We start from the raw sequence: 461,373 nt of genomic DNA, 5'->3' as shown, positions 1-461,373 counted from the left end.
AAGGGGATTTTACCAGAAATTACCATTCATTTTCATTGGCAACTCTTAGTTGCTTTGGTAATACTGCCAATGCTTTTCTTTATGGTTCTTGCGGTTGGCTATGCTAGAAGACAACTACAAACGCCGGCCCTTCGCTTATTGAAAAAATCTCCAACACCGATCAAGGTCAAAAGGAGAAAGAGGGCTCCTAAGAAAGAGAAATCCTTCCTAAAAGAGTTGTCTTCGTCGCTGATGTGGGGTAGAAAATCGATCTTGTTTTTTGTAGTCTTTGGCTCCATGTGTTTCGCGGCCATGGTTCAATTGTCCTTTGGACTAAGGGACTACACAGATGACATCATCCAAGCTATGATGATTATGATTGGCTTGATCCTTTCTTTCTCTATTCTCTTTTTGTCATTGGGGATTGTGATCTCAGAAAGTTGTGAAACCTTGGCCTTGATGAAGGCTTTTGGCTACACCGATCGTGAATGCCAAAGTCATATTCTCGCTCCCTATCGTTTCTGGGCCTATCTAGGATTCCTTCTTGGGACGGCTTATCAATACGGCATCATGGAAATTTTGATTGGTGTGATCAAAGACACGGTTCCTGAAAAGATTGAGCACAACTTTGATGGGAACGTGTGCTTTTGGGCGTTGATCGGATTTGCGGTGATTTATGAAAGCCTCTTTTATCTCTCCAACAGAAAACTCCAAAAACAAACCATCAAAGAAGTGATCTTAGCTGAATAAAATAAATAGAAAGAGGCTGGGACAAAAGTCCTAGCCTCTCAATTGTCTTTGGGTTGTCGAGCAAGACGCAGTGGTTGAGTGGGCTCTACTACGCTGATTTCATCAGCTTTTACAGCCCTACTCAACTGTGCGGAGGTGGGACGACGAAATCGAATTCTAACGAATGACCGATTTCTGTCCCACTCTCTTTTCTTGTGAAACTCATTGACAGAGAGAGGCTTTTCCGCTATTCTAAGGGAAATAATAGAAATAAAAGGGAGACAGCATGAAACGGAGCTACTGGCAGGATCTGAAGGGGGCCTTTTACTTAATCTGGCGCAACAAATGGTCCTTTATCTCTGTGGGAATCCTTCTGCAGTTTGTGGTTGGTATTGGGGCTGCGAACTTGAGCTTGGTGTCCCTCAGTACGAGTGAGTAGGAATACGGTTTAAATAGAACTCGGCCTAACTGGCCTTCAAGTTGACCAAATCGGAATATTCTTTAGTGATGATACCTAAATGTTTGATTTTTCTCCTATATTCCTCTATACTAAATAGTATGAATAATGAAAGTCGTCCCTACAGTAACGCTGTCAGGGCGCTTTCTCTTTCTATAGCTTTCTTTTGCAGGCGCAATCCTTTCAGAACGAAGGACTGTTTCTTTGTTCGGAAATGGATGACTTGCTAAAGAAAACTTTACTAACTAGTATTTTTAGGAGGTAACTATGCTTCAGTCATTGATTGCTGAAATCAAGGAATACAAGAAAACCTCTATTCTAGCCTCACTCTATATGGTGTTTGAGGTCATGTTTGAGATTTCTATTCCATTCATTATGGCGACGCTTCTGGACAAGGGGGTTCAGAAGGGGGATATGACCACTGTTCTGACCTATGGTCTCCTCATGTTGGTCTTCGCCTTTCTCTCTCTTTTCTGTGGAATACAGTCGGCTCGCTACGGGGCTTTTGCTTCAGCTGGCTTTGCTAAGAATCTACGGAAGGCAATCTTCAAGAAGATCCAAACCTTTTCCTTTGAAAACATCGATAGTTTCTCCTCAGGTGGTCTGGTAACCCGGATGATGACGGATGTGACCAATGTGCAGAACTCCTATCAGATGGTGATCCGGATCTGTGTGCGCGCACCGCTCAATCTGATCTTTGCTATTGCTGCTAGCTACTTGATCAATCCGCAGATGGCTAGTATCTTTGTAGGGATTACCCTCTTCTTGGGTCTGGTCTTGGGTGTGATTACTAAGATCGTCTATCCACTCTTTACCAAGGTCTTTGATGCCTATGATAACTTGAACAATAGCATCCAGGAAAACATCACCAACATGCGCGTGGTCAAGTCCTATGTCAAGGAAGAAGAAGAGACTGTCAAGTTTAAGAAAGCTTCTCGCTTGATCTACAACATGTTCATGAAGGCTATTCGCATCGTGATTTTGAGTAGTCCAGCCATGATGCTCTCCTTGTATGCTTCCTTTATCTTGATCTCTTGGATCGGGGCACAACTCATCGTGGGTGGAAGCTTTACCACTGGTGAGCTGACGTCTATGTTTGCCTATGTCATGACCATCCTTATGTCCCTCATGATGTTTATGATGATCTTCGTTATGCTCTCGATCTCTATGGCATCTGTAGAGCGGATCAATGAAGTCCTTGGGACAGAGTCAACCATCGTCTCTCCGGAGAACGGTCTGACAGAAGTAGCAGATGGTTCTATTACCTTTGACCATGTGGACTTCGCCTACACGGATGAAAATGGCGACAAGGCCCATGTCTTGTCCGATATCAACCTCAGCATTCGCTCGGGTGAAGTGATCGGGATCCTTGGGGGGACTGGTTCCGGTAAGTCTAGTCTGGTCCAGCTCATCCCTCGTCTCTATGATGTGGAGTCAGGTAGCGTCAAGGTCGCTGGTCAGGATGTGCGAAACTATGATTTGGATCATTTGCGCAAGCAAGTAGCCATGGTGCTTCAAACCAATGTCCTCTTCTCTGGTACCATCAAGGAAAATATGCGCTGGGGGAATAAGGATGCGACGGATGAAGAAATCATGGAAGCTTGTAAGATTGCTCAAGCGGATGAATTTATCCAGAACTTTAAGGATGGCTATGATACCATGATCGAACGTGGTGGAGCCAATGTGTCAGGTGGTCAGCGTCAACGTCTCTGTATCGCCCGCGCTCTCTTGATGAATCCAAAGATTTTGATCTTGGATGATTCGACCTCGGCTGTCGATACTAAGACCGATAGCCTGATCCGTCAAGGATTGGCTACCAGTCTTAAAGACACAACTAAGATCATCATTGGCCAACGGATCTCTTCTATCCAAGATGCAGACCGGATCGTGGTCATGAATGATGGTAAGATCGATGCGATTGGTACTCACCACGACTTGATTGAGACCAATGCCATCTACCGTGAAGTCTATGACATGCAAACCCAAGGGAAAGGAGGACAAGCAGATGCAGAATAAGAAAAAAGCAGGCTGGGGCTCTCTCGTGCGCTTACTGGCCTACATGTGGCAACAGTATAAGTTCGTCCTTCTCTTAGCAGCTGCCCTTATCGTGACAGCCTCCCTTTCTACGGTCTATATTACATCCTCCATCCGAGCCTTGGTGGACCAATACATCCAACCCATGCTGGATAGTGGAAGCAAGGACTTTGGCCCCCTCTTAACTTTCTTATCAACATTAGCAGTGATTGGAGTGGTGGGAGTTTTGGCCAACTATGGCTTCTCCCTCATTATGGCGACAGTGTCTCAGGATACGCTACGCTCTCTGCGGAACCAGCTCTTTGCCCGTATGCAGAAGCTCCCTGTCAAGTATTTTGATACCCACCAGCACGGGGACATCATGTCTATCTATACCAATGACATCGACGCTCTTCGCCAAGCGATCGAGCAGTCCATCCCGCAGCTCTTGCAGTCTGCCATCACGATCATCGGTGTAGCAGTCAGCATGATCATGATTAGCCCTCTTCTTTTCCTTCTCGTTCTTTCGATGGTCGGCGTCATGGCCTATGTCATTAAGGATATCTCAGGTAAGTCGGGTCGTTATTTCGCCGATCAGCAAAAGAACCTAGGGATTGAAAATGGCTTTATCGAAGAGATGATGGCTGGTCAAAAGGTAGTTAAGGCCTTTGTCCATGAAGAGGAAAGCATTGAAGCCTTTGAGCGGATCAATGACCAACTCTTTGAATCTTCTTATCAGGCCAACCGCTATGCAAATGTCCTGATGCCAATCTTGGGGAACCTGGGAAATGTCTCCTTCGTCTTGACCTCATTGGTCGGAGGGATCTTCGCCTTGAATGGGATCAGTGGCCTCACCATTGGTGGCCTCATGGCCTTTCTCCAGCTTAACCGTTCCTTCAACGGGCCTATCACTCAAGTATCGCAACAGTTGAACTTTGTCCTCATGGCTCTAGCTGGGGCAGATCGGATCTTTGATCTCTTGGATGAAGAAGTCGAAGTGGATGAAGGGAAAGTGACCTTGGTCAACTATGAAGAGGTTGATGGTCGTATGGTCGTCACTGATAAGAAGACCAACCTCTGGGCTTGGAAACACCCGCGGGAAAATGGCGACTATGAACTGGTCAAACTGGTCGGAAATGTCGTCTTTAACAATGTAGACTTCTCTTACAATGATAAGAACCAAATCCTCTACGATATCAACCTCTACGCGGACAAGGGGCAAAAGGTGGCCTTTGTCGGCGCGACAGGAGCAGGGAAGACCACCATTACCAACTTGATCAACCGTTTCTACGATATTCAATCAGGATCTATCACCTATGATGGTATCGATGTGAAGCTGATCGAGAAGGCTTCGCTCCGTCGTTCGCTAGGGATTGTCTTGCAGGATACCCACCTCTTCACTGGAACCATCGCAGAAAATATCGCCTATGGTCGATCAGATGCGACCCGAGAGGAAATCCTGGAAGCAGCTCGCATTGCCAATGTGGATTCCTTTGTCAAACATTTGGAACAAGGCTACGATACTGTCTTGAACGATGATGGAGCTGGTCTATCCAATGGTCAACGTCAGCTGATTGCTATTGCGCGTGCTGCCTTGGCCAATGCGCCGGTCTTGATCCTTGATGAAGCGACCTCCTCGATTGACTCACGGACAGAGAAGATGGTCCAAGAAGGGATGGATCGCCTGATGGCCGGACGCACCGTCTTTGTCATCGCCCACCGTCTCTCAACCATCGTCAACTCGGACGTGATCATGGTCATGGACAAGGGACGCATCATCGAGCGAGGCAACCACGCTTCCTTGATGGCAGAACGCGGGACTTATTACCGCCTCTACACCGGTGGTCTTGAAATTGATTAACACAAAAAAAGTCTGAGCGTTGGCTCAGGCTTTTTGCTTATGGATAATGTTGTCTTTGAAACTTTCCTTAGGTGAGATCAGACGTCAGCGAACTTCGAAGAAGTTCCATGACTTAGTTTTGAACCTGTAGTTTCAAAATTTCCGTGAGGCTGGGACAAAAGTTCTAGCCTCTAAATTGTCTTTGGATTGTTGATCAAGACGCAGTGGTTGAGTGGGCTCTACAACGCTGATTTCATCAGCTTTTATAGTCCTACTCAACTGTGCGGAGGTGGGACGACGAAATCGAATTCTAACGAATTACCGATTTCTGTCCCACTCTCTTTTTATGACTTCACTCATTTCCATGGTATAATGGGGGGACTATTCATAGAGAAGATCAAAAGGAGACAAGAGTGGATCAAAAACATCACTGTCAAGTCCTATGGGCGAAAAATAAATACCTGGTACTGAGTCGTTCAAGTAATATCTACAAGGAAATCCGGGAATACCTGAAGCAAGACCAGGTGGAGGTCAGCCACGTCGAGGACCTGATCCAGCAAGCACTGGCCTTGCCGGAAAATCGTGGCCAGGTCTCCAATGCCTTCCAGCATATCTGGGGCTATTTCAAAAAGCAGGCGACTCCTGAGGAAAAGGCCGACTTCATGCTGTTACTTGAGAAGTACCAGCATGGCCAAGCTAGCCAAGAGGATCTGATCAAGGGAATCCAAGCCCTCCTTGAGCGCTATCCTAATCGCTACTTACAAGACTCGACGCTACTAGGAGGTCAATAGATGAGACTCTGGCACCAAGACTTGATTCCCAAACTCCCTCGTCCCCAGCTCCTGGGCCAACACCGGGAATGCTGCGCCCTTCGAGGCAATGGCTGGGGCAAGAGGCACGCGACGGTCAACTATGTCTTTAACTACTCGCCCTATCGCCTCTATGCCTATCACCGCCTGATCATGGAGGAGATGACCGCTCGTGACTATAAGGTCAGCCCAGAGTGGTGGGAGCCGACCTACCGAGGCAAGACCTGCCCAGCCTATCCAGAACTGGAAGAGGAAGCTTTGAGTGCCCCCATCTATCCTGAGCACCAAGCTACTTACCTCCAAGAATGCTTAGACAATCTAGCAGAAAAAGGGATTCAACTAGATTAAGAAATAGAGGTTGGGACAAAAGTCCTAGCCTCTCAATTGTCTTTGGATAGTCGAGAAAGACGCAGTGGTTGAGTGGGCTCTACTACGCTGATTTCATCAGCTTTTACAGCCCTACTCAACTGTGCGGAGGTGGGACGACGAAATCGAATTCTAACGAATGACCGATTTCTGTCCCACTCTCTTTTTTGCGTGAAAAACCAACAAAATGCTTTGAAAGCGTTAATTTCTTTCTTAAACATGATATAATAATAGGAGATTATGTACAGGAAAAGGATAGACGGATGAAGGCAGTAGCAACTCCAGAACTTGAGATTGAAAGATCGGAGTAGCACAGCTTAAATAGGATGATGATATGAAAAGACAAAAAGAGTTTTCTGAACTAACCAGGGTACAAATACCAGCAGCTCTGCATCTCATGCGTATGGGCTATACCTATCTTCCTCGCAATGGGAAGGAAATTGCAGAAAGAGATCCAGATACCAACATCCTTGTATCTGTTTTTAAGGAGCAATTTTTAAAATTTAACAACTACTTGACAGAAGATGACTTTGAAAGAGAACTAGCCAATATCAAGTTGGAACTGGATCAAAACGACTTGGGGCGTTCTTTCTTTAAACGTCTGCAAGGTCAGGAAGATGCCATTTATATTGACTGGGAGCATCCTGAAGCCAATACCTTCCATCTGGCGCTTGAAGTTACATGTCAAAATGGTCAGGATGAATTTCGTCCGGATATCGTTATTTTTGTCAATGGTCTGCCTCTTTCTTATATCGAAGTGAAACAGCCCAATGCAATTCGTGATGGCAAGACTGGAATTCAGTCAGAGCAGGACAGAACCAGATACCGTTTTGAAAACCGTAAGTTCCGTCGTTTTAACAATATCACCCAGTTGATATCCTTATCTGATAACTTAGCGTATATCAGTGGACAAGGTCAGCAAAAACAGGGTTCTTATTACGGTTCAAACGCCTATTCAAAAACTAAATTTAATGCTTTCAAGGAAGAAAGAGTAGAAGATTTCCTTCGTTCCCTTTCCCCTCTAACCGAGGACCAAATCAACTTTGTCCTAGAAGACATGAAGCGCTTTGCCCTCAAGTCCCAGCCAGAGTTTACAACAAACCTAAATCCTGATACACCTTGTAATGCCTTTCTATCTTCCTTGTACCAGAAGGAACGCTTGCTCTTTATGCTTCGCTTTGGTCTGGTCTATGTCGAAGAACAAAGCAAGGATGGGCAGATGCAACTACAAAAGCACGTCATGCGCTATCCTCAGTATTTTGCGACACGTGCTATCGAAGAAACGATCGCAAAAGGAGTCAAGAAGGGCGTCATCTGGCATACCCAAGGTTCAGGTAAGACTGCCTTGGCCTTCTTCAATATTCGCTATCTAACCAACTATTTCTCAAAAGAGGGAATTGTTCCTCAGTTTTACTTTGTTGTTGATCGTTTGGACTTGGCAGACCAGGCCTTTAAGGAATTCACCAAACGAGGTCTCAAGGTTAAACGCATCAACACCCCTCAAGAGCTCAATCAAAAACAAGACGGCTATGATGTGGCTGTGGTCAATATACAGAAGTTTAAGGATGATTCAGATCTGACAGACCGCTCAGGCTATGATCTCAATCGTCAAAATGTCTACTTTATCGATGAAGCCCACCGTTCATACAATGAACGTGGTTCCTACCTGCCAAATCTCTATCAGGCAGATACCAAGGCCATTAAGATTGCCTTGACAGGAACGCCCCTCATCACCTATAAGAAAGATGGCAAGACCAAGGAAAGTCATGCGACCACGCGTGATATCTTTGGAGACTATATCCATAAATACTATTACAACCAGTCTATCGATGACGGCTTTACCTTACGCCTGATGCGAGAAGATATCGAGACCTCCTATAAGGACAATCTCAGAACCATCAACGAAGAAATCCAACGTGGCGACCTGTCCAAGGAAGATATCTTTGCCCATCCCCGCTATGTGGAGCCTATGCTAGACTTTATCATCGAGGACTTCAATCGTGCGCGTGATTTGGTCTTTGATGACCAGACCATCGGTGGCATGATTGTCTGTGACTCGTCCAAGCAGGCGCGTGAGCTTGAAAAGCAATTAGAAGAACGTCGTCAAGCTGGCTCGACCAAGTTGACCTCAGCTCTCATCCTCCATGACGAGGGAGACAAAGAAGAGAAGAAGGACAAGGTAGACGCCTATAAGGAAGGTAAGATTGACCTTATCATCGTTTACTCCATGCTCCTGACAGGTTTTGATGCACCTCGTCTCAAGCGCCTCTACCTAGGGCGCAAGATCAAGGCCCACAACCTTTTGCAGACTTTAACTCGTGTTAATCGTCCCTACAAGGACTATCTCTTTGGCTATGTCATCGACTTTGCGGATATTTCCAAGGAGTTTGACAAGACCAATCGTGCCTATCTGGAAGAACTCAACCAAGAGTATGATACAGCTCTGACTGGGGAAAATGGCGAGGATGTTTTTGGCTCGCTCTTTGTGTCAGCAGATGAGATTTCTCAAGAGTTGAACAAGACCGAGCATATCCTCATCGACTATCCAACGGACAATCTAGAATACTTCTCCCAAGCCATCAATGATATCAAGGATAAGAAGCAGTTAATCGATCTTCGTAAGGCCTTGGAGTCTATCAAGCAGTACTACAATATCGCCCGTCTCCTTGGCTACCAACACCTGCTCCAGCAGATTGACATCGCTCAGATTGCAACCCTGCTCAATGTCCTATCTAGAAGGATGCTGACACTGTCTCTGATCGATAAACCAGACGACTTCTCTAGTCGGACGCTCTTAAATCTTGCCATGTCTGAAACTAGCTTTAGCTTTGTCAAGATTGCAGAAGAAGAACTTCGTCTAGCAGCCAATGACTTGGAAGATTTGAAACGTCGAGTTGCAAGTGGTATTAAGAACCAACGTGATGAGAAAGATCCTGAGTGGGTCTCTCTCTACGAAGAATTTCAGCGTATCATGAAAAAACACCTGATCCATGGCCAAGAAGGCTTCACCATGGAGAATATCAAGGAAACCCAAAAAGACTACGAAGAACTCTTTAAGTCTGTGGAGGACTATCATACTCGTATGAGACGTCTAACCATGAACTTTAATGGAGATGAGATGGCAGCTCGTTCCTACAAGCACGTGACCAACTCAACCACGGTCAGCGAGTTTCCTGCTATTTACCATGTCATCAAGGGTTCTAAAGTTAGACTAGACCGTAAAATCGGTCAAAATCAAGGAGTACTCGATAACGAGGACTTTCTCAAGAAAATGATTCGAGAAGAAGCTCGGATTGAAATGAAAACCAACCAATCTGCAAGTAGTTTGACAAGAGCGGATTTTAATTATATCGTCGAGTCACTATTTGAAGGATATGAAGAGGAATACCAACACTAATGAATGAAACATACAAAGTCCAAGTCCAAGGCTTGGTAGATGATTTGAAAGCTGTCTTTACCCACGCGGGACTAGGAGGAGAAGCGGGTGAGTACAAACTCCTCACCCAGTCCTTCCTCTACAAATTTTTAAATGACAAGTTTTTGTATCAAGCCAAGATCCTAGATGAGTCCAACACCTATGAAAACTTGCTGGCTATGAGTGAGGAAGACTATGACTGGCTCTTGGAGGATATCGGTACCAGCACAGCTTGGCTCAAGCCAGACCAGTTGATTGAAACCCTCCATCGTCAGCAAAATGAGCCGACTTTTTACGAAACTTTTGAAAATACCCTCAACCAAATCGCCATTGACAATAACGATATCTTCTCTGTGCATACAGAAGGAGACACAACTGTTCGTCTCTTTACGGAGCGTCTGATTACCGATAACATCTCAGATAGTAGTAAGCGCAACGAAGTTGCCAAATCCATCATCAATCTTCTTGCACGCGTCAAGTTTGATGAAGCTATTTTTTCACAAGGTTTTGACTTTTTCTCTACCCTCTTTGAGTATATGATCAAGGACTACAACAAAGATGGTGGGGGGACCTATGCTGAGTACTATACACCTCACTCAGTAGCTAAGATTATCGCGGATATCTTGGTGGGAAATGACCAACCGTCAAACGTGCGTATCTATGACCCGTCAGCAGGTTCGGGTACCTTGCTTATGAATCTAGCTAGTCGTATTGGTGTGGAAAAAACTACAGTCTATAGCCAGGATATCTCGCAAAAGTCCTCTAATCTCCTCCGTCTTAATCTGATTTTGAATGGATTGCAACACTCCATCCATAATATCGTTGAAGGAAATACCATTCTGCGGAATCGTCATCCTGAAAAGATGGACTATATCGTGTCGAACCCTCCTTTCAAGCTGGACTTTTCAGAGTGGCGTGACCAAGTGGAGATCTTGCCAGAAGCTAGCGAGCGATTCTTTGCAGGAGTGCCAAAGGTTCCAGCCAAGTCTAAGGACAAGATGGCTATCTATGAGCTCTTTGTTCAGCATATCATCTACTCCTTGAAACCAGATGGTAAAGCAGCTGTTGTCTTGCCGACAGGCTTTATCACTGCCCAGTCAGGGATTGACAAGACCATCCGTCAACACTTGGTGGATAATCAAATGCTGGCAGGTGTTGTCTCTATGCCGTCCAATATCTTTGCGACGACAGGAACCAATGTCTCCATCCTCTTTATCGATAAGAAAAACAAGGGTGATGTCGTCCTCATTGATGCCTCAAACCTCGGAACCAAGGTCAAGGAAGGCAAGAACCAAAAAACTGTGCTGTCTCCTGAAGAAGAGCAAAAGATCGTCGAGACCTTTATCAAGAAAGAAGCCGTCGAGGACTTTTCTGTCTCTGTCTCTTATGAGGATATCAAGGAGAAAAACTACTCTCTCAGCGCAGGACAATACTTTGACATCAAGATCGACTATGTGAATATCACAGCAGAAGAGTTTGAAGCTAAGATGACCGCCTTTCAAGACAAACTCTCAGACCTCTTCCAGCAATCGCATGCACTGGAGCAGGAGATAGAAGATCAAATGAAGGGGTTGAAGTATGGTAAAGATTAGATTAGGTGATGTAATTGATTTTAAAAATGGAAAATCGATAAAAAAAAGTGATGGAATTATACCTATATACGGAGGTAACGGAATATTAGGATATACCGATAAATCTAATTTTAGTCATACTATAGTTGTCGGAAGAGTGGGTGCATATTGCGGAAGTATACATGTTGAAGAAAATTTATGTTGGGTTTCAGATAATGCAATCGCAGGTGTCCCGAAAGAAGGTCAAGATTTAACTTACTTGTATTATGTATTAAAGTCTTTAAATCTAAATAGTAAACAAATTGGTTCTAGTCAACCACTTATTACTCAAAGTATGTTAAAAGACATGATTGTTGATATTGAAATCGATATTGAAAAACAAAAGATAATTGCAAATTCTATCTCAATAATTGACCAAAAAATCCAAATCAACAACCAAATCAACCAAGAGTTGGAAGCCATGGCTAAGACCCTCTATGACTACTGGTTTGTGCAGTTTGATTTCCCAGACCAGAATGGCAAACCCTACAAATCATCAGGCGGAAAGATGGTCTATCACCCAGAACTCAAACGCGAAATCCCAGAAGGGTGGGGAGTGGATTCTTTATGGAATATAGCGAATTTCTATAATGGATTAGCTATGCAAAAATATAGACCAGATACAACAGAGGATGATTACCTTCCTGTCATTAAAATTAGAGAAATGATGAATGGCTTCTCGAAGGATACAGAAAAAGCAAGATTGGATATTCCCTCAGAAGCAGTTGTAGAGAGAGGAGACATATTATTTTCTTGGTCTGCAACATTAGAGGTTATAATCTGGGGGAAAGAAAAGGGAGCTTTAAATCAACATATTTTTAAAGTTACTTCGGACACTTATCCAGAATCCTTCATCTACTTTGAATTGAAAAGCTATTTGAAGGTATTTAAAGCAATTGCTGAGTTGAGAAAAACAACTATGGGACATATTACTCAGGACCATTTAAAGCAGGCTAAAATTGTAGTTCCGCCGATTGAAATTATTTCAAAATTAGATGCTAAACTACAACCCATAATGTTAAAACAACAGATTCTAGAAAACCAAAACCAAGAACTCACCCAACTTCGCGATTGGCTCTTACCAATGCTGATGAATGGGCAGGTCAAGGTGGAGTAGAGGAAAGAGGCATAAATTGATTCAAATAAACATTAATGACGAAAAAAACCGGTTGATTTCTTTTAGTCAACAACCAGATTTTGATGAATATGTTAAGATTTTTCTAATTAAAATTAAGAAAAATGAGATTTTTTTATATAAACAAGATGCTGATAAGAAAACTAAAGAAAATATACTTAAAGCCATTATTGAAAGTATGAATAAATCTACTTTTAGTAATCGAGAAATAAAACCATATGATCCAGTCATAACATATAAGAATGTACATGAGCAAGTAGAGGTTTCAGAATATGAGAATGTTCAATCTGTAATTTCACAATTTAATGATGAACAACAACATCTACTGAGTACAAGTTGTGAGACGGAAAAAGATTTGCATAACTATTTGATTGAAATAAAGAAGAGTGGTGTTATTAATCTAAAATTTATCGGTTCTTTTGTGAATGCATTTCAATTGAAAAAAAAGATGTTATTTGGTAATTTTACGGATAGTAAAATTAAATTAAGAGAACGAAATAATCTATTTGGTTTAAATAAAAAGATTGATTTAATGATTGTAAATGATGAAAAAATTTTAATCAATCAAGCAGAATCAAAATTTGATTCTATATTTGGTATGAATAAAAAATTTGCTGAGCAAGCAACAGAAATTCTAAATACTGATGCAAATATAAAAACTATATTTGAACAAGCTTCAATTAATTTTTTGAAAACAAAAGTGATCAATGGTAAAAGACTTGCTACGAGGTTAATTAAAATTGTTTCTGATACGAATCGTTTTACAGAAACAGTTAAACATATTGACAAAATACAAACTATAAAAGATGATCCTAATCATAAATTTTATAAAGAAATTGAAGGGGTTACGTTCAGTAATGGAAAGCTAAGTATTACTGATGAGAAAAATTGTGTACAATTGATTAATGCTATATCAGATGCTCTTGTAACAGCTTATATTTCCGAAGTTGAAACGGTTGAAGAAGGACGTATGTAATGCAGCGAGATCTTTTTTCTAAGTGGACATTGTTTATCACCTCGTATCTACCACTATATTTATGGCTTCTTTTTAGTAATATTAATTATTCCAAATTCTCATTTGAGAGATTAATAGCTTTTGATTTTGACCATAAATTGATTCGTATAGTTTTTGTTGTTCTAATTTTTATTTCAATTATTAAATTATGGAAATTATTTAAGTTTGACGGTAAGGAAAGTCTCAAAATACCGAGGGAAATGGAAATATCACCGGAAAGTGACTCATTGATGAACTACATTGTTACGTATTTTACTCCGTTACTGTCTTTTGATATGAATAATACAACTAGTATTTTCATGAATTCATTGTTATTTCTTTTGATTGGATTAATGTATGTTGGTAGTAATGCAAGTTATCTAAACCCTGTTCTAGGAGTTTTTGGGTTTAAGATATTTGGAGTTACAGGTTTTCCTCACGCTCATCATATCATAACAAATCTCTCGTTTGATGATATAGAAACAGCGAGAGCAACAGATGTAGAATTAACTAGTTATAGATTAGGTGATGGAATTTACATTTTAAAAAGAAAATAAGTAACATTTCTTATTCTAAATTAATAACTATAATCCCAGCCAAGTCAAGCTTTGGCTGGCTTTTATTGTTCATTCATGTTATAATTAAATTACCTAAAAGGTAATTTAATTATAACAGAAAGGAACTTATGAAGCTTATCTATACAAACAAAACTGTTAAAAAGCAGTGCACAGAGCTGAGACAGGCGAAAAAGGATTTTTCGGATAAGATTGCGGTAAAGTTGCATCAGTTGATTACCTTTTTGGAAGCAGCGGATTCTTTGGCCAGTGTGACAGCTTTTCCTAAATATCACTTTCACCCACTCAAGGGAAAGAGACAGGGGCAGTTCGCTTTAGATATAGATGGTCGAAAAAGTTCCTATCGTTTGATTGTCGGTTTTCTTGAAGAGGATCTAGAAAAGGTATTTCCTAGTCCTGTTGAAATCGAAATCCTAAAAATAGAGGAGGTCAGCAATCACTATGAGTAATAAAATTGTTGAATACAAAGACCTGATTGCTTTTCATCCAGGTCAGTATGTTGAAGAGTTGATTGAAGATTATAATGTAACGCAGAAAGAATTTTCGGAGCGTTTGGGAGTTTCAGCAAAGACTGTCAGCAAGCTAGTCAATGCTGAGGAGTCCATTAGTAAAGAGACAGCTCATAAGTTAGCCAAGCTAAGCGGAATTTCCATGCAAACTTGGCTTAATCTTCAAAATGCTTATGATGTAAAAGTTGCAGAGATTGTAGAACAAAAAGAGCTAGAAGAAGGTAGCGAGAAAGAAATCTGTGAGATGATTGATTTCAAATATTTTAAGGCAGAAGGCTACGTTCCAGATAAACGCTATAGCTTGAAGGAGAAGATTGTCGAGCTTCGCAAGATTCTCGGTGTGGCAAGTTTAGAAAACCTTACATCTTTTAACCATCTAGTCAGCTATCGGAATACGCGTGAATTCACGACCAAAAGTATAGTTAACTCCAATATCATGCTGGAGTTGGCGTCTAAAAAAGCGCGTGATGTAACGAGTACTAAGCTCAATCGCAGAAAGCTTGAGAGAAGCTTACCTGCTTTGAGAAAGTTGACCAGACAAGACCCAGAAGTCTTTCCTCAGTGCTTGTCTGATATCTTGTTAGACTGTGGTGTTGTTTTAGTCGGTCTACCTGCGTTGCCAAATGCTAATCTGAATGGAGCGACTAAAAAATTCAGTAATGGTAGTGCCTTGCTTTTACTCACTGATCGAAATAAAGTATCCGATATTTTCTGGTTCTCACTCTTTCATGAGATAGGACATATTCTGGAGAATGATTTTTCATCTGATGATGGAAATAGTGAATCCTACCGTCGTTCTGAGGAACGGGCAGACCAGTTTGCAAAAGATCTCTTGATTAGCCCAGAAGACTATCAAGTTTTTGTTGAAAAAGGAAACTTTGATAAGTCAGATATCCTTCGCTTTTCTGAGGAGATAGATATTCATCCTAGTATTGTTTTAGGAAGATTGCAGAAGGATCAGTATCTTGGATATGAGCAGTTCAGAGAGTTGAAGGTGAACTATTACTTTGTTTAAGTAAATGGTGACTGAATAGGATTTTGTGTCTTGATGTGACTGTAAACTGTTTAGTTAAGGATTATCATAACTCACCCTCCTTAGTTTTCTAAGGAGGGTTTTTTGTCGAGTTGTTTTTCTTGCTTCTTTTATGAAAGAGTGTATAATGATGTAATACAAAATATTACAACCAAAATAGAACCGAAAAGGAGAAACCTATGACCTACGCCTACAATAGTAAGATTTATTTGGCAGAAGTAGTGCTGAATGTGAAGGATCTGGCTCGCCAAACCGCTTTTTACACGCAGATTCTAGGTTTGGAGATCCAATCTCAGACGGAGGAGGAAGTCCTTCTTGGGGCTGGAGGCAAGCCCTTGGTGCGTCTCATCCAAACGGATCGGACTGAGGCTCTTAAGGCCAGTTATGGTCTCTATCACATGGCCATTCTCCTACCTAGTCGGGAGGACTTGGCGGATGTCTTCAAGCATATGGCTGAGCTGAACGTTCCCTTTGTCGGGGCTGCGAATCATGGCTACAGTGAAGCCCTCTATCTCGAAGATCCAGAGGGCAATGGCATCGAGCTCTATCGGGATAAGCCAGTGGCGGAGTGGGATATCCGTGAGGATGGTCGCATCATCGGGGTGACAGAAGAACTCTCTGCTCAAGAGATCTATGAAATGGGGCGCAAGGTGGAACCCTTCCAGATAGCGTCCGATACCCGCATGGGACATGTCCACCTCTCTGTTAGAGATAGCCGAGCAGCGTCCACCTTTTATCAAAAAGTGCTGGAATTAGCTGATAAGTTTACGGTTCCATCTGCCAGCTGGATTGCCTCTGGAGACTACCACCATCACCTAGCAGTCAATGAGTGGGCTGGCAAGCACTTGGCCAAACGGGAAGCCCACCTTCCTGGTCTTGCCTATTACGTCGTTCAAGTAGAAAAGAAAGAAGACCTGGTTGCCATCGCAGAGCGAGCAAAAGAGCAGGAGGCAGCTGTCAACTGGTTGACCTCAAGTGAGCTCGAGTTTACAGACCCGGATGGGATTGTCACCCGTGTCAGAAAGGGTTAGAAAACTTGATAAATCTGTCTTTTTGAGAGAAAAAATAAAAAAATAGTAATAACTAGTAATATTCAAGATGTAATTCTTGACTTTACATCTGGGTCGTGTAGAATAGTACTTGTAACAAATGATATTACAACAGAAAGAAGAAACATCTATGAAAAACATTTTATTTATCGTCGGATCTCTTCGTCAAGGATCATTCAACCAACAAATGGCTGAGAAAGCAGAAAGCCTTCTTGAAGGAAAAGCAACAGTGACGTACTTGGACTACAAGGACATCCCTATGATGAACCAAGATTTGGAAACTCCAACCTTGCCAGCAGTGCAAGCGGCGCGTGATGCAGTCCTTGCTGCGGACGCCATCTGGATCTTCTCACCAGTCTATAACTTTGCCATTCCAGGTGTGGTGAAAAACTTGATCGACTGGCTCAGCCGTGCCCTTGACCTATCAGAAACTCGTGGTCCATCTGCCCTCCAAGACAAGATCGTAACAGTTTCTTCAGTCGCTAATGCAGGACACGAGCCAATGTTTGCGGCATACCAAGCGCTCTTGCCATTCGTTCGAACTCAAGTAGTGGGAGACTTCACTGGAACAACCGTTAACCCAGAAGCCTGGGCAACAGGTGAATTGGTCTTGACAGACGAAGCAATTGCAGGATTGGAAAAACAAGCCCAAGCCTTGTTGGAAGCATAATAAAAGCTGAAACTGAGGTTCCAGCTTAGATTTCAGAATAAAAAATTTCTAGATGATTCTTCCACATAATGACTTCTGTTTTTTTCATTTAGGAAGATCTAAAAACTTTCCGCTGTGAGAAAGTGCCTGAAACGCATTTGTTTCAGGCACTCGGGAGTTTTGGAACCTTGGGTCCAAAACTAAGTCATGGAACTTCTTCGAAGTTCGCTAACCTCCGTACTCACCTAAGGAAAGTTTTTTTGAAGATTTTATCTTCAATAGCTGAGACAGAAGTCTCAGCTTTTTTAAATACTAAACAATTGTCCAAAGAGGTAGGTAACACCCATAGTAAGTAGGCCGATGACCAAGTTACGGATCATGGCTTGCTTGGTTGGGGCTTTTCCTAGCTTGGCGCTGGTGTAGCCAGTAAAGAGAAGGGAAAGGGCTACGATGATCACCGTTGCGGGAATTCGGATTTCTTTTGGAAAGAGAAGAATGGACAGCATGGGAGGAAGAGATCCGAGGACAAAGGCAAGGAAGCTAGAAACGGCCGCATGCCATGGATTGGTAAACTCTTCAAACTCTAGGCCATACTTTTCTTCCACCAAGGCCTTGAGAGGGTGTTTGAGAAAGGCCCGCTCGGTCATGATTTGAGCAGCTGTTTCGCATTCCCCATTTTGAATATAGGCTGCGTAGAGGGAGTCGCGTGCAGCTTTTGGATCGCGGTCCAAAAGGGCTTGTTCTCGACTCACAGCGGCTTCTTCTGTATCCTTTTGAGTCGATACAGACACGTATTCACCACCTGCCATAGAGAAGGCACCAGCTAGAATTGCAGAAAGGCCAGATAGGAAGATGATCCAGAGGTTACTGGTCGCACTGGCAACCCCAATGACAACTCCAGCGATTGAGATAATGCCATCATTGGCACCGAGCACCCCAGCCCGTAAGATATTTAAGCGGTCGTTAAAAGAGGCATCAACCCCATGTTTTGTTTCAGTCATACTTATCTCCTAAATCCTTATTTAGAATGATTATAATTTAAAACATCTAAGTTTACAAGTCTTTTGTCCCAAATGATAAAAGTCCGACAATTTAAGAAAAATCTAATGACCATTTAGACCTGAATTCATCCTAAGGTAAGAGAGGGAAATATAGATATTATAGTGTTTTGACATTCGAAATAATTTTAGATATAATTTACAAAAGCAAAATTATTTATAGGAGAGAACCATGAAAAAATTAGTCGCAAGTGGAATCACTTTGCTTTCAGTCTTGACCTTGGTCGCATGTTCGGGAAATCAAACTGCAAAACCAGAGGCTTCTTCAGAGAAATCTTCTAGCAAGGTGGAAAAGAAATCTTCTTCCTCTAAGAAAACTTCCTCATCTAAGAAGAAATCATCTTCATCAAAGAAATTTGAATTGACAGATGATACAAGCAGCTCTTCTAGTCAGTCTACTTCAGGCTCTGGCGCTCAAGCAACAGCTCCAGAAGTTGTTTTGGTAACAGATCAGGAAATTGAAAATGCGAAAACAATCGGGGATATCAAGGGACTTTATGCAAAACTAGCTGAAAATTATAAGAAGCATGCCAATGAATTGGGAGAAAAGTTGCCAAAATCTGAACAAGAATCTTACTTCAAGACCTTGGAACCTGGTATCAAAAAGATGGATGAAGAGTTGGCTTCTGTGAATGAAACACTGACTCAATTTGGAGATGATACAACGCTTTTCCCAGAAGAGCACCGTGCAGCCTTTATTGAGGCCTTCAAAGCAACCCGTGATACCATGACAAATGCTTTGGTAACTGCTTATAAGTTTGTTGGAGGTTTGAGTAGCTAAGGCCCCTGTCTTCTCTGTGGGGACTCAGTTTCCTCAGCTGTAGATTGGATCTGAAAAGAAATAAAGAAAGAGAGAGTGGGACAGAAATCGGTAATTCGTTAGAGTTCGATTTCGTCGTCCCACCTCCGCACAGTTGAGTAGGGCTGTAAAAGCTGATGAAATCAGCGTAGTAGAGCCCACTCAACCACTGCGTCTTGCTCGACTATCCAAAGACAATTGAGAGGCTAGGACTTTTATCCCAGCCTTTTTTTGCTTTCTATCTGAGCTAGTCTTTTAGGGGCAGTCGTGCTATAATCGTACTAGCAGATTATTGAAGGAGAAATTCATGAATCAAACAGTTGAATATCTAAAAGAACTCACAGCCCTCGCATCACCGACAGGCTTTACAGAAGAAGTGGCTACCTATCTAGTCAAGACTTTGACAGACATGGGCTACAGCCCTGTTCGGACAGCTAAGGGAGGCGTAACCGTTGTCCTCAAGGGTGAGAATGACGAGCAACACCGCTACATCACAGCCCATGTGGATACCTTGGGAGCGATTGTCCGTGCTGTGAAACCAGATGGTCGTCTCAAGCTGGATCGCATCGGTGGCTTCCCTTGGAACATGATCGAAGGGGAAAACTGTACCGTCCATGTGGCCAATACAGGAAAGACACATTCGGGTACTATTCTTGTCCACCAAACCTCTTGCCACGTCTACAAGGATGCGGGAACTGTGGAGCGGACTCAGGACAATATGGAAGTGCGCTTGGATGAAAAAGTGACCTCTGAAAAAGAAACCCGTGACTTGGGGATTGAAGTCGGAGACTTTATCAGCTTTGATGCTCGGACCATCGTCACAGATACAGGCTTTATCAAGTCTCGTCACTTGGATGACAAGGTCAGCGCTGCCATCTTGCTTAATCTCCTTCGCGTCTACAAGGAAGAAGGCGTGACCCTACCAGTGACGACTCACTTTGCCTTTTCTGTCTTTGAAGAAGTGGGACATGGGGCTAACTCTAGCATCCCAGCTCAAGCGGTTGAATACTTAGCAGTGGACATGGGGGCGATGGGAGATGACCAGCAGACAGACGAGTACACAGTTTCTATCTGTGTCAAAGATGCTTCTGGTCCATACCACTATGGTTTCCGCCAGCACTTGGTGGCCTTGGCCAAGGAGCAAAACATCCCTTACAAACTGGACATCTATCCTTTCTATGGCTCGGATGCCTCTGCAGCCATGAGCGCAGGTGCAGAAGTCAAGCATGGTCTTCTCGGAGCAGGGATCGAGTCTAGCCACTCCTATGAGCGGACCCATGTAGATTCTGTGGTGGCGACAGAGCGTATGGTCGATGCCTATCTCAAGAGTGACTTGGTGAAATAAGCTTCGTTTTCAAGGTTAAAACATAGGATTGAGTCTGCCTGGTCCAGTTGACTGGGTAGATTTTTTAGGATAAACTGTCAAAAAATTCTTGACAAGCCAAAAAAATGTAGTAAAATATGTAGTAAATCAGAAAGTAACTAGTCTAAGATTTTCAGGGAGCCTGCGGGTATTGTGAGCAGGTAGTCGGGATTAGTGAACATTGGGCTGATTGTTTAGAGTAGGAGAGGATAACACATATTCTTCTCGGTAGGCACCCCTTATCGTGCAACTCCTTGTTAGAGGAGATAGAGATAATGGTCGCTTTCTACCCTTTTGACCATTAACTGAGGTGGTACCGTGTTAAACCCGATTTAATGCCCTCACAGAGTGTTACTCTGTGAGGTTTTTTGTATTCTGTTGAAGTTGGTCAGCTTGCTAACTTCGAAGAGTATTGTATGTGCTTGGATCAGGACTTGCATCGCTTCGTCCCTAGGAAAAGAAAGGAATTCCTATGAAAAAAATTTTACCAGCTGATACCTTAACCCCCATTCTAGCCTACATGCGTGTCCAAGGTGACCATAAGGTCATCCTTGAGTCAATCCCGCGTGAAAAGGAGAATGCCCGCTTTTCTATCGTGGCCTATAATCCAGTATTTGAGGTGACCTATCAGGATGGCATCCTTTATGAGAATGGCAAGGTACTGGAGCAAGATCCTTTTGACTACCTCCACCAGGTAACAGTAAAGGGGCTGACATCTGATCTTCCTTTTGCCGGAGGGGCTATCGGCTTTGCGGGCTATGATATGATCGGAGTCTATGAGGAGATTGGAAGGATTCCTCAGGATACCATCGGGACACCAGACATGCATTTCTTCATCTACGAATCCTATTTGATCTTTGACCACAAGAAGGAAAAAGTATATGTGGTGGAGGACAATATCTACTCTGGTCGGAGCAATGATGCAGTCCGCCAATCACTGGGGAAAGTGGTGACTGATCTACAAACTCAAGCACCAAATGAGTTCACCCCTCAGGCCTTGCAGGCCCTGCACTTCAGCAACCACATCGAAAAAGAAGTCTTTATGGAGATGGTGGCCAAGGCCAAGAAACTGATCCGAGAAGGTGATATGTTCCAGTGTGTCCTCAGTCAACGCTTCTCAGCAGACTTCGAAGGAGATCCCTTGGATTATTACCGAAATTTACGCGTGACCAACCCATCAAACTATCTCTATTTCTACGACTTTGGGGACTACCAAATCATTGGGGCCAGTCCGGAAAGCTTGGTATCGGTGAAAAAAGGAGAGGTGACCACCAATCCGATAGCTGGAACCCGTCCTCGTGGGGCGACGGAGGAAGAGGACCAAGCCTTGGCTCATGAACTCCTTCACGATGTCAAGGAAACAGCTGAGCACCGCATGTTAGTGGACCTGGGGCGCAATGATATCGGGAAAATCGTCCAAAACGGGACGGTCGAAGTGACCAAGTATATGGAAGTGGAGTACTTCCGTTATGTCATGCATCTGACCAGTGTGATCAAGGGGCAACTCCTGCCTCACCTAACAGCCTTAGATGCTTTGAAAGCTACCCTACCAGCGGGAACAGTCTCTGGAGCTCCTAAGATTCGGGCCATGCGTCGGATCTATGAGTTGGAAGAGGAAAAACGTGGGGTCTATGCGGGAGCTATTGGTTACCTCTCTGCGACAGGAGATATGGACTTTGCCATTGCTATCCGGACCATGATCCTCAAAAATCAAAAGGCCTACGTCCAAGCAGGAGCAGGGATTGTCTACGACAGTGTTCCGGAGAATGAATTTTACGAAACGATTAACAAGGCAAAATCAATGACAAGAATAGGAGATGTTCAATGATTTTATTAGTGGATAATTACGATTCCTTCACCTATAATTTGGCCCAATACTTGGGAACTTTTACAGAGGTTGAGGTCTTGCGAAATGATGATGAGCGCTTGTATGAGCAGGCGGAAGTAGCAGATGCCCTCGTCTTCTCTCCAGGTCCAGGCTGGCCAGCAGATGCTGGTCAAATGGAAGCCATGATCAAGGACTTTGCAGGTAAGAAACCTATGTTGGGGATTTGCTTAGGTCACCAAGCCCTGGCGGAGACCTTTGGTGGCAAGTTGCGCCTGGCTAAGAATGTCATGCATGGCAAACAAAGCCAGATTACCTTTGAAACACCTTCACCAATTTTTGAGGATATTGACAATGAAGTACCCATCATGCGTTACCATTCGATCGTCGTTGATCAAATGCCAGAAGAATTTGAGGTCACGGCCATTACTACGGACGACCAAGAAATCATGGCCATTCAACACAAGAGTCTGCCCATCTATGGCCTTCAATACCATCCTGAGAGTATCGGTAGTCCAGATGGCCTAAAAATGATCGAAAATTTTGTGAAGCTAGTCCTAGACTAGACCGGCAGTTCCAAGCAGATAGAATACCTAATAAACGTGTAGAAAAGACAAGAGGAAACCCTTATGAAAGAACTATTCTTACAAATCTCTAATCGCCAAGACTTGACCCAAGAGCAAGTTCAAGAAGTCTTTGATCAAATCTTGCAGAACCAACTATCAGAAAGTCAAATCGCTGCCTTTTTGATGGGACTCAAAACCAAGGGAGAAACAGCGGACGAAATTACAGGGATTGTGCGCGCCTTAAAGGCCCATGTAACGGTTTTACCCGAGACCTTTTCAGATGCCATGTGTAACTGTGGGACTGGTGGCGATCAATCCTATAGCTTTAACATTTCAACGACGGTTTGCTTCGTTCTGGCTGCTGGAGGGATCCGCATGGCCAAGGCTGGCAATCGCTCGGTTTCTTCTAAGTCAGGATCTGCGGATGTCCTAGAAGCGCTTGGCATCAACGTAGCTGCTTCGCCAGAAACCCTCTCTAAAGCTTTGGACGAGGTTGGTTTGGCCTTTATCTTTGCTCAGACCATGCATCCAGCTATGCGCTTCATTGGCCCAGCTCGTCAAGCTATGGGGATTCCAACGATCATGAACCTGGTCGGCCCTCTGGCGAATCCGCTGGACCTAGAAACGCAACTCATGGGTCTCTATCGTGCCGAATTGCAAGAAATTGTCGCCCGTGCTATCCAACAGTTGGGACGCAAACGTGCAGTGGTCATCACAGGTCCTGACAATATGGACGAAGCGGCTCTCTATGGGACCAATACCTACACCCTGCTAGAAGATGGGAACATCAGCCAGCATACCTTTACCTATGAAGATATGGGGATGGAAAAGGTGGAGCTATCCGAAATTACAGGTGGTGATGCCAAGGAAAATGCTGCGATTCTCCTCAGTGTCTTGAAGAATGAAGCCAGCCCTTATCTGGAAACGACGGTTCTCAACGCTGGTCTGGGCTTCTTTACTAATGGGAAAGTCGCAACGATCAAAGAAGGTGTAGAGTTGGCGCGCCAATTGATAGCGGATGGTTCTGCCCTTGCTAAATTGCAACACTTACAAGAGGTTCAAGTATGAGTAAAGCCTTTCTACCTACAATCTTAGAACAAAAAGAAAAAGAGGTGGCTCAAATGGTCATGGAAGATCTACAACCTCTTCGTCAGACCTACCGTCTCTATGATTTTCTCAAGAGTGATCAAGAGCACTTACAGATCATCGCCGAGGTGAAGAAAGCCAGTCCTAGTATGGGGGATATCAATCTGGAAGTGGATATTGTCGCCCAAGCTAAGACCTATGAAGAAAATGGGGCAGCCATGATCTCGGTCTTGACTGACCAAGTCTTCTTTAAGGGAAATCTAGACTACCTTCGTGAGATTTCTTGCCAGGTGACGATTCCAACCTTGGCCAAAGATTTTATCATTGATGAGAAACAAATTGTCCGCTCTCGCAATGCGGGAGCTACAGTCATTCTCTTGATAGTCGCAGCCCTACCAGAAGCCCGGCTCAAAGAACTCTATGACTTTGCAACGGAGCTTGGTCTGGAGGTTCTTGTAGAAACCCATAACTTACCTGAGCTCGAAATAGCCCATCGGATTGGGGCTGACATCATCGGGGTCAACAACCGGAACCTCGTCACCTTTGAAACGGATCTGAATACCAGTCTTGAATTGTCTACGCATTTCAAAGACCGGCCCGTTTATATATCTGAGTCCGCTATTTTTAATGGAGCAGATGCAGTCCTAGTCGCTCCCTACTTCAATGGAATTTTAGTAGGGACTGCTCTCATGACAGCAGGGGATGTAGCAGAAAAGGTCAAGGAGTTACAAATTGACAAAGGTTAAAATATGTGGCCTGTCTACAGTGGAAGCAGTGGAGACAGCTGTCCTAGCAGGCGCAGACTATATCGGTTTTGTGTTCGCTGCGAGCAAACGACAAGTCAGTCTGGAGCAAGCCCAGGAATTGGCAAAACGGGTGACTGGCAAGACCAAAATTGTCGGAGTCTTTGTCTCACCGAGTCTAGAGGACTTGGAGCAAGCGATTAGTCGGGTTCCCTTAGACATGGTTCAGATTCATGGGGCTTTTGATGAAGCGCTGATGCCAATGATTTCAGTTCCCGTCATTCGAGCGATCCAGCTCAGTGATCAGGAAGCCCAAGTAAGCAGCCAGGCAGATTATCTGCTCTTTGATGCACCAGTAGCTGGGAGTGGTCAAACCTTTGATTGGGGCTTGCTGAAAGATCAGAAGATCCAGCAGGACTTCTTTATAGCAGGGGGCTTGACAGAGGACAATGTCCGCCAAGCTAGAGAGACCTTTCAGCCATATGCAGTAGATGTATCCTCGGGGGTCGAAACGGACGGTCGCAAAGATATAGAAAAGATAAAAGCATTTATAGAAGGAGCGAAAGCATGAACTATCAACTACCGGATGAAAAAGGATTTTATGGAAAATTTGGAGGACAGTTTGTTCCAGAAACCCTGATGACAGCCGTGATTGAACTCGATAAGGCTTATAGAGAAGCCAAAGCAGATCCAAGCTTTCAAGCAGAATTGGATGACTTGCTCAAGAATTATGTGGGACGGGAGACTCCACTTTACCATGCCAAAAGTCTTTCCAAGCACATCGGTGGAGCACAAATCTATCTGAAAAGGGAAGACCTCAACCACACAGGGGCTCACAAGATTAACAATGCCCTTGGTCAGGTCTTGCTGGCTAAACGGATGGGCAAGAAGAAAATCATCGCAGAGACAGGGGCTGGTCAACACGGGGTAGCGACTGCGACGGCTGCGGCTCTCTTCGAGATGGAGTGTACCATCTACATGGGGGAGGAAGATGTCAAACGCCAAGCCCTCAATGTCTTTCGGATGGAGCTCTTGGGAGCAAAAGTTCATAGTGTAACAGACGGATCGCGCGTGCTGAAAGATGCGGTCAATGCGGCCCTTCGTGCATGGGTAGCTGGGATTGATGATACCCATTACATCATGGGATCTGCCCTCGGACCAGCTCCCTTCCCAGAGATTGTTCGAGATTTTCAATCTGTTATTGGTAAGGAAGCGAAACGTCAGTTTGCAGAGGTCTCAGGTGGAAAGCTTCCTGACGCGGTCCTAGCTTGTATCGGTGGAGGTTCCAATGCCATTGGCATGTTCTATCCCTTCGTAGAAGATGAATCTGTAGCGATGTACGGAGCAGAAGCATCCGGTCTTGGTTTAGATACGGACAAACACGCAGCTACCTTTGCCAAAGGTCGTCCAGGAATCCTTCATGGAGCCTTGATGGAAGTGCTCCAGGATGCCCATGGACAGATCATGGAAGCTTTCTCCATCTCTGCTGGTTTGGATTATCCTGGTGTGGGTCCAGAGCATTGCTATTTCAATGAAATTGGCCGGGCAACCTATGATGCGATCACGGATGAAGAAGCTCTAGAAGGATTTCAGTTGCTTTCACGTTTGGAAGGGATTATCCCAGCCTTGGAGTCCAGTCATGCTATCGCTCTAGCGCAAAAAGTCGCAGCAGAAATGACTCCAGACCAAACGCTGATCATCTGCCTATCTGGTCGTGGAGACAAGGATGTCATGCAGGTCAAAGAACGGTTTGAAGCAGAAGGGAAGTAGAAATGACAAAAACACTAACAGAGCATTTACAAGCCATCAAAGACGGTAAGACTGGGATTTTCGTCCCTTACATTATGGCGGGGGATCACGAGCAAGGACTGGATGGCCTATTTGATACCATCCAGCTCTTGGAAGAAAGTGGAGCATCGGCTATTGAAGTGGGTATTCCTTGGTCTGATCCTGTAGCAGATGGGCCGGTCATCGAAATGGCTGGGCAACGCAGTTTAGCCAAGGGCGTGACCTTAACAGCTATTGTAAAAAAACTCCAAGAGCAAGAGACCAAGATTCCTCTCGTCATCATGACCTATATCAATCCGGTCTACCAATATGGGATAGAAGCCTTTATAAAAGAGTTAGCCTCTACTTCAGTCAAAGGTTTGATCATTCCGGATCTGCCAAACGAACATGCGGATATGATAGCCCCTTACTTGAAAGAGAGTGACGTTGCCCTCGTTCCCTTGGTCAGCTTGACCACTGGTATCGAACGCCAGAAGACTTTGATCCAAGAAGCAGAAGGCTTTATCTATGCGGTAGCCATTAATGGGGTAACTGGGAAAATGGGCAACTACCGGGATGACTTGGATCAGCACTTGGCGACCTTGAGAGACTTGGCCACTATTCCAGTACTGACAGGTTTTGGAGTCTCCACTAAGGAAGATATCGACCGCTTTAATCAGGTATCTGATGGTGTCATCGTCGGATCGAAAATTGTTCGGGACCTTCATGAGGGCAAAACCAGCGATGTCAAGGACTTTGTAGACTATGGTTCCCACTTTAATAAATGCTAAGGATAAGAAAAATTACAAAATTTAATAAATTTTCAGAAAATTACTTCTCTTCTGAAAATCTTTGTGGTATAATCTTAGGACAACCTTAAAAATTTATTAGGAGTAAACAATGAAAAAAAGAAATGTCATTGCTCTTGCAGGAGTAGCTCTTCTTTCAGCAGGTATTCTTGCAGCATGTTCTGGTGGTTCTAAATCATCTAGCTCTAGCTCAAAATCAAGTGAAGCAGGTCAAAAATTCTCATACGTCTATGAGACAGAACCTGAAAACTTGAACTACATCACATCTGGTAAAGCTGCAACCCACGAAATCACAGGAAACTTGATTGATGGATTGTTTGAAAACGACAAGTATGGAAATTTGATTCCTTCACTTGCTAAAGATTGGACAGTTTCAGAAGATGGCTTGACTTATACTTACAAACTTCGTGATGATGCTAAATGGTATGATTCAGAAGGGGAAGAGTATGCGGACGTGACAGCTGATGACTTCGTTGCAGGTATCAAATATGCCGCTGACCACAAGTCTGAAATGCTCTACATCATTCAAAATTCCATCAAGGGCTTGAATGATTATGTTGAAGGAAAGACCTCTGATTTCTCAAATGTTGGCATTAAAGCAGTCGATGATCATACCCTTCAAATCACTTTGAACCAGGCAGAGCCTTTCTGGAATTCTAAGTTGACTCTTGGGATCACCTTCCCTATCAATGAGAAATTCGTAGAATCTAAAGGGGATAAATTTGCCCAAGCAAGTGACACTAGCTCTCTTCTTTACAATGGTCCTTACATCTTGAAGAGCTTCACTTCTAAATCATCTATCGAGATGAGCAAGAATGAAAACTACTGGGATAAAGACAATGTTCACATCACAGATGTTAAGCTAGAATACTATGATGGTCAAGACCAAAGTAAATTGGCCAACTCATTTGAGGACAACGCTCTTAGCCTTGCTAAATTGTTCCCAACTGGACCTGGATTTACTGACCAAGCTAAGAAGTTTAAAGATGAAATCATCTACACTCCTCAAGATGCCAGCACCTTCGTTATCGGTGTCAACATCGATCGTCAGTCATACAAGTACACATCAAAAACAACAGATGAAGAAAAATCATCTACTAAGAAAGCTCTCTTGAACAAGGACTTCCGTCAATCAATCAGCTTTGCCTTTGACCGTGAAGCCTATGCTGCCCAAGCAAATGGTAAAGATGGAGCAAGCAAACTGATCCGTAACTTGTACATCCCACCTACATTCGTTCAAGCAGATGGCAAGTCCTTCGGTGAGATGGTTAAATCTGAGTTGGTGACTTATGGAGACGAGTGGAAAGATGCAAATCTTGACGATGGTCAAAATGGTCTTTACAACGCAAAACAAGCCAAAGAAGAGTTTGCGAAAGCTAAATCTGCACTTGAAGCAGATGGTGTGAAATTCCCAATCCACTTGGATATGCCAGTAGACCAAACGACTCAATCTAAGGTTCAACGTGCTCAATCCTTCAAACAATCGGTTGAAAGTACGCTTGGAAAAGAAAACGTCGTTGTCGACATCCATATGGTATCCAAAGAAGACCTCTTGAACGTAACGCTCTTTGCTGCAAAAGCAGAAGACGAAGACTGGGATATCTCAGATAACGTTGGATGGAGCCCTGACTATCAAGACCCATCAACTTACCTTGATATCTTGAAAGCATCTTCTGGTGAAAACACTCGTACCTTCCTTGGATTTGACCCAAGCGAAAACAATGAGGCAGCTAAGAAAGTTGGTTTGTACGACTTTGAGAAGATGGTAACAGAAGCAGGAGCTGAAACACAAGACCTTAACAAACGTTATGAGAAATATGCTGCAGCTCAAGCTTGGTTGACAGATAGTGCTTTGGTCATCCCAACAACATCTAAGACTGGTCGTCCATTCTTGACTCGTGTTGTACCATTTTCAGCACCATTTGGCTGGACCGGTGGTAAAGGGAAAGACAACGTTGTCTATAAAGGTATGGAACTTCAAGACAAGGCTGTAACAACCGAAGACTACAACAAAGCTCTTGAAAAATGGAAGAAAGAGCAAGCAGAGTCTAACCAAAAAGCTCAAGAAGAATTAAAAAACCATGTGAAATAAGCATGAATTAATCGAGGCAGTTCGCCTCGATTTTTTTGTTAAAAAGAATTTGATATAAAAGCGCTTACATAGTATAATAGCTGTATTGATTACAAAATAGCGAGGTCTCTTTTATGAAAAAGAAAACAATGGTGTCGATGGTGGCTTCTAGCCTCCTGCTAGCTCCCTTTATCTTAAATCAAGTGGTGGCAGCAGATGAGAATCTACCAGAGCTTTCTCCAACGAAAGAAGTCGTGACTCAGGTGGCTCCTGAGCCTGTAACTTCTGAAGGAGCAGCTTCCCAATCTCAAGCGGATCAGACTGCATCAGTCCCAAGTGTGGATCAAAAAAATGAAGTAGCGACTTCTGAACCAGTGATAGGGAATCCAAAGGATCCAGCAGAGATGGAGAAGGTCGACAAGCAAGTTGGTCAAGACAAGCCTCTTACGATTGTTGAAAAAACAAGCATCCCACAGGCACCTCAGGGAACAGGTGACAAAGCTAGCCCTGCAGCTTCGACAGGAGCAACTTCTCCAGCAACAGGACAAGCCTTAACTTCTTATACAGGTAGCTTGGCAAATAGTGAACTCAAGGACAAGGAATTAACCGTTCAAGATGCCGTTGATGAATTGCTTCAGTGGGCTGCGAAGGATCCCAAGCAGGCTGGTCAATCGACCGCAGATCGGGAACGATTTGCTAAAAGTCTGGGAATGATTAGTAGCCATGAGGACTTGAGTCGTAAGGTCAGTCAGGAAGAGCTGACCAATATGTACAGTATTGCTAAAAAGCTCTATGATGCCTATCGCTCTGAAAAGAAAGCTCCTCTCTTTTTGAATGGGCGGGCTCAACCCATCTTCCCTTATACTACAGGGGAAAAAGCAGATGAAGACTATCACTATGAGGATAGCGAAATTGTTCGCTTCCCGGTCTATGTAGAGACCGATTATGATACAGATGGGGATGGCAAGCCTGACTTAGTCAAGGCCATTGTGCAGTTACCTAAGGCTGTGGCCAGGGGAGACTTTAAGGCGGCGACCATTCTCGAAGCGCGTCCATATGTAGCAGGAACCTTGGATGAGAACTCTGTGACCCTTGAAAGCTTGGGCTTGCCGACAGATGGTTCTTATGATATGAAGAAATTGCGGGAGCAACCAGCTAAACGCCAGGCAGTCGGAAGCTCTTCGACAGTCGAAGCAGCCAAGAAAGCCAAGGCTTCGGATTGGTATTACTACAGTCCCTACGAGTATATCTATGACTACGAAAACTTGAACTGGTATGACTATTTCTTGGTCAGAGGCTATGCCTTTATCTCCAGTGCTGGTCTAGGAACCAAGGGATCAGAAGGGTTCAATACGACAGGGTCTGATCTGGAAATCAATGCCTTCAAGAATATTATCGAGTGGGTCAATGGCAAGCGCAAGGCCTACACAGATAAGAATAGCAATGTCGAAATCAAGGCAGATTGGGCTACAGGAAATGTCGCTATGACGGGCCTATCCTGGGCTGGAACCACGACCTTTGGTGTCGCAGCGACAGGAGTCGAAGGTTTGAAGACCATCGTACCAGCTGCTGGGATTGCTTCTTGGTATGACTATTTTAACAGTCAAGGAACAGCCTATGGGAACCCACCATACAGTGACCTTTCTTGGTTATCCCTCTACGTAGGGACTCGAATCCTGGATGAAGCTGATTGGGCCGGTATTTGGCAAAATTATGCCAACTACATCAACCAGCTCAATAAGGATCAAAATGCACATGAACGCAATTATAGCGATGTCTGGAAGGAACGGGATTATACCCTCAATCCTGAAAAATTAAAGACCAGTGCCCTCCTGGTTCATGGTTTAAATGATGACAATGTCAAAACCAAGCATTTTGAACTCATGTACGATGCCCTTAAGAAAGCAGGGCAGGATGTCAAACTCTATCTCCACCAAGGAGACCACGTCTATCCAGCAGCTATGTCCCGTGGTTATGGTATTCAGGCTAATGGACAAGATTTCTATGACCTGCTCAATACCTGGTTGACCCATTACCTATATGGAGTGGAGAATCAGGTCGAAAATCTACCAGCTGTCTTGGCGCAAAATAACTATGACCCAAGCAAGTGGACCACGTATGATAATTGGAAGACCACGCAGCTCCTCTTCCTCAATGCGCAGTCGAAACGCTTGGAAGAAACGATTTCGAGCGATTATGCTGGAGCTGGTGTCGAAGTTGCCAAGCGTGATGAAACCGTGAGCCAAGGTTCTTCAAAAGCCAACATGACCTTCGTATCGGAAGTGACAGAAGACACCACTATCAAAGGACATATCCCTGTACACTTCAAGGCAGCCCTTGCTAAGGGGAAAGGAAAGAACTTCCAAATCAATGCTCTTTTAGTCGACGTATCGGATGAAGAATTTGATGTGGTCGGCAACGGTGGGGTTAAGGCGGATAAAAAAGCAGATGGCTTCTGGATGGGTAGCAATTTAAGCAACCTTTCTGTGGCTGAATTCGAAACCATCAAGACCAAGTATAAGGTCATCGCAAAAGGTTGGATCAACCTGGCCAACCCTGAGTCTGGCTATGATTCAGCTAGCTCAAGAAATAGCATCGAACCAAAAATTGGAGAATTCCACGACTATACGGTCCATCTCCAACCAAACCTTTATACGGTTAAAAAAGGACACAAGCTCGCCCTAGTCTTCAATACTTATGATCCATCAGACTTAACTGTTGAGAATCCTTATGAAGTGACCTTCAAGACAGATTCGATCCGTGCGACTATTCCGATCGTAGAAGGGACTCGTTCGCAGGTAGCCTCTTATCTTCCGAACGCGGCTGATACAGCATATGCTGCCCTTCCTGAGATAAAAGGAGCAAAATTGGTAGAACCGGCAATTCATTCAATCGAAGAATACCATCTGCCAGTCCTTCCAGAGCCTGAAAGATATGGAAAACCAGAAATTCCTGCTAGTCCAAGTCTTCTTCCTCTCGTCAAATCAGTTGAGAAAGAAATTGCAAAACCAGAGGCTCTATCTGTTGCTTATGGACAAAGATTTGTCTCTGAAACGGTTAAAGAAGCAACTCCAGCACAAGAAAAAGCAGGTCAGCTTCCTCAAACAGGTAGCGCAGAGGAATGGATGGGATTCTATGGTTTAGGTACCCTCTTCTTGTCTAGTCTTCTTTTCTGGAAGAAAAAGAAAGAGGAGTCCCAAGGCTGAGGTACGTAGCAAATATTTCTAAAAACTTGAATTTTGGTGTAGAATAGAACTATCAATGAGAGATTAGTGACAATCACTGATCAAAGGAGGAACTATGGTACACGTACTAACAGATGCAACATTTGAACAAGAAACGAGCCAAGGTTTGGTCTTGGTCGACTTCTGGGCAACTTGGTGTGGTCCTTGCCGGATGCAGGCACCAATCTTAGAACAGCTGGCAGAAGAAATCCATGAAGATGACTTGAAAATCTTTAAGATGGATGTGGATGAAAATCCAAACACTGCTCGCAACTTCGGCATCATGTCCATTCCAACTCTCTTATTCAAGAAAGATGGCCAAGTGGTGAAACAAGTCGCTGGTGTTCATACCAAAGAACAACTCAAAGCGATTGTTGCAGAATTAAGCTAACAAAAAAGAACCCCTTGCTTCTTAGATGATTAAACTCGTTCATTTCCAACTGAGGAAGTGAGCGAGTTTTTTCTTTCATGAAGTTGTTAAGAGAATCAGATAAAGAATTGACAGCGCTTTCCTAAGGTGTTAGAATGAACCTGTAGTTTGCTATAAAATATAAGAAAGAGAGTGGGACAGAAATCGGTCATTCGTTAGAATTCGATTTCGTCGTCCCACCTCCGCATAGTTGAGTAGGGCTGTAATAGCTGATGAAATTAGTGTAGTAGAGCCCACTCAACCACTTCGTCTTGCTCGACAATCCAAAGACAATTGAAAGGCTAGAACTTTTGTCCCAGCCTCTTTACTCGATTTAGTTTTCTAGTTAGTCTGCCAAAATCCACACGCTGACGGAGCGGTCTGAGACTGGGAAATCAGCCCAACCGTCTTCTTCAATTTGGATGGTATCTTGGTAATTTCCTAAAGCGTCGTAGTAGGTCCGTCCTGCATAGGCTTGACCAATTTCCATCCGTTTGGCGGATGGACCAGCATTTGAAATGACGCAGGCGATAGGAGCAGTCTCTTCAGTTCCAGACCGCGTCCAACCAATACAGTTAGGATCGTCAAAGTAGTCTCTTTGTTCACCGTAGGCTAAGTCTTTGCGGATACGAAGGAGTTGATCAAGCTCCGCTTGGAAATCTTGCTGGGCAAACTCACCTGAAATCCCGTAGTAGTCTCCATAAAAGACACATGGAAGTCCGGCCTCGCGGAGGAGAATGAGGGCGTAAGCAGCAGGCTTGAACCATTCACCAACTGTGGACTCTAGAGCTTGTCCTCTTTGGGTATCGTGATTATCGACAAAGGTTACCGCACTTTCTGGATGATTGCTTGCAAGAGTACCATTGAAAATAGTCGTTAAGTCAAAGTTTTCCCCTTCTTGGCTAGCTCTAAAGAGATTTTGGTGGAGGGCAACGTCCACTAAGTCAAACTTGTAGGCAATGCTGGCCAGGTAGTCATTGTTGCTTTGTTCATCCCCATTCCAAAACTCACCAAATACATAGAAATCTTCTCCATATTTGTCCGTAATTTGTTGGATGAAGTTCTTCATGAAGAAGGAGTCGATGTGTTTAACAGCGTCTAGACGGAAGCCTTCAACCCCAGTGGTTTCAATAAACCATTCTGCCCATTGATTGAGGTTTTCGATCACTTCGGGGTGTTTAAAGTCGATATCGGCGTACATGAGGTAATCGTAGTTTCCGTTCTCACTATCAACGAGGTCGTCTTGTGCCCAACCTTTGTTGTCTCCTTGAATCTGGTAAATCCCACTCTTATTGCGGGAAGCATCGTAGTCGGTACCGGTAAAGTGGTACCAATGCCAGTGGAAGTCATTGTAGGCTCCATTTCGACCATCAAAGGTAAATTTTGTCCAACCTTTAATCGTAAAAGGCTCTGTCAAGACGATGGTCCGATCGTTAGGGTCCACTTCGACCACTTCGAATTTTTCTAAACCATCGGCAGCTGCTTTATGGTTGAGAACGACATCGGCCATGGGCTGGATTCCAGCTTCTTTTAAGGCTTGGATGGCTTGCAAGTAGTCTTCTTTGAAACCATATTTGGTCCGAACAGTCCCTTTTTGGTCGAATTCTCCAAGGTCAAAGAGGTCATAGACGCCGTAGCCGACATCATTGGCAGAAGTGGCTTTAAAAGCAGGAGGCATCCAAATTTTACGAATACCCAAATCTGCTAGGTGAGGAGCATCTGCAGCTAAGCGGGACCAGTGTTGACCATCCGAAGGTAAGTACCATTCAAAATATTGCATTAAGGTTTGATTTTCCATTTGTTTCTCATCTTTCGTGAATTAATGCCTTATTTTACCAAAAATGAAAGGATAGGGCAAAGGTTTGCACTCTCGAAAACGCTGTCTTTATTTCATAGTGTATAAATGGGTAAAAAGATAGGTCTTGTATGGATCGGAGAGAGGGATTTGGCCCCATGAATAGGAACTATTTTTTTATTTTTATTCAAGTTCGCTCAATCTGTCTTAGAAGGCTTTGCTAGTTGAAAAAGTGTCTCCATCATTTGATTTACAGGAAGGAAAGTCCAGAGAGCTTTCCCTGCTGTAAGTTAAGTTGTGATCCTGTTTGAAAGCTGGTTGACTACCAGATATGAGGAAATCTTGCTTCCTGACAGGAAAAGATGCCGTCGATGAAAGGAGGTTTCGTTTCTAGTGCATCTATTAAAGAATGAATTTGTCTACTTTTTTCGTCGTTTTGGATAAATCGGTCAAAACGACATGTTTCAAAGGAGTTTGTATATGAAAAAATCTAGCCTTGTTTCGATTGTGTTTGCAAGTTTGTTAATGAGTCCAATTGTTTTGGCGCGCCATGTCCAGGCGGAGGAAGTGGCTACGAATAGTCAAGAACCAGCCTTGACCTCTCATGTGGGACAGCCAAGTACAGCAGAAACCTCTCCTGTTTCAAATGAAGTTCCAGCAAGTGATGAGCTGTCTCCTAAGGAGGAAGCGTCTCAAAAGCCTGAATCGAATATACCAGTAGCTGCTACAAGCCCTGTAGCAACACCAGCAGTAGCTGACCAGCCAACGTCGACAGATAAGGACGTTGTTGCGGAAAAGGATCCTGTCTCTCCTCCAGCAGACAAGCTGATTAGTGCAAGTCCTCAAACAAGTCCATCTCCTGAAGGGGCTGTATCAGAAAAAAATGCCAGTCTTCTTTCTAGCGCTCCTAAGGTGACTCTTGGGGAACTTTCAGAGGTGACTGGTCAATCTGTTGAGGAGCAAGATGCTAAGAAAGAAGCAACTGTGACGGATGCTGTCAACCAGCTCTTGAAGTGGGCGTCGACAAAAGATGGCCAAGTAGGAGCAACTGATAAGGATCGTTTGGCTTTTGCTAAAAGTCTTGGTATGATCAGTGAGGATACAGAAGGAACGGCACCAGTGACTAACTTAGCTTCCATGGTTGAGGTGGCTAAAAAACTCCATGCGGCCTACCGCGCTGATCGCAAAGAACCTCTCTTTTTGAACGGACGGGCCCAACCGATTTTCCCATTTACACCGGGGGATGATATTGAGCATTATTCTTATGAAAAGAGTGACATTGTCCGCTATATTGTCTATGTTGAAACCGACTATGACACGGATGGAGATGGCAAACCTGACTTAGTGAAGACCTTGGTCCAAGTTCCTAAGGCTGCAGTCAAGGGGGATTATAAAGCACCGAGTATTTTTGAAGCCAGCCCTTACGTAACAGGAACGACAGAAGAACGCACCCTTGAGGGATTGGGTCTGAAAGAAGGTGGGAACTTTGATATGGCAAAACTCTACAGTAAGCCAGAAAAGAGAAAGGCAGTCAAAGAAGTCTCGACAGAAGAAGTGGCAAAGGCTGCAGATCCAAAAGAATGGTACTATGTCAATCCTCGTGAAAGCTCAGATGACTATACCCACTATGACTATGAAAACCTCAACTGGTACAATTACTACTTGGTTCGCGGTTATGCAGTAGTTACCAGTAGCGGCCTGGGATCCAAAGGTTCTGATGGGATTAATACGACTGGATCTGACCTAGAAATTGCGGCCTACAAGAACATCATTGAGTGGTTGAATGGCAAGCGTAAGGCCTATGCGGATAAAACCAGCAACCGTGAAATCAAGGCTGACTGGTCCAGTGGAAATGTGGCCATGACAGGCTTGTCTTGGGCTGGGACAACGACCTTCGGTGTAGCCTCTACTGGAGTCGAAGGTCTCAAGACCATTGTGCCAGCTGCAGGTATCGCTAGCTGGTATGACCATTTTAACAGCCAAGGATCTCCTCTTGATACAGGAGCTTCCAATGACCTCTCTTGGTTGTCAGTCTACACCTCAGGCCGTATTCTTGATAAGGAAGATTGGGACAAGGTCAAGGATTACTATGCAGCCTATATTACCAAGCTGAATGAGCTCCAACACAAGGATGGCCATAATTACAACGAAGAGTATGTCAAACGTGACTACACCTTGAACGCAGCAAATTTGAAAGCTGCACCATTGATTATCCAAGGGCTCAATGATGACAATGTCAAGCCAAAACATTTTGAATTAATGGTTCAAGCCTTCAAGAAGGCAGGAATTGATCCAAAAGTCTTGCTCCACCAAGGAAACCATGTCTATCCATCGACACGTTGGTCTGGGACGAATGTTGCGGGTCAAGCCTTCAATGATTTGATGAATCTATGGTACAGTCATTATTTGTTTGGAATTCGAAATGGAATTCAGTATCTGCCAGAAGTCACAGCACAGGACAACTTGGATCCGTCTAAGTGGCGCAAATTTGATAAGTGGGAATCAACCAATAGCATCACTGCGCGTGCTTATTCTAAGAGAGAAGATGTGACAGTATCCAGCGATTTCTATGGCACCGGTGAGAACTGGACAACCAGAAACCAAGATGCGGCCTTCCATTCATCTGCTGTCAGTGCCTCTTATGCTGCACCGGTCGATCAAGATATCACCATCAAAGGTCATATTCCTGTGAATTTTAGCGCTAGCTTCATAAAAGGAGATAAGAGCCATGCTCATGTCAGCGCGACCCTAATGGATGTCTCTGACGAAGAATTTGATGTTGTCAAAGAAGAAATCACCTATGATAAGGATGGCTACGGTACTCGTACCCTTGAAAAAGAGACCCTGGATGAAACCGGCTACTGGAGTGGTAGCAATTTGGACAGTCTCCCTCTGAAACGTTATAAGACGCACAAGGTTAAGAGTGTAGTCATTTCAAGAGGCTGGCTCAACTTGGCTAATCCTGGCTCTGGATTTGATTCAGCAAGTTCTAGCCACTCGATCGATCTAAAGGAAAATGAGTACCACAACTATACGATGTATTTACAACCGAACCTCTACACAGTTAAGAAAGGACATCGCCTAGTTTTGACGCTTCATGCCTTTGACCCGGACTACATTTATTATGCTGATCCATACGAAGTCAAGTTTAAGACAGATTCAATCTCAGCAAGAATTCCGATTCTTGAAGATAGCCGTTCTCTCTTACTTCGTTACCAGCCAAATGAAAAGGATACCGAGTATGCAAGCTTAGCAGATCGTATTCTCCCAATCGCTAAGAAGAATCCTACTGTAGTGGAAGAAGCCGGTAAGGGCTCTGTTTCTGATCAAGCTAGTCATCAAGAACAACAACCACCAGTCGGACGAGACCAAATGGACTTCCGTAAAGAACAGAAAGAAGAATTGGCTCAATTAGCACACGTCAGCGGAAGCACAAGCCAAGGAGAGGGAAGTGTCGCTCGCTTGCCTGAGAAGGAGGAAACACGCTTACCTGAAACTGGTGAAACAGCAAATATCTGGACAGTTTATGGCTTGCTTACCGTCCTTGCGACTAGCCTGTGGAAAGCTGTCTACCGTCGCAAAGAAGATCAATAATATCAGACTTATCGCCAAAGAGTGATAGAAAACAAAGGGATCCAGCCCATCAGAAGGAGGCCCCCATTGAGATCCATAGAAGATTTCCAAGAACAAATTGCCACAATTTTTCAAGAGGCAATGTCCATACCTAGCTTTACTAATACAGAGACAGAAAGGGAGATGGAAGACTATTTAGACCAACGAATTGGGGCTATTCCATATTTCCAGACTCACCCCCATCACTTTGGTCGCTACCCTCTTCCCAATGACCATCTCCATCGGAGTGTCAACTGGGCTTTAGTTGATAAGGGAAAGAAAAAGACAGTGATTCTTTTTCACCACCACGATACGGTAGATCTAGAAGATTACGGTCCCCTCGCACCTATAGCTTTGGATTCGGAGGCACTGGTTCAAGCCTTAAAGGACCTCGATTTTCGATCAGAAATGCAGGAGGATCTAAATTCTCGCCAATGGCAATTCGGACGAGGTTCTTGTGACATGAAGGCGGCCTTAGCGCTCCAGCTAGGAGTCCTAGAAGCCTATGCCTCAGATCCAGCTGGGGGTCAGGTTAATTTGCTTTATCTATCTGTGGGAGATGAGGAGTCTTATTCACGTGGGATGAGAGGAGCCTTGGGTCTACTCTGTCAGTTAAAAGATGAGTTTGACTTGGACTATGTGTTAGCAGTGGATTCAGAGCCCTTTGAAGCAGGGAGTGACAAGGAGAAGGTCCTGCATATCGGAACGGTTGGCAAGCTGATGCCAGTCGTTGTTGCCCAAGGAGTTTTGTCTCATATGAAAGAGCCTCTAAAGGGAATCAATGCCCTCTCTCTCCTAATAGCAGTTGCATCAAAATTGGACCTTCACCCAGACTTATCTGATCATGCTCTGGGTGAGCGGTCTCCCCTTCCTTCTTGGTCTTATCTGAGGGATTTAAAGGATCAATATGATGTGTCGACTGTCCTCCATGCTGCCGGCTATTTCAGCGTTCTGCATCTGAAAAAGACCCCTCAAGAATTGTTGCAACGCATCAAAGAGTTGAGCCAGGAAGCGGTTGATCAATTTTATGTCAAATACCTGTCCCTTCAGGACCAAGCAGGGCAAGAACATCTGATCTCTCAGCCAAGAGTCATCAGCTATCAAGAATTGCTGGATCGTTGCCAAAAGAAGGAAGGATTTTTAAGCTTTCAAGAGCAGTGTGAGCAAAGAGCCTATCAAGATTTCTTATCAGGAGTCAGCTATCAGACCATTGCCATCCAGCAGATTCAAAGTTTCTTAGAGTTTTTGAGTGAGAAAAATCCTCTGGTGGTTATTGGCTTTGCTCCACCTTATTACCCTTCTATGAATTGTCGGTCTTTACCGAATACCAGTCTAAAAATTGATAACCTAATAGATGATTATCGCTACTATTTAGCAAGCAGGGGCTTGTCACTGAAGGTGGAAGAGTACTTCATGGGCATTTGCGACACCAGTTATTGTGCCTTGGAGAGAGAGCTAGAAAGCTATCAAGTCGTATTGGATAGTTTAGCTATCCCCTCTCAAGTTTACGAGTTGGATCTTGCAAACATTGCACAGATTCAAGTGCCTGCGGTCAATTTAGGGCCTTGGGGCAAGGAACTCCACCAAAGAGGGGAGCGGGTCTTTACGGAGGACCTCCTAGATATCATTCCTAGTTATCTATTTGGCCTTCTCTACCGCTTTGATGAATTACTTTAATACTTGAGTTTTCCATTGACAAAAGAGGAAAAATGGAATAAAATATTGGCAAAACAAGTAAACCGTTTTCCTTCATCAGGGAAGTGGGATAGAAGAGGGAGAATCTATGATTGAATTTCAAGGAGTCACAAAAGATTACGATGGGCATCTGGCTTTGAACCACTTGAATTTGACCATTGAAGATGGGCAAATTGTCGGCTTGATTGGCCATAATGGTGCCGGAAAATCAACGACCATTAAGAGCTTGGTCAGTGTCATCACACCGACGACAGGCAGCATTCTAGTCGATGGGAAGGATCTCTACAGCAATCGATTAGAAATCAAAAAGAAAATTGGTTACGTAGCCGATTCGCCAGATCTCTTTCTACGTTTGACAGCCAATGAATTTTGGGAGTTGGTTGCCACTTCCTATGATATGAGCCAGCAGGAATGTGATGAGCGTTTGGAACATTTGCTCAACCTTTTTGACTTTACAAGTCATCGATATGAGGTCATTGAGTCTTTCTCTCATGGGATGCGCCAGAAGGTCTTTGTTATCGGAGCTCTCCTATCTGATCCAGACATCTGGGTTCTAGATGAGCCGATGACTGGTTTGGATCCACAAGCCTCCTACGACCTGAAACAGATGATGCGGGAACATGCTGATAAGGGGAATACCGTCATCTTCTCAACCCATGTCCTCGAAGTGGCAGAGCAACTCTGTGATAAGATTGCCATCCTGAAGAAGGGGAACCTCATCTTTTATGGGACCATTGAGGAACTGAAGGGGCAACATCCAGAACAAAGCCTAGAGTCCATCTATCTTGGACTGGCTGGTCGAAGAGAAGAGGTGAGTCCAGATGCGTCTTAAGATGGTTCGTCGCCTAGTGGATGTCAACATCATCTATGCTACTCAGCCCGCACAATTAGCGAAATTTCGTAAGAAGCAGGAAAAGAATCCGACTAGGAAGGTGAATGTTTCCGCCCAGTCCATTCGGACCTATATTTTTATTGGTCTCCTTTATCTTTTCCTTTTTGGGATTCTCTCGAGTGCCAATGATTTCGTCTCTAGCCCTGGTCCTTTTGTCAATATGATTACGCTCTTTGGGCTCTTGACGATTTCCCAGGGCTTGATGAGTTTTTACAATGTCTTTTACGAGAGCAAGGATTTGCAATTTTACCGTCCCTATGCTTTTTCGGATGCAGAAGTCATTGCAGGAAAGAGTATTTCAGTCATTTTAGTGCTCTTGATGGCCCTGCTTCCAATGGTCAGTTATTTTATCATTCTTCCTATCCAAGCAGGGGGAAATATCCTAGTGGGGCTCTTTCTTGGCCTTCTTTGTGCCATGATTCTCCTCTCTATCCTCTTCTTGGGCACCTTGTTCTTATCTCACCTGATTACCAAATCAGCTGTCTTTAAGAAGCACACGAGTTTGGTGTCTAACGTCATCATTGGCTTGAGTAGTCTTATCTCCATTGGAGCTTATCTCTATATCAATATGCTCCAGTCAGAGCACTCGGTGGCTGGTGATTTGGTCACTCAACCGAGTATTTTTCCTCCGATAGAGGTCTTTCATACCTTTATCTTGAATCCTTTGGATTCAGGTGCTCTGCTTGGGATGTTGGCTTGGATATTGGTTCTAGCAGTCCTCCTTTGGCTGGTCAAAAGTCAGGTCTTGCCTCATTTCTATGATGCTGCCCTTGAGGTCTCTTCCAGCCATGCAGTCAAGGAGCGGGTGAGCCAGATGAAGGTAGGAGATCAAAAGGCCTTCCATCGCTTTACCGTTTCCTATCATAAACGGCTTCTAAGTGATGGTACCTTGCTGACGCAGGTCATCTTTATGATGGCGATCTTTCCTTATCTTTTTACCTTTGGCTTGTTTTTAGGGGCATCGCGAGCTTCCCTTCAAATTGAAAACTACCTCACGCCCCAATATTTACTTCCTTTGTCTCTTATCGCTTTCATGATCGGAGTTTTCAACTCTGTAGAAAGCTTGACCAGTATCGGAATCTCCTTGGAGCGGGAAAATTTCGCTTATCTTCGTGCCCTTCCGATTGATTTTAAACGCTATTGTTTGAAGAAGTTTTGGATTCTCTTTTCCGTTCAGTCTGCTTTGCCGATTGTGCTATTAGTAGGGGTGTCCAGCTACTTTGGGGTCCATCCCCTCTCTCTTCTAGCTATGCTTTTGATTTGGTTTTTGACCAGTTTGAGTTTGAGTGTGATCGCTTTTCGACGAGACTACAAGCTCTTAACGACCAATTGGTCGACTGTAACGGATTTGATGAACCGTAATAGAGGAAATGCTGCCTTGAGAGGATTGTTGATATTCGTCTTTATTATCGTTATGCTCGTCCTGATAGGCTTTACTTTCTATCTATCCGCTGTAGCTTTCACCACCTTGCTTGCTAGTGTGATTTATCTTCTCATAGCGGGTATTGGAGCTCTTGCGACGTATCTCATTTATAAGAATACTTTCTACAAATTTAACCAAGAAATTGGTGAATAAAAAAGAGAGTGGGACAGAAATCGGTCATTCGTTAGAATTCGATTTCGTCGTCCCACCTCCGCACAGTTGAGTAGGGCTGTAAAAGTTGATGAAATCGGCGTAGTAGAGCCCACTCAACCACTGCGTCTTGCTCGACAATCCAAAGACAATTGAGAGGCTAGGACTTTTGTCCCAGCCTCTTTTGAATTTATGTTGATTTAGATTTCATAGCCGATTAAGAGGCCACCTTCTTCAGCATAGAAGCTACATAGACCAGAGGTCGGAAGGACTTCGATATCCGCATTGGCGAATTTTTCATGGACCAAGGCAGAGAGTTGTTCTACGAATTTTTCGTTGCGACGGTGAGCAATGGTGATATGTCCCCCTTTATAGCCAGCTTTGAGCATTTCTTCAAAAGTAGTGGAAATAGCTTTCTTTTGGCCACGGGCTTTATGGAGAAGCTCAAGGGTCCCGGTATCGCTGGCTTGACCGACCATACGGATATTTAAGAGGCCAACAACAGTCCCGATAATTTTATTGAGACGACCATTTTTGACCAAATTATCGACCTTAGCAAGGACAAAGATCAGTTTGGTTTTCTCTTGGTATTTGGTGATGACTTCGACCGCTTGATCAAAGTCAAGGTCCTGGGCGATTAATTGATGAAGTTTGCGAACGAGTAGATCCACTTCACCTCCAGCTGATAAACTATCAATCACATGGATATTGGTAGTCGGATGTTCTTCTTGATAAAGTTTTTTAGCGACTTGAGCACTATTGTGGCTACCAGACAAAGTACCAGTGATGGTAACAACGATAATATTGTCAGCTCCCTCGAAGGCTCTCATATAGTCATCAGGACTGGGACAAGCTGATTTGGAAGCAGTAGTTGTTGCATACATATCTTCCATCATTTTGTCTGTATCCAGATTATCGTCGTCTGTATAGATGGTCTCACCAATCTGAATGGTAAGGGGAACTGAAACAAAGCTTGTATCTGGTGCAGCGCTTTCATAAGTACGGTAATCACAGCCAGAATCTGCAATAATTTTCCATGTCATTTTTATTACCTCAAAATGTAAAAAATTGTACATTGACAAGTAGTTAGTCTTTTTTTACAATTATATCATGAAGTTGCTTTCTCTGAAAGCAGATACATTCGGATGATACAGATAGAAAGTAAGTGTTATGGCAGAAAGAAAGATATCAGAAAAATCCTTAGAAAATTTGAAACGCTCCAACCAAGAGAGTAATGCCATTACACGGGAATCCCTGGAGATTTCATTGCTCCAATTGCTAGATAAAAAGGACCTAAAAAAGATCACCATTTCGGAGTTAGTGGAGAGAGCAGGGGTTTCCCGAGCAGCTTTTTACCGAAATTATGAGTCAAAAGAAGAATTGCTGGAATCCATCTTCCAATCAACTGTTTCGAAAATTACCCAGTCTTTAGAGGGTTATAATTTTAAGACCGATTTGTACCAGATTTGGGTTTATCTCTTTAAAGAGGCCAAAAAGGAAGCCCGCATTATCAGCTTGGCCGTCGATTATAATTTTGAAAAACTACTCACCAAGGCTGTTTATGAATTTCTGGAAAAGAGAAGTAAAACTCAGAAATCCTCACAAGGACCAGCTAGTTATTTAAATTCCTTCCTCAGCTCAGCCATTGTCTCTGTCTTAGCTAAATGGATTAAGGATGGCATGAAGGTACCGGCGGAGAAGATGGCCTCCTTGGGTCTTCCCTTGTTTCCTCAAAAGAAAAGAAAATAAAAAATGATCTACTAGATCGAGTGATTATTTCGACTCTAGTAGGTCATTTTTGACTTTATTTAGGAAACGGTCTAGTTCTTTTTGGTTTTTGAGAGCGATGAATTTGTCTGAATAGGTTTGGCCGACAGTCTGATAGCGTGTGACCTGTCTGGCTTGGCGACCATCCCAAAGAACCCAGCGGATGAATTCCCAGTCTAATTTTTCAATGCAACCAGTTGCCATGCTGTCTCTAACTTGACCTCGGAAGTGACGGGCCCGCTTCCAGGCCCGATAAAGGCAGTTCCAACGGGAGAAATTTAGGAAAATAATCCAGTCGGACTCTTCCAATCTGCGCTCGTATTGGCACCAAGCATAGTTGCCATCAATGACCCAGTTTTCTTTGGTATCTAAAAAAGTAAGGACTTCTTGCTCCATCTTGTCAGGGTCATTGTCCTGCCAATTCGGAAGGAATTGCAGACGGTCTAGGTGAAGCAGTGAAAGTTGATAGTGATCAGCAAGGGTCTTTGCAAGAGTAGATTTTCCTGATCCAGAATAGCCGATAATCGTAATTTTCATCGTATCTCCTCATATGGAAGCAACAAAAAAAGCTCCGGAGAGCTCATTTTGTATGCAATTCTTGATTAACCAAGTTTCGCTGCAAGACGTGCTTTATCACGGCTAGCTTTGTTTTTGTGGATCAAACCTTTAGTTTCTGCTTTATCGATAGCTGAGCTAGCAGCGCGGTAAAGTTCTTCAGATGGGTTTGCTTCAAAAGCTTTGATTGCAGTACGCATAGCTGATTTTTGAGCTGAGTTTTTTTCGTTGTGTTTAACGTTCAATTCAGCGCGTTTGATAGCTGATTTAATGTTTGCCAATTTTTTCACCTCCAATGATATTCTAACTCTCTTATTATATCTGAAAACTTTTCTTTTGACAAGCCCAAACTAATTTTTCTTCGAAACGCTATCTCTTAGAGTTGGTTTTGTTATCAAACTCTTATCTCTTGAGGTAGATTTCATCAATCTCATGGTTGGCAGATTTGTGTAGGATCAGTTCAGCACGGTTGCGGGTGGGCTCGATGTAGTCTTTTAGATTTAAGAGGTTGATAGACTCCCATACCTGATGAGCAAAAGCTAGGACTTCAGCTTCTGGTTGCTTGGTAAAGCGATGGTAGTAGTTGCTTGGATCATCATTCGCACGGTCCAATAATTTTTTAAAGCGGTCAATATACCAGGACTCAATATTGGCAACCTCAGCATCTACATAGATGGAGAAGTCAAAGAAGTCTGTCATATAGAGGCGATCATTTTGAGGATTCTGAAAAACATTGATCCCTTCAACAATAATGAAGTCTGCAGCTTGGATGGTTTGCTTCTGGTCAGGGACGATATCATAAATCTCATGAGAATAGACGGGAATCTGGTAACTCTGACCATTTTTTAGCCCATTCAGGAAATCCAAGAGAAGTTCCATATCATAACTTTCAGGGAAGCCCTTGCGATTGAGAATGTCTTGTTCAATCAAAGTCGCATTGGGATATAAGAAGCCATCTGTCGTCACTAGCTCCACTGTAGAACCGGAAAAGGTCCGAGAAAGAAGGATTTGAAGAAGGCGGCTAGTCGTTGATTTGCCGACAGCCACAGACCCTGAAATTCCAATCATAAAAGGCTGTTTTTTGCTTTCCTGTTGGAGGAAGATGCCTTTAGAGAAGGCTAAGTCTTCTTTTGCTTTTTTGTAGATTTGAATTAAGTGTGTCAGGGGTAAATAAATGTCTGTTACATCTTGTAAACTAATGAGGTCATTAAAACTCTTGATGGAATTCAATTCCTCTTCAGATAGAGGAGGAGTTGATTTTCGGTGGAGATTTTGCCAAGTTTGTCGATTGATTTTTTCGAAGTGTAGAAATTCTTTATCCATTGCAAGCCTTTCCTCCATAGTGACCTTTAGTATAACAGTTTTGTTGTTTTCTGTAAACGATTTAAAAATAGGTTAAATTATGCTATAATGCTAATATGAGTAAAATGTACTATGATGAACATCCAGATGCTCAACATGATATCCACGAGTTACATGTGGTCCTTCTAGGAGAGCGGATGAAATTTTTGACGGATGCTGGCGTTTTTAGTAAGAAAATGATCGACTTTGGCAGTCAGGTCCTCTTGTCTTGTCTGTCTTTTCAGCAAGGAGAGACGGTTTTGGACGTTGGTTGCGGATATGGTCCACTTGGGCTTTCTTTGGTTAAGACCCAAGGAGTTCATGCTACTATGGTAGACGTCAATACACGTGCTCTTGATCTAGCACGGAAAAACGCGGCTTTCAATCAAGTAGAAGCAAAGATATTCCAATCCAATGTCTATGATCAGGTTGAGGAAAGTTTTGATCATATTATCAGTAATCCTCCGATTCGGGCTGGGAAAAAGGTGGTTCATGAAGTACTTTCTGGAAGCTTTGACCATTTGAATCCTGGTGGAGACTTAACCATTGTCATTCAGAAAAAACAGGGTGCTCCAAGTGCGAAGGCAAAGATGGAAGAAGTCTTTGGAAATTGTGAAATCCTCAAAAAAGACAAGGGTTATTATATTTTAAGGAGTGAGAAAACCACATGAGAGCTGTAGATATCATTCAGAAAAAACGTGATGGCATTGAATTGAGTAAAGAAGAAATTCACTGGCTGATTGAAGGCTATGTGGCTGGAACAGTCCCAGACTATCAAATGGCTGCCTTTGCCATGGCGGTTTACTTCAAAGGAATGACAACTCAAGAAATCTCAGATTTGACCATGAAGATGGTGGAAACCGGGGAGCAATTCGACCTCTCTGCTATTAAAGGCATTAAGGTGGATAAACACTCTACAGGTGGTGTAGGGGATAAAGTAACGATTGTGCTGGCCCCTCTAGTAGCTAGCTTTGGTGTCCCAGTAGCCAAGATGAGTGGTCGTGGCCTTGGACATACAGGTGGGACTATTGATAAACTAGAATCTATCAAAGGATTCCAAATTGAGCGGACCCAAGAAGAGTTCATCAAACAAGTGCAAGACATTGGTCTTTCTGTTATCGGACAGTCTGACCAATTGGTCCTAGCAGATAAGCTTCTCTATGCGCTTCGGGATGTGACGGCAACAGTTGACACGATTCCCTTGATTGCGAGTTCCGTTATGAGTAAGAAGATTGCTGCTGGAGCAGATGCAATCCTTCTGGATGTGACCGTTGGAGAAGGGGCCTTTATGAAGACCATCGAAGAAGCGCGTGAACTGGCCCGCACCATGGTGGATCTTGGAAATGCTGTCGGTCGCAAGACTATTGCTGTCTTGACGGATATGAGCCAGCCTTTGGGAACCAGCATTGGGAACCGTTTGGAAATTCTTGAAGCCTTAGATATTCTTCAAGGCAAAGGTAGAGAAGACGTGACCCACTTCATTTGCGAATTGGCTCAAATTATGTTGGAGCTTGGTGGGGTGACGGCTAGCTTGGAAGAAATCAAACAACATCTGACAGCTGGCAAAGCTCTGAAGAAGTTTGAGGAAATGGTCCTTGCTCAAGGTGGAGATTTGGAAGATCTATACCGTCCAGCTCAGGTAAAAGAACAAGTACCTGTCTATGCAGAAGCGGATGGCTATATTGCAGCATTGCCTGCTATGGAACACGGACTCTTCGCAATGCGTCTGGGGGCTGGAAGAGCGGTTAAATCAGATGTTTTAGACTATGAGTCAGGGATTGTTTTTGCTAAGAAAGTCGGGGATCCTGTTCAAAAAGGGGATCTTGTTGCAACTATTTATACAAACTTAGAAATTTGTCAAAAAAACATTGCAGAATTCCAAAAAAATGTTAAAATACTAGACAAGGTTGTAAGCGTTTCAGAAATTATTGAAATCGTATCGTAATTCGTTTAGGGGAGATTCATTAATGAAATTAAACAAATACATAGACCACACACTATTAAAACCGGATGCACAGCAAGAACAAATCGAGGCTTTGATCGAAGAAGCGAAAGAATATGATTTTGCGAGTGTTTGTGTGCAACCAACATGGGTCAACTTCGCAGTTGAAGGACTTCGGGATTCAGATGTAAAAGTGTGTACAGTGATTGGTTTTCCTCTTGGCGCGAACACACCAGCTGTTAAAGCATTTGAAACTCAAAATGCCATTCAAAATGGAGCCGATGAGATCGATATGGTCATCAATATCGGTGCCTTGAAATCCAAAAACCTTACGTTAGTAGAAGAGGATATTCAGTCTGTTGTGGATGCAAGTGGGGATCACTTGGTAAAAGTGATCATCGAAACCTGCTTATTGACCGAAACTGAAAAAGTAGTAGCTTGCCAGATCGCTAAATTGGCGGGAGCTGACTTTGTCAAAACTTCGACTGGATTTTCTACTGGTGGGGCAACTGTTGAGGATGTGGCTCTCATGCGCCAGGTTGTGGGACCTGATATGGGAGTAAAAGCATCTGGTGGGACTCGTAGCTATGAGGATGCTCAAGCTATGATCCAAGCGGGTGCTAACCGAATTGGTACTTCCTCTGGAGTAGCCATTATGAAGGGAGAAGTAGCCCATGGCGACTACTGAGTTGATTGACCTAGCTGTAAAAACAAGTGAGAATGCTTATGTACCTTATTCTCATTTTCCAATCGGGGCTGTCCTTGTGACAGATGATGGAAAGCTTTATACAGGCGTCAATGTTGAAAATGCTAGCTTCGGCTTGACCAATTGTGGCGAGCGGACAGCCATCTTTAAGGCTGTTTCAGAAGGGGAGCGTTCATTTAAGGAATTAATTATTTATGGTCAGACGGAAAAACCAGTTTCACCCTGTGGTGCTTGTCGCCAGGTGATGGCTGAATTTTTCGAGCCAGACCTACCGGTTACTCTGGTAGCCAAAGATAAATCGACGGTCGTGATGACGGTCAAGGAATTGCTTCCATATTCCTTTACAGATCTTACCTAGTAACATCTGTAAAGGCGGTCTATTGACCCTTTCATTAATCCGCAACTTAGTTGCATATCTTATTTAGGAGGTTCAGAAATGAACAAGAAACAATGGTTAGGCCTAGGTCTAGTAACTGTCGCTGCAATCGGACTTGCTGCATGTGGAAATCGTGCGTCTCGCAAAGATTCTTCAGATGCAAAAACTGATTTAAAAGCTGCTATCGTTACTGACACAGGTGGTGTTGATGATAAATCATTTAACCAATCTGCATGGGAAGGTCTACAAGCTTGGGGGAAAGAAAACGGTCTTTCTAAAGATAACGGATTCACTTATTTCCAATCTACAAGTGAAGCAGATTTTGCAAATAACTTTAGCCAAGCTGCTACAAACGGCTACAAATTAGTTTACGGTGTTGGTTACAAACTTGCTCCAGCTGTTACAGCTGCTGCAGATGAAAATGCTGATATCAACTACGTTATCATTGACTCTGTTGTAGGAGATAAAAAGAACGTAGCATCTGCTGTTTTTGCGGATAATGAAGCTGCTTACCTTGCAGGGGTTGCTGCTGCCAAAACAACTAAGACTAACAAAGTTGGTTTCATCGGTGGAGCACGTGGTGAAGTTATCACTCGTTTCGAAAAAGGATTTGAAGCAGGCGTGAAGTCTGTAAACAAAGACATTTCAGTAGACGTACAATATGCTGAAGACTTCAACAACCCTGAAAAAGGAAGAACTATTGCAGCGACACAATACGCTGCAGGAGCTGACGTTATTTACCAAGCTGCTGGTGGTACAGGAGCTGGTGTCTTCAAGGAAGCAAAAGACTTGAACGAGAAGAAAAATGAAGACGAAAAAGTTTGGGTTCTTGGTGTAGACCGTGACCAAGTTGACGAAGGTAAATACACTTCAAAAGATGGTAAAGAATCTAACTTCGTATTGGCTTCAACTTTAAAACAAGTTGGTAAAACTGTTCAAGAAATCGCAACTCAAACTGCTGATGGCAAATTCCCAGGTGGAAAAGTGATCACATTTGGTTTGAAAGATGGTGGTGTTGATTTGACAACTTCTAATCTTTCTGAAGATGCTAAAAAAGCAGTAGAAGATGCTAAAAAACAAATTATCGATGGTAGTGTAAAAGCACCTGAGAAATAAAACCTTCCGGAAGCGATCCATCCTTCTTGGGTCGCTTTTTTATGAGGTGTTGGGACATTTTGTCTCAATAGAACTTACTAACTCGTTTAGCAGGTCCTACTGAAATAAAATATAGTTTTCTAGAAAGGAATATTCGAATGGCACACGAAAACGTCATTGAGATGCGTGAAATTACCAAAATCTTTGGTGAATTTGTCGCAAACGACAAAATCAACCTCGAATTGCGTAAAGGTGAAATTCATGCACTTCTTGGTGAAAATGGAGCTGGGAAATCAACCCTGATGAATATGTTGGCTGGTCTTTTGGAACCAACGAGCGGAGAAATTGTGGTCAATGGGAAGTCTGAAAAATTAGATTCTCCTTCAAAGGCTGCTTCTCTAGGGATCGGGATGGTTCACCAGCACTTCATGTTGGTAGAAGCTTTCACTGTTGCAGAAAATATCATTCTTGGTAGCGAAGTAACGAATAAAGGTGTATTAGATTTGAAAAAGGCTAATGCAGATATCCTTGAGTTGTCAGAACGCTACGGCTTGGCTGTGGATCCTACAGCAAAAGTTGAAGATATTTCTGTTGGTGCTCAACAACGTGTAGAAATCTTGAAGACACTCTATCGCGGAGCTGATATTCTGATTTTCGACGAGCCCACAGCGGTGCTAACTCCTGCTGAAATTTTGGAGTTGATGGATATCATGAAAGCCCTTGTTAAAGAAGGGAAATCTATCATCCTCATCACCCACAAACTGGACGAAATTCGTGCGGTTGCGGACCGTGTCACAGTTATTCGTCGTGGGAAATCCATTCAAACCGTTAGCATCGAAGGTGCTACCAATAAAGATTTGGCAGAGATGATGGTTGGGCGCTCGGTTTCTTTCGTAACAGAAAAGGAAGAAGCGCAACCGAAAGAAGTGGTTCTTCAAATTTCTGACTTAGTCGTGAATGAAAACCGTGGAGTTCCTGCAGTCAAAGAACTATCTCTTGATGTTCGTGCAGGCGAAATTGTAGGGATTGCAGGGATTGATGGTAATGGTCAGAGTGAATTGATTCAGGCTATTACTGGACTGCGCAAAGTCAAATCAGGCAGTATTAAAATTAAAGGACAAGAAGTTGTTGGCTTTTCCCCACGTAAGATTACTGAAATGAATGTCAGCCACGTTCCTGAGGATCGTCATCGTGATGGTCTTGTTCTCGAAATGATGCTTTCTGAAAATATCGCACTTCAAACTTACTACAAAGAACCACTTAGCAAAAACGGTGTGTTGAATTACAATCAAATTAATTCATATGCCCGCAAGTTGATGGAAGAATTTGATGTTCGTGCAGCCAACGAGATTGTTCCAGCAAGTGCTCTATCAGGAGGAAATCAACAAAAGGCCATTATTGCTCGTGAAGTTGATCGGAATCCAGATTTGTTAATCGTTAGCCAACCGACACGTGGATTGGACGTTGGTGCGATTGAGTACATCCATAAACGTTTGATTGCTGAACGTGATAAAGGAAAAGCCGTCCTCGTTGTCAGCTTCGAATTAGATGAAATTCTAAACCTATCAGATCGGATTGCTGTTATTCATGATGGAAAAATCCAAGGTATTGTGAAGCCATCTGAGACCAACAAACAAGAGCTTGGTATTCTAATGGCTGGTGGAGAAATCAAGGAGGCTTCAAATGAATAAAAACACAAGACAAATTGCTATTCCTTTTATTTCTGTAATCCTAGGAATCATCCTCGGAGCCATCATCATGTGGATCTTTGGTTATGATGCCCTTTGGGGTTATGAAGAACTCTTCAAGACAGCTTTTGGTTCTATTAAAAATGTGGGTGAAATTTTCCGTGCCATGGGACCACTGGTTTTGATCGCTCTCGGATTTGCAGTAGCTAGCCGGGCTGGTTTTTTCAATGTTGGCTTACCAGGACAGGCCTTGGCTGGGTGGATTGCGGCAGTATGGTTCGCTTTATCTTTCCCAGATATCCCTCGTATCTTAATGATTCCTTTAACAGTCCTTGTGGCTGCAATTGCAGGTGGTTTCGTTGGTTTGATTCCTGGTATCTTGCGAGCATTTTTGGGAACGAGTGAAGTCATCGTTACCATTATGATGAACTACATCGTCCTGTTTGCTGGAAATGAAATCATCCGGAACTTCCCTAAAAAGTTCATGGTCGATTCTGAATCCAGTATCACAGTAGGGGCAAATGCAAGTTATCGACTAGGTTTTCTGACTGAATTAACCAAGTCACGGATGAATATCGGTATCTTTATCGCTTTGATTGCTGTTGCAGTGGTTTGGTTCATTATTAAGAAAACAACACTTGGTTTTGAAATCCGTTCCGTTGGTCTCAACCCAAATGCTTCAGATTATGCAGGGATGTCAGCTAAACGAATCATCATTCTTTCTATGGTGATTTCAGGAGCCCTCTGTGGGATCGGTGGAGCAGTGGAAGGGATTGGTACCTTCCAGAACATTTATGTTCAACCTGGTTCCTTGGCTATTGGATTTAATGGTATGGCGGTGGCTCTCCTTGCTAGCAATTCTCCTATCGGGATTGTCTTTGCAGCCTTCTTGCTTGGTACCCTGCAAACAGGTGCGCCAGGTATGACCACAGCGACTATTCCGCCAGAACTTGTCAATATTGTGACAGCTTCGATTATCTTCTTTGTAAGTGCTCATTACATTATCGAAAAATACATCAAGCCTAAAAAACAAATGAAAGGAGTAGAGTAAGGATGAATACTGTTGCTATACTAACGATTCTTGTATCGAATATGCTGGTCTATGCTGCTCCCCTCATTTTCACTAGTATCGGAGGAGCCTACTCCGAACATGCTGGTGTCGTTAATGTCGGTTTGGAAGGTATCATGGTTATGGGAGCTTTCACAGGAGTCGTGTTTAACTTGACTTTTGCTGACTCTCTTGGTGGCATGACAATCTGGCTATCTCTCCTTGCAGGTGGTTTGGTTGGTCTTATTTTCTCTGCTATCCATGCTGTAGCTACTATCAACTTCCGTGCTGACCACGTGGTGAGTGGTACGGTATTGAACTTGTTGGCTCCTGCCTTAGCTGTCTTCTTGGTAAAAGCAATCTACGGAAAAGGTCAAACCAACAATATCGATTTGTCATTTGGTAAATTTGATTTTCCTTTCTTGTCTGATATCCCTGTTATTGGAGATATCTTCTTCAAGAATACAAGCTTAATGGGATATGTCGCGATTGGATTTTCATTTGTAGCCTGGTTTATCATGTTTAAAACGAAGTTTGGTCTTCGCCTTCGCTCAGTTGGTGAACATCCACAAGCTGCGGATACCCTTGGGATTAATGTTTACCTCATGCGTTACTATGGTGTGCTCATCTCTGGATTTTTAGGAGGAGTTGGGGGTGCCTTGTATGCACAATCTGCATCTGTCAATTTCTCAGCAACTACAATTGTGGGACCTGGATTTATCGCCCTAGCGGCTATGATCTTTGGTAAATGGAACCCAATCGGTGCCATGTTATCCAGTCTATTCTTTGGTCTTTCACAAGCCTTGGCGGTTGTGTCTACGCAGATTCCTTTCCTTGCCCATATTCCAGGAGTCTACCTCCGTATTGCGCCGTATGTATTGACCATCATCGTCCTAGCAGCCTTCTTTGGTAAGTCGGTTGCACCAAAAGCAGATGGTGTGAACTACATCAAGTCTAAGTAAAAGCCTCCTTTATGGAGAAAGAAAGCACGAGTCGCTCGGACTCGTGCTTTTTGTATGCTTATGGATTGGTTTGCATTTCTGCAAGTAGGTTTTCTGCTGTCGTAGTTGGCAAGATCCGCAGACGTTTTAGTGAGTAGAGGCCATCATCTAAACTAGCTAGTCCATTGTTGGTTGTCAAGCCCATTTTGTAGCCATTGGTTTTTGCTAGATCCATGGTGACCTCAGAGTAGCGACCAGCGGGGTAGACAATGGTGGTAGTGGTTTGATCGAGTTTCTTATCTAATACTTGTTTTGAATTGGCAAGTTCAGCCTTTTGAGTGGCAGTATCTGATTGGGCCAAATCTGGGTGGGATACCGTATGGCTCTCAAAAGTAAGGCCTTGTGCTTTCATTTCTTTGATTTGATCGAAGGTTAAAACACTCGGTTTTTCCTTTTCAGAAAATGAAGTAATGATATTATTGGTTGCGGTCATTTGGTATTTTTTTAGGAGTGGATAGACGATGGTATAAAAGTCTGCAACTCCATCATCAAACGTCAACCAAACGACTTTGCCACCTTCAGGCAGTTCATTTTTTGTAAGGGCGCGATAAGCTTCTTCGGGCGTCAGGGTGTAGTAACCGGCCTCTTTTAAGGCTTTGAGATGACTCTCGAAGGTTTCTGGTGCTACAATGAGGTTGGCATTGGCCTCTTCCGAAGGGGCCATCGTGTGAACAGCGTGGTACATGAGAATCGGGATTTTTACAGGTTGCTCTTGTTTTACCCATTTGGTAGTAGACCCTTGCTGGCTCATCGTCTGACTTGTATTTGTTTCTTGCTTGTCAGCAATAGTCCCCTGTTTCAATAGGAGGAACCCTAAAAAGAATATGCAAGACAGAAGAAAAGCATTTAAAATCAGTAGTAATCGTATTTTCTTTGGGACACGTCTTTTTCGGTGATTCATAGAGACCCCTTTCTTTATCAATATCATTATATCATAGGGTCATGAAATCTCTTAAAGACAAAGTTACAAATGGCTTAAAATTTCAGGAGATCTAGGCTATTTTTGAAGGCATGGAATGCTAGTTGGTTTGATGAGAAGATTTTAATCTGGGTGAGAAGTGTTCTTCTAGAGGAAGAGAACCATAGAACTAGTCAGAAGGCCCTAGTTTTTGATATAATGGAATATATTAGATTTTTAAGGAGACCAATATGTCTGTTAAAATTGCCTTACTAGGATTTGGTACAGTTGCTAGTGGCGTACCATTTTTATTAAAAGAAAATCATGAAAAGATCAGTCAGGCCGCTCAGGATGAAATTGAGATCGCTAAGGTCTTGGTTCGCGACGATGCGGAAAAGCAAAGCTTGCAAGCGGCAGGTCATGACTACAACTTTGTGACCAATGTCGATGAGATTATTGAAGATAAAGAGATTGCCATCGTGGTTGAATTGATGGGGCGTATCGAGCCAGCGAAGACCTTTATCACCCGTGCATTGGAAGCAGGTAAGCATGTGGTCTCTGCCAACAAAGACCTTCTTGCGGTTCATGGAAGTGAGTTGCTGGAGATTGCAAAAGAACACCAAGTAGCCCTTTATTATGAAGCTGCCGTAGCGGGTGGAATTCCAATCCTTCGGACCTTGGTGAATTCCTTGGCTTCTGACAAGGTGACCAAAGTTCTCGGTGTGGTCAATGGTACTTCTAACTTTATGATGACCAAAATGGTCGAAGAAGGCTGGACTTATGAAGATGCTTTAGCAGAAGCACAACGACTTGGTTACGCTGAAAGTGACCCGACCAATGACGTTGAAGGAATTGATGCAGCTTATAAGATGGTGATTTTGAGCCAATTTGCCTTTGGGATGAACATCCAATTTGACCAAGTAGGGCACAAAGGGATCAGCCAAATCACTCCTCAAGATGTCTCAGTAGCCCAAAGCCTTGGTTATGTGATCAAGTTGGTCGGCTCGATTGTTGAAACAAAGTCAGGGATTGCAGCAGAAGTGACACCAACCTTCCTTCCTAAAGAACATCCACTTGCTAGCGTGAACGACGTCATGAATGCGGTCTATGTGGAATCGATCGGGATTGGTGAGTCTATGTACTATGGACCAGGGGCAGGTCAAAAACCAACTGCGACTAGTGTTGTAGCTGACATCGTTCGCATTGTTCGTCGTTTGAATGAAGGAACAATCGGTAAAGCCTTCAACGAATACAGCCGCCCGCTTCAATTGGCTAAGCCTGAAGATGTGAAGAACAATTATTACTTCTCAATCAAGGCACCAGATGCGACTGGTCAAATCTTACGTATTGCGGAAATCTTTAATGCAGAAGGAGCTTCCTTCAAGCAAATCCTTCAAGAAGACTCAGATGGTCAATTTGCAAGTGTGGTTATCATTACCCACCAAGTCAACCAGACGCAATTCAAGAACTTGGTTGAAAAACTGGATTCAGAGCCGAATTTCAAACTTATGAATACCTTTAAAGTATTGGGAGAATGAGATGAGAATTACAGTACCAGCGACTAGTGCCAATGTAGGGCCAGGATTTGATTCTGTTGGGATCGCTGTTTCTAAGTATTTGACCATTGATGTGCTAGAAGCGCAAGAAAACTGGTGGATTGAACATGATTTAGGAGAGGAGATTCCAAGCGATGAAGAGAATCTCTTGCTTCAAACTGCTCTCCAAGTCGCATCCGATTTGCCTCCTCATCGTCTCAAGATGACTAGTGAAGTGCCTTTGGCGCGTGGTCTTGGTTCCTCTAGCTCTGTTATTGTAGCGGGGATTGAGTTGGCTAATCAACTGGGCAACTTATGTCTTAGCGATGAAGATAAACTAGAGATCGCGACAAAAATCGAAGGTCATCCGGATAATGTAGCGCCAGCTATTTTTGGAAATCTGGTCGTAGCAAGCTATGTGGATCAGGAGACCCATCATTTGGTTCTTCCATTTCCTGAGTGTGCACTAGTGGCCTTTGTTCCGAATTACGAGCTCAAGACCAGCGATAGCCGAAATGTCCTTCCGAGTGAGTGGACTTATAAGGAAGCTGTGGCAGCTAGTTCCATTGCAAACGTGGCCATTGCTGCCCTTGCTAAGGGAGACTTAAGAGTTGCAGGAAAAGCTATCGAAGCGGATCGCTTCCATGAGCGCTACCGTCAACAACTAGTTGCAGAGTTCCCTCAGGTGAAAGAACTTGCGCATCAACATGAAGCTTATGCGACTTACCTTTCTGGTGCAGGTCCAACCATTATGACCTTGCTCCCAGTTGAACATGCAGAAGCCTTTGCCAAAGGCTTGGAGTCTAAGGCCTTAAATGGTCAGGTTTTCTCATTAAAGATTGACACAACTGGTGTGAAGGTAGAAGCTTAGTGAATCTTGATTCAAAGAAAAAAATGATTAGATAGGCTAAATTAGTCTATCTAATTTTATTTATCTATGATAAAATAGTTTTATAAATCATTTGTCTATCAAATTATTTTAGGATAATAAACATTTATTCAAAAGATAGATAGAAATGTAAAGGAGATTGTAATTCTAATGAAAGACTTTGAACGTCATCAACTTGCTACGGAACTTGGATTCCAGTTTGATCCTCAGACCTCATCTATTTATGGTGAGAACTCTGGGTATTTCTTCTTAATGAGAGAAACAGACACAAAAAATGTCTTCAGCATTGCTCTTTCTGTTTCTCGTGATGATGCGGAAGAAGCAGCGGCTCAACTGCAGCAAATGGTGAAAGAATCTTCTGTTCTGAAGAGCGTTAGCCTCAACCAATATGTCACAACTTTCACTGTAAAAGCTGGGATGACCAAGGCAAAAACGATTGAGAACATTCACCAAGCCCTAACAGAAATCCTGCAATTTTTACAAACCAATGGTTTCTACACTGTATGTGGCTACTCTGGTGAAAAAGGTCCGGTTGGTCTCTACCAGATTGGAGATTCCCTCTTCTTGATGAATGAAGAAAACTATCAAATTGTGAGTTCCCAACTAAAAATTGAAACAGATTCATATAATAGTCAGAAAGAAAATGTCCTTCTTGGAACAGTCGGTGCCTTTATTGGTGCCATTATCGGAGGAGCTGTGACTCTTTTTATTGCCCGTCTCGGCTACGTAGCTTTTTATGCTGGTTTCATCCTTGGGATCTGTGTTGTCAAAGGCTATGAGATCTTAGGGAAGAAATTTAGCAAACTTGGTGCAGTTATTTCTAGTATCCTCTTGTTGGTGACTGTTGTTCTCGTTCACCAATTTGACTATGCCTTAGAAGCAGTTAAACAGCTTGGACTCGACTTTAGTGATGGATTTGATTTGATCAATTCCCTTGTTCTAAATGGTGAAGCACCTGATAAATACTTCTTTAACTTCTTTATGTTGGCAGTCTTTACCATTATTGGGGGTGGGGTTGCCATTGGCTCAGCCTTGTCCACTCAAGAAACACGTGGCATTGCGCGTAAGATTGGCTAATTTAATAAACCCTTGTTTAAAAAAAATTAAAACAGAATCGGTCTTTTGGCTGTTTCTGTTTTTTTTACTTCTGGGTCGAAAAGTGGGCTGGTTTTTGTTATAATGGATAAGATAATGTATAGAAGAGAGTTGTGAGATGGAAATCGTAAAGCAAATCAAAGAGGAGTTGGCTGGCATTGAGATTTTGTTCAATGAGCCACTCAAACAATATACCTATACCAAGGTTGGAGGGGCTGCAGACTATTTGGCCTTTCCTCGCAATCAATATGAATTAAAACGAATTGTCACCTTTGCCAATGCTCATGAAATTCCATGGATGGTCTTGGGGAATTCTTCGAATATTATCGTCCGTGACGGTGGGATTGAAGGCTTTGTGATCATGTTTGATCATTTCCATGATGTCCGGGTCAATGGGTACGTGATTGAAGCAGAGGCAGGTGCTAAGCTGATCGATGTGACTCACGTAGCCCGCTACCATAGCTTGACAGGCTTTGAATTTGCTTGTGGGATTCCTGGTAGCATTGGGGGTGCTGTTTACATGAATGCTGGTGCCTATGGTGGCGAGATTGCCCATATTCTCCAATCTTGTAAGGTCTTGACGCCAGAGGGTGAAATAAAAACCCTATCCGCAAGTGATTTGGCCTTTGGTTATCGCCACTCCAAGATCCAAGAGACAGGAGATGTGGTGATTTCGGCTAAGTTTGCCTTAGCACCTGGCAACTATGATCAGATCAATCAAGAAATGGCGCGCTTGACTCATTTGCGAGAGCTGAAACAACCTCTCGAATACCCGTCTTGTGGCTCTGTTTTCAAACGTCCAGTCGGTCACTTTGCAGGACAGTTGATCAGTGAGGCAGGATTAAAGGGATACCGGATTGGTGGTGTAGAAGTTTCTGAAAAGCATGCTGGCTTTATGATCAATGTCGATCATGGGACTGCCAAAGATTATGAAGACTTGATTGCTCATGTCATCGCGACAGTTGAAAAATCGGCTGGGGTGACCTTAGAGCGGGAAGTCCGTATTATTGGGAGAGATTAACGGTTCGAGATGGAATAGGGGCTACTCTTGGGTAGACCCTTCCTACTTTAGAAGGGGGGTGAGTGCCTATCGATACTGAAAATAGGTGGGGCAGTCTTATAAGTCCCCGAGAGGTGTTGGTGGCCTGACGGGTATTCTCGTCAGCCTATGAGACTAGTGGTTGGTCTCAGATGGAAACGCATGAAAAAGAAGGAATTTATGTGAATTGAAAAAACCAATTATTGAGTTTAGAAATGTCTCAAAAGTATTTGAAGACAGCGATACAGTGGTTCTCAAAGATATCAACTTTGAGTTGGAAGAAGGGAAATTCTATACCCTCCTCGGTGCTTCAGGATCTGGTAAATCGACGATTTTGAACATTATTGCCGGTTTGTTAGACGCTTCGACAGGGGATGTCCTCTTGGATGGTGTTCGGATCAATGATTTACCGACTAACAAACGGGATGTCCATACCGTCTTCCAGTCCTATGCCCTTTTCCCACACATGAATGTGTTTGAGAATGTTGCCTTCCCTCTTCGTTTGAAGAAGCTAGACAAGGCGGAAATTCAAAGACGAGTGACTGAAGTCCTTAAGATGGTGCAATTAGGAGGATTTGAGAAACGCTCCATCCAGAAACTTTCTGGTGGTCAACGCCAGCGGGTGGCTATTGCACGGGCGATTATCAATGAACCGCGAGTAGTCCTCTTGGATGAGCCCTTGTCTGCCCTTGACTTGAAGTTGCGGACAGATATGCAGTATGAGCTTCGTGAATTGCAACAACGCTTGGGTATTACCTTTGTTTTTGTTACCCATGACCAGGAAGAAGCGCTAGCTATGAGTGACTGGATCTTCGTCATGAACGAAGGAGAAATTGTCCAATCAGGAACACCAGTCGATATCTACGATGAGCCGATCAACCATTTCGTTGCGACCTTTATCGGTGAGTCCAACATCCTTCCAGGGATCATGATCGAAGACTACCTAGTAGAATTCAACGGTAAACGCTTTGAGTCAGTCGATGGAGGGATGAGACCAAACGAACCGGTCGAAGTCGTTATTCGCCCTGAAGATTTGCAAATCACACTGCCCGAAGAAGGCAAGCTCCAGGTGAAAGTGGATACCCAACTTTTCCGTGGGGTACACTATGAGATCATCGCCTATGATGAATTGGGCAATGAGTGGATGATTCACTCAACGCGTAAGGCAATCGTAGGTGAAGAAATCGGTCTGGACTTTGAACCAGAAGATATCCACGTCATGCGTCTCAATGAAACGGAAGAAGAGTTCGATGCACGGATCGAAGAGTACGTAGAAGTGGAAGAGCAAGAAGCCGGATTGATCAATGCCATCGAGGAGGAAAGAGATGAAGAAAACAACCTCTAACCTCTTTGTGGTTCCCTATTTTCTCTGGATCCTCCTCTTTGTCTTGGCTCCTGTAGCCTTGATTATTTGGCAATCCTTTGTTAATGTCCAGGGACAGGGTTCCTTAGAGAATTACCAAACCTTTTTTACAGCGCAGAATTGGACCTACCTCAAGATGAGCTTCAACTCCATTCTCTATGCTGGGATCGTTACCTTTGTGACGCTCTTGATTTCTTACCCGACAGCTTATTTTTTGACCCAGCTCAAGCATCGTCAGCTCTGGCTCATGCTCATCGTCCTTCCGACCTGGGTTAACCTCTTGCTCAAGGCTTATGCCTTTATCGGGATCTTTGGTCAAGGGGGATCTATTAACCAATTCTTGAGCTTCATCGGAATCGGTCCTCAACAGATCCTCTTTACGGACTTTTCTTTCATCTTTGTCGCTAGTTACATTGAGTTGCCCTTTATGATCCTTCCTATCTTCAATGTTTTGGATGATTTGGATCCAAATCTCATCAATGCTAGCTATGACCTAGGAGCTAATAAGTGGGATACCTTCCGTCGAGTTGTCTTCCCGTTGTCTATGAACGGGGTTCGCTCTGGAGTCCAATCGGTCTTTATTCCAAGTTTGAGTCTCTTCATGTTGACGCGTTTGATCGGAGGAAACCGGGTGATTACTCTGGGGACTGCCATCGAGCAGCATTTCCTCACGACACAAAACTGGGGAATGGGATCAACCATTGGAGTGGTCTTGATCCTTGCTATGCTCTTAGTCATGTGGGTAACGAGAGAAAGGAGTGAACGATGAAAAAGATTTCACGTATCTATTTAGGATTGGTTTTCCTACTCCTTTATCTGCCAATCTTTTACTTGATTGCCTATGCCTTTAATGCTGGTGGGGATATGAATGCTTTTACAGGCTTTACCTTGGAGCATTTCCAAAGTCTCTTTGAGGATACGCGTCTTATGTTGATCCTCTCACAGACCTTCCTCTTGGCCTTCCTGTCAGCCTTGATTGCGACCATTATTGGGACCTTTGGGGCGATCTATATTTACCAATCTAAGAAGAAGTTTGAAGGACCGTTTTTGTCCATCAATAACATCCTTATGGTGGCACCTGACGTTATGATCGGGGCTAGCTTCCTGATCCTCTTTACGACGATCAAGTTCCAGCTTGGCTTTGCCTCTGTCTTGATGAGTCACGTGGCCTTCTCTATTCCAATCGTAGTCTTGATGGTCTTGCCACGCTTGAAGGAAATGAACCGTGATATGATCAATGCGGCCTATGACCTAGGAGCTACTCAGGTGCAGATGTTGAAAGAAATCATGCTTCCTTATTTGACACCTGCGATTATTGCCGGTTACTTCATGGCCTTTACCTACTCCTTGGATGACTTTGCGGTGACCTTCTTTGTCACAGGAAATGGCTTTACGACCTTGTCTGTTGAGATCTACTCACGGGCTCGCCAAGGGATTTCGTTGAATATCAATGCCCTTTCTGCCCTGGTCTTCCTCTTCAGTATCTTACTGGTGGTCGGCTATTACTTCATCACTAGAGAGAAGGAGGAGACAGTATGAAAAAACTCTATTCATTCTTGTTAGGGATTGTGGTGGTAATCCTCGTTTTAGCGGGGCTAAGTGCCCGTCTTGAAGCCAAGACCAATCCAAAAGACAGTGATAAGCTGGTCATCTACAATTGGGGAGATTATATCGATCCAGAATTGCTCAAGGAATTTACCAAGGAAACAGGCGTTCAAGTCCAATATAATACCTTTGATTCCAATGAAGCCATGTACACCAAGATCAAGCAAGGGGGAACAGCATACGATATTGCCATCCCAAGTGAATATATGATCGCTAAGATGATGGACGAAAACTTGCTTGAAAAGTTGGATAAGTCCAAATTGAAAGGCTTAGACAATATCGATCCACGCTTCTTGGATTTGGACTTTGACCCGGACAATCAGTACTCAGTCCCTTATTTCTGGGGTACCCTTGGTATCATCTACAACAGTAAGATGGTTGATAAGGCACCTGAGCACTGGGAGGATCTATGGAGACCAGAGTACAAGAATGACATCATGATGTACGATGGGGCCCGTGAGGTCATGGGAATTGGACTCAATAGCTTAGGTTATAGCCTCAATTCCAAGGACCCTCAGCAACTCCAAGAAGCTGTGGATAAGCTTTATACCTTGATGCCTAATATCAAGGCCCTTGTAGCCGATGAAATGAAAGGCTACATGATCCAAAACAATGCGGCTATTGGGGTGACTTTCTCCGGTGAAGCCAGTCAAATGTTGGAAGCCAATGAGGACCTCCGCTACGTCGTCCCATCAGAAGCCAGCAATCTTTGGTTTGATAATATTGTCATTCCAAAGACGGTGAAGAATAAAGAAGCAGCCTATGCCTTTATCAACTTTATGCTTCGCCCAGAAAATGCTTATAAGAATGCTCTCTATGTCGGTTATTCCACACCGAATAAAGAAGCTAAGAAGATGCTACCAAAAGAGGTCCAAGAGGACCAGGCCTTCTATCCAAGTGATGACACGCTAAAGAACTTAGAAGTCTACGAACAACTTGGCAAGAAGTGGTTAGGCGTTTATAACGACCTCTACCTACAAGTGAAGATGTATCGGAAGTAGGAGAGCATTTCTATAAAAGCTAAAGCAAGTTTCTAACGGTTAAAAACCGGATTGAAACTTGCTTTTTTGTGTGAAAAGAAGAATTGAAAACTATAATATATTTCTCATAGGCCCTTTCAATTATCTCAACTTTCAGAAAGATTATATTTTTATGATACCTTTTTATTTGATTTGACTATAAAATGTATAGAGACTACAATGGTATTGTAAACGCTGTCATTCCGTTTGAAGGCTTTCCTTCTTTCAAATCTCTTAAATTTAAAGGAGTTTCATTATGAGGAAAAAGAATCTTTCTTTTATCTTGTCTGCTTTATTACTCTCACCTATAGTGATAGCCACTCAAGTTCGGGCTGATGAAGTTTCCGAAAAGGCTACAGGAGCAGATACTGAACTAGTCGGTTCGCCAGAACTTGTCTCTATAGAAAAGCCTCAGATTAATCCCCAACCTGAAGCTGCAGGTCTAGAGTCAGGTGGGAGGGCAGAAACTGAGAGTGGATACTTACTTGAGGAGGAAGCTAGCAAGTTAACTGAAACAAATGATTCTTTAGGAGACCTACCGAAACCTTTATTGGTATCAGAAACGCCTGATAAACTCTCGACTCTGATTGAAAATCCACATGTCGCAAATCAGAATCTGAGTATAGGGGATACAGCAATCGAGTTACTCAAATGGGCAGAGGCCAAACCGGATCAAACTGGTTCAACAGCAGAAGATCGTCTTGAGTTCGCAAAAAGCTTGGGGATGATTCCAAATGGGGTAGGCAAGGATGAGCCCGTCCAGAATCTAAATCATATGATTTCGATCGCTAAGAAATTAAAAGAGGCCTATCGTGCAGAGAAAAAAGAACCGCTCATCCTTAATGGTAAGACCCAGCCTATTTTTCCTTTTACTCCGGGTGATGTAGAAACTGGCTACTCGAATGAAAAGAGTGATATCGTCCGCTTTGTTGTCTATGTCGAATCAGACTATGATACAGATGGAGACGGAAAAAGGGACCTGATCAAAACTTTTGTTCAACTACCGAAAGCTGTTGCCAATGGGGATTTTAAGGCTTCGACGATCTATGAGGCAAGTCCTTACGTAGCGGGAACGACTAATAAGGAAACCCTTGGCGAAATTGGTCTAAAAGAAGAGGGTGAGTTTGACAACAAGAAACTCTATCGCTATGTAGATCCTCGTCGTCAAACCGGTTCTACCACGACTTTAGAACATGCTAAAAAGGCAGATTCTAAAGACTGGTACTATAAAAATCCAAACGAGAGTGATGCGACCTTCACTCGTTACGATTATGAAAATATTAACTGGTACAACTATTTCTTAGTACGTGGCTATGCCGTCGTTACCACATCTGGATTGGGAAGCTATCAGTCTGAGGGAATCAATACAACAGGAAGTGACCTAGAAGTAGCTGGTTATAAGAGTGTCATTGAGTGGCTAAATGGAAAACGAGTTGCTTATACAGATAAGACATCGAATATCGCTATAAAAGCAGATTGGTCGAATGGAAAAGTCGGTATGACAGGCCTGTCATGGGCAGGAACCACTACTTTTGGAGTCGCTGCGACAGGAGTAGAGGGCTTAAAGACTATCGTCCCTGCGGCTGGTATTGCAAGTTGGTATGATTATTACAACAGTCAAGGAACGACTTTTAATGTCGGTCCTTATAGAGATCTGTCTCATTTGTCTGTCTATGTATCCAACAGGATTCTAGATCCGGCTGATTGGAACAAGATTAAAGAGGACTATGCCCGCTATATCACTCAATTGAATCGCGACCAACATAAGCATGGTTATAATTATAGTGACATTTGGAAAAATCGCGATTATACTCTTCATCCAGAAAAATTCAAGGCCAGCGCTCTAGTTATGCATGGGCTAAATGATGATAATGTCAGAACTAAACACTTTGAGCTGATGTATCAAACCTTGAAAAAAGCTGGGCAGCCTGTGAAGCTCTACCTATATCAAGGGGATCATATTTATCCTGTCAATAAACGCTTCGGAATTAAAGAGGGCCAACAAAGTGTCAGTGACCTTCTCAACCTATGGTTTAGTCACTACCTATATGATGCCGAAAATCAGGTAGAATCTTTGCCAGAAGTAACCGTATCTAATAACTACGATCCATCTAAATGGGAACACTATTCTAGCTGGGAGTCTAGTAATAAATTGACCCTGAAGACTCTTTCTAGACGAGAGGAAGAAACCATTGATAATGATTATTATGGTGCAGGTATGGATTGGACCAATCGTGATTCACATACCACTAAGCAATCGTCAACTGCCAATGCTTTGTTTACAGCAGAAGCGACAGAGGATGTGACTATTAAAGGGCATATTCCTGTCCATTTCCAAGCCGCCTTAGCCAAGCTGCCCAATCAAGAGCTCAAAGACTACCAAGTTAATGTACAACTGGTCGATCTCTCAGATGAGGAATTTGATGTCGCATCCAATAAGATTACCTACGATGAGGCTGGCTACAAGTACCAAGAAATGCCTCTCAACACGCTTTCTGAAACAGGCTACTGGATGGGAAGTAATTTAAAGAACATTCCCGACAAGCAATTTGGAACCATTAAAACCAAGTATAAGGTCATCTCTTCTGGTTGGATCAATCTAGCAAATCCAGATGCAGGCTATGCCTCCTCTAGCTCTAGCAAGAGCATAGATCCCAAGCTAGGAGAGTTTCGAAACTATACAGTTTACCTACAGCCAAATCTTTACACGGTCAAGAAGGGGCATAAGCTGGGCCTAGTCTTTACCACCTTCGATAGTAACTATGTCTGGACGGATGATCCGTATTCCTATCGCTTGAAAACACGGTCCATCGTGGCAGAAATACCAACCGTTCAAAAGAGTAGTCTTCACTATGCTTGGTATGTTCCAAATGAAAAGGATGAAACTTATCAGGTCCTTCCACTCGTTGAAAATCCCCTACCAGAGTATCCACTGGACACCCTCGTGCCATCCGTGGATCAGAAGGAGCAGATACCAAACAAGGATTATACACCATACAAGCCAGGTTCATTAGCAGTTGAGTCTAGTAAGAAGGATACGCTGATACCACTAGCTGTCAACTACCAGCAAGAAAGATCAGAGACGGTGGATGAAGAGCTCCCTCAAGTGAGCAGTACTCGTAAGGAAGACCTTTATTTGCCGCAAACTGGAATGACCACCAGCTTTGAAGTCACTTCAAGCGTGTTAGGAATCGTTCTTTTAGTCGGAATGGGAATCGTCCAAGTAAAAGAAAGAGAAAATTAATCACATAGATCAAATCACCAGCTTTCCTATTTTTTAGGGGAGCTGATTTTTTAGTAATTTGCGTATTTCTAAGCACCGTCCTGAACTAGAAATAAAGCCTTAAATATAGTATAATGAAGTGATATGCTTAGAAGGGAATGTAGAAGGATTGAGAACTTCAGAATTGCTAATTATTATTCCTGCTTATAATGAAAGTGGTAATATCGAAAAGACAATTAAGATGATTGAGGAACATACACCAGAATTTGACTATGTCATTATCAACGATTGTTCCACAGATAATACTCTGGAAATTTGTAAAAGGAATCAATTTAATGTCATTGATTTACCCATCAATTTAGGAATTGGGGGCGCTGTACAAACAGGTTATCAATATGCAGTTAGACACGGCTACCAATACGCTGTCCAAGTAGACGGAGACGGCCAACACAATCCTGAATTTATTAAAAAAATGTTAGAAGTTCTTCAAGAACAAGAAGTCAACATGGTGATTGGTTCACGTTTTATTGAAAACCAAGGTTTTCAATCATCTTTCTTAAGAAGAATCGGAATTACATTTTTTGAAAAATTGATTAAGATTTTGACTGGTCAGAAGGTAACAGATCCTACATCAGGATTGCGTGTAGCAGATCGAAAAGTCATTGAAGAATTTGCTAAGCAGTATCCAAGTGATTATCCTGAACCAGAGACCATAGTGTCGCTTTTAACTTCAGGCTACTCTGTTGCGGAAGTCCCTGTATTAATGAACGAACGTGAACACGGGGAATCATCTATTACCTTAAGTAAGTCGGTTTACTATATGATTAAAGTGACAATGGCTATGTTAGTGGCTAGAATAGGTGGAGGGTATAAGAAATAAGATGCTAAATATTTGGTTAACCCTTATTGTAATTATTTTTATGGTTTATATTCTGAGACTAGTGGCAAAGAAAGTTGTTGAAATGAGAAATGTCATCTCTTGGCTTATTCTTTGTATCGTCTCGTTGCCAGTTATTTGGTTTCCAAATTTAATTGGAACAATATCTGAATTTCTTGGTATTCAGACACTAAGTAATTTTGTTTTTTTATTAAGTACATTTTTATTAATATTTTTAATATTTTCATTGACTCGTACTGTATCAAAGCAATCAGTTCAGATTAAGAAATTGTCACAAACAATTGCCTTATTAAGAAGTGAGAATGAAAATGAACAGTAAAGTAAATAGGAGTGTTTATTTTTGGAATTTTGCAGGGAATATAGCAGCAGCTGCAGTTTCAATACTGTATTTGATTATTGTCTCTAGACATACTTCCGCGAGTGATGCTGATAATTTTAGTTTGGCTTATGCAATAGGTAACCTGTGGATTGTAATTGGTATGTTTCAAGTAAGAAATTATCAAGCGACTGATTTGAAAGAAACATACTCGTATTTGGAATATTGTCTAACTCGGGTTATAACAGTTTGTTTAATGTTGGTTACCTTATTTCCATATTTATTTTTTAGTGGAAATAATGTTGGAAAAGGAAATTTATTTATAATAGTTATACTAACGGTGCTTTATCGTTCATGTGATGCTTTTTCTGATTTATTCCAAGGCTTATTTCAACAACATGAACGTTTAGATATTGCTGGGAAATTAATGGTGCTACGTTATGGGGTGAGCACAATAATTCTCTTAATTAGTCTGTTATTCACAAATTCTTTAATTTTTTCTTTAGTCTGCTTATGTTTTTTTAACGTATTATTTGTTTTTTTAGGTGATTATTGCCAGTCCAAAAAAATAAAAACCATTCCTTTTAATCAAATTTCTTACACTACATTTAAACGATCATTTAGTATCATGAAAACGTGCCTCCCTTTGTTTGTAAATGGCTTTTTGTTAGTGTATGTATTGAATTATCCAAAACAAGTAATTGATAAATTGCTAGTTGAGGGCGTGTTACGTGAAGGAGCACAAAGAGATTTCAGTATTCTATTTATGCCTGTTTTCTTTATGAGTTTATTTGTATTAGCATTAAGGCCATTGATAACTGACTTGGCAAAACAATGGTCGGAAAAAAGATTTCATACGTTTAATGCCATGGTAAGTAAAATCTTATTATTACTTATGATTCTAGGATTGGTAGTATCAATTCTAGCCTATTTAATTGGGGTACCTATTTTAAATATTATAAGTGGTATTGATTTATCTAATTACAGCTTATTACTTACTATTTTAGTACTTTCCGGCTTTTTATATTCTATTGCTTCTGTCATAGGTGATTTTTTAATTATATTGAGGAAACAAGTCTATCTACTCTATGTATATATCGCAATGGCGTTATTAACAAATTTCCTTACTCCTCTAGCGATGAGGGAGTTTGGCTTGCTTGGTGCGGGGCTTAGTTTTATTTTGGTTATGTTATTTTACACATTTGCGAGTTGGATTGTCTTTGTAACTATGAGAAGAAAGGAAATTCAAAAATATGAATCAGTGGAATGATCATACATTTGTAATCTGTGCTTACGGGGATAGCCCTTTTTTAGAGGATTGTATAAAGTCTTTATTAAATCAAATCGTAAAAAGTAATATCATTTTGTATACCTCTACTCCAAGTGAATTTATCGAAAGTATTTGCCAAAAATATGCTATTTCTCTTAATACAAGTGTTGGAGGTGGAATCGGGAAAGATTGGAATAATGCGTTATCTTTTGTCTCTACTCGATATGCTACAATAGCTCATCAGGATGATTATTATGAGCCAACTTATTTAATGGAAATTCAAAAGAGGATAACAAAACATAATGACGCTATAATTCTTTATTCCGATTATTTTGAAGAAAAAAATGGTGAAGTTATTAAACCGACTTCAAATTTAAAAATCAAATCTTTAATGTTAAAAACAATCTCATTATTCCCAAAAACTAAGTGGTGGAGAAACCGTATTCTTGCTTTTGGAAATCCAATTTGTTGCCCAGCTGTAACTTATAACTTAGGATTGATTAAGGGGTTTAGATTTGATGAGGAATGGAGAGTTAGCCTAGATTGGCTTGCATGGTACCATTTAGCAAAATTTGATGGTAGATTTGTTTATGTACCCAAAAAGTTAATGTGTCATCGTATTCATGAAGATTCTGAAACGAGTAATACTATTAGCGACAATACTCGAACAAAGGAAGATTATATGATGTTTAAACTCTTTTGGCCAAAAGGATTAGCGAAATGTTTAAATCGATTTTATAAAAAGAGTCAGGATACGAATGGTTAAAGATAGCGTACTTGAGGTTAGATAATAAGATATAGGATATATTATTTTACTTATCTGCAAAGTCTATGAGTGATATTTGAAAATATAAAGGATAAGATTGTGAAAGAAGCGCCTAAGATTAGTGTCATTATTCCTGTATATAATGCAGAATTATATCTAAAAAGATGTATTGATTCAGTTTTGAATCAAAGTTTTAAATCGTTTGAAATTATTGCAATTGATGATGGTTCAAAAGATGGTTCGTTCAAAATATTGAATGAATACCAACAATTTTCTCCAAATATTAGAATTTTGAGTCGAGAAAATAAAGGTGCAGCATATACTAGAAATGAGGGTATTAAGCTTGCAGAAGGTAAATTCATCATGTTTATTGACAGTGATGATTACATAAACTCAGACTACTTGCAAATATTTTATGATGAAATCTCAAGAGGGATGGATGATGCAGTAATTGGTGGACTTCAGAGAGTAAACCAAGATGGAAAACAACTATTTTCTATCCAATTGGGTAATGATAAATGGTCAAAATATAGATCTATTTCACCATGTGCTCGTATATATAGAAAAAAATTTATAATAGATCACGATCTTTCTTTTCCGGATATTCCATTAGCTGAGGACTTGTTATTCAGTTTAACCGTATATACAAAATCTAAAGATATTAGAACCATACCATATTGTGGATATAATTGGTTTTACAATGAGAATAGTGCATCTAATACATTAAATAAGGGTTTTAATCCAAATTTAGATATAAAGAATGTTCTTGATAAAATAGCAGGTATTATCCCAAATGATTTTTCTGAAACTAATTTAATTAAATTTTTTATTAAAAAATTTACTCTTTATTGGTTATTGGATGGTGGGAGACATTCTACAAGTGCGGAGTTTTTACGGCAATATAAAGAGGTTAATGATTGGATCGCAAATAATGGCATGAAGTCTACACTTTCTGTGTTTGATCGAGAAATTAGAGATGAGAGGTTGATGGTTAAGCTTGCTATATTTACAATGAACTTAATTGAAAAATTCGGTTTATTAAAACTGTTTGCAAAACTGTATTGTAAAGGGTAGTTGGAATATTTTTAGTTTATTGATAAGATATCAGCAGATGTTAATAGGAGTAATATATGACCATATCAGTTGTAGTCCCATGTTTTAACGAAGAAGAATCGATTCCATTATTTTTTGAAGAGATGGAACGGGTTCGGACATCTATGGGAGAAGAATTTGAATATATTTTTATAAATGATGGGTCTTCTGATAAAACTTTAGATGTTTTACGGGAACTCAATCTCTTGAATCCTTGTGCCCATTTTCTTTCATTTTCACGAAACTTTGGGAAGGAAGCGGCTCTCTATGCTGGCCTCCAACATGCTACAGGAGATTACGTCACGGTCATGGATGTGGACCTACAAGATCCTCCAGAGCTATTGATTGAAATGAAGCAGAAGTTAGATCAGCAGCAAAATTTGGACTGTGTCGGAACGCGTCGAGTGACCCGTGAAGGGGAACCGCCAATTCGATCCTTCTTTGCACGGATGTTTTATAAATTGATCAATCATATCAGTCAAGTGGAAATGGTAGACGGTGCGCGTGATTTTCGTTTGATGCGTCGTCCGATGGTCGATGCCATAATGGAGTTGTCTGAGTACAATCGTTTTTCAAAAGGGATTTTTGCTTGGGTAGGATTCGAGACAGAATACCTCGAATATAAAAATGTAGAACGCGTAGCAGGAGAGACGTCTTGGAATTTTTGGTCCCTTTTTAAGTACTCGATTGAAGGGATTGTCAATTTCTCGGATGCCCCATTAAACATTGCCTTTATTGGTGGACTGTTATCTTGGATTTTGGCTTTTATCATGATGATTTTGATTGTAATCCGCACCTTAGTCTTTGGGGATCCTACTTCAGGTTGGCCATCCCTTATGACAGTGATTCTATTCCTTGGAGGATTCCAATTATTGACCATTGGGATTTTAGGAAAATATATCGGAAAAATCTTCATGGAAACCAAGAAACGTCCAATCTATGTCATCAAAGAGAAAAGTGAGTAAAAAGCAGAAAACTTCTGCTTTTTTTGCTATAATGATAGGGAAAAAGCATTTGAAAGGAATTTAACATGATTTTAATTACAGGAGCAAATGGGCAACTTGGAACAGAACTTCGCCATTTGTTGGATGAACGAAATGAAGAATATGTAGCTGTTGATGTGGCTGAAATGGATATCACTAATGCAGAGAAAGTAGATGAGGTATTCGCAGAAGTGAAACCAACCCTAGTCTACCACTGTGCTGCTTACACAGCTGTTGATGCGGCTGAAGATGAAGGAAAAGAGTTGGACTATGCTATCAACGTGACGGGTACGGAAAATGTAGCAAAGGCATCTGAAAAGCACGGTGCAACTTTGGTCTATATCTCAACGGACTACGTTTTTGATGGGAAAAAACCAGTGGGACAAGAATGGGAAGTAGATGATCAACCAGATCCTCAAACTGAGTACGGTCGTACCAAACGTATGGGGGAAGAATTGGTTGAGAAGCATGTGTCTAACTTCTATATCATCCGTACGGCTTGGGTATTTGGGAACTACGGTAAGAACTTTGTCTTCACCATGCAAAACTTAGCTAAGACGCACAAGACTTTGACCGTCGTCAATGACCAACATGGTCGCCCAACCTGGACCCGTACTCTTGCAGAGTTTATGACCTATTTGGCTGAAAACCGTAAGGAGTATGGTTATTACCACTTGTCTAACGATGCGAAAGAAGATACAACTTGGTATGACTTTGCAGTTGAAATCCTCAAAGACACTGATGTAGAAGTGAAACCAGTGGATTCTAGCCAATTCCCAGCTAAGGCGAAACGTCCACTTAACTCTACGATGAGCTTGGCTAAGGCTAAGGCTACAGGGTTCGTCATTCCAACTTGGCAAGATGCCTTGAAAGAGTTTTACAAACAAGAAGTGAAATAAGTGAAAATTGAAGCGACCCTTGTGGTCGCTTTTCTGTTTGGATTAGGCAAAAAGCCTAGAAAATGGTATAATTGAATAGACTGTAAATTGTTAGAAAGGGAATTTTATGCAACACGTTTTTATTATCGGAAGTCGTGGGCTTCCGGCTCAATATGGCGGTTTTGAGACTTTTGTGGACCAATTGGTTTCGCATCGAGTGTCTCCAGATATCCAGTACCATGTTGCCTGCCTTTCTAATGATCAAGCCTATTACCATTTTGACTACAAGGGTGTCGATTGTTTTACAATTCAAGCCCCTAAACTTGGGCCTGCGCGTGTCATTGCCTATGATATGATGGCCATCAACTATGCCTTGAAGCTTATTAAGAAACAAGGAATTAAACAGCCGATTTTTTACGTCTTGGGAAATACAATCGGAGCCTTTGTGGCGCCTTTTGCGCGTAAGATCCATAAGATAGGCGGACGATTTTATATCAATCCAGATGGACTGGAGTGGAAGCGGGCCAAGTGGGCCAAGCCGATCCAAGCCTATCTCAAGTATTCTGAAAAGATCATGACGCGCCACGCTGACTTGGTGATATCTGACAACCCGGGTATTGAGTCTTATATCAAGGAAGCCTATCCTTGGTCCAAGACGACCTATATTGCCTACGGAACGGACTTGTCTCCAACCAGCCTGACCAGTCAGGATAATAAGGTCCGAGAATTCTATCAGAAATGGCAGACACAGGAGAAGAACTATTATTTGATCTTGGGCCGCTTTGTTCCAGAAAATAATTATGAGCCTGCCATTCGTGAATTTATGGCCTCTTCCACCAAACGGGATTTGGTGATTATTTGTAACCACGAAGGCAATCCTTATTTTGAGGAACTCCGAGCTCGAACTGGATTTGATCAGGATCCACGCGTCAAGTTTGTAGGAACGGTCTATGATCAAGAACTGTTGAAGTATATCCGTAAAGAAGCCTTTGCTTATATCCATGGTCATGAAGTGGGCGGAACTAATCCTGGTCTCCTAGAGGCTCTTGCCCAGACGGATCTCAATTTGGTTTTAGGAGTCTCCTTTAACCAAACAGTCGCAAAGGACGCAGCTCAATATTGGACTAAAGAAACTGGGAATTTGGCGCATTTGATCGACCTGGTCGATCCTTTAGAAGACGTATCTGAATGGGGTCAACGAGCCAAGGTCAATATGAAGCAAAACTTTACCTGGGAAAAAATTGTAGGTGAGTACGAGGAATTATTCTTATCATGAAAGTAAATATCTTGTTGTCCACCTATAATGGTGAACAGTATCTAAAAGAGCAGGTCAAAAGTATCCAAGACCAGACTTATCAGAATTGGCAACTCTTGATCCGAGATGATGGGTCAACAGATGGTACGGTGAAGATCATTCAAGAGTTGGTGGCCCAGGATGAGCGCATTCGCTTTATCAACCAAGGAGCTATCGAAAATCTTGGTGTTATCAAGAGCTTCCATACGCTTCTGAAATATGAAAAAGCGGATCTTTATTGCTTCAGTGACCAAGATGATGTTTGGCTACCAGAAAAGATTGCCCTGCAAGTAGCAGAAGCAGCCAAGCATCCTCAAGAAGAGCCTTTGCTGGTTTACACAGATTTAAAAGTGGTCGATGAAAACTTGAATGTGCAACATGAGAGTATGATTCGCACCCAGTCTGATCATGCCAATACAGAACTGATTCAAGAGTTGACGGAAAATACGGTAACTGGCGGAGTGGCCATGATTAACCACGCGCTGGCTGACTTATGGACAGGTCAAGAAAAACATGCCCTCCTTATGCATGATTGGTACTTGGCTTTGTTGGCAACTGCCTTTGGAAAGCTCATCTATATCGATCAACCAACGGAGTTGTACCGTCAGCACAGTAGCAATGTTTTAGGAGCTCGTACCCTTAGAAAACGGGTCAAGAATTGGGTTCGCCCTCATATTTTGTTTGCTAAATATTGGAATCTCATCGAGTCCAGTCAAGAACAAGCAAAAAATTTATTGGATCTGCCTGTCAGTTCCCAAACTAAAGAAATCATTGAAAACTTTGTCACCATTATGGATGTTCCACTAAAAGAACGTTTGAGACGGATTCGTCAGTACGGTTACCGGAAGAACCGGGCTTTTCATACGGTTGTGTTTACCAGCTTGATTCTGACAAAGTTTGCATATCGAGGTAAAAAATAATGTTTGACGTTTTTAGTCAGAAAAATCGAATTTTATTAAGAGAATTAATCAAAACAGACTTTAAATTACGCTACCAAGGGTCAGCGATTGGCTATCTTTGGTCCATTTTAAAGCCCCTGATGACCTTTACGATCATGTACGTCGTCTTCATCCGCTTTTTACGCTTGGGTGGGGATGTGCCCCATTTCCCAGTTGCCCTCTTGTTGGCCAATGTAATCTGGGGCTTCTTCTCAGAAGCCACATCCATGGGGATGGTGTCGATCGTTAGTCGAGGCGACCTGTTGCGCAAGTTGAATTTCTCCAAACACATCATTGTTTTGTCTGCGATTTCAGGAGCAGCCATCAACTTTGTCATTAACCTGGTTGTGGTCTTGATTTTTTCATTCTTCAATGGGGTGACATTCTCTTGGACAGCTTTGATGGTGATTCCGCTATTCTTTGAGTTGTTCTTGATGGCGACAGGATGTGCATTGATTTTAGCGACATTTTTCGTTCGTTTCCGTGACCTAGGTCAAGTTTGGGAAGTGCTCTTGCAAGCTGGATTGTATGCGACGCCAATTATCTACCCAATTACCTTTATCGCAGACCGCAATCCGTGGGCTGCCAAATTGGTCATGATGAATCCTTTGGCTCAAATCATCCAAGACATGCGTTATTTCTTGATTGATAAGGCCAACACCCCTGTTTGGCTTTTGGTAGAGAATAAGTTCTTGGTGTTGATCCCTTATGTCTTGCCAATTCTTATTTTTATCGCTGGCTTTGCTTACTTTAACAAACATGCTAAGAAATTTGCGGAGATTCTCTAATGACTGATAAACAAATTGCAGTAAAAGTAGACCATGTCAGCAAGTACTTTAAGTTGCCAACGGAGGCAACCAATAGTCTTCGAACTGCCCTGGTCAATCGCTTTAAAGGCATTAAAGGCTATAAAGAACAGCACGTTCTCAAGGATATTTCTTTTGAAGTAGAAAAAGGAGACTTTTTCGGGATCCTCGGAAGAAATGGTTCTGGGAAATCAACCCTCTTAAAAATTATTTCTGAAATCTATGTACCAGAAAAAGGTACTGTCACTATCGATGGGAAACTGGTGTCTTTCATTGAGCTTGGAGTGGGCTTTAACCCAGAGCTGACAGGTCGTGAAAATGTCTATATGAATGGGGCTATGCTGGGCTTCTCAACAGCTGAAATTGATGCCATGTATGATGATATCGTAGACTTTGCCGAGTTGCATGAATTCATGAACCAAAAGCTCAAAAACTACTCATCAGGCATGCAGGTTCGTCTGGCTTTTTCGGTTGCCATTAAGGCCCAAGGCGATATCTTGATTTTGGACGAGGTCCTTGCAGTAGGAGATGAAGCCTTCCAGCGCAAGTGTAACGATTATTTCCAAGAACGGAAAAAATCAGGGAAAACTACTATCCTGGTTACTCATGATATGGGGGCCGTCAAGAAATATTGTAACAAGGCCGTTTTGATTGAAAATGGTTTGGTGAAAGCAATTGGTAGTCCTGAGAATGTTGCAAACCAATATAGTTTTGATAATACAGCTCCTTTGCAACAGGGAGGAGAAGCTAATGGAGCAGGTAATTCAAACCAGGAAGAAAATGCCTTGGTTGAAAATTTTCAGCTTCAGTTGTTAAGTTCGAACAAATTACGCCCTCAGGATCCTATTCAATTCCAGATTGATTTTGATGTTCGTGAAGATATCCAGACATATATCGCTCTGTCTTTGACGGATATCGATCGGAACATATGGATCTATAACGATAATTCTATGAATCAGCTGATCAGTGGGGCTGGACATAAAACGGTTCATTATACTTGTTCACTGCCAACAGTAAATGACTTGAAAATGAAATTAGAAGTGACAGTAAGGGATGCTGAAGGGCAGATGTTGGCTTTTTCAGATGCTACCCAAACTCCACTGATCTTTATCAATCGAGATGATATCGCTTTAGATGATAAATCAGCAATGGATGCGGCAAGTGGCTTAATCCAACGCAATGGAACATGGTCAATGACTGACTAGACTGAGGGAAATATGGAAACGACGCCTTTTGTTTCGATTATTTGTACGGTTTTTAATAAAGAGCCCTGGTTAAAGAAGACGATTGATAGCTTCTTAGCCCAACAAACTGAGTTTGATTATGAGATTATCTTGGTGGATGATGCTTCAAGCGATGGATCTCGTTCTATCATTCAGGATTATCAAGCCAACTACCCTGATCTGATTCGTGCCTTTTATCAGGATGAGAATCAGGGAATTTCTAAAACCTGGGTCTCTATCTGTAAAGAAGCACGTGGAAAGTATATTGCCCGCTGTGACGGAGATGATTTTTGGTTAGACCCTTTAAAACTTCAGAAACAGGTTGACTTATTAGAAAGTGAGCCTGATTGCAAATGGTCCAATACGGATTTTGATATTTATGATGAAAACGGAACTCTCGTTTCTAAGGCTGGCTTTGCTAATCATACAATTCCATTAGCAGATACCTATGAAAAGATGCTTGCAACAAGAGGTTTTACCATGGCCTCTACATGGCTAGTTGAAAGAGATCTGATGTTAGAAGTCAATCAAGAGTTAGATTTAACGACATCAGATGATACTTTCAACCTCCAATTGGAACTCTTTCAACGGACTTCTTTAGCCTATCTGGATGAAGCGACAGTTGCTTATACCATTAATCAAGGATCGGATTCTCGTCCTACTGATTTTAAAAAATTAGAACGACGATTTCATAAGTTGTTGAAAACACAACTTGAGTATCTTGATAAATATCCAAATGCCGATTATAAAGAGATGACGAAGATCCTTTTAGATCGTAATAATACTTATGAGATTCGTCTTTCCAAACCAATGGATTCTCTTTCACACATCGGAATGGAATCTGTTACAATTTATTTTGGTGACGAAGAAAATACTTATTCGGAAGATCGTACCATGACCAAACTTCTTCAAAAAGAAGATAGTCTGGCAATCGAAATTCCGAAGGGAACTTCTGTTATCCGAGTTGATCTGTCTGAAAGTCCAAGTTATTACTCTGATGTTGAATTGAGAGATTCTAACGGAAAGGTTTGCTCGCCAGTTTATAGTAATGGTATCGTTACAGATAATTTGTTTCTTTTTAGTGAACCAGATCCTCAATTGATTTATGAAGTTGAAGAAGAAGTTGTGTATCAACTGAGCTATAAAATGATTTCTATAGATAATCCCTCTGCACCGGATTATATTGGAAAAGTTTTTGCTGCTGAAATGTTAGATTGTCAAAATAGTTTGAAAAATCTTGAGGCAGAGTTGCAAGCTACGAAAGAAGCATATAATACAGTCATCCATTCTCGTCGTTGGACCATTCCAACAAAGATCTTGAAATTCTTTAGAATAAGGAAATAATATGCAACGTTTACTTTTATATGTTCACTACAATAAGTTTAATTTTATTAGTGGACATGTACTTTACCAATTAGAAAACATTCGTCCCTTGTATTCACGGGTGGTCTTTATCTCTAATAGTCAGCTACCAGAAGATGTGAAGTCTAATTTAGTAGCACAGCATCTGGTAGACGATATTCTAGAGCGCCAAAATACTGGTTTTGACTTTGCGGCTTGGCGGGACGGAATGAAGACAGTAGGTTTTGATCAACTGGCTCATTTTGATTCTGTTACCCTCATGAATGATACTTGCTTTGGCCCTCTTTGGGATTTAGAGTCAATCTATCAAAAATTTGAGAATGATGATGAGGTTGATTTCTGGGGAATGACCAATTACCGGAAAGACAAGGATTTTAACGAACATATTCAGAGTTATTATCTTTGCTTTAAAAAACAGGTTATTGAATCAAGTTCTTTCCATGAATTTTGGCAGGGCGTTCAAGACTTTACCAATGTTCAAGATGTGATTGATAACTATGAAACCAAGGTCACAACGAATTTATTAGATGCTGGTTTTCGCTATAAGACGGTCTTTGATACCATTCATGAAGACACCACAGGGATGCTTTATCCAGACTTTTCTTACTACAATCCTACAGCGATTCTCAATCATAAGGTTCCTTTCATCAAAGTCAAAACCATTGCAAACAATGAAGGAATCATGCCTTACATTTTTGACGAATTGGAACGTATATCGGAATATCCATTAGATTTGATTCTTAACCATATGTCTATGATTGATCGTCCGGACTATCCGTATTTGTTATCGCGTAAGTACTTGATAAACCAAGAATTGGCAGATGATTTTGATAAAAAAGTTGCGGTGCATCTCCATGTCTTTTATGTGGATCTTTTAGAAGAGTTTCTAGATGCTTTCCAAGCTTTTCATTTTGCTTATGACTTATGGATTACGACAGATGTAGAAGAGAAGAAGCAGGATATTGGACAAATTCTTTCTAATCGGGCACAAGATGCGACGGTTGTGGTGACTGGAAATATTGGGCGAGATGTGTTACCAATGCTGCTCTTAAAAGAGCAACTCTCTCAATATGATTATGTTGGCCATTTCCATACTAAGAAATCTAAAGAAGCAGATTTCTGGGCAGGTGAATCTTGGCGAAAAGAATTGATCGAGATGTTGGTCAAACCGGCTGATAAAATCCTAGCCAATATGGAAGTCAATCCAAAAGTCGGAATCACTATCGCAGATATTCCAACTTTCTTCCGTTACAATCGAATAGTGGTTGCTTGGAATGAGGCTCTTATTTCACCAGAGATGAACAAGCTCTGGGAACGAATGGGAGCGACCAAGACGATTGACTTCAAAAATCTCAATACCTTTGTCATGAGTTATGGGACCTTTGTTTGGTTTAAATACGATGCTTTGAAACCACTCTTTGATTTGAATTTGACAGTAGCAGATGTTCCGGCTGAACCACTACCTCAAAATTCGATATTGCATGCGATCGAACGTTTGTTGATCTACATTGCTTGGGATCAAAAATATGACTTTAGGATCTCTCAAAACCCACATGTTCTGACACCATTTATTGATAATAAGCAATTGAACAATCGCGAAGATCTTCAACCCCATACCTTCGTGGACTTTAATCAAATAGGAGGGATTAAAGGGGCATTGAAGTATATCGTGATAGGTCCAGCAAGAGCCGTGAAATATATAGTGAAAAGAATGATAAAAAGAAAGTAGAGTAAGTTATATGGGAGTTATTGATAAGACTAAAATTAGAAATATTTTAATTTCTATATTTTTAGTATTATTTTCGAGAGTGTTTTTGGCCAGTTTATTTCAATTCACCATCAATTTAAAAATTATATTATTAATTATTAATGTTGTAATTTATTTTATTCTTTTTGATCCAAAAGACAAAAAGAAATTGCCAATTAATGCTTTTTTTATGATAATTATTTTCGGTAGTGTAATTTCAGTAGTGAAGCCAGTTCAATACGGACTAGATGAAGAATCTCATTTACCAAATGTAATTAGTATTTCTGATAGTCCTATTTTTAAATATTCTAATGAAAAATTGGAAGATTATAATTCAGTTTTCAAATATGATGCACTAAGAAATCCTAGTAAAAAAGATAAAAATTATTGGTTCAATGCTGAACATAAAGAAAGTAAGATTAAAGGAGTAAAAGTTGGATTTGATAATCCAGCCTTCATTCCTAGTGCGATTGGATGGAATATAGGTAGATTAATCTCTAAAAAAGTATATGTTTCTTATTATTTGGGAAGAATATTCGAGGTAATAGCATTTGCTATTCTAGTATTTATTGCATTAAAAATCAGCAAAGTTTATAGAGAAGCGATATATTTATTTGCTACATTCCCTGCAGTATTATACATCATAGCAGGTTATCATTATGATTATTTATATTTTGGGGCTAGTTTAATTGCTTTAGCATTATTAACAAATGTTCTCTCTGAGAAAAATAAAGTTGATAAAAAATATGCAGTTGCTTTTCAATGTACGACATTGCTTTTTGCATTTTCAAAGTTCCCTTTTATTTTAACAGGAAGTTTGTTGTCTGTTTTACCAAATAGATATTACAAAGATAAAAACATGAGGTCATTTTCTTCCTTGCTTTTTCTTTTAAATCTATTTATATCATTTGTTTATGTTGGTATTATTAAACTATTCCCATCTGGAAATTCAATTTCAGGGGAAGGTCCAGGCCTATTTTATTTCTTAACGCATCCATTGCCATTGTTACGAACCTTATTCTTAGCACCGCATGGAATTATTAATGACTTTATTTCAGATCCATTAAAGTATGTTTCTGAAAAATCAGCATTTTTAATAGCAGCTTCAATTTTTACTTTCTTTTTCATTCTATTTATTATTATTCTTAGAAATAAGATTGAACTGCCTAAATTCTTTAAATATTACAGTTTGCTTTTACTTTTAGGTATAGCGATACTAATTATTGTTGCGATTTCTGGAGATCCTCGTGTATATCACACAGGTGATATTGTTGTTGGTGGGGTTCAAGGTCGTTACTATTATTATATTTTAATGTTTCTGCCACTCTATTTTGGCACATGGTTCCACAAAAAGGTGGGTATAGCGGATATTGCTCAAAGTGAGGATTCAAATTTTGATATATCGTTACAATATGCGCTCATCTTCTTAAACATTTTGACGATAAGTATTGGTATTTATACACAAATTCAGGGTTGATTTTATAATTTCAACATCTTAGTTATGGGGAGAAAAATGAAGAGAAAAAAGAAGTTTAATTTAAAAGAGTTTCTTCTAAGAAACTATCAAAAATTAACGAGAACACAATTGTATTCTCTTGCTCTTCTTGTGTTATTCCTTGTCATTAATACGTATTTAGTTCAGCATGTTATTGCTGATAATATAGGAGCAACAGGGTCCGTTATAACATTGATTAATCACTGTGGGATCTATTTTGGGCTTGCAACAGTCGTTTTAGTTGCCTTAATTTCTCAATATGATTTAAAGCGAATTTTTGCTTTAAAGATTCTTGTATCGTATAGTGTCTATTTAATTCTTTCCTATTCAGTTGAAGTTGCTCTTCATATTAATGTACCGAAGTATAAGGTATTTGATTTTGCCAAGAATGGTTTTTGGCAGACTAATTCAATAGTTTTTGTATCGGTATTAGTTGTTAGTTCGCTTTTATTTTCAACTATTAGACAGTGGTTTGATAATAAGGCTGTTAACAGAAAGATGAGACCAATTGGAAAACTATTTGAATACTTATTGCATTCTAGTATTTTAACTACTTTTGTTTTAACGGATTCAAAAATTCCTTCAACTCTCTATCGTACGACCTGGTATTTGTTTGATGGTATTGGAAAAACTGGAGGAGGCAAATATTCTCTATCGCAATTTTGGTTTGTTGAGTTTAAAATGCTTGCCTTCTCTATTCTTTTAACTCTTATCGGATTATTTTTTGTCAAAGGTCAAATAGATTTAGTTAAAAATAGATCGAGTTTCTCACTGGCTGTCATGACTAGTATTAGTTTAGCCATCCTATCGAATACGGGTGTGCAACTTGGACTTGGAGTAGGAGATTTATTAGTTGGTTATTCGATTTTTCCAGGTGGAGTCGTATTTCCTATCCTTTGTCTCGTGTTTCTATACATCTCTCTATATGTGTTAATTAATAGATATTGGTTTACGACGATTTTAATAATCTTTAGTAGTATTTTTTTCGTTGTAGCCAATGCTGTTAAATTTAGTATGAGGGGAGAGCCAATTTTACCGAGTGATTTAGTCTGGTTATCTCAACCTTCCGTTTTATTTAGCTTTGTTGATGTCTCCTTTATGTTCATCGTCATAGCCGTTGCAGTAGGTCTATCAGTTACCTATATTCTCGGCAGACGGTATATTTATACAGGTAAAATTATTAGATCAACCATAATTCGATATCTTACCCTTTTTGCTCTGGTATTATTTGGTTATAAAGTATATTCGATTTTTGACCAAAAAGAGAATGGTGTGATTTCAGAGAAAGTACCAGTTATCACCTTACTGAATAATTTTCAGGATACGAAATGGCTGGGGAATTCGATAAATGCAAGGTATCGATCACTAGCTTATGTATGGTTTAATCAATTGACAACAGAAGTCATGATAAAACCTGAGGGATACAGCAAAGAAAAAATGCAAGAGATTGAAAAGAAATACTCTATGCAAGCTTCTGAAATTAATCAAACAAGAAATGAATATGTCGATCAACAGACCATCATTTATGTCCTGAGTGAGAGTTTTTCGGATCCAAGCAGAATCGAAGGAGTGACAATTTCTAGAAATCCTATTCCAAATATTCAAAACATAAAATCAAGAGTGACAAGTGGTTTAATGAAATCAGACGGCTACGGCGGTGGTACGGCTAATATGGAATTTCAAACCTTAACAGGCTTACCATTTTATAATATCAGCCCTACCGTTTCTGTTCTATACTCAGATGTTGCTCCAAAAATGCAACATTTAATTTCGATTAGTGATTCTTTTAGTTCTAAAAATAAAGAAATCATACATTTCGAATCTAAAATAAACTATTCAAGAAATGTTATATACAATAGACTAGATTTTGATAAGTTTGTAAGCATTGATGATAAAAAAGATTACAATGTAGGGTATCAGGAAATTCATGTCAGTGACCAATCAACCTATAATTCAGTATTAAAAGATTTAGATCCAAAGCGGAGTCAATTCTTTTCAGTCATTACGATGCAAAATCATGCGCCTTTTATTGCAGGTGAACCATCAGATGTAACTGCTTCTGGAAAAGATTTCTCAGAAGATGTGAATACTCGTTTGACAAATTATTCAAGGTTACTAACATTCACTGACAGTGCCACCCAAGATTTCCTAGAAAAGCTATCCAAAATCGATAAAAAGATAACAGTTGTCTTTTATGGGGATCATTTGCCTGGTTTATATCCGGAGTCTGCTTTTAAAAACTATCCAGAAGGTCAGTACCAAACGGACTACTTTATTTGGAGTAATTTCGATGCTCCGAAGTTGGACTATCCTTTGGTCAACTCGAGTGATTTCTCTGCTATGGTTTTTGAACAAACTAATTCCAAGGTATCTCCATACTATGCTTTGCTCACGGAGGTTTTGAAAAAAGCAAGTGTGGACAAAAAAGCTCTGGAAGGAGAAGCGAAAGAGATTGCTGAAGATTTGAAGATGGTGGAGTATGATCTGATAAGTGGTAAAGGATACCTATCCCAAGGTTTCTTCAAGGTTCCATCAGCGAAAAATTAATGGAAAGAGATCATCTTTCATCAATCTGTCATTCAGTTATTTGATTACTGTAATTATTAAAAATAGAACAGGCTTTCCTGTTCTATTTTTGTTGATTTTATGCTAAACTAGTAGGAGGGGGTTCCGCATATGATTAAGATTTTTGGGAAAATCCGATACCATTGGCAGCCTGATTTATCCATGCTGATTATCTATTGGTCCTTATCGGTTATACCTGTCTTTATTGGACTAGCTCTGATGTATGAGAGTTCTAATATTCCGACAGTGGTACTCTTTTCATTCTTTCTCTTTATGGCCTTGCTGGCTGTAGGAGTGCATCGCTATTTTACGATTTATGATGATGGGATTTTACGTATTATCACGGCGAATCCGTTAACTCCTATAAAAGTTCCGATTTCATCGATTGAAAAAGTGGAAGTCACAAAGAATTCCATCAAGTTAATTTTCAACGATGGATCAAGAAGTCGGACTTTCTGTATGCGTAAGTGGCCCAAAAAATACTTTATTAATGCTTTGGCCTTGAACGATCATTTCAAGGGTGAGATTGAGTTGACTGATAACTTCATCCATGTGGACTATTATCAACTCTACTACGCTAATAATGAAAAAAGCTCTTAATCTTTGATAAGAGCTCGGGTCGGACAATTTTTAACAGCTTCTTGGATGGTTGCATCGGTAGGAAATTCTTTTTCCAACAGTTCATCTTCCGAGGCGAACTTAACGATGCCATTATCGTGATAGTCAAAAATGTCCGAGTAAGTTTGGCAAAGGCCACATGCGATACAACGTTCAGGTATTAAGGTTATTTTCATATCTATATTGTAATGATTTTAACAGGAAAACACAAGGAGGAAGTTATGCCGAAAGAGCCATGGGAAGAAGAAGTTTATGATGATGGAGAAGAAACATTGAAACGAACAAACAAATTAAATGGAATTAAAGCTGATCGCTTGTTGACCATCTTGGCGATTATTTTCTTTATTATTATTGTAGCGATGGTCTGCTTCTTAATTTACCTTTCTACAGGTGGAAGCGATAAGAAGAAACAAATGAGTGGTTTCTATAATGGTGAAACAACAGTTGTTGTAGCGAGTAGTGCTCCAGCTGCAGAAAAAACAGAGAAAGCAAGTGCTGAAGAATCTGAAGATGGGACGATTACAGTTCTAGCTGGTGAAGGAGAAGCATCGATTGCGGCGCGTGCCGGAATTTCGATTTCCGAATTGGAGCAACTGAATCCATCTCACATGTCAACTGGTTCTTGGTATGCGAATCCAGGTGATGTGGTCAAAATTCGATAAAGGATAGACTATGAAACAAATTCAAATCGCAATTGATGGTCCAGCATCCAGTGGGAAATCAACTGTTGCTAAGATTATTGCTAAAAATTTAGGCTACACTTATCTGGATACAGGTGCCATGTATCGAGCAGCTACTTATTTGGCTCTTCGTCATGATCTGACGGAAGCAGATGTTGACCAGTTGGTTGATTTATTGAATCAATATCCTGTTAGTTTTGGTCGTTCTGAAGATGGTCAGCAATTAGTCTTCGTAGCTGATGTCGATGTGACCCATCCAATTCGTGACAATGAAGTGACCAATAATGTCTCTTGGGTATCTGCCCTGGCTCCTGTCCGAGAGCGCTTGGTGGCCCAGCAACAACAGATTGCAGCTCTAGGTGGGATCGTCATGGACGGTCGTGATATTGGAACAGTTGTCTTACCAAATGCAGAATTGAAGATTTTCCTAGTGGCCTCTGTAGAAGAACGTGCAGAACGTCGTTATAAGGAAAATTTGAGTAAGGGAATTGAAACAGATTTAGAAGTATTGAAAAAAGAAATTGCTGAGCGGGACTATAAAGATAGTCACCGAGAGGTTTCACCATTGAAACCAGCAGCAGATGCCATTCATTTTGATACGACTGGTGTCGGGATTGATCAAGTGGTTGCATTTATTGAAGAAAAAGCAAAAAAAATCCTTGACAATCCATCATAAACTTGATATCATATAAAAGTTGAGAAAAGCAGAAGTGAGAACTTCTCGCCTTGCGACTAACGTTGTCTGGCCCCTACGGATCAAGTTTCAGAAATGAAATATAATCATGTAGTGCGGGTTTGCGTTAGCAAGTCCGCTCTTGTTTTTCTCTAAAATAAAAAAAGAGGTGAAAACCATAGCAAAGCAAGACTTATTCATCAATGATGAAATTCGTGTACGTGAAGTTCGCTTAATCGGTCTTGAGGGCGAACAATTGGGTATCAAACCACTTGGTGAAGCGCAAGCACTTGCGGACGACGCTAATGTGGACTTGGTTCTCATTCAACCTCAAGCTAAACCTCCTGTTGCGAAAATTATGGACTACGGTAAGTTCAAATTTGAGTACCAGAAGAAACAAAAAGAACAACGCAAAAAACAAAGCGTTGTGACCGTGAAAGAAGTTCGTTTGAGCCCAGTTATTGACAAGGGTGATTTCGATACGAAACTTCGCAATGCTCGTAAGTTCCTTGAAAAAGGGAACAAAGTGAAGGTTTCCATTCGCTTTAAGGGTCGTATGATCACCCATAAAGAGATTGGGGCAAAAGTTTTAGCCGATTTCGCTGAAGCAACTCAAGATATTGCTATCATCGAACAACGTGCTAAAATGGATGGTCGTCAAATGTTCATGCAGTTGGCACCAGCAACTGACAAGAAATAATCTGTCAGAAAGTTAAAAAAAGGAGAAAATATCATGCCAAAACAAAAAACACACCGCGCATCAGCTAAACGTTTCAAACGTACAGGTTCTGGTGGACTTAAACGTTTCCGTGCTTACACTTCTCACCGTTTCCACGGAAAAACTAAGAAACAACGTCGTCATCTTCGTAAAGCATCTATGGTGCATTCAGGAGATTTCAAACGTATTAAAGCAATGCTTACTCGCTTGAAATAATCGCGTATTTGTAAGTAAAGAATTCTAGGAAATATTGGAGGAAATATAAATGGCACGTGTTAAAGGTGGCGTTGTATCACGCAAACGTCGTAAACGTATTCTTAAATTAGCTAAAGGTTACTATGGAGCTAAACACATCTTGTTCCGTACTGCAAAAGAACAAGTAATGAACTCTTACTACTATGCATACCGTGACCGTCGTCAAAAGAAACGTGACTTCCGCAAATTGTGGATCACACGTATCAATGCGGCGGCTCGTATGAACGGACTTTCATACTCACAATTGATGCATGGTTTGAAATTGGCTGAGATCGAAGTTAACCGTAAAATGCTTGCTGATTTGGCTGTTAACGATGCAGCAGCTTTCACAGCTCTTGCAGATGCAGCTAAAGCAAAACTTGGTAAATAATTAATAAAGAGATCCGCATGGATCTCTTTTTCTTTGAGTGAAGGAATCAGCTGTGACAGTGTCATCTTTTTTTCTTGCTGATTTCGTGCTATAATGAAAAAAATTTAGAATGTTCATGAAGGAGGACAAGACTGTGGGATATAAACGGTTAGCCTGGGATGAGTATTTTGCAGCGCAGGCTTTGTTAATATCAAATCGCGCAACCTGTAAGCGGGCCAAGGTGGGGGCGGTATTGGTCAAGGATCATAAGGTAGTTGCGACGGGCTACAATGGCTCTGTCTCTGGTACGGAACATTGCCTGGACCATGACTGTCTCATGGTGGAAGGGCACTGTGTTCGGACCCTCCATGCAGAAGTCAATGCTATTTTACAGGGAGCCGAACGAGGGATCCCCAAAGGTTTCACTGCCTATGTGACCCATTTCCCTTGCCTCAATTGTACCAAGCAGTTGCTTCAAGTTGGCTGCAAGCGGGTTGTTTATATCCATCAATACCGCATCGATGAATATGCAGAGTATCTCTACCGTGAAAAAGAAGTAGAACTGGTCCACCTCCCATTGGAAGAGGTCAAAGAAGCTATTGCAGAGGCAGATTTTATTTAAAAAAGAAACTTTGTTTTTGAGATCACGCTTCACTGATTCGTCTAGAGAAAAGAGATTGTGATGACATGTCAAATTTGCTACCAAATTATCTTGCTTGTTTAGGGTTTTGGTGCTCTTTATCAAGTAGTCATACTCTTATCCGGACAGCCTGAAAATGGAGAGAATCTCCCTGTCATCGTGCTGTCATTGCTTTTGCTTCTTTTATGGCTGACATTTCAAGTCATCTTAACAGTAAGTATCATGAAAAGAATGATGAAATCATGTATAATGGTGTTAAAAGAAAATATAAAAAAGAAGGGTAGGGAAAGCTATGACAGACCAAGAGAAACATTTTGAAGAAAATAAAGAACATAGCAGTATAAGTGAAGATGGTTTTACTTCTGCATCTATTCAGAATCATCCAACAAAAATCGGATTTACATCCATTCTTCTTTCAGCGGCCTTTTACTTATCCATTATCTATCTTGTATTGTTTATCTATTACTTTAATATCGCGGTACTTTTCATGTTGATTTTTCTATCACCAAACTTCTTAGGTGTTGCTATTGGTGCCATTTTACTTCGACTAGGGATGAAGAGAAGAAACAAAAACTTGCTCTATACAAGTTTCGTACTTTATCTGCTGTCTATCATCTTGGGTATTGATCTAGACTTGGAATTTTTTCGAATTGCACAGTTACTGCTAGTTATTCTGGTTTTAATTGGAAACCTCTTAGTTGAAGACGAAAATAGCTATTAATGAAAAGATAGGGATGGACAACTCTACTCAATAAAAAGTATTCGGGCCGATCCAAGCTATAATTAAATCAATTCTTCCTGTCGATTTTTGAGTGCTATTCTTTGAAAGAATAAGGAAGTACTTTAGGAGAAAGTTATGACAGATCAACAAAATTCTGAATCAAACCAAGAGCACCAAAGTGTGCCTGAGGGGGCTGTTCTGCCCCCCATGGTGGGGGAAGAGCAGAATCCCCAAAATAATAAAGATAAAGAGGCATCTGTTTTAGGAGATAGTCTCCTTACTAACAATGAGATGAAGCCAGAAAAAAGAGTCGGAAGTACTCTAGTACTATCTATTGCACTTGTTTTGGCAACTATATACCTAGGATGGTCTCTACTCGGCGCAATCGTACTTATAGAATGGACAATTATGCAACAGCTCCATTTTCTCTGTATTATCATTGCGACCCTCCTGCTTTGGATCGGAAAAACGATGGGGAATAGAACAACTCTCTATACATCCGCAGTTTTTTATTTTGTTTCGATGATTCCAACGTATGACCCAGCTGGGGGATTATTTTTCCTTATGCCTCTTATAATAGCTGTAGTGGTTTTTTTCGGAACTGTAATGTTTGAAAATGGAGAGTAATTATAGAAGATAGGGCGAAAAATCCTATCTTTTTTATATAGCGAGAAAACATAGAGAAAGCGATTACAAATTGTGGTATAATGAGAGGTAATAAATCAATTTATACTTTACTTTGAAAGTGGAGTGAAATAAATGGTATCAGGGCTCATTTATTTTATAACCTTTCTTTATATTTCGACTGTTTGGATAGCAGGTAGGGAAAAGGGATCGTGTACGATTATGTTCTTCAATTATTAAAGAAAACACCTGGTATCCAATCGTTCCGTTGGCTTCTTTGAGCGTCACTATCCTGCATATGCTAGATCGGATTCCTCTTGTCTTACGGTTAATGAAAAAAAGATGGAATTGTGTATAATTGATTTAAGAGAAAACATAAATAAAGTAATAAGAAAAGGTAGGAGAATGCTATGGAAAATCAGCAGAATAATTTTGAAGAAACGAAAGATACGATTAGGATAAGTGGAGATGGTTTTTATTCGGCACCTATCCAGAATTATCCAACAAAAATCAAATTTACTTCCATTCTTCTTTCAGTCGCCTTTTACTTATCCATTATCTATCTTGTATTGTTTATCTCTTACTTTGCACTTTCGGGTAATGCTTGGGGACTTTTCATTTTGATTTTTCTAGGACCAAACTTATTAAGTATCGCTATTGGGGCCATCTTTCTTAGAATAGGGATGGAGAAAGGAAATAAGGCGCTACTCTATACGAGTTTCCTACTTTATATGCTCTCGATTATTTTGGCATATGATCCAGACTGGGGAGTTTACCGAATTGCACCGATAGTTTTAGGTATTCTTGTTTTAATTGGAACAATCCTAGCGAAAGAAGTTAAAGAAGTATTGAGATATTAAGAAGGGAGAAACTCTTTTAAATCAGTATTTGCTTGATCAATGATCTTATCGAGTCAAGAAATTCTATCAACTTGTATATTTTTAAAATGTCATTTGATGTATGGAAGGATTCAGTGAATATCACATAGAAATTCGTTAATTCCAGCTTTTTAAGAAAGGCAAAATATTTTAGAAAAATGTCAGGAGAAAATTATGACAGATCAACAGCTAAATTGTGAAACAAACCAAGACAAAGACGGAATGCCTGAAGAATCTATTCAGCCACGAATGGGGGCTCAAGGCCCAGAAAACCCTGCTCAGCCACCAATGGGGGCTCAAGGCCCAGAAAATCCTACTCAGCCACCAATGACGTATCAAGATCTAGAAAATCCTGTTCAACCACAAATGTCGGCTCAAGGTCCAGAAAATCCTGCTCAGCCACCAATGGCGGAACAAGCCCCAGAAAATTCTACTCAGCCACCAATGACGTATCAAGATCTAGAAAATCCTGTTCAACCACAAATGTCGGATCAAGGTCCAGAAAATCCTGCTCAGCCACCAATGGCGGATCAAGGTCCAGAAAATTCTGTTCCTAATAGGGGCCTTCTAACTCTTGTATTTTTCGTAAATATGGGCTTACTGATGCTTTTTATAGGTAGTGCTGTGATAGCAGGACCATGGGGAATTGTTTTCCTAATCTTTTTGGGATCTTATCTTACTTGTTATATTGCTGCGACAGTCTTGCTTGGCATTGGAACGAAAACGGCTAATAAGACGATGCTATTTGTTTCAGTAACTCTCTATTTTGCCTCCATGCTTTTTGCTGGTGATCCAGCTTGGTTAGGTATTCAAATTCCATCTATCATTTCCACTATCCTTGTATTAATAGGGACCTTGCTAATGTAGGAATTAGAGTTGGAAAGAGGTTAAGTTAAAAGATATAGTTTCAAACTATATCTTTTTCTTTTTATAAAAAAAGGAATACTGGTGCAAAATCGTGATATAATAGTTAAGTTATATGGTCCCGATAAGGTGGTAGAAAGCATCTACCAGTTCTTTGTAACTCTATAACGATTATTTTTTAAGGGGGGACATTTTTATGTCAGAACGTAAATTATTCACGTCTGAATCGGTATCTGAGGGGCATCCAGATAAGATTGCAGACCAAATTTCAGATGCTATTTTGGATGCTATTTTAGAGCAAGATCCAGAAGCACACGTGGCTGCAGAAACAGCTGTTTATACTGGTTCCGTGCATGTCTTTGGTGAGATTTCAACTACAGCTTATGTCGATATTAACCGTGTGGTTCGTGATACCATTGCAGAGATTGGTTATACAAACACTGAGTATGGATTCTCGGCTGAAACAGTGGGAGTCCACCCATCTTTGGTGGAACAATCTCCTGATATCGCTCAAGGGGTTAATGAAGCTTTGGAAGTCCGTGGAAACGCAGACCAAGATCCACTTGACTTGATTGGTGCAGGTGACCAAGGTATCATGTTTGGTTTTGCGGTGGATGAAACAGAAGAACTCATGCCATTACCAATTTCACTCAGTCACAAGTTGGTTCGTCGGTTGGCAGAGCTTCGGAAGTCTGGTGATATCAGCTACCTTCGTCCAGATGCCAAGTCACAAGTCACTGTTGAGTATGATGAAAATGACCAGCCAGTGCGCGTGGATACGGTGGTTATTTCAACTCAACACGATCCAGATGTCAGCAATGAACAAATCCACCAAGATGTGATCAACAAGGTCATCAAGGAAGTGATTCCAGCTTCTTATCTGGATGATGAAACAAAATTCTTCATCAATCCAACTGGTCGTTTCGTTATCGGAGGACCTCAAGGAGACTCAGGTTTGACGGGTCGGAAGATCATCGTGGATACCTATGGTGGATACTCACGTCACGGTGGTGGTGCCTTCTCAGGTAAGGATGCGACTAAGGTGGACCGTTCCGCTTCTTATGCAGCTCGCTATATCGCTAAAAACATCGTGGCAGCAGGGCTTGCTAAGAAGGCAGAAGTGCAATTGGCTTATGCGATTGGGGTGGCTCACCCTGTATCTGTTCGTATCGATACTTTCGGTACAGGAACAGTTGCTGAAAGCAAATTAGAAGCAGCAGCGCGTCAAATCTTTGACCTTCGTCCTGCAGGGATTATTCAAATGTTGGATCTCAAACGTCCGATTTACCGTCAAACAGCAGCATATGGCCATATGGGACGGACGGATATTGATCTTCCATGGGAACGCTTGGATAAGGTAGAAGCCTTGAAAGAAGCAGTTAAGTAAGTAGATAGAAAGAGAGAGTGGGACAGAAATCGGTCATTTGTTAGAATTCGATTTCGTCGTCCCACCTCCGCGTAGTTGAGTAGGGCTTTAAAAGCTGATGAAATCAGCGTAGTAGAGCCCACTCAACCACTGCGTCTTGCTCTACAATGCAAAGAAAATTGAAAAGCTGGGACTTTTGTCCCAGCCTCTTTTTTGTAAAATAAATCTACAAATGTAAACAAAAGTATTGACAAGAAAAATAGGAAGCGTATAATAAAACTACAAACGTAAACCAATTATCCATGATAGGAGATAGAAAGGAAAATGAATGGCTAAGATTTCAAGTGCTGAATGGGAAGTCATGCGGGTCCTTTGGACCAAGGGAGAAACGACTTCTACAGAAATAACTAAGATTCTTTCCACCAAGCAAGACTGGTCCGCATCAACGGTAAAAACCCTCTTGGGGCGCTTAGCTGATAAAGGCTATCTGACGAGTCGAAGAGAAGGTCGGACCTATTTGTATCAGACCATCCTCAATGAAGAAGAGGCTAATTTTACAGCTGTTAATGAAGTTTTAAGTAAGATCTGCTTGACCAAGCATGGTCACATATTGGAGCGATTAATCCAGCAAACCCCTATGACCGAGGAGCAAATGAAGGGGTTGCAAGACCTCCTGGCTTCGAAAGTGAGCGTGGAGCGGGTTCAATGTGATTGCCAACCTGGCCAGTGTCACTGTGCCAGTCATGTGGAGGAAGATAAATGAAAGAAGAAACTTTTGTCGTCAATGGGATGACGTGTGCATCCTGTGTGATCAATGTGGAGAAAGCTGTTAACCATCTTGAGGGTGTTGAAAAAGCGACAGTCAACCTAACCACTGAAAAAATGACGGTTGAATATCAGGGGGAACCTTTGAGTCCAGAGGCTATTTCAAAAGCAGTAGCGGACGCCGGTTATGAGGCAGTAGTATACAATCCAGATACAGCTAAGAGCCAAGAAGAGCGAGAAGGTGACAAGCTACAAGTGATCCGAAAACGCCTCTTTTGGTCTTCCGTCTTCACCCTGCCTCTCTTTTATCTAGCAATGGGGCCCATGATTGGCCTACCGGCACCTGCATTTGTTTCACCTGATCAAGCACCTGTGGCTTATACTCTTGTACTTTTGGCCTTGACCATCCCTGTGATGGTTTTCGGTCGAGCCTTTTATCGAAATGGCTTCCGAACCCTTCTAAAAGGCCATCCCAATATGGATGCTTTGGTAGCTTTAGCGACTAGTGCAGCCTTTCTTTATAGTCTTTATGGGACTTATCACATTTTGCTTGGCCACCACCATCACGTGCACCAGCTTTATTTTGAATCTGTAGCCGTGATTTTAACCTTGATTACTTTGGGTAAGTATTTTGAAACATTATCAAAAGGGCGTACTTCTCAAGCTATCAAAAAGCTCATGCATCTGGCGGCTAAAGAGGCAACGGTCCTACGTGATGGAAAGGAAGTGAAACTACCTGTAGAAGACTTGGTCATTGGAGATCAGATCCTGGTCAAACCAGGTGAAAAAATAGCCGTTGATGGTCAAGTGGTTTCCGGACAATCAGCCATTGATGAAAGCATGCTGACGGGTGAATCTATCCCCATCCAAAAAACTGAAGGCAGTCCAGTTTACGCAGGTTCCATTAATGGACAAGGTAGTTTGGTTTATCGGGCTGAGAAAGTTGGTCGGGATACCTTACTAGCACAAATCATTCAGCTGGTGGAAGATGCCCAACAAACCAAAGCACCGATTGCCAAGATTGCGGATCAAGTGGCAGGAGTCTTTGTCCCTGTAGTCATGGGGATTGCCCTCTTATCAGGCCTCTTTTGGTACTTTATCATGGGTGAAACTTTCACCTTTGCTATGACGGTTACGATCAGTGTCTTGGTCATTGCCTGTCCATGTGCCCTAGGCTTGGCGACTCCGACAGCCATTATGGTGGGCACAGGCTTAGGGGCAGAGCATGGAATCCTCTACAAGAGGGGGGATGTCCTTGAGTTAGCTCACCAAGCGCAAGTCTTGGTCTTTGATAAAACGGGGACCATCACTCAAGGTAAACCTCAGTTGTCTTCTTCCTATACCTATGGTCAAACGAACCATGCCTTACAAGTCCTAGCTTCTCTGGAAGCCAAGTCCGAACATCCGCTGGGACAGGCTATTCTGGATGCTGCAAAAGAAGTACCTGTAGACTTATTAGAGATGGAGAACTTCTCCAGTCTAACAGGAAGGGGCCTCACTGCTAGATATGCAGGGAAGGTTTATCTAGCTGGGAATCAAACTCTAATGGAAGAGAAAGGAATCGATGTTCGTCTTGCCAAGGCTGACTTGGAAGTCTTGACCCAGGATGGACAAACCCCGATTTTCTTAGCTGAAGATGGGCAATTAATGGCTCTATTTGGGGTAGCAGACCGCATCAAGGAAGATAGTCTAGAAATGGTTGCTAGTCTTGAAAAAATGGGCAAGAAGGTGATCATGCTAACTGGGGATAATGAACGAACTGCTCAAGCGATTGCTAAGAAGGCTGGAATCCGGCAGGTCATCAGTCAAGTCCTTCCTCAAGAAAAATCACGAGTGATCCAAGAATTGCAAGCAGAAGGCAAGTCTGTGATCATGGTGGGGGATGGGATCAACGATGCACCAGCCCTTGCAACTGCAGATATCGGGATTGCCATGGGGTCTGGAACTGATATTGCCATGGAAAGTGCAGATATCGTAGTTATGAAACCCCAATTGATGGATGTAGTCCGGGCCTTGGAAATTAGTCGCTACACGATTCAAACGATTAAGGAAAACTTGTTCTGGGCCTTTATCTACAATGTTTTAGCTATTCCGGTGGCGATGGGCCTTCTCTATCTATTTGGTGGTCCCCTCTTAAATCCTATGCTAGCGGGTCTAGCCATGAGTTTTAGCTCAGTATCCGTCGTCGTCAATGCTCTAAGATTAAAGAGAAAAAAATTATAAAATCTAGGAGAAAAAATGCTCTCCTTATGCGAAAGAAAGGACAAAAATATGTCAAAAACATATGAAATTACTGGAATGAAATGCCAAGGTTGTGCCAATGCTGTCACTGAAAAATTATCCGCAGTAAAAGGTGTAGAAGAAGTAAGAGTTGATTTAGAGAAGAATCAAGTAACCATTGAAGGGAAACCTTGGAAATGGTCCTTGATCCGAGCTCTAAAAGACAGTAAATATGAACTAGGAAATGAAGTAAAATAAGCTCAAAAAAGGTGGTCTGAAAAGAACTGCCTTTTTTGATAAAATACACATACAGCGAATGAGTATATAGCATAGATAAACTAGGTAAGGAACTGAAAATATAAAAAAATAGTAAAACATATAGTTGAAGTTTTCTAGGAATTGGATGGACCGATCAAAAGATAAGAATGAGTGGAAAATGAAGCGTTTTTATGATATAATAGATGCGGTAATTTTTTACTGAATGATTGAAAGAGCTTATACAAATTAACATGAAAAAAATTATAATTAATGGTGGTCGCCCTTTAAAAGGAGAGGTGACCATTAGTGGTGCAAAAAATAGCGTAGTGGCCCTTATTCCAGCTACTATTTTAGCAGACGAAATTGTGACACTTGATGGTGTTCCAGATATTTCAGATGTTGCTAGCTTGATTGACATTATGACTCTGATGGGAGCAAAAGTGGAGCGAGATGGGGAGACTCTTGTCATCGATCCACGTGGTGTCAAAGATATGCCAATGCCATTTGGAAAGATCAATAGTCTTCGTGCTTCTTACTATTTCTATGGAAGTCTTTTGGGACGTTATGGCCAAGCAACGGTAGGTCTACCAGGGGGATGTGACTTAGGTCCGCGTCCAATTGATCTGCATTTGAAAGCCTTTGAAGCGATGGGAGCTAAAATGACCTTGGATGGTTCTAGTATGAACCTTTCCACTAATGGGAAGCGTCTTCGTGGGGCAGCTATCTATATGGATACAGTTAGTGTTGGTGCAACGATCAATACCATTCTAGCTGCTGTCAAAGCGGAAGGTCGTACCGTCATTGAGAATGCCGCTCGCGAACCTGAGATCATTGATGTCGTAACCCTTCTTAATAATATGGGGGCTCACATCCGGGGAGCTGGTACAGATATCATTACGATTGAAGGAGTAGACTATCTCCGCGGGACGCGCCACCAAGTAATCCCAGATCGCATCGAAGCAGGGACTTATATCGCTCTTGCTGCAGCTGTGGGAGAAGGAATTCAAATTACGAATGTTCTCTATGAACACCTGGAAAGCTTTATTGCCAAGCTAGAAGAAATGGGAGTTCGCATGACCATTTCTGAGGATAGTGTTTTTGTTGAAAAGCAAGAAAATCTGAAAGCTGTTCACATTAAAACCTCTCCTTACCCTGGATTTGCAACTGATTTGCAGCAACCCTTGACCCCCTTGCTCTTGACAGCTAATGGAAAGGGAAGCATTGTAGATACTATTTATCAAAAGCGGGTCAACCATGTGGCTGAACTGATGCGGATGGGGGCTAGGATTGAAACAGTTGGTGATCGCATTGTCTACCAAGGACCAAATCAATTAACGGGTGCTCCAGTTAAAGCGACAGACCTTCGTGCAGGAGCTGCCTTGGTGATTGCAGGCTTGATGGCACAGGGGAGAACAGAGATTACCAATATTGAGTTTATCCTTCGTGGCTATTCGCACATCATTGAAAAATTGCAACAATTGGGCGCTGACATCAAGTTAATTGATGAAGCATAACGAACGATTTTTATGAACATTTGGACGCAACTAGCAGCATATTCATGTTTCGAAACAGAGCGCCTCTTCTTGAGGCCCTTTCTATATAGTGATGCAGCTGACTTTTACAAGATATCCTCCAATCCAGATAATTTGCCTTTTATTTTCCCGGCACAAACTTCCCTAGAGGAATGCCAGTATGTCTTGGCTAATTATTTTTTAAAGAATCCTCTGGGAATATGGGCGATTTGTGATAAGGAAACCGGTCATGCGATTGGATCGATTAAATTTGAGAAATTGGATGAAATTAAGAAAGAAGCAGAACTTGGTTATTTCTTACACAAGGATTATTGGGGCAAAGGCCTCATGACAGAGGTTGTAAAAGAAATTACCTTCTTGTCCTTCCAGGAATTTCATCTCAAACAAGTCCGAATTATTACCCATGTTGAAAATTTAGCCAGCCAACAGGTAGCTTTACATGCCGGTTATACGTTAAAACGACAATTCAAGGGAAGCGACCGCTATACCCGAAAGATGCGGGATTATTACGAGTTCTGCATAGATAGAGGAGATCTCAATGAGTAAACACCAAGCGATCTTAGATTATTTGGAGAAACTACCAATTGGCAAGCGTGTCAGTGTGAGAAGTATCTCGAACTATTTACAGGTGAGTGATGGGACCGCCTATCGGGCCATTAAAGAAGCCGAAAATCGTGGAATTGTTGAAACGAGACCTCGTAGTGGGACTGTTCGTGTTAAGTCCAAAAAGGCTGTCCTGGAACATCTGACTTTTCGAGAGATTGTAGAAATAACCGGTTCGGAAGTCTTGGCAGGTAAAGAAGGACTGGAACGAGAGTTCAATAAGTTTTATATCGGTGCCATGACAGAAGAGCATATTTTAGATTATGTCTCTGAAGGTGGGCTCCTCATTGTTGGAGACCGGACCAATATCCAACGTCTGGCCCTCAAGCACGACAATGCTGTTCTTGTAACTGGTGGTTTCGATGTCGATCCTTCTATTTTAGAACTAGGTAATAGTGGTCAAACTCCTATCTTACGTACCAAGCATGATACTTATACTGTGGCGACCATGATCAATCGCGCTCTCGCCAACATGCAAATCAAAACAGACATATTAACGGTTGAACAAGTCTATTCACCCATGCATGAATATGGTTTTTTACGGGAAACAGATACCGTACGTGACTATCTAGATTTGGTAAGAAAGAGCCGTTTTAGTCGCTTTCCTGTCGTTAATCAACACCAAATGGTTGTTGGAGTGGTAACTATGCGGGATGCCGGCGATAAGGCACCCCAGACAACTCTAGACAAGGTCATGTCACGTACCGTCTTTACGACAAACCTTTCTTCTAGTATCGCCAATGTCAGTCAACGCATGATTGCAGAAGACTTTGAGATGATCCCTGTTATTCGGAACAATCAGACCTTGTTAGGTGTCATTACCCGTCGTGCAGTCATGGACCGGATGAGTAAGGAACAATTGTCTGGATTACCAACCTTTAGTGAACAAATCAGTCAAAAAGTGGTTCTGCAAGCCAATCATTTTGAACTGACGGTTGAACCAAGTATGTTAGAAAAAAGTGGCGTTCTCTCGAATGGCGTTCTCACTGAAGTTTTAACAACGGTCACTCGCCAGCTCATGATGAATTCTGGAAAAAATTTAATTATCGAACAGCTGTTGGTCTATTATCTTCAAGCTGTTCAAGTGGACGATACCTTGCGAATTGAAGCGCGTATTGTTCGCCAAACAAGACGATCGGCTATTATAGATTTTGATTTGTATTTGAATCTGCAGCTGGTCACGAAAGCCACCGTTACTTTGAAAATTAATTAGAATGGAAGTAGGAATAGATGATTACATTGAAATCACAGCGTGAGATCGAAGCCATGGACCGTGCAGGAGATTTTCTTGCCAGTATCCATATTGGCCTTCGGGATTTGATCAAACCGGGTCTTGATCTTTGGGAAGTAGAAGAGTATGTTCGACGTCGCTGTAAAGAAGCCAATGTCTTGCCCCTACAGATCGGTGTGGAAGGAAGTCTGATGGACTATCCCTATGCAACTTGTTGTGGGATCAATGATGAAGTGGCTCATGCCTTTCCTCGCCACTATCTGTTAAAAGAAGGTGACCTCTTAAAGGTGGATATGGTCTTGTCAGAGCCATTAGATAAGTCTGTTGTTGATGTTTCAAAACTAGACTTTGATAATGTAGCTCAGGTGAAAAAATATACAGAAAACTTCTCTGGTGGTTTGGCAGATTCTTGTTGGGCTTATGCAGTCGGGAATGTATCTCAAGAAGTAAAGGATCTCATGGATGTCACTAAGGAGTGTCTCTACAAGGGGATTGAGCAAGCAGTTGTCGGAAATCGCCTAGGAGACATTGGTGCAGCTATTCAGGAATATGCTGAAAGCAAAGGATATGGAGTGGTCCGTGACTTGGTCGGTCATGGAGTCGGTCCAACTATGCATGAAGAACCTATGGTTCCCCACTACGGACGTGCAGGACGTGGGTTGCGCTTACGTGAGGGGATGGTCTTGACCATTGAACCAATGATTAATACCGGAACTTGGGAAATCGATACCGATATGAAGACAGGTTGGGCCCACAAAACCCTTGACGGTGGTCTTTCTTGTCAGTACGAACATCAGTTTGTGATTACGAAAGATGGTCCGGTTATTTTGACCAGTCAAGGCGAAGAAGGAACCTATTAAAAAAAGTAGAGAGGAAAGAATGGAGCTGAATAGATAAAACGGTTTCGCTCTTTTCTCTTTTTATGAGTTTGTTAGGGAGGGGAAGATATGAAAAAGTTTCTAAAATGGCTAGGCGAACGACCGTTTATTAAGGGATTCCTACGCTTTTATATGGCCTCTGAATCGGATATCACTAGTATAGCAGTAGCCTATTATTTATTGATTTCGATTCTCCCTTTATTGTTGATTGCAGCCAATATCCTCCCTTACTTTCAGATTCGTCCGACTCAGATTTTGCTGACCTTGCGTGAAGTCTTACCTGCTTCCATGTACCGCATTGTTTTGCAAGTTATTTCATCGGTGCTTACCAAGCCGTCTACTGGTTTGCTGAGTTTTTCTATCATTTCTGCTTTATGGGTCTCTTCACAGTGTATCGCTTACCTGCAAAGAGCCTTCAATAAAAGTTATGGAGTGGAGAAGGAGAGGGGGATTATCTGGGCGAGAATTTTCAGTATCTTGATTAGTTTTGCTCTACAAGGTCTGTTTGGTCTATCTCTCGTTTTGACTATGTTTGGCCGTATGATTATTCGTACCGTCTACCAGATTTTCAAGTTTGATGAAAGTATCTACCTTCGCCTTCTAAATATTTCCGGCCCTTCGGTTTACTTCCTTCTCTTTTTGACCTTGCTCTTGCTCTATTACACCCTGCCCAATATCAAAATTCCTAAGTTTCGCTATGTCTTTCCAGGAGCCATCTTTGTGACAGCAGTCCTTTATTTGACCTTGAATATCTTCTGGAAATATGTCGATCACTATATCACGAGTTTCTTAGATGCTCGTTTCTTCGGATCTGTCCTTTTAGCAGTCATTATGTTCTGGTTTATCTTGGTAGCCAAGGTGTTGATTATTGGTTGTATCTTAAATGCTAGTATTCAGTATGCGATTGAAGCACGATTCGAGACAAAAGACGGGGATGTGGTAGCCAAGTATAAGATAGGTCAAGTAGCTTTTCACCAAAAGGAAGCTTCACTCAAGCGTCGTTTTCATCTTCAAAATTTGAGAAAAAATCAAGAATAATCTTAAAGAAATAAAATAGGAAAAAGCCGGTTTTCATCCGGCTTTTTTGTTATTTCTGAATAGTTTGTTGCAAATGCAACAAAAATGTGATAAACTCCATTTAAAGGAAAGGAGGAGCAAATGAAGGTTTTAAGAGAGATTGGCATCATAGCCCGAGCCTTAGATTCGATTGCTAATATTGAGTTCCGAGATTTGGAGCTAGCAAGAGGCCAATACCTGTATTTGGTGCGGATTGGAGAGCACCCAGGGATTATTCAAGAGGAGTTATCCGATTTATTAAAAGTGGACCGTTCAACAGTAGCTCGCTCTGTCAAAAAATTAGCGGATAAAGGATTTATCCGAGAATTAAACGATCATTCAAATCAAAAGATAAAAAAATGGGTCCTAACGGAAAAGGGACAAGCGCTTTATCCTTTCATACTTGCTGAGCATACTTATTCTGAGAAGGCTGCCTTAAAAGGTTTTTCACAGACAGAAATTCTTCAATTAGAAAAATGGCTGGCAAAAATGAGTGAAAACGTCGCAGCGGATTGGGAGCTAGTGAAAAAAGGCCAAAAAAGAAATTATAGTGAGGAAAAGAAATGAAAGTTACAATAGATCAAGAGTTTTGGGATTTGTTTCCCCAAGCACAAGTAGTGGTGATGACTGTAGAAGGAATCGACAATCATGTCGACGAGGGCAAGGATCCCTATTTTAAGGATCTACTCGACAAGGGAGTCGCACGATCAAAAGCCTTCATCGATGATGAACAATTCACTGCTAGCCCAGTTGTTCAGGAATGGCGTCAGGCTTTTAGCAAATTCAAAACCAAAAAAGGAGCCCGCTCTTCCATTGAAGCCTTATTGAAACGTGTTTCGCAAGGACGGGAGTTTTATCCCATTAATCCTTTAGTTGATTTGTATAATAGTGTCTCTCTTGCCTATGCTATCCCATGTGGTGGTGAGGACATGGAAAAGTTAGCTGGAGGCTTATCTTTAGGAAAAGCAAAGGAGGGAGAGCCATTCTTCCCATTAGGAGCTGAGGAAGATGCTCCAGCTTTGCCGGAAGAGATCATCTATTATGACCAAGAAGGGGCTGTTTGCCGTTGTTTAAATTGGCGGGAAGCTAAAAGGACGATGTTGACAGAAGAAACTCGTCAAGCTATTCTTGTTATGGAAGCAGTGACTGAAGAGCAAGGAGAACGTGCTAAAGAAGCAATGGACGAATTAAAAGGCTTAGTCAAGGACTATTTTGGTGTAGAAGGAAAGATTTCTTATTTAAGCGCCCAAACATCTAGTTTAGAAGTTTAAAAAAATGAGAGTGGGACAGAAATCGGTCATTCGTTAGAATTCGATTTTGTCGTCCGACCTCCGCACAGTTGAGTAGAGCTATAAAAACTGATGAAATCAGCGTAGTAGAGCCCACTCAATCACTGCGTCTTGCTCGACAATCCAAAGACAATTGAGAGGCCAGGACTTTTGTCCCAGCCTCATTTTGGTTTTCCACGGAAGTTACTTTTTATTTCGGAAGACAAAAAGTTTGCTGAAGACATAGTTCAAAATGACAATCATAACTTGGGCAGCAAACGTTTCGATGGTATTGATAGCCGTACGATTCATATTGACAAACTGACCAATGATTTGCGGATACTGGGTCACAAAGATGGTAGTCATCAGGAGATCCAGAACGAGAGTGCCCATTCGAGCGAAAGAGAAGACAATTAAGCGTTTGAACCAGCCTTTTCTTTCTTGTTTAAAGACAATAGTATCGTTGGTAGCAAAGGCAAAGAGAATCCCTGCAATATTTCCAATCAAGGTAGCTAGTTGTTCCTGGTCCGTCAGTTGGAAAACAATCAGCCGGGTAGCAACAGAGACAATAGTAGTAGCAACACCAAAGATCAGGTAGGCTAAAATTTCATTATTAAAGATGCGATGGACTAGTTTTTTCATACAATTAGTCTATCATAATTCCCTTATTTGTGCTATACTTATAAAGTTGGTTTGTCGAATGCAACTCTATCAAGAGGGGTTCATTGGCAAAGATCAACCCTTGGTGCTTAGCTTCTTTCACCAAGCATATTAGACGCGGAAAAACCGCTAAAGGAGAAAACGATGAAAAACTATACTGTTCGTGACTTGGCACAGATTGCTCTAGTTGCAGCTCTCTATGTGGCCTTGACCATTACTCCCCCATTGAATGCCATCGGAAGCAATGAGATCCAATTCCGTGTTTCTGAAATGCTCAATTTCATGGCTTTCTACAATCGGAAATACATTTGGTCGGTGACAATTGGCTGTATGATTTCTAACTTCCTGAGTTATGGGATTGTCGACGTGGTCGTTGGTGGCGGATCTACTTTGGTCTTCGTCACACTTGGAGTATATCTCTTTAAACGTTACGAAAAGACAGATCTCTTTAATGGATGGATTCGCAAGGATCATTTCTTATTCTCAATTTTCTTTGCCCTCTCTATGTTTACGATTGCCTTAGAATTGCATATCTTGAACAAAACACCATTCTTCTTGAATTGGTTGACAACTGGTTTGGGTGAATTTGCTTCCCTGATTGTCGGAGCTATTTTGATTAAAAAGATTGCCCAACGTATTGATTTGACTCAATAGTCTACTAGAGAGTGGAACAGAAATCGGTCATTCGTTAGAATTCGATTTCGTCGTCCCACCTCCGCACAGTTGAGTAGGGCTGTAAAAGCTGATGAAATCAGCGTAGTAGAGCCCAGTCAACCACTGCGTCTTGCTCGAGAATCCAAAGATAATTGAGAGGCTAGGACTTTTGTCCTAGCTCTTTTTTGTTGCCATTGCCGAATCCGATTCATTCAAATAATAGATATTTTTCGCTAATGGAGTAGTCAGAAAGGCCCCAGTAAAGCGTTTTTATGGTAAAATAGGGATATGGAAACCAGAATAAAAGAGCTAGTGACACTCCTGAATCACTATGCAGAAGAATATTATACAAAAGATGCTCCGTCCGTATCGGATTATGAGTACGACCAACTTTATCGGGAATTAGTCGCCTTAGAGGAAGCCCATCCGGAGTTGGTCCAGCCCAATAGCCCAACCCATCGGGTCGGAGGAACTATTCTTAAAGGGTTTGAAAAATACCAGCATGCTTACCCGCTATACAGCTTGCAGGACGCCTTTTCTTATGAAGAATTAGTGGCCTTTGATCAACGGGTTCGCAAAGAATTTCCTGCTGTCACCTATGTATGTGAATTAAAAATTGACGGCCTGTCTATTTCACTATCTTATGTCGATGGAGTTCTTGAAACGGGTGCTACACGTGGGGATGGGAGCATTGGAGAAAATATCACAGAGAACCTCAAGCGAGTTCGCGATATTCCTCTAGTCTTGCCAGAACCTCTTACATTAACAGTTCGCGGAGAATGTTATATGCCCCGTGCATCTTTTGATGCTGTCAACTTGTCTCGCCAAGAAAATGGGGAAGCAGAGTTTGCGAATCCTCGAAATGCGGCAGCCGGTACTCTTAGACAGTTGGATACAAAGATTGTTGCGGAGCGAAAACTCGCGACCTTCCTCTATCAAGAAGCTAGTCCAACTGACCAAACGAGTCAAGAGAAGGTGTTAGCCAAGTTAGATCGACTCGGTTTTGTCGTCAATCCGCATCACAAGACAGCGACTAGTATCGAGCAAGTCTGGGACTATATTCAAGAAGTGGCAGCCATGCGTGACCAGCTTCCTTATGATATCGATGGGGTCGTGATAAAAGTGAATGACCTGGCTGTCCAAGAAGAACTTGGCTTTACTGTCAAAGCTCCCAAATGGGCAGTGGCTTACAAGTTCCCAGCTGAGGAGAAGGAAGCAAAACTCTTGTCAGTTGATTGGACTGTTGGTCGGACAGGAGTGGTGACACCAACTGCTAATTTGACTCCCGTTCAACTAGCAGGGACGACTGTCAGTCGGGCTACTCTCCATAATGTAGATTACATTGCTGAGAAAGATATTCGCAAAGACGATACCGTCATTGTCTATAAAGCAGGGGATATTATTCCAGCTGTTCTACGGGTTGTTATGGATAAGCGCGTATCAGAAGAAAAATTAGAGATTCCCAGTCACTGTCCAAGTTGTCAGAGTGAGCTCCTTCATTTTGAGGATGAAGTGGCCTTGCGTTGTATCAACCCCCGTTGTCCTGCTCAAATAAAGGAAGGGCTCGCTCACTTTGCCAGCCGGGATGCCATGAATATAACAGGGTTGGGGCCAGCTGTGGTGGAAAAACTGTTTGCCAAAGAACTGGTACAGGATGTGGCAGGTATTTACCGGCTGACGGTTGAGGATCTTTTACAATTAGAAGGTTTTAAAGAAAAATCTGCCCAGAAGTTAGTAGATGCTATTCAAGCATCTAAGGGGAATTCTGCTGAAAAACTATTGTTTGGACTGGGAATTCGTCATGTAGGAAGTAAGGCCAGCCAGCTCTTGCTCCAAGAGTTTCATTCCATTCCAGCTTTAGCAGAAGCAGAGGTTGAAACGATTGCAGCGATAGACAGTTTAGGAATGGTCGTTGCAGAAAGTCTCCAGCGTTATTTTGCTCAGGAAGGCTCTCGGCTTCTTTTAGAAGAGCTTAAGGATGCTGGGGTAAACTTAGAGTACCTAGGACAAAAGGTTGCAGCAGACGCACCATTGTCCGGTAAAACAGTCGTCTTAACAGGTAAACTGGAACGTCTGACACGTTCTGAAGCTAAGGCTAAATTAGAAGCCTTAGGGGCTAAAGTCACAGGCTCCGTGTCCAAGAAAACTGACCTGTTGGTTGCAGGTAGCGATGCGGGAAGTAAATTAAGCAAAGCGCAGGAATTATCGATTGAAATACAGGATGAAGCCTGGCTTGAGAGTTTATAGAGGCATGTATGGAAAATAAGATTAAAAAAGCACGAGTGATATATAATCCGACCTCTGGTCAGGAAATCATTAAAAAGAACATCGCAGAAGTCTTAGATGTGTTAGAGGATGTCGGCTATGAAACAAGTGCCTATCAGACCACTCCAGAGCCCTTATCAGCCCAATTAGAAGCAGAACGGGCTGCTAAGGCAGGATTTGATTTGATCATTGCCGCTGGGGGAGATGGAACCATTAATGAGGTAGTTAACGGGGTTGCTAGTCTCGAACACCGTCCAAAAATGGCTTTTATCCCTACGGGAACAACCAATGATTACGCGCGTGCTCTGAAGATTCCAATGGGAGATCCTGTAGCTGCTGCAAGGATTATTGAAAAGAACCAAACCATCCAAATGGACATTGGACGGGCATACGGAAGTAAATATTTTATCAATATTGCTGCTGCAGGGACCTTGTCTGAATTGACCTTTAGTGTACCGAGTGAGGTGAAGTCGCGTTATGGCTACTTTGCTTATGTGGCTGAAGGGGTGAAGAAGTTCCCCAAAAATAAAACCCGCAAGGTGCGGATTGAACACGATAATGGGGTCTATGTTGGACCAGTTTCTCTTGTTTTCGTGGCTTTGACCAATTCAATCGGTGGCTTTGAAAGTGTAGCACCAGATGCTAAATTGGATGATGGTAATTTCACTTTGATTTTAGTGAAAACCGCTAAATTATTTGATATGTTGTCTTTGATTATGCAAGCCGTCAATGGTGGAAAACATGTCAAGGATTCAAATATTGAATACCTCAAAACATCTAAATTGAAGATTGAAGTTTTGGATAAGAAAGAAGAGTTTAAGATCAATCTAGATGGTGAATACGGGGGAGATACACCGGTGGAACTGGAAGTCTTCCACAATCACTTAGAATTTTTTGCCAACATCGATGAAATTAATGACGATGCCTTGGTCCATTCGGAATATAAATCAGAAGAATAATGGAGATTCATTGCTGAGAGTGGGCAATGTTCATTTCTTCTTAGTTAGGAAATAGGAAATACAATAAGATGCATCAGTATCAAGTTAAAATCCACTACCATCATCCTGTAGGCGATTATTTTGCACGTGATATGTGGAAGTGGCATGAAGGGGTTTTGGGGGAGGAAGTATCCTTCTCCAAGCTCGATTATTTTGGAGTTGAGGGGCTCTTAGTATATAACTGTGAGACGCCTCAACGGTTTGGTCATGTCATCATCAAGGAAGGAAACTGGATCAGTCAGTCAGACGAATACCATATCGAGCTTTTGCCTGAAGGGCATTTGCGAGAAGTCTGGTTAATTCAAGGGGATGATACCGTTTATTATTCCTTACAGGCTGCAATGACTAGTCATGAATACAGCCGTCGGAAGCCACATGCTTTTGATATGGCGACTCATTACCAGGAATTTGATGCCAAATGGGGATATCAAGGATGGTTGGGCTATCGCCAGCAGGATGATGATTACCGCTTTAAACTCTGGGCACCTACTGCCAATAAAGTAGACCTCCTCATCTATGATTCTGTTGCTAATGACAGCAAGGTTTGGAAGATTGTTCCAATGGTTCGTGGCCAGCGTGAATCTAGCGACCATGTTCGAAATAATTGTGGTGTCTGGTATGCCGATGTCATGGGGAACCTCAGTGGACTAGCTTATCAGTACAAGGTTTATTTTGATTACCATACGGAGATTGCGCGTGATCCTTATACGATCGCTACCAGTGAAAATGGGAAAAAATCAGCCATTCTTTCCCATTATGATCGCATCTTCCCTGCCTTTCAAACAGAAGCGTATGAGAAGGCTGACTGGCGGCTGGATAATCCCTGTCAGGCGGTTGTCTATGAAATGCATATCCGGGATTTGACCATTTCTCCAACTTCCGGTGTGGACGAAGCTTATCGAGGAACCTACCGAGGGGCTCACCAGACTGGGACTAAGAACGCCCAGGGTGATGCTACTGCTTTTGATTACATCAAGGAATTAGGGGTTAATGTGGTGCAATTGCAGCCAGTTACCGACCGCTATAAGACCTACGATGAAGAAGGCAATGTCCTCTACAACTGGGGCTACGATGTGCAGAATTATTCAGCACCTGAGACTTGGTATTCGACCAAACCTCACGATCCTAAAACCACCATGCGCGAATTAAAAGAAATGATTCACGCCTACCATGAAGCAGGAATCTCAGTGGTTATGGATGTCGTTTATAACCATATCTATTCGACAGAAGATGGCGCCTTCCAAACAACTGTTCCTGATTATTATTACCGGATGAATCCAGATGGATCCTTCCAAAATGGTACAGGAGTTGGGAATGAGACAGCCAGTGAGCATGAGATGTATCGCAAGTTCATGATTGATTCCTTGACACATTGGGTAACGGAATATAAGATTGACGGTTTCCGCTTTGACTTGATGGGGATTCACGATGTGGATACGATGAATGAAATCCGGGAAGCCATGGATGCGATTGATCCACGGATCCTCCTCTATGGAGAAGGTTGGGATATGGGGACAGGCTTAGCTCCAGAAGATAAGGCCAAGAAGGACAATGCTTATCAAATGGCTGAGGTTGGTTTCTTTAATGATACCTCTCGAGATGCCATTAAGGGGGCTGAGGTCTTTGGCTCTATCAAACGTGGCTATGTTAGTCGGAAGTCTACAGAAGACATCATTGCGCGGTCTGTTCTAGGTAGTGCAGAGATGGGATCCTTCCTAACTCCAAGTCAGGTTCTCAACTATGTAGAAGCCCATGATAACTACAACCTCTATGATTTACTTTCTTATGTCCATCCAGATGACTCTCAGGAAAAAATTAAGAAGCAGGTAGAAGTGGCGACAGCCATGAATCTCCTCTTCCAAGGGATGGCCTTTATGCAAGTTGGTCAAGAGTTCCTAAGAACCAAGTTGGTTGCAACGGGTGAAGATGGAGAAGTGACCCAGGCAGATCGAGAACGCGCTATGAATTCCTATAATGCGCCAGATGCCGTCAACCAAGTCGATTGGAATCTGGTGTCTGTCAACAAGGATACGATTGACTATATTCGTCAAATCATTCATTTGAAGAAGACCTTACCTGCCTTGTCTCTTGAGTCTTATGAGGAAATTTACCAACATGTCTTTGTGCATACAGCGGATATGGGTAGTGGTGTCATCGTCTTTGAATTAAATTGGGATAAACACTATTCTGTCATCTTTAACACCAGTGGACTTCCATTCTATCTCCAGAACGCAGATCATCTTGAGCTTCTTGTTGGAAATAGTCGAAATAAACGACCATTCTATGTTGAGAATCTAACAGCTTCCGTCTTTGAATGGAAGAAATAAATAAAAAAAAGAGTGGGAAATCCCAATCTTTTTTTAGAATGTAGAAACACAATTATTTCTAAATAATAGCTAGATGATTTTAAAAAAGATAACTTCTATTTGTGTGCCATTTAAACAGATCTAAAACTTTTCTCACAGCGGAAAGTTTTAGATTTGCTTTAATGACCCAAATTAATAGAAGTTGTTTTTGAAAACAATCCAGATACCTTAAGTAAAAATAGTTTGTCTACATTTTAAAATGAGGCTAGGACAAAAGTCCTAGCCTCTCAATTGTCTTTGGATTGTCAAGTAAGACGCAGTGGTTGAGTGGGTTCTACTACGCTGATTTCATCAGCTTTTATAGCAGAACTAAACTGTGCGGAGGTGGGACGACGAAATCGAATTCTAACGAATTACCGATTTCTGTCCCACTCTTATTTTTTTTCTGATGAAGATGAACTGGAACTACTTGAGCTAGAATCGTCACTCGATGATGAAGAAGAACTGAACTGTTCAGGATGGAGTTCCTTATAGCTAGGAGCCTTGAAGAGATCAACCGTTGACTGCTTGCCTTTTTGGCTATAGAGACTGGTTGATGCATCCCCTTTTTCTTTTTCGATTTTCTTCAATGCTTTCATCGAGTTATTGTAAGAGTAATCATCTGGGTTGACTTTTCCAAGATCATTACCGGTATAGAACCGTAAGAGATCACCAGTTTGAATACTATCACTAATCTTGAGTTGAAGATTCGCTGCCTCACGGATCTTATCGAGTTGCTCTTTCGTTGTTTCGTCTGGATTGGTGATTTCTTCACCAGTCTTGGTGTAATAGGTCCGGCCACTGTAACTTGTATACTCAGGGGTCACAAAGTAGTTAGATGAACGGAAAGCAACGATTTGACTATGATCTGGAGATAATAAGTCTTGTCCAACTTGAAGGAAGTTCTTAGAATCAATTCCTAACAAGTGTTCCAATGTCGGAAGCATATCAATCTCTCCACCGTAGGTTTCAATCACTTTCCCCTTGTCCATACCTGGAATCACCACCATATAAGGCACGCGTTGCAACATGGCATTGTCATAGCTAGACCATGTCTCCGAGTTCTTGTCGAGCAGAGGAGCTAGGGCTGGATTCCGAGAGTTTGAAATACCGTAGTGGTCACCATACAAAACAATAATAGAGTTCTCATATAAGCCTGAAGCTTTGAGATAATCGAAGAAGGCCTTGACGGAAGCATCCAAGTAGTTGGCTGTAGCAAAATACCCATTAATTGTTTCATCTTGCGTTTCTGCCAGAGGGAAGCCGACTTCGTCACCAATCAGACTTGTCGTATAAGGATAGTGGTTGGAAACTGTAATGAATTTGGTGTAAAACGGTTGTTGCATGTGTTCCAAGTACTTGATGGAATCCTTAAACATGATCTTATCGTTGAGTCCATATTGGAAGGAATTGGTATCATCTTGCTTGGTAAAGTAAGAGGCATCAAAGAAGTAATGGTAGCCCCATTGTTTGTAAGCTGTATTACGGTTCCAGAAGCTTCCGGCATTTCCGTGGAAAACAGCACTGGATTGGTAGCCATTCTTAGAAAGAATAAAAGGAGCTGCTTGCTGGGTATTGGTGCCACCGTAGTTCACCATAAAGGAACCTTGGTTCAAACCAAACAAGCCTGTTTCAATCATGGTCTCTGCATCTGATGTTTTACCAGCTTTTACCTGGTTGAAAACATTAGCAAATGCAAAGGTTTCATTTGAATGGTAAAGTGAGTTGATAAAAGGGGTTACTTCGTATTCTTTGCCATCGACCTTCAATTTATAATCGATCAAGAATTGTTGGAAACTTTCCAAGTGGATATAGATGACATTTCGTCCCTTAGCTAGACCAAAGGTTTCAGGATTTGGTTGAGCATAGTGGCTAGCAACATACTCTTCAACTGGCTTCAAGTCTACTTCAGAGGCTTTTGAGCGTTCTTTATTTGCCATGTAAGTCTGGTTGGCACTGTAACCTAAGAAGGCTGGTAAGCCAAGCGCACGGACTACATAATAATTTGAGAATCCACGCGTTAACAACTCCGGACGGTCAATCTCTGCCAAGAAAAGGTTGGCAGAGAAGAGCATAGCAGAGAGAGAAGTAACTGCAAAACTTGCCCGTTTATTAAATGGACGGGGATCTAGTTTGACCAATTTTTTAAAAAAGAGGAAAGCTAGAATTGGAAAGTCTAGAATATAGATGATGTCCCAAGGTCGGAACAATTCTAAGGCTGCTGCCCCAAGACCAGCGGATACCTTACTAGAGGCTAGCATGGTATTGACAGTTACGAAATCTGTAAACTCACGATAATAAATCGAATTGGATATCAACCAGATAAATAAAATGACATAGATGCTAAAAGATAGCAAATAGAAGAGTTTGGTTCTCTTAATATAAAAAGCGAGACCGATGAATAAGAGACTTAACGGTATCGGGTTAATGATTGCAAGAAAAACCTGATAGAAGCCTTGAATATCTAGATTAAAGTCTACTGTATAGGCCCACATGGTTTTAAACCAATAAAGCAACAGTAGGGTAAAGACAAATCCTAGTCTGGTACTCATAGCATCGAGTATCGTTTTGGTAATTTTTTTCACAAAAATATACTTCCTTGCCTTATTTCCTAAAAATTTTCTTACAACAGTATACCATAATTTAGATCGTTTTGAAAATAAAGCAAGCAGATAATGAGGGATAGAAAGTCTAAGTTTGAGATTTGTAATCTATTACTAAACAAAAAGAGCAAGAATGTTTAAAACGATGGAGATCACTTTGTTATTAATCGTATTTTTAAGGAAGAGACTTTGTGAAATTTTGAAAATTTTGATACAATAGAGAGTATGAAAAAGCTGACAATTAACCGACAAATTGAGAAGAAAATCCATAAAGGTTATAAGATTTTAGAGAAGGTTGACTTTGGGCAGCTCCCCTTTGACAATGAGGTTGTCGAACTGGTTACAGCTTCGGGCCACTTTGTTGGGACAGGTTACCTTTCCGAGCAAAACAAGGGGCTTGGTTGGGTCATCTCTCCGAAGAAAATCACCTTGGATCAAGCTTACTTTTGTCACTTATTTGCTGAAGCTAAGTCTAAACGTCTCTCCTATTATCAGTCGGAATTGGATACTGCTTTTAGAATTTTTAATCAAGAAGGCGATGGATTTGGAGGCTTAACCATTGATCTCTATGAAGATTATGCCGTCTTTTCCATATACAATGCCTTTGTCTATCAAATCAGAGACTTGATCGTTGCAGCTTTTCAAGAAGTTTTTCCTGAAGTCTTGGGAGGATATGAAAAAATCCGTTTTAAGGATCCCGGTTATGAGTCAGCTCATCTATTTGGTCAAGAAGCTCCAGAGACCTTCTGTATTTTGGAAAATGGAGTTCGTTACCAAGTTTTTCTGAATGATGGCTTGATGACAGGAATCTTCTTGGACCAACATGAAGTGCGCGCTAGTTTAGTAGATGGTTTAGCAACAGGCAAAACCTTGCTCAATATGTTTTCCTATACGGCGGCTTTTTCAGTGGCAGCTGCTATGGGAGGAGCACTGGAGACGACCTCTGTGGATCTCGCCAAGCGTAGTCGGGAACTATCTGAAGCTCATTTTTTGGCAAATGGTCTAGAATTAGACCAGCACCGCTTTATTGTCATGGACGTTTTTGATTATTATAAGTATGCCAAGCGTCATGGTTTGACCTATGATGTGATTGTTTTAGATCCGCCGAGTTTTGCTCGCAATAAGAAGCGTACCTTCTCAGTTGCGAAGGATTATCACAAACTAATTGAGCAGTCCCTAGAGATTTTAAATCCAAAAGGTATTTTGATTGCTAGTACCAACGCTGCGAATGTCAGTCGAGACAAATTTAAAAAAGAAATTGAAAAGGGCTTTAAAGGCCATAAACATCGCTATATCAGTGAGGTAGGACTTCCAGCTGATTTTCGATACAATGAAAAGGAAGAAAGTAGTAATTACTTGAAAGTTTTTACAATTAAGGTGGATCAATGAAATTAGTTGTTTCTGTAATGCCAAGAAATTTTGAAGAAGCACAGGCCATTGATGCCAGTCGGTATCAGGAAGCAGATGTCATTGAATGGCGTGCGGATTATTTGGATAAAAATGATATCTTACAAGTTGCGCCTGCCATCTTTGAAAAATTTGCCGGTCGTGAGATTGTATTTACCCTGCGGACACGGGAGCAGGGAGGAGAAATTGAACTTTCTGGTGAAGAGTACGTGGCCATTATCCATGATATCAATAACATCTATCATCCGGATTATGTCGATTTTGAGTACTTTGGTCACCAGGCCGAGTTTAATCAGATGATGGATTATTCCAATCTTTGCTTAAGCTACCACAATTTCCAGGAAACCCCTGAAAACATGATGGAAATTATGTCGGAATTAACCAGCTTTACACCGAAATTGGTAAAGGTCTCTGTGATGGCTCATACTGAGCGGGATGTTCTCGACTTGATGAACTATACACGTGGCTTTAAAACTCTAAATCCAGAACAAGAGTTCGTTACAATTTCTATGGGGAAAATTGGCCGAATTTCTCGCATTGCTGCCGATTTAACTGGTTCTGTTTGGTCCTATGCTAGTGTTGGAGAGGAAAGTGCACCAGGTCAAATCAGTTTGGCAAGCATGCACAAGATTCGGGAGATCTTAGATGAGGATTGATGGCTATACGCGAATGGCGGCCGTCATTGCTAAGCCCATTCGTCATAGTATCTCGCCCTTTATTCACAATCATGCTTACCAACTAACCGCCACCAATGCGGTCTACCTTGCTTGGGAAGTGGCAGAAGAACAAGTTGAACAAAGTCTTCAACAGTTACGAGTACTGGATATGTTGGGCGCCAATATTTCCATGCCCTATAAGAAAAAAGTCCTACCCTACTTAGATCAGGTGGATGAAAGTGCCCAACTCATCGGTTCGGTCAATACAATTGTTCAGAAGGATGGTTGCTTAACAGGATACAATACCGATGGACTTGGTTTTTTAAAGAGTCTACCCAAGACTTTTTCTATAAAGGATAAGAAACTTGTCCTTTTGGGAGCAGGCGGGGCAGCAACTGCCATTATCCTAGAAGCTATTCGACAAGGAGTGGCAGAGATACATTTATTTGTTCGCCCAGAAAGTTTAGCCAAGTATCAGGCTACCTTCTCTCCACTATCTGAAGCTCTCTCTTTTTCAATTGTCCTCCATGACTTATCCCGTCGGGACCAGGTCAATGCAATGATGGTGGGGACGGATTTATTGATCAATGCTACTGGACTTGGAATGGACGGAGTTTCCCTTCCTGTTCCTAAGGACTTTACCTTTCCTAAAGGATGTCTAGTAGCCGACTTGGCTTATTTTCCTGCCAAGACACCGTTTCTTCAATTAGCGGAAGAACAAGAGCTGCAAACGGTAAATGGGCTTGGAATGCTGTTTCATCAAGCTGCCCTAGCCTTCGAACTAATGACGTATAAAACCTTCCCAGAGCAGGAAGTCTGGCAAGCCTTGAAATTGGAATACCCTGAATATGTATTAGAAAAATGATGGAAGAAAACAGAAAAACTTAATCAAGTATGCTCTGTTTTCTATTTTTATACAATGGTGAAATTGTAATGTTTTTCACATGGATTTGAAAGGAGATCCTTATGAAGGTGAATGTTGATCTACCAAAGAATGGTTATGAGATTGTCATTGAGAATGGAGCAATCCAAAAGGTAGGAACTTGGCTCAGTCATTTATGGGAACCTCAAAAAGTAGCAGTCATAACAGACAACCATGTGGGATCCCTTTATGCAAGTCAGGTAGTGAAATGCCTTGAAAGTGAAGGATTTACAGTTGTTCATTATGAGTTTCTAGAAGGAGAAGCTAGTAAAAATCTAACGACTGTTCAGAAAGTTTATGAATTTTTAGCGAAGAATGGCATGACACGATCGGATGGGATCCTTGCTCTGGGTGGTGGCGTTGTCGGAGATCTAGCTGGTTTCGTGGCTTCCACTTATATGCGTGGGATTCATTTCGTCCAAGTACCAACTAGTTTGACTGCTCAAGTCGACTCTTCTATTGGAGGCAAGACTGGAGTAAATACGCTCTATGCTAAAAACTTGGTAGGAACCTTTGCCCAACCTGCTGGAGTCTTGATTGACCCTGAGGTACTGCGGACCCTGGGCCAACGTGAGTTGATCGAGGGCATGGGGGAGGTCATCAAGTATGGACTCATTGAGGATCCAGAATTATGGGAAGAATTGGAAGGAATGGATGGCTCCGTCGAGTCTATTTATGAGCATGCAGAATCCCTGATTGCTCATTCCTGTCAAGTCAAGCGCAAGATGGTTGTTGAGGATGAGCTAGACCAGGGCATCCGTCTTTATCTGAATTTTGGTCATACCCTTGGACACGCCATTGAAGCAACTGCAGGTTATGGCCAGGTCATGCACGGAGAAGCCGTAGCGATAGGGATGGTACAAGTCACTAAGGTGGCAGAAGCCAAGGGACTCGTCCAAGCCGGTTTAACACGGGCCATTCGCCAAATGTGTCAAAAATTTGGCTTACCAGTAGAATTCCATAAATGGGATAAAGAAGAGCTATATCAAGCCTTGACCTTGGACAAGAAGGCGAGGGGCAATCAATTAAAACTCGTTTTGGTCCCAGAAATTGGCACTTGTCAGATTCATCCAGTCCCATTGGAAGAAATGAAAGACTTCTTAAACTAGAAACCGACAAAGGAGATACCATGCGTTATTTAACAGCAGGAGAATCACACGGACCACGACTAACAGCCATTATTGAAGGAGTGCCTGCAGGACTCCCTTTGACGGCTGATTTTATCAATGCTGAGTTGAAACGTCGCCAAGGGGGCTACGGTCGTGGAGCACGGATGAAGATTGAAAGCGATCAGGTCGAGATCACCTCCGGAGTTCGCCATGGCTTGACCATGGGAGGCCCCATCACCTTGAATGTCACCAACCTAGACCATCAAAAATGGCTGGAGATCATGTCTGTCAGTGATGTGGAAGAAAAGAAAAAGGGGCTTCGGAAAATTACTAAGCCTCGTCCAGGCCACGCTGATTTGGTCGGTGGGATCAAGTACCGTTTCGATGACTTACGCAATTCATTGGAGAGGTCATCGGCTCGGGAAACGACTATGCGGGTAGCAGTTGGTGCAGTAGCCAAACGGTTATTAGAAGAGATTGGGATCCAAGTAGCCAGCCACATCGTTAATTTCGGTGGCATCGAAGTAGAGGTTCCAGAAAATCTTACGGTTTCGCAAATCAAAGAAGCGGTCGCTCAATCCGAGGTTTCTATTGTCAATCGAGAGCGAGAGAAAGAAATCAAGGCCTATATCGATAGCGTGAAGAAAGAAGGAGATACCATCGGAGGGATCGTTGAAACCATTGTAGGTGGTGTGCCTGTTGGTCTAGGATCTTTTGTCCAATGGGACAAGAAATTGGATGCCAAAATTGCTCAAGGGGTTGTCTCCATCAACGCCTTTAAAGGAGTAGAATTCGGAATGGGCTTTGAAGCTGGTCGTCGCAAAGGCAGTCAGGTCATGGACGAAATCCTCTGGTCCCAACAAAATGGTTATACCCGTCGAACCAATCATTTAGGCGGATTTGAAGGAGGCATGACCAATGGGGAGCCCATTATTGTCCGTGGGGTTATGAAGCCAATCCCGACCCTTTATAAGCCCCTCATGAGTGTCGATATTGAAACGCATGAGCCATATAAGGCAACGGTGGAGCGGAGTGATCCAACAGCACTTCCAGCGGCGGGAGTAGTCATGGAGGCTGTGGTGGCAACGGTCTTAGCTACAGAAGTCTTGGATAAATTCTCTTCTGATAATCTGGAGGAATTGAAGGAAGCTGTCGAGCTTCATCGGGCCTATACCAAAGCTTTCTAACTGGAGAAATAAATGGAAGAAAAGGTTGTATATATCGTCGGTCTCGGACTGATTGGAGCTTCGTTAGCCATGGGGATTCGGAAGGGCCATCCAGAAGTTACTCTATTAGGTTATAATCGCAGTCAAGCCTCGCGGGATATTGCTTTGAAGAATGGGATTGTTGATAAGGTGACGGCCAATCTTGAAGAGTTTGCTTCTAAAGTAGATGTTATCATCGTCTCCTTACCTGTGAAACAAACGATTGAAACCTTTCAGCAATTGTCAAAAATGCCACTGAAAGAAGGGGTTATTGTAACGGATGTGGGGTCGACCAAGGGGGCGATTGTAGAAGCGGGTCAAGAAGCTTTTAACCATCTCCCAGTCCGTTTTGTCGGTGGGCATCCCATGGCGGGGAGTCACAAGACGGGAGCTGCCTCGGCTGACTCTACCCTCTTTGAAAATGCTTATTACATTTTTACTCCAACTCTTGCGACTGATCCCAGTGCTATTTTGGAAATGAAGGATTTGCTCTCAGGGCTTGGAGCCCGTTTCATCGAGGTGGATCCAATTGAACACGATCGAGTCACTTCTCAAATCAGCCACTTTCCTCATGTATTAGCTGCAACCCTGATGGGACAAGCAGCTGCTTATACAGAGGAGCATAGCCTTACGGGTCGCTTTGCTGCAGGTGGATTCCGTGATATGACGCGGATTGCAGAGAGTGAGCCCAGCATGTGGACTTCTATCTTGCTGTCCAATCCAAGTGCTGTTCTTGATCGGATAGCGGACTTTCAAAATCGCCTTGACCAAGTTGCCGATATGATAAGACAAGGGCAAGAAGATGACATTTGGTCCTTCTTTGATCAGAGTCGAGAGCAACGCCAGCACATGCAGATCCACAAACGAGGCGGGGTGGAAAGTACCTTTGACATTTTTGTGGATGTCCCAGACGAAGAAGATGTCATCCTTCGGATCTTGGAGTTGCTTCGTGGGACTTCCTTGGTCAATATTCATATTAATGAGGAAAACCGGGAAGATGTCTATGGAATCCTCCAAATTTCCTTTAAGACAGTTGCAGATCAAGCAAGGGCTGAAGCCCTGATTACAGAGCAAACGGATTATAGCGTAGTGATCAAATAGGTCTCAAGTAGGATTTTTTTAAAAACATCAGTTTCTAATGCAATATGTAAAATATTCTTTGTATAATAGAATGAAATCAAACCTTTAAGGAGAAATCACATGTCAAATATTTATGATATAGCCAATGAATTGTCACGTGGAATTCGTGACTTACCAGAATACAAAGCTGTCCTTGCTAGTAAGGAAGCCATTGATGCAGATGCGGATGCAAAAGCTTTATTCGGAGACTACCTTGCTTTCCAACAAGAAATCCATGGGGTTATCCAGTCTGGACAAATGCCAACCGAAGACCAACAAAAGAAGATGCAAGATTTTGCTGAAAAATTACAAGGAAATCCAATTGTGAATGAATTTTTCACCAAACAACAGCAACTATCTGTTTATCTAGGAGATATTGAACGGATTATTTTTGATCCAGTTCAAGATTTATTTAAATAAGGGAGAGGCTGGGACAAAAGTCCTAGCCTCTCAATTGTCTTTGGATTGTCGAGCAAGACGCAGCTGTTGAGTGGACTCTACTACGCTGATTTCATCAGCTTTAACAGCCCTACTCAACTGTGCGGAGGTGGGACGACGAAATCGAATTCTAACGAATGACCGATTTCTGTCCTACTCTCTTTTTCTCCCTCCTCTTGGAGGTCCTTCCAAGTGAACGTTGAAAATGGCTTTTTTTTATGGTAGAATTTTTAGAAAAGCTTGAAGGGGTAAGCCATGAAATTACAAACGAATTGTAAGGGTTTAAATGGAATTATTCGTGTTCCAGGGGATAAATCAATCAGTCATCGGTCGATTATCTTTGGTAGCCTTGCGCATGGAACCACTAAGGTCTATGATATCTTACGTGGTGAAGATGTCTTATCCACTATTCAAGTATTTAGGGACCTAGGCGTCTCTATCCAAGATGATGGTCAAGTGATCACCATTGAGGGGAAAGGCTTCGAAGCCTTTCAACAACCTAAAAATGATCTGGATATGGGAAATTCAGGCACCTCTACTCGATTGATAGCGGGTGTCTTAGCAGGAAGTCCCTTCCCAGTTACCATGGTTGGAGATGATAGCTTGTCCAAACGACCAATGGACCGAGTAGCGATCCCCCTTCGAGAGATGGGAGTCACTATTCAGGGCCAAACAGATCGAGACATGTTGCCCCTTCATCTGCATGGATCAAAAGAGTTACAACCAATCCATTATTCATTACCGGTAGCTTCTGCGCAGGTCAAGTCAGCTCTTCTTTTTGCAGCTATGCAAGCAGAAGGGGAGTCAGTCATTCTAGAGAAGGAACTGACACGGAATCATACCGAAGATATGATCCAGCAGTTCGGTGGCCGGATCAGCGTGAAGGGCAAAGAGATTCGCCTACGTGGGCCTCAAAGCTTCCAAGCCTGTGAGGTTACGGTACCAGGTGATATTTCCAGTGCGGCCTTTTGGTTGGTAGCTGGTTTGATTGTCCCTAATAGTCAGATTCGTCTAGAGAATGTCGGCATCAATGAAACTCGTACAGGCATTCTAGAGGTTATTGAAAAAATGGGTGGCAAGCTTCAAATCTTGGATCTTGATCCAGTTGCTAAGGCGGCGACCCTTGTCGTAGAGACTTCAGACCTCCATGGAACAGAAATTTCAGGTGATTTGATTCCTCGCTTGATTGACGAGCTTCCAATCATTGCTCTTTTAGCAACTCAGGCTTCCGGACGAACCATTATCAAAGATGCTGAAGAATTGAAAGTTAAAGAAACGGATCGCATTCAAGTTGTGGCAGATAGTCTAAACGCTATGGGAGCGTCCATCACTCCAACAGAGGATGGTATGATCATTGAAGGGAAAACGCCCTTGCATGCTGCTAGTCTGCAAACCTTTGGCGACCACCGGATCGGCATGATGGGGGCGATTGCAGCCCTGCTTGTAAGAGAGGGTGAAGTGAAACTCGAGCGTGCAGAAGCTATTAATACCAGTTATCCTTCCTTCTTTGAGGATTTAGAAAAGGTGTCCCATGCCTAAAGTACTACTCGGCTTTATGGGAGCAGGGAAAACGACCATTGGTCGTTTATTAGATCCAACTTTTGTAGATATGGATGCGCTCTTGGTTCAACGCTTAGAAATGCCGATTTCGGACTATTTTGCTCGCTTTGGAGAAGAGAGTTTTCGCCAGCAAGAGTCGCTTTTGTTGCAAGAATTGCTAAATGGACAGAGTTCCGTCATTTCAACTGGTGGGGGGATTGTCTTGAGGTCTGAAAATCGTGAGCTCCTCAAGAAGAATCCTTGTAATATTTATTTGCGGATTGATTTTGATCGCATCTATCAACGACTGGCAACTGATCCTGTAAATAAGCGGCCTCTCTTTCTTGATAAGACTCAAGAGGAGTTTCATGCCTTGTATGAACAACGCCTGCCCCTATATGAAGAAGTAGCCACACATGTGCTTGATGTTGCTGATAAGACACCTGAAGAAATTGTGGAGATGATTCGATGCTTGTAGCTTATCTCGGTCCTAAGGGATCCTTTACCCATCATGTAGCTCTAGAAAGTTTTCAAGACGCTGCATTGTGTCCTTATGGTTCTATTACTGAGGTATTGAAAGCCTATGAATCCCATCAAGTAGACTATGCAGTCATCCCTGTTGAGAACTCCATTGAAGGCAGTGTCCATGAGACCATTGACTATCTCTTTCACCAGGCCAGTTTCCAGGCTATCGCAGAAGTGGTTTATCCCATTAAGCAACAACTCTTGGCCGTTAAGCAGGATCAAGTCATTGAAGTCATCTATTCGCATCCACAGGCATTAGCCCAGGGAAAAGCCTATGTCCAAGAGCATTTTCCTCAAGCCAGACTGGAGATGACAACTTCGACTTCCTATGCAGCTCGCTATGTCTCACAACATCCCGAACTACCTATTGCAGCCATTGCGCCTTTGGAGGCCAAGGATGAATATGGTCTGGAAGTTGTAGCCAGTAATATTCAAGAGATGGATCAGAATTATACCCGCTTTTGGATTCTTGGTCAGCGGCCTTTTGAAGGCAGTCGCTCCTTAAAGAGTGTTGCCTGCAAGGACAGTCTGGCCATTACCTTACCAAGTAATATTGCAGGTTCCTTATGCCAGGCCCTATCTACATTTGCTTCAAGAGAATTAAATTTAACAAAAATTGAGAGCCGTCCTTTAAAGACGGCCCTAGGGGAATATTTTTTTATCATCGATGTGGTGGATGCTGACGAATTACTGTTTGCTTCTACCTATCAAGAACTGGAGTCCCTAGGAGTTTCCATCAAAACCTTAGGCCACTATTCGGTCTATGTGCTAAAAGACAATGAAACGGAGAACGTATGAGTAGAGAATCAGAAAACCTATCCTATCATGAACAAAAGAGATTGGATTACCTTTATTCCAACTACCATTACCTGAACGAGAAAGAGCAGTCGGAATACAAGTACCTAAAAAATAAATCAGAGGGACGTTTCCAAGATGACCCCGTTTCAGCAATTGCTGAAGAGTCTGAGGCTTCTTCAAGTAGAGGAGAAAATGAGTCTGATGAATTACCTGTCTATCCATCACGTAGTCGAAAGGATAAAGCCAAATCCAATAAAAAGAATCGAGAGGAAGTAACAGGTCTTCCCAAACGTAAGAAGGGAAGAAAAATCCGCTTCAAACGTATTTTAAAGTGGATTGCTGTTTTCTTATTATTGGTTCTTGGTGGGATGGTCTTTATGTTTCTTAAGGGCTTGAATAGCAAACCTGGTGGAACCAATGCTCAACCAGCTGTTAAAGAGTATTTTAACGGCCAGAAGACCAGTGACGGGGTCAATATTCTTATCTTGGGTACAGATGGTCGAATAGGGGAAAGCTCGTCTGAGACTCGAACGGACTCCATCATGGTGGTCAATGTCAATAATAAAGATGGCAAGATCAAGATGGTTAGCTTTATGCGGGACACACTTGTCCATATTGACGGTGTGAGCCAGCAGACGGATCCAGATTACTCAGACTACTATGACCAGAAGCTGAATACAGCCTTTACCATTGGAGAGCAGAATAACAACCAAGGAGCGGAATTGGTCCGTCAGATGCTCAAGGATAACTTTGACATTGATATCCAATACTATGCCATGGTCGATTTCCAAACCTTTGCGACAGCCATCGATACCCTCTTCCCTAACGGGGTGGAGATGAATGCTCAATTCTCCACCATTGATGGTGAAACTGTGTCTGAAGTTGAAGTCCCTGATGACTTGAATATGAAGGATGGCGTTGTTCCGAATCAGACCATTAAGGTCGGAAAACAACGGATGGATGGCCGGACCCTCCTCAACTATGCTCGTTTCCGTAAAGATGATGAGGGAGACTTTGGACGGACGAGACGCCAACAAGAAGTCATGTCTGCCATTGTTCACCAAATCAAGGATCCAACTAAACTCTTCACTGGTTCTGAAGCACTAGGAAAGGTCTTTGCTATGACCTCGACCAATGTACCGTTCTCCTTCTTGTTAACTAACGGGATTGGCTTAGTCGGAAGTGCCAGCAAGGGGATAGAACGCATCACAATCCCAGAAAATGGGGATTGGGTCGATGCCTACGATATGTATGGTGGTCAAGGATTGCTGGTCGATTTCGATGCTTATAAAAAGAAATTGTCCCAAATGGGCTTAAGATGATATAATTAAGGGATAGGAGTGTTCCAAACTCCGTCCCTTTTAATTTGTAGAAAGATAAAAACATGCTAAATAAGAATGAAATTGTAACCGTAGAAATTGTTGATTTGACGCACGAAGGAGCAGGAGTGGCTAAGGTCGATGGCCTGGTCTTTTTTGTGGAGAATGCCTTGCCAGGAGAAGTCATCCGCATGCGCGTGCTCAAGGTCACTAAAAAGATCGGCTACGGTAAAGTAGAGGAGTACCTAGAAAAGTCCCCTCATCGTAATGAGGAGCTAGACCTGGCTTACTTGCGTACAGGTATTGCTGACTTAGGCCACCTAGCCTATCCTGAGCAATTAAAATTTAAGGCCAAGCAGGTCAAGGATAGTCTTTACAAGATGGCGGGAATCTCAGATATAGAAGTACCCCTGCCCCTGGGAATGGACCATCCTGTTCAATACCGCAATAAGGCCCAAGTCCCTGTTCGTCGCGTCAATGGTCAGGTTGAGACAGGCTTCTTTCGGAAGAACTCTCATGATTTGATGCCGATCGAAGATTTCTATATCCAGGATCCAGTCATTGACCAAGTGGTCTTGGCGCTTCGGGATTTGATTCGTCGTTTTGATCTCAAGCCTTATGATGAGAAGGAACAGTCTGGTCTGATTCGAAACCTTGTGGTCCGCCGAGGCCACCATTCTGGAGAAATCATGGTCATTTTGGTCACCACTCGTCCCAAGATTTTCCGTGTGGACCAATTGATCGAGCAGCTGATCAAGCAATTCCCAGCCATCAAATCTGTCATGCAAAATATCAACGATCAGAATACAAATTCCATTTTTGGGAAAGAATGGCGTACGCTATATGGTCAAGACTTTATTACGGACCAAATGTTGGGAAATGATTTCCAAATCTCTGGACCAGCCTTTTACCAGGTCAATACCGAAATGGCAGAGAAACTTTATCAAACAGCCATTGACTTTGCGGACTTAAGAGAAGATGATGTGGTGATTGACGCCTACTCAGGAATTGGGACTATTGGCTTGTCAGTTGCCAAGCACGTCAAAGAAGTCTATGGGGTAGAGGTCATCCCAGAAGCTGTGGAGAATAGCCAGAAGAATGCTAGTATAAATGGCATCACCAATGCCCACTATGTCTGTGACACAGCAGAAAATGCCATGAAGAATTGGCTCAAGGAAGGCATCCAACCAACCGCCATTCTGGTCGATCCACCACGCAAGGGCTTGACCGAAAGCTTCATCAAAGCAAGTGCTCAAACAGGAGCTGACCGTATCGCCTATATATCTTGTAATGTGGCAACTATGGCGCGTGATATCAAACTCTATCAAGAACTGGGCTATGAATTGAAGAAAGTCCAGCCAGTGGATCTTTTTCCGCAAACGCATCACGTGGAGTGTGTAGTGTTGCTACAACGAACAAGAGGGTGAAAATCCTTGATTTTAAACTATTTTACAAGCATTTTGTATTTGTAGATAAAGGCAATTTTGACGTTAAAAAAGTCCTAAAAAGGCACATAGATGTAAATGTATTTGTAGATGTCGTTTGCGTATCGGAAAAATGAATACAACAATAAATATTTATCTTAAGAGAGAACAATTGTATATTGTTCTCCTTTTTTTATTTTCAGGAGGGAAAATGACAAAAGAATTACAATCATCACGCTATATTGTCATTTCATTTTTAGTACGTGAAATGGGAATTGACATTGTTGAAGCCATCTCTCTTATGGCTGAATTAGAAAAAAGTGGATTGGTTCGATTGGAATCAAGTGGAGATTTAATACTCAAAGAACTTGGAGGAGCGCTATGAAACGAATAACCGCAAATCAATACCAAACTTCAGAACGGTATTACAAATTACCTAAAATTCTTTTTGAGGATGAGAAATATATGGATATGAAACTAGAAGTAAAGGTAGCTTATTCTATTTTAAAGGATCGTTTAGAATTATCTCTCAGTCGTGGTTGGATAGATGAAGAAGGAGCGGTTTATTTAGTATTTTCTAATTCTAAACTGATGAGGCTATTAGGTTGTTCGAAGTCAAAATTACTGTCCATCAAAAAAACTCTTAAAGAATATGACTTAATTGATGAAGTCCAACAGTCTTCAAGTGAGAAAGGGAGACTAGCTAATAAGATTTATTTAGGGGAGTTGTCTTCTACCCCAGTAGCTAGTTCGAACAGGCCTAGTGTTAAAAAAAGACTAGGGCAGGTTGAAAATGAAACGCCCCCCGTCTCATATTCAGCCCCTAGTGAGACTGAAGTTAGTGAGACTAAATATAGTGAGACTGATTCTTTATTTATTGAGGATGAGGAGGATAGGAATACTCAACCTATATTGAAAAGAAAAGTAGAAAAGGTCACAAAATATGATCGAGATTATATTTGGGGATTGGTACAAGATCAATTTAGACGAGAAGGTTTTTCTGAAACAGCTAGTGAAATTGTTATGACTGATTTTGAGAGAATCTATCAGTATGCTCTTGACAATATTCGCTTTGTCCGACGAGCAGAAGTACTTGCTGAATTTGTGTTTAATGGCTTGTATTCTGTTTGGAACAACCGTGTTAGAAAAGGAGGTGGTTAAATGTCGCCAATCGAGTGGATATTAGTTATGCTTATTGTCATTTCAAGTGGAGTGACAGTTCTGACAATGGTAGTCGATAAGAAAGGGGTGATCAAGAAATGAGATTTATTGATTTATTTTCAGGTATCGGTGGTTTTCGACTAGGAATGGAAAGTGTCGGACACGAATGTATTGGATTTTGTGAGATTGATAAATTTGCTAGAGAATCTTATAAGTCCATTTTTCAAACGAAAGGAGAAATAGAATTTCATGACATACGAGATGTTTCAGATGACGAATTTAAAAAACTTAGAGGGAAAGTCGATGTCATCTGTGGGGGATTCCCTTGTCAAGCATTTTCAATCGCAGGAAGACGATTGGGATTTGAAGATACTAGAGGAACTTTGTTCTTTGAAATTGCTCGGGCGGCCAAACAAATCCAACCACGTTTTCTTTTTCTTGAAAATGTTAAAGGCCTACTCAATCACGATAAGGGACGGACGTTCACCACAATCCTTACCACACTTGATGAGTTGGGGTTTGATGTTGAGTGGCAGGTGCTTAACAGTAAGGATTTTGGCGTTCCCCAAAACAGAGAGAGGGTGTTTATTATCGGACATTCTAGAAAGAAAGGTACCAGACTCTTATTTCCTTTCAGACGAGAAGGTCAAGCAACTAACTCTGAGATTTTAAAAACATTAGGGAATTTGAATCCATCAAAAAGTGGAATGAGCGGTAAAGTCTATTATTCAGAAGGTCTTGCGCCAACCTTAGTTCGTGGAAAAGGAGAAGGATTTAAGGTTGCGATTCCTTGCATTACACCAGACAGATTAGAAAAAAGACAAAATGGTAGACGTTTTAAGGATAATCAAGAGCCAATGTTTACTTTAAATACTCAAGATCGCCATGGTATTGTCGTTGTTGGAGATTTACCAACTAGCTTTAAGGAGACAGGTCGCGTCTATGGAAGTGAGGGTTTATCTCCAACATTGACTACAATGCAAGGTGGAGATAAAATCCCCAAAATACTAATTCCAGAACCAATCCAATTTCTAAAAGTACGGGAAGCAACGAAAAAAGGATATGCTCAAGCAGAAGTAGGAGATTCCATCAATTTGGAAAGACCAAATTCTCAGTATCGTCGTGGTAGAGTTGGCAAAGGTATAGCGAATACGTTAACAACTAGTGGACAAATGGGAGTAGTAGTTGCTAGCTATGAAGGAGAAGATAAACAAGTTTATCATGTAGCCGGTGTATTAATAGATGGACAATTTTACCGTTTGAGGATACGAAGAATCACCCCTAAAGAGTGTTTTCGCTTGCAGGGGTTTCCTGATTGGGCTTTTGAAGCTGCTAGAAAAGTCTCTAGTAATAGTCAGCTCTATAAACAAGCTGGTAATAGTGTAACAGTTTCTGTGATTGCCGCAATCGCAAAGAAATTAAAAGAAATAGAGGAAAAAGATGAAAGCATTAAATAAAGAATCAATACTAGATTGTGATGAATTAGAAACAGAATTACATGATGCAGAAATCAAACAGCTGGATGAACAATTATTTTTGATGCCCAATTATCCATGTGAGTTTGAAGTGACATTCTTAGATGATTACCATAAAAAACATAACTACCCACTATTTTACGAATCCTATCTTCAAAACGTTATGGAATTCCTTGAAAGTCAAGACATAAAGAATGGAGTTGATGCCTTTGTAGATGATCATCAAAATCTCGTTTTTATTTTATATGGACAAGGTTATCGAGCAGAGGGGAAAGAGGGAATACTTACAACCCAAGTAACTGTAAAAGCTTATGATGAAGACAAGAAATCAATTAACTTCTCACATTCATTAGATTCCTTAGTCGTCTCAGAATATCAAATGGAATCGAATCTTTTGGAGGTCTCCCATGATTGATCTCTATCTAAGTAAAAATAGCCAAAGAAATCAACTTCTTTTAGACTTCTTCCAAAACTATGGCATCGAGGTATCTTGTCATTCAGTTTCTGAAATGACAAAGGACAAATTAATTGAGATGATGAGCTATTCTTCAGATTGTTTTGAGTTTTTATCTCCCAATTTATTACGATTTAAGAATCGAGATAACCTAAAATTAACAGATTTCATCGAGATGATATTAAAAAATCCTGAACTAACCATCAGACTTCCTCTTGCGGTTTCAAATAAGCGGGTTTATCCAAATCTGAATTTGGAAGAGGCTAGAGCTTTATTGCCAAGAGATACGAAACAATTGATTTACATGGCACAAACACATTATTTATCTAACTAAAGGAGAAGAAATATGGCTGAACGATTTTGGGAGAACTTGTCCATTATTTTGGCTGAAAGAAATATCAGCTGGATTGAGTTAACCAGAAAAATGTTTGCGGGAGAGTTTCACTATCCAAGTGAATTGAATCGTTTATATCAAAAGATTCGCCACTATAAGATGGAACAACGAATGCCTCAAAGTCCATGGGTAGAAAGGATTGTGCAGGTATTAGATTTAGATTATGAAGATTTATTTCGGAGGTAACTATGAAAAGAATAATTCCAGTTTATATATTCCAACAAGTAAATGTCCTATTGGTATCTCTATACTTACTGAAATTTCTTTGTATCGGTGAGTTAACTATACTACAGGTTCTCTATGGTTCGTCACTCATTTCTTTTTTATGGATGTATGGTCAACGAAAACAAGTGGCCAAGGTCAATATGAAAATTAGGATAAAGTGGATTGGTATAGGATTAGCTAGCCTACTGATTATAAGTCTATGTTTTAGCCTAATCCGTGCTCAAGGAAGCACGAATCAAGCAAACTTAATTGGCCTTCAATATCAAGTTCCTTGGTTTTCATTTTTATTGTTTTTAATCAATGCGAGTATGGTTGAAGAATTTCTGTATCGAGAAATTTTATGGGACTTGGTCAGAAAATTAGATATCAGAATTGCCTTGACAAGTGTTTTGTTCGCTTTAGCTCATCATCCAGGAACCATTCTAGCTTGGTGTTTGTATGTTTCATTGGGAATGTTTTTAGGGATGGTGCGCTATAAATCGGACTTATGGGGCAGTATGGGGCTACATTTGGTGTGGAACCTATTAGTTTATAGTTTGCTGCTTTTTTAGACCAAATTAGCTTGTTTTAGGGAAATGAAATGCTAACGTTATGTAACTATGTTAGTCTTTTATTTCAAAATCTTTGTTTAGTATGAATTTAGCTCTACAGAAAAATAAAAAATGTGATAAAAATTTCAACTACTCTTATCTATAATAAAGCTACCTGTTCTTTGAAAATTGAATCCACTCCGTCTTGATTAGCGTGCCTGTGTAAGTAGGGACTGAGAGTATTTCCCTGTGAAGGGCAACTGGCACAAGACGTGTGTGAGAATTTTCTAACAGACACGGAGTTTATCGTTACCAGACTCAAACGATGCGACAAACTAGATAAAGGAGTTAATCATGAAGGTAGTAAACTTATATGATTTGAAACAAATGGGAAATAAAGGTGGTTGTACCATCCAATTGATTCATCACTTTCCCTTTGGTATGGGCTTAGGACATCTCAAAAAAGACTACATTGAATTTAAACGTGTTGGTATCTTTGATGGGAAGGCAGTAGAAGTCACTCTTCGAGAACCTTATTCGAGAGATCTACTGCAGGTTGTCAAGTCAATTAAGCAACATCAGAAATTGATAGCTTATCGCTATAAAGAAGGAAAACTGCTATTTGTTAAGAAGGAGGCGTCAGATGTCCTCTGAACAACAGGAACGAATAGCAGTTCAATATGCAGAGCGTAGCCTTTTATTTACTGTAAGAAGTCTCTTAAAGATTCTAGAATGGTCTAGACGTCAGGCTTTAGCACAGGATTCCGCCTATAAGATAGGGGTACAGAAATTAGAAGAATTGCTACAATCTCCCTATTCGATTGATACAATTAATCTGAAAAAAGATTTTTTAGACAAACCAATTGATATAGAGAAGTTTAAAGCTTTTTTAGAAAAAGAAGAGATTCCTTTAGCCATCGCTTGGCAAGGGGATTCTCTGCATTTCTACACGAAAGACCGTTCGATTCTAGACAATCATTTAGATCATCTGTTAGAAAAAATGGTTAATGATCCGGAGAAATTAGCTGATTTTACCATGGATAAGTCATTAGACGATGCAATTGATGAGGCTAAATCTCAAATTACCTTTAGACAAGAAGGGGCCGTCAAACAGAAAGAGATGGTGAGATGATGTACAGTGGAAAGAAATTCCTACTATTCTCACTGTTAGGTATCTTACTAGGCTATCTTTTTCATCGTTTGACGCTTTTGTATGATTCCTATACTGGAAATACCTTAGATAAATGGACTCATCTTCTGATGGAAGGTCAAGATGAAGTTCTTCAGTCGCCATGGAATGTTTCCTTTACTGGAAAATCAAGTGCTTTTTTTCTACTAGGCTTTGTGATGATGTTACTAGTTTATCTCTATCTAGAGACTGGTAAAAAACAATACCGAGAAGGGGTAGAATACGGGAGCGCCCGTTTTGGAACTCTAAAAGAAAAGAAGCTCTTTTACGGTAAGGAATTTTCTCATGATACGATTTTAGCACAAGATGTTCGTTTGACATTATTAGATAAAAAACCACCTCAATATGATAGAAATAAGAATATTGCGGTGATCGGAGGTTCAGGAAGTGGGAAGACATTTCGCTTTGTGAAACCCAATCTGATTCAAATGAATAGTTCTAATATTGTAGTGGATCCTAAAGATCACTTGGCCGAAAAAACAGGCAAACTCTTTTTAGAACATGGCTACCAAGTAAAGGTGCTAGATTTAGTCAATATGAAGAACTCAGATGGCTTCAATCCATTTCGCTATATAGAGACAGAAAATGATTTGAATCGCATGCTGACGGTTTATTTTAATAACACCAAAGGCTCTGGCTCCCGTAGTGATCCATTTTGGGATGAAGCTTCTATGACTTTGGTACGAGCTTTAGCCTCTTACTTGGTCGATTTCTATAATCCACCCAAAACAAGAGAACAGCTCATTGAAGAGAGTCGTTTGAGTAAAACAGAATACCAAAACTTGTTGAAACGTCAAAAAAAAGAAGTGGAGGAGCGAAAAAAACGAGGGCGTTATCCAAGTTTTGCTGAAATCTCAAAACTCATTAAACACCTATCCAAGGGTGAAAACCAAGAAAAAAGTGTCTTAGAAATTCTATTTGAAAATTATGCTAAAAAGTATGGGACTGAAAATTTCACCATGCGAAATTGGGCAGATTTCCAAAATTATAAGGATAAGACTCTGGATTCTGTTATAGCTGTAACCACTGCTAAATTTGCCCTCTTCAATATTCAAAGTGTCATGGATTTGACCAAAAGAGATACCCTTGATATGAAGACATGGGGCCAGGAAAAATCAATGGTTTACTTAGTTATCCCAGATAACGATAGTACCTTTCGCTTTCTTTCAGCTCTCTTTTTTTCAACCGTATTTCAAACCCTAACAAGACAAGCAGATATTGATTTTAAGGGTCAATTGCCTCTTCATGTGAGAGTTTACTTAGATGAGTTCGCAAATATCGGAGAAATTCCAGATTTTGCTGAACAAACCTCAACAGTCCGCTCTCGTAATATGAGTCTCGTTCCCATTCTTCAAAATATTGCCCAACTTCAAGGGCTCTATAAAGAAAAAGAAGCTTGGAAAACCATTTTGGGGAACTGTGATAGCTTAGTCTACTTAGGTGGTAATGATGAAGATACCTTTAAATTTATGAGTGGCTTACTCGGTAAACAAACCATTGATGTTCGAAATACTAGTCGTTCCTTTGGCCAGACAGGTTCAGGATCCCTTTCTCATCAAAAGATTGCTCGTGATTTAATGACACCTGATGAAGTCGGAAATATGAAACGGCATGAATGCTTGGTTCGAATTGCCAATATGCCTGTCTTTAAAAGCAAAAAATACAATTCCACTAAGCATCCAAACTGGAAGTACCTAGCCAATCAAGAAACCGATGAACGGTGGTGGAACTATCAGATCAATCCTTTGAATCAAAGACAAGAAAATCATCTTGAAGGCCTTAGAATTCGTGATTTAACTTTTGAATCTAGTTTAAAATAAAAATAGAAAAGAGGAAATAGATGATTACGCATTTTAAAGGTTTTGTTTATGGAGTAGACGCAAGTGCTATGTTTGCACAAGCTATGTCTTTGTTACAGAAGGGATTGATTGCAGTTGGTGCCTTTCTCGTTGTTGTAGGGATTGTCAACCTTGCAACCAATATTAAAGATGGTGGACCAGGTGTTCGGAATGCCATTCTTGAAATTGTCGGTGGTGTTATGGTAGGGGCTGCTGGAGCCTTTGTAACCCAGATTTCAATTTAGGAGGATAAACAATGACATGAATCTTAGTTTAGTCTCACCCTTTGTTTACCTTGCATCTGAAAAAATATCAGCTGAAAATTTATTTGAAGGATTTAATGTGGATTTACAATCTACGGTAGATCTGATTAAATCCCTATCTAGCTACAATCCAACAGTTTGGACTTACATGTCTAGTATTACTAAAAGTGTCATGCAGCCTCTTGGAGTTGCGATTTTATCAGTTGTTCTCATCTTAGAATTTTCGAAGATGGCAAAGAAAATTGCTAACTCTGGTGGAGCAATGACCTTTGAAGCATTAGCGCCGATGTTGATTAGTTATATTATGGTCGCAGTTGTGATTACCAATACAACTGTGATTGTAGAAGCTATCATCGGGATTGCGAGTCACGCCATTGAACAAGTGGCTTCGATTGTGGCTCACGGTGGGGCAAAGTATGATACCATCTCTGGATTAAAAGGGTCAGGATTTATTGGCCGGATGATTGTGGGCTTTTTCGCCCTCCTCATTTGGCTTGTTCGGATAGTAAGTGCTGCCATGGTCAATCTTTTGGTATCTATTCGATTTATTCAACTCTACCTTATGATTCCATTTGCACCTCTTACGATTCCAACATTTTTAAGTGATGAATGGAAGTCTATTGGTATTGGCTATTTAAAAAATATTATGGTCTATGCGGTACAAGGGGTTCTCATTTTTCTGATTGTTTCTCTTGTTCCTTTGTTTGAATCTGCTGGGAAAATAGCTGTTTCAAATGGTGCAGGAGTCTTGCAATCACTTGCGATTATGTTTGGTAGTTTGGTACAAGCTATCTTACTGATTATTGCCCTCGTTGGTTCTCAACGTACGGCTCGTTCAATCTTAGGTATGTAATTAGATAAAGGCTAGGAAGTAATTGCTTCTTAGCCTTTTTAGAAAGGAAAGTCATGAATACACGTGTCTTTAAAGACATTTCAAAATACCAACACAGGGCTTGGTTAGGCTTCACTACAAGGCAAATCATCTTTGTTTTACCAGCCTTTATTGTCACAATTATTGTTTTGGGCTTGAATCTCTTTTTCTGGCAATTTGGAGATTGGTTTGTTTACGGTTTTGTGTTTGCTTTTACCATCCCCCTAATGCTTTTTGGAGTCTATAAACCCAATGATTTATATTTTGAACATTATTTGAAATACCGTCTTCATTTTGAATTAACGGTTCCCCTACGCACAATTACAGGAAAGAAAGGACCTGAACATGAAAAGAAAATCAAATACATTAAAGAAACAAAAAACTTCAATGACTAATAAAAAGGAAGAAGTTAAAGGGAAAAAAGAGGAAGTGTTACCTTCTACGGCTAATACTCTTTCCTATCAAGCCCTGTATCAAAATGGTCTGATGCAGGTAAAAGAAGATTATTTCTCACAAAGCTACTTACTTGGTGATGTCAATTATCAAACTGTTGGTTTAGAAGATAAGGGCGCAATCATTGAGAAGTATTCTGATTTGATTAACGCTTTAGACGATCAAACCAACTTCCAATTGACCATCTTTAATAAAAGATTGAATTTAGAAAAGTTTAGACAGAGTGTTCTGTATGAGGAAAAAGAAGATGGGTATAATAGCTATCGTAAAGAATTGAATCGAATGATGAATCAGAATTTAGACAGTGGTGAAAATAATTTTTCAGCTGTGAAACTGATTAGCTTTGCTAGAAAGGATTCTAATCCTAAACAAGCCTATCGTTCCTTGTCCCAAATTGGAGAATATTTCAAGAGTGGTTTCTCAGAAATTGATGCACGTTTTGAATCCTTGGCTGGTGAAGAACGTGTCAACTTGTTGGCGGATATGCTTAGAGGAGAACACCATCTTCCTTTTTCTTACCGTGATTTAACGAGATCGGGTCAGACAACTCGTCACTTCATAGCACCTAATCTCTTGGATTTTAAAAACAAGAATTACCTACAAATCAATGACCGCTTATTGCAGATTGTCTATGTGAGAGACTACGGCATGGAATTAGGGGATCAGTTTATTCGAGATCTCATGCAAGGAGATTTGGAATTGATTGTAAGCCTTCATGCTCAAAGTTCGACTAAGGCAGATGCTATGAAGAAACTACGAACAAAGAAGACCTTGATGGAATCTCAAAAGATTGGGGAACAACAAAAACTAGCTCGTACAGGTATCTATTTGGAAAAAGTAGGTCATGTATTAGAAAGCAATATCGATGAAGCTGAGGAACTATTAAAAACCATGACCGAGACAGGAGATAAACTATTTCAAACGGTCTTCTTGATTGGTGTTTTTGGTCAGGATGAAGAAGAACTCAAACAAGCCCTAGACACGATTCAACAAGTGGCCGGCTCAAATGACCTAATGATTGATAAACTTCCATATATGCAAGAAGCAGCCTTTAATAGTTTGCTGCCATTTGGTTGTGATTTTTTAGAGGGAGTATCACGGAGTTTATTAACGTCCAATATAGCAGTGAACTCACCTTGGACTTCAGTAGACCTACAAGACCGTAGTGGGAAATATTACGGTATCAATCAAATATCAAGTAATATTATTACCATTGATCGCAGCCTATTAAATACACCGTCTGGTCTGATTTTAGGAACATCTGGAGCAGGGAAAGGGATGGCAACCAAGCATGAAATTATCACGACCAAAATCAAGGAATCTGGTGAAAATACTGAAATTATCATCGTGGATCCAGAAGCAGAGTACAGTGTCATTGGACGGACTTTTGGGGGAGAAATGATTGATATTGCGCCTGATTCCCAAACCTATCTCAATGTCCTTGACTTGTCTGAGGAAAATATGGATGAAGATCCTGTAAAGGTAAAATCAGAATTTCTTTTATCCTTTATCGGCAAGTTATTGGATAGAAAAATGGATGGAAGAGAAAAATCGATTATCGACCGAGTTACGAGGCTCACCTATCAGTCATTTAAAGAGCCTTCTTTGGAAGAATGGGTCTTTGTATTGAGTCAACAACCAGAAGAAGAAGCGCAGAATTTGGCACTTGATATGGAACTGTATGTCGAAGGTTCTCTTGATATTTTTTCTCATAAGACCAATATTCAGACAGGATCTAATTTCTTGATTTATAACGTTAAGAAGTTAGGAGATGAGCTGAAACAAATCGCCCTTATGGTTGTTTTTGATCAGATATGGAATCGTGTCGTTCGGAACCAAAAATTAGGGAAGAAGACCTGGATTTATTTTGATGAAATGCAGCTTCTCTTATTAGATAAATATGCCAGTGATTTCTTCTTTAAATTGTGGAGTCGTGTCAGAAAATATGGAGCCAGTCCGACTGGAATAACTCAAAACGTCGAAACCTTATTGTTAGATCCAAATGGTAGACGGATTATTGCAAATAGTGAATTTATGATTCTCCTCAAGCAAGCAAAAAATGATAGAGAAGAACTGGTTCAACTCTTAGGCTTGTCAAAAGAACTTGAAAAATACCTTGTCAATCCAGAAAAAGGGGCAGGACTGATAAAAGCTGGTTCAGTTGTTGTTCCCTTTAAAAATAAGATTCCTCAAGGTACTCAATTGTTTGATATCATGAGTACAGATCCTGATAAAATGGCTTCTAATTAAGGGGAAGTAGAATGAAGGATAAAAGAGAAATCATACGTGCCCGAAAGGCATTTAGAAGAAGTCTAAAAGATGAGAAGAAATTCTTGAAACAAGGAAAGAAGGAGGTGAGGAAACAGAAAAAAGATTCCGCTGGACTGGATGAAAAAGCATGGAAAAAAGAGATAAAAGAAAAGCTAGAGGAGATGAGAGAAGCTTCAAAGGAGAGAGTAAGACAAGCAAATGAAGACTACAATCATATTCTTCAAAATAGTCCTCCATCTCTTTTGAATCGGAAAGAATTAAGAGACAGACGGTTGCCTCATGCTAGGAAACGATTGAAAATAGCCGAGAAGCAATTTAGAGAAGCCAAGGTAGAGGCAAAAGAAGAAAGAAAAGAGAGTCGTAAAGAAAGAAAAACCAATCAAAAATTTCTTTACGGTCAGGAATCGAAACATAAATCTAATTTTTTCTTTCAAGGGAAGAGTTTAGAAGAATTAAAAGCTAAGAAAGAAGTCAAGGCCACCAAAGAGAATCTAAAATCTACTAAACAAGCCTATAAGTCCAAAAAAGTCAGTAGGAAAGCCAAAACTTTTCTTTATGTCCTTGGACGTGAAGGTGGAGAGTTAGCTTCAGAAAATGAAGATTTAGAAGGTTATCGCACTCTACAAGAGACCATTAGAAAAGGGAAACGCTACAGTCGGATTTCTTATAACCTTGGAAAAGCTAGTGTCAAAACAGGACAAGCAACAGGTCGTTTTACCAAGAAAAGACTGACCAACACAAAAGAGCGATACCATCATTTTAAGGATGGAAAAGGATGGAAACTAGCGAAAGATAATCCAAGTTCCTTTAAAAATCGGTTTCGAAAATTAAAGAAACAAGGTCTTACAAGTGTCCGAAATATCTATCAAAAACTAAAAGCAGCCTTTTCCTTCTTTACATTTGCGGCTGGAAATCCTGTAACCTGGATAGTTGGAGGAATAGTCTTTCTTCTTTTACTTATAATGAGCTTCTTTTTAGGATTTTCATCTGCTAGTTTGATTCAACAAGATGAATTTGAATTAACAAAAGCTTATACCCACCTAACTTGGGAAGATGCAGAACATACTCGAACAAATGACAAAGGAATTACTTATTACACAAAAGTTGATGATGTGATGGGGTATATGAACTTTAAATTCCATGACTATGAGTTACACAAACCAGTTCACTTATTTAGTTCAGAAACTTACAAGGATTATCTGTCTACTTTGTGGCATGATTTAAACGATGGGGATGATTTGAAATCCATGCAAGACCTCTATGAAACTCCTAAGTATAAACTATCGAAAGACGATCAAGAGGAAATAAAGGAACTAAAAGAAGAGGGTGTCTATACTTCCATGCAGGAATTGGACAATCCATTTGAGGGGAAAAGCAACGAAGATAGTCTAACCATGACTTATCGTTATGGATACTATGATTTAGACGGAAAACCTACTCTTCAGGAGTATATTCTACTAGAAGCGAAGGCTCACCAAACAATTGTCGCACCAATGGATGGAGTTGTATCTCTAGACGGAAATGATGTTATTCTCACTAACGGAAAAGGAGAGAATGAGAGTCGATTGACCTTGTATTCTATTCATAATGGCCGTGCGATTGAGGGGACAAGAGTCCTAACGGGTGATATTATTGGTGAAACACCAGACGATACAGGTTTGAAAGTTTCCTATCAAAAGTATAAAAACAAGAAAGAAAAATTGGTGTATGTCAATCCTCAATTTTATTTTCCAAAAGTCATTCAACTTCAGACAACTATCTTACCTGCCATTGGTCAGTTTGGTGGGGATGAGTTTGAACGAGCGAAACATATTTATGAGTTTTTGAAATCTCAAGGAGCAAGTCCCCAAGCCATTGCGGCAATTTTAGGAAATTGGTCTGTAGAGTCTTCTATCAATCCTAAACGAGCTGAGGGAGATTATTTATCTCCTCCTGTTGGCGCTACCGATTCCTCATGGGATGATGAAACCTGGTTAGCGATAGGAGGGCCAGCCATTTATAGTGGTGCTTATCCTAATATCCTTCATAGAGGTTTGGGGTTAGGTCAATGGACGGATACCGCAGATGGTTCAACACGTCATACAGCTTTATTGAATTATGCACATATCAAAAATAAGAAGTGGTATGATTTAGACCTACAACTTGATTTTATGCTTCACGGGGATAGTCCTTACTATCAAAGTTGGTTAAAGGATTTCTTTGGAAATACGGGCAGTGCAGCCAATCTAGCCCAACTCTTCCTTACCTATTGGGAGGGAAATTCTGGTGACAAACTACTGGAAAGACAAACCAGAGCAACGGAATGGTATTACCAAATTGAAAAAGGCTTTAGCCAAACAAATGGAGGACATGCAAAGAGTGATCTGCAATCCCTTGAAGGTGTCCGTGGAGACTTGTATGAGAATTCTGTTCCTGGTGGTGGAGATGGTATGGCCTATGCCTATGGACAATGTACATGGGGTGTTGCGGCTCGTATGAATCAATTAGGTTTAAAATTAAAAGGAAGTAATGGAGAGAAGATTTCAATCATTAATACCATGGGAAATGGTCAGGACTGGGTTGCGACAGCGTCAAGTCTTGGTGGAGAAACGGGTTCCACACCAAGAGCAGGTGCTATTGTTTCTTTTGTGGGAGGTACACATGGCACACCAGCCATCTACGGTCATGTGGCTTTTGTAGAGAAGGTCTATGATGATGGTTCTTTCCTTGTGTCTGAAACTAACTATGGTGGCAACCCTAACTATACCTTTAGAAAAATCTCTCAAGCAGATAGTGCCATCAGTTTTGCATATACTACGAAATAGAAGAGTTTACACTTGAAATTTTAACCATTTTCAGGTAGAATAAATAGTGTAGATGAGTAGTCGGCTCATGGTCAATCTGATAGTAATCTTGGACATAAGGGCCAAGCGGTGGCGGACACCAGAACGAAATCCGATAGCAATCTTGGACGTAAGGGCCAAGCGGTGGCAGACACCAGAATAAACCGACTGACTAGGTGGCTTACAGATTCTGTAAACCACCTTTTTTGTGAGGAAAATATGGCAAATTCTAGAGATTATTGTAATCCAAATTACACCGAAAAAATAAAACTTCAGCATTTTTTTAATCGGTTACAAATTGCGGCTTCTTTTTTTAAAGAGCACTTCGTTGGCAAAATCATGTATTATGAAACGGAAATAGAAAGTGTTGAACTTCATTTTTCACCTACTAATTTCATGCACCTATGTGGTGTTGATTACCGAAAAGGTGCAGGCAGTTTCTTTGACGATTGTTTAAATAGACATATCATAATTGATGAGTTGAAAATAAAAAAAGATGGAACCACGATGCAAAAGTTACAAGTTTTAGGATCCATTGAGGAATTATTGGGAAAACATGTTCATCTAACTGGTTCAGGACGTTATTTGTATTTGGAGTTTGACTATGCTCTACGTACAAGAAAACAGATACTAGCATTAACATTGAAAGAGACATCAAAGAAAATTGTTCCTCAATCTTTATTAGATTTGAAGAGAAAGACAGTATTTCCAAAAGGTCAAAAAGTAATTTCAATTTACTCAAAACATTTACAAACGTCGGAACTTTTTTATTATTTAAAAGATTAGTTTACATATTTTTTGTAGCATAATATATATTTTTATCATTTTAAGGAGAACGCAGTTTTGGCTCGTTCTCTTTTTTGTTGTGATACTTCTTTCAAGGAATATTTGGTAGGATTGGAGTGAAAAAAGATTAACTAGGAAAGAAGGAAGTATATGGAAGCCATTTATCAACGTGATTCGGATCAAGATGGACTAACTGATGCTCAAGAATTGGCGCTAGGAACTAATCCTCTTAGCGCAGATTCTGATGGTGATGGACGTTCAGATTTAGTGGAAATAGAAGAAGGAACCAATTCCTTAGAAAAGGATTTACAAGACATAGACCAAACAAGTATCACTGAACCGTCCTCAGTATTTATGGAAATGAAACAAAAGATTTCAGATATGATGGAGAGTCACTACAAGGAATTTATACAGGCTCTGATTAGTATTGAAACAGGGATTGAAAACCAACAAGACCTAGAAGACTTATATACTTACTACATGAGAACGGATGCCGTTTCTCTTTTATCTAGTGATTTAGAAATCAGTCCTCAAGAGGTTGAAATGGAGATAGAGTTGTAGGGGAATCATGTGATTCTCCTATTTTCGTATAGATGAAAGGAGCGAGTATGGAAGTAATACAATTATTGGCTATGTTTCGTGGAACAATTCCAAAAGATAGAGAGAAAATGGACTTATTTCTTCGTTATCAAGCGCAACATTTTGATGAGAAATGGCAGGATTTGGTAGAGAGTTTTTTGACTAAAGAGGGCAAAATAGAAGAGATACCTCATGTCTATTCGTTTCATCAAGATATTATTTCTTTCCTAGAGGCCAGTTCTGAAAATAATGACCAAGATTTAGAAAGTTACACAAGAAATTTTGGACAAGCAGGTCTAAGTAAATTATCTCAATTAAGTAATTTTGAGAAAAACTTGGTGCTAGAAGTCGCAACCTATAATCTTTTCACTCGATTTTACATCCAATCTGAAAAAGAGAAGCTAACACCATTAAGTGAGCTTGTATTTCATCAGAATCAGGATGTCAATTTAGTCAATGTCTATCGGGTTGCGAATAATCTATCTGATCGCATTAGTAGAGATATAGAGGAGTTTCTTCTAATGGTTGATTCCAAAGAACTAAAAAAAGAAGTTCTTGAGATTCATTTTGAAGAAAAAGAAGGAGATGTTCTAGCCTATTTGGGCTCAGAATTGATGGCTACTTTAGATATCGTTACGGATCTTGTCCATCATGAAGAAAACTACACACAACTCCCACTGACACAAAAGCTGAAGATTATTACTTATTTTGATGAAGTAAAGGCTATAAGAGAAAAGTCTAAGCAAGTAGAGGAAGCAGTCTTACCTTTAGATAATATTGATCAGGTAGAAGAAAATGTGGAAGTTCATTCCCTAACTAAAGTAGATAAAATTGTAGAAGAAGCTTTGAGGGAATATCCGATTGGTTCACAAGTAAATTATAAAGGACAAGTATTTCAGTTGGTTTCAATTGAAAATGCACAGTTAAATGGCTTAGTTCGCCTAGAGCTATTCAATGATTCCAACAAGTTATTTGAAGAAAATCCTATCTTATACTTGAACAGTTTAGAAGAGATTGAACAAGTATTGTCTCATGTAGAACTTGAAAAAGAAGATTCAGAGATTGAGATGGATTCATCAAGTGAAAGTCAGGAAATAGATTTGTTTTCCTATCTGGAAGAAGATAATGAAAAGGATAAGGAAACAAAAACGCTTATTGTAGGCATAGAAGAGACGGATGTCCCTGTTCTAGATTTTGTTTTTCCAGATGATTTAGAGAACTTTTATCCTAAGACAAACCGAGAAAAAATTGAAACGAATATCGCCGCAATTGAACTTGTTAAAAGATTAGAAAAAGAGGGACGACAAGCGAATCCAGAAGAACAAGAGCTACTAGCCAAGTATGTCGGCTGGGGTGGTCTTGCCAATGAATTTTTCGATGAACTCAATCCAAAGTATGAATCAGAACGTTTAACTCTCAGGAGCTTAGTAAGTAAATCAGAATACTCCACCATGAAACAAAGTTCTCTCACAGCCTATTATACAGACCCAATGATTATTCTCCAGATTTGGCAAAAGTTACTGGATGATGGTTTTGAGGGAGGAAGGATTTTAGATCCTTCTATGGGGACTGGGAACTTCTTTGCGGCGATGCCTAGAAGTATACGAGAGAAATCAGAACTCTATGGGGTTGAATTAGACAGTGTGACAGGCGCAATCGCAAAACAACTCCATCCCAATACCCATATTGAAGTGCGAGGATTTGAAGAAGTTCCCTATCAAAATAATAGTTTTGATTTAGTCTTAACGAATGTTCCATTTGGAAATTTTCGGATTGCTGATAAAAACTATGATAAACCTTATATGATTCACGACTACTTTGTCAAACACTCACTTGATTTAGTAAGAGACGGAGGACAAGTTTCGATTATCTCTTCTATCGGGACAATGGATAAGCGGACAGATAATGTCTTACAAGAGATTAAAACCAACACTCATTTTTTAGGGGGTGTTCGTTTGCCGGATACGGCTTTTAAAAAGATTGCAGGTACTCGAGTGACCACAGATCTCCTCTTCTTTCAAAAGGATCAAGAAAAGAATCTTTATGATGAGGAACTTGTCTTTAGTGGTTCTATTTCCTTTGAGGAGGATAAGCGTGTCTGGATCAATCCTTATTTTGATGGGAAATACAATACGCAAGTTTTGGGTGAATATGAGGTACGTAATTTTAATGGAGGAACTCTCAATGTTAAGGGGGAATCAGAAACATTAGCTACTGACATTACGGAAGCATTAGAGAATGTGGAAGCACCTAAACAAATTGACAATTCTTTGAAAGCACCTGTTTTTATCCAAGAAGAAATAGATAATTCTATCCCAAGTCGTATACGTGAGAACTTAGCGCTCTATTCTTTTGGATATGAGGGAAATCAAATTTATTACCGAGATACGCATGGCATTCGGAAAAGTTCAAAAGTAGACGAAATTAGTTATTATGTAGACGAGAAGGGAGATTTTAAATCCTGGGACAGTTCTTTGTCTGAACATAAAATAGATCGATTCGTGCAACTTCATTTGACAGATGAGGAAGCACTAGATGTTTACAAGTCAGAAGAAGCGAGTAAAAGAGGGAAATATAAGGGACTGTTCAAAAAAACTGTCTTTTATGAAAGTCCCTTATCGGATAAGGACATTAGTCGTATTAAGGGCATGGTTGATTTGAGAGAGACCTATCAATCCTTAATTGAAATTCAACGTCATCAAGATTATAGTCGGGCTGATTTTCAGGAATTGCTTAGTAAACTCAATCGTGAATATGACCGTTTTGTAAGTCAATTTGGATACTTGAATGCTTCCGTTAATCGGAACTTATTTGATAGTGACGATAAGTATTCTTTACTAGCAAGTTTAGAAGATGAATACATCGATTCTAAAGATCAGAAAGTAAAATATAAAAAATCTTTAGCTTTTGAGAAAGCATTGGTTAGGCCAGAGAGAGTGATTGCAAGAGTTTCAACGGCTCTAGATGCCTTAAACTCTAGTTTATCGGATGGTAGAGGAGTTGATTTAGACTATATGGTATCAATTTATCCCGAACATAGCCAAGCTTCTATTTTAGATGAGTTAGGTGACCAGGTTTTAATGGATCCAGAAAGTTATTTAAGAGGGGAAAGAAAATATCTTTCTAAGAACCAGTTTTTGTCAGGAGATATTCTCAATAAGATAGAAGTAGTTCAACTATTAGTAGAGGAAAACAACCAAGAATTTGACTGGTCTCATGCTTTAGATTTGTTAGAATCTGTTCGCCCTCAACGGATTCATCTGGCAGATATTGAGTTCAAAATAGGGTCACGTTGGATTCCTCAATCCGTTTATGGTAAATTTGCCTTTGAATGTTTTACCAATCGTGAATTTGAATTGTCTTCGTCAGATGTTGAACAAGTCATTGAAGTGAATCCTGTCGATGGGCAGGTTCATTTAAGGACATCATTTGCTTATCGCTATCCAAGTGCCAAAGATAGTAGTCTTGGAGTCAGTGGGTCACGTTATGATACAGGAAGAAAGATTTTTGAGAATTTACTAAATTCAAACCAACCGACGATTACTATGACTGTTACGGAAGGAGAAAAGAAAAAGACCATCACAGATTTGGAAAAAACCTCTGTTCTAAGAGCAAAAGAGCAGCATTTACAAGAGCTCTTTCAAGAATTTGTATCACGGTATCCAGAAGTCCAACAAGTCATTGAGGAAAGCTATAATCGTCTTTATAATCGAACGGTTAGTCGAGAGTATGACGGTAGCCATCTAGTCATTGATGGCTTGGCACAAAACATCAGTCTTCGTCCTCACCAAGAGAATGCCATTCAGAGAATCGTAGAAGAAAAAAGAGCCTTATTAGCTCATGAGGTAGGTTCAGGAAAGACCTTGACCATGCTTGGTGCTGGATTTAAATTAAAGGAGTTGGGGATGGTTCATAAGCCCTTGTATGTAGTGCCCTCTAGTTTGTCTGCTCAATTTGGCCAAGAAATCATGAAATTTTTCCCTACTAAAAAAGTCTTTGTGACCACTAAGAAAGATTTTGTGAAGGCGAGAAGAAAACAATTTGTTTCTCGTATTATTACAGGAGATTACGATGCCATTGTCATTGGGGATTCTCAATTTGAAAAAATACCTGTCAGTAAGGAAAGACAGATGAATTATATCGAGGATAAACTCAATGAACTACGAGAGATTAAAACACATTCTGAAAATAAGTACACCGTTAAAGAAGCAGAGCAATCAATAAGTGGTCTTGAGAGACAATTGGAAGAACTCCAACGCTTTAATCGTGATAGTTTTATTGATTTTGAGAACTTAGGAATTGATTTTCTCTTTGTGGATGAAGCACATCACTTTAAAAATATACGTCCAATTACTGGACTTGGAAATGTAGCAGGGATTACCAATACAACCTCTAAGAAGAATGTGGATATGGAAATGAAGGTTCGACAGATTCAGGAAGAACATGATTTTAAAAATATTGTCTTTGCGACAGGAACACCTGTTTCAAATTCAATTAGTGAGCTGTATACTATGATGAACTACATTCAACCGGATATCTTAAAACGCTATCAAGTTGATTATTTTGACTCTTGGGTAGGTGCTTTTGGAGAAATTCAAAACTCTATGGAATTAGCTCCTACAGGGGATAAGTACCAGCCTAAGAAACGATTTAAAAAGTTTGTCAATCTACCTGAGTTGATGAAAATCTATAAAGAAACAGCCGACATTCAAACACAAGATATGCTGGATTTACCTGTTCCAGAAGCTCGTATTATACCTATTGAGAGTGAGTTAACTGAAAACCAGAAACTCTATTTAGAAGAATTAGTTATGAGATCAGATGCGGTTAAATGTGGAACAGTTGATCCAAGCCAGGATAACATGTTAAAAATTACGGGTGAGGCACGAAAATTAGCTATTGATATGCGTTTATTGGACTCTAGTTATAGTCTAGCAGACAATCATAAACTGCTTCAGGTAGTGGATAATGTTGAGAGAATTTATCGAGAAGGAATGGAAAATAAGGCTACTCAGATGATTTTTTCAGATATTGGCACACCTAAGAAAAAGGACAATGGCTTTGATGTTTATTCTGAGATTAAGGCATTATTAGTTGATAGAGGAATCCCTAGTAAAGAAATTGCCTTTGTACATGATGCCAATAGTGATGAAAAGAAGAACAGTTTGTCTCGAAAGGTCAATGCAGGAGAGGTGCGGATTCTCCTTGCCTCAACTGAAAAAGGAGGAACAGGTTTAAATGTTCAGAGCAAGATGAAAGCAGTTCACCATCTGGATGTCCCTTGGAGACCAAGTGACATTCAGCAACGCAATGGACGGATTATCCGACAAGGAAATGAAAACAAGGAAGTGGATATTTACCACTATATTACCAAAGGTTCATTTGATAATTATCTATGGGCAACTCAGGAGAACAAACTCCGTTATATTAAGCAGATTATGACTTCTAAGGAGCCGATTCGTGCTGCGGAAGACATTGATGAGCAGACCATGACAGCTTCTGATTTTAAGGCGCTAGCAACAGGTAATCCTTATCTCAAATATAAGATGGAACTAGAGAATGATCTAACCCTATTAGAAAATCAGAGACGAGCCTTTCAACGCAGCAAGGATCACTATCGTCATACAATCTCCTACTGCGAAGAAAATATGCCCATTCTTGAGAAACGATTAAGCAAGTATGAAGGCGATATTCAACAGTCGGAAATGTCGAAAGACCAGGCATTTTCTATGACAGTAGGCAAGCAAGTTTTTGAGCAACGAGCTGAAGCAGGGGAATCCCTACACCGTCTTATCCGTCATAATCAAGCTGACAGCAAAGAATTCCGTACCCTAGCAAGTTATCGAGGATTTGACATTAAAATGCTTAGTCTTCCAACAAATCAACCTCTTCCTGAAACTTTCTCTGTTAAGATTGTAGGAGAAAATCAGTATTCTGTCAGTTTAGATTTGTATTCTCCTTTGGGGACAATTCAAAGACTCCAACATACGATAGACCACATTAAAGATGACCAAGTGAAAACTCAGAACTTATTGGATGAATTAAAGGATAAATGGACTACTGCTAAGGTAGAAATTGAGAAAAATTTTCCAAAGGAAGAGGACTATCAAACAAAAAAGGCCGAATACGATGTACTCGCGCCATTGATTGAAACAGATACGGATTTAGATATTATTGATCAGGCCTTAAGACAATTCCACGAAAAAGGAAACGAAAAGGAAGAACAACTTTCTTTTGAATTAGATTAAAAAATAAATATAAATAGCGGACAAGAAAAGAAAAGCGCGGTAGAATAAAGATAGAAAGAAACGAGGTAATAATTATGATGGAAGATACCTATTATCAATTAGAAGAGGCCTTGGTACAGGGATTTCAAACACCTGAAGAATACCAAACCTACAAGGAGTTAAAGGAACATTATGAGGAAGTGACGGGGGATTACAGTTTTTCTAAACGAGAACTCACTAGTCAATTGGAAATCGCTCTTCAGAATCATCGAGGTGTGGACTTTGAAGAACATGAGAAAGAGGAATATTTGGACTTAGTTCAAAAATTAGAAGAGTTTGATTCCTCTCTTGCCACCCATTATCGTCAATTGATTGACTAGAAAGGAGAAAGTCATGAATGATTTACTCCTTATCCCAGTAATTTTTTTAGCAGTAGGAGGAATTCTCATTCTTTTATGGAGACTCTTTCTTATTGCCAGTGGACTTTTCCTTATTGGTTTTATCAGTTTTCTTATTTTCGTGGAGGTCTATGGAATTTATCTGTTCTTTACTGAACCGACTTTATACTTTGATGATATCAGACAACATGGTTTAACTAGTTTTACGGCTGTGTACCTTTTCATCAATCTGATGTTGGTTCTTGGATTCAGTTGGCGTTTCATAAACTCCAAAACTAAGGAAAGTATGTAAACTTGTTAGATGGTTAAAAAACTTTATCTGAATCTAAATTCGGATAAGGTTTTTTATTAGCCTTGATTCTTTCATATACTTCATAGCTAAATTGGAGCAGTAATTTATGAAAATCATTATCCTCACTGTTATTACTTGTATTTATGGCTTGTTTATGTCGTTCAATATGAGAAAGAGCTCTTCTCAAATTTTCTTCTTTTAAATTTTTCATAGTTACATTATAAGCTGAAGACAGATAGTTTTGATATTTTTCTCTGAACTGTACGATTTTGCTTCTTAAATGTAGGAATCACCTTTTATTATGGTGTGATAAAACTTACAAGTCCTTTTTGTTATTCTTGACCTAGTTTTTATAGAAAGAAGGTCTAAGATGTTAAATAAAGTCAAAACTAAAGCCTTAATTAGTGTTGGAGCAGTGGCTGCAACTAGCTTTATTCTCATGATGGGATATACTGCTGGTCAACACTCGACTGCTAAACAAAGTCGTAAAGAGATTGAATTGGCTGCAGCTAAACTTGTAGAGAATAAACAAGCAGAAGATAAAGCCAGCATTTTGTCATCGGATACTGTAAAAGAATTTTTGACGCAGTACTATACGAAAGAAAAGCTCGGAGAAAATAATACACGTATTCAACCTTATATGACTGAATCGGCTTATTCTCAAGAATTGTCAAGTCAAAATGATGCCATGAACCAAGTGTATAAGGATTATATTTTAGATTATCATTTTGAAAAAGCTGATATCTTTGTCAATCAGACTACGAATCAAGCCATTGCCATGGTCTCATATAAAGTAACCTATGTATCGGATTTAAAGAATGCCAACCAATCAAAGACCAATCAGACAGAAACCAGAACGGTTAAATTGTCCTATTCTAAACTACCTGGTAAGTTATTGGTCAATCAAGTACAGGTTTGGAAATCTGGATTAGATGATTTAGATAAGGCCACTCCCAAAACTTTAGAAGAATCATCATCAATACCATCACTGCCAAATACTACGACAAAATGATGATATTGCATGGAAATAGAAGAATGTAAGCAAATTTCAATTCTTGATGTTGCAAGTCGTTTAGGTATCTCCTTTAAACAAGTTTCGACCAGTGTCTATGAGCATTCTGAACACGATTCATTTCGGATTTTTTCAACTACCAATACTTTTAAATGGTTTTCAAGAGATATTCAAGGTGATGTCATTGATTTTGTTCGACTTGTTCAGGGAATTTCCTTTAAAGAAGCTCTAGCCTTTCTTTCTGAAGAACCTTTTCAAAAAGAAGCTGTTCAAGAAAAAAGAGAGAGACTATTTTATTATCCTTTAAAGAGAGTAGAAGATTCTAACTGCAGTCTGGCTAGATATTATTTAACAGAATGTAGAGGAATCTCAGAAGAAATCATACAAAAGATGATTCAACAAGGTTTGATAGCCCAAGCTAGTTGGAAAACAAATGAAACAGTTGAACCTGTTATCGTTTTTAAAAGCTATGATCATCGTCACAAGCTGCAGGCAGCAAGCTTACAAGGAATTTATAAGAATCACTCTCTTCCTAGAGAAAGGTTAAAAACGATTCTAAAAGGAAGCCATGGACATGTTGGAATATCCTTTGACATTGGTAAACCAAATAGACTGGTCTTTTGTGAATCGTTCATCGACTTGATGAGCTATTACGAACTTCATCAACAAACTCTAACTGATGTTCGTTTGGTATCTATGGAAGGATTAAAAAGGTCTGTTGTTGCTTATCAAACTTTACGACTAATAGCTGAAGAAAATCAGAAGTTGGAATTTTTAGATACAGTAACACCTTCAAAGTTATTGCATTTGATCAATACAATTCGTGATACCACCACCTATTTCGATAATCATCCTGATTTATTGACACTTGCGGTAGATTGTGATGATGCAGGAAAAGATTTTTCTGATAAGTTATCTCAATCAGGATTTCCTGTTTTACTGGATTTACCTAATAATGAATCTGGGAAAGAAAAAATAGACTGGAACGATATTCTTAGAGAAAAGAAATCAGATTTTCAATTTAAGCTTGAAACTGTAAAAGAGACATTTGGAAATCCACCAGTAAGACAATTATCTCAATGTTTAGAACTGTGATAACAAAATCAAGATGTTTTAGCTAATATTAGAATGAAGGAGGATCGTATATGACCATAATCGAGCGCTTAGAAGAAAAGGTCACTAGGCAAGAAAGCAAGGTAGCAAGAGAGACAGAAAAACTAGCTGCTTACAGAGAGCAACTGGAGACAGCGATGTTTGCGACGTTCAAAAGGCGTCAAATCATTAGTCACATGAGTTTTGAAGAAGCTCTTGACCATGCCTTTGGTAAAGAAAGACAATTCGATGATTCTGAATTTAGAAAGGATGAAATGAGTGAATGACAAAAGATTGGAATTTTAATCAACCATTAGAAAGTAAATCAGAAAATCAAGGGGATTCAGATAAAATTGCGGCCTTATTTGGAAATCATCAAGGAGGTAATGAAGTAAATTATGAAGCAGCTTTTCAAAAGCGAAAACAAGCGCCTGTGACGGAATCAAATTCTAGTTCTAAACCCCAAGTTACAGAGGTTAGAACAGGAAAAGAGACGGATATCACTACAAGTTATCAGCAACATCTTAAAAGACTTATTGCGGATAACAACAGTGATATTCAAAGCAGTCAAAAGAAAATTGAAGAGCTACATACGTTGATTGATACAAAGAATAAAGACAATAAGAAATTGCAGTCCATTTATGATGCGATTTCCGAATTACACTAAGCAGTCCTGATAGGCTGCTTTTTTTGAGAGGTTATAGATGTTTACAACATTTTTTAAGAAAAATCACGACAATAGTGATGTATTTAAAAAGCTGATTCATAGACTATCTGATATGTCTGTCCAAGATCTTGAAAAAATAGATCGACTGCTAGATATCATTTTCACTCCAGATCAAGAATCAGAACAACTAAAAACAGAAGCAACTTACAGAGAAGAAACATTGGACGACACATTAAAGGAAGCTAAGAATCAACTTCATATGGAACAATTGGAAAAGAATTTAGAGAGATTTAGGAAAGACGGAAGGAAGTGAATAGTTTTATACAATTTTCTTTTACTTGAATAAAGTCTTGTGTTATACTTTTAGTATAGACTAGAGAAGGAAGTAAATATTTTGGAGTTGACTACCAAGCAGGAAAAGCAACTAGGTCAGACGCAGTGGTTTCATGCTACATTATTGAGACATTTAGAATCCTTAAAAAGTGGTATAGATGTTAAATTTAATTTAGGAAGTGAGCTAGATTTTGGTCCTGGTTTCTATATCACGCCTGACTTTGAACAAGCTAGAAAATTTATTAACAAGCAAGTTGAAGTATTAAATCGAAGCAGCTCTAATAATAATATTTTTGACTCAGAAGAAGAAGTAGGAATTATAGTAGAATTTCGTATTTCAAATTTTATAGAAATTTTTAAGAACCCTGACTATCATTGTCACTATTTTGCAAAACATAAAAAGTCAGAGTCAGATTTAGATTTTGCTGAATTTGTCGTTCAAAATCGGGAAAATCCAGATGAATTACAACACCATTTTGATTTTATCTATGGTGTTCAGACTGATGACAATCCAACCCAAGCTTTAGCTCGTTTTCGTCAGAATGAAATTACAAAAGAAGAAATGCTTGCTGAGTTTAGAAAACCATATTCTTTTAAACAATTATCCATCCACAACCAATCTTTTTGTGATATAATGAAAATAGAGAAGGTTTATCAATCAAAAACAGGAGAGGAGTTACAAAAATGGCAGTAGTATCATTGGAAAATAATATTAAACTATATAGTTCAGAATTATTTCAAGCACTATTAAAAGCCTCTAATTATAAATTGGATAAGCGTATTGCTCAGACTGTTGCAGAAGGCTATGCTCGTAATCTAGATTATTCTGATCCTGAACTGATGCATGTTGGTGTAACTTCGGTTGCTAACAATCTGCTTACAAAAATTAAACAAGAGTATTTTAATGTATAGTATTTTAAAAAGCCACCGAAAAAGGAATTACTCTTTAAGGTGGCTTTTTTAGGAGTAAAGTTTAGGCTAGAAAAACAAGAAGTAACGCACCAAAAATGGTGCATTTCTTTTTTCTAAATGTTATGGCTCTTTGTCAACTGCAGTGGGTTGAAGAAAAGCTAAGATCTAGAAAGGACACATTTCGTCCTTTCTTTTTTGATGTTCAGAGCGATAAAAATCCGTTTTTTGAAGTTTTCAAAGTTTCGAAAACCAAAGGCATTTCGTTTGATGAGTTTAATGAGATTATTAGTCGCTTCCAATTTGGCGTTAGAATAGGGTAGTTAAAGGGCGTTGACGTTCCAAAGGAAACAGCACAACTCTTGAAAAGTATGGGATATGAAGTACAATTAGCTTTGATTGCGACAAAGCCTAAGCTGTCCTATCTGAGCACCCTTATCCGTTATGAAGAACTGTACGCTATCAATCCAGATCAAGCACGCGCAACTCCAAAAGAACATCATGATTTCATTGTAAATTATCTAGTTGATAATACAAGACAATTGGAAAAACTAGCTATCTTTGAAAGAATTCAAATTTACCAACGAGATAGAAGTTATGTATACGATTCAGAAGAAGATAAAACTTCAGTAGCAACCGTTCTTCATGATTTACTATTTGGCGAATGGAATCAAGTTGAGAAAGAGATGCTTAAATCAGGAGAAGAAAGATTGAAAGATTTAACTAATCGAAATGGTTGTTAGATCTTGAGTTTTAAAATATAGTCTACTTATAACTTTTGTTAGTTGTTTAAGGTGGGCGAAACTTTTTTAGAACCAAAAAACGCATAGTCTCAGGTGTTGAAAAACTTGAAATTATGCGTTTTCTTGTGGGAAGATTTACTCCATTTTCTTCAGGAATTGAGATTTTGCCCATCTCTTTTTATTATATTTAAGGATACTTGAAAGTTATATTTTAGAAAAACAATTATGGAGTTCTTAATACGGAATATAGTATAAATGCTGATTCAAAGTGGAGTTTTGCATGCTTTTTGCTTTTGTTGAGTATAAAATCTATTAACTAAAGTCGAACTACAAACATTAATTTAAGATGAAGTAAACTGTAACCTTCGGAAATGTCTCTTACTCGATTTCAGAATGAATCACTGACATAGGATTGAAAGAACTAAGTATTTCTTTTTGTTTTGAATGAGATACGTGAGTATAGATTTGTGTGATTGATATAGAACTGTGTCCAAGAATTTGTTGAATATATCGAATATCTACATCATTATCTAGAAGCATTGTTGCAAAGCTATGTCTAAACATATGTGGTGTAATAGTTTTAGATAAGCTATTTTGTTCAACGATTCTCTTTAAAATTAAACGTACACTTTGCTCTGACAATGGTTTAGGCGAATGTTTTCCTGGGAATAGGAAATCATTAGATTCCTTTCCGTTTTTATTTATATATGTTTCTAATAAATTGAAGGTTGTTTGATCTCCTAAAAATAGGATACGCTCTTTCTTACCTTTTCCTATAATATGGAGTGTCTTATTGGAAAGATTAATATCTTTGAGATGAATGTGACAAAGTTCAGAAATTCTGATACCTGTTGAAAGTAATAGGGAAATAATTAGTAGATTTCTTTCAGCTTTTTGTTTTTGATAGTCAGTTTTAGATATAACTACTCTCTGCTCTAAATATGAAAAAATATTTTTCAGAATATCATACGGAATCGTTTTAGGCAATATTTGTTCAGTTCTAAATTGAAAGCGTAATTGATTGAAGGGATTCTCTTCAATTATGTGCTGGTATTTTAGATAGTTATAAAACACCTTTATACAAGCAATTTTTCTTCTTAATGTATTCGTTTTTATGTTAGATTGTGTCAACTCTTCGATATAGGATTCGACATTATCATAGTTTGAATTATAAAATTGCATAAGATCATTCTTATAAGCTCGAATCGTGTGTGAACTCAAACGCTTATGAGTTTTGCAATAATCTAAGTAAGTAGAAATAAGCTTATAATCCATAAAAATCTCCTTTATCAATAATCATGCTATTATAAACCTATTTGAGTGCTTTGTATAGTGATAATAAATTGTTATCGGTAGGAGAAGTCAGTGTATAAAATTAATAAATTTGAAGGTGAAATCTATCAGAAGTTAAATAAAATTCTTGATTCATATAACCAAGAACAGAATAGCGTAATAAATCTTGCTGCATGTATTAGCTATCCATTCACCGAAGTATTAGAGATTCAAAGTTTCCCTCTCGCTACTCTGCCAACAGAGGGAGCTGTTGAAAAACGCTTTTTTCCTCATTGTACTTCATTGGATAATATTGAAATATATTCAGAAGAATTGTGTCTTCAACTTTTTGATTTAAATCCTGGTGATTATAGAGTTAATGTGCAACCACATTCAGGAACTCAGGCTAACCAAATAGTCTATAATTGTGTTTTAGAAAGTGACGATTATATTTTATCGTTATCTCCAAAAGACGGAGGACATATTTCACACACTTATACAGGCAAAGGTACTGTAAAATATTATCACTTAGATCATGATTTAAATATTGATTATATCGAATTAAAGGAATTATTAGATAAATATAAACCTAAATTGATTATTATTGGTGCTTCATCGTATGGAAATGAATTTAATTATCAACAAATTTATGAAATTATAAAAGAGGTTAGCACCAATACCCTTATTTTAGCGGATATTTGCCATAGTGTTTTATATATTATGGCAAAGCTACATAAGTCAATTTTTCCATATGTGGATTTCGTTACTTTTACAATGGATAAATGCTTACGTGGGCCTCAAGGAGGAGTACTAATGTATCGTTCTATATTTGAAGAAAAAATAACTAATTCAATTTTTCCTAGAACACAGGGAGGTCCTACACAAAATGCATTATTTGCGAAATGTATCTGTTTAATCAAATTATTATCAATAGATATTCAAGATTATGCACAACAGGTTATAAAAAATACTTTATTGTTTATAAAACAATTAAGTAAAGAAGGGGTTGATGTTGTTTATAAAAACTCAAAGACTCATATAATTTTAGTTAATCTACTGAATCTAAACTTGAGTGGTAAGGATGCAGAGAATCTACTTTTTCAACATAAAATATTAGTTAACCGAAATCAAATTCCAAATGATACACACGGACCAATGACGACTTCAGGAATAAGATTAGGAACAATCGGAATTACAAATTTATCCTATACTGATGATGATATTAAAAAATTAGCTAAACTAGTAGCTAATTTATTAAAATATAAACAATATGATTATTCCATATATTTAGATCTCATTCGCAAGTACTATGAACAAATTAATATCTCCAATTAGGAGAAAGACCTATACAGAAATTATATTTTTTGTAAGGAATCAACAGATAGTATTTAGTGAGTCCGTCTTGATAATCATCAATATAAGTTTTTTCACAAACAAAAGGAATATCATCAAATTGTTGTAAATTGTATACTATTTGAAATTTATACCAAGGATCGTCTATGAGTGGAATTTCTTCCTCAAAATTTCTTAGTGAATTTTGAAATTCTGTAAAAGAGATTCTTTCAGAAATCAATTCAATAATTAATTTGTTTAACTTGAGCATCCTAATATCTAAGGTCAAAGCTTTAGGACATTCTTGAAGTGATTTATTTATATACTTCAGAGATTGTTGATAATTTTTATTCATCAAAAAAATAATTGATTTATTACAATATGGTTCAAAAATTTCATTTGAATCATATTTTTTTAGTATTTTTGTGGCCTTATTTAGATTCTCTAAAGCTATATCATATTCTCCGTCCCAGATATTAACAACACCTAAATTATTACATACTGTTGCAACAGGTATTTGATATTCATTACGTTGAAAATAGTCCAATGCTAGTTTGAGATTTTCGGTAGCTTCTTTAGTTGGGAAATAATGAGCAGAATTTCGTAAAATAATATAATAGAAGTCGTCTTTTTCTACAGAATTCATGCTTTCATTAAGGAGTTTAATTGCCTCTCGATCTTTACCTAAATGACCATAAGCATTTAGCTTGTAGAGTAATGTTCCAGAGCAATTTTCTAACTTTTCCAGTGATTTTAGCGCCTCCTCAAATTCATATTTTTGAATTTGAAATCTAGGATAGTATAGCTGTAAATCTTTTGAATAATTATCTTTTTGAAGACTGTTTAAAATAGCTAAACCTCCATTAAAATCAGAAATCCACTGGTACGAGTTCAATATATAATGTAAGTATTTTTCGGGTAATAATTCTATTAAATGAAGTATCTTCTTACTCAAAGATACAATGTAAAAATATGAATTTTTCCTGTATTCGATTTCAAGTAACTGTTTGATATATTCTACATTTTGCCGCAACTCTTCAATATTACATATATTTATTAAGCAGTGAATTAAATAAGCTAACTCGCCACCAACTCCTATAGATAGGATAGTTTGCTCTAAATATATTTTTAGATTGTTGGTTACTAATTGAAGATCAGAAGCATTTGTGTGATTTAAAATACCATTTACAATTGATTCGTGTGAAATTTTGATTTTATCATTTGTATCTCCATTAATATAGACAAAACCTGCATCAATAAGGGATTTTAGAGAATCAGCTACTTCAGTATTTTCGTCTAATATAGATTTAATGTAGTTAAAAACTATATCTTTTCTCATACCAGCAGGAAAAATCGATGATATGATAAGTATATTTTTTTGAATATCTGGAAGTTTGTCATATATATCAGAAATATTAAATAATTCTGAATTTGGATTATCAATAAGTCTGTTAATAATTAATTCAATATCTTTATAATTACCTTGTGTTATCTGCCATATTTGATTCAATTTGACATTATCAAGTAAAGCAATTTTATTTCTTATTAGTAATTTACACTCATCCTCAGTAAGATACGATAAATTTAATACAGTAGGAGTATAATTGTCCAATGTATCTAGTTTATCAATCGATTTTATCTTATCATTTGTTCGGTTTATAATTGTTAAAGAGATTCCGCTTTGAAGTGTATTAAAGTCATCTTCAAATTTTATTTTTATATCTTCAGATAAAAATTGATAATTATCAATAATAATATTAAGACGGATTTTTTTTGAAACATGACTGAAATATCTTAAATATAAATCATTTTCAAATATTCCCTCCTTTATTTCAGTAATAACTTCTTCCCAAGGATAATCAATTACTTTTTTGTAAGTTGTATCGAATGCAATAAACGATCTGATTAACCTAAAACTATGTTTCAGAGTTAGATTTGTTAGTTTTTGTTTTCTTAAATAATTTGAAAACGAATATTTTTGAGGTATTGATAAGCATAGATTTCTTCTGAATTGTGTTGGGACATACGCTCCTTTTAGTAGATTTTCAAAAAATTTATTACTTTCAAACCCATCATTTATAACATCAATGTAGAGAATAAAGGCTTCTTTATCATGGCTGTAAACTTGTTGACAAACCTCTTTGATTAGCTCGGTTTTACCACTACCACTTAAACCATTAATAATATATAAACTATTTTTATCATTACTAGAAAATTTAAAATGCTGTTTTAATTCTTCTATTTCAGTATCGCGACCGTAATACATAAAACATCTCCTACCGATAACAATTTATTATCAGTAGTATATCATAAATTCATCTTTAGTAGCTTGATTTGTATAATGATTTTTTTAGTTAAAATTAAATGATATTGGCCAACTATAAAGTAAAACACTGTTTTGTAATTATATCGAATACCTTTGAGTCAATTAAAAACTTACAACAACTAGAGAGTTGTGTAATTTGAAGGAAATAAGTACAAGTTTATTAGAAAAGTAACATTTTATAGGATTATCACGAAAAATTCTAATTTTAGTATTATACTTTCTATTAATTTAGAACCTATTTTTTAATTTTTAAATGTTATAATAGCGTTATCAAGTAAAAGGGGCATACTATAATTGGTAACAATATAAAATTCTACGAAAGACACATGACCTGACAAAAACAGATTTGCTCGAATTGTATAAATTTTACGCAATAGCCCTTAGCTGTTATAAAAACGGAACAAGTACCATTTCAACAGAATTTATAGACACTATTTGCCAGGAATTCATAGAATATGTGTCTATGCTTTAAAAATAGATCAAGGTTAAGTATCTGTCACTCTTCAATGATGCCTTTTTGGGCAATATAGTAAGGTTGAGGAAGATATGTTGAAGGTGGAAAATAGCACTTAAAATTAAAACAATTGAATTTAGGAAACGAGGACAAGTAATGAAGTTAACAAAAATGGTTATTAATAATTTTAGATCTTTTGGGGAGTGTCAAGCAATTAACTTTAATAATCAAACTGTACTGATAGGGAATAATAGTTCAGGAAAGACAAGTGTATTACAGGCATTGAGTAAATTATTTTCAGATAAACAAAGTGATAGAATCATTCGAAAAAGTGATTTTCATTTACCAAAAGGGTTAAGACCTGGTGAAAACACAAGAAATCTTTTTATAGAAACTATTTTTGAGTTTGATGAACTTGATGGAACGGTCTATGGACCAGCCATTCCAACATTTTTCGAGCACTTTTCAGTTTCTCAAGATGGTGCAAAACCTTTTTTACGAATCAGATTAGAATCCTCCTGGGAAGATGATGGAACAGTTGAAGGAAGTATTGATACTCAAATTTATTATATTTCATCTGATGAAGATACTATTAGAGATGAAGACAAACATCGTGCTCCTAGAAAGGATTTGGATAAAATTAGGGTACTTTATGTACCTGCTTCAAGAACGCCTGAGAAGGAGTTGGGTAATGCTTCAGGTAGTATGTTAAGTAGGTTGGTAAATAGTATAAATTGGACCGAAGATGAGATAAATGAAATTACAGATAAAATTGATGAGTTGAATAACACCTTTTTATCTGAAAATGGAGCATTGACTCAGATCAACAATGAGATTCAGAAATCATGGGAATTATATCATGAAGATAACCGTTTTTCTCAAGCAGAGTTGATTATTAATTCTTCTGAGATGGCGGCAGCACTTAGACAGATTACCTTAAAATTTTCACCAACAACCACTGAAGAAGCATTTACAGTTTCAGATCTAGGAGATGGACTGAGATCTATTTTTTATTTTTCACTTGTTGATTCGATACTTGATATTGAGTTAGAAATTACCAAAGACCGTGAAGAAAATCCTGATAATCCAAGATTTAAGTTGATTCCACCAGTACTAACTATCCTAGCAATAGAAGAACCAGAAAATCATATTGCTCCACATCACATTGGAAAACTGATAAAAAGGTTTAAGCAATTAGGCAATAATGACAACTCTCAAGTAATTTTAACGTCACATTCTCCAGCTATTGTAAAAAGAATTGACCCAGAAGATTTGAAGTATTTAAGAATAGAAAATAATGACAGAGTTCTTCAAACCATTGTTTCTGATATACAGCTACCTCCAGCTATAGATGAATCTTATAAATATATTAAAGGAGCAATTCAAGCTTATCCTGAACTATATTTTGCGAAGTTAATAGTTCTAGGTGAAGGCGACAGTGAGGAACTGCTATTACCAAAGTTTTTTGATTTACTTGGGAAAGAGGTAGATAGTTCTCAGATTTCAATTGTCCCTTTAGGGGGCAGACATGTCAACTATTTTTGGAAATTATTAAATGCTCTCAGAATTCCTCATATTACCTTGTTGGATTTTGATAATGAGAGATACGGTGGCGGTTGGGGAAGAATAAAATATATTTCTGAATATTTGTATGAGTTGAACACAGAGTTCCGAGAATGGTTCCGTACTCAGGGACTTGATTTCAGTGAGATTGGAGAACGAGAGTTTGAATCAATAGATGCACCACGCCTGAATAATTGGTTTAATAAACTCGAAGAATTTAATGTCTACTTTTCATCTCCTTTAGATATTGATTTCTTGATGCTACAACATTATAAAGACAATTATCTGAATACTTTATCCTCAATAGAAGGACCAGTTGTTTCATATAATGATTCGGATGGAAGTAGTAAAAAAGTGAAATTGAGTGATTTAGACTGTCTTGATAGATTGCAGTTAGAAGGTTTCAACAAACGTAAAGAGGAAGCAATAAGAGCTACTTTAAAAGATAAGAGTGGGTCAGGTGATAGTTTTACTGAAGAGGAAAAGAAACTCATGATTTGGTATCAATATTTCTTTTTAGGTAGAGGAAAACCAACAACTCACATGCAATTTTTATCATCTATTAGTGATAATGAATTAAAAAGATTTCTACCTCCTGTGTTTGAAAAAATGGTTAAACGTGCTGAAGAATTACTTGGAGTTATTGAACATGATGAAGAATGAAGAGTGGCATCCTAAAGTAGATATTAATTTAGAGAAGGCTGCTTTAGGAGCTGCCAAGGATGTGACCAACTGTCTAGTCATTGCTGGACCAGGTGCTGGAAAAACTGAATTATTAGCTCAAAAGTTAGACTATCTTTTCTCTACAAATAAATGTATTTCTCCGAAAAAAATTTTAGCATTAAGTTTTAAGACAGATGCTGCATCAAATTTGAAAGAAAGAGTGAAAAAACGTTATGGGGCTGAATATGCTTCTCGATTTACCTCTCTAACTTATTCAGCATTTGAAAAGAGGATTTTAGACCAATTTAGAAATGTTCTTCCTGGAGAGATAAGACCGTCGAAAGATTATTTGATTGAAGAAATGGAAGTCATAAAAGAGGTTCTTTATAGAAATGGATTAAATACTACTGGAATGAGGATGAATAGCATTAAGGAAATTGCAGAAAGTATTGCTTTGAGTGATAATGATCCAATTATAAAAAATGATCTGTTAAAAGGTACTCAGAGTAATAAGCCAGTCCTTTTTTACAGACAAATAACAAAGTTGGCTACTCAAATAATAGCTAATAACGAATACGTCTGTAAAGCACTTCGAATGACATATGAATTTGTATTTTTAGATGAATTTCAGGATACTACGTATGACCAGTATAATTTATTAAAAATATGTTTTTTAGATTCGACTTGTAAATTGACTGCAGTAGGTGATAATAATCAAGCCATTATGAGATGGGCAGGTGCAAAGCCTGATATTTTTCCAGACTATATTCGAGACTTTAATTCAAATAAATATCAATTATTGATGAATCACCGCTCTGTACCTAAACTTGTAGAATTTCAAAAAGAGGTTCATCAGATATTAAATAGTAATCATAGATCTATTCAGACAAATAATTATCCAGAATTTCAAGAGGGTGAAATAACATTATTTGAATTTGAAAATGAAAGTTTAGAAGCTGAGTTAATTGCAAATGATATAGAATCAAAAATTCAAGGAGGTATACGACCATCAGAAATTTGTATCCTAGCAAAACAGAAGGTTGATGATTATAGTTCAAAATTGATAACTACATTAAACAGTAAAGGGATTAAAGCAAGAATTGAAAATGAATATCAGGAGCTTTTAAAAGACCCTACTTGTAACCTATTATTAGATTTAATATCATGTAGTCAAGGAAAACGAGATCCTTTAATTTGGGAAAATATTAGTAATTTTTATGGAAATATCAATGGAATAGATGAATTTACTGATGATTTAATTTTAGCAAAATCCTATAAGGAGATTGACAATATAGTTAGGGATATTACTTACCTAATTTCAAATTTTATTCCCAATGAAGAAAGTATGCTAAAATTAATTGATTGTATTATTGAAAAAATAGATGAAAAAAGAATTATTTCCAATTTTTCAACATACAATGGAAAAAGTGACCTAGATATCATTGTCAAGAACTTTTCAAAGTTATTATACATAGAATATTCTCAAACACAAGGTGAATGGCTAGATACAGTCTCTAGTTTCAAGGGTGAAAACTCAATTCCAATTATGACTATCCATAAGAGTAAAGGATTAGAATATGAGGTAGTCTATTTTCTAGGCTTGGAGGATTCTGCATTCTGGAGTTTTAATGATCAACCGGAAGAAGATAAAAGTGCGTTCTTTGTCGCACTTTCAAGAGCAAAAAGTCACTTAATATTCACATACTGTAAATTGAGAAATAATAGTCCGCAAAATAATAGAAATATTAATGAGATATATTCATTGTTGACTCAATCCAATTTAGTTGATGTTATTAATTAATAATGATTAAGGCATAGAAATTAGTTTTTTAGATAAACTAATTTCTATGCCTTGTTTTATCTTTTTTACTAGTTAAAAAGATTGATTATAGTGGGTTATCAAGATATGTTTTTTGAAAACTATTCAATAATCTAACTAAGTTTAATTCAGTTAGATTTACTTGATTTTCTTGTATGCTATAATCAGGATTTTTATGTCTAGCTTTTTTATAGTAAAAATCGAAATCTTTTTCTGTAACTTCAAGTTGATTCACTATGTCTTTTGATGAGAATTTACTATTTATCAAGTTGTGAGTCTTTTTCAATTCTAATTTTGTGTCATAAATTACTATACTATTTTTAAATCTAGTTAAAGGATATTTTTCGAGACCAGGTATTGAAGAAAATACTTTTAGCAATTGGTACTTTAAAGTATTTTTGTATAAACAGTGATAATAAATAGTCTCCTGATAATCTATTTTGAAACTTTCTACTTCAGGGGAAGGGACTAGACAATTACCTTGATCTAAATACATAGCCATACATTCGTCAATTGTAAGATGACGATATCGAAGTTGTACTAATTGCCAATCAATATTAGTCTGGTATTGATTTAAACTATAGGGCATAGTTTTGAAACGATTTGCATCATCGTCGGCAAGTTTAATATAAAAATCGGGATTAGGATTATAAATAAAAAATCTTCCGTCTTCATTTTCAATGAAGAACCAATTTTTATAGTCTTTTAAAACATGAAAATACTGCTCTTTGATATTTAAGTCGGTATGATTAAACTTTTGAAACAACTTATTTATTAACTCAAAAGGAGCAGAGGAGTCTTTAGGAGTATTTATAGAGCCATTTCTAGCATATATTAATCCTTTTGGTAATGCAGTATCTTTCTTAGGCTTATAATCTTTTGTTAAAAATACAGGAACTTTATCTGTATCATGAATAATTAAGATGTCAATTTCTTTGTTGTCTATAGTTTCAGTTTGTATGCTAATTTTAATTTGATTATTTGTTGATATAAAGAGTTTATGTAGTAAATCTGTTAGATCTTCTTCATTTCTTCTATTATCATCATTGTTTACACCGATTATATCTAAAGTGATATTATCAATTCCAAAGATGATATAACAATCTTCGTGATGTGATGTATTGACAAAATTTAAGATATCACGCACCAATTCAGTTTTTGAATGATGCCATTTTTGTTTAAAATCATGAAACACATCTTCGGGAGTATTCAATAGTAAATGTATTTGATCTAGACTCAGCATTTTTATTTCTCCAAAAATTAGTTTACAGAAATTTTATCATAGAATCAGAGAAAGTCAATCACAACTATATTAGCTGTTATACCTTTTTCAAATCTTCCCTGTTATCCTAATATCATTCCTAAGAAAATCAAGTCTTGATTTTTGACTGGGGGTTTGGGGGCATAGCCACCATAGTTTCTTATCGTTGGCTGACAAAACTTAGAAGGTTTTGATCGGCTGGCGATATGATTTTTGGGATATTGTGGACACAATATCTGAGCTCGCAAAAGCCGAAAAAGAAACTTTTGAGGCTTTTAGGAAGTGTACTGACAGTGTGAGGCTGCCTTACATTGTCAGGCAAGTAATTTTTTGAAAGGATAAAACCATGAGACAAGATATTAAGTTAATCAGAAAACAATTCAGGATAACAAGACAGGAGGATAATAAGATAAAAGAAATGATGAGAGAACAGCAATTGGAGAGTTTCTCCGAATTCCTTCGCCAAAATTTATTGAAAAAAGAGTCTCATGAAGACGTTTTGATTCGCTGGTTTACTCTCTGGCAATCTCAAAAGATTGAACAAATTAGCCGAGATATTTTACAGGTGACTACCTTGGCTGAACAAAGCAACCAAGTCACGGCAGAGCACCTACGGATTATCTTGACCTGCGTACAGGAGCTAATAGCAGAGGTTAACCAGGCTATCCCACTTAGTCAAGACTTTCGGGACAAGTACATGGGAGGTTAGGGATGGAAAATCGTTACCGAACTAATCTGAAAAAAGTTTTTCTGACAGACCAGGAACTTGCGACCTTGTACGACCGTATCGGACAGAGTCGCTGTAAAAATTTCTCTGCTTATGCTAGAAAAGTTTTGCTTAACCCTAACATGACCTTCCTAACCATTGACACCAGCAACTATGAAGATCTGGTCTTTGAACTGAAACGTATCGGAAACAACCTTAATCAAATTGCACGGACGGTCAATCAGACTCACATCTTAAAACCATGTGACCGTGAGTTGTTGGTACAGGGCATTGGTCAATTGATTAAAGAAGTTGAAAGTGACTTTAATATTAAATGCCAGCAACTGAAGGAGTTTTATGGTAGTCACTAAGCACTTTGCGGTTCACAGCACCAAGTACCGCAAGAGCCTCATCAAGTATATTCTCAATCCTGAAAAGACGGAGCAGTTGAAGTTAGTTTCTGATTTTGGCATGAGGAACTATTTGGTTTTTCCTAGTTATGGGGAGATGGTGGATATGTATGAGGCCAACTTAATTAACAATGACAGGCTCTACGATTCCAGAAACGACCGCCAACAGATCAAACAAACTAAAATTCATGCCCATCACTTGATTCAGTCTTTCTCGCCTGATGATAAGCTGACACCAGAGGAAATCAACCGCATTGGCTACGAGACCATCAAGGAACTGACAGGTGGAAACTTTCGTTTTATCGTGACAACCCACACAGATAGAAACCATGTGCATAATCATATCCTGATAAACTCTGTCGACCTCAATTCTGACAAGAAGCTCAAATGGGATTACGCTCAAGAGAGAAACCTTCGCATGATTTCTGACCGCTTGGCCAAGGAAGCAGGGGCAACGATTATCCAGCCTAACCGTTATTCGCACGAGAAGTTTGAGGCTTACCGCAAGACCAATCATAAGTTTGAACTCAAGCAACGGCTTTATTTTCTCATGAAACACAGCAAAAACTTTGAGGACTTTTTGGCCAAGGCTCCTGCTCTAAATGTGGAGATGGATTTTTCCCACAAGCACGCCAGATTCCTCATGACTGACCGAGAGATGAAACAGGTCATTCGCGGTAAGCAGCTGGATAAGAGACAGCCCTACACCGAGGACTATTTCCGAGAGCAGTTTGCGACACGAGCCATTGAGCAGCGATTGGATTTTCTTTTGCCTAGAGCCCGTGACCTCTCTCATCTTTTGGAAATAGCAGAGCAGTTAAACCTGACAATCTCCCTGAAGAAAAAGCATGTGACCTTTACCTTGACTGAGAACGGTCGAACCATTTCTATAGAGAATAAAAAGGTCAGTACGAAGAATTTGTACGATGTCCAGTTCTTTGAGGATTATTTTGACCAAAGAGAAAGCCTAACAGAGTCTGACTTGATTAACTTTGTCTATGATTTGAAGACCTATCAAGAAGATCAGGACAAGGATAAACTCTCAAGTGAGGAACTCCTAACAGCTTACAAGGAGTTCAAAGAGAAACATGACCAGGTTCAGGAGTTTGAAGTTGTCCTAGCCGAGCATCAGATTGATAAGGTGGTCAAGGAAGGTCTTTTCATCAAGATGAATTACGGCGTCAAAAAAGACGGCTTGGTCTTTATCCCAAACCGAAACTTGGATATTCATGAGAACGAACAAGACAAGTCCTACCATGTCTTTATACGAGAGACCGCCCAGTTTTTCATTTATAACAAAGAAAGTTCAGACCTCAATCGTTACATGAGAGGGCGTGAACTAATCCGTCAACTTACTCACGACAGCACGCATATCCCTAAACGTAGGCGGCCAACCATTGCCAACCTCAAAGAGAAAATCGAAGAGGTGAATCTTCTTATCGAATTAGACCTTAACAATCAATCTTACCAGGAAATCAAAGATGAGTTAATCAAGGAAATCGCCCAGCTGGATTTGACCATTACAGATTTGCAGGATAAGGTTGCTCATCTAAACAAGATAGCAGAGGTCTTAATCAATCTCAACAACTCAGACCCAGAAAATAGAAGACTGGCAAAATATGACTATGCCAAGATGAACCTGACTTCAACTATCAAACTGGAGCAGGTGGAGAAAGAAATCGAAGAAAATCAAAGATTTATGACTAAATGGATAGATGATTACGAATATAAGGTTAGGAGATTAGAGAATTTTATCAATATACTTGATAATACAAGAAATCAAAATGTTACCAAATTAGAACGGGAAACAAAATCAGTATAGTTATTGGAGATACCATGGAAAAATTATAAGGCTAATAGTATTAATATCACTATCAGCCTTACAGGTTATTTAACGTTTCAGAAAAACTATAATGTCAAGATTAACTATACAGTATCTAATTCCTTCAAATAATTTTCTATCTTCATCAACATTAAAGGATTGTTATAAATCTTACATAACTCTCTTGCTTCTATATAATAATTTTTGACTTGTTCTTTGTCTAGAAATTTGGCTCCAGCATTTCCTACAAGAATAAGTAGGGGAGCCAGTTGGTAGCTTGTCTGTCTTTGTTTACAGAGTTCAATCGTCTCAAGAGCTTCTTGGATGGCTTCGTTATATTTTTCCTTTGACACTAGGTAGTGAGCGTAGTTGTAACGAACTCTGATGTAGCCAAATAAAAACTCTTGATGCTCAAAATTTTTTGTCTGATATAACTCCATTAAATGAGAGTAGTTTGCCTCATATTCTTGTTCACGACCCACTAAGGAATAGAAATTAGATAGAGTATTCAATGCCTTTAAATAAATCAGAGTATTTGAGGAGACTTTTAATAATATATTTTCCAATGAAGAAATAGCCTCACACTTACTGTCATATTGATAGAAGTCAATAATAGCTTTAATCCATTCAAGGTAAGTTCGGTCTTCTAGTGTTAGAAAAGTACTTCGTTCAATCTCTATTCTATAAATATATTCCAAATCTTCATAATTTCTGTCATCTAATAGTCGAGCAGATAATTGCTTGAAATTAGAGAGGTTAGATTTAATTTCAATTTGTTCATTAAAAAAATAATCTAATGGTACTTCAAGTCGTTGGGAGAGTTTGAACAAAAGGTCTGCGGAGGGAATGAAATGCCCTCTCTCAATTTTACTAATCTGGCTTTGTTCACAAATTCCTTCTGCAAGAGTTTGTTGGGAGAGTCTCAACTCTTTTCTTTTCAATCTGAATTTCTCTGCGAGTGTATTCATTAAAGATAATAAACCTTCCTATTTGCTTAATTTCATTATAAAATTTTTAGTTCAAAATAGCAAGTTAAAGGAATAAATAATTCTTTATTGTAATAAAAAAAAAAAAAGTTCAAAATGTAATAAAAACAATTGACTAAGTAATATATATATGTTAGAATAAAAACAAGGAAACAGAAAGGGGTTTCATTGCATGAGAAAAAAACGTGGAATTAAAAAATTAGTTACATTTGCATTACTAGGTGTTTTTATGTTTAGTAATACAATTCCTTACCAACAGTTTATTCAGAAGAATAAACAATTTGAGATTCGACTGCAATCACAAAAGAATTCCAATGGTCTTGATGTTGGGAAGGCTGATTAGTTGATTAAATGATGAAAATACTATTAACTATATAGTATTTCTCTTTCATCTAATTTTTAATTAGAAAGAAGGGATTCCAATGTACTAGGGTGTGATTTGTTGATACTTCTAAATGCAGTCATTGTTATTGTTAGATTTTAAGTGAAAGAAATGAGGGCTTTACGATGAAGAAAAGCATAAAAAAAATAATTACAACATCTTTACTTGCACTGACTTTAGCTGGGGCAGGTGGTTCGATTGTTTCAGCTGCAACAGTTTGGTATAAAGGTACTGCAGTTTATTGGAATTATGGTCGTGTTGCTGGTCTTTGGAGCTATTCAAATGTTCAGTCTGGTGTTTACGAACACGCATCATCTGCTAACGGGGGATTCTCAGGCTGGAAATCCCCTGGAGTAGAAGCACATGCTTCTAAATACATCGGAACTGGTACAGCTGAATGTTACTGGAATTGTAGGTAAGTACCTATGACATACAAAAACATGTTATTAGGTAAAATGAAATACTTAATCCTGTTTTTGATTGCCATCCAGAGTGTCTTACTTGCTCTGGTGGCAATTTTTTTAGCAGGTTTACAGTATCAACAGTCATGGCAGAGTTATAATCATCATTCCGGGACCGTAACAGTTTATCTTCAGAAGTTAACAGAAGAGCAATCACAAGATGTATTTAATTATTTTTTAGAACAGAGTGACTTGTCCATATGGACAAAACGTTCTGAAAGTAGTGATACAGGAGAAGGTCTAAATAGGATTTATATAGACATCCTTGGTAGCTCTGCTGGTTTTTCAGATTTTGAAAGTACGGGTAAAATAGTTGTCTCACAACAACAATTTGCAAATTTATTATCTCATAGTGACAATAGTATGACTATTGGACTTGACAAAGGCTCAAATAATATGCTTTACGAGCTTCCAGATTTATTATTTAGCACACCTGTAGTCATTGAACGATTAGATTTTACTTTCCAAAACACTAATACGATTAATGGGATATACCATATCAATGGTCTCCACGATGCTGTCTCAAGAGATAACTTTTTGTTGCATCTTTCAAAGGTGTCAGGTATTTCTGTTGAGGATTTGACAAAAGAAAGTTTTGGAAGTAGTACTGATCAGGGAATTTGGGGAATAATACTTGCTATCAGCATCTTAGTAAATGCCTTCATTTTACTGATCCTATTCTTAATCTGTGTTCTTCAATCCTTTAAACATTTCGGAACATTGATTCTTTTAGGATGGGATAGAAAAGAATTATGGTCTGCTTTTTTCAAAAATTCTCTACTATTTTCAATCTATATTATTCCTATTATCTCTTTATGTAGTTGGTTGTTGTCAGGCTGGTCTAGTTTTGGTTTATCATCGTTTATTCTAGTTTTTGCTGGAGTCAGCCTCTCAGTCTTGTTGCTACTATTGATATTCATTATTCCAACAATTATTGTTTATTCGGTTTCTCCATTAGCCGCAATTCATAAACGATTACCAATGAAGCCTTTAATGGTAACCTGCTTGTTATTCTATACCTTGGTAGCTGGTTTGTTAATCGCAGTCAGTTACTCTTTAGATGCTCCAATGAATCAGTTTATTGATAATATGAAAGTATCTAGGGAGTGGAAGAATGTTGAAGATATGTACGTTATCTCCAGCTTTGTTGAGGGAGATGATGTAGGTACATATGCAGGAACTACAAATTCCCTTGAGCGTAGTATGTATAACTTTTACCAGCGTATATCTGAGCTTCCAGGTGTCTATATTGCCCAAGGACAATTTCTTAATCAGGAGTCCCTTGATGCAGTCTATGGGACATACCAGCATGTCCCTAAAAAACCATTTTGGTATTTGAAATTCTCCTATAATTACCTGCAAGACCTAGGTATTTCCCTAAGTGATGAAGAGTTGCTAGAGATGAGGAATGGTACTCGACTTTATCTTCTACCTAACACGCTCAATACAGAAGAACTTGAGGTGATGAAGGCGTATTTACAGGAAAGTGTCACTGTAAAACCGGGAGATTTAAAAACTAATTTCACAGAAAATCCGAAATTTATGTTCAAGGTTTATCAACCGTCTCGACCAATATTTACTTGGTCAGATTCCATTTCTTATGGTACAACTAGTGAGAATCCAGTTATTTTTGTCTCAACACCAGAGAATTTATACTTCATGGAGTCGGCAAACTTAGTTGTTAGTGGCTATAATGGTCTTTTGAAGATTCGTGATAGGAAAACGATGGAACAGGTAGTGTCCGTTTTAGAAACAGAATTTCCAGATTTAACGGATAATCGGTTGAGTTTTACAACTGTCAAGAACTTTATCAATGGTATTCAAAAAGATCTGAGTTATACATTTTATCTTTTCGGCACGATCATAGCGATTATCATAATTACGATGATGGCTATTTTCTGGAGTTTTGTCTTAATGTACCGCTTGTTATTTAAAGAAAAATTGTATGTTCAATACTTTATGGGATTCTCACCATGGAAAAGATATATTGGTGTGCTTTCTCTCATTATTAGTTTTTCTGTGATGGAACTAATCGTTTCTATCTTAGTGGGTTCTAAGTTGGGAATAGTCATGACACTAGCTACATTTTCTTTTCAGATAATGCTTCTTTACTTCAGCTTGTTCCGTAAAGAAGGAGAGAGTATCATACAATTATTTAAGGAGTAATCTCATGTCTAGAATTTCAGTACAAAATGTATCAAAACAATTTGGTTCAAGAGAAATTTTCAAAGACTTAAGCTTTGATATTGAGGAAAATGAATTTGTAGCTTTAGTAGGACCTTCTGGTTCTGGAAAATCGACTATCCTCAATATGATTGGACTATTGGATACTGTTGACAGTGGTAAAATCCTGATCAACGGAAAAGTTTTGCCTAAGGTAAATTCGCGATCAGCAGTTCATTACCGAAGGAATGTCATCAACTATCTTTTTCAATCCAATGCACTCATTTCTACATCTAGTGTAAAAGATAACCTGATGCTTGCCATGACTTTTTCGAATTTCTCTAGACAGGAGAAGGAGCAGAGAATCAAGGAATCGCTAGAATTTGTTGGTCTACAAAATCGGTTAAATAGTAAAATCAATGAATTATCGGGAGGTGAACAGCAGAGAATTGCGATTGTGAGAGCTATTTTAAAGCCCGGAGATATTGTCCTAGCAGATGAACCAACCGGATCGTTAGATCCTGAAATGTCTCAAAAAGCATTCGATTTGATTCGAACTTTGAGAGATCAGTTTGGTAAAACAATTTTGGTTGTTACGCATAACATGGAGCAAGCACGGCAATGTGATAGGATCATTTCACTGGAGTCGGTTCTTGCAAATTAACTCAACCATTATTAGCAGTTGATACGGTTACTTTTTATGGAATATCGAAGGCGGAGAGTTCAAACATGAAAAAATTTACATATGATATTATAAAACAGCCAAGTTTGTCTAATCCTTTGGAGTTAAAAACACATGTACTGGTTGAAAATCATATTTATTCCATGTTATTTTGAGGAAGATATTGTGAAAGTCAAAGATGATGATGAAGTCGAGTGGGATATGTTAGAATTTCAAAAATTTAGAGCATTTTTGGCTTAGTAATCTGTGTTGAAGGCTCAAAACCTATGGTAAAAAAGTAGCTTTGAAAACGTATTGCCTCCAAAGATTTAGTTAAATAATGATTTAACACAAAATGAAATTATTGAAGTTCTGGAAAGATGTTGTTTCAGTATAGAAATAAGTCTTGAAAAACTGGATTTGAAGAATTATTTTGATTATATTGTTTCGGATTATTTCTCAGCGTTCAGATTGGTAACTTGCAGATATTTATCATATAAAGGTATATCAGGTCCACTAGTAGGAAATAGTCAAGATTCTTATCGATTAATAAATAATAACTGTTATATTTTAATAATTGTTGTCACCTAAAGCATATTTTTCAGAGCATCTTAAACGATTTTATTGTATTCTAACAATAGAAATACTATTTTAGTTTTACTAAAATCTAGAATATTTGAAAACTAATTGGCTTACTTATATATGAAATCATCCCTAATCTGCAACAAGGAGAGGAATCAATGAAAAATTTAGGACAAATCTTAAAAAAAATTCGAGAAGCTAAGGGCCTCTCTCTTTACAATGTTGCTAATGATGAGATTTCTACCTCTCAGTTATCTCGATTTGAAAATGGATATACAGATATTACTCTTAGTAAATTACTTTCAGTTTTAAAGACACTGGACGTATCTTTAGAGGAGTTTATGTATTTAGGGCGTGGTTTTCATAAGATGAGTAATTTCGAGGTAATTGATAAGATAAATAATTATTTTTATAAGAACAACAGCCCAGCCTTGAGAAAACTCCTCATTAATTGTACAGAAAAGGAAGAGGAGAAACTAAGTAAGAAATTAACAATAATTTTGATTAAGTTAAAGCTCCAAGAAATTGAGAAAGATAATATTGTGACTTCTGAAGAAATTGATTTTATATCAGACTATTTATTTAGCATAGATATCTGGGGTGAATATGAATTAGAGCTATTTTCCTCCACAATGGAAATTTTTTGCCAATCAAGTATTATGATATTAACGAAGGAAATGGTGAGGAGAACTGATTTTTATAAACATTTACCGACCCATAGAAGATTAGTTACTAGCATGTTATTTAATGCTTTTAGCCTCAGCGTAGAAAGAAATAATATGGTTGATGCATCTTATTATAGAGAACAATTAGTCCAGTTATTTTTTGATGAAACAGAATTATATGAAAGATTAGTTTTTCACCTCATAGATAGTTGTTACAATTTTAAGATGACAAATGAATTGAGTAATATTTTAGAGATGAGAAAGTGTATTGGCTTTATGAAAACCTTGGAAAGCATGAATTTAGTAGAACGATGGGAAAAATATATTGAGAGAGTACTTAATAGTAACTAATTGCACATTAGGGATAAAAACTATTAGACCAACTGCTAGTGATATAATAACATTAGGCAGTTGGTCTAATAGTTTTTATAATCAAGGAGGATTAATCATGATTAAGAACAATAAGATTGACAACCCGTCTGTAAAAATTGAAAAAGCAACTGTTGTAAATAACAAAGGATGTAGTGTTTGCGCGATTGGTGCTGTTTGTTTAGCTGACGGTCCAATTCCTGACTTTGAAATTGCAGGAGTATCTGCTGTATTTACTGCATTTGGATAATTGCTAATTATAAATTAAATATCTAATATATAATGACCTACTGCTTATTTTTTTATTGAAAGAGGATAAAAATGTATTTAGTGTTAGATAATCAAGTTACAATATATCAAACTAAAGGGGACTATAATGTAATCGTTGAGAAAATAGATGCGAACAAACGGAAACAATTTGACTATTTTACAGTTAATAAAACAGGAAAATTACTTCTAGAAGCTATCAACGGCAAGCAAAATATGGAGGAATTTATAGAAAACTTTATTGATACTTACAACTTAGTAGAAGATGATCGAAATTGGATTGAGACATTTTTGAATGAAATGATGAAAAAAGGAGCCATTGCACTCAAAGAGAGCCCAGAGATTACAAATTTGCCATTATATATTTATGGAAATTCAAGACTTATTTCTCCTTTACATGTAACGGTTGAGATCACTGAAAAATGTAATTTATATTGTGCTCATTGCTATTTAAATGCATCCTGTAATAAAACAACTGCAATTGATTACGAGGGTTTCAAGTCTCTTGTGAAAAAACTAAAAGCGAGTAACGTTTTGAGTATTGAAATCACTGGTGGAGAAGTATTTATGAATAAGGATGCAGAAAAAATACTAGAATTGGCATTTAATGAGTTTAGTAGAGTAGCCTTATTAACAAACGGTACAATACTCAAGAAAAGTAGCTTGTCGTTATTAGAGAAAAACAAAGATAAATTAGTTATGAGTATTTCTTTAGACAGTGTTAGAGAGGAATTACATGATAAGTTTAGAGGTATGCGAGGCTCATTTAGGAGTACTTGTAAAAATATTAGGCGTCTGACAGAAGCGGGAATACATGTACGAGTAGCTTCTTCTATTTTTGATGAAAATATGTGGGAGGTCGATAAACTTGCTGAGCTTGCAATTGAGTTAGGAGCGGAACTTTTTGTTTATAATTTTGTAGAAAATTTTGGCAGAGGTACGGACTTCAATAAAAATAGTAGTACGAAATTTTCCAAAGAGTACTCACGTTATTTGAGTGAGACGGTATTTAAGTATAGAGCATTAATTCCAATTATCGAATCGGAGGATTATCTAAAATCTTCTTCTAATTGTGGTGCTGGAACAAATACTATTTTAATTGGTGCAGATGGTAATTTAAGACCTTGTCCTATCTTTCCTAAGAATAAAATTTTCAAAAATATAAACGATGGCAGTATGGAGGAGATTTTTTCTGATGATGTTTATCAAAAAATTAGCAATATCTATCCCCCTAGTGATGAAAACGGTTGTTCTAAATCTTGTCCAAATTACAGTAATTGTTTTGGATGCTACATGAAAGGACTGGAAAGTAATGTAGATAAAGCACCAGAACAATATTGTTCTTGGATAACTTATAATAAATTAGAGAAGTTTATGGAACAATATAAGGGAGGGAAGGTTATTGAGTAATTATCTTTTTTCTTATAAATATTATAGACCTATTCCTAATTTATTTATTAAACAAAAACTAAGAGAAATTCATAAGTTACTTAAGGATGATTTAATAAAATTTGGAATCGAAAACGGAATAATAATTTCAATTTTTGCTCTCGGTTGTAATGGGAGAATGACAGAAATTATTTATATAAAATCAATGTATCATATTCCTAAAGATAAAATTTATGATATGTTAGATTTTTTATATAATAAAGAAATTGAACTTTACAAGGTGGTAAAAGATGATAACATTAATTGTACAATATCTTGCTACGGAGTAACTGCAAATGCTTCTATTCCTACAAAAGAGTCCTTAGGATACTTTTTAAAAAATTTTTTAAAATGGGAAAATTATAGTGTCAAAAAATATTCTAGAGTTAAATTAGAAACTACAGAAAATATTATAATTAAAGAAGGAGAATTAACGTATGTCGGTTTCCTATGTGATAATATAGAGATAAAAGAATTAGGAGATATGCTGTCAGCTAAGTTATTAGAAGAAATTTTTAAATCACAAAATAGCGTTTTAACAGAGATTAGAAATCAAGGACTTTGTTACACAACTGTATCAAAGTTTCATGAAGATTTGAACGTTGTTTATATCGGACTAATAACAAGTTATTCAGAAGATAAAATTTCTAGATTAGATACCATGTATACCAATGTTCAGTTAACTGAGGGCGAGTTCGAACTTGCTAAATGTCGATTGAAGAAAGAAATAATATTTTCAACAACTTTATATCAAATAGACCATTACTTATTACCTTTTCAGCTATTGAAAATTGATGCAAATGTATCAACTTTGTTAGAAATAATCGATAAAATAAAATTCGAAGATATTGTGAAAATTTTTAATAGCAGGAGAATAGTGTGTTTAAAAGCATAATAAGGAGAAAGTAATGAAGAAAGATTGTACGTTTTTTATTAAACCAGTTTCAGATTTAGGAGAAGTTACTATTGAAAGAATAATTTTTAATTTTAATGGTTCAATTAGGGAAGGGTATTTACACCTTTTAGAACATCTATGGGTTAGAGCTAATAAGTCGTGGTTTGATGATTATGAAAGTAAAATGAATATTTTTAACGCTCTAACGAATAAGAATCGAATTACATTTATTTTGATATATACAGCATCGACAGTTAATACCAATAAGTTAATATTTGATTTAAATTTTAATGAACAGGACTTCTTGATCGAAAAAAAGACTATTTACGAAGAAAGAAAATTATATTCGGATAGTACACCAGACGTTGACATTGTTTTAGGAAGTCTTAGAACTATTGAAGCCTTTGATTTAATAGTTTTAAAAAACATGATGCAACAGATGAATTATAAAAAAATTCGATTTCATTTTTCCTCAAAAAACAACGGCAAATATATGAAAAATCCCACTATTAATATAAAAAAGAATTCGATAATTTGGAAGGATTCTAATACTATTCAACTCAAAGATTTTTATGATTATAAAGTATTGTTAACCATTTTAAAAGTGTTTAAATTAACGAATGAAAATTTTTGTTTTAATGTCAACGAGGCAAAAGAAAATTATGAGATCACATTTGATGATTACGAAGTCTTTGATTTTATGCTAAAAAATAAAGATAATGTCTTAAAGCGATACCAGCTACTACTTACTAATACTCAATTATTTATAGAACAGACAATTTATTTATTTGATCTTTTTGGTTTTAATCTTGATATATTAGACTTTTGGAGAGAATTTAATTGGGAGGTTTTAGAAAAATGAAAAAAAAGCAACAATTCTATTTCTAATCAACCTAGTTCTATTAGCGTTAAGAAATATAGTTAATAGTTACTTCAATTTAGAATTTAAAATAACAATCAGAGATTTTATAGTGTTAGGAGGAATATTAATTCTATGTGAACAGAAATATATAAAGGTACTACTATCTATCTTATCTACAAGATCTGCTTTAACTAACTATAAACAAATTGAGTATCTAATTTATCTGATAAATGCTAATATTCTGATGTACACATTGATAATGTATTTTAACACTTTTTCTTTTTCGTCATCATTCATCAATTTATATTATAAAAATTACTTCTTAAATTTTTTAATACTTATATTTTCTTTTTCTTATATAATTATAAAATATAAGTTGCTGGTTATTAAATATAAATATGTTTTAATTATATTGACTTTCCTTCTTATGGGTGTTAGTGTATTAGACTTGATAACATTTGTTTTTTTGGCAATTATTTCATTTATCTCTAGTAAATTAACAAAGTTCAATACTAATTATTTCTCAGCAATAATATTTCCGATGGTATTAGTTTATTATATTGTATTTGACAAAAATATATTTTCTATAGTTTGCACATGTTTATTACTTTTTAGCTACCTTGTACCAATAATCTTAGAAAGGAAATTAAACAATGAACAAAAAACTTAGAATCGCAATTGCTATTTGCTTTTTTGTAGGTGCATTTATGTTTGTTTTCATGAAAGAATATCTATATGCAGTTGCTTTTATGATGGTGGGTGGAGTATATCTGTATAAAGGAGTGAGATAATTTGACAACTCTATTAGAACTAAAAAAGTTGGATTTTGCATATGTTAAAGATAGTAAAATATTAGATAACATTGATTTAATTTTGAATCAAAATAAAGTCTATGGTTTGATTGGAAAGAACGGGGCTGGGAAAACAACGTTAATTAAAACTTTAAGTAGTGTATTTAACAATAATGTTTTTACTATGAAATATTTTAAGTTTTTCGATAAAGAAGTCCAGCTGAGTTCAGAATTTTATCGACAAAATAAGTATACAGTATTTACAGAAAGTGAAAGTTTTTTAAACTGGACTTTTTTGCAATATTTGGAAATGGTCTGTCAACTTTATAATTGTTCGATAGAAAGAAGAAGATTGGAGTTTTTAGTTAACGGATTTAAATTTGAAGAGTATTGCCAAAAAGAGATCAGAGACCTTTCTACTGGTAATAAAAAGAAAGTTTTCTTGATAGTAGGATTATATCTTAGAAGACCTTTATTGATTTTAGATGAACCGTTTGACGGTTTAGATTTCGAATCCACGGAATTTTTATATAAGATGTTACTGGAGTATAAGCAATATGGTACCGTTCTGTTGAGTACTCATTTTGCAGAGAGTGTCGTACGAGTTTGTGATTATCTTTATATTCTAGAAAATGCTCACATAAACTTATTCCAAGGAAATGTGTCTGAATGGTTAGAGTCCATCAGGAAATAAGGAGGAAATCTGTAATGTTATGGATATTCATATGTAGAGATTTGTTTTCACGGAAAAGATTTTATTTTTTGGGATTTTCTTTAATACTAGTCTTACTCATACGACATTTAATACCTTCTCATAACAATGCGAACTATCTTTTATTTTCTGCAACACTAATTACCTTAGTAAGTACTTGGCAACTACTTTTATCTTATTTCAAATCAGAAAGAATCCAGGCATATTATCAACTTCCTATTTCTAACACAAAGTTTTATATCCAATTTATATTTGTGGCGTTTGCATCTAATCTAATCGAAAGATTGTCATTGTTAATCATTCTTTTTAGTGAAGCAAAATTAATAAATTTGATATTACCTATATTATCTTCCCTCTTTGTTATTATGAGTAGCTTTAGATTAGTTAGGTGTTTTGGAGCTTTAAATAATAAAGTGACTAATCTTTTATCATTACTTTATATTTTTATTTCACTATCATTGTTTCTCTTACTGAAATCAATTTATTTGCTTTTGTTCATGATTGCTATTGAGTGGATTTTTATTTTAAGAGATGATAATTTTTTGTATTTAGATGATTTTTCAAATACAAATCATTTTTTAAAGTTTAAAAATTATTTTGTTTCAAATTTGGTAAAAGAGAGATATTTTTATTTTAATACTGTCGCCTCAGTATTATTTATTTTAATATTATATTTTCAAAAACTACCTGAAAACTTAAAAATCCCATTACTATTCACTGTAGCATCTACTAATACACCTCTTACTAGTTTAATTTCTAGCGAGCCACAATTAAGAATACATTTGCGATCACTACCTAAATCTTATATTTTTTACAATATGTATCTAAGGTGTTTATTATACTATTATCTTTTTATAAATTTTCTAATTGCAATTGTCTATATTACTAGTTCACACAGTATAATATTTTTAGTATGGGTAGGGATATTTACTTTATTTGAGAGTGCGTTATATCTATTTTTAGAAAAGTATTGGTATATTAAGAAATGGAACATAAAGAAGGAACTATGGAAGCATCCTCGCAAATATATTGTTCCTATGATGACTTATCTATTTTTCTTTATTCTACTAATGTTAAAGAAATTCTAAAGCCCATTTGTAGAATAAAGTGTAACATAGTATTTAATCCTTTCAAGCTGTTTGAGTCAACTCAAGCAGCTTTTTCGAGTACTTATATCCATAAATTCTTCTAGGCTTTCGTTAAATATTTTTGTACTATCCGCTATAAAATCTTATTTCAATTATTTGAGTGAATTTGCTTTTGAAACGAAGTCACGTAAAGGAGTGATGAAGTTCTCATCGAATGTCTGACCATAGGATGAATAGGCACGGGCAAATTAAATTTTTAATACCTCTTATTTAATTGAGTAAAGAAAACTCGATTTAATTATCAGTAGTAATGATTTGATTACATACCGTTTCTTGCGTTATGACACATCTTGATTGACATATTCTACCTTCTTATCTAAGAGTTTCCTTGAGATAGCATAGCAAGTTTGTCACTCTACTGAGATCAGAATAGAAGGTTTACTGACCATATTTTAAGCAATAACAGAATCTAGTTCACAATATCAGAAACGTATCCAATTATTAATTTCTTGTACTCCATCATAAATTTTTATCACCTTGTTATTTTTAGGAGATATAGTCTTGGTAGATTTATTAAAAAGTTGTACAACACTAGGTAATTAAATAAACTTTTCTTGATGCATATAGTCATAAAGCATCTTGATTTAAGAAACAACTGAATCAAAATGTTGGAATTTATAAGTGTGAATAAAAGTTTTCATACTATTTCCCCTCGGTTTTTCTTCCTTCACCTATGTGAACTCTATCAGAAAGTCAGGCTAAATCTTATTTAGTTACAAGTAATAGCTAGCTTCTATAGAATGATAATGAAAATTCTAGATTGGATTTGCATAATACTGTTATCAGTAGATCTTCTATCATTGATTTGTTTCACTGGTATTACAGAATCTCGATTAGTTTTACAAGTAAAAATAGAACGTTTTCTATCCTAACGACGAGCAGTATAAGCAGTTTTTTCCTTTGTTTAAATAAAACTAAAATTTAGTATTGTTCAGCTTCAGAGAAGTGCTTGTATGATTGATTTGTGAACATTTTCCTATAATTTTGTAATATTTTTGAGACTATAATATATTAGATAAACATGTCTTTTGTGTTTCATTTTATTTTACAATAAGACTAATTTTTGAAAGCCAGTAATTTTAAATAGTTGATAAAATCTTTGCTCTCAGACGGTTAATAGATATGCTTATGAGAAGTGTTTAATAAATTAATTTTAGTTCAAAATGTCCAGTTTAGACACTTTGAAAGATTTCTTAGTTTTATATATTATACTTTTCTCAGGAGAAAGCTAGATGTACAGACGTTTGAGAGATTTGAGGGAAGATCACGATTTAACCCAAAAACAAATAGCTAAAATACTTTCGTTTACAAACTCAGCTTATGCTAAAATTGAACGGGGTGAGCATGCCTTGACGGCAGATGTATTGGTAACTCTCTCAAACTTTTACGATGTCAGTACAGACTATCTATTGGGATTGACAGATTTTCCTGATAAAATTCGCTTTAGAAAATAATCTCCTCAATTTCATAGAGTGTGAAAATGAGGAGATTTTTTATTTGTTCTTTGACAATTGAATAGTCCAAAATGGTACTTTCCTCATTTGTGGAGCAGATTTGAATGGCTCGCCATGACAAGAGCGATTTTAAAACCATCAATAAAATAGAGCGATACTTTATATGCCATGATACAAATGATATACAATGATACTTCTGACCGTTCAGGCTGCCACCGTAAAAGAGCAGCAAGTGAAATTCTTATGATGACTTCATCAGTCATGCCATGGAGGAGATTGATAAAAGATAAAAGATAAAAGGGAAGTGATTTTTTGAAATCAAATTTAGAAAATTATATAGTCGAGCTAGAGATGCTAAATCTATTATTCCTAAAAAAACTTATTAGTGAAAAAGAATATGAAAAAATAAAGCTGAAACTGCGTAAAATATACACAAATTAGCTGACCTTTTTTATTGGTTGCGGTAAAATAAATGCAGATAAATAGGAGGTTAAGCCATGTCAAATAACGTTGAAATTATAAAAGCAAATCCTTTAGTAACTAGAAGAAATGATAATAGTGGTTCTTTATCGAGGAGAGTAGCAGCATATTGTCGTGTTAGTTCCGATAGTGATGATCAAAAAAATAGCTATGATTCTCAAGTTCGTCATTATAGAGAGTATATATCACAGCACCAAGATTGGAATTTGGTTGACATTTATGCTGATGAAGGGATTTCAGGAACTCAAGTTGGAAAAAGACAAGATTTTCAAAGATTAATTTCAGATTGCCTTGATGGAAAAATAGACTATATCATTACCAAAGCCATTGCTCGCTTTGCTAGAAATACATTAGATACTCTCAAATATGTTCGTTTGCTCAAAGATAAACAAATTGGTGTATTTTTCGAAGAAGAAAATATTGATACTTTAACTATGGATGGTGAGTTGCTATTGACGATATTGAGTTCGGTGGCTCAACAGGAAGTTGAAAATACATCTGCCCATGTTAAAAAAGGTTTAAAAATGAAGATGCAACGTGGAGAACTTATTGGTTTTCAAGGTTGTCTTGGTTATGACTATAATCAAGATACAAAGTCGATATCAATAAATGAAAAAGAAGCCAAGATAGTACGTTATATTTTTGAACGATACATTGATGGTATTGGGGGTAGGGCAATAGCTAGAGAACTTGATGAACTAGGTTATAAAACTCCTAGAGGTCTTGATCACTGGCAAGATACAACAGTTTTAGGAATTATTAAAAACGAGAAGTATAAAGGTGATATTCTAATGGGAAAAACTTTCACTGTTGACCCCATTAGTAAGAGACGTTTAATAAATTTCGGTGAAGAAGATAAATACTACATTAAAAATAATCATGATGCAATAATTAGTCCAGAAATTTTTACACAGGCACAAGAAATTAGATTACGGAGATCAGGAAACAAAAAAACCATAGCAAATACAAAAGGTAAACGAGAAAGATATTCAAGAATGTACCCTTTTAGCAGTAGATTAGAATGTGGTTTTTGTGGTACTGTTCTGTCTAGAAGAAGTTGGCACTCTAGTTCAGAGTACAAAAAGATTATTTGGCACTGTACAACATCTATAAAGAGAGGTAAAAAGTATTGCACTCATAGTAAAGGAATAGAGGAAAAAGCCATAGAAAATGCTTTTTTACAGAGCTACCAACAGTTGTTTTATGAAAATCATAACCTAACTGAAGACTTTCTTGAAATTATAAAAGAAGAGCTTACTGATGATACCTTAAAAGTGGAATTGAATAAGATAGTTAGTAAATTAAATTCGTTGTACAAAAAAGAAGAAAAATTAGTTTCAATGAATCTTGATGGAAAAATAAGTGATTCTGTATATGAAGATAAATTTAATCAAATACAAATTGAGAAAGAAAAACTTTTAGAAGAAAAAGTAAACTTAGAAGTAACTTTAAAATCAGAAGTTGATATAAAAAGTAGATTAGAGAATTTTAAAGAAATTTTAACTTCACAAAAGACTTTGACGGAGTTTGACAAGGACATTTTTGAAAGTATCGTTGAAAAAATAATAGTAGGCGGAATAAATTCTGATGGAGAAATTGATCCAGCAATGTTGACTATAATTTTTAAAACGGGAGATTCTTCGACTAAAGATGCAAAATCTTACAAATCTAAAAGAAAGAATGCTAAAATAGAAAACGATAAATTGTGTTTTAATGCCGTAACCGATGACGAAAAAAAGTGTACAAATAAAGGAAACAGCGCATGTTGAGGCGGTATCACTGCTTGTACGAGATACGAAGTAGCATAGTAGAAACGGAAGGCCCACCATATTGAACTAATATAAGTATTAAAAATCCAGTAGACCAATGCAAATTTTGGAGGTGTAGATTATGTCTTCAAGTAAAGAATATTTAGATTTCATTTTAGAACAATTATCCGAGTTGGAAGAAATATCATATAGAGCAATGATGGGTGAATATATAATTTATTATCGTGGGAAAATCATTGGTGGAATTTATGATGATAGATTTTTAGTGAAGCCTGTCAAATCCGCAATAGCATACATGCCAAATGCAAAGTATGAGTTACCATATGATGGAGCAAAGGAAATGCTATTGGTAGATGATGTTGACAACAAAGAATATTTAACCGGCTTATTTAATTCAATGTATGATGAGTTACCTGCACCAAAACCAAAGAAAAAGAAATAATAAAATCTCAGTTTATCTAGGTAATACCATTTAACGATAACCTTATGCTATCGTCAAAAAGTTTATAGAACAGACAAGATTACCTGGCATAATTAGTGTTCGCTCGTTTCATGCTGAGGCCGTACCACTGCTTGTCCGAGCTGAGGCATCAGCGAAGTAGAAGAAGATGTTCTGCCCATGGGATAGGACTCGTAGAAAGAGGAGAGAAACCGACGAAATGATACGGTAAGTCCGAACCGCTGAGTGCGTGGCTCTGCTCTTCCTATCTGAGACAGTCGAAAAGTAGAAAGGGATGGTATTGGTATCAATTAATGAGTAACAAAGTAACAGCATGATTCGAAACATTTGCTTGTAATTTGCGGAGGAACATCAATATGGATGGAATAACAAATGATTCTATAAAAACGGCTAAACTAATGAAACAATTATGGCCCCAATTGACCGATAAAGAAGCTATTGATGAAGTAAAAAAATATACGAATGGCAAAAATACTGCAATCTTTACTGAAGTTGAAGGTGACACAATTGTAGGTCTAGCACTATGTTCACTCAGATTTGATTATGTTGAAGGTTGTAAATATAGTCCTGTTGGATTCTTAGAAGGGATTATTGTCGACGAGGAATATCGTTTAAAGGATATTGCTAAAAATCTCTGTACAAAATGTGAGGAATGGGCGAAAAATAAAGGATGTAAGGAATTTGCAAGTGACTGTACTTTAACGAATACCGATTCTATAAGATTTCATCTCAATATTGGATTTCAGGAGGCAAATAGAATTATTCATTTTAAGAAAAAATTATAATTTCAGAACGTGGCCAACATTTATGTATCTTTAGAAAGTGTGATAACTTGAAAGAACAAATTTTTTTGATGGGTGGGAATCCGCCGATAAAGAACCATACGATTGTTAATAAAACTGTGTCATCAAGGAAGATCGAAAGAATTATCATTTTTACAGTTTTTCGTGAAAATTGGGAACCGTACATGAAAAAGTACACGGAAGTTTTTCAAAGTCATTTTCCTAATCTAAACGTTGATTACCTGCTCCTGGACACTGAGCAGATTGATTTTGATAGCTATCTAGATGCTGATCTAATTATTATCGGTGGTGGAAATACGGAAAAATATATAGCTACTTATGTCAATCAGGAGTTCAAAAAATATATCGATCATATGCTTAAAAAAGAGGCGAAAATTATAGGATTTTCTGCAGGAGCCCTATTATTAGGAGAAAAAGTCTATGTCTCACCAAATGATAATTCAGATCATCAGATAAAGATAAAAGATGGATTAGGACTCTTTAATCAGTTTTTAATTAGTGTCCATTACGATTCATGGAATGATAAAGCTAATAGGGATAAAGCTGAAGAACTCGTTAATGTTCCCATAATTCCACTAAATGATCATTCCTGTCTTGTATTAGATAAACTTGGAAATATTATTGAGAAAATTGACTAGTTTTCATTATCTAAATCTTGATTTAGGTAACTAAAGTGTAAACGAACATTTAGATGAAAGGTTTAGAGTAAACATGAGTCTCTTATTTGAAGAATTTAAAACCATTTGTTTCCATTTAAATCGAGTCGGAATTATACCGACACTGATGGGTTCTTTGGGATTGGAGTTTAGAACGAAAGAAAATTGGGGGCCGTCTGACATTGACATTCATGTGCCTGGTGACCCTAGAGGTTGGGAAGCACCTGATCATCTCAGAATTTATGACTGGGACAAGATAATGAAAGTGATGAAAGACTTAGGCTACGTCTTAATAGATATTCATGAGCATGAATTCCAAAAGGATCGAGTGAGTGTTGAATTTGGAAGTATCGATTCCTTACCTGATTTTGCAGGAGTTTCGGAATCGGATATAGATCTTATTCACATTGAAGGAATCACTTTTCGTCTTCCAAGTCTGGAGCAGTATCTAAGTATTTACAAAGCTTCTTCTCAAGACTCCTATCGAAATGAACAAAATAACAATAAGGATTTTAAAAAGATCGAGTGGCTGGAAAAACATTTGTAAATTATCATATGAAAAGTAGTAAGTTGTAAGACTGACTGCTATGTTATTTTTATTGGTTATTTAATTTATACGATATTGGCTAGTAATAGAATTAGTAAGTAAAGCAGGTAGAAAAAATGGCTTCAAGTAAAGAATATTTAAATTTCATTTTAGAACAACTATCCGATTTGGAAGAAATAACATATAGATCAATGATGGGCGAATATATTGTTTATTATCGCGGAAAAATTGTGGGTGGAATTTATGATGATAGATTTTTAGTGAAGCCTGTTAAATCTGCAATAGCATATATGCCGAATGTAGAATACGAATTTCCGTATGAAGGTGCAAAGGAAATGCTATTAGTAGATGATGTTGACAACAAAGAATATTTAACCGGCTTATTTAATTCAATGTATGATGAGTTACCTGCGCCAAAACCAAAGAAAAAATAAGAACTTTCATCTTAAGCAATGTTACAAACAGTTGGAATTTAAGGAGAGAAAGATGATTTTAAAAACAGAAAGATTGATTCTTCGTCCCTGGGAAGAAAAAGACGCCAGTGATTTATTTCAATATGCCAGTAATCCAGAGGTTGGACCGGCCTGTACATACTAGTGTTGAAAATAGCAGAGAGATTATTAAAAGTGTTTTTTCCGCACCCGAGACATACGCTATCGTTTTAAAAGAAACGATGCAGCCAGTGGGGAGCATAGGTTTGATGATTGGCTCTGCAAGTGATAAAGGGATTCCTGATACTGAGGCGGAGATTGGTTACTGGATAGGAGTTCCGTATTGGGGTCAGGGGCTTATACCAGAAGCAGTTCGTGAGATAATGAGACATGGATTTGATGACTTGAATCTGGAGAAATTGTGGTGCGGTTATTTTGACGGCAATACAAAGTCACAGAGAGTTCAGGAAAAATGTGGGTTCCGTTATCATCATACAAGAGAGAAGGTTCCATGTGCATTGGAAGATGTTCTTCGCACAGAACACATAACCTGTCTCTCAAAAGTAGAGTGGATTTCAATTAAGTAAATCACTGTTTGTCAGAGTAAGGAGTGTACGACGAAACGGTAGGTAAAAGCGTAAAACCCTTGTAACAAAAGGAAAAATGAAAAGCCTTGAAGTAGCTTCTTTATTCGAATAGAGGGGAAGTATCAGAGTAATAGTTGAAGTTGGGTTTCTAGATACTATAGCCTGCCATGCTATCAATCTATTTCAAAATTTCTTGGAGGATGGAGTTATCATAAATCAAGTTCTCAACCACATCAGTATTTCAGAAGCTGGACAAATTGTAATAACTTTCCTTGAAGGAAGAGAAGTTGACTTGTAGGAGACTGCAATCGAAAGGTTGCGGTTTTTGTGTGGTTTCGTGGTATAATAGGCTAAAACGATAAACGGTATGATTGGTTACTAGCTGTAGGAGTTATATTATGGGTAAGTGGACTTGTCAATGCGGATATCCAATGAATAACCATGCTGCTCCAGACCCGAATGCTTTTTCAGTATTCTCGGATGAGTTATGGGAAGAGATAACGGATACCGCAGATGAAAATAATAAGATTGATTATTATGATATTTCTGATGCTTCATACTATGCCTGGCAATGTCCAAATTGTCATAGTTTGATGGTATTCGGTGAGGATGAGAATCCAAATCGTTATACTTTCTATAAGTGGATAGATTTAGATAGTAAAGAGAAGGAGCTAACTGATCAAGAAACTGATTCAAATTCATCAGATGTAGTTTATAGAGTTGCAATAGTCACTTTCTCAGAGTTTGGTGAGGAGTACGCCTATATTTGTGAGGATGAATCAATCAGGGAAGACAATTTTGTGGTTGTACCTGTTGGAATCAACAACGTCGAAAAGGTTGCTCATGTTGTGAAGGTATATCATGCTTCGCAAAAAGATATCTCATATCCAATTAACAAGATAAAGCGTGTGATTAAGCGCTATTCTGATTTTGATAAAGAGAGAGCAGAGAAAATTGCAGCTGAATTATCACGGTCAGGTCGATGTTTGCAAATAGATGATTTTTCTAATTCAGTAGTAGCAGATGACTATTTCGATATTTTGCACAATAAACTTGGATACTGGTGGTTGGAACTGAATGGCGTTCCCATTCCAATGAAGGTTATCCAATTGAATACCAATTATGAAAAGTATCACGTTGACTGCGCAATACATATCAAACCTTACAATATACACTATAGTACTTTCCAATCGTTAAAGTTATGTACCGACTTTGAGATAGACGCTGCGAGATGGGTCGATGTCATTTCTGATGAATATGTTTGGGGAAATTCCTGGGAACTGGATGGTATCCAGTTTGGGATAACCTGTCAGGAATCATCAGAGGAGGATGAAGTGACACTTGGCAAATACAGTCGTGTTCCATATTATAACGACTGGCATCCAGATTGGAGCGATAGCTACGGTTTTAATGTAGCTTGGAAACCACATGAATCTGATGAAGACTTGTCGGTAGGTTTTTACATTTCTTAAAGTGATAAATTCGTTCAATCATATAATAACAAAGCCAGAGTAGTCACTTTTCGTTCTATCATATAGATGCTTTGTAGCACCACATGTTGAGACAGTATCACTGCTTGTTCAAAATGATTTAACAAGTAAGTATCCAGCGAAAATCCTACAGTAAGGAGTTTAAACATGAAATTCCATGAATTTGGTGATAGGAATTCGCCTTCTATCTTACTGATACATGGCGGTGGCAGTTCTTGGTGGAATTATCTTCGTCAAGCACGTATTTTATCAGAAGATTACCGTGTTATTCTACCCACTTTGAATGGCCACGGTGAAGAGTATCAACTCGATTATGTTTCTACGGAAGATTCTGCTTTGGAGATCCTAAACTATATCAAAGCAAACTGTGGTGGGAAGCTGTTTGCGATCGGTGGCGTTTCACTTGGCGGTCAAATTGCCATGGAGCTTTTATCCTTAGACAGCGAGATAGCTGAGAAGGCCATCATAGATGGAAGTCTCTGTATTCCTCAACCAAGGTTAGCTAAAATCAGCATTTTTCTAGTAGCTCTATTTGGTAAATTGATGTTCAGTAAATTCTCTTGCAAACTTCAATTAAGCATGATGGACAAACTCTATCCTAAACTGGCTTATCCAGAGGAAATAAAAGCATATTATTTAGAGGGTCTGCCAAGGACACCTATCAAAACATTGGTGACCATTTACAAAACCTATATGGGGCGTTACAAGCTGAAGGAGACGATTTCTGCTAGCAAGGCCCAGGTTCTGTATATCTATGGTGAAAAAGAATTAAACTGTGTGAAAGCATCGGCGAAATTATTTCAGCAGCTACATCCCAACACTATCCTGTATGAAGCAAAGGGGTATAACCATGGCTATCTATCAGCTTACCTGCCTCAAGAGTGGATTGATTTGGTGGTACCATTTTTGGAGAATAACGATTGATTATACTTTATTAATTTAGAAAGCAGAGTTTCATGGAAGTCAAAAAATATAGTCCGCTCAATTCATTAAAAAAGATAGCAGATAACCTCTGGATTGTAGATGGGGAAGAAGTACTGATGAATTTCAAACTCTTCAAAGTGCCTTTTTCAACTAGAATGACAGTTATCCGTCTGCAGAATGGTGGTCTTTGGGTGCATTCGCCGATTAAGCCTAGTGATAATTTACTTTTTGAAATCAAGCAATTAGGTGAGGTAAAACACCTTATTGCACCCAATGTCTTACATTATAGTTATATAAATGAGTGGCACGAACTATTTCCGGAAGCAGAAGTATGGCTAGCTAGTGGTGTTCAAAAGCGTGCCAGAAAATCGGGAATGAATTTATATTATGGTCATGAACTAGAGAAAGCCAATTGGAACGAGGAAATTTGTTTTACAACATTTGAGGGAAGTTTTTACGTGAAAGAGGTTGTTTTTTTCCATACTGAAAGTTCAACTCTAATTTTAACGGATCTTATTGAAAACATAGAAACAGAAAATTTATCGATTTTTGAAAAGCTACTGTTAAAAATAGGTGATAATCACTATCCAAATGGTAAAACACCAAGAGATTTAAGAATGACCTTTTTATTTGGTAAAAAACAAGCATTGAAGAGTTATCATAAAATAAAGAAATGGGAACCTAAGAATATTATTATTTCTCATGGACCGTGTATCATTGGACAAACAAAAGAGATGTTAAACCAAGCGTTCTTTTGGCTAGAGAAATAGGAATTTACTATAAAGAAATTAATAAAATATATCTAATATAATTGACTAAAATTACTTGGAGTTGTTAAATTAAGATGTGGAATCTACTTAAATTGTTGATTCTAAGAGGTATCAGTTGACACGAGAGAAAGAATATAGATTAACTAACGGTATCTCTTAATTAGATTTAGTGAAAGAAGAATCCATTTTTCACTTGAATCCCTTCTCTTTCGTATGGTAGAATGTATATACAAATTGTATGTACAAAGGAGAGGTAGAAATGGCAAACACGAAAGCAGTGAATTTTCGAGCAGATGAGATGTTTTACCAGAAAACAAAAGAGGTACTTGCTGATGAAAAAATTTCTGTGTCAGATGTCCTAAATGCAGCACTTCGAAAAATTGCTAACGGGACTGTGGATCCAAGAGAATTTGTTTCAAGTGATTTGCAGAACACGCAGTATCAAGTGGCCTTTGAGGATTTGAAGAAGGAGATTTTAGTTGGGCACCATGAAATTGCTCAAGGGAAAGTCACTTCTGTAGCCGATGTGAGAAAGGAATTTGGTCTTGACTAAGTTGAAACGCTATCAGGTCTTTCTTGCAGATCAGGCTAAGCAGGACTTGCGTGGCATTCACGACTATATTCTTGTGAATTTTTATAGCCAGCAAGCTGCAGATGGCAAAGTTGATTTGCTATTAAGTGCTCTTGAGACCCTAGAACTGTTTCCAGAAGCCTGTCCTCTGGTATCAAGCCGGGGCTATGGTGAGATGACGAATGATGTGAAACCCTATCGTTATATGCCAATAGAGAACTATCTCGCATTTTATTATATTGAGAAGCATACAGTGTATGTTGCTCGTATACTCAGTGCAAAGCAGGATTGGGTCAAGATTTTTTATAAGTAGGATGAGGACCCCATGTTAAAATCGAATAAGCTGATTATTTTTTTAGTTTCCCTACCTTTTCTGATGGTCATTATTTTCTATTCTCTTAGTGAGCATCCTGGATATAGTGATGATGGGAATTTTGTCAGAAATCATGAGGCTGCTATTAAGAGTGAAATCATCGCACACTTAGCTCAGGAAAGGCAAGACATAAAATCTGTGACGCTCTTACCAAATACTGCTAGAGGAGAGTATGATAATGGTGGTGATGTGAGCGGACATTACCATATCTATTTTACAGCCTACGTCAACAATAACCGCGAGCGAACGATAAGCGTAGAACTATTCTTCCCAGATGCCAGCATTCCCCCATTTACCTTGTTTCCTCCCAACCCTTATAAAGACAAAGGCAAAAAGATGTCCAATTGGTTGATTGGGAATATTGAAGTATCGGAAGAAAGCTCTAAATAGAAATAAGAACAATTCATGATGAATAGAATAGTAGACGATCAGATCACTCTTATTCCTTATTATAGGAATGATGAGATCTCCCTTCTTTGGTATCAAGATAGTGAGGTTTGCAAACAGGTGGATAATACTGATCAGATTTACGATGTAACAAAACTTCATAAAATGTATGATTACCTATCTTCACATGGTTCTTGCTATTATATCCAATATGAGGGAGTGTTAGTTGGAGATGTGACACTTCAAGATAATTCAGAGCTTTCTATAGTGATCAGCAAAGAGTATCAGAATTTACAGATCGGAAGACGGTGTATTTCTGAAATGATACAGATGGCCAAAGAGAAAGAAATGGTTAAGGTAACTGCTCAAATTTATCCTTTTAATACTCAAAGTCAAAGAATGTTTTTGGCTTTGGGATTTCAGAAAGTAGACGAAGAGTGGTATGAATATAAGTTGATTTAGGATTGTTGTAGATCATTTTATATATTTAAATACTGGTCCGTATTTTGTATATCAAAGAACATCAAATTGAAAATTAACTCATTAAAAACATATAATTGAAAGATGAAGCTGGTATAAATGTAGACTTGCTGTAAAAACTTGGTATAGGGGATCCATCGTTATATTTGGTAAAACTAAAAATCGAAATCTAAACAGATCTTCTATGTTTGTAACCGCTTTTTTCTGCTATAATAATACTAGATAGTAATACGGGAGTTTATTATGGTTACAAAACGATTTTTGAAAAATGTCATCGTTGGGATAGTCGCGGTTTTCATGACCTTAACTTTTGTTCAAGGGGCCCAAGCTGAGCAAACTGGACTCGATTACCAGAGTCTTCATCTACTGACTTTTAATAGCAATAAGCAGCTAGTACTGGGGGAATTTGATCATTTAGGTCGTGCGACCTCCGCTCATATTCAGCTGCAGGATAAGGATGAACCTAAGCAGAAAAGAGAGCCACGTCTCAGCTATAATCCGGTTGGCTGGCACAATTATAAGATTGCTTATGGAAACAAGGGAAAGAAGGCCTGGTTGTTCCATAGAGGGCATTTGATCGGCTATCAGTTTAGCGGTCTGACCAATGAAGGGAAAAATCTGGTTCCTCTAACTGCATGGACCAATACGGGGAATTATAAAGGGACAGCGGATAGCAATGTGGAGGGCATGCTCTACTACGAGAAACGACTCGATAGCTGGCTGGCCACTCATCCAAATTACTGGTTAGACTACAAGGTGACTCCGGTCTATACGGGGGATGAATTGATTCCTCGGCAGGTGACCTTGCAATATGTAGGAATTGATCGAGATGGCAACCTTCTACCAATCAATTTAAGTAGTCCCAAAGAGTCAGTAGATGCTTATGGTATTACCACCGTTACCTTGGACAACTACTCTAAGAATGCGACCATTGACTATCTGAAGGGGACTGCCAAGCCATCTTTAGTGCCGACAGAACCTAGTAGTCAACCTCAACCTGCTAGTCCTTCTGTAGAGACGCAACCAATTCAAGCCCCTCAACCGAGTCAGCCAGCAATGCCTGCACAGCCAGTTCAACCTGTAGAGCCTGCAGCACCAGTCCAACCTGTCGAGCCTGCAGAGCCAACTCCTCAACTAGCTCCAGTTGTTTATGTGGCCAGAAATGGGAGTGCGGATGTTTATTGGTATTCTAAAGATAGCATGCCACGAAATACCAACTTTGCGAAAGTAGTTGAAATGTCAGAAGAGCAAGCGCTAAGTCTTGGAAAGCGGCATACAAGTAAGGAATGACTATAAGTTATTTTGATAATGAGAAAGCCCAATTGTTGGGCTTTTTGTGTGCAATACAATTATAAAAAGTGAGTAATCTAAAATTATCTCTCAGAATCTTGCAAACGTTTTTATAAAGTAGTATACTAGAAATAGTTTATGGAATCGTTTGCATAAAACGGTAAATGATGAAAAGAGAGTATAGTAGGAGACGAGACAGATGGAATTAACAGCGATTTATCACCGGCCTGAATCGGAGTACGCCTATCTTTATAAGGACGGCCAGCTTCACATTCGCATCCGGACCAAGAAAGAAGATATCAAACGAATTGTCTTGCACTATGGAGATCCCTTTATTTTTATAGAGGATCTTTATGAGGCAACTAAGGAAATGGACAAGGTGACGACCGACGACCTCTTTGATTATTGGCAAGTGTCGGTATCTGTCCGCCATGCACGGATCCAGTACCTCTTTGAATTAGAGGACACAGCGGGAGAGAAGATCTTGTACGGGGACCGAGGTGTAGCAGCCTACAACAAGGAGAATTTAAACTTTGTCATGAACGGCTTTAAGCTTCCTTTTATCCATGAGATTGATGGGTGTGCTGTTCCGGAATGGGTGGCGCAGACGGTTTGGTATCAGATTTTTCCTGAGCGCTTTGCCAATGGGAATCCAGCCATTTCACCAGAAGGTGTTCGTCCTTGGGATGCCTCTATTGCTCCTCAAGTATTGGATTTCTTTGGTGGTGATTTGCAAGGGATCATCGATCATCTGGACTACTTGCAGGAGTTAGGGATCACAGGGCTCTACCTTTGTCCTATTTTTGAGTCTCCAAGTAACCACAAGTACGATACCATTGATTATTTTGAAATTGATCGGCATTTTGGAGATAAGGAGACCTTCCGCCAGCTAGTGAAAGAGGCCCATGCGCGTGGGATGAAGATCATGCTGGATGCCGTCTTCAACCATATTGGCTATGATTCACCCCAATGGCAAGATGTGGTCAAATACGGGGAAGATTCGATTTATAAGGACTGGTTCCATATTAAAGAATTCCCGGTAGAGACAGATAATCTGTGGAATAGTCGCGACTTGTCTTACCATGCTTTTGCCTTTGCGGGCTTTATGCCTAAGCTCAATACGGCTAATCCTGAGGTGAAGGCCTATCTCTTGAAGGTGGCGACTTACTGGATTGAAGAGTTTGATATTGATGCTTGGCGACTGGATGTGGCTAATGAGATCGACCATCAATTCTGGCGGGATTTCCGTAAGGCGGTCTTAGCCAAGAAGCCGGATCTCTATATCCTCGGAGAAATCTGGCATTCGTCCCAACCATGGCTCAAGGGCGATGAGTTCCATGCCGTTATGAACTATCCCCTCTCTGAAAGTATCAAGGATTATTTCCTGCGGGGGCATAAGGAGACCAAACGCTTCATTTGGGAGATCAATAGCCAGTCCATGTACTACAGACAGCAGATTTCTGAGGTCATGTTTAACCTCTTGGACTCCCATGATACAGAGCGCATTTTGACGACGGCTAAAGGCGATCTTCAGTCCGTCAAGTCTGCTCTGGCCTTCCTCTATCTGCAACGCGGAACGCCTTGTATCTATTATGGAACGGAGCTAGCCCTCATCGGTGGTCCAGACCCAGATTGCCGCCGTGTCATGCCTTGGGAGCGCGTGTCAGCGGACAATGACATGCTGAACTTTATGAAGGACTTGATCCAGCTCCGAAAAGAAGTAGCGGGCATGATTCAGTATGGCAAGGTTAGCTTGGAAGAGATTGAACCAGATGTGGTAGCAGTGAAATGGCAATATGAAGGTGATATTATCAAAGCCTACTTTAACCACTCAAAGAAAGACATTGTCCTAGAAAGCGGACAGGCAGATCTGATCAGTCATGGAAGCATTTCCGATGATCGATTGATCATTCAGCCAAATGGCTTTGTTATTTATAGAGAAGATAAGTAAGAAAGAGAGTGGGACAGAAATCGGTAATTCGTAAGAATTCGATTTCGTTGTCCCACCTCCGCACAGTTGAGTAGGGCTGTAAAAGCTGATGAAATCAGCGTAGTAGAGCCCACTCAACCACTGCGTCTTGCTCGACAATCCAAAGACAATTGAGAGGCTAGGACTTTTGTCCCAGCCTCTTTATATAAATGGTTTCTTTATTCGTACCCTTATATTATAATAGGAGATGAGAAAGGGGGAGACAGTGATGAAGATATTAGCAATCAATCCTATTTCGTTTAAAAAAAGAAAGACAGAATTTCTGTTTGATTATCTTTTCATTCTAGCTTATTTAGTTTTTCTATTTTTATGTTCGATGCTTATTTACATGATCTTTTTTAATGGCGTCCCAGAGTTTACAGAAATTCAGTCGCAGTGGCTTGTATTTTTCACCTCTGTTTTGCCAATCATGCTCCTTTTCACATTCTTGGATTATACAAAAAATGGGAGTTTTGGGAAGGTAAAAGCGGGACTTGAACTGGTCTACCAGAAAAAAACAGTGCAAGCTAGCTTCATCAGAAATATCATCAAATTTTTACCTTGGCAACTTGGTCATATGGGCACGATTCATGGCTTCTATAGAAATTTTGATGGATTATCCATTATCCTCTCGATTTCGGCGACTCTACTCGCAGTTTTGCTACTGGCAATGACGCTGTTTAGGAAAGATAAGAGACATCTAGGTGACCTGCTAGCCCATACTCAAGTACAACTAAAAGAAGAATAGGATACAGAATGTTTATCCTGTTCTTAAAGAAAAAGACAAACATAGTTAGGAACTATCTGTATGAATGAGACCGTTGAGTTTACAAATCTTTGTATGGTAAGAGATGGCAATAGAGTTCTTGTTATTGATCGAAAAAAAGAGGACTGGCCAGGTATAACATTTCCCAGAGGTCATGTCACATGTGTTGAGTCTTTTATGGATCTAATTAATTAGCTTAAAAATAAGTAAAGGTATTCATTATGAAAAATTTTTTAATATTTATTTTGACGATTTTTGTATTGATGGTAGGAGTGATAGCTCTTATGTTAAGTAGTTATTATAGAGCTTATGAGAATGCTCATAATTATTCGAGTTATTCATGGAAAAAAGTAACTTATCCTGTAGAAAAATACTCTAATCCAATTGATGAATATAATGATAATTTCGAATTATTATTTAATTTGCTTGTTAAAAAACTTTTTTCTCCAACTTTAGTAGAAAAAGAATTTGATAGGGCATATGAAACAGCTAAAAATCTGTCAGCGGATTCTCCTATTTCGATGCAGGCTATCAAAAATAAAATAAAGATTTATAATTATTCTGAAGGCGCTAACCAGTACGCTGTATATAAGCTTAATATAGACTGGAAAGAGCAGGCTGTTTTAGCAGCAAAATCACTTCAAAAGTATCGTTATTCAAAAGAAAAGTTAGCAGAGCAACTGATAAATGTTGAACTATTTACTCAAGAAGAGGCTGATTATGCTGTAGAACAAGTAAATTTCGATTGGAAGGAGAATGCTGTGAAAGAAGCGGAATCTTATGTAAGAGGTGGCAAGATTACGAAAGAAAAGATGTTAGAAATACTTGTTGAAAATAGAAAATTTACTCAAGAGGAAGCCGAGTACGCAATAGAGCATGCTAAAATTGATTGGTCGAATTAAACAATACTTCTAGTGTTGATCTGAAGAACCTAAAAGAGTCTAATGAATCTAAAATAACTAGGATAGAAAATTAATAAAAAGTGGCATGATGATGATTAAAACACGATTACTATCTATAATCGCTAGTTGAACAGTGACTATTACTTAAAGCAAAAAGGAGATGCTCCACAATAAATTGGAGATTAATAAACTTCATGAAAGTTAACGACTAAAAAATAGAGTAAGGGATGATTTTACCTTGCTCTATTTTTCAGTTACTTTAATTGTACTATTCATTACATAGGTGTATAATGTGTCCTTGGGTAATGAAATTAGTAGAATAAGGAGATTCATATGGAATTAAAAGATTTTACAGAAAAAGAACAAGAACAAATCAAGCAAGGTTTGAGTACAGCTGAGATTTCGGATAAAGAAGCAGCGAAAAAGTTGCTTGCTCTTGTACCTCAAGAATGGATCAAGCGCATTCCTTTCTTTGTCAGAGGACATGCGACAACAAAGACGATCGAACGTGTGGCTATGCGCTATCCTGAACTCTATGCTGTAGCCAAGCGCCAAGGAGACCTTCCTGAAAAAGAACGGGAAGAATTGCGAGTCATTATGACGGAAGTCTTTGAAGAAAAGATGAACAAACACAAGATTAAATAGGATTCATTATTCATTGAAGAGCTGGATAGTCTGCCAGCTCTTTTTTTGCTACTTATAAAGTTTCCTCAATTCGTAAAAAATAGTTGGAGCAAAGCTAGTTTTAAACTATAATATAGGAGAAGGAGATTCGATAGGAAAAAGAAATGTATCATATTACAAAACATCTTAATATATAGAAAAGGAATTACTTTATGAAACCATCTAAAAAAATCATGCTCCTTACCAGCTGTGCCTTGGCGATCTTTGCTTTAGCGGCTTGTGGTAGCAACCAAAAGCAATCCAAGGAAAAACAGGCAAGTTCCACAGTGCAGCAGTCCCATTCAGACAAGGAGCACTACAAGGGAACCTACAGTAACCTCAATAGCAAGGAAAGCGTCGAAGAAGTGCGGACGCTCTTGTCTGCTTATTTGGATCAGGAAAGTGTTGACAAGTTTCTTGGTCTAGTAACGGATTATGATAGCATCGTTGGATCTGTTGGCTTGACGGGTGACTTCAGCAAGTTCAAGAAAACAGACTACAATGTCGAGAAGATTAGTGACTTGTGGACCAAGCAGAAGGGCGATTTCGTCGGGACCAACTGCCGGATCAATAGTTATACCTTGCTGAAGAATCGCATCGAGATTCCTAAGATGAAAGCGGATAGTGAACTATTGTTCGTGGACAATGATGCGATTGAAAAAGGGAAAGTCTTCGATGAGGCAGACAAGGAAGCCTTTAACATTCTGTATTCACGGGTTCCGACAGAGGATACAACGGATGTCAAGGTCCATGCTAAAAAGATGGAAGAGTATTTTGCCAATTTCAAATTCAATGAAAATGCCCGCATGCTTTCCGTAATCGTTCATGATAACCTAGATGGCAATTCCCTATTTGTCGGGCACGTCGGTGTCTTGGTTCCTGCCAAGGACGGCTACCTCTTTGTCGAAAAGCTGACCTTTGAAGAGCCCTATCAAGCGATCAAGTTTGCGACCAAGGAAGATGTCTACAAATACTTGGAGACCAAATACCAGGATTACACAGGTGAAGGTCTAGCCAAGCCCTTTATCATGGACAATGAAAAATGGGTTGAAATGAAATAGAGGATGCAGGGTAGCGTGTTAGAAATTAGAAAGATGATGGAGAGTGCTCCGATTCTATTTGTGCTAGTTTTCTTGCTCTTTTTCAGTCTTCTCCTTTTCCTGAGAAGAAGACTAATCGTGAAACGTAGTGGCGGTCCCTTCTTTGCCCCTTTTCATATTAGCTATGGTATCTTCTACATTCATGAGCCTTGGTGTTTCAGTCGGCGAATGATCCCACTGAAAGAGATTAAGCAGCTAAGCTACTTGTTGCTTCGTGGTCGCGCTGGTGGTGGAAGTCGCTACGCTTTCTATATCGAACTCAGAAATGGAAAGACCATACCTTTCTTTTTTGGTAGAAGCAAGCGGAATGAAGTGCTGGTTGAAAAACTCAAGCTAAATGCTGGTAAGTATGGCTTTAAAGTACATTTTCAGCGCTAGAATAGAAATGACACCAAGATTTAATTCTCTGTAAAAACGAAAGTGAGCAATTCTATGAACGACTCTATGAAAGAATATATCCACTTGAAAAAGCAGTTCCAAGCGCAAGATAAGGATTCATCCAGCGTCCTAGCTCTCTATGAATTTGCGGATCGGCTGAACTTACTGGAAACTCCAGAAGCTAAGCAGGTCTTGGTGGATGTCTACCAAGAGTTGGGCTTATATGCCAGTGCTTATACGCTCTTTTTGGGGCTTGTCGACAAGTCAGATCGTAAGCAAGTTAAGAAACTTTTTACCTTAGAAAAGATGAGTCATAGTCATGGAGATCGTTTTGCTCTCTCTCGTCCCTTGACCGAAAAAGAAAAAGAGGCTCATAAGGAGAAAGTCAGTGAATTGCCAACCTTCCGCTATCATCCGGATCCACTAGCGACGGGTTCCTTTAAGGAAGGCGAGCCTAAGACCTGCCCTTCGTGTGGGGAAGATCACACCATCTATTATGCTCTGAGACCTTATTGTGTAGAAGAGATAAGACATCTTTGTCCAACTTGTATTTCTACTGGTCGTGCTGCCCAAAAGTTTGAAGCAGAGTTTATCCAAGATGCTGATTGGCAAGGGGTAATGGATAAGGAAAAAGACCAGCTCCTCTTCTGTCAAACTCCAGGCTATAGTAGCTGGCAGGGCGAATATTGGCTCTCCTGTTGCCAAGACTACTGTGCCTATATGGGGACAGTTGGCACTCGTGAACTGGAAGAGATGGGCATTGCAGAGCAAGTTTTGGAAGAATATGAGGCGCGTGATGAATTTCAGGATGTGGCTGAATACTTAGTCAAGGATGGTGACATGTGTGGCTACCTCTTTCGATGTCTCCATTGTGAACAATACCATCTTTGGGTCGATGCGGATTAGGGTGCAATCTATCTAATTGATTATCCCGTTACGGAGGAAAAATGAAAAAAATATTTTTAGAACAAGGCGTTGCCTTCTGGTATTCGGTAACTGCCCTCCTTGCTACTTTTCTAGTAGGGCAAAGTTGAACTATGGTTTTTCTCAGATGGAAGGAGTTTGGGAGGCTCTTTGCTTTTCATCCTGATGAATTCGATTCCTATGATAACGGCTATTTGCTTTTCCATCGTCTTAGGTGAAACCAGATCCCTTGGAGAATTTTTCAAACAAACTTTTTTACAGAAAGAGAGCACCAAGACTTGGTTTCTAACTTTGCTAATTCCAGTCATCTATTATGGGATCTCATTCTTGCTCATGAATGTTAGCATTACAGGGAACTCCCTCTTGGCCTTCTTCCTGTATTTCCCATGGACTTTTTTATATGGAGGTCTAGAAGAAGTTGGATGGCGTTGGTTTTTACAAGAGCATCTTTCCTTTAGTAAGCACTTTGTATCTAAAATGATGGTACTTTCCCTTGTTTGGTTCCTCTGGCATATCCCTATCTATCAAGTTCCTTGGATTACAGCAGGTTCGTCCAACTATCTCATCTTTTACCTGATGATTTTAGGAAATACCTTCCTATTTGGAGCTCTCAAGGAGTACTCAAAAGGAGCTGTTCCTTGTATCCTCGCTCATATGCTGATCGATAGTCTAGCTGTTCTCATGTTGGTTCAGAGTTCACTCACTCAGATTATTCTTCTGGTTATTTTTGAAATTCTATTAGCCTCTTGGCTAGTGGCCATACGAAAATCATAAAAAAGCCTTCAATCTCTCATCCAATTTCGATGGGAGTTTTCTTTTTTATTAGGTGAAAAAACTGTTTAGTTAATGACATATTCTATCATATAGGAGTCTGTAAAATGATATAATAAATTTAACGAAGAGTCATAGATTGGATAAAGTTTAACCACAGTGTCATTCTGATCCGTAATATGAGAGGGGGAAGACCATGCAAAAAACTTTTCAGTTATTGCGAAGAGGAGATATCGAAGGAGTCCGTCAGATATTGGATAAAAAGCCTGAAGAAGTCAATGCTGTTTCAGGTGATAAACCTAAGAGAGATCAAGGCCAATCCCTTCTGCAAGTCGCTATCAAATCGGGACATTTAGATATTGCGGACTTACTCATTGATAGAGGGGCAGATCTTAACTTTATTGAAGAGCCGACAGAGCTGAATCCATTTTGTCAACCGGTCATCCAAACAGCCGGTGGAAGAGCTGTATTTGACTGTAGGCGGATGATCAAACGTTGGAATGGTCAATATGAGTTGTATTCGTCTAAGGAAAAGGCTGACCAAACCTTTAAGGTTTTTAAAAAAATGTTGGAACTTGGAGCAGATATCTCTCAGAAGGATAGTCATGGGGGAACTTTATTACAAACTATTTTAATAGAAACGAAGGAAGTTCTGCCATTTTTTTCTTGGAGAACAAAAGAAACAAGCGATAATGTTCTCATAACGGATGAATTACGTCATGATTTAAATCGTATTTATGATCTTTTGATTCGTTACGGTGTGACTTCGGACGAAATCTCTGCCTATTATAAGATTCCTCTCAAAGAACTTTACCAGGACAGCCCGACTATGGAATTCTTAAATCGCTTAGATCAGAGCAGATCTTGATAAGCATTTGAACTACTAGTTAAAAGAGCCTTAGGGCTCTTTTTGTTTATTCTAATGAGGATAGAAACAGATTGTTTTTTGTTTTGGCTAAATTATGGTACTCTAAGGATAGAATAATGGAAGGGTTTTCTGAAAATGCATTTAGCTGATTTAATGGAAAAAAGTGAGGGTGGGCAGTTTTTAATCTTGTCTCATCTGCTACAACATTCTCCAAGCAGTCTGTCAGAAGTGATGGCGGAGACAGATTTTTCCAAAGCAACCTTGAACAAATATCTTTCACTAATCAATGACAAGGCCCAAGAGAATCAGCTGGCCCTTTCCATTGAGCTAGAAGATGAACATCTTCGCCTTCTTGTGGGGGCAGATACAAAGGGACGTGACATTCGACGGGCTTTTTTGGACAATTCGATCAAGTACCAACTATTGATCTATTTACTTTATCATGGCCAGTTTCAAGCCCAGCAACTAGCTCAGGAACTCTTGATTAGTGAAGCGACATTAGGACGTCATATTTCGGGCTTAAACAAATTATTAACTGAGTTTCAATTTTCCATCCACAATGGGCGACTCAAGGGCCCTGAACATAAGATTCGTTATTTTTATTTTGGTTTGTTACGAAAGGTCTGGGCTAGTGCAGACTGGAAACAAGAACTTGACAAGAAGGAAAGACAAAGCGAAATTGAAACCTTAGAAGAACTCTGTGGTGCCCAGTTGTCTCAAGGCCAACGCTTGGATTATGTTCTCTGGTCCCATATTACTCAGCAAAGACTCAAGATCAATGCCTGTCAGTTTCGAGAAATTGAACAGAAGATGAAGGGCTATACGGACAATATTTTTTACCAACGGTTGTTTGGTCGGGTAAACCAGCTCTTTTCTGGGAAACACATTGCTCTTAGCCATGATGATGGAGAGATGCTAGTCCTCTTTGCTTTCCTTGTCACCCATCGGATCCTTCCGCTTCATACGATGGAGTACATCTTAGGCTTTGGGGGGGAGATTGGTCATCTAACAACGCAACTCATTCAAGAAATGAAAACCCGGAAGTTGTTAGGGGATTATATCGAAGGCCCTGTGACCTATGAGCTCAGCCAAATTTATGGTCAGGTCTATCTTTTTACAGGCTACCTTCTTCAAGATAAATATAAGTACCAACTTGAAAACCACAATCCCTATGTCTTTAGTAGTCATGATTATAGAGAAGTAGCAGATACTATCTTTCGTAAACTTCCCATCTTTTGCCAAGGGACAGCTCTGGATAAAAAAATCAAATGGGAGTGGCTCCAATTAATGGAGTATATCGCAGAAAATAGTGGGAGACAAATTAAGATCGGCTTAGACTTAACAGTGGGCTATTTAGGCTATACACGGATGACAGAAGTCCTCAAGCGCTACTTAGAGTACAATCGTTTTATTACCATTGAAGCCTTTGATCCAGCTTCAGATTACGATTTGATCGTGACCAACAATCCGATTAGCCTTACCCAGCGGATTCCTGTCTATTATTTAAAATATGATTTAGATATGATCGATCTAGCCAATATTCGCCAGATGATCTACCAAGAAGAAGGTTAATAAAGCTATTCAATGCTTAATGAGACTTTTACGATATTATTGAGCTGAATTAGTAGTAATTAAAAATTTGAGGTTAGGCAGAACAAATTCTAAACGAATTGTTCTGCCTGGCTTTTTTATTAGATTTTTCTAAAAATTTCATTTTTTCTAAGTCTTAGAAATCCTTATGAAATAAGGGTTCTGAACCCATCTACTCAAATTTTTTAAAATTCTTAAAAAAATTGATGATCATGAAAGCGGTTTATATTGTATAATAGAAAATGTAAGGAGTACGTCTCCTAAAGAATATTTCTTTTTCCCAGGAGGACAGTTCATGTCACAAGAAAAATACATTATGGCCATTGACCAAGGAACAACAAGTTCAAGAGCCATCATTTTCAATAAAAAAGGAGAAAAAGTAAGCTCTAGCCAAAAAGAGTTCACGCAAATTTTCCCTCAAGCTGGTTGGGTTGAACACAATCCAAATGAAATCTGGAACTCTGTTCAGTCTGTTATCGCTGGTGCCTTTATCGAGAGTGGCATCAAACCAGGACAAATCGAAGCTATCGGAATTACCAACCAACGGGAAACAACCGTTGTTTGGGATAAGAATACTGGACTTCCAATCTACAATGCCATTGTCTGGCAGTCTCGCCAAACTGCTCCTTTAGCTGAACAGCTTAAGAGCCAAGGGTATGTCGAAAAATTCCACCAAAAAACAGGTTTGGTCATTGATGCCTACTTCTCAGCAACTAAGATTCGCTGGATCTTGGACCATGTAGAAGGAGCACAAGAACGGGCTGAAAAAGGAGAATTGCTTTTCGGAACCATCGATACTTGGTTGGTTTGGAAGTTGACAGACGGAGCTTCTCACGTAACAGACTATTCAAATGCTGCTCGTACCATGCTCTACAATATTAAAGACCTAAAATGGGATGATGAGATTTTGGAAGTCCTCAATATTCCTAAGGCTATGCTTCCAGAAGTGCGTTCAAACTCTGAAATCTATGGAAAAACAGCTCCTTTCCATTTCTACGGTGGAGAAGTTCCTATCTCTGGTATGGCGGGTGACCAACAAGCGGCCCTCTTTGGACAGTTGGCCTTCGAACCAGGTATGGTCAAGAATACTTACGGTACTGGATCTTTCATCATCATGAATACAGGTGAAGAGATGCAGCTATCTGAAAATAACTTGCTAACTACCATTGGATATGGAATTAACGGGAAAGTATACTATGCCATAGAAGGATCCATCTTTATCGCGGGTAGTGCCATTCAATGGCTTCGTGATGGTCTTCGTATGGTGGAAAACTCACCTGAATCTGAAAAATATGCGCGTGATTCTCACAACAATGATGAAGTTTATGTGGTACCGGCCTTCACAGGTCTAGGAGCACCATACTGGAATCAAAATGCTCGTGGTTCTGTCTTTGGCTTGACTCGTGGAACAACCAAAGAAGACTTTATTAAGGCGACTCTTCAATCCATTGCTTACCAAGTACGGGATATCATCGATACTATGCAGGTTGATGCTAAGACGGCTATTCAAGTCCTTAAAGTGGACGGTGGAGCAGCTATGAATAACTTCTTGATGCAGTTCCAAGCGGATATTCTTGGTATTGATATCGCTCGTGCTAAAAACTTGGAAACAACAGCTTTGGGGGCAGCCTTCCTTGCTGGCCTGTCAGTCGGCTACTGGAAAGACCTAGATGAATTGAAAGAACTCAATGCAACTGGTGAACTCTTCGAGCCTTCTATGAACGAATCTCGTAAAGAACAACTCTACAAGGGATGGAAGAAAGCTGTTAAAGCTACCCAACTCTTTGCAGAAATTGAAGACTAGTCAAGACTTCAGTAGGATAGAAAGTGAAGAATTATGGAATTTTCAAAGAAAACTCGTGAATTATCGATTAAGAAAATGCAAGAACGCACCCTGGATCTTTTGATTATCGGGGGAGGGATCACAGGTGCTGGGGTAGCCTTGCAGGCAGCAGCAAGTGGTCTTGAAACAGGTTTGATTGAAATGCAGGACTTTGCGGAAGGGACATCAAGCCGTTCAACAAAATTGGTCCACGGTGGACTTCGTTACCTCAAACAATTTGACGTAGAAGTGGTATCAGATACGGTATCAGAACGTGCAGTAGTGCAACAAATTGCTCCTCATATTCCAAAACCAGACCCAATGCTCTTACCAGTCTATGATGAAGATGGGGCAACTTTTAGCCTCTTCCGTCTTAAGGTAGCCATGGACCTCTATGACCTCTTGGCAGGTGTCAGCAATACTCCAGCTGCCAACAAGGTCTTGACCAAAGAAGAAGTGTTGGCTCGTGAGCCTGAGTTGAAACAAGAAGGTCTAGTCGGAGGTGGGGTCTACCTAGACTTCCGTAACAACGATGCTCGTTTGGTGATTGAAAATATCAAACGTGCCAACCAAGATGGGGCCCTCATTGCTAACCACGTAAAAGCTGAAGGATTCCTCTTTGATGAATCTGGCAAGATCACAGGTGTAGTGGCGCGTGATCTCTTGACTGATCAAGTCTTTGAAATCAAGGCTCGTTTGGTGATTAATACAACTGGTCCTTGGAGCGATAAAGTGCGTAACCTCTCAAACGATGGAGAGCAGCATTCACAAATGCGTCCAACCAAGGGTGTTCACTTGGTCGTAGATTCAAGCAAGATCAAAGTTTCTCAACCAGTCTACTTTGATACTGGTCTTGGAGATGGTCGGATGGTCTTCGTCTTGCCACGTGAAAACAAAACTTACTTCGGAACGACTGACACGGACTACACTGGCGACTTAGAGCATCCAACAGTAACTCAAGAAGATGTCGACTACTTGTTAGGAATCGTGAATAACCGCTTCCCAGAAGCTCACATCACCATCGATGATATCGAAAGTAGCTGGGCTGGTCTTCGTCCGTTGATCTCAGGAAACAGTGCTTCTGACTACAATGGTGGAAACAACGGCACTATCAGTGATGAGAGCTTTAATGCTTTGATTGCAACAGTTGAAGGCTATCTTTCTAAAGAAAAATCGCGTGAAGATGTTGAATCAGCAATCAGCTACTTGGAAGGTAGCACTTCTGAAAAACATTTGGATCCATCTGCTGTTTCTCGTGGATCAAGCCTTGATCGCGATGACAATGGTCTTTTGACCCTTGCTGGTGGGAAGATTACAGACTACCGCAAGATGGCTGAAGGAGCGATGGAGCGTGTCTTGACCATTCTCAAGGAAGAGTTCGACCGTCAGTTCAAATTGATTAACTCTAAGACCTATCCAGTATCAGGTGGAGAAATTAACCCAACGAACGTGGATTCTGAAATCGAAGCCTTTGCTCAACTTGGCGTATCTCGTGGCTTGGATAGCAAGGAAGCTCACTACCTAGCTAACCTATACGGTTCCAATGCACCTAAGGTCTTCGCCCTTGCTCATAGCGTGGAACAAGCACCTGGATTGAGCCTAGCAGATACCTTGTCACTTCACTATGCAATGCGCAATGAATTGGCACTCAGCCCAGTTGATTTCCTTCTTCGTCGTACCAACCACATGCTCTTTATGCGGGATAGCTTAGATGCGATGATCGAACCTGTTTTGGATGAAATGGGCCGCTTCTATGAATGGTCAGAAGAAGAAAAAGTTGGCTACCGCAAAGACTTGCAAGTCGCTTTGGAAAACAATGACTTGGAAGCATTAAAAAACTAAGAAAAACAAAAAAGGGGTTGGAAAGAAGACTGTCTAACCTTCCCCTCTTTATAATGGAGAATTAAATCATATGAAAGAATTATTTGGTGAATTTTTAGGAACTTTAATCCTCATTCTTCTGGGAAATGGGGTTGTAGCAGGAGTGGTTCTTCCAAAAACGAAAAGCCACAACTCAGGTTGGATCGTCATTACTCTTGGTTGGGGGATTGCGGTTGCTGTCGCAGCCTTCATCTCTGGTAAGTTAAGTCCGGCCCATTTGAACCCTGCAGTAACAATTGGGATTGCTCTTAATGGTGGCCTAGCTTGGGCATCTGTCATTCCTTATATCCTTGCACAATTTGCCGGAGCCATGGTCGGTCAAGTCCTTGTCTGGTTGCAGTTCAAACCGCATTACTTAGCAGAAGAAAATCCTGGAAATATCCTTGGAACATTCAGTACTGGTCCAGCAATTAAGGACACTACTTCAAACCTCATCAGTGAAATCCTTGGAACCTTTGTCTTGCTACTAACTATCTTTGCGCTTGGTCTTTATGACCTTCAAGCAGGGCTTGGTACTTTTGCTGTTGGTACCTTGATTGCAGGGATTGGTTTGTCTCTCGGTGGAACTACAGGCTCCGCTCTCAACCCAGCTCGTGACCTAGGACCTCGTATCATGCACAGCCTCCTTCCTATTCCTAACAAAGGAGATGGTGACTGGGGTTACGCTTGGATCCCAGTAGTTGGTCCAATCATCGGTGCAGTACTTGCAGTAGCAGTCTTTAAAATGTTTTAAAAAATGAAAGAGGCTGGGACAAAAGTCCTAGCCTCTCAATTGTCTTTGGATTATCGAGCAAGACGCAGTGGTTGAGTGGGCTCTACCACGCTGATTTCATCAGCTTTTACAGCCCTACTCAACTGTGAGGAGGTGGGACGACGAAATCGAATTCTAACGAATTACCGATTTCTGTCCCACTCTCTTTTAAAATACTGTATCAGATAAAGAGAGCTTTGTACGTTCTAACTTAAAACAAGCTATAAGAAATGTAAAACGCAATAAAGAAAATAATGATCGCAATAATGTATTGAACTGGTTTAGGTAGGTTATTCAATTTATCCATGAATTCTTTCATTGTTAGATCTCCTTATTATTTGATTGTCTTATAATTAGTGTAGCATGAAATAAGGCCCAAAACAATAGGCAATAGGAGTGTTTTTGTCAAGATATAAAACCCTTTTCAAAATTATTATAATCAGTTAATCTATTACTAAATAAAGATAAGATAGATTGTAAAATACTTTAGAAAATAACAGGCTAGAGTTTGACACTTTTTTCACAAAGGAGTATACTGTTAGCATAGTTTTGGAAGGAACTTATGATAGATTCACCCAAAACTGACTGTCAACCTTTGCTGTTCTTCTATGAACGTTTGCTGGTATCGGGGATACCAAGGAGGAATCATATGTCTAAAGTAGCTATTGTCACAGGTGCAGGTCAAGGGATCGGTTTTGCGATTGCAAAACGATTGGTACAAGATGGCTTCAAGGTCGGAGTCTTAGACTACAATGCTGAGACAGCAGAAAAAGCAGTAGCTGAGTTATCAGCAGAGAATGCTTTTGCGGTCGTTGCTGATGTCTCCAAACAAGCTGAAGTGGCTGCAGCTTTCCAAAAAGTTGTGGATCATTTCGGAGATTTAAATGTTGTCGTTAACAACGCTGGTGTTGCTCCAACTACACCACTTGATACGATTACAGAAGAACAATTTGAACGCACTTTTGCCATCAACGTTGGTGGTGTCATCTGGGGTGCTCAAGCTGCACAAGCTCAATTCAAGGCGCTTGGCCATGGCGGAAAAATCATCAATGCAACTTCACAAGCAGGTGTTGTAGGTAACCCTAACTTGACTGTCTATGGTGGTACTAAGTTTGCAGTTCGTGGTATCACTCAAACTTTGGCACGTGACTTGGCTGATTCAGGTATTACTGTCAATGCGTATGCACCTGGTATCGTTAAGACTCCAATGATGTATGATATCGCTCATGAAGTTGGTAAGAACGCTGGTAAAGATGACGAATGGGGTATGCAAACTTTCGCTAAAGATATTACCCTTAAACGTTTGTCCGAACCCGAAGATGTCGCTGCAGCGGTTAGCTTCCTTGCTGGTCCTGATTCAAACTACATTACAGGACAAACCATCATCGTGGATGGTGGGATGCAATTCCATTAACATTCAAATAGGGGTTGGGATTTTTTCCACCTCTTTTCTTATGTGCACCTTATTCCTCTCGTTCGCTTTTTTTGAAAAATTAGGGTAGAATAGAAGTCGTATTTTAAAAAGAATAGATCAATAGTGATAGAGGTGAATTCTCTTCTATCCATCAAAACGAAAAGAGGTGACCATATGTGGAAATGGATCAAACGACTCATCGGACTGACCTTCCTCCTAGTTATTGTCTTAGCAGTTTTCTTGATACCAGCAAAGGTTTCGACTCAAGAGCAATTTAAAAATGTAACAGTGAATACTTCGCTGGTAGATCTGGCTCAAGAAGGCTTCTCTACAGCAGACGTGACTGCTTCTGGCCTGCAAACAGAGCTTCAACTGAATTCTCCTCAATTGCGCCAAGTTATTAAATCCATGGCAGGGGAAATGACAGATGAAACTCTCCTCAATACAGCAGTTGCTATGAATGGAGAGTATATCAATGTTCAGGTTCCGATTGAACTGGGACCGGTGGAAACCATGGTGAGCATGGACTTTTCAGCTAGTGTGACGGATCAACAATTGACCTTGAACCTAGAACGGGCCCGTCTTGGACATCTGCCGATTCCACGTAGCTTGGTTGCTTCAAAGATTGCTGAAAAAGTTAACCAAGAGGGCACAGGAGCTACTATGATAGGGAATCAAATCAAATTGACCATGCCGACAAGTGGCTACCGAATCCATTCTGCGAAGGTCGAAAAAGGGAACATGGTATTACAGATTATTGTTCCAATTTCCTATTAAGCATCAACCATTGGTTTCTGATGAGGCTGATGGTTTTTCTAATTGACAAAGAAATGAAAAAAGAGTAAGGTAGAACAAGAAAACGATTTCAAATACAGGGAGATTTAGGATGCCGTTATATGAATTTTGTGCAGAGAACATAACACTGTTAGAGAAGGCTTTTCAAGCAGGAGCGCGTCGTGTAGAATTATGTGATAACTTAGCGGTTGGAGGTACGACTCCAAGCTATGGTGTGATCAAAGAGGCTGTGAAGCTTGCTAAAGATTATCAGGCAAAGGTCATCGTTATGATTCGTCCACGAGGTGGAGATTTTGTATACTCTGAGCAAGAGCTAGACATAATGTTAGAAGACTGGAAAATTGCCCGTGACCTGGGTGTTGATGGTTTAGCTGTTGGGGCTTTGACTGCTGACAATCAGCTGGATAAAGATGCCATGCTTCGTTTCATCGAAGCCAGTCAAGGATTTGAATTGACCATGCATATGGCATTTGACCAGATTCCTTTAGAAGATCAAGCTGCGAGTATCGAGTGGATGAAGAAAGTAGGCGTGACGAGACTATTAACAAGAGCCGGCAGTCCAGAAACAGACTTAGAACAACGGTTGCAACGCTACGAAGAGTATGCCCAGCTTGCAGATCGCCAGTTAGAAATCTTGGCAGGTGGAGGAGTCTCTTTGGAGAATCGTCAGCTTTTCCTTGATGTTCCAGGGGTGGATCAGGTCCATGGAACTCGTGTTGTCTTTTAAAGATATATGAGTTGAGGAAGAAATCTCAGCTCTTTTTTCTTGATTTTTGGTATACTGGAGGAAAGGAGTAGTACGTGTTTTTACCAGATTATTTTGAGAAATACAGTATAGACAATGAAAAAGCTCTAGCTTATGGGTTTTCAAAGCAGGGAGAGAAGTTTCACTATGATCAACAGATCCTGGATGGAGACTTCAAACTTTATGTGACTGTCCAAAGTAAGCAAGTGCATTTTTGGCTAGTGGATCAGGAGACAGGCGACGACTATGTGCAGCTTCATATGGACCAGATGGTTGGTCAATATGTTGGCCAAGTCAGAGAAGCTTGCCAGCAGGCCTTAGAGGATATCAGAAGCTCCTGTTTTGCTGTCAAAGATTTTTTGTATCCTCAGACCAAGCGCTTGGTGGATTGGATCAGCCGGCAATATGACCGTCCTATCGAATACCTCTGGGACCGTTCTCCGGACTCGGGCGTCTTCCGTCATCAAAAGGATCTCAAATGGTTTGGCGTCTTGATGAAGATAGACTGGTCCAAGCTAGATGCGAGGCAGGAAGGGAAGATTGAGGTCTTAAATCTTAAACAGGATCATGTCAGCCAACTCTTAGAAGAACCCCATTTCTATCCGGCTTATCATATGAACAAGAAGTACTGGATCAGCATTCCCTTGGATGGTCGAGTGGAGGATGATCTTCTCTTTGAGCTTGTGGCTAAGAGCTGGGCCCTGACTAAGAAGTAAGGGTTTAACCCAATTGATTTGTGAAAGTGAATAAAACATAAAAAAAGAATGTTGAGGGTCAACATTCTTTTTTTTATTAGAGAATTTCCTGTCCTTATTGCTCTTTGGTCAATGAGAAGTGGAAATCTCTGTAATTGCTATAGTCAAATTCTGTATTGATATCTGTTGTGAAGGCTATCGGAGTATAATGACCTTCCTCAAGGATAAATCCTGGTTTGAAGCGGAAATTTGCTACTCCTAAACCAGTAATACCAGGAAGAAGAGCATCTGCGCCATTAAGACCTTCTGACTCCCAGTAATAGACATTACCAGATGCTTGAATAGCTCTTGCAGTATAGGTGGCTGTGCGGGTTGGTTCACTATCATTTTTAAAGCTAACGACAGTTGTAATATCTCCATTAGCTTCAATAGTCATTTTGATGCTATCCGCCTGAGGGCTAGAAAAAAAAGAATGTTGAGGGTCAACTATTCTTTTTTTTATTAGAGAATTTCCTGTCCTTATTGCTCTTTGGTCAATGAGAAGTGGAAATCTCTGTAATTGCTATAGTCAAATTCTGTATTGATATCTGTTGTGAAGGCTATCGGAGTATAATGACCTTCCTCAAGGATAAATCCTGGTTTGAAGCGGAAATTTGCTACTCCTAAACCAGTAATACCAGGAAGAAGAGCATCTGCGCCATTAAGACCTTCTGACTCCCAGTAATAGACATTACCAGATGCTTGAATAGCTCTTGCAGTATAGGTGGCTGTGCGGGTTGGTTCACTATCATTTTTAAAGCTAACGACAGTTGTAATATCTCCATTAGCTTCAATAGTCATTTTGATGCTATCCGCCTGAGGGCTAGATCCTACCCAAGTGCCGACAAGTGCTGCAGGAACAACTGCTTGATCAGTTGAAGATGTATCTTCTGCCTTGTTCGGTTCAGTTGAAGCTGACGGGTTACTTGCCTGACTTGAAGGAGTAGTATTTTCTTTTGCTTGAGAAGAAGAAACTGTAGCTTTTTTATTTAAGCTAGCTTTTGGTTTTTTCTCAACTTTTGAGCTAGAAGCTTTTTCGGATGAGGAAGTTGTTTTATCTTTTGAGCCACACCCTCCCAAAGCAAGTCCAAGTGATGCAGCCACAAGAGAGGCTGCAGTCCAACGAATCAAAGATCGTTTCATAATATCACCTCTTTATCTTTCTGACTTAGATTATACTCCTATTGTTACAGATGTCAAGTGATTTTTGTAATAAATGTAATATTTTCGTAACATAGTTTTGTATATAAAATTACTCAAGAAATAGAAGGGTGGGATTGAATCATAGATAAGCGATAATTTGGGGTAAAACCTCTTCCAGTTTGTCCTGATTGATACGGGCAAAGGCATAGGGACAGCTTTGAATATAGGCAGATTCGAAGAAGTGGAGAGGGAGACCGCTATGTTTCAGTCGAGCGACCGAAGGGACCTGTCTTAAATCTAGTAAGACTCCTCCAATGACCGGCCATACAGGGACGGATAGGGAATGTTGCTGGAGTAGGGAAGAAGCTTGCTCTTTTTGGATGAATTGCTGTTGGTGCAGAAGCTCTTTGTTTTTTGCAAACATGCCATTATCAATATAGAGGCTCAAGGCCTTCTGCATGACCAAGTTACTTTCGTAGTCGAGTGTACCCTTGAGTTTTAAGACAGGGGCAAGAAGAGCTTGGGGCAGGACCATAGAAGTGATGCGGAGGGCAGAAAAGAGGCTGGTAGAAAAGGACTTGATGTAGATGACCCGGTCAGATGCATCCAGATAATGAAAGCTAGGAGAAAAATGTGGATCATAATCTCCCAAGTAATCGTCCTCGACAATATAGACATCATAGAGTTCTGCTAAGGCCAAAATCTGTTCCTTCTCTTGTTTGCTATAACTATGTCCCAGAGGATAATGGTAGCGGGGAATGGTATAGAAAAATTTGATCCTGCCACTTTTGAAAATGGCTTCCAGTTGGTCAAAGTCAATTCCTTGAGGCAAGCGATTGATGCTTTGATAAGGTAAGTCTTGCTCCTGAATTAATTTATTGATGCGGTAATAGGTTGGTTGCTCTACTAGGATTTCTTCTTTTTGGTTTGGGAAGGCGACCTGGCTTAGGAGGTAGAGGGCTTGCTGGGTTCCTGAGGTGATAACGATTTGTTGCTCCTGGGTATAAATCGCATCTTCTCGCAGGAGAGAAGCAATAGATTGACGGAGATCGACAAGACCTTCTTGTTTTTCATAGTAGTTGAAGAGGTAATTATCACGACCGACAAGGGTTTCGTTGATACAAGTCCGAAAGTCTTCAAAGGCCTGGAAGCGATCTTCCTTGAGGCGAAGAGGCAGGTCGGTATGCTTTCCAGTCTCTTCCTCCAGGACATAATAGCCGCTTTGGGGCTTAGCATAGATATAGTTCTTGTAGCTGAGCTCGAGCAGGGCCCGTTGGACGGTATCCTTACTGCAGGCATACTGACTGGCTAGTTGGCGAACGGAAGGCAGGCGGTCTCCAGTTTTTAGGATCCCCTGGTCAATCTGGTTTTTCAATGTAGTAAAAATCTTTTGGTATTTGGTTGTCATAACTGTCCCCGTACAATTTTTCTTTATTGTAGTCAATTGGGTGTAAAAAAGCAACTAAAAGAGAGCGGGACAGAAATCGGTAATTCGTTAGAATTCGATTTCGTTGTCCCACCTCCGCACAGTTCAGTAGGGCTGTATAAGCCGATGAAATCAGCGTAGTAGAGCCCACTCAACCACTGCGTCTTGCTCGACAATCCAAAGAAAATTGAGAGGCTAGGACTTTTGTCCCAGCCTCGTGTCTTACATGACGTACACAATCGCGATATATTGCAGTGCAGAAGCAGCTAGAATGAAGAGATGCCAAATCATATGGAAATAAGGTTTCTTTTTGGCGTAAAATCCAGCTCCAACTGTGTAGCATAGGCCACCCATCAGCATTAAGCCCCAGAAAGTTGGGCTTGTTTGGCTGATGATCTGAGGGATGATGAAAATCACCAACCAACCCATAATCAAATAGAGGGCCAGGCTGAATTTTTCATTCACCTTCTTAGCAAAAATCTTGTAGAGTATCCCAAAGATAGTCGTCCCCCATTGAATCAGGATAATGGCATAGCCGAACCAGTTGTTCATGAGAGAAAGAACGACGGGTGTATAGCTACCTGCAATGGCAATATAAATCATGGAGTGATCGATAATGCGAAGGACATACTTTTGAGGTGAGTCATAGGCCATGGCATGGTAAATTGTCGATGAGAGAAACATGAGAAAGAGACTGATGACAAAAATCGAGGTCCCGACAGCTGCTAAAGTCCCATGTGTTTCATAACTATAGATAGCAGAAGTTGGAATGAGAAAGAGCATCAAAACAGCCCCGACTGCATGGGTGACACTATTTGCGATTTCTTCTCCAAAGGATAATCGTTTACTTAATTTACTAGCATAATTCACTTTTATTTTTCCTCCTCAGAATGAACATGGATATAGGATAGGGTTTCTTGGTAGAGCAAAACGGTACGACAGGCAGATCCGATAATGGGTGCTAAAGGTTCTTTCTCTTCATGGAGAAAGTCCACAAAACTATTGTAGAGGTCTGCGGAGTTGGCTTGACTCTGCAAGAGGTTCAAGGTAGCCGCGATCTCTTGAATCGAAAAAACCGTCTTTAAGGTTGTAATAGCAATGAGACGGGCAACCTGCTGTCGCTTGTATTTCTTCTTATCTGGTTTTGGCAGGTAGCCGTGTTTAACGTAATTATTGACCATGGAAGCCGTTAAGCCCTTGTCTGTTTCTGAGATAAAAGGCGCACACACCTTATTGACATAGAGGAGGACTTGGTCCAAATAAAGATCAATATCAGGAATTTCTTCCCACTTGGGATAACTGTAGTTGAATAAAATAGTTATTACCTCTTTGTTATCTAGTTTTAATAACTAGATGATAACATGATGGTAATTTTATGTCAAGCGAAAATGAAATATGGTACAATAAATCTATGAAACTATTAATTCCAACTGCAAAAGAAATGAATCTGGATACCCCAGAAAAAACGGGTTATCCTGTATCAAATGAGACACAAGCGGTCATCGATGCCTTAGCTTCATTATCTCTAGAAGAGTTAGCCTCACTTTATAAGATTACTGAAGAGCGGGCAAGTGAAGAAGAGCAACGAATCCGAGCGCTCAAGTCGGGTACAGCTAAGACCTATCCAGCTTTGAATCTCTTCGACGGTCTCATGTACCGGAATATCCGCCGTACGGACTGGACGGAAGCAGAAGCGGCTTATGTGCAAGACCATCTCTTGATCACCTCAGCTCTTTATGGGGTGATTCCGGCCCTTACTCCGATTGCTCCCCATCGTTTGGACTTTCTCATGAAGCTTAAGGTCCAGGGGAAATCCTTAAAGACTTTTTGGAAGGCTAGCTATGATCAAGCTCTTCAGGAGGAAGATCTAATTATTTCTTTGCTTTCCAGTGAGTTTGAAACCGTCTTTTCTAAGGAGATTCAAGATCGGATGGTGACTTTTAAATTCCTTGAAGAGAAGAATGGGCTGTTGAAGGTTCACTCAACCATTTCAAAGAAAGCGCGTGGGGCTTTTGTGACAGCTTTATTAGAGAAGCAGATTACAAAGGTAGAAGAGATGAAGCAGCTAACCTTTAGTGGCTTTGCATACCAGTCTGACTTATCAACTGAAAAACAATTAGTCTTTGTGAAATATGAGTAAAATAGAAGGTACTAGTCAACAGAGACTAGTACTTTTTTTCAAGAATCAAAAAACGTGTTCATAGCTGGCAACTGTAGTTAGTTGGCTATGAACACGACTAATTGAATGGTTAGAATTTAGTGGGAGCCCTTTAATTTTTTCAGAAGAGTTTGAAGTTGTTTTTGCTCTTCTTCGCTAAAGACACCCATGACTTTTTGAACATTACGTATATGATCAGGAAGAACTTCGATAATTTTTTTACGGCCCTTTTCTGTCAAAGAAACGATACAAGCACGACGGTCATCTGGATCGATTTCGCGCTTGATCCATCCATCACGCACCATGTTTCGAATCACGACGGTCATATTTCCAGAGGTCGCTAAAATACTGTCAATCAGGTTCTGGATACGGAGATCCCCCTTACTGTACAAGGTTTCCAAAACGGAAAACTGAGTAGGGGTCAACTGATGATCCTTAAAGACATGAGACTCTGCTGCACGAAAAGTCCGTTCCGCCTTGTGAAAGACAATCATGGTTTTTAATTCTGTTTGGGCTTCTTCAAATAGTTTTTCTAAATTCTTCATACTATCATTTTAGCAATAAATAGTATTAGACGCTATTAAGCCTTAATATCAAATAGATTACAGGCGGGTGACAAGATAATGGATTTATCAACAGAAGAAAAAATGACTGTTAACTTTAGTGTCAAATTATTTTTTTGTCGAATAGTAAGGAGTAGTAAAGTTTCTTTGAATCCTTAGTAAAATCTTGCTCCAAGTCTAATCTATGGTGTATAATATAGGTATTGTAGACAGTTTCTGGTTGAATCTAAGTCTAAGTCGGATAGATCCGATACGGGTCCCAGGTAGAAAGTAGGTAAGGTATGAAAATTTCAGATCGTGTTTTAAAAATGGAGGAAAGTGTCACTCTAGCAAGTGACGCCAAAGCGAAAAAACTAAAGGCAGAAGGGAAAGATGTCCTCTCCCTAACCTTGGGCCAGCCTGACTTTCACACTCCTGAGAACATTCAAGATGCTGCAGTCGAAGCCATTCGAGATGGGCGTGCTTCCTTTTATACGGTTGCTTCTGGTTTACCTGCATTAAAGGCTGCTGTCAATACCTATTTCGAACGCTACTATGGTTACTCAGTATCACCAAACCAAGTTACCTTCGCGACAGGTGCTAAGTTCTCTCTCTATACTTTCTTTATGGCTGTGGTCGATCCTGGCGATGAAGTGCTCATTCCGACCCCTTATTGGGTTAGTTACGGGGACCAAGTTCTTATGGCAGAAGGTGTTCCTGTTTATGTGAAAGGAACTCAAGCCAATAACTTTAAAGTTACAGTGGAGCAATTAGAAGAGGCTCGAACAGAAAAGACTAAGGTCTTGGTTTTGAACTCACCATCTAATCCGACTGGAATGATTTATAGCAAAGAAGAACTCTTAGCGATTGGAAATTGGGCTGTAGAGCATGATATTCTTATCCTTGCAGATGATATCTATGGTCGCCTGGTTTATAACGGGAATGAGTTCGTTCCAATCTCAAGCTTATCCGAAGCTATCCGCAAACAAACGATTGTGATTAATGGAGTTTCTAAAGCCTATGCCATGACTGGTTGGCGGGTTGGCTATGCGGTTGGTGATCCAGAAATCATCGCAGCCATGAGTAAATTGACTGGTCAGACAACTTCGAACCTGACAGCTGTTTCACAGTACGCAACAATCGAAGCTCTAACTGGTCCGCAAGACTCTGTAGAAGTCATGCGTCAAGCCTTTGAGGAGCGCTTGAATACTATATATCCTCTCCTGTGTGAAGTTCCTGGCTTTGATGTGATCAAGCCCCAGGGAGCCTTCTATCTCTTCCCTAATGTCACAAAAGCCATGGAGATGAAGGGCTATTCAGATGTGACAGAGTTTGCAACTGCCATTCTGGAAGAAGTGGGAGTAGCGCTTATTACAGGAGCTGGATTTGGAGCTCCAGAGAATGTCCGTCTTAGCTATGCTACTGACCTAGAGACCCTAAAAGAAGCTGTACGTCGCTTGCATCAATTTATGGAAAATTAAAAGAAAAGAGGCTGGGACAAAAGTCCTAGCCTCTCAATTGTCTTTGGATTGTCGAGCAAGACGCAGTGGTTGAGTGGGCTCTATTACGCTGATTTCACAGCTTTTACAGCCCTACTCAACTGTGCGGAGGTGGGACGACGAAATCGAATTCTAACGAATTACCGATTTCTGTCCCACTCTCTTCTTTATTGACTTATAAGTAATCAACAGAAAGAATTGTGCTTCCTTTTTTCACAGCTACACGGGTCTTAGCCCCATTGTTCCCTTTTGGAAGGCGGAATTTTTTCACTTCTGGACTAGCTGGTTTGCTTTGAACTTTTTTACCAACTGGAACCCGCGTTTTGACTCCATTATTTCCTTTTGGAAGACGCAGTTTTTGAACAGGTTTTTCTGGAACAGAAGGTGTTGATGGTTTCTCAACAACTGGTGTGGTAACTTCTTTATAGAAATAGGTCACAGTCACCAAGTTAGAAACATGAAGTTTGTGGGAGGTCAATTCTTCTTTGTTAGCAGATTGGTATACATATGTTTTTCCATTAGCTTGGATCTGAGCGGGTGCTGTTGGAAGACCAGCTTCATAAGCCAGATCAAGGCTGCGCTCGACGCTGTTTTCTTGGGAAGGCGCAATTTCTTGTCCCTTTTCGTCTACAAAACGAGCACGTTTTACAACTTCCGGATTCAAATCAATATCGTCATAGAGATGAATGACTTCAATGACTGGTGCTGTAGCAGTCCCTTTTTCAGGAGCGCTATTGTAATGGAAACCATCTTTGATGCCAAGATCAGAATATCTCACTCGGTACCATGTTTTTCCGTTTTCGTCTGTAACTGTTGCTGGACCATTCCCAGAGACGTCATATTCAGTAAAAGCATGGGCTTCAACTGTTTTGTAGACGACATCTGTTGAAGTAGCGACTGGATAATAGTCTGGTTTCAGAGTCCGACGACGATGGATGACACGAATTTCAGAGATTCGTGGATCAACTGGAGTCTCAGCAGGAGCTGGGGTTGATTCCTCAGCCGTCAGGCTAGCTGTTTCTTCGCTCGGAAGTGGGGATATTGTTTCATTGGTAATTGCAGTAGCTGAACTCTCTGAAATGACTGAAACAGGAGCAACCGTATCTTGTCGTTCAGAGATAGGAGCAGTGACAGGGGCTGTCTGCTCATCAGCAAAAGTGGTTGTTGCGAGACTGAGGGCTAAAACAGCTGCACACAATCCCGTGGTGAGTTGAATTTTCTTTTTCATATTTTCCTCCTTATACATACTGATAGTATAACTTGCAAGCTTTTTACTTGTCAAAAATGACTGCTATTGAGACTTAAAATGACAGGATTTTCCTTTGAAAAATCAAAATATAGGATAAAATATTTAAATCGGTTCAAGAATTTGAAAAAGTTGATTTATTTTTTTATTAAAAGTCAGTTTTCGTAAAAAAAGCCGGATTTTTAGATTGTGAGAGATAGCTATCGGCTCTTATTTGTGGTAAAATGAAAGGTGATCATGTCTTCGGACAAGTTTAACGAGAAAAGGAAGATGTATTATGACAAAACGGATTACCATCATCGAAGTAAAAGACTATGTCGGTCAAGAAGTGACTATCGGTGCTTGGGTTGCTAACAAATCAGGAAAAGGGAAAATTGCTTTCTTGCAATTGCGTGACGGGACTGCCTTCTTCCAAGGTGTAGCTTTCAAACCAAACTTTATCGAAAAATTCGGTGAAGAAGTAGGTCTTGAAAAATTTGATACCATCAAACGCTTGAGCCAAGAAACGTCTGTCTTTGTGACTGGGATTGTCAAAGAAGATGAGCGGTCAAAATTTGGTTATGAGTTGGATATTACAGACATTGAAGTCATCGGTGAATCTCAAGATTATCCAATCACTCCAAAAGAACACGGTACAGACTTCTTGATGGATAACCGCCATTTGTGGTTGCGTTCACGCAAACAAGTAGCAGTGATGCAAATTCGTAACGCAATCATTTATGCAACTTATGAGTTCTTTGACAAGAATGGCTTCATGAAATTTGATAGCCCAATCCTTTCAGGAAATGCTGCAGAAGATTCTACAGAACTTTTTGAAACAGACTACTTTGGAACACCAGCTTACTTGAGCCAATCAGGACAGCTTTATCTTGAAGCTGGGGCTATGGCTCTTGGTCGTGTCTTTGACTTTGGTCCAGTATTCCGTGCGGAGAAATCAAAAACTCGTCGTCACTTGACTGAATTCTGGATGATGGATGCGGAGTACTCATACTTGACACACGACGAGTCACTTGACTTGCAAGAAGCTTATGTTAAAGCGTTGCTTCAAGGTGTTCTAGATCGTGCTCTTCAAGCCTTGGAAACCTTGGAACGTGATACAGAGCTCTTGAAACGCTACATTGCAGAGCCATTCAAACGCATTACTTACGATGAAGCCATTGATCTCTTGCAAGAACATGAAAATGATGAAGACGCTGACTATGAACATCTAGAGCATGGAGATGATTTCGGTTCACCACACGAAACTTGGATTTCAAATCACTTTGGTGTACCAACCTTTGTGATTAACTACCCAGCAGACATCAAGGCCTTCTACATGAAACCAGTTCCTGGGAACCCAGATCGCGTGCTTTGTGCAGATTTGCTTGCACCAGAAGGTTACGGAGAAATCATCGGTGGTTCCATGCGTGAGGAAGACTACGATGCCCTTGTCGCTAAGATGGAATCACTTGGTATGGATCTTACAGAGTATGAATTCTACCTTGACCTTCGTAAATACGGTACAGTCCCACACGGTGGATTTGGTATCGGTATCGAGCGTATGGTAACCTTCGCAGCTGGAACTAAACACATCCGTGAAGCCATTCCATTCCCACGTATGTTGCACCGTATCAAACCTTAATAGCCATAAAAACGCCGTCTGGCGTTTTTATACTCTTCGAAAATAAAATTCAAACTACGTCAGCTTCACCTTGCCGTACTCAAGTACAGCCTGCGGCTAGCTTCCTAGTTTGCTCTTTGATTTTCATTGAGTATTACTTTAAATGAAAGAGGTGGAGAAAATGTAGGCAACTCTCAGTAAGTCTTTTAGAAACAGTCATACTACATATGGAAAGAGAGAAAACAATGTTTAAAAGAACTTACAAAGGCAATATTCCACTCCTAGCAGGTCTGGAATTCACATCTTATTTTGGGATTACCAGTTTTTGGATTTTATTTTTTATCCAAAATGGTCTATCCTTGCTTCAAATCGGTTTACTAGAAAGTATCTTTCATGGGACCAGTCTCTTGTGTGAAATCCCCTCTGGTATGTTGGCCGATCGATTTAGTTACAAAACCAATCTCTATTTGGCTCGCTTGGCTAGTATTGTGTCCTCTATCTTGATTTTGTTTGGTCAGGGGAGTTTTTGGATTTATGCGATTGCCATGATGGTTAATGCTTTGTCCTACAATTTTGATTCGGGGACTAGTACGGCTTTCTTATATGATTCGGCGGTTGAAGCGGGTCAAAAGGACCGATATCTTCAGATTTCTAGCTTTTTGTCTGGTGTGGCAGAAGTCACCCGAACCTTAGGTACAGTTGTGGCAGGCTTCTTTATTCACGGAGCATTGGCTTGGACCTATCTGATTGCTATTGTCCTTTCATTGCTATCCATTCTCTTGATTTTTCTAATGAAAGAGCCAGAGAGCAAGAGTGGTGAAAGAAATCACTTGACCATAAAGCGTATATTGGTGGTAGTCAAACAAGAGTGGCAGGAAAAACCAGTCTTGTTTTACTGGATGTTCACCTATCAGCTGGTAGGAACCATCATGTGTATGTTTTATTTTTACTACCAACAGAAAATCAGTGACCTAGTCAGTTGGCAAGTTTCGCTCATCATGTTGATTGGTAGTGGCTTCAATCTTCTAGCGGTTTATCTAGCTAGTCAAATTGGGAAGAAATGGAATAGCAATCAAGTCTTTCCAATTCTGGTTGCACTGACAGGTTTGTCCTTGCTTTTGGTAGGCTTGAAGACTCCATTCGCCTATCTAAGTGTCTATCTCTTGACCAATGCCCTTTATGCAGTGTATCAACCCATTTACTACAATGATTTACAAGCTTATTTGCCTTCTAGTGTACGAGCAACCATGCTTAGTATCAATTCGATGATGTTTAGTCTATCCATGATTGTTATCTTCCCACTGACTGGTTGGTTTATCGATACTTGTGGATTTGTAGCTGTTTTTCTTGGGCTAGGACTTATAACACTTATCACTTTCCCTCTCTTACTGATGGGACTAGGAAAAATGGGCAATATTTTAAATAAGGGGACAAAGATGGAATAATATTCCTAACCTTCATTTGTCTAAACAAGATTAAATGGGACAAGAACTAAACGAATTTTCTATGTGTTTAGAAGAATAAGATTGAAGACAAAGTCATCTTAGAAACTTTCCTTAGGCGAGAACGGACGTCAGCGAACTTCTATGAAGTTCCATGACTAATTATTGAGCCTGAGGTCTCAATAATTCCGAGTGCTAGAAACAATATTGTTTCTAGCACTTTTCTCACGGCGGAAAGTTTCAGTAGATGACTGAATAACCCTAACCAATAAAGTTATTTATCTTTATTGAAGTTTATAGATTTTTATAAATGAGCACTTGTCTACGTTTACACTCTCTCTGCTTTGCAGGGAGATTTTTTTTATCTTTAAAAATTATGGTAAAATAAGTTAATCCTATAGAAAGACAAACGAGTAGTATGAAAGACTTATTGAAATACTTCAGGAATTATAAAAAAGAAACCATACTGGGACCGTTTTTCAAGTTGTTGGAAGCAATCTTTGAATTACTGGTTCCACTTTTAATTGCTCATCTTGTCGATCAGCTGATTCCTCGTCAAGACCAAGCTGGAATGCTTGGGGTGGTTGGTCTTTTATTTATTTTTGCTGGTTTTGGCGTTCTCGTAGCGATAACAGCCCAATATTATTCATCGAAGGCAGCCGTTGGTTATACTAAGGAATTGACCAATGATTTGTATGAGAAAATTCTCAGCTTGTCTAAGGAGCAGAGGGATCGCCTAACCACCTCAAGCCTCGTGACGCGACTAACCAGTGATACCTATCAAATTCAAACAGGGATTAATCTATTTTTACGTCTATTTCTCCGAGCGCCGATTGTCGTTTTTGGCTCTATTTTTATGGCTTTTACCATTAGTCCACAACTGACCTTGTGGTTTATTGGAATGGTTGCCCTATTGACCCTGATCATTGTCGTTATGTCGCGTGTGGTTAATCCTCTTTATGGACGCATCAGGAAGATAACGGATCGAATGGTTACAATCACGCGTCAGCAGTTACAAGGAATGAGGGTTATCCGCGCTTTTGGACAGGCAGCTCATGAAGAAGCAGAGTTTAATGAGGTCAACCAAGACTATACCAACTGGCAATTAATAGTATCCAAGTGGTCTAGTTTGATTAGTCCTCTAACCTTCTTAGTCGTGAATGGAACCTTGATTTGTATTCTTTGGCAGGGACAAGCCTCCATTCAAATGGGGACACTCAGTCAAGGAATGTTGGTAGCCTTGGTCAATTATCTGCTTCAAATTTTAACGGAATTACTAAAGTTAGCCATGTTGGTGACCTCACTCAACCAAAGCTATATCGCTGCTGGGCGGATTGTCCAAGTCTTTGATGAGAAAAGTGAAGATCTGGATCAAGAGTTGGATGAGGTAGCTGCTTCAAATCCTCAACTGGCTCTCGAGATCCAAGATTTAATCTTTACCTATCCTTTAGCGGCAAAACCGTCCTTAGAAGGTATTCATTTATCATTAAAAAAGGGACAAACCTTGGGGATCACTGGGGGGACAGGGTCTGGGAAATCTACCCTGGTTCAATTGCTAGGACATCTTTATGACCCGAGTCAAGGAAGTCTAACCATTTTTAAAGATGGACAGAGCCCAAAGACTCTTGGTCAGTGGCGTGACTGGGTGGCAGTGGTTCCTCAAAATGCAGAGCTTTTTAAAGGTAGCATTCGTTCGAACCTAACACTGGGATTAACTAAAGAACCAAGTGAGGAGCAGTTGTGGTGGGCCTTGGAAGTTGCGCAAGCAGCTGATTTTGTCCGTGAGAAAGAAGGAGGACTAGAGGCTCCCGTAGAAGCTTTTGGAAGGAATTTTTCCGGTGGTCAACGGCAACGTCTGACCATTGCTCGTGCTGTCCTTCGTCAAGCTCCATTTTTAGTGTTAGATGATTCCACTTCAGCTTTGGACTATTTGACAGAAGCACGACTTTTACAGGCTCTAAAAGAGGAGTTGTCGAAGACAAGTCTCATCCTCATCTCGCAGCGGACCAATAGTCTCCGTAGTGCTGAGAAAATTCTCGTCTTAGACAAAGGTAAACAGGTCGGCTTAGGCAGTCATGAAGACCTGGTGTCAACGAATCCTTTATACCAAGAGATTCATTTCTCCCAACAGAAGAGAGAGGAGGGGACAGAATGAAACAGAAGACTTATTTACGGCGCTTACTTGCGGATATAGCCAGACAGCCCATTTGGCTTATCTTGGCCAGTCTAGGAACCATTTTACAAGTCTTGTTAACTGTCTATATCCCCATTCTGATTGGTCGAGCAGTGGACATAGTGGTGCTCCCTGATGCTAGTCATCTCTTGTTGCCGCTTATCCTTCAAATGGGTCTAGTGATCCTCTTTGCAAGTCTCATTCAATGGTTTAATCCCTTGGTTTACAATCAGATGATCTATCGCTACAGTAAAGACTTAAGGGAGAAGGTTATCCAGAAAGTCCATGTCCTTCCTTTATCTTACCTGGATCGTCAAGGTACTGGGGATTTGGTCAGTCGCTTGACCACTGATGTTGAACAACTCAATAATGGTTTATTGATGGTCTTTAATCAGTTCTTTGTTGGTCTTTTAACCATCCTAGTGACCATCGCTAGTATGGCCCGATTGGATTGGATGATGATGGGAATGGTTTTGATCCTGACTCCTTTATCACTCTTTATCGCTCGTTTTATTGCCAAGCGTTCCTACCATCTCTTTCGGATGCAGACCCAGGCGCGTGGTGCTCAGACACAGATGATTGAAGAATCTCTCAGTCAAGAAAGCTTGCTTCAAGCCTTCAATGCCCAAAACCAGTTTAAAGACAAGTTTATTGAAATCAATGGCGACTATGCTGGTTATTCTCAAGAGGCGATTTTTTATTCCTCTACCGTTAATCCTGCGACACGCTTTGTTAATGCCCTGATCTATGCCCTTGTGACGGGATTTGGTGCCTTCCGTATCCTATCGGGTACTGGCTTCACTGTTGGCCAGTTGGTGACCTTCCTCAACTATGTCAATCAGTACACCAAACCCTTTAATGACATCTCCTCTGTCCTTGCTGAATTGCAAAGCGCCTTAGCTTGTGCGGAACGTCTCTATAGCGTCTTGGACCAAGAGGAAGTGAAAGAAAGTGGAAAGAAAGACTTGCAAGAAGAGGCTGTCGAAGGAGCTGTCCAATTTGATCATGTCAGCTTTGGGTATCGATCTGACCAGCCCCTCATAAAGGATCTCTCCATTTCCATCCCGCCGGCTAGTAAGGTAGCCATTGTTGGGCCAACAGGTGCTGGGAAATCAACCATGATTAATCTTCTCATGCGATTTTATGATGTAGATCAGGGTCGCTTGCTCCTAGACCAAGAAGCCGTGGATACCTATAGCCTAGCAAGCTACCGCAAGCAGTTTGGAATGGTCCTACAAGAGACTTGGCTCAAAGTGGGAACGGTTCATGAGAATATCGCATTTGGTCGACAAGATGCTAGTCGGGAAGACGTGATTCAAGCAGCTAAGGCTGCCAATGCTGATTTCTTTATTCAACAGCTTCCAGATGGCTATGATACCTATCTAGCTGATGCGGGAGATTCCTTATCTCAAGGACAAAGACAGCTTCTGACCATTGCTCGGGTCTTTCTTTCAGTGCCTAAGATTTTGATATTAGATGAGGCAACGTCTTCCATTGATACGCGGACGGAGTTGCTCATCCAGGATGCTTTTAATAAGCTGATGGTGGGTCGGACCAGCTTTGTGATCGCTCATCGCCTGTCTACAATTGAGAATGCAGACCTGATTCTTGTCATGGTAGATGGAAATATCGTTGAACATGGGGATCATTCTGAGTTGATGGCACAAAAAGGTGTTTATTACAAAATGCAAACTGCCCAACTTTCGAATCAGTAAGACAGAAAAGAGAGTGGGACAGAAATCGGTCATTCGTTAGAATTCGATTTCGTCGTCCCACCTCCGCACAGCTTCAACAGTCTGGGAGACTGTTGAAGGTTGCAGATAAAGGAAACTTTGTTTCCCTCATTAGGTCATATTTGGAGCTTAAAAAGCGAACAAAGAGCCCAGTCAACCACTGCGTCTTGCTCGACAATCCAAAGACAATTGAGAGGCTAGGACTTTTGTCCCAGCCTCTTTTGTTTATTCATGATGATCTTTTAAAAGATAGAGAAGAGAGAAGGCTAGGAGAGCCATAGCAATACCTAACACGGTAAAGATGAAAGCGTTGCTGTCGGAGATGAGACCAATGGTATTGAGGGCGAAAGGTGTAATAGCCGCTCCGAAGCTACATCCTAAGACGGCTACTGAGGTCACCTGGTTTAATCGTCTAGCAGGAATCTTGGCTGACAAGATTTGGAAAACCATGGTGAGAGCAGTGCTATACGTATAGCCAGAGAAGAGGGCGGATAGAGCAAGAAGAGGGATACTTGGTGAAAGGGCTACAGCCATCATGGAGAATCCATAAGCAATCCCAGCATAAGTGATCAATTTGCTCTTAAACAAATGAACGAGCCCAGAGAAGGTGAGACCAGCTAGAATTCCAATCAATTGCATAGCACTTAGAATAAAGCTGGCTGATTTGTGCTGATCCTTGAAAGTGTAAGCGACAATGCTTGGGATACGAAGAGTTATTCCAACATTACATAAGACAATCACGGCAGCCACAATAGCCAAGATAATGGTTAATTTCCATTCTTCTTTTTGGAGTGGTTCTTTATGTTTGGCTTGTGTATGCTGGCTTTCTTCTTGTTGGTGGTAAGGGACAAAGGCCATGAAGAGAAACAGAACGATTAATCCAGCTCCGTAGGCTAAAAAGCTAGAAGTCCAGCCGAATTGAAGGAGGAAGCCGACCAATAAAGTGACCAGGGCTGTCCCTACGACTTCAGCAGAACCACGAAATCCGAGAGTTTGGATCCGTTCACGTCCCTGGTAGCGTTCGCTGATAATAGATATAGCTTTAGCGTTGATCAAACCGACCCCCATCCCAAAAATGAAACGAGAAATGAAAAGAACAGGATAGGCTTGGTTAAAGAAAGGGACCATACCAAATAGTGAGAGTATGAAGAGTCCTGTAATAATCATCTTCCTCTCATCCAAGTAGCGTTCGATAATGGTATTTAGGAAGAGGGTGACCATAATCCCTGCGGATGGAAGAGATACCAAGAGTTCGATTTGACTTTTGGGGAGATCCTTATAGTATTCGAACATATAAGGAAGAGCGCTAGAAATCGAAAAAGATGTTGTTAATACAAGAGATAAAGAAAGGATACTAACCTTTTCTAATAATTTTTTCATAATCATCCTTCAGTCACATATTTGGTCAAAAGACACTCTACTATGGTATAGTTTTTTGCTTCATTTAGCAAGTTATTTAAATGAAATTTCTTAATATTTTTTATATTTTGAAGAAGAAAAAACTGGAGCTTTAACTCCAGTTTTAAATTGCAGAAAATGTATTCCTAGAAACTTTCCTAAGGTGAGTACGGACGTCAGCGAACTTCAAAGAAGTTCCATGACTTAGTTTTGAGCCTAAGGTCTCAAAACTCCCGAGTTCTTGAAATGATCTCATTTCAAGAACTTTAATCACAGCGGAAAGTTTCGGATATCCGACATCATTATTAGTTTCTTCAGGAATACTGAAAGAAGCAATAATGAATTCAGACTATAGCCACATGGGACTTTGTATTTTTTTAAACGTTTAACACTTTATCCAGGAATTCTTTCAATCGTGGGTGTTGTGGGTTATCAAAGATTTGGTCTGGTTTACCGTCTTCGAGGAATTCCCCATCAGCTGTGAAGATCACGCGATTGGCCACTTGGCGAGCAAATCCCATCTCGTGGGTGACGATAATCATGGTCATGCCTTGCTTAGCCAAATCCTTCATAACGTTGAGTACATCTCCGACCATCTCGGGGTCAAGGGCAGAAGTTGGTTCGTCAAAGAGCATGACATCTGGCTTCATTGCCAAACCACGCGCAATGGCTACCCGCTGTTTCTGTCCACCGGAGAGGCTGTCAGGGGAAACATCGGCTTTGTCCGCAAGTCCAACCTTTTCTAAGAGTTCCATTGCTAGTTCTCTAGCTTCTTCACGACTCATCCGTTTGTGCTCCAAGGGAGCAAACATGATATTTTCGATGACGCTCATATGGGGGAAGAGGTTGAAGTGCTGGAAGACCATCCCGACATTTTCACGAACGATATCAATATTAGTTTTAGGATCAGTAAGGTCATAGCCGTTCACGGTAATTTGTCCCTTGGTTACTTCCTCAAGAAGATTGAGACTGCGTAGGAAGGTTGACTTACCAGAACCAGATGGACCGATAATACAAACAACATCTCCTTCGTAGAATTTTGTTGAGATGCCTTTTAGGACCTCATTTTCACCGTAATATTTATGGAGGTCATGGACATCAATTTTTAATTTAGCCATTAGTTAGCCCTCTTTTCTAATTGTTTTGCAAAGCGTGTCAATAAAGTAATGATGACGAGGTAAAAGACAGCAAGGATTGCGTACATCTTGAAACTTTGATAGTTTCGAGCAATGATAATCTTACCAGTCTGGAAGAGCTCGACCAAACCGATAGCTGACACGATCGTCGTATCTTTCAGTGCAATGACAAATTGGTTGACGAAGTTTGGAAGCATCAGTTTAGTTGCTTGAGGCAAGATAATCTTGCGCATGGTCTTGCTATAAGAAATCCCGAGGCTTCGACTAGCTTCCATCTGTCCAGCTGGTACGGCTTGAATCCCACCACGAACAATCTCGGCAATATAAGCAGCAGCATTGAGTGAGAGAGCAATCGTACCTGCAAGGAAGTCATTGATTGGGGATTGGTGGCCCGTCATGGACTCGATTAAATTAGGAATTCCCCAGAAGATGAAGGCGGCAAGAATCATCAGTGGGATACCACGGATGACATCGACGAAAATCTCAGCAGTCCAACGAAGCCATTTATAAGGACTGACACTGAACATCCCGAAGATGATCCCGATCACCATAGCAATCGCAAATGAAAGAAGGGCTAGTGCAATAGTGACACCTAATCCACTTAACAATTGTTTGTAGTTGTTTTGGAGCAAGCCCCAGATAGTTGTCTCATCTACTGAGGTAGATTCTGTGGTTGATTCGCTATCGCTTGAAAGGTACTTATCCAAGATCTTTTGGTATTCGCCACTTTCTTTTAAGTTGGCCAAGCCGTTGTTAAACATCTCAATTAATTCATGGTTGGAACCTTTTTGAACGGCAAAGGCAATTTGCCCACTTGGAGTTCCTTCGATAGGCGTTTTAAATTTACGTCCTTGTTTAATGGCGTATTTGATAACAGGTTCGTCATCCATGATGGCAGCTACAGAACCTGAGTTCAAGCTGTCGTACATAGAAGCACCATCTGAAAAGGTTTTGATTTTGTAGCCATACTTGCTCTTGTTTTCCTCGAGGAAAGTTTGAGAAGCAGTACCATTTTTGACACCAACTGTTTTTCCTTTTAGATCTTCGTAGGAAGAAATTTTACTACTTTCTTGAACTGCTAGGATTGAATTCGTTGTGTAGTATGGATCTGAGAAGTCAAAAGTCGCCTTACGCGCATCAGTAACAGTCATCCCGGCAATCATTCCATCGGCATTACCATTCTGGACATCACTGACAGCAGCATCAAAACCTGGATTGCTAATTTCTAGTGTAAATCCTTGGTCTTTGGCAATGGCCTTAATCAATTCCATATCAATCCCAGTGTATTTACTTTGATCATTTTGGAAGACGAAGGGAGCAAAAGAGGAATCACTAGAAATTTTATACGTTTTCTTCTTAGGAGTCGCCTTTTGTCCTGCTTCAGTGCTCGTTTCTGGAACAACAGTAGTGCTAGCGGTAGTTGTTGCTGTAGATGATGATTGGCTGCTACCAGTCCATTTTTCAATAATTTGATCTAGCGTACCATCTTTCTTCATTTGGGCAAGAGCAGTATTGAACTGTTTGATGAGTTTTTCGTGAGAACCACCTTTTTTGACCCCAAAGGCAAAGCTTCCGACAGCTTCTCCTTCCATATTAATAGAAAGGTCTTGTCCTTGCTTAATAGCATATTCGATAACAGGTTGGTCATCCATAATAGCATCCACTGCACCGGTTGATAAACTGTTATTCATCAAATCACTGGTATCGAAGGTCTTGATAGTATATCCGTACTTGTCCTTGTTCTTTTGAAGGAAACGTTGGGCAGCAGTTCCATTTTTGACTCCAACCGTTTTTCCTTTGAGCTGGTCATAGGAAGTGATCTTGTTAGCTTTCTTAGTTGCGATCACGACTTTTGTATCATAGTAGGTATCGGACATAGTAAAGACTTGTTCACGTTCTTTGGTCTTGGTCATCCCTGCCATAATGGCATCGGCTTGCCCGGATTGGACCATGTTGACGGCCGCGTCAAAGCCTGGGAAAGACTTTTCTAAGGTCCAACCGTTGATTTCAGCGACCTTATCCAAGATTTCAACGTCAATTCCTTTATAAACTTGGTCTGAGTCCTTGAATTCGAAGGGCGCATATGCCGTATCGAAAACGACTTTAACCGTTTCTGCCTGTGCTTGACTCGCAAAGGCGAATAGTGGAAATAAGAAAAGCAAATAGGCTAATAGTTTTTTCTTCATTTCGTTCTCCTTTATATCTAATCCATTGTCTGATGAAGAGTAATGGAAGGGATACCCTCAGAGGGTTTAAAAAAATAAAGAATTCATACTGAAAACGAGTATGAATTTCATCATTTATTTTTTACAAGAACCATTATATCATAAATCAACCTTGAAAACAAGAAATTTCACCAATTCATGTTAGATTACCTAACATGAATGGATGTTGCAGGTTTGGGTTTTCTTTGTTACAATGGACCTATTAGATAAATGGAGGTTACTAATGAAGAAAGGAAAGATTATTCAGGATATAAAAACTAACACGTCGTTGCCAGTGCTCATTTCTACACTGTTCTATGTCTTTTTAACCTTCCTCTTTGTTGAAGGGGGACTATGGCTCGGTAGTGAATTAGTGGGACCATTTTCTTTGGTCATAGAGTTTTTAACAGAGCTTTTTTCACCAGGAAATGGAGGCGCAAGTGTTCAAGAGTTTTTCTACCATTATTTTCTTTATTATGAGCTCTTCAGTTTTGTATTCATTCTCATCCTCTTTATTATTTGGGTGAAGTTCATTGAGAAGAATCCCTTATCGACTTTAGGTTTTGTTAAAAAGAGCTGGCTTAAATATCTTGCCTGGGGGATTTTGCTTTCCCTTCTGCAAATGGGAGTGATTGCTCTTGTCTACCAGGTAGGTGGAATCGGGTCTTTTGAGCTAAATGAATTAAGTTTAGAACCCATCCTCTTTATTCTAGGGTTATTCCCATTTTGGCTCCTGCAAGGTGGGACTGAAGAAGTAGCGACGCGAGGCTGGCTCCTAACTCGGATTGCTGCAAGAGCTAATCTTCCTTTAGCCATCGCGATTTCTAGTAGTCTCTTTGGTATTCTTCATCTGGGAAATTCAGGAGTGACTTTCTTATCCGTCCTGAATATTGTCCTTGATGGGGTGCTAGCTGGTCTGCTTCTTATCTACACCGATAGCATTTGGCTAGTGGTGGCTCAGCACGGGACTTGGAACTATGTACAAGGAAATCTCCTTGGCTTTCAAGTCAGTGGGACGGGAGCAGATGCTTCTATCTTTAGCTTTACCATGGGATCAGGCCCCGACTGGCTGACCGGAGGAGCATTTGGTGCAGAAGGGTCAATCATCACAACTCTGGTTCTTCTATTATCCGTCGTGATTGTTTACCGCTTAGGGGAAAGAAATGAAAGAGTTGTTGATGAAGAAGTGTGAAATGGCTGATAGGAAATGATGATGAAAACGAAGACAGGCAAAAGTGCCTGTCTTTTTTATCAATTATAAATGAAGGAAAGCCGAACACATATTGATGAGTTCGGCTTATTCTATATAATGGGAATAATTAACTTGACTTGTGCACCATGATTAATATTTTCTAAATGCATCGTTCCATTATGAAGTTTCATGACGCGTTTCACGAAAGATAAACCAAGTCCATAGTGACTTTCTTGAGAAGGTGTTCTTGCTTGGTCATCTTTATAGAAAAGATTTCCAGCATGTTCTAATATATTTTTTGAAAAACTAGATTGGTTATTCCATATAGTTAGAACTAATTGACTATTTTCTTGTGAAATTGTTAGGTGAATTTGTGCATCATTTTCTTTTTGATGTTGTACAGCATTAGTAATAATATTTGTAATTGCTCGGAAGAATAGATTGGAATGAATTGCAATTTGTGTTGATGGGGTTACTGTATTTGAAAAAACAAAACGTGTATTTCTGGGGAGTAAAGGAGTGATATGTTCCTTCAATTGATGAGTTACTTGTTTAATTGATATATTTTTAAGTTGAATATCATGGTCGTAAAAGGTTTTTGAGTATTGGATGAAGTGGTTAAAATAATCGTTTAATTGAATACTTGCTTGCTCAAGATCTTTTAAACATTCCATTGCTTGAGGTGTTTGCTCGGTGGATTGTAAGAATTCAGCATTTCCTCTGATGACAGTTAGAGGGCTACGAAGATCATGTGCGGCGGTAGATACTTGAAACATGAGTTCTTTTTTTTGATCTTTTTCATTTTGAATTCTATCTTTTATATCAGATTGCATTTTTTCGATCAGATCATTTGTTTCAATAAATTCTTTAATTTGTAAAGGCGGATGATCATTTTTGTTGAAATATAGACTGCTATGATAAACCATGTTCATTTCTTTTTGAATCTTGGTTAATAATTGTCTAATATTGATTACAATGATAACAATTAAAATGATGCAAAGATAAATCCAAGAACTGACGCTAAAAAATAAAGCAAAGCGATTGGCATTTTTCTCATTAATTCCAGATACAGAAGATAGAAGAGCTGGAACTATGTAAAAAAGTATAAGGCATAGAAGAAATTGCCAAATGATTGTAAGGTAGGTACGCTTAATGAGCTGCTTGATTGTCAATTCTTTTGCCATTTGTATCCTCCTCCCCATACTGTTTTGATTGGATCGATTTGATGAATTTTAAATTTTTGTCTAATTTGATAGATGTATTCGGTGATTGACCGTAGTTGAGCATCAGAGCTTACAGGATAAAGGTAATTGTAAAGTTCTTCTATGCTAAATACTCTGTTTTCATTTTTGGCTAAAAGATAAAGTAAATCAAACTCTCGCTTAGTTAGCGATATTCTCTTTGATTGATAATAAACTTCTTGACAATCTCGATAAAAAGTAATATCTGCATTCATTTCTTCTTTAGAGGAATCGTGAGATCTTTCTTCTCTACGAAGATGCATTTGAATTCTTGCAATCAATTCTTTAATGCTGAATGGTTTTGTGATGTAATCATCGGCTCCGGCTTGTATTCCTTTTAGTAAATCTTCTTCAAAATCTTTAGCGGTGAGAAATAGGATTGGAGTAGTAATTTGAGAACGAATGGAACGACAAATTTCTAAACCAGAAATAGGCATCATGACGTCAAGTAAAATTAGATCGAATCCAGTAAAGTCACAGATATTAATCTCCTCTATATTCTTACGAGTTTCGACATCAAAGTTGTTCACTTTTAATGTATTTGCTATTAATCGTAAGATTTTTTCATCATCGTCAATGGCTAAAATTTTATACTTCATAGTTCCTCCAATTATATGAGCATATTATAGCAAATATAGAATGCAATTTGTTGAAAATGAAAAAAATAATTATTCTGAGAATTTCCTGATTTTCTCCTGTTATACTGGCTCCAAGTGAAGGTGAAATTTCACTAAAAGTCAGAAAGGAAATATAATGAATGATAACAATTCAAAATCTACATAAGGAATATAATAACAAAATTGTCCTTCAAAACGTGTCTTTCAAAGCTAAGAAAGGTGAGATTACTGGATTGATTGGACCGAATGGATCTGGAAAATCAACTTTAATTAGAATTTTACTTGGTTTAGAAAATAGTCAAATGGGGATGGCGTTGATCGATGGCAAAAAATACTCTCAATTGGGAGATAATCCTTTTGGTATTGTTGGATCATTCCTCGACAGTTGCCAACCTTACCCAACAAGAACAGGATTCCAGCATCTTCGGTGGATTGGATTAGCATGTGGCGTTGATAGAAATAGGTGCAAGGAATGCTTAGAGTTGGTGGGGTTAAGTGAAGCTAAACATAAAAAAGTAAAAGACTATTCATTAGGAATGAAGCAACGTCTTGGTTTAGCAACAGCCTTATTAGCAAATCCTGATATCTTAATTTTAGATGAACCAATCAATGGACTAGATCCAGAGGGTATACGCTGGGTACGCAATTTTTTACAATCTTTTGTCAATGAAGGTAAAACTGTCTTAATGACAAGTCATTATATGAGTGAGTTAGAATTAACTGTAGATCATTTGGTTGGTATTTCTAATGGAAAAATTGTTCTTGATGCTCCTACAAAAGATATTTTGAAACAGTTTGGATCTTTTGAGGAAGCATATTTTAAAGCGCTCGAAGGGAAAGAGGGTGAATAATATGTTAAAGCGTTCCTTTTTTAGTGATCTCTATAAATATAGTAGTTTACCTACTTTTAAATTCACTTCTCTTCTTATTTTGGGAGTCAGCATATTTTTTACAATTCAAAATATCCAGGTGATAAATGCCTTAGTAGAAGGAAATGGCCAAGCAGTTAACCTTGATCCGTCTATGTTATCGTCGAATCCAGTCTATACAGTCAGGGATGCCCTCTTATCCTCACCGTACCAAGCAAGTGTTATTTTTTTACCAATCTTGGTTTCCCTTGTCTATTCAACCCATTACCAATTTGGTGATGATAATTTTACTCAGTTATTGATTCCTAACTGGAAAGTTGGTCTTACTGGTTTTATTGCTAGTTCGATTGTCCTATCGTTACTTTCCACTTTAATCTTATCTATAGTAAATGCTGTTCTTTTACTCATTTTTCTAGATTCAACTTTAAAGAACTATTTAGAATTTACAATGTTTTTAGATGTCACGATAAGAGTTATGATATTTGCGATTGTTCTCACTTTATTAGCTATATTTTTAATAAGACTAACAAAAAAATCAATGTCTTCATTAATTGCAATCGTTTTATTATTAGTCATCACTTTGTCAGGTATTTTAAGAGGAATTTCCTCGAAATTAGAGAATCTATTGCCTTTGATTGGAGCAAAATCATTTGCTTTTGGCAGAATTGAAGGGACTCAAACGAGTCAATTGTATGGATTTACTCTTTTAGTGGTTGAAGGGATCTTGTTCTTGGTATTAATAATTGTTGTAGAAAAGATTCGAATGGGGAGGAAGAATGGCAAGTCTATTTAGAAGTCTTATCGTCAAAAAATATAGTTTAAAACCCGTAAAGTACCAGATAGCCATACAGTCTCTTTTAATAGGTTTTGTGTGTCTATTGAGTGTGTTACCAGTTGCAATTAATGGTGCAATTGTAGAATTATCTTTAAAGCAAGCTCTTGTTTTTGCATCAATGCTTTCTGTTGGTATTGGATGTGTTAATGCATTTGTTGAGTTACAATCACACGAAACAAAACTAGTTTATTTGGTAAGCGGAAAAAGGATCTTAAGTTCAATTAGGATCCTGTTCATAGAGTTATTTGATGTATTACTACAATCAACCTTATATTACATTGTACTGCTTATATGGTTTCATTTTTTTAGGAGCGAAAATGGTGTCAGTTTAGAAATTTTCTGTTTCTTTTTGATTGGCTCCATCCAATACTTTTTGATTTCTTACTTTTTAAGTTATTTTTTCAAAAGTCCAATGGGAAGTTTAGCTATTTTGTTGCTATTTCCTATTTTGGTACAACCATTCATAGAAAGAGTAATGGAACCATTGACTAGTTACCTATTTTATAATATTGTTGCGGACACAATACTAGGGAGAGCTTCCTATTTGCAACTCTGTACTTACGTTATTGGACTGGTATGTTCACTTGGAGTAACTCTCTACCTCTTGGTAAGGAATCAAGAAGTTAAGTAGAAAAGTGATACCGAAAAAATGTTACTGATGTGTAAGCCTTAATCATTTGTAAGTCATTGATAATGCAGTTTATTACATATTGCATTGTTTTATAATAAAAGACAAGACTTTCGAAGAATTTTCGAGAGTCTTATTTAGTTTTCATACTAATACATGTCCAATTTATCATATTTTAAATTAAGCATGTACTGAATTAATGGATTATGTTGTTACGTCTTGTATCTCTCTGTCATTTCCCATCTCAGAGAATTCTGGTGATTTATGGTAAAATAAAGTCTATATATGTGAGGACAAAGAGATGATTAACCGAATTACAGACAACAAATTTAAACTGGTCTCCAAATATCAACCGTCTGGGGATCAACCGCAAGCCATCGAGCAGTTGGTGGATAATATCGAGGGGGGCGAGAAAGCCCAAATCCTGATGGGGGCAACTGGTACGGGAAAGACCTATACCATGAGTCAGGTCATTGCCCAGGTTAATAAGCCGACCCTGGTTATCGCCCACAATAAAACCTTGGCGGGCCAGCTCTATGGGGAGTTCAAGGAATTTTTCCCTGAAAATGCGGTCGAGTATTTCGTCTCTTACTACGATTACTACCAGCCAGAAGCCTATGTGCCATCGAGCGATACCTACATCGAAAAAGATAGCTCGGTCAACGATGAGATTGACAAGCTTCGTCACTCAGCAACCTCCGCTCTTTTAGAACGTAATGACGTCATTGTCGTCGCATCTGTTTCCTGTATCTATGGTCTGGGTTCGCCTAAGGAATACGCGGATAGCGTGGTCAGTCTGCGTCCAGGTCTGGAGATTTCTCGTGATAAATTGCTCAACGACTTGGTGGATATCCAGTTTGAGCGTAACGACATCGACTTTCAACGGGGGAAATTCCGTGTCCGTGGGGATGTAGTAGAGATTTTCCCTGCCTCTCGGGATGAGCATGCCTTTCGGGTTGAGTTTTTCGGGGATGAGATTGACCGCATCCGTGAGGTTGAAGCTCTGACTGGTCAAGTCCTTGGTGAAGTGGACCACTTGGCGATTTTCCCAGCCACTCACTTTGTGACCAATGACGATCATATGGAAGTGGCCATTGCCAAGATTCAGGCTGAATTAGAAGAGCAGTTAAAGGTTTTTGAAAAAGAAGGCAAGCTCTTGGAAGCTCAACGGCTGAAGCAACGCACCGAGTACGACATTGAAATGTTGCGAGAGATGGGCTACACCAATGGGGTGGAAAACTATTCTCGTCACATGGATGGACGGAGCGAAGGAGAACCACCGTACACCCTTCTGGACTTCTTCCCAGAAGATTTTCTCATTATGATTGATGAAAGTCACATGACCATGGGACAAATCAAGGGCATGTACAATGGAGACCGCTCGCGCAAGGAGATGTTGGTCAACTATGGCTTCCGTTTGCCATCGGCCTTGGACAACCGTCCTCTCCGTCGGGAAGAGTTTGAAAGCCATGTCCACCAGATCGTTTATGTATCTGCGACGCCAGGCGACTATGAGATGTCACAAACGGACACTGTGATTGAGCAGATCATTCGTCCGACCGGCCTTCTGGATCCAGAGGTGGAAGTGCGTCCTACCATGGGGCAAATGGATGATCTCTTAGGTGAGATCAATGCGCGTGTGGAACGTGGAGAGCGGACCTTTGTCACGACCTTGACCAAGAAGATGGCAGAAGATTTGACGGACTACTTCAAGGAAATGGGCGTCAAGGTCAAATACATGCACTCGGACATTAAGACCTTGGAGCGGACAGAAATCATCCGTGATTTGCGTCTGGGAGTCTTTGATGTCTTGGTCGGAATCAACCTCCTTCGTGAAGGGATTGACGTACCGGAAGTCAGCTTAGTTGCTATTCTCGATGCTGACAAGGAAGGTTTCCTCCGTAATGAGCGTGGGCTGATCCAGACCATTGGTCGTGCTGCCCGTAATAGTGAAGGACACGTTATTATGTATGCGGACACCATGACCCAATCCATGCAAAAAGCTATCGATGAAACGGCTCGTCGTCGGCAGATTCAGATGTCCTATAATGAAGAGCATGGCATCGTCCCACAAACCATTAAGAAAGAAATCCGTGACCTGATTGCTGTAACTAAGGCAGTTGCTAAGGAAGAGGACAAGGAAGTTGACATCAATAGCCTCAATAAACAAGAACGCAAAGAATTGGTCAAGAAACTAGAGAAACAAATGCAAGAAGCCGTCGAAGTGCTTGACTTCGAGTTGGCAGCTCAAATCCGTGATATGATGTTGGAAGTCAAGGCCTTGGATTGAGGGATAAATATGATCTATTTAAGAAAACTAATAGAAGAAGATTTGGTGTCTTTGTGGGAAATTGCTTATTCACAATCTAATCCAATTTGGAAGCAGTATGACGCTCACTATTATGACGATTATCAGTATTTTCCTAATTTTCAAGAATTTAAACTAAAAAAATCAGAATCCACTCTAAACAACTCAAATCGACTTGGTATTTTTGTTGATGATAAACTAGTTGGGACTGTTTCCCGCTACTGGGTATGTAAAGAAACAAGATGGATGGAATTGGGAATTTGTATTTATGATAACAAGTTTTGGAACTCTGGAATTGGAAAAACTGCTATGCTACAGTGGATAGATCGGACATTTCAGGATTACTTGGAGTTGGAGCATCTTGGTTTAACAACTTGGTCAGGAAATTTTGGTATGATGAAATTGGCTGAAAAATTAAGAATGAAAAAAGAAGCTTATATTCCAAAAGTTCGTTATTATCAAGGTGTTTATTATGATAGTATTAAATACGGTATTTTGAGAGAAGAATGGGAGGAAACAAATGGTCATCACTATCAAAGTAATGGAAACTCCTGAAGAGATAGAAGGCAAGTCCCTCGTTCATTGGCAAACGTGGAGAGAGGCTTATGACGACCTTTTGCCTGCAGAATTTCAGGAGACAATGACATTAGATAGATGTCGTTTCTTTAGTCAAAACTATCCAGAAAATACCTTGATTGCGATGGATGGAAAGAAGGTAGTTGGTTTTATCAGTTATGGAAACTTTCGTGATGAGGCTGTTCAAGCTGGTGAAATTATTGCCTTATATGTTTTAAAAGACTATTACGGAAAAGGTATTGCTCAGAAATTAATGACGGAAGTTCTGAGTGCTCTTGATCATTTCTCTGAAATTTATTTATGGGTATTAAAAGAGAATAAGCGAGCCATTGCTTTCTATCAAAAAATGGGTTTTACTTTTGATGGCCAAGAAAAAATACTTGAACTTGGAAAACCTGTTAAGGAATTGCGGATGATGTGTTCTTCAAATAAAAATTCCTAAAGGACGTATCTATCAATCTTTGAGCCATTATCAATTAATCAAGTATAAAGAGTGAAAGAGATAGAACGAAAAAAAGAGTTGGAGGAGAATACGAATGAAAATATTAGTCATCCATGGGCACCCTGATAAGGAAAGTTACTGCCAAGCGATTTTTCAGACAATTGTAAGCAATTTGGATACAAGCCGTCATGAGATTATAACTATTAATCTTAATGAAGAGGATTTTGATCCTGTTTTACGTTATGGTTACCGAAAACGGATGGAGGAAGATCCTTTTATCCTTCGTTCCCAAGAATTGATCCAGTGGGCGGATCACCTGATCTTTGTTTATCCCATCTGGTGGAGTAGTATGCCCAGTCTCCTGAAAGGTTGGATTGATCGGGTCTTTACACCGGGGATTGCCTACTCGGCCAATGATCAGGGCAGCTTTGTCTGGAATTACCTCAGAGGCAAACAATTTAAGAAGTTGCTCAAAGGGAAAACAGCCAGTATTTATGCGACTTCCATGGCCCCTACTTGGTGGTACAAGATTTTTTCAGGCCCTCTCAACATTCCTGATAGTTACGGCATTTCTGTCTTGAAAAATGCTGTCTTGAACCATTGTGGGATTAAAACCAAGCGTGTCTGTATTTTAGGGGAAGTTGGACGGGATGTGAATACAGCTAGCGTCCGTGAACAGCATCTCCAAAAGGTAGCAGTAGAAGTGAAGAAACTCTGTTGAAAAGTCAGTTTCTTCTTATAAGTTAGTGTCTTTAGTTGTGTTTTGAATAGGATTTGGTTAAACTATCAATATAATATAAAAAATAGGGATGATCCAATATGTTGCTATTTATCTATATAATCTATGTCATTTCTTCAATTTCAAAAATGAAAAGAGAAGGTCAAAGGGTTTCTATTTTTACTTATTTGATTGTTTACGGCCTATTGATTCTCTCTTTGTTTATGTTCTATTTCAGATTTTTGGCATTTTTATTTAGCCCTTTACCATTTTTCGGCTTTCTAGCGGATCTGGCTATTGGCGGTATGATGCTATCGCTTAAAATGGTTATTGCTCTTGCTTTGCTTTTGTTATCTCTTAGCCTATACTTAGATAGCAAAAAAAGTGATCCGGATGCGCCTCTCGTTGATCATTGGATACGATTGGGTGTTCATATTCTATTGATCATTATTTAAGGCAAGAACTCCACTTTCAAGCCTGAATGTGGATTTTTTGTCCCTTGAGATTTGCAACCCACCAGAAATGGAAGTAAAAAATCTCAAATGAAGGTATCCATTCAATGCACATTGACCTAGTTATGGATTCGCTTTATAATAGGATTAGTTATAGCATTTCTCTATAAGGAGTCTTCTCTATGCTTAAGCAGTTAAATGGTTTTAAAAAGTTTTATTTATTCTCTTTAGTTTTTTTCGTCATTGAATTACTATTAGTAGTTTTTGGTCTATCCTTTATTCCGATTCTCTGCAGTTTATGGTTTGACTCTCTGGTCTTCGTATTATTTTGCCATTTTTGGACCAACTTTTATAAAAAGAGAGGAACGGAATCGAGTCATGTTTTCTCATTGATTTTTAGTTTTATTTTGCTTTTGTTTTTTGGGTTCATGTTAAACATGTCAATATCTATGTCACCTAATACAATAATCCCACCAATTTATCACAACGCAAGAATGGAAGGGAACTACGTGATTATTGATCACGGCTCTTACGAACATGGCATTGGCTTATGGAGTGTCTATAGAACTATGTATCATAAGCTAGTTAATCCTTTCATCATGGAGTTGTAATGCCTTTCGCTATGAATCTGGTACTAGAGTATTTGGGAAAAGTAGAAATGAAGACGGTATTTTATTCTCATTTCTTATTTTCAACTATCTTATTTGCATGTACAAGTTCCGGTTAATACAGTTAATGGCAACCAATAGAGAGTATTTTTTAAACTTTCGCTGTTGTTTTCCCTTAAGGGACAGTAGCATGCCGAAAAATCAAAGCAAAGGTATAAAGGAGTTTCAATCCCTTTATTATGAAAAAAGATAAGATAGAGACAGATTAAAAATATAATGAGAAGAAAGGTTTCTATGTCACGCGCAACATCTACCATTCTAACAAATCTATGTCTGATTGAAGACTGTACATCGAATAAGGTGGTCCTCCAATACCGGTCACCTGAAAAAAATCACTGGTCCGGCTATGCTTTTCCAGGAGGCCACATTGAAGAAGGTGAGAGTCTGGTTGAGTCTGTCATCCGAGAGATTAAAGAAGAAACCGGCCTAACGATCTCCAATCCCCAGCTAGCAGCTGTGAAAAACTGGCAGTTGGAGGATGGAACTCGCTATATTGTCTTTTGCTACAAAGCAACAGAATTCACCGGCCAGCTAAGATCGTCTGAAGAAGGAGAAGTTTCTTGGGTTGAGAAGGACCAATTAGAAAAGTTGGACTTATCCTACGACATGCTTCCTCTGCTGGAAGTGATGGAAGACCCAGACCTATCCGAGTACTACTATCGCAAACGGACAGACGATGGTTGGGATAAATTTCGCTATTAAGGAGTTGGGTTCCACCAGCTCTTTTCTTTGTACCTTTGTCAATGATGTGGGACCATAAATGTTATTTTGAAGATAACTATTTGGTGAACTTTACTAGGAGCTAGCTCCTAGTAAAGATTTTCTGTTATCGATAGGAGATTTCCATCCTAAAGTTTGCATAGGGAGTTGTTTGGAGCGATAAAGATATGTTTTCATCTGCTTGATGAGATCGTCATAAGAGAAGAAAGTAAGGTGTTGGTAGAAACGTCGATTGTCATTTCTATGACTGCGTTCAACCTTGCCATTATGCCTTGGTGTTCGAGGACGAATCAGCTTGTGTTCAATGCCAAGTTCTTGACAAAGTAGATCAAGTGGGTGAACTTGTTTAGTCTCTTTGAAATGAGTGAACTCGAAGCAATTATCTGTTTGAATGATTTTTGGTTTATAGCCAAAGTGTTTGATAGCCATTTTGAGAAATTGAATCGTTGAGTGGGACGATTGCTCTTTGAAAGGGAAGATAAAACGTTCTCGGCTGGCCTCATCAATGACAGTATACTGGTAGAACTTGTCAGGTAGTTTACCTGTGTAGCAGTGAGTCGGTACGTATTTGACATCCATCTGCCACTTGATACCGAGTTTAGTCGGAGTGTCATATGGTTTCGGTACATAAGGCTTCTGCTTTGTTTTAGAGGATTTGAAGAAGTCCAGTTTTCTCAAGATTCTAAAGAGTGAGCAAGGATGCCTATTGTATCCCTTATTGTTTTTTGAGCTTGTAGAAGATTTCGATGAGAGTTGCCGTTGGATTTCTTTTGATGCAGTTTTTAATCCAGGTTATCTCTTGCTTGGTATGAGCTTTTGGATGCGGTGTTAGAGGGCGATGAGAGCGGTCTTTCAGAGATTCTTTGTGCCGTCGAATCGGTTGTTCCAGCGCATGAGAGAGGCTTTTGAGACCTTGTAGCGTTGTCAGATGAAGGCGACAGAGGCACCATTTCGGTAGGTTTTAACAGCGTGGTACCGTGTCTCTAGAGTATGTGGTAGATAGCGAAGATTTTGTGATATACTAGTCATGAGAAGATTCCTTTTTGGTGAGTGGTGGTACTCTTATCATATCAGGGAATCTTCTTTTTGACTTCTAGAAGTCTCACATCTATTGTAACGCTACAATTCCAATTTTAATATATTGGGTTCATGTCTTGCACTTAATGAAAATTTATCGTATAATCAAATTATCCGTAATTTTTTTACGGTAAAAAGGAGGTGCTGAAATGTTACAAAAATTTACAGTAAAAGGCTTTAAAAATTTTGAAACAAAAATTGAATTTGACTTAAAATCTGGAAATTATTCGTTTAATAACAGCGTAGTAAAAAATAATATACTTAGAACTGCAGTAATATATGGAGATAACGCCTCAGGAAAATCTAATCTAGGTTTAGCTATTATGGACATTATAACCCATCTTACTGATAATGAAAAAAATAGTGATGATTATAAAAAGCATTTTTTAAATTTAGAAACTATGCCTAAGTTTGCTGAATTTGAATATACATTTAATTTTAGTAATCACATTGTTAAATATAATTACTCTAAGCGTAGCTATGATGAAATTGTTTGTGAAGAACTATTTATAGATGATGAATTAATTATTCAGTATAATAAAGAGAGACAGTTTAGGACTATAAATTTAAAAAATGGCAGGGAAATTAACTTTGATAAATTAAGAAACGACCAATCTCTAGTAAAACTTGCTTATGTTTATTCAACAGGAGCAGATAACATTGAGGGAACTAAGGATGACATTTTTAACAGATTTATTAAGTTTGTTGAATCGATGTTATCTTTCGACTCAATATATGGTAATCATTATCAGGGATATACGACAGGTAATGGCGGTATAGCTTCGACAATTATTGAAAAAAATAAAGTAAAAGATTATCAAGAATTTCTGTCTGATTTGGATATTAAATATGACTTATTTGAAAAAGAAATTGATGATACAAAATATATTTTTGTAAAATTTCCTTCTGGGAAAGAGGCTAATTTCTTTAGCATTATGTCAAAGGGAACAGTTGCCTTATCATTATTTTATATGTGGTATATGCAAATGGAAGATGGTATTCATTTTATGTTTATTGATGAATTTGATTCTTATTTTCATCATGATGTGTCCAGAAAATTGATACAAAAACTCAAAGAATCTACCAGTCAAATTATTTTAACAACACATAATACTGCAAATATGTCTAACTCTATTTTAAGACCGGATTGTTATTTTACTATTTCTAATAACAAAATTGCTAACATTGCGGATCGTTCTGGTCGTGAAATTCGTCAAGCACAAAATATTGAAAAAATGTATCGCGCAGGAAGTTTTGATAATGAGTAATATATTATTTATTGTTGAGGGAGCTAAAGATGAACCGAAATATATAGAACAATTTATTCAATATCACAAAGAGGTTATGGAAAAAAATGGAAATCATGTTTCTCCAATTATTGTTCAGAGCTATGGTACATTAATTTATGATTTATATAGAAAAATTTCTAGTTATAAAATGGACGATGAATTTGAAACAATTCCTGTCCTACTAGAACTATTAAAATCTAAGTCTATAGCATATGATGCTGAGTTAGATGATTATGAAAAGTTCTCGGACATTTTTCTTTTTTTTGACCTAGATGCACATTACTATTGTAAGCGTAAAGATCGAAATGAAATTCTTTGTGAGAGTATGAATGATTTATTGTCTTTCTTTAACGAATCAACGGAAAAAGGGAAATTGCTAATCAGTTATCCTATGTTTGAAGCTTTAAAATGTTTTAATGATGATTTTATAAATGAGAGTAATGTAACACTCCATTCGTTTAATATTTATGAGGTTGAGAAAAAAGGTAGCAGTACAACATTCAAGCAAAAATATAAGTGTATATCTTCAGATTGTTATAATAATCCAGATTACTCTAATGAGAAAATTGAAAAATTGGTTCAGTATTTTATATATGGTTCAATGCATTTGGTTGAAAATGAAGCTAATATTACCAATTCTGAGAGTATATTTATAAATCAATTTGAAAAATTTATCAAACCAAATGAACAAGTAGTTATTTTATCTTCTTTCCCACATTTTATAGTTGATATTTTTGGAATAGAAAAATACGTTGACGATATGAAGCGAAAAGTTTACCTAAAAGACATTTCGGAGCATCCTTAGAGCCTTTTAGTTTGTTGTAATTGGCAATCAATCTTTCAGAATATTATTAATAATACATTAATTCGTTGGACCGTGCTAAGTAATTATTTTTGTATCCTTACTTAAGGAAATTGTAAATTAAGGAATATACATAATGATTACTTAAACAGCCACCATATTGACCAATATCTGTATTATTGAAGAGCCTGCGAATAGAGTTGTCCTTCAATACCGCTCACCTGAAAAGACTCACTGGGCTGGCTATGCCTTTCCTGGAGGACATATTGAAGAAGGTGAAAGCCTTGCAGAATCAGTCATTCGTGAAGTTTACGAAGAGACAGGTCTTACGATTGCAGCTCCCAAACTCGTCGCAGTCAAAGACTGGGAGCCAGATGAGGGAGGTCGCTATATCGTCTTTTGCTACAAAGCGACAGAATATACTGGCCAGCTAAGATCGTCTGAAGAAGGAGAAGTTTCTTGGGTTGAGAAGGACCAATTAGAAAAGTTGGACTTATCCTACGACATGTTTCCTCTGCTGGAGGTCATGGAAGACCCAGACTTGTCCGAGTACTATTATCGCAAACGGACAGACGATGGCTGGGAAAAATGTCGCTATTAAGGAGTTGGCTTCCACCAGCTCTTTTCTTATTCTTGTAAGAAGTGGAAAAAAGTAGTATGATGAAAGGGTTTAGGAATACCTTATATAGGGGGAAGAAGGCTTAACATGAAAGATTTTCACTTCGATGCAATTGCTGCATTTGAAAATTATGAGATCGAAACCATGAGAGATGGTCATGTCGTTGTGACTACTAAGGTGGTCGAATCGTCTCTCAATTATTATGGAAATGCGCACGGCGGCTATCTCTTTACCCTGTGTGATCAGATCAGTGGTTTGGTCGTGATTTCTCAGGGGGTAGATGGGGTAACCTTGCAGTCTTCTATCAATTACTTGAAAGCCGGACGTCTAGGAGATGTCTTGACCATCCACGGGGAATGTGTCCACAGTGGGCGGACGACTCGAGTAGTGGATGTCGATATCACCAATCAGGAGGGTGCCAATGTCTGTAAGGCCACCTTTACTATGTTTGTAACGGGAGAAAGAGATGAATCAGCAAAAGTACGCATTTAAAAACTATATTTTCGATTTTTATGGAACCTTGGTTGACATCGAAACAGATGAGGGCAATCCAAGTTTATGGGATACCATGGCCCAAATCTACCAATCCTATGGGGCTCATTATACAGGAGAAAGCCTGCAAGTCCGTTATAAGGAGTTGGTGCGGCAAGCTGAGGAAAGTATCGCGAAAGAAAAACATGTGACCTATCCTGAGGTTGATTTGACAGTGATCTTTGTTCAACTCTATCTAGAGAGTCATCCAACTGGAGCAAGTGTCCATCATCTCAGAGAGTGGGGACGCTTGATAGCACGGACCTTTCGTGTCCTCTCACGAAAACGCTTGGAGCTTTACCCACACACGAAAGAAGTCTTAGAAGATATGAAGGTTGCAGGTTGTCGGCTCTACCTCTTATCTAATGCACAAGCGGACTTTACCAACCCAGAGATTGATTTGCTCGGCTTGAGAGAGATTTTCCATGATATTTATCTGTCGTCAGATGCTGGGATTCGCAAACCTCAGTTCGAATTTCTCGTGAAAGTGATCAAAGAACACCAGTTGAATTCTGATAAAACGGTCATGGTAGGGAATGACTTCACTACAGATGTAGCTGTAGCGAAAAGTATTGGTATGCAAAGTATCTTGATCAATACCTTCCCGTACTCTGAAGAAGAACTACGAGATAGGAGTCAAGCAGGAGTACGCGTGATTCGAGGCATTCAAGAATTGCAAGAAGATTAAAGGTTATCATCGATTCTAGGATGCCGAGTTGCCTCCTCTTTTATATAAACTGTTAGAGTTGAGCAGAATTTGTCAAAACGTCCCTTTCATGGTATACTATGGGAGTTAATTTTGCTAAGGAGATTGAAATGAATAACTTACCAAACTGTCCAAAATGTCATTCAGAATATGTCTATGAAGATGGAGCCCTCTTGGTCTGTCCAGAATGTGCTTATGAATGGAACCCAGCTGAAGTCGTTGAAGAAGATGGTGTCGTTGCGATTGATGCCAATGGAAACAAATTGGCTGATGGGGATACCGTCACCTTAATCAAAGACTTGAAAGTCAAGGGTGCACCAAAAGATTTGAAACAAGGAACGCGCGTGAAAAACATTCGCATTGTTGAAGGCGACCACAACATCGATTGTAAGATTGATGGCTTTGGCGCAATGAAACTCAAATCAGAATTTGTGAAGAAGATCTAAAAATAAGAAGAAGGGCCTGGCCCTTTTCTTTCAGGAGAATACTATGAAATTCAAACTATTGTTTAGCTATCGTTTTCTATTGTTTATCTTGAGTGTCATTGGTGTTTATCTGCAACTCACCAAGCATGGTGGCTTTGGGATGATGCTCTATTACACTATTTTATCCAACATGTTGGTCATGGTCTTCATGGGTGACATGGTTTGGCGCATGCTTCGTGGTCGTTCGACCCAAACCCAGGGCTATCTTCGCTTGAAGGGTGGGGTCACCATGTCTATCATGATCACCTGTGTCATCTATCACTTTATGCTAGCACCCATCGCGACACCTGAGAAGTTTTACCGCTTGGAAAACTTCCTCTGTCACTACATTGTTCCCTTGATGTTCTTTTTTGATACTCTGGTGATTGATAAACCAAAACAGTATCGGAAGTTAGATCCGTTGGCTTGGACTGTGCTTCCCGTTCTTTATATGCTTTTTGCTCTTCTCAACGGTTTGCTTCTTAAATGGCCAGTACCTGGCGCGAAAGACAGTCCTTTCCCTTATTTCTTTATCAATGTCAATCGTTTCGGCTGGCTCTATGTCGTTAAGATGGCGACGATCATTTTTGTCGCTTATTTAGTCGCTGGTTGTGGTTTGTTTGCCTTGAAGAAAATTGGTAAAAAGGAACGGACCATCATTGAATAGAAGGATTGTGACCATAAATCCGAACATTACTAGAAAAAAATAATTTTTTTCTTGCATCCCTCTATAAACTGTGATATAGTATGGATAATTAAATAGTCCTTTAATCCTGTCCCGTGAGGCAGGCAAGGAGTCTGATCAAAATAAGGGGTAGACTGGATGCGTTCTAGATACTATCTCTTAGCATTTTTCTGAAGCCTCCTTGCAAAGGGAGGCTTTTTTCTATCAATTAGGAGGAAAAGATGAAGATCAAAGAAGTCGTTGATGATTTAACGATGAAGCGGGCGATTACTCGCATCACCTATGAAATCATCGAACGGAATAAGGATCTGAGCCAAATTGTTTTGGTAGGGATCAAAACTCGTGGCGTATTCATTGCCAATCGCATCAAAGAACGGTTAGCACAGCTAGAACAAATAGAAGTTCCAGTCTGTGAATTGGATACCAAGCCTTTCCGTGATGATATCAAAGTAACAGAAGATTCAACCGTTTTACCAGTAGATATTACTGGCAAAGATGTCATCTTGATTGATGATGTCCTTTATACAGGTCGGACTATTCGAGCAGCCATCGATAATCTTGTCAGTCGCGGACGCCCATCGCGTGTCAGCCTGGCTGTCCTAGTGGATCGTGGTCATAGAGAATTGCCGATCCGACCAGATTATGTTGGAAAGAACATTCCAACAAGTCGATCAGAGGAAATCATTGTCGAAATGACGGAGCTAGATGGTCAAGATCGCATCTTGATCGAGGTGAGTGAATAAGGTAGTTTTCAAATCGTCGCTATATACAGGAGCGACTGAGGGAGCTTCCTGTATCGTTTTCACATATGCATATCTTTGGAATGGAGTTACAACATGTCTACAAATCAAATCGCACTTAAAAACCTTGTCTCAATGGAAGCTTTATCAAACGAAGAAGTTATGGCCTTGATTAAGCGTGGGATTGAGTTTAAAAATGGAGCAAAAGCTCATTATGACGAGCAACATATCGTGGCTAACCTCTTCTTTGAGTCGTCAACACGTACGCACAAAGCATTTGAAGTGGCTGAGTTGAAATTAGGTTGTGATCTCCTTGACTTTGATGTGAAAACGAGCTCTGTAAACAAGGGTGAAACTCTCTACGATACAATTTTGACCATGTCAGCTCTCGGAGTTGATATCTGCGTCATCCGTCACCCAGAAGTAGACTACTACAAGGAATTGATTGAAAGCCCAACCATCACAGCCTCTATTGTCAACGGGGGCGATGGATCTGGTCAACACCCAAGCCAAAGTTTACTAGACTTGATGACCATCTACCAAGAGTTTGGTCACTTTGACGGTTTGAAGGTTTGTATCGCTGGTGACTTGGATCACTCACGGGTTGCAAAATCCAATATGCAAATCTTAAAACGCTTGGGGGCAACCCTTTACTTCGCTGGTCCAGACGAATGGAGAAGTGAAGAATTTGAAGAGTATGGAACCTTTGTCACCATCGATGAAGTGATTGAAGAGGTTGATGTGATGATGTTCCTCCGTGTTCAACACGAGCGTCATGACTATGAGTCTCTCTTCTCAAAAGAAAACTACCATCGTTTGCATGGGTTGACACAAGAACGCTATGATCGTATGAAAGACACAGCCATCTTGATGCACCCAGCTCCAGTAAACCGTGATGTGGAAATTGCCGACCACTTGGTAGAAGCACCTAAATCACGCATTGTGGAGCAAATGACCAACGGTGTCTTCGTCCGCATGGCTATCATCGAAGCAGTATTAGCTGGACGTAAATAATAGATTAGAAAAAGAAAGGAGAAGTGAGAGGGTCTACAATCTGGTGGTCTTTTCTCACTTTTCTTTTTGGAGTTTGTAAGGAGAATTTATGGTAAAACGTCTCTTGGTATTAGAAGATGGGACGGTTTTTGAAGGAACTGGTTTTGGAGCGGATACCTATGTTAGTGGCGAATTGGTCTTGAATTCTGCCATGACGGGTTATCAGGAGTTGATCACCGACCAGTCCTATAAGGGGCAAATTTTAGCCTTTACATTTCCAGTTATCGGTACAACAGGGATTAACCGAGATGATTATGAATCGATTTTTCCAGGTTGTCTAGCAGTGGTAGTGCACCAATTAGCAAGCCATCCAAGTAATTGGCGCAAACAGCTGTCCTTAGATGCTTACCTGAAAAAACACAACATTCCAGGGATTCAAGGAGTGGATACTCGAAAGCTGGCTAAAATTGTTACAGAACATGGAAGCATGAAGGCTACAGTGGTTAATGAAGGGGATGCGATTGAGCATATCCTAGATCAACTTCGGGCAACCGTCTTGCCTTTTGACCAAGTCCGTCAAGTATCGACTAAAACCCCTTATGCTGCACCAGGATTTGGGAAGAGTATTGTCTTGATCGACCTGGGCTTACGCCACTCCGTTTTGCGTCAATTAATTGCGAGAGGATGTAATGTAACGGTCGTTCCCTATTCCGTTAAATTAAAAGAATTGAAGGATTTGCAGCCAGATGCGATCATTCTATCCAGTGGTCCAGGGAATCCCCATCATATTGATAGTATTTGCCAGATGATTGCTAAAATTGATCCTCATATTCCGATCATGGGGATCGGCTTGGGGGCAGAATTACTAGCCCTTGCCCACGGAGGAAGCCTCACCAAACTAAAAAGTCCTCATCGAGGACTCAACATTCCTGTAAAAGAGGTCGCTACCGGGAAAGTCGAAATCACTAGCCAAAATCATCAGTACAACATCGAACGCGATACGCTTCCACGTGATTTTCTGATAACGCATGAAGAGCTTCATGATCACTCTATTGAGGCCTTTCGTCATCGCTACCTTCCTTTAATTGGTGTCCTCTACCATATTGAGTCCAGTCCAGGACCAAGGGAAAGTCTCTATTTCTATGATGAATTTATGGATCTGATTGAAAGTAAATCGGACGAAAGAAGGGAGGAGCTATGGTCATGAATCAAGTAACGCTTTTGTGTGCAGAATCTTTTAATGATGTCAGTTTGCTTGGAGCACTCACTTCTTGTCCCTTATTAAAAGAACGTGGCTTCCAAACTGAAATCCTCTATTGTGGAGATGAGAATGCTATCACCAAAGAAGCAAGGGAAGCTGTTAGAGTCATTCGTTTAAAGTTAGACAGTCTGAAAGGTGCTCTTCTAGCGTCGAAAACAAAGAATCTACTGTTATCTTTTGCGGATAAGCAACTTCTTGGGCTTTTATTCAGATTGGAGGAAATCGGATTTCTTAAAGAGCATAAAATTCGTATTTTAGGAACTTCGCTTAGGCAGTACCGAACTTTTTATCATCAGGCAGACCAAAAGTCATTTTTACAGGATCTGGGGTATCAAGTTCCTTCCTCTTCCTTGGTTTCAACAGTCAGAGAGGCCATTGAGTTTTCGGAACAAATCCAATTTCCAATTGTTGTTTGGCCACTTGCCAGCAAGCATGGGCAAGGTCGTCGGATCGCTAATAACTTGGATGATCTATGTGATGCTGTCGAAAATGGGCTAGAAGTATCGCCACAAGGCCAGTGTTTGTTGGAGTTCTCTACAGTTGGCTTCAAGGAGTTGGAATACATCGTCGTCCGAGATCGCCAGGATAATTATTATCTTGCGGGTAACATTGAAAGTGTCGACCCAGTGGGGATCCACTCCAGTGATTCCTATCAAGTCATCCCTAGTCTGACCTTGACGGATACAGAGCACCAGGCATTGAGAGAGGCAGCTTTGTCTATTGTACGCCATTTGAGATTGATTGGAGCGACCTCTATCAAGTTTGCGCTAGATCCAAAGAGTTACCAATTTTATATTCTTGAGGTCAATCCTTTTGCATCCGATTCTTTCTCGACCATGTCGATGGCTTTGGGGTATTCGATTTACCACCAGGCTCTATGCTTAAAATTAGGCGACCATCTGTTAGATCTTCCTCACCCTACCATGAAGGGTCTGACTGCCCTATTTGAACCCACTCTAGATCGTATTCTCTTTAAACTCCCTGTCTTTCCAATTGAGAAAGTTTCAAGAGTCCTCAATACTCAGATTCATTCAATCGGTGCTCTTTATGGATTTGGAACTAGTCTAGAAGAAGCCTATCAGCAAGCTGTTGAAAATTTTGGTTCGGATCAGTGGCCTAAGAATATTCTGAAGGATGTTTCGGACGATGAATTGATTCAACGGATTGCCAAACGGATGCCCTATCGTTTTTCATCAATCTTAGAGGCTTTCCATAGAGGCTTCGAAATGGAAGAAGTAAGTGACCTGAGTCGAATGGATCCTTTCTATCTCCAGTTTTTGTATAATATCTACTTGTACGAGAGACAAGAACAGCCCCAAATAAATCATTCTTTAAAGTTTCACCCTTTGGATTTGACAGCCGGATTTGGTCATGTTGGAGAAGGAGTGACCTTCTTTAGTTCTATTTTTGGAGACGACGAGGCATCAGATTGGAGTGACTGGACATTGTTGGTTGATCGAGGATCTCTAGACGAACCTAGAAGGATTCTACAAATCATTGAACGTTTGAGAATAGAGAAGGAAGCTGGAAGAAAAGTAGCCCTTCTTAGTAATCTACCTTTCGTTGGCCAAGTGGCTCATGCCTGCTTGCGAATCCCTCTTTCAGTTTATGAAAGTTACCAGAGTCAAATCGATGGACAGTTTGCTAGGGTAGAATACATGAATGAATAGAATGAAAAATGAGGCTGGGACAAAAGTCCTAGCCTCTAAATTGTCTTTGGATTGTCGAGTAAGACGCAGTGGTTGAGTGGGCTCTACTACGCTGATTTCATCAGCTTTTAAAGCCCTACTCAACTGTGCGGAGGTGGGACGACGAAATCGAATTCTAACGAAGTACCGATTTCTGTCCCACTCTCATTTTTTTGAACAATATACTGAATTAAGAATGGCTAACAATACCGATAATGGTATCAACTGCACGCTCCATAGTTTGAAGACTGACGTATTCAAAGCGACCATGCATATTTTCGCCACCAGCGAAGAGATTTGGTGTCGGAATACCCATGAAGGAAATTTTAGACCCATCTGTACCACCACGGATTGGTTCAATAATAGGCGTGATGTCCAGATCTTCCATAACTTCCTTAGCCAAGTTGACAGGTGTCATATCTTTCTCGATTACCTGTTTCATGTTATAGTACTGGTCTTTAAGAGTCAAAAGGACTCTTTCTGCACCAAGTTCTTGGTTCATCTTGTTTGCAATCTCTTCCATCTTTGCCTTACGAGCTTCGAAATTCTCTGTCTCGAAGTCACGGATGATGTAGCTAGCATGCGCTTCCTCGACAGTACCATCCACATTCATCAAGTGGTAGAAACCTTGGTAGCCATCTGTTTTTTCAGGACGGTCTTCTTCAGGAAGTTGATTATGGAAGTCAATGGCTAACTGAAGTGCATTGACCATTTGGTTCTTAGCAGTCCCTGGGTGAACATTACGGCCTTTGAAGGTGATTTCAGCGCCTGCAGCGGAGAAGGTTTCGTATTGCAATTCACCAAGAGGCCCACCGTCAACTGTATAGGCAAAGTCCACATTGAAATCTTCTGCATCAAATTTGTCCGCTCCAATCCCGATTTCTTCATCTGGTCCAAAACCAACTCGGATTTCACAGTGTTTGATTTCAGGATGTACAGTCAAGTATTCAATGGCTGTCATGATTTCAGCGATCCCTGATTTGTCATCAGCGCCAAGTAGGGTCGTACCGTCTGTAGTGATCAAAGTCTGTCCCTTGTAGTTGTTGAGGTTAGCAAAGTCAGCAGGATCTAGTGAATAACCAGAATCACCAAGAGCAATAGTGCCACCATCATAGTTTTCGATAACTTGGGGACTGATGTTTTCCGCATTGAAATCAGCTGTATCCATATGTGAGATAAAGCCAATCTTTCGTGTGAGACTTGGATCATTTGCTGGAAGAGTTCCAATAGCAAAACCGTTTGGAAGATAATAAACATTTTGCAGTCCAACTCTTTCCATTTCAGGAAGTAACACATTCTTTGCAAACTCTACTTGTGATGGTGTGCTAGGAGTTGTTGTTGAAGTCTCATCAGATCGAGTATTGACTTTGACATAGGTTAAAAATCGTTCTAGTAATGTTGGGTATTTCATCTGTTTTTCCTTTTCTAGTTCTGTGCTTGTAAAACATAGCGCTTGATAGCAGTGGCGACACCGTCTTCTTCGTTAGAAGTTGTGGTAACGTCAGCCAAGGCTTTGATAGTATCAGGAGCATTGCCCATTGCAACTCCAAGACCTGCGTACTCAATCATTTCAATATCGTTGTTTTCATCTCCGATAGCCATGATCTGTTCTCTAGGAATGCCTAGGTGTTCAGCAAGAGCTTTTAAACCAGTCGCTTTGTTTACGCCTTTGGGAAGAATTTCAAAGAGAATAGGTTGAGAGCGAATGGTGTGGAAGCGCTGGGACAATGCTTCTTTATAGGTCTCTTGAAAGGCATCGATCTGTTCTTTCTGATCAATAAACATCCCTTGGAAAATTGGTTGTGCCTCAAGAACTTCTCGCAATCCCAATGATACAGGCACAGCAGAAACGATATTAGCGTCCATTTTGGCTATTTCTGAAGGATCCCGATTCAAAATGATATAGCGATTTAAATCGAATAAACTTAATTGAGGATGAATTTCCTGAGTCAATTGATCGAGATAAACCAAATCTTCTTCAGATAAGGCATCATAGGTAATGACGGACCAATCTGAAGATTTGACAGTGGTACAACCGTTATTAATCACCGAATAGGAATGGTTGCTTTTGAAACCAATTTCTTCAAAGATTGGACGGACACCAGATAGGGGGCGTCCCGTACAAATGACGACGTGTAAGCCAGCAGCTTCAGCGTTCAAAAGAGCCTGCCGATTAGCAGGGCTAATGGTTTTATCTGGTGATAAAAGAGTTCCATCTAAATCGATAGCGATCAATCGAATCATAACTCATCCTCCTTAGCAGGAAGAAAGCTAGCAATGACTTTTCCAATTACTCTAGGTTCCTCTTCTAAGGGGATGACCTTGTCACTATACTTTTTATTTAGCGAAACAAGACGGATTCCTTGGGCTTCACGGAAGACACGCTTGATTAAGGTTTGCCCATCGTACTCAATGGCATAGATGGCACCAGCAGTATCGTAGAAAGTTTGCTTGATTAGGGCAACAGATCCTTTTGGATATTTTGGCTCTAGCGAGTCAGTATGAATCCAAAGTGCTAAATCATAAGCTAGTTTTTGATCAAACCAAACTAAATCTCCCTTAGAAGCACTTTGACTCGCAGCATAACTGTCAAAGACTGTATAGGGTGTATATTTCTTCTCGATACGTTTGCGCTCCGCTTGTAAAACCAATAAGCGATTGGCTTCCTCTAAGAGAGAGTCTTGAAAATCCTCATCTAGTTGCTTATAGATAAACTCAATCTTAGAATCCTCCAAGGTATCTGGTTGACCATAACGTGGGTCTAAATCAGAAATAGGAATTTCAAAGAAGCTAGCAATCTTTTCTAAGTTCTCACTAACTGGGAGAGAAGTTCCTTTAACATAGCCCGTCAAGGTACTAGCTGGAATACCAGTTGTACGAGATAAATCGACCTGTTTCTTATTTTGAACCTTTAATAGTTCTCTTATTTTTTCGGAAATAATGCGCAAAGCCTCTTTATCCTGTGGGCTTGCTTTTCCACGTCCTCTTGCCAAGAGCTTCACCTCCTTTTACATTACAATTCATTATAGCGAATTAAATCGAAAAAGTAAACAAAAACCTTATCTAAATAAAGATTTTATCAAACTTCGATATAAATCAAAATTCAGGTGATTTGATTCATTAAAACTAGCCAAGAAACAGGCTTTTTGTTATAATATACTGAATAGTTTTATAAGGATGAAAAAATGAATTTAGAAGAATTAAAGAAACGACAAGAGAAAATTCGGAACTTCTCGATTATCGCCCACATTGACCACGGAAAGTCAACCTTGGCGGACCGAATCTTAGAGAAAACCGAGACCGTTTCTAGTCGAGAAATGCAAGCTCAGCTCCTAGATAGCATGGATCTAGAACGGGAACGTGGGATTACCATCAAGCTCAATGCCATCGAGTTGAACTATACGGCTAAAGATGGGGAGACATATATCTTCCACTTGATTGACACACCAGGACACGTGGACTTTACCTATGAGGTTTCTCGTTCGCTCGCAGCCTGTGAAGGGGCGATTTTAGTAGTCGATGCTGCTCAAGGGATTGAGGCGCAGACCCTAGCCAATGTTTATCTGGCACTGGACAATGATTTGGAGATCCTGCCAGTCATTAACAAAATTGACTTACCAGCTGCAGATCCAGAACGTGTGCGGACAGAAGTGGAGGATGTGATCGGCTTGGATGCCAGTGAGGCAGTCCTAGCTTCTGCCAAGGCCGGCATCGGAATCGAAGAGATTTTGGAACAAATCGTCGAGAAAGTTCCAGCACCAACTGGAGACGTTGCCGCTCCATTGCAAGCCTTGATCTTTGACTCGGTATACGACCCATACAGGGGAGTCATTCTTCAAGTCCGTGTGGTCAATGGCCTAGTGAAGCCAGGCGACACCATCCAGTTGATGAGTAATGGTAAGACCTTTGATGTGACTGAGGTTGGGATTTTTACTCCTAAAGCAGTGGGTCGTGACTTCCTTGCGACTGGAGATGTTGGTTATATTGCAGCCTCTATTAAGACGGTTGCGGATACTCGTGTCGGGGATACTGTGACCTTGGCTACTAATCCAGCAGCTGAGCCTCTTCATGGATATAAGCAAATGAACCCAATGGTCTTTGCTGGTCTTTACCCGATCGAATCCAACAAATACAATGATCTTCGGGAAGCACTGGAAAAGTTGCAACTCAATGACGCCAGTCTTCAATTTGAACCTGAGACTTCTCAAGCCCTTGGTTTTGGTTTCCGTTGTGGTTTCTTGGGTCTCCTTCACATGGATGTTATCCAAGAACGTTTGGAGCGCGAGTTCAACATTGACTTGATCATGACGGCACCGTCAGTTATCTACAAGGTCAATTTGACAGATGGAGAAGTGCTGGATGTGTCCAACCCATCTGAGTTTCCAGATCCAACCAAGATCGCTTCGATTGAAGAACCATATGTTAAAGCACAAATCATGGTACCACAAGAGTTTGTCGGAGCTGTGATGGAATTGGCCCAACGCAAACGGGGGGACTTTGTGACCATGGACTACATCGATGAAAATCGAGTTAATGTCATCTATCAAATCCCATTGGCTGAAATTGTCTTTGATTTCTTTGATAAATTGAAGTCTTCCACTCGTGGCTATGCTAGCTTTGACTATGAGTTGTCTGAGTACCGTCCATCCAAACTGGTTAAGATGGATATTCTCCTCAATGGAGATACCGTCGATGCCCTCAGCTTTATCGTTCACAAGGACTTTGCCTATGAACGAGGTAAGTTGATTGTTGAGAAGCTCAAGAAGATTATCCCTCGTCAACAGTTTGAAGTGCCTATCCAAGCAGCTATCGGTCATAAGATCGTGGCCCGTACAGATATCAAGGCCCTTCGTAAGAACGTCTTGGCCAAGTGTTATGGTGGGGACGTCTCACGGAAACGCAAGCTTCTTGAAAAACAAAAAGCCGGTAAGAAACGAATGAAAGCTATCGGTTCAGTAGAAGTACCACAGGAAGCCTTCTTGTCAGTTCTGTCAATGGATGAGGAATAAGCTTCTCTCTGGAATAATAGAACAAATGGAACGTCCCGATAGGGACGTTTTTCTATCGGGCTAGACAAATAGTGCTTTCAAATCTAAGTAGAATGTGATAAACTAGAGGTATCAAAATCCATCACAATCCATCACAAAGGAGAGGGAAGATGAAAAATAAGTTCTTACTTGCGACCGTTTCGGTCTTTTCAGCTCTTGCTCTTGTAGCTTGTAGCACTCCTAAAAAAGAGTCTAGAAAACCATTATCATCTGAGTCTAGTTCCACTGAGGTGGTAAAAAAGAGTAAAAAATCATCTAGCAAAAAAACATCTAGTAAGGTAGAATCAAAATCATCGGATGATACCAAGAGTTCTGTCGAAACCAAACGGGTTGGTTCTGCCGATTATGGCTATATCGATATTCCAAGTAAGTGGATTAAATTTACAGATATAGATGGTGGAGACAGTATTCAATTTACGGATGGTAGTGCCTATAATATCGTAACCATGAACGGGTATACCAAAGAGAAAGCGAATGTCGGTGAAGGAGAAGTCTTCAACGCAGAGTTGATTGCGAACCGTATTGCTTACTATTGGAAGGACAATAAAGAAGTAGACAAAATGTGGGGAGCTAAAACCACTGTCTCAGGTAATGAAGCTTTGCAGTTGAATATTATCCTTAAATCTGGCCAGTACCTCATTACTTGGGTCTTCCAAAAGGATGATAAGGTATACTTGATGTCTTTTGAAGGGGATAAAGAGACTTTGGCACAATTCATTCCTTACATTGAGGAAACTTGGAGTTTGGATGGAACAGGAGCTGTTACAGATTAGTCAATTTGAGGCTGAGACAAAAGACCTAGCCTCTCAATTGTCTTTGGATTGTTGAGCAAGACGCAGTGATTGAGTGGGCTCTACTACGCTGATTTCATCAGCTTTTACAGCCCTACTCAACTGTGCGGAGGTGGGACGACGAAATCGAATTCTAACGAATTACCGATTTCTGTCCCACTCTCTTTTTTACTCTCTCTGTGGTATAATGCTCTTATCAAATTAGCGATTAGAAAGTAGTTTATGACTCAAGAAATTGACCTTGAAAAATACCATCAATTAGCCCTTCAAAAGCAAAAGGAGCACCGCAAGGTATTGGCGGATCTGAAAATGAAACCACCTAAGAATCTAGATAAAATAGCGCAAGAGATTCACAATGAAGTATTTCAAGAAATTGATTGTACCGCTTGTGCCAATTGCTGTAAGACCCTAGGGCCAGATTTTAAAGAAGCGGATATCACCCGCATCGCTAAGTATTTCAAAATGAAACTTCCTGCTTTTGAGGCTGAATTTCTTCAAGTTGATGAAGATGGAGATAAGGTTTTTAAGTCCATGCCTTGCCCCTTCCTGGGTGGCGATAATCTCTGCTCGATCTACGATGTTCGGCCTAAGGCGTGCCGAGAGTTTCCTCATACGGACCGTAAGAAGATCTACCAGATCAATCATCTGACCATCAAGAATACCTTGACATGCCCAGCAGCTTATTTATTTGTAGAAAAATTGAAGGACCGTTTGTAAGCATGTATACATTTTTATTATTCGACCTAGACCACACCTTGTTGGATTTTGATACAGCGGAGGAAGTGGCTTTAACGCAATTTCTTAAGGACCAGGGAGTTCAAGATATTCAAGCCTTTAAGGATTACTACAAACCTATGAACCAAGGGCTTTGGAAAGATTTGGAACAAAAGAAAATTAGCAAGAAAGACTTGATTAACAGCCGGTTCGCGATTGCCTTTGCTCATTTTGGAAGACAGGTAGATGGTGAAGAGATGGCTTTGCGCTACCAGGATTATATTAGCCAACAGGGACAGAGCTTCCCTGGAGCGGAAGACTTGCTGGCAGAGTTGGTAGAAAGGGGTTATCAGCTCTATGGGGCTACCAACGGTGTTACTGCTATTCAGCAAGGACGCTTGAAGCAGTCAGCCATTACCCCTTATTTCAAGGAGATCTTCATTTCTGAACAATTAGGAACTCAAAAACCGGAAGTAGCCTTTTATGAAAAGATCGGTAACTTGATACCTGGTTTTACCAAGGAGCAAGCTCTTATGATAGGGGATTCTTTGACGGCGGATATCGCTGGGGGCAATGCTGCGGGGATTGATACCGTCTGGTATAATCCGGATCACAAAGAAAATACCAGTCCAGCAGTACCGACCTATGTCGTTGCTGACTATCAAGCGTTACTGGATATTCTTAAGTAAAAACTTATTTCAAACTAGCTGTTAAGCTAGTTTTTTGGTATCATGGTGGAATGAATAAATTTAAATTAATAAGGGTTACCATCAAAAGATGGCTTCGCTATCTGCTTCTTGCATTCGCCACAGTGGTCGCTCTCTTAATTTGTTTTCTATTTTATTTTACTAATCAAGAAGAAAAAGAAATCCAAGAGCAAATTTCTGGCTTTTATCAGGAAGCGGGATTTAAAGGAGACCTAAGTTTTAAAGCAGCTCAACTCCATGGGATGTCGACTAAATATGCCTATAGCTATCAAGAAAGGGTTGAGGGAAAAACGGTTCAGTTTGACTTTCCCTATGCGACTCATCTATCCAAAGAAGAAGGTGGGAAAAACTATGACACGGCAGAAGAACTAGCTTACCATTCCAAAAGCTGGCTTGTTGCACCATTTTTCGAAAGAGCCTTCGCTGAATCTCAAGGTTTTCAAAAACTGACTCAGGAAATAAAAGAAGAGTTTCGTAAACAGGGCTTAGAGGTAAGCGAGGTTCGTCTTCAGTTCCCAATCGATAATCCCGATTTCGAAAATCAATTGGCAACAGACTTACTAGCTGCTGAAAAAGCTGGAGAAACAGAACTTCGAGGGATTCTGACCTTGGATTATGCTAACTACCGCCAAATTAAGGGCTTTTCCTTTACCATCACAGTGACATCTCTCCCTAAAGAATTTGAAGGGAAGCGCTTGAATGTAAGCGGACTTCCTTCTGGAAACTATGTGATTGAATCTAATTCCCCAAAGGCTGAATCTTATAGCTTTGAGATCGAATAAAAAAATTTTTAATAGTGTCAAGTTTTTTTCTTGACAGGTCTTTAAAATGTGTTATAATAGATCATGTGCTAAATAGCTAGTCTATTTCACCGAAAATCAAAATATAGAAAAGAGACTTATTAAAATGGCAGTTAAAATTCGTTTGACTCGTATGGGTTCTAAGAAAAAACCTTACTACCGTATCAACGTAGCAGATTCACGTTCACCACGTGATGGACGTTTCATCGAAACAGTTGGAACTTACAATCCACTTGTTGAAGAAAACCAAGTTACTTTGAAAGAAGACCGCGTTCTTGCATGGTTGGCTGATGGAGCTCAACCTTCAGATACAGTTCGTAACATCCTTTCAAAAGAAGGTGTCTTGAAGAAATTCCACGATTCTAAATTCTCAAAATAATCATAAAGTAGGTTGATGTATGGATACGATTGAAAATCTAATTATTGCAATTGTGAAACCTTTGATTTCACAACCGGATGCCTTAACCATCAAGATCGAAGATACTCCCGAATTCTTGGAGTACCACCTTGACCTTGATCCTAGCGATGTTGGTCGAGTGATCGGTCGGAAAGGTCGCACCATTTCTGCGATAAGAACGATTGTCTACTCTGTCCCAACTGAAGATAAAAAAGTAAGAATCGTTATTGACGAAAAATAAAAAGGCGGGACATTGTCCCGTTTTTTTGTTTCAAAGGAAGGTTTTGTAGCAGTTTCTGGGTGGAAAGTCCATTTGAGAAAATCGATTGAACGTGATAAAATAAGGTGAATAAACTACACTGGAGAAATCATGAATTATTTTAACGTTGGGAAAATCGTCAATACGCAGGGTTTGCAGGGTGAGATGCGGGTCTTGTCTGTGACAGACTTTGCGGAAGAGCGCTTTAAAAAAGGAGCAGAGTTGGCTCTCTTTGATGAGAAGGATCAGTTTGTCCAAACGGTGACCATTGCCAGTCACCGCAAGCACAAGAACTTCGATATCATCAAGTTTAAAGATATGTACCATATCAATACCATTGAAAAATTCAAGGGTTTTAGCCTCAAGGTTGCCGAAGAAGCCTTGACTGATTTGGATGAGGGCGAGTTTTACTACCACGAGATCATTGGCCTTGATGTTTATGAAAATGACCAACTCATCGGTCAGATTAAGGAGATCCTTCAACCGGGTGCCAATGATGTTTGGGTGGTGAAGCGCAAAGGAAAACGCGACCTTCTCTTGCCTTATATCCCACCAGTAGTCCTCAATATTGATATCCCAGGAAATCGGGTGGATGTGGATATCTTGGAAGGGTTAGACGATGAAGATTGATATTTTAACCCTCTTTCCAGAGATGTTTTCACCCCTGGAGCACTCCATCGTCGGAAAGGCGCGTGAAAAGGGACTCCTTGAGATTAACTACCATAATTTCCGCGAAAATGCAGAGAAGGCGCGGCATGTGGATGATGAACCCTATGGTGGCGGGCAAGGCATGCTCTTGCGAGCTCAGCCGATTTTCGATGCCTTTGATGCTATTGAGAAAAAGAATCCGCGCGTGATCTTACTAGATCCAGCTGGGCGGACTTTTGATCAAGGTTATGCAGAAGAGTTAGCTCAAGAAGAAGAATTGATCTTTATCTGTGGCCACTATGAAGGCTACGATGAGCGGATCAAGTCCCTGGTGACAGATGAGATTTCTCTTGGAGACTATGTCTTAACCGGTGGTGAGCTAGCTGCTATGACCATGATTGATGCGACAGTACGCTTGATTCCAGAAGTGATCGGAAAAGAGTCCAGCCACCAGGATGATAGTTTCTCGTCCGGCCTTCTAGAATACCCTCAATACACACGGCCCTATGAATATCGAGGGATGACAGTTCCAGATGTCCTCATGAGTGGGCATCATGAAAATATCCGTCAATGGCGTCTCTATCAGAGTTTGAAAAAGACACTAGAGCGTCGTCCAGACCTGCTTGAAAACTATGACTTGACTCCAGAAGAAGAGAAGATGTTGGAGCAAATTAAACAAGAAGAATAACAGCCTTGGCTGTTTTTCTTTTGCCCTAAAATTAATAGAAAAAATCTTCCTCATCCTACTAGTTATTGGTAACAAAATGTGGTATCCTTATGGAGAGATAACAGATATGAAAAAGTGTTGGTGGTGTTTGCAATGGGCAAAAAAATAGGAAAATCAGTCTTTACAACGGGTGTCGCAGCGACAACCCTCTTTTCAGGTTTGTCCGGCCATAAGGCACAGGCTGAAGAGATTGTCCAGAACGATCCTGCCGATCAGCAATCGACGGATGTGACTGAAATGGATTCAAGTTTTATGGATAAAAATATCTTACATGACCAATTGCAAAAAGCTGAAAAAAGAGTCGAAGACCAACGGTTACGGCTGAACCAGGCTCAATCTGAATACAATGTCGCCAAATCAGGTCTGGAAGCTGCTGAAGCAAACCTAGAGACAACTGAAACGATGATTGAAGAATCCAATCAAACATCCCTTGGCAAAACTGAAAATGAAATTGCGGTTGCTGAGGCAGTTGTTACTCTAGAACAAGAAAAGGTACGCCAAGCAAGTGAGGCTGATAGTCAAGTTCGTTCTGCCATAAAGAGTCAAGAGAATAAAATTGCTGCCCAGCAGTTACTTGTTGATATCGCAGGAAATGAATTAAGAAAAGCCAAACAACCCATCCAGAATGATGAGGCAGTATTAGCACAGGCACAGCTAAAAGAGGAGCAGGCGCAAAACGAATTAAAAATAGCTCAAACCTTAGTGCTAAATCTGACAGAAACTCAATCCAAAGCGCCCTATGTCTTAAAGCAAGTTTCCAGCGAAATTGCGGGAGTACAGAAAAAAGTTGAAAAATTAACTTATCAAATCTCCCAAAAATTAGTAGAGTTAGAAAAAGTCCGTGAAGCGGCCATGGCTAGTCCAATCAATCTTCAAGAGACAAGCTATGAGACTTTGTTAGAGGAGTGGGCCAAGGCTGGTGACCAAGGTGCTGTTGAAGTTATGTCGCTTTATCATCGTGGGCGTGTAGAGGACCAGCTGACAGGTGGAAAGGCCACTAGATTAGATAACGTCCTAAAAGCGTTAGAAATTGTAGATACCATTAATCAGTACCGTCGCCAGGCAGGTTTAGGTGAGCTCTTGGTCGCTCCTTATCAATTACCGGTTAGTCAACTTCAAACGCACTATCATCAAAACCATGGACAAGCCCTGTCCAACTGGCAAGAGAATGAATTGATTGCTTGGGGCTATCGGCCTAGGGAGGCTGTTGCCTTCTGGTATAGTGAAAAGGAACTGTATCATCAAATTGCTCATCAATACGGTTTATCAATAGATGAAAGTCAACTAGATCCTAGCCAAATCTCTAAGAAAGTGGGAGCGGAGTTATTTGCTAAGATTGGACACTATGTCCAAATGATGGGGAATCAATATAAGGCCATTTCAGTTGCCTATGATCCAGATTTAGAGGTATCTCAAGTAGCTTTCTTTGAAGAGTCATCCCCCCTTTATACCAGTGAAGAACTGACAAAGTGGGTGAGAAACGTTGCCAATGCAAGGACGACAAAAGCGGATGTAAAGACTGTCAAAAATGCTTTGGAGAGTCTAAAAGTTGAAAGAACAAATCAAGAATCCCGCATCAATATCCTTTCTGGTCATTTATTCGATGTCAAGACTTCTCTTGCAAGTCATGAGCAACTATTAGCGCGTGCTCAAAGTAACCTAGCTTTAGCGATGAAGAAATGGCAGGCTGCGTCGACAGAGGCCAAGGAAGCAGCAAGCTCACTGGCGGTTTCACGAGCTCGGATACAAGGAGCGATTATCCCAAAAGAAGAGGCCTTAAAAAATGCCACTCTAGCATTAGAAGAAGATAAAAAGCAATTAGAAGTTTTACAAAATGCGGCGAGAGAGACTGCATCTAAGCTTGAAGGAGCACAGGCACAACTTCAACTTGCAAAAAATCAATTAGCACAAGTCAAAGGGCATCTGAAACTGTTCACCGATGCATCTGAATTGCTAGTAGATGCGCAAGCCTTGGTTGCCTCTGCTAAAACTGAAGTCGAGGAGAAAAAAGTACAATTTGAGGCAGAGTTTGAAACCTTTATGGCTTATCAAAAAGAGGCTAGAGATTTCAGGAGTCGGATAGAGAAGATTCAGTCAATTGAGGATGGAGAAAAAACTGCAGTAGGAGAAGAGGAGGAAGCAATTGATCCGGCTCAACTTTCTCTAGCTGATTCTAGTCAAACAGAGTATCCGTTACAAGTCGAAGATGACTTACCAGAAGTTGCAGGAAGAGCAGAACACAAGAGTAAAAAAGGCTTATCCAAATGGTTCCGAGGACTTGGGTTTAAAAAAGACCAATAGCTGTAAAAATGTCATCTAGCAACTGCTTAAAAGAGAGAGCGAATTCGTTCTCTCTTTTTGTATATTCTAGATGATTGTAGAAACAGCAAAAAATTACATAGGCGTGAAGCCTAATCTGCTCTTCTAAAACAATAGTATAATACTATCCTATTGTTTTATCCTTTATAACCATACCATTTGAAAGGCTAAAAATGAAGTAAATAATAGCTGTATAAAGAATGAGTATAGTTCTATGAGTAAAATAAGAAGGTTCTCAAATTATTTGCTATTCAAAACTTTCTGTGTTATAATTCTCACAAAGGAAGAAAAAGTGTCGATACTAAATATGCTGTTGTTATCAGTTTTTTAGGCAAAAATATGTGGGAATCTGACTGAAGTGTTCATTTTAAAAATAGGCCTTAGAAATAAATGAATATCTCATTCAGGAGCTCTCAAACCCTATATAAACTGGAAAAACAGCCAAATTAAACTTATGCATAGGTATTTTCATCCTTTTTATTTATAATACTATCCTAATGGAGATTATTGATATGGATAAAAAATATAGATATGTAACTCGGGCTATCTTGGCCTCTGCTGTAGCAGTTCCAGTTTTTGCTGCGTCAAACGTTCAAGCTGAAAGCTATAGCTGGAATACAAGTCGTTATGCCTATAGCTACTATACCCCAAGCTACAGTAACTATGGATATAATAATTACAACTATAACTATGGGTATAATAATTATGATTATTACTATGGTTACAACAATTATAACTATGGAAATTACGGCTATAACTATGGAAATTACGGCTATAACTATGGTTATAACAATTGGAATAACTACTATGGCTACAACAATCTCACACGTGATGAAAACTACATCTACTGGAATGGTAATCACTACTATCGCATGAATGATGGCACTTACCGGATCTACCGTAATGGCCAGTGGCAACCGTTGACCAATCGTAATAACTCTAGAAATAATCTAGCCAACGACCCGCATTACCTTTATGAGAATGGTTACCATTATTATTTATTAGAGAATGGGGATTACTATTACTATGAGAATGGTAAATGGGTATTTGTAAAAAATTCTAGTGAAACAGAAAACCCTGTAACGCCGGATACTCCAACACCTACTCCAAATCCTACTCCAACACCAGAGGAACCAAACCCAACTGATAAACCGGACCAACCGGTGGAACCTTCAGAACCGGCTACACCAGAAGATACTGGTAACTTGGTCTTCCCTGAGAATCCTCCATTTGTAGGTGCAGATGGTGAGTTTGATCCATTCACCCCAACTCCAGAGAATCCAGCGGATCCGAAGCCAGAAGTGCCGGTTCAACCTGAAGTACCTGGTAATGATGGTTTAGTAACAACAGATCAGCCAAGTGAAAACCAAATTCCACCATATGTTGAAGCACCAGCAGAAGGATTAGAACACCTTCCTTGGGCACCAAACGGACGTGTTCCTAAGTTGGTCTACCCACCTGGTAAGCCTGGATCAGCTGCATTGCGTAATGATAAGAACTATTACTTTGATGGGACAACTCATTACTACTATGTACCATCTGATACTGAAGCTACAGGATATTCTGCGTACTGGAAGTGGATTGATGGAAAATGGAAACTTCAAGGTATGACTGATCCAACTGACCCTGCCATCGATCCAAAATTCCACGAAGATGCAAAAGATGACGAGTATGCTTATAGCGATCGCGACTCAAGCGTGAAACTATACTCTACCAATGTGGTGGAAACAGTCAAAGCCGGCCAACCTTTACCGTTTAAAAACGTCGAAGAGTTTAAGGACTATGTCATTAAGAAAATGAATCCTAAGTTCATTGACAATGCTGGCTGGGATGCAAAAGTAGAATGGGAAATTGAAGACCCTGAACTCTTTGAACAATCAAAAGATAACCCATGGGCAAAAGACTATGTCTTAATTGCTAATCTAAAGAGTGGTGTTGACGAAAAAGAATACAAAGACGTTGAATTCGGCTATGTGAAATTCGTATTCCGTGTAGAAGCAACAGACGACACTAACTATATTTCTTTAGATAAGGCTAAAGAAGCATTTACCAAAATTAATGAACTAAGAAAAGCTCAAGGCTTGAAAGAGTTGACTTGGTCTGATGATATCTACAACAATCTTGCTCTTCCAAAAGCAAATCAAATCTCAAGACAGTACGATAGTACTGGATTTGTAGCTCGCCGTGAAGAAGATTCAGCAACTGTGGCAACAAAATGGTTCAACAGTGGCTTGCGTGAATTGTTACTAGATCCAAACGCAACTGAAGGAGCTGTAGCAGCAGTTGTAAATGGAGATGGATACTATTATTGGGCTTACAATTATAAATAATAGTCATGATGGATCATAACTTCCAATGGAAGAAGGATTATTCTGATGACAAAAAGAGGCTGGGACAAAAGTCCTAGCCTCTTAATTGTCTTTGGATTATCGAGCAAGACGCAGTGGTTGAGTGGGCTCTATGACGCTGATTTCATCAGCTTTTACAGCCCTACTCAACTGTGCGGAGGTGGGACGACGAAATCGAATTCTAACGAATTACCGATTTCTGTCCCACTCTCTTTTTCACGTGAAGAAAGTTGAAATTGGAGATTTTTAAAAGGATTTACAGGACTATGATAATGGTTAAATAGGTAGTTTAAAAGAGATAATGAAAGAAATTGATAGAAAAAATGATAGAAAATGAAAGAAAATGATATTTAATGCTTGACTTTGAAAGATAATAGAGTATAATAGTCCTTGTAATCGTTTCCGAAAGGAGCTTGTATGTTAAAATCTGAACGAAAACACATCATTTTAGAAAAGGTTATCAAAGAGCGAATCGTCTCTATTGAGGATTTGGTTCAAGAGTTAAACTCTTCGGAATCAACCATTCGACGCGATTTAGATGAATTAGAAGCAGAGAATAAACTGAGACGAATTCACGGTGGAGCTGAAAGTCTTCATTCCTTGCAGGAAGAAGAAAGCAATAAAGATAAAGCAATCAAAAACGTGCAAGAAAAATCTGCCATTGCAAAAAAAGCAGCAGAATTGATCAAAGATTTTGAAGTTGTCTTTATCGATGCAGGAACCACCAATGAATTATTGGTTCATGAATTGGCCAATCCAACCGTTACAGTTGTGACCAATTCCATTCACCATGCAGCTAGTTTAGTAGAGAGACATTCCAACGGTCATCATCGGCGGGATGGTCAAGACTTCGACTGACGCTAGCATCGGAGGAATGGCTTTGAATCAAATCGGCCAGTTGAGCTTTGATCGAGCTTTTATTGGAATGAATGGCGTAGACCTAGAGTCGTATAGCACACCGGATCTTGAAGAGGGGGCCGTTAAACGTGCCATTCTAGAGAATGCAAAGAATACTTATATTCTTCTAGACTCGTCGAAACTTGGACGGACATCTTTTGTCAAGGTAGCTCCGGTTAAGAGAGCAACCATTATTACTAATACTTCGGATACGGAAATCCTTTCTAAATTAAAAGAGAAAACGGAGGTTATAGAGGTTTGATTTATACAGTAACACTGAATCCTGCCATTGACTATATTGTCCGTCTCGATCATGTAGAGACAGGGGCGGTCAATCGGATGGCTTCGGAAGATAAATTCGCCGGTGGTAAGGGAATCAATGTCAGTCGTGTCTTGAACCGACTCGATATCGAGAACACAGCAACTGGGTTTATAGGTGGTTTCACAGGACGCTTTATCGAAGACGTGCTAACAAGCGAAGCTATTTCAACTAACTTTGTGACCGTGGACCAAGACACCCGGATTAATGTCAAGATCAAAGCCGATGAGGAGACAGAGATCAATGGCAATGGTCCAGAAGTGACAGAAGGTCAGTTGCAAGAACTACTCAGTATCCTATCCAACTTGACAGCAGATGATGTGGTAGTATTTGCAGGCTCTGCCCCATCTTCACTTGGAAATGCTGTTTACAAACAATTGATTGCAGCAACCCGTGCGACAGGCGCACAAGTGGTTTGCGACTTTGAAGGGCAGACCTTGATTGACTCCTTGGAGTTCAATCCCCAATTGGTCAAACCAAACAACCATGAATTGGGAGCCATTTTTGGAGTGACCTTGACGGAATTGCCAGAAATTGAACGCTACGCCAAAGAAATCTTGGCCAAAGGAGCACAAAACGTCATTATTTCCATGGCGGGCGATGGAGCACTTCTAGTCAGTCCAAGTGGTACTTATTTCGCAAAACCAATCAAGGGTCAAGTGAAGAATTCGGTCGGGGCTGGCGATTCTATGGTAGCAGGCTTCACTGGGAAGCTCGCAACGACAGGAGATGTCATCGAAGCCTTCAAATGGGGCGTGGCTTGTGGAACAGCGACCACCTTCTCAGATGATTTGGCGACAGCGGACTATATCAAAGAAATTTATGAAAAAGTAGAGGTAGAAAAACTATGAAAATTCAAGACGTTTTAAATAAAAACGTGATGTTGTTTGATCTTCAAGCAACAGATAAAGAAGGCGTGATCAATGAGATGGTCCAATCGCTCGTCGACAATGGTGTGGTGAAAGATTTTGAAGCTTTCAAAGCTGGCATCATGAACCGTGAAGCGCAAACTTCCACTGGTTTGGGTGAGGGGATTGCTATGCCTCACAGCAAAAACGAAGCTGTAAAAGAAGCAACGGTCTTGTTTGCAAAATCAAATAAGGGTGTTGACTATGCATCGCTTGATGGTCAACCAACTGACTTGTTCTTCATGATCGCGGCTCCAGAAGGGGCAAACGACACTCACTTGGCAGCTCTTGCTGAATTGTCTAAGTACTTGATGAAGCCAGGATTTGCAGACAAACTTCGCCAAGTAAGCACTCCTGATCAAGTGATCGCAGTTTTCGACGCAGAAGAGCAAGAAGCTGCAGCTGAAGAAGCTAAAAAAGCAGAAGCTGGCAAAGAAGCAGCCTCATCTGACAAACCATTGATTGTTGCTGTTACAGCATGTACAACAGGTATCGCCCACACTTACATGGCAGAAGAAGCCCTCATCAAAAAAGGTGAAGAAATGGGTGTTACAGTCCGTGTTGAAACCAACGGGGCATCCGGTGTCGGCAACCGCTTGACAGCAGAAGAAATCGCCAAAGCTGAAGGAGTGATCATTGCAGCAGATAAAGCAGTTGAAACGGCTCGTTTCAATGGCAAAAAATTGATCTCTAAACCAGTCGCAGCCGGTATCCGCCAGACAGAAGAATTGATCCAAACCATCTTAGACGGCAAAGCAGATGTCTTCCACGCTGAAAATGCAGCAGAAGCTAGCGCTAGCCAAGAAAAATTGAGCTTGGGTGGAGCCTTCTACAAACACTTGATGAGTGGGGTTTCTCAAATGCTTCCATTCGTAATCGGTGGTGGTATTTTGATCGCCCTTGCCTTCTTGATTGACCAAATTCTTGGAGTTCCTCAAGATCAATTGTCTCAACTTGGTTCATACCATGAATTAGCAGCTCAATTTAAAACAATCGGTGGTGCAGCCTTTGGCTTTATGCTTCCTGTACTTGCAGGTTACATCGGATTCTCCATCGCTGAAAAACCTGGTTTTGTAGCAGGGTTTATTGCAGGATCTATTGCTAGCTCAGGGTCAGCCTTTGGTAACATCGCTTTCGGTGCTGCTAAAGGTGAATTACCAGCAGCCGTATCATCTGGCTTCCTTGGCGCTTTGGTTGGTGGTTTCCTTGCAGGTGGAGTCGTTCTCTTCCTTCGTAAAGCACTTGCAGGTCTTCCACGCTCACTCGATGGGATCCGCTCTATCCTTCTCTTGCCATTACTTGGTGTTGGTTTGACAGGATTCTTGATGTTTCTTATCAACATTCCAATGTCAGCGATCAATACCTCTTTGAACAACTTCTTGACTAGCTTATCAGGTAGCTCGGCAGTTCTTCTTGGTCTCCTTGTTGGTGGTATGATGGCTGTCGATATGGGTGGACCAGTCAACAAAGCGGCTTATGTATTCGGTACAAGTACGTTGACAGCTTCAGCACTTACTAGTGGTGGTTCAACCGTTATGGCAGCCGTTATGGCAGCTGGTATGGTTCCTCCATTGGCAGTCTTTGTAGCAACTGTCTTATTCAAAGACAAATTTACAGAAGAAGAGCGCAACTCAGGTTTGACAAACATTATCATGGGTCTTTCCTTCATCACAGAAGGTGCCATTCCATTCGGTGCAGCTGACCCAGCTCGTGCCATCCCAAGCTTCATCGCAGGTTCAGCATTGACAGGTGCCCTTGTTGGTCTCGCAGGATTGAAACTGATGGCTCCTCACGGAGGAATCTTCGTTATTGCCCTTACTTCAAATCCGCTTCTTTACATCTTGTTCGTATTGATCGGTGCAGTCGTAAGTGGTATCTTGTTCGGATTGCTTCGCAAACCTAAAAATTAATCATATCTAACAGAGGCTGGGACAAAAGTCCTAGCCTTTCAATTGTCTTTTGATTGTCGAGCAAGACGCAGTGGTTGAGTGGGCTCTACTACGCTGATTTCATCAGCTTTTACAGCCCTACTCAACTGTGCGGAGGTGGGACGACGAAATCGAATTCTAACGAATTACCGATTTCTGTCCCACTCTCTTTTCTTCTTTCTGTGATAGAAAACAGTGTGAAAAGACATAGTTCTGCAATAGAATCTTGATTTAATTTGTGGTATAATTTTCATAACGCTTATTTTTAGGAGAACAAGTATGGATATCCAACGTGAAAAAGAATTTGTCAGCCAGTATCATTATGATGCTCGTAACTTTGAATGGGAAAAAGAAAATGGTACTCCCGAGACAAAAGTAGACGTCAACTTTCAATTGATTCAACGCGATACAGAGTTAAAGACAACCTCTTTAATTGTCATTTTGACCTATATGATTGTCTTTGATGGCTTTGTCATCAGCGGGACCATTACCCAAATCAACCACATTCACAATCGTTTAGTCAGCGAGCCAAGCGAATTCAGCAAAGAAGAAGTAGAAGAATTAGCTCGTCCTTGCTTGAATATGCTGAACCGTCTGACCTATGAAGTTACTGAAATCGCCCTTGATTTACCAGGAATCAATTTGGAGTTTTAATGCATGAAATTAGCAGTCATCACAGATTCTTCTGCCTATCTATCAGATGAATCAAGAAGACACGATAATTTATTTGTCCTAGATATTCCAGTTGTCATTGATGGAGTATCTTACGTAGAAGGTAAAAACCTGACAGCAGAAGAGTTCTATCAAAAGATGGAATCTTCGTCTGAACTTCCAAAAACTAGTCAACCTAGTATCGCGGAATTAGAAGAACTCTTGGCGCAACTAGAATCAAAAGGCTATACCCATGTTTTAGGAATTTTCCTATCTTCAGGTATTTCTGGTTTCTATCAGAATATCCAGTATTTGAAGGATGAGTTCCCGAACATGACCATCGCTTTCCCAGATTCTAAGATCACCAGTGCTCCGCTTGGCTGGATGGCTGAAGAAGCAATCAAATGGGCAGGTGAAGGTCGGTCATTTGATGAAATTCTAGCTAATATCCAGATGCAAATCGATGGGACTTCTGCCTACATCATGGTAGATGATCTCAACCATTTGGTCAAAGGGGGCCGTCTTTCTAATGGAGCTGCGATCCTTGGGAATCTTCTCAGCATTAAGCCGATCCTCTATTTTAACGAGGAAGGTGTGATTGAAGTGTATGAGAAAGTTCGTACCGAGAAAAAAGCAATCAAACGTTTAGCTGAGATTGTCAAAGAAGGAACAGCGGATAAAGACTATCAAATCATTATCATTCACGGGAATGCACTGGATAAAGCGGAAACACTTCGTGATATTCTTCATCAAGATGGTTTTGCTGGTGAGATTCCATTTGCGACCTTTGGCAGTGTCATTGGCACGCATTTAGGAAATCATAGCGTTGCTATTAGTTTTGTACCGAAAATATAAGGAGAAAACATGCCAATTAAAGTAGTGATTGCAGGTTTTAAAGGTAGAATGGGCCAAGCGGCTTATCACATGGTGTTAGAAGATCCTGAGCTTGAACTAGTTGGCTTGATTGATCCCCATGCGTCTGAGAATGAGTTGGCGGGTGTTCCAGTCTTCCATGACAAGGAAGGCGTTTTGATGCTGGATGCAGATGTGTGGATTGACTTCACCATCCCTAAAGTTGCCTATGAGCATACCCGCTTTGCTTTGGAGCATGGACTGGCGCCTGTGGTCGGAACGACAGGATTTACAACAGAAGAAATCACTGACTTGATTGATTTATCTCGTGAGAAGAATATTGGAGGGCTCATCGCGCCAAACTTTGCCATTGGGGCGGTCTTGCTCATGCAATTTGCAGCGCAGGCAGCTAAGTACTTTCCAAATGTAGAAATCATTGAGTTGCATCATGATAAAAAGAAGGACGCTCCGAGCGGGACTGCTGTGAAGACGGCTGAGCTTATCAGTCAGGTCCGTCAACCGCAAGGGCAAGGTGCGCCGGACGAAGAAGAAAGTCTGCCAGGAGCTCGTGGTGCCAACTACCAAGGGATGCATATCCATTCGGTTCGCTTGCCTGGTCTGGTAGCCCACCAAGAAGTGATTTTCGGTAGTCAAGGAGAAGGATTGACCTTACGCCACGATTCCTATGATCGGGTGTCCTTCATGACAGGGGTTAATCTAGGAGTAAAAGAAGTAGTCAAGCGTCATGAGCTTGTCTATGGTTTAGAACATCTATTATGAGATTAAAAAAACTGCCTTCTGAATTTCAGGAGGCTTTGCCAATATTAGAAAAGATTCGAAAAGCTGGGTATGAAGCTTATTTCGTCGGGGGCTCTGTGCGAGATGCTATTTTAGGTCGTCCCATTCACGATGTAGACATCGCTTCCTCCTCTTACCCAGAAGAGACCAAGGCTATTTTCGAGCGGACCATTGATGTCGGGATTGAACACGGGACAGTCTTAGTTTTAGAGAACCATCAGGAATATGAAATTACCACCTTTCGGACAGAGGATGTCTATGTGGATTATCGGAGACCCAGCTCGGTAAGTTTTGTGCGCTCGCTAGAGGAAGATCTTAAGCGCCGAGATTTTACTGTCAACGCCTTTGCTTTGAGTGAAGAAGGGGAAATAATTGATCTGTTCAATGGTATGGAAGATTTGGACAATCGAATTTTAAGAGCTGTTGGAGTGGCAACAGAACGCTTTAATGAGGATGCTCTTCGTATTATGCGTGGATTTCGTTTTCAAGCCAGTCTTGGCTTTGATCTAGAAGAAGAGACCTTTAAAGCTATGACAGATTGCGCCCCCTTGCTAGAAAAGATCTCTGTCGAGCGTGTCTTTATTGAGTTAGATAAGCTCCTCTTAGCTCCTTATTGGCGAAAGGGCTTAGAAGGGCTGATTGCTAGTCATAGCTATCAGTATCTTCCTCTCTTACAGAATAGTCGTTCGTCACTAGAGAAACTTTTCCAACTGAAGATGGACTATAACTTTACGAGTTCGGAGCAAGCATGGGCTGCCTTACTCTTGACCTTAGATGAGAATAAGGTTTCTGCTTTTTTCAAGAAATGGAAAACATCTCGTGACTTCGCTAAGAAGGTGGAGCAGTTGGTTGAAATTTACCGCTTACGAGAAAAGGCTCGTTTAAATCGTCGGGACGTCTACCGCTATGATAAGTCTCTGCTCTTATCAGCGGAAGAACTACGTCAGGCTCATGGATTGCCCGTAGATTTCCAAGTCATTGAGGAATTGTATGATGCTCTAGCTATTCATGATAAGCATGAAATTGTAGTCAATGGTGGGATGTTGATCAAGGAATACGGCTTAAAACCAGGTCCAGCTCTAGGACAAGTGATTTCTGCCATTGAATGGGCCATTGTAGATGGAGAATTAGAGAATGACATTCAAGCGATTGGAGATTTTTTGAGCGACTATCTTGAAGCTAAGAAGGGGGAAGCATGAGCGATTTTATCGTTGAAAAACTAACCAAGTCCGTTGGGGACAAAACGGTCTTTAAGGATATTTCTTTCATCATTCATGAGCTGGATCGGATTGGACTAATCGGGGTTAACGGAACAGGGAAAACAACTCTCTTAGATGTTTTATCAGGTCGTTCAGGCTATGACGGAGATCGTTCTCCTTTTTCTGCAAAGAATGATTATAAGATTGGCTATCTCACTCAAGAACCTCAGTTTGATGATAACAAAAGTGTCCTCGATACAGTGCTGTCAGAAGATGTGAAAGAACTCCAATTGATTCGTCAGTATGAACTGTTGACGAGCCAGTACGATGAGAGTCAGCAAGCTAAACTGGAAAAAGTGATGGCAGAGATGGATTCTCTCAATGCATGGGAAATTGAAAGCCAGGTCAAAACAGTTTTAACTAAACTGGGGATTCAGGATCTATCTGCTAAGGTTGGTAGTTTGTCTGGAGGGTTGCGTCGCCGTGTCCAGCTAGCACAGGTTCTCCTAGGAGACCATGATTTGCTCCTGTTAGATGAACCGACCAACCATTTGGATATTGATACCATCGAATGGTTGACCAATTTTCTAAAGAACTCTAAGAAAACCGTTCTTTTCATCACCCATGACCGTTATTTCTTGGACAATATTTCAACTCGAATTTTTGAACTGGATCGTGCTGGTCTAGTCGAATATCAAGGGAACTACCAAGATTATGTCCGCTTGAAAGCTGAGCAGGACGAGCGAGATGCGGCTCTTCTTCATAAGAAGCAGCAACTGTATAAGCAGGAATTGACTTGGATGCGTCGGCAACCGCAGGCGCGTGCTACTAAGCAACAGGCGCGGATCAATCGTTTCCACGACCTCAAGAAGGACCTATCTCACCAGACTACAGAAACAGATCTGGAAATGTCCTTTGAAACCAGTCGGATCGGTAAGAAAGTCATCGAATTTAAAGATGTCGATTTCGCCTATGACCAGGGCCCTATTCTGCAGCAGTTTAACCTTTTGGTTCAAAACAAGGATCGGATTGGAATTGTGGGAGATAATGGTGTTGGGAAATCGACCCTGCTCAATCTCATTGCTGGGAAACTCCAACCGACTGCTGGGAAGGTTGTTATTGGAGAAACAGTGAGAATTGCTTACTTCTCGCAGCAGATCGAAGGTTTGGATGAAAGCAAGCGGATGATCAACTTCCTGCAAGAAGTAGCGGAAGAGGTTAAGACTAGCGCAGGCTCTACGTCGATTGCTGAGTTGCTGGAGCAATTTCTCTTTCCACGTTCCACTCACGGTACTTTGATAGAGAAACTTTCTGGTGGTGAAAAAAAACGCCTCTATCTCTTGAAACTTCTCATCGAAAAACCAAATGTCTTGCTCTTGGACGAGCCGACCAATGATTTGGATATCGCCACTTTGACGGTGTTAGAGAACTTCCTACAAGGCTTTGGTGGACCAGTCATCACGGTTAGTCATGATCGCTATTTTCTAGACAAGGTCGCTTCTAAGATTCTAGCTTTTGAAAATGGTGGTATCCGCGAATTCTTTGGAAATTATACGGATTACCTAGATGAGAAAAAGTTTGAGCTAGAAATGGCTACAGAAAATAGCAAGCCAGAAAAAGAAAAGGTAGTCAAGATCCGGGAAGAAAAGAAACGGATGAGCTACCAAGAAAAGCAGGAGTGGGCAACCATTGAGAGTGAGATCGAAGCGATTGAAAACAAGATTGCAACTATCGAAGCTGAGATGAATGAGAATGGTTCTGACTTCGGGAAGTTGGCCAGTCTTCAACGTCAGATGGATGAAGAAAATGAGCAACTCTTAGCCAAGTATGAACGTTATGAGTACTTGAGTGAGTTGGCAGAAAACTAAAGGAGGCAGAATGCAGCATATTAGTAAATACAGTCTATTATTGTCATCATTTTTATTTTGTGGCATTGGATTTATTCTCTTTGTAAATCCAATCGAAAAGATTGCCACCTTTAGCTGGTTGATTTCACTGGGCTTTTTCTTGATTTCAGTTTCGCGTTTGTCACGTTACTACCGTCTACGGACCCAAGCGACCTTGTCAGATCCCTATTTGTTCCAAAGTGCGGTTTCACTGGTCTTTGCAGTCTATCTTTTGCTCTATGGCTACAAGACCTTGCCAATTGTCTTTCCGATGACACTTGGTATTTGGCTCTTGTATAAGTCTGCTTTGAGTTTGAAAAAGGCCCATTACCTTTCCAAACGATCTGAAGAATTATCCAAGAAATTTACATTTTGGGGGCTTATTCAACTGTTTACAGGATTGTTTCTCATTGTTAGTCCTCTATCTATTAGTATCTTCTTGTTACATATTTTGGGATTGTTCTTCTTCATAATTGGCGTTCAATCCTTGAGACTCTTTTTAAAACTTCATAACGAAGAGTAAAGAAATCTGTCTGTGTTTTTGCAGACAGGTTCTTTTTTGCAAATGAAATTGAGAGAATTCTTGAAAAATGATTGAAACCCTTTTCACATTTTGGTATACTAGTGTCAAGAGAATAGGAACAAAGGAGTGTAAAATGTCCAAGAAAATTATTGGTATTGACTTAGGTGGAACATCTGTCAAATTTGCCATTTTGACGCAAGAAGGTGAAATTCAAGAAAAGTGGTCTATTAAGACCAACATCCTCGACGAAGGAAGCCACATCGTTCCTGATATCATCGCTTCCATTCAACATCGCTTGGAACTATTAAACCTTTTAGCAGAAGATTTCATAGGAATCGGAATGGGATCACCTGGTGCAGTTGATCGCTTCGAAGGAACGGTTATCGGGGCCTACAACCTTAACTGGAAGACTCTTCAGCCAATCAAGAAAGATATTGAGTCTGCCTTGGGAATTCCTTTCTTCATCGACAATGACGCTAACGTTGCTGCCCTTGGTGAACGTTGGAAAGGTGCTGGCGAAAATCAACCAGACGTCGTCTTCATGACACTTGGTACAGGTGTTGGTGGCGGTATCGTGGCGGAAGGAAAACTCTTGCACGGTGCTGGTGGTGTAGCTGGTGAACTTGGCCATATCACAGTAGACTTCGATCGTCCATTTGATTGTACCTGTGGTAAGAAAGGTTGCTTGGAAACAGTAGCTTCAGCAACTGGTATTGTCAATTTGACTCGTCGCTATGCAGATGAATATGCAGGAGATGCAGAGTTGAAACGCTTGATTGACGATGGTGAAGATGTCACAGCTAAGACTGTCTTTGATTTGGCTAAAGATGGGGATGATTTGGCCTTGATTGTCTACCGTCATTTCTCTCAATACTTGGGTATTGCTTGTGCCAACATCGCAAGTGTCTTGAACCCAGCAAACATCGTCATCGGTGGTGGTGTATCAGCAGCAGGTCAATTCCTCTTGGATGGGGTTCAAAAAGTCTTTGATGAAAATACTTTCCCACAAGTTCGTACTTCAACCCAACTGGTGCTTGCTAATCTTGGAAATGATGCAGGAGTTATTGGAGCTGCGTCACTTGTCCTACAATAGAATCATACAAAAAGAGTTCTAAATTGAATCATTTAGAACTCTTTTTATTTATCCTATGTTATAATGAAAGTATTAAAGTATTTAAGGAGAATGAATGACAAAAGCAGATATCCTTTTTAAAGAAAATATTCGAAGAATTATGGAAGAAGGCGTCTGGTCTGAGCAGGCTCGGCCTAGGTACAAGGATGGTACAACTGCCAATTCCAAGTACATTACTGGGGCTTTTATGGAATTTGATCTAGCCAAAGGCGAGTTTCCTATTACGACGCTTCGTCCTATCGCCATTAAGTCGGCTATCAAGGAGATGCTCTGGATCTACCAGGACCAGTCCAATAGTCTAGAACTCCTAAATGACAAATACCAAGTTCATTACTGGAACGACTGGGAAGTAGGAGATACGGGAACGATTGGAGAGCGTTATGGTGCTGTCGTTAAAAAGCACGACATCATCAACAAGATTCTCAAACAGCTGGAAGCCAATCCCTGGAATCGTCGTAATATCATTTCTCTATGGGACTACCAAGCCTTTGAAGAGAGCGAAGGACTCTTACCTTGTGCTTTTCAAACCATGTTTGATGTACGTCGTGTCGATGGGGAAATCTATCTGGATGCGACCTTGACCCAACGTTCGAATGACATGTTGGTAGCGCACCATATCAATGCCATGCAATACGTGGCTCTTCAAATGATGATTGCCAAGCACTTTGGCTGGAAGGTTGGCAAGTTCTTTTACTTTATTAACAACCTCCACATCTATGATAACCAATTCGAACAGGCAGAAGAATTACTTCGGCGCGAGCCATCTGATTGCCAGCCTCGTTTGGTATTGAATGTACCAGATGGCACCAATTTCTTTGAGATTAAAGCCGAGGACTTTGTTTTGGAAGATTATAATCCAGTCAAACCTCAATTGAAGTTTGATTTGGCTATTTAGGCTTTAAACAAAAAGTCACTATATAGAACTATATAGATAGGAAGAAAGTTTAAGTTTTTTCATAAAAATGAACCATACTTCCTATTATTTAAATTTAATGATTAGTAATATCATCAAAAATTTTAAAAATGATTAGTTTTTTGAGTCATTTCACTTTGATATTTTTAACTAGTCTGATAGAATATATAAGGTTTAAAATATAGGCCAATAAATTAGCTTATTAATTGTAAAAAATTATGGAGGAAAATATGGGCAAAGATTTATTTAATGATCGCATTAGCAGATTTTCGATTCGTAAATTGAATGTCGGAGTTTGCTCTGTCCTTTTAGGAACACTCGTTATGGTTGGTACAGCGTCTAGCGTATCAGCCGAAGAAAACGCAGAGAACCCAACAACTGTTGCAAAGGCAACAGAAGAAGGGGCTCAACCTGCTACAACAACAGAAGCTCCTGCTTCTACAACAACTGAAGCGAACACTGCTACAACAAGTGAAGCTTCAACTTCAGCTAAGACTTACAATGCTGAAGCACCAGTAACTGCAGCAGGTGCAACACCAACAACAACTACTGAACCAACAACTGCAACTACTACTGAAGATAAAGCGGCTGTAGCAACTCCTGCAACAACAGAAGCTTCAACAAACCCAAACAACAAGGCAACTGATGCAACTTCAACAGATAAGAAAGAAAATGTGGCTGCAGGTGTCGAAGCACCAACTACAGAAAAACCTGCTGTGACTGCAGAAACATCTGGTGGTAAGCGAAGTGGCCGTACTCGTCGTGCTCTTGGTGACGCCAACGATCCTAACTTGATCGCGGATGACGTTGAAGATGCAACTTCAACTCCAAAAGTTGAAAAACCAGGCTTTACAACAGATCTTGATGCCAAATCTATGACCAGCCAGATTACTTGGTTGGACTTTGGAGATGTAGCTAACTGGACAGGAACTACTACAGTATTAGTTCCTAAAAGTGAAGTTAAACCAACTGAGAACTTAGAAGAAAAATTGGCTCTTCAAGTTGGGTCTACCTATACCAAGGAAATCATGCCTGGTTATGTAGTTACTGTAAAAGTCAAATCCTTGAAACCTTTCCAAGCGACTGAAATCTATAAGAAACGGATGGAAAATCAAGGGGCTACAGAAGCAGAAAAAGCAACCTATGATCCAAATGCAAAAAATGGTTATGTAAGTGGAGTCACTTCAAATGCTGCTAAGCAAGCTTTTAACGATGGTGAAGAAGCCAAAGTCATCGCTGATCCCCAAAATAATTGGACTGAAATCAGATTTGAGAATATTGATACGAAAACCAAGAAGACTACCATAAGTTCAGCTTTGAATGGTGGAAATATTGGAGTTCAGTTTGAAATCTCTGCAACCTTCCGAGGTAAGACAGTTAAGCCAGCTATTGTTATGGCTGATGGGGAGTCTGCTAACCCAGGTGAATTAGTTATGTTCACTACCAACGGACAAGGTTGGCAGCATATTGGAGAATGGAAAAAGTATACCAGACCAAGTACTTCTGAAACATATTCACCACAAGATACTGAAAATCTTTTTGGACCTAATCCTAAATTTAATAATACCAACTTAAACCAACTTCGTAGATCTACTGAAGTTGGACCAGAAAAGAAACCAGTAGTTTGGAAGTATTTTGGAAATCCTGACCAAGTTACAGGTGGTCTAGGAACCGGTATCTTTGGACCTAACATTTCTGCAGGTAATTATACTGTTCCCCTCGTGATGACACGTGGTGCCTCTGAAATTGGACTTTATATCGCTTCGGGTGGTAAACAGTCAGCAATGCTAGGATTCTTCCCGCTTGATGAAGGGGATGCTCCTGAGTCATATGGTAAGGCAGTCCATACCATTGCAACTGTTGACGGTGTTACTGGAGCTAAAGTAAATCAACCATATCTTGGTAATGTGAGCCCAGATATGGATGAAAACACGACTCTTGACTGGTTCGGTGATGATAAGGCAACTACGGCCGATGAAGGAATTGACCAATTGCTTCCGGATGAACTCAAAGGGACAACCAATGAGATGATCAAGATGGATCGTACACGCCCAGGTAACTACAAAATGTCAGTTCAAGCCCATTTGGATGGAGCTTCAGAAGCACATATCTATGGTTGGGTAGACTTTAACCAAAATGGTAAATTCGACGAGGATGAACGCTCAAATCTCGCTACAATCACACAAGATGGCACTGTTGAGTTGACCTTCGCAAACAGTAAGACTTTTATTGATCCAAGTATCAACGAATTAGGTGCTCGTGTCCGTATTGCTAAGAAAGCTACTGAGATTGAAAGCCCAACGGGTATGGCCTTCTCAGGGGAAGTAGAAGACTTCAAGACTCAAATCACCCATCCACCAAAAGGGGAATTCAAGGAAACTTCTGGCCCTCAAGGTGCCAAACAAACAGCGACTGTAGCCTTTACAGCACGTGGAGAGCACAAGTATCAACGTAACTCTCAGGCAGTCATCGACGAAACTGTAGAACCATACATCGTTGATAAAGATGGTAACCGTGCGACTCTTGATGCAGATGGGTACTATGTTGTACCAGGTCAAGGGAAATACAAGATTACTGCCAATGGTAAAGACGTAGACGTTGAGTTTATCCCAGAAGATAACTTCCTAGGAACTGCAGATGGTATCTCTATCCGTCGTGTAGATAACAATGGTTACGATACGGGTTGGTCAACAAAATTCCCAGACCAAGAACCAAACATTAATGGTCAGTTAAATACCATGGATGGTCAATACGTTCCAACAGTCACTCCGATTGAAATCGAAGGGGTTGACAAGACATCGACTGATGTTCAAGGTGCAACTCAAAAAGAAACACCAACCTTTAACACAACTGAAACTAACGCAAATGGAGACAAGATTTCGGTCACTCCAAGTGCAGAATACCCTGCTAAGTTAGTAGATCCAGCAACAGGACTTTCTACTGATGCGCCATCTGTAACAGTAGATGGAGAAGGAACATATACGATCAATCCTACAACGGGCGAAGTAACCTTTACTCCAGATCCTAGCTTCACTGGTACTGCAAAAGGTGTGGAAGTTACATTGTCAGCGCCAGTTGGTCGCAATAAAGACGGTAAGGTTCAAGCGGAGTACGTTAAGACAGCTACAGCTAAGTACACACCAACTGTCACACCAATCACAGTGACTCCAACAAACAAAGTTTCTGAGGATATTCAAAACGTTCCTCAAACTCAAACTCCTACATTTGAGTTGAGCAACGACAAGACTGCTGAAATCACAAGCAAGAAATTGGTAGATCCAGCAACTGGTCAGCCTACTGATGAAACAACTGTGACAGTAGAAGGTGAAGGAACATACTTAATTGATCCTACTACAGGAGCAGTAACTTTCACTCCTGAGAAAGACTTTGTCGGAACTGCTAAAGGGGTTAAAGTCCAAGCAACTGCGACTGTTACCAATGCAAATGGTAAAACTGCAACTATTACTTCTGATGCAAGCTACACACCTACTGTAAAAGCAGCTGTACCAACAGCAGATCCAGCTACATCTAAAGATATCCAAGGTGCCACTCAAACAGGTACTCCAACCTTTGCGGGTACAACTGTTTCTGTAAATGGTGAAGACAAAAAAATTACTATTAAAGATAACAGCTACACACTTTTGGATAAAGACGGTAACGAAGTTTCAACTACAACGGCTTACGCTGAAGATGGAACAACACCAATCGGTACATTCACGATCGACCCAGCAACTGGTACTGTAACCTTCACACCAACTGATAAATCTTACACAGGTAAAGTAACGCCTGTTAAGGTTCAAGCTGAAAGCTCAAACGGAATCAAGGTTGATACAACTTACACTCCAGAGATTGTTCCAGTAACACCAACTGCAACACCAGCTGAAACAAAAGATGTTCAAGGTTCTACTCAAACAGGTAAACCTGAATTCAAGGGTGGAACTGTAACGGTTGATGGCGTTGAAAAGACTGTTGAAATCAACGAAGATGTTCCAGCAACATTCGATGACGGTTCAACAACTAAGACAGTAGAAGGTGTTGGTACATACACAGTAGCAGCAGACGGTACTGTTACATTTGTACCAGAAAAATCATTTGTAGGAACTGCACCAGCTGTGACAGTTGTCCGCGAAGATAAGAACGGAACAAAAGCTTCAGCGACCTACACACCAACAGTATTGCCAGTAACACCTGAAGCAACACCTGCTGAAACCAAAGACATCCAAGGTGCTACTCAAACAGGTAAACCTGAATTCAAGGGTGGAACTGTAACGGTTGATGGTGTTGAGAAAACTGTTGAAATCAACGAAGATGTTCCAGCAACATTCGACGACGGATCAACAACTAAGACCGTTGAAGGTGTTGGTACATACACAGTAGCAGCAGACGGTACTGTTACATTTGTACCAGAAAAATCATTCGTAGGAACTGCACCAGCCGTGACAGTTGTCCGCGAAGATAAGAACGGAACAAAAGCTTCAGCGACCTACACACCAACAGTATTACCTGTAACACCTGAAGCAACACCAGCTGAAACAACTGACATCCAAGGTGCTACTCAAAAAGGTAAACCTGAATTCAAGGGTGGAACTGTAACGGTTAATGGTGTTGAGAAGACTGTTGAAATCAACGAAGATGTTCCAGCAACATTCGACGACGGTTCAACAACTAAGACAGTAGAAGGTGTTGGTACATACACAGTAGCAGCAGACGGTACTGTTACATTTGTACCAGAAAAATCATTCGTAGGAACTGCACCAGCAGTAACCGTTGTCCGCGAAGATAAGAACGGAACGAAAGCATCTGCAACCTACACACCAACTGTAACTCCAGTAACACCAACAGCAGAAGATGCAACTTCAACTGATAAACAAGGTCAAGAACAATCTGGTAAACCAACCTTCACACCAGGTAACGAAAACGTCCCAATGGATGATGATACACCTGCAACCTTTGAAGATGGTTCAACTACGAAAACAATTCCAGGAGAAGGAACTTACACAGTAGCTCCAGACGGAACAGTAACCTTCGTACCAGAAAAATCATTCACAGGAACAGGAACAGGCGTGACTGTTAAACGTGTAGATAAGAACGGTACACCAGTAACAGCTAAGTACACACCAACTGTAACTCCAGTAACACCAACAGCAACTCCGGCTGAATCAGAAGCACCTCAAGGTGTGGTTCAAACTGGAACTGTGACCTTCACCGAAGGTGACTCAGTTGCACCAATCGACAAAGATACCATTACTCTTCTTGATGAAAATGGTCAACCAGCAGAATCTGTAGTTGCTAAATCACCAGAAGGTAAAGAAATCGGTACTTTCACAGTTGATAAAGAAACAGGCCTTGTAACCTTCACACCAACTGATAAGTCATACTCAGGGGATGTAGTTTCAGTTAAGGTTCAAGCCAAGGATGCAAACGGCACTCCAGCTGAAACAACATACACACCTAAGATTACTCCAGTTGTACCAACTGCTGAACCTGCAACATCTACAGACATCCAAGGTAAAACACAAACAGGTACACCAAGCTTTACACCTGGTAACCCTGCAATTCCAATGGATGATGAAGTTCCAGCAACCTTTGAAGATGGATCAACTACGAAGACAATTCCAGGAGAAGGAACTTACACAGTAGCTCCAGACGGAACTGTAACCTTCGTACCAGAAAAATCATTCACTGGAACAGGTACAGGGGTAACAGTGAAACGTGTTGATAAGAACGGTACTCCAGTTACTGCAACTTACACACCAACTGTAACACCAGTAACCCCAACTGCTGAGCCAGCAACTTCAACTGACAAGCAAGGTCAAACCCAAACAGGTAAACCAACCTTCACAGCTGGTCATGAAAATGTTCCTTTGAACGACGAAGTTCCAGCAACCTTTGAAGATGGTTCAACTAAGAAAGAAATTCTTGGTGTTGGTATTTACACAGTAGCAGCTGATGGTACTGTAACCTTCACACCAGATCCACGCTTTGTAGGTGAAGCACCAGCAGTAACAGTTGTTCGTGAAGATATGAACGGAACAAAAGCTTCTGCAACCTACACACCAACTGTAACACCAGTTACTCCAACAGCAGAACCAGCTACATCAAAAGCTCCTCAAGGAATTGTTCAAACAGGCAAACCAACCTTCACTGAAGGGGATCCAATTGCTCCTATGAGCCCTTCAACCTTGAGACTTTACGATGATTCTGGTAACCCAGCTGACCAATTGGATGCCTTCGCACCTAATGGCGATATCATCGGTAAATTCACAGTTGATAAAGAGAAAGGCGAAGTGATCTTCACCCCAACTAACAAAGCTTACTCAGGTGAAGTTCTTCCTGTAGGTGTTTCAATGGAAGATGCAAATGGTACCTTTGCACGTACAACGTACACACCATTCATCACTCCGGTAGTTCCAACAGCAGAACCAGCTACATCAACTGATATTCAAGGTGCTACTCAAACAGGCAAACCAAGCTTCACTGAAGGAAATCCTGCAGTACCAATGGACGATGATGTACCTGCAACATTTGTTGATGGCTCAACTACTAAGGTTGTTCCAGGAGAAGGAACTTACACAGTTGCTCCAGATGGAACTGTAACCTTCGTACCAGAGAAATCATTTGTTGGAACTGCATCAGGAATCGTGGTTCAACGCCAAGATAAGAATGGTACAGTTGTGAAAGCTAAGTACACACCAACTGTGACTCCAGTTGCACCAACAGGAGAACCAGTTACTTCAATTGGTAAGAAGGGTGCTACTCAAACAGGTAAACCAAGCTTCACCGAAGGTGACAGCCGTGTACCAATGAACGACGAAGTTCCAGCAACCTTTGAAGATGGCTCAACTACGAAGACGATTCCAGGTGTTGGTACTTACACAGTAGCAGCAGACGGAACTGTAACTTTCACTCCAGAACCTGAATTTACTGGTACTGCACCAGCAGTGACAGTAGTTCGTGAAGATGTGAACGGAACAAAAGCTTCTGCAACTTATACACCGACTGTTCTTCCAATCACTAAGTTTGTTGATAAAGAAGGTAAGGAAATCCCAGGATATCCTACAGTTGATGGAGAAGAGCCAAAAGCTGAAATTCCAGGTTACCGTTTCGTTGAAACCAAGAAATTACCTAATGGTGATACAGAGCACGTCTACGAGAAAGTTACAACTTCACACGTAGATGAAAATGGAAAACCAATTCCTGGTTATCCAACAGAAGATGGTGAGCAACCGAAGAAAGATATTCCAGGTTACGAGTTTGTTAAGACAATTGTAGATGAGAACGGTAATACTCAACACATTTACAAGAAGACGGTGACACCAACACCAACACCGACTCCTACACCAACTCCAACACCAACACCAACTCCGGTTCCTACACCAACACCGACTCCAGATCCAGTTCCAACTCCAGATCCAGTTCCAACTCCAGATCCAAAACCAGTTCCAGAAACTAAGGAAACTAAATTTATCAATCCATCTGATGAAACAGCAGTTCTTCCTGAAACTGGTACTGAGGAAACTTCTAAAACTGGTCTTGCTATTCTTAGCGCCTTGACAGGTCTCTCATTATTCGGACTTGCTAAACGCAAAAAAGAAGACTAAGATCTAGGATTTGTCTCATTAAAACCGCGAGAAATCGCGGTTTTTTTGAGGGAAAAAATGGGAAGTTTTGCTCAAGGAAGCAATAGTTAGAAACAGTCTTTTCTTGAAAAATTTGATAAAATAGAAGTATCAGTATAAAGGATGTAAAAATGAGTAAGAAAGTAATTGGCATTTGGGCTCAGACGAAGAGTGGAGTGATCGGCAAAGATCAGGTCATGCCTTGGCATTTACCTGCTGAATTGCAGCACTTTAAACAAACGACTACAGGCCATGCGATCCTCATGGGAAGAGTTACCTACGAAGGTTTAAACAAACGCGTCCTCCCAAATCGGACCAATATCATTCTCTCTAGAGATGACAAGTATGATGTAGAGAATGAAAAGGTTTTGCTAAAAACCTCAGTTGAAGACGTTTTAAACTGGTATAAGGGACAGGATTTGTCACTCTTTATTATCGGTGGTGAGAAGGTCATCCGTCTTTTCGAGCCTCATCTAGAGGAGCTCTATCAGACTGTCATCGATGCCGAATTGGAAGGAGATACCTACTTCCCAGAAGATTTCCGGTGGGACCAGTTTCAATTATTAGACGAGCGGACATTCGAAAAAGATGAAAAAAACCCTTACGACTTTACTATTAGACATTTTGAAAGAAAGGAAGACTAGTTGATGGAACGTAGTATCTTTGGCTTTTTTACAGCAGTTTTATGCGTGATTTGCCTGGTATGTGCTTCCCAGACTCTTCGGAAAAAGCGCTATGGCTTAGCCACCCTCTTCTTATTAAATGCCTTTACTAATCTTGTGAATTCTATTCACGCCTTTTATATGACTTTATTTAAATAAATTACAAACAGACTATAGAATCGGGAGAAGAAAATGCCTACAAATCAATCAAACGATATGATGGTTTATTGTTCGTTTTGTGGTAAGAACCAAGACGAAGTACAGAAGATTATTGCTGGGAACAATGCCTTTATCTGTAATGAATGTGTTGAGTTAGCTCAAGAAATCATTCGAGAAGAATTAGCTGAGGAAGTCTTGGCAGACCTTTCAGAGGTTCCAAAACCAATCGAACTTCTCAATATCCTTAACCACTATGTCATCGGTCAAGATCGTGCTAAACGAGCACTAGCAGTAGCTGTCTACAATCACTACAAACGGATTAACTTCCACGAAAATCGTGAAGATGACAACGATGTGGATCTACAAAAATCAAACATTTTGATGGTCGGTCCTACAGGTTCAGGAAAAACTTTCTTAGCTCAAACGCTTGCTAAGAGTTTAAATGTGCCATTTGCCATCGCCGATGCAACAGCCTTGACAGAAGCGAGTTACGTCGGAGAAGACGTTGAGAACATCCTTCTTAAGCTCTTGCAAGCAGCTGATTTCAATATCGAACGTGCTGAGCGAGGCATCATCTATGTTGATGAAATCGATAAGATTGCCAAGAAGAGTGAGAACGTCTCGATTACTCGTGATGTATCTGGTGAAGGGGTACAGCAAGCCCTCTTGAAGATCATCGAGGGTACTGTAGCGAGTGTTCCACCTCAAGGCGGACGCAAGCATCCTCAACAAGAGATGATCCAAGTTGACACCAAAAACATTCTTTTCATCGTTGGTGGAGCCTTTGATGGAATTGAAGAAATTGTGAAACAACGTCTAGGTGAAAAGATTATTGGGTTTGGTCAAAACAACAAAGCCATTGATGAATCCAGCTCTTACATGCAAGAAATCATTGCAGAAGATATCCAAAAATTCGGTATTATTCCTGAGTTAATCGGTCGTCTTCCAGTTCTTGCTGCATTAGAGCAATTGACAGTGGATGACTTGGTTCGTATTTTGAAAGAACCAAGAAATGCCTTGGTGAAACAATATCAGGCTCTCTTATCCTTCGATGATGTTGAATTAGAATTTGATGACGAAGCGCTAGAAGAAATTGCAAGTAAAGCCATTGAACGCAAGACTGGTGCTCGCGGACTACGCTCCATCATCGAAGAAACTATGTTGGATGTGATGTTTGAAGTTCCAAGTCAAGAAGACGTCAAAATGGTTCGGATCACCAAAGAAGCAGTTAACGGAACTGAAAAACCAATTTTAGAAACTGCCTAGAAAGAAATTCTATGAAAGTAAATACTCATAATGCGGATATCCTCTTGAGTGCTGCTAATAAAAGCCATTATCCTCAAGATGATATCCCAGAAGTTGCACTTGCCGGTCGATCAAATGTCGGCAAGTCTTCTTTTATAAATACCATGCTAAATCGCAAGAACTTGGCCCGTACATCTGGAAAACCAGGAAAAACACAGTTGTTAAACTTTTTCAATATCGATGACAAACTTCGTTTTGTCGATGTACCCGGCTATGGGTATGCCCGTGTCTCCAAAAAAGAACGCGAGAAATGGGGCAAGATGATTGAAGAATATCTGACAACGAGAGAAAATTTAAGAGCGGTTGTCAGCTTGGTAGATCTTCGTCATGAACCCTCAGCAGATGATGTCCAGATGTACGAGTTTTTAAAATATTACGAGATCCCTGTTATCTTGGTTGCGACGAAAGCCGACAAAATTCCAAGAGGAAAATGGAACAAGCATGAATCCATGATCAAGAAGAAATTGGATTTTGATAAAACAGATACCTTTATCATCTTTTCATCGGTCAATAAAACTGGAGTAGAAGAAGCTTGGGATGTAATTTTTAACTTTAGTTTCTCGGAATAAATCGTATTATTACTGATCTGTTATTTATTTGTTTGATTTATCTCGATATTGTAATTAAAACGTAATATTGAACTCAACAATTTAATGCTTTTCTGTGCTATAATCATCTTAAAGAGTTTTCATTAAAACATTAGGAGATTATCACATTGAAAAAAATACTAAATAAATCGAAATTGATTGGATCCTTAGTAGCTCTGGTAGCTGCAGGAACAGTAGCAGCAGCCATGAGTGAGCACGTAGGAAACGTTGGAGCAAATGATGAAGCATATTCTCAATATGCAGATCCGACAGAAGCCTTCATCTCACAAATCGGTGAATCTGCTCGCCAACTTGGTCAAGAAAATGATCTGTATGCATCTGTTATGATTGCTCAAGCCATTTTAGAAAGTGGTTCAGGTCAATCTGGTTTGTCATCGTATCCACACTATAACCTTTTTGGTATTAAAGGGAGCTATGCTGGTCAATCTGCAGTGATGCAAACTTGGGAAGATGACGGTGCTGGAAATGCCTATACCATCAATGATGCTTTCCGTTCATACCCTAGCTACTATGAATCATTGCAAGACTACGTTGCGGTTTTGAAACAAGGTCATTTTGCAGGAGCTTGGAAGAGCAATACAACAAGCTATCAGGATGCAACAGCTGCTTTAACTGGTGTCTATGCTACTGACACTAGTTACTATGCAAAATTGAACCACATTATTGAAGCTTACAATCTTACTCAATATGATTCACCAAGTGTTTATGGTGGATATGAAGGGACAGTTTACAACCCTTATCGCCAACAATATACGACCCAAGAAATCTTGAACTTGGATATCGCTTGGGCGAATCGTTTCTTATAATATATGAATTAAATTGAATTATAAACAGACTATCATAGTCTGTTTTTTTATTTCATCGTTTTAAATCGTTTTATTTATATTTGTTGTGGAACCCAGTATTTTTATTTAAATTTTTCTGAAAGCCTTTTCAGGAATTCCATTCTATGATATAATGAAGAAGTTCACAAATCCAATATATAAGGAGATTCAGATGGGAGAATCAAATTTTGTTCTTAAGGTAGAAGCAGCATGTCAGAAGAAGGAAGAATTGTATACAGCTTCTAAAGCTCGTTATGCGGTTCGATCTATGTTTGCGGGTGCGTTTTTGACAATGAGTACTGCAGTAGGGATTGTGGGGGCAGACCTTCTCAACACCTTCTTGCCAGGTTCTGGTCGTTTCTTATTCCCGTTTATTTTTGCCTGGGGATTGGTTTATTTACTATTCTTAAATAGTGAGTTAACGACTTCCAATATGATGTACCTTACAGCTGGTGTTTATTTAAAGAAGATTAATTGGAAAAAAGCTTTAGAAATTTTACTCTATTGTACATTCTTTAACCTAGTCGGTGCTTTGTTCCTCGCTTTCCTCTTTGGACAGACTAGTGCATTTGCAAACCTAAATCCAAAAGGCTTCCTTGGCTCGGTTGTAGAGATGAAGCTCCAACGTTCGAATCAATTGGTCTTCTTCGAAGGAGTTATTGCCAACATCTTCGTTAACATAGCAATCTTGTCCTACCTTTTCTTTAAAGATGAAACAGCGAAAGTTTTGTTGGCTTTGTCAGCTATTTATATGTTTGTATTTCTTACAAATGAACACATTGCGGCAAACTTTGCTTCTTTCTCACTGGCTACCTTTAATTCTATTTCTAAAGATTTGCCTCATTTAGAGTTCTTCAATGTCCTTCGTCATTACGCTGTCACTTTTGTAGGTAACTGGGTAGGAGGAGGAGTACTCATGGGCTTGGCCTATGCATGGCTCAATCGTACAAAGACTATTTATAAAGATTAAATATTTTTTAAAAAAAGTTTGCAAAAATACTTGCATTCTTTTTTTTTATGTGATAAACTAAGTAATGGTTTGAAAAAACTGCCTAAGACAGTAGGGGAGCTCGACTCGTAAATATCCTACCGAGGACAAAACGTATCATGTAAAAAGAAGCGTATTGTACTTTCGTGTCTAGGTTTGGGCGCGTTTTTCTTTTGGAAAAATTCCCCAAGCAAAATAATTACGGAGGTGAACACACTAATGAGTGAAGCAATTATTGCTAAAAAAGCGGAACTAGTTGACGTAGTAGCTGAGAAAATGAAAGCTGCTGCATCAATCGTCGTTGTAGACGCTCGTGGTTTGACAGTTGACCAAGATACAGTTCTTCGTCGTGAGCTTCGTGGAAGCGAAGTTGAGTACAAAGTTATTAAAAACTCAATCTTACGTCGTGCAGCTGAAAAAGCTGGTCTTGAAGAATTGGCATCAGTATTTGTTGGACCATCTGCTGTAGCATTTTCTAATGAAGATGTTATCGCACCAGCGAAAATCTTGAACGACTTTTCTAAAACTGCTGACGCACTTGAAATCAAGGGTGGTGCAATCGAAGGCGCTGTCGCATCAAAAGAAGAGATCCTTGCTCTTGCAACTCTTCCAAACCGCGAAGGACTTCTTTCTATGCTCCTTTCTGTACTTCAAGCGCCAGTGCGCAACGTTGCTCTTGCAGTCAAAGCGGTTGCAGACAACAAAGAAGACGCGGCTTAATCTTAAGCTACGCAGCGTAGCCTAGCTACAAAAAAATATAAATAAAAAATTTAAAACTTATTTGGAGGAAATAACAATGGCATTGAACATTGAAAACATTATTGCTGAAATTAAAGAAGCTTCAATCCTTGAATTGAACGACCTTGTAAAAGCTATCGAAGAAGAATTTGGTGTAACTGCAGCTGCTCCTGTAGCTGTTGCTGCAGCTGGTGCTGCTGACGCTGGTGCTGCTAAAGATTCATTCGACGTTGAATTGACATCTGCAGGCGACAAGAAAGTCGGCGTTATCAAAGTTGTGCGTGAAATCACTGGTCTTGGTCTTAAAGAAGCTAAAGAACTTGTTGATGGAGCACCTGCACTTGTTAAAGAAGGTGTTGCTACAGCTGAAGCTGAAGAAATCAAAGCTAAATTGGAAGAAGCTGGAGCTTCAGTTACTCTTAAATAATAGAGTTTCCAATCAAAATGAAAACCGAGGTTTAGACCTCGGTTTTTTTGTGTACAATTTCGAATTTAGTTCTTTGTATTTGATCCTATATCTGAAGAAACCTTAGAAATGGATGAAAAAGAAGGTGGGACAAATAGTGGATCTAGTCTTTTCGTTAATCGAATAAAGTTAAAAGTTGAACTTGAAATTAAGGATAAGACAGGAACGCAGTTCTGCCTCAGTTAGTTTGTTTGGGAATGAGCAGGAGTAGCCTATAGTTTCAAAAGAGGATAGTATTGCTATCTTCTTTATTTTTTCACGAAAGAAGTATGGTACTGTAAAAAAAGTCTTTAAATCATTCAGCGTACTTTCGCTCTTAAACGCTGTAGAACAGTGCATTCCCAACGGTTACTCCCAATTCTTATCGAGTTCTTACTAATTTATTATATTGTTAGACTTCTATTTTTTTGATAGAATAGTCCTTATCAACAAAAAAGGAGATTTCTGATGAAATACTTTAAACGTCTTGTCTTTGCTGCTTTGTTGGCAGTTGGTGCGATTTTCCTTGTAGCTTGTGGTTCTACAACTAGCGATAATGGGAAATATGTCTATAAAGCTGAGAAGGATCAAATTAAAAGCATCCTTAAAAAGCAAGGGGCTAGTGAGGAACAACTTGAGCAGGTGATTGATCAATTTGATTTGACAATGACAATTGAAATTAAAGATACAAAAGCTAAGATGATTATCGAAATGAAAGCTCTTGGTGAAAGCAAAAAGAAAACAATTGACCTGAAAGCTGATCAAAATGCTAAAACTCTTGAATCAGCAGAAGGTGGTAAAGATAAAGTCAAGTATAAGATTGATGGTGATGTTTTAACTTTGGATGTATCAAAAGCAGAATCTAGTGATTATGAAGTTTTTGCTTTCTTCAAAGATGCAAAATTCAAACGTCAGAAATAATCGTATCTAGAGGGGATGGCTGAGGCTATCCTCTTTTTTCTTCATGGTTTTCATTAGCTCTTTTCCTTGCTAGCCACCTAGGGTTCTGATATAATGAGGTTACTGTGAAGAAGGCGTGTGAGCTTTCTAGAATCATTTAAAAAGTACTTGACGGTGCTTTTTTATTGTATAGGGAGGAGAAAGGTATGGGATATATTTGGTCTTATTTGAGAAAATATCCAAAATGGTTGTGCTTGAATTTTACAGCAGCCATCTTTTTTGTGATTGTTAATCTCGGTTTGCCAACTGTTTTGGCCCGTATGATTGATGAGGGAATCAATCCGAGAGATATAGAGCGTGTTTATTTCTGGGCCTGGGTTATGTTTGGTGTGATCATCGTCGGAATTCTTGGTCGAATCGTTCTGGCCTATGCGGTTGGGAAGATTACTACAACCATGGTTATGGATATGCGGAATGATCTTTATGAGAAGCTTCAGGAATATTCTCACCATGAGTATGAAAAGATTGGCGTTTCTTCTTTAGTGACACGGATGACGTCTGATGCTTTTGTCCTGATGCAGTTTTCTGACCAGATGTTAAAACTTGGGGTCATTACTCCCATCATGATGGTGTCGAGTATTCTGTTGATTTTACAAACGAGTCCATCTCTTGCCTGGATTGTGGCGATTTCGATGCCTTTTTTGGCCGTGGTGGTCTGGTATGTAGCTGTTAAGACCAAGCCTTTGTCAGAGAAGCAGCAGGAAACCCTAGATAAGCTCAATCAATATGCACGAGAGAATCTTACAGGCCTTCGTGTCATTCGTGCTTTTGCACGTGAGGAATTCCAAGAGGAAAAGTTTGGCCAAGCTAATGCAGTCTATGCGGACAACTCTAATAAACTCTTTAAACTGACTGGTTTGACGGAGCCACTCTTTGTCCAAATCATCATCGCTATGATTGTAGCTATTGTGTGGTTTGCCTTGGATCCTCTAGGGGATGGGAGTTTAGAAATCGGTAATCTTGTCGCCTTTATCGAATACAGTTTCCATGCCTTGCTTTCATTCCTTTTCCTAGCCAATCTCTTTACCATGTACCCACGGACAGCTGTCTCCAGTCATCGTTTGAAAGAAATAATGGACATGCCCATTTCCATTGATCCAAATGAAAATGGGGTAACTGAGACAGAAACCAAGGGTTATCTGGAATTTGATAATGTCACTTTTGCCTATCCTGGTGAAACAGAGAATCCAGTCCTTCACAATATTTCCTTTAAGGCTAAACCGGGTGAAACCATCGCCTTTATCGGATCGACCGGTTCTGGGAAATCCTCTCTCGTTCAGCTCATTCCTCGATTCTATGATGTCACCTTAGGGAAAATCTTGGTTGATGGCGTGGATGTTCGTGATTTTAACGTTAAAGCCTTGCGCCATAAGATTGGATTTATCCCGCAGAAGGCCCTGCTCTTTACAGGGACCATCGCTGAAAACCTTCGTTATGGCAAGGAAGATGCGAGTATAGAAGAACTAGATAAGGCAGCAGATGTAGCCCAAGCCAAGGAATTTATCGAGAGTAAGGAAGAACAGTTTGACACTCATTTAGCAGAAGGTGGTAGCAACCTTTCTGGAGGTCAGAAGCAACGTTTATCGATTGCACGTGCAGTTGTGAAGGAGCCGGATATCTATATCTTTGATGATTCCTTCTCGGCTCTGGACTATAAGACAGATGCAACGTTGAGAAAACGTCTCAAGGAAGTGACAGGAGATGCGACCGTCTTAATCGTTGCCCAGCGGGTTGGGACCATTATGGATGCGGATCAAATCATTGTCTTGGATCATGGAGAAATCGTTGGTCGTGGAACGCATGAAGAGCTTCTGGAAACCAATGAAATCTACAGTGAAATTGCCCGCTCACAGTTGAATAATCAATCATTGACAGAAGAATAGGAGGGAGGAGAAAATGAAAGAAAAACGTTCCAGTTTTGTACGCCTTTGGGGCTACTTAAAAGCTTATCGCTTTGCCGTTATTTTCGCTACTCTTCTAAAAATTCTGAGTGTGGTCATGAGTGTCATCGAACCCTATATTCTAGGACTCGCCATTACTGAATTAACTGCTAACCTGACAGATATGGCTAGAGGAGTAGCAGGAGCTCAGATTAATGCTGGCTATGTCGGCTGGGTCATGGTTGTCTATCTCTTCCGTGGAGTCTTGTATGAACTCGGTTCATATTATTCGAATTACTTCATGACCAATGCTGTTCAAAGCATGATTGAGGATATGCGTAATGACTTATCCGAAAAAATTAATCGTATCCCCGTTTCTTACTTTGATCAGCACCAATTTGGAGATCTTCTCGGTCGCTTTACTAGTGATGTCGAAACGGTTTCCAATGCCTTGCAACAGTCTTTCCTTCAAATTGTAAATGCGATCTTCACCTTAAGCTTGGTTATTGCTATGGTACTTTATCTTAACCTCACTTTGGGGTTAATCGTAATTGCTTCTATTCCGATTACCTTCTTCGGTGCACAGTTTATTATGAAGAAATCCCAGCCCTATTTTAAAGAGCAGGCTGATGTTCTTGGAGCTCTAAATGGTTTTGTTCAGGAAAACTTGAGTGGATTTAACGTCTTAAAACTCTATGTACGTGAAGAATCATCGCAAGAAGAATTCCGTGACATTACTCGTCGTCTCCAACAAGTTGGATTTAAAGCGAATTTTATTTCTGGACTGATGATGCCAGTTCTTAATGCCATCTCTGATTTGACCTATCTTTTGGTCGCAGTTATCGGAGCTATTCAAGTTCTTGCTGGTCGTCTTACAGTTGGGAATATGCAGGCTTTTGTTCAGTATGTCTGGCAGATCAATCAACCTATTCAAAATTTGAGCCAGTTAGCTGGCACCTTGCAAAGTGCCAAATCTTCACTAGACCGGGTCTTCCAAGTCCTTGATGAACCAGATGAAGTGCTCGGTAAAAATGAATCTCTGGACAAAGAGCTGACAGGGCAGGTTAGCTTTAACCATGTAGACTTCCAATATGTGGAAGATAAACCGCTGATCCGTGATTTTAACCTAGAGGTTAATCCTGGTGAGATGGTGGCTATTGTCGGACCGACAGGAGCAGGGAAAACGACCCTCATCAACCTCCTCATGCGTTTCTACGATGTGACTAAGGGGGCTATTACAGTGGATGGTCATGATATCCGTGAACTATCTCGCCAAGACTATCGTAAGCAGTTTGGGATGGTTCTTCAGGATGCTTGGCTCTATGAAGGGACCATTAAAGAGAATCTGCGCTTTGGAAACTTGGATGCGACAGATGAAGAGATTGTCGCTGCTGCCAAGGCCGCCAATGTGGACCACTTTATCCGGACCCTTCCGGGTGGCTACAACATGGAGATGAACCAGGAGTCTAGTAATATTTCTTTGGGGCAAAAACAATTGTTGACCATTGCGCGTGCCCTTCTAGCTGATCCAAAGATATTGATTTTAGATGAGGCAACTTCTTCAGTGGATACGCGTCTGGAACTCTTGATTCAAAAGGCTATGAAGAACTTGATGAAAGGGCGGACTAGTTTTGTCATCGCTCACCGCTTGTCTACTATCCAAGAAGCGGATAAGATTTTAGTCCTTAAAGATGGGCAAATCATCGAACAAGGAAATCATGAGTCCCTCTTGGCTGCCCAAGGATTTTATTACGACTTGTACATGAGTCAATTCTCCAAAAAAGAAGAAGCTGAATAAAAGCGTCAAAAAAGAGCAGTAGCTATTTTTTTGTTAAGCTACATACTTGCTTTTGAAAGAAGACGGATTTCTTGAAGGTGTTTATTTTATTTGCTATAATCGTAGCAGAAATGGAGGCTTTATGCGCTTAACAAGCCAATTAATCACTGAAACATTCCCAGATCTGGACAAGGTCGAGCGGTTGAATACCGAGGCTTTCCCTGAAGAGGAACGGATTCCTATATCTGAGTTTTTACGCTATACAGACAATGATGATGCTCATTTTTTTGCCTTTTACAATGAGGAAGAATTTGTTGGATTTGCCTTTGCTATTTCAAATGCCAAGGCCTTTTATGTCAGCTTCTTTGCCATTATGCCTCACTTGCGAAGTCACGGCTATGGGCAAGAAATCATTGAAAAATTAGTGGAATTTTATCAACGGACCATGTTGTTAGAAGTTGAGCGATTGGATGAAGAATGTGATAATCTAGAGCAACGTCAAGCTCGGATGGATTTCTATATCCGAAATGGCTTTAAAACAGCCAATGCTTTTCTTGAATACGAAGACCTTAGTTTCGAGATTCTCTACCGAGGAGAGGGCTTCGATGAGGAGGCCTATCGTGATATCTTCCGTAAACTTCAGGAAGAGAATTATTTTGATTTCCGCATTCAATACCGACGCTTTAGTGAAGATTAAAAACAAAAAGTGCTCCTCTGTTAGATAGCAGAGAAGCACTTTTTTTATTAATGAATGAAGAAGTATATAAGAATCTACAGTAGAGTCTTCTTTGCCTTAAGTTATTTTTAAATGTAATTATTCCAGTAAAAAGAATTGCCGTGGTGGAAGAAAGCTGATATACTAGATAAGATTGAAAAATGTAAAGGAGAACATATGTTACGAAAAGGTTCCTTAACAGGTTTGCTGTTATTTGGTATTTTCTTCGGTGCAGGGAATTTGATCTTTCCACCTGCGCTAGGTGCCCAATCGGGTATCCATTTTTGGCCAGCTATTGCTGGATTTGTCTTATCAGGAGTAGGAATTGCGATTATTACCTTGATCATTGGGACGCTCAATCCTAAAGGCTATATTCATGAGATTTCACGTAAAATCGCCCCTTGGTTTGCTATCGTTTATCTAGTAGCCTTGTACCTCTCTATTGGCCCTTTCTTTGCCATTCCGAGAACGGCTACCGTTTCCTACGAAGTTGGGATTGCCCCCTTGTTAGGAAATTCAAGTGGAAAACTTAGTCTCTTCGTTTTCACCTTGGTTTATTTTTGTTTAGCCTATTTGATTGCCCTCTATCCATCTAAGATCCTAGATAGCATTGGTCGGATTTTGACACCGATCTTTGCGATTTTGATCGTTGTACTGGTTGTTCTAGGTGCTCTCAAGTACAGCGGACACGCGCCACAAGTTGCAACAGAAGCCTACCAAGCATCTGCCTTTGGCCAAGGTTTCCTTGAAGGGTACAATACCTTGGATGCCCTTGCTTCAGTGGCCTTCAGTGTGATTGCGGTAACCACCCTCAATCAACTTGGTTTCACCAGCAAGAAAGAATACATTAAAACCATCTGGATCGTTGGGATTGTTGTAGCCATTGGATTTAGTATTTTATACATTGGCTTGGGTTACCTTGGAAATCATTTCCCAATTCCAGCAAAAGTAATGGCATCTGATGCCAATAAAGGGGTCTATGTCCTTTCAGAAGCGACCAAGGCTATCTTTGGGCCAGCTGCTCAAATCTTCCTTGCGGGTATGGTGACGGTGACTTGCTTCACTACAACAGCCGGTTTGATCGTGTCAACCGGGGAATTCTTCCATAACACCTTCCCTAAAATCTCTTACAAGGTCTATGCGACAGTCTTCACTTTGATTGGTTTTGCGATTGCCAATCTTGGCTTGAGCGCCATTATTGCCTATTCATTGCCTGTCTTGATGATCCTCTATCCAATCACCATTACTATAGTGTTGATTGTGATTGTAAACAAATTTACTCAACTATCAAAACCAGGAATGCAACTGACTATTTTCTTAGTTAGCTTGGTGGCGATTGCAGATGTTCTTGCAAGCACCTTCAAACTTACAGGTCTGGCAAACGTCATTAAAACTTTACCATTTGCTGCCCAATCCCTCCCATGGTTACTCCCAGTAGTAGTTGGTATTGTCCTCTCTCTTTTCTTGCCAAATAAACAAAGTGCAGAAGAAGAATAAGTCGTCAATTGAACTCCAGAGTGAAATACTTTGGAGTTTTTGTTTGGCTTTGAAACTAGTTTCTAAATGATCGTTTAGAAATCAAAGCGTAGCAGAAATTTTTAATTTAGGAGCTGGAATGTTATACTAGTTGTAGCATATCAATATACGGAGTGTTTTATGAATCAAATCGTTTTCTCCTTCACTGTCTTTCTGGCAGGGATTCTCTCTTTTTTCTCTCCTTGTGTCTTTCCTTTGCTTCCGGTATACATCGGGGTCTTGCTAGGAAGTGATCAGGAAAAATCCATCCAGATTTTCGGGAAGAAGATTCGCTGGCATGGTCTTGTAAAGACCTTGTGTTTTATCGCAGGGATTTCTGTTATTTTCCTTATTATTGGTTTCGGGGCAGGTCTACTTGGGCAAATTATGTACACCAACTGGTTCCGATACTTGATGGGAGCGCTGATCATTATCCTTGGTCTTCATCAGATGGAAGTCTTTCACTTTAACTTCTTAGAAAAGCAAAAAACAATGGATTTCGGGGCGAACAAGCACAAGAATGAATTACTTTCAGCTTTTCTGCTTGGGCTTGGTTTTAGCTTTGGCTGGACGCCATGTATCGGTCCGGTTCTAGGCTCTGTACTTGCCTTAGCAGCATCCAATGGTCAAGATGCCCTCATGGGTGCTCTCTATCTCTTTATCTATACACTAGGGATGGCTATTCCGTTTTTACTTTTGGCCTTAGCGTCTGGGATTGTTCTCCCATACTTTAATCGTCTAAAACCCCATCTCTTGTTACTGAAGAAGATTGGTGGCTTGATCATCATCATTATGGGGATTTTGTTACTCTTGGGACAATTGAATAGCTTGTCTGCTATCTTTTCATAAATCAAATGGAGGTTTACTCATTATGAAAGTTATTAAATACGCCTGTTTTTCGCTTCTTTCTTTATCCATTCTGACTGCTTGCTCTATGAATCAGTCCGAAAGCGGCATGAACAATCAATCCATGGATAATCAATCCATGACCAATACAACAGCTAGTAAACATCCCTTGGTAGGAAAAGAAGCCAGTGACTTCGAGCTAAAGGACATGAAGGGGAATACAGTCAAACTTTCAGACTATAGAGGCAAAAAGGTTTACTTGAAATTCTGGGCAACTTGGTGTGGTCCTTGCCGACAAAGTATGCCTGAACTGAATAAACTGGTCGAAGAAAAGGACCGGGACTTTGAGATTCTTACCGTTATGGCACCAGGGATGCAAGGGGAAAAAACAGAAGAAGAGTTTGTTGAATGGTTTGCCCAACAAGACTATCAATCAGTTCCTGTTTTGTACAATCCGGACGGATCTGCCTTTATAAATTACCAAGTCCGTTCAATCCCTACGGAAGTCTTTATTGATAGCCAAGGAAAGATTGGACATGTTCAATTAGGGGCGATTTCAAATGAAGATGCCAAGAAGATTATCAAAGAGTTGAAATAAAAAATGAAGCATAAAGCTTCATTTTTTTTATTAGTTGCTTGCACCAGATGTAGCATCAGCAACTGCGTCACCGTGTCCTCCAGCATCTGAAGCACCTGAAGTTGCGTCTGCATCCCCATGGCCGCCAGCAGGAGCGAATGGTCCGCTACCGCCTACTAAGCGTTGACCAGTTGTTTGAAGGTACCAATCCAACCATGGCTGGAAGTTAAAGACGATTTCGTTGATACCAGCATATGAACCATCTGGATAGTACATAGCTTGATAGTTGTGAGTATTGATCACGCCTTCAGGAGAGCCTGGAACAATGGTACGAACATATTCTTGGTTTCCGTTGCGAAGAGTACCAATGACCCATTCAACGTTTTTCATACGTGCTGGTGGAAGAGAACCGTGAACGGTTGACATCCGGCTACCTGATTGAGGTGGCACGCGTTTCGCAAACATCGTATCTGGATCTTGGTGGGCATTGTTGTAGTAGAGGAACTGGTTGTTATCATCAGCGTATGTCAATTCGAAAGGCATAGCTTTCAAGAACATATCGATTTGATTAACAGTCAGGATACCGTGGTCCAATTTTACGTATGTATCACCAGATACAGCCCCTGTAATTTCTGCAACTTTTTCTACCCAATCTGGATCATCTGGGTCGACCTCGGTAACAGTAGTAGCGATTGGTTTTCCGCAATCCAAATCTTCTGGTTCAATTGGTTTTGGTTTTTTCAATTTAGAAACGACTCCTACGTATTTCACAAAGTTATCTAAACAAGTTTCAAGGAATTTTACAGTTCCTTCGTTGATGATGTTGCCATCTGCGTCAAAAGCTTCTTTCGCTTTTCCGAGAAGGAATTCGTTCCCTGGAAGGGTATAGGCATTGACACCTGGAGCATCCAGAATCTTACGAAGGTGGACTTGGGCACGAGAAGTCCCTTGGTCATAGTAAGAAGCACCCACAATCATAACCGGTTTGCTTTCGAAAGGATGCACTTCATAGGAGAGCCATTCTAAAACAGATTTTAGTCCTGCTGAAATAGTATGGTTGTGTTCAGGTGTTGCGATAATTACACCGTCAGCACGGGTAATTTTATTGTTGAGGAGACGCAATTGGAAGCTTTCGTCCCATTTTTCATCTTGGTTGAACATTGGAACTTCATCGATTTCAAGAACTTCTAATTCAAATTTGATCTTAAAATGACGACGGATGAATTCCAAAAGTTTGCGGTTATATGATTGGTCGTAGTTTGATCCTACAAGTCCTACAAATTTCATGCTAGTATGTCTCCTATCTTACAAGTTTTCCCAGTCGAAGTCTTCGGCATCTTTGCGAAGCAATTCTTGAGCGTTGCGCAGTTTATCAGTAACTTTAACAAAGATACGGAAATCATCAAAGATGGCGTCCAATTTCTTGATGACATCAAGATCTACCAAGTCACCATTTTGATCAAATGCTTGAAGAGAGTGAGAAAGCAAGAATTCGTCTGGAAGGACAGTTGCTTTGATTTCTGGTGAGTTCAAGATTTGACGAAGCTGCAATTGAGCGCGAGATGAACCAAGCGTACCATAAGAAGCACCTGTAATCATCACTGGTTTGCTTAAGAGTGGGTAGATCCCATAAGATAGCCAAGCAAGGGCGCTCATCAAGACAGCAGGGATGGAATGATCGTATTCTGGTGTACCAATGATAACACCATCAGCTTCCTCGATTTTCGCAGCAATCTCTAAGATAGCTTCAGGGACTTGTTTATTGGCTGGCTTGTTGAAGACAGGGATATCTTTAATCTCAACCAATTCAATCTCTGCCTTATCAGCAAAATGCTTTTGCATGTATTGAAGTAGTTGGCGGTTTGTTGAACGTTTGGAGTTTGTTCCAACGATCGCAATAAGTTTTGTCATGGAAATTCCTTTCTGAAATTAAAATTACAAATAATCATGTAGCCCACTGGTATAGGCGAGGCGACCTGACTGATAGACTAGAATAGCATCCATGCCAGGTAAGGTTTCAACAATATTTAAAATGTTGGTCGGTTCTTCACCGAACAAGCGGGTGGTCCAAATCTCCCCATCGACTGATCGATCAGAAATAATCGTGAGACTTGCCAGTTCTGTTTCGACAGGATAGCCAGTTTGAGGATCAAAAATATGATGGAAGGACCGGCCGTCAACCTCAAGGTGACGAACATAGGTACCTGATGTCACAACGGACTTATCTGTAACAGATAGAACTAGTAAATGTTCCCCTCTTGGAAGCTGCGGATCTTGGATCCCAATTCGCCAGGGGCGATGACTGACAGGGTTTTGACCAAGGGTAAGGATATTGCCCCCCAAATCAATTAAAGCTTGCTCGATCCCCTGACTCCTGAGATAACTAGCTAGTAAATCCGCACTAAATCCCTTAGCTAAAGCGCCTAGATCAATTTTCATCCCTTTTCTTTTGAGAAAAACAGTTTGTTGATTCGGATCTAAGCAAATCTGATGAGGGTCAATGATTGTTAGGGCTTGTTCAATTTCCCCTTGATCAGGCTTCCTAGCATCTGAAAAACCAATTCTCCAGGTTTGGACAAGTGGACCAATCGCAATGTTTAAATGACTTCCTTGCGCCTGACTATGGCTGGTTCCTAGAGCAATCAGTGAAAAAAGATCTGGATGAACCTTTACGGGTTCAATGCCAGCCTTTTGATTGACCTCCATCAATTCAGAAGAAGAGTCATTGGCACTAAAGCGATGCTCATAGGATCGCAAGAGACTAAAGCAATCGGCCAGTATTTGGTAAGCTTGTTGATGAGAAATCGAAACGGTTATGGTGGAGCCCATTAGGCGTTCGGATCGACTAGTTAGTTCCACAAATAGTAAACCACCTTTCCAATATTCACCTACTTCAAGTTTATCAAAAAGAAAGCCATTTCACAATCCCCCCAAGCAAAATTATTGACATTTTTCAGGACTTATGCAAATTGATTTGAAAATAATATCACAAATTGTAAGCAAAAAATTTGGAAACGATATCATTTTCATGTTATAATTGTATGGTAAATAAAATTAAAGGTAGGATTTTTTCTATGAGTAAAATCGTAGTTGTGGGTGCTAACCACGCTGGAACTGCATGTATCAACACTATGTTGGACAACTTTGGAAACGAAAACGAGATCGTTGTATTTGACCAAAACTCAAATATTTCATTCCTTGGATGTGGAATGGCTCTTTGGATCGGTGAGCAAATCGACGGTCCTGAAGGCTTGTTCTACTCTGATAAAGAAACGCTTGAAGCTAAAGGTGCGAAAATTTACATGAACTCACCTGTACTTTCAATCGACTACGATAACAAAGTTGTTACTGCAGAAGTTGAAGGAAAAGAACACAAAGAATCATACGATAAGTTGATCTTTGCTACTGGTTCTACACCAATTTTGCCTCCAATTGAAGGTGTTGAAATTGTTAAAGGTAACCGTGAGTTCAAAGCAACTCTTGAAAACGTACAATTTGTTAAGTTATACCAAAATGCTGAAGAAGTTATCAACAAACTTGCTGATAAGAGCAAACACCTTGAACGTATCGCTGTAGTTGGTGGTGGTTACATTGGTGTTGAGCTTGCTGAAGCATTCGAACGTCTTGGAAAAGAAGTGGTCCTTGTTGATATCGTTGACACAGTATTGAACGGATACTATGACAAAGACTTCACACAAATGATGGCTAAAAACTTGGAAGACCACAACATCCGTTTGGCTCTTGGTCAAACTGTTAAAGCTATCGAAGGTGAAGGTAAAGTTGAACGCTTGATCACTGACAAAGAAACATTTGATGTGGATATGGTTGTTCTTGCAGTTGGATTCCGTCCAAACACAGCTCTTGCTGACGGTAAGATTGAACTCTTCCGTAACGGTGCCTTCCTTGTTGACAAGAAACAAGAAACATCAATTCCAGGTGTTTATGCAGTAGGTGACTGTGCGACTGTTTATGACAACGCTCGTAAAGACACTAGCTACATCGCGCTTGCTTCAAACGCTGTTCGTACCGGTATCGTAGGTGCGTACAACGCTTGTGGACATGAACTTGAAGGAATCGGTGTTCAAGGATCAAATGGTATTTCTATCTATGGTCTTCACATGGTTTCAACTGGTTTGACACTTGAAAAAGCAAAAGCTGCAGGCTACAATGCAACTGAAACTGGATTTAACGACCTTCAAAAACCAGAATTTATGAAACATGATAACCATGAAGTTGCTATCAAGATCGTTTACGATCAAGATAGCCGTGAAATCCTTGGTGCTCAAATGGTATCACGTGATGCTGCAATCTCAATGGGTATCCACATGTTCTCATTGGCAATCCAAGAGCATGTTACAATTGAAAAATTGGCATTGACAGACCTATTCTTCTTGCCACACTTCAACAAACCATACAACTACATTACTATGGCAGCACTTACTGCTAAATAATGCATTCTATAGAAACGCTCATTTGGGCGTTTTTTTGCTGTTGTCTTACTCAAGAGCTATGAAAAATAGTATAATAAAAGCAAGAAAACTGGGAGTTAAAGAGAATTTATGAAACAAAGTCAGCAAATCCAAAGAGAATTTCAATCGACCTCAAGATCTATTTTATCTCAGGTTAGCAGAGGTGTCTTAGTAGGGCTCGTAGTCGGCGCGATTGTCTCGAGTTTTCGATTTTTTATTGAGCATCTATTCCATGTTGTCCAGGGATTATATAAGGATCTAGGAAGAAGTCCGATCAATTGGGTCATCATCCTTTTGATGTATCTTTTTATTATTTTGCTAGCTAGCCAGCTCATCAAAAATAACAAAAACGTTAAAGGATCTGGTATTCCTCAAGTAGAAGCAGAATTAAAAGGACTGCTTCAGATAGACTGGTGGGCTACGCTTTGGCAGAAGTACATTTTAGGGATTTTAGCAATTGCAAGTGGTTTGATGTTGGGTCGTGAAGGCCCCAGTATCCAACTTGGCGCCATGGGAGGAAAGGGGCTAGCTAAGAAACTTGCGCTTAGTCCAGTAGAAGAAAGAGCCTTGATTGCCAGCGGTGCCGCAGCAGGTTTGGCAGCAGCCTTCAATGCACCGATCGCTGGTCTACTCTTTGTAGTAGAAGAAGTCTACCATCATTTTTCTCGTGTCTTCTGGGTATCGACCTTGGCTGCGAGTTTGGTCGCAAACTTTGTCTCCCTCAATATTTTCGGTCAAACACCTGTTTTAAACATGCCAGACCACATCCCACATATCGATTTATCCAGTTATTGGATTTTCTTAGTGATGGGAATTTTTCTGGGCCTAACTGGTTATTTCTATGAAGTTGCTGTTTTAAATATTGGTCGGCTTTATCAAAAGCTTGGTAGCTGGTTCAAAGTATCTGCCCCCTATTTTTCACTCTTTGCTTTTCTTTTGATCCTACCGATTGGTTATTATTTCCCTCACTTATTAGGTGGTGGCAATCAGTTGGTTTTGAACTTAGCCCATGTGCCTCTTAGTATCCAAACGCTGATCTTCTATTTTGGGATACGGTTTATCTGGAGTATGATTAGTTACGGTAGTGGTCTTCCTGGTGGCATCTTTCTTCCGATTCTAGCTCTAGGCTCTGTTTTAGGAGCCTTGGTTGCGGCTGTTTTATTGAAGTTTGGTCTCATACATTCTAATCAACTCCCCTTGTTTGTCATTTTGGGTATGAGTGGTTATTTTAGTGCCATTTCTAAAGCGCCCTTGACAGCCATGATTTTAGTAACGGAAATGGTAGGAGATATTCGAACCTTGATGCCAATCGGCTTGGTGACTTTGACAGCTTACATCACCATGGATCTGCTAAAAGGGGCCCCTGTCTATGAAGCCATGCTGGAGCAATTGATGCCTGAGGTGACGAATGGTTCAGATGTCTTGACCCTGATCGAAATTCCAGTATCAGAGAAACTAGCAGGCCGTCAGGTTCGAGATTTAGACCTACCAAGAGACCTCCTGATCACAACTCATCAGCATAATGGGAAAAACAGTACGGTGCATGGTAGTACCCGCCTCTATCTAGGAGATAGCATCTACCTCGTAGTAAAAGAGACAGATATCGGTCGAGTGAAAGAATTACTTCTTTAATTCATTTTATTAAAGTTTTCTGACAATTGTTGAAAAATGAGAAAATCTTTGCTATAATAGACCACGTAAAAAACGAATCCAGGAGAAATTCTCATGAAAAAACTTGCAGTAACACTCTTATCAGTCGCTTTATTAGCAGGCTGTGCCAATACATCTTCAAAAAACACAACTACAAATAGTTCCTCTTCGACAGTGAAATTGTCAAAAGAGGACCAAAAAGCCTTGGACCAGGCGACAAGTGAATACAAGGAGTTTGTGCAAGGACAAATCGATCAGTTGTTAAAAGATACAGAGGAATTTCAAAGAGTCCTAAAAAGTGGTGATTTAGAAGAAGCTAAGAAGGTCTATCCTTTGATTCGGATGTCTTATGAACGCTCTGAACCAATCGCTGAAAGCTTTGGGGAGTCTGATGTCAAGATTGACTTCCGTTTGGTTGACTATGTCGATGAAAACAAATCAGAAGAAGGATGGTCAGGCTTCCACCGTATCGAACGCATCCTCTGGGAACAAAATACAACCGAAGGCACTGAAAAATATGCAGAGCAATTGGTAAATGATATCAAAGAGTTGAAAGCTAAGATTGCGACAGTAGAAGTGACGCCAGATTTGATGTTGACAGGTGCGGTTGACCTCTTAAATGAAGTGGCGACACAAAAGATCACTGGGGAAGAAGAAATTTTCTCTCATACAGATCTCTATGACTTCCGTGCCAATATCGAAGGGGCTGAGAAGATCTTTGCTCTCTTCAAACCTCTCATTGAGAAGAAGGATGCCAAACTAGTGAAAACCCTTGAAACAGAATTCAAGGCGGTGAATGACTTGTTAGACAAACATATGACTGATGATTCCAATTATAAATCATATACAGATCTAACAGAAGAAGATACCAAAGAACTAGCAGAAGCAGTTACGAAATTGGGAGAACCACTCTCTCAAATGGGAATCATTTTAAACGGTAAATAACAATGACAAAAGACGAAAAATTTTTTGAAAAGAAGATGGATCGTCGCGAATTTCTGAAAAAAGCAGGTATTGGGGGAGCAGGCTTAGCACTTGGTCTATCCGGTGCTTCTGCTTTTTTCGCTAATAAGGAGCAAGGTTCCAAAAAAATCGCTGACGGTCAAGAAGAAATTAGTTTTTACGGCAAGCATCAGGCTGGAATTACCACCCCCATGCAGAAGAATATTTATTTTGTGGTGCTCGATCTCCGGACGACAGATAAAAACGAATTGATTCAGTTGTTTAAAGACTGGACAGATTATAGCCAGAAATTAGTCAATGGGGAACTGGTCAAAAAAGATGGATCCAACGCTCTCTTGCCTCCAAGTGATACAGGAGAAACAGTCGGACTAAATCCTTACCGCCTCACCCTAACCTTTGGTGTTTCGGCTAGCTTTTTGACCAAACTAGGCCTTGAGAAGAAACGTCCTAAACTCTTTCGGGATCTGCCAGCTTTTCCTAAGGAACAGTTGAGAGAGCAGTATACGGGTGGTGATATTGTCATCCAAGCATGTGCAGATGATGAGCAGGTAGCCTTTCATGCTGTCCGCAATCTGATCCGTAAAGGACGGAACAAGGTGACCATGAAGTGGAGCCAATCAGGATTTGCTGCTATTGGGGATCGCATGGAAACTCCAAGGAACCTCTTCGGCTTCAAGGATGGAACTGCCAATGTCACGACAGAGAAAGATTTTAATAAGGTAGTTTGGGCTGATAGTCAAGACTGGATGAATAACGGCTCTTATATGGCTGTCCGTCGGATTATTATGCACTTAGAGACTTGGGACCGGACCAACCTGAAGGAGCAAGAAAATACCTTTGGACGCTATAAAGAAAGTGGCGCACCATTTGGAAAGCAAAACGAGTTTGACGAAGTGGACCTCTCCCTCTTACCAGTTGACTCACATGTCCGTTTGGCCAAAGAAGTGGATCTGCCAATTTTGCGACGCTCTTATTCTTACTCTGATGGGATTGATCCGAAAACGGGGCAGTTTGATGCAGGATTGCTTTTTATTGCCTTTCAAAAGGATCCAGACCGCTTTGTGAAAATCCAAACCAATCTTGGGGCAGATGATAAGATGAATGAATATGTGACTCATATTGGCAGTGGCCTCTTTGCCTGTTTCGGAGGTGTGAAGGAAGGAGGATACATTGGTCAAGACTTATTTGAATAAATTGTTAGTCGTCCTAGTAGCCTGTCTCTTTTTCATCGTCACCCCTGTCCAAGCTGAGTCTTATAGTGATCTCTTTATCAAAATCACAGATGCAACGACAGCAGTTCGGGATAAGGACCAAGAAAAGGCTCACACTCTTGTCGCAGAGATAAATGAAGAATTTCTTAAGAAAGCCAATCATGATTCCAAGGCAGGAAAAGAAGTCCAGAAAAGTCTGGACTTGGAAGGTGAGATCACAGAAAAGCAATTGGTGACTGTCTCCACTTCCTTGCTAGCCTTTGAAAAAGAACAAAATCCAGTCGATCTGGATGCTGAAAAAGAGAAGCTAGAAACTCGCTTGAAGCCTTACTTTGAGAAGCTACAAGAGGCGATCACAGCAAAGGATCTCCAAGCGACACGAAAGGCTTATGCCGATTTAAACAATACCTGGACTCGGAATGAAGCGGTTGTCAGAGATCATAGTACAGCTTACTATGGAAAAGTAGAAACAGCTATCTCCTTCTTGAGAAGTGCGATCGAAACGGAGCCTACAAACTTTGACTCCATCCAATCTTCGTACAACGACTTAAAGAATGTACTGGATCAATTTATCAGTGGGCAAAAGATTGAGGAAACAAGCTCCAATCTGACTCTTTCAGACGGGATCAAGCTCCTAAAGAAAGCTCTGAGCCTCTTTCAAGCCAATGACACTAGCCAAGCTAGTCAAGTCATGAAGGAGTTCATTACCATCTGGCCAACGATCGAAGGCGATGTCAGCACGACCAATCCAGCTCTCTATACCCGAGTAGAAAGTCAAAGTCCAGTTATTATGGTCAAGGGGAAGGAAAGCAAGTACCAAAAACAACTGGAAGCTCTGATTAGTGATCTGTCTGCTATTGATACCACCGCCTCTTATTCGGCGGTTGACGCTATGTTGATCCTCTTACGCGAGGGTGTCGAAGCGCTCTTGATTGTCATGGCTTTGGTGACAGTTCTCAAATCTGCTAAATTGATCAAAGGCTTGAAATGGGTTTATGCAGGTGCTCTTCTAGGTATCCTGGCCAGTGCAGCCATTGCAGTAGCTCTTCAATTCTTATTCCCAGCTGTGACCTCGGCTTCAAACCGCGAGGTGATCGAGGGAGCGGTAGGAATTATCGCAGTAGGCATGATGATTGTCATTGGGATTTGGCTACATCGCAAGTCCTCCGTTAAAAAATGGAACCAATTCATGGAAAGTCAGATGAAGGCTGTGACAGCAACTGGAAGTTTCATTTCTATGTTTGCCCTCAGTTTCTTAGCTGTCTTCCGTGAGGGGGCTGAGACTATCCTTTTCTATGTAGGGATTCTCCCTCGTATTCGCTCCTTTGATTTCTTTCTAGGGATCGGCTTAGCTCTTGCAGTTTTAGCCATTCTTGCTATTCTTATGACTAAGGCAAGTCATTTGGTCAAGTCTCATAAAATTTTCTTCCTCTTGACTTGGATGATCTATGCTCTGGCCTTTAAGATGCTAGGGGTGAGCCTACACGCGCTCCAATTAACCAATATGCTTCCCAACCATTTCTTGAGTAATTTCCCAACCATTGATTGGGCAGGGATCTACCCGAGCTGGGAAGTGGTAGCTTGTCAGATGCTGTTTATCTTTATAATTCTGATTGTGACGGTGAAGCAGCATGAAAAATGAAGATAGAAGGCTCACGATTGTAGAGCATTTAAGCGAGTTTAGACGGCGCTTCATCGCTTGCATCCTTTGTTTTTTCCTTGTCTTTTGTGGAGCCTTCTTGTTTTCTGATCAGCTTTATGCCTACTTGACGGCTGGCTTTCGGGAAAAACTCTTGGTCCTCGGACCTAATGATATTTTAAGCATCTACCTGCAATTGGCAGGTTTAATGGCTTTTACCATCACCCTGCCCTTCACCCTCTTTCAAGTCTGGCAATTTGTAAAGCCAGCCTTGAGAAAAGGAGAAGCAGGAGCTATTCTGCTCTATGTGCCAGCTAGTTTGATTTGTTTCTTACTAGGCTTATTCTTCGGCTATTATCTGGTTAGTCCAGCTATCTTAGAGGTACTCTTGAAGTTGGGACAAGGTCAGTTTACCATTCAGTTAACGGCACAGAACTACTTGACCTTCGTCTTTCATACGACCGTTCCTCTGGGTGTCTTGTTTGAATTGCCGGTCCTTGTAGCCTTTTTGACCTCGATTCATATCTTAACGCCAGATTGGTTAAGGCGCTATCGCCGAATAGCCTACTTTCTATTGCTGTTACTAGCAGTCATCCTGACCCCTGCTGATTTTATCAGTGATCTAGCAATGACTGTGCCTCTTATCTTGCTCTATGAAGTGAGCTTGGGCATCAGTCGCATCATCTATAACCGCATACAAAAAAGGAGATAAATATGGGAATTTTACGTGATATCGGTGCACCAGGCCTAATTATCATTATCCTGGGAGCACTCTTAATCTTTGGACCAAAGCGTTTGCCAGAGTTAGGACACTCACTTGGAAAAATGTTCTCTGAATTCAAGTCGGCCGTCAACAATGGTGCCGCTGAAAAAGAAGAGGACAAAGACAAGACCGATAAAGAAGAAAAATAGCTTTCCTTTCATGATATTTTCTGACAGAACTATCATGACTTCTTTCATTTTCAATAATAGCAAAAGCAGGAGGATAGACTTAAAACGATATCTGAGTAAGAATCCTGCTTTCTGTTATTTTTGAACAGTCTGAAAATTTTTGTAAATTACAAATTGAAAACAAATCAATTTTTGATAACGTTTTCCTTGAAACTAAAATAGGCCCGGAGTATAATAGAGGGTGGAAAAAGTACATTAAAAAGGAGTGTGTCATGATGATCATTAGTGTGATTTTTGCTGTAGCTTACTTCTTGCTGGTTGCCCTTGTTGCGGCTCTTGTTTTCCGAGCGATAGGAAAAATATTTGAGCTCTTCGATGGTTACCTGATGTACCATTAAGAGATAAACAAGCCCACTCACTATGAGTGGTTTTTTACTATTAGACGGGAGATGACTATGAAAACTGAATATGAAAAGATGATTGCTGGTGAGTTCTACAGTCCCATGGATCCAGAATTGAGGAGGTTGGCGCAAGAAGCTCGGACCAAGCAATTTGCCTTTAACCAAGAAGCAGATGGCGTGAAACGAAGCCAAATCATAAAAAGTTGGTTCGGGTCCACTGGGGAAAATCTTTCCCTACACCCTTTTTTGGCTTGTGATTATGGGGTGAATATCCACTTGGGAGAGAACTTTTATGCCAACTGGAACCTAACCATGCTAGATGTCTGCCCGATTAGGATTGGGAAGAACGCCATGATCGGTCCCAATTGTCAATTTCTCACTCCTCTTCATCCCCTGGATCCACACGAACGAAATGCAGGAAAAGAATATGGTGCTCCAATAACGATTGGAGATAACTTCTGGGCAGGTGGAGGAGCCATCATTCTTCCAGGTGTTACCCTAGGCGATAATGTCGTCGTCGGAGCAGGAGCTGTGGTGACAAAATCCTTTGGGGATAATGTAGTCTTAGCAGGTAATCCGGCCAGAATCATCAAGGAAATAGAGGTGAAAGGATGAGGTTTTACTTTATCGGAGGACTTGGAAGTAACGAGAATCATATGACCGAATTTGCTCACTGTTTTCCATTTCCCATCACGTATCTAGACCCCTATAAGATAAACCTGGAATCTTCAAAAGATTTAGTAGATTGGTTTGAAGCCTATGCGGATACTAATGAAAAAACTTGTATCATTGCCCATTCGTTTGGTGGAGATTTGGCTCGGTACCTAGCATCCAATATGCCACAAATGACACACCTGGTCCTTCTTGACGGTGGCTATCTTGACATGGATCAGATCTTACCACTGGAGCAGGAAATTGAGGAGACACTTACCTATCTGAAGTAACAGGTCTTTTCATATCTAGAAGAAGCGGTTGCGAGTGAACTTGGAGATACTGACAATGCTTCGCCAGCGACTATAAAAGCCATCCAAGCCAGTTATCGTTGGAATTCTGATCTCCATCATTATGAACTGGATCTAGATTCACAAGCTGTTCTTTCCTTGCTGAGACTCAGACGGAACCTCCGATCTTTTCAAGTTCCTCTCACAGATACCAAGGCCTTATTCATTGGTCCTAAATACAAGGAAGAACCCACTTGGAGAGCTGAAGCACTTGAGGCATTAGATCCCTCTATCAAGAAGATACTCTTAAAGGATCTCGGTCACGATTTTTATACAGCCGTCCCCAATCTTGTCAGTAAAGAAATCATCAATTGGATTGGCGTTTGTTCATAAATAACTCATATATAGAAACTCTTCTAAACAATCATCTAGTAATTTCCGAACATTATTTAGATAATCAGCATTCTAATTGAATCGAATCCGTATCTTTGTTATAATCTTGAATGGAAACGTCGGAAGGCGTAGTGATGAACCATCACGATTTAAAATTTAGAAACGAGATTTCAATCCGTATGTTAAACGAATTTCCAATCTTTGATTACGAAGATATTCAATTAATCCCTAACAAGTGCATTATCAAAAGTCGTGCAGAAGCTGACACCACCGTTCAGTTTGGTAAGCACACTTTCAAGTTGCCAGTCGTACCTGCTAACATGCAGACCATCCTAGATGAGGACGTAGCTGAGCAACTGGCTAAGGGGGGGTATTTTTACATTATGCACCGCTTTGACGAAGATGGACGCATTCCCTTTATCAAACGTATGCACGATCAGGGATTAATCGCTTCTATCTCAGTTGGAGTAAAAGAATATGAGTACGATTTTGTGACTCAACTCAAGGACGATGCACCAGAATACATCACCATCGACATCGCTCACGGTCACTCAGATAGTGTCATCCAAATGATCCAGCATATCAAAAAGGAATTACCAGATACCTTTGTCATCGCAGGAAATGTCGGAACTCCAGAAGCTGTTCGTGAGTTGGAAAACGCTGGAGCAGATGCGACTAAGGTCGGGATTGGTCCTGGTAAGGTCTGCATCACTAAAGTGAAGACTGGCTTTGGTACTGGCGGTTGGCAGTTAGCAGCCCTTCGTTGGTGTTCAAAAGCAGCTCGCAAGCCGATTATTGCAGATGGTGGCATTCGGACCCATGGAGATATTGCGAAATCCATTCGTTTTGGTGCTAGCATGGTCATGATCGGTTCTCTCTTTGCAGGTCACATTGAAAGCCCAGGTAAAACCGTTGAAGTCGACGGGGAATCCTTTAAAGAGTATTATGGATCTGCTTCCGAGTACCAAAAAGGGGCCTATAAAAATGTTGAAGGTAAGAAAATCCTTCTTCCAGCCAAAGGTCATCTGCAAGATACCTTGACAGAGATGGAGCAAGACTTGCAAAGTTCTATTTCCTATGCTGGAGGCCGAAAGGTTGCTGATCTGAAGCATGTCGATTATGTCATCGTAAAGAATTCAATCTGGAATGGTGACTCTCATTAAAACTACAATTACTTATTTATCTTGCGGATTGGCGCAAGGTCTCTACAAGGTGCCGGAACACCTAACAATAAGTAAGTCTATGATTGATACAGGGACTCCTGTATTCACTAGAGGCTTACTTGGTAAGTCTCTATTTTTGTTCCAAAGTGTTTAGGAGAAAACATGAAATTATTAGAAGAACGTATTTTAAAAGACGGAAATGTCTTGGGAGAGAATATCCTTAAGGTTGATTCCTTCTTGACCCACCAAGTGGATTACCAGCTGATGAAAGAGATTGGGAAGGCATTTGCGAATCGCTTTAAAGATGCTGGACTGACTAAAGTTGTCACCATTGAAGCTTCCGGAATCGCTCCTGCCCTCTATGTCGCAGAAGCTTTAGAACTTCCTATGATCTTCGCTAAAAAAGCAAAGAATATTACGATGAATGAAGGGATTTTGACAGCAGAAGTCTATTCCTTTACCAAGCAAGTGACCAGTACCGTTTCCATTGCTGGCAAGTTTTTATCACCAGATGATCGCATCTTGATCATCGATGACTTTCTAGCAAATGGCCAAGCAGCTAAAGGCTTGATCCAGATTATCGAACAAGCTGGGGCACGTGTAGAAGCAGTTGGCATCGTCATTGAAAAATCCTTCCAAGAAGGCCGTGGACTGCTAGAAAAACTCGGCTACCCAGTTGTATCCCTAGCTCGTTTGGACCGTTTTGAAAATGGTCAAGTTGTATTCAAGGAGGCAGACATCTAATGCAAAAGCAAGAAAACCATTCACAGGCAGCCATTCTAGGCTTGCAGCACCTATTGGCCATGTATTCGGGTTCTATTTTAGTACCGATTATGATTGCGGGCGCTTTGGGCTATAATGCCCACCAACTAACCTATCTGATTTCTACAGATATCTTTATGTGTGGGGTAGCCACCTTCCTGCAATTGCAGTTAAACAAATATTTCGGGATTGGTCTTCCGGTCGTTCTCGGGGTGGCCTTCCAGTCCGTGGCGCCTCTTAGCATGATTGGGGCTAGCCATGGTAGTGGCGCTATGTTTGGTGCCTTGATTGTTTCAGGGATTTACGTCGTTCTGGTCTCAGGTTTCTTCTCTAAAATTGCCAACCTCTTCCCATCTATTGTTACAGGATCTGTCATTACCACAATCGGTTTGACCTTGATTCCAGTTGCGATTGGGAACATGGGAAACAATGCAGCAGAACCAACGGTTCAAAGTTTGTTTTTGGCCGTGATTACCATTCTCATCATTCTCGTGGTTAATATCTATACGACAGGCTTTATCAAATCCATCTCTATTTTGATTGGGTTGATCGTTGGGACAGCTATTGCAGCTTCTATGGGCTTGGTGGACTTCACGCCCGTGGATCAGGCCCCTATTCTTCATGTTCCAACACCGTTCTTCTTTGGAGCTCCTAAGTTTGAAATCACCTCAATCGTTATGATGTGTATCATCGCAACTGTTTCAATGGTGGAATCGACTGGTGTTTATCTTGCACTTTCGGATATTACAAAAGATCCAATTGATAGCACGCGCCTCCGTAATGGCTACCGCGCTGAAGGGTTGGCCGTACTTCTCGGTGGTATCTTCAATACCTTCCCTTACACTGGATTCTCACAAAACGTAGGCTTGGTGAAATTGTCTGGTATCAAGACTCGTCTTCCAATCTACTATGCAGCTGGTTTCCTCGTTCTCCTTGGTCTCCTTCCTAAGTTTGGAGCTTTGGCACAAATCATTCCAAGTCCAGTACTTGGTGGAGCCATGCTGGTTATGTTTGGTTTTGTATCTATTCAGGGGATGCAGATTCTGGCTCGTGTCGATTTTGAACACAATGAGCACAATTTCCTCATCGCGGCTGTATCGATAGCAGCAGGAGTCGGTTTGAACAATAGTACTCTCTTTAACGGCCTTCCAAGTGCATTTAAAATGTTCTTTGCAAATGGAATTGTCGTTGCCAGCGTCTTGGCAATCATTCTGAACGCCATCTTGAACCGTAACAAAAAATAGTATAAATAGAGGCTGGGACAAAAGTCCTAGCCTCTCAATTGTCTTTGGATTATCGAGCAAGACGCAGTGGTTGAGTGGGCTCTACTACGCTGATTTCATCAGCTTTTACAGCCCTACTCAACTGTGCGGAGGTGGGACGACGAAATCGAATTCTAACGAATTACCGATTTCTGTCCCACTCTCTTTTAATTTTTTTGACATTTAAGGTGACATATAGTAGATTGGTAAGAGAAAATTTCAACTTGACAGGAAGAGAGTATCATCCATGTATCTAACCCATCATTTTAAAGAACGCTTGCGTTTGTTTATCAGTCTATTTATCCCTCTCCTGGTCTATCAACTAGCCAACTATTCTGCTAGTTTTGTCGATACAGCCATGACAGGACAATACAATACCTTGGACTTAGCTGGCGTGTCAACCGCCACCAGTCTTTGGAATCCCTTCTTTACCTTTTTAACCGGGATTGTATCTGCTTTAACGCCCATTATTGGTCATCACTTAGGGCAGGGGAATAAAAAAAGAATCGCTTCTGATTTTTATCAATTTATCTATCTCTCTTTCATGATGGCTGTCCTCTTGATCGCTTTTGTCTTGCTGATTGCACCGATTGTCTTAAGTAAAATTGGTTTAGAAAGTGTCGTAGAGGGGATTGCAACCCATTACTTAGCCTTTCTCTCTCTAGGAATTTTGCCTCTCTTACTCTTTAGTGTGGTCCGTTCCTTGCTGGATACTTTAGGTCTCACTCGCTTGTCTATGTACCTTATGTTGCTCTTATTACCTTTAAATGCTAGTTTTAACTACATGTTGATTTATGGAGCTTTTGGTCTTCCTGAGCTAGGAGGAGCAGGAGCGGGACTAGGGACATCTTTGGCTTACTGGGTCCTCCTCATCATTGCTTTTTTGATCCTTTTTAAACACCCTAAAGTAGCTATCTACCAACTTTGGAAGATTCAACCTATCAATTTCAAAGAGATGAAAGAGACGATTCGCCTGGGCTTACCGATTGGGGGGATTGTGTTTGCAGAAGTCATCATCTTCTCTTTAGTGGGCTTGCTCATGGCTAAATTCCCATCTATGACCATTGCCAGTCACCAGTCGGCCATGAATTTTTCAACTCTCATGTACGCTTTTCCAGCTAGCATCTCCAATACAATGGCTATTATTGTGTCCTACGAGATTGGGGCTGGGCGTCCCGATGTTGTACGTCAATATTGCCGGATTGGACGATGGACAGCCTTTGGGTTTGCCTTCTTTACCCTTAGCTTCCTCTATCTTTATCGCTATCAAGTAGCAGGGCTCTATGGCACTGAGCCGGAATTTATCCACCAGACAGCTATTTTCATGACCTATAGCCTACTTTTCCAAATAGCGGATACGGTCGCAGCACCGATTCAAGGGATTCTACGCGGTTACAAGGATACTACCGTTCCCTTCTTGCTCGGAGTTTTTAGCTACTGGTGTGTCTCTATTCCATTGGGGATCTTTTTAGACCATGTCACCAACCTAGGTCCGTATGCTTACTGGATTGGCTTAATTTCTAGCATTGTCGTTAGTGGTATTTGTTACCAGCTGCGTCTATGGCAGATTCAAAAGAAATACCAAGTTTCTTAAACAAAAGAGGCTGGGACAAAAGTCCTAGCCTCTTAATTGTCTTTGGATTGTCGAGCAAGACGCAGTGGTTGAGTGGGCTCTACTACGCTGATTTCATCAGCTTTTACAGCCCTACTCAACTGTGCGGAGGTGGGACGACGAAATCGAATTCTAACGAATTACCGATTTCTGTCCCACTCTCTTTCATTTATTTAGTTCTCATCTCACCTTGAGGGAAGTAAGTTCCTTCAGGCATATCATTGATGATGACGTGAACGGCGGATTGGGGAGCACCTGTATTCCGAACAACAGCTTCGGTTACTTCCTTGGCCAAAGCTTTCTTTTGTTCCAATGTGCGTCCTTCAAATAAATCAATTCGTACAAATGGCATGGGGCCACCTCCTCTATCTATCTTAGGTCTATTTTATCATATTTTTGAATGAAAAGTAGCAGACTAGTAAGATTCGAATCACCTAATGGAAAGGTTAAAATAGATTATAAAAATTTTTTACCAATATTTAGTACTATCTACTTACATAACTCCAGTTATTATGGTATAATTAATTTGTGAGAAGTGGTCTCTCACCATGCGTTTGTCATTTTGTCAGGGAAATGATAGACGCTTTTTTTATTCTCAAATTGCAAAATACAAATAATATTCTGCTAGAGCGAACAAGAGAAATGAGACTTTATAGGGTTCAGAATCTCCTTATTAGAAGAGCAATCACCCAATGGAGAAGCTCTCTATAAGTTGCCCTAATTTACGGCCCGTGTTATAATATAATGAAACACATTTTAGAGAGAATAGAAGGAAAATGGCACAATTATATTATAAATATGGGACGATGAATTCTGGTAAGACCATCGAAATTTTGAAGGTAGCCCATAATTATGAAGAGCAAGGAAAAAGCGTCGTTATCATGACCTCAGCAATCGATACGCGCGATGGATTTGGAGTTGTTTCTAGCCGGATTGGTATGAAACGGGAAGCCATTGCGATCGAAGACGATACAGACGTCTTCGGTTATATCCAAAGCCTGAAAGAGAAACCCTACTGTGTCTTGGTCGATGAAGCACAGTTTTTAAAACGACACCATGTCTATGATTTAGCTAGAGTTGTAGATGAACTAGATGTGCCGGTTATGGCTTTTGGCCTCAAAAATGATTTCCGAAATGAACTCTTTGAAGGTTCCAAACACCTCCTCTTGTTGGCAGACAAGATCGAGGAGATTAAGACCATCTGCCAATATTGTTCCCGCAAGGCGACCATGGTCTTGCGTACTCAAGCGGGTAAACCCGTCTACGATGGAGAGCAGATTCAAATCGGTGGACACGAGACCTATATCTCCGTTTGCCGCAAACATTATTTTGCACCACTGATAGCATCTAATAAGGATCAAGACTATGGCCGTTGAGCTAAGAGATATTACAAAGAAAAATTATTTTGATGTTTTAAATCTAGAAGTTCAGCCAAACCAAAGGAATTTTATTGCATCCAATTCCGTTAGTTTAGCTGAAGCCTATGTATATGATAAAAATGGTGATTTTATAGCTCCCTTAGCAGTTTATGATAAGGAAGTATTAGTTGGTTTTGTTATGATTGCCTATGACCGGAAAATTGGGATCAGCAAGGGAAACTACTTGTTATTTCGTTTTATGATAGATCAACGCTTTCAAGGTTTAGGCTATTTTAAACCGACTATGGATGCGGTCATTGACTTTGTTTCTTCAGAGCCAGCTGGAAAAGCAACAAGTCTTTGGTTATCTTATGAACCAGAAAATAAACATGCGAGATCTTGCTATCTCCATTATGGATTTAAAGAAACTGCCCAAGTCATAAAAGACGAAATTGTAGCAATCTATGATCTAACAACCAAGAATTAAGGAGCAAACATGAATATCTATGATCAACTACAAGCTGTAGAAGACCGTTACGAAGAGTTAGGAGAGTTATTGAGTGACCCAGATGTGGTCTCTGATACCAAACGCTTTATGGAGCTTTCAAAAGAAGAAGCTTCTACTCGTGATACGGTGACAGCTTACCGAGAGTACAAACAAGTCCTTCAAAATATCGTCGATGCTGAAGAAATGATTAAGGAATCAGGTGGCGATGCAGATTTGGAAGAAATGGCCAAGCAGGAACTCAAAGATGCTAAGGCTGAAAAAGAAGAGTACGAAGAAAAACTAAAGATTTTGCTTCTTCCAAAAGATCCAAACGATGACAAGAACATTATCTTGGAAATTCGTGGGGCAGCAGGAGGGGACGAAGCCCAGTTGTTTGCTGGTGACCTCTTGCAGATGTACCAAAAATACGCGGAAAGCCAAGGCTGGCGCTTTGAAGTCATGGAAGCATCCTATAATGGCGTTGGTGGGATCAAAGAAGTAGTGGCCATGGTTTCTGGTCAATCTGTCTACTCAAAACTCAAGTATGAATCGGGTGCCCACCGGGTACAACGGGTTCCTGTGACAGAAAGCCAAGGTCGTGTCCATACATCGACAGCAACCGTTCTGGTCATGCCAGAAATCGAAGAAGTTGAATACGACATTGATCCAAAAGATCTTCGGATCGATATCTACCACGCATCTGGTGCGGGCGGACAGAACGTCAACAAGGTTGCAACAGCTGTCCGTATTGTCCACTTGCCAACCAATATCAAGGTAGAAATGCAGGAAGAACGGACCCAACAGAAGAACCGTGAAAAAGCCATGAAGATCATCCGTGCCCGTGTGGCTGACCACTTTGCTCAGATTGCTCAAGATGAGCAGGATGCTGAGCGGAAGTCTACTATTGGTACTGGTGACCGTTCCGAGCGGATCCGGACTTACAACTTCCCTCAAAACCGTGTGACGGATCACCGGATTGGCTTGACCCTTCAAAAACTGGATACCATCTTATCTGGTAAATTAGATGAAGTGGTCGATGCTTTGGTCTTGTATGATCAAACTCAAAAACTAGAAGAGTTGAACAAATAATGTTGTTGGGACAATTAGTAGCCCAGTATGAAGAAGCATTAATAGCCGTTGGAGAGGAAGCAGAAAGCCTCTCCTTCGCATATCGTGCTTTAAAAAACTGGACCTTTACGGACTTTGTCCTTGCTTTGCAAAAAGAAGTGGAAGCAGAGGATAAAACCTTGCTGGATTCCATCTTTGAGCAGTTGAAACATCACGTCCCTGCCCAGTATATTATTGGGAGCGCAGAATTCTGTGGTCATGTTTTTACAGTTGATGAGCGCGTGCTGATTCCTAGACCTGAAACAGAGGAACTCGTTACCCTCATTCTTGAGGAAAATAATCAGGAATCCTTACGAGTTCTGGATATCGGAACTGGAAGTGGTGCCATTGCCATTAGCTTAGCCCTTGCTAGACCTAATTGGCAGGTTCAAGCCAGTGATGTGTCAGTAGATGCCTTGGAGCTTGCTCAAGAAAATGCCCAGCAGTTAGAAGCGGTTGTGTCCTTTAAAACATCAAATGTACTGGATGAACTAGAAGGTCCTTACGATCTGATTGTTTCCAACCCTCCCTATATCTCTCGGGAAGATGTAGAAGAAGTTGGAGCCAACGTTTTAGCCTCTGAACCCCACTTAGCTCTCTTTGCGGATCGTGATGGCTATGCCATCTATGAAAAGATTGCCCAACAAGCACCAAGTGTATTAACACCAGATGGAAAGATTTATCTAGAGATCGGCTATAAGCAAGGTAACAAGGTAAAAGAGCTCTTTCAAACGGCATTTCCTGACAAACAAGTTCGAGTGCTGAAAGACCAATTTGGACAAGATAGAATGGTAGTAGTAGACAATGGATCCATTTGAGAAAGAATTAGAAGCCGGACATGCAGTTGTCTTACCGACTGAGACTGTCTATGGCCTCTTTGCAAAGGCACTGGATGAAGCAGCGGTTGATCGAGTATACACTCTAAAGCAGCGCCCTCGTGAGAAGGCTATGAACCTCAATATTTCCAGTGAAGAAGACATTCGATTTTATTCGAAAAATCAACCACCTTATCTATCAAAACTAATCGCAACCTTTTTACCAGGACCCTTAACCATTATTCTCGAAGCCAATGAGGAGGTACCAGCTTGGATTAATTCTGGGATGGCTACGGTTGGTTTTCGGATGCCAGCTCATCCAAAAACATTGGAATTAATTCGTAAAACAGGTCCCTTGATCGGACCTTCTGCCAACCTCTCTGGGAAAGCTAGTGGAACCCAGTGTAAGCAGATTCTTAAGGAACTTGGTCATGGAGTGATAGGACTTGAAGACGATAGCTTTCTAACTGGTCAAGATTCGACTATTTTAGACTTATCTGGCGACAAGGTGAAGATTCTACGTCAAGGAGCGATTACACGAGAAGATATCCTTACCAAGATACCTGCAATCCCTTTTGAGGAGGCATGATATGCTACGTGCTTTGAAACCAACAGATACTGCATCTATTTACGAGATTAACAAAGAGGCTTTAGGTTATGCTTTTTGTCCAGAGGAAACGGCTAGACAACTAGCCAAGTTGTCTCAAGACCCCCATCACTTCCTACTAGGCTATGAGGATTCAACCAATCATGATTTACTTGGTTATGTCCACGCTGAAGTCTACGAATCCCTCTATTCCAATGCTGGATTTAATATCTTGGCCTTAGCAGTCTTACCTCAAAGTCAAGGGAAGGGAATCGGAAAAGCTTTGCTTGAAGGACTAGAACAGGAAACCGAAAAACGTGGCTACAAGTTTATACGTTTAAACTCTGCAGAACATCGTATTGGCGCTCATGCCTTCTACGAACAGGTCGGTTATACCTGTGACAAGCTACAAAAACGTTTTATAAAATTTATTTAAGGAGAAGACCTATGATTTTTGACAAAGAAGATTACAAAGCATATGATGCAGCTCTATGGGATGCCATTGCGAAAGAAGAAGAGCGCCAGCAAAATAACATTGAGTTGATTGCTTCTGAAAACGTCGTCTCCAAGGCGGTTATGGCTGCCCAAGGGTCTATCCTGACCAATAAATACGCAGAAGGATATCCGGGACGTCGTTACTACGGTGGGACTGATGTCGTAGACATCGTCGAAAGCCTCGCCATCGAACGCGCTAAGGAAATCTTTGGGGCTAAGTTCGCCAATGTTCAACCCCACTCAGGTAGTCAGGCTAACTGTGCTGCCTATATGGCCTTGATTGAGCCAGGAGATACGGTTATGGGGATGGATCTAGCTGCCGGTGGACATTTGACTCACGGTGCTTCTGTGAGCTTCTCAGGTCAAACCTACAACTTTGTATCTTACAGTGTAGATCCTGAAACTGAACTCTTGGATTTTGATGCTATCTTGAAACAAGCTCAAGAAGTGAAGCCAAAGTTGATTGTAGCAGGTGCTTCAGCCTACTCTCACATCATTGATTTCTCAAAATTGCGTGAGATTGCGGATGCAGTAGGAGCCAAACTCATGGTCGATATGGCCCATATTGCTGGTTTGGTAGCCGCTGGCCTTCACCCAAGCCCAGTTCCTTATGCACATATCACGACCACGACCACTCACAAGACCCTTCGTGGACCTCGTGGTGGCTTGATCCTGACCAATGATGAAGACTTGGCTAAAAAGATTAATTCTGCCATCTTCCCTGGTATTCAAGGAGGACCTTTAGAGCATGTCGTTGCAGCCAAAGCTGTTGCTTTCAAAGAAGCCCTCGATCCTGCCTTTAAAGAGTATGCAGCTAACGTGATTAAAAACAGCCAGGCTATGGCTGATGTCTTCTTGCAAGATCCAGATTTCCGTGTCATTTCAGGCGGAACAGAGAACCACCTTTTCCTTGTCGATGTGACGAAAGTCGTTGAAAATGGAAAAGTGGCTCAAAACATACTAGATGAGGTCAACATTACCCTCAACAAGAACTCCATCCCATATGAAACCCTGTCACCATTTAAGACCAGTGGGATTCGGATTGGGACAGCAGCTATCACAGCCCGTGGTTTTGGAGAAGAAGAAAGCCGTACGGTAGCTGAATTGATCATCAAAGCATTGAAAAATGCGGATAACCCAGCTGCATTAGAAGAAGTACGTGCTCAAGTCAAAGCCTTGACAGATGCCTTCCCACTTTACGAGGACTAAACCATTTTATGGACATTTATGTAAAAAAAGCCATCATTCATCAATTTAGCCCAGATGATACCGATCTCTACCTGGCGGACAAATTCCTCAATATCACACCTAAAATTGAGGAATACTTGCGAAAAAAGATTGAGCGGGTCTATTCCGATGAGGCCAAGACCGGTATTTTCGAAGAGGATAACCCTTTTCTTGAGCTAATTTCGGATGATTTACTAGACACTTCAGTTGCAGTAGCGAATCGCTGGAAAGAAGAATTTATCGTCTCTGAGAATCAAAAGACCAACGATTTGGTGTTCATCCAATTCTCAAAAGAAGGAGTGGACCACTTTGCCTTTCTTCGAATTGCTTTACGGGAAACCTTGACCCATCTAGGTGGTGAAGTGGATAATCCGATTAAGTTGACGCAAAACAATCTACCTGGCTTTGGGACTGGTGCAGATGAAGCTTTGGTCATTAATCTTCAAAGCCGCAAGTACCATTTGATTGAAAAACGAATCAAGTACAATGGAGCGTTTTTGAACTATTTCTCTGAGAATCTTCTTCAGGAGCAACCCAAAATTTCACCTAAAAAATCAATCAAAGAAATCGAAAAAACGGCCCAGCGGATTGCGGAGAATTTCCAACAAGATGATTTTCAGTTCCAATCCAAGGTCAAATCAGCTATTTTCAATCAATTGGAAGAAGAGAATGAACTGTCACCTGAAAAATTAGCCAATGATTTGTTTGATAACAACCTAACGGCTCGACTCAGTTTTGTCGATCAGGTGAAAGAGACTATTCCAGACCCTGTTCGCTTCGATGAGATTGATGCCAGTCGCCAATTGAAAAAATTTGAGAACCAAAAGCTCTCCCTTTCAAACGGAATTGAGCTTTTGGTCCCTAACCATGTTTACGAAGATGCTGAATCAGTAGAGTTCATCCAGAATGAGAATGGGACCTACTCGATCCTCATCAAAAATATAGAGGACATTCAGAATAAATAATGATGAAACGAATAATAAAAATTTTCTTTTGCCTCTTGCTCGTCTTTTTCATATACAAGGGCTATCAGATACACCGGGATGTCAAGCAGGTCATGACTTATCGTACCTTAGTGCGTGAAGTACTGGCCGAGGAAGATACCGGTACGAATGAAGACCTGATTCTTGCTATGATTTATACAGAGACCAAGGGCAAGGAAGATGATGTCATGCAGGCCAGTGAAAGTGCAACCGGCCAGACAAATTCTATCACCAATAACAAAGAAAGTATCCGGCAAGGGATTCAAACCCTTTCTGAGAATCTGCGAAAAGCAAAGGAGAAGGGAGTTGATCCCTGGACTGCAGTTCAGGCTTATAATTTCGGACAGGATTACATTGAATATGTAGCAAAGAATGGCGGAAAAAATAGTCTTGAATTAGCTCGTAAATACTCTAAAGAAGTGGTTGCACCGAGTCTTGGAAATGTCACTGGTAAGACCTATCTTTATCTCCATCCTATTTCATTTTTACATGGCTCAGAGCTCTACGTTAATGGGGGAAATTATTATTATTCACGTCTCGTTGAAATGAATCAGTTCATCATGAAACTCTTTTCCTGGTTCTAATACAAACAATCACTCTAAACAAGGGAAGAATCCCTTGTTTTTTTATGGAGCAAACTGTCATCTGTTTTTAAAGAAGCTGTAAGGCAGTCTTAAGATAAAAAGGATAAACTAAAAAGGAGGCAAAGGGATAAAACCTGCTTCCTTTTTATTGTCCGAAAACGTATTAGTATTCTAAAAGGGGTTATTGAGAAAGTATGAAACCAGTCAGGAAATTTATTGGAATCTTTATCGCAAGCTGGTTTGCACTCCTTGCAAGCTCTTCAACAGTTTTTGCCAATTCAACCATCCAAAAAGTCATTGATCAAAAATACAGCCAACCTGACTATGTCATTGGCTCATCATTGGATGAATTTCAAGTTGAGCAAACCATTAGTCTCTTGATGTATAACGAGGAAATAGATAAGGAATGGAAAACCATGGATCCTTCTGCTTATACAAGCTTTACGATTGATGAGAATGGAGATCATTATTCCTCCGTTAAACTACAGAAACAAGCCAAGAAAGCGCCCGTTAGCGTGCACATTGTCACTCCTCAAAATATAACAGAAGTAACCGCAGATATGAACCGAAATGCTCTAACCACTCTTGGTATAGAACGTGCAGATGTCACGATTGCGTCTCCAACAGAAGCTTCAGGTTTAAGCGCACTTGCAGCAGTCGCATACTCCCTTGAGCAAAATGGTAGCACGATTTCTGATGAAAATAAAACACTCGCTCAAGAAGAATTATCCCTGCTTGCAACGATCTATAAAGAGAGTGCCCGTAAAAAAGCCTTCCATGAAGATAAACTCAATGTAGCTGTCATCGATCTTAAAATCGCAGCGCTAACAGAAAGCAATCAAGACAAAAAGCTCGAGAAAAAAGATTTTCAAAAGCTGGTTACAAAGATTCTAAAAAACTACCAACTAGAGGACGCTATAACGAATAAACAAGCCAAACAATTAGTTGAATTTGCTAGCAAGCTTTCGAATAGTCAGCTAAGCTCTGATAAAAAACTAGTCAAGTCCCTCAAAGCTCTAAAACAGGATATTATTGAGAAGGCAGGAGATAGCTTTAACACGATTGAAACTAAACTTGATACGGAGACACTATTGAAAGATACCAACAATATTCCTCTATATCCTATGATTGGACTGGGAGTTCTGGTACTCCTAGGAATCGGGTTAATTGTTTATCATGTTCATCGTCATCAAATCAAGAAGAAATAAAGATTACAAAAAAGAGGCTGGGACAAAAGTCCTAGCCTCTCAATTGTCTTTGGATTATCGAGCAAGACGCAGTGGTTGAGTGGGCTCTACTAAGCTGATTTCATCAGCTTTTACAGCCCTACTCAACTGTGCGGAGGTGGGACGACGAAATCGAATTCTAACGAATTACCGATTTCTATCCCACTCTCTTAATCTGTTACTTCGATTGAGAGATAAGGAATACCTAAGATTTTTCCGAAAATACCTAGAAGTGTTTTCATAGCTGATGCTTTAATAACAGCAGTTTGACCAGCTTTTACGATCACTTCCTTAGAACGTGTGAAGGCTCCTCTTTGATCTACGTAGACCTTAACCATATCAAGCCCTTCAGGAAGCGGTAGTGTAACGGTTTCGTCTTTGCTTAAGTTGGCAACACATTCTCCATTGATATAAACATTTACCTTCATTAATACACCTACAAGGCCAGTTTGACGCGAAACTGTAATTTCAGACATTTGATTCTCCTAACTTTATGAATTCCTTACTCAAAAGGAATAGTTTTAAACTATCATAACATAAGCGCTAGATTCATACAAGAGGTTTTTTCATTTGGGGCATTTTGATTATAAATGTTGTCTTACTTATATAAAAAAAACGCTGAAATCAATGATTTCAAGCGTTATGTTGTCAAGTCATTCTATTCCCACTCAACAGTTGCAGGTGGTTTACTTGTAATATCATAGACGATGCGGTTAACGTGGTCAACTTCGTTTACGATACGAACGGAGATTTTTTGGAGAACTTCCCAAGGAATCTTAGCGAAGTCAGCTGTCATACCATCGATAGAAGTGATAGCACGGATAGCAATGGTGTAGTCGTAAGTACGACCGTCGCCCATAACACCTACTGAACGAACGCCAGTGTTAACAGTGAAGTATTGCCAGATGTCGCGGTCAAGACCAGCTTTAGCGATTTCTTCACGAAGGATAGCATCTGATTCACGGACTGTTTCAAGTTTTTCTTCAGTAATTTCACCCATGACACGGATCGCAAGTCCTGGGCCTGGGAATGGTTGGCGCCATACGATGTGGTCTGGCATGCCAAGTTCTGTTCCGAGGGCACGAACTTCATCCTTATAAAGAGTGTTGAGCGGCTCGATGAGTTCAAACTGCATATCTTCTGGAAGACCACCCACGTTGTGGTGAGACTTGATAGTTTGAGCAGTATCCGTACCTGACTCGATGACGTCTGTATAGAGTGTTCCTTGTGCTAAGAATTTCACATCTTTCAGCTTGCTTGCTTCATCATCAAAGACATAGACAAACTCGTTACCGATAATCTTCCGTTTTTGTTCAGGATCAGATACACCTGCCAACTTGTCCAAGAAACGTTTGGCAGCGTCTGCTTTGACAATGTTCAAACCAAACTTACCACCAAGCATATCCATGACTTGGTCAGCTTCCCCTTTACGAAGAAGACCATGGTCTACAAAGATACAGATCAATTGATCACCGATAGCTTTTTGGAGAAGAACCCCTACAACTGAAGAGTCAACACCACCAGAAAGACCAAGGAGGACACGTTTGTCTCCAACTTTTTCGCGGATTTGTTTGATTTGCATCTCGATGAAGTTATCCATCGACCAGTCACCTTTAGCACCACAGATATTCAAGGCAAAGTTACGCAAGATATCATATCCATGAACAGAGTGACGAACCTCAGGGTGGAATTGGATACCGTAGATTTTCTTGTCTGGGTTTTCAATCGAAGCATACGGACAGTCAGCAGAAGTACCAGTACGGACAAAGTCAGCAGGAATTTCTGTAACAGCATCTCCGTGGCTCATTAAGACCAACTGTTTATCAGGTGTTCCCTCAAAGAGGGCAGAAGATTCAGCTAAGTTTAGCTCAGATTGACCATATTCACGGTTACCAGCATCACCTGCAGGTACAACCTTCCCACCAAGTTTGTGAGTCAAGAGCTGCATGCCATAGCAGATTCCTAAAATTGGAATTCCAAGTTCAAAAATTTCAGGATCAATGTCAAAAGATCCCTCTTCATACACTGAGTTTGGTCCGCCTGAAAGAACGATCCCAACTGGATTGATTTCACGCACTTCAGCTGCCGTAATTTTGTGGCTCTTCAATTCTGAAAAGACACCAATCTCACGAATACGACGTGAAATAAGCTGATTGTACTGGCTACCGTAGTCAAGCACGATAATTTTTTCAACATCATGCAAATCAGTTGATAGGTTTGTCATCTTTTCCCCTTCTTCTAGAAAATTCTTTTCCTCTATTCTAACACAAAAGGCCCTTCATTACCAATCAAGACTGACTAGGATTGAAGATTTGATAAATTTGCGCTACAATAGGTTATAACACACAGAAAGAGTAGCAATATGATTCCAGCTTACATACAAATCCACGATCAAATTAAAGCCGAAATTGACCAGAAAATCTGGAAAATTGGACAACGCTTACCAAGCGAACGAGACCTGGCAGAAAAGTTCCAGGTGAGTCGGATGACCCTCCGTCAAGCCATCACTCTCTTGGTAGAAGAAGGAGTACTGGAGCGTCGTGTAGGCAGTGGGACCTTTGTCGCTAGCACGCGCGTCCAGGAAAAGATGCGGGGGACAACCAGTTTTACTGAAATCATGAAGGCCCAAGGAAAGATTCCTTCGACACAGGTTATATCATACAAACGCACCATTCCAAGCCTTCAAGAAGTAGATAAGCTTGGTATCGACAAGACTGAAACAATCGTACGTATGGAACGGGTTCGTTATGCGGATGGTGTACCAGTCGTTTATGAAGTTACCTCCATCCCAGAGAAATTTATCAAGAACTTCAAGAAAGAAGAAGTAACCAGTCATTTCTTCCAAACCTTGGAAAAGCACGGCTATCGAATTGGCAAATCTCAACAAACCATCTATGCACGATTAGCCAAAGAGAAGATTGCTGAATATTTAGAAATCCCCGAAGGACAGGCCATCCTTGGATTGACTCAAATCTCATATTTTGATAATGGTGTCGCTTTTGAGTATGTAAAGAGCCAATATGTTGGAGAACGCTTTGAGTTTTACTTAGAAAATAATTAGATTTACATAATTTATATTACGTAATTCACAGGAGTCTTTCGCTAGTAAACATCAATCTTGTTTTAAATCATTTGAAATCGGACCTCCTTGTTTCTTATGAGACAAAATAGGTAAGTCCCGCTAGTCTTTGGCGGGCTTTTTTGATATAATGAAAGGTATGGAAATTGAGAAAACCAACCGAATGAATGCGCTCTTTGAGTTTTACGCAGCGCTCTTAACGGACAAGCAAATGAACTACATCGAGCTTTATTACGCAGATGACTACAGCTTAGCTGAGATTGCGGAAGAGTTTGGAGTGAGCCGTCAGGCGGTTTATGACAATATTAAGCGGACAGAGAAGATTCTAGAGGATTATGAGATGAAGTTGCATATGTACTCTGACTACATTGTACGCAGCCAGATTTTTGATCAGATTTTAGAACGCTATCCGGAAGATACTTTTCTACAAGAGCAGGTTGAAATTTTATCAAGTATTGACAATCGGGAGTAATCATGGAAAATCTTGTCATCTATAAAGGAATACCCTGTAAATTATTAGCTGCAGAGGAACCATTTCCTAGTCGGCTACAGATTATCTCGCCCAATGATATCTCCAAGGCTATGCAAATAGGTTTTAGCTGTTGGGGATATCCAAATGAAATCATGAAAGAAGTTACACCCGAAGAACTAGAATGTTTCCAACATTTCGGACGATTTCCACTGAATTGAAAAAATAGGAGAAAATAATGGCATTTGAAAGCTTAACCGAACGTTTACAAAACGTCTTTAAAAATCTTCGTAAGAAAGGGAAAATCTCTGAAGCAGATGTCCAAGAGGCAACCAAAGAGATTCGTCTAGCCCTCTTAGAGGCCGACGTTGCCCTTCCTGTTGTAAAAGACTTCATCAAACGCGTCCGTGAGCGGGCCGTAGGTCATGAGGTCATCGAAACCCTCAACCCTGCCCAACAAATCGTAAAGATTGTCGATGAAGAATTGACAGCGATTTTAGGTTCAGAAACAGCAGACATTATCAAATCTCCAAAGATTCCAACCATTATCATGATGGTCGGTCTTCAAGGGGCTGGTAAAACAACCTTTGCTGGGAAATTGGCCAACAAATTGGTCAAGGAAGAAAATGCACGTCCTTTGATGATTGCGGCCGATATCTATCGTCCAGCAGCCATCGACCAGTTGAAGACCCTTGGTCAGCAGATTAATGTCCCTGTCTTTTCACTTGGTACAGAAGTCCCTGCAGTGGAGATCGTTCGTCAAGGTTTGGAGCAAGCGAGAGCCAACCACAATGACTATGTCTTGATCGATACGGCGGGTCGTCTGCAAATCGATGAAAAACTCATGGGCGAGTTGCGTGATGTCAAAGCCCTTGCTGAGCCAAATGAAATCCTCTTGGTTGTCGATGCCATGATCGGTCAAGAAGCGGCCAATGTGGCGCGTGAGTTCAACGAACAACTCGAAGTGACCGGGGTGATCTTGACCAAGATTGATGGGGATACCCGTGGTGGTGCGGCCCTTTCTGTCCGTCAGATTACTGGGAAGCCAATCAAGTTCACTGGTACTGGTGAAAAAATCACTGATATCGAAACCTTCCACCCAGACCGCATGTCTGGTCGGATCCTCGGTATGGGGGATATGCTGACGCTGATCGAGAAGGCTTCTCAAGAATACGATGAGAAACGTTCCCTTGAACTCGCTGAGAAGATGCGGGAAAATACCTTCGATTTTAATGACTTCATCGATCAATTAGATCAAGTTCAAAACATGGGACCAATGGAAGACCTGCTCAAGATGCTTCCAGGGATGGCCAACAATCCAGCCATGAAGAACCTCAAGGTCGATGAACGAGAAATTGCTCGCAAACGTGCGATCGTATCATCCATGACCCCAGCTGAACGTGAAAATCCAGATTTGTTAAATCCAAGCCGTCGTCGTCGGATTGCTGCTGGTTCAGGAAATAGCTTTGTCGAAGTCAATAAATTCATCAAGGACTTTAATCAAGCCAAACAGATGATGCAAGGCGTCCTCTCTGGCGATATGAACAAGATGATGAAACAAATGGGGCTCAATCCAAATAATATGCCGAAGAATATGCCTGGTGGAATGCCTGATATGTCTGCCCTCGAAGGCATGATGGGTCAAGGTGGCATGCCTGACTTGTCAGCTCTTGGTGGAGGCGCTGGAATGCCTGATATGAGCCAAATGTTTGGTGGTGGTCTCAAAGGAAAAGCCGGTGAATTCATGATGAAACGGGCGATGAACAAGATGGCCAAACAAATGCGCAAAAATAAGAAAAAACGGAAATAATCGTTTCTAAGAGGGCCTGGAACACACTGTTCTGGGTTCTTTTAGAAACTACTACTAGAGGAAAGATGTTAAAAAAACTATTTCAACAAGTCATTCGTTTCTTTGTAAGACTGTTTTCTTCGCACAGAAAGCCCTTTGAATTTCCTAAAGGGTCAAAGAAACCACCAATCAGGCCAATCATCTTTGTACCTGGGAGTTCAGCCAGTATCCAGCGATTCAACGGAACCATCCGCATGCTCCATCGCTTTTCTAGAAAAAAACAGAGTCTCTTAAAAATAAAAGTCAATAATGATGATTCTATAGAAATGGAGGGAAGACTGAATACGAAAGAGCCGAATCCGATGATTGTGATTGGCTTCGAGAACAATCGAGATGGCTACAGCAATATCAAGCAGCAAATCGAATCCCTTAAGATCGCCATCACCTACCTCCTTGATCACTATTATTTTACAGAGTTCAAGGCAGTCGGGCACTCCAATGGTGGACTAGTTTTGACTGGCTTATTGGAAAGTGGTTTTTTAGAAAAGAAAAAACTTACCGTGAGCAAGCTCGCTATTATTGGCAGTCCTTACCAATTCAATCAGGAAATGTATGATGATTTTCAAAAATGGAAGCATCGCTTAGAAAAAGAAGTAGAGGTCCTTAACTTTGTCGGTAGCTTTGCTGGAAAATCAGACGGGATCGTCCCCCTTTCTAGTGCCCAAGCAGCACAATCTATTTTTGAGAAACAAGCCTATACAGAAGTGAATTTAAACGGTCGTAAAGCTCATCATTCAGCTTTACCCACTAATCCAGATCTAGTGAAACAATTAAGTCTATTTTTGAATCTATAAGTAAATTACATAATTTCGGTTATGTAATTTTTATTTGTCTCTTGCAATCCTTAAGTAAATATGGTACATTTTTGGTAGCGATTACACATACTTAAGGAGGATTATATGAAAGATCCCAAATTATTAGAAACAATGAAAGATTATAAGGGACGAGATGAGGTTCCCGCAGATTTTGATGCTTTTTGGGATCAAGCCCTAGCAAACCTTACTAGTCTGCCTGAATACAAGCTCGAAGAACAAGATTTCAGCATTCCAAATGTGATTTGTTATGAATTAACCTTTAAAGGAACACGAGATGGGCTTGTTTATGCGCGGGTTGTTCTCCCAAAAACGGATCAAAAGGTTCCAGTTATTTTCCATTTTCATGGCTATATGGGCCGTTGTTGGGATTGGTCTGACATGCTGCCTTATACAGTAGCCGGCTATGGTGTTGTGACTATGGATGTAAGAGGTCAGTCAGGCTTTTCAACCGACGGAGATCGTTCACCACTTGGAAATACGGTAAAAGGACAGATTATCCGTGGCGCCGTGGAAGGTCCAGATGAGCTCTTTTATAAGGATGTCTACTTAGATCTTTACCAGTTAATTGAAATTGTAGCCAGCCTTCCTCAAGTAGATGACAGCAAACTTGCCAGCTATGGAGCCTCACAAGGTGGTGCCTTGGCCCTGGTTGCTGCTGGATTGAATCCTCGTATACAACGAACGGTAGCTATTTATCCATTCTTATCAGATTTCAGACGAGTATTGGAGATTGGGAACACCAGCGAGGCATATGACGAGCTTTTCCGTTATTTCAAGTTCCATGATCCATTCCACGAAACCGAAGATCGTTTGATTCAGACATTGGCCTATATTGATGTAAAAAACTTTGCCCATCGCATCAAAGGACAGGTTCACATGATTACAGGGCTGGATGATGATGTCTGTTATCCTGAAACGCAGTTTGCCATTTATAATCGATTAAAATGTCCAAAAGAGCATTTAATCATGCCAGATTATGCCCACGAAGCTATGAATGTTCAAGTCAATGATCGAGTCTATAATTGGCTCTGTGGTAGCAAGATTCCATTTCAGTATGTAGAAAAATAATAAGTTACAGAAGAAAACAATCAGTAGATCCGGGAGATTTACTGATTGTTTTGTGTTTGAAAGGGATCTAGTATAGAAAGAGATACAAAACAGTCCTATATAACCCCTATAACATCTTTCCGAAAAACTATAATTTTCTTGAAAAATATATCTGGCTATGCTATACTACTAGTATAGAAAGATTTGGAGAAAAACATGAAACGCGAGATCTTATTAGAACGGATTGATAAACTCAAACAAGTCATGCCCTGGTATGTATTGGAATATTACCAATCGAAACTGGCTGTTCCATACAGTTTTACAACCTTGTACGAATACTTAAAGGAATACGATCGATTTTTCACCTGGGTCTTAGAATCTGGTATATCGGATGCTGATACCATGGCCGAGATCCCTTTAGACGTCCTGGAGCACATGACCAAGAAAGACATGGAATCCTTTATTCTTTACTTACGTGAACGTCCTCTGCTCAATGCCAATACGACAAAAAACGGGGTTTCCCAAACAACGATTAACCGTACCCTTTCTGCACTTTCCAGTCTCTATAAATACTTGACTGAGGAAGTTGAAAATGAGCAAGGAGAACCTTATTTCTACCGCAACGTCATGAAGAAGGTTGCTACCAAGAAAAAGAAAGAAACTTTGGCGGCACGGGCTGAAAATATCAAGCAAAAGCTCTTTTTAGGTGATGAGACAGAAGGTTTCCTGAACTATATCGACCAGGAATACCCTCAAACACTTTCAAATCGCGCCTTATCCTCCTTTAATAAGAATAAAGAGCGAGATTTAGCCATTATCGCACTTCTTCTTGCCTCTGGTGTCCGTCTCTCTGAAGCAGTTAACCTAGATCTTCGAGATCTCAACCTTAAGATGATGGTGATTGACGTTACTCGAAAAGGTGGAAAACGAGACTCTGTCAATGTTGCTGCCTTTGCTAAACCCTATTTAGAGCAATATCTTGCTATTCGAGACAAACGTTATAAGACAGAAAAGACTGATACAGCCCTCTTCTTAACCTTGTATCGAGGTGTTCCAAACCGGATTGATGCTTCTAGTGTTGAAAAGATGGTGGCCAAGTATTCAGAAGACTTCAAAATCCGCGTGACCCCCCACAAACTAAGACATACTCTTGCTACCCGTCTCTATGATGCCACCAAATCCCAAGTTTTGGTCAGCCATCAGCTAGGACATGCCAGCACACAAGTAACAGACTTGTATACCCATATCGTTAATGACGAACAGAAAAATGCCTTGGATAGTTTATGAGATACATAATATAAATTATGTAATATCTTTAGTGTTAGAAAAAGAGCGTAGATCTTTGATAGAATCTTACGCTCTTTTGTTCTTTCTATAAAAATTCGATCCAATAATTACGATGGGGCTCAATAATAACTGGTTTACCCCAGAATGATTTTAGATAGGCCAAGTTTGCAGGAGTGACAGGTCTTTTTTCACTATTGAACTTCTCTGCACTCTCTTTCGTTAAAAAGCATTTAACTGCTTCATATGGTGTACCATAGCTCGCTATTCGATCAATTCCTAAATAAGCAATTTCATCACCAGCTTTTGGAATATCTGTAAATAGTTTACCAATAAAATAAACCGTCTTATCTTTCATTAATTCATAAGCCTTACTATTTTCCAGTCTGTTATTCGCTGCAGCGTACATAATACAAAAACTATCCACGATATCTTTCAAAGGCATTAATTCTTCTTTGCTGACTATAATTTCGTCGGGAGCAAGTCCACCAATGATTAAGTTTTGATAATGAGGTTGCTGAATGATATTATCTAAAGCCATTCCTAATGGTAGTTGGACAGCTTGATAGCCTAATGGTTCTAGCTCTTGCTTTTTCTGGTCAAGGTGTTCCTGTGTAATACTGATATTCAAATTATATGGTCTAGAAGGTTGTTCCTTCCTAAAAAAAGCCACTACGATACGATCTAACTGTTCAAATAGACCAAGATTTTCTACTGGAACTTTCATCATTGAATTTGATCCCCTTTTTGTTTCAGATTTCCTCTATATTCTACACTCATTATTTTTGAATATCAAGTTTAAGATAAAAGATATCCATTAAACATGGATATCTTTTACTTTATTCCACCACAGCCTCAGCAATTTCTTCTGCAGTGATTCCTGCGAAGTAGCGACCTAGGTTAATAGTTTGAAGGGCTTTGAGAACGTCTTCGCGTTCGTATTTGACACCACGAAGGACATCTTCTACTGCTGCTACGTCTTCGATACCGAAGAAGTCTCCATAGATCTTGATGTCTTGGATTTTTGATTCAATAACGTTAGCGTAGATTTCAACCTTACCGCTAGGGAATTTAGTGCCACGACGGACATTGTATTCAGGGGACTTCCCATAGTTCCAATCCCAGGTACCAAACTTGGTTTCCTTGATACGGTTAATCTCCGCCAATTCTTCATCTGAGAAGACATACTCCATCATTTCAGGATATTCTTTCTTCATGTAGTCCAGAAGCAGATCACGAAACTCTTCAACTGTGATTTTTTCTGGCAATTCGTCGATAATATTGGTGACACGAGCACGAACTGATTTAACACCCTTAGACTCAAACTTGTCTTTAGACACCTTGAGAGCATTAGCAAGGACAGACAAATCAACGTCAAAAAGAAGGCAACCATGGTGCATGATCCGGCCATTGATATAGGCTTGGGCATTCCCACAGAATTTCTTACCGTCGATCTCCAGGTCGTTACGACCCGTGAATTCAGCCTTAACCCCAAGTTGAGCTAAAGTATTGATAACTGGAGTTGAGAAACTCTTGAAGTCAAATGCTTTAGTTTCATCTTCTTTAGAAATGATGGTATAGTTAAGGTTGTTCAAATCATGGTAAACAGCTCCACCACCACTGATACGACGTACTACTTCAATTCCATTTTCGCGAACATAATCACGGTTAATTTCTTCGATGGTATTTTGGTGACGACCTACAATAATAGATGGCTTGTTAATCCAAAGAATAAAGATTTGATCTTCATCAAGGAGATGTTTAAAAGCATACTCTTCTAAAGCAATATTAAAAGCAGTATCATTTGAATAATTAATAATGTATTTCATAAGATTCCTTTATATACGATAGAGACTGGTCCAGCACTTGCTGTCCAGTCATTCTATCATTTTAATGATTATTTCTTCTTAGGTGAGTGAACTGCCAATCCAAGTACATCCGCAAAAGCTTCGTACATCACTTCTGAGAAGGTTGGGTGACCATGGATAGTCTTGAGCATTTCTTCTACAGTGATTTCCATCTCAATGATGGTTGAAGCTTCGTTGATCAATTCAGCTGCTGCTGGACCAATGATGTGAACCCCAAGAACTTCACCATATTTCTTGTCTGCAATGACCTTAACAAAACCTTGAGCTGCATCTGATGCAATGGCACGACCGTTAGCTGCAAAGTTGAATTTCCCGATTTGGACATCGTATTTTTCACGAGCTTGTTCTTCTGTCAAACCAACAGCCGCAACTTCTGGAAGTGTGTAGATAGCTGCAGGAGTCAAGTTCAATTTGGCAACAGCGTGGTTCCCTTTAAGAGCATTTTCAGCTGCTACTTCACCCATACGGAAGGCAGCGTGGGCCAACATCTTGGTACCATTGATATCACCTGGAGCATAGATACCTGGAACAGATGTTTCCATGTATTCATTGACCTTGATCCGACCACGATCCAATTCAAACTCAACTTCTCCGATTCCTTCAAGATCTGGAACACGACCGATTGAAAGAAGAGCTTTATTCGCGATGATATCGTCTTTACCTTCAACCTTGATGCGGAGTTTGCCATCTTCTTCAATGATTTCTTGCAGTTTCGTATCAGTCAAGATGGTCATTCCCTTGCGTTCAAGGATCAAGCGAAGGTTCTTAGATACTTCCGCATCCATAGCTGGAACAATGCGGTCCATCATTTCGATGACCGTTACTTTTGAACCAAAGGTCATAAAGGCTTGACCAAGTTCGATACCGACAACCCCGCCACCGATGATCACGAGAATTTCTGGAACTTCGTTCATATCTAAGATGTCATCACTGGTCATTACAAGAGAAGACTCCATACCAGGAACGTTAATCTTGCTGACTTTTGAACCACCAGCAAGGATGATCTTCTTAGTTTCAAGCAATTCTGATCCATTGACCAAGACATTCTTATCTTTCGTAATCGTACCGATACCTTTGTGAACTGTTACGCCATAGCTACGAAGAAGTCCTGCAACACCACCAACCAAGGTATTGACGACCTTGTTCTTGGTTTCAAGAACCTTGTCCATATCCACTGTGAAGTTAGGGTTTTCAATTACGATACCACGATTTGCAGCATGGCCGATATTTTCGATAATTTCAGCGTTGTGAAGGTAAGTCTTAGTTGGGATACATCCGCGGTTCAAGCAAGTTCCACCAAGTTCAGATTTCTCAACAAGGGCAACCTTACCACCCAATTGAGCTGCCTTGATAGCTGATACGTAACCAGCAGGACCACCACCGATTACTACGATATCATAAGCATCATCGCTCTTATTGTCATCGTTTGAAGCACTTGCTGCGGCTGGCGCTGGACTCGCTTCTGGTGCTGCTCCAGCTGTTGGGATGTTTTCTCCTTCTTCACCAAGGTATCCGATTACTTCTGTTACAGGAACAGTCTCGCCGTCACCTTTCAAGATAGCAATCAAGTAGCCATCTTCTTCAGCTTCCAATTCCATGCTGACTTTATCTGTCATGATTTCAAGGAGAACTTCTCCTTCTTTTACAAATTCGCCGACTTTTTTATTCCACTGAACGATTTGTCCTTCGGTCATATCTACGCCGGCTTTTGGCATAATTACTTCTAAGGCCATTTTATTTCCCTCTTTTTCTTGTTTCTATTATCTTTCGTTGATTAGACCAACATTGAAATCGGGTCTTCAATCAAGGCTTTCAAGTCTTTCATGAATTTGGCACCAGCCATACCATCGACAACGCGGTGGTCAATGGTCAATCCCAAGCTCATGATTGGACGAATGACGATTTCACCATTCACAACAACTGGTTTTTCAACAGTTGCGCTAACCCCAAGGATGGCTGAGTTTGGTTGGTTGATAATCGGTCCAAATGATTGAACACCAAACATTCCCAAGTTACTGATGGTAAAGGTTGAATTTTGCAATTCACTTGGAGCTAACTTACCGTCCAAAGTACGTCCGATAACATCCTTAAAGGCTACCACCAATTCTGACAAAGTCATCTTTTCTGCGTTATAGACAACCGGTGTCATCAAGCCATTGTCCATCCCAACCGCCATAGCCAAGTTGACATAGTTGTGAGTGATGATGGTTTTGCCATCCTCCGTCAATGACGCATTGATGTATGGGTGTTTCATCAAGGTCTTAACAACTGCAAGAGAAAGCAAATCTGTTACAGTGACTTTCTTACCAGTTGCTTCCATGATTGGATCCAATACCTTCTTACGAAGCGCCAACATTTGAGACATATCGACGTCATAGTTCAATGTAAAGGTTGGTGCTGTCAAGTAAGATTCCACCATCCGTTGCGCAATCACCTTACGCATTGGTGTCATCGGAATGCGCTCGATCTCACCATAAGGTGTAACATTATCAGGAACTTCTTCCACCTTCTCAATTTGAGCAGGCGACTTAATGGTATCCTTCTCAATATTCTCAGGAAGGAAAGCAAGAACATCCTTCTTCATGATCTTACCACGATGACCAGTTCCTTGAATTTCTTGCCAAGCAATATTGTGTTCTAAAGCAATTCGTTTTGCAAGTGGTGAAATGCGAACCACATTTGTGTCTTTATATGTTTCCACGTCTTCTTTGTGGACACGACCGTTTGCGCCTGAACCAGAAACATCATAGAGGTTGATCCCTAGATCATCCGCTAATTTTCTAGCCGCAGGAGTCGCTCTTAGCTTATCGTCAGCCATGACCTCTCCTATTCTATTATAAGATATTAAGGACGCAGAGAACTTTGCATCATTAGATACAAAGTTTCTTCGTCTGAATTATTGCTAGTTACATAATTTATTTTATGTATTATTCTTTGTTGTAGGTTTTACGGATGGCATCTTTGATGCTTTCAACTGTTGGAATCATTGCATTTTCAAGGTTTTGCGCGTAAGGCATTGGTACATCTTCCCCCGCACAACGACGGATAGGTGCATCCAAATAATCAAATGCTTCTGATTCAGAAATAATAGCTGAGATTTCACCGATATAACCACTTGTTTTGTGGGCATCATTGACAAGGACTACTTTTCCTGTTTTCTTGACAGAGTTAATGATGATTTCTTTATCAAGCGGAACCAAAGTTCGTGGGTCTACTACTTCTACTGAAATGCCTTCTTCAGCCAATTCTTCAGCTGCTTGCATCACGCGACGAAGCATTTTTCCGTAGGTTACAACAGTGACATCCGTTCCTTCACGTTTGATTTCGCCGACACCAAGTGGAATGGTATAATCAGGATCTACAGGCACTTCACCCTTTTGGTTGAATTCTGATTTATATTCAAGAATGATCACTGGGTTGTTGTCACGGATAGAAGACTTGAGAAGTCCTTTCATATCAGCTGGAGTTCCTGGAGCAACAACCTTCAAACCAGGAATATGGGTAAACCATGATTCCAAAGATTGGGAGTGTTGAGCTGCAGATCCAACTCCATTACCAGCGGCACAGCGGACTGTCATCGGTACTTGCCCTTTTCCACCAAACATGTAGCGAGTCTTAGCAGCTTGGTTGACGATAGCATCCATGGCAATCACCGAGAAATCCATGAAGGTCATATCAACGATTGGACGAAGTCCGGTCATGGCTGCACCAGCAGCTGCACCTGAGATAGCAGCCTCAGAAATTGGACAGTCACGAACACGTTCTGGACCGAATTCCTCTAGCATTCCTACGGAAGTTCCGAAGTCTCCACCGAAAACTCCGACATCTTCCCCCATCAACAATACATTTTCGTCGCGACGCATTTCCTCAGACATAGCAAGGATAATGGTATCGCGGAAAGACATTAATTTTGTTTCCATAATTCTCTACTCCCCCTTAGTCTGCGTAAATATCTTCGAAAGCTGATTCAAGTGGAGGGAATGGGCTTTCTTCCGCAAATTTCACTGAAGCTTCAACTGCTTCTTTCACTTCTTCTTGAATCTGATCCAATTCTTCTGCGCTCGCAATTTCATTTTCAAGGAGATACTTGCGAAGGTTTTCAATCGGATCTTTCTTCTTCCACTCTTCGACTTCTTCACGAGTCCGGTATTTACCAGGGTCAGATGAAGAGTGTCCAAGCCAACGATAGGTGACACTTTCGATCAAGACAGGACCTTTACCAGAACGGACATGTTCAACAGCTTTTTGGAATCCTTCATAGACATCAATAACGTTGTTTCCATCAGGAATAAACATTCCAGGAATGCCGTAAGCAGCACTACGCTCATGGATGTGCTCCACATTGGTCATTTTCTTGATGTCAGCAGAGATCCCATAACCATTATTAATACAGTAGAAGATCACGGGAAGATTCCAGATTGAAGCCATATTGACCGCTTCGTGGAAGACACCTTCGTTGGTTGCGCCATCACCAAAGAAGCAGACAACAATTTTTCCAGTTTTATGCATTTGTTGAGTAAGGGCAGCCCCTACTGCAATTCCCATACCGCCACCGACGATACCGTTGGCACCGAGGTTACCGGCATCAAGGTCGGCAATATGCATAGAGCCACCCTTCCCTTTACAAGTACCAGTATACTTGCCAAGGATTTCAGCCATCATTCCATTCAGGTCGATCCCTTTAGCGATCGCTTGTCCGTGACCACGGTGGTTTGAAGTGAGCAGGTCGTCCTCGTTCAAAGCTAGCATTGCTCCAACGTTAGCTGCTTCTTCACCAACAGAAAAGTGCGTCATTCCCGGCACTTTTCCTTTTTTTACTAACTGTGCAATTTTTAAGTCCATGCGACGGATTTCTTCCATTTTACGGAACATTTCCAATAAGAGACTTTTATCTAATGTTGCCATTATTTCGCCTTTCTTAGCATTTATTCATTCTCTTTCATTTTATCCAAAATTGAAAGCACTGTCAAAAAAAATGCTCAATTATCTTCACAAATCAAACTCTATAGAACATTGGTGTAATAGAGTTTTTCAACTGTTATATAAAAGATTCACAAAGTCATATATTGAGAAAATATTGATACTTCGGAATAAAAAAACCGATAGGAAAAGACCTATCGGCTCGCTTTTATTCAGCTCGTTGACCAAAGTCACGAATCATTTGTTCCAATTCCTCACGACTTGGAGTTGTTAACATGTAGAGATAGTCCCCTTGAAGCTCCGCAAAAGCTGCAGGCATGATCTTCTTCACTCGGAATTGGTGCTGGTATTTAGCCAAGACTTCTTCCTCTGAAAGGACATAGGCTGCATTAGCACGGCGTGAAGTTGCCAAGCAATAAAGAGGTTCAAATTCAGAAGCTGGGAAAGGTTCTCCTGCTACAATAGCTGCATACCCACGGTACAAGTCGATAGAGTGAGCGTAATTGTAAACATCAATCGTAAAGCCTCCTGCAGGTCGGTTATTGTACTCGATTGCAATATAGTCATCCCCATCACGGAAGAACTCAATGTGGAAGAACCGCTCCTTCATGCCAAATGCTTTAACAATCGCTTCCCCGTACTGACGCAATTTTGGATCCATCTCTTTGAGGACATAATAAGAGTTGTCCATCTTGTAGAGCATCAAGTCAAGTGGCGTATAGGCGTAGTCAAAAGTAGTAGAAAAGACAATGTTTCCATCTCGATCGACCAACCCATCAAAGGTACAGATTTCACTGGAAAGAACAAATTTCTCAAAAAAGTATTCGGTATGTCCATCCCATTCTGCTTTAAAACGTTCCACATCTTCTGGAGTTTCAATTTTAAAGGTCGCTGCTGCTCCCACTCCGTTATCAGGCTTGGCAATCAATGGCAACCCAATCTTCTTCACAGCCTTGTCAATGTCTTTTTCGGCTTTGACTACTGCACCAGGAACGACAGGAACTCCTGCTTTCTTGAAGAGTTTCTTCATTTCTGATTTAAACTTAGTTTTCTTTAAATCTTTTGGTTTGGCCCCAAAGACATTGAATTGCTCACGAAGCGCTGCATCCAATTCCAACCAGTATTCATTGTGAGACTCGATGCGATCGATTGGGCCATGCTTATAAAATAGAAAGGCTACTGCACGTTTCACTTCGTCCAAGTTTTCCATGTTATCGACACGGAAATACTCTGTCAAACTATTACGCAATGGCTCGTCTAACTGCTCGTAAGGCTCTTGGCCAATCCCTAATACAGTGATTCCTTTGTTGGCCAACTCAATGGTGAATTGCTGGAAATTTTGTGGATAATAAGGTGAAATAACAAGATAATTCATAGACGTCTCCTCCCTTTTGACTTATAGATACATTTGTCCTAAGAAGTATGGCATTTGTTTCCGCCACCAGTCCCAATCATGAGCTACATCGTGCCCCCACTCTGCAAACCAAGCAGGGATATTTTTGTGATCAAAGGCTTCCTTCAATTTATAGAAGGATGGAAGGCCATCTTGCTCCCATGCCCCAAGACCGGTACAGATGACAATTTCCGCCTGACGGTAACGATCGATAAACCAACCATCATTTTGATGCCAAATATAATCAGACGGAGAGTTTTGGTAAATCGCTTCATCTCCTCCAAACTCACCAACAAAGAAACGAGCATCGTAAACACCACTCAATGCCACAACCTTGTTGAAGACATCAGGATGTTGCAAGAAGAAATTGAGCGCGTGGTAAGCTCCCATTGAGCAGCCGGTTGTCATCATTGGGTCAAACCAACCTGTTTTGTGCTTGATGAAAGGAATGGCCTCTTCAATAACATAGCGTTCATAGGCACGGTGCATCTCTGCCCGATCGTGAGGGTTTTTCCAATCACAAAGCCAGCTCTCACTATCGACACTTGAAAGGGTGAAAAATTGAACCCGTCCTTCTTCAATAAACTGAGCACAAGCATCAATCATACCGAAGTCATAGTACTCATTATGGCTTCCACCAGATGAAGCGAAGACCACAATAGGAATCCCCGCATGACCATAGCGGTTTAGATACATTTCGCGGTTAAGTTGGCCACTCCAGTGGCTTAAATGTTCAATATTCATAAGTTCCCTCTTTCTCTTTATATATTTACTTTAAGATTATTAATCCCATTTTTCTGCTAAAAACCGAAGGCATTCTGGTAGATGTTCAGCCCAGGCTTCTTCATGGTGGATTGCCCCAGATTGAATCCGAATGGCGATATTTTCTAAAGCAACTCCTTGTTGAATAACATCATGGTAATAACGAAGAGATGAGTCTATATAGGCTTGCTTGATATTCCCAGCCATTAACGTTTTATCAGTATCATCTGCCTCTTCAGTCCCTACATAGATGTATATACGTTGATCTGGATACAAGTTCTTACGCTCGATGTAGCGATCAAAGGCTTCTTGATGCAACCAGTTGGCAGAGGAGAAGACTCCCAGACAACCGATTTGATCTTGGTATTCTAGGCCCAAAAATTGTGTGATGTTACCGCCTAACGAAGATCCAATCATAGCTGTATGTTCTCGATCAGCAAGAGTGCGATATTCTTGATCGATAAAAGGTTTGACCACATCCATGACAAACTCCCCATACTCGACGCCCTTGCCACCAAATTGCATACCAGGAATATTGGATTCCTTGTACTTCCAGGCAGAGTATTCGTTCATCCGTTGCAAGCCATCATTATCAATGGCAACAACAATCATGCGACTAATGTCTGGATTCCGCTTGATGGCTGGAATGACCTTCCAAGAATGACCTACATAGGCTTCCTTACTATAGAAGACATTCTGTCCATCATGGAAATAAACGACAGGGTAGCGTCGATCAGTATCTGTTTCATAATTTTTAGGTAATAAGACTCGCACACGACGGAGTTTTCCGGTATAAGGCACTTTCAACTCGTGTGTCTTCATCTCTAAATAAAAATAGGATTTATTCATTGTCAGAAAACTCTCTATATTCTAAATTTTTATTTATTATACCATTTTTATAAGAAAAAGTCTGGATTTCTCCAAACTTTTTCATTGATTGACTTTATTTTCCAATAAATGTTGCCAGATCTTGTAAAGAACGTTCGGCAATTTTCTCGTAACGTTCCTTTTTATCCCGAATGCGCGGACCATCTAGCTCTTTGATAATTCCAAAGTTGACATTCATGGGTTGGAAATGCTTGCTATCGGCATGGGTAATATAGTGAGCTAAACTTCCGATGGCTGTTGTTTCTGGGAAAATGGCTGCTTCCTCGCCTTTGAAGAGACGTGCCGCATTGATCCCAGCAACTAAACCTGAAGCTGCAGATTCAACATAGCCCTCTACTCCTGTCATTTGACCTGCAAAGAAGAGGTTTGGTTGTTTCTTAGAACGGTAAGTCTGCTCAAGGAGATTTGGAGAGTCCATGTAAGAATTGCGGTGCATGACTCCATATCTCACAAACTCAGCGTTTTCCAAACCAGGAATCATTTGGAAGACCCGTTTTTGCTCGCCCCATTTGAGATGCGTTTGGAAACCGACGATATTGTAAAGGCTAGCAGCCGCATTGTCTTGGCGTAACTGAACGACTGCGTATGGTGTCTTGAACTCCCCATCCCGAGGCCCTTTGTAGTCATCCGGATACTCGAGTCCAACTGGCTTCATCGGACCATAGAGCATGGTTTTAATACCTCGTTTAGCCATGACTTCAATTGGCATACAACCTTCGAAATACTTTTCTTTTTCAAAAGAGTTAAGCGGGGCTTCTTCCGCATTGATCAAAGCCTCATGAAAATCCATAAACTCTTGTTTGGTCATTGGGCAGTTGAGATAAGCTGCTTCTCCTTTGTCATAACGTGACTTGAGATAAACCTTACTCATATCAACTGTATTGACATCGATGATAGGAGCTGCTGCATCGTAAAAGTAGAAGCCATCTCCTCCGTTAAGCTCATGAATCTTTTCAGCCAAAGCATCACTAGTTAGAGGACCCGTTGCGACCACTGTGATAGCATCCGTCGGTAATTCCGTGATTTCATCGCGAATCACTTCAATCAGAGGGTGTTGGGACACCTTCTCTGTTACCCGCTTAGCAAAGCCTTCGCGATCCACAGCGAGTGCTCCACCAGCCGGCACTCGAGTTGCTTCAGCTGCCTCCAGAATGACAGAACCAAGACGACGCATTTCTTCCTTGAGGAGACCAACAGCATTGGTTAACGAATCCCCACGAAGAGAGTTCGAACAAACTAGCTCAGCAAAGTTGTCTGTTTTGTGTTGTGGAGTGGATTTGACCCCACGCATTTCATAGAGCTTTACAGGAATTCCCTGTTGGGCAATCTGGTAAGCTGCTTCCGAGCCAGCAAGGCCCGCACCGATAACATTGATATAAGATTGAGACATGACACTAATACCTCTTTGGGTGGAACCTAAGTTCATATCAAAACAACTATCTGGACTGTTTGACACCCACAAATCTTTCTAAATTGATACTTGGTCCATTATACCAAAAAGGGCATAAAAAAGACAGGGAGGCTAATCCTTCCTGTCTGGTCTATCGACTGTTAGTTGTTTTCTTATAAACACAACCAGGCTGCTAAGAGGGCAGATAGAATACTGAATAAAGACCCAATCAAGTAATATTCCGCGAAGGCTGGGTTCTCTGAAATTTTATTGTAGCGAGCGATGGATTTGGCTGTAAAGACTAGGCCGATAGAAGCAAATTGACCATACACGAGACAGGCGCCGATAATCAACCGCTCTAAAAAACCAATCATAGAACCAGCCCCAGTGATGGTATCCATTTTATCCTCCATCGTCGGCTGGTAATTGGCAAAGAGAATTTTAAAGACTATATTGGTCGGTTTTCCCACCAGGAGGACATAAAAGATCAGCTTTAAGATATCAGCAGACAGGTAGGTCGTGTTATTTTTTACTCCCAAGAAGACCAAAATAATGATGATACCGACATGCAAGAATTGATCCACCGTAAAAGCCCATGAGTTTGTTAATTTCCATTGTTTTTGCACCCAAGGCTTGCTGTAATCAATCCCTGCATGAGTTAGCAAAATGATCAAGCAAATCCACCATAGGTCCAGGTGACAGAGGGAAACGACGATTAGGGGAAGAGCTACATAGAGAATATGAAGGCCTAGAACCTTCTTATCCCGATTCTTGCGATCCGCCATCTTTTGACTTTGAAAATAATAATCCGATAACAAATGACAAATCAACAAGAGAATCAAGTATGGACTCATTACAATACTAGACAATCCGTTCATAAGCCTCTCCTTTCACTAGAGCTTGTATACTAGCAAGGGCAGCTGCTCTCCCCCGTAAATACACACGAATACTACTACTCTTTAAGCGTTTAGACAGTGCGCTTGGATTGATATCTAGTGATTGAGCTAAGTCTTGCTGACTAAAATTCTCACTGTATACAAATCTCTTAAGAAGATCTAGCAGGATTTCTTCCTGACTGCCACGCCAACCCGAACGAATGGCTTCTCCTGAAGCAATGAGGGCGTTCACCAATAAGTCCTTGCTGTCGTTCCCGCTTGAAAAATAAATCTGGGTATTGCCGTAGTCATTTTTCTGATGAACCAGATTGATGGCCGCGCGTGCGTTCCAATAGGCTGGACCATCTGCCCCAATACTTTGCAAGGGATCAATAGCTGTTGCAATCTCTCCAAGTCCGATACCAAAACGTAGTTGAGTCGGGCTTAGTTCTGAACGCAGGGTATCGATGATTTGAAAAACTGGAGCATCCACTTTTAAAAGCGCCTGAAACTCATCGCCCAGGGTCAAGGTAAAACAGGATGCCAAGTAATCTCCAAAGAGTTCATTCATCTTTCGAAGCGTTTTTTCTAACTGTTTTTGCAGGTTGAAACGTTCTTGAACCATTTTAGAATCAATGACATCTGCAATCAAAGCAAGATACATAAGCCCACCTCCTTATGTCTATTATAACGAAAAAAAATAAAAATGTCTATTATAACAGACATTTTATAAAATTGCCGTTATAATAGACATCGAATCATTCTAAAAACTTATTTCACTTTTTCTTCTTCGTAGTCACCATTGCTACATACAACTTGCTTGCCACCACCACGTACTTTCTTTTCAACCAAATACTGACCACATTTTGGACAGTCACGGCCAATTGGCTTGTCCCAAGAAGTGAATTCACATTCTGGGTAGCGATTGCATCCATAGAAGATACGGTTCCGTTTGGTTTTACGCTCGATGATTTGGCCCTGATGACAGTTAGGACATTCCACCCCAATTTCTTTGACAATCGCTTGAGTATGGCGACAATCTGGGAAGTTGCTACAAGCATAGAACTTACCATAACGTCCTAATTTGATGACCATGGGACTTCCACAAACCTCACAGTCAAAACCAGCCGCCTCATCCTTGATTTGGATTTTCTCCATCTCTTCTTCAGCCTTGGCTACTTCTTTTTTAAATGGTTGGTAGAAGGAATCGATAACCTTTTGCCACTGCTCTTTCCCAAGTTCGACATCATCTAGTTTCCCTTCCATCTCAGCAGTAAAGGTTACATTGACGATATCTGGGAAGAATTCAACGATCAGTTTATTGACGATTTCCCCTAACTCGGTTGGCTCGAAGCGTTTGGCTACAAGCTTCACGTAATAGCGTTTTTGAATGGTCTCAATCGTTGGTGCATAGGTTGAAGGACGTCCCACTCCATTTTCTTCCAACGTCTTAATCAAGGTCGCTTCAGAATAACGGGCTGGGGGTTGGGTAAAGTGCTGTTCAGGTTTGCTATTGACCTGAGTGACAGTATCCCCTTCTTCCATATCCGGTAGCATCTTGTTCTTATCCGAATCATTGTAAATCGCCAAATAACCGTCAAATTTCACCTGACTACCATTGGCTGTATATTGAACCCCATTTTGCCCCAAACGGACATTCATGGTATCAAAGACAGCTGCTGTCATCTGGCTAGCCACAAAACGGTTCCAGATCAAGGTGTAGAGCTTGAGTTGGTCCTTGTCTAGGTACTTGGCAATTTTCTCAGGCGTATTGTAAACACTAGAAGGACGAATAGCTTCATGGGCATCTTGGGCACCAGAAGCATTTTTGACCCGGCTTCCATGCTTGGAATACTTCTCTCCAAATCGATCAACGATAAAGCTAGCTGCTTCATTTTGAGCGACTGGACTAATCCGAGTCGAGTCCGTACGCATATAAGTGATCAAACCTTGAACACCTGATCCAATATTGATTCCTTCATACAACTGCTGAGCCACCATCATGGTCTTACGAGTACGGAAGTTAATCTTATTGGCTGCATCCATCTGCATAGAAGAAGTTGTGTAAGGAAGGGGCGCATTGCGTTTGCGTTCCTTTTTCTCAACTTTTTCAACGATATACTCTTTCCCGTCGAGATGCGAAAGAACAGCTTTCACATCCTCCTGGTTTTGAAGTTTCATCTTCTTGCCATTCATTCCATAGAAATTGGCTTGGAACTGCTTGGTTCCCTTTTTAAAGGTTCCATCAATTGTCCAGTATTCTTCTGGTTGGAAGGCATTGATTTCTTCTTCCCGGTCAATGATCAATTTAAGAGCAACTGACTGCACCCGACCAGCAGAAAGTCCTTTTTTCACCTTTTTCCATAGAATTGGTGAAATCGAGTACCCTACAATCCGGTCCAAGACACGGCGTGCTTGTTGAGCATCTACCAGATCCATATCAATCTTACGGGGTTCTTGAAAGGCATTTTTTACCGCATCCTTAGTAATTTCATTGAAAACGACACGGTTCTTATCTTCCTTATCCAACTGAAGAATATGGGCCAAGTGCCAAGAAATAGCTTCTCCTTCACGGTCCGGGTCACTTGCGAGAAAGACTTGTTTGGCCTTTTTAGCCTCTTTTTTCAATTCATTGATCAAAGGACCTTTTCCGCGAATATTAATGTATTCAGGTTCATAATTGTTATCAAAATCAATGGACATGGTAGATTTTTTCAAGTCACGAATATGCCCCACACTGGCCATGACCTTATAATTTCTACCAAGATATTTTTCAATTGTCTTCGCTTTCGCAGGAGACTCCACAATGACTAAATTCTTTTTAGCTGTTGTGGTTTTCTTTTTTGTTTTAGTAGCCACTTTTTTACCTCTATTTTGTAATAAACCTCATAGAGTGTAAACTATTTTTTTCGGGATGTCAACCGTGAAGTTCTCCTATAGGAAAACTCATTTTAAAATTCAAACTCATCTAGGACATCTTTTCCACTGGTCACAAGCTTTGCTCCTTCTTGAATGAGGTGATGACAACCATCAGAACGACCATCCAATATAGAACCTGGAATAGCGAAAACATCACGACCTTCTTCCATAGCACGCTCACAAGTGATCAGACTCCCAGACCTCATCCGCGCTTCTGCCACAATCACCGCTCTAGAAAGACCAGCAATAATCCGATTACGCTCTGGAAAATGGTGTTTTTGAGGGCTTTGGCCAGGACCGTATTCTGTTAAAACCAAATGGCTCCCACTCATGTACTTCTGCAACTGTTTATTAGATCTAGGATAGAAGACATCTAACCCAGTACCAATCACACCAATTGTTTTTCCTCCATTTCGAATAGCTGCATAATGAGCCGCAGCATCTATCCCCTTGGCTAATCCACTCACCACAATCAATTCGTTGTTTAACTCATTAATAATTTTTTCGACAGATTGAATCCCTGTGCGACTGCAGGATCGACTCCCCACAACTGCTATTTTTGGATGTTTAAGAAGGTCAATATTACCTGAGTAAAACAACAAAACAGGTGGGTTATGCATCCAAAGAAGTTCTTCAGGATATTCTGAATCCATAATGGATATCGAATCAAACTCTTTGAACTCCTCCATCAAGACCTTGTCATCAATCCGAATATATCGTTCCATAAAAAGTGTTTGATTGCGACATCCTGCAATTTTTGCTATTAATTCTAAAGAAGGCCATTCCCCATTCATTTCCCAGTAATTGACAATGTTAAAAACCTGTAGATTAGACAGGCCAGAAACCTTTAATTTATAAAGTTCATATTTGTTCATTCGTAAACCTCATTTTCTACTATCTATTTATAATATTCGTAAAAGAAAACAAAAAAAGCTCTAAAAATAGAACTTTTTAATGATTTTCTACAATATTAAAATGACAAACGGCCCCCAAAAGGTTACTTGAGTTGTGGTAACGAGCTGCTTGAATCTCTAGTAAAGAAAATCGTTGCTCACTACTTTCCTCAAACAACAATTTATACTGATGGTTGATTTCTTCTAAAAGAAGGTCTTGGCTACTAATTCCTCCACCAATCGTCACTTTTTCAAGCCGAACAAGTGACTGAAGGTTATAGATCAGGATTGCAATTTCCCGACAATAAGAAATAAATAAGTCTTGTAACTCCCCATGATAACCAGCGTGAAGGGCTTCAAAAACCTGGATGCCATCCTCTTCCGGCAGTTGCAAGAGCTGACTGGCTTGGGCTACAAAGTTGACAGCTGAGCCTAAATTTTGAACCAAACTGGAAATCCCATGCTTCAAAATCTCTCTCTGAAATTGTTTTTGTTCTGGAGTTGTTGGTGGCTCCTCTGGGTTCGGCCAACGAAGATAATCCTTGAGATGCAAGGTAGAAATTAAAGAACCATTGGAAGTCAAGGCTAATCCTACGCCAGTTCCCAATACAAAGGTTGCACCACAGTAACAATCTTGGAGGTTTCCAATTCGAGCTTCTGCCAAACCCGCAGCATCTCCGTCGTTGAGGACGGTCACAGGAACTTGAAACATCTTATTTAAACGAGAAGCTAAAGGAATATTCCTCAAATAAGGAATTAGGCCACCTTTAAAGACAAAACCAAGTCGACTATTGATTTCACCTGGACATGAGATGGCAATCCCTGTAATTTGATTCTGGAACGAGCAAATCACGCGCTCGAGGGCTTCCCAGAAGTCCTCAATACTATCTGGTGTCGGGACTTTAGAGGAATCGCTCACTTGATAGGCTTCATCGACTAAGCCATATTTAATAAAGGTTCCTCCGATATCAAAGGCTAAGAGCATTTTCTTCTCCTCCTAGTCAACAGCAGTCATGGACTTAATGGGTTCGAAGCTTCGACGATGGATTGGACTAACCCCTTGTTTTTCCAATCCTTCAAGATGCTTGGTGGTCCCATAGCCCGCATTCTGTGCAAAATCATAACCTGGATACTCTTGGTCATATGTCGCCATCATCTGATCTCGTGTCACCTTCGCCACAATAGAAGCCGCTGCGATAGACAGAGAATTAGCATCTCCTTTGATGATGGATGTCTGAGAAATAGGGAGATCCAATTTCATAGCATCAATCAAGAGGTGTTGAGGTCGAGGGTCCAATTCTTGAATAGCCTCTAGCATGGCTAATTTGGTTGCTTCATAAATATTAACCTGATCAATGACCCGATTATCTTTTATCCCAATCCCGACAGAGAGAGCCTGATCTAAAACCGCTTGATAAATTGCATAGTGCTTCGATTTTGGAATTTTCTTACTATCGTTTAAACCTGGTATCTTACAATTTTCCGGCAAAATAACAGCTGCAGCGACGACAGGCCCAGCTAAAGGGCCTCGTCCTACTTCATCCACTCCTGCAATGAGCTGAATCCCTTGGGCATATAATTCTTTTTCATAGGTGAGCATTTTTTCTAAACGCAGGTCTTCGTCTACTTGTTTTTGGAGTTCACGTTTTCGTTTGTTGATGGCCGACTGAACGCCCGCTCGAGCATCATAGATTAACTCTTCAAACAAGGGATGATCCAGCCTATCAATCGTTGCCAAACGCTCTTTGACTTCTTTAATCGTTGGCATCCACTTCACCTACGCGATCAAGGGTATAGCGACCCAAACGACCATCTCGTACATCCTTAACAAACAAGCTATAAAAACGATCGTAATCATCTCGAAAGCCTAAGCGTTGGGTCATCTCCATGATGATTTCCGGTGCTTCCTGCTCCAAATTCATTTGCTTATAGCGTTCTTGCAACTCTTTTGGATAGTGAGATTTAAAATACTCCAGACCAAAAATAGTCACCTCATCCATAGGCAATAACTGGTCCTTAATGGCACCCGTTAAAGCTAATTTTAGAGCTACATCTTCATCTTCAAATTTTGGCCAAAGAATCCCTGGGGTATCCAAGATTTCGAGGTCCTTATTGGTTTTCAACCACTGTTGTCCCTTGGTTACACCTGGTTTATTTCCAACTACGGCAATCTTTTTCCCTGCTAAACGATTCATCAGCGTTGATTTCCCAGCGTTGGGAATCCCAATAATCATTGTTCGAAGCGTTTCAATCTGAATCCCTCGTTCCTTTTGGCGAGCAATTTTATCTGCCATCAAAGACTTAGCCGCATCTGTTACTTTTTTGACTGTCGACTGCTCTTTGGAGTTGATAGCCAATGTTTTGATTCCTTGAGATTCGAAATACTCCTGCCATTCTTTTGTTGCGACAGGATCTGCCAAGTCTACCTTATTCAGAATCATCAACTTAGGCTTGTCACCAACAATTTTTGTTAACATGGGATTTTGACTGGATAATGGCAAACGAGCGTCCACCAGAACCGTTACAAAATCCACGAATTTTAAATTTTCCTGTACTTGTCTTCTAGCTTTGGACATATGTCCAGGAAACCATTGAATAATCGCCATGAAATGAAATCCTTTCAAAATTCAATCATATCTATTATACCATGAAATACGGTATTTCTTTTATAAAACAGCTTCCCATTTTTACAAACAAAAACGAAGCTACATCTGTAACTTCGTTTCTTATTTTAGCGAATTTGCTCAAAATGCAAGTGAACAGCGATGTGATCTCCATAACCACTCCGTTCCAAATCACGTTGCAAGCGATAAGAAATATAGTGTTCAGCAATGGTAATATAACCAGCGCCAAGTAAGCGGTGTTCAACCATTGACTGGATCATGCTGATCGTCGCACGTTCCACTTTAGCTTCTTCCAGATCCATCACAACTTTCTTGGTCACTTGCGCCAAGTTTTGGCGAAGATCATCCGTTAAGACATAGACTGTTTGAGCCGCTTTTAAAACAGCTTGGTAGATTTTATCTGGATCAAATTCTACTACTTCACCACTACGTTTAATGACTTCCATCTTTTTCTCCTTGGTCTTCAATATACTTCTATTATCTTAATAAATAGGAGATTTGTCAAGAATCTAAAATATCAATAATCCGGACGAAGAACTCCCGTGATGATTTCTTTCGATGCGTGGTAATCCCCATCCACTACAACTTTGATGATGCGCTTCGCTTCCTCAGCAGGGGCTGGAACTAATGGTAAACGAGTAGGCCCTGCTTCAAAGCCCATATAGTTCAAGACTGCTTTAACTGGTGCTGGACTTGGATAAGAAAAGAGAGCATTAACTTTAGGGATAAATTGGCGCTGAATAGCCGCTGCCTTTTTAATATCATTGTGCTCAATCGCTTGGAACATTTCGTGCATTTCATCCCCATTGGTATGGGAAGCTACTGAAATGACACCGTCTGCCCCTAAGTTCATGGCGTGGAAAGCATCTCCATCCTCTCCCGTATAAATGAGGAACTCTTCTGGCTTATGCTCAATTAAATAAGCCATATTGGCAAGAGTCGTACATTCTTTGACCCCGATGATGTTTGGATGTTCAGCCAAACGGAGCATGGTTTCTGGTGTCATTTCGACAACCACGCGCCCTGGGATGTTATAGATAATGATTGGCAAGTTAGAAGCGTCTGCAATAGCCTTAAAATGCTGGCACATCCCCTCTTGAGAAGGTTTGTTGTAGTAAGGAACAATGGCCAAACCAGCAGCAAAACCTCCAAACTGATCTACTTCCTTTACAAACTCAATAGAATCTCGGGTTTCATTGGTCCCGACACCAGCAATCAAAGGAACCCGTCCGTTCACCACCTTTTGAACCGCTGCAAAGAGTTCTAATTCTTCATCGTGTGTCAGTGTCGGACTTTCGGCCGTGGTACCAGCTAAAAGAATTCCGTCCGTATGGTGAGCTAAGAGGTGCTCAATCAAAGGAGGAATAGCTTCAAAGTTGATCGAGCCATCTTCGTGAAAAGGGGTGATAAAGGCGGTAATCATTTTACAATCTTTTAAATCTTGATAAGACATAGATCCTCCTTCTTGATTCAATCATAGGGAAGAGGGACAGCACCAAAAGTTGGTCACTGTCCCCATTACGATTTATTCAGTTATAGAATCATTTCAATTCAAACTTCAAGTCAGCTGTTGGGCGCACCAATCCACGCTCATGAAGAGTTTCTGCGATTTGAACAGAGTTCCAGGCTGCTCCTTTAAGAAGGTTATCAGAAACTACCCACATATGGATCCCTTTTTCAGCATCCAAGTCCTTACGGATACGACCAACAAAGGTATCACGAGAACCAACAGCATTAATAGCTTGTGGGTATACTTGATGAGCAACATCATCTTCCAGTACTGCGCCTGGGAAGGCCGCAATGGCCGCTTTTACTTCTTCAATTGGAGCTACTTCTTTGGTCTCAATGTAAACTGACTCTGAGTGAGCTGACAAGACCGGAATACGTACACACGTTGCCGAAACTGCAATGCTATCATCTTCCATGATTTTCTTGGTTTCGTTTGTCATCTTCATTTCTTCATATGTGTAGTCATTATCAGTGAAGACGTCAATTTGAGGAAGAGCATTAAATGCGATTGGATAATGTTTCTTATCGCCACCTGATGGTAAGATTTCCGCATGCAAATCACGCGGATCCACTCCATCATTCAAAACTTCTCGAAGTTCACGTTGTGTTTCAAGAATAGCACCCATACCTGCACCAGAGACAGCTTGGTAAGTCGATACGATGATACGGTCCAAGCCCCATTTCTGACGAACAGGCTCAAGAGCTACCATCATTTGGATCGTTGAACAGTTAGGGCAGGCAATGATTCCGTTATGGGCATCAAGGGCATGAGCATTCACCTCTGGAACAACCAACGGCACATCTGGGTTTTGACGGAAGTAAGACGTATTGTCGACCACGACAGCTCCTGCTTTCACAGCATAAGGTGCGTATTTTGCAGAAGTTGAACCACCAGCAGAGAAGAGAGCGATATCTACGCCTTCAAAAGCGTTCTCCGTTGTTTCTTCAATCGTAATGTCTAAATCCTTAAATTTCAATACCTTACCAGCTGAACGAGCAGACGCCAAGTAGCGAATTTTATCGATTGGAAGTGTCGATTCTTCCAACATCTTGATCATTTGAGCACCAACGGCACCTGTCGCACCGACAACAGCAACTGTATATCCCATAATAAAACCTCTTTCGGAATTTTCTAAAAATTTGTGAATTTCATCTATTATACTATTTTTCCCAGTAAATGAAAAGCGTATTTTCCATTTCTAAAAACAAAAATCCCGATCTAAGACCGGGATCGTTTCTAGATAGATGAAAGCTTCTATTTAAAATTAATGGATCTCATAATCCAAATCACTCAAGTCCTTCTTCCCTCGCGTGTCTTCCAATAAAAATGGAACTTGTGACAAGCCTTTGATCCCTGCAACAACAGATGTTGGAAAGGTTACAATTGCTTGGTTGATTTGACTAATGTTGCTATTGACAATGCGTTTAGAGGCTGCCAAATCTTCATTTTCATCTGCAATTTCTTTTTGCAAGGCCAAGAATTGGTTAGAAGACAAGAGCTCTGGATAATTCTCACCCACTGCTCGGATTTGTGCCAAAACATCATTTTGATTGGCAATAACTTGGTTGGATTCTTGAATAGAAGCACCTTGGCGAAGGGCTACCAATTCGCTAAAGACTTTCTCCTCATGTTGGGCATAAGCCTTAGCAGCCTTCAACATTTCCGAAATGGTTTCGTAGCGTTTCACCAGAGTGATATCGACCGTTCTTTTAGATTCTTCAATCATGACCTGATAACGGTTCAAACGGTTGCTTTCTCCGATAAACCACAAGAAAATGACAAGAGCAAATACAACAAGGGCAATCATTAAACCTGACATAGTTATTCTCCTTTAAATATATTGGTTAATTCATCAATGAGATCAATCTCCCTACAGAGTTTTTGATACTCTGCAGCAATCGAAAGACTTTCGATTGCGTCTTTTCTATTTGGGGTTGGGAAAAGGTAGCGATCAGTATATAAGGAAATGTAGAGTGTGTCTTGTACTAAATACACACACATAGCATTCTGAGAAATTTGCTGATCAAACCATTCTAGGATCTTAGGTTTTAAGAATTTTCGTGCAGCCAGTTCATTAGTACAATAGATATTGTAGTTTTCATTGTTTTGGATATCTTCTGTTTCAATTTGGACTTCAGTAGGTCCAGCACCCGGATAGTCTCCTTTTAGTTCTCTTTTTAAAAACAAAGATTTCTTGGTTGGAACAACTCTCAAGTGCCCTGGAAATGAGATTGGAGCTTTTAAAGAAAAAATCTGACCAGAAAAATCTTCAACTTCTTCGTTGACCGTATGAGTTTCCCCGTTAGAGTCTCTCTTGGTTCGCGTTTCAATGTGGTAAGCATAGAGATTGGCTACTACGAGATTCTTTTCATCATGAAAGGACAGTTGATGAAAGAGATTAAACTTAGTCGATCTCGGACTAAAGACCTGCAAGACATTCATAGGGTAGTTAGCTGTCAAAGTTAGCTCAGCTTGAGGAAAAACTTCTTTCAAAATAGGACAAAGAAAATCTGTAATATAAATCTCGTCATTGGATCGAACCTGACCTTTGAATAAAGACTTTCTTTTTTGGTAGGCTGGTAAATAATAGAACACCCCTGCAAGAAGAATGATAACAAAGGCTCGCAATCCAAAAAGTGGGAAAGATAGTATAGCTAAAATAATACCAAGCATAGTAGCGTTTCTCCAATGAAGGTTATTCTTCATTTGTTCCTTCATGATGAACAACTTAGCCTGATATTGTTCTAATCTCTCCAGTTCACTGATACGTTGGAAAGTTTCTTGTGACCACTTGTTGTTTGGACTGTTTTGATCATACACTATAACCATCTCCTTTCAAACACAAATGAATACATCTATTTCCATCATTATACCACCAGCAACCACAAGAGGCAAACAAATATATGTATTTGATAGCAGTGAATTTCTACAAAAAAATCCCCTACCAAATGGTAAGGGATTCGAGGCATCTTTCGATGAGAACAGCCGGTTCACACAACTGTTCAAGGTCCGCTCCTGCGTTACAATTGAATGTAGACCTCCTCAGCGCAAAAGGCTCCTAAGAGCCAATCGACTCATCGCATGTGACTATTATAGCATAATAGGTCACAGAGTCAAGAGGTGATTTCTACAAATACTTTCTTGCCTCTCTAATGCTAAGAGGAGCCATTTGACTAGCATGTTGATCAATAAAAACACGAACCCAATCAGGATTTACCTTTGAGTAATTGCGCAAGCTCCAACCGATAGCCTTGTTAATGAAAAACTCAGTCTGTCTAAAGTTATTACAAATAACTTCAGCTAAGAGGTCTGTATCTGTCAATTCTTTACGCATAAGCTGGTGGTCAATGGCAATACGCCTCAACCAAAAATCTTCAGCCAGACTCCATTGGCGCATAATATTCTTGGTTTCTGGATAGTGAAAAGTAATCTCCCCGATAATACGGTCTAATTGATCTATACTGTCCCACCATGATTTAGTTTGAGCCAATTCCTTTAGCTTTGGAAAATCTTCAGGTCTAAGCTCCTTCTTCTTTTTGTCCAGATAATCCATAGCAACATATTGAAACTCACGGTAGGGTTGCTGCCAACACTCTTCCACAAAGTTCCAATCAATTGGATTCTTCATGAACGACTTAAAAAGGTCTCTTTCAATCTTTCTGAGAATTGTTTTTTGAACGCCAAGAAACCTGAATTTATTTTTCATATAAGCTTTCATTTGTGGTACTTTAGCTGGGTCAGCTTGGTCTTCTAACAGTTTCAAAAGGATTTTTGTATCCATATTGAGTACTCCTATATTACATCAAAGGTCCAATCAAAGAAAAGAGATAACCACTCAAACGATGAACTAGAGGCATTTTAGACAAGCTCTCCAAAGTGACTTCCTCTGAAAGAGCTTGGGTTTTCTCAAAATCCTCAGCAATTTTGAGCACTTCCAGATTTTTATAGAGATAAATCCCATTTTCAAAATTTTGATAGAGGCTTCGGTAGTCTGTGTTAATAGTACCTACAACAGCTTGTTTGGCATCAGAAACATAAACTTTAGCATGGACAAAACCTGGTGTATAGCGGAAAATACGGACGCCAGCATCCAACAAGACTTTAAAGTATGTCGTAGCAATATCAAAAGCATACTGTTTATCAGGAATCCCCGGCATAATGATACGAACGTCCACTCCTCGTCTGGCCGCAAAGGTCATGGCTCTTACGAGTTCGTCATCCAAAATCAGATAAGGGGTCATAATATAAACATAATTTGTGGATGTATTTAGAAGATGTAGGTAAACATTCTCTGCGACTTTGTGATAAGTCAATGGCGAATTAGCGTATGGAAGAACAAAGCCTTGACTATCTCTTTTTTGAGGCTTTTCTTGTAGATATCGCTCCATATCAGCTGGATCATCAACTCCAGTCACTGACCACATGGTCAAAAAGAGAGCCTTGAGAGTTTGTACTGCTGAGCCGTCTAATCGAATCGCAGTATCCTTCCAATGACCAAAACGCTCTCGTTTATTGACATACTCATCAGCAATATTAACGCCTCCGGTATAACCAACTTGACCATCAATCACTGTTATTTTTCGATGGTCTCGGTAGTTGTAATAGGTCGATAAAATTGGCTTGAGTGGTGAGAAGGTTTGAGCTTTAATCCCAACCTTGTGTAGCCTCTCGATATAATCGTAGGGCAAGTTGGTCATCTCATTCATCCCATCAATCATAACACGAACGTCCAGTCCGGCCTTAGCCTTCTCCTCCAAAATGGTTAATATCTCTCCCCACATGATGCCTTCATCAATGATGAAATACTCCATGAAGATATAATGCTCGGCCTTTTTCAAATCCTCTAACAAGACCGGAAGCATGTCATCTCCAAGTGGGAAATAGGTAACATTAGTGTTTCTGTAGATGGAAAACTGAGCCGGACTGTGCTCCAGAAAATAAGCCAAACGCTGTAATTGGCGATCACTATGAGATAAATAATCTGCAACTCCTGTATCAGTGCTCAAATAGTCGGAAGCTTGCTGAGTAGCTTCCACAAGACGCTTTTTCAATCGTCTGACACCAAAATCAGCGAGAGAAAAATAGAGCAGAGCTGTCCCAAAAATTGGAAAGAGGGCAATGATAATCAGCCAAGATAATTTGGAACGGGAGTCCATGGATCGATTGAGCAAATAAAAGAAGGTAAAGACACTCAACAAGTGTTCCCCATAGGATAATAGATGGGAAATGTTCTTGGAGGCTGACATAAGAAAAGATTAGGAAGGTAAGTTCAAGAAATAAAAAAAGTAAAACGGGTACCTTGCGATTAAGCAGGATTTTTGCCCATTTAGAAGGTTTCTGAGGCAGTAGTCGGGCATTTGTTTCTTGGGACATATAGGCTCCTTTAGAATGAAAAAGATTGGCTTTACATTCCGACCTCTTTCGGTGATTTATTTAGTCTTAGTGACATTCTAACATAGGTAAATGACATGAGTAAATGATATGAGCAATCAACCAGTATTACTGATAATCTAATAGCTTATTTCTCTATTTTTCTGACAGGACCATCTATGATCTTTTGCATCCAGACGATATCATGCCATTGATTAAACTTGTAACCAACTTTTGGAAAATGAGCAACTTTCACATAGCCTCGTTTTTCATGCAGGGCAATACTAGCTGGATTTGGCAAGGCGATGCAAGCTAAAAAGCGTAAATAGCCACGCGCTTCCAGCTCCCTCTCTAAGGCCTCATACAAACGAGAACCCAGTCCTTACCCAAGATAATGTTCGTTCACATAGACTGATACTTCTACAAGCCCAGTCATAGGCTGATCGGTCATAATAGCTTGAAGCATAGGCATAAACAAGTACTTGACCATTTTCTTCAGCTACTAAGTAGGGAGAACGTTGAAGGGTCTTTTCGATACGCCCTTCAAATTCCTCCGTCGTCGGAACATCATATTCAAAAGTGATGGCTGTTTTCTTAACATAAGGGGCATAAATTCTGACAAGTTCAGGAGCATCCGCTAAGGTGTCTGGTCGTATCTTCAACATAGTCTTCTCGCTTTCTATCTCTCTATTATACCTTAAAAATATAAAAATGAGGCTGGGACAAAAGTCCTAGCCTCTCAATTGCCTTTGGATTGTCGAGCAAGACGCAGTGGTTGAGTGGGCTCTACTACGCTGATTTCATCAGCTTTTACAGCCCTACTCAACTGTGCGGAGGTGGGACGACGAAATCGAATTCTAACGAATGACCGATTTCTGTCCCACTCTCATATACTTTTATTAGAATAAGCCCAAGGCTGTCCCATCTTCTGCCACATCCATGTTCAAAGCAGCAGGACGTTTTGGTAGTCCAGGCATGGTCATCACTTCACCAGTTAGAGCAACGACGAAGCCTGCACCAGTCTTAGGCACCAATTCGCGAATAGTAATGTCAAATCCAGAAGGTGCCCCAAGGAGACTTGGATCATCTGAAAAACTATATTGTGTCTTGGCCATACAAACGGGCAACTTGTCCCAGCCATTTTTTACAATCTGAGCAATCTGAGTTTTGGCTTTTTTCTCAAAGACAACATTGTCTGCCCGGTAAATTTCCTTAGCAATCTTGGTAATTTTTTCTTCAATAGAAAGATCATTATCATAAAGACGAGTGTAGCTAGCTGGACTTGTTTCAAGGGTCGCCACCACGGTTTCTGCTAGGGCTACTCCTCCATCAGCTCCATCGGCCCAAACGCTAGCCAATTCAACAGGAACTTGAATAGAAGCACAAAGTTCTTTAAGAGTTGCAATTTCAGCTTCTGTATCCGTTACAAATTTATTAATGGCAACCACTACAGGAACACCGAATTTGCGCATATTTTCAACATGGCGTTCCAAGTTAGAAAAACCTGAACGAACAGCCTCAACGTTTTCCTCAGAAAGAGCATCTTTGGCAACTCCACCATTCATCTTCAAAGCTCGAATCGTTGCAACAATCACAACAGCAGATGGACTGGCTGGGAGATTTGGTGTTTTGATATCCAAGAATTTTTCAGCTCCCAAATCAGCCCCAAAGCCTGCCTCTGTCACTACGTAATCGGCTAAACGAAGAGCGGTTGAGGTAGCCAAAACAGAGTTACATCCATGGGCAATATTTGCAAAAGGTCCACCATGAACGAAGGCTGGAGTTCCATAGATGGTTTGAACCAAGTTTGGCTTGATGGCATCTTTCAGGATTAAAGCAAGAGCCCCTTCTACTTCTAAATCGCGGACATAAACTGGACTACGATCATAGCGGTAGCCGATGACAATATTAGCCAAACGGCGTTTCAAGTCTTCAATATCTGTCGCCAAACAAAGAATGGCCATAATCTCAGAAGCAACGGTGATATCAAACCCATCTTCACGAGGAATCCCATTAAGAGGGCCTCCGAGACCGATAGAAACATGCCGCAAAGCACGGTCATTCAAGTCCACTACCCGCTTCCAGATAATCCGGCGTTGGTCGATGCCTAGCTCATTTCCTTGATGCAAATGATTATCAATCAAAGCTGAAAGAGCATTGTTTGCTGTCGTAATGGCATGCATGTCACCCGTGAAATGAAGATTAATATCCTCCATAGGGAGAACTTGGGCATAGCCTCCACCAGCTGCTCCCCCTTTAATACCCATAACAGGACCTAAAGATGGTTCGCGGATGGCAATCATGGTTTGTTTACCAATCTTATTTAAGGCATCTGCCAATCCAATAGTGATAGTAGATTTTCCTTCTCCAGCTGGAGTTGGGTTAATAGCTGTCACCAAGATGAGTTTTCCTGGTTCTTCCTTCTGAACGGCTTGAATCTTATCAAAGGTTAATTTTGCCTTGTACTTTCCATAGAGTTCTAAGTCATCGAAATGAATCCCCAATTTTTCTACCACATCTGTGATTGGTTTCAATTCAATACTTTGTGCAATCTCGATATCTGTCTTCATCTTAATCTCCTCACTATTTAATAATCCTATTATACAGAAATTTCACAAGGATATATATTTTAAATGTCAAACCTTCCCCGTTCGTTCGGTATTTGCCTTTAAAATGAACCTTTTCGGCCTTTATTCTAATTTCTTATAGCCCTCTATACGAAATAACTATGAGTCCCCAATTCCTCTCCCATTACTTCCGTTTCGCCTAAAAAACAGACTCAAGACCAATGTTCTTGGCTTTACTAAAATATAAAATTCTTGTAAAATAAGCCTATGAATATTTTGATTACTTCTGGTGGAACGAGTGAAAAAATTGATCAGGTTCGTTCGATTACCAACCATTCCACTGGTCAACTTGGAAAAATCATTTCCGAAAAATTTTTAGAGGCAGGATTTTCTGTGACTCTGGTGACCACCCCAACCGCGGTTCAGCCGAAAGCTCATCCTTTTTTAACAAAAGTGTTCATCAACAATGTCGCTGAACTTCAAACAGTCCTTGAGAAAGAAACTCCAACTCATCAGGTCCTTATTCATTCCATGGCTGTCTCCGACTACAGTCCAGTCTATATGACAGGTTTTCATGCTGTAAAAGAAGCTACTAATTTAGAGCAATTTCTCCATCAAACCAATCAGGAATCGAAGATTTCATCGGAGGAAGATTATCAAGTTCTCTTTTTGAAGAAAAATCCTAAGTTGATTTCCTTGGTGAAAGCCTGGAATCCAGACATTCGTTTAATTGGATTTAAACTTCTGGTTGATGTATCCCAGGATCAACTACTATCAGTTGCTCGTGCTAGCCTCGAAAAGAATCAGGCAGAAATGATTGTAGCCAATAACTTGAGCGAAATTCAAGACGGGAAGCATCGAGCATACTTAGTTACTAAAGATGCTACTCGAATAGCCGAAACGAAATTGGATATTGCTCAAAAAATCTTCCATCACATTACAAATAAAGGATAAAACCTATGGCCAATATTCTACTAGCTGTTACAGGAAGTATTTCTGCATATAAAGCAGCGGATATCACCAGTCAATTGACCAAGCTCGGTCATCAGGTGAAGGTAATCATGACTCCTGCAGCTACAGCTTTTATCACTCCCCTAACCCTTCAGGTCCTTTCAAAAAATCCAGTCGGTCTAGATGTCATGATTGAAGAGGATCCGCAGCGGATTGAGCACATCGACATTGGAAAAGAGACAGACCTCTTTCTAGTAGCGCCGGCTAGTGCCAATACGATTGCTAAACTTGCCATGGGGCTAGCAGATAATATGGTGACGAGCACAGCTCTAGCCTTGCCTCAAGGAACTAAAAAAATCCTAGCTCCCGCTATGAATACGAAAATGCTGGAACACCCAGCTACTCAACGAAATCTAAAACTCTTACAAGACTTCGGCTATCAGATTATTCAACCTCGCTATGCTACTCTGGCTTGTGGCGATCAAGGGTCTGGAGCCTTAGCTTCCATCGAAACCATTCTAACTACTATACAGGAGTCGCTTTCATGAAAAAATCCTCATCCATTTCACGCGTTGCTATATTTTTCGCGGTAATGATTACCATCCATTTTACCACTTCCTTCATCTTACATTTTGTACCATCAGGTATTCAGCCAACCTTGGTTCATATTCCTGTTGTGATCGCGTCTATCATTTACGGACCACGAATCGGGGCTACTTTAGGATTGCTTATGGGACTCTTTAGTTTAACGATGAATACCCTTGTTTTAACACCTGCAAGCCACCTCTTTAGTCCCTTTGTACCAAACGGAAACTTCTATTCCCTCCTCATTGCAATAGTTCCACGTATCTTGATCGGAATAACACCTTACTATATCTATAAATTAATGCGCAATCGTACTGGGTTAATAACAGCCGGCATTGTCGGATCTATGACCAATACCGTTTTTGTTTTAAGCGGGATTTACCTCTTTTTTGGTAGTCAATTCAAAGGTGGAATCAACGATTTTCTCGCCTTGATTGTGTCTACTAACTCACTCATCGAAGTTATTGCAACGGTTCTGATCACTAGTGCCGTTGTCCCAGCCCTCGAAAAATTAAAATAAAAAGTTGAGAGTGGGACAGAAATCGGTCATTGGTTAGAATTTGATTTCGTTGTCCCACCTCCGCACAGTTGAGTAGGGCTGTAAAAGCTGATGAAATCAGCGTAGTAGAGCCCACTCAAGCACTGCGTCTTGCTCGACAATCCAAAGATAATTGAGAGGCTAGGACTTTTGTCCCAGCCTTTTTTCTATCCAAAATTCCCTCTTTATTTTTGAAAAGATTTACAATTATCGCTAGAATTTTCTGAAAAAATTTGCTATAATGTGAGCGATTAATTATATATTAAAAAGGAGACGCTTGCATGACTTATCAAGAAAACTTCCAAAAATGGGCTGATTTTGCTGACCTACCAGATTACCTTCGTCGCGATTTGGAAAACATGGATGAAAAAACCAAAGAAGATGCCTTCTACACGAACCTTGAATTCGGTACTGCTGGTATGCGTGGATTGATTGGTGCCGGTACCAACCGTATTAACATCTATGTAGTCCGTCAAGCAACTGAAGGTTTGGCTCGTTTGATCGAATCAAAGGGTGGAAATGAAAAAGAACGTGGGGTAGCCATCGCTTACGATAGCCGTCACTTCTCTCCAGAGTTTGCCTTTGAATCAGCAGCAGTTCTTGCAAAACACGGTATTAAATCTTATGTTTTTGAAAGTCTCCGTCCAACTCCAGAACTTTCATTCGCGGTTCGTCACCTCAACTGTTTTGCTGGTATCATGATTACTGCTAGCCACAACCCAGCTCCATTCAATGGATACAAGGTTTACGGTGAAGATGGTGGCCAAATGCCTCCACATGATGCAGATGCTTTGACAACCTATATTCGTGCGATCGAAAATCCATTTGCTGTGGAAGTCGCTGATGTTGAAGCAGAAAAAGCTTCTGGTTTGATCGAAGTTATTGGTGAAGCGATTGATGCAGAATATCTTAAAGAAGTAAAAGATGTTAATATCAACCCTACTTTGATTGAAGAATTTGGTAAAGACATGAAGATTGTCTACACTCCACTTCACGGTACTGGTGAAATGTTAGCTCGTCGTGCTCTTGCTCAAGCAGGATTTGATTCTGTTCAAGTTGTTGAAGCTCAAGCAACTCCAGATCCAGACTTCTCTACTGTTAAATCTCCAAACCCAGAAAGCCAAGCAGCCTTTGCTCTAGCTGAAGAACTTGGTCGCCAAGTAGGAGCTGATGTTCTTGTTGCAACGGACCCTGATGCTGACCGTGTCGGTGTTGAAGTCCTTCAAAAAGACGGAAGCTACCTTAACCTTTCAGGTAACCAAATCGGTGCCATCATGGCTAAGTACATCTTGGAAGCCCACAAAAACGCTGGGACCCTTCCTGAAAATGCAGCACTCTGCAAATCAATCGTATCAACTGACTTGGTAACTAAGATTGCTGAAAGCTACGGCGCAACCATGTTTAACGTCTTGACTGGTTTCAAATTTATCGCTGAAAAGATTCAAGAATTCGAAGAAAAACACAATCACACATACATGATGGGATTTGAAGAAAGCTTCGGTTACTTGATCAAACCATTCGTACGTGATAAAGATGCCATCCAAGCTGTCCTTGTTGTTGCTGAGCTTGCAGCCTACTACCGCTCTCGTGGTTTGACTCTTGCAGACGGTATCGAAGAAATCTACAAAGAGTATGGCTACTATGCTGAGAAGACTATTTCTGTGACCCTTTCAGGTGTCGATGGTGCTGAGCAAATCAAAGCGATCATGGCTAAATTCCGTGAAAACGGTCCAAAAGAGTTTAACGAAACAGCCGTTTCAATCACTGAAGACTTCAAAGCACAAACATCTACTGCCGCTGATGGTACTGTAACAGCCTTGACGACTCCTCCAAGTGATGTATTGAAATACACACTTGCTGACGGTTCATGGATTGCTGTTCGTCCTTCAGGTACTGAACCAAAAATTAAGTTCTACATTGCAGTTGTTGGTGAAAGCAACGAAGAGTCACAAGCTAAGATTGCTAACATCGAAGCTGAAATCAATGCATTTGTAAAATAAGCAAGAGAAAAGATGAGATAAATCTATCTCATCTTTTTTCATATCAAAATTAAGCATTTTTTCTTTCTTTATGGCATACTAGATTTATAAGAAAGCGAGGTAATCTCATGGAACAATTTTTAGTAGATATTAAAGATCTCGAAGTAACCACTGTAGCGCGTGCGCAAGAAGCCATCGACAAAAAAGAAACAGCAACCTTCTTTATTGGACGCAAGACTTGCCCATATTGCCGTAAGTTCGCTGCTAAATTAGCAACTGTAGTAGCTGAAACGAAAGCTCATATCTACTTCATCAATAGTGAAGAACCAAGCCAATTAGAGGCTTTACAAGCCTTCCGTTCAACCTATGGCATTCCAACTGTACCAGGATTTTTACACGTCGAAGCAGGTGAAGTCACCGTTCGTTGTGACTCTTCTATGTCAGAAGAAGAAATTAAAGCATTCGCTCATCTATAAGAAAAAATTGAGGCTGGGACAAAAGTCCTAGCCTCTTAATTATCTTTGGATTGTCGAGCAAGACGCAGTAGTTGAGTGGGCTATACTACGCTGATTCCATCAGCTTTTACAGCCCTACTCAACTGTGCGGAGGCGGGACGACTAAATCGAATTCTAACGAATTACCGATTTCTGTCCCACTCTCATTCTTCGTTTTCCGAAAAAGTCGTCCAAATCTTTTGCTGGGGTTTGGCAAAAGGATAGGCCGAAAATTCTTCTGGTCTTAACCAAAGAGCCGATTCACTTGTTGTCTGCTCTCCTTCTTTTACCAAGCCGTAACGAAGTTGAACCTGCCACTTGCGATGTGAAAAAACATGCTGGACGATGGGATAAGATCTCTCTTGCCAATCAATAACCAAGTCATAATCCTGTTCAAAAGAAAGTATTTCAGGATTGTCCTCCACTTCTTTTTTTCCATCCAGTAGAGACAATTGGCCCAGATTCTCAGTTAGGCTATCCACTTCAATCAAGGGAAAATGCCAGAAGCCTGACAAGAGTCCTTCTCGTTCATTTTTCTCCAGCAAGTAGCGCCCATGACTATCCTTTATAATAAAGGCTGTTAAATAAACTGGCACTGGTTTCTTTTTAGGAGCCTTGATGGGATAACGATCCATGGTTCCATTCTGATAAGCTGCACTAAATTCCTTAACAGGACTCTCCTCCGGCCTTGGATTGACTGGTGATTCGATATCAGAGCCTAAATCCATTAAGGCTTGATTAAAGTCGCCAGGACGGTCCGGATCGATTAAGATTTCCATCATGGCTTGAAAAATTTTACGATTGGTCGGGATTCCGATATCATAGTCCACCTCAAACAAGCGGGCTAGGACCCGCATGACATTGCCATCCACTGCTGGTTCTGGCAAGCCAAAAGCAATACTAGCTATAGCACCGGCTGTATAAGGTCCAATTCCCTTAAGTTTTGAGATAGCCTCATAGGTTGATGGAAATAAACCTCCGTAGTCTTCCATCATCTGCTGAGCAGCTTTCTGCATATTGCGAACCCGTGAGTAATAACCCAAACCTTCCCAAGCTTTCAAGAGTTTCTCTTCTGGCGCCTTAGCCAAATCCTCAATCGTCGGAAACCAGTCAAGAAAACGCTCATAATAAGGAATAACCGTATCGACGCGTGTCTGCTGGAGCATAATCTCTGAGATCCAAATTTTATAAGGATCCTGCGTCCTTCTCCAGGGAAGATCCCGTTTATTGGCATCATACCATGCTAATATTTTTCTTCGGAAAGAAGCAATTTTTTTCTCCTCCCACATGGTAATCCCGTAATCTTTTAAATCCATCATATTCCTAGTATACCACAGAATGGACTTTTACTTTTACAATTCTGACTTTATCAATAAAAAGAGGCTGGGACAAAAGTCCCAGCCTCTCAATTTTCTTTGGATTGTCGAGCAAGACGCAGTGGTTGAGTGGCCTCTACTACGCTGACTTCATCAGCTTTTACAGCCCTACTCAACTGTGCGAAGGTGGGACGACGAAATTGAATTCTAACCAATTACCGATTTCTGTCCCACTCTCCTTTAAATTATTCTTATTGTTCAACAGCTTGAGCCGCTGTGATCAAGGTCAACTTGTAAACGTCATCTGCATTACATCCGCGGGAAAGGTCGTTCACTGGCTTGTTCAATCCTTGCAAGACTGGACCTACCGCTGCAAAACCTCCAAGACGTTCTGCCATCTTGTAACCAATGTTACCTGCTTCGATACCAGGGAAGATAAAGACATTGGCTTGACCTGCTACCTTACTTCCTGGTGCTTTCAATGCAGCTGTTTCAGGTACAAAGGCTGCGTCAAATTGCAATTCCCCATCAATTTCAAGATCTGGACGAAGCTCATGAGCGATTTTGGTCGCTTCAACTACTTTATCAACACTTTCACCAAAACCTGACCCTTTTGTTGAATAGCTCAACATGGCGATTTTTGGATCAATCCCAAACATCTTCGCTGTGATAGCAGAATTGATGGCAATTTCAGCCAAGCCTTCAGCATCTGGATTGATATTAATAGCGCAGTCCCCAAACAAGTAACGTTCAGATCCACGGACCATGAGGAAGGCACCTGAAGTACGACTAACATTTGGACGAGTTTTGATAATTTGAAGTGCTGGACGAACGGTTGCAGCTGTTGAGTGAATTGCACCTGACACCATTCCATCAACAATTCCAAGATGTACCAACATGACACCAAAGTAGTTGACATCATCTTGCAAAATTTGGCGTGCTTCTTCTTCTGTCATTTTACCCTTGCGACGTTCAACTAAGGAAGTTACCATCTCTTCAAAACCTGAGTAAGAATGCGGATCGATGACTTCGTATCCATCCAAAACTCCTTCAATTTCAAGGTAAATTCCAATCTTATCCGGATTCCCAAGCAAGACAGGGGTTACGTCTGTTTCTTTCACAATTCGTTTTGCTGCTTGAAGAATACGTGGTTCTTCACCTTCTGGTAATACAATACGTGCATTCTTACCAACCAGGTTGGCTTTGAGGTTTTCAAAAACTTCCATGAGTTTCTCCTTTGAAAAAAATTAAATATTTGTTAACTGTTTTAAGACCTGGCTAAAATCATCTGGCAAAGAACTTTCAATTCGGAGTTCTTCTTCCAAAAAAGGATGATAGAAAGCCAAGGAATGGCAATGTAAGGCTTGTCGAAGGATCCCATCTTCTAAGGAACCACCATAAAGATCATCTCCCAAAAGCGGAAAACCAATATGAGAAAAATGAACGCGAATCTGATGGGTCCGGCCTGTATGCAATTGGATATCCACCAGATGAATATCACCGAAAGACTGGACAACTTGGTAGCTGGTATGAGCATACTTGCCACCTTTTGCTACTTTTCGGGTAATGATCGAGTCTTCATCACGCGCAATGGGGGCAATGATGTCACCCTTGCTTGCCAACTCACCCGTCCCCTTTACCAATGCAAAGTAACGTTTTTGAATGGTCTTAGCCTGAAGTTGTTTATCCAATCGGGCATGGGCATAGCCATGTTTAGCAAAGAGCATAATCCCACTGGTATCTTTGTCTAAACGGGTGACAATATGAACCAGCTGGTTTTCATACTGGTTTCGAACGTAGTAACCCTTGACAAAGTTTGCAATGGTATTGGAATGAAGAGAGCTAGGAATGGATGCCACTCCTGCCGGTTTGTTGAGGACTAAGAAATGATCGTCTTCATACAAGATTTCTAAATCACGATCAATGGCCTCCAAGGCTTCATAGCCTTCCTCAGAGGGAATATCAATCGTTACCTTATCTCCTATATCGAGAAGATAAATGGCATTTTGTTCAATGCCATTTACTAAAATCTGGCCTCCAGAAAACTTGATCTTGGCCAATAACCCCTTTGAAACCTGGTGCTTCTTCAGGAATGTTTTGACCTTGACGTGTTCGTCTGCAATAAACTCGAACCTCATTCGTCAATATCTCCAATAAAAGCATCCTTGACCCGATTCCAGAAACTGGTATGACTTGGGCTCGCTACGAAATTGATCTTGTGGTTATCAATCTGGTATTCGATATGGACGATATTTCGATACGAATAAGTTGAATTATCAACAGAGAGAATGTGAAAACCAGGCCGGCTTGGCGTAATTTCAATCTTATCTTTTTTAGGAACAATGATCGATGAACCCAAAGTTCGATACACACGGTTATTGAGGCTAGCAATTTCTGCAATTTGAAGTGCTTCGATGGTCGGGTGAAGAACAGCCCCTCCCAAAGATTTGTTATAAGCCGTACTGCCTGTAGGGGTCGAAACGGTAATGCCGTCCCCTCTGAACCGCTCAAAATGAACGCCATTGATGGTTAGGTCAGCCACCATGGTTCGGTCACTGCGTTTGATAGTCGCTTCATTAAGGGCTCGCATAATCTTAGTATCGCCATTTTCAAAGGTCACTTTGACATTCAGGATTGGGTAAGATACCTTGGCACCTGTATCATACTTAAGATTTTCTACTAATTTGTCAATCTCATCATCTAGATAGTCCGTATAGAACCCAAGATGCCCTGTATGCACCCCAACGAAACGAACCCGATCTAATTGACTCTCGTACTTATGAAAAGCCGAGAGCAACATGCCATCTCCACCAATGGAGACCACGATATCCGGATGTTTTTCAGTCAAGATAAAATTATTCTTTTTTAATTTATAACGAAGTTGTTGAAAGACCTCTTCGCTCTGGCGTTTTCGATTTCGAATAATCGAAACCTTCTTACCTGTAGTCCTCATCTGTATCATCACTATTTCCGACACCATCGTTTAATTTACGATGCATAGGATCAAAAAGGGCTTGCGCCTCCTGAATGGCATCACGAATGGCGCCCATTTCCTCGTCGAGTTGATAAGCCAAATTCGCAGTGACTTCAAGACGCTTTTTAATCTCGTCCGGAAAATCTCCTTTATATTTGTAATTTAATGAGTGTTCAATGGTGGCCCAAAAATTCATAGACAGAGTACGAATCTGTATCTCTGCCAAAATGGTTTCATAGCCATTAATGGTATCTACTGGATACTCTACTACAACGTGATAGCTTCGATAGCCACTCGACTTTTTGTGACGAATATAATCTCTTTCCTGCACCACTCGCATATCTTGACGCTTACGAAGAACTTCTAGGACTTCTTCTACGTCATCAACAAATTGAACCATAACCCGCAGACCAGCAATATCTTGCATATCTTGAGCCAGGTTCTCTTCAGAAATACTTCTGCGTTCCATTTTTTCGAGAATACTCTCAATCGGCTTCACACGACCGGTCACAAACTCGATTGGGGAATGCTTTTGTTGTTTGCGATACTGCTTTCTTATCCCACGAAGCTTAATCTTCAACTCACCAACTGCTTGGATATAGGGATCTAAAAAATTTTCCCAATCAATCGCCATTGAATCACCTTGTCATCTCAAAGTTTTTTGTATAAAATAAACACATCTATTATTATATCATAAAGAGCTTGCAAACGAAAGAAAAGGACGTGGCTATGAATCATTTAGAAATTGAATTTAAAACCTTACTAACCAAGGAAGAATACGACTCTCTTAAGGATTTTTTCAAGGAACAACCTCCTATTCGACAAACCAATCACTATATCGATACGCCCGACCAAGCCATCCGGAATCATCAGATGGCCTTGCGAATTCGTACCTTAGCTGATCGGGCTGAGCTAACCCTTAAAGTACCGCAAGAAGCGGGACATTTTGAATACAATCAAGCCCTTACTTTTGATCAGGTAGAATCCTTTTTATCCAATAAAAAAATCCCTAAAGGTGAGATTGCAAGCTTTCTCACTGCTTTAGAAATTCCACTAGTTGCCTTAGATGTCTGGGGAAGTCTAGAAACAGAGAGACGTGAGAAAAGAATCCCTAAAGGTTTATTAGCCTTTGACCGTAGTCGTTATAATTCTATTGAGGACTATGAGTTGGAAATGGAGGTAGATGCTGCCTCAGATGAAACTCATTTTCACGAATTTCTCAAGGAAAAACAAATTGAATACAAGCCAGCAAAAAGCAAAGTGGCAAGATTAGCTCAAAGTTTGCTAAAAAGCTGAAATTACTGAATTTTTTTGCTAAAATAAGACTAGACAAAAATATCTAAATGAGGATCAAACACATGTCAGAAAAAAACAATATGAAGCTCTTTGCACTCAACTCCAATCAAGAAATTGCACAAAAAATTTCGGAAGTTGCTGGCATCCCACTCGGAAAGCTTTCTTCACGTCAATTCTCAGATGGTGAAATCCAAATTAATATCGAAGAAAGTGTCCGTGGATACGATATTTATATCATCCAATCTACCAGCTTCCCTGTTAACAATCACTTGATGGAATTGTTAATCATGGTAGATGCTTGTCAACGAGCTAGCGCTCATACCGTTAACGTCGTTCTTCCATACTTTGGTTATGCACGTCAAGACCGTACCGCTGCTCCTCGCGAACCTATTACAGCGAAATTGGTTGCCAATATGTTGGTCAAGGCAGGGGTAGATCGTGTTGTAACACTCGATCTTCATGCAGTTCAAGTACAAGGCTTCTTCGATATCCCAGTAGACAACTTGTTCACGATTCCTCTATTTGCTGATCATTATATCAAACAAGGTTTAACCGGTTCAGATGTGGTGGTTGTCAGTCCTAAAAACTCCGGAGTGAAACGAGCACGTAATCTTGCTGAATATCTAGATGCCCCAATTGCCATCATTGACTACGCCCAAGATGATGCCAGCCGTGACCAAGGCTACATCATCGGGGATGTTAAAGGCAAAAAAGCAATCCTTATCGATGATATTTTGAATACAGGAAAAACCTTCTCTGAGGCTGCAAAAATTGTTCAACGGGATGGCGCTACTGAGATTTATGCTGTTTCTAGTCACGGACTTTTCGTTAAGGGAGCTGCAGAATTGCTAGACCAAGCACCGATTAAAGAAATTTTGGTTACAGACTCTGTAGCAACCAAAGAGCAAAAACCAAAAAATGTAAAATACATTACTGCAAGCGAATTGATTGGAGATGCCCTTGTTCGTATCCAAGAGCGTAAACCTGTTAGTCCACTCTTTGCATACCACAAGAAATAAGGTGATGGCGTGATTTATTTTGACAATGCAGCAACAACTCCTCTAAGCCCTGGAGTAATCAAGGTGATGACAGAAACGATGGAATCCAGTTTCGGAAATCCATCCAGTCTCCACTCCCACGGTCGCCAAGCAAAAAAGATTCTTAGAGATGCTAGGGAATGCGTTGCATCTTGTTTAAAAACCTCTAGTCAACAAATTACCTTCACTTCTGGGGGAACCGAAAGCAATAACACTGTTATAAAGGGCTACTGTCTCAAACACAGACAGAAAGGCAAGCATATTATCACCACGGCTATCGAACACCATGCCGTTCTGGAACCGATTGAGTATTTGGTCCAAGAATATGGATTTGAAGTAACCATTATTCACCCAGTCAATCAAATGATTCGGCCAGAAGATATTCAAGCCGCCCTTCGTCCTGATACTATTTTGGTGTCCACCATGTATGCCAATAACGAAACCGGTGATCTCTTGCCCATCAAGGCTATTTCAGACCTTTTAAAAGACCATCCTGCTGCTTTTCATGTGGATGCTGTTCAAGCCGTTGGCAAGCTTTCTGTAGCCCCTGAAGAGCTAGGAATTGATTTTCTAACCGCCTCTGCCCATAAATTTCATGGGCCTAAGGGAGTTGGTTTTCTCTATGCTAGAAAGCCTGACTTCTTCAATCTCTTACACGGGGGTGACCAAGAAGACAAGCGTCGAGCTAGTACAGAGAACTTGATTTCAATTGCTGGAATGGCTCAAGCCCTCAAAGAAGCAACTGATCAGTTAGACGCAAATTACCAGTATATTCAGAGCCTATCTGAACGTATCCTAACTGGCCTAGAGGATCTGGATTTTTATCTGAATTGCACAGACTCCAAACTTCCTCATATCTTAAATATTGGCTTCCCAGGTATCAGCAATGATATCCTACTGCTTCGTTTAGACATGGCAGGAATTTCAGTCTCAACCGGCTCTGCTTGTACAGCAGGAACTGTTCAACCAAGCCACGTTCTTGCAGCTTATTATGGCGAAGATTCTCATCGATTGAAGGAATCTATTCGCATTAGTTTATCCGAATTCAATACGACCGCTGAGGTCGATACTTTTATAACAACCATTCACAAAATTTTAGGAGAATTACATGGCATTTGAAACATCTGTCTCATTACCAAACTGCGATTACACATACGCAATCCATCCAAATATTAAAAAATATACCCTACGCGACAATACCTTTGCACAAACAAAGGTTGGGAACTACGAATTAAATCGTTTATTAGAAGCTGTTCCAAACAGCGGGGATGGCTTTAAGCTAAAAATTATCATCAATAAGGATTTAACAGGATTTAAAATTAACATTACTGATAAGTCAGGCCTTCGCTTGGTGAATATTTTTAAAAATCCAGAAAATAAAATCATCCAACAAAAATTCTACTTCCTTATGGATAGTCTAGTTGAACGGGAAATCTTTGAAAGGATTGAAAAGTAATGACCAATGGTCTCATAGTCCTCACTTATTTGGATGCATACAAAAAGGAACGTCAGATCAGCTACGATAATTTGGATCACTGTTTATTAGCTTTTTCAGGCTGTGTGACCCTTCCAGATTCCTATCAGGTTGTTTCCGTATCCTACAAGGGACAAACATTACCTTTTACTGGAAAGATAGGCGACTTCTATCGCTATCTGATTCAGTTTGATCAGAGTTTAAGAAATTCCAACTAAGAAAGAAAAGCACCTTTTTGGTGTTTTTTTAGTAGAAGATAGTTGCTTTATTCACAAACTTTTTATACAATAGATTTGAAAGGTTGTGATATTGTGAAACAAGATAAGACTAATCCAATTCCTCGTGCTACTGCCAAACGACTCTCCTTGTATTACCGCATTTTTAAACGCTTTAATGCAGAGAAAATCGAACGTGCAAATTCAAAACAGATTGCTGAAGCCATCGGGATTGATTCCGCAACTGTTCGTCGTGACTTCTCCTACTTCGGGGAGCTAGGACGACGTGGTTTTGGTTATGATGTCAAAAAGTTAATGAACTTCTTTGCTGATCTCTTGAATGATAACTCCATCACCAATGTTGCTATCGTCGGGATTGGAAATATGGGGAGTGCCCTTCTTCACTATCGCTTCCATGAGCGAAACAAAATGAAAATTGTCATGGCATTTGATACGGATGATCATGAGTTAGTCGGTACCAAAAGTAAAGATGGTATTCCGATTTACGGCATCTCAACGCTGAAAGAAAAACTAGAGGGACAAGAGATTCAAACAGCCATTTTAACCGTTCCAAGTGTAAAATCTCAAGAAGTTGCAGATGTACTGGTTGAAGCTGGTATCAAGGGAATCCTTAGCTTTTCCCCAGTACACTTAACAGTTCCAAAAGATGTGGTTGTCCAATATGTCGATCTAACCAGTGAACTACAAACCCTTCTCTACTTTATGCGCAAAAATACATGACAAAATGAGGCTAGGACAAAAGTCCTAGCCTCTCAATTGTCTTTGGATTGTCGAACAAGACGCAGTGCTTGAGTGGGCTCTACTACGCTGAGTTCATCAGCTTTTATAGCCCTACTCAACTGTGCGGTGGTTGGACGACGAAATCGAATTCTAACGAATGACCGATTTCTATCCCACTCTCTTTCTGTCTATACCAATAAGTCTGTCTCCTCTCGGTAGCTATAATAATCATCAGTTGAGACAATCAGATGGTCAAGAAAAACAATTCCAAGACAATTACAGGCTTCAATCATTTGTTGGGTGACACCATCATCATTCTTACTCGGATGAATGATTCCAGATGGATGGTTGTGAACAAGGATTAAAGACGTCGCCATATGCTTGATGGCATAATGCAAGATCTCTCGAGGTTCTGCAATGCTACGATTGACTGTTCCGATAAAAATCACTTGCTGATGGATAATTTGGTTCTGGGTATTCAGATACAAGGCCAGTAAATGCTCTTGTTTCTCATGGCCGATCTTTTGCTGCATCATCTTTGCAAGCTTCTGACTACTCATAATTTGTTCTGTTTCAATCACTTGGGAAGTCTGGATCCGTTTCCCAAGTTCAATAGCAGCTAACAGCTCAATTGCCTTTACTTTCCCAATCCCTGGAACTTCCTGTAGCTCCTGAAAGCTCATACTAGCCAATTCCTTTAAGCTCTTTAGTGAGCCTAAGAGCTCCTGTGCGATCTCGTAGACTGTTTTATTTTTGTTCCCCGTCCGTAATAAGATGGACAGCAATTCTTGATTACTGAGCTTATCAGGGCCTTCTGTAAGCAAGCGTTCTCTAGGTAAAAGACTAGCTTCTTGAAATACAATATGATACATAAAAAACCTCCTCAATTAATAATTCGCAATTGAGGAGGAAAATGGATGAGTCTGTATAAAATTTATATAGGACAAACTACTTCTCTTAGGTTTTCAAGGATTCGAGTTTCTTCATTTGAGAAGTTAATTCTATAGCCTTCTTGCACTTGTTCCAAGGTCCTTAGGAATTGACGAATTTCGTATCGAATTAAGTGTTCTTGATCATCAGGAAGGTTTTCAATGGTTTTAAAGACCTGTTCAACTTCGTAGATTCCCTTGGTAATGAGTCCCGTTTTTGGAAAATCATTGACCAGTAAGCCGTAGAAATTTCTTAGCAGAGTATAGATATCTTCTGTAGGCATTCGGTTCCTCCAAGCTTCTTTCTATCACTCTTCTATTATAAAATAGAAAGCATGCAAAAATATGTCAGTCAGGTAACATTTTATGACTATCCTCTTACAAATTGGCAGAAAATTAACAGAAAAAAAGAGGTCAAGGACCTCTTTTTTTGTTGATTATAATTGCATTTGATTATAAGATTTTGTGAAAGCTTCTAGGATATCTTTTGGTGCTTTTGAGTAATCTACTGAAGTTTCCAAAGTACCTTTTACAATCGTACGATAAGTTGCTGCGGCATCCTCACAGGTCACCAAAGTAATTTCATTTACCCCTTCTCGATCTGCAATGACATCGACCCGATCTGGCGTTACTGTCTCAACAGAATTGATGACATAGGTATAGACCTTTTCCTTATCAGTGATATAGATTTTCATTCCAGCTTTGGCATGTTCTAATGGGGAAAAGAGCATTTCATTTGCCCCAGTCAAACCAAAGACATGGTGACTGGCCAAGGAGTAATTCCTTTGCCCCATAACCTGGTTCTCTTTCATGGTACCTGCCCCATAATAAAGCCCCACATTATCTAAGCCTTTAAAAATCGGAAGGTTCATCTTCAATTCTGGAATTGCAATTCCTCCAATAACAGGTAACTTTTGTGCCTGCCATTGGGCATTGATGACAGATTCTGTAGACAGCGATTTGACTTCTTTAAAGTCAAAGCTAGTCTTAGCCTCTTTATTCTTATCGATGGTCTTTTTCGATACCTTGTTGACCTGGTACTGATTGGTATGCCAAACCATGATCATGTTCCGAATCGGAGCATTAAAAATCAGAGCGATAGACAAAAGGATCAGCAAGGTAGCAAAGATATTAATCAAGCGATTGCGTAAGCTTGTTTTCTTCTTTTTTCTTCTTGAAGCCATTGTTCACCCTACCCTTCACTTTCCGTTTCAGTTTCTGACTCATCTTTTTCGTCAGCTTGAACCGTTGTAAAGGTTACGATTTGGGCATCTTGATCCAGACGCATGACTTTCACACCCATAGTCGAACGTCCAGTTTGAGAAATATTCGCTACGCTTGTACGAATCATGACGCCTGTATTGGTGATAATCATCAAATCCTCATCTCCTTTGACAGTCATGAGACCGGCAAGAGGACCATTTTTCTCAGCCACATTCGCAGTTTTAATCCCTTTACCACCACGTCCTTTAGTTGGATACTCATCAGCACGCGTGCGTTTACCATATCCCTTTTCAGTGATAATCAAAACTTCATCTTGATCTGTAATCACGCTTGCACCGACCACTTGATCCCCTGGACGAAGGTTGACACCTCGGACACCAGTTGCTGAACGTCCCATATTCCGAACAACAGACTCTTTGAAACGAACAGAATACCCAAATTTAGTCCCAATGATAACGTCAGCATTCCCATCAGTAAGAAAGACGTTAATTAGCTCATCCTCATCTTTGAGGTTAAGAGCTTTCAAGCCATTTTGACGGATGTTGGCAAACTCGGCCACACTGGTTCGTTTAACTAGTCCAGAACGCGTTGTAAAGAAGAGATAGGCGTCTTCACTACGATCCTGAGCGACGTTAATAATTGTCTGGATGGATTCACCATCATCTAACTTCAGCAAGTTAACAATCGGAAGTCCTTTGGCTGTACGGCCGTATTCAGGGATTTCATAGCCTTTGAGACGATATACCCGTCCCTTATTGGTAAAGAAGAGCAAACGATCATGGGTGCTAGTAGAAACCAATTCACGGACAAAGTCATCATCCTTGACCCCTGTACCTTGAACACCACGCCCCCCACGTTTCTGAGCGGTAAATTCAGCTTGATCCAAGCGTTTAATATAGCCTTTGTTGGACAAGGTAATCAAAACGTCTGTTTCTTCAATTAAGTCCTCATCTTCAAGAGAAAGAACTTCTCCGACCATCAACTCAGTACGACGAGCATCGCCGAATTTACGTTTAACTTCATCCAATTCTTCCTTGATGATTGTAGCTACACGCTCAGGCTTAGCTAAAATGTCTGCAAGATCAGCAATCAAAGCAATGAGGTCATCGTATTCGCTTTGGATCTTGTCGCGTTCCAAACCAGTCAAACGACGAAGACGCATATCCAAGATAGCTTGGCTTTGACGCTCAGAAAGCTTAAACTTACTCATCAATTCAGCTTGAGCTTCTGCATCTGTCTGGCTATTCCGGATGATTTTAATCACTTCATCGATGTGATCAAGAGCGATTAAGAGTCCTTCCAAGATATGGGCACGAGCTTCCGCCTTCTCTTTATCAAAGATGGTCCGACGAGTCACTACTTCTTTTTGGTGCTCAATATATGATCCTAAAATCTCACGAAGGGAGAGAATTTTAGGGACACCATTTTGGATGGCCAACATGTTGAAACCAAAGTTGGTTTGCATTTGGGTCATCTTGAAGAGATTGTTTAAGATGACATTAGCTGAAGCATCGCGACGGACTTCAATGACGAAACGAACCCCTTCACGGTTTGATTCATCCCGAACAGCAGTAATGCCATCAATCCGTTTCTCTTGGACCAAACGTACAATATGTTCATGCACTTTGGTCTTGTTGACCATATAAGGAAATTCTGTCACAACAATGCGTTCACGACCAGTCTTGGTCTCTTCAATCTCCGTGCGAGAACGCAAGACAATCGAGCCCTTTCCTGTTTCATAGGCCTTATGAATACCTGATTTGCCCATGACCAAGGCTCCAGTTGGAAAGTCAGGTCCAGGAAGCACTTCCATCAACTCACGCGTTGTCACATCAGGATTGTCCATCATTAACTTGACAGCATCAATAGACTCACCGAGGTTGTGCGGTGGGATATTTGTCGCCATCCCTACCGCAATCCCTGTCGCCCCATTGACTAACAAGTTAGGGAAGCGAGCTGGAAGGACGTTTGGTTCCCGTTCGCTGGCATCATAGTTATCTGTGAAATCAACTGTATTCTTGTTGATATCTCGAAGCATTTCAAGAGCAATCTTGCTCATACGAGCTTCCGTATACCGTTGGGCAGCGGCGCCATCTCCATCCATAGAACCAAAGTTACCATGCCCATCTACAAGCATGTAGCGATAACTCCACCATTGCGCCATACGAACCATAGCTTCATAGATTGATGAGTCTCCGTGTGGGTGATATTTACCCATAACATCCCCTGTAATACGGGCAGATTTCTTATGAGGTTTATCTGGCGTAACCCCAAGTTCATTCATTCCGTATAAGATCCGACGATGAACTGGCTTCAAACCATCTCGTACGTCAGGAAGAGCCCGAGACACGATAACACTCATAGCGTAATCGATAAAACTGGTCTTCATTTCCGATGTTAAATTAACATCAACTAAGTTATTATCCTGCATTAAAACAATGCCTCTCTTTAATTAATTCACCATACTATTATAACACATTTAGTACTTTTTTTCTCCTTCGGAACACAAATGTAAAAACGTTTACATCGTCCAAATTAAACGTAAAACCGTGACAAAGAATAGTAAAAGTGGTAGAATAAATGCGAATGGGGAAACCCAAAAAAATAGAAGGAGACGTTTAGAATAATGACTTTAACTAAACAACATAAAAAAGTTATCCTTGTCGGTGACGGCGCTGTAGGTTCATCTTACGCTTTTGCACTTGTTACTCAAGGTATCGCACAAGAATTAGGTATCATCGAAATCCCTCAATTGTTTGAAAAAGCGGTTGGTGATGCTGAAGACCTTAGCCACGCTCTTGCCTTCACTTCTCCTAAGAAAATTTATGCTGCTAAGTACGAAGACTGTGCGGATGCTGACCTCGTTGTTATTACTGCAGGTGCTCCTCAAAAACCAGGTGAAACTCGTCTTGACCTCGTCGGAAAAAACCTTGCTATCAATAAATCAATCGTTGAGCAAGTTGTTGCTTCAGGATTTAACGGTATCTTCCTTGTAGCTGCAAACCCAGTTGACGTCTTGACATACTCTACTTGGAAATTCTCAGGTTTCCCTAAAGAACGCGTTATCGGGTCTGGTACTTCTCTTGACTCAGCTCGTTTCCGTCAAGCTCTTGCTGAAACCATTGGTGTTGATGCACGTTCAGTCCACGCCTACATCATGGGTGAACACGGTGACTCAGAATTCGCTGTTTGGTCACATGCTAACGTTGCCGGTGTAAAATTGGAACAATGGTTGCAAGCAAACCGTGACTTGAATGAAGCTGACCTTGTAGATCTCTTCATCTCTGTACGTGATGCTGCTTACTCAATCATCAACAAGAAAGGGGCTACTTACTACGGTATCGCCGTTGCCCTTGCTCGTATCACTCGTGCCATCCTTGATGACGAGAATGCCGTACTTCCACTTTCAGTCTTCCAAGAAGGCCAATACGGAGTCGAAAACGTCTTTATCGGTCAACCAGCTATCGTTGGTGCCCACGGTATCGTTCGTCCAGTAAATATTCCATTGAACGACGCTGAAACACAAAAAATGCAAGCATCTGCAAAAGAATTGCAAGCTATTATTGATGAAGCATGGAAGAATCCAGAATTCCAAGCAGCTTCTAAAAACTAAGCAAATAATCAAACACCATGTCTAGGACATGGTGTTTTTTTATCTTATAAACATTAAAAAGGAGACCCGAAGGCCTGCTCCTACTTTTTAAATTCCTTCTTGCCTAGAAACAAAAAAGAGAGCCTCTCAGCTCTCCTATCGCCATCCACCCTGAGAGAATCGAACTCCCATCTCAAGAACCGGAATCTTACGTGATATCCATTACACTAAGGGTGGCAACTATGATAGTATATCAAAAAATCGATCATTTTACAAGTGAAAAAAGCTTGCCTAAGCAAGCTTTTTAGTATGATTACAATTCAATGTCACCAAACAAGTCAGCCATTGAGAATCCAGTTTGAGTTTCTGGAAGTTCAAAGTCACGTTTTTCTTGTTTTGGACGACGTGGACGTTGTTGACGTTTTTCTTGTTTTTCGCCTTCTTCTTGAGCTGGACGTTCTTCAAGAGCTTTGATAGAAAGTGATACACGTTCATCAGCAGCATTTACTTCAAGAACTTTAACAGTTACTTCTTGTCCAACTTTAAGCACATCTTTTGGATTTTCAACACGTTTGTGTGAAATTTGTGAAATGTGAACAAGTCCATCGATACCTGGCAATACTTCAACAAATGCACCGAAGTCAGTCAAACGTTTAACAGTACCTTCGATGACATCACCAGCAGCCAATTTTTGTTCTACGCCATCCCATGGTCCAGGTGTTGTAGCTTTCAATGAAAGTGATACGCGACCTTCTTCTTCGTTCAAGTCAAGAACTTTCACTTCGATTTCTTCACCAACAGTTACGACTGATTTAGGTGAAACGTTGCGTTCGTGTGACAATTCAGTCAAGTGAACCAATCCATCAACACCACCAAGGTCGATGAAAGCACCGAAGCTAGTGATACGAGCAACTTTACCAGTTACAACATCACCAACGTTCAATTTACCGAATACTTCAGCGCGAGCTGCAGCTGATGCAGCTTCAACAACTTCACGACGAGAAAGGATGAAGCGGTTTTCTTTTGCGTCAACTTCTTTGATTTTAGCATCAAATTCTTGACCTACGAAACGTTCAGTGTTACGTACAAAACGAGTATCAAGCATTGAAGCTGGAATAAATCCACGAAGTCCTTCAAATTCTACTGAAAGTCCGCCCTTAACAGCGCGAGTACCTTTAACAGTAACAACTTCTTCTTCACGTCCGACCAATTTGTCCCATGCTTTGCGAGCTTCCAAACGTTTTTTAGATACAAGGTAAGTTACTGTATCAGTATCTTTACCAACTACTTGACGAAGAACAAGCAATTCAAGTGTTTCACCTGGTTTAACCAAGTCATTGATGTCAGCATCACGATCGTTTGTCAATTCGCGAAGAGTCAAGACACCTTCGACACCAGTTCCAGAGATTGCAACGTTAGCTTGTGTAGCGTCAACTGTCAAAACTTCAGCAGTAACAACATCACCTGGCTCAACTTGGCTAACACTGTTTAGCAAATCTTCAAATTCATTCATCTAAAAAATCCTCCAACAATCAAGTTTTCTAAACTTGACATACTTATAATTATTTTTCCTAAGCAAGCACTCGCAACGAAATCAAAATGATCTACAACGACTTCTTCATATAAAGAAATAAAATACCTGAGTAGATATTTTACCACCTTATCTGATATTACCTAGAACTGGGGTAGCTGGATTCGAACCAACGCATGAGGGAGTCAAAGTCCCTTGCCTTACCGCTTGGCTATACCCCAAAAGTGAAATGGAGAGAGAGGGATTCGAACCCCCGAACCCGAAGGAGCGGATTTACAGTCCGCCGCGTTTAGCCTCTTCGCTATCTCTCCAAGCAAATCAACAGACACAATTATACCATTGATTAAATGAAAATGCAACCCCTTATTTGTTCAAATTATAATTTTCGATGGCACTTTCCACTGCTTTTTCAAGGGATTTAAAAAGACTATCTACGGATCCGTTTTTCACAAGAGCAAACTGAGCACCCATATCAGCAATCTCAGCAATAGCCTTTTTTCCAATCGTTAATTGGTAGCCATCAAAGGTTTCCTTACCTACAAGCACTTTACTATCTGCAATTTGAATTTCGATTTTTTTATCTTTCTTACTCATTCTTCCACCTCATTTCAACCCCTTTATTTTACAAAATTTTTCACATGCTTGCAAGCCGAAAATGTTTAATGATTAAATTATTTCATTTCGCAGCTATTTGCTTCTGGCAAAAAAAGAGAGAGTGGGACAGAAATAGGTAATTCGTTAGAATTCGATTTCGTCGTCCAACCTCCGCACAGTTGAGAAGGGCTGTAAAAGCTGATGGAATCAGCGTAGTAGAGCCCACTCAACCACTGAGTCTTGCTCGACAATCAAAAGACAATTGAGAGGCTAGGACTTTTGTCCCAGCCTCTCTCATACTTGGTTTATTCAGTTACCTTGAAAATCCATCCTTCTGGTGCTTCAATATCACCAAACTGGATGCCTGTTAATTCATCATAAAGCTTCCGGGTAATTGGTCCTACTTCTGTTTCTGAATAGAAGACATGGAAGTCATCTCCGTGTTGAACTCCACCAATTGGAGAAATGACCGCTGCTGTTCCACAAGCACCTGCTTCAACAAAGCGGTCGAGATGATCAATTGGCACATCCCCTTCGATTGGTGTCAAACCAAGACGATGCTCAGCTAGGTAGAGCAAGGAATATTTGGTAATTGATGGCAAGATCGAAGGACTCAGTGGAGTGACAAACTCATTATCAGCTGTAATTCCAAAGAAGTTTGCTGACCCTACTTCTTCAATCTTGGTGTGGGTCGCTGGATCCAAGTAAATCACATCAGAGAAGTTCCGAGACTTAGCTAATTTACCAGGTAGGAGGCTAGCGGCATAGTTTCCACCAACTTTCGCTGCACCTGTCCCATGAGGTGCTGCCCGGTCGTACTCATCTTGAATCAGGAAGTTGGTTGGGACCAAGCCACCTTTGAAGTAGTTTCCTACTGGCATAGCAAAGATGGTAAAGATGTATTCCTCTGCTGGTTTCACACCGATAATATCTCCAACCCCAATCAACAAGGGGCGAAGATAGAGAGTTCCACCAGTCCCATACGGTGGGACATATTCTTCGTTGGCACGCACTACTGCTTTACAAGCTTCCACAAACATATCCGTTGGAACTTGAGGCATCAAAAGACGATCAGCCGTCCGTTGTAAGCGTTTAGCGTTTTCATCCGGACGGAATAATTGAATACTGCCATCCTTTGTCCGATAAGCCTTCAATCCTTCAAAGGCTTGCTGTCCATAGTGCAAACTTGGAGAAGATTCTGAAATATGAAGAGTGGAATCTTCAGATAACTCTCCCTTCTCCCAGGCTCCATTTCGGTAATAAGAAATGTATCGATAGGGTAATTTCATATAAGAAAATCCAAGATTTTCCCAATCAAGTGATACTGTCATATTTATTTTCCTTCTTCCATTCAAGACTTGCTAAATAGCAAGAGCCACCTTTGAAGATGACTTATTCATGTACTCTATTTTACACCATTCCATGAGAATTTCAAGTGGAGTTTGCAATTTTCTGAAAATTTATCAATCAAGAAAGCCAGCTACAAAAGAGCTGACTTTTATCTTATTTAATTCTAGCAGTAAAGACTTCTTGATCAGAAATTTGATCATTGACAAAAGAACCATTGCTAGTTCGTTCTGACAAGCTGAGTTGAGTAACATCCACTTCTGTCACCTGACCTGTTGTCGAGGTAATCTGAAGAATTTGATCTTGCTCTCCCACTTCTTCTTGGCTAGTAAAGAGATCAAAATCGCCCTGGTCAGTGAAGACTGGACCTGCCTTAAAGACGCGGTGTGGTTTAGACTTCAGTTCACGCAGGACCTGTAGGCCACGTTTGGCACGGCTGGTCACAGGAATATCATCTTGTGACATTCGTTTGAGGCTGCCTCGCTGGGTCAGGATATACATGCTTGGTGTCGTTGACTTAAAGACGGCCATAACTTGATCCCCGTCTTTGAGGTTAATGGCTTTAACACCTGCTGCTTTGGCCCCTACCACTGGAACCTCTTCAATATTGAATCGGAGGCCATAACCATTCTTAGTAATGATCATGATGTCCTCGAGGACCACTGGTGCAACCGCTACGATACGGTCCTCTTGGTCCTTCAGTTTAGCGTACTTAGTTGATTTAGAACGATAGGTCCGCCATGGGCTCAATTCCTTGCGTTCAAAACGCTTGATTTGGCCTTGTTGGGTAGCTGCGAAGTAGGTCACGCCCTCAAACTGATCCACAATCTCTGCAAAAATAATTTCTTCTTCCTGCTCGAAATTGGTCAAGGTCTGACTGAGGTGTTCTCCGATATCCTTCCACTTGGTATCTGCCAATTCATGAACAGGTCGATAAATGGCATTTCCTAAATTGGTAAAGAGCAAGAGATGCTGGGTAGTCTTAGCAGGCTCTACAAAAATCAATTCATCGTCGTCTCGCTTACCGACTTCTTCCACTGTAGATGCATTGAAAGAACGAGGAGAGGTTCGTTTGATATAACCAGCACGGGTCACGCTGACGAATGTCTCCTCTTCGACAATCAGACTAGCAGTATCAATCTCGATCGTCTTAGCGGTGTCTTGCAACTCACTGCGACGCGGATTGCCAAAGAGTTTCTTAACTTCACGCAATTCCTTCTTCATGAGATTGAACATGGTCCGTTCATCCCCAATGATGGCTGCCAAGGTCGCAATTTGCTCCTTGAGGTTAGCATGCTCTTCTTCCAAGGTTACGATATCCGTATTGGTCAAGCGGTACAATTGCAAGGTAACAATGGCTTCTGCTTGTTCTTCGGTAAAATCGTAGCTGATCTTGAGGTTTTCCTTGGCATCTGCCTTGTTATCAGAAGCACGGATCAAAGCGATGACTTCATCAAGGATAGAAATGACGCGGATCAAGCCCTCTACGATGTGGAGGCGTCGTTCCGCCTTTTCCTTGTCAAAGCGAGAGCGAGCGACAATGATATCCCGACGGTGAGCAATGTAGCTAGACAAAATCGGCACAATTCCCACTTGACGTGGGGTATAGTTGTCAATGGCCACCATATTGAAGTTGTAGTTAACCTGCAAATCTGTGTACTTAAACAAGTAGTTCAAGATCAAGTCTGCATTGGCATCTTTCTTCAACTCAATGGCAATGCGAAGACCATCCCGGTCAGACTCATCCCGAACCTCGGCAATACCGGCCACCTTATTGTTGACACGGACATCGTCAATTTTCTTAACCAAGACAGCCTTGTTGATCTCATAAGGAATCTCGGTAACGATAATTTGTTGCTTGCCGCCTTTGAGTTGCTCAATCTCTGTCTTAGAGCGAACAACCACCCGTCCCTTACCTGTTTCATAGGCTTTCTTGATCTCATCCCGCCCTTGGATAATGGCACCAGTCGGAAAGTCAGGCCCAGGTAAAAACTCCATGAGCTTATCTACCTTAGCAGATGGATGGTCGATCATGTAGACCACAGCATCGATGACTTCAGCAAGGTTATGAGGCGGAATATCTGTCGCGTAACCAGCTGAAATCCCTGTAGCCCCATTGACCAAAAGGTTTGGAAAGGCTGCAGGCAAAACAGTTGGCTCTTTTTCTGTATCATCAAAGTTCCAGGCAAACGGAACTGTGTTCTTTTCGATATCTTGAAGGAGATAACCAGCAATTTCAGATAGACGGGCTTCAGTATAACGCATGGCAGCCGGTGGATCACCGTCCATTGAACCATTGTTACCGTGCATTTCGACAAGGATTTCACGGTTTTTCCAATCTTGAGACATGCGGACCATGGCATCATAGATGGAACTATCCCCGTGAGGGTGGAAATTCCCCATGATATTTCCGACAGACTTGGCAGATTTCCGGTAGCCCTTATCATGGGTATTCCCGTCCTTATTCATAGAATAAAGAATCCGCCGTTGAACAGGTTTCAAGCCATCCCGAATATCAGGAAGAGCCCGTTCTTGAATAATGTATTTGGAGTAACGACCAAAGCGCTCTCCCATGATGTCCTCCAGGGACATGATTTGAATATTACTCATATAAGATACAAAGGGACGTTTCGGCTTGCCGAAAATTTCTGTAGAAAAATAGGAAATCGATGCAGGGTTCCATGAACCCAAAGCGATTTATCTTTTTTCCTAGGAAATTAGTCCCGTGTTCAGTTACTACAAATAACTAAACGATCCTTTCTGTAGTTTTAAATACGTTGTTAAATGATTGAATCAAGAGCTTCACACACCTTTAGGGCGTGTTCAACTCCTTTCAAAGAATGTAGAGTATGTGTAATGATAAAAGAATGTAGGTCGTGTTCAGTTACTACAAATAACTAAACGGTCCTTTCTGTAGTTTAAGGTGTTTAAAATAGATGATTGAATCAATGATTCGACAGTTTCTCCTCGGCATAAGCCATCATCTTCTTAGCCTCTATGTGATTGTAGGCAAACCCCATCTTTTTTGCCAATTTTTGCGCTTCACAATTGAATAGCTTCATGGTAGAAAACAAAGACTGAGTGACCTTCTCTAAACTAGATAAATCAAGCAGATTAGAGAACTCCTTCTCTTGCTCCGCTGGTAGATATTGAAAGAGATACTTGTAGTTCTTTCCGATGTCTACGGTACCCCGAGCACTTGCTACCTGCCAAGCCAAGACCTTCAAAAGTTCTTGCTGGCAAATGCTATAGAGGTGGTCAGCCGCATAGACCATTTGATTTCTTCGAATGCCCTTGACGACATAAGTCGATACCCACCAAAATTCATTGCAGGATGCTGCAAATTCCTCTTCGGAGGGCGGAGCAGTCCAGTATCGCTTCGGATTAGGTAGATAAGCTTCAAACAAGCCTTTGTCGTCTTTTAAGACTTTGAAACCTGCCTCGCTGTCCACCCACTCTTGGATGTGTTCCTTGGGACAGAGTGTCAAATCGATGCGGTTGCCATCTTCAAAGAGCATAAGATAAAGGTATCGATGACCAAGTAAATTGTGCTGTTCAATCAGACGGTTACCAAACCGGTTTAGCCAAGATAAATCTGAAATCAGCTCTTCCAGATTCTCAACTATATAGACCACGTCATAATCTTGAAACTCATCTTTTTGGGTCTGTGGATTGATCCGCGATCCGGATAAAGCCACTGCTTCCGCTTTCAAGTTATCAGCTATCTGCAAAATCAGAGTCATAATTTCTGTATCAGTTCTCATTTTAATACCTTTTTATAGTTGAACCTACATTTTAAATTAAAAATCTATTTAGATTATTTTTATGATTGTATTTTTTAGAAACTTAGACAGCTGAATAAAGTGAATTATAATCTCCACTCTTATCACTTGTCATTTGATTGACGCCATTCTTTATAGGACTCTATGTCTTTTTTTACCATAGACAAACAAAACGAAACAACTGCCATGTCATCTACATATCCAACACCTGGAATAAAGTCAGGAATAAGATCAATTGGAGACGCAAAATAAATAAGCGCACTAGTAACAGCTAAAATGGTTCCATAGGGGACAGAAGTATATTTTCCTTCTGCAAAATTTTTTACTAAAGATATCATGACTGGAATAATAGACAACTCCTTTCCAATCATTGGAATTTCTTCAATCTTTGTCTCTAACCCGCGCAAAAATTTATCTAATTTATCTTTATCATTTAATAAGGCTTTAGACCTTCCGTACCCACTCTCAAGAGCTTGCTTTACCTGCTCTTTATTCATACTATTTGCCATAGGATATTTCTCCACTAATTTATTAACAAATCAATTAAATAAAAATAGAATCTTTAAAACGCTGTCGTTTCTTCCAAGGTAAACTTAACGTTATCTTCGATCCATTGGCGGCGAGGTGCAGCCTTATCACCCATTAGGACCGAGACGCGGCGTTCTGCACGCGCTAAGTCATCAATGGTGACACGAATCAAGGTGCGGGTTTCTGGGTTCATGGTGGTTTCCCAAAGTTGGTCCGCATTCATCTCCCCCAACCCTTTGTAACGTTGGAGAGTTGCCCCACGGCCAAAGGTCCGACGCAGGTCTTCCAATTCACTATCTGTCCAAGCATAAGCCACTTCTTCTTTCTTGCCTTTGCCTTTAGACATCTTATAAAGAGGAGGCATGGCAATATAAACACGTCCTGCTTCAACCAAGGGACGCATATAGCGATAGAAGAAAGTGAGGAGCAAGGTCTGGATGTGTGCCCCATCCGTATCCGCATCGGTCATAATGATAATCTTGTCATAGTTGGCATCTTCGATTGTAAAGTCAGCCCCAACTCCAGCACCGATGGTATAGATCATGGTGTTGATTTCCTCGTTTTTGAGGATATCGCTCATATTGGCCTTCTCAGTATTGAGAACCTTCCCTCGAAGTGGAAGGATGGCTTGGAACTTACGGTCTCGACCTTGCTTGGCCGATCCACCGGCTGAGTCTCCTTCGACTAGATAGAGTTCATTCTTAGCAGCATTCTTGGACTGGGCCGGGGTCAATTTACCAGATAAGAGTCCCTTATCCTTCTTATTCTTCTTCCCATTACGACTCTCATCACGCGCCTTCCGAGCGGCTTCACGCGCATCCCGAGCCTTGATGGCCTTGCGAATCAGATTGGAAGCTAATTCCCCATTTTCCATGAGGAAGAAGGTCAACTTGTCAGCTACAATCCCATCAACAACTGGACGAGCCAAAGGACTTCCTAGTTTGTCCTTGGTTTGCCCTTCAAACTGCAAATGGGCTTCTGGAACCAAGATCGAAAGAACAGCGGAAAGGCCTTCACGATAGTCTGATCCCTCTAGGTTCTTGTCTTTTTCTTTGAGGAGACCTGTCTTTCTTGCATAGTCGTTCATGGCCTTGGTAATGGCTGTCTTAAGACCGGTCTCGTGGGTTCCCCCATCCTTAGTGCGGACATTATTAACAAAGGACAAGATGTTGTCAGAATAGCCATCATTGTATTGGAGAGCGACTTCTACTTGGAAGCCTTCTGATTCTCCATTAAAGTAAAGAACCGGCGTCAAGGTTTCCTTATCTTCATTTAAGTACTCAACGAAATCCTGAACCCCATTCTCGTAATGGAAGGCCACATAGTTGTCTTCTTCCTTACGTAGGTCTGTCAGCGTCAGCGTTACGTCTTTAAGCAAGAAGGCTGATTCTTTGATCCGTTCTGCAATGGTATTAAACTTGAAATCCGTCGTTGAGAAAATAGTTGGATCCGGCATGAAAGTAACCTTAGTCCCAGTCTTCGACTTAGGGGCCGTTCCTATCTTCTCAAGAGTGGTAACAGGCTTACCGCCATCTTCAAAGCGTTGTTTGTAGACCGCTCCATCACGAGTGATCTCAACCTCAAGCCAGCTAGAGAGGGCATTCACGACGGAAGACCCCACCCCGTGGAGACCACCAGAGGTCTTATAGCCACCTTGACCAAACTTCCCTCCAGCGTGGAGAACCGTAAAGATAACCTCAACGGTTGGTTTGCCCATCGCATGCATCCCTGTCGGCATCCCCCGACCTTGGTCAGCTACAGATAGAGACCCGTCCTTATTAATGGTAACGTCAATTTGAGAACCAAAACCTGATAGAGCTTCATCGACGGCATTGTCGACAATTTCCCAGACCAAATGGTGGAGACCATTTCCATCTGTCGATCCGATATACATCCCTGGACGTTTACGAACCGCATCCAACCCTTCTAGTACCTGAATGGCATCGTCATTGTAATTATTAATGTTGATTTCCTTTTTAGACACAAGGAACCTCCTGTTTGTTCATCTTTTCTATATTACAGCTTTTTAGGAAATTTTGCAAAATTTTTCTTTCTTCCCTCCCTTTCAGTAGCCCATTTAAGTGCGATTAGCTTTAACCGACTATCCGATGTGACAATTATGGACGAAATTTTCTTTTTCATTCAAAGCAATTTTGATATAATGAAATTATGATGAAAACAATTCTTTTACTCGTATTAGCCTACTTATTAGGCTCTATCCCTTCTGGTTTGTGGATTGGGAAAGCCTTCTTTAACATCAATCTACGGGAACACGGTTCTGGAAATACAGGGACCACCAATACCTTCCGCATTTTAGGGACGAAGGCAGGTCTGGTCGTCTTTGCTGTTGATTTCCTCAAGGGAACCTTGGCTGTTTTATTGCCGACCATTTTTGGGGTTTCAGGAATTTCTCCTATGATCTTTGGTCTTTTAGCGGTCCTTGGGCACACCTTCCCGATTTTTGCAGGCTTTAAAGGAGGCAAGGCAGTAGCAACCAGTGCAGGGGTCCTCATCGGCTTCTCCCCTCTCTTTCTATTTATCTTAGCTATTTATTTCTTTACTAGCCTCTATTTGACAAGTATGATTTCCTTTTCAAGTGTGACGGTCGCTATTCTGGCCAGTATCGGAGTCCTCATCCTCCCACTGACTGGTTGGATTCTCCCAAGCTACGATCTGATTTTCACCATCGTCGTCCTCGCACTGGCGACCTTGATAATCATCCGCCACAAGGACAACATCAAACGAATCCTTAACAAGAATGAAAACATCGTCACTTGGGGCAAAAACATCACCCATCAAAAACAAAAAGGGGAGTAGGACAGAACGAATTTTGAATAAAAATCGTTCGTTGGCCCACCCCCGCAAGGCTGATTAGGTCATCTTTGGAGCTTAAAAGGCGAACAAAGATGCCAATCAGCTACTGCGTCTTGCAGTTATAACTATCATATATAAGAGACTGGACACTTTATGCCCAGCCTCTTTTTTATGTTCAATAATAGAAGGTTTTTAGAAGAAAGCAAAGAGGAGTCTCCCCTCCACTTCTTCTATAACTTCACTTTCAATAGTCTCTCTATTTCTTGATAAAGAATCTTTGTTGGCTGGTAGCCTTTGCTTTTCTGAGCAAGAGCCTTTAAGTGTGACCAATCTTCTCGAGAAACCAATTCATTAAATAAGCGCAAGACTTCAGATTCCGTCTTTTTACGAGAAACTAATCCTACTTGGAATAACTCAGCCCGAACCGCATTGTCAAACTGGTCATAGTCCTGGGGCAAAATCAGACTTGGAATGCCCTGCTCAATACAACCCATCAGGATCCCTGCACCTGCATGATGAATAGCAAAATCCATCTGTTCCAAAACATCTGAATAAGGGAGGTAATCAAAGATCAGAAGATTCTCCGACAAGATCCTTGGTGTATGCTCCAAACCAGCAGAGTCGCCTAAGGTTACGTAGAAGACATAGTCAGGATATTCTTGGCTCAAAAGCTTTGCCAACTCCACCATCCGCTCTTTTTCCCATTTTAAATGAGTCCCGCAAGTGACGAAGATACGCTTTTTAGAGGTCGTAAGATACTGCTTCTGTTCTTGGGGAAGTCGGTCAAAAGATAGACAGCGATAACCAACCCATTTGAGCTGGGGTGGAAAATCGTCTCGAAACTCCAACTCTTTCATGCCCAGAGCTAAAATTGAATAGGGAGAATAGATCGCTTCTAACCCGTCTTCACGGTACAATTTGAAGTCCGCTAGGGTAACAAGATTCTTCTTAACCAGCGCAAGTCCAACTTTCTTTGCCAGACGAATGAACTGCCTGCCCATTGCATCTCTCCACTTGTAGAAGATTCCCTGGTGTGGTTTCCAGCCACCTAGATAAGCAGGGGTGGTCGTGCGACTCTCAATCGCCACTGGGCTTGGAATGGTCGTAATCCAGGGGATTTCTAAACGATCTGCTAACATACCAGCAGGAGCTGCTACAAAATCTGCAATAACCAAGTCTGGTTTTCCCTCAGAGTTCCAAATTCGATTTATTTCGTCGAAAACTTCTGGAACCAGCCTGCTATTGGCCATTAATTGTTGGTACATGATAAATAGATTTGCTTGCTTTGATGTATTCGCTATATCTTCCATCACTGTCGGACGATCAGGAAACAAGGCAAGGCAGTCAAAACCAATCCGCTCAACCAATGCCTTTTTCTGAAAACCTGTAATAACACGGATCTGAAAACGCGGATCCTCCAGCAAGGGCTTCACCAGAGTCAAGGTTGGGAATAAATGGCCACTAAAGGGAACGCTAATCACATCGATTTTTATCACTTTGTCTAATCCAGTCATAGATGATTCCTTTCACATCTTCTCTGTATTCATAGCTATAATGATCCGTATCCACTTGAATATCCGCTGAGTGGCGATCCAGAATACGTGAATAAGGATCTTTCTTTCCTTTGATGACTAGCAGTTCTATATCCTTTTGACTTAAGAGAAGCTGGGATACAGGTCCAAGCGCTATCACGCGCAATCTTGGAAGGGTGACCTGATTGCCTAAACTTCTGAGCCACTGGGTCAGCATATTGACCCCTGAACTCTTACAAACAAGAACTACTTCCTGCGCTTCCAACAAGGGAGACAAGTGCTCCTGTAACAACTTTAGGAAACGCGGGTTCAATATCGTATGCCAATAGTAGATGATATTGGACGCAGCAGCCGACAAGAGGGATACCTGAGGAAACTCTATGTGTTCAAAATCTTGATTGAAGGGGAAATTACTGGCTACTACTGAATAGCCAGATGGACAAATAGCATGGAGGAGATCTAGTTGTCCAGCTGTCAGCCCAGCACAAGTGATATCACTGCTCCCACTAAGAAAGAGGACCAAGCGATCAGAGTCTAGCATGGTCTGATCAAGAGACAAAGCAGACAAACGGTCTAGATAGGACTTCATCTTACTCATAACGAATCCTTCCATCTGTCACACGAATCTTCCGCCCCCGCCAATTAATCACAGGAGGAGTCACTAGAACATAGACAAAGAGCCAAGGAAGCAGGAAATCACTCAGCACTTCGTAGGCGACTTCATCCAAGTGTAGGCGATTGGATAGAATGCTTTGTCGATAGAGGAGCATCCATACTGCCTTGAATAGTAGTAAACTCAAGCCTAGAAGAAGATAAGGCCAACCTAAAAACAGACTTAGGATGAAGCCTGTAAAAGGCATAAAACTAGGTAAACCAATGAGACAAAAGACCTTCCAGTCCATGTGTTCTTTGAGATAGATAGAGCTAAAGAGAAGCCATCGCTTCATCTGGAGCAGGTATTGCTTGGCATCCTTGATAGTGGTTCGAACATTGCAGGTGACCCGTGTTTGGACAATGGATACTCCTTTACTCCTTAAAAAATCGGCCACAGCTAAATCATCACATAGATAATCCTTAATCGCTGTGAAGAGCCCCTGCTCCTTTGCAAGTTCTACCGGTAGGATATAAAACATCCCGTTGATGGAGTGATTCGCCTCAACTTCTGCCATAGTAAAATAGGTAATAAAGGAATTGCCATTGACGAATGCTGCAACCAGCTTGGACCAGAAATTACTTCTTTCTTGGTTATAGGGAATACCTGTCAGAATGACCTCTTGACCCAGATAGGCAGTCAACTCACCCATTTTAGAAAAATCAATCACACTATCATCGTCCAAAACAATCAGGTAAGGCCGGGTCAGCTCCTCTACAACCTGCTCAATCTTGTAACTCTTGGGATTAATCCCTTGAGGGACGTCTTCAATGAGAAAGATTCGAATGCGTTGGGCAAAGGAAGCATCTTGGCAAATCTGATCTGCTACTCGCTGGGCTTCTGTATCAGACTGGTCAATCAACCAGTAGAATTCTACTGCTTCTGTTTGCTGGAGATTGGCCAGCAAATCATTCGCTAAACGAGGATCCCCAGAGAGGATGGGTTGGACCACTGTAAAAAGCTCTTCTGGGAAGTCTGCAATATGAGACTGGCCTTTTTTATAATAAATGAAGGACAGTAACCAACGGATGAGAAATAAGAGAAGATAAGCAACGCCTAAAAATATAAATAAAAATTTCATCTAGTAAGTCCCTTTCGTAAATACCGTGCAAGGAGACGAATGATCCATCTTTGGGGAAGCAGACGACCTAGCAAAACGAGCAAGCGATAGCGAAGGCCGATAACAGCATAGGAAGTATCTCTTTCTATGAATCGAATCAACTGCTGAGCGACTTTCTCAGGCTTCATCTGCAAGCGACCGCCACCCAATGCTTCTACTAGTTTGGGAGGAAGAATAGCTGTTTGGACTGGTCCAAGAATATAGAGACCTAGCTGAATCGGTGAATCTGATTGCTTCAGTTCCTCCTGGAGAGCAAGAGTGTAGGTCTGCAAGGCAGCCTTACTGGCACTGTAGGCTGCTAAATAGGGATGAGGAAAAAGAGCAGCCAGAGATGACAGCTGGACCAAGTGGATCTTCTGATTCTTCTTCACCACCTGCTTGATTAGTTGGACTGGAGCATGGTAGTTGACTTGCCAGAGGTCTTGCTCACTAGCTGATTCAAGGTCACATCCTATGGAAAAATAGGCTAGTCCCGCACAATTGACAAGAAGATCTGCATCTAGGTTCTCTACAAAAGCTTCTAGGGCTACTTGATCTAGCATATCTAACGTTAGGATTGACAGTTGCGCCTTGCTCCCAGTTAGTTCCTTTTGAACTTGGGAGAGTTTGTCGGCATCGCGACCCACTAAGACCAGATGCTCCAGACTTCTTGCCAGTTCTTTCGCTAGCTGCCGGCCAATCCCTCCTGTAGCTCCTAAAATGATTGCTTTTTTTATAGTATCTTCTATCTTCATAGCTCTAGTGTACCAAATTTCGATTAGATAGAAAACTCCTACTTCTATTCTTCCACCTTAAGGTACAATCCATACCTTTAAACAATGAGAATGTCACTTTAAATCATTGAAGTAAGGATTGAAATAGTTTATAATAGCTTGAATACAAAATAATTGAGGGGTTTTTATGAAATTCTATTCCTACGACTATGTACTGAGTCAGATTAGCCAGCAAAATTGGGTCATGGTGATCATGTCCATTCTCTTAGTGTTGGTAACGGCTTTTTTCGCATTTAAGGCATATAAGGATAAACGTGGAAGTAAGTTCCGTGAATTGTCTATTATTTCTGTCTTAATCTTAGTAGCCGTTGTTTTGATTGGCATTTCAAATTTTCAAAACAATCAGTCTAATGACAATCAATTCCGCTCTTCCCTACACTTCATCGAGATTGTATCAAAAGAGTTAGGTGTTGATAAAAAAGACATTTATGTCAATACTTCAGCTACTACTGATGGAGCTATTATCAAGGTAGACAAGCAATTCTATCGTGCGATTAGCGGAACAGACCCAGATAGCTATTTACTTGAAAAAATGGACTTATATAAAACAGATGTAGAACTGGTGGAGGTTGAAAAATGATAAGCTTTTTTGCTACAATTGCAATTAAATTGGCCTTGGGGCTTCTTTCTCTTGTTTTTGTTATTAACGTAACAGGAAAAGGAAATTTAGCGCCAAGTTCTGCAGTAGACCAAATACAGAACTTTGTTCTCGGGGGTATTATCGGCGGGGTCATCTACAATAGCTCGATTACCATCCTTCAATATGTCGTCATCCTCATCATCTGGACGATTTTGATTCTGTCACTCAAATGTCTTAATACCAATGTTTACTTCATCAAACATCTGATTGATGGAAAACCAACTATTATCATAAAAAACGGAAAATTAGATCCAGAAGCTTGTCGCTCAAAAGGCCTTTCTGCTTCTGACGTCGCTCTTAAGTTGCGCTCTCAAGGGGTCTTCCAATTGAAAGAAGTCAAAAGAGCCGTCATCGAACAAAATGGCCAACTCATAATCGTTCGAATGGGAGATGAAAATCCCAAATACCCAATCATTACAGATGGTGTAGTCCAAGTAGAAATCTTAGAGTACATCGGTAAAACTGAAGAATGGCTTATGGCCGAACTGAATAAAAAAGGATTTGAAAATGTCGATGACATCTTTATCGCTGAGTACGACAAGGGTGAGATTAATGTCGTGACTTATTAAAGTTGGAAATCAGCTATTCGATAAAATAGACAAGTAAAAGGTCGTTACGAACTGTAACGACCTTTTTTCTATCTTTTAATAGTACTCCCCTTGGCGGTAGTTCCAAGAGTTGAAATGATCAGATAAGTGCATCATGATCTTGTCGATATCCAATCCCTTACGGATCACGACTGGGCAAGTATTGACAGAACGGCTACCTGCTCCTTGTTCTGGGATGAGTTTTCCTTCTGCATCAACCATAGAAACCATCACTCCTTGTTCATAGCGAGTTTCAATAGTCTTGTCTGGTTGGATAGAGGCTACATAATCATCGGCTTCGATGACCAAATCCACGGCACCTTCGATTCGCTCTCCGATTCCCTCGACTTTCCCACGATTTCCTTTACCAGATGGGTTAGCTGAAGAGGCATAAACCATTTTGCCTTCTTTTTCCCACATTTCTTTGGCGATTTGCTCACCAGCTTTACCGAATTTGATGACAAAACAGCTGGTTCCACGAACATCTGTCATGAGTTCTTCACGTCCATCGCCGAAGGCTTGTAATTTGGCATAGGCATCTTCACGCCAAGGAAGGATACAACCAAGCAAGATATCTTCATCCCAATGTTTTTGGTAGAAGGCTTCGATTTCAGGATTCAATTGCGCAAGGGCCCGGAGTTCATCCATGCTTCCACAAAGAACGACACCTGGTTTGTTGCGGTTGCGTTCTTTAGCTTCGAACTTCCGTTCCAAGCCGGCCTTGTCACTGGTCATAATAATGTAACCGACTTTTGTAGGGCAGACGATACAACCTCCCTCTCCTTTCAAAATGTCAAATCCTTCTTGTGAAAGTGTTCCGTCCCATTGAATGTGTTTTGTCATAAATTTCGTCCTCTTCTATTCTTTTTTTCTATTCTATCAGATTTCCTGAAAATCTACAATATATTTTCTGAATATTCTTAATTAACTATACAATTTTATTGCCAATAAGCTGGCCGTTGCTTTTCATAAGCGGCAATCAAGTCCTCATATTGAAGTGTAATACCAATGTCATCTAGACCATTGAGCAGTTTGTGCTTCCAATCACCATCGATCTCAAATCGAAACTCTCCAACTGGCGAGATAATCTTTTGTTCTTCCAAATCCACCGTCACTGGGTCTGTCGGCTTCAAGCTGGCTAGTTTTTGTCGAACCTCTAAGGGCTGAACAATCGGAAGCATCCCATTATTGAGTTCATTATTGTAATGAATATCTCCGAAGGATCCGGCGATGACGACTTTAAAGCCATAATCAGCCAAGGCCCAGGCTGCATGTTCCCGAGAGGAACCTGCCCCAAAATTGTCACCAGTGATCAAAATGGTTGCCTTGCGGTATTCCGGCTTATTAAAGATAAATGTTGGATCCTCGGTATACTGATCGTCCAAATAGCGCCAAGCATACATGAGGTATTTGCCAAAGCCTTTTTTATCAATCAGCTTTAAGAATTGCTTGGGGAGGATTTGGTCGGTATCGATATTATCGTTCATTAAGGGAACGGTTGTCCCCGTATAAATGGTAAATTTCTCCATGATTCCTCCTTTATTGAACTTCAGGCATTTGGCGCACATCGACAAAGTGACCGGCTATTGCTGCTGCAGCTGCCATAGCTGGGCTACAGAGATGGGTCTTAGCCCCAAACCCTTGGCGGTCTTCAAAATTTCGATTGCTGGTAGAGGCACAATGGACGCCATCTGGAACCTTATCTGGATTCATTCCTAGACACATAGAGCAACCTGGATCACGCCATTCAAAGCCTGCATCCATAAAGATCTTGTCCAAGCCTAACTTTTCAGCAGCCTGCTTAACCGGACGAGAACCAGGTACGACAATGGCTGTTAAGTTGGGCGCAATCTTTTTGCCTTTCACAAACTTGGCTGCCAACTCCAAATCGCTGAGACGCGCGTTGGTACAAGATCCGATAAAGATATAGCCTAATTCAATGTCTGCTGGTTTTTGGCCAGGTTCTAGATCCATATAATGATAGGCCCGCTCATCATTCATGTCACGAATCTCTGGAAAGGAAGTTTCAAAGTCCACTCCCATGGAAGGATTGGTCCCCCAAGTCACCATCGGAGCTAAGTCAGATACATCCATACGGATGACCTTGTCATATACGGCATCGTCATCACTGACCAAGGTCTTCCAGTCCGCTACTGCAGCTTCAAAATCTTGTGGCACACATTCACGACCTTCTAGGTAATCAAAGGTCTTTTGGTCTGGATTCATGATTCCCATCTTAGATCCAAATTCAATGGACATATTGCAGATGGTCATCCGCTCTTCCATGGTCAAGCGATCAATCGCTTCGCCCCGATACTCTACGACATAGCCAACGCCGCAGGCAACACCGTAACGCGCTATCAAAGCTAGGATGTAATCCTTTGAATAGATCCCTTTTTGCGGGGTTCCGGTGAATTCGACCAACATCTTCTTGGGTTTGACCTGCCAGATGGTCTGGGTGGCAAAGACATGCTCTACCTCACTGGTTCCAATTCCAAAGGCAATTGCACCGAAAGCGCCATGGGTTGCGGTATGGCTGTCTCCACAGACAATGAACTTTCCAGGCTGAGTTCGTCCAGTTTCAGGGCCCACCATATGAACGATTCCTTGTTTTTCTGAACCGTGAGCCGCATGATCAATTCCAAAATCTTTAACGTTTTCAGCTAATTTATCAATCTGAGCCTTGGAAATCACATCCCGGATATCATAAATGTTAACCGTTGGGACATTGTGGTCAAAGGTTCCAAAGGTTAAATCTGGCCGTCGAACCTTGCGTCCTGCATCCCGTAATCCCTGAAAGGCTTGGGGACTGGTGACCTCGTGGATATAGTGTTGGTCCACATACATGAGTTGGGGCTGGCCTTGCTCACCGGTCACTACATGCCGTTCCCAGATTTTATCAAAAATTGATTTTCCTGCCATCCTTACCTCCATAAAGCGTAGAGTGTGTATAGGGTGAGAAGCGTTCCTAAGAGCCAGGTAACTTTAAAATACCATTTCTGTGTTTTGTGATGAAAGAGGAGCCCTCCAGTCCAAGCCCCTAGCCCCCCAACTGCAAAAGCATAAAAGAGCAAGGTCTTTTCTGGTATCCGCCAGTCATTTCGTTTAGCCTTTTCCTTATCAACTCCGTAGAGGATCCCTACGAAGAGATTCCATAGAAGGATCAAGCCCGTAATCATTCCTTTTACACTCATAATCGTTTTATAATTTCTTCTGTCATTTCTTTTGTCGAAGCTCTGCCTCCTAGGTCTCTAGTAAAGATCCCTGCAGCAAGAGTCGCCTCTACGGCTTCTTCAATTCGTCTAGCGTCTTCTTCTCGATCAAAACTTTCTCGCATCATCATGGCAACAGAGAGGATCATCGAGACTGGATTCGCCACGCCCTGACCCGCAATATCTGGAGCTGATCCATGAATAGGCTCATACATACTTGGCCCTGACTCCGAATGACTAGCCGATGGCATGACGCCAAGAGTTCCAGATAAGACACTGGACTCATCAGAAAGAATATCTCCGAAAAGGTTTTCCGTCACGATGACATCAAAGCGTGACGGATTAGTAATCATGAGCATGGCTGCTGAGTCTACCAACTGGTGCTCCAAGGTCACATCCGGGAAGTCTTGAGCCACTCGATCTGCAACTCTTCTCCATAGTTTAGAGGTTGCGAGGACATTTTGCTTATCAATGCTAGTGACTTTCTTACGGCGTCCACGCGCAATCTCAAAAGCCTTACGTACGATACGCTCCACTTCTTCAAGAGAGTAGTCATTGATATCCCGTGCTTGATCTTCTTCTAAGATATGATCTCCAAAGTAAATCCCGCCTGTAAGCTCACGAACCACTACGAAATCCACACCTTGAATGCGATCCTCCTTCAAAGGTGACAAGTGCTTGAGGGCATCATAAATTTTAACCGGACGTATGTTAGCATAGAGGTTGAGCTCCTTACGAAGGGCCAACAAACCTTGTTCCGGACGAATCGGTGCTTGGTCATACTGGGGACTTCCGATAGCTGCTAAGAGAATAGCATCAGCTTCCTTGCTAGCTTCTAGAGTAGAAGCTGGTAGAGGATGACCAGCCGCATCAATCCCAGCTCCACCAAATGGATGCGCTTGGACTGAATAGTCAAAATTTGTTTTTTTTGCCACTGCTTTCAGTACGGACAGGCCAGCCTCCATAATCTCTGGTCCTATTCCGTCTCCTGCAAGGGCGACAATTTTCTTCGTCATAGTGTTCTCCTTTAGGCATCGGGCAGATCACGATAGGATACAATGTGGCCAATCTCTCCAGCATTCTCTTTTTGCACCAAGGTATTAGCATTGATATAGGCAATTGCTGAGGCCTTCAATACGTCAAAGTCTAAACCAGAAGCGTTAAAGATGGTATCTGTCGCTTCATTCTCAACAGTAACCAGCACACGCGCTTGGGCATCAATCCCATCTGTCACCGCATCAATGCTGTAAGAGGTCAGACGAACTTCTTGGTGGAAGAATTGATCAATAGCGTTAAAGATTGCTTCCACTGAACCTTGACCTTTGGCAAGATATTCAAGAACTTCACCATCTTCATTTTTCAGGCTGACTGTTGCAGTGATGCTTTCATCTTCGTTCGTTGTGAGGCGAAGATCATCAAAATGGAAGCCTTCTGGATTTTCCACTGCTGTACCGGCAACAAGGGCGCGGATATCAGCGTCTGTGATCTCGTGTTTCTTATCTGCCAGAGATTTGAATTTCGCAAACAATGGCTGGATGTCTTCTTCTGTGAATTCCAATCCCAACTCATGCAGTTTTTCGACAAAGGCGTGCCGCCCTGACAATTTCCCAAGAGGAAGGCTATTGCTCTTGACACCCACCAACTCAGGCGTGATGATTTCATAGGTAAGAGGATTTTTAAGAACGCCGTCTTGGTGAATCCCAGACTCGTGTGAGAAGGCATTGCCACCAACAACTGCCTTGTTTTTAGGAATTGGAATACCAGAGTAACGAGAGACCAACTCAGAAGTGTTGATGGTTTCATTGAGCACAATCGGACTGTCAACCTGGTAATAGTCTTCCCGGATATTGAGGGCAACCGCCACTTCTTCAAGCGCAGCATTTCCAGCCCGTTCACCGATTCCATTGATGGTTCCTTCGACACGACCAGCTCCATTCTTGACAGCGGCGAGGCTATTAGCAACTGCCATCCCTAGATCATCATGGCAATGAGGAGAATAGATGATCTCGCGGTCTGTTTTGACATGGTCAATCAAGTATTTGAAAATCGCGCCATATTCTGCTGGTGTCGTGAAGCCGACCGTATCAGGAATATTGATATAGCTAGCCCCTGCATCGACTGCAGTTTGAACGACTTGCAAGAGGAAATCCAATTCCGTCCGAGTCGCATCTTCCGGTGAGAACTCCACAATCTCAAACTTAGAACGTGCGTAAGAGACGTGCTCTTTGATAGCCTCAAGAATTTCTTCCTTGGTCTTGTTGAGTTTAAACTCCCGGTGAATCGGACTGGTTGCGATAAAGACGTGAACTTGCGGATACTTAGCATCTTTCAAGGCTTCATAACAAGCATCAATATCGGATTTGACCGAGCGAGCCAAACCCGTCACAGCAGTCTTGGTCAAGGTCTTTGCAATTTCCTGCACAGCTGTGAAAGAATCGGGACTGGCTGCTGGAAAACCTGCTTCGATAGCAGAAATGCCCCACTTCTCCAATTGCTTGGCAATGGCAATCTTTTCTTTGATGGAGAAATTGACTCCAGGAGTCTGTTCGCCATCCCGAAGACTGGTATCTAAAAATTCAACTTTACGCATAGGGTCTCCTCTTTTCTAAACATAGTGAATAAAATAAAAACATCTCGCCAGTTACCTAAGCGAGATGTTTTGTTACTCCCGCTTGGTAAGCCAAACAGGACTAATGCTTTTGCACTAGCCCGAATACCTCAACAACAAAGCAAATTGAATAAACTTAGCTGTTTTCATGTTTGACTTTTCTCCTTTGTCTGATGTCTTGTTTAGTATTTTAGCACAGGGAAAATTGAATGTCAAGAATTTTCTATAATATTCTGAATTTTTTGAATAGAAGCAAAATAAAGGCGAAAGCCTCTTTTTGCTTTCGCCTCTTATTCTTATTTTTTTCTGTAGAGATCAAAGATGATTTGATCATTGTATAGATCAATGGTATTTGCTTTGACATAAAAATTCATCTCATTTTTGATCTTGGCAAGCTCGATCTTTATCGTCGCCTCTTTGCTATCAATGCTTACAAAGTCAGGTAAATCCTTGTTTGTAGATAGCATCTGCATCACGGTCTTCTTAGGAAGTTTCAAGGTCCCAACTGAAAAATCCTTGAGAGTCAAGAGGATGCTCCCATCCTCTAGCTTACTCGGCTGGAAATAGATATAGAGGGGGTACTCCTTTCCTAAAAAGTTCAGTTTCCCCTCCAGTAACATCTGTTGATTGTCTGCATAAAGTTGATAATCACTCAAATGATAACTTTTCAGCATGACCTTGATGGTTTCATTAAGTTGAGCTCTTGTCGTTGTCATACTGCCAATCTTAACATCTCCTTTTTGGTTAGGAGTCTGTAGTTGACGGACATCCTCTCGAACCGTTGAGAAGCGAGTCCATACGACTAGACTGGTTGCTAATAAGAAACTGACCAAGCTAAGAAAGAGCCATTTCCAGATATTTATCGGGGTTTTCTCTCGTCTCTCCTTAAAATGAGGCCCTGTGGTTGGTGGCTTGACCTTCTTTTCACTCAAACCATTTTTTCTTAGTTGCATGTATTTTCTCCAGTACGGCTTCTTTCATAATTTCATATCCTGTATTATTGGGATGAAAACTATCCTCGTCATACAAGGCATCGTTGGTCACAGTTTCTTTTCCTAATTCGTTCTCTGTCACCCCACTCTTACCATCAATGCCCTTATAGAGAAGGTCGTTGATCGGAACAAAATAGACGCCCTGATAAGCAGAGAGGGTCTCCTCCGTTCTTTGGTTCCATTGATCCACAAGCGTCTGCAATTCCGTTAAATCGGGGAAGTTGAGATACAAGGGATTATAGATCCCCACTACGTAAATAGGCAAATCAGGATTGTCTTTGCGGGCCAATTCGATGATCTGTTTAAGATTTTTCACGTAAGTCTTAGACGGCTTATCAAAGCGATCCAGATCTAAGTTGCTGGTATCCTCAAGAATGGCCTTTCGCAGATCATTGCCCCCGACAGTGATGGTCAGTAACTGAGCCTGCTTCAAATCCTTTCGAATCTCCTTTTTCTCCTGCATACGTGTCAAAATTTGACTGCTGGTATTGCCAGCTACACCATAGTTAATCGCTTTGAATTCAAGACCTGTTTCATTGGTCAAACTCTGAGCAAGAAGAGGAACAAAGCCTCCTTGATTGGTGCTATCTCCTACGCCTTTCGTCAAAGAATCCCCAATCGCTACATAGGTGACTGTCTTTTTTGGGGCGCTTGCTGATGGTTTGGTCATCACTGGTTCTGCCGAAGGAAGGAGCCAATTGACCAGAAAAAAGCAGACCAGAAAAGTGACCAAACAATACAAGATCATTTCTAGTATTTTTCTACTATTCATATACTCCTCATTCGTCCAGCCTTTAATTTAGATTTCTTGATTGTCTTTTAGTTCCGTTCAGGCTTGGTAGACAATGTTCCCCTGGCAGATGGTATAAGCTACCTGTCCCTTGAGGGATTCTCCAACAAATGGGGAATTGGCTGCCTTAGAGGCAAAATGATCAGATACCAAACGGTCAGCCTCTGGGTCAAAGATCACAATATCTGCTGGTCCACCAACTTCTAAATAGCCTGCTTCAAAGTGATAGAGTTTTGCAGGATTATAAGTCATTTTTTCTAAGAGCTCCATTAAACTAAGCTCTCCAGCGTGAACCAAATAGGTCAAACCAAGCGATAGAGAGGTTTCTAATCCTGTCATGCCGGAAGGAGCTTTGGTGATATCGGCCACGTTCTTTTCATCCGCATGATGAGGCGCGTGGTCCGTTGCAATCACAGAAATAACTCCTGACTTCAAGCCTTCGATCACTGCACGGCGATCCTCTTCCCGACGAAGGGGAGGATTCATCTTGGCATTGCTTCCCTTAGACAGCAAAAGATCTTCTGTCTTAGAGAAATGCTGAGGAGCTACTTCTGCTGTGACTGGAGCGCCGATTGCTTGAGCAAACTCAACTACCTTCACACTCTCAGCTTTAGAAAGGTGCTGGATGTGGAGGTGACCACCTGTCGCATGAGCAATCATGGCATCACGCGCTGCCATAGAGTATTCAGCTACACCTGTCGCTCCACAAACCTTGAAGTGTTCTCGGGCAATGTGCTCATTGAGTCCCAGAATGCCATTCAATTCTGGATCTTCTTCATGCAGACTAATAAAGATACCTAGACGCTTGGCTTCTTCCAAAGCTTGACGCACTACTTTGGTACTTTGCAAAGGTATCCCATCATCAGAGAAACCGACAGCCCCAGCTTGTAACAAGCCTTCAAAGTCGGTCAAATGTTGGCCATCAAAGTTCTTGGTAACCGTCGCAACTGTCTTGACATGAATGGCTTCCTTGGCAGCAGAATCCAAGACTTCATTTAAGGTCTCGACATCCGAAATAGTTTGAGTGGTATTGGCCATCATGACAACTGTCGTAAAACCACCCGCTGCGGCTGCCAGAGCTCCGGTGTGAATATCTTCCTTGTGGGTCTGACCAGGTTCACGGAAGTGAACATGAATGTCCACTAAACCTGGCGCTACCACCTTGCCACTTGCATCAATGACTTGGGCTTGCTCGTAAGAAAGAGATGGGCCTATTTCAACAATTTTACCCTGATCTACCAAGAGATCACACACTTGATCCAAACCAGTTTTTGGATCCATGACACGACCATTTTTAATGACTAACATCTTCTACTCCTTTATTCATAGAAATCGACATGGGTCTCTAGTAAGCGATCCCCATCATAGCGAAACATTGCTGAAAAGAAGGGTCTATCTTCCAAGAGCCACTCGACAAAGGTGTGGTCCCCTTCCCAAGTAGGTTTTGAGAGGACTTGATCATAAGGCACCCACTCCAATGTCCCTTCGTTACACTCGATGAGCTCTCCTTCAAAATCGGTCACCTTAAAGACATAGGTGTACCAGTCCAGATCTGGAGTAAATTCAGGGAAGGTGATAATCCCTTTTAAAACTGGTTTAGCTTTCAGGCCCGTCTCTTCAAGGATTTCCCTAGCAGCACACTCTTGAGGAGTTTCTCCGCGTTCTAATTTTCCACCAACTCCAATCCATTTGCCTTCATGGACATCATTGGGCTTTTTATTGCGATGCAACATGAGAAATTCTTTCCCATTGTCGATATAACAAATCGTTGCTAATTGTGGCATTTCTTTCTCCTATCTTAACCAATCAATCGGCTCGCGTCCTGCATCTTCCAAAAATTGATTGGTTTTTGAAAAGGGCTGGGAACCAAAGAATCCTCGGTAGGCCGATAAGGGACTTGGATGAGCTGATTCAAGGACCAAATGTCGATCGTGGGTAATCAGAGGCTTTTTCTTACGAGCGTAAGATCCCCAGAGGATAAAGACTACTGGCTCCTCCAACTCATTGACCACCTTGATCACAGCATCTGTAAACGGCTCCCAAATTTTTCCAGCATGGCCATTGGCCTGCCCAGCAGGCACCGTCAAGCAGGCATTGAGCAAGAGCACCCCTTGTTCAGCCCAAGTAGTCAGATCATGCGACCGCTTCTCACCAATGTCTGAGCGCAATTCTTTAAGAATATTTTGCAAAGAAGGCGGTGCTGGTACATAATCTGGGACAGAAAAACTTAAGCCTTGTGCTTGATCCGGTCCATGGTAGGGATCTTGGCCTAAGATCAAGACCTTGACCTGATCCATCTCCGTTGTCTGCAAGGCCTTAAAGACCTTATCACGCGGTGGATAGACCACTCCTTGGCTATAGACCTCATTCATAAAGTCATTGATCTGATGAAAATACCCTTCCGGAAGATGGGATTTGATGGCTTCGTGCCAGGGGGAATGTTGCATGGAAACTCTCCGCTATCCAATAAATTCTTACCTTTCATTATACCACATTTGACAGAGATCCACTGGATAAAAAAGAGGCTGGACAAGTTTATCCAACCTCTGTTTCTGCCTATTCATAAAGCGAGAGCTTTTAGGTGTTTTCTTTCTTGGGATATCCTGCTAGACCAATCGAAGCCACTAGCAAAATTTGCGGTAAGAATTGGATGAGGTAGCGAGTCTTCCCACCTTCAAAGATGGTTAAGAAGAGCAAACCACCAAAAACCGCTAAGGAAAGGAAGTTAAAGTCATCCGTATCTCGACGCTTGAGATAAGCCCCAAGCAAGCCAGCCGACAGGACGATCCAGATTAACTGCTTGATAAATTCATAATACTTGTACTGTGGCCGATCCGTGCTGAGGAAATAGGTTCGCACCCATTTAGCAAATCCATTATTTTTTGTGCGTTTTGCATAGAGTGGATTGATATAAGGCGTCTTCTCATACTCTACATCTCGATACAGCCAACCCAGGGTGCCTTCTGCTACCGTCAAGGATTGCTTGTAATAGATGTGCCCAATCAAACCGAAAGGTCCATATTCCTTGAGACGGCGCTTGATTTCTTTAATGACATTTTCCTTCTTAAACAGACCATTGTTGTAGTCTGAGCGCTTGTCCTCATCGATATAAGCCAGCAAGCCCTCTTTCATATCTTCTTGGTTATGCCCCATATCCGTCAAGCCCAGATTGATAAACAAGAGTGGTCCTTTGGCCAGCCCTTCTTCTTTCAGAATCGGCACGACCCTTTGATGATTGACCGCTGTATTCAACCCTGCAAAGACAAATCCCGTCGTCATCACGGTCACCGTAGCAATCTTGCCAAAGACCTTCCAGTTTCCTCTAAAGAAGAGTACAGCCCAAAAGGCAATCATGACAATAATAGTCGTTGGACGGATCAACATAGTTACGCCAGATAAAATCCCTAAACCAAACATCTTCTTCCAGGAGATCCCTGCTTGGTTTTCCTTCAAGAGATCCAAGGACCACCATAATTGCAGAGCAATTAAAGGAAGTGGCGGAATGTCCGTATACATGGAATAGAAATAAGGCGAGTAACAGATCAAGCTCACATAAAAGAGATAGACTAGATCAGCCGTTTTTTGATTGAAATGCTTCTGTGACAGTTTGTACAAGAGGACGGCACCCAAATTGACATAGAGCATATTGAGAACCTGCATAACCCACAGACCACTAGAGCCAAACAACACATAGAAAAACTTTTCATAGAGAAAGAGCGGAATGTTATTCGGATTGCGGCTGAGATAGTTGGTGATGGAAGATTGCTTCAGAAGCTCAAAAGCCCCCTTAAAAACCACCGCAGCATCCCGACGGATCAAAAGTTCCGCACAAACCATGACAATCAGCTGAAAGACGATTGCACCAAGCAAGAAGCCTTTTTTGTGCTGGGTCAACCAAGCAAGGGCTCTTTTGACCCCATCGCGTTTCAACCAGCCTAGCAGAAATAGCAATCCAGCACCTAAAATGGCTAGCCATGAAATCTCTCTCAGATAGGTCACACTGATCAAGAACCAGTGGACCATCACTAGCAACATGATACCATGAAGCATCCCAAATAGAATACGTTTACTTTTCGATAACATAAATCCATTATATCAAAAAAACAGCATTTCTGCTGTTTGTGACTGGTACGAAATCATTTAGGCCGAGGAATGATCTTCACTATTTGCAATCTTCCTTGAAATCAAGCTTGACTTCTCGCAACTCTGTGAATGCAAGTCCTCTGTAAAATAGGATCACAATTAGAAATAAATTCAATGCCAAAAACAAGCCAAAATGTTGTTCCTGTCATTTGCATTTTTATACCCTTCCACATAGACTAGCGACTTCCAAATTCCCTAAAAAGAGTTCTTACTCTTCTCTTTTCAACCAATTTTCACGCTGTGCTTCTTCTGCTAAATCTTTTGCTTTATCGATATCCAATGAATTTGAATTCGACGGGGTGTTGGATTCGATATCTTCTTCCAATTCTTGTAAGATTTGAACATCTTTAGGGGTCAAATTCGAAACTGTAGGGTCTGCTTTAGGCAGAGGACGATAGAACATAAAGAAACCTACAATGACAATCAGAAGAGCGGCAACCGATATGAGAAACCCTTTCTGGAAATCTTCAACAGGTATTTTAGTACCTTTCGTGGACAAGTCCTTCCACTCTGGGTGTTGCTCCTCAGCCTCTTTTTTAGCATTAAAAGCAGGTGTGATCAAAACTCGATTCATCAAGGTGATTGCTCCCAGGGACATCAGCAAAAACGGAATATGGCGTGATTGACTGATGATCACTAAACTTCCACCTGTAATAGCAATCAAGCTGATGAGGATATTAACGGTAAACCAAACTCTCGCCTGCTTTTTCATTTCCAAATACTCTTCTTTTGTCATGTGCTTCTCCCTTAAGATCGCTTATATCGTAAAACAATTACCATAATCATACAGGATTATTCTATGTATTTCAAGTTAGCTAACAACTAGTGAAAAGAGGATAAAAAAGAAGCGCAAGAAACGCTTCTGTACGATTAGTTATTTTGCCAAGTTTCTTGGTTTTCCTTGAAACGGCGCAACATTTCCAAACCTTCAGAGGTAATATAACCTTGTTCTTCTGCCAAATGAATCAGTTCTGTGTAGTTAGACAAGGTTTCGAGTTGAACGCCAGCTTCTGCAAATTTCTTATCGGCTTTTTCCAATTGGTAGGTGAAGATAGCCACCACACCAAGGACATCTGCTCCTTCACGTTTCGCAGCTGCGACAGCATCCAAAACTGAACCGCCTGTAGAAATCAAATCTTCCACCACTACCATCTTTTGACCTTGTGGTACACGGCCTTCGATTTGGTTCCCAGCACCATGATCTTTTGGTTTGCTACGGATGTAGGCAAAAGGCAGATTCATCTTATCAGCGATAATGGCACCGTGAGGAATCCCCGCAGTTGCTGTTCCAGCAATCACTTCTACTTCAGGGAAAGCTTCCTTAATTTTGTCCACAAATCCATTCTCAATCAAGGTACGAGTTTCAGGATAAGCGAGGGTCACACGGTTATCTGTATAAATAGGGGACTTGATCCCTGAAGCCCAAGTAAAAGGCTCTTCTGGTTTCAAATAAACGGCTTCAATTTTTAGAAGATGGCTGGCAATATCTTTAGCTAATGACATGATAACTCCTTATTTACGATTTTAATCGAATACGAATTAAATAGGAAATAATTTTAAACAATAACAGTATAGGTTGGTGAATGCGTTAGGGAAGGTCCTATCGGACTTCCCGTAGAGCTACAAAAGTTTCACTTTTAGTAGACCATATTATTCCGACGATTAGAAGAAAGAAACGATTTTTTTCTCTTAGTTAATCTAGTGAATGCGTTAGGAAAAGTCCCATCGGACTTTCCAGAGTTCCGACACTTGTTTGAAAGAAACGATAATTTTCTTTCAAACAAGTTAGTGAATAGTTTAGGGAAGGCCCCATCGGGCTCCGATTATTCCGACGATTAGAAGAAAGAAACGATATTTTTCTTTCTTCTAATCTAGTGAACTCGTTAGGGAAGATCCTATCGGACTTCCCGTAGAGCTACAAAAGTTTCACTTTTAGTAGCTCTTACGAGTTCCACTGTCTCTTAATCTCATGATAAGCATCCCATGGGTTTTCTGCTTGGATGATCGGACGTCCAACGACAATGTAGTCTGAACCGATGGCGTGGGCTTCTTGTGGGGTCATGACCCGTTTTTGGTCACCAATTTCTGCTCCCGCAGGACGGATACCTGGGGTTACACAGACAAACTCTTCTGATGTAGCCTTCTTGATCAAATCAACTTCATGGGCTGAACAAACAACTCCGTCCAAACCAGCTTCTTGTGCTTTTCGGGCATAATTAACTACTGATTCTTGGACAGTGGTTTGGATGTTTTGGCAATCACGCATGTCTTCTTCACTGGTAGAAGTCAACTGAGTCACCGCCACCAACTTGGCTCCTGGCCCAAGTGCTTTTTTAGCTTCGCGCATCATCTCTACACCGCCAGCCGCATGAACTGTCACCATATCCACACCAAAGGTGCCAAGGACAGACATTGCTGACTTAACCGTATTTGGGATGTCGTGCAATTTTAGATCCAAGAAAATACTGTGGCCACGACCTTTCAGATAGTGGACAATTTCTGGTCCAACTGCATAGAAAAATTCCATTCCTATTTTTACAAAAAGTTTTTCATCTTCTGGGAAATGTTCTAAAAAGTTTTTTACATCTTCAAAAGCTGGAAAGTCAAGGGCGATGATGGGACGTTCTTCACGCATGGGTTTCTCCTTTTAATGGGTGACATTTTTTCCACAAAAAAACCTTGCCCGAGGCAAGGTTACACGAAAATTAGGTAGTATCTACCCTGATTCACCGTCTAGACCTTAGGAGCCTCTCTGGACCACTTTAAAGGTTTTTCTACATTGTAGTACGATATTAAAGAAAAGTCAAGAAATAATCATAAAACGTTCGGATTCCATCTGTCTTTTTCATCTTTCGACTAGGAAAGATTCATAAACATGTTAAAAGATTGACGAATAAACGTTTTTCCTGTAAAATTTTTGCTATGCTGAGTAAGGGTTGTTTCAGTTGTAGCTTACTCAGTAGCCTGTTGGGGTTGTAGCCAGCAGGCATTTTTTATTTTCATGATAATCCTTATAATAGATTTTCTCGGACATGTTTTCGTAAGTTCTCAAGAGTGTCAATGCCATATCGATCCATGACCTGCGGCAGGGCTTCGATGATCGTTGGACAAGCATAAGGATCGGTGAAATTGGCAGTGCCGACACCGATCGCAGAAGCGCCAGCAATCATCATTTCAATCGCTGCTTCTGCTGAATCTACACCCCCCATTCCAATGATTGGAAGTTTCGTGGATTGGGCTACTTGGCGGATGAGTTTCAAGGCTACTGGGAAGATAGCTGGTCCTGACATACCTCCCGTACCATTGGCAATAATAGGCTTACCAGTCTTGAGGTCGAAGCGCATCCCGACCAAGGTATTGATCATGGTTAAGCCACTTGCTCCCGCATCTTCCGCAGCCTTGGCTACTTGAGTGATGTCTGCTACACTAGGGGTCAATTTAACGTAGACAAGGACTGAGGATGCTTCTACTGCAGCTTTTACCGCATCATAGGCCAACTCAGGAACCTGACCAATCAAAAGCCCGTTATTCCCATGGTCCACATTGGGACAAGAGATATTAAGCTCGATGGCCTTTACATTTGGTGCTTGAGAAATCTTCCGCGATACCGTCGCATACTCTTCGTTGGAAAATCCTGCTACGTTGGCAATAATCGGTAGATCTGGATAATGCTGGGCTAACCAAGGGAGTTTCTCTGCGAGAACGACATCGACACCTGGATTTTGGAGACCAATGGCATTGAGCATTCCTGCAGGAGTCTCTGCGACACGTGGTGTGGGATTGCCAAAACGAGCCTCAGCTGTCGTTGCCTTGATCATAATGGATCCTAATAAGTCCAAGTCATAGTATTTGGCATATTCTTGGCCAAAACCAAAACAGCCGGAGGCAGGAATAATGGGATTTTTCAAGTCTAATCCTGGTAAGGATACAGCTAATCGATTACTAGTCATACTTTCCTCCCTACATCACAATCGTACCAGTTTCAAAGACTGGACCATCTTCACACACGCGTTTATTGGCTGCTTGGCTTGCATTTTCCAGATGAACGACACAGGCATAGCAAGCTCCCATCCCACAGGCCATACGGGATTCCATTGAAATATAGGCCCGAGGGTGATCATAGAACTTGCTGTTGACGTATTTGAGCATACCAGGGGCTCCACATGAATAAACCGCATCAATATCTTCATTGAGTGTTTCCACTACAGTTGACACATTACCTTGGATCCCATAGGAACCATCGTCAGTTGTAATGGTCACTTGCCCATACTGCTTCAACTCTTCTTCAAGGATAACCGCTTCTTTAGTAGAAAATCCAAGGACAGAATGGACTTCTACTCCTTGCTCATGTAGCTGTTTAGCCACTTGGACCAAGGGAGGTACTCCAATCCCGCCACCGATAATCAAAGTACGCGCCCCTTGGCCAAGCCCCTTTAAGTCAAAGCCATTCCCTTGAGGACCCATGACACTTAGAAAACTACCAATAGGCAGCTGAGAAAAGATGGCCGTTCCGCCTCCTTCTACGCGATAGATGAGGCGACAGGTATGGCTGGCTTGATCAATCTCTGAGATAGAAATGGGACGACGAAGGAGCTTAGAGTCATCCGGTACACGGATATGGAGAAACTGCCCAGCTAGCATCTGCTCGACCATTTGCCCCTTCAAGACCATTGAAAAAATCCGTGGCGCAATTTCTTCTTGAGCGATTAACTCCATGTCTTCCATCATGATTTTTCCAAACCGTTTTTTACAGCTGTCACTGACCATTGGTTTCCTCTTCTTTCTTCCAGCAAAAAAGACCTCGCAAAAGCAAGGTCCTACAAATGATCAGCTAGACTCAGTCCGCTGATCTTTTTTTCTGTCTTTCCTTGCAGGCCTCTCTGGACCCCTTAAAGGTTAAATTTGTATCATTATATCGTGCTACTAGATGCTTGTCAAGTAGAAATCGGTGATTTAAGAAGCTTTCTTGGGATCAAAATCCTCTGGGATCGGTTTGATGTATTGCATGGCGATTCGGTTCTCAGGCTTGCGATCGACCAGGTAAAGAACCAACAAGAAGACCCATTCCAGAGGCTTCATCAGATAGTAAATGACATCCATAGCCCATTTCTTCTTGATATGTTTAGCAAAAGGATAGCCATAGCGGTCATAATTGCGACGTAAGAAGCGATGGAAACGTGGCGTCTTTTCTTCCAGTACTTGCTCAAAGGCATTGGCAATGCAGAGCTGTCGATTGACGACCACTGGATGACCATGCCGGACTCCCATCCGCTGGGGCTTGACCACCTTTTCATGGCCACCTGCTGCGACCGTACAGAGATAATGCTCATCTATGATCAGATTCTGAGGAGGAATCTTTTCCGAGAAAGTCCAATCTGCCGTATTGGTCCAGGCCTTGACCAAGCTATCAGGTCGCTGACCAAAAAGCATCAGAACCATGACCAATACAGCTAACAAGGGAAGGGCAAAGACGACCGCCAGCCAAGGCCAGTGTTTGGATTGGTGGAGGATGGTGTGAAAGCGCTGGAGAATGGGATTGTCATAGACCCTATTTGGATCAGACTCTCCCTCCCACTCCTTCATCCTGGTCCTTAAGAGACTAATGGAATAAACTAACCAGAAAACCGTGTGACAACCGATGACTTGCAACTGGATGTCAAACACCCCTAACAATACCAATCCCATCAATATCCCACTGATACAAAAGATATTTAAAAGTGGAGATAAGGAATTAGCATCTCGGTAAGAATAGATGACCAGCGCTAGTAAGGAAATCAGTGCCAAAGTAAGGATCGTCGGGAGAGCCTCCGTCCAAATCATGGTATGCTTCTGCTCATTGATAAGCTGTTTCGTCCAATCATAAGGTGTCAGATCCTTTACTAGATAGATGACGAAGGATTCGAGGATACAGCCAAAGACTCCTATCCAAAGGATGACAAAGTACTTGCGATTGTTGACCCTTCGTTTAATTTTTTCCTCTTCTTTCTCGTCATAGACACCGACCAGCTCCTTTTCCAAGGTCTGGGCCTGTATCGTAGACCATCTAGAAATAACATACAGAATCACAAAGATATTAGGAACAAAATAACTGACCCCTAGGGCATGAACAAGAATTGTAACACTGTAAACTGCAACTCCAAAAATAGCATTCCAGAAACCCAAAGATTGGATATTTCCTGGCAAACTCCCGACAATTAGAAAAGCAGACAAACTAATAAATATCAGGAAGTTGGTCATAAAGTTCATCTTTAATACACTGGCTAAAAATTTAGTCTCCAGTTCCTGGTTCCATTTTTTGTACCAGTTAGCAATTTTTTTCATAAGGCCTCCAAAGCTTATCTTTTCCATCATTCTACCAAGGTGTTAACATTCCTTCAATTCTAAACCTGATTTATAGGGAAAAATCCTTCTAGAGACTGATACCAGCTAGGATTTTCTGCGAAAAGTATGTTAAAATATAAGCATGAGAATCCAACAATTACATTACATTATCAAAATCGTCGAAACAGGCTCTATGAATGAGGCATCCAAACAACTCTTCATTACCCAGCCAAGTTTGTCTAATGCTGTGCGGGACTTGGAAAAAGAAATGGGGATTGACATCTTCATCCGTAATCCCAAAGGTATCACTCTGACCAAGGATGGGATGGAGTTCCTTTCTTATGCCCGTCAAGTCGTGGAGCAGACCCAACTCTTAGAAGAACGCTATAAAAATCCAGTAGCCAATCGGGAGCTCTTTAGCGTATCATCCCAGCACTATGCTTTCGTGGTCGAAGCCTTCGTCTCTCTCCTCAAGAAAAGTGACATGGAGAAATACGAGCTCTTCCTACGGGAGACTAGAACCTGGGAAATCATCGATGACGTCAAGAACTTCCGAAGTGAGATTGGTGTCCTCTTCCTTAATGGCTACAACCGGGATGTCCTCTCAAAAATGCTGGATGATAGCCACCTCAAGGCAACCCACCTCTTCACTGCTCAACCTCACATCTTCGTCAGCAAAACCAACCCATTGGCTAACAAAGATGTGGTCAAGCTAGAAGATCTAGAAGACTTCCCTTATCTCAGCTATGACCAAGGGACCCACAACTCCTTCTACTTCTCAGAAGAGATCCTCTCCCAAGAGTATCACAAAAAGTCTATCGTGGTCAGCGACCGTGCCACCCTCTTCAATCTCTTGATTGGTCTGGACGGCTACACCATTGCGACCGGTATCCTCAATAGCAACCTCAACGGAGACAATATCGTCTCCATCCCACTAGATATCGATGACCCAATCGAGCTAGTCTACATCCAACATGAGAAAGCTAGCCTCTCCAAGATGGGTGAGAAATTTATCGAATACTTACTTGAGGAAGTCCGATTTGATAAATAAGGACTAACCATCTACACAAGCCCAATAAAAACACCTGAAACAAGTAGCGTTCTACTTCCTTCAGGTGTTCTTTTATTGTCTTAATTTAGAAAACACTTGGCCAATCTTCCCTTCAATAACCAGGTCCGCCTGCTTGTCTTGCGGGATATTGGTTTTGTTGATGACAACCAGATTCTTCCCTTGGAAGTACTGGATCAAACTAGCTGCTGGATAGACCACAAGGGAGGTCCCTCCGATGATGAGAAGGTCAGCCTCTTGGATAGCTCGAGCTGCTTGGCTAAAGACGTCCATATCGAGGGGTTCCTCGTAAAGGGTCACATCCGGCTTGACCACCTTGCCACAGTCGAGGCAATGAGGAATAGTCCCTGCCAAAGCTAGAAAGGCCTCCAGATCATAAAAGCGCTGACAGCCCGTACAGTAATTGCGATCGGCACTACCATGGAGTTTCAAGACTTTTTTAGATCCTGCCATCTCATGGAGACTATCAATATTTTGCGTCACCACCGCCTTAAGCTTACCGGTCTCTTCAAGACGCGCAAGATAACAATGGGCTGCATTGGGCTTGGCATCGGGATAGATCAGGTATTTCTTGTAAAAGTCGAAAAAATCCTCCGGATAGCGCTCAAACATGGTATGAGAGACCAATTGTTCGGCCGTAAAATGACGACCTAAGGTGACACTATAGACGCCATCTGAGCTACGAAAGTCTGGAATATTGGACTCTGTAGAAACACCTGCCCCACCAAAAAACACAATATTCTGACTACGGTCAATCACGTCCTGCAACTCTTTTAGTTTATCCATGTCTTCCTCCTTACAAGAGTGCCTCGATCACGGCATTGGCCTGGTCGAAATAAAAAGGTTCTCGTTGATAAACAATCCCCGTCTCCTGGGCCAAGCTCACTAAGAGCTCCATAAAATGTTGAGAAGAGAAACCTGTCGTCCGGTGCAATTCTTCCTCATCAAAGGGTTTGATCAAGTGGGCCAGGGGATTGCGGACGGATTTTTCTAACTCCCGCAGTTGCTTGGCTGCATCCTTGGTGGAATCCGGCAAGTCTAATAGCAAGATCAACTCCGTCAAACTGGACGAATTGACTGCACTCTCGCTATGGAAATTCTGCAAGGCTGGATCGTCAGATGATCGGATCTTGTCAAACTTCCAATGGTCATAGCTGGACTCCTTGGAGTTGTGAATGTAGTCTGCAATATCAGGGATCTGCATTTCAATCAAGCGCATAAAGATCCGGTAAATGGCAGGACTCACCGCACGAATGAAGTCAATCATCTGATCGTTGCGGAGCTTGGCTTCTAAGTCATAAAGGTAATTGGCCAACTGTTCCTCTTCTGGGTCCTCATGCCAAAAAAGCTGAAAACCAGTCGCTTCTAGCAACTCGGTTCTCAACTTTAGGTTCATGATTGGTTGAATATTGAGCTCTCGACGCTCGGCCATTAAGTCCAATAAGGTCAAGACCAGCTCCGGAACTTCCTTCTGCTTCTTAGCAGAGCGGAGGGCCCGACCATACTGGTAGGTCTGAAGGTCGTAAAGCCACTCATCATGAAGATATTCTGTCATTAGTCTGCAATCAAGGTTTCAAGACCAACTTTCATCATATCTGTGAAAGTGTTTTGACGTTCTTCAGCTGTCGTATCTTCTTCTGGATTGACCAAGCTATCAGAAATGGTCATGATGGCAAGGGCATCAACATGGTGTTGAGCGGCAAGATAGTAGAGAGCTGCTGCTTCCATTTCTACAGCTTTCACACCCCACTTACCAAGCTCTAAGTTCTTTTCAAAGTAGTTTGAATAGAAGACATCAGAAGACAAGACATTGCCGACGTGCGTAGTCATGCCAAGGTCATTGGCAATGTGGTAGGCTTTATCTAACAAATCAAAGCTAGCGATTTGTGGGAAATCATACATAGGCCAGTCATTGCGGATAATGTTTGAGTTGGTAGCTGCTGCTTGGGCCAAGACCAATTCACGGACATGGACATCGCCATTTAAAGAACCAGCGGTACCCACACGGATCAATTTCTTCACACCGTAGTCTACGATCAACTCACGCGCATAGATAGAGATGGATGGCATCCCCATTCCAGTCCCCATGACAGATACACGATGACCCTTGTAGGTACCCGTGTAACCAAACATGTTCCGAACTTCGTTGAAGCAAACAGCGTCTTCTAAAAAGTTCTCAGCGATAAATTTCGCACGAAGAGGATCTCCAGGAAGGAGAATTTTATCAGCAATTTCACCCTGCTTAGCAGCAATATGGATAGACATGTTTAAGATATAAAGGGCGACAGAGAACAAAGGAAAAATAGGAAACTGACGACGCATCGTAGATGCTAGGCAGTTTATCTTTTTTGCACAGTTCTCCGCCCGTATTCAGTTCAGTGAATACGGTTAACCCTTCCTTTCTGTGTGTATTTTTTGTTTAGAAAAGCTTTCCACTTGTACTCAAATTTGAACACAGGTTTCATGCTTTCTGTTTTCATAATAGAGGGCAGGCACCAAAAAGAGGGTTATTCTTAACCCGAATGAGCCTGTTTCCTTTATGCCTACTTAAATTATACCATAAGAAGATAGGATTCATCTAGCTTGTAGGTTAAATTACCTGCATAAAAGACTACTGTATCTTATCTACTTGGAGACTCCTTTCATTTTCTCCCCATCAGACGATCCAACCTCTGGGTCAAGCCATAAGTAAGAACGGCTGTTAGTAAAAGGTAAGGCATAGCTTCTAGCCCTTGACCCGTAAAGCCGATTACTAGCCCTGTAGCAGAAAAGGGAGCATTTAGGGTCACGGTCAAAAAGCAAACAGCGCCAATCAGTAGTAGGGTAGATAGACCCTCAAATCCAAAAGCTAGAGTTATAAGTGACGCTCCTGCCATTCCCAGTGCAAAGGAAGGTGTCAGAGTCCCTCCGTAAGCTCCCGCCCAAAGAGTAAGCAAAACGACGAGTGCTTTTAGGACAAATAAGACTAATGCCGTCTTCCATGGAATGCCATTGATAACCTCCTGAGCTACCATTCGTCCATTGCCAAGAAGGTGTGGGAGTTTCTGAGCTAGGACAGCAAAAAAAGAAATGCCAGTGGAAGAGTCAGGAAAATACGCTGGTCTTTGATCCGATGAGCAGTGGTTTGCTTGGTCAAGCGCGCAAATCCATAAGCTAGGGGTGTTAAGACCAAGACTAATATCGGCATTACCCACAATACCTGTAGTGACCAAGTCGGAACCGGCATCTTGTAGAGTGCATGATCTGAAATCACCCAACCTGCTACAAAAGCAGCTAAATAGGTCGTGACCCCAGCTAGGACAAAGCGTTTAAGTGAAAATGCAATGCCTAAGGTTTCAAATATAAAAAACACACTCGTTAATGGGACTTGGTAAACCGCAGCCAATCCTGCTCCCGCCCCACAAGCGATTAGGAAAATACGATCTGTCAGAGATAGGTCAAAACCTTCCGCAAGAGGCCCTGCCAACAAGGCGCCAATCTCCCGGGGCGCTCCTTCTTTTCCAATAGGGGCCCCAGCTCCTACGGCAACGATTTGCCAGCTAGAATGGAGCAACTGTTTCCAGAAATGAAGGGTGGGACGAGCATCCTCCTCCTTCATCTGACCCTTGATGGAGAGGAGCTTCCCCTTTCGTTGCAAGAAATACCAGACTAAGGCCGAGGCAAGACCTACAATTAGTAAACTGATACCTATCCGATAAGGAGGAACTCCATCCGTCAAAAAGTTAGACTGATGCTCTGATTGACCAAAGGCCAATCCCTCCACTAATTCTAAAAGGAAATGAAGAAAAATACCCGCTAAACCCGAAACAAGCCCTAGCAGACAAGTTGCTAGGACCATTTTCATTTTATAGGGAATTGCTTGAATAGATATCACAATTCTTTCCATGTTTTTTACAATTCAGCAAGAATCGCTTTCAGCAAGCCTTTGAAGTCTCCTTTAACGCGCTCAGTGACTTCTACCACTTCTTCATGGTTGAGCTCTTCTTGGAAACCAGCCGCAAAGTTGGTAATACATGAAATCCCAAGAACCTTCAAGCCAGAGTGAGCCGCAATGATGACTTCAGGAACGGTTGACATACCTACAGCATCAGCGCCAAGTGTCTTGTACGCACGGATTTCAGCTGGAGTTTCGTAGGTAGGACCTGTCACACCAATATAAACTCCATCATCCAATTTGATGCCAAGTTTGTCAGCTACTTTGTGGGCGATTTCGCGGTAGGCTGGAGTGTAAGCTTTCGACATATCAGGGAAACGAGGACCAAAGTCATCCAAGTTTTCACCGATTAATGGGTTTTGACCTGTCATGTTGATGTGGTCAGTGATAGCCATCAAGGTACCAGGACCGAAGCCGATACCACCTGCAGCGTTGGTTACAAGAACCCCTTCACATCCTAACACTTTCATGACACGAACTGGGAAAGTCACCACTTCCAATGGGTTTCCTTCGTAGAAGTGGAAACGACCTTGAAGCGCCAATACCTTACGTCCAGCAAGATCACCATAAACCAATTTACCAGCGTGTCCGACCACTGTTGATTGACCCCAGTTTGGAATGTCAGAGTAGTCTACTACGACAGCATTTTCGATTTCTTCAGCAAGTTCACCAAGACCTGAACCAAGGATTAGACCAAACTCAGGCGCTTCTACTCCCTTGCCTTTCAAAAAAGCAGCTGTTTCATTGATTTTATCTAAAAATGTCATTGTGTTTCTCCTTTTATTTCTTAAGTAATCTACCAATTTTGTCAAAGGTGTTAGCGTTGCGAATAGTGATCTCACGATAGAAAGGCATCTTCATCAGATGTTTGTGGTAGGCGGTTTTAGCGTAGCTTGCTTCTGAGAATTTCCCCCAGAAAACAGCTAGCTTGCCAAAGTGGAGCACTTCATCCCCTAGCTTCAAAGCAAGCAACTTCTCTTCTAGGGATTCCCTATCCAAGCCCTCGGTGTAAAAGAGCACATCCTTGCGAGCCATCTCTTCTGTCCACCATTGCGGTAAGTTTGCACATTCTGCTTCATAGTCTTTTCGACTCAGCAGAGAAAAGCGTTCAATAAAGGGATAATGTGTTTCAAAGAAGGTCGACAGGCACTCTAATAACTGAGATCGAGAAAGACCTGTCGTAAAGAAGATATTGCCACTGTTGATGTAGGTTTCCACTTGTTCCAATCCCAGCTCCGTCAATTCTTGACGAAGTTGAGCCATGACCACCTTGTTTTTGCCGCCAACATTGATTCCTCTTACGAGGAGAGCAAAGCGCATCATCTTAAACCAATTTATCTAAGAAGCTTTCTCCGATCATGGCTTTCTCAACACCAAAGTTGTCCGCCACAGTAGCTGAGATATCCGCAAAGTGACCAACTGGAATCAAGCCGCTACCTTTGAAAGATGGGCTGTAAGCCAAGAATGGGATGTATTCACGAGTATGATCAGTACCAGCGTATGTTGGGTCGTTACCATGGTCAGCCGTAATCATCAAGAGATCGTCTTCTTTCATTGCAGCGATGATTTCTGGCAAGCGCTCATCGAACTCATGCAAGCAATCACGGTAACCATGTGGATCACGACGGTGACCGTAAAGAGCATCAAAGTCCACCAAGTTAGTGAATGAGAAACCATGTTTAAAGTCTTCTGATTTCATAGCTTTGATCAAGTTGTCAATACCGTGGCTGTTTGATTTGTTGTGGCCCATATCGTGGTTGATACCAGCACCGTTGAAGATATCGTTGATCTTACCAACTGCATAGGTATCGATACCAGCTTCGTTCAATTTGTCCAAAACAGTTGGAGCAAATGGTGAAACAGCCAAGTCACGACGGTTAGCCGTACGAGTGAAGTTTCCAGGCTCACCAACGTAAGGACGAGCAATGATCCGACCGAGAAGAGCTGGACGTTCCAAAGTGATGGAACGAGCATATTCGCAGATACGGTAAAGTTCATCCAAAGGAATGATGTCTTCGTGCGCTGCGATTTGAAGAACAGGGTCAGCTGATGTATAGATGATCAACTCGCCAGTTTCCATTTGGCGTGGTCCGAAGTCATCGATAACAGCTGTACCAGAATAAGGTTTGTTGGCTTCGCGGATGACCTTGCGACCTGAGAATTCTTCGATTTTTGTCAAGATTTCTTCTGGGAATCCATTCCAGAAAGTATCAAAGGGTTCTGTAATATTAAGACCCATGATTTCCCAGTGACCTGTCATGGTATCTTTTCCAAGAGAGACTTCTTCTAACTTCGTAGCGTAACCAGTTGGATTGCTCTCAGCTGGAACAGTCTTCAAGGCTTGTTCACGCGGAATATTTCCAAGACCAAGTTTTGCCATGTTTGGCACATTCAAACCAACTGCTTTTGAGATGTGTCCAAGTGTGTCAGATGCGCCGTCAGGCACACCAGCATTGACAAAGTTATTAGCATCTGGAGCTGCTCCGATCCCTACAGAATCTAGTACCACCAAGTGAATACGATTAAATTTTGACATAAACTGCCTCTTTCCTTTATTAAACTAGCTATATTATACCACTTCCCTATAAGAAGAGAGCCGTTTTAAACCCGGCCCCTCTCTAGAGAAACCCATTTTTCGATGATGACAGGGCCTTCTGGTGTCCCTACGATCACTTTTGAAATCATGTTCAAGAACAAACCGTGCTCTACAACCCCTACGGTGTGATCCAGTTCATTGGCCAGAGCTTCCGCATCCTGAATCACCTTGAGATCCAAGTCAATGATATAGTTGCCTTGGTCGGTGACAAAGCGTTGACCATCCTTTTCACGATAAGCTGGAGAATAGCCCTTCTTCTCAAAATGACGGAAAAGATTCTCTGCTCCGTATTGAACGACTTCTACTGGCAGTTTAAAGGCACCAAGCGTTTCCACTTGTTTTGACTCATCGACAATCCAGATGCAGTCTTTTGAGTTGGTTGCAACAATTTTCTCCATCAAGAGGGCACCGCCTCCACCTTTGATCCCATTCAAAGCTAGGTCTACTTCATCCGCACCATCTACAGTTAAGTCAACCACTTCTACATCGTCAATCGCTTTTAGCGGAATTCCCAAGCCTTCTGCCTGCTCATAGGTCACGCTTGAAGTCGTAACAGCTGTAATCTTCAATCCTTCTTCCTTGATGCGACGCCCCAATTCAGCCACAAAATAATAAGCAGTTGACCCTGTACCAAGACCGACAATCATGCCGTCTTTAACAAACTCAGCCGCCTTAATGCCAACCTGTTCTTTTAGGTTTACCATCTTAGACCTCCATTTCTATTCATGTTTAGTATAGCATATTGGCGGACAGATTTCACTACTTAACTGAAAACCTTTTCAACTCCTCCTTCTAAAAGCAATGTCTTGCCCCTCTTGCCAGTTTACGATAGAATAGAAGAGAATACACAGGAAAAGAGAAGATAGATGATTACTAGAGAATTTGATACCATCGCTGCTATCTCGACGCCACTCGGTGAGGGAGCAATCGGGATTGTCCGCCTAAGCGGGACAGACAGCTTTAAAATTGCACAAAAGATCTTTAAAGGAAAAGATTTAAGCAACGTGGCCAGCCACACCCTCAACTACGGCCACATCGTAGATCCAGATAAGGATGAGATTCTGGATGAAGTCATGGTCGGTGCTATGCGCTCTCCTAAGACCTTCACTCGAGAAGATATCATCGAGATCAATACCCACGGTGGGATTGCGGTGACCAACGAAATCCTGCAATTGGTGATTCGCGAAGGCGCTCGATTAGCTGAGCCTGGTGAATTTACCAAGCGGGCCTTCTTGAATGGTCGTGTCGATTTGACCCAGGCTGAGGCGGTCATGGATATTATCCGCGCCAAGACCGACAAGGCTATGAATATCGCAGTCAAACAGTTGGATGGATCCCTATCTGATCTCATCAACAACACGCGCCAAGAGATCCTCAATACTCTGGCTCAGGTCGAAGTCAACATCGACTATCCTGAGTACGACGATGTCGAGGAAGCAACCACTGAGATCATCCGCGAAAAGACCACTGAGTTTGAAGCCCTCTTGACCAACCTCCTCAAGACAGCTCGCCGTGGTAAGATTCTTCGCGAGGGGATTTCTACTGCTATCATCGGGCGACCAAATGTCGGCAAGTCTAGCCTTCTGAACAACCTCCTGCGCGAGGAAAAAGCCATCGTGACCGATATCGAAGGGACGACCCGTGACGTCATCGAGGAATACGTCAATATCAATGGTGTTCCCCTCAAGCTGGTCGATACAGCCGGTATCCGGGAGACAGAGGATATCGTCGAACGCATTGGTGTGGAACGCTCTCGGAAAGCCCTCAAAGAAGCTGATCTGGTCCTCCTGGTTCTCAATGCTAGCGAGCCTCTGACTGATCAAGACCGGCAGCTCCTTGAGATCTCACAAGACAGCAACCGCATCATTCTCCTCAACAAGGTCGATCTCCCAGAGAAGATTGAAATCGACCAACTGCCAGAAGATTACATCAAGATTTCGGTTCTGAAAAATCAAAATATCGATCAAATCGAAGACCGTATTAATGCCCTCTTCTTTGAAAATGCTGGCTTAGTAGAGCAAGATGCTACTTACCTCTCCAATGCCCGCCACATCTCTCTCATTGAGAAAGCCGTTGAAAGCCTCCAAGCAGTTAACGAAGGCCTGGCTATGGGCATGCCAGTGGACCTGCTTCAAGTCGATCTGACCCGCACTTGGGAAATTCTCGGAGAAATCACAGGAGATGCTGCACCAGACGAGCTCATCACCCAACTCTTCAGTCAATTCTGTCTTGGAAAATAACCTAAAAAAAAATCGTATGTTGCAACATACGATTTTTCTATTATTAATTTCCTTGGTCCAGACTTTGGACAGTGAGGTAGGCTTGATAAATCAAGAAGAGTCCTACTGCTGTCAAGAATGGAATGGCGAGAGGGAGTTCTGTCTCGATTTGGCCAAATGGTGAATTGCCGACAAAGTGAAGGCCAAAGCCAGAAATAAAATAGAACCAACCCGTCAGCATCAACTCCTTGCGACCTTTTGTCGCTTGAAGGATCAAGTAGAGACCCACCATGAAGAGGGCTGTGTAGACCCAGTGTGATACGACCCCATTCATAATCCGACCTAGGATACCAGATACTGCGTATGAGAAGCCTTCTGGCATGTCTTGACGGATATAGGCAAAGTCCTCCACAATCTGGAAACCAAGACCAGATGCAATCGCTAAAAGGAAGATGGATTTGATCCTACGTACATTGAACAAGTAGAGGACAAAGAAGATCGGAATCAACTTGAAGGGTTCCTCAAAGAGTGGTCCTGCGATGGCACTCTCATACTGGTTCCAAAAATCGCTATTTGGCGCTACCGCTTGAATCATCTCATGGAAATAGGTATTGGCAAAACTAGATAACCAACCTGCGATAAAGCCCCCACCTAGGAGAGAAAAAAGAACCGGAATCCAGGACAACTTCCACTTCTTCGCGAAATGAAAGAGAGCCCAAACAGCAGGAATCGCGTATACTAGAAGCAAGAGGACAGAGATACCAATGATCCCATACTGGGATCCAGTCATCCAACCAGCTGTGATAGACTGCGTCTCATAGGCCAGACCAATCGAGAGCAAGAATAAAAATAGAAACAAAATCGATTTGCGTTTCATAAAAAACCTTTCTTTAAAACAATTAAAAAGGCTGGAAATCCAGTCTTTTTGTCTATATGGATATTGTAACAATAAAAGCTTAAAAAAACAATAAATGGCTACGGGGAATAGAGAATGCTGAGTACTCAAATTATTGAAGGTATTTGGGTCCATTCAAAACAACAGAGTTCTATAACTAGGAAACATTAATCCTATCACTCCACACATCCCACGTAGATAAATACCCTTATGTTTTTTAATATTCATCAAAACTATATCTTATACAATTTATTTAATCTTTCTAACTCTAATACATTCATATATACTTCTACTCCAGTAACTACCCCCTTACTATAAATAATTCCACAAGTAAACACAATCCTATCCTTACTCAAAATATTTGACAATACTACAAATGATTCCAAAACATAATCCTCTATAGTAATAAAACAATTATTTTCATCTTTAAAAAACTTTATAAATCCAATATCCTTACACCTATCACGAAAATAAAACCTAAGTGATCTTAAAAAATAATCAAAAAACACATCACTCTCCATAGAAAACCCCTTCATTTTTTTAAATATTCTGTTATATCATACAAATAATAGTTTTGGGACCATTCGAAACAACACAGCTCTAAAACTAACTCAACCTCCTCAACTTCCATTCCCTCGCATTCAGTTGTACACTTACTTAAATCTTGAGAGTACAGAAACTCGACAGTACTCGTTATATTGTCTATGCGAGTTGTACAGTTACTTAAATCTTGAGAGTACAAAAACTCCGGCCTTAATTTCTTGTCCGGCTGTAAAGTTGTACAGTTACTTAAATCTTGAGAGTACAAAAACAACTCTGGAGATACGTGTAGCTTGCGTCCTGTTGTACAGTTACTTAAATCTTGAGAGTACAAAAACAGTGATGCTTCAAAGTCTCCGAAGCCTTTAGGTTGTACAGTTACTTAAATCTTGAGAGTACAAAAACGCTTTCCCATCCGCTTTCAGCTACGTTAAAGTTGTACAGTTACTTAAATCTTGAGAGTACAAAAACAGCTTGCCTTCAACCTCCGCTATACGTTAGTTGTACAGTTACTTAAATCTTGAGAGTACAAAAACCAAGTCGTTTAAGCGTCCTGAGACGCTTTCGTTGTACAGTTACTTAAATCTTGAGAGTACAAAAACACATTCCAGTCTTTAATATCGCAGTAGCTTGTTGTACAGTTACTTAAATCTTGAGAGTACAAAAACAAAGGTTCGAAACGTGGTGAGAAACAACGTGTTGTACAGTTACTTAAATCTTGAGAGTACAAAAACAGTAAGAGAAGTTCAATTTGATAATTTATGAGTTGTACAGTTACTTAAATCTTGAGAGTACAAAAACAGATATCGGCTGGACAGTACGTCAGTGTTGGTTGTACAGTTACTTAAATCTTGAGAGTACAAAAACAGCGGGCCTATCCCAGACATGGACGATATGTTGTACAGTTACTTAAATCTTGAGAGTACAAAAACTTATCAACAAAGACACCATCGTCCAGGTTCGTTGTACAGTTACTTAAATCTTGAGAGTACAAAAACTCCAGACCATGGATACTATCATAAAGACCCGTTGTACAGTTACTTAAATCTTGAGAGTACAAAAACAATCGCATCAATTCATTCTTTGCCCTTTCGGTTGTACAGTTACTTAAATCTTGAGAGTACAAAAACAGATTTATAATTCTGCCAAAAATACCCTCTGTTGTACAGTTACTTAAATCTTGAGAGTACAAAAACAGCTTGTAGGCCTTAGCAAGTTCAAGCATAGTTGTACAGTTACTTAAATCTTGAGAGTACAAAAACCTTGTGTGATTTTCATTCATCTTTCCTCATGTTGTACAGTTACTTAAATCTTGAGAGTACAAAAACTATATCAACACACGGTCACCGATAAATTCAGTTGTACAGTTACTTAAATCTTGAGAGTACAAAAACAATTCCAATAATCGGAAGCTGTCCGCTACGGTTGTACAGTTACTTAAATCTTGAGAGTACAAAAACTGAGTGATGATCTAAAAGAATTGATTTTTAGTTGTACAGTTACTTAAATCTTGAGAGTACAAAAACAAAGGCTGGTCGTCTCCTACAGTCGCAAGGGTTGTACAGTTACTTAAATCTTGAGAGTACAAAAACACAGGTTCTAAACTGGGAAATATGACAAAGTTGTACAGTTACTTAAATCTTGAGAGTACAAAAACCTCAAATTCGTCAATTTTGATTTTTGTCCTCTCAAAAACCATTATAAAGTCTTAGACATAACTCGTCAATACTATTCTTCTAAATACTTCAATAACATTGGGTTGACTGGTTCAATATGGAATTTTATTTTCATTTCATACTGGTACAAATTGTTTAATATTCTCAATGCTACTTGATCCTCAATTGATAAGCTCATATGAAGAATATCAGAACTAAATAAATAAGGCCCAATCTTCCTTAAAGATGATAAAAACTCTTGTTTACTAGGTATTTGATTTATTGGATATTGATCAGTAAAACGTTCATACATAAATTCTAATGAATAAAAATGATCAATGTAATCAGAGACAATATTAATCTCCTCTAATACTTCTTTCGTGACATGAAGATAACCTTCATTTGAAGGAAATGAAATAGTGTATAACATGTTACAATAATTAGTTAATCTCTCTAATTGTTCACAACACTCAACAAATTCCTTATAAGATAAATAATCATCCATATTTCGGAGAACAAGTAATACCTTTTCAGATTGATCCGTAATCACTACTTGCAACATCGAAAGGAATAATAAAAACTTTGTCTTATTGTCAACAAATTCAAAGGATATATTTTTATCGTTCTGTCCAAAATAGGGCAGAAAATTTTTTTGGATCAATTGGTCTGCATTAAAATATTTCGCTTCTGTATGATAGTTAATACCATCTAGTTGTAGATTCAGATTCTGATTCAACAGCAAAGAAATCCTATCGAGATGATCATTGATATTTTCAATTTGCTCCATCGTCTCCACTGTATTAATCTTTTTCTTCAGATAATCATAAGCTATCGTTCCTTTTTTATACTCCATCTGCTCGATTAGATCATTAATATTCGATAGTTGGATAACCCTAAATTCTGAACGGGAAACCACCGTATCGTCTATTAAGATTTTAGGTTCATTTTGTTCGAATAGGACTAAGTCTTCTTCACTATATTTTTTTCCTCCAAAATACCATAACAGGATTTGCCAAATATAGTACTTTAATTGTTGATCTTGGCCAACAACTTGGGTAAATTGTCCAAAACTCAATGTAATATTATCCTTGTATGGATGACTAATATTCATTTTCATATAACTACCAACTTATTATCACTGACTACTTCTTCTTGTTTTGTTTTTCCACCAATGATCAAAACCATTTCAGAAAACTGTTTCTCTGTAACCGCTAGTAAACGGACATTCCCACTAGGTAAATTACTTTGGCTTAATTTTTTATAGAATTTACTAGCAAAACTGCGATTGGGACACGTTCTATAATAAACAGAAAACTGCAACATTTCAAAACCATTAGCAATTAGATCTTTCCGAAAATTACGATAGATTCTTTTTTCTTGATTCGTATCCATAGGAAGATCAAAAAAACACAATAACCTCAATGCTTCATACCTCATTTCTTCAGCTCCATTCTACACTAGAAACAATCGGACAGTAGAATTTACTCGTATCCTTATCCGAAATACATTTTAAAAAACCCTTAACATATTTATCCATTGCTACCGTAACAGAACAAGTTTCTTTTCCATAACGAATTTTAGCATTCAGTGTATCTGTTAAGGCTAAACGAAACTCGTATTTCAAATATTCTTCATCCCGTAGATTTTGATAAACCCAAACATCAATAATCTGCCTAAAAGGTTCCATTAAATCATCTACTAAATTAAATTGATTGTATTCGTTTTTATGAAAAATTCCGATTAAGGGATTTAGCCCATACCCAGCAATAATACGCGCCATCTGCGCTCTCATAATCGCATAGCCATAATTTAGACCAGCATTGATAACATCAGTTTCCTGTTGGGTAAGACGAACGAATTTCTTTCCAAATAATTCATTGAAATAAACTTTAGCAGCATGACCCTCACGATTAGTTTTGTCCCCAAATTCAATATGGTCTTTATAATCTGCTAATAACTGGATACAATCGATATTTTTCTCAAACATTGAAAGAACATCTTGCTGATTATTTATTTTGAAGTAGGTCACTATTTGCCATATTTTATCTTTTTGCTCCTGCGTCCACAACAATTGTTCCTGTAACTTTTTATAGGCTCTAAAATGGCCATTTTGTGAATGGTAAATCCCTGTCGGTAAATGCTCATTATCACAGACAATTAAGGCAATATTATACTTACTTAAGGCACTTAACAATCTTAGGGTTACAACAGTTTCACCTCCTTCTGCTACAATGATAGAAATATCGCTCAAGGGTATAATATAATCTTCGCCCATCTTCTTAATCAAAAGATTATCCAACTTTAATTGCATTTTTTCACTCTGACAAACATGTACAATTCTCCAAGTCATTATTTTTATCCTCTTTACAAAACGAAAACACCCCGCCATAAATGACAGGGTGTTGAATTCGGCATGAAGCCTTATCTTTGTAGCTTCTGCAAGATTTAAGTAACTGTGTAAGGCGTCCCTTACAGTTAATATTATAATACATTGTAAAAGCGTTTGCAACTCTTTTTTAAAAAATAATTTTTAAAATTTGAGTTTTGGTTCTTCACCCTCTTTTTTGATGAAATGTTTATTGCCTAAGACATCTGTTTTAACTTTGAAGATGGAAATATCTTTTTTATTTAGCCCTTTAATACAGCGTCCACCCTTGGCAACCGTTCCAAGAACTTTAATCAGTCTTTCATCGCCCTCAAATTTTGACATATCATAAGGCTTTAACTCAACATAATGTTTCGAAGTATCATTTCTGGAACCGTATCGGAATATTTGTGCTTCTTTAGTCAACGCATCTTTTATTAATATCAAATCATTTTTATAAAGTGTAAATTTAAATTCAGACTCCTCACTAACACCCTCATTCATCTTTATAGAATTATACTTTTCTAAAGAAATACTATATTTCCCACTACCTTTTTCAAAATTTAAATCAGAGTATTTCAATCCCATTAATTCATATTTTTCAGTTTGATGGTTGAAAAAGACATCTGTTCTCCAAGGTTTAAGTGATTGAAGTACAACTTGATTCATACTTTCATTAGGTGTTATATCAATGTGATTACCTAACTTATTATCGTAATATTTCAGGCTTTTAATTTCTGGACCATTACCTTTTCTGCTATATTTTCTGATTGGTCCATTTTCTTGTCTATATTTCTCAAAAGGGTTACAAGGAACTTCTTTATTCTTTTCGTTCAATTCTTTAGAAGGATAGGTTCTTAAAATCTCTTCGATTACCTTTTCAAATGTTTGCGGATCTTTGTGATACATTAAGAATCTACTTTTATCTTTATTATAAATTTTAATGAATGTATCATATCCCGCTTGACTATAAATATCTTTAATCTTACCTAGAACATAAGTTTCTTCCGATTTATCCTTATCTAATTTCGCTTTTCTTGTTGCGTAAATTGTTGCATCAGAAATCTTTCGGTTATATTTTGAATCTACTTGATAAGAAAATAGAATGCTATCTTCAAATTTCTTGGACTTCAATGTATCAACAAAATGATCATATGGTGCTTTGAATACTAACTCTTTGTATTCATCGTCACTCATTGAAATAATTTCACCGGTTTCTGAATCCACGAATTGCTCTTCTTTATAAGAGATCAGAGGATTATTATGTTTTTTCCATAGTCTTAATTGACTAGATGCAGCAATGATCAAAGCATCTACAGCATGATGGTGATAGGTTTCACGAGATTTTTCAATCCCCCATTTTCTTCTAAGCTGAGAAGTAAACTGTCCACGAACCACTGAAATAGTTGTATCGAATTGATGCTCCTTATAAAAATCTTGTAGAGCATTTAAAACAACTCGAGAAGAATAACGAGTATCTACTAAATTTCGTTCGATAAACTTCTGTTTCACCTCAATTTTACTAATATCTTCTTCCGTTAAAAGATAATCTTTCTTCTTATTGCTCAGTAATTTTGAATCTTTTACATATGATTTGAACTCTCTGTATGACCATGCGTAATCCATGCTATCTAAAGCCTGAAACGGTGTCCGTTGTCCCTTTTCTTGGTTTGCTGTAGCTAGTACCAAGACTTTATTAGATAAACTATCATCAAAAGAAAGAGATAAAGGTAAAATATGATCAATTTCATACTTGTACCGATTTTGAATCAAATCTGAAATTGGAATATTCTTTCCAGTGTAAAGACACTTTTCACCCTGTTGATGCCACAAACGAATCTTAGTTGCTAATTCTTTATGTCCATGAAAAACGTTATCCGGTAATTCTTTTTTCCCATTGTATTGGAAAGCCGCTTTTTCCATAGCAGCATTTTTCTCGTCTAGATTTGCTTTTTGACGCTTGATATACTCTTTCTTTGCATCTTCCTCATTATTTTCACGTGCCATTTCAATAACGATATTATCAAAGATCCCATATCTTTTTGTTGCTTCATTGATAATCTTTATAGCTTGTCTGACAGATTTTGCCACGACAGGATTATAGATTTCTTCTGTTAATTCTTTTTCATCGATGTACTTGGTTCGTTTTGATGTCTCTTTAGATTTTTGTTTGCCTAATCGAGTAAGAATTGTCATTTGTTCTTCTGAAGTCTCATACAATTCTGGAATCAACTCCATCATGAGTTTTAGAGAAAAATTATGCCATCCCTTACTAAATAAACTGCTATTATTTTTTCTAAACTGAACCAATTCAAGTACTTGATCTTGACTAAATATATCTTTTAGCTTAGCGTTAATCGCTTCTTCTATACCTTCTCGCTCAGTATTTAAGGTTAGAATATGAGCAAGCTCATCTATGACCTTTCTCGGTAACTCTTCCACCCTGATTGTTTCTAAAGATTGCATTTTCCGATAGACTTCAAAGGTGTGCATCTCAGGTTTTTCATTAGGATCAATGCGGTATCCATGTATCTGATCAACTGACACACCAATCAATTTAGCAATGTACTTCAATAGAGTTGAAGCTCCTAATGTTTTAGCTGTCTTCGCATACTCGACAATTGTCTTCTTTTGTTCCACACTCAGTTTCTTAGTTTCTGTTGGAACAGTTAAATTATTCAAATCATTTAGTAAGTTGAACTCTTGGGCAGTATAGGAAGCTTTTGAAGCTCTATACTCATCAGGATAAAATGTACATTTACCAATTAAAATACCAAAAATATTATCTAGGGTTATGTACTCACCTTGAGAATCTTTTTTAGTAGTATACCTTCCATAATCAGTCCGTGATTTTTCATTTCCAGGCCCATGGTAGTATTTTCTTTTACCAGTAAGGATTGTTAAATAATCTTCTATAAACCCTTCTGTAATCTTATTATTGAATTCCTGCTGTTTTCTAAGAATTCTTTCGGCTTCTTTTCTATAAGCAGATGTTGAAAAAACATTAATTAATCTGCGTTTTTCACCATTTTCCACAACAGTGAAATCTCCTCTAACCTGACCATATTTTTCGAAACGATCTAGTTGGATTTGACCAGGAGTTTGTTGAGCAAGCAATTTTCTATTCTCTTCAACTGCCTTACCGTAATCAGATGATACTGCACCACCATCCTCAGAAGCATCATCTAAGTAGCTAATACCACGTCTCTTAACAATATTCTTTAAGGCTATAAACAACTCTTCGTTAGTTAATCGTTTATCCAATCCTTGCACACGAATTTGATAAGGATTTAAGTTAATTGAAACCTTAGAAAAATCAGTTAATAAACCATATTCTTCAAATAGATCATGAAGGCGAACACTACGATGTTTTTTCCGGCGATTTAAGCGTCTAGCCTGCCTACTAGTCCTTCTCTCAACATTATTGTCAGCTGTTGCAGCTGGGAAAATCCGAGAATTCGCATGGATTATCTTTCCACTATCTTTCTCTAAAATACCTACTCCAACTGAAGCAATACCAATATCCAATCCTAAAACTAAACCATTCATAATAAAACTCCTAACCAGTCATTATATTAATACAATTTTACCCCTTCTTTCCTCAAAAATCAATTCATTATATGGAGATATTCAATTTTTTTAACTTTTAATTTACACACAAAAAGGAACTCGCATGAACGAGTTCCATTAGAAAGTAGATAAACTTTCTTTTTAAAATTTTTCTGTAGAGACTTTCCGCTGTGAGAAAAGTGCCTGAAACACAATAGTTTCAGGCACTCGGAAATCTTGAGACCTTAGGCTCAAGATTTAGTCATGGAACTTCGTAGAAGTTCGCTGACGTCCGTACTCACCTAAGGAAAGTCACGAAAGAGGAATTCCTACTCAATCAGAAAATCCACATGATCAAAAGTTCATGTCCCCTGCCGGAATCGAACCAGCAACTACTCCTTAGGAGGGAGTTGTTATATCCATTGAACTAAGGGGACCTATAAAAAAAGAAGCGAGATCACTCCCGCCTCCTTGTTCGTCTTAACGACGGATTTCTTTAATACGAGCTGCTTTACCTTGCAATGCACGAAGGTAGTACAATTTCGCACGACGTACTTTACCGTAACGTACAACTTCAATCTTTTCTACACGTGGAGTGTGTACTGGGAATGTACGTTCAACACCGACACCGTTAGAGATTTTACGAACAGTGTACATTTCAGTGTGTCCTTGACCTTTACGAGCGATAACAACGCCTTCAAAGATCTGGATACGTTCACGAGTTCCTTCGACAACTTTCGCGTGTACACGAACAGTGTCACCAGGACGGAATGCAGGGATATCAGTACGAAGTTGACCTTCAGTCAAGCTTTGAATTAATGGATTCATTTTATTCTCCTATCTTCGTCAATCTTGAGGGCTACTCCCTCAGCGGATAAACTGTATTTTTGTGCTTCCATTACGCACAAAGTTTATAATACCAAAAGAATGTCCTTTTGTAAAGGATTATTGCAACTTTTTCGCAACTTTTTGTCCACCATAGATAGACAGGGCTGGAAAGAGGCGAGTTGCGACCAGACAGACCAAGAGAAAGGCTGGCCAATGTTGGAAACCAAAGACCTCACACCCGATCAAGATTGGTCCAATCGTGGTCGAGGTTGCTCCGGCAAAGACTGCCGCATAGCCCAAGGCAGCTACCAGATAAACCGGAAGTCCAAAGAAAGGAGCTAGCCAAACACCCAGACTGGCCCCGATAGAAAAGAGTGGAGTCACTTCTCCTCCCTTATAGCCTGCCGCAATGGTCGACACCGTGAAGAGGAGCTTGAGGATCCAGTCTGCCCCAGTGATCAAGCCCTTCCCATCAGCTCCTTCAAAACTTTGGGAAATCAGATTGGTCCCCAGTCCCGTGTAGCGACCTGCTCCAATCAGATACAAGAGAATACTCAGACCAAGACCGACCACTCCAATCCGCACATAGGGATTGGAAAAGGCCCTGGTAAAACTTTGTTTAAACGTGCCAAGGAGATAGGCAAAGAGCTTGCCAGTCAGACCAAAGATGACCCCCAAGAGAAGCAACTGCAAGAAGACTTGTGGGGATAGGGAGAGCTTGGCAGAAATAATCTGGGTAAACTTCTCTAGCCCCAAGGTATGAGAGGTCCAACTAGCAACAAAGGCTGCAATGGCCGCAGGATAAAGAGCCCGCCACTCCAGTCTCCCAACCACTAGGACCTCCATAGCAAAGAAGATGGCAGCTAGAGGCGTCTGAAAGAGTCCCCCGAAGCCGGCAGCCATCCCAGTGACCAAATAAATCCGTGAAGCGTGAGGGCCAAGCCAGTCTCTTCGAAGAGCATGGGCCACTGTTCCCCCAAGCTGGACCGCTACTCCTTCTCGACCAGCAGATCCACCAAAGAGATGGGTCAACCAGGTAGAAAGGATGGTCAAGGGAATCAAGCGCTTGGGAATGGCTTTCTCCCTTCCCTCTCCTACTTCAAAGAGGAGCTCCATCCCTTTTTGACTCTTACCTCCATAGGTGCGATTGAGATAGGTGATCAAGATACCGGCTAGAGGCAGAAAGGGTAAGAGATAGAGAAGGTAATCCGTACGAACTTCTCCAATCCCAATCAAGACACGCCCGAAGAGAGTATCAATTACCCCGACGATCCCCCCGATTATAATGGCGTCTAGGGTATATACTAAGGTTCTTTTACTTATCGTCATCTCAAGCACCCTCGTCCCCATCTAATTGATCGGCCTGGTAGCCTCTGGAGCGCTTCATTAAGTCCCGATAAGTCGCAAGGATGGTCTCTTCATAGCGCTTGTCCTGCACCAAGCCAGCGACATTGGCTAAGACCTCATCTTCTCTGGCCCGATCCAAGATAGGATTTTGATGCGTTTCTTTGTACCGAATGATATCTTCTACACAGTGCATCCGGCGTTCCAATAAATGGACCAATTCTTTATCAATACTATCAATCTCTTGGCGAATCTTCTCTAATTCCATACTGGTCTCCTCACTTTTTGCTACCCATTTTATCAAAAATCGAGCTATCTTACTAGCCCTATCCAGCTATTGAACATTTTCAACCACAACAACATGCAAACACCTTTCTTAATTATGGATTAGCCTACTTTTGCTACGACTTCTTCTGCAAAAGCTTCTAATTTTTCAATATCTTCATCTTCAGCTGACAAGTCTACCTTGACGCACTCAGAACCTTTAACCGCACCAGTTGCTGCAAAGACACGATCAAAGTCATCGACTGCTTTACAGAACTCATCGTAGAAGGTATCACCTGAACCAACAACACCGTAAATCTTACCATTCAAGTCAAGACCAGCTAAGTCTTCATAAAAGTCTACGATTTCGTCAGGAAGCTCACCATCACCGTAGGTATAGGTCGCTACGACTGCAATGTCAGCTTCAAGAAAGTCCTCTGCGTCTACTGTTGTACATTCGTCGACTTCTACTTCGACACCAAGATCACGAAACTTATCGGCTACGATATCAGCAATCTCTTCTGTATTTCCTGTCATACTTGCAAAAACAATCTTTGCTAATGTCATAATTCCCTCCAAATAATAATCTTATGACATTATACCACTTTCGCTCGAATTTTGCATAGGGAAGTACTGGGGACCTGGCATTGTTCGGAAATTCTCCACCAGAGAGCCAGACAACCTTTTTCTTTTCCAAATGCCCTGCTTATGCTAAAATTGAATGAGAACTAAATGAGGTACTATATGCAGATTACACAGGACATTTTAGAGAAAATCAACCAATACGATACCATTATCCTTCACCGTCATATGAATCCCGATCCGGATGCGATCGGAAGCCAGGTCGGCTTGAAAGAAATCATCCAGACCAACTTCCCAGACAAAAGAGTCCTAGCTACTGGCTTTAATGAGCCGACTCTTGCTTGGATGGCTAGCATGGATACTGTCACAGATGAGGACTATGCAGGTGCCCTGGTCATTGTCTGCGATACTGCAAACACCCCTCGCATCGATGACAAACGCTACACGAGTGGCGATTTTCTAGTCAAGATTGACCACCATCCAAACGATGATGCTTACGGAGATCTCCTCTGGGTAGACACTGACTCGAGCTCTACGAGCGAGCTCATCACCCTCTTGGCTCTTGAACAAAAGCTTGAAATCACTCCAGAAGCGGCCCGTCTCCTCTATGCCGGTATTGTCGGAGATACTGGACGCTTCCTCTACCCTTCGACGACAAGCCGGACTTTCGAGATGGTTGCCCACCTTCGTAGCTTTAACTTTGACTTTGCAGGTCTTTCTCGCCAGATGGATAGCATGAGCTCTAAGATTGCCAAGCTTCAAGGTTATGTCTATGACCATCTCGAAATCGATGAAAATGGAGCAAGTCGCGTGACCCTTACCCAAGAGCTTCTCAAACACTACCAAATCACAGATGCCGAGACTGCTGCGATCGTCTCAGCACCTGGTCGAATCGAAGACGTCAGTGTTTGGGCTATTTTTGTCGAGCAAGCCGATGGCCACTACCGCGTCCGTATGAGAAGTAAAGCCCTGGTGATCAATGAGATTGCCAAACGCCACGATGGTGGAGGCCACCCACTCGCCAGTGGTGCCAATTCATATTCCTTAGAAGAAAACGAGCAAATCTATCGGGAACTACAGGAAGTTGCCAAGACAAAATAGATGTTCATGAAGAATCAAGCAAGCAGGTCAGTCATTTCTAGTGGAGTTGATTGGCCTTTTTTCATTTTAAACAAAAACGAATAAATTTTAATAAGATTTAGAAAAATGTGAACGATTTCTTAGATTTCCATTCCAGTTTGAGCTTATTTATGCTATAATAATCACAAAAAAGGAGACGTTTTATGCATAAACATCGTATTTTTATCATTGTCGCAGCAGCTCTTACTGCCATTTCTACCTTTTTGCCGTGGAGTACACTTAATGGTGGATCCTTCGGAAGTTATTCTTTCAGTGGAATTCGAGGTGAATTTGGATGGGTCATCGTTGTCCTAGCTATTGGTGCCATCGTTCTAGCTTGCCTTCCAAACATTGCTCCACCAATGAACAAGAATTTTTCCATTGGTGTCATTGCTATCGGTATTCTTGAAAGCTTAATTACGATCATCACTATGTTTAGAGTTTTGGGTGCTTCATCTGAATTCGGTGATGGCTTTTCTATTGGTTTTGGTTTGATTATTGCAGTCATTGCAAGTATTGCTCTTGTTGTCACAGGACTTCTTGCGATGTCTGGTGGTAAAATCACTAAAGGGACATTCCAAGAACTTGCATCAACAAGTAGAGGATTCGCACAGTCTGTTGCATCATCTGTCCAATCACCACAACAACCAGGTCAACCTGGTCAACAACAATGGCAACAACCACAACAAGGGTTTGGTCAGCCTGCCCCAGGACAAGGATTCCAACAAGCGCCTCAACAAGGATTTGGTCAACCTGCTCCAGGACAAGGCTTCCAACAAGCACCTCAACAAGGGTTTGGTCAACCTGGTCAACAACAATGGCAACAACCGCAACAAGGGTTTGGTCAGCCTGCCCCAGGACAAGGGTTCCAACAAGCACCTCAACAAGGGTTTGGTCAACCTGCCCCAGGACAAGGGTTCCAACAAGCACCTCAACAAGGATTCCAACAAGCGCCTCAACAAGGGTTCCAACAACCTCAGCAAGGATTCCAACAAGCGCCTCAACAAGGATTCCAACAACCTCAGCAAGGGTTCCAACAAGCACCTCAACAGCCTCAACAAGGGTTCCAACAAGCGCCTCAACAACCTTGGCAACCTCAAGAGCAACAGCAACCTCAACAACCAGAACAGCCAACTACTGAACCTGGTCAAGAATAAAAAGATTTCTATTGATCTTACATGTCCAACATTTCTTTACTGGGACTGTTAGGCAGAGTGGGAAAAGCTTGTCTGATAGGATGAGCTTCTCCCACTTTTTTCTTAATAAAAATGCGAAAAATTTGGTAAAAATCCTTGCCAAACTCTTTTGTTTTTGATAAACTAACTTAGTAACAATCTATGGCTCGGAAAGAGACCATGGCAGAAAGGAATTATTGCAAAATGAAAAAAGATATCCATCCAGAATATCGCCCTGTTGTCTTCATGGACACTACTACTGGTTATAAGTTCCTTAGTGGTTCAACTAAGTACTCTAACGAGACTGTTGAATTCGAAGGTGAAACTTACCCATTGATCCGTGTTGAAATTTCATCAGACTCACACCCATTCTACACTGGACGTCAAAAGTTCACTCAAGCAGATGGACGTGTGGATCGTTTCAACAAAAAATACGGTCTCAAATAAGAAACCCATCAAAACCACTTCCACTTGGCAGTGGTTTTTTCTTGTCCTGCCCAGCACAAAAAATACCGCTCCTTCAGGATTCCTGAAAGAGCGGTTTTCTTGTTATTCGTAGTCGCCACCGGTAAAGTTGAAGTATTCTTCTAAGCTTTTACCTGAGGCTGCGACATCTTTTGCATCTTCTCCGATATAGCGAAGGTGCCAGCTTTCAGGCATGTAGCCTGTGCTCGCTTCTTTCCCTTCTTGATAGCGGACGATAAAGCCATACTTGGCAGCGTTCTTAAGCAACCATTTGCTTGCGCCTGATTCTTGAACGAGATTGCCACTGGTATCGATGAGGTCAAATGCTAGACCTGTCTGGTGCTCACTATAGCCAGGACGAGCTGAGTAGCGATCTGCCGCTGCTGCCCCATCTTGATTGACATAGCTTTGGTAGAGATCAACCTGGGTCTCATAACTGCGGAAACCACTGTACTGATCACTGATAGCATAGCCTTCTGCCTGCATAGCCGCAATCAACTCATGCAAGGCCGCAACAGCTGTCGGATCCTCACCTGGATTGTAGTCTGCAGCTAAGGGGTAGTGCTTGTTGGCGATGACGATATCTCCAGATTTTCCTTGGACACTATAATAAGAACCATTGAAGGAAACACCTTGGTCCACGGTGACTTCGCCTGCCTTCTTCCTTGACTTATCGCTATCGTTAGACGATGTTGCTTCAGAAGCACTGGTTTCTTTTCCGGCTGATGACTGTGCGACTTGCTTACTGGAAGCAGGCTCTTTTTGCGTTGAGCTCTTTGATTCCTTCTGTTGGCCACAAGCGCCTAGGCTCAAAAGAACAAGGCCAGCAAGCGTCCATTTTGTCATGCTTAATTTCATCATAATCCTCCTAATTACCAGCTGTGACCGCAATAGCCGTAATCACATAAGTATCCCCTACTGGTTTTAGAGTGTAGGTCTTGTCTTTGCTACTCTGGCTATCTTTTCGGCTGGTCACATAATGTACAGTATATTCTTCGTGGGTTTTCACGATCACCATTCCGTTCTCTTCGGTAATGCTAAGGACGTTAAAAACACCTGGTGTATAGTAGTCGATTTCAGCCTTCTTGACTCCACCACCTGTTGTCCACTCCACCATTTCCTTGTAGGCGTCACTTGAAGTGTCATAGTACTTGGAGTAGGTGTTGGATCTACTTGAGACAGATGAGAAGACTTCTGTGCGATAGTCTTGGAGGAAGGAGGTTACAGAGGTTTTCTTCTCTTCAGCCTTCTTGGCTTCTTCTTCCTTGGCTTTACGAGCTGTTTCTGCATCTTTCAATCGTTTGGCCACATCCTTAGAAAGTTTCAAAGTGATGACTTCATCGTCATCAGGAGTTTCACCGATCGTGACTTTAGCTTTTTCAGTTGTATAGCTCTCACCATTGACACTAAAGACTGCATGAACTTCGATTTCTTGATGGGCTACGACATCGACTTCAAATAAGGTACTTGTGCCGACTTCCTTACCATTCACTGCTACCTTGATATCAGTTGGATTGCTTACTTCCTCTGGGAATTCAATTTCGAGAAGACGTTTTTCAGAATTGAAGGTCAAGTTCAGCTTATTCTTAGAAGCCTGAGCTGGGTCTAGTTTGACCTCACTAGAGATTTTTCCAACTTCTGTCTTACCATCTAGTTGCATGTCTCGTGGCGCAAAGTGAACCTCTCCAAGTTTGGTCGTTTGGTTCTTTTTGAGCACTGTCGACTCTTTTTCGCTGGTCTTAAGCTTGGCATCATCCAGATTCGTAACCGCTGTGACTTCAAGTGGATAGGTCGCGATGCGGTATTCTTGGAAGATACCGAATTTCTTATCCGCCTTCTCAATTCCGATCAGTAGATTCTGATTTTTGTCCTTGATGCTACCTGTTTTTGAAGACTGAGCGATATGATCTAATTCGTAGATGACATCGATCTTCTGAGAGGTCATATAGTCTAGCAAGCCTTGAGCTTCTTCCTTGGTCCACTTATCCTTGTCAGTAGAAAGAATGCTCGCCACTTCTCAGTAATCCTTTTGTTCAATGGCTGTGACCAATTTATCCACTGTCACCTGTGGGCCTGTAGTTGATGAGAAGTAATAGCCTAGACCAGACAAGGCCAAGACCAACAAAGCCAAAATACTGAAGAAGAAGACTTTCTTTTTCTTGCCTTTTTTCTCTTTTTTGACTTTCTTTTCTTTCTTTTCCTTGCCTTTCTTGACAGCTTCTTCTTGCTCTGGAGCCTCTGCTGGCGCTAGAGCTTCAACTGGCTGGGACAAGTTTTCTGGGGTCTCTGATGGATTCTCCACTGGTGCGAAGACCTGCGTTGTCTGATTGGTCTCTTCCAAGTTAATCGTCGGAGCAGGTGCTTCTACGATTTCAAAATTCTGGCTTCGAGCAGATTCAATCTCTTCTGGAAGCGGTGAACGTCCATAGAGGGCGATAAAATGCTCTTCCCAAGCAAGTTGAAGAGGATTTACAACCGCTTCTACTGACTCCTGCACTCCTAGTCCTGGCGCTTCTGAAGCCACTTGATCAATAGCTACTCCAGCAATCGATTTGATTGCCTTAAAATCAAAGCCGGAATCTCTTCCGGCAATGAATTCTTCAGGAGTAGGTTTGCGACCGATTACTTTTTCAAATAATTCTACCCATTTTTTGTTCATCGGTATGTTCTCCTAAAACCTAAAATATTTTTTATCCCGATATGAATATGAACAAGAATTTTATGATCAGGTTCCTATCTAATTAGAAGAAGGAAGCGATATAGATAGATACTTGTTCTAAAATACGTCTGTCAATGATGCCAACAATTGTGAAGATGACTAGAATGACTGCTGAAGAAGCAAGGAGCAACAAGAATTTGTCAGCCTTGAATTTTGTTCTGTTCAAACCTTGGTAAACAGTATAGAGCAAGCCTAAGAAATAGAGAAAGAAGATTAACGATCGAAGGAAGATAAATCCTTCAAAGTACTTGACTAGAGAAAAAATCAAGACAATGAGGGATGCTGGCAAGGCATAGATAGACAAGCGAGTAAACTCATCGAATGAACGTTTGTAGGTGTATTCTTTATCTTGCAAGACAAGGTTACGAACCAAGAAACCAGTTAATTGCGTAACATAAATTGTAAAGAAAGTTACAATGACAATCAATAGGTAAGCTGTAAATCCAACTTCAGCGTAAGGGAAGGCACTCGCCACGAAGAAAAGTGAGAGGCTAAGGATAAATGCAGTCAAGACATAATGAAGGATACCATTCAATACTCTTGGTTGAGTTTCTACTGTTGGACGAACCAAAGCAGAAACGAACCATGACCAGAATCCTTTCATTGCTTGTCCAAAGGCATTTGGTTGGGCAGGTTGTGCATAATAAGCTTGACCTGGTTGAGGTTGTCCTGGATAAGGTGCTTGCTGGAAGCCTTGACCTGGAGCTTGACCCGGAGCCGGTTGACCAAATCCTGGTTGCGGCTGTTGTTGAGGTGCTTGCTGGAAGCTATTTGGTTGAGCACCAAATGCTGGTCCTTCTGGCGCAGCAGTGTATTGTGGCGCTTCTTGTACTGGTGCTTCTGGAGCAGTAGCGAACTGTGGTGCTTCTTGTACTGGTGCTTCTGGAGTAGCAGCAAATTGTGGCGCTTCTTGGACTGGCGCTTCTGGCGCAGCAGCAAATTGAGGTGCTTCTTGTACTGGTACCTCTGGCGCAGCAGCAAATTGTGGCGTTTCTTGTGCTGGCGCTTCTGGAGCAGCTGTGAATTGTGGCGCTTCTTGTACTGGTGCTTCTGGAGCAGCCGCGAATTGTGAAGCTGCTTCTGGAGCTGGTGCTTCTGGAGCAGTAGCAAATTGTGAAGCCACTTCTTCTGGTGCTACTGGAGCAGCGACGAAGCCAGCGCTTGCTTGGTCTGGAGCTACTGGAGCACCTACAAATTGTGAAGCTTCTTGAGCTGCCTGTTCTTCTTGGAACTCACCTGCAGCCAATGCTTGTGCGATCTCTGCTTCAGTTGCTGAACGACCGTTCACAGCTTCAAAGTAATCAAGCCAATCCTGTTTGATCATAAAATAATCTCCTTATAAAATAAAATACAGATATATTATATAAAAATTTTAGCTATAATTCAATATTCTACAGGAATCAACTGTCTAGAGCATCCCAACTATTCAAATGCATCCATGCCACCTTGGACGTTGGTCACATCATAGCCCTCTTCTTCCAAAAATTGGCAGGCACGGGCTGAGCGCCGGCCAGACTTGCAGATGACATAATAGGCTTGCTCCTTGTCTAGTTCTGAATACCGTTCTGCCAACACGGATAAGGGAAGCAAGGTCACTCCGTCCAGATGAAGGGCATCGTATTCCTCCTGCTCACGGACATCGACGACTTGGATCTCTCCAACTTGGTACTTTGCTAAAAAGTCATTAAATGGAATTTCTTTCATGATTTCTCCTTTTTGATGCCACTATGGCAAGGTTAGTATTTCGTATTTAAAATCAATGGACTCTAAAAAGCGGAATAGGTCCTGGGTTTTGATAAAAATGGTCTTTTCATTGGTGTTAGGATGGAAGGTCATGATTTCCTCTGACACAATATCCTGATCAAAATAGACGAGAATATCTTTTTCTTCATTGTTTAACAAGCCAAATGGAGATACTGTCCCAGCTGGTAATTGCATTTTTTCTGCCAGAGATTCAGCTGAAGCCATGCGGATCCGATTGGCTCCTACTTGCTCTTTGAAGTCATCCATATCCAAGAGCTTCTGATCATCCATGATGAGCAGATAGTACTGGGTTTTCTTTTTGTTGGTCAAAAACATGGACTTTGTCCGGACCCCTTCGAGACCTTCAATATAGGAATCGGCCTGCTCGGTAGTCAATGCTGGTGGATGCTCCACCACATCAAATTCAATCCCGAGCTCGTCCAATTTGGCTTTGACTTTTTGATATGGATCCATGGAAATACCTCCTTTTACAATTATCACTAACTATTATTTTGTATGTTCGGCTATAATCTGCTGGACTCGAGACCGGAGAGCCGGCACCACTTCTGCCTCAAACCAAGGATTCTTGGCCATCCAGATCTGATTGCGAGGCGAAGGGTGGACCAGAGGGAAATAGTCGGGCAGGTAGTCCTTGTACCGTCTCACCCGCTCTGTCACCTTGCCACTGACCTTCTCATGAAGATAGTAGGCTTGGGCGTACTGGCCAATCAAGAGGGTCAACTCAATATCTGGACACTCTTTGAGGAGTTGAGGATGCCACTTTTCCGCAAAGCCCTTGCGAGGTGGCAGATCTCCTGACTTGCCATGACCTGGGAAATAAAAGTCCATAGGAATGACCGCAAATATACCCGAATGGTAGAAGGTCTCTTCATCGACTCCTAACCATTCCCTTAAGCGGTCCCCACTCTTGTCCTTCCAGTAGAGGCCTGCTTCCTGTGTCTTAAGGCCAGGTGCCTGTCCGATAATATTGATTCGAGCTGTCTTTGGTGCCGCAAACAAGGGCTCGATCCCCTTATCCGTATAGTCTTTGTTTTGTGGATCAGCCATGATGGCTTTTTTGATCTGCTCTAGTTGCTTCATTTCTCCTCCTCTAAGCAAAAACTCAGCCAGCAAGTGCCAACTGAGTAGCGTCTTATTTGATGAGTTCGTAGATAGCTTCTGCGTAAATTGCAGCTGCACGGTAGAGATCTTCTACATCCGTAAATTCATTGGCTTGGTGCATAGTGTTCACATAGTCTGGGAACATGGCACCGAAGGCAACCCCACGTTTTAATAGACGACCAAAGGTTCCACCACCGATTACTTGCTCATGACCTTTCAGTCCGGTTTGTTTTTCATAGACACGCAACAGCGTTGAGACCAATTCATCTTCCATTGGAACATAGTGAGTGGTGTGGCCGTGAGCTGACAAGCTAACGGATGCCACTCCTTCAACTTTTTCAAGTCCAGCTTTGATGGTTTCTGGATCTGTTCCTTTAGGGTAACGAATGTTCAAGGCGATGGTGTTATCTGAGCTATTTTCATCAAAGTTGAAGACACCCGCATTCATGCTGAGAGCCCCCATCTTTTCATCCGTGTGGGCAATGCCAAGCTTCTCACCAGCAAAGTCTTCATGAAGAAGAGAAGCTGACACCTGCAAGTAAGCTTTGGCATCTCCACCGAAGTCAAACTGGTTCAAGAAGAGAGCCAAGTAGGTCGCTCCATTGATTCCAGCTTCTGGAGTAGAGCCGTGGGCAGATTTCCCGATAATAGTGAACTTAAATTTACCGTCATCCTCTGTTGCTACTTCATAACGAAGTTGGTGTTCATTGGCAAAGGCCTCCAAGAGACTAGCTAGATCTGGCAATTGTCCTGAAACAAGAGCTGTCGCTGACTCAGGTACCATGTTTTCACGAAGGCCACCGGTGAAGCTATGAAGATGCGCTTGACCTGTGTTTTGACCACCAAAATGGAGGTACTCGGTAATGTTTCCTTTTTCTCCGTTGATGATTGGGAATTCAGCATCCGGAGAGAAACCAAAGTCTGGATCAGGAAGACCGACATGTTTGAAATAGTAGTCCATATCACCCCAGCCAGATTCTTCATCTGTACCGACTACGAAGCGCACGCGCTTAGATACAGGCAATCCCAGATCCTTGATGATCTTCAAGCCGTAGTAACAAGCTACTGTAGGCCCCTTATCATCTGATGAACCACGGGCATAAAGCTTACCATCGATAATCTCTGGTTTGTATGGATCTGTGTTCCAGCCACTACCTGCAGGCACCACATCCATGTGGGCAAAGATCCCGAGCTCTTCTTCCCCTTGTCCAAAGGTGAAGTGTCCAGCATAGTTGTCCACATTGGTTGTTTCATAGCCATCACGCTCAGCAATTTCCAAGAATTTCTCAAGAGCTTTGACTGGTCCAGGTCCATAAGGGTGAGTCGCATCTGCCTGGCTATCATCCCGTTCTGAGTTGATTTCTAAAAGGCTGAAAAGGTCAGCCATCATTTCTTCGCGACGTTTTTCTACTTCTGCTTTAAAGTCAATTGTTGTCATGCATTCCTCCGTTAGTTCGATTTAAATTGAATCTCCTAGAATCCCATCAGCGACTGTCCACCAAAGGATTCTAGAAAACCGGACTTGTATCGTAGGAGACGAGAGCATCCGGTTCTTCCTGTTTCTATTAGCGTTTTTCAATGATTTCGTCTACTGGCAAGCGGTAGCTAGGTTCTACCTTCTCAGCAGCATAGCCGACAGTAATCAAGAGTTCAGGACGGAAACGCTCTTCGATTTCCAAGACTTCATTGACCTTTGATTTGTCAAAGCCCAGGATGATGTTAGAGCCGATCCCTTGGTCAGTCAAGGCCAATACCAAGTTCATCGCGACCAATCCAGCATTTAATGCCAAGTAATCGCTGATCTGTTGTTCATTGTAGCGAGCATATTCTGCGGGAAGATTTTGCATGAAGTATTGCAACTGCTCATCTGTGAAGTTTTTGACCCCACCGACACGCGCAATCTTCCGAGCCCGACGTTGCAAATCGGTATCCGTAAAGAGAGCGATGGTCACAGGTGCTTCCATGACTTGGTCATAATTCCCCCCATAGGCTAGTTTAGCCAATTCCGCATTTTTCTGACGAACGACCACGAATTTCCATGGTTGGCTATTGTGCGCACTTGGAGCCAATGTCGCAATTTCAATAGCTGTCCGCACATCCTTGGGATCGACCGGCTGGTCTGTGAAATGCTTGATCGTATGACGTTTTTTGTTGAGTTCTAGGAATTTCATAGTCAACTTCCTTTTCTAATTCTATTACCTCTATTTTAACACAAAATGAAAGAGCTTGCAGAGTTTTTTCATTGATCTTTTAGGAGAGAAAGTCATAGAAGTTCTTGACATCTTGGTCATAACCATACTTCTTATTAAGACTTGCGAGGAGTTCTTTGTTATGGCCCCGATAATTATCCTCTCGTCTCAATTCTTCGTACATCTCAATAAAGGGAAGTCCCTTATCTTTGGCATCTTGGAGCTCTGCTTCATAGTCGTAAGCTACCTTGCGAAATTGCAGGTTGGTCACCCCATCTTCTTCAACATCGATCAGCGCATACTGGGCTCTATGATTTTGGAGCTGTTCCCAGTCAAAATAAGGCATGCCAATGGAACCAGGATTGATGATATGCTGGCCCTGACTACCATAGCGAAGCAATTGCTTGTGGACATGACCGTAGATGGCCACATCGGTCTGGTCATCGAGCAATTGGTCAAAGTTTTCCGTCGCATTAGCTGGACGCAAGTCCCCACCATAATTCTTTTCTGGTAAGTTGTGGGTCAGTGAAAAGCGAATGCCGTTTATCTCCTTCTTCTCCATTAGAGGAAGCGAGCGAAGCCAATCGATCCGCTTAGGATCCAGTCCTTCCATGAGGTACTGAATGAGACGAAGCATCTGGATCTCCTGCAGATCCTCAAGCCCGTACTCGCCATCCAAAGCCTCTAGGACACAATCGTCCCAATTTCCTCGAACAGCCGCTGTAATAGGAATCGCGTCCAGCAAATCAAAAAGATCCTCTCTTCCTGGACCTGGTAACAAAATATCCCCTAAAAGCCAGTATTCCGTCGCGCCTTGAGCACGCGCATCCGCAATCACTGCCTCCAGGGCTGTCGTATCTCTGTGGATATCAGATAAAATAGCGATACGATGGTTCATAACTACTCCTTTATGGATCAAAAATCTGTGTGCATTAAGTATAACAAAATTAGGAGTAAAACGTAAAAACCATCCATGAAAATGGATGGTGCAATTACTTAAATCCTTGGGAGGGCTCCGCCACTTCCATCAACGGACTTGCATCTTCTTGCTGTCCTTGATGAAGCTTGGCTTGCACCGCCTCTGCCACTGCCCGTGGGATGCCGACTGTGACGATCTCATCTACAGTTGCTTCTTTGATCTTGGTCAGTGACTTGAATTGCTTCATCAGCAACTGCTTGCGTTTTGGACCCAAGCCTTCGATACCGTCTAACTGGGAGGAGAAGGAATTCTTGGACCGTAGCTGGCGGTGGAAGGTGATGGCAAAACGGTGAACTTCATCCTGGATCCGCTGGAGAAGGAAGAATTCCTGAGAAGTCCGAGAGAGTTCGATGACTTGGAGAGGATCGCCAAAGAGCAATTCATGGGTCTGGTGCTTGTCATTCTTTTGCAGACCCGCGATGGGAATGTCCAGTCCCAACTCTTCTTGGATGACTTGCTTTGCAATATTGACCTGGCCCTGACCCCCATCGATAACGATTAGGTCTGGTGGCGTCAGGCCATCCCGAATGACCCGGCTGTAGCGTCTACGAATGACCTCCCGCATGCTGGCATAGTCGTCTGGCCCGACGACAGTCTTGATCTTGTACTTGCGATAGTCCTTTTTGCTTGGCTTCCCATTGACAAAGACCACCATGGCAGAAACCGGACTGGTCCCCATGATATTGGAATTATCAAAAGACTCAATCCGCACAGGAGTTGGTATTTGCAGGAGTTTTCCAAGATTTTCAATAGCACCTTGTGTCTTTTCCATGGATTTTTCAAGGAGATTAAACTTCTGCTCTAGACTGACACGCGCATTCTTGATGGCCAGATTGACCAACTGCTTCTTCTCCCCTCGCTGGGGCTTGAGGACCTTAGTATCCACAAGAGCCTTGACCGCTTCCTCATCGATATCTTGAGGGATCAGGATTTCATTGGGGATTAGGTGAGATTTCTCCTGGTAAAACTGCCCGACATAGGTCAGGAAATCCTCGTCTGGATCATTGTAGTAAGGGAAGAGATTGACATCCCGCTCGATCAGCTTGCCCTGACGAACAAAGAAGACCTGTACACACATCCAGCCCTTGTCCACGTAGTAACCAAAGACATCCCGGTTCTGCAAATCCTTGGCCATGACCCGCTGTTTGGTCCGCAAAGTCCCGATAGCCTGGATCAGATCCCGGTATTCGGCAGCCCGCTCGAATTCCATGTTTTGTGCAGCGGTATTCATCTTGAGCTTGAGCTCATCGATAATCTTGTCATCCTGCCCTTTAAGGAAATCAGAAACTTCCTGTGCCATGCCCTTGAAATAGGCCTCGTCCTTGTGACATACCGTGTGGGCCATACACTGCCCTAGATGGTAATAAAAGCAGACCTTAGAATGAGGATTGGTACACTTGCGAAAAGGGAAAATCCGGTCTAAGAGTCGCTTGATCTCATTGGCCGCCCCCACATCCGGATAGGGACCGAAATAGAGACCGCCATCCTTTTTGACCTGTCGCGTGATGATGAGACGCGGGTAGCGCTCATTGGTAATCTTGATGAAGGGATAGGACTTATCGTCCTTGAGCATGATATTGTACTTGGGTTTGTTCTCCTTGATGAGGTTGATCTCGAGAAGCAAGGCCTCAATATTGGACTCAGTGACGATAAATTCAAAATCCACAATCTCAGATACCAGCGCCTCCGTCTTGGTATCGTGACTCCCTCGGAAATAGGACCGCACCCGATTGCGAAGATTCTTGGCCTTCCCCACATAGATGATGGTACCGTTCTTATCTTTGTGAATGTAACAGCCCGGACTCGTCGGCAAGAGCTCGAGCTTGGATTTAATCAAGTTATTCATACTCTCTATTATAGCAAAAAAGGGAGTGGGAAAGAACTCCGACAAGTTTAAAAGAGTTCGTCTTCCCACCCCCGCACAGTTGATTAGGCATCTTTGGAGCTTAAAAAGCGAACAAAGCTACCAATCAACCACTGCGTCATATATTTATTCCTATTAATTAAACAGCGAAGGGTGAACAGATTTTGCCCAACCTCTCTATAATCTATTAAATTGATTGATGATTTAACAAAAATAACATCTGAAAAATGACCGATCCAAATTGCAATTGTATTCTTCATTTTCCTTATAAAAGCTTATTATATTACGTCCACTTTAATGTGGATAACTAGCTCTACCTCTTACTATATAAACTAAAAGCTATATTGAAACAATAAGCAATGATTATTGAGTAAAATATAAGCTTTAAAAAAAGGGGGCATGTTAATTTATTGCTAAAATAAGCTATTGATGTCAGGATTAGAAGAGAGAAACAAAATAATGATAGTTTAATTTTAAGGCCACGCATTTATGCTTCTCCTTTCTAACCTAAACGAACTATTTTCGCTTTCATTGTAGCATAAAACATAATGGAATGTTCAAAATATCATTAAATTATCTTCAAATGTTTTCATTGCAACAATCCTATTCTCTTTAATTCGTTCAAGGCCTCTTTCTTAGATGGTGATTTGCCACGCGCAAGGAAGTCTTTGATATCCTGAACGTGATCATAAAAATTAAAATTGATTTCTTTTAAATTCTCAATAAAAATCTCTAACAAAGAACCGTCGATATTTTCCAAAGGAGACGATAGTGCTGCCTTATTTTCAAATGAATAAGCTTCTTTTGCAGTTGAGCCTATCGCGTAACTGATATTATCCCAGGATGGGATATTCGCTTCATTTTCATCCAATTGCATATAAATGAAAATACCACCATCATCAGTTCCATCATCCAACAGAGCATAGAGCTCTTCTCCACCTCTATCTTTATTCTCCAAAAAGCTCCAACAAGCATCGAAAGCAGAGCGAATCCGAGGTTTATAGGGTGTTGCCAGTTGATTAACGATCGCTTCTAAAAAGTAAGCATCAAATAACGATCAAACATACTTTCTCCTTGTCTTACACTCTCTCTATTATAATGGAGACAGACTATTGTTTTAAGTAAAATAGTTAGATATTTATAAAAAAATGACTTTTTTAGTCAATTAAGAGGATAAAAAACTTTCTGCCGTGAGAAAAGTGCCTGAAACAATTCGAATTTCAGGCACTCAGGAGTTTTGAGAGTAAAACAGTTTTGGGAACTGTTTTAGCCTGAGCCCAGAAATTAAAGAGCGAAGGGGCTCAAAACTAAGTCATGGAACTTCCTTGAAGTTCGCTGACGTCCGTACTCACCTAAGGAAAGTTTTTCAGAAGAATTTATCTTCAATCAAAGAGGGATCGAAAACGATCCCTCTTTGATATTAATAGCCTTTTAAATAAGGAAGCAAAGACATAAGAGTTGTCCCAAGGACCAAGACCCAGAACCAGAAGGAATACAAGCTTCTTTGGAAGACACCAGGTGCTGGTCGGTTTTCTTGAATATAGTGAAAAATAGCTTTTCTTTTTAAAATCAAGACGATGGTAAAGGCGATGGTTCCACCTAAAAAGACCAGAATTTGAACCCACTCAGCTACATTCATATTGACATGCGTACCGAGGTAATGAAGCCCTTGAGAGAGGACCAGGTTGTTAAAGATATGGTAGAAAATAGCCCACCAGATCGAATACTCGAAGGTCAAGTAGCCAAAGCCTAAGCCGATAATTGTCGCAAAGAACAACTGATCAAAATTGGCATGGAACATTCCAAAAGCCAAGGCTGTCATGACGATCGCAAAGACTTTTCCATACTTTTCCAAGGCTCTCAGTCCAGCAACCCGGAAAACCAATTCCTCTGTGATAGGACCGATCAGAGTCGCATAGAGCAAGAGGCTCCAAGACTGGCTGAGTTGCTCGGACATATCCTCTTGTGGCTTGAAAAAGCCTAGAGTTTCCATCATGTGGTCTAAGAGTTGAGACAAGGCGCTAGAAGCCAATTGGGCGAACCCCAAGAAGGCAATGAATACTAAGAAAGTCTGCCAGGTCATCTTGCGTCCCTTTTGTCTCACATCTCCTTTAAAGAGGGAGCCTTGCCGATAAAGGGCAAATAGGAAGACACCTATACTGACAGATATCAGGTAGCTAATCCCATTCCCATTGATGAGATTTTCTACATACTCCTGCTTCTCTGCCATCTCCAATCCATACCGTCCAAACATAAAGAGGGTAATGGCAAAGGTCAAAATGATGCTAACAAAGACCATGACCAAGAGATAGAGACAAACCATCCCCGAAAAGCTTCCCAAATCCTTTTTGGGATCTAAAAATCGATTAAACTGTTTCATCCATTCACTCCGCTAATCTACTGTTTTTGTTTTCCGGCTCCATCCGTAGCACCATCCAAAAGCCCCCTCATAGAGAACAAAGAAAATCAGAAAGGCATGTAGGAAATAGTCCTCCGGAAGAGCTAATATGATGGGATCCTTGTAGGGATCAAAGAGCCAAGTAGCATCTCCGACAAAGAGGACTTGGTGAAAGAGGGTAAAGAATTGATCAAAGCCAATAAATAGGGTCACTCCTCCTATGACGATAGGCAAGAGAACCATCCCACCAAATAAAGGGCGATAGAGACCTGCGTAGCCTTTACGCATGACCGTTCGAATAAATCGTATAGCCACTGGCAACAAGACCAGGAACAAGATCTGAGTCAGGTGAAAGAGGTACTTGACTGCTTGAAAATGATGGAGGCCATCTGGAGAGGATGGAAAATCTGGCATCTCCAGCTTCCAATTAAAAGGACTGGTCAAATACTGCATGAGGACTTGAAAGTTCTTCTGAATGACTGCAGGAGTCAAACCGGTCCGATTTTGAATTCGTAACCAGCTAATCTCCATGGGATAAATCAACCAGGCTACGAGAATGGTCCCTAAAATCACTGTTGCTAAGAGCCAGAGGACAAAGCCCGTTACCTTTAACCGATCACGCATCGAAATCCCACTCCGCTAAGCTAGATAGGACATGCGTTGGTGGCAAGGGCAGATCCGGCACTTCTTCTGGCTTGGTAAAGCCAGTTGTCACCAGCAAAGTAGGAATGCCATTGTCAATTCCTGCTCGGATGTCGGTCAGGTAATTGTCTCCCACCATGACCACTTCTTCGCGCTCTAGTCCCAGGTGAGCGATGGCCTTGTCCATAATGATGGCATTGGGCTTACCGATAAAGGTCGGCTTCACGCGCGTTGCCGCTTCGATAAGAGCATTTAGAGCACCCGCCCCTGGCATCATTCCCCGCTCTGTCGGGATATTGAGGTCAGGATTGGTCCCGATAAAATGCGCTCCCTTTTGAATGGCCAAGGTAGCGATAGAGAATTTCTCATAGTCCACTTCCCAGTCGAGACCCACCACGACATAGGCTGGATTGACGGTATCTTCGACGAAGCCTGCCTCAGCAATGGCTTGTTTCAAGCCAACATCTCCAATGACATAGGCGGTTTTTCCAAGATTCATATCCACCATATAATCAATGGTTGCTAGTGTCGCTGTATAGATGGTATCCAGCGGCGTTTCGATGTTGAATTGGCCTGCCAGCATCTCTTGGACCATTTCTGGCGTCCGCGTGGTATTGTTGGTCACAAAGAGGTAGGGGATCTGACGCTCTTGCAATTCGTGGACAAAGGCTTCCCCAGCTGGAATCCGCTCTTTCCCTTTATAAATAGTTCCATCTAAGTCAATTAAATAACCCTTATAAGTCACGAGATTCTTGGTCTCCTTTTTCACTTAATTCCTCTGCTTCTTTCTCCTGAAATTGAAACTGGCCACCTGCTCCATAGAGAAGCAAGCAAGCCCCGTATAAGACAAATTGTAGGACCAGACCGAAGAAATTGATACTTGCTTTTCCAGCCTGAGTAAAGAGGAAGGAGGAAATCATCAAGATGACGATGGTCACCATTAAGCCACCAATCTTAGCCTGATCAATGGTAATGGTATAGACGCCGGTTTCTTTTTTCTCATTGCTTTCTTTCTCGGCCTGGATAGGCTTCATGGTCTCAATGAAGTCTGTCATTAAGGTCGCTGCGAGGCTGATAGTCGTACTGAAGAGGACACCTTGGGAGAGCTTGTCAAAGAAGTTACTCCAGAAGCTTCCTGATTGACTGGTGATACTCAAGGAGAAGACGACAACAGGCAGGATAAAAGCCAAAGTCAAATGAATCCAGACACGATACCAGCGTACATCTTCCTTAAGAAACCGAAGAAAGGCTTCAAAACTCAATCGATAGCGTATAAATTGAATCGCTTCCTCAATAAAGATATAAAAGGCTGCGACTAAGGTCAAGAAACCATCTCCCAATACATAGAGGGGATTTTTCTTACGACGAGCATAGGCAACAACCCGTCGTTGAACCTCCATTAAGTCTTCTTTTTTTTGTTTTAATCTTCGTTTTTCCATAATGTTTCCTTATCTATTTCTTCCCAAGTGATGAGGGCTTGGGCGTGGATTTGCCCTTCTGATGAGATGACATGGTTGCTGACCATTCCTTCTCGCTCGACACTAGAGGTGATCATGCCTCCAGGTAATACTTCTTTGACATACTTAAGATGGACCCGTTTGGGGATATGCTGGGTTAGGAATTCCGCTCCCATCACTTCAAAGACCCAGTCTAGGTACTTGCTGTTGTTGACATGGCCGTTCATGTCCAAATCATAGAAACGCACATGGTAGTCCTGCTCCATGGCTCCATTCAGTTCTGGATAGCGTGGACCACGGCGGATCTTCTTCTCAAATGGGGAGTCATATGGGGCAGTGACTTCCTCTGGTACGGATTGGACCTTACGACTGTCCCGATCCATCAAGACAAAAGTCGCCACCATTTCTACGATGGCTTCCCCATTCTGGTCTCTAACGACAAAGGAACGGTAGCAAAAGAGACGGTTGTGGGCCAGGGCCTGGGTCTCAATGGTAATCTGCTCATCAAAGACTGGTAGGCGGTGAACCGTGATGTCATAGTCGGTGATGATCCACACCAGATTGCGCTGTTCGAGCAGGTCCCTGTCACTGACACCCAGCTCCATCGACTGCATGCCTGAGACCTGCAAGGACAGGAGGATGAGCTGTGGCATCTTGATAAAGCCATTCACATCGCTCATATCAAAGGGAACTTTCATGTCATACTGATAAATTTTAGCCATCGTTTACTCCAATATAAATTTCTCTGCTACGGTATCTCCAAGGAACAAGCCTCTCTTGGTCATCCGAACCTGCTTGTCATCTGGAACCAAGAGTCCCTGCTCCGTCAGACTGGCCACCACTTGTCCATAGCGTTGGTCAAAGGAGACACCAAATTTTTCTTCAAAACGTGCCTTGGACACACCTGTCTTTTTCCGTAGACCGAGGAACAACTCCTCTTCCATTTTCTCTTCCAGTGTCAGGTGCTCCTCTGTTATCCGAGCCTTACCTGCCTCAACAGCCACCAGATAATGCCGGATAGGCCCATGATTCTTGTAGCGAATCCCGTCCACATAGCCTGAAGCTCCTGCTCCTAGACCATAGTATTCTGCATTATCCCAGTAGACCAGATTGTGCCGACTTTCAAAGCCAGGCTTAGAGAAATTAGAAATCTCATAATGTTCAAAGCCTGCTTTTTCCAGCTCTTCAATGATGTACTCGAACATCTCTGCTTCCAGCTCTTCTTTGGGCAGAGGAAGCTTGCCTCGTCTCATCCGATTCATAAAGACCGTGTGGTTTTCTAAAATCAAACTATAGAGACTCATATGGGGGATGTCCAAGTCGATCGCCTTGGCGACATTTTCCTTGACCTGGTCCATGGTCTGACCCGGCAGAGCATAGATCAAGTCGATAGAAATGTTATCAAAGCCAGCCTGCTTGAGGTGGCGGATATTGTCATAGATATCCTGCTCCTGGTGACTCCGTCCGATCTTTTTCAGCATCTTGTTATCAAAGGTTTGGACACCCAGAGAGACCCGATTGACCTGAGAGTCCTTGAGGACCGCAATCTTATCCGGATCCAAATCTCCTGGATTGGCCTCGATGGTAAACTCTTCTACCTCCGATAGGTCCATGAACTTGGGCAATTCTGTCAAGAGATAGGCCAGTTGCTGGGCAGATAGAGCTGTCGGTGTCCCTCCACCAATGTAGAGAGTACGCAGTTTGCCAATCTCATAGGATCGAGTCTCCTGGATTAAGTGTTCCAGATAGGCATCGACCGGTTGATTCTTGATAAAAACCTTAGAAAAGTCACAATAATAACAAATCTGGGTACAAAATGGAATATGCACATAGGCAGAAGACGGTTTAGCTTGCATAACCTTTATTATACCACATTTCCGACCAAAGCCCGAGCAGAAAAAAGAGGGGGAAACAAGGATTTCCTTGACAAGAAGGAATGAAAGGATTAGAATAAAGCTAATCACATTCGGAGGTAAGGAGATATGAACAACTAAGTTTCGTTAAATAAGATACTTTATTTAGTGGACTGCTTGTTCTATCTCTTTTTGTGTACCCTCTCGCCTAATTTCCAACCTTGTGTTGGCTAAATAAGGTCTTTTTCTGCTTGGGTTCCACATGAATACAGCTCTACTAAATAGGTAGAGCTGTTTTTTGTCCCAGTAGAAAGGAATCTTATGCTAAAACTATCCCACCTCACTATCCGACATACAAAAGATTTACGAGATCTGGTTCGAGATCTTTCTCTGACCATTCATGAAGGAGAAAAAGTTGCTATTATTGGCGAAGAAGGGAATGGAAAATCTTCCTTACTTCAGGTCCTCATGTCCCCAAAATCTCTACCAGATTATCTGACCATAGAAGGAGAAATCACCACTTCCTTTCACTCCTATGCCTATATTCCCCAGACTTTACCGGAAGCTTTGAAGGGAAAAACCTTGGAAGAATATTTTTTTGGAGAGGACGAGCTAGACTATGCCACCCTCTACAGACTGGCAGATCAATTGCATTTTAATAGCGACCGCTTTGCAAGCGATCAAGCTATCGGAAGTCTATCTGGAGGAGAAGCCCTCAAGGTCCAACTGCTTCACGAACTTTGTTGTCCTCATGAATTACTATTTTTAGATGAACCTTCAAATGATCTGGATTTGGAGACCTTGGATTGGCTCCAGCAGATGATCCAAACGAGTCCCCAAACAATAATATTTATTTCCCATCATGAGGATTTTTTGACTCAGACGGCGGATACGATCATCCACCTCAGACAGATCAAACACCGCAAGGAAGCTGAAACCATCGTAGAGCATCTAGGCTATCAAGACTACAGTAGCCAGAGGGAACAACAATTTAATCAACAGTCTCAGCAAGCGGCCAACGATCAACGAGCCTACCGAAAAACTATGGAGAAGCACCGTCGTGTCCGTCAGCAAGTCGAAACCTCCTTACGAAACACCAAAGATAGCACTGCTGGACGTCTCCTGGCAAAGAAAATGAAGTCCCTCCTCTCACAAGAAAAGCGCTACGAGCGAGAATTCCAATCCATGACTTCCCAACCCTATGATGAGGAAATCATCAATCTGCATTTCCCACCCCTCACTCCCTTGTCTCCTCAAAAACGTGTCCTTCTCTTAGATCAGGAAGAGCTCGCAATTGGTGATCGTGTCCTGGTCAAGAACCTCTCCCTTACTCTTCTAGGACAGGATAAAATAGGGATTATCGGTTCCAACGGTGTTGGGAAATCCACTTTCCTAAAAATGATCTGGAAAAGTCTACAGAAGAATGAGAGTATCCGCACTGCCTATATGCCTCAAGATTACACTGAACGTCTCCCTCTGACTCAGACACCCGTTCAATTTCTACAGCATTCAGGCGATCGTGAAGAAATCAACACCATTCAATTGCATTTAGCCTCCCTCAACTTTACCTATTCTGAAATGCACCATCCAATCTCTGAACTTTCTGGTGGCCAGCAAGGAAAACTCTTCCTCCTTCAATTAGTACTCACAAGTCCCCAGTTTCTGCTCTTGGACGAGCCTACTCGTAATTTTTCACCCACTTCCCAACCAGAAATTCGTCGCCTATTCGCAGACTACCCAGGCGGACTGGTTACAGTGTCCCACGATCGGACCTTCCTCAAAGAAGTCTGCAAAAAGATCTATCGTCTGACTGAAAATGGTTTGGTAGAAATAGAGGCTCTCTAACGTAAAAAAGATTGGCTAAAACCAATCTTTTTTCTAATTCTTCCCTGCCTCTTGTCCCATTTCTTGGGTCCGTTTGTAGGCTGCTTCCACACCTGCAATAATGTCGCCTCGTAAGCCGACTTGTTCTAAGCAGTTGACTCCTGCGATGGTAGAGCCACCTGGACTACAAACCGCATCCCTTAATCGGGCTGGGTGATGGCCTTGACCTTGCTCCGAGACAAGCTTCCATCTTGATTGGTTAGGGAAGAGGTCCCCACTTTAAACACAATTCGCTTATTCTTCATCCATTCATTCTCCAGAGTATTCGATTGTAACATTATACCATGAAAGCCTTAAAAAATACTAAGAGCGGACCAGGGGGAACCCCCATTTGCCCACAAAAAAACGAGTTGAACCACAAGAGGTAAACTCGTTTTTATGATTGAATGCTTATCCTTGACGGAGCTGCTCCAAGGTTTTTTGGAAAATCTCCGGAACCTCAACTGAAAACTCCATGACCTCTCCCGTCCGAGGATGGGTAAAGCCCAGTGTCTTAGCATGGAGGAATTGCCCATGGCCTTTCAAAGTCCTGCGAGGTCCATAGACTTCATCACCAGCGACCGGATGGCCAATATAGGCCATATGAACCCGGATCTGGTGGGTTCGCCCAGTCTCCAATTGCAGCTCGACCAAGCTATAATCCCCGAAACGTTCCAAGACATGGAAACGGGTCAGGGCTGGTTTCCCTTTGGCTGTCACAGCCTGCTTCTTGCGGTCCTTGTCACTCCGCCCAATCGGCGCCTCAATGACACCCCGATCGTTGGGTAGATTGCCATGAACAATGGCCCAATACTTACGCAGGGACTTCTTAGCCTTGAGCTCATCTGCTAAGGCTACATGGGCCGCATCGTTCTTGGCCACCATGAGGAGGCCAGAGGTGTCTTTGTCAATCCGATGGACGATCCCTGGACGAAGCTCCCCATTGATCCCTGACAAGTCTTTGATGTGATACATGAGGGCATTGACCAGAGTTCCACTGGTGTGACCAGCACTCGGATGGACCACCATGCCCTGGGATTTATTGACCACTGCGACATCCGCATCCTGATAGACAATCTCTAAGGGGATATCTTCTGCTTCATAGGTCACTTCTTCCACTTGAGGGACTTCATAGCTGATGACATCCCCTTCTTTTACGGTATACTTGGCCTTTTTGACTTGACCGTTGACGAGGATTTTTCCTTCCTTGATCTGCTCATTGGCCAAGCCACGTGAGAGTTCAGTCAACTCTGAGACAGCCTTATCCAGTCGCGCTCCAGCGACTTCTACTCTAACTTCCATGGCTCTCCTCTCTCAATAGATAAATCAGTAGCAGTCCTACACCGATGGTTAAATAGATGTCTGCTACATTGAAGATGGCAAAATTCATAAAGTCCAAGTGGAACATATCGACGACAAAGCCCTGACGGAGTCGGTCAATAAAGTTGCCAATTCCTCCTGAGATAATCAAGGTCAACCCCAACAAGAGCCAGAGGGAACCTTTGATGTGACGATAAAGGTAGACAAAGGCTGCCCCCATCGCTATGATGGTAATGATGGTAAAGAACCACTGTTGGTTTTCTAGCATGGAAAAGGCAGCACCTGAGTTCTTGAGATAGGTCAGGCTGACAACTTTGGGAATGAATGAACGCATGCCCCCCAGTGGGATTTCCTTGACCACATACCACTTAACAGCTTGGTCCAAGACAATCAAGAGGAGGATACTGATAAAAATACTTACTTTTCTCTTCATGTCCTACCTCTTCTCATCAAAGTAGACTTCCATAACTTGGACAAACTTCTCAGCCACTGGTGAGAGATCCACCTCTTCCCGTTTGACATAGACCATTTTATTATCCAAATCATCGATCAAGGGAATAACAGTAATGCCATTCACCGATTGGCTATCCAAAAAGCCAGAACCAGTCGCATAGGCGTTGGTCCGCTCTAGGATCCCATTCAGGGTCGCTCGGTCTGTCACATTGAAGAGCTGCGAGCTACCACTGGTATCGACGAAGTTCTCCGAATAGTAGAGATACTCATCCTTTTCCTGGGTAAAGCGAACGGTCGGCAAGTGAGCCAAATCCTCCATGACCAGAAATTCTTTCTGAGCCAATGGATGGTCCTTGCGCAAATAGATATGAGTCTGGAAAGGAATGAGGTCAATCACTTCTAAGCCCAATTTATCCACCCGTTGCATGATTCCTTTGGTATTTTGCTTGTTGAGGTAGATAATCCCTAATTCACTGTGCCCTTGAGCCACTTCATCCAAGATTTGAACCGTGGTCGACTCAAATATCCGGAAGTTTTTATTCTCAGGGTAAAGAACAGAGAATTGGGTAATCAAAGGAGGAAGGAAATCATAGTGCTGACTCGAGATCGAGAATTCCTTCTTTTCTTCCTCAGGATTGGCATACTGGTTTTGAAAAACATCAAAGCCCTTAACCAATTCTTGGGCTTTTTCATAAAATTCCATTCCACGACGGGTCAAGAAAGTCCCTGAACTAGTCCGACGGAAAATCTTAAAGCCCAGTTCCTTTTCCAAGTCTCTCACCGAGATTGACAGACTCGGCTGACTCACGTACATTTTTTCAGCTGCTTCACGAAAAGTACCACTATTGGCAATCGCGACAACATAGCGTAACTGTTGAATATTCATGTCTTCTTCCTTCTAACAATATCACTCCATTATACCATAATCTAGA

429 protein-coding genes, 4 tRNA genes, 11 pseudogenes, 1 CRISPR repeat array, 2 riboswitches and 2 other annotated features (1 of these 449 cut by a window edge) are annotated in these 461,373 nt (G+C 40.7%); of the genes and pseudogenes, 297 read left to right on the top strand and 147 right to left on the bottom strand.

The window, feature by feature from the left end; translation table 11 throughout:
* From N596_RS03935 to N596_RS03865, 15 genes are all read left to right on the top strand, one after another.
* Positions 1-729, top strand: partial view of an FtsX-like permease family protein gene (locus N596_RS03935; protein ID WP_023027044.1) — the 3' portion only. The gene continues 417 nt to the left of window position 1, outside the view; the window shows 729 of its 1,146 coding nt (coding positions 418-1,146); its start codon lies beyond the left edge, outside the window; the stop codon is at positions 727-729.
* A gap of 265 nt (positions 730-994) precedes the next feature.
* Entirely contained in the window at positions 995-1,147 is a 153-nt protein-coding gene (locus N596_RS03930; protein ID WP_023027043.1) for a hypothetical protein, read from the top strand.
* 285 nt (positions 1,148-1,432) lie between these two features.
* Positions 1,433-3,181 carry an ABC transporter ATP-binding protein gene (locus N596_RS03925; protein WP_023027042.1) on the top strand — a complete coding sequence of 583 codons (1,749 nt, stop codon included), beginning with the start codon at positions 1,433-1,435 and terminating at the stop codon, positions 3,179-3,181.
* A complete protein-coding gene (locus N596_RS03920) occupies positions 3,171-5,039 on the top strand; it encodes an ABC transporter ATP-binding protein (RefSeq protein ID WP_042361155.1) in 1,869 nt (622 codons plus the stop codon). The genes N596_RS03925 and N596_RS03920 overlap by 11 nt, the downstream gene beginning before the upstream one ends.
* A gap of 392 nt (positions 5,040-5,431) precedes the next feature.
* A complete protein-coding gene (locus N596_RS03915; RefSeq protein WP_023027040.1) occupies positions 5,432-5,809 on the top strand; it encodes a YbgA family protein in 378 nt (125 codons plus the stop codon).
* Complete coding sequence (locus tag N596_RS03910; RefSeq protein WP_023027039.1) at positions 5,810-6,175, top strand: TIGR02328 family protein; 366 nt, start codon at positions 5,810-5,812, stop codon at positions 6,173-6,175. It begins immediately after the preceding gene.
* A 352-nt stretch (positions 6,176-6,527) separates the two neighbouring features.
* Positions 6,528-9,590 carry a type I restriction endonuclease gene (locus tag N596_RS03905; RefSeq protein ID WP_023027038.1) on the top strand — a complete coding sequence of 1,021 codons (3,063 nt, stop codon included), beginning with the start codon at positions 6,528-6,530 and terminating at the stop codon, positions 9,588-9,590.
* Positions 9,590-11,200 carry an HsdM family class I SAM-dependent methyltransferase gene (locus N596_RS03900; protein WP_023027037.1) on the top strand — a complete coding sequence of 537 codons (1,611 nt, stop codon included), beginning with the start codon at positions 9,590-9,592 and terminating at the stop codon, positions 11,198-11,200. Before N596_RS03905 ends, N596_RS03900 begins: the two co-directional genes overlap by 1 nt.
* Positions 11,187-12,335 (top strand): restriction endonuclease subunit S, encoded by a 1,149-nt coding sequence (locus tag N596_RS03895; RefSeq protein WP_023027036.1) that lies wholly within the window; start codon positions 11,187-11,189, stop codon positions 12,333-12,335. The genes N596_RS03900 and N596_RS03895 overlap by 14 nt, the downstream gene beginning before the upstream one ends.
* Before the next feature lie 16 nt (positions 12,336-12,351).
* Positions 12,352-13,329, top strand: coding sequence for a hypothetical protein (locus N596_RS03890; RefSeq protein WP_023027035.1), 978 nt, complete (start codon positions 12,352-12,354; stop codon positions 13,327-13,329).
* The gene (locus N596_RS03885) at positions 13,329-13,904 is read left to right on the top strand and encodes a KwaA family protein (RefSeq protein ID WP_023027034.1); all 576 of its coding nucleotides are present in this window, start codon (positions 13,329-13,331) and stop codon (positions 13,902-13,904) included. The genes N596_RS03890 and N596_RS03885 overlap by 1 nt, the downstream gene beginning before the upstream one ends.
* A 128-nt stretch (positions 13,905-14,032) precedes the next feature.
* Positions 14,033-14,371 carry a type II toxin-antitoxin system RelE/ParE family toxin gene (locus N596_RS03880; RefSeq protein WP_023027033.1) on the top strand — a complete coding sequence of 113 codons (339 nt, stop codon included), beginning with the start codon at positions 14,033-14,035 and terminating at the stop codon, positions 14,369-14,371.
* Positions 14,364-15,446 (top strand): HigA family addiction module antitoxin, encoded by a 1,083-nt coding sequence (locus N596_RS03875; protein ID WP_023027032.1) that lies wholly within the window; start codon positions 14,364-14,366, stop codon positions 15,444-15,446. The genes N596_RS03880 and N596_RS03875 overlap by 8 nt, the downstream gene beginning before the upstream one ends.
* Positions 15,447-15,643: 197 nt before the next feature.
* Positions 15,644-16,495: a VOC family protein gene (locus N596_RS03870; RefSeq protein WP_023027031.1), complete on the top strand. Its 852-nt coding sequence runs from the start codon at positions 15,644-15,646 to the stop codon at positions 16,493-16,495.
* A gap of 148 nt (positions 16,496-16,643) precedes the next feature.
* Complete coding sequence (locus tag N596_RS03865; RefSeq protein WP_023023759.1) at positions 16,644-17,183, top strand: NADPH-dependent FMN reductase; 540 nt, start codon at positions 16,644-16,646, stop codon at positions 17,181-17,183.
* Positions 17,184-17,467: 284 nt separating this feature from the next.
* On the opposite strand, the gene N596_RS03860 is transcribed toward N596_RS03865, so the two are convergent.
* On the bottom strand, positions 17,468-18,163 hold the full coding sequence (locus N596_RS03860) for a VIT1/CCC1 transporter family protein (protein ID WP_023027030.1): 696 nt from the start codon (positions 18,161-18,163) through the stop codon (positions 17,468-17,470).
* Between the two features lie 229 nt (positions 18,164-18,392).
* Between N596_RS03860 and N596_RS03855 the strand changes: the two genes are divergently transcribed.
* The 12 genes from N596_RS03855 (at position 18,393) to trxA (ending at position 32,864) form a co-directional block, all read left to right on the top strand.
* On the top strand, positions 18,393-19,001 hold the full coding sequence (locus tag N596_RS03855) for a hypothetical protein (RefSeq protein WP_023027029.1): 609 nt from the start codon (positions 18,393-18,395) through the stop codon (positions 18,999-19,001).
* Between the two features lie 325 nt (positions 19,002-19,326).
* A complete protein-coding gene (locus N596_RS03850; RefSeq protein WP_023027028.1) occupies positions 19,327-20,364 on the top strand; it encodes a M42 family metallopeptidase in 1,038 nt (345 codons plus the stop codon).
* A 490-nt stretch (positions 20,365-20,854) separates the two neighbouring features.
* Positions 20,855-22,210, top strand: a complete 1,356-nt coding sequence (gene trpE, locus N596_RS03845; RefSeq protein ID WP_023027027.1) for an anthranilate synthase component I — start codon at positions 20,855-20,857, stop codon at positions 22,208-22,210.
* Positions 22,207-22,773 (top strand): aminodeoxychorismate/anthranilate synthase component II, encoded by a 567-nt coding sequence (locus N596_RS03840; protein WP_023027026.1) that lies wholly within the window; start codon positions 22,207-22,209, stop codon positions 22,771-22,773. The genes trpE and N596_RS03840 overlap by 4 nt, the downstream gene beginning before the upstream one ends.
* Positions 22,774-22,836: 63 nt before the next feature.
* Positions 22,837-23,841: an anthranilate phosphoribosyltransferase gene (trpD, locus tag N596_RS03835; RefSeq protein ID WP_023027025.1), complete on the top strand. Its 1,005-nt coding sequence runs from the start codon at positions 22,837-22,839 to the stop codon at positions 23,839-23,841.
* A complete protein-coding gene (gene trpC, locus N596_RS03830; RefSeq protein WP_023027024.1) occupies positions 23,838-24,605 on the top strand; it encodes an indole-3-glycerol phosphate synthase TrpC in 768 nt (255 codons plus the stop codon). The genes trpD and trpC overlap by 4 nt, the downstream gene beginning before the upstream one ends.
* Entirely contained in the window at positions 24,592-25,173 is a 582-nt protein-coding gene (locus tag N596_RS03825) for a phosphoribosylanthranilate isomerase (RefSeq protein ID WP_023027023.1), read from the top strand. The genes trpC and N596_RS03825 overlap by 14 nt, the downstream gene beginning before the upstream one ends.
* Positions 25,170-26,372 (top strand): tryptophan synthase subunit beta, encoded by a 1,203-nt coding sequence (trpB, locus tag N596_RS03820; RefSeq protein WP_023027022.1) that lies wholly within the window; start codon positions 25,170-25,172, stop codon positions 26,370-26,372. Before N596_RS03825 ends, trpB begins: the two co-directional genes overlap by 4 nt.
* Positions 26,373-26,374: 2 nt before the next feature.
* Positions 26,375-27,160, top strand: coding sequence for a tryptophan synthase subunit alpha (trpA, locus tag N596_RS03815; RefSeq protein WP_023027021.1), 786 nt, complete (start codon positions 26,375-26,377; stop codon positions 27,158-27,160).
* Between the two features lie 109 nt (positions 27,161-27,269).
* Complete coding sequence (locus tag N596_RS03810) at positions 27,270-29,270, top strand: peptide ABC transporter substrate-binding protein (RefSeq protein WP_023027020.1); 2,001 nt, start codon at positions 27,270-27,272, stop codon at positions 29,268-29,270.
* Between the two features lie 113 nt (positions 29,271-29,383).
* Entirely contained in the window at positions 29,384-32,455 is a 3,072-nt protein-coding gene (locus N596_RS03805) for a CocE/NonD family hydrolase (RefSeq protein WP_023027019.1), read from the top strand.
* A gap of 94 nt (positions 32,456-32,549) precedes the next feature.
* Positions 32,550-32,864, top strand: coding sequence for a thioredoxin (trxA, locus tag N596_RS03800; RefSeq protein ID WP_006595996.1), 315 nt, complete (start codon positions 32,550-32,552; stop codon positions 32,862-32,864).
* 364 nt (positions 32,865-33,228) lie between these two features.
* Here the strand turns inward: trxA and N596_RS03795 are convergent, their stop codons facing one another.
* Positions 33,229-34,680: an alpha-amylase gene (locus N596_RS03795; RefSeq protein WP_023027018.1), complete on the bottom strand. Its 1,452-nt coding sequence runs from the start codon at positions 34,678-34,680 to the stop codon at positions 33,229-33,231.
* A gap of 477 nt (positions 34,681-35,157) precedes the next feature.
* On the opposite strand from N596_RS03795, the gene N596_RS03790 reads away from it, so the two are divergent.
* The 4 genes from N596_RS03790 (at position 35,158) to N596_RS03775 (ending at position 42,452) form a co-directional block, all read left to right on the top strand.
* Positions 35,158-38,271, top strand: a complete 3,114-nt coding sequence (locus N596_RS03790; protein ID WP_023027017.1) for a CocE/NonD family hydrolase — start codon at positions 35,158-35,160, stop codon at positions 38,269-38,271.
* A gap of 120 nt (positions 38,272-38,391) precedes the next feature.
* Complete coding sequence (locus tag N596_RS03785; RefSeq protein WP_042361423.1) at positions 38,392-39,966, top strand: M20/M25/M40 family metallo-hydrolase; 1,575 nt, start codon at positions 38,392-38,394, stop codon at positions 39,964-39,966.
* Positions 39,967-40,072: 106 nt separating this feature from the next.
* Positions 40,073-40,816 carry an ABC transporter ATP-binding protein gene (locus N596_RS03780; RefSeq protein WP_023027015.1) on the top strand — a complete coding sequence of 248 codons (744 nt, stop codon included), beginning with the start codon at positions 40,073-40,075 and terminating at the stop codon, positions 40,814-40,816.
* Entirely contained in the window at positions 40,806-42,452 is a 1,647-nt protein-coding gene (locus tag N596_RS03775; RefSeq protein WP_023027014.1) for a hypothetical protein, read from the top strand. Before N596_RS03780 ends, N596_RS03775 begins: the two co-directional genes overlap by 11 nt.
* A 197-nt stretch (positions 42,453-42,649) precedes the next feature.
* Here the strand turns inward: N596_RS03775 and N596_RS03770 are convergent, their stop codons facing one another.
* Positions 42,650-43,492, bottom strand: coding sequence for a DegV family protein (locus N596_RS03770; protein ID WP_042361153.1), 843 nt, complete (start codon positions 43,490-43,492; stop codon positions 42,650-42,652).
* Positions 43,493-43,619: 127 nt separating this feature from the next.
* Between N596_RS03770 and N596_RS03765 the strand changes: the two genes are divergently transcribed.
* A complete protein-coding gene (locus tag N596_RS03765; RefSeq protein WP_023027012.1) occupies positions 43,620-44,198 on the top strand; it encodes a TetR/AcrR family transcriptional regulator in 579 nt (192 codons plus the stop codon).
* 24 nt (positions 44,199-44,222) lie between these two features.
* Here N596_RS03765 and N596_RS03760 read toward each other — a convergent pair whose 3' ends face one another.
* From N596_RS03760 to coaA, 3 genes are all read right to left on the bottom strand, one after another.
* Positions 44,223-44,753, bottom strand: a complete 531-nt coding sequence (locus N596_RS03760) for a DNA topology modulation protein (RefSeq protein WP_023027011.1) — start codon at positions 44,751-44,753, stop codon at positions 44,223-44,225.
* A gap of 65 nt (positions 44,754-44,818) precedes the next feature.
* A complete protein-coding gene (gene rpsT, locus N596_RS03755; protein WP_023027010.1) occupies positions 44,819-45,067 on the bottom strand; it encodes a 30S ribosomal protein S20 in 249 nt (82 codons plus the stop codon).
* A gap of 106 nt (positions 45,068-45,173) precedes the next feature.
* Complete coding sequence (gene coaA / locus N596_RS03750) at positions 45,174-46,094, bottom strand: type I pantothenate kinase (protein ID WP_042361151.1); 921 nt, start codon at positions 46,092-46,094, stop codon at positions 45,174-45,176.
* A gap of 95 nt (positions 46,095-46,189) precedes the next feature.
* Here coaA and N596_RS03745 point away from each other — a divergent pair, with 95 nt between their 5' ends.
* The 8 genes from N596_RS03745 to N596_RS03710 all read left to right on the top strand — a co-directional run bounded on the left by N596_RS03745 (position 46,190) and on the right by N596_RS03710 (position 53,929).
* Positions 46,190-46,783: a class I SAM-dependent methyltransferase gene (locus tag N596_RS03745; protein ID WP_023027008.1), complete on the top strand. Its 594-nt coding sequence runs from the start codon at positions 46,190-46,192 to the stop codon at positions 46,781-46,783.
* Entirely contained in the window at positions 46,780-48,057 is a 1,278-nt protein-coding gene (locus N596_RS03740) for a pyrimidine-nucleoside phosphorylase (protein WP_023027007.1), read from the top strand. Before N596_RS03745 ends, N596_RS03740 begins: the two co-directional genes overlap by 4 nt.
* A gap of 22 nt (positions 48,058-48,079) precedes the next feature.
* Complete coding sequence (deoC, locus tag N596_RS03735; protein WP_023027006.1) at positions 48,080-48,742, top strand: deoxyribose-phosphate aldolase; 663 nt, start codon at positions 48,080-48,082, stop codon at positions 48,740-48,742.
* Positions 48,729-49,118: a cytidine deaminase gene (locus N596_RS03730; protein ID WP_023027005.1), complete on the top strand. Its 390-nt coding sequence runs from the start codon at positions 48,729-48,731 to the stop codon at positions 49,116-49,118. The genes deoC and N596_RS03730 overlap by 14 nt, the downstream gene beginning before the upstream one ends.
* Positions 49,119-49,196: 78 nt before the next feature.
* Positions 49,197-50,252, top strand: a complete 1,056-nt coding sequence (locus N596_RS03725; protein ID WP_006596011.1) for a BMP family lipoprotein — start codon at positions 49,197-49,199, stop codon at positions 50,250-50,252.
* Between the two features lie 137 nt (positions 50,253-50,389).
* Positions 50,390-51,922 (top strand): ABC transporter ATP-binding protein, encoded by a 1,533-nt coding sequence (locus tag N596_RS03720; RefSeq protein ID WP_023023704.1) that lies wholly within the window; start codon positions 50,390-50,392, stop codon positions 51,920-51,922.
* The gene (locus N596_RS03715; protein WP_023023702.1) at positions 51,915-52,970 is read left to right on the top strand and encodes an ABC transporter permease; all 1,056 of its coding nucleotides are present in this window, start codon (positions 51,915-51,917) and stop codon (positions 52,968-52,970) included. The genes N596_RS03720 and N596_RS03715 overlap by 8 nt, the downstream gene beginning before the upstream one ends.
* A 2-nt stretch (positions 52,971-52,972) precedes the next feature.
* Positions 52,973-53,929, top strand: coding sequence for an ABC transporter permease (locus N596_RS03710; protein WP_023023700.1), 957 nt, complete (start codon positions 52,973-52,975; stop codon positions 53,927-53,929).
* Between the two features lie 58 nt (positions 53,930-53,987).
* On the opposite strand, the gene N596_RS03705 is transcribed toward N596_RS03710, so the two are convergent.
* On the bottom strand, positions 53,988-54,896 hold the full coding sequence (locus N596_RS03705) for a polysaccharide deacetylase family protein (RefSeq protein ID WP_023027004.1): 909 nt from the start codon (positions 54,894-54,896) through the stop codon (positions 53,988-53,990).
* A gap of 221 nt (positions 54,897-55,117) precedes the next feature.
* Here N596_RS03705 and N596_RS03700 point away from each other — a divergent pair, with 221 nt between their 5' ends.
* The 25 genes from N596_RS03700 (at position 55,118) to N596_RS03580 (ending at position 84,867) form a co-directional block, all read left to right on the top strand.
* Positions 55,118-56,404 (top strand): homoserine dehydrogenase, encoded by a 1,287-nt coding sequence (locus N596_RS03700; protein WP_023027003.1) that lies wholly within the window; start codon positions 55,118-55,120, stop codon positions 56,402-56,404.
* Between the two features lies 1 nt (position 56,405).
* On the top strand, positions 56,406-57,272 hold the full coding sequence (thrB, locus tag N596_RS03695) for a homoserine kinase (RefSeq protein ID WP_023027002.1): 867 nt from the start codon (positions 56,406-56,408) through the stop codon (positions 57,270-57,272).
* A gap of 168 nt (positions 57,273-57,440) precedes the next feature.
* On the top strand, positions 57,441-58,367 hold the full coding sequence (locus tag N596_RS03690) for a tellurium resistance protein TerC (protein ID WP_023027001.1): 927 nt from the start codon (positions 57,441-57,443) through the stop codon (positions 58,365-58,367).
* 136 nt (positions 58,368-58,503) lie between these two features.
* Positions 58,504-59,406 carry a UDP-N-acetylmuramate dehydrogenase gene (gene murB / locus N596_RS03685; RefSeq protein WP_023027000.1) on the top strand — a complete coding sequence of 301 codons (903 nt, stop codon included), beginning with the start codon at positions 58,504-58,506 and terminating at the stop codon, positions 59,404-59,406.
* A gap of 205 nt (positions 59,407-59,611) precedes the next feature.
* Positions 59,612-60,769: an ABC transporter ATP-binding protein gene (locus N596_RS03680; RefSeq protein ID WP_023023687.1), complete on the top strand. Its 1,158-nt coding sequence runs from the start codon at positions 59,612-59,614 to the stop codon at positions 60,767-60,769.
* Positions 60,750-61,556: an ABC transporter permease gene (locus N596_RS03675; RefSeq protein ID WP_023023685.1), complete on the top strand. Its 807-nt coding sequence runs from the start codon at positions 60,750-60,752 to the stop codon at positions 61,554-61,556. Before N596_RS03680 ends, N596_RS03675 begins: the two co-directional genes overlap by 20 nt.
* Positions 61,553-62,326, top strand: a complete 774-nt coding sequence (locus N596_RS03670; protein ID WP_023026999.1) for an ABC transporter permease — start codon at positions 61,553-61,555, stop codon at positions 62,324-62,326. Before N596_RS03675 ends, N596_RS03670 begins: the two co-directional genes overlap by 4 nt.
* On the top strand, positions 62,323-63,393 hold the full coding sequence (locus N596_RS03665) for an ABC transporter substrate-binding protein (RefSeq protein WP_023026998.1): 1,071 nt from the start codon (positions 62,323-62,325) through the stop codon (positions 63,391-63,393). Before N596_RS03670 ends, N596_RS03665 begins: the two co-directional genes overlap by 4 nt.
* 274 nt (positions 63,394-63,667) lie before the next feature.
* On the top strand, positions 63,668-66,655 hold the full coding sequence (locus tag N596_RS03660) for a CocE/NonD family hydrolase (protein ID WP_023026997.1): 2,988 nt from the start codon (positions 63,668-63,670) through the stop codon (positions 66,653-66,655).
* Positions 66,656-66,803: 148 nt separating this feature from the next.
* On the top strand, positions 66,804-67,514 hold the full coding sequence (locus tag N596_RS03655; RefSeq protein WP_042361147.1) for a glycosyltransferase family 2 protein: 711 nt from the start codon (positions 66,804-66,806) through the stop codon (positions 67,512-67,514).
* 1 nt (position 67,515) lies between these two features.
* Positions 67,516-67,851, top strand: coding sequence for a DUF2304 domain-containing protein (locus N596_RS03650; protein WP_042361144.1), 336 nt, complete (start codon positions 67,516-67,518; stop codon positions 67,849-67,851).
* Positions 67,835-69,118, top strand: a complete 1,284-nt coding sequence (locus N596_RS03645) for a lipopolysaccharide biosynthesis protein (RefSeq protein ID WP_023026994.1) — start codon at positions 67,835-67,837, stop codon at positions 69,116-69,118. The genes N596_RS03650 and N596_RS03645 overlap by 17 nt, the downstream gene beginning before the upstream one ends.
* A complete protein-coding gene (locus tag N596_RS03640) occupies positions 69,102-69,884 on the top strand; it encodes a glycosyltransferase family 2 protein (RefSeq protein WP_023026993.1) in 783 nt (260 codons plus the stop codon). The genes N596_RS03645 and N596_RS03640 overlap by 17 nt, the downstream gene beginning before the upstream one ends.
* A gap of 99 nt (positions 69,885-69,983) precedes the next feature.
* Entirely contained in the window at positions 69,984-70,958 is a 975-nt protein-coding gene (locus tag N596_RS03635; RefSeq protein ID WP_258025872.1) for a glycosyltransferase family 2 protein, read from the top strand.
* 56 nt (positions 70,959-71,014) lie between these two features.
* Positions 71,015-71,941: a glycosyltransferase family 2 protein gene (locus N596_RS03630; RefSeq protein ID WP_023026991.1), complete on the top strand. Its 927-nt coding sequence runs from the start codon at positions 71,015-71,017 to the stop codon at positions 71,939-71,941.
* Between the two features lie 65 nt (positions 71,942-72,006).
* The gene (gene rfbD, locus N596_RS03625; protein ID WP_023026990.1) at positions 72,007-72,858 is read left to right on the top strand and encodes a dTDP-4-dehydrorhamnose reductase; all 852 of its coding nucleotides are present in this window, start codon (positions 72,007-72,009) and stop codon (positions 72,856-72,858) included.
* Positions 72,859-72,964: 106 nt separating this feature from the next.
* Positions 72,965-74,113: a beta 1-4 rhamnosyltransferase Cps2T gene (cps2T, locus tag N596_RS03620; RefSeq protein WP_023026989.1), complete on the top strand. Its 1,149-nt coding sequence runs from the start codon at positions 72,965-72,967 to the stop codon at positions 74,111-74,113.
* Positions 74,110-75,051 (top strand): glycosyltransferase family 2 protein, encoded by a 942-nt coding sequence (locus N596_RS03615; RefSeq protein ID WP_023026988.1) that lies wholly within the window; start codon positions 74,110-74,112, stop codon positions 75,049-75,051. Before cps2T ends, N596_RS03615 begins: the two co-directional genes overlap by 4 nt.
* Complete coding sequence (locus tag N596_RS03610; RefSeq protein ID WP_023026987.1) at positions 75,051-75,857, top strand: ABC transporter permease; 807 nt, start codon at positions 75,051-75,053, stop codon at positions 75,855-75,857. The genes N596_RS03615 and N596_RS03610 overlap by 1 nt, the downstream gene beginning before the upstream one ends.
* Positions 75,857-77,080 (top strand): ABC transporter ATP-binding protein, encoded by a 1,224-nt coding sequence (locus N596_RS03605; RefSeq protein WP_023026986.1) that lies wholly within the window; start codon positions 75,857-75,859, stop codon positions 77,078-77,080. The genes N596_RS03610 and N596_RS03605 overlap by 1 nt, the downstream gene beginning before the upstream one ends.
* Positions 77,081-77,092: 12 nt before the next feature.
* Positions 77,093-78,442, top strand: coding sequence for a glycosyltransferase (locus N596_RS03600; protein WP_023026985.1), 1,350 nt, complete (start codon positions 77,093-77,095; stop codon positions 78,440-78,442).
* Between the two features lies 1 nt (position 78,443).
* Entirely contained in the window at positions 78,444-80,189 is a 1,746-nt protein-coding gene (locus N596_RS03595) for a rhamnan synthesis F family protein (RefSeq protein ID WP_023026984.1), read from the top strand.
* A gap of 10 nt (positions 80,190-80,199) precedes the next feature.
* A complete protein-coding gene (locus N596_RS03590) occupies positions 80,200-81,684 on the top strand; it encodes a DUF2142 domain-containing protein (protein ID WP_023026983.1) in 1,485 nt (494 codons plus the stop codon).
* 36 nt (positions 81,685-81,720) lie between these two features.
* A complete protein-coding gene (locus N596_RS03585; protein ID WP_042361139.1) occupies positions 81,721-84,249 on the top strand; it encodes an alkaline phosphatase family protein in 2,529 nt (842 codons plus the stop codon).
* Positions 84,250-84,378: 129 nt separating this feature from the next.
* Positions 84,379-84,867: an EbsA family protein gene (locus N596_RS03580; protein ID WP_023023648.1), complete on the top strand. Its 489-nt coding sequence runs from the start codon at positions 84,379-84,381 to the stop codon at positions 84,865-84,867.
* Here the strand turns inward: N596_RS03580 and N596_RS09635 are convergent.
* Entirely contained in the window at positions 84,864-85,061 is a 198-nt protein-coding gene (locus tag N596_RS09635; protein WP_023023647.1) for a ferredoxin, read from the bottom strand. The two genes, N596_RS03580 and N596_RS09635, sit on opposite strands and share 4 nt — an antisense overlap.
* Positions 85,062-85,106: 45 nt before the next feature.
* Here N596_RS09635 and N596_RS03575 point away from each other — a divergent pair, with 45 nt between their 5' ends.
* The 21 genes from N596_RS03575 (at position 85,107) to N596_RS03475 (ending at position 102,467) form a co-directional block, all read left to right on the top strand.
* Positions 85,107-85,547 carry an SAG1386/EF1546 family surface-associated protein gene (locus N596_RS03575; RefSeq protein ID WP_023023646.1) on the top strand — a complete coding sequence of 147 codons (441 nt, stop codon included), beginning with the start codon at positions 85,107-85,109 and terminating at the stop codon, positions 85,545-85,547.
* 10 nt (positions 85,548-85,557) lie between these two features.
* On the top strand, positions 85,558-86,241 hold the full coding sequence (gene cmk, locus N596_RS03570) for a (d)CMP kinase (RefSeq protein ID WP_023023645.1): 684 nt from the start codon (positions 85,558-85,560) through the stop codon (positions 86,239-86,241).
* Positions 86,242-86,261: 20 nt separating this feature from the next.
* Positions 86,262-86,392, top strand: a sequence feature (ribosomal protein L20 leader region).
* A gap of 15 nt (positions 86,393-86,407) precedes the next feature.
* On the top strand, positions 86,408-86,938 hold the full coding sequence (gene infC / locus N596_RS03565; RefSeq protein ID WP_006597373.1) for a translation initiation factor IF-3: 531 nt from the start codon (positions 86,408-86,410) through the stop codon (positions 86,936-86,938).
* 33 nt (positions 86,939-86,971) lie between these two features.
* On the top strand, positions 86,972-87,172 hold the full coding sequence (rpmI, locus tag N596_RS03560; protein ID WP_001125942.1) for a 50S ribosomal protein L35: 201 nt from the start codon (positions 86,972-86,974) through the stop codon (positions 87,170-87,172).
* A 49-nt stretch (positions 87,173-87,221) separates the two neighbouring features.
* Positions 87,222-87,581 (top strand): 50S ribosomal protein L20, encoded by a 360-nt coding sequence (gene rplT, locus N596_RS03555; RefSeq protein ID WP_000124834.1) that lies wholly within the window; start codon positions 87,222-87,224, stop codon positions 87,579-87,581.
* A 133-nt stretch (positions 87,582-87,714) separates the two neighbouring features.
* Entirely contained in the window at positions 87,715-88,182 is a 468-nt protein-coding gene (locus tag N596_RS03550) for a deoxycytidylate deaminase (RefSeq protein ID WP_023026980.1), read from the top strand.
* Between the two features lie 310 nt (positions 88,183-88,492).
* Positions 88,493-88,921 carry a hypothetical protein gene (locus N596_RS03545; RefSeq protein ID WP_023026979.1) on the top strand — a complete coding sequence of 143 codons (429 nt, stop codon included), beginning with the start codon at positions 88,493-88,495 and terminating at the stop codon, positions 88,919-88,921.
* Between the two features lie 135 nt (positions 88,922-89,056).
* Entirely contained in the window at positions 89,057-89,548 is a 492-nt protein-coding gene (locus N596_RS03540) for a hypothetical protein (RefSeq protein WP_023026978.1), read from the top strand.
* 407 nt (positions 89,549-89,955) lie between these two features.
* A complete protein-coding gene (locus tag N596_RS03535; protein WP_023026977.1) occupies positions 89,956-90,405 on the top strand; it encodes a hypothetical protein in 450 nt (149 codons plus the stop codon).
* Between the two features lie 192 nt (positions 90,406-90,597).
* The gene (locus tag N596_RS03530) at positions 90,598-91,290 is read left to right on the top strand and encodes a cation:proton antiporter (protein ID WP_023026976.1); all 693 of its coding nucleotides are present in this window, start codon (positions 90,598-90,600) and stop codon (positions 91,288-91,290) included.
* Between the two features lie 193 nt (positions 91,291-91,483).
* The gene (gene metK / locus N596_RS03525) at positions 91,484-92,674 is read left to right on the top strand and encodes a methionine adenosyltransferase (protein WP_023026975.1); all 1,191 of its coding nucleotides are present in this window, start codon (positions 91,484-91,486) and stop codon (positions 92,672-92,674) included.
* A gap of 307 nt (positions 92,675-92,981) precedes the next feature.
* A complete protein-coding gene (locus N596_RS03520; protein ID WP_023026974.1) occupies positions 92,982-93,416 on the top strand; it encodes a CopY/TcrY family copper transport repressor in 435 nt (144 codons plus the stop codon).
* Positions 93,413-95,641 carry a heavy metal translocating P-type ATPase gene (locus tag N596_RS03515; RefSeq protein WP_023026973.1) on the top strand — a complete coding sequence of 743 codons (2,229 nt, stop codon included), beginning with the start codon at positions 93,413-93,415 and terminating at the stop codon, positions 95,639-95,641. Before N596_RS03520 ends, N596_RS03515 begins: the two co-directional genes overlap by 4 nt.
* A 48-nt stretch (positions 95,642-95,689) precedes the next feature.
* Positions 95,690-95,896, top strand: a complete 207-nt coding sequence (gene copZ / locus N596_RS03510; RefSeq protein WP_042361420.1) for a copper chaperone CopZ — start codon at positions 95,690-95,692, stop codon at positions 95,894-95,896.
* A gap of 251 nt (positions 95,897-96,147) precedes the next feature.
* Positions 96,148-97,410: a UDP-N-acetylglucosamine 1-carboxyvinyltransferase gene (gene murA, locus N596_RS03505; RefSeq protein WP_023026971.1), complete on the top strand. Its 1,263-nt coding sequence runs from the start codon at positions 96,148-96,150 to the stop codon at positions 97,408-97,410.
* A 12-nt stretch (positions 97,411-97,422) separates the two neighbouring features.
* On the top strand, positions 97,423-97,974 hold the full coding sequence (locus N596_RS03500) for a GNAT family N-acetyltransferase (protein WP_023023622.1): 552 nt from the start codon (positions 97,423-97,425) through the stop codon (positions 97,972-97,974).
* Positions 97,967-99,244, top strand: coding sequence for a CBS-HotDog domain-containing transcription factor SpxR (spxR, locus tag N596_RS03495; RefSeq protein WP_023023620.1), 1,278 nt, complete (start codon positions 97,967-97,969; stop codon positions 99,242-99,244). The genes N596_RS03500 and spxR overlap by 8 nt, the downstream gene beginning before the upstream one ends.
* Positions 99,245-99,261: 17 nt before the next feature.
* The gene (locus tag N596_RS03490) at positions 99,262-100,122 is read left to right on the top strand and encodes a methionyl aminopeptidase (protein WP_023026970.1); all 861 of its coding nucleotides are present in this window, start codon (positions 99,262-99,264) and stop codon (positions 100,120-100,122) included.
* An 87-nt stretch (positions 100,123-100,209) separates the two neighbouring features.
* A complete protein-coding gene (locus N596_RS03485) occupies positions 100,210-101,178 on the top strand; it encodes a YihY/virulence factor BrkB family protein (protein ID WP_023026969.1) in 969 nt (322 codons plus the stop codon).
* Between the two features lie 120 nt (positions 101,179-101,298).
* Positions 101,299-101,763: a MarR family winged helix-turn-helix transcriptional regulator gene (locus N596_RS03480; RefSeq protein ID WP_023026968.1), complete on the top strand. Its 465-nt coding sequence runs from the start codon at positions 101,299-101,301 to the stop codon at positions 101,761-101,763.
* A complete protein-coding gene (locus N596_RS03475) occupies positions 101,760-102,467 on the top strand; it encodes a B3/B4 domain-containing protein (protein WP_023026967.1) in 708 nt (235 codons plus the stop codon). The genes N596_RS03480 and N596_RS03475 overlap by 4 nt, the downstream gene beginning before the upstream one ends.
* A gap of 201 nt (positions 102,468-102,668) precedes the next feature.
* On the opposite strand, the gene N596_RS03470 is transcribed toward N596_RS03475, so the two are convergent.
* Positions 102,669-103,106 (bottom strand): GtrA family protein, encoded by a 438-nt coding sequence (locus N596_RS03470; protein WP_023023611.1) that lies wholly within the window; start codon positions 103,104-103,106, stop codon positions 102,669-102,671.
* Positions 103,107-103,134: 28 nt separating this feature from the next.
* Positions 103,135-103,271, top strand: a riboswitch (PreQ1 riboswitch).
* Between N596_RS03470 and N596_RS03465 the strand changes: the two genes are divergently transcribed.
* The 4 genes from N596_RS03465 (at position 103,269) to pulA (ending at position 109,368) form a co-directional block, all read left to right on the top strand.
* On the top strand, positions 103,269-103,778 hold the full coding sequence (locus N596_RS03465) for a QueT transporter family protein (protein ID WP_006596069.1): 510 nt from the start codon (positions 103,269-103,271) through the stop codon (positions 103,776-103,778). Its footprint overlaps the riboswitch before it by 3 nt.
* A gap of 288 nt (positions 103,779-104,066) precedes the next feature.
* Positions 104,067-106,025, top strand: a complete 1,959-nt coding sequence (ligA, locus tag N596_RS03460) for an NAD-dependent DNA ligase LigA (protein WP_023026966.1) — start codon at positions 104,067-104,069, stop codon at positions 106,023-106,025.
* An 8-nt stretch (positions 106,026-106,033) separates the two neighbouring features.
* A complete protein-coding gene (locus N596_RS03455) occupies positions 106,034-107,002 on the top strand; it encodes a diacylglycerol kinase family lipid kinase (protein ID WP_023023607.1) in 969 nt (322 codons plus the stop codon).
* A 68-nt stretch (positions 107,003-107,070) separates the two neighbouring features.
* On the top strand, positions 107,071-109,368 hold the full coding sequence (gene pulA, locus N596_RS03450) for a type I pullulanase (RefSeq protein WP_023026965.1): 2,298 nt from the start codon (positions 107,071-107,073) through the stop codon (positions 109,366-109,368).
* A gap of 413 nt (positions 109,369-109,781) precedes the next feature.
* Here the strand turns inward: pulA and N596_RS03445 are convergent, their stop codons facing one another.
* Positions 109,782-111,971 (bottom strand): LTA synthase family protein, encoded by a 2,190-nt coding sequence (locus N596_RS03445; RefSeq protein WP_023026964.1) that lies wholly within the window; start codon positions 111,969-111,971, stop codon positions 109,782-109,784.
* 243 nt (positions 111,972-112,214) lie between these two features.
* Between N596_RS03445 and N596_RS03440 the strand changes: the two genes are divergently transcribed.
* The 27 genes from N596_RS03440 (at position 112,215) to N596_RS03315 (ending at position 138,378) form a co-directional block, all read left to right on the top strand.
* Positions 112,215-113,378: a class I SAM-dependent rRNA methyltransferase gene (locus N596_RS03440; RefSeq protein ID WP_023023601.1), complete on the top strand. Its 1,164-nt coding sequence runs from the start codon at positions 112,215-112,217 to the stop codon at positions 113,376-113,378.
* Positions 113,375-114,052, top strand: coding sequence for a type I 3-dehydroquinate dehydratase (gene aroD, locus N596_RS03435; RefSeq protein ID WP_023023600.1), 678 nt, complete (start codon positions 113,375-113,377; stop codon positions 114,050-114,052). The genes N596_RS03440 and aroD overlap by 4 nt, the downstream gene beginning before the upstream one ends.
* Positions 114,042-114,917, top strand: coding sequence for a shikimate dehydrogenase (gene aroE / locus N596_RS03430; protein ID WP_023026963.1), 876 nt, complete (start codon positions 114,042-114,044; stop codon positions 114,915-114,917). Before aroD ends, aroE begins: the two co-directional genes overlap by 11 nt.
* Before the next feature lie 101 nt (positions 114,918-115,018).
* On the top strand, positions 115,019-116,083 hold the full coding sequence (gene aroB / locus N596_RS03425) for a 3-dehydroquinate synthase (RefSeq protein ID WP_023023596.1): 1,065 nt from the start codon (positions 115,019-115,021) through the stop codon (positions 116,081-116,083).
* Between the two features lie 20 nt (positions 116,084-116,103).
* A complete protein-coding gene (aroC, locus tag N596_RS03420; RefSeq protein ID WP_023026962.1) occupies positions 116,104-117,270 on the top strand; it encodes a chorismate synthase in 1,167 nt (388 codons plus the stop codon).
* A 12-nt stretch (positions 117,271-117,282) separates the two neighbouring features.
* Positions 117,283-118,389 carry a prephenate dehydrogenase gene (locus N596_RS03415; RefSeq protein WP_023023592.1) on the top strand — a complete coding sequence of 369 codons (1,107 nt, stop codon included), beginning with the start codon at positions 117,283-117,285 and terminating at the stop codon, positions 118,387-118,389.
* Positions 118,390-118,488: 99 nt separating this feature from the next.
* Entirely contained in the window at positions 118,489-118,827 is a 339-nt protein-coding gene (locus N596_RS03410) for a YlbF/YmcA family competence regulator (protein WP_023023590.1), read from the top strand.
* A 273-nt stretch (positions 118,828-119,100) separates the two neighbouring features.
* Positions 119,101-120,384 carry a 3-phosphoshikimate 1-carboxyvinyltransferase gene (aroA, locus tag N596_RS03405; protein ID WP_023026961.1) on the top strand — a complete coding sequence of 428 codons (1,284 nt, stop codon included), beginning with the start codon at positions 119,101-119,103 and terminating at the stop codon, positions 120,382-120,384.
* Positions 120,377-120,862: a shikimate kinase gene (locus tag N596_RS03400; RefSeq protein WP_023026960.1), complete on the top strand. Its 486-nt coding sequence runs from the start codon at positions 120,377-120,379 to the stop codon at positions 120,860-120,862. The genes aroA and N596_RS03400 overlap by 8 nt, the downstream gene beginning before the upstream one ends.
* Complete coding sequence (gene pheA, locus N596_RS03395; RefSeq protein WP_023026959.1) at positions 120,853-121,707, top strand: prephenate dehydratase; 855 nt, start codon at positions 120,853-120,855, stop codon at positions 121,705-121,707. Before N596_RS03400 ends, pheA begins: the two co-directional genes overlap by 10 nt.
* Positions 121,704-123,029, top strand: a complete 1,326-nt coding sequence (locus tag N596_RS03390) for an LCP family protein (RefSeq protein WP_023026958.1) — start codon at positions 121,704-121,706, stop codon at positions 123,027-123,029. The genes pheA and N596_RS03390 overlap by 4 nt, the downstream gene beginning before the upstream one ends.
* Before the next feature lie 62 nt (positions 123,030-123,091).
* Positions 123,092-124,453, top strand: coding sequence for a 23S rRNA (uracil(1939)-C(5))-methyltransferase RlmD (gene rlmD, locus N596_RS03385; protein ID WP_023026957.1), 1,362 nt, complete (start codon positions 123,092-123,094; stop codon positions 124,451-124,453).
* Positions 124,454-124,661: 208 nt separating this feature from the next.
* Entirely contained in the window at positions 124,662-124,835 is a 174-nt protein-coding gene (locus tag N596_RS09980) for a hypothetical protein (RefSeq protein WP_000159607.1), read from the top strand.
* Positions 124,832-125,611 carry a replication initiator protein A gene (locus N596_RS03380; RefSeq protein ID WP_023026955.1) on the top strand — a complete coding sequence of 260 codons (780 nt, stop codon included), beginning with the start codon at positions 124,832-124,834 and terminating at the stop codon, positions 125,609-125,611. The genes N596_RS09980 and N596_RS03380 overlap by 4 nt, the downstream gene beginning before the upstream one ends.
* Before the next feature lie 98 nt (positions 125,612-125,709).
* A complete protein-coding gene (gene dcm, locus N596_RS03375) occupies positions 125,710-127,068 on the top strand; it encodes a DNA (cytosine-5-)-methyltransferase (RefSeq protein ID WP_023026953.1) in 1,359 nt (452 codons plus the stop codon).
* Complete coding sequence (locus tag N596_RS03370) at positions 127,052-127,501, top strand: hypothetical protein (protein WP_023026952.1); 450 nt, start codon at positions 127,052-127,054, stop codon at positions 127,499-127,501. The genes dcm and N596_RS03370 overlap by 17 nt, the downstream gene beginning before the upstream one ends.
* Positions 127,494-127,874 (top strand): thioredoxin domain-containing protein, encoded by a 381-nt coding sequence (locus N596_RS03365; RefSeq protein WP_000566543.1) that lies wholly within the window; start codon positions 127,494-127,496, stop codon positions 127,872-127,874. Before N596_RS03370 ends, N596_RS03365 begins: the two co-directional genes overlap by 8 nt.
* Before the next feature lie 12 nt (positions 127,875-127,886).
* On the top strand, positions 127,887-128,120 hold the full coding sequence (locus N596_RS03360; RefSeq protein ID WP_000840776.1) for a hypothetical protein: 234 nt from the start codon (positions 127,887-127,889) through the stop codon (positions 128,118-128,120).
* Positions 128,121-128,122: 2 nt separating this feature from the next.
* The gene (locus N596_RS03355) at positions 128,123-128,710 is read left to right on the top strand and encodes a CPBP family intramembrane glutamic endopeptidase (RefSeq protein WP_023026951.1); all 588 of its coding nucleotides are present in this window, start codon (positions 128,123-128,125) and stop codon (positions 128,708-128,710) included.
* A gap of 333 nt (positions 128,711-129,043) precedes the next feature.
* On the top strand, positions 129,044-129,343 hold the full coding sequence (locus N596_RS03350; RefSeq protein WP_003042486.1) for a hypothetical protein: 300 nt from the start codon (positions 129,044-129,046) through the stop codon (positions 129,341-129,343).
* Positions 129,333-129,821, top strand: a complete 489-nt coding sequence (locus N596_RS03345; RefSeq protein ID WP_023026950.1) for a hypothetical protein — start codon at positions 129,333-129,335, stop codon at positions 129,819-129,821. Before N596_RS03350 ends, N596_RS03345 begins: the two co-directional genes overlap by 11 nt.
* Positions 129,821-131,698 carry a VirD4-like conjugal transfer protein, CD1115 family gene (locus N596_RS03340; RefSeq protein WP_042361419.1) on the top strand — a complete coding sequence of 626 codons (1,878 nt, stop codon included), beginning with the start codon at positions 129,821-129,823 and terminating at the stop codon, positions 131,696-131,698. Before N596_RS03345 ends, N596_RS03340 begins: the two co-directional genes overlap by 1 nt.
* A gap of 20 nt (positions 131,699-131,718) precedes the next feature.
* Positions 131,719-131,961, top strand: a complete 243-nt coding sequence (locus N596_RS03335) for a hypothetical protein (protein WP_000627865.1) — start codon at positions 131,719-131,721, stop codon at positions 131,959-131,961.
* Between the two features lie 16 nt (positions 131,962-131,977).
* Entirely contained in the window at positions 131,978-132,832 is an 855-nt protein-coding gene (locus N596_RS03330; protein WP_001054257.1) for a VirB6/TrbL-like conjugal transfer protein, CD1112 family, read from the top strand.
* A 53-nt stretch (positions 132,833-132,885) separates the two neighbouring features.
* Entirely contained in the window at positions 132,886-133,245 is a 360-nt protein-coding gene (locus N596_RS03325; protein ID WP_001097589.1) for a PrgI family protein, read from the top strand.
* Positions 133,196-135,553: a VirB4-like conjugal transfer ATPase, CD1110 family gene (locus N596_RS03320; protein WP_196805874.1), complete on the top strand. Its 2,358-nt coding sequence runs from the start codon at positions 133,196-133,198 to the stop codon at positions 135,551-135,553. Before N596_RS03325 ends, N596_RS03320 begins: the two co-directional genes overlap by 50 nt.
* An 11-nt stretch (positions 135,554-135,564) precedes the next feature.
* Positions 135,565-138,378, top strand: coding sequence for a phage tail tip lysozyme (locus N596_RS03315; protein WP_023026947.1), 2,814 nt, complete (start codon positions 135,565-135,567; stop codon positions 138,376-138,378).
* A gap of 30 nt (positions 138,379-138,408) precedes the next feature.
* Here the strand turns inward: N596_RS03315 and N596_RS10235 are convergent, their stop codons facing one another.
* A complete protein-coding gene (locus N596_RS10235; protein WP_196805873.1) occupies positions 138,409-138,597 on the bottom strand; it encodes a hypothetical protein in 189 nt (62 codons plus the stop codon).
* Between the two features lie 18 nt (positions 138,598-138,615).
* Here N596_RS10235 and N596_RS03310 point away from each other — a divergent pair, with 18 nt between their 5' ends.
* From N596_RS03310 to N596_RS03290, 5 genes are all read left to right on the top strand, one after another.
* Positions 138,616-139,182, top strand: coding sequence for a PBECR4 domain-containing protein (locus N596_RS03310; RefSeq protein WP_042361418.1), 567 nt, complete (start codon positions 138,616-138,618; stop codon positions 139,180-139,182).
* A gap of 150 nt (positions 139,183-139,332) precedes the next feature.
* On the top strand, positions 139,333-139,743 hold the full coding sequence (locus N596_RS03305; protein ID WP_023026945.1) for a thrombospondin type 3 repeat-containing protein: 411 nt from the start codon (positions 139,333-139,335) through the stop codon (positions 139,741-139,743).
* A gap of 47 nt (positions 139,744-139,790) precedes the next feature.
* Positions 139,791-146,009, top strand: coding sequence for a helicase-like domain-containing protein (locus N596_RS03300; RefSeq protein ID WP_196805872.1), 6,219 nt, complete (start codon positions 139,791-139,793; stop codon positions 146,007-146,009).
* A gap of 74 nt (positions 146,010-146,083) precedes the next feature.
* Positions 146,084-146,368: a DUF5962 family protein gene (locus N596_RS03295; RefSeq protein WP_023026943.1), complete on the top strand. Its 285-nt coding sequence runs from the start codon at positions 146,084-146,086 to the stop codon at positions 146,366-146,368.
* A gap of 13 nt (positions 146,369-146,381) precedes the next feature.
* Complete coding sequence (locus N596_RS03290) at positions 146,382-146,678, top strand: DUF5966 family protein (protein ID WP_000998893.1); 297 nt, start codon at positions 146,382-146,384, stop codon at positions 146,676-146,678.
* A 13-nt stretch (positions 146,679-146,691) separates the two neighbouring features.
* On the opposite strand, the gene N596_RS09625 is transcribed toward N596_RS03290, so the two are convergent.
* A complete protein-coding gene (locus N596_RS09625; protein ID WP_001842085.1) occupies positions 146,692-146,889 on the bottom strand; it encodes a hypothetical protein in 198 nt (65 codons plus the stop codon).
* Positions 146,890-147,048: 159 nt separating this feature from the next.
* On the opposite strand from N596_RS09625, the gene N596_RS03285 reads away from it, so the two are divergent.
* The 7 genes from N596_RS03285 (at position 147,049) to N596_RS03255 (ending at position 150,694) form a co-directional block, all read left to right on the top strand.
* A complete protein-coding gene (locus N596_RS03285) occupies positions 147,049-147,690 on the top strand; it encodes a hypothetical protein (RefSeq protein ID WP_023026942.1) in 642 nt (213 codons plus the stop codon).
* Positions 147,691-147,699: 9 nt separating this feature from the next.
* Entirely contained in the window at positions 147,700-148,785 is a 1,086-nt protein-coding gene (locus N596_RS03280; protein WP_023026941.1) for a DUF3991 domain-containing protein, read from the top strand.
* Positions 148,786-148,835: 50 nt separating this feature from the next.
* Positions 148,836-149,069 carry a DUF5965 family protein gene (locus N596_RS03275; protein WP_023026940.1) on the top strand — a complete coding sequence of 78 codons (234 nt, stop codon included), beginning with the start codon at positions 148,836-148,838 and terminating at the stop codon, positions 149,067-149,069.
* The gene (locus tag N596_RS03270; RefSeq protein ID WP_023026939.1) at positions 149,066-149,449 is read left to right on the top strand and encodes a DUF5945 family protein; all 384 of its coding nucleotides are present in this window, start codon (positions 149,066-149,068) and stop codon (positions 149,447-149,449) included. Before N596_RS03275 ends, N596_RS03270 begins: the two co-directional genes overlap by 4 nt.
* A 37-nt stretch (positions 149,450-149,486) precedes the next feature.
* The gene (locus tag N596_RS03265; protein ID WP_023026938.1) at positions 149,487-149,762 is read left to right on the top strand and encodes a hypothetical protein; all 276 of its coding nucleotides are present in this window, start codon (positions 149,487-149,489) and stop codon (positions 149,760-149,762) included.
* A gap of 81 nt (positions 149,763-149,843) precedes the next feature.
* Complete coding sequence (locus N596_RS03260) at positions 149,844-150,476, top strand: DUF3990 domain-containing protein (RefSeq protein ID WP_000424175.1); 633 nt, start codon at positions 149,844-149,846, stop codon at positions 150,474-150,476.
* Positions 150,467-150,694 (top strand): hypothetical protein, encoded by a 228-nt coding sequence (locus tag N596_RS03255; RefSeq protein ID WP_000301903.1) that lies wholly within the window; start codon positions 150,467-150,469, stop codon positions 150,692-150,694. The genes N596_RS03260 and N596_RS03255 overlap by 10 nt, the downstream gene beginning before the upstream one ends.
* A 158-nt stretch (positions 150,695-150,852) precedes the next feature.
* Here N596_RS03255 and N596_RS09620 read toward each other — a convergent pair.
* Positions 150,853-151,014, bottom strand: a pseudogene (locus N596_RS09620) (transposase); the annotation flags it as partial.
* Between N596_RS09620 and N596_RS03245 the strand changes: the two are divergent.
* Positions 151,015-151,434 (top strand): annotated as a pseudogene (locus N596_RS03245) (zeta toxin family protein); the annotation flags it as partial.
* Between the two features lie 378 nt (positions 151,435-151,812).
* Here N596_RS03245 and N596_RS03240 read toward each other — a convergent pair.
* Positions 151,813-152,709: a tyrosine-type recombinase/integrase gene (locus tag N596_RS03240; RefSeq protein ID WP_023026935.1), complete on the bottom strand. Its 897-nt coding sequence runs from the start codon at positions 152,707-152,709 to the stop codon at positions 151,813-151,815.
* A gap of 90 nt (positions 152,710-152,799) precedes the next feature.
* Between N596_RS03240 and N596_RS03235 the strand changes: the two genes are divergently transcribed.
* Entirely contained in the window at positions 152,800-154,041 is a 1,242-nt protein-coding gene (locus tag N596_RS03235; protein WP_023026934.1) for an aminotransferase class I/II-fold pyridoxal phosphate-dependent enzyme, read from the top strand.
* Here N596_RS03235 and N596_RS03230 read toward each other — a convergent pair.
* Positions 154,025-156,304: a tetratricopeptide repeat protein gene (locus N596_RS03230; protein ID WP_023026933.1), complete on the bottom strand. Its 2,280-nt coding sequence runs from the start codon at positions 156,302-156,304 to the stop codon at positions 154,025-154,027. The two genes, N596_RS03235 and N596_RS03230, sit on opposite strands and share 17 nt — an antisense overlap.
* Positions 156,305-156,974: 670 nt before the next feature.
* Between N596_RS03230 and N596_RS03225 the strand changes: the two genes are divergently transcribed.
* Positions 156,975-159,044: an ATP-dependent nuclease gene (locus N596_RS03225; RefSeq protein WP_023026932.1), complete on the top strand. Its 2,070-nt coding sequence runs from the start codon at positions 156,975-156,977 to the stop codon at positions 159,042-159,044.
* The gene (locus N596_RS03220; RefSeq protein WP_023026931.1) at positions 159,031-160,845 is read left to right on the top strand and encodes a UvrD-helicase domain-containing protein; all 1,815 of its coding nucleotides are present in this window, start codon (positions 159,031-159,033) and stop codon (positions 160,843-160,845) included. The genes N596_RS03225 and N596_RS03220 overlap by 14 nt, the downstream gene beginning before the upstream one ends.
* Positions 160,846-160,930: 85 nt before the next feature.
* Here the strand turns inward: N596_RS03220 and N596_RS03215 are convergent, their stop codons facing one another.
* Positions 160,931-162,106, bottom strand: coding sequence for an ATP-binding protein (locus N596_RS03215; RefSeq protein WP_023026930.1), 1,176 nt, complete (start codon positions 162,104-162,106; stop codon positions 160,931-160,933).
* Positions 162,107-162,470: 364 nt separating this feature from the next.
* Between N596_RS03215 and N596_RS03210 the strand changes: the two genes are divergently transcribed.
* Genes N596_RS03210 through N596_RS03200 form a run of 3 tightly spaced genes read left to right on the top strand, consistent with a single transcriptional unit; the run spans position 162,471 to position 165,062 of the window.
* Positions 162,471-162,833: an SAG1252 family conjugative relaxosome accessory protein gene (locus tag N596_RS03210; protein ID WP_042361122.1), complete on the top strand. Its 363-nt coding sequence runs from the start codon at positions 162,471-162,473 to the stop codon at positions 162,831-162,833.
* A gap of 2 nt (positions 162,834-162,835) precedes the next feature.
* A complete protein-coding gene (gene mobC / locus N596_RS03205) occupies positions 162,836-163,201 on the top strand; it encodes a plasmid mobilization relaxosome protein MobC (protein WP_023026929.1) in 366 nt (121 codons plus the stop codon).
* The gene (locus N596_RS03200) at positions 163,188-165,062 is read left to right on the top strand and encodes an SAG1250 family conjugative relaxase (protein WP_023026928.1); all 1,875 of its coding nucleotides are present in this window, start codon (positions 163,188-163,190) and stop codon (positions 165,060-165,062) included. Before mobC ends, N596_RS03200 begins: the two co-directional genes overlap by 14 nt.
* Before the next feature lie 104 nt (positions 165,063-165,166).
* On the opposite strand, the gene N596_RS03195 is transcribed toward N596_RS03200, so the two are convergent.
* Complete coding sequence (locus tag N596_RS03195; protein WP_023026927.1) at positions 165,167-166,030, bottom strand: helix-turn-helix domain-containing protein; 864 nt, start codon at positions 166,028-166,030, stop codon at positions 165,167-165,169.
* 190 nt (positions 166,031-166,220) lie between these two features.
* Here N596_RS03195 and N596_RS10320 point away from each other — a divergent pair, with 190 nt between their 5' ends.
* The 45 genes and pseudogenes from N596_RS10320 to N596_RS02975 all read left to right on the top strand — a co-directional run bounded on the left by N596_RS10320 (position 166,221) and on the right by N596_RS02975 (position 208,961).
* Positions 166,221-166,391 (top strand): PhrA family quorum-sensing system peptide, encoded by a 171-nt coding sequence (locus N596_RS10320; RefSeq protein WP_023026926.1) that lies wholly within the window; start codon positions 166,221-166,223, stop codon positions 166,389-166,391.
* A gap of 164 nt (positions 166,392-166,555) precedes the next feature.
* Positions 166,556-166,849 carry a hypothetical protein gene (locus N596_RS03190; protein WP_023026925.1) on the top strand — a complete coding sequence of 98 codons (294 nt, stop codon included), beginning with the start codon at positions 166,556-166,558 and terminating at the stop codon, positions 166,847-166,849.
* Positions 166,850-166,855: 6 nt separating this feature from the next.
* Positions 166,856-169,057, top strand: coding sequence for a bacteriocin-associated integral membrane family protein (locus N596_RS03185; protein WP_023026924.1), 2,202 nt, complete (start codon positions 166,856-166,858; stop codon positions 169,055-169,057).
* 4 nt (positions 169,058-169,061) lie between these two features.
* On the top strand, positions 169,062-169,718 hold the full coding sequence (locus N596_RS03180) for an ABC transporter ATP-binding protein (protein WP_023026923.1): 657 nt from the start codon (positions 169,062-169,064) through the stop codon (positions 169,716-169,718).
* 737 nt (positions 169,719-170,455) lie between these two features.
* Complete coding sequence (locus N596_RS03170) at positions 170,456-171,313, top strand: helix-turn-helix domain-containing protein (protein ID WP_023026922.1); 858 nt, start codon at positions 170,456-170,458, stop codon at positions 171,311-171,313.
* 97 nt (positions 171,314-171,410) lie between these two features.
* Positions 171,411-171,581 carry a subtilosin A family bacteriocin gene (locus N596_RS03165; protein ID WP_023026921.1) on the top strand — a complete coding sequence of 57 codons (171 nt, stop codon included), beginning with the start codon at positions 171,411-171,413 and terminating at the stop codon, positions 171,579-171,581.
* 71 nt (positions 171,582-171,652) lie between these two features.
* A complete protein-coding gene (locus N596_RS03160; RefSeq protein WP_023026920.1) occupies positions 171,653-173,008 on the top strand; it encodes a radical SAM protein in 1,356 nt (451 codons plus the stop codon).
* On the top strand, positions 173,001-173,921 hold the full coding sequence (locus N596_RS03155) for a hypothetical protein (RefSeq protein ID WP_023026919.1): 921 nt from the start codon (positions 173,001-173,003) through the stop codon (positions 173,919-173,921). Before N596_RS03160 ends, N596_RS03155 begins: the two co-directional genes overlap by 8 nt.
* 13 nt (positions 173,922-173,934) lie before the next feature.
* Complete coding sequence (locus tag N596_RS03150) at positions 173,935-174,783, top strand: peptidase M16 family protein (RefSeq protein ID WP_023026918.1); 849 nt, start codon at positions 173,935-173,937, stop codon at positions 174,781-174,783.
* A 653-nt stretch (positions 174,784-175,436) separates the two neighbouring features.
* Positions 175,437-175,574 carry a hypothetical protein gene (locus N596_RS10230; protein WP_023026917.1) on the top strand — a complete coding sequence of 46 codons (138 nt, stop codon included), beginning with the start codon at positions 175,437-175,439 and terminating at the stop codon, positions 175,572-175,574.
* A 1-nt stretch (position 175,575) separates the two neighbouring features.
* The gene (locus N596_RS03145) at positions 175,576-176,268 is read left to right on the top strand and encodes an ATP-binding cassette domain-containing protein (RefSeq protein ID WP_023026916.1); all 693 of its coding nucleotides are present in this window, start codon (positions 175,576-175,578) and stop codon (positions 176,266-176,268) included.
* 2,398 nt (positions 176,269-178,666) lie between these two features.
* The gene (locus N596_RS03135) at positions 178,667-178,888 is read left to right on the top strand and encodes a helix-turn-helix domain-containing protein (RefSeq protein ID WP_000286248.1); all 222 of its coding nucleotides are present in this window, start codon (positions 178,667-178,669) and stop codon (positions 178,886-178,888) included.
* A gap of 497 nt (positions 178,889-179,385) precedes the next feature.
* The gene (locus N596_RS03130; protein ID WP_023026914.1) at positions 179,386-181,137 is read left to right on the top strand and encodes a recombinase family protein; all 1,752 of its coding nucleotides are present in this window, start codon (positions 179,386-179,388) and stop codon (positions 181,135-181,137) included.
* Between the two features lie 121 nt (positions 181,138-181,258).
* Complete coding sequence (locus N596_RS03125; protein ID WP_023026913.1) at positions 181,259-181,579, top strand: TfoX/Sxy family protein; 321 nt, start codon at positions 181,259-181,261, stop codon at positions 181,577-181,579.
* A gap of 374 nt (positions 181,580-181,953) precedes the next feature.
* Positions 181,954-182,382 carry an aminoglycoside 6'-N-acetyltransferase gene (aac(6'), locus tag N596_RS03120; RefSeq protein ID WP_023023578.1) on the top strand — a complete coding sequence of 143 codons (429 nt, stop codon included), beginning with the start codon at positions 181,954-181,956 and terminating at the stop codon, positions 182,380-182,382.
* Between the two features lie 47 nt (positions 182,383-182,429).
* Entirely contained in the window at positions 182,430-183,038 is a 609-nt protein-coding gene (locus tag N596_RS03115; protein ID WP_023026912.1) for a Type 1 glutamine amidotransferase-like domain-containing protein, read from the top strand.
* A 73-nt stretch (positions 183,039-183,111) separates the two neighbouring features.
* The gene (locus N596_RS03110) at positions 183,112-183,603 is read left to right on the top strand and encodes a phosphoribosylanthranilate isomerase (protein WP_023026911.1); all 492 of its coding nucleotides are present in this window, start codon (positions 183,112-183,114) and stop codon (positions 183,601-183,603) included.
* Positions 183,604-183,719: 116 nt separating this feature from the next.
* Positions 183,720-184,037 carry a TfoX/Sxy family protein gene (locus N596_RS03105; protein WP_023026910.1) on the top strand — a complete coding sequence of 106 codons (318 nt, stop codon included), beginning with the start codon at positions 183,720-183,722 and terminating at the stop codon, positions 184,035-184,037.
* Between the two features lie 52 nt (positions 184,038-184,089).
* Positions 184,090-184,621: pseudogene (locus N596_RS03100) on the top strand (GNAT family N-acetyltransferase).
* 398 nt (positions 184,622-185,019) lie between these two features.
* Positions 185,020-186,093 carry a DUF8617 domain-containing protein gene (locus N596_RS03095; protein WP_023026909.1) on the top strand — a complete coding sequence of 358 codons (1,074 nt, stop codon included), beginning with the start codon at positions 185,020-185,022 and terminating at the stop codon, positions 186,091-186,093.
* A gap of 165 nt (positions 186,094-186,258) precedes the next feature.
* Positions 186,259-187,035 (top strand): alpha/beta fold hydrolase, encoded by a 777-nt coding sequence (locus tag N596_RS03090; RefSeq protein WP_023026907.1) that lies wholly within the window; start codon positions 186,259-186,261, stop codon positions 187,033-187,035.
* Positions 187,036-187,067: 32 nt separating this feature from the next.
* Complete coding sequence (locus tag N596_RS03085) at positions 187,068-187,805, top strand: DUF4336 domain-containing protein (protein WP_003003604.1); 738 nt, start codon at positions 187,068-187,070, stop codon at positions 187,803-187,805.
* 259 nt (positions 187,806-188,064) lie between these two features.
* Positions 188,065-188,358, top strand: a complete 294-nt coding sequence (locus N596_RS03080; protein WP_042361118.1) for a hypothetical protein — start codon at positions 188,065-188,067, stop codon at positions 188,356-188,358.
* Positions 188,351-188,689, top strand: coding sequence for a type II toxin-antitoxin system RelE/ParE family toxin (locus N596_RS03075; protein WP_023026905.1), 339 nt, complete (start codon positions 188,351-188,353; stop codon positions 188,687-188,689). Before N596_RS03080 ends, N596_RS03075 begins: the two co-directional genes overlap by 8 nt.
* 12 nt (positions 188,690-188,701) lie before the next feature.
* Positions 188,702-189,139 carry a hypothetical protein gene (locus N596_RS03070; RefSeq protein ID WP_023026904.1) on the top strand — a complete coding sequence of 146 codons (438 nt, stop codon included), beginning with the start codon at positions 188,702-188,704 and terminating at the stop codon, positions 189,137-189,139.
* Positions 189,140-189,154: 15 nt separating this feature from the next.
* The gene (locus tag N596_RS03065; RefSeq protein ID WP_023026903.1) at positions 189,155-189,598 is read left to right on the top strand and encodes a GNAT family N-acetyltransferase; all 444 of its coding nucleotides are present in this window, start codon (positions 189,155-189,157) and stop codon (positions 189,596-189,598) included.
* Positions 189,599-189,859: 261 nt separating this feature from the next.
* Complete coding sequence (locus N596_RS03060) at positions 189,860-190,906, top strand: DNA/RNA non-specific endonuclease (RefSeq protein ID WP_023026902.1); 1,047 nt, start codon at positions 189,860-189,862, stop codon at positions 190,904-190,906.
* A 199-nt stretch (positions 190,907-191,105) separates the two neighbouring features.
* Positions 191,106-192,857 carry a glycoside hydrolase family 13 protein gene (locus tag N596_RS03055; RefSeq protein ID WP_023026901.1) on the top strand — a complete coding sequence of 584 codons (1,752 nt, stop codon included), beginning with the start codon at positions 191,106-191,108 and terminating at the stop codon, positions 192,855-192,857.
* Between the two features lie 226 nt (positions 192,858-193,083).
* Positions 193,084-193,623, top strand: a complete 540-nt coding sequence (locus N596_RS03050; RefSeq protein WP_023026900.1) for an RDD family protein — start codon at positions 193,084-193,086, stop codon at positions 193,621-193,623.
* Positions 193,624-193,683: 60 nt separating this feature from the next.
* Positions 193,684-193,830: pseudogene (locus N596_RS10405) on the top strand (DNA mismatch repair protein MutT); the annotation flags it as partial.
* 32 nt (positions 193,831-193,862) lie between these two features.
* Positions 193,863-194,543, top strand: coding sequence for an Ltp family lipoprotein (locus N596_RS03045; RefSeq protein WP_023026899.1), 681 nt, complete (start codon positions 193,863-193,865; stop codon positions 194,541-194,543).
* Between the two features lie 333 nt (positions 194,544-194,876).
* The gene (locus N596_RS03040; RefSeq protein WP_023026898.1) at positions 194,877-195,188 is read left to right on the top strand and encodes a hypothetical protein; all 312 of its coding nucleotides are present in this window, start codon (positions 194,877-194,879) and stop codon (positions 195,186-195,188) included.
* A gap of 191 nt (positions 195,189-195,379) precedes the next feature.
* On the top strand, positions 195,380-196,267 hold the full coding sequence (locus N596_RS03035; RefSeq protein WP_023026897.1) for a DUF4300 family protein: 888 nt from the start codon (positions 195,380-195,382) through the stop codon (positions 196,265-196,267).
* 3 nt (positions 196,268-196,270) lie between these two features.
* Positions 196,271-196,684, top strand: coding sequence for a hypothetical protein (locus N596_RS03030; RefSeq protein ID WP_023026896.1), 414 nt, complete (start codon positions 196,271-196,273; stop codon positions 196,682-196,684).
* 54 nt (positions 196,685-196,738) lie between these two features.
* Positions 196,739-197,590, top strand: a complete 852-nt coding sequence (locus N596_RS03025; RefSeq protein WP_023026895.1) for a CbrC family protein — start codon at positions 196,739-196,741, stop codon at positions 197,588-197,590.
* Positions 197,591-197,631: 41 nt separating this feature from the next.
* Positions 197,632-198,382: pseudogene (locus tag N596_RS03020) on the top strand (CPBP family intramembrane glutamic endopeptidase).
* A gap of 193 nt (positions 198,383-198,575) precedes the next feature.
* Positions 198,576-199,247, top strand: coding sequence for an ankyrin repeat domain-containing protein (locus tag N596_RS03015; protein WP_023026894.1), 672 nt, complete (start codon positions 198,576-198,578; stop codon positions 199,245-199,247).
* Between the two features lie 135 nt (positions 199,248-199,382).
* Positions 199,383-200,819: a helix-turn-helix domain-containing protein gene (locus N596_RS03010; RefSeq protein ID WP_023026893.1), complete on the top strand. Its 1,437-nt coding sequence runs from the start codon at positions 199,383-199,385 to the stop codon at positions 200,817-200,819.
* A gap of 313 nt (positions 200,820-201,132) precedes the next feature.
* Positions 201,133-202,641 (top strand): glycerol kinase GlpK, encoded by a 1,509-nt coding sequence (gene glpK, locus N596_RS03005; protein WP_023026892.1) that lies wholly within the window; start codon positions 201,133-201,135, stop codon positions 202,639-202,641.
* Between the two features lie 33 nt (positions 202,642-202,674).
* Positions 202,675-204,501, top strand: a complete 1,827-nt coding sequence (glpO, locus tag N596_RS03000) for a type 1 glycerol-3-phosphate oxidase (protein WP_023023549.1) — start codon at positions 202,675-202,677, stop codon at positions 204,499-204,501.
* Positions 204,502-204,571: 70 nt separating this feature from the next.
* A complete protein-coding gene (locus N596_RS02995) occupies positions 204,572-205,273 on the top strand; it encodes an MIP/aquaporin family protein (RefSeq protein ID WP_023023547.1) in 702 nt (233 codons plus the stop codon).
* 667 nt (positions 205,274-205,940) lie between these two features.
* On the top strand, positions 205,941-206,705 hold the full coding sequence (locus N596_RS02990; RefSeq protein WP_023023545.1) for a (S)-acetoin forming diacetyl reductase: 765 nt from the start codon (positions 205,941-205,943) through the stop codon (positions 206,703-206,705).
* Between the two features lie 174 nt (positions 206,706-206,879).
* Positions 206,880-207,482: a hypothetical protein gene (locus tag N596_RS02985; RefSeq protein ID WP_023023435.1), complete on the top strand. Its 603-nt coding sequence runs from the start codon at positions 206,880-206,882 to the stop codon at positions 207,480-207,482.
* A 109-nt stretch (positions 207,483-207,591) separates the two neighbouring features.
* The gene (locus N596_RS02980; RefSeq protein WP_023023434.1) at positions 207,592-208,227 is read left to right on the top strand and encodes a copper homeostasis protein CutC; all 636 of its coding nucleotides are present in this window, start codon (positions 207,592-207,594) and stop codon (positions 208,225-208,227) included.
* A gap of 74 nt (positions 208,228-208,301) precedes the next feature.
* Entirely contained in the window at positions 208,302-208,961 is a 660-nt protein-coding gene (locus N596_RS02975) for an MmcQ/YjbR family DNA-binding protein (RefSeq protein ID WP_023023432.1), read from the top strand.
* Positions 208,962-209,055: 94 nt separating this feature from the next.
* Here the strand turns inward: N596_RS02975 and N596_RS02970 are convergent, their stop codons facing one another.
* The 5 genes from N596_RS02970 to N596_RS02950 form a co-directional block, all read right to left on the bottom strand.
* Positions 209,056-209,376: a hypothetical protein gene (locus tag N596_RS02970; protein ID WP_023026890.1), complete on the bottom strand. Its 321-nt coding sequence runs from the start codon at positions 209,374-209,376 to the stop codon at positions 209,056-209,058.
* Between the two features lie 83 nt (positions 209,377-209,459).
* The gene (locus N596_RS02965) at positions 209,460-210,122 is read right to left on the bottom strand and encodes a hypothetical protein (protein WP_023023430.1); all 663 of its coding nucleotides are present in this window, start codon (positions 210,120-210,122) and stop codon (positions 209,460-209,462) included.
* A 139-nt stretch (positions 210,123-210,261) separates the two neighbouring features.
* Positions 210,262-211,530: an aminotransferase-like domain-containing protein gene (locus N596_RS02960; protein WP_023023428.1), complete on the bottom strand. Its 1,269-nt coding sequence runs from the start codon at positions 211,528-211,530 to the stop codon at positions 210,262-210,264.
* Positions 211,531-211,770: 240 nt separating this feature from the next.
* Positions 211,771-212,418, bottom strand: a complete 648-nt coding sequence (trhA, locus tag N596_RS02955) for a PAQR family membrane homeostasis protein TrhA (protein ID WP_023026889.1) — start codon at positions 212,416-212,418, stop codon at positions 211,771-211,773.
* A gap of 2 nt (positions 212,419-212,420) precedes the next feature.
* The gene (locus tag N596_RS02950) at positions 212,421-212,864 is read right to left on the bottom strand and encodes a DUF1836 domain-containing protein (RefSeq protein WP_042361110.1); all 444 of its coding nucleotides are present in this window, start codon (positions 212,862-212,864) and stop codon (positions 212,421-212,423) included.
* Between the two features lie 95 nt (positions 212,865-212,959).
* Here N596_RS02950 and yaaA point away from each other — a divergent pair, with 95 nt between their 5' ends.
* Positions 212,960-213,688, top strand: a complete 729-nt coding sequence (gene yaaA, locus N596_RS02945; protein WP_023026887.1) for a peroxide stress protein YaaA — start codon at positions 212,960-212,962, stop codon at positions 213,686-213,688.
* A 116-nt stretch (positions 213,689-213,804) separates the two neighbouring features.
* Here the strand turns inward: yaaA and N596_RS02940 are convergent, their stop codons facing one another.
* Positions 213,805-214,251 (bottom strand): MarR family winged helix-turn-helix transcriptional regulator, encoded by a 447-nt coding sequence (locus N596_RS02940; RefSeq protein WP_023026886.1) that lies wholly within the window; start codon positions 214,249-214,251, stop codon positions 213,805-213,807.
* A 299-nt stretch (positions 214,252-214,550) separates the two neighbouring features.
* Between N596_RS02940 and N596_RS02935 the strand changes: the two genes are divergently transcribed.
* A complete protein-coding gene (locus N596_RS02935; protein ID WP_023023419.1) occupies positions 214,551-215,729 on the top strand; it encodes a pyridoxal phosphate-dependent aminotransferase in 1,179 nt (392 codons plus the stop codon).
* Positions 215,730-215,922: 193 nt separating this feature from the next.
* Here the strand turns inward: N596_RS02935 and N596_RS02930 are convergent, their stop codons facing one another.
* Positions 215,923-216,975: a surface protein PrgC gene (locus tag N596_RS02930; RefSeq protein ID WP_023023417.1), complete on the bottom strand. Its 1,053-nt coding sequence runs from the start codon at positions 216,973-216,975 to the stop codon at positions 215,923-215,925.
* A gap of 295 nt (positions 216,976-217,270) precedes the next feature.
* Between N596_RS02930 and asnS the strand changes: the two genes are divergently transcribed.
* The 4 genes from asnS (at position 217,271) to N596_RS02910 (ending at position 223,923) form a co-directional block, all read left to right on the top strand.
* Positions 217,271-218,614 carry an asparagine--tRNA ligase gene (gene asnS, locus N596_RS02925; protein ID WP_023023415.1) on the top strand — a complete coding sequence of 448 codons (1,344 nt, stop codon included), beginning with the start codon at positions 217,271-217,273 and terminating at the stop codon, positions 218,612-218,614.
* A gap of 224 nt (positions 218,615-218,838) precedes the next feature.
* Entirely contained in the window at positions 218,839-220,038 is a 1,200-nt protein-coding gene (locus N596_RS02920; protein WP_023023413.1) for an MFS transporter, read from the top strand.
* A 415-nt stretch (positions 220,039-220,453) separates the two neighbouring features.
* On the top strand, positions 220,454-222,190 hold the full coding sequence (locus tag N596_RS02915; RefSeq protein WP_023023411.1) for an ABC transporter ATP-binding protein: 1,737 nt from the start codon (positions 220,454-220,456) through the stop codon (positions 222,188-222,190).
* On the top strand, positions 222,187-223,923 hold the full coding sequence (locus N596_RS02910) for an ABC transporter ATP-binding protein (RefSeq protein WP_023023409.1): 1,737 nt from the start codon (positions 222,187-222,189) through the stop codon (positions 223,921-223,923). The genes N596_RS02915 and N596_RS02910 overlap by 4 nt, the downstream gene beginning before the upstream one ends.
* 243 nt (positions 223,924-224,166) lie before the next feature.
* On the opposite strand, the gene N596_RS02905 is transcribed toward N596_RS02910, so the two are convergent.
* The 3 genes from N596_RS02905 to N596_RS02895 all read right to left on the bottom strand — a co-directional run bounded on the left by N596_RS02905 (position 224,167) and on the right by N596_RS02895 (position 228,661).
* The gene (locus N596_RS02905; protein ID WP_023026885.1) at positions 224,167-225,321 is read right to left on the bottom strand and encodes an MFS transporter; all 1,155 of its coding nucleotides are present in this window, start codon (positions 225,319-225,321) and stop codon (positions 224,167-224,169) included.
* 395 nt (positions 225,322-225,716) lie between these two features.
* Positions 225,717-226,457 carry an amino acid ABC transporter ATP-binding protein gene (locus N596_RS02900; protein ID WP_023026884.1) on the bottom strand — a complete coding sequence of 247 codons (741 nt, stop codon included), beginning with the start codon at positions 226,455-226,457 and terminating at the stop codon, positions 225,717-225,719.
* On the bottom strand, positions 226,457-228,661 hold the full coding sequence (locus N596_RS02895; protein WP_023023404.1) for an ABC transporter substrate-binding protein/permease: 2,205 nt from the start codon (positions 228,659-228,661) through the stop codon (positions 226,457-226,459). The genes N596_RS02900 and N596_RS02895 overlap by 1 nt, the downstream gene beginning before the upstream one ends.
* A 262-nt stretch (positions 228,662-228,923) precedes the next feature.
* Between N596_RS02895 and N596_RS02890 the strand changes: the two genes are divergently transcribed.
* Positions 228,924-229,871 (top strand): CPBP family intramembrane glutamic endopeptidase, encoded by a 948-nt coding sequence (locus N596_RS02890; protein ID WP_023023402.1) that lies wholly within the window; start codon positions 228,924-228,926, stop codon positions 229,869-229,871.
* A 110-nt stretch (positions 229,872-229,981) separates the two neighbouring features.
* Here N596_RS02890 and N596_RS02885 read toward each other — a convergent pair whose 3' ends face one another.
* The gene (locus N596_RS02885; protein WP_023026883.1) at positions 229,982-231,055 is read right to left on the bottom strand and encodes a sensor histidine kinase; all 1,074 of its coding nucleotides are present in this window, start codon (positions 231,053-231,055) and stop codon (positions 229,982-229,984) included.
* A complete protein-coding gene (locus tag N596_RS02880) occupies positions 231,040-231,711 on the bottom strand; it encodes a response regulator transcription factor (RefSeq protein WP_023026882.1) in 672 nt (223 codons plus the stop codon). Before N596_RS02880 ends, N596_RS02885 begins: the two co-directional genes overlap by 16 nt.
* 158 nt (positions 231,712-231,869) lie before the next feature.
* Here N596_RS02880 and N596_RS02875 point away from each other — a divergent pair, with 158 nt between their 5' ends.
* From N596_RS02875 to N596_RS02830, 9 genes are all read left to right on the top strand, one after another.
* Positions 231,870-232,580, top strand: a complete 711-nt coding sequence (locus tag N596_RS02875) for an ABC transporter ATP-binding protein (protein ID WP_023026881.1) — start codon at positions 231,870-231,872, stop codon at positions 232,578-232,580.
* Between the two features lies 1 nt (position 232,581).
* Positions 232,582-233,391 carry a hypothetical protein gene (locus N596_RS02870; RefSeq protein WP_023026880.1) on the top strand — a complete coding sequence of 270 codons (810 nt, stop codon included), beginning with the start codon at positions 232,582-232,584 and terminating at the stop codon, positions 233,389-233,391.
* Entirely contained in the window at positions 233,375-234,064 is a 690-nt protein-coding gene (locus tag N596_RS02865) for a hypothetical protein (protein ID WP_023026879.1), read from the top strand. The genes N596_RS02870 and N596_RS02865 overlap by 17 nt, the downstream gene beginning before the upstream one ends.
* A 298-nt stretch (positions 234,065-234,362) precedes the next feature.
* A complete protein-coding gene (uvrB, locus tag N596_RS02860; protein ID WP_023026878.1) occupies positions 234,363-236,351 on the top strand; it encodes an excinuclease ABC subunit UvrB in 1,989 nt (662 codons plus the stop codon).
* 9 nt (positions 236,352-236,360) lie between these two features.
* Positions 236,361-236,924, top strand: coding sequence for a GNAT family N-acetyltransferase (locus N596_RS02855; RefSeq protein WP_023026877.1), 564 nt, complete (start codon positions 236,361-236,363; stop codon positions 236,922-236,924).
* Positions 236,890-237,387 (top strand): GNAT family N-acetyltransferase, encoded by a 498-nt coding sequence (locus N596_RS02850; protein ID WP_023026876.1) that lies wholly within the window; start codon positions 236,890-236,892, stop codon positions 237,385-237,387. The genes N596_RS02855 and N596_RS02850 overlap by 35 nt, the downstream gene beginning before the upstream one ends.
* Before the next feature lie 94 nt (positions 237,388-237,481).
* Positions 237,482-238,108, top strand: coding sequence for an NAD(P)H-dependent oxidoreductase (locus tag N596_RS02845; protein ID WP_023026875.1), 627 nt, complete (start codon positions 237,482-237,484; stop codon positions 238,106-238,108).
* Between the two features lie 98 nt (positions 238,109-238,206).
* Positions 238,207-238,560, top strand: coding sequence for a hypothetical protein (locus N596_RS02840; RefSeq protein WP_023026874.1), 354 nt, complete (start codon positions 238,207-238,209; stop codon positions 238,558-238,560).
* Positions 238,561-239,459: 899 nt separating this feature from the next.
* On the top strand, positions 239,460-239,927 hold the full coding sequence (locus N596_RS02830) for an 8-oxo-dGTP diphosphatase (protein WP_023023380.1): 468 nt from the start codon (positions 239,460-239,462) through the stop codon (positions 239,925-239,927).
* Between the two features lie 93 nt (positions 239,928-240,020).
* Here N596_RS02830 and N596_RS09955 read toward each other — a convergent pair.
* A pseudogene (locus tag N596_RS09955) lies at positions 240,021-240,974 on the bottom strand (DDE-type integrase/transposase/recombinase).
* Positions 240,975-241,171: 197 nt separating this feature from the next.
* Between N596_RS09955 and N596_RS02820 the strand changes: the two are divergent.
* The 11 genes from N596_RS02820 (at position 241,172) to N596_RS02770 (ending at position 250,782) form a co-directional block, all read left to right on the top strand.
* The gene (locus tag N596_RS02820) at positions 241,172-242,290 is read left to right on the top strand and encodes an AAA family ATPase (RefSeq protein ID WP_023023377.1); all 1,119 of its coding nucleotides are present in this window, start codon (positions 241,172-241,174) and stop codon (positions 242,288-242,290) included.
* Entirely contained in the window at positions 242,283-243,116 is an 834-nt protein-coding gene (locus N596_RS02815; RefSeq protein ID WP_023023375.1) for a hypothetical protein, read from the top strand. Before N596_RS02820 ends, N596_RS02815 begins: the two co-directional genes overlap by 8 nt.
* A gap of 157 nt (positions 243,117-243,273) precedes the next feature.
* Complete coding sequence (locus N596_RS02810; protein WP_023023373.1) at positions 243,274-243,714, top strand: 8-oxo-dGTP diphosphatase; 441 nt, start codon at positions 243,274-243,276, stop codon at positions 243,712-243,714.
* A gap of 105 nt (positions 243,715-243,819) precedes the next feature.
* The gene (locus N596_RS02805; protein WP_006596274.1) at positions 243,820-244,224 is read left to right on the top strand and encodes a PaaI family thioesterase; all 405 of its coding nucleotides are present in this window, start codon (positions 243,820-243,822) and stop codon (positions 244,222-244,224) included.
* Entirely contained in the window at positions 244,199-244,951 is a 753-nt protein-coding gene (locus tag N596_RS02800; RefSeq protein WP_023026872.1) for an HAD family hydrolase, read from the top strand. The genes N596_RS02805 and N596_RS02800 overlap by 26 nt, the downstream gene beginning before the upstream one ends.
* A gap of 128 nt (positions 244,952-245,079) precedes the next feature.
* Positions 245,080-245,415, top strand: a complete 336-nt coding sequence (locus N596_RS02795) for a zinc ribbon domain-containing protein YjdM (protein WP_006597346.1) — start codon at positions 245,080-245,082, stop codon at positions 245,413-245,415.
* Between the two features lie 43 nt (positions 245,416-245,458).
* Positions 245,459-246,100, top strand: coding sequence for a Pr6Pr family membrane protein (locus N596_RS02790; RefSeq protein WP_023026871.1), 642 nt, complete (start codon positions 245,459-245,461; stop codon positions 246,098-246,100).
* A 239-nt stretch (positions 246,101-246,339) separates the two neighbouring features.
* Positions 246,340-246,861, top strand: a complete 522-nt coding sequence (gene pyrR / locus N596_RS02785) for a bifunctional pyr operon transcriptional regulator/uracil phosphoribosyltransferase PyrR (protein WP_006596278.1) — start codon at positions 246,340-246,342, stop codon at positions 246,859-246,861.
* 93 nt (positions 246,862-246,954) lie between these two features.
* Positions 246,955-247,872, top strand: a complete 918-nt coding sequence (locus N596_RS02780; protein ID WP_023023366.1) for an aspartate carbamoyltransferase catalytic subunit — start codon at positions 246,955-246,957, stop codon at positions 247,870-247,872.
* A gap of 88 nt (positions 247,873-247,960) precedes the next feature.
* Positions 247,961-249,058 carry a carbamoyl phosphate synthase small subunit gene (locus tag N596_RS02775; RefSeq protein ID WP_023026870.1) on the top strand — a complete coding sequence of 366 codons (1,098 nt, stop codon included), beginning with the start codon at positions 247,961-247,963 and terminating at the stop codon, positions 249,056-249,058.
* Complete coding sequence (locus tag N596_RS02770) at positions 249,055-250,782, top strand: ATP-binding protein (protein WP_023026869.1); 1,728 nt, start codon at positions 249,055-249,057, stop codon at positions 250,780-250,782. The genes N596_RS02775 and N596_RS02770 overlap by 4 nt, the downstream gene beginning before the upstream one ends.
* A 208-nt stretch (positions 250,783-250,990) precedes the next feature.
* Here N596_RS02770 and pepT read toward each other — a convergent pair whose 3' ends face one another.
* Genes pepT through N596_RS02755 form a run of 3 tightly spaced genes read right to left on the bottom strand, consistent with a single transcriptional unit; the run spans position 250,991 to position 253,793 of the window.
* Entirely contained in the window at positions 250,991-252,211 is a 1,221-nt protein-coding gene (gene pepT, locus N596_RS02765) for a peptidase T (protein ID WP_023026868.1), read from the bottom strand.
* Positions 252,212-252,225: 14 nt separating this feature from the next.
* Positions 252,226-253,044 carry a Cof-type HAD-IIB family hydrolase gene (locus tag N596_RS02760; protein WP_023026867.1) on the bottom strand — a complete coding sequence of 273 codons (819 nt, stop codon included), beginning with the start codon at positions 253,042-253,044 and terminating at the stop codon, positions 252,226-252,228.
* Entirely contained in the window at positions 253,041-253,793 is a 753-nt protein-coding gene (locus tag N596_RS02755; RefSeq protein ID WP_023023357.1) for a LexA family transcriptional regulator, read from the bottom strand. Before N596_RS02755 ends, N596_RS02760 begins: the two co-directional genes overlap by 4 nt.
* A 192-nt stretch (positions 253,794-253,985) precedes the next feature.
* Here N596_RS02755 and lepA point away from each other — a divergent pair, with 192 nt between their 5' ends.
* The 37 genes and pseudogenes from lepA to N596_RS02560 all read left to right on the top strand — a co-directional run bounded on the left by lepA (position 253,986) and on the right by N596_RS02560 (position 299,203).
* A complete protein-coding gene (lepA, locus tag N596_RS02750) occupies positions 253,986-255,809 on the top strand; it encodes a translation elongation factor 4 (RefSeq protein ID WP_023023355.1) in 1,824 nt (607 codons plus the stop codon).
* 149 nt (positions 255,810-255,958) lie between these two features.
* Positions 255,959-256,621 (top strand): hypothetical protein, encoded by a 663-nt coding sequence (locus N596_RS02745; RefSeq protein WP_023026865.1) that lies wholly within the window; start codon positions 255,959-255,961, stop codon positions 256,619-256,621.
* 240 nt (positions 256,622-256,861) lie between these two features.
* Positions 256,862-257,356, top strand: coding sequence for a YkgJ family cysteine cluster protein (locus N596_RS02740; RefSeq protein ID WP_023026864.1), 495 nt, complete (start codon positions 256,862-256,864; stop codon positions 257,354-257,356).
* A gap of 2 nt (positions 257,357-257,358) precedes the next feature.
* Positions 257,359-258,042: a pyrimidine 5'-nucleotidase PynA gene (pynA, locus tag N596_RS02735; protein ID WP_023026863.1), complete on the top strand. Its 684-nt coding sequence runs from the start codon at positions 257,359-257,361 to the stop codon at positions 258,040-258,042.
* Between the two features lie 50 nt (positions 258,043-258,092).
* Positions 258,093-258,842 (top strand): hypothetical protein, encoded by a 750-nt coding sequence (locus N596_RS02730; protein WP_023026862.1) that lies wholly within the window; start codon positions 258,093-258,095, stop codon positions 258,840-258,842.
* A gap of 124 nt (positions 258,843-258,966) precedes the next feature.
* The gene (gene rpsP / locus N596_RS02725) at positions 258,967-259,239 is read left to right on the top strand and encodes a 30S ribosomal protein S16 (protein ID WP_006596292.1); all 273 of its coding nucleotides are present in this window, start codon (positions 258,967-258,969) and stop codon (positions 259,237-259,239) included.
* Positions 259,240-259,258: 19 nt separating this feature from the next.
* Positions 259,259-259,498, top strand: a complete 240-nt coding sequence (gene kphA / locus N596_RS02720) for an RNA-binding protein KphA (protein WP_003001620.1) — start codon at positions 259,259-259,261, stop codon at positions 259,496-259,498.
* 129 nt (positions 259,499-259,627) lie between these two features.
* Complete coding sequence (gene rimM / locus N596_RS02715; RefSeq protein WP_023026861.1) at positions 259,628-260,146, top strand: ribosome maturation factor RimM; 519 nt, start codon at positions 259,628-259,630, stop codon at positions 260,144-260,146.
* Positions 260,136-260,852 (top strand): tRNA (guanosine(37)-N1)-methyltransferase TrmD, encoded by a 717-nt coding sequence (gene trmD / locus N596_RS02710; protein WP_023026860.1) that lies wholly within the window; start codon positions 260,136-260,138, stop codon positions 260,850-260,852. The genes rimM and trmD overlap by 11 nt, the downstream gene beginning before the upstream one ends.
* A 132-nt stretch (positions 260,853-260,984) precedes the next feature.
* Entirely contained in the window at positions 260,985-263,192 is a 2,208-nt protein-coding gene (locus N596_RS02705) for a coiled-coil domain-containing protein (protein ID WP_042361409.1), read from the top strand.
* Between the two features lie 530 nt (positions 263,193-263,722).
* The gene (locus N596_RS02700; protein WP_023026859.1) at positions 263,723-265,540 is read left to right on the top strand and encodes a CAP domain-containing protein; all 1,818 of its coding nucleotides are present in this window, start codon (positions 263,723-263,725) and stop codon (positions 265,538-265,540) included.
* Between the two features lie 435 nt (positions 265,541-265,975).
* Positions 265,976-266,717 (top strand): annotated as a pseudogene (locus N596_RS02690) (DeoR/GlpR family DNA-binding transcription regulator).
* Entirely contained in the window at positions 266,714-267,625 is a 912-nt protein-coding gene (gene pfkB, locus N596_RS02685) for a 1-phosphofructokinase (protein ID WP_023026858.1), read from the top strand. Before N596_RS02690 ends, pfkB begins: the two are co-directional and overlap by 4 nt.
* Entirely contained in the window at positions 267,622-269,592 is a 1,971-nt protein-coding gene (locus N596_RS02680; protein ID WP_023026857.1) for a PTS fructose transporter subunit IIABC, read from the top strand. Before pfkB ends, N596_RS02680 begins: the two co-directional genes overlap by 4 nt.
* A gap of 297 nt (positions 269,593-269,889) precedes the next feature.
* Positions 269,890-270,264, top strand: a complete 375-nt coding sequence (locus tag N596_RS02675; protein WP_006596301.1) for a DUF1149 family protein — start codon at positions 269,890-269,892, stop codon at positions 270,262-270,264.
* Between the two features lie 3 nt (positions 270,265-270,267).
* On the top strand, positions 270,268-271,116 hold the full coding sequence (fakB, locus tag N596_RS02670; protein ID WP_023026856.1) for a DegV family protein: 849 nt from the start codon (positions 270,268-270,270) through the stop codon (positions 271,114-271,116).
* A gap of 9 nt (positions 271,117-271,125) precedes the next feature.
* Positions 271,126-271,893 (top strand): 4-hydroxy-tetrahydrodipicolinate reductase, encoded by a 768-nt coding sequence (gene dapB, locus N596_RS02665; RefSeq protein ID WP_023026855.1) that lies wholly within the window; start codon positions 271,126-271,128, stop codon positions 271,891-271,893.
* On the top strand, positions 271,890-273,110 hold the full coding sequence (locus N596_RS02660) for a CCA tRNA nucleotidyltransferase (protein ID WP_023026854.1): 1,221 nt from the start codon (positions 271,890-271,892) through the stop codon (positions 273,108-273,110). The genes dapB and N596_RS02660 overlap by 4 nt, the downstream gene beginning before the upstream one ends.
* Positions 273,107-274,978 carry an ABC-F family ATP-binding cassette domain-containing protein gene (locus tag N596_RS02655; protein WP_023026853.1) on the top strand — a complete coding sequence of 624 codons (1,872 nt, stop codon included), beginning with the start codon at positions 273,107-273,109 and terminating at the stop codon, positions 274,976-274,978. The genes N596_RS02660 and N596_RS02655 overlap by 4 nt, the downstream gene beginning before the upstream one ends.
* Positions 274,979-274,988: 10 nt before the next feature.
* A complete protein-coding gene (locus N596_RS02650; RefSeq protein WP_023026852.1) occupies positions 274,989-275,519 on the top strand; it encodes a DUF308 domain-containing protein in 531 nt (176 codons plus the stop codon).
* 133 nt (positions 275,520-275,652) lie between these two features.
* A complete protein-coding gene (locus N596_RS02645; protein WP_023026851.1) occupies positions 275,653-276,612 on the top strand; it encodes an ROK family glucokinase in 960 nt (319 codons plus the stop codon).
* A gap of 94 nt (positions 276,613-276,706) precedes the next feature.
* The gene (locus N596_RS02640) at positions 276,707-277,546 is read left to right on the top strand and encodes a thymidylate synthase (protein ID WP_023026850.1); all 840 of its coding nucleotides are present in this window, start codon (positions 276,707-276,709) and stop codon (positions 277,544-277,546) included.
* Between the two features lie 248 nt (positions 277,547-277,794).
* Positions 277,795-285,165 carry a CshA/CshB family fibrillar adhesin-related protein gene (locus tag N596_RS02635; protein ID WP_023026849.1) on the top strand — a complete coding sequence of 2,457 codons (7,371 nt, stop codon included), beginning with the start codon at positions 277,795-277,797 and terminating at the stop codon, positions 285,163-285,165.
* Positions 285,166-285,314: 149 nt separating this feature from the next.
* Entirely contained in the window at positions 285,315-285,827 is a 513-nt protein-coding gene (locus N596_RS02630; protein WP_023023315.1) for a dihydrofolate reductase, read from the top strand.
* 210 nt (positions 285,828-286,037) lie between these two features.
* Entirely contained in the window at positions 286,038-287,270 is a 1,233-nt protein-coding gene (gene clpX, locus N596_RS02620) for an ATP-dependent Clp protease ATP-binding subunit ClpX (protein WP_023026848.1), read from the top strand.
* A gap of 11 nt (positions 287,271-287,281) precedes the next feature.
* Positions 287,282-287,878 carry a ribosome biogenesis GTP-binding protein YihA/YsxC gene (gene yihA / locus N596_RS02615; RefSeq protein ID WP_023023313.1) on the top strand — a complete coding sequence of 199 codons (597 nt, stop codon included), beginning with the start codon at positions 287,282-287,284 and terminating at the stop codon, positions 287,876-287,878.
* Positions 287,879-288,024: 146 nt separating this feature from the next.
* A complete protein-coding gene (locus tag N596_RS02610; protein ID WP_023026847.1) occupies positions 288,025-288,723 on the top strand; it encodes a glucosaminidase domain-containing protein in 699 nt (232 codons plus the stop codon).
* Positions 288,724-288,913: 190 nt separating this feature from the next.
* Positions 288,914-289,711, top strand: a complete 798-nt coding sequence (locus N596_RS02605) for a formate/nitrite transporter family protein (protein ID WP_023023311.1) — start codon at positions 288,914-288,916, stop codon at positions 289,709-289,711.
* Positions 289,712-289,774: 63 nt separating this feature from the next.
* Positions 289,775-289,910 (top strand) — a sequence feature (ribosomal protein L10 leader region).
* A 38-nt stretch (positions 289,911-289,948) separates the two neighbouring features.
* On the top strand, positions 289,949-290,449 hold the full coding sequence (gene rplJ / locus N596_RS02600) for a 50S ribosomal protein L10 (RefSeq protein WP_006596316.1): 501 nt from the start codon (positions 289,949-289,951) through the stop codon (positions 290,447-290,449).
* 76 nt (positions 290,450-290,525) lie between these two features.
* The gene (gene rplL / locus N596_RS02595; protein ID WP_001196965.1) at positions 290,526-290,894 is read left to right on the top strand and encodes a 50S ribosomal protein L7/L12; all 369 of its coding nucleotides are present in this window, start codon (positions 290,526-290,528) and stop codon (positions 290,892-290,894) included.
* Positions 290,895-291,380: 486 nt separating this feature from the next.
* Positions 291,381-291,833, top strand: coding sequence for a hypothetical protein (locus tag N596_RS02590; RefSeq protein ID WP_023023308.1), 453 nt, complete (start codon positions 291,381-291,383; stop codon positions 291,831-291,833).
* Between the two features lie 185 nt (positions 291,834-292,018).
* The gene (locus N596_RS02585; protein WP_023023306.1) at positions 292,019-293,755 is read left to right on the top strand and encodes an ABC transporter ATP-binding protein; all 1,737 of its coding nucleotides are present in this window, start codon (positions 292,019-292,021) and stop codon (positions 293,753-293,755) included.
* 13 nt (positions 293,756-293,768) lie between these two features.
* Positions 293,769-295,550, top strand: coding sequence for an ABC transporter ATP-binding protein (locus tag N596_RS02580; RefSeq protein WP_023023304.1), 1,782 nt, complete (start codon positions 293,769-293,771; stop codon positions 295,548-295,550).
* A gap of 121 nt (positions 295,551-295,671) precedes the next feature.
* On the top strand, positions 295,672-296,226 hold the full coding sequence (locus N596_RS02575; RefSeq protein ID WP_023023302.1) for a GNAT family N-acetyltransferase: 555 nt from the start codon (positions 295,672-295,674) through the stop codon (positions 296,224-296,226).
* A gap of 195 nt (positions 296,227-296,421) precedes the next feature.
* Complete coding sequence (gene brnQ / locus N596_RS02570) at positions 296,422-297,741, top strand: branched-chain amino acid transport system II carrier protein (RefSeq protein WP_023023300.1); 1,320 nt, start codon at positions 296,422-296,424, stop codon at positions 297,739-297,741.
* A 159-nt stretch (positions 297,742-297,900) separates the two neighbouring features.
* The gene (gene ccdA2 / locus N596_RS02565) at positions 297,901-298,608 is read left to right on the top strand and encodes a thiol-disulfide oxidoreductase-associated membrane protein CcdA2 (RefSeq protein ID WP_023023299.1); all 708 of its coding nucleotides are present in this window, start codon (positions 297,901-297,903) and stop codon (positions 298,606-298,608) included.
* A 22-nt stretch (positions 298,609-298,630) separates the two neighbouring features.
* Positions 298,631-299,203 carry a TlpA family protein disulfide reductase gene (locus N596_RS02560; protein ID WP_023026842.1) on the top strand — a complete coding sequence of 191 codons (573 nt, stop codon included), beginning with the start codon at positions 298,631-298,633 and terminating at the stop codon, positions 299,201-299,203.
* A 30-nt stretch (positions 299,204-299,233) separates the two neighbouring features.
* On the opposite strand, the gene N596_RS02555 is transcribed toward N596_RS02560, so the two are convergent.
* Genes N596_RS02555 through N596_RS02545 form a run of 3 tightly spaced genes read right to left on the bottom strand, consistent with a single transcriptional unit; the run spans position 299,234 to position 302,011 of the window.
* The gene (locus N596_RS02555; protein WP_023026841.1) at positions 299,234-300,469 is read right to left on the bottom strand and encodes an NAD(P)H-dependent oxidoreductase; all 1,236 of its coding nucleotides are present in this window, start codon (positions 300,467-300,469) and stop codon (positions 299,234-299,236) included.
* Positions 300,470-300,487: 18 nt separating this feature from the next.
* Positions 300,488-301,093 carry an NADPH-dependent FMN reductase gene (locus N596_RS02550; protein ID WP_023026840.1) on the bottom strand — a complete coding sequence of 202 codons (606 nt, stop codon included), beginning with the start codon at positions 301,091-301,093 and terminating at the stop codon, positions 300,488-300,490.
* Between the two features lie 24 nt (positions 301,094-301,117).
* Positions 301,118-302,011: an FAD:protein FMN transferase gene (locus N596_RS02545; RefSeq protein WP_042361094.1), complete on the bottom strand. Its 894-nt coding sequence runs from the start codon at positions 302,009-302,011 to the stop codon at positions 301,118-301,120.
* A gap of 245 nt (positions 302,012-302,256) precedes the next feature.
* On the opposite strand from N596_RS02545, the gene nox reads away from it, so the two are divergent.
* From nox to N596_RS02480, 14 genes are all read left to right on the top strand, one after another.
* On the top strand, positions 302,257-303,633 hold the full coding sequence (nox, locus tag N596_RS02540) for a H2O-forming NADH oxidase (RefSeq protein WP_023026838.1): 1,377 nt from the start codon (positions 302,257-302,259) through the stop codon (positions 303,631-303,633).
* Positions 303,634-303,741: 108 nt separating this feature from the next.
* Positions 303,742-305,283, top strand: a complete 1,542-nt coding sequence (locus tag N596_RS02535) for a ClC family H(+)/Cl(-) exchange transporter (RefSeq protein WP_023026837.1) — start codon at positions 303,742-303,744, stop codon at positions 305,281-305,283.
* 93 nt (positions 305,284-305,376) lie between these two features.
* Positions 305,377-306,246, top strand: coding sequence for an iron uptake system protein EfeO (gene efeO, locus N596_RS02530; protein ID WP_023026835.1), 870 nt, complete (start codon positions 305,377-305,379; stop codon positions 306,244-306,246).
* Between the two features lie 2 nt (positions 306,247-306,248).
* A complete protein-coding gene (gene efeB / locus N596_RS02525) occupies positions 306,249-307,457 on the top strand; it encodes an iron uptake transporter deferrochelatase/peroxidase subunit (RefSeq protein ID WP_023026834.1) in 1,209 nt (402 codons plus the stop codon).
* Positions 307,435-309,117: an FTR1 family protein gene (locus tag N596_RS02520; RefSeq protein WP_023026833.1), complete on the top strand. Its 1,683-nt coding sequence runs from the start codon at positions 307,435-307,437 to the stop codon at positions 309,115-309,117. Before efeB ends, N596_RS02520 begins: the two co-directional genes overlap by 23 nt.
* The gene (tatC, locus tag N596_RS02515; RefSeq protein ID WP_023026832.1) at positions 309,107-309,826 is read left to right on the top strand and encodes a twin-arginine translocase subunit TatC; all 720 of its coding nucleotides are present in this window, start codon (positions 309,107-309,109) and stop codon (positions 309,824-309,826) included. Before N596_RS02520 ends, tatC begins: the two co-directional genes overlap by 11 nt.
* 2 nt (positions 309,827-309,828) lie before the next feature.
* Positions 309,829-310,026 (top strand): twin-arginine translocase TatA/TatE family subunit, encoded by a 198-nt coding sequence (locus tag N596_RS02510; protein WP_023026831.1) that lies wholly within the window; start codon positions 309,829-309,831, stop codon positions 310,024-310,026.
* A gap of 251 nt (positions 310,027-310,277) precedes the next feature.
* On the top strand, positions 310,278-310,403 hold the full coding sequence (locus N596_RS10315; protein ID WP_023023285.1) for a hypothetical protein: 126 nt from the start codon (positions 310,278-310,280) through the stop codon (positions 310,401-310,403).
* 57 nt (positions 310,404-310,460) lie between these two features.
* On the top strand, positions 310,461-311,021 hold the full coding sequence (locus tag N596_RS02505; RefSeq protein ID WP_023026830.1) for a sugar O-acetyltransferase: 561 nt from the start codon (positions 310,461-310,463) through the stop codon (positions 311,019-311,021).
* Entirely contained in the window at positions 311,018-311,350 is a 333-nt protein-coding gene (locus N596_RS10310) for an alpha/beta fold hydrolase (protein WP_258025871.1), read from the top strand. Before N596_RS02505 ends, N596_RS10310 begins: the two co-directional genes overlap by 4 nt.
* A gap of 569 nt (positions 311,351-311,919) precedes the next feature.
* The gene (gene guaC, locus N596_RS02495) at positions 311,920-312,903 is read left to right on the top strand and encodes a GMP reductase (protein WP_023026829.1); all 984 of its coding nucleotides are present in this window, start codon (positions 311,920-311,922) and stop codon (positions 312,901-312,903) included.
* Positions 312,896-312,991, top strand: a riboswitch (purine riboswitch). (Overlaps the previous gene by 8 nt.)
* Positions 312,992-313,065: 74 nt before the next feature.
* Positions 313,066-313,647 (top strand): xanthine phosphoribosyltransferase, encoded by a 582-nt coding sequence (locus tag N596_RS02490; RefSeq protein WP_023026828.1) that lies wholly within the window; start codon positions 313,066-313,068, stop codon positions 313,645-313,647.
* On the top strand, positions 313,647-314,909 hold the full coding sequence (locus tag N596_RS02485) for a nucleobase:cation symporter-2 family protein (RefSeq protein WP_023026827.1): 1,263 nt from the start codon (positions 313,647-313,649) through the stop codon (positions 314,907-314,909). The genes N596_RS02490 and N596_RS02485 overlap by 1 nt, the downstream gene beginning before the upstream one ends.
* 265 nt (positions 314,910-315,174) lie before the next feature.
* Positions 315,175-316,521 (top strand): MATE family efflux transporter, encoded by a 1,347-nt coding sequence (locus N596_RS02480; protein WP_023026826.1) that lies wholly within the window; start codon positions 315,175-315,177, stop codon positions 316,519-316,521.
* Positions 316,522-316,708: 187 nt separating this feature from the next.
* Here N596_RS02480 and N596_RS02475 read toward each other — a convergent pair whose 3' ends face one another.
* A complete protein-coding gene (locus tag N596_RS02475; RefSeq protein WP_001117401.1) occupies positions 316,709-316,891 on the bottom strand; it encodes a 4-oxalocrotonate tautomerase in 183 nt (60 codons plus the stop codon).
* Positions 316,892-317,315: 424 nt separating this feature from the next.
* On the opposite strand from N596_RS02475, the gene N596_RS02470 reads away from it, so the two are divergent.
* The 10 genes from N596_RS02470 (at position 317,316) to N596_RS02425 (ending at position 325,389) form a co-directional block, all read left to right on the top strand.
* Complete coding sequence (locus tag N596_RS02470; RefSeq protein WP_023026825.1) at positions 317,316-317,915, top strand: thymidine kinase; 600 nt, start codon at positions 317,316-317,318, stop codon at positions 317,913-317,915.
* Entirely contained in the window at positions 317,905-318,384 is a 480-nt protein-coding gene (locus N596_RS02465) for a GNAT family N-acetyltransferase (protein WP_023026824.1), read from the top strand. Before N596_RS02470 ends, N596_RS02465 begins: the two co-directional genes overlap by 11 nt.
* Positions 318,385-318,393: 9 nt before the next feature.
* The gene (prfA, locus tag N596_RS02460; RefSeq protein WP_023026823.1) at positions 318,394-319,473 is read left to right on the top strand and encodes a peptide chain release factor 1; all 1,080 of its coding nucleotides are present in this window, start codon (positions 318,394-318,396) and stop codon (positions 319,471-319,473) included.
* Entirely contained in the window at positions 319,473-320,309 is an 837-nt protein-coding gene (prmC, locus tag N596_RS02455) for a peptide chain release factor N(5)-glutamine methyltransferase (RefSeq protein WP_023023268.1), read from the top strand. The genes prfA and prmC overlap by 1 nt, the downstream gene beginning before the upstream one ends.
* A complete protein-coding gene (locus N596_RS02450) occupies positions 320,296-320,895 on the top strand; it encodes an L-threonylcarbamoyladenylate synthase (RefSeq protein WP_023026822.1) in 600 nt (199 codons plus the stop codon). Before prmC ends, N596_RS02450 begins: the two co-directional genes overlap by 14 nt.
* Position 320,896: 1 nt before the next feature.
* On the top strand, positions 320,897-321,328 hold the full coding sequence (locus N596_RS02445; protein ID WP_023023266.1) for a GNAT family N-acetyltransferase: 432 nt from the start codon (positions 320,897-320,899) through the stop codon (positions 321,326-321,328).
* An 11-nt stretch (positions 321,329-321,339) separates the two neighbouring features.
* Positions 321,340-322,596, top strand: a complete 1,257-nt coding sequence (gene glyA, locus N596_RS02440; RefSeq protein ID WP_023023265.1) for a serine hydroxymethyltransferase — start codon at positions 321,340-321,342, stop codon at positions 322,594-322,596.
* An 8-nt stretch (positions 322,597-322,604) separates the two neighbouring features.
* Positions 322,605-323,579 (top strand): nucleoid-associated protein, encoded by a 975-nt coding sequence (locus tag N596_RS02435; protein ID WP_023026821.1) that lies wholly within the window; start codon positions 322,605-322,607, stop codon positions 323,577-323,579.
* The gene (locus tag N596_RS02430) at positions 323,579-324,181 is read left to right on the top strand and encodes a lysozyme family protein (protein ID WP_023026820.1); all 603 of its coding nucleotides are present in this window, start codon (positions 323,579-323,581) and stop codon (positions 324,179-324,181) included. Before N596_RS02435 ends, N596_RS02430 begins: the two co-directional genes overlap by 1 nt.
* 194 nt (positions 324,182-324,375) lie before the next feature.
* Positions 324,376-325,389 carry a DUF1002 domain-containing protein gene (locus N596_RS02425; protein WP_023026819.1) on the top strand — a complete coding sequence of 338 codons (1,014 nt, stop codon included), beginning with the start codon at positions 324,376-324,378 and terminating at the stop codon, positions 325,387-325,389.
* A gap of 188 nt (positions 325,390-325,577) precedes the next feature.
* On the opposite strand, the gene N596_RS02420 is transcribed toward N596_RS02425, so the two are convergent.
* Together N596_RS02420 and guaA are read right to left on the bottom strand one after the other, a co-directional pair.
* Positions 325,578-325,883 carry a hypothetical protein gene (locus tag N596_RS02420; RefSeq protein ID WP_023026818.1) on the bottom strand — a complete coding sequence of 102 codons (306 nt, stop codon included), beginning with the start codon at positions 325,881-325,883 and terminating at the stop codon, positions 325,578-325,580.
* Positions 325,884-326,065: 182 nt separating this feature from the next.
* Positions 326,066-327,631, bottom strand: a complete 1,566-nt coding sequence (gene guaA / locus N596_RS02415) for a glutamine-hydrolyzing GMP synthase (RefSeq protein WP_023023244.1) — start codon at positions 327,629-327,631, stop codon at positions 326,066-326,068.
* Positions 327,632-327,769: 138 nt separating this feature from the next.
* Here guaA and N596_RS02410 point away from each other — a divergent pair, with 138 nt between their 5' ends.
* From N596_RS02410 to xerS, 7 genes are all read left to right on the top strand, one after another.
* Positions 327,770-328,468 carry a GntR family transcriptional regulator gene (locus tag N596_RS02410; protein ID WP_023026817.1) on the top strand — a complete coding sequence of 233 codons (699 nt, stop codon included), beginning with the start codon at positions 327,770-327,772 and terminating at the stop codon, positions 328,466-328,468.
* Between the two features lie 157 nt (positions 328,469-328,625).
* Positions 328,626-328,958 carry a putative DNA-binding protein gene (locus tag N596_RS02405; RefSeq protein ID WP_003001435.1) on the top strand — a complete coding sequence of 111 codons (333 nt, stop codon included), beginning with the start codon at positions 328,626-328,628 and terminating at the stop codon, positions 328,956-328,958.
* Between the two features lie 2 nt (positions 328,959-328,960).
* Positions 328,961-329,176 (top strand): hypothetical protein, encoded by a 216-nt coding sequence (locus tag N596_RS10305; RefSeq protein ID WP_023026816.1) that lies wholly within the window; start codon positions 328,961-328,963, stop codon positions 329,174-329,176.
* Positions 329,177-329,193: 17 nt separating this feature from the next.
* On the top strand, positions 329,194-330,765 hold the full coding sequence (gene ffh, locus N596_RS02395; RefSeq protein WP_009731038.1) for a signal recognition particle protein: 1,572 nt from the start codon (positions 329,194-329,196) through the stop codon (positions 330,763-330,765).
* 65 nt (positions 330,766-330,830) lie between these two features.
* Positions 330,831-331,598, top strand: a complete 768-nt coding sequence (locus N596_RS02390) for an alpha/beta hydrolase (RefSeq protein ID WP_023026815.1) — start codon at positions 330,831-330,833, stop codon at positions 331,596-331,598.
* 105 nt (positions 331,599-331,703) lie between these two features.
* Positions 331,704-332,687, top strand: coding sequence for an acetylxylan esterase (locus tag N596_RS02385; RefSeq protein WP_023026814.1), 984 nt, complete (start codon positions 331,704-331,706; stop codon positions 332,685-332,687).
* A 195-nt stretch (positions 332,688-332,882) separates the two neighbouring features.
* Entirely contained in the window at positions 332,883-333,953 is a 1,071-nt protein-coding gene (gene xerS / locus N596_RS02380) for a tyrosine recombinase XerS (protein ID WP_023023233.1), read from the top strand.
* A gap of 85 nt (positions 333,954-334,038) precedes the next feature.
* Here xerS and N596_RS02375 read toward each other — a convergent pair whose 3' ends face one another.
* The 26 genes and pseudogenes from N596_RS02375 to N596_RS02250 all read right to left on the bottom strand — a co-directional run bounded on the left by N596_RS02375 (position 334,039) and on the right by N596_RS02250 (position 361,932).
* Positions 334,039-334,680, bottom strand: a complete 642-nt coding sequence (locus tag N596_RS02375; RefSeq protein ID WP_023023231.1) for a hypothetical protein — start codon at positions 334,678-334,680, stop codon at positions 334,039-334,041.
* A 109-nt stretch (positions 334,681-334,789) separates the two neighbouring features.
* Complete coding sequence (gene lplA, locus N596_RS02370; protein ID WP_023026813.1) at positions 334,790-335,779, bottom strand: lipoate--protein ligase; 990 nt, start codon at positions 335,777-335,779, stop codon at positions 334,790-334,792.
* A gap of 68 nt (positions 335,780-335,847) precedes the next feature.
* A complete protein-coding gene (gene lpdA / locus N596_RS02365; protein ID WP_023026812.1) occupies positions 335,848-337,551 on the bottom strand; it encodes a dihydrolipoyl dehydrogenase in 1,704 nt (567 codons plus the stop codon).
* A 41-nt stretch (positions 337,552-337,592) separates the two neighbouring features.
* Positions 337,593-338,636 carry a dihydrolipoamide acetyltransferase gene (locus tag N596_RS02360; RefSeq protein ID WP_023026811.1) on the bottom strand — a complete coding sequence of 348 codons (1,044 nt, stop codon included), beginning with the start codon at positions 338,634-338,636 and terminating at the stop codon, positions 337,593-337,595.
* 109 nt (positions 338,637-338,745) lie between these two features.
* Positions 338,746-339,738, bottom strand: coding sequence for an alpha-ketoacid dehydrogenase subunit beta (locus N596_RS02355; protein ID WP_023026810.1), 993 nt, complete (start codon positions 339,736-339,738; stop codon positions 338,746-338,748).
* Between the two features lie 16 nt (positions 339,739-339,754).
* Positions 339,755-340,723: a thiamine pyrophosphate-dependent dehydrogenase E1 component subunit alpha gene (locus N596_RS02350; RefSeq protein ID WP_023026809.1), complete on the bottom strand. Its 969-nt coding sequence runs from the start codon at positions 340,721-340,723 to the stop codon at positions 339,755-339,757.
* Between the two features lie 223 nt (positions 340,724-340,946).
* On the bottom strand, positions 340,947-342,113 hold the full coding sequence (locus N596_RS02345; protein ID WP_023026808.1) for an ATP-grasp domain-containing protein: 1,167 nt from the start codon (positions 342,111-342,113) through the stop codon (positions 340,947-340,949).
* 21 nt (positions 342,114-342,134) lie between these two features.
* Complete coding sequence (locus N596_RS02340; RefSeq protein ID WP_023026807.1) at positions 342,135-342,875, bottom strand: esterase family protein; 741 nt, start codon at positions 342,873-342,875, stop codon at positions 342,135-342,137.
* 39 nt (positions 342,876-342,914) lie between these two features.
* Positions 342,915-343,742 (bottom strand): alpha/beta hydrolase, encoded by an 828-nt coding sequence (locus N596_RS02335; RefSeq protein ID WP_023023215.1) that lies wholly within the window; start codon positions 343,740-343,742, stop codon positions 342,915-342,917.
* Between the two features lie 94 nt (positions 343,743-343,836).
* The gene (gene trmFO / locus N596_RS02330) at positions 343,837-345,171 is read right to left on the bottom strand and encodes a methylenetetrahydrofolate--tRNA-(uracil(54)-C(5))-methyltransferase (FADH(2)-oxidizing) TrmFO (protein WP_023023213.1); all 1,335 of its coding nucleotides are present in this window, start codon (positions 345,169-345,171) and stop codon (positions 343,837-343,839) included.
* 173 nt (positions 345,172-345,344) lie between these two features.
* Complete coding sequence (locus N596_RS02325; protein ID WP_023026806.1) at positions 345,345-346,049, bottom strand: DUF3307 domain-containing protein; 705 nt, start codon at positions 346,047-346,049, stop codon at positions 345,345-345,347.
* Complete coding sequence (locus tag N596_RS02320) at positions 346,033-346,710, bottom strand: SatD family protein (RefSeq protein WP_023026805.1); 678 nt, start codon at positions 346,708-346,710, stop codon at positions 346,033-346,035. The genes N596_RS02325 and N596_RS02320 overlap by 17 nt, the downstream gene beginning before the upstream one ends.
* Before the next feature lie 107 nt (positions 346,711-346,817).
* Positions 346,818-348,905 carry a type I DNA topoisomerase gene (topA, locus tag N596_RS02315; RefSeq protein WP_023026804.1) on the bottom strand — a complete coding sequence of 696 codons (2,088 nt, stop codon included), beginning with the start codon at positions 348,903-348,905 and terminating at the stop codon, positions 346,818-346,820.
* A gap of 92 nt (positions 348,906-348,997) precedes the next feature.
* Positions 348,998-349,840: a DNA-processing protein DprA gene (gene dprA, locus N596_RS02310; RefSeq protein WP_023026803.1), complete on the bottom strand. Its 843-nt coding sequence runs from the start codon at positions 349,838-349,840 to the stop codon at positions 348,998-349,000.
* Positions 349,841-349,916: 76 nt separating this feature from the next.
* A complete protein-coding gene (locus N596_RS02305; RefSeq protein ID WP_023026802.1) occupies positions 349,917-350,843 on the bottom strand; it encodes an ROK family protein in 927 nt (308 codons plus the stop codon).
* A 12-nt stretch (positions 350,844-350,855) separates the two neighbouring features.
* Positions 350,856-351,626, bottom strand: coding sequence for a ribonuclease HII (rnhB, locus tag N596_RS02300; RefSeq protein ID WP_023026801.1), 771 nt, complete (start codon positions 351,624-351,626; stop codon positions 350,856-350,858).
* Positions 351,613-352,464: a ribosome biogenesis GTPase YlqF gene (gene ylqF / locus N596_RS02295; protein WP_006597240.1), complete on the bottom strand. Its 852-nt coding sequence runs from the start codon at positions 352,462-352,464 to the stop codon at positions 351,613-351,615. Before ylqF ends, rnhB begins: the two co-directional genes overlap by 14 nt.
* 125 nt (positions 352,465-352,589) lie before the next feature.
* On the bottom strand, positions 352,590-352,928 hold the full coding sequence (locus N596_RS02290) for an ATP cone domain-containing protein (RefSeq protein ID WP_006597242.1): 339 nt from the start codon (positions 352,926-352,928) through the stop codon (positions 352,590-352,592).
* Positions 352,929-352,999: 71 nt separating this feature from the next.
* Positions 353,000-353,935, bottom strand: coding sequence for a 4-hydroxy-tetrahydrodipicolinate synthase (gene dapA, locus N596_RS02285; RefSeq protein ID WP_023026799.1), 936 nt, complete (start codon positions 353,933-353,935; stop codon positions 353,000-353,002).
* A gap of 88 nt (positions 353,936-354,023) precedes the next feature.
* Complete coding sequence (locus tag N596_RS02280; RefSeq protein ID WP_023026798.1) at positions 354,024-355,100, bottom strand: aspartate-semialdehyde dehydrogenase; 1,077 nt, start codon at positions 355,098-355,100, stop codon at positions 354,024-354,026.
* A gap of 156 nt (positions 355,101-355,256) precedes the next feature.
* Entirely contained in the window at positions 355,257-355,811 is a 555-nt protein-coding gene (locus N596_RS02275) for a LemA family protein (RefSeq protein ID WP_023026797.1), read from the bottom strand.
* Positions 355,812-355,813: 2 nt separating this feature from the next.
* Positions 355,814-356,821: a DUF3137 domain-containing protein gene (locus tag N596_RS02270; RefSeq protein WP_023026796.1), complete on the bottom strand. Its 1,008-nt coding sequence runs from the start codon at positions 356,819-356,821 to the stop codon at positions 355,814-355,816.
* A 298-nt stretch (positions 356,822-357,119) separates the two neighbouring features.
* On the bottom strand, positions 357,120-357,773 hold the full coding sequence (locus tag N596_RS02265) for a DNA alkylation repair protein (RefSeq protein ID WP_023026795.1): 654 nt from the start codon (positions 357,771-357,773) through the stop codon (positions 357,120-357,122).
* A gap of 16 nt (positions 357,774-357,789) precedes the next feature.
* Positions 357,790-359,365, bottom strand: a pseudogene (cls, locus tag N596_RS02260) (cardiolipin synthase).
* A gap of 145 nt (positions 359,366-359,510) precedes the next feature.
* A pseudogene (locus N596_RS02255) lies at positions 359,511-360,024 on the bottom strand (GNAT family N-acetyltransferase).
* A 237-nt stretch (positions 360,025-360,261) separates the two neighbouring features.
* On the bottom strand, positions 360,262-361,932 hold the full coding sequence (locus N596_RS02250) for a formate--tetrahydrofolate ligase (RefSeq protein WP_023026794.1): 1,671 nt from the start codon (positions 361,930-361,932) through the stop codon (positions 360,262-360,264).
* A 264-nt stretch (positions 361,933-362,196) separates the two neighbouring features.
* Between N596_RS02250 and N596_RS02245 the strand changes: the two genes are divergently transcribed.
* The 5 genes from N596_RS02245 (at position 362,197) to N596_RS02225 (ending at position 366,458) form a co-directional block, all read left to right on the top strand.
* Positions 362,197-362,883 carry a phosphopantothenate--cysteine ligase gene (locus tag N596_RS02245; RefSeq protein ID WP_023026793.1) on the top strand — a complete coding sequence of 229 codons (687 nt, stop codon included), beginning with the start codon at positions 362,197-362,199 and terminating at the stop codon, positions 362,881-362,883.
* A gap of 5 nt (positions 362,884-362,888) precedes the next feature.
* Positions 362,889-363,428: a phosphopantothenoylcysteine decarboxylase gene (coaC, locus tag N596_RS02240; RefSeq protein WP_023026792.1), complete on the top strand. Its 540-nt coding sequence runs from the start codon at positions 362,889-362,891 to the stop codon at positions 363,426-363,428.
* Positions 363,425-363,985: an ECF transporter S component gene (locus N596_RS02235; RefSeq protein WP_023026791.1), complete on the top strand. Its 561-nt coding sequence runs from the start codon at positions 363,425-363,427 to the stop codon at positions 363,983-363,985. The genes coaC and N596_RS02235 overlap by 4 nt, the downstream gene beginning before the upstream one ends.
* 299 nt (positions 363,986-364,284) lie before the next feature.
* Positions 364,285-366,003, top strand: a complete 1,719-nt coding sequence (locus tag N596_RS02230; RefSeq protein WP_023026790.1) for a phospho-sugar mutase — start codon at positions 364,285-364,287, stop codon at positions 366,001-366,003.
* A gap of 107 nt (positions 366,004-366,110) precedes the next feature.
* Entirely contained in the window at positions 366,111-366,458 is a 348-nt protein-coding gene (locus N596_RS02225; RefSeq protein ID WP_023026789.1) for a DUF6568 family protein, read from the top strand.
* Between the two features lie 182 nt (positions 366,459-366,640).
* Here the strand turns inward: N596_RS02225 and mutY are convergent, their stop codons facing one another.
* The 5 genes from mutY to yjbM form a co-directional block, all read right to left on the bottom strand.
* Positions 366,641-367,795, bottom strand: a complete 1,155-nt coding sequence (gene mutY, locus N596_RS02220; RefSeq protein WP_023026788.1) for an A/G-specific adenine glycosylase — start codon at positions 367,793-367,795, stop codon at positions 366,641-366,643.
* Between the two features lie 248 nt (positions 367,796-368,043).
* A complete protein-coding gene (gene pta, locus N596_RS02215) occupies positions 368,044-369,018 on the bottom strand; it encodes a phosphate acetyltransferase (protein WP_023026787.1) in 975 nt (324 codons plus the stop codon).
* A 21-nt stretch (positions 369,019-369,039) separates the two neighbouring features.
* Complete coding sequence (locus tag N596_RS02210) at positions 369,040-369,930, bottom strand: RluA family pseudouridine synthase (protein WP_023026786.1); 891 nt, start codon at positions 369,928-369,930, stop codon at positions 369,040-369,042.
* Complete coding sequence (locus tag N596_RS02205; protein ID WP_308446689.1) at positions 369,927-370,745, bottom strand: NAD kinase; 819 nt, start codon at positions 370,743-370,745, stop codon at positions 369,927-369,929. Before N596_RS02205 ends, N596_RS02210 begins: the two co-directional genes overlap by 4 nt.
* Entirely contained in the window at positions 370,729-371,400 is a 672-nt protein-coding gene (gene yjbM, locus N596_RS02200; protein WP_023026784.1) for a GTP diphosphokinase, read from the bottom strand. Before yjbM ends, N596_RS02205 begins: the two co-directional genes overlap by 17 nt.
* 95 nt (positions 371,401-371,495) lie before the next feature.
* Here yjbM and N596_RS02195 point away from each other — a divergent pair, with 95 nt between their 5' ends.
* The 6 genes from N596_RS02195 to N596_RS02170 all read left to right on the top strand — a co-directional run bounded on the left by N596_RS02195 (position 371,496) and on the right by N596_RS02170 (position 375,529).
* On the top strand, positions 371,496-372,062 hold the full coding sequence (locus N596_RS02195; protein WP_042361407.1) for a CYTH domain-containing protein: 567 nt from the start codon (positions 371,496-371,498) through the stop codon (positions 372,060-372,062).
* Between the two features lie 62 nt (positions 372,063-372,124).
* Positions 372,125-373,081: a ribose-phosphate diphosphokinase gene (locus tag N596_RS02190; RefSeq protein WP_042361082.1), complete on the top strand. Its 957-nt coding sequence runs from the start codon at positions 372,125-372,127 to the stop codon at positions 373,079-373,081.
* 9 nt (positions 373,082-373,090) lie between these two features.
* Complete coding sequence (locus N596_RS02185) at positions 373,091-374,218, top strand: cysteine desulfurase family protein (protein ID WP_023026781.1); 1,128 nt, start codon at positions 373,091-373,093, stop codon at positions 374,216-374,218.
* On the top strand, positions 374,208-374,555 hold the full coding sequence (locus N596_RS02180) for a DUF1831 domain-containing protein (protein WP_023023159.1): 348 nt from the start codon (positions 374,208-374,210) through the stop codon (positions 374,553-374,555). Before N596_RS02185 ends, N596_RS02180 begins: the two co-directional genes overlap by 11 nt.
* Entirely contained in the window at positions 374,555-374,791 is a 237-nt protein-coding gene (locus tag N596_RS02175; RefSeq protein ID WP_023023158.1) for a DUF4649 family protein, read from the top strand. The genes N596_RS02180 and N596_RS02175 overlap by 1 nt, the downstream gene beginning before the upstream one ends.
* Before the next feature lie 93 nt (positions 374,792-374,884).
* Positions 374,885-375,529, top strand: coding sequence for a redox-sensing transcriptional repressor Rex (locus tag N596_RS02170; protein ID WP_042361403.1), 645 nt, complete (start codon positions 374,885-374,887; stop codon positions 375,527-375,529).
* Positions 375,530-375,717: 188 nt separating this feature from the next.
* On the opposite strand, the gene radC is transcribed toward N596_RS02170, so the two are convergent.
* The 4 genes from radC to gyrA form a co-directional block, all read right to left on the bottom strand.
* Positions 375,718-376,401: a RadC family protein gene (radC, locus tag N596_RS02165; RefSeq protein ID WP_023023154.1), complete on the bottom strand. Its 684-nt coding sequence runs from the start codon at positions 376,399-376,401 to the stop codon at positions 375,718-375,720.
* 62 nt (positions 376,402-376,463) lie between these two features.
* Positions 376,464-376,742: a hypothetical protein gene (locus N596_RS02160; RefSeq protein ID WP_023023152.1), complete on the bottom strand. Its 279-nt coding sequence runs from the start codon at positions 376,740-376,742 to the stop codon at positions 376,464-376,466.
* A 153-nt stretch (positions 376,743-376,895) separates the two neighbouring features.
* Entirely contained in the window at positions 376,896-377,642 is a 747-nt protein-coding gene (locus tag N596_RS02155; RefSeq protein WP_023026779.1) for a class A sortase, read from the bottom strand.
* Between the two features lie 8 nt (positions 377,643-377,650).
* Complete coding sequence (gene gyrA, locus N596_RS02150; RefSeq protein ID WP_023026778.1) at positions 377,651-380,113, bottom strand: DNA gyrase subunit A; 2,463 nt, start codon at positions 380,111-380,113, stop codon at positions 377,651-377,653.
* A 195-nt stretch (positions 380,114-380,308) separates the two neighbouring features.
* On the opposite strand from gyrA, the gene N596_RS02145 reads away from it, so the two are divergent.
* On the top strand, positions 380,309-381,295 hold the full coding sequence (locus N596_RS02145; protein WP_006596417.1) for an L-lactate dehydrogenase: 987 nt from the start codon (positions 380,309-380,311) through the stop codon (positions 381,293-381,295).
* Between the two features lie 144 nt (positions 381,296-381,439).
* Here N596_RS02145 and N596_RS02140 read toward each other — a convergent pair.
* The 10 genes from N596_RS02140 to parE all read right to left on the bottom strand — a co-directional run bounded on the left by N596_RS02140 (position 381,440) and on the right by parE (position 391,040).
* Positions 381,440-381,511 (bottom strand) — tRNA-Arg (locus tag N596_RS02140).
* A gap of 76 nt (positions 381,512-381,587) precedes the next feature.
* The gene (rpsA, locus tag N596_RS02135; protein ID WP_006596419.1) at positions 381,588-382,787 is read right to left on the bottom strand and encodes a 30S ribosomal protein S1; all 1,200 of its coding nucleotides are present in this window, start codon (positions 382,785-382,787) and stop codon (positions 381,588-381,590) included.
* A gap of 167 nt (positions 382,788-382,954) precedes the next feature.
* A tRNA-Gln gene (locus N596_RS02130) sits at positions 382,955-383,026 on the bottom strand.
* 9 nt (positions 383,027-383,035) lie between these two features.
* Positions 383,036-383,116, bottom strand: a tRNA-Tyr gene (locus tag N596_RS02125).
* 52 nt (positions 383,117-383,168) lie between these two features.
* Positions 383,169-383,399 (bottom strand): DUF2969 domain-containing protein, encoded by a 231-nt coding sequence (locus N596_RS02120; RefSeq protein WP_023023146.1) that lies wholly within the window; start codon positions 383,397-383,399, stop codon positions 383,169-383,171.
* A 305-nt stretch (positions 383,400-383,704) separates the two neighbouring features.
* The gene (locus N596_RS02115; protein ID WP_023026777.1) at positions 383,705-384,730 is read right to left on the bottom strand and encodes a branched-chain amino acid aminotransferase; all 1,026 of its coding nucleotides are present in this window, start codon (positions 384,728-384,730) and stop codon (positions 383,705-383,707) included.
* Between the two features lie 172 nt (positions 384,731-384,902).
* Positions 384,903-387,356: a DNA topoisomerase IV subunit A gene (parC, locus tag N596_RS02110; RefSeq protein ID WP_042361402.1), complete on the bottom strand. Its 2,454-nt coding sequence runs from the start codon at positions 387,354-387,356 to the stop codon at positions 384,903-384,905.
* A 335-nt stretch (positions 387,357-387,691) separates the two neighbouring features.
* Positions 387,692-388,510, bottom strand: a complete 819-nt coding sequence (locus N596_RS02105) for an aminoglycoside 6-adenylyltransferase (RefSeq protein WP_023023140.1) — start codon at positions 388,508-388,510, stop codon at positions 387,692-387,694.
* A gap of 122 nt (positions 388,511-388,632) precedes the next feature.
* Positions 388,633-389,037 carry a YkvA family protein gene (locus N596_RS02100; RefSeq protein ID WP_023023138.1) on the bottom strand — a complete coding sequence of 135 codons (405 nt, stop codon included), beginning with the start codon at positions 389,035-389,037 and terminating at the stop codon, positions 388,633-388,635.
* Between the two features lie 53 nt (positions 389,038-389,090).
* Positions 389,091-391,040 (bottom strand): DNA topoisomerase IV subunit B, encoded by a 1,950-nt coding sequence (gene parE, locus N596_RS02095; RefSeq protein ID WP_023023136.1) that lies wholly within the window; start codon positions 391,038-391,040, stop codon positions 389,091-389,093.
* 188 nt (positions 391,041-391,228) lie between these two features.
* Here parE and plsY point away from each other — a divergent pair, with 188 nt between their 5' ends.
* Positions 391,229-391,873: a glycerol-3-phosphate 1-O-acyltransferase PlsY gene (plsY, locus tag N596_RS02090; RefSeq protein WP_023023133.1), complete on the top strand. Its 645-nt coding sequence runs from the start codon at positions 391,229-391,231 to the stop codon at positions 391,871-391,873.
* A 227-nt stretch (positions 391,874-392,100) separates the two neighbouring features.
* Here plsY and N596_RS02085 read toward each other — a convergent pair whose 3' ends face one another.
* From N596_RS02085 to N596_RS02070, 4 genes are read right to left on the bottom strand one after another with little or no spacing between them, the layout of a single operon-like run.
* On the bottom strand, positions 392,101-393,384 hold the full coding sequence (locus N596_RS02085) for a glycosyltransferase (RefSeq protein ID WP_023026775.1): 1,284 nt from the start codon (positions 393,382-393,384) through the stop codon (positions 392,101-392,103).
* Complete coding sequence (locus tag N596_RS02080; protein ID WP_023026774.1) at positions 393,344-394,000, bottom strand: hypothetical protein; 657 nt, start codon at positions 393,998-394,000, stop codon at positions 393,344-393,346. Before N596_RS02080 ends, N596_RS02085 begins: the two co-directional genes overlap by 41 nt.
* The gene (locus N596_RS02075; protein ID WP_023026773.1) at positions 393,993-395,135 is read right to left on the bottom strand and encodes a glycosyltransferase; all 1,143 of its coding nucleotides are present in this window, start codon (positions 395,133-395,135) and stop codon (positions 393,993-393,995) included. The genes N596_RS02080 and N596_RS02075 overlap by 8 nt, the downstream gene beginning before the upstream one ends.
* Entirely contained in the window at positions 395,132-395,908 is a 777-nt protein-coding gene (locus N596_RS02070; protein WP_023026772.1) for an SDR family NAD(P)-dependent oxidoreductase, read from the bottom strand. Before N596_RS02070 ends, N596_RS02075 begins: the two co-directional genes overlap by 4 nt.
* A 166-nt stretch (positions 395,909-396,074) precedes the next feature.
* On the opposite strand from N596_RS02070, the gene N596_RS02065 reads away from it, so the two are divergent.
* Both N596_RS02065 and N596_RS02060 read left to right on the top strand, forming a co-directional pair.
* Entirely contained in the window at positions 396,075-396,527 is a 453-nt protein-coding gene (locus N596_RS02065) for a DUF3290 family protein (protein ID WP_023026771.1), read from the top strand.
* The gene (locus N596_RS02060) at positions 396,524-397,156 is read left to right on the top strand and encodes a DUF421 domain-containing protein (protein ID WP_023026770.1); all 633 of its coding nucleotides are present in this window, start codon (positions 396,524-396,526) and stop codon (positions 397,154-397,156) included. The genes N596_RS02065 and N596_RS02060 overlap by 4 nt, the downstream gene beginning before the upstream one ends.
* 75 nt (positions 397,157-397,231) lie before the next feature.
* On the opposite strand, the gene N596_RS02055 is transcribed toward N596_RS02060, so the two are convergent.
* The 18 genes from N596_RS02055 to N596_RS01970 form a co-directional block, all read right to left on the bottom strand.
* Positions 397,232-398,017, bottom strand: coding sequence for an L-threonylcarbamoyladenylate synthase (locus tag N596_RS02055; protein WP_006596430.1), 786 nt, complete (start codon positions 398,015-398,017; stop codon positions 397,232-397,234).
* 95 nt (positions 398,018-398,112) lie between these two features.
* Positions 398,113-398,703, bottom strand: coding sequence for a 3-isopropylmalate dehydratase small subunit (leuD, locus tag N596_RS02050; protein ID WP_023026769.1), 591 nt, complete (start codon positions 398,701-398,703; stop codon positions 398,113-398,115).
* 10 nt (positions 398,704-398,713) lie between these two features.
* Positions 398,714-400,096, bottom strand: coding sequence for a 3-isopropylmalate dehydratase large subunit (gene leuC, locus N596_RS02045; RefSeq protein ID WP_023026768.1), 1,383 nt, complete (start codon positions 400,094-400,096; stop codon positions 398,714-398,716).
* 2 nt (positions 400,097-400,098) lie between these two features.
* Complete coding sequence (locus N596_RS02040) at positions 400,099-400,368, bottom strand: DUF1294 domain-containing protein (RefSeq protein ID WP_023026767.1); 270 nt, start codon at positions 400,366-400,368, stop codon at positions 400,099-400,101.
* The gene (gene leuB, locus N596_RS02035; RefSeq protein ID WP_023026766.1) at positions 400,365-401,402 is read right to left on the bottom strand and encodes a 3-isopropylmalate dehydrogenase; all 1,038 of its coding nucleotides are present in this window, start codon (positions 401,400-401,402) and stop codon (positions 400,365-400,367) included. The genes N596_RS02040 and leuB overlap by 4 nt, the downstream gene beginning before the upstream one ends.
* Before the next feature lie 11 nt (positions 401,403-401,413).
* The gene (locus N596_RS02030) at positions 401,414-402,976 is read right to left on the bottom strand and encodes a 2-isopropylmalate synthase (RefSeq protein WP_023026765.1); all 1,563 of its coding nucleotides are present in this window, start codon (positions 402,974-402,976) and stop codon (positions 401,414-401,416) included.
* 314 nt (positions 402,977-403,290) lie between these two features.
* Positions 403,291-403,947 (bottom strand): YpmS family protein, encoded by a 657-nt coding sequence (locus N596_RS02025; protein WP_023026764.1) that lies wholly within the window; start codon positions 403,945-403,947, stop codon positions 403,291-403,293.
* A complete protein-coding gene (locus N596_RS02020) occupies positions 403,919-404,758 on the bottom strand; it encodes an SGNH/GDSL hydrolase family protein (RefSeq protein ID WP_023026763.1) in 840 nt (279 codons plus the stop codon). Before N596_RS02020 ends, N596_RS02025 begins: the two co-directional genes overlap by 29 nt.
* Positions 404,759-404,815: 57 nt before the next feature.
* Entirely contained in the window at positions 404,816-406,084 is a 1,269-nt protein-coding gene (locus N596_RS02015) for a dihydroorotase (protein WP_023026762.1), read from the bottom strand.
* Between the two features lie 11 nt (positions 406,085-406,095).
* Entirely contained in the window at positions 406,096-406,560 is a 465-nt protein-coding gene (locus tag N596_RS02010) for an NUDIX hydrolase (RefSeq protein WP_023023099.1), read from the bottom strand.
* Positions 406,561-406,569: 9 nt separating this feature from the next.
* Entirely contained in the window at positions 406,570-407,223 is a 654-nt protein-coding gene (locus N596_RS02005) for a uracil-DNA glycosylase (protein WP_023026761.1), read from the bottom strand.
* 130 nt (positions 407,224-407,353) lie between these two features.
* Positions 407,354-408,859 (bottom strand): glycosyltransferase-like membrane protein, encoded by a 1,506-nt coding sequence (locus N596_RS02000; protein ID WP_023026760.1) that lies wholly within the window; start codon positions 408,857-408,859, stop codon positions 407,354-407,356.
* Positions 408,860-409,127: 268 nt separating this feature from the next.
* Positions 409,128-409,655, bottom strand: a complete 528-nt coding sequence (locus tag N596_RS01995; protein WP_023026759.1) for a hypothetical protein — start codon at positions 409,653-409,655, stop codon at positions 409,128-409,130.
* A 134-nt stretch (positions 409,656-409,789) separates the two neighbouring features.
* Complete coding sequence (gene pyrE, locus N596_RS01990; RefSeq protein ID WP_023023091.1) at positions 409,790-410,422, bottom strand: orotate phosphoribosyltransferase; 633 nt, start codon at positions 410,420-410,422, stop codon at positions 409,790-409,792.
* 439 nt (positions 410,423-410,861) lie between these two features.
* Positions 410,862-411,554 (bottom strand): orotidine-5'-phosphate decarboxylase, encoded by a 693-nt coding sequence (pyrF, locus tag N596_RS01985; protein ID WP_023023089.1) that lies wholly within the window; start codon positions 411,552-411,554, stop codon positions 410,862-410,864.
* A gap of 376 nt (positions 411,555-411,930) precedes the next feature.
* Complete coding sequence (locus tag N596_RS01980) at positions 411,931-412,869, bottom strand: dihydroorotate dehydrogenase (RefSeq protein WP_023023087.1); 939 nt, start codon at positions 412,867-412,869, stop codon at positions 411,931-411,933.
* A 10-nt stretch (positions 412,870-412,879) separates the two neighbouring features.
* Positions 412,880-413,686 carry a dihydroorotate dehydrogenase electron transfer subunit gene (locus N596_RS01975; RefSeq protein WP_023023086.1) on the bottom strand — a complete coding sequence of 269 codons (807 nt, stop codon included), beginning with the start codon at positions 413,684-413,686 and terminating at the stop codon, positions 412,880-412,882.
* Between the two features lie 186 nt (positions 413,687-413,872).
* On the bottom strand, positions 413,873-415,240 hold the full coding sequence (locus tag N596_RS01970) for a DUF6688 domain-containing protein (RefSeq protein ID WP_042361401.1): 1,368 nt from the start codon (positions 415,238-415,240) through the stop codon (positions 413,873-413,875).
* 142 nt (positions 415,241-415,382) lie between these two features.
* Between N596_RS01970 and N596_RS01965 the strand changes: the two genes are divergently transcribed.
* Positions 415,383-416,291: a LysR family transcriptional regulator gene (locus tag N596_RS01965; RefSeq protein ID WP_023023082.1), complete on the top strand. Its 909-nt coding sequence runs from the start codon at positions 415,383-415,385 to the stop codon at positions 416,289-416,291.
* A gap of 72 nt (positions 416,292-416,363) precedes the next feature.
* Here the strand turns inward: N596_RS01965 and N596_RS01960 are convergent, their stop codons facing one another.
* The 8 genes and pseudogenes from N596_RS01960 to rpiA form a co-directional block, all read right to left on the bottom strand.
* Positions 416,364-417,095, bottom strand: coding sequence for an NAD-dependent protein deacylase (locus N596_RS01960; protein WP_023023080.1), 732 nt, complete (start codon positions 417,093-417,095; stop codon positions 416,364-416,366).
* 10 nt (positions 417,096-417,105) lie between these two features.
* Entirely contained in the window at positions 417,106-417,864 is a 759-nt protein-coding gene (locus tag N596_RS01955) for a Gbs1250 family HEPN protein (protein WP_023023078.1), read from the bottom strand.
* On the bottom strand, positions 417,864-418,574 hold the full coding sequence (gene deoD / locus N596_RS01950; protein ID WP_042361398.1) for a purine-nucleoside phosphorylase: 711 nt from the start codon (positions 418,572-418,574) through the stop codon (positions 417,864-417,866). The genes N596_RS01955 and deoD overlap by 1 nt, the downstream gene beginning before the upstream one ends.
* Positions 418,575-418,951: 377 nt before the next feature.
* Positions 418,952-420,147: pseudogene (locus tag N596_RS01945) on the bottom strand (chloride channel protein).
* Between the two features lie 53 nt (positions 420,148-420,200).
* Complete coding sequence (locus N596_RS01940) at positions 420,201-421,010, bottom strand: purine-nucleoside phosphorylase (RefSeq protein ID WP_023026757.1); 810 nt, start codon at positions 421,008-421,010, stop codon at positions 420,201-420,203.
* A 13-nt stretch (positions 421,011-421,023) separates the two neighbouring features.
* The gene (locus tag N596_RS01935; RefSeq protein WP_023023068.1) at positions 421,024-421,566 is read right to left on the bottom strand and encodes a DUF1697 domain-containing protein; all 543 of its coding nucleotides are present in this window, start codon (positions 421,564-421,566) and stop codon (positions 421,024-421,026) included.
* A gap of 1 nt (position 421,567) precedes the next feature.
* Positions 421,568-422,779 carry a phosphopentomutase gene (locus tag N596_RS01930; protein WP_023026756.1) on the bottom strand — a complete coding sequence of 404 codons (1,212 nt, stop codon included), beginning with the start codon at positions 422,777-422,779 and terminating at the stop codon, positions 421,568-421,570.
* A gap of 65 nt (positions 422,780-422,844) precedes the next feature.
* On the bottom strand, positions 422,845-423,543 hold the full coding sequence (gene rpiA, locus N596_RS01925; RefSeq protein ID WP_023026755.1) for a ribose-5-phosphate isomerase RpiA: 699 nt from the start codon (positions 423,541-423,543) through the stop codon (positions 422,845-422,847).
* Between the two features lie 162 nt (positions 423,544-423,705).
* On the opposite strand from rpiA, the gene mnmE reads away from it, so the two are divergent.
* Positions 423,706-425,079 (top strand): tRNA uridine-5-carboxymethylaminomethyl(34) synthesis GTPase MnmE, encoded by a 1,374-nt coding sequence (gene mnmE / locus N596_RS01920; protein WP_023026754.1) that lies wholly within the window; start codon positions 423,706-423,708, stop codon positions 425,077-425,079.
* Between the two features lie 43 nt (positions 425,080-425,122).
* Here the strand turns inward: mnmE and N596_RS01915 are convergent, their stop codons facing one another.
* The 10 genes from N596_RS01915 to N596_RS01865 form a co-directional block, all read right to left on the bottom strand.
* A complete protein-coding gene (locus N596_RS01915) occupies positions 425,123-425,935 on the bottom strand; it encodes a PrsW family glutamic-type intramembrane protease (protein ID WP_023026753.1) in 813 nt (270 codons plus the stop codon).
* Positions 425,936-426,597: 662 nt separating this feature from the next.
* Positions 426,598-428,150: direct repeats of the CRISPR family, unit length 36 nt; unit sequence GTTGTACAGTTACTTAAATCTTGAGAGTACAAAAAC.
* A 71-nt stretch (positions 428,151-428,221) separates the two neighbouring features.
* Positions 428,222-429,265 carry a CRISPR-associated protein Csn2-St gene (gene csn2-St, locus N596_RS01905; RefSeq protein WP_023026751.1) on the bottom strand — a complete coding sequence of 348 codons (1,044 nt, stop codon included), beginning with the start codon at positions 429,263-429,265 and terminating at the stop codon, positions 428,222-428,224.
* Positions 429,262-429,585 (bottom strand): CRISPR-associated endonuclease Cas2, encoded by a 324-nt coding sequence (cas2, locus tag N596_RS01900; protein WP_003016415.1) that lies wholly within the window; start codon positions 429,583-429,585, stop codon positions 429,262-429,264. The genes csn2-St and cas2 overlap by 4 nt, the downstream gene beginning before the upstream one ends.
* A 4-nt stretch (positions 429,586-429,589) precedes the next feature.
* The gene (cas1, locus tag N596_RS01895) at positions 429,590-430,498 is read right to left on the bottom strand and encodes a type II CRISPR-associated endonuclease Cas1 (protein WP_042361074.1); all 909 of its coding nucleotides are present in this window, start codon (positions 430,496-430,498) and stop codon (positions 429,590-429,592) included.
* Between the two features lie 180 nt (positions 430,499-430,678).
* Complete coding sequence (cas9, locus tag N596_RS01890) at positions 430,679-434,062, bottom strand: type II CRISPR RNA-guided endonuclease Cas9 (protein ID WP_023026749.1); 3,384 nt, start codon at positions 434,060-434,062, stop codon at positions 430,679-430,681.
* A gap of 365 nt (positions 434,063-434,427) precedes the next feature.
* Positions 434,428-434,499, bottom strand: a tRNA-Arg gene (locus tag N596_RS01885).
* 43 nt (positions 434,500-434,542) lie between these two features.
* Positions 434,543-434,890 (bottom strand): 50S ribosomal protein L19, encoded by a 348-nt coding sequence (gene rplS, locus N596_RS01880; RefSeq protein WP_003016418.1) that lies wholly within the window; start codon positions 434,888-434,890, stop codon positions 434,543-434,545.
* Positions 434,891-435,007: 117 nt separating this feature from the next.
* Entirely contained in the window at positions 435,008-436,219 is a 1,212-nt protein-coding gene (locus N596_RS01875) for a chloride channel protein (RefSeq protein ID WP_042361071.1), read from the bottom strand.
* Between the two features lies 1 nt (position 436,220).
* Positions 436,221-436,502 (bottom strand): chorismate mutase, encoded by a 282-nt coding sequence (locus tag N596_RS01870; protein ID WP_023026747.1) that lies wholly within the window; start codon positions 436,500-436,502, stop codon positions 436,221-436,223.
* Between the two features lie 119 nt (positions 436,503-436,621).
* Positions 436,622-437,065 (bottom strand): flavodoxin, encoded by a 444-nt coding sequence (locus tag N596_RS01865; RefSeq protein WP_023026746.1) that lies wholly within the window; start codon positions 437,063-437,065, stop codon positions 436,622-436,624.
* 177 nt (positions 437,066-437,242) lie between these two features.
* Here N596_RS01865 and N596_RS01860 point away from each other — a divergent pair, with 177 nt between their 5' ends.
* From N596_RS01860 to N596_RS01850, 3 genes are all read left to right on the top strand, one after another.
* Positions 437,243-438,181 (top strand): DHH family phosphoesterase, encoded by a 939-nt coding sequence (locus tag N596_RS01860; RefSeq protein WP_023026745.1) that lies wholly within the window; start codon positions 437,243-437,245, stop codon positions 438,179-438,181.
* A gap of 182 nt (positions 438,182-438,363) precedes the next feature.
* Positions 438,364-439,356: a hypothetical protein gene (locus N596_RS01855; RefSeq protein WP_023026744.1), complete on the top strand. Its 993-nt coding sequence runs from the start codon at positions 438,364-438,366 to the stop codon at positions 439,354-439,356.
* A gap of 222 nt (positions 439,357-439,578) precedes the next feature.
* Positions 439,579-439,821, top strand: coding sequence for a type B 50S ribosomal protein L31 (locus N596_RS01850; RefSeq protein ID WP_023023047.1), 243 nt, complete (start codon positions 439,579-439,581; stop codon positions 439,819-439,821).
* A 102-nt stretch (positions 439,822-439,923) separates the two neighbouring features.
* Here N596_RS01850 and ldcB read toward each other — a convergent pair whose 3' ends face one another.
* From ldcB to hemW, 19 genes are all read right to left on the bottom strand, one after another.
* The gene (gene ldcB / locus N596_RS01845; protein ID WP_042361068.1) at positions 439,924-440,697 is read right to left on the bottom strand and encodes an LD-carboxypeptidase LdcB/DacB; all 774 of its coding nucleotides are present in this window, start codon (positions 440,695-440,697) and stop codon (positions 439,924-439,926) included.
* Positions 440,698-440,707: 10 nt separating this feature from the next.
* Positions 440,708-441,853, bottom strand: coding sequence for a TcaA NTF2-like domain-containing protein (locus N596_RS01840; protein WP_023026741.1), 1,146 nt, complete (start codon positions 441,851-441,853; stop codon positions 440,708-440,710).
* 3 nt (positions 441,854-441,856) lie between these two features.
* Entirely contained in the window at positions 441,857-442,498 is a 642-nt protein-coding gene (locus N596_RS01835) for a hypothetical protein (protein WP_023026740.1), read from the bottom strand.
* A gap of 82 nt (positions 442,499-442,580) precedes the next feature.
* On the bottom strand, positions 442,581-443,882 hold the full coding sequence (locus N596_RS01830) for a DUF6574 domain-containing protein (RefSeq protein WP_023026739.1): 1,302 nt from the start codon (positions 443,880-443,882) through the stop codon (positions 442,581-442,583).
* Positions 443,883-443,980: 98 nt separating this feature from the next.
* On the bottom strand, positions 443,981-444,262 hold the full coding sequence (locus N596_RS01825) for a rhodanese-like domain-containing protein (RefSeq protein ID WP_023026738.1): 282 nt from the start codon (positions 444,260-444,262) through the stop codon (positions 443,981-443,983).
* Positions 444,263-444,283: 21 nt separating this feature from the next.
* Positions 444,284-444,775 (bottom strand): prolyl-tRNA synthetase associated domain-containing protein, encoded by a 492-nt coding sequence (locus N596_RS01820; RefSeq protein WP_023026737.1) that lies wholly within the window; start codon positions 444,773-444,775, stop codon positions 444,284-444,286.
* Between the two features lie 33 nt (positions 444,776-444,808).
* Positions 444,809-445,402 (bottom strand): uracil-DNA glycosylase family protein, encoded by a 594-nt coding sequence (locus tag N596_RS01815; RefSeq protein ID WP_023026736.1) that lies wholly within the window; start codon positions 445,400-445,402, stop codon positions 444,809-444,811.
* 52 nt (positions 445,403-445,454) lie between these two features.
* Entirely contained in the window at positions 445,455-446,861 is a 1,407-nt protein-coding gene (gene pepV / locus N596_RS01810; RefSeq protein ID WP_023026735.1) for a dipeptidase PepV, read from the bottom strand.
* Between the two features lie 127 nt (positions 446,862-446,988).
* Entirely contained in the window at positions 446,989-447,594 is a 606-nt protein-coding gene (locus tag N596_RS01805) for a nitroreductase family protein (protein ID WP_023026734.1), read from the bottom strand.
* A gap of 79 nt (positions 447,595-447,673) precedes the next feature.
* Positions 447,674-448,510 (bottom strand): metallophosphoesterase family protein, encoded by an 837-nt coding sequence (locus N596_RS01800; protein ID WP_042361065.1) that lies wholly within the window; start codon positions 448,508-448,510, stop codon positions 447,674-447,676.
* Positions 448,511-448,604: 94 nt separating this feature from the next.
* Positions 448,605-450,437, bottom strand: a complete 1,833-nt coding sequence (uvrC, locus tag N596_RS01795; RefSeq protein WP_023026732.1) for an excinuclease ABC subunit UvrC — start codon at positions 450,435-450,437, stop codon at positions 448,605-448,607.
* 83 nt (positions 450,438-450,520) lie between these two features.
* Positions 450,521-450,715 carry a hypothetical protein gene (locus N596_RS01790; protein WP_023023028.1) on the bottom strand — a complete coding sequence of 65 codons (195 nt, stop codon included), beginning with the start codon at positions 450,713-450,715 and terminating at the stop codon, positions 450,521-450,523.
* 329 nt (positions 450,716-451,044) lie between these two features.
* Positions 451,045-451,446, bottom strand: coding sequence for an Imm6 family immunity protein (locus N596_RS01785; RefSeq protein WP_506344842.1), 402 nt, complete (start codon positions 451,444-451,446; stop codon positions 451,045-451,047).
* Positions 451,447-451,875: 429 nt separating this feature from the next.
* Positions 451,876-452,835 (bottom strand): CPBP family intramembrane glutamic endopeptidase, encoded by a 960-nt coding sequence (locus tag N596_RS01780; RefSeq protein WP_023023024.1) that lies wholly within the window; start codon positions 452,833-452,835, stop codon positions 451,876-451,878.
* Positions 452,836-452,847: 12 nt separating this feature from the next.
* The gene (locus N596_RS01775; RefSeq protein ID WP_023023022.1) at positions 452,848-453,477 is read right to left on the bottom strand and encodes a TIGR01906 family membrane protein; all 630 of its coding nucleotides are present in this window, start codon (positions 453,475-453,477) and stop codon (positions 452,848-452,850) included.
* Positions 453,470-454,240 (bottom strand): TIGR01457 family HAD-type hydrolase, encoded by a 771-nt coding sequence (locus N596_RS01770; protein ID WP_023023020.1) that lies wholly within the window; start codon positions 454,238-454,240, stop codon positions 453,470-453,472. Before N596_RS01770 ends, N596_RS01775 begins: the two co-directional genes overlap by 8 nt.
* On the bottom strand, positions 454,230-454,934 hold the full coding sequence (locus tag N596_RS01765) for a hypothetical protein (RefSeq protein ID WP_023026731.1): 705 nt from the start codon (positions 454,932-454,934) through the stop codon (positions 454,230-454,232). The genes N596_RS01770 and N596_RS01765 overlap by 11 nt, the downstream gene beginning before the upstream one ends.
* Positions 454,916-455,674, bottom strand: a complete 759-nt coding sequence (locus tag N596_RS01760) for an acyl-ACP thioesterase domain-containing protein (RefSeq protein WP_023026730.1) — start codon at positions 455,672-455,674, stop codon at positions 454,916-454,918. The genes N596_RS01765 and N596_RS01760 overlap by 19 nt, the downstream gene beginning before the upstream one ends.
* Before the next feature lie 3 nt (positions 455,675-455,677).
* Positions 455,678-456,808: a radical SAM family heme chaperone HemW gene (gene hemW / locus N596_RS01755; protein WP_023026729.1), complete on the bottom strand. Its 1,131-nt coding sequence runs from the start codon at positions 456,806-456,808 to the stop codon at positions 455,678-455,680.
* 318 nt (positions 456,809-457,126) lie between these two features.
* Between hemW and N596_RS01750 the strand changes: the two genes are divergently transcribed.
* Entirely contained in the window at positions 457,127-458,650 is a 1,524-nt protein-coding gene (locus tag N596_RS01750) for an ATP-binding cassette domain-containing protein (RefSeq protein WP_023026728.1), read from the top strand.
* 33 nt (positions 458,651-458,683) lie between these two features.
* Here the strand turns inward: N596_RS01750 and N596_RS09565 are convergent.
* From N596_RS09565 to N596_RS01735, 4 genes and pseudogenes are all read right to left on the bottom strand, one after another.
* Positions 458,684-458,851 (bottom strand): annotated as a pseudogene (locus tag N596_RS09565) (pyrroline-5-carboxylate reductase dimerization domain-containing protein); the annotation flags it as partial.
* 228 nt (positions 458,852-459,079) lie between these two features.
* On the bottom strand, positions 459,080-459,970 hold the full coding sequence (locus N596_RS01745) for an RluA family pseudouridine synthase (RefSeq protein WP_023026726.1): 891 nt from the start codon (positions 459,968-459,970) through the stop codon (positions 459,080-459,082).
* A complete protein-coding gene (gene lspA, locus N596_RS01740; RefSeq protein ID WP_023026725.1) occupies positions 459,960-460,421 on the bottom strand; it encodes a signal peptidase II in 462 nt (153 codons plus the stop codon). Before lspA ends, N596_RS01745 begins: the two co-directional genes overlap by 11 nt.
* A gap of 3 nt (positions 460,422-460,424) precedes the next feature.
* Complete coding sequence (locus N596_RS01735) at positions 460,425-461,327, bottom strand: LysR family transcriptional regulator (RefSeq protein WP_023026724.1); 903 nt, start codon at positions 461,325-461,327, stop codon at positions 460,425-460,427.
* Between the last annotated feature and the right edge of the window lie 46 nt (positions 461,328-461,373).

This window comes from Streptococcus ilei, assembly GCF_000479335.1.
Lineage (GTDB): Bacteria > Bacillota > Bacilli > Lactobacillales > Streptococcaceae > Streptococcus > Streptococcus ilei.
This window is presented reverse-complemented; position numbering and strand designations above follow the sequence as displayed.

Coding starts and splice junctions, on each gene's coding strand:
- N596_RS02775 (WP_023026870.1), top strand. CDS start 247,961: ATGGTAAAACGTCTCTTGGTATTAGAAGATGGGACGGTTTTTGAAGGA.
- N596_RS03110 (WP_023026911.1), top strand. CDS start 183,112: ATGAGTCTCTTATTTGAAGAATTTAAAACCATTTGTTTCCATTTAAAT.
- N596_RS02575 (WP_023023302.1), top strand. CDS start 295,672: ATGCGCTTAACAAGCCAATTAATCACTGAAACATTCCCAGATCTGGAC.
- N596_RS03025 (WP_023026895.1), top strand. CDS start 196,739: ATGAACGACTCTATGAAAGAATATATCCACTTGAAAAAGCAGTTCCAA.
- N596_RS03770 (WP_042361153.1), bottom strand. CDS start 43,492: ATGACATGGAAAATTATTGCAGATTCTGGCTGTGATTACCGTACTTAT.
- N596_RS02890 (WP_023023402.1), top strand. CDS start 228,924: ATGAAGAAAGGAAAGATTATTCAGGATATAAAAACTAACACGTCGTTG.
- N596_RS02480 (WP_023026826.1), top strand. CDS start 315,175: ATGTATCTAACCCATCATTTTAAAGAACGCTTGCGTTTGTTTATCAGT.
- N596_RS02845 (WP_023026875.1), top strand. CDS start 237,482: ATGAAAATATTAGTCATCCATGGGCACCCTGATAAGGAAAGTTACTGC.
- N596_RS03030 (WP_023026896.1), top strand. CDS start 196,271: ATGCAGGGTAGCGTGTTAGAAATTAGAAAGATGATGGAGAGTGCTCCG.
- N596_RS03315 (WP_023026947.1), top strand. CDS start 135,565: ATGAAGGATAAAAGAGAAATCATACGTGCCCGAAAGGCATTTAGAAGA.
- csn2-St (WP_023026751.1), bottom strand. CDS start 429,265: ATGAAAATGAATATTAGTCATCCATACAAGGATAATATTACATTGAGT.
- N596_RS03090 (WP_023026907.1), top strand. CDS start 186,259: ATGAAATTCCATGAATTTGGTGATAGGAATTCGCCTTCTATCTTACTG.
- N596_RS02790 (WP_023026871.1), top strand. CDS start 245,459: ATGAAATTCAAACTATTGTTTAGCTATCGTTTTCTATTGTTTATCTTG.
- N596_RS01975 (WP_023023086.1), bottom strand. CDS start 413,686: ATGGTCAGTGACAGCTGTAAAAAACGGTTTGGAAAAATCATGATGGAA.
- N596_RS02445 (WP_023023266.1), top strand. CDS start 320,897: ATGCTACGTGCTTTGAAACCAACAGATACTGCATCTATTTACGAGATT.
- lpdA (WP_023026812.1), bottom strand. CDS start 337,551: ATGGCCTTAGAAGTAATTATGCCAAAAGCCGGCGTAGATATGACCGAA.
- N596_RS02015 (WP_023026762.1), bottom strand. CDS start 406,084: ATGTTAGTCATTAAAAATGGTCGTGTCATGGATCCAAAAACTGGTTTG.
- N596_RS03900 (WP_023027037.1), top strand. CDS start 9,590: ATGAATGAAACATACAAAGTCCAAGTCCAAGGCTTGGTAGATGATTTG.
- leuB (WP_023026766.1), bottom strand. CDS start 401,402: ATGACGAAGAAAATTGTCGCCCTTGCAGGAGACGGAATAGGACCAGAG.
- N596_RS03715 (WP_023023702.1), top strand. CDS start 51,915: ATGAATAAAAACACAAGACAAATTGCTATTCCTTTTATTTCTGTAATC.
- deoC (WP_023027006.1), top strand. CDS start 48,080: ATGAAATTAAACAAATACATAGACCACACACTATTAAAACCGGATGCA.
- N596_RS02225 (WP_023026789.1), top strand. CDS start 366,111: ATGGAACAATTTTTAGTAGATATTAAAGATCTCGAAGTAACCACTGTA.
- N596_RS03125 (WP_023026913.1), top strand. CDS start 181,259: ATGTCTTCAAGTAAAGAATATTTAGATTTCATTTTAGAACAATTATCC.
- N596_RS01965 (WP_023023082.1), top strand. CDS start 415,383: ATGAGAATCCAACAATTACATTACATTATCAAAATCGTCGAAACAGGC.
- ligA (WP_023026966.1), top strand. CDS start 104,067: ATGGAAACCAGAATAAAAGAGCTAGTGACACTCCTGAATCACTATGCA.
- hemW (WP_023026729.1), bottom strand. CDS start 456,808: ATGCAAGCTAAACCGTCTTCTGCCTATGTGCATATTCCATTTTGTACC.
- N596_RS02195 (WP_042361407.1), top strand. CDS start 371,496: ATGAATCATTTAGAAATTGAATTTAAAACCTTACTAACCAAGGAAGAA.
- N596_RS02250 (WP_023026794.1), bottom strand. CDS start 361,932: ATGAAGACAGATATCGAGATTGCACAAAGTATTGAATTGAAACCAATC.
- N596_RS03725 (WP_006596011.1), top strand. CDS start 49,197: ATGAACAAGAAACAATGGTTAGGCCTAGGTCTAGTAACTGTCGCTGCA.
- N596_RS02180 (WP_023023159.1), top strand. CDS start 374,208: ATGGCATTTGAAACATCTGTCTCATTACCAAACTGCGATTACACATAC.
- N596_RS02320 (WP_023026805.1), bottom strand. CDS start 346,710: ATGTATCTTGCTTTGATTGCAGATGTCATTGATTCTAAAATGGTTCAA.
- N596_RS01815 (WP_023026736.1), bottom strand. CDS start 445,402: ATGAAGCAACTAGAGCAGATCAAAAAAGCCATCATGGCTGATCCACAA.
- N596_RS03865 (WP_023023759.1), top strand. CDS start 16,644: ATGAAAAACATTTTATTTATCGTCGGATCTCTTCGTCAAGGATCATTC.
- cas1 (WP_042361074.1), bottom strand. CDS start 430,498: ATGACTTGGAGAATTGTACATGTTTGTCAGAGTGAAAAAATGCAATTA.
- N596_RS02985 (WP_023023435.1), top strand. CDS start 206,880: ATGTGGAAATGGATCAAACGACTCATCGGACTGACCTTCCTCCTAGTT.
- rpsA (WP_006596419.1), bottom strand. CDS start 382,787: ATGAATGAATTTGAAGATTTGCTAAACAGTGTTAGCCAAGTTGAGCCA.
- N596_RS02900 (WP_023026884.1), bottom strand. CDS start 226,457: ATGGCTAAATTAAAAATTGATGTCCATGACCTCCATAAATATTACGGT.
- N596_RS03780 (WP_023027015.1), top strand. CDS start 40,073: ATGATTGAATTTCAAGGAGTCACAAAAGATTACGATGGGCATCTGGCT.
- aroE (WP_023026963.1), top strand. CDS start 114,042: ATGAGGATTGATGGCTATACGCGAATGGCGGCCGTCATTGCTAAGCCC.
- N596_RS03195 (WP_023026927.1), bottom strand. CDS start 166,030: ATGAATACACTCGCAGAGAAATTCAGATTGAAAAGAAAAGAGTTGAGA.
- N596_RS03855 (WP_023027029.1), top strand. CDS start 18,393: ATGAAAAAATTAGTCGCAAGTGGAATCACTTTGCTTTCAGTCTTGACC.
- N596_RS02020 (WP_023026763.1), bottom strand. CDS start 404,758: ATGAATAGTAGAAAAATACTAGAAATGATCTTGTATTGTTTGGTCACT.
- N596_RS03085 (WP_003003604.1), top strand. CDS start 187,068: ATGGAAGTCAAAAAATATAGTCCGCTCAATTCATTAAAAAAGATAGCA.
- N596_RS03630 (WP_023026991.1), top strand. CDS start 71,015: ATGACCATATCAGTTGTAGTCCCATGTTTTAACGAAGAAGAATCGATT.
- N596_RS03270 (WP_023026939.1), top strand. CDS start 149,066: ATGACAAAAGATTGGAATTTTAATCAACCATTAGAAAGTAAATCAGAA.
- N596_RS03605 (WP_023026986.1), top strand. CDS start 75,857: ATGACTGATAAACAAATTGCAGTAAAAGTAGACCATGTCAGCAAGTAC.
- N596_RS01875 (WP_042361071.1), bottom strand. CDS start 436,219: ATGACGATAAGTAAAAGAACCTTAGTATATACCCTAGACGCCATTATA.
- dapA (WP_023026799.1), bottom strand. CDS start 353,935: ATGTCTTATCAAGATTTAAAAGATTGTAAAATGATTACCGCCTTTATC.
- N596_RS01735 (WP_023026724.1), bottom strand. CDS start 461,327: ATGAATATTCAACAGTTACGCTATGTTGTCGCGATTGCCAATAGTGGT.
- lspA (WP_023026725.1), bottom strand. CDS start 460,421: ATGAAGAGAAAAGTAAGTATTTTTATCAGTATCCTCCTCTTGATTGTC.
- N596_RS02155 (WP_023026779.1), bottom strand. CDS start 377,642: ATGGCTTCAAGAAGAAAAAAGAAGAAAACAAGCTTACGCAATCGCTTG.
- guaC (WP_023026829.1), top strand. CDS start 311,920: ATGTTAAACGAATTTCCAATCTTTGATTACGAAGATATTCAATTAATC.
- N596_RS03860 (WP_023027030.1), bottom strand. CDS start 18,163: ATGACTGAAACAAAACATGGGGTTGATGCCTCTTTTAACGACCGCTTA.
- metK (WP_023026975.1), top strand. CDS start 91,484: ATGTCAGAACGTAAATTATTCACGTCTGAATCGGTATCTGAGGGGCAT.
- N596_RS01835 (WP_023026740.1), bottom strand. CDS start 442,498: ATGAACAAAAAATGGGTAGAATTATTTGAAAAAGTAATCGGTCGCAAA.
- aroC (WP_023026962.1), top strand. CDS start 116,104: ATGCGTTATTTAACAGCAGGAGAATCACACGGACCACGACTAACAGCC.
- parC (WP_042361402.1), bottom strand. CDS start 387,356: ATGAGTAATATTCAAATCATGTCCCTGGAGGACATCATGGGAGAGCGC.
- yihA (WP_023023313.1), top strand. CDS start 287,282: ATGAAAGTAAATACTCATAATGCGGATATCCTCTTGAGTGCTGCTAAT.
- N596_RS03670 (WP_023026999.1), top strand. CDS start 61,553: ATGAAAAAGATTTCACGTATCTATTTAGGATTGGTTTTCCTACTCCTT.
- N596_RS02855 (WP_023026877.1), top strand. CDS start 236,361: ATGATCTATTTAAGAAAACTAATAGAAGAAGATTTGGTGTCTTTGTGG.
- N596_RS02965 (WP_023023430.1), bottom strand. CDS start 210,122: ATGAAACGATCTTTGATTCGTTGGACTGCAGCCTCTCTTGTGGCTGCA.
- gyrA (WP_023026778.1), bottom strand. CDS start 380,113: ATGCAGGATAATAACTTAGTTGATGTTAATTTAACATCGGAAATGAAG.
- rplS (WP_003016418.1), bottom strand. CDS start 434,890: ATGAATCCATTAATTCAAAGCTTGACTGAAGGTCAACTTCGTACTGAT.
- cas9 (WP_023026749.1), bottom strand. CDS start 434,062: ATGAATGGTTTAGTTTTAGGATTGGATATTGGTATTGCTTCAGTTGGA.
- N596_RS01780 (WP_023023024.1), bottom strand. CDS start 452,835: ATGAAACAGTTTAATCGATTTTTAGATCCCAAAAAGGATTTGGGAAGC.
- N596_RS02550 (WP_023026840.1), bottom strand. CDS start 301,093: ATGACAAAACTTATTGCGATCGTTGGAACAAACTCCAAACGTTCAACA.
- N596_RS03160 (WP_023026920.1), top strand. CDS start 171,653: ATGTATTTAGTGTTAGATAATCAAGTTACAATATATCAAACTAAAGGG.
- pheA (WP_023026959.1), top strand. CDS start 120,853: ATGCTTGTAGCTTATCTCGGTCCTAAGGGATCCTTTACCCATCATGTA.
- N596_RS03390 (WP_023026958.1), top strand. CDS start 121,704: ATGAGTAGAGAATCAGAAAACCTATCCTATCATGAACAAAAGAGATTG.
- N596_RS02030 (WP_023026765.1), bottom strand. CDS start 402,976: ATGCGTAAAGTTGAATTTTTAGATACCAGTCTTCGGGATGGCGAACAG.
- N596_RS02385 (WP_023026814.1), top strand. CDS start 331,704: ATGAAAGATCCCAAATTATTAGAAACAATGAAAGATTATAAGGGACGA.
- N596_RS02780 (WP_023023366.1), top strand. CDS start 246,955: ATGTCTACAAATCAAATCGCACTTAAAAACCTTGTCTCAATGGAAGCT.
- ccdA2 (WP_023023299.1), top strand. CDS start 297,901: ATGAATCAAATCGTTTTCTCCTTCACTGTCTTTCTGGCAGGGATTCTC.
- N596_RS03710 (WP_023023700.1), top strand. CDS start 52,973: ATGAATACTGTTGCTATACTAACGATTCTTGTATCGAATATGCTGGTC.
- N596_RS03910 (WP_023027039.1), top strand. CDS start 5,810: ATGAGACTCTGGCACCAAGACTTGATTCCCAAACTCCCTCGTCCCCAG.
- N596_RS03745 (WP_023027008.1), top strand. CDS start 46,190: ATGAGTAAAATGTACTATGATGAACATCCAGATGCTCAACATGATATC.
- N596_RS02080 (WP_023026774.1), bottom strand. CDS start 394,000: ATGAGTAAGATGAAGTCCTATCTAGACCGTTTGTCTGCTTTGTCTCTT.
- N596_RS02280 (WP_023026798.1), bottom strand. CDS start 355,100: ATGGGATATACAGTTGCTGTTGTCGGTGCGACAGGTGCCGTTGGTGCT.
- trxA (WP_006595996.1), top strand. CDS start 32,550: ATGGTACACGTACTAACAGATGCAACATTTGAACAAGAAACGAGCCAA.
- mutY (WP_023026788.1), bottom strand. CDS start 367,795: ATGATGGATTTAAAAGATTACGGGATTACCATGTGGGAGGAGAAAAAA.
- N596_RS03500 (WP_023023622.1), top strand. CDS start 97,423: ATGAACATTTGGACGCAACTAGCAGCATATTCATGTTTCGAAACAGAG.
- N596_RS02635 (WP_023026849.1), top strand. CDS start 277,795: ATGGGCAAAGATTTATTTAATGATCGCATTAGCAGATTTTCGATTCGT.
- N596_RS02805 (WP_006596274.1), top strand. CDS start 243,820: ATGAAAGATTTTCACTTCGATGCAATTGCTGCATTTGAAAATTATGAG.
- N596_RS02230 (WP_023026790.1), top strand. CDS start 364,285: ATGACTTATCAAGAAAACTTCCAAAAATGGGCTGATTTTGCTGACCTA.
- radC (WP_023023154.1), bottom strand. CDS start 376,401: ATGTATCATATTGTATTTCAAGAAGCTAGTCTTTTACCTAGAGAACGC.
- N596_RS01960 (WP_023023080.1), bottom strand. CDS start 417,095: ATGGATAAACTAAAAGAGTTGCAGGACGTGATTGACCGTAGTCAGAAT.
- N596_RS03905 (WP_023027038.1), top strand. CDS start 6,528: ATGAAAAGACAAAAAGAGTTTTCTGAACTAACCAGGGTACAAATACCA.
- N596_RS02660 (WP_023026854.1), top strand. CDS start 271,890: ATGAGATTAAAAAAACTGCCTTCTGAATTTCAGGAGGCTTTGCCAATA.
- N596_RS02815 (WP_023023375.1), top strand. CDS start 242,283: ATGAGTAATATATTATTTATTGTTGAGGGAGCTAAAGATGAACCGAAA.
- N596_RS03720 (WP_023023704.1), top strand. CDS start 50,390: ATGGCACACGAAAACGTCATTGAGATGCGTGAAATTACCAAAATCTTT.
- rpsP (WP_006596292.1), top strand. CDS start 258,967: ATGGCAGTTAAAATTCGTTTGACTCGTATGGGTTCTAAGAAAAAACCT.
- N596_RS02175 (WP_023023158.1), top strand. CDS start 374,555: ATGACCAATGGTCTCATAGTCCTCACTTATTTGGATGCATACAAAAAG.
- N596_RS01800 (WP_042361065.1), bottom strand. CDS start 448,510: ATGAACCATCGTATCGCTATTTTATCTGATATCCACAGAGATACGACA.
- N596_RS03920 (WP_042361155.1), top strand. CDS start 3,171: ATGCAGAATAAGAAAAAAGCAGGCTGGGGCTCTCTCGTGCGCTTACTG.
- N596_RS02535 (WP_023026837.1), top strand. CDS start 303,742: ATGAAACAAAGTCAGCAAATCCAAAGAGAATTTCAATCGACCTCAAGA.
- N596_RS03640 (WP_023026993.1), top strand. CDS start 69,102: ATGAATCAGTGGAATGATCATACATTTGTAATCTGTGCTTACGGGGAT.
- N596_RS03590 (WP_023026983.1), top strand. CDS start 80,200: ATGGGAGTTATTGATAAGACTAAAATTAGAAATATTTTAATTTCTATA.
- N596_RS03540 (WP_023026978.1), top strand. CDS start 89,057: ATGACAGATCAACAAAATTCTGAATCAAACCAAGAGCACCAAAGTGTG.
- dcm (WP_023026953.1), top strand. CDS start 125,710: ATGAGATTTATTGATTTATTTTCAGGTATCGGTGGTTTTCGACTAGGA.
- N596_RS02265 (WP_023026795.1), bottom strand. CDS start 357,773: ATGGATACAAAAATCCTTTTGAAACTGTTAGAAGACCAAGCTGACCCA.
- N596_RS02910 (WP_023023409.1), top strand. CDS start 222,187: ATGAAACAGAAGACTTATTTACGGCGCTTACTTGCGGATATAGCCAGA.
- N596_RS02850 (WP_023026876.1), top strand. CDS start 236,890: ATGGTCATCACTATCAAAGTAATGGAAACTCCTGAAGAGATAGAAGGC.
- N596_RS01750 (WP_023026728.1), top strand. CDS start 457,127: ATGCTAAAACTATCCCACCTCACTATCCGACATACAAAAGATTTACGA.
- dprA (WP_023026803.1), bottom strand. CDS start 349,840: ATGAACAAATATGAACTTTATAAATTAAAGGTTTCTGGCCTGTCTAAT.
- N596_RS03840 (WP_023027026.1), top strand. CDS start 22,207: ATGATTTTATTAGTGGATAATTACGATTCCTTCACCTATAATTTGGCC.
- N596_RS03365 (WP_000566543.1), top strand. CDS start 127,494: ATGATTGATCTCTATCTAAGTAAAAATAGCCAAAGAAATCAACTTCTT.
- N596_RS02940 (WP_023026886.1), bottom strand. CDS start 214,251: ATGAAGAATTTAGAAAAACTATTTGAAGAAGCCCAAACAGAATTAAAA.
- dapB (WP_023026855.1), top strand. CDS start 271,126: ATGCCAATTAAAGTAGTGATTGCAGGTTTTAAAGGTAGAATGGGCCAA.
- pulA (WP_023026965.1), top strand. CDS start 107,071: ATGCATCAGTATCAAGTTAAAATCCACTACCATCATCCTGTAGGCGAT.
- pepT (WP_023026868.1), bottom strand. CDS start 252,211: ATGAAATACCCAACATTACTAGAACGATTTTTAACCTATGTCAAAGTC.
- N596_RS03850 (WP_023027028.1), top strand. CDS start 19,327: ATGAATCAAACAGTTGAATATCTAAAAGAACTCACAGCCCTCGCATCA.
- N596_RS03650 (WP_042361144.1), top strand. CDS start 67,516: ATGCTAAATATTTGGTTAACCCTTATTGTAATTATTTTTATGGTTTAT.
- N596_RS03305 (WP_023026945.1), top strand. CDS start 139,333: ATGGAAGCCATTTATCAACGTGATTCGGATCAAGATGGACTAACTGAT.
- N596_RS02245 (WP_023026793.1), top strand. CDS start 362,197: ATGAATATTTTGATTACTTCTGGTGGAACGAGTGAAAAAATTGATCAG.
- N596_RS03465 (WP_006596069.1), top strand. CDS start 103,269: ATGAAAAACTATACTGTTCGTGACTTGGCACAGATTGCTCTAGTTGCA.
- N596_RS02740 (WP_023026864.1), top strand. CDS start 256,862: ATGACTCAAGAAATTGACCTTGAAAAATACCATCAATTAGCCCTTCAA.
- N596_RS02160 (WP_023023152.1), bottom strand. CDS start 376,742: ATGCCTACAGAAGATATCTATACTCTGCTAAGAAATTTCTACGGCTTA.
- N596_RS01850 (WP_023023047.1), top strand. CDS start 439,579: ATGAAAAAAGATATCCATCCAGAATATCGCCCTGTTGTCTTCATGGAC.
- N596_RS03600 (WP_023026985.1), top strand. CDS start 77,093: ATGGAAACGACGCCTTTTGTTTCGATTATTTGTACGGTTTTTAATAAA.
- N596_RS02590 (WP_023023308.1), top strand. CDS start 291,381: ATGAAATACTTTAAACGTCTTGTCTTTGCTGCTTTGTTGGCAGTTGGT.
- N596_RS03190 (WP_023026925.1), top strand. CDS start 166,556: ATGAAGAAAAGCATAAAAAAAATAATTACAACATCTTTACTTGCACTG.
- thrB (WP_023027002.1), top strand. CDS start 56,406: ATGAGAATTACAGTACCAGCGACTAGTGCCAATGTAGGGCCAGGATTT.
- N596_RS03690 (WP_023027001.1), top strand. CDS start 57,441: ATGAAAGACTTTGAACGTCATCAACTTGCTACGGAACTTGGATTCCAG.
- N596_RS03705 (WP_023027004.1), bottom strand. CDS start 54,896: ATGATATTGATAAAGAAAGGGGTCTCTATGAATCACCGAAAAAGACGT.
- N596_RS01980 (WP_023023087.1), bottom strand. CDS start 412,869: ATGACTAGTAATCGATTAGCTGTATCCTTACCAGGATTAGACTTGAAA.
- N596_RS02190 (WP_042361082.1), top strand. CDS start 372,125: ATGTCAGAAAAAAACAATATGAAGCTCTTTGCACTCAACTCCAATCAA.
- trpC (WP_023027024.1), top strand. CDS start 23,838: ATGAGTAAAGCCTTTCTACCTACAATCTTAGAACAAAAAGAAAAAGAG.
- N596_RS03485 (WP_023026969.1), top strand. CDS start 100,210: ATGAAAAAGTTTCTAAAATGGCTAGGCGAACGACCGTTTATTAAGGGA.
- N596_RS02760 (WP_023026867.1), bottom strand. CDS start 253,044: ATGATTCGATTGATCGCTATCGATTTAGATGGAACTCTTTTATCACCA.
- N596_RS03210 (WP_042361122.1), top strand. CDS start 162,471: ATGAGACAAGATATTAAGTTAATCAGAAAACAATTCAGGATAACAAGA.
- N596_RS03870 (WP_023027031.1), top strand. CDS start 15,644: ATGACCTACGCCTACAATAGTAAGATTTATTTGGCAGAAGTAGTGCTG.
- N596_RS03360 (WP_000840776.1), top strand. CDS start 127,887: ATGGCTGAACGATTTTGGGAGAACTTGTCCATTATTTTGGCTGAAAGA.
- mnmE (WP_023026754.1), top strand. CDS start 423,706: ATGATTACTAGAGAATTTGATACCATCGCTGCTATCTCGACGCCACTC.
- N596_RS03880 (WP_023027033.1), top strand. CDS start 14,033: ATGAAGCTTATCTATACAAACAAAACTGTTAAAAAGCAGTGCACAGAG.
- N596_RS02340 (WP_023026807.1), bottom strand. CDS start 342,875: ATGAATATTGAACATTTAAGCCACTGGAGTGGCCAACTTAACCGCGAA.
- trpD (WP_023027025.1), top strand. CDS start 22,837: ATGAAAGAACTATTCTTACAAATCTCTAATCGCCAAGACTTGACCCAA.
- N596_RS10305 (WP_023026816.1), top strand. CDS start 328,961: ATGGAAAATCTTGTCATCTATAAAGGAATACCCTGTAAATTATTAGCT.
- N596_RS01855 (WP_023026744.1), top strand. CDS start 438,364: ATGCATAAACATCGTATTTTTATCATTGTCGCAGCAGCTCTTACTGCC.
- tatC (WP_023026832.1), top strand. CDS start 309,107: ATGAAAAATGAAGATAGAAGGCTCACGATTGTAGAGCATTTAAGCGAG.
- pynA (WP_023026863.1), top strand. CDS start 257,359: ATGTATACATTTTTATTATTCGACCTAGACCACACCTTGTTGGATTTT.
- N596_RS03045 (WP_023026899.1), top strand. CDS start 193,863: ATGAAAAATTTTTTAATATTTATTTTGACGATTTTTGTATTGATGGTA.
- N596_RS03335 (WP_000627865.1), top strand. CDS start 131,719: ATGATTACGCATTTTAAAGGTTTTGTTTATGGAGTAGACGCAAGTGCT.
- N596_RS03660 (WP_023026997.1), top strand. CDS start 63,668: ATGAGGAAAAAGAATCTTTCTTTTATCTTGTCTGCTTTATTACTCTCA.
- N596_RS02055 (WP_006596430.1), bottom strand. CDS start 398,017: ATGACAAAACACATTCAATGGGACGGAACACTTTCACAAGAAGGATTT.
- uvrC (WP_023026732.1), bottom strand. CDS start 450,437: ATGAATAACTTGATTAAATCCAAGCTCGAGCTCTTGCCGACGAGTCCG.
- N596_RS02040 (WP_023026767.1), bottom strand. CDS start 400,368: ATGAGTGTAAAAGGAATGATTACGGGCTTGATCCTTCTATGGAATCTC.
- N596_RS02115 (WP_023026777.1), bottom strand. CDS start 384,730: ATGACAGTATCACTTGATTGGGAAAATCTTGGATTTTCTTATATGAAA.
- lplA (WP_023026813.1), bottom strand. CDS start 335,779: ATGAAATACATTATTAATTATTCAAATGATACTGCTTTTAATATTGCT.
- N596_RS03455 (WP_023023607.1), top strand. CDS start 106,034: ATGGAAAATAAGATTAAAAAAGCACGAGTGATATATAATCCGACCTCT.
- aroB (WP_023023596.1), top strand. CDS start 115,019: ATGAAGGTGAATGTTGATCTACCAAAGAATGGTTATGAGATTGTCATT.
- cps2T (WP_023026989.1), top strand. CDS start 72,965: ATGCAACACGTTTTTATTATCGGAAGTCGTGGGCTTCCGGCTCAATAT.
- N596_RS03515 (WP_023026973.1), top strand. CDS start 93,413: ATGAAAGAAGAAACTTTTGTCGTCAATGGGATGACGTGTGCATCCTGT.
- N596_RS02235 (WP_023026791.1), top strand. CDS start 363,425: ATGAAAAAATCCTCATCCATTTCACGCGTTGCTATATTTTTCGCGGTA.
- N596_RS02650 (WP_023026852.1), top strand. CDS start 274,989: ATGCAGCATATTAGTAAATACAGTCTATTATTGTCATCATTTTTATTT.
- N596_RS03340 (WP_042361419.1), top strand. CDS start 129,821: ATGTACAGTGGAAAGAAATTCCTACTATTCTCACTGTTAGGTATCTTA.
- cmk (WP_023023645.1), top strand. CDS start 85,558: ATGAAACAAATTCAAATCGCAATTGATGGTCCAGCATCCAGTGGGAAA.
- N596_RS03585 (WP_042361139.1), top strand. CDS start 81,721: ATGAAGAGAAAAAAGAAGTTTAATTTAAAAGAGTTTCTTCTAAGAAAC.
- N596_RS02645 (WP_023026851.1), top strand. CDS start 275,653: ATGTCCAAGAAAATTATTGGTATTGACTTAGGTGGAACATCTGTCAAA.
- N596_RS01860 (WP_023026745.1), top strand. CDS start 437,243: ATGCAGATTACACAGGACATTTTAGAGAAAATCAACCAATACGATACC.
- N596_RS02840 (WP_023026874.1), top strand. CDS start 238,207: ATGTTGCTATTTATCTATATAATCTATGTCATTTCTTCAATTTCAAAA.
- N596_RS03130 (WP_023026914.1), top strand. CDS start 179,386: ATGTCAAATAACGTTGAAATTATAAAAGCAAATCCTTTAGTAACTAGA.
- N596_RS01870 (WP_023026747.1), bottom strand. CDS start 436,502: ATGGAATTAGAGAAGATTCGCCAAGAGATTGATAGTATTGATAAAGAA.
- N596_RS02935 (WP_023023419.1), top strand. CDS start 214,551: ATGAAAATTTCAGATCGTGTTTTAAAAATGGAGGAAAGTGTCACTCTA.
- N596_RS02915 (WP_023023411.1), top strand. CDS start 220,454: ATGAAAGACTTATTGAAATACTTCAGGAATTATAAAAAAGAAACCATA.
- N596_RS02870 (WP_023026880.1), top strand. CDS start 232,582: ATGTTAAAGCGTTCCTTTTTTAGTGATCTCTATAAATATAGTAGTTTA.
- N596_RS02920 (WP_023023413.1), top strand. CDS start 218,839: ATGTTTAAAAGAACTTACAAAGGCAATATTCCACTCCTAGCAGGTCTG.
- N596_RS02700 (WP_023026859.1), top strand. CDS start 263,723: ATGGATAAAAAATATAGATATGTAACTCGGGCTATCTTGGCCTCTGCT.
- N596_RS03255 (WP_000301903.1), top strand. CDS start 150,467: ATGGCAGTAGTATCATTGGAAAATAATATTAAACTATATAGTTCAGAA.
- N596_RS03480 (WP_023026968.1), top strand. CDS start 101,299: ATGAAGGTTTTAAGAGAGATTGGCATCATAGCCCGAGCCTTAGATTCG.
- N596_RS03280 (WP_023026941.1), top strand. CDS start 147,700: ATGGAAATAGAAGAATGTAAGCAAATTTCAATTCTTGATGTTGCAAGT.
- N596_RS03370 (WP_023026952.1), top strand. CDS start 127,052: ATGAAAGCATTAAATAAAGAATCAATACTAGATTGTGATGAATTAGAA.
- N596_RS02880 (WP_023026882.1), bottom strand. CDS start 231,711: ATGAAGTATAAAATTTTAGCCATTGACGATGATGAAAAAATCTTACGA.
- N596_RS01765 (WP_023026731.1), bottom strand. CDS start 454,934: ATGGAAAAACGAAGATTAAAACAAAAAAAAGAAGACTTAATGGAGGTT.
- murB (WP_023027000.1), top strand. CDS start 58,504: ATGGAAATCGTAAAGCAAATCAAAGAGGAGTTGGCTGGCATTGAGATT.
- pepV (WP_023026735.1), bottom strand. CDS start 446,861: ATGACAACAATTGACTTTAAAGCAGAAGTAGAAAAACGTCGCGAAGAA.
- N596_RS10310 (WP_258025871.1), top strand. CDS start 311,018: ATGAGGTTTTACTTTATCGGAGGACTTGGAAGTAACGAGAATCATATG.
- prfA (WP_023026823.1), top strand. CDS start 318,394: ATGAATATCTATGATCAACTACAAGCTGTAGAAGACCGTTACGAAGAG.
- N596_RS03580 (WP_023023648.1), top strand. CDS start 84,379: ATGATTAAGATTTTTGGGAAAATCCGATACCATTGGCAGCCTGATTTA.
- N596_RS02605 (WP_023023311.1), top strand. CDS start 288,914: ATGGGAGAATCAAATTTTGTTCTTAAGGTAGAAGCAGCATGTCAGAAG.
- N596_RS02675 (WP_006596301.1), top strand. CDS start 269,890: ATGGATATCCAACGTGAAAAAGAATTTGTCAGCCAGTATCATTATGAT.
- rpiA (WP_023026755.1), bottom strand. CDS start 423,543: ATGGTAAACCTAAAAGAACAGGTTGGCATTAAGGCGGCTGAGTTTGTT.
- N596_RS01830 (WP_023026739.1), bottom strand. CDS start 443,882: ATGATCAAACAGGATTGGCTTGATTACTTTGAAGCTGTGAACGGTCGT.
- N596_RS02745 (WP_023026865.1), top strand. CDS start 255,959: ATGAAAAATAAGTTCTTACTTGCGACCGTTTCGGTCTTTTCAGCTCTT.
- trmFO (WP_023023213.1), bottom strand. CDS start 345,171: ATGTCTCAATCTTATATCAATGTTATCGGTGCGGGCCTTGCTGGCTCG.
- N596_RS01820 (WP_023026737.1), bottom strand. CDS start 444,775: ATGGATCCATATCAAAAAGTCAAAGCCAAATTGGACGAGCTCGGGATT.
- N596_RS02560 (WP_023026842.1), top strand. CDS start 298,631: ATGAAAGTTATTAAATACGCCTGTTTTTCGCTTCTTTCTTTATCCATT.
- N596_RS03805 (WP_023027019.1), top strand. CDS start 29,384: ATGAAAAAGAAAACAATGGTGTCGATGGTGGCTTCTAGCCTCCTGCTA.
- N596_RS09635 (WP_023023647.1), bottom strand. CDS start 85,061: ATGAAAATAACCTTAATACCTGAACGTTGTATCGCATGTGGCCTTTGC.
- N596_RS02025 (WP_023026764.1), bottom strand. CDS start 403,947: ATGCAACTAAGAAAAAATGGTTTGAGTGAAAAGAAGGTCAAGCCACCA.
- N596_RS03380 (WP_023026955.1), top strand. CDS start 124,832: ATGAAACGAATAACCGCAAATCAATACCAAACTTCAGAACGGTATTAC.
- N596_RS02065 (WP_023026771.1), top strand. CDS start 396,075: ATGAAATTCTATTCCTACGACTATGTACTGAGTCAGATTAGCCAGCAA.
- trpA (WP_023027021.1), top strand. CDS start 26,375: ATGACAAAAACACTAACAGAGCATTTACAAGCCATCAAAGACGGTAAG.
- N596_RS03060 (WP_023026902.1), top strand. CDS start 189,860: ATGGTTACAAAACGATTTTTGAAAAATGTCATCGTTGGGATAGTCGCG.
- N596_RS02100 (WP_023023138.1), bottom strand. CDS start 389,037: ATGGCAAATAGTATGAATAAAGAGCAGGTAAAGCAAGCTCTTGAGAGT.
- N596_RS02475 (WP_001117401.1), bottom strand. CDS start 316,891: ATGCCATTTGTACGAATTGATTTATTTGAAGGACGCACATTGGAACAA.
- N596_RS02105 (WP_023023140.1), bottom strand. CDS start 388,510: ATGAGAACTGATACAGAAATTATGACTCTGATTTTGCAGATAGCTGAT.
- N596_RS02630 (WP_023023315.1), top strand. CDS start 285,315: ATGAGTAAGAAAGTAATTGGCATTTGGGCTCAGACGAAGAGTGGAGTG.
- N596_RS01970 (WP_042361401.1), bottom strand. CDS start 415,240: ATGAAAAAAATTGCTAACTGGTACAAAAAATGGAACCAGGAACTGGAG.
- N596_RS02905 (WP_023026885.1), bottom strand. CDS start 225,321: ATGAAAAAATTATTAGAAAAGGTTAGTATCCTTTCTTTATCTCTTGTA.
- trpE (WP_023027027.1), top strand. CDS start 20,855: ATGAAAAAAATTTTACCAGCTGATACCTTAACCCCCATTCTAGCCTAC.
- plsY (WP_023023133.1), top strand. CDS start 391,229: ATGAAAACAATTCTTTTACTCGTATTAGCCTACTTATTAGGCTCTATC.
- efeB (WP_023026834.1), top strand. CDS start 306,249: ATGACAAAAGACGAAAAATTTTTTGAAAAGAAGATGGATCGTCGCGAA.
- coaC (WP_023026792.1), top strand. CDS start 362,889: ATGGCCAATATTCTACTAGCTGTTACAGGAAGTATTTCTGCATATAAA.
- rpmI (WP_001125942.1), top strand. CDS start 86,972: ATGCCAAAACAAAAAACACACCGCGCATCAGCTAAACGTTTCAAACGT.
- rplJ (WP_006596316.1), top strand. CDS start 289,949: ATGAGTGAAGCAATTATTGCTAAAAAAGCGGAACTAGTTGACGTAGTA.
- N596_RS03665 (WP_023026998.1), top strand. CDS start 62,323: ATGAAAAAACTCTATTCATTCTTGTTAGGGATTGTGGTGGTAATCCTC.
- N596_RS01955 (WP_023023078.1), bottom strand. CDS start 417,864: ATGACAGAATATCTTCATGATGAGTGGCTTTACGACCTTCAGACCTAC.
- N596_RS03080 (WP_042361118.1), top strand. CDS start 188,065: ATGGCAAACACGAAAGCAGTGAATTTTCGAGCAGATGAGATGTTTTAC.
- N596_RS02425 (WP_023026819.1), top strand. CDS start 324,376: ATGAAACCAGTCAGGAAATTTATTGGAATCTTTATCGCAAGCTGGTTT.
- N596_RS03230 (WP_023026933.1), bottom strand. CDS start 156,304: ATGTATTACGGTCGCGATACTGAAATAGAAGAATTAAAACAGCATTTT.
- N596_RS03530 (WP_023026976.1), top strand. CDS start 90,598: ATGACAGATCAACAGCTAAATTGTGAAACAAACCAAGACAAAGACGGA.
- leuC (WP_023026768.1), bottom strand. CDS start 400,096: ATGGCAGGAAAATCAATTTTTGATAAAATCTGGGAACGGCATGTAGTG.
- N596_RS03135 (WP_000286248.1), top strand. CDS start 178,667: ATGTACAGACGTTTGAGAGATTTGAGGGAAGATCACGATTTAACCCAA.
- N596_RS03760 (WP_023027011.1), bottom strand. CDS start 44,753: ATGAAAATTACGATTATCGGCTATTCTGGATCAGGAAAATCTACTCTT.
- N596_RS01915 (WP_023026753.1), bottom strand. CDS start 425,935: ATGAAACGCAAATCGATTTTGTTTCTATTTTTATTCTTGCTCTCGATT.
- N596_RS03730 (WP_023027005.1), top strand. CDS start 48,729: ATGGCGACTACTGAGTTGATTGACCTAGCTGTAAAAACAAGTGAGAAT.
- N596_RS03275 (WP_023026940.1), top strand. CDS start 148,836: ATGACCATAATCGAGCGCTTAGAAGAAAAGGTCACTAGGCAAGAAAGC.
- aroD (WP_023023600.1), top strand. CDS start 113,375: ATGAAATTAGTTGTTTCTGTAATGCCAAGAAATTTTGAAGAAGCACAG.
- N596_RS03040 (WP_023026898.1), top strand. CDS start 194,877: ATGGAATTAAAAGATTTTACAGAAAAAGAACAAGAACAAATCAAGCAA.
- N596_RS03215 (WP_023026930.1), bottom strand. CDS start 162,106: ATGCTGAGTCTAGATCAAATACATTTACTATTGAATACTCCCGAAGAT.
- yjbM (WP_023026784.1), bottom strand. CDS start 371,400: ATGGCGATTGATTGGGAAAATTTTTTAGATCCCTATATCCAAGCAGTT.
- N596_RS02210 (WP_023026786.1), bottom strand. CDS start 369,930: ATGAGGTTCGAGTTTATTGCAGACGAACACGTCAAGGTCAAAACATTC.
- guaA (WP_023023244.1), bottom strand. CDS start 327,631: ATGACAAACCTATCAACTGATTTGCATGATGTTGAAAAAATTATCGTG.
- uvrB (WP_023026878.1), top strand. CDS start 234,363: ATGATTAACCGAATTACAGACAACAAATTTAAACTGGTCTCCAAATAT.
- aroA (WP_023026961.1), top strand. CDS start 119,101: ATGAAATTACAAACGAATTGTAAGGGTTTAAATGGAATTATTCGTGTT.
- N596_RS02435 (WP_023026821.1), top strand. CDS start 322,605: ATGGACATTTATGTAAAAAAAGCCATCATTCATCAATTTAGCCCAGAT.
- N596_RS03295 (WP_023026943.1), top strand. CDS start 146,084: ATGATGGAAGATACCTATTATCAATTAGAAGAGGCCTTGGTACAGGGA.
- N596_RS02390 (WP_023026815.1), top strand. CDS start 330,831: ATGTTAAAAAAACTATTTCAACAAGTCATTCGTTTCTTTGTAAGACTG.
- trmD (WP_023026860.1), top strand. CDS start 260,136: ATGAAGATTGATATTTTAACCCTCTTTCCAGAGATGTTTTCACCCCTG.
- N596_RS02335 (WP_023023215.1), bottom strand. CDS start 343,742: ATGAATAAATCCTATTTTTATTTAGAGATGAAGACACACGAGTTGAAA.
- rfbD (WP_023026990.1), top strand. CDS start 72,007: ATGATTTTAATTACAGGAGCAAATGGGCAACTTGGAACAGAACTTCGC.
- N596_RS02410 (WP_023026817.1), top strand. CDS start 327,770: ATGATTCCAGCTTACATACAAATCCACGATCAAATTAAAGCCGAAATT.
- N596_RS03180 (WP_023026923.1), top strand. CDS start 169,062: ATGTCTAGAATTTCAGTACAAAATGTATCAAAACAATTTGGTTCAAGA.
- N596_RS03930 (WP_023027043.1), top strand. CDS start 995: ATGAAACGGAGCTACTGGCAGGATCTGAAGGGGGCCTTTTACTTAATC.
- N596_RS03415 (WP_023023592.1), top strand. CDS start 117,283: ATGGAAGAAAAGGTTGTATATATCGTCGGTCTCGGACTGATTGGAGCT.
- N596_RS03320 (WP_196805874.1), top strand. CDS start 133,196: ATGAAAAGAAAATCAAATACATTAAAGAAACAAAAAACTTCAATGACT.
- N596_RS03055 (WP_023026901.1), top strand. CDS start 191,106: ATGGAATTAACAGCGATTTATCACCGGCCTGAATCGGAGTACGCCTAT.
- N596_RS03595 (WP_023026984.1), top strand. CDS start 78,444: ATGCAACGTTTACTTTTATATGTTCACTACAATAAGTTTAATTTTATT.
- pta (WP_023026787.1), bottom strand. CDS start 369,018: ATGGAAGTTTTTGAAAACCTCAAAGCCAACCTGGTTGGTAAGAATGCA.
- N596_RS03185 (WP_023026924.1), top strand. CDS start 166,856: ATGACATACAAAAACATGTTATTAGGTAAAATGAAATACTTAATCCTG.
- leuD (WP_023026769.1), bottom strand. CDS start 398,703: ATGGAGAAATTTACCATTTATACGGGGACAACCGTTCCCTTAATGAAC.
- N596_RS02005 (WP_023026761.1), bottom strand. CDS start 407,223: ATGCAACATTCCCCCTGGCACGAAGCCATCAAATCCCATCTTCCGGAA.
- trpB (WP_023027022.1), top strand. CDS start 25,170: ATGAACTATCAACTACCGGATGAAAAAGGATTTTATGGAAAATTTGGA.
- N596_RS02430 (WP_023026820.1), top strand. CDS start 323,579: ATGATGAAACGAATAATAAAAATTTTCTTTTGCCTCTTGCTCGTCTTT.
- prmC (WP_023023268.1), top strand. CDS start 319,473: ATGTTGTTGGGACAATTAGTAGCCCAGTATGAAGAAGCATTAATAGCC.
- N596_RS10315 (WP_023023285.1), top strand. CDS start 310,278: ATGATGATCATTAGTGTGATTTTTGCTGTAGCTTACTTCTTGCTGGTT.
- N596_RS01935 (WP_023023068.1), bottom strand. CDS start 421,566: ATGATGCGCTTTGCTCTCCTCGTAAGAGGAATCAATGTTGGCGGCAAA.
- N596_RS09625 (WP_001842085.1), bottom strand. CDS start 146,889: ATGAAAAATTTAAAAGAAGAAAATTTGAGAAGAGCTCTTTCTCATATT.
- N596_RS03675 (WP_023023685.1), top strand. CDS start 60,750: ATGAAGAAAACAACCTCTAACCTCTTTGTGGTTCCCTATTTTCTCTGG.
- glyA (WP_023023265.1), top strand. CDS start 321,340: ATGATTTTTGACAAAGAAGATTACAAAGCATATGATGCAGCTCTATGG.
- N596_RS02060 (WP_023026770.1), top strand. CDS start 396,524: ATGATAAGCTTTTTTGCTACAATTGCAATTAAATTGGCCTTGGGGCTT.
- N596_RS02970 (WP_023026890.1), bottom strand. CDS start 209,376: ATGACTATTGAAGCTAATGGAGATATTACAACTGTCGTTAGCTTTAAA.
- N596_RS03200 (WP_023026928.1), top strand. CDS start 163,188: ATGGTAGTCACTAAGCACTTTGCGGTTCACAGCACCAAGTACCGCAAG.
- N596_RS03795 (WP_023027018.1), bottom strand. CDS start 34,680: ATGGAAAATCAAACCTTAATGCAATATTTTGAATGGTACTTACCTTCG.
- N596_RS03150 (WP_023026918.1), top strand. CDS start 173,935: ATGAAGAAAGATTGTACGTTTTTTATTAAACCAGTTTCAGATTTAGGA.
- efeO (WP_023026835.1), top strand. CDS start 305,377: ATGAAAAAACTTGCAGTAACACTCTTATCAGTCGCTTTATTAGCAGGC.
- N596_RS01760 (WP_023026730.1), bottom strand. CDS start 455,674: ATGGCTAAAATTTATCAGTATGACATGAAAGTTCCCTTTGATATGAGC.
- rplT (WP_000124834.1), top strand. CDS start 87,222: ATGGCACGTGTTAAAGGTGGCGTTGTATCACGCAAACGTCGTAAACGT.
- N596_RS03810 (WP_023027020.1), top strand. CDS start 27,270: ATGAAAAAAAGAAATGTCATTGCTCTTGCAGGAGTAGCTCTTCTTTCA.
- N596_RS02655 (WP_023026853.1), top strand. CDS start 273,107: ATGAGCGATTTTATCGTTGAAAAACTAACCAAGTCCGTTGGGGACAAA.
- N596_RS03440 (WP_023023601.1), top strand. CDS start 112,215: ATGAAAAAGCTGACAATTAACCGACAAATTGAGAAGAAAATCCATAAA.
- spxR (WP_023023620.1), top strand. CDS start 97,967: ATGAGTAAACACCAAGCGATCTTAGATTATTTGGAGAAACTACCAATT.
- N596_RS03170 (WP_023026922.1), top strand. CDS start 170,456: ATGAAAAATTTAGGACAAATCTTAAAAAAAATTCGAGAAGCTAAGGGC.
- N596_RS03875 (WP_023027032.1), top strand. CDS start 14,364: ATGAGTAATAAAATTGTTGAATACAAAGACCTGATTGCTTTTCATCCA.
- N596_RS03345 (WP_023026950.1), top strand. CDS start 129,333: ATGTCCTCTGAACAACAGGAACGAATAGCAGTTCAATATGCAGAGCGT.
- N596_RS02770 (WP_023026869.1), top strand. CDS start 249,055: ATGAATCAAGTAACGCTTTTGTGTGCAGAATCTTTTAATGATGTCAGT.
- N596_RS02580 (WP_023023304.1), top strand. CDS start 293,769: ATGAAAGAAAAACGTTCCAGTTTTGTACGCCTTTGGGGCTACTTAAAA.
- pyrR (WP_006596278.1), top strand. CDS start 246,340: ATGAAGATCAAAGAAGTCGTTGATGATTTAACGATGAAGCGGGCGATT.
- N596_RS03225 (WP_023026932.1), top strand. CDS start 156,975: ATGAAGTTAACAAAAATGGTTATTAATAATTTTAGATCTTTTGGGGAG.
- N596_RS03470 (WP_023023611.1), bottom strand. CDS start 103,106: ATGAAAAAACTAGTCCATCGCATCTTTAATAATGAAATTTTAGCCTAC.
- N596_RS01790 (WP_023023028.1), bottom strand. CDS start 450,715: ATGAAGAATACAATTGCAATTTGGATCGGTCATTTTTCAGATGTTATT.
- N596_RS03785 (WP_042361423.1), top strand. CDS start 38,392: ATGTCCATACCTAGCTTTACTAATACAGAGACAGAAAGGGAGATGGAA.
- N596_RS02875 (WP_023026881.1), top strand. CDS start 231,870: ATGATAACAATTCAAAATCTACATAAGGAATATAATAACAAAATTGTC.
- N596_RS02640 (WP_023026850.1), top strand. CDS start 276,707: ATGACAAAAGCAGATATCCTTTTTAAAGAAAATATTCGAAGAATTATG.
- N596_RS02075 (WP_023026773.1), bottom strand. CDS start 395,135: ATGAAATTTTTATTTATATTTTTAGGCGTTGCTTATCTTCTCTTATTT.
- N596_RS03700 (WP_023027003.1), top strand. CDS start 55,118: ATGTCTGTTAAAATTGCCTTACTAGGATTTGGTACAGTTGCTAGTGGC.
- glpO (WP_023023549.1), top strand. CDS start 202,675: ATGGAATTTTCAAAGAAAACTCGTGAATTATCGATTAAGAAAATGCAA.
- N596_RS02510 (WP_023026831.1), top strand. CDS start 309,829: ATGGGAATTTTACGTGATATCGGTGCACCAGGCCTAATTATCATTATC.
- N596_RS03575 (WP_023023646.1), top strand. CDS start 85,107: ATGCCGAAAGAGCCATGGGAAGAAGAAGTTTATGATGATGGAGAAGAA.
- N596_RS03325 (WP_001097589.1), top strand. CDS start 132,886: ATGAATACACGTGTCTTTAAAGACATTTCAAAATACCAACACAGGGCT.
- nox (WP_023026838.1), top strand. CDS start 302,257: ATGAGTAAAATCGTAGTTGTGGGTGCTAACCACGCTGGAACTGCATGT.
- N596_RS02000 (WP_023026760.1), bottom strand. CDS start 408,859: ATGTTATCGAAAAGTAAACGTATTCTATTTGGGATGCTTCATGGTATC.
- N596_RS02820 (WP_023023377.1), top strand. CDS start 241,172: ATGTTACAAAAATTTACAGTAAAAGGCTTTAAAAATTTTGAAACAAAA.
- N596_RS02070 (WP_023026772.1), bottom strand. CDS start 395,908: ATGAAGATAGAAGATACTATAAAAAAAGCAATCATTTTAGGAGCTACA.
- N596_RS02705 (WP_042361409.1), top strand. CDS start 260,985: ATGGGCAAAAAAATAGGAAAATCAGTCTTTACAACGGGTGTCGCAGCG.
- N596_RS01745 (WP_023026726.1), bottom strand. CDS start 459,970: ATGGAAGTTAGAGTAGAAGTCGCTGGAGCGCGACTGGATAAGGCTGTC.
- N596_RS03015 (WP_023026894.1), top strand. CDS start 198,576: ATGCAAAAAACTTTTCAGTTATTGCGAAGAGGAGATATCGAAGGAGTC.
- N596_RS02010 (WP_023023099.1), bottom strand. CDS start 406,560: ATGCCACAATTAGCAACGATTTGTTATATCGACAATGGGAAAGAATTT.
- N596_RS02470 (WP_023026825.1), top strand. CDS start 317,316: ATGGCACAATTATATTATAAATATGGGACGATGAATTCTGGTAAGACC.
- N596_RS02730 (WP_023026862.1), top strand. CDS start 258,093: ATGAATAAATTTAAATTAATAAGGGTTACCATCAAAAGATGGCTTCGC.
- N596_RS02270 (WP_023026796.1), bottom strand. CDS start 356,821: ATGGTTATAGTGTATGATCAAAACAGTCCAAACAACAAGTGGTCACAA.
- N596_RS03065 (WP_023026903.1), top strand. CDS start 189,155: ATGATGAATAGAATAGTAGACGATCAGATCACTCTTATTCCTTATTAT.
- N596_RS02350 (WP_023026809.1), bottom strand. CDS start 340,723: ATGGCAACATTAGATAAAAGTCTCTTATTGGAAATGTTCCGTAAAATG.
- N596_RS02865 (WP_023026879.1), top strand. CDS start 233,375: ATGGCAAGTCTATTTAGAAGTCTTATCGTCAAAAAATATAGTTTAAAA.
- N596_RS01805 (WP_023026734.1), bottom strand. CDS start 447,594: ATGAAATTCCTAGAACTCAACAAAAAACGTCATACGATCAAGCATTTC.
- N596_RS01865 (WP_023026746.1), bottom strand. CDS start 437,065: ATGACATTAGCAAAGATTGTTTTTGCAAGTATGACAGGAAATACAGAA.
- N596_RS10230 (WP_023026917.1), top strand. CDS start 175,437: ATGAACAAAAAACTTAGAATCGCAATTGCTATTTGCTTTTTTGTAGGT.
- N596_RS02360 (WP_023026811.1), bottom strand. CDS start 338,636: ATGGCTGACGATAAGCTAAGAGCGACTCCTGCGGCTAGAAAATTAGCG.
- N596_RS02355 (WP_023026810.1), bottom strand. CDS start 339,738: ATGGAAACAAAATTAATGTCTTTCCGCGATACCATTATCCTTGCTATG.
- N596_RS02375 (WP_023023231.1), bottom strand. CDS start 334,680: ATGATGAAAGTTCCAGTAGAAAATCTTGGTCTATTTGAACAGTTAGAT.
- ldcB (WP_042361068.1), bottom strand. CDS start 440,697: ATGAAATTAAGCATGACAAAATGGACGCTTGCTGGCCTTGTTCTTTTG.
- N596_RS02585 (WP_023023306.1), top strand. CDS start 292,019: ATGGGATATATTTGGTCTTATTTGAGAAAATATCCAAAATGGTTGTGC.
- N596_RS01825 (WP_023026738.1), bottom strand. CDS start 444,262: ATGAAAGAAATTCCATTTAATGACTTTTTAGCAAAGTACCAAGTTGGA.
- N596_RS03740 (WP_023027007.1), top strand. CDS start 46,780: ATGAGAGCTGTAGATATCATTCAGAAAAAACGTGATGGCATTGAATTG.
- N596_RS02120 (WP_023023146.1), bottom strand. CDS start 383,399: ATGAGTAAGAAAGATAAAAAAATCGAAATTCAAATTGCAGATAGTAAA.
- N596_RS02450 (WP_023026822.1), top strand. CDS start 320,296: ATGGATCCATTTGAGAAAGAATTAGAAGCCGGACATGCAGTTGTCTTA.
- N596_RS03895 (WP_023027036.1), top strand. CDS start 11,187: ATGGTAAAGATTAGATTAGGTGATGTAATTGATTTTAAAAATGGAAAA.
- N596_RS03520 (WP_023026974.1), top strand. CDS start 92,982: ATGGCTAAGATTTCAAGTGCTGAATGGGAAGTCATGCGGGTCCTTTGG.
- N596_RS02290 (WP_006597242.1), bottom strand. CDS start 352,928: ATGGAAGTCATTAAACGTAGTGGTGAAGTAGTAGAATTTGATCCAGAT.
- N596_RS03490 (WP_023026970.1), top strand. CDS start 99,262: ATGATTACATTGAAATCACAGCGTGAGATCGAAGCCATGGACCGTGCA.
- N596_RS02680 (WP_023026857.1), top strand. CDS start 267,622: ATGAAAATTCAAGACGTTTTAAATAAAAACGTGATGTTGTTTGATCTT.
- rimM (WP_023026861.1), top strand. CDS start 259,628: ATGAATTATTTTAACGTTGGGAAAATCGTCAATACGCAGGGTTTGCAG.
- N596_RS02205 (WP_308446689.1), bottom strand. CDS start 370,745: ATGAGGACTACAGGTAAGAAGGTTTCGATTATTCGAAATCGAAAACGC.
- N596_RS02345 (WP_023026808.1), bottom strand. CDS start 342,113: ATGAATTATCTTGTTATTTCACCTTATTATCCACAAAATTTCCAGCAA.
- N596_RS03095 (WP_023026909.1), top strand. CDS start 185,020: ATGGGTAAGTGGACTTGTCAATGCGGATATCCAATGAATAACCATGCT.
- N596_RS02885 (WP_023026883.1), bottom strand. CDS start 231,055: ATGGCAAAAGAATTGACAATCAAGCAGCTCATTAAGCGTACCTACCTT.
- N596_RS02930 (WP_023023417.1), bottom strand. CDS start 216,975: ATGAAAAAGAAAATTCAACTCACCACGGGATTGTGTGCAGCTGTTTTA.
- N596_RS02325 (WP_023026806.1), bottom strand. CDS start 346,049: ATGAACGGATTGTCTAGTATTGTAATGAGTCCATACTTGATTCTCTTG.
- N596_RS01995 (WP_023026759.1), bottom strand. CDS start 409,655: ATGACAAAAGAAGAGTATTTGGAAATGAAAAAGCAGGCGAGAGTTTGG.
- N596_RS02505 (WP_023026830.1), top strand. CDS start 310,461: ATGAAAACTGAATATGAAAAGATGATTGCTGGTGAGTTCTACAGTCCC.
- N596_RS10320 (WP_023026926.1), top strand. CDS start 166,221: ATGAGAAAAAAACGTGGAATTAAAAAATTAGTTACATTTGCATTACTA.
- N596_RS02980 (WP_023023434.1), top strand. CDS start 207,592: ATGCCGTTATATGAATTTTGTGCAGAGAACATAACACTGTTAGAGAAG.
- N596_RS02990 (WP_023023545.1), top strand. CDS start 205,941: ATGTCTAAAGTAGCTATTGTCACAGGTGCAGGTCAAGGGATCGGTTTT.
- mobC (WP_023026929.1), top strand. CDS start 162,836: ATGGAAAATCGTTACCGAACTAATCTGAAAAAAGTTTTTCTGACAGAC.
- N596_RS03265 (WP_023026938.1), top strand. CDS start 149,487: ATGTTTACAACATTTTTTAAGAAAAATCACGACAATAGTGATGTATTT.
- N596_RS03925 (WP_023027042.1), top strand. CDS start 1,433: ATGCTTCAGTCATTGATTGCTGAAATCAAGGAATACAAGAAAACCTCT.
- N596_RS02085 (WP_023026775.1), bottom strand. CDS start 393,384: ATGACTGGATTAGACAAAGTGATAAAAATCGATGTGATTAGCGTTCCC.
- N596_RS03330 (WP_001054257.1), top strand. CDS start 131,978: ATGAATCTTAGTTTAGTCTCACCCTTTGTTTACCTTGCATCTGAAAAA.
- pyrE (WP_023023091.1), bottom strand. CDS start 410,422: ATGTCATTAGCTAAAGATATTGCCAGCCATCTTCTAAAAATTGAAGCC.
- N596_RS01940 (WP_023026757.1), bottom strand. CDS start 421,010: ATGACATTTTTAGATAAAATCAATGAAACAGCTGCTTTTTTGAAAGGC.
- N596_RS03790 (WP_023027017.1), top strand. CDS start 35,158: ATGAAAAAATCTAGCCTTGTTTCGATTGTGTTTGCAAGTTTGTTAATG.
- ffh (WP_009731038.1), top strand. CDS start 329,194: ATGGCATTTGAAAGCTTAACCGAACGTTTACAAAACGTCTTTAAAAAT.
- N596_RS02555 (WP_023026841.1), bottom strand. CDS start 300,469: ATGAAATTTGTAGGACTTGTAGGATCAAACTACGACCAATCATATAAC.
- murA (WP_023026971.1), top strand. CDS start 96,148: ATGAAAAAAATTATAATTAATGGTGGTCGCCCTTTAAAAGGAGAGGTG.
- N596_RS03010 (WP_023026893.1), top strand. CDS start 199,383: ATGCATTTAGCTGATTTAATGGAAAAAAGTGAGGGTGGGCAGTTTTTA.
- N596_RS02995 (WP_023023547.1), top strand. CDS start 204,572: ATGAAAGAATTATTTGGTGAATTTTTAGGAACTTTAATCCTCATTCTT.
- N596_RS03765 (WP_023027012.1), top strand. CDS start 43,620: ATGGCAGAAAGAAAGATATCAGAAAAATCCTTAGAAAATTTGAAACGC.
- N596_RS02800 (WP_023026872.1), top strand. CDS start 244,199: ATGAATCAGCAAAAGTACGCATTTAAAAACTATATTTTCGATTTTTAT.
- N596_RS03645 (WP_023026994.1), top strand. CDS start 67,835: ATGAAAATGAACAGTAAAGTAAATAGGAGTGTTTATTTTTGGAATTTT.
- xerS (WP_023023233.1), top strand. CDS start 332,883: ATGAAACGCGAGATCTTATTAGAACGGATTGATAAACTCAAACAAGTC.
- N596_RS03105 (WP_023026910.1), top strand. CDS start 183,720: ATGGCTTCAAGTAAAGAATATTTAAATTTCATTTTAGAACAACTATCC.
- rplL (WP_001196965.1), top strand. CDS start 290,526: ATGGCATTGAACATTGAAAACATTATTGCTGAAATTAAAGAAGCTTCA.
- N596_RS02490 (WP_023026828.1), top strand. CDS start 313,066: ATGAAATTATTAGAAGAACGTATTTTAAAAGACGGAAATGTCTTGGGA.
- N596_RS03165 (WP_023026921.1), top strand. CDS start 171,411: ATGATTAAGAACAATAAGATTGACAACCCGTCTGTAAAAATTGAAAAA.
- N596_RS03220 (WP_023026931.1), top strand. CDS start 159,031: ATGATGAAGAATGAAGAGTGGCATCCTAAAGTAGATATTAATTTAGAG.
- kphA (WP_003001620.1), top strand. CDS start 259,259: ATGGATACGATTGAAAATCTAATTATTGCAATTGTGAAACCTTTGATT.
- N596_RS03410 (WP_023023590.1), top strand. CDS start 118,489: ATGTCAAATATTTATGATATAGCCAATGAATTGTCACGTGGAATTCGT.
- brnQ (WP_023023300.1), top strand. CDS start 296,422: ATGTTACGAAAAGGTTCCTTAACAGGTTTGCTGTTATTTGGTATTTTC.
- copZ (WP_042361420.1), top strand. CDS start 95,690: ATGTCAAAAACATATGAAATTACTGGAATGAAATGCCAAGGTTGTGCC.
- N596_RS02545 (WP_042361094.1), bottom strand. CDS start 302,011: ATGGGCTCCACCATAACCGTTTCGATTTCTCATCAACAAGCTTACCAA.
- N596_RS02485 (WP_023026827.1), top strand. CDS start 313,647: ATGCAAAAGCAAGAAAACCATTCACAGGCAGCCATTCTAGGCTTGCAG.
- rlmD (WP_023026957.1), top strand. CDS start 123,092: ATGCTAAATAAGAATGAAATTGTAACCGTAGAAATTGTTGATTTGACG.
- N596_RS03885 (WP_023027034.1), top strand. CDS start 13,329: ATGCAGCGAGATCTTTTTTCTAAGTGGACATTGTTTATCACCTCGTAT.
- N596_RS03300 (WP_196805872.1), top strand. CDS start 139,791: ATGGAAGTAATACAATTATTGGCTATGTTTCGTGGAACAATTCCAAAA.
- N596_RS02305 (WP_023026802.1), bottom strand. CDS start 350,843: ATGCTCTTAGCCTTTGATATCGGAGGAACCTTTATTAAATATGGCTTA.
- N596_RS03070 (WP_023026904.1), top strand. CDS start 188,702: ATGTTAAAATCGAATAAGCTGATTATTTTTTTAGTTTCCCTACCTTTT.
- N596_RS02145 (WP_006596417.1), top strand. CDS start 380,309: ATGACTTTAACTAAACAACATAAAAAAGTTATCCTTGTCGGTGACGGC.
- N596_RS03050 (WP_023026900.1), top strand. CDS start 193,084: ATGAGAAAGGGGGAGACAGTGATGAAGATATTAGCAATCAATCCTATT.
- N596_RS03355 (WP_023026951.1), top strand. CDS start 128,123: ATGAAAAGAATAATTCCAGTTTATATATTCCAACAAGTAAATGTCCTA.
- N596_RS03290 (WP_000998893.1), top strand. CDS start 146,382: ATGAATGATTTACTCCTTATCCCAGTAATTTTTTTAGCAGTAGGAGGA.
- N596_RS03035 (WP_023026897.1), top strand. CDS start 195,380: ATGAAACCATCTAAAAAAATCATGCTCCTTACCAGCTGTGCCTTGGCG.
- pyrF (WP_023023089.1), bottom strand. CDS start 411,554: ATGCGTGAAGAACGTCCCATCATCGCCCTTGACTTTCCAGCTTTTGAA.
- deoD (WP_042361398.1), bottom strand. CDS start 418,574: ATGTCTATCCATATTGCTGCTAAGCAGGGTGAAATTGCTGATAAAATT.
- N596_RS03310 (WP_042361418.1), top strand. CDS start 138,616: ATGGCAAATTCTAGAGATTATTGTAATCCAAATTACACCGAAAAAATA.
- fakB (WP_023026856.1), top strand. CDS start 270,268: ATGAAATTAGCAGTCATCACAGATTCTTCTGCCTATCTATCAGATGAA.
- N596_RS01930 (WP_023026756.1), bottom strand. CDS start 422,779: ATGTCAAAATTTAATCGTATTCACTTGGTGGTACTAGATTCTGTAGGG.
- rnhB (WP_023026801.1), bottom strand. CDS start 351,626: ATGCCAACGATTAAAGAAGTCAAAGAGCGTTTGGCAACGATTGATAGG.
- N596_RS02405 (WP_003001435.1), top strand. CDS start 328,626: ATGGAAATTGAGAAAACCAACCGAATGAATGCGCTCTTTGAGTTTTAC.
- glpK (WP_023026892.1), top strand. CDS start 201,133: ATGTCACAAGAAAAATACATTATGGCCATTGACCAAGGAACAACAAGT.
- N596_RS02895 (WP_023023404.1), bottom strand. CDS start 228,661: ATGAAGAAAAAACTATTAGCCTATTTGCTTTTCTTATTTCCACTATTC.
- N596_RS03400 (WP_023026960.1), top strand. CDS start 120,377: ATGCCTAAAGTACTACTCGGCTTTATGGGAGCAGGGAAAACGACCATT.
- N596_RS03610 (WP_023026987.1), top strand. CDS start 75,051: ATGTTTGACGTTTTTAGTCAGAAAAATCGAATTTTATTAAGAGAATTA.
- coaA (WP_042361151.1), bottom strand. CDS start 46,094: ATGGATAAAGAATTTCTACACTTCGAAAAAATCAATCGACAAACTTGG.
- N596_RS03535 (WP_023026977.1), top strand. CDS start 89,956: ATGGAAAATCAGCAGAATAATTTTGAAGAAACGAAAGATACGATTAGG.
- N596_RS03615 (WP_023026988.1), top strand. CDS start 74,110: ATGAAAGTAAATATCTTGTTGTCCACCTATAATGGTGAACAGTATCTA.
- clpX (WP_023026848.1), top strand. CDS start 286,038: ATGCCTACAAATCAATCAAACGATATGATGGTTTATTGTTCGTTTTGT.
- N596_RS03545 (WP_023026979.1), top strand. CDS start 88,493: ATGACAGACCAAGAGAAACATTTTGAAGAAAATAAAGAACATAGCAGT.
- N596_RS03285 (WP_023026942.1), top strand. CDS start 147,049: ATGTTAAATAAAGTCAAAACTAAAGCCTTAATTAGTGTTGGAGCAGTG.
- N596_RS02830 (WP_023023380.1), top strand. CDS start 239,460: ATGTCACGCGCAACATCTACCATTCTAACAAATCTATGTCTGATTGAA.
- lepA (WP_023023355.1), top strand. CDS start 253,986: ATGAATTTAGAAGAATTAAAGAAACGACAAGAGAAAATTCGGAACTTC.
- N596_RS02275 (WP_023026797.1), bottom strand. CDS start 355,811: ATGTCAGGTTTAATGATTGCCCTTGTTGTATTTGCTCTTGTCATTTTC.
- N596_RS09980 (WP_000159607.1), top strand. CDS start 124,662: ATGACAAAAGAATTACAATCATCACGCTATATTGTCATTTCATTTTTA.
- N596_RS02465 (WP_023026824.1), top strand. CDS start 317,905: ATGGCCGTTGAGCTAAGAGATATTACAAAGAAAAATTATTTTGATGTT.
- yaaA (WP_023026887.1), top strand. CDS start 212,960: ATGAAACTATTAATTCCAACTGCAAAAGAAATGAATCTGGATACCCCA.
- N596_RS02420 (WP_023026818.1), bottom strand. CDS start 325,883: ATGTCTGAAATTACAGTTTCGCGTCAAACTGGCCTTGTAGGTGTATTA.
- N596_RS03775 (WP_023027014.1), top strand. CDS start 40,806: ATGCGTCTTAAGATGGTTCGTCGCCTAGTGGATGTCAACATCATCTAT.
- cas2 (WP_003016415.1), bottom strand. CDS start 429,585: ATGAGGTATGAAGCATTGAGGTTATTGTGTTTTTTTGATCTTCCTATG.
- ylqF (WP_006597240.1), bottom strand. CDS start 352,464: ATGGCGATTATTCAATGGTTTCCTGGACATATGTCCAAAGCTAGAAGA.
- N596_RS01775 (WP_023023022.1), bottom strand. CDS start 453,477: ATGCGTGATCGGTTAAAGGTAACGGGCTTTGTCCTCTGGCTCTTAGCA.
- N596_RS02795 (WP_006597346.1), top strand. CDS start 245,080: ATGAATAACTTACCAAACTGTCCAAAATGTCATTCAGAATATGTCTAT.
- N596_RS02960 (WP_023023428.1), bottom strand. CDS start 211,530: ATGACAACCAAATACCAAAAGATTTTTACTACATTGAAAAACCAGATT.
- N596_RS03350 (WP_003042486.1), top strand. CDS start 129,044: ATGAAGGTAGTAAACTTATATGATTTGAAACAAATGGGAAATAAAGGT.
- N596_RS03475 (WP_023026967.1), top strand. CDS start 101,760: ATGAAAGTTACAATAGATCAAGAGTTTTGGGATTTGTTTCCCCAAGCA.
- N596_RS03240 (WP_023026935.1), bottom strand. CDS start 152,709: ATGGATTATAAGCTTATTTCTACTTACTTAGATTATTGCAAAACTCAT.
- asnS (WP_023023415.1), top strand. CDS start 217,271: ATGACAAAACGGATTACCATCATCGAAGTAAAAGACTATGTCGGTCAA.